General features: G+C 54.4%; 378 protein-coding genes, 4 tRNA genes, 4 pseudogenes, 1 riboswitch and 1 other annotated feature (1 of these 388 running past the window's edge). Of the genes and pseudogenes, 161 read left to right on the top strand and 225 right to left on the bottom strand.

Annotation, left to right across the window (positions count from 1 at the left end; translation table 11 throughout):
• From fliD to amyA, 4 genes are all read left to right on the top strand, one after another.
• Positions 1–797, top strand: the 3' portion of a protein-coding gene (fliD, locus tag ACR8BN_RS07920) for a flagellar filament capping protein FliD (protein WP_134160628.1). Its footprint begins 616 nt before the window's first position; 797 of the gene's 1413 nt are visible here — the last part of the coding sequence; its start codon lies beyond the left edge, outside the window; the stop codon is at positions 795–797.
• An 11-nt stretch (positions 798–808) separates the two neighbouring features.
• On the top strand, positions 809–1216 hold the full coding sequence (fliS, locus tag ACR8BN_RS07915) for a flagellar export chaperone FliS (RefSeq protein ID WP_039388762.1): 408 nt from the start codon (positions 809–811) through the stop codon (positions 1214–1216).
• On the top strand, positions 1216–1581 hold the full coding sequence (fliT, locus tag ACR8BN_RS07910; RefSeq protein WP_010247612.1) for a flagella biosynthesis regulatory protein FliT: 366 nt from the start codon (positions 1216–1218) through the stop codon (positions 1579–1581). Before fliS ends, fliT begins: the two co-directional genes overlap by 1 nt.
• 101 nt (positions 1582–1682) lie before the next feature.
• Positions 1683–3164, top strand: coding sequence for an alpha-amylase (gene amyA / locus ACR8BN_RS07905; protein ID WP_425011973.1), 1482 nt, complete (start codon positions 1683–1685; stop codon positions 3162–3164).
• Positions 3165–3264: 100 nt separating this feature from the next.
• On the opposite strand, the gene yedD is transcribed toward amyA, so the two are convergent.
• Positions 3265–3738, bottom strand: a complete 474-nt coding sequence (yedD, locus tag ACR8BN_RS07900) for a lipoprotein YedD (RefSeq protein WP_039388770.1) — start codon at positions 3736–3738, stop codon at positions 3265–3267.
• Positions 3739–3992: 254 nt separating this feature from the next.
• On the opposite strand from yedD, the gene ACR8BN_RS07895 reads away from it, so the two are divergent.
• On the top strand, positions 3993–4316 hold the full coding sequence (locus ACR8BN_RS07895; RefSeq protein ID WP_008926858.1) for a DUF6388 family protein: 324 nt from the start codon (positions 3993–3995) through the stop codon (positions 4314–4316).
• A gap of 201 nt (positions 4317–4517) precedes the next feature.
• On the opposite strand, the gene iraP is transcribed toward ACR8BN_RS07895, so the two are convergent.
• Positions 4518–4817: an anti-adapter protein IraP gene (iraP, locus tag ACR8BN_RS07890; RefSeq protein WP_031593419.1), complete on the bottom strand. Its 300-nt coding sequence runs from the start codon at positions 4815–4817 to the stop codon at positions 4518–4520.
• A 174-nt stretch (positions 4818–4991) separates the two neighbouring features.
• Here iraP and ACR8BN_RS07885 point away from each other — a divergent pair, with 174 nt between their 5' ends.
• A complete protein-coding gene (locus tag ACR8BN_RS07885) occupies positions 4992–5231 on the top strand; it encodes a DinI-like family protein (protein ID WP_003854508.1) in 240 nt (79 codons plus the stop codon).
• Positions 5232–5269: 38 nt separating this feature from the next.
• Here the strand turns inward: ACR8BN_RS07885 and ACR8BN_RS07880 are convergent, their stop codons facing one another.
• From ACR8BN_RS07880 to ACR8BN_RS07870, 3 genes are all read right to left on the bottom strand, one after another.
• The gene (locus ACR8BN_RS07880) at positions 5270–5536 is read right to left on the bottom strand and encodes a hypothetical protein (RefSeq protein ID WP_031593418.1); all 267 of its coding nucleotides are present in this window, start codon (positions 5534–5536) and stop codon (positions 5270–5272) included.
• 151 nt (positions 5537–5687) lie between these two features.
• Positions 5688–6029 (bottom strand): hypothetical protein, encoded by a 342-nt coding sequence (locus ACR8BN_RS07875; protein ID WP_425029070.1) that lies wholly within the window; start codon positions 6027–6029, stop codon positions 5688–5690.
• Entirely contained in the window at positions 6016–6399 is a 384-nt protein-coding gene (locus ACR8BN_RS07870) for a hypothetical protein (RefSeq protein ID WP_031593416.1), read from the bottom strand. The genes ACR8BN_RS07875 and ACR8BN_RS07870 overlap by 14 nt, the downstream gene beginning before the upstream one ends.
• A 136-nt stretch (positions 6400–6535) precedes the next feature.
• Here ACR8BN_RS07870 and ACR8BN_RS07865 point away from each other — a divergent pair, with 136 nt between their 5' ends.
• Entirely contained in the window at positions 6536–7168 is a 633-nt protein-coding gene (locus ACR8BN_RS07865; protein ID WP_424997318.1) for a helix-turn-helix domain-containing protein, read from the top strand.
• Positions 7169–7233: 65 nt separating this feature from the next.
• Here the strand turns inward: ACR8BN_RS07865 and ACR8BN_RS07860 are convergent, their stop codons facing one another.
• Positions 7234–7482 (bottom strand): hypothetical protein, encoded by a 249-nt coding sequence (locus tag ACR8BN_RS07860; RefSeq protein WP_031593414.1) that lies wholly within the window; start codon positions 7480–7482, stop codon positions 7234–7236.
• A 318-nt stretch (positions 7483–7800) separates the two neighbouring features.
• On the opposite strand from ACR8BN_RS07860, the gene ACR8BN_RS07855 reads away from it, so the two are divergent.
• Positions 7801–8001: a hypothetical protein gene (locus tag ACR8BN_RS07855; protein ID WP_010247636.1), complete on the top strand. Its 201-nt coding sequence runs from the start codon at positions 7801–7803 to the stop codon at positions 7999–8001.
• 38 nt (positions 8002–8039) lie between these two features.
• Here the strand turns inward: ACR8BN_RS07855 and ACR8BN_RS07850 are convergent, their stop codons facing one another.
• Positions 8040–8927 (bottom strand): benzoate transporter, encoded by an 888-nt coding sequence (locus ACR8BN_RS07850; protein WP_434747492.1) that lies wholly within the window; start codon positions 8925–8927, stop codon positions 8040–8042.
• A gap of 466 nt (positions 8928–9393) precedes the next feature.
• On the opposite strand from ACR8BN_RS07850, the gene ACR8BN_RS07845 reads away from it, so the two are divergent.
• Positions 9394–9750 carry a hypothetical protein gene (locus ACR8BN_RS07845; protein ID WP_031593410.1) on the top strand — a complete coding sequence of 119 codons (357 nt, stop codon included), beginning with the start codon at positions 9394–9396 and terminating at the stop codon, positions 9748–9750.
• 176 nt (positions 9751–9926) lie between these two features.
• Here ACR8BN_RS07845 and ACR8BN_RS07840 read toward each other — a convergent pair whose 3' ends face one another.
• Positions 9927–10268 (bottom strand): hypothetical protein, encoded by a 342-nt coding sequence (locus ACR8BN_RS07840; RefSeq protein WP_031593409.1) that lies wholly within the window; start codon positions 10266–10268, stop codon positions 9927–9929.
• Between the two features lie 214 nt (positions 10269–10482).
• Positions 10483–10794, bottom strand: a complete 312-nt coding sequence (gene fliE / locus ACR8BN_RS07835; RefSeq protein WP_003854485.1) for a flagellar hook-basal body complex protein FliE — start codon at positions 10792–10794, stop codon at positions 10483–10485.
• Between the two features lie 232 nt (positions 10795–11026).
• On the opposite strand from fliE, the gene fliF reads away from it, so the two are divergent.
• The 15 genes from fliF (at position 11027) to ACR8BN_RS07760 (ending at position 24902) form a co-directional block, all read left to right on the top strand.
• Positions 11027–12766: a flagellar basal-body MS-ring/collar protein FliF gene (gene fliF / locus ACR8BN_RS07830; RefSeq protein WP_039388782.1), complete on the top strand. Its 1740-nt coding sequence runs from the start codon at positions 11027–11029 to the stop codon at positions 12764–12766.
• Positions 12763–13755, top strand: coding sequence for a flagellar motor switch protein FliG (gene fliG / locus ACR8BN_RS07825; RefSeq protein ID WP_010670853.1), 993 nt, complete (start codon positions 12763–12765; stop codon positions 13753–13755). The genes fliF and fliG overlap by 4 nt, the downstream gene beginning before the upstream one ends.
• Entirely contained in the window at positions 13748–14443 is a 696-nt protein-coding gene (gene fliH / locus ACR8BN_RS07820) for a flagellar assembly protein FliH (RefSeq protein ID WP_010247652.1), read from the top strand. The genes fliG and fliH overlap by 8 nt, the downstream gene beginning before the upstream one ends.
• Positions 14443–15804, top strand: a complete 1362-nt coding sequence (fliI, locus tag ACR8BN_RS07815; RefSeq protein ID WP_434747491.1) for a flagellar protein export ATPase FliI — start codon at positions 14443–14445, stop codon at positions 15802–15804. The genes fliH and fliI overlap by 1 nt, the downstream gene beginning before the upstream one ends.
• A gap of 28 nt (positions 15805–15832) precedes the next feature.
• Positions 15833–16276: a flagellar export protein FliJ gene (gene fliJ / locus ACR8BN_RS07810; RefSeq protein WP_003854478.1), complete on the top strand. Its 444-nt coding sequence runs from the start codon at positions 15833–15835 to the stop codon at positions 16274–16276.
• The gene (locus ACR8BN_RS07805; protein WP_434747490.1) at positions 16273–17541 is read left to right on the top strand and encodes a flagellar hook-length control protein FliK; all 1269 of its coding nucleotides are present in this window, start codon (positions 16273–16275) and stop codon (positions 17539–17541) included. The genes fliJ and ACR8BN_RS07805 overlap by 4 nt, the downstream gene beginning before the upstream one ends.
• A gap of 127 nt (positions 17542–17668) precedes the next feature.
• Entirely contained in the window at positions 17669–18157 is a 489-nt protein-coding gene (fliL, locus tag ACR8BN_RS07800; protein ID WP_039388789.1) for a flagellar basal body-associated protein FliL, read from the top strand.
• Between the two features lie 4 nt (positions 18158–18161).
• Positions 18162–19169, top strand: a complete 1008-nt coding sequence (fliM, locus tag ACR8BN_RS07795; protein ID WP_003854473.1) for a flagellar motor switch protein FliM — start codon at positions 18162–18164, stop codon at positions 19167–19169.
• Positions 19162–19569, top strand: coding sequence for a flagellar motor switch protein FliN (fliN, locus tag ACR8BN_RS07790; RefSeq protein WP_010247669.1), 408 nt, complete (start codon positions 19162–19164; stop codon positions 19567–19569). The genes fliM and fliN overlap by 8 nt, the downstream gene beginning before the upstream one ends.
• 11 nt (positions 19570–19580) lie before the next feature.
• Positions 19581–19979: a flagellar biosynthetic protein FliO gene (gene fliO / locus ACR8BN_RS07785; RefSeq protein ID WP_424997315.1), complete on the top strand. Its 399-nt coding sequence runs from the start codon at positions 19581–19583 to the stop codon at positions 19977–19979.
• Positions 19979–20710, top strand: coding sequence for a flagellar type III secretion system pore protein FliP (fliP, locus tag ACR8BN_RS07780; protein WP_010247675.1), 732 nt, complete (start codon positions 19979–19981; stop codon positions 20708–20710). The genes fliO and fliP overlap by 1 nt, the downstream gene beginning before the upstream one ends.
• Before the next feature lie 26 nt (positions 20711–20736).
• On the top strand, positions 20737–21006 hold the full coding sequence (gene fliQ, locus ACR8BN_RS07775) for a flagellar biosynthesis protein FliQ (RefSeq protein ID WP_003854466.1): 270 nt from the start codon (positions 20737–20739) through the stop codon (positions 21004–21006).
• Complete coding sequence (gene fliR, locus ACR8BN_RS07770; protein WP_010247683.1) at positions 21006–21791, top strand: flagellar biosynthetic protein FliR; 786 nt, start codon at positions 21006–21008, stop codon at positions 21789–21791. The genes fliQ and fliR overlap by 1 nt, the downstream gene beginning before the upstream one ends.
• A 627-nt stretch (positions 21792–22418) precedes the next feature.
• Positions 22419–23054 carry a transcriptional regulator RcsA gene (gene rcsA / locus ACR8BN_RS07765; RefSeq protein WP_010247685.1) on the top strand — a complete coding sequence of 212 codons (636 nt, stop codon included), beginning with the start codon at positions 22419–22421 and terminating at the stop codon, positions 23052–23054.
• A gap of 141 nt (positions 23055–23195) precedes the next feature.
• On the top strand, positions 23196–24902 hold the full coding sequence (locus ACR8BN_RS07760; RefSeq protein WP_083068887.1) for a methyl-accepting chemotaxis protein: 1707 nt from the start codon (positions 23196–23198) through the stop codon (positions 24900–24902).
• A 108-nt stretch (positions 24903–25010) separates the two neighbouring features.
• On the opposite strand, the gene dsrB is transcribed toward ACR8BN_RS07760, so the two are convergent.
• Both dsrB and ACR8BN_RS07750 read right to left on the bottom strand, forming a co-directional pair.
• On the bottom strand, positions 25011–25205 hold the full coding sequence (dsrB, locus tag ACR8BN_RS07755) for a protein DsrB (RefSeq protein WP_010247689.1): 195 nt from the start codon (positions 25203–25205) through the stop codon (positions 25011–25013).
• A 62-nt stretch (positions 25206–25267) separates the two neighbouring features.
• On the bottom strand, positions 25268–25426 hold the full coding sequence (locus ACR8BN_RS07750; RefSeq protein WP_010247691.1) for a YqaE/Pmp3 family membrane protein: 159 nt from the start codon (positions 25424–25426) through the stop codon (positions 25268–25270).
• Between the two features lie 318 nt (positions 25427–25744).
• Here ACR8BN_RS07750 and ACR8BN_RS07745 point away from each other — a divergent pair, with 318 nt between their 5' ends.
• The 3 genes from ACR8BN_RS07745 to ACR8BN_RS07735 all read left to right on the top strand — a co-directional run bounded on the left by ACR8BN_RS07745 (position 25745) and on the right by ACR8BN_RS07735 (position 28374).
• The gene (locus ACR8BN_RS07745; RefSeq protein WP_010247694.1) at positions 25745–25978 is read left to right on the top strand and encodes a DUF2525 domain-containing protein; all 234 of its coding nucleotides are present in this window, start codon (positions 25745–25747) and stop codon (positions 25976–25978) included.
• Between the two features lie 353 nt (positions 25979–26331).
• Positions 26332–27123 (top strand): mannosyl-3-phosphoglycerate phosphatase-related protein, encoded by a 792-nt coding sequence (locus ACR8BN_RS07740; protein WP_109650630.1) that lies wholly within the window; start codon positions 26332–26334, stop codon positions 27121–27123.
• 30 nt (positions 27124–27153) lie between these two features.
• On the top strand, positions 27154–28374 hold the full coding sequence (locus ACR8BN_RS07735) for a glycosyl transferase (protein ID WP_010247700.1): 1221 nt from the start codon (positions 27154–27156) through the stop codon (positions 28372–28374).
• Positions 28375–28459: 85 nt separating this feature from the next.
• Here ACR8BN_RS07735 and ACR8BN_RS07730 read toward each other — a convergent pair whose 3' ends face one another.
• The 5 genes from ACR8BN_RS07730 to ACR8BN_RS07710 all read right to left on the bottom strand — a co-directional run bounded on the left by ACR8BN_RS07730 (position 28460) and on the right by ACR8BN_RS07710 (position 30725).
• Positions 28460–28639: a YodC family protein gene (locus ACR8BN_RS07730; protein WP_010247703.1), complete on the bottom strand. Its 180-nt coding sequence runs from the start codon at positions 28637–28639 to the stop codon at positions 28460–28462.
• 191 nt (positions 28640–28830) lie between these two features.
• On the bottom strand, positions 28831–28962 hold the full coding sequence (locus ACR8BN_RS07725) for a hypothetical protein (protein WP_003854444.1): 132 nt from the start codon (positions 28960–28962) through the stop codon (positions 28831–28833).
• Between the two features lie 33 nt (positions 28963–28995).
• Positions 28996–29907, bottom strand: a complete 912-nt coding sequence (locus ACR8BN_RS07720; RefSeq protein ID WP_010247708.1) for a DUF808 domain-containing protein — start codon at positions 29905–29907, stop codon at positions 28996–28998.
• Positions 29908–29917: 10 nt separating this feature from the next.
• Entirely contained in the window at positions 29918–30193 is a 276-nt protein-coding gene (locus tag ACR8BN_RS07715; protein WP_010247711.1) for a hypothetical protein, read from the bottom strand.
• A gap of 52 nt (positions 30194–30245) precedes the next feature.
• A complete protein-coding gene (locus ACR8BN_RS07710; RefSeq protein WP_425024838.1) occupies positions 30246–30725 on the bottom strand; it encodes a very short patch repair endonuclease in 480 nt (159 codons plus the stop codon).
• Between the two features lie 189 nt (positions 30726–30914).
• On the opposite strand from ACR8BN_RS07710, the gene dcm reads away from it, so the two are divergent.
• A complete protein-coding gene (gene dcm / locus ACR8BN_RS07705; protein ID WP_031593193.1) occupies positions 30915–32291 on the top strand; it encodes a DNA (cytosine-5-)-methyltransferase in 1377 nt (458 codons plus the stop codon).
• 43 nt (positions 32292–32334) lie between these two features.
• Here the strand turns inward: dcm and ACR8BN_RS07700 are convergent, their stop codons facing one another.
• Complete coding sequence (locus tag ACR8BN_RS07700; RefSeq protein WP_031593192.1) at positions 32335–32616, bottom strand: Arc family DNA-binding protein; 282 nt, start codon at positions 32614–32616, stop codon at positions 32335–32337.
• A 71-nt stretch (positions 32617–32687) separates the two neighbouring features.
• Positions 32688–33392 carry a phosphohydrolase gene (locus ACR8BN_RS07695; RefSeq protein ID WP_064703594.1) on the bottom strand — a complete coding sequence of 235 codons (705 nt, stop codon included), beginning with the start codon at positions 33390–33392 and terminating at the stop codon, positions 32688–32690.
• A 611-nt stretch (positions 33393–34003) separates the two neighbouring features.
• On the opposite strand from ACR8BN_RS07695, the gene ACR8BN_RS07690 reads away from it, so the two are divergent.
• The 3 genes from ACR8BN_RS07690 to ACR8BN_RS07680 all read left to right on the top strand — a co-directional run bounded on the left by ACR8BN_RS07690 (position 34004) and on the right by ACR8BN_RS07680 (position 35815).
• Complete coding sequence (locus ACR8BN_RS07690; protein ID WP_010247721.1) at positions 34004–34681, top strand: hypothetical protein; 678 nt, start codon at positions 34004–34006, stop codon at positions 34679–34681.
• Between the two features lie 178 nt (positions 34682–34859).
• Positions 34860–35636, top strand: a complete 777-nt coding sequence (gene mtfA, locus ACR8BN_RS07685) for a DgsA anti-repressor MtfA (protein ID WP_425011970.1) — start codon at positions 34860–34862, stop codon at positions 35634–35636.
• 103 nt (positions 35637–35739) lie between these two features.
• Positions 35740–35815: transfer RNA gene (locus ACR8BN_RS07680), tRNA-Asn, on the top strand.
• Between the two features lie 384 nt (positions 35816–36199).
• Here ACR8BN_RS07680 and ACR8BN_RS07675 read toward each other — a convergent pair.
• The 7 genes from ACR8BN_RS07675 to ACR8BN_RS07645 form a co-directional block, all read right to left on the bottom strand.
• A complete protein-coding gene (locus ACR8BN_RS07675; protein WP_203583870.1) occupies positions 36200–36469 on the bottom strand; it encodes a hypothetical protein in 270 nt (89 codons plus the stop codon).
• Positions 36470–36511: 42 nt separating this feature from the next.
• On the bottom strand, positions 36512–36739 hold the full coding sequence (locus ACR8BN_RS07670) for a hypothetical protein (protein WP_163657647.1): 228 nt from the start codon (positions 36737–36739) through the stop codon (positions 36512–36514).
• Entirely contained in the window at positions 36739–48030 is an 11292-nt protein-coding gene (locus tag ACR8BN_RS07665) for a hemagglutinin repeat-containing protein (protein ID WP_434747489.1), read from the bottom strand. Before ACR8BN_RS07665 ends, ACR8BN_RS07670 begins: the two co-directional genes overlap by 1 nt.
• A gap of 15 nt (positions 48031–48045) precedes the next feature.
• On the bottom strand, positions 48046–49713 hold the full coding sequence (locus ACR8BN_RS07660) for a ShlB/FhaC/HecB family hemolysin secretion/activation protein (protein WP_434747488.1): 1668 nt from the start codon (positions 49711–49713) through the stop codon (positions 48046–48048).
• Positions 49714–50125: 412 nt separating this feature from the next.
• Positions 50126–50281, bottom strand: coding sequence for a hypothetical protein (locus ACR8BN_RS07655; RefSeq protein ID WP_010670871.1), 156 nt, complete (start codon positions 50279–50281; stop codon positions 50126–50128).
• Between the two features lie 148 nt (positions 50282–50429).
• The gene (locus tag ACR8BN_RS07650; protein WP_434747487.1) at positions 50430–51542 is read right to left on the bottom strand and encodes a lactonase family protein; all 1113 of its coding nucleotides are present in this window, start codon (positions 51540–51542) and stop codon (positions 50430–50432) included.
• Between the two features lie 196 nt (positions 51543–51738).
• Positions 51739–53148 carry an EmmdR/YeeO family multidrug/toxin efflux MATE transporter gene (locus tag ACR8BN_RS07645; protein ID WP_010670873.1) on the bottom strand — a complete coding sequence of 470 codons (1410 nt, stop codon included), beginning with the start codon at positions 53146–53148 and terminating at the stop codon, positions 51739–51741.
• 466 nt (positions 53149–53614) lie between these two features.
• On the opposite strand from ACR8BN_RS07645, the gene ACR8BN_RS07640 reads away from it, so the two are divergent.
• Positions 53615–55069: an AMP nucleosidase gene (locus tag ACR8BN_RS07640; protein WP_031591057.1), complete on the top strand. Its 1455-nt coding sequence runs from the start codon at positions 53615–53617 to the stop codon at positions 55067–55069.
• Positions 55070–55172: 103 nt separating this feature from the next.
• Here the strand turns inward: ACR8BN_RS07640 and ACR8BN_RS07635 are convergent, their stop codons facing one another.
• Together ACR8BN_RS07635 and ACR8BN_RS07630 are read right to left on the bottom strand one after the other, a co-directional pair.
• The gene (locus ACR8BN_RS07635) at positions 55173–56717 is read right to left on the bottom strand and encodes a methyl-accepting chemotaxis protein (protein WP_134160685.1); all 1545 of its coding nucleotides are present in this window, start codon (positions 56715–56717) and stop codon (positions 55173–55175) included.
• 538 nt (positions 56718–57255) lie between these two features.
• A complete protein-coding gene (locus tag ACR8BN_RS07630) occupies positions 57256–58266 on the bottom strand; it encodes a LysR family transcriptional regulator (protein ID WP_134160687.1) in 1011 nt (336 codons plus the stop codon).
• 85 nt (positions 58267–58351) lie between these two features.
• Here ACR8BN_RS07630 and ACR8BN_RS07625 point away from each other — a divergent pair, with 85 nt between their 5' ends.
• Positions 58352–58600, top strand: coding sequence for a hypothetical protein (locus ACR8BN_RS07625; RefSeq protein WP_031591060.1), 249 nt, complete (start codon positions 58352–58354; stop codon positions 58598–58600).
• 23 nt (positions 58601–58623) lie between these two features.
• On the opposite strand, the gene ACR8BN_RS07620 is transcribed toward ACR8BN_RS07625, so the two are convergent.
• The 3 genes from ACR8BN_RS07620 to ACR8BN_RS07610 all read right to left on the bottom strand — a co-directional run bounded on the left by ACR8BN_RS07620 (position 58624) and on the right by ACR8BN_RS07610 (position 61139).
• Positions 58624–58905 carry a hypothetical protein gene (locus tag ACR8BN_RS07620; protein WP_069026510.1) on the bottom strand — a complete coding sequence of 94 codons (282 nt, stop codon included), beginning with the start codon at positions 58903–58905 and terminating at the stop codon, positions 58624–58626.
• A gap of 271 nt (positions 58906–59176) precedes the next feature.
• Positions 59177–59410 carry a hypothetical protein gene (locus ACR8BN_RS07615; protein ID WP_109650644.1) on the bottom strand — a complete coding sequence of 78 codons (234 nt, stop codon included), beginning with the start codon at positions 59408–59410 and terminating at the stop codon, positions 59177–59179.
• Between the two features lie 1411 nt (positions 59411–60821).
• Entirely contained in the window at positions 60822–61139 is a 318-nt protein-coding gene (locus tag ACR8BN_RS07610) for a hypothetical protein (RefSeq protein WP_434747486.1), read from the bottom strand.
• Between the two features lie 294 nt (positions 61140–61433).
• On the opposite strand from ACR8BN_RS07610, the gene ACR8BN_RS07605 reads away from it, so the two are divergent.
• Positions 61434–61607: a hypothetical protein gene (locus ACR8BN_RS07605; RefSeq protein ID WP_168769773.1), complete on the top strand. Its 174-nt coding sequence runs from the start codon at positions 61434–61436 to the stop codon at positions 61605–61607.
• Between the two features lie 101 nt (positions 61608–61708).
• Positions 61709–62230 (top strand): hypothetical protein, encoded by a 522-nt coding sequence (locus ACR8BN_RS07600; RefSeq protein ID WP_425032367.1) that lies wholly within the window; start codon positions 61709–61711, stop codon positions 62228–62230.
• 1009 nt (positions 62231–63239) lie between these two features.
• On the opposite strand, the gene ACR8BN_RS07595 is transcribed toward ACR8BN_RS07600, so the two are convergent.
• Positions 63240–64538: an NCS2 family permease gene (locus tag ACR8BN_RS07595; protein ID WP_212685931.1), complete on the bottom strand. Its 1299-nt coding sequence runs from the start codon at positions 64536–64538 to the stop codon at positions 63240–63242.
• A 422-nt stretch (positions 64539–64960) separates the two neighbouring features.
• On the opposite strand from ACR8BN_RS07595, the gene ACR8BN_RS07590 reads away from it, so the two are divergent.
• On the top strand, positions 64961–65704 hold the full coding sequence (locus ACR8BN_RS07590; RefSeq protein ID WP_010247750.1) for a response regulator: 744 nt from the start codon (positions 64961–64963) through the stop codon (positions 65702–65704).
• Here the strand turns inward: ACR8BN_RS07590 and ACR8BN_RS07585 are convergent, their stop codons facing one another.
• The 4 genes from ACR8BN_RS07585 to ACR8BN_RS07570 all read right to left on the bottom strand — a co-directional run bounded on the left by ACR8BN_RS07585 (position 65705) and on the right by ACR8BN_RS07570 (position 69982).
• Positions 65705–66403 carry a D-lyxose/D-mannose isomerase gene (locus ACR8BN_RS07585; protein ID WP_434747485.1) on the bottom strand — a complete coding sequence of 233 codons (699 nt, stop codon included), beginning with the start codon at positions 66401–66403 and terminating at the stop codon, positions 65705–65707.
• Positions 66404–66447: 44 nt separating this feature from the next.
• Positions 66448–67386, bottom strand: coding sequence for an ABC transporter substrate-binding protein (locus ACR8BN_RS07580; protein ID WP_010670879.1), 939 nt, complete (start codon positions 67384–67386; stop codon positions 66448–66450).
• Positions 67387–67476: 90 nt separating this feature from the next.
• A complete protein-coding gene (locus tag ACR8BN_RS07575) occupies positions 67477–68457 on the bottom strand; it encodes an ABC transporter permease subunit (RefSeq protein ID WP_010670880.1) in 981 nt (326 codons plus the stop codon).
• Between the two features lie 10 nt (positions 68458–68467).
• Positions 68468–69982: a sugar ABC transporter ATP-binding protein gene (locus ACR8BN_RS07570; protein ID WP_434747484.1), complete on the bottom strand. Its 1515-nt coding sequence runs from the start codon at positions 69980–69982 to the stop codon at positions 68468–68470.
• 147 nt (positions 69983–70129) lie between these two features.
• On the opposite strand from ACR8BN_RS07570, the gene ACR8BN_RS07565 reads away from it, so the two are divergent.
• Complete coding sequence (locus tag ACR8BN_RS07565) at positions 70130–72757, top strand: ATP-binding protein (RefSeq protein WP_434747483.1); 2628 nt, start codon at positions 70130–70132, stop codon at positions 72755–72757.
• Here the strand turns inward: ACR8BN_RS07565 and phnE (ACR8BN_RS07560) are convergent.
• From phnE (ACR8BN_RS07560) to fos, 15 genes are all read right to left on the bottom strand, one after another.
• Complete coding sequence (gene phnE / locus ACR8BN_RS07560) at positions 72711–73595, bottom strand: phosphonate ABC transporter, permease protein PhnE (protein WP_033767647.1); 885 nt, start codon at positions 73593–73595, stop codon at positions 72711–72713. The genes ACR8BN_RS07565 and phnE (ACR8BN_RS07560) overlap by 47 nt on opposite strands.
• Complete coding sequence (gene phnE, locus ACR8BN_RS07555) at positions 73592–74452, bottom strand: phosphonate ABC transporter, permease protein PhnE (protein ID WP_010247769.1); 861 nt, start codon at positions 74450–74452, stop codon at positions 73592–73594. Before phnE (ACR8BN_RS07555) ends, phnE (ACR8BN_RS07560) begins: the two co-directional genes overlap by 4 nt.
• Before the next feature lie 93 nt (positions 74453–74545).
• Positions 74546–75472 carry a phosphonate ABC transporter substrate-binding protein gene (phnD, locus tag ACR8BN_RS07550; RefSeq protein ID WP_010247773.1) on the bottom strand — a complete coding sequence of 309 codons (927 nt, stop codon included), beginning with the start codon at positions 75470–75472 and terminating at the stop codon, positions 74546–74548.
• Positions 75473–75498: 26 nt separating this feature from the next.
• Positions 75499–76329: a phosphonate ABC transporter ATP-binding protein gene (gene phnC, locus ACR8BN_RS07545; protein WP_010247776.1), complete on the bottom strand. Its 831-nt coding sequence runs from the start codon at positions 76327–76329 to the stop codon at positions 75499–75501.
• 79 nt (positions 76330–76408) lie between these two features.
• Positions 76409–77179 (bottom strand): phosphonate metabolism protein PhnP, encoded by a 771-nt coding sequence (gene phnP, locus ACR8BN_RS07540; protein ID WP_249654731.1) that lies wholly within the window; start codon positions 77177–77179, stop codon positions 76409–76411.
• 65 nt (positions 77180–77244) lie between these two features.
• Positions 77245–77781: a ribose 1,5-bisphosphokinase gene (gene phnN, locus ACR8BN_RS07535; protein ID WP_031591074.1), complete on the bottom strand. Its 537-nt coding sequence runs from the start codon at positions 77779–77781 to the stop codon at positions 77245–77247.
• Complete coding sequence (phnM, locus tag ACR8BN_RS07530; protein WP_010670886.1) at positions 77781–78917, bottom strand: alpha-D-ribose 1-methylphosphonate 5-triphosphate diphosphatase; 1137 nt, start codon at positions 78915–78917, stop codon at positions 77781–77783. Before phnM ends, phnN begins: the two co-directional genes overlap by 1 nt.
• Positions 78914–79627, bottom strand: coding sequence for a phosphonate C-P lyase system protein PhnL (gene phnL / locus ACR8BN_RS07525; RefSeq protein WP_022624938.1), 714 nt, complete (start codon positions 79625–79627; stop codon positions 78914–78916). The genes phnM and phnL overlap by 4 nt, the downstream gene beginning before the upstream one ends.
• Positions 79628–80389 carry a phosphonate C-P lyase system protein PhnK gene (gene phnK, locus ACR8BN_RS07520; RefSeq protein WP_013358336.1) on the bottom strand — a complete coding sequence of 254 codons (762 nt, stop codon included), beginning with the start codon at positions 80387–80389 and terminating at the stop codon, positions 79628–79630.
• Positions 80379–81227 carry an alpha-D-ribose 1-methylphosphonate 5-phosphate C-P-lyase PhnJ gene (locus ACR8BN_RS07515; protein ID WP_434747482.1) on the bottom strand — a complete coding sequence of 283 codons (849 nt, stop codon included), beginning with the start codon at positions 81225–81227 and terminating at the stop codon, positions 80379–80381. The genes phnK and ACR8BN_RS07515 overlap by 11 nt, the downstream gene beginning before the upstream one ends.
• Positions 81220–82296: a carbon-phosphorus lyase complex subunit PhnI gene (locus tag ACR8BN_RS07510; protein WP_039388839.1), complete on the bottom strand. Its 1077-nt coding sequence runs from the start codon at positions 82294–82296 to the stop codon at positions 81220–81222. Before ACR8BN_RS07510 ends, ACR8BN_RS07515 begins: the two co-directional genes overlap by 8 nt.
• Positions 82296–82871 carry a phosphonate C-P lyase system protein PhnH gene (gene phnH / locus ACR8BN_RS07505; protein ID WP_010247799.1) on the bottom strand — a complete coding sequence of 192 codons (576 nt, stop codon included), beginning with the start codon at positions 82869–82871 and terminating at the stop codon, positions 82296–82298. Before phnH ends, ACR8BN_RS07510 begins: the two co-directional genes overlap by 1 nt.
• A complete protein-coding gene (gene phnG / locus ACR8BN_RS07500; protein ID WP_010247802.1) occupies positions 82871–83317 on the bottom strand; it encodes a phosphonate C-P lyase system protein PhnG in 447 nt (148 codons plus the stop codon). Before phnG ends, phnH begins: the two co-directional genes overlap by 1 nt.
• Positions 83317–84030, bottom strand: a complete 714-nt coding sequence (gene phnF / locus ACR8BN_RS07495; RefSeq protein ID WP_010247805.1) for a phosphonate metabolism transcriptional regulator PhnF — start codon at positions 84028–84030, stop codon at positions 83317–83319. The genes phnG and phnF overlap by 1 nt, the downstream gene beginning before the upstream one ends.
• A gap of 239 nt (positions 84031–84269) precedes the next feature.
• Positions 84270–84668 (bottom strand): fosfomycin resistance glutathione transferase, encoded by a 399-nt coding sequence (gene fos / locus ACR8BN_RS07490; RefSeq protein WP_039388845.1) that lies wholly within the window; start codon positions 84666–84668, stop codon positions 84270–84272.
• Positions 84669–84924: 256 nt separating this feature from the next.
• Here fos and ACR8BN_RS07485 point away from each other — a divergent pair, with 256 nt between their 5' ends.
• From ACR8BN_RS07485 to ACR8BN_RS07475, 3 genes are all read left to right on the top strand, one after another.
• Positions 84925–85554, top strand: coding sequence for a Vat family streptogramin A O-acetyltransferase (locus ACR8BN_RS07485; protein ID WP_163793036.1), 630 nt, complete (start codon positions 84925–84927; stop codon positions 85552–85554).
• A gap of 140 nt (positions 85555–85694) precedes the next feature.
• Positions 85695–86192, top strand: coding sequence for an AAA family ATPase (locus tag ACR8BN_RS07480; protein ID WP_163793039.1), 498 nt, complete (start codon positions 85695–85697; stop codon positions 86190–86192).
• A gap of 576 nt (positions 86193–86768) precedes the next feature.
• Entirely contained in the window at positions 86769–88409 is a 1641-nt protein-coding gene (locus ACR8BN_RS07475) for a methyl-accepting chemotaxis protein (RefSeq protein ID WP_307746844.1), read from the top strand.
• A gap of 379 nt (positions 88410–88788) precedes the next feature.
• On the opposite strand, the gene ACR8BN_RS07470 is transcribed toward ACR8BN_RS07475, so the two are convergent.
• Positions 88789–89040, bottom strand: coding sequence for a universal stress protein (locus ACR8BN_RS07470; protein WP_434747481.1), 252 nt, complete (start codon positions 89038–89040; stop codon positions 88789–88791).
• A 216-nt stretch (positions 89041–89256) separates the two neighbouring features.
• Positions 89257–90735, bottom strand: coding sequence for a SulP family inorganic anion transporter (locus tag ACR8BN_RS07465; RefSeq protein WP_163793389.1), 1479 nt, complete (start codon positions 90733–90735; stop codon positions 89257–89259).
• Between the two features lie 709 nt (positions 90736–91444).
• Between ACR8BN_RS07465 and ACR8BN_RS07460 the strand changes: the two genes are divergently transcribed.
• The gene (locus ACR8BN_RS07460; protein WP_064703653.1) at positions 91445–92719 is read left to right on the top strand and encodes a DUF2254 domain-containing protein; all 1275 of its coding nucleotides are present in this window, start codon (positions 91445–91447) and stop codon (positions 92717–92719) included.
• Positions 92720–92797: 78 nt separating this feature from the next.
• Entirely contained in the window at positions 92798–94792 is a 1995-nt protein-coding gene (locus ACR8BN_RS07455; RefSeq protein WP_039388859.1) for a BCCT family transporter, read from the top strand.
• Between the two features lie 354 nt (positions 94793–95146).
• On the opposite strand, the gene ACR8BN_RS07450 is transcribed toward ACR8BN_RS07455, so the two are convergent.
• The gene (locus ACR8BN_RS07450) at positions 95147–96238 is read right to left on the bottom strand and encodes a mechanosensitive ion channel family protein (protein ID WP_039388861.1); all 1092 of its coding nucleotides are present in this window, start codon (positions 96236–96238) and stop codon (positions 95147–95149) included.
• Between the two features lie 416 nt (positions 96239–96654).
• Between ACR8BN_RS07450 and ACR8BN_RS07445 the strand changes: the two genes are divergently transcribed.
• The gene (locus ACR8BN_RS07445) at positions 96655–98841 is read left to right on the top strand and encodes a putative bifunctional diguanylate cyclase/phosphodiesterase (RefSeq protein ID WP_434747480.1); all 2187 of its coding nucleotides are present in this window, start codon (positions 96655–96657) and stop codon (positions 98839–98841) included.
• A 108-nt stretch (positions 98842–98949) separates the two neighbouring features.
• Here the strand turns inward: ACR8BN_RS07445 and biuH are convergent, their stop codons facing one another.
• From biuH to ACR8BN_RS07430, 3 genes are read right to left on the bottom strand one after another with little or no spacing between them, the layout of a single operon-like run.
• Positions 98950–99636, bottom strand: a complete 687-nt coding sequence (biuH, locus tag ACR8BN_RS07440) for a biuret amidohydrolase (protein WP_033758268.1) — start codon at positions 99634–99636, stop codon at positions 98950–98952.
• Positions 99623–100933, bottom strand: coding sequence for a purine-cytosine permease family protein (locus ACR8BN_RS07435; protein WP_031591085.1), 1311 nt, complete (start codon positions 100931–100933; stop codon positions 99623–99625). The genes biuH and ACR8BN_RS07435 overlap by 14 nt, the downstream gene beginning before the upstream one ends.
• A complete protein-coding gene (locus ACR8BN_RS07430) occupies positions 100930–102366 on the bottom strand; it encodes an amidase (protein WP_182686461.1) in 1437 nt (478 codons plus the stop codon). Before ACR8BN_RS07430 ends, ACR8BN_RS07435 begins: the two co-directional genes overlap by 4 nt.
• A 367-nt stretch (positions 102367–102733) precedes the next feature.
• Between ACR8BN_RS07430 and ACR8BN_RS07425 the strand changes: the two genes are divergently transcribed.
• Positions 102734–103303 carry a hypothetical protein gene (locus ACR8BN_RS07425; protein WP_434747479.1) on the top strand — a complete coding sequence of 190 codons (570 nt, stop codon included), beginning with the start codon at positions 102734–102736 and terminating at the stop codon, positions 103301–103303.
• Positions 103287–103514: a hypothetical protein gene (locus tag ACR8BN_RS07420; protein ID WP_031591088.1), complete on the top strand. Its 228-nt coding sequence runs from the start codon at positions 103287–103289 to the stop codon at positions 103512–103514. Before ACR8BN_RS07425 ends, ACR8BN_RS07420 begins: the two co-directional genes overlap by 17 nt.
• A gap of 89 nt (positions 103515–103603) precedes the next feature.
• Here ACR8BN_RS07420 and ACR8BN_RS07415 read toward each other — a convergent pair whose 3' ends face one another.
• The 24 genes and pseudogenes from ACR8BN_RS07415 to ACR8BN_RS07300 all read right to left on the bottom strand — a co-directional run bounded on the left by ACR8BN_RS07415 (position 103604) and on the right by ACR8BN_RS07300 (position 135609).
• Positions 103604–104446: an oxidoreductase gene (locus ACR8BN_RS07415; RefSeq protein ID WP_010670900.1), complete on the bottom strand. Its 843-nt coding sequence runs from the start codon at positions 104444–104446 to the stop codon at positions 103604–103606.
• Between the two features lie 95 nt (positions 104447–104541).
• A complete protein-coding gene (locus tag ACR8BN_RS07410; RefSeq protein WP_031591090.1) occupies positions 104542–106323 on the bottom strand; it encodes a thiamine pyrophosphate-requiring protein in 1782 nt (593 codons plus the stop codon).
• A 62-nt stretch (positions 106324–106385) separates the two neighbouring features.
• A complete protein-coding gene (locus ACR8BN_RS07405) occupies positions 106386–108344 on the bottom strand; it encodes a hydantoinase B/oxoprolinase family protein (protein ID WP_122458193.1) in 1959 nt (652 codons plus the stop codon).
• A gap of 1 nt (position 108345) precedes the next feature.
• Positions 108346–110391: a hydantoinase/oxoprolinase family protein gene (locus ACR8BN_RS07400; RefSeq protein WP_434747478.1), complete on the bottom strand. Its 2046-nt coding sequence runs from the start codon at positions 110389–110391 to the stop codon at positions 108346–108348.
• Positions 110392–110409: 18 nt separating this feature from the next.
• Complete coding sequence (locus tag ACR8BN_RS07395; protein WP_010247848.1) at positions 110410–110856, bottom strand: GNAT family N-acetyltransferase; 447 nt, start codon at positions 110854–110856, stop codon at positions 110410–110412.
• 271 nt (positions 110857–111127) lie between these two features.
• Positions 111128–111640: an Lrp/AsnC family transcriptional regulator gene (locus ACR8BN_RS07390; RefSeq protein ID WP_010247853.1), complete on the bottom strand. Its 513-nt coding sequence runs from the start codon at positions 111638–111640 to the stop codon at positions 111128–111130.
• Positions 111641–111930: 290 nt separating this feature from the next.
• Entirely contained in the window at positions 111931–113247 is a 1317-nt protein-coding gene (gabT, locus tag ACR8BN_RS07385) for a 4-aminobutyrate--2-oxoglutarate transaminase (protein ID WP_010670905.1), read from the bottom strand.
• 113 nt (positions 113248–113360) lie between these two features.
• The gene (locus ACR8BN_RS07380; protein ID WP_434747477.1) at positions 113361–114494 is read right to left on the bottom strand and encodes a M20 aminoacylase family protein; all 1134 of its coding nucleotides are present in this window, start codon (positions 114492–114494) and stop codon (positions 113361–113363) included.
• Between the two features lies 1 nt (position 114495).
• Complete coding sequence (locus ACR8BN_RS07375; RefSeq protein ID WP_208003016.1) at positions 114496–115422, bottom strand: 2-hydroxyacid dehydrogenase; 927 nt, start codon at positions 115420–115422, stop codon at positions 114496–114498.
• On the bottom strand, positions 115422–116264 hold the full coding sequence (locus ACR8BN_RS07370) for a GNAT family N-acetyltransferase (RefSeq protein ID WP_434747476.1): 843 nt from the start codon (positions 116262–116264) through the stop codon (positions 115422–115424). Before ACR8BN_RS07370 ends, ACR8BN_RS07375 begins: the two co-directional genes overlap by 1 nt.
• 11 nt (positions 116265–116275) lie before the next feature.
• A complete protein-coding gene (locus ACR8BN_RS07365; RefSeq protein ID WP_434747475.1) occupies positions 116276–117607 on the bottom strand; it encodes an NAD(P)/FAD-dependent oxidoreductase in 1332 nt (443 codons plus the stop codon).
• A gap of 134 nt (positions 117608–117741) precedes the next feature.
• Entirely contained in the window at positions 117742–119406 is a 1665-nt protein-coding gene (locus tag ACR8BN_RS07360; protein WP_434747474.1) for an ABC transporter ATP-binding protein, read from the bottom strand.
• Entirely contained in the window at positions 119403–120254 is an 852-nt protein-coding gene (locus ACR8BN_RS07355) for an ABC transporter permease (RefSeq protein WP_434747473.1), read from the bottom strand. The genes ACR8BN_RS07360 and ACR8BN_RS07355 overlap by 4 nt, the downstream gene beginning before the upstream one ends.
• The gene (locus ACR8BN_RS07350) at positions 120251–121207 is read right to left on the bottom strand and encodes an ABC transporter permease (RefSeq protein ID WP_069025139.1); all 957 of its coding nucleotides are present in this window, start codon (positions 121205–121207) and stop codon (positions 120251–120253) included. Before ACR8BN_RS07350 ends, ACR8BN_RS07355 begins: the two co-directional genes overlap by 4 nt.
• A gap of 27 nt (positions 121208–121234) precedes the next feature.
• Positions 121235–122842, bottom strand: coding sequence for an ABC transporter substrate-binding protein (locus ACR8BN_RS07345; protein ID WP_010247876.1), 1608 nt, complete (start codon positions 122840–122842; stop codon positions 121235–121237).
• 82 nt (positions 122843–122924) lie between these two features.
• On the bottom strand, positions 122925–124202 hold the full coding sequence (locus ACR8BN_RS07340) for an NAD(P)/FAD-dependent oxidoreductase (protein WP_134160721.1): 1278 nt from the start codon (positions 124200–124202) through the stop codon (positions 122925–122927).
• A gap of 10 nt (positions 124203–124212) precedes the next feature.
• The gene (locus ACR8BN_RS07335) at positions 124213–124881 is read right to left on the bottom strand and encodes a haloacid dehalogenase type II (RefSeq protein WP_163793062.1); all 669 of its coding nucleotides are present in this window, start codon (positions 124879–124881) and stop codon (positions 124213–124215) included.
• A gap of 28 nt (positions 124882–124909) precedes the next feature.
• The gene (locus ACR8BN_RS07330) at positions 124910–126379 is read right to left on the bottom strand and encodes an aldehyde dehydrogenase family protein (RefSeq protein ID WP_031591249.1); all 1470 of its coding nucleotides are present in this window, start codon (positions 126377–126379) and stop codon (positions 124910–124912) included.
• A 446-nt stretch (positions 126380–126825) separates the two neighbouring features.
• Positions 126826–128283 (bottom strand): NAD-dependent succinate-semialdehyde dehydrogenase, encoded by a 1458-nt coding sequence (locus ACR8BN_RS07325; protein ID WP_275102964.1) that lies wholly within the window; start codon positions 128281–128283, stop codon positions 126826–126828.
• 160 nt (positions 128284–128443) lie between these two features.
• Positions 128444–129403, bottom strand: coding sequence for an HTH-type transcriptional regulator Cbl (cbl, locus tag ACR8BN_RS07320; protein WP_039389569.1), 960 nt, complete (start codon positions 129401–129403; stop codon positions 128444–128446).
• A 1346-nt stretch (positions 129404–130749) separates the two neighbouring features.
• Entirely contained in the window at positions 130750–131667 is a 918-nt protein-coding gene (gene nac, locus ACR8BN_RS07315) for a nitrogen assimilation transcriptional regulator NAC (RefSeq protein WP_010247899.1), read from the bottom strand.
• A gap of 454 nt (positions 131668–132121) precedes the next feature.
• Positions 132122–133145, bottom strand: a pseudogene (locus ACR8BN_RS07310) (ABC transporter permease).
• 23 nt (positions 133146–133168) lie between these two features.
• Positions 133169–134653 carry a sugar ABC transporter ATP-binding protein gene (locus tag ACR8BN_RS07305; protein ID WP_039389407.1) on the bottom strand — a complete coding sequence of 495 codons (1485 nt, stop codon included), beginning with the start codon at positions 134651–134653 and terminating at the stop codon, positions 133169–133171.
• A gap of 32 nt (positions 134654–134685) precedes the next feature.
• The gene (locus ACR8BN_RS07300; protein ID WP_031591254.1) at positions 134686–135609 is read right to left on the bottom strand and encodes a sugar ABC transporter substrate-binding protein; all 924 of its coding nucleotides are present in this window, start codon (positions 135607–135609) and stop codon (positions 134686–134688) included.
• Positions 135610–136114: 505 nt separating this feature from the next.
• On the opposite strand from ACR8BN_RS07300, the gene ACR8BN_RS07295 reads away from it, so the two are divergent.
• A tRNA-Asn gene (locus tag ACR8BN_RS07295) sits at positions 136115–136190 on the top strand.
• Positions 136191–136280: 90 nt separating this feature from the next.
• On the opposite strand, the gene ACR8BN_RS07290 is transcribed toward ACR8BN_RS07295, so the two are convergent.
• From ACR8BN_RS07290 to ACR8BN_RS07280, 3 genes and pseudogenes are all read right to left on the bottom strand, one after another.
• Positions 136281–136583, bottom strand: a complete 303-nt coding sequence (locus tag ACR8BN_RS07290) for a helix-turn-helix domain-containing protein (protein ID WP_434747472.1) — start codon at positions 136581–136583, stop codon at positions 136281–136283.
• 4 nt (positions 136584–136587) lie between these two features.
• Positions 136588–136941: pseudogene (locus ACR8BN_RS07285) on the bottom strand (type II toxin-antitoxin system RelE/ParE family toxin).
• 298 nt (positions 136942–137239) lie between these two features.
• Complete coding sequence (locus tag ACR8BN_RS07280; protein WP_029519619.1) at positions 137240–138328, bottom strand: YncE family protein; 1089 nt, start codon at positions 138326–138328, stop codon at positions 137240–137242.
• Between the two features lie 395 nt (positions 138329–138723).
• Here ACR8BN_RS07280 and fhuE point away from each other — a divergent pair, with 395 nt between their 5' ends.
• Positions 138724–140886, top strand: a complete 2163-nt coding sequence (fhuE, locus tag ACR8BN_RS07275; protein WP_434747471.1) for a ferric-rhodotorulic acid/ferric-coprogen receptor FhuE — start codon at positions 138724–138726, stop codon at positions 140884–140886.
• A 76-nt stretch (positions 140887–140962) separates the two neighbouring features.
• Here the strand turns inward: fhuE and ACR8BN_RS07270 are convergent, their stop codons facing one another.
• Positions 140963–141364 (bottom strand): cell envelope integrity TolA C-terminal domain-containing protein, encoded by a 402-nt coding sequence (locus tag ACR8BN_RS07270; RefSeq protein ID WP_010247930.1) that lies wholly within the window; start codon positions 141362–141364, stop codon positions 140963–140965.
• Between the two features lie 348 nt (positions 141365–141712).
• Here ACR8BN_RS07270 and ACR8BN_RS07265 point away from each other — a divergent pair, with 348 nt between their 5' ends.
• Positions 141713–143488 (top strand): AIPR family protein, encoded by a 1776-nt coding sequence (locus ACR8BN_RS07265; protein WP_434747470.1) that lies wholly within the window; start codon positions 141713–141715, stop codon positions 143486–143488.
• 176 nt (positions 143489–143664) lie between these two features.
• Here the strand turns inward: ACR8BN_RS07265 and ACR8BN_RS07260 are convergent, their stop codons facing one another.
• Both ACR8BN_RS07260 and ACR8BN_RS07255 read right to left on the bottom strand, forming a co-directional pair.
• Positions 143665–144966: an LLM class flavin-dependent oxidoreductase gene (locus ACR8BN_RS07260; RefSeq protein WP_346458865.1), complete on the bottom strand. Its 1302-nt coding sequence runs from the start codon at positions 144964–144966 to the stop codon at positions 143665–143667.
• 47 nt (positions 144967–145013) lie between these two features.
• Complete coding sequence (locus ACR8BN_RS07255; RefSeq protein WP_434747469.1) at positions 145014–146084, bottom strand: iron-containing alcohol dehydrogenase family protein; 1071 nt, start codon at positions 146082–146084, stop codon at positions 145014–145016.
• Between the two features lie 252 nt (positions 146085–146336).
• Between ACR8BN_RS07255 and ACR8BN_RS07250 the strand changes: the two genes are divergently transcribed.
• On the top strand, positions 146337–146882 hold the full coding sequence (locus ACR8BN_RS07250; protein ID WP_434747468.1) for a GNAT family N-acetyltransferase: 546 nt from the start codon (positions 146337–146339) through the stop codon (positions 146880–146882).
• A gap of 79 nt (positions 146883–146961) precedes the next feature.
• Positions 146962–148272, top strand: a complete 1311-nt coding sequence (locus tag ACR8BN_RS07245; RefSeq protein WP_434747467.1) for an MmgE/PrpD family protein — start codon at positions 146962–146964, stop codon at positions 148270–148272.
• Positions 148273–148277: 5 nt separating this feature from the next.
• Here ACR8BN_RS07245 and ACR8BN_RS07240 read toward each other — a convergent pair whose 3' ends face one another.
• Genes ACR8BN_RS07240 through ACR8BN_RS07225 form a run of 4 tightly spaced genes read right to left on the bottom strand, consistent with a single transcriptional unit; the run spans position 148278 to position 153149 of the window.
• Entirely contained in the window at positions 148278–150563 is a 2286-nt protein-coding gene (locus tag ACR8BN_RS07240; protein WP_434747466.1) for a molybdopterin-dependent oxidoreductase, read from the bottom strand.
• Between the two features lie 33 nt (positions 150564–150596).
• Positions 150597–151358 (bottom strand): amino acid ABC transporter ATP-binding protein, encoded by a 762-nt coding sequence (locus ACR8BN_RS07235; protein WP_022624977.1) that lies wholly within the window; start codon positions 151356–151358, stop codon positions 150597–150599.
• Positions 151351–152274, bottom strand: a complete 924-nt coding sequence (locus ACR8BN_RS07230; protein WP_434747465.1) for an amino acid ABC transporter permease — start codon at positions 152272–152274, stop codon at positions 151351–151353. Before ACR8BN_RS07230 ends, ACR8BN_RS07235 begins: the two co-directional genes overlap by 8 nt.
• Entirely contained in the window at positions 152271–153149 is an 879-nt protein-coding gene (locus ACR8BN_RS07225) for an ABC transporter substrate-binding protein (protein ID WP_010247954.1), read from the bottom strand. The genes ACR8BN_RS07230 and ACR8BN_RS07225 overlap by 4 nt, the downstream gene beginning before the upstream one ends.
• Before the next feature lie 713 nt (positions 153150–153862).
• On the opposite strand from ACR8BN_RS07225, the gene ACR8BN_RS07220 reads away from it, so the two are divergent.
• Entirely contained in the window at positions 153863–155785 is a 1923-nt protein-coding gene (locus tag ACR8BN_RS07220) for a methyl-accepting chemotaxis protein (protein ID WP_307514852.1), read from the top strand.
• 430 nt (positions 155786–156215) lie between these two features.
• On the opposite strand, the gene ACR8BN_RS07215 is transcribed toward ACR8BN_RS07220, so the two are convergent.
• A complete protein-coding gene (locus ACR8BN_RS07215) occupies positions 156216–156476 on the bottom strand; it encodes a hypothetical protein (RefSeq protein WP_031591294.1) in 261 nt (86 codons plus the stop codon).
• Between the two features lie 119 nt (positions 156477–156595).
• Here ACR8BN_RS07215 and ACR8BN_RS07210 point away from each other — a divergent pair, with 119 nt between their 5' ends.
• Both ACR8BN_RS07210 and ACR8BN_RS07205 read left to right on the top strand, forming a co-directional pair.
• Positions 156596–156811 carry a hypothetical protein gene (locus ACR8BN_RS07210; RefSeq protein ID WP_147281621.1) on the top strand — a complete coding sequence of 72 codons (216 nt, stop codon included), beginning with the start codon at positions 156596–156598 and terminating at the stop codon, positions 156809–156811.
• 72 nt (positions 156812–156883) lie between these two features.
• On the top strand, positions 156884–157597 hold the full coding sequence (locus tag ACR8BN_RS07205; RefSeq protein WP_039389437.1) for an RluA family pseudouridine synthase: 714 nt from the start codon (positions 156884–156886) through the stop codon (positions 157595–157597).
• A 16-nt stretch (positions 157598–157613) separates the two neighbouring features.
• Here ACR8BN_RS07205 and ACR8BN_RS07200 read toward each other — a convergent pair whose 3' ends face one another.
• On the bottom strand, positions 157614–158153 hold the full coding sequence (locus tag ACR8BN_RS07200) for a DUF2058 domain-containing protein (protein WP_010247968.1): 540 nt from the start codon (positions 158151–158153) through the stop codon (positions 157614–157616).
• Between the two features lie 151 nt (positions 158154–158304).
• Between ACR8BN_RS07200 and ACR8BN_RS07195 the strand changes: the two genes are divergently transcribed.
• From ACR8BN_RS07195 to ACR8BN_RS07185, 3 genes are all read left to right on the top strand, one after another.
• Positions 158305–158937, top strand: coding sequence for a TetR family transcriptional regulator (locus ACR8BN_RS07195; protein WP_010247970.1), 633 nt, complete (start codon positions 158305–158307; stop codon positions 158935–158937).
• Positions 158938–159020: 83 nt separating this feature from the next.
• Entirely contained in the window at positions 159021–160403 is a 1383-nt protein-coding gene (locus tag ACR8BN_RS07190) for a D-arabinono-1,4-lactone oxidase (RefSeq protein ID WP_434747464.1), read from the top strand.
• Positions 160404–160415: 12 nt separating this feature from the next.
• A complete protein-coding gene (locus tag ACR8BN_RS07185) occupies positions 160416–161246 on the top strand; it encodes a glycosyltransferase family 8 protein (protein WP_039389439.1) in 831 nt (276 codons plus the stop codon).
• A gap of 90 nt (positions 161247–161336) precedes the next feature.
• Here the strand turns inward: ACR8BN_RS07185 and ACR8BN_RS07180 are convergent, their stop codons facing one another.
• Positions 161337–162458, bottom strand: a complete 1122-nt coding sequence (locus ACR8BN_RS07180) for a Gfo/Idh/MocA family protein (RefSeq protein ID WP_434747463.1) — start codon at positions 162456–162458, stop codon at positions 161337–161339.
• A 333-nt stretch (positions 162459–162791) separates the two neighbouring features.
• Between ACR8BN_RS07180 and ACR8BN_RS07175 the strand changes: the two genes are divergently transcribed.
• The 4 genes from ACR8BN_RS07175 (at position 162792) to ACR8BN_RS07160 (ending at position 164886) form a co-directional block, all read left to right on the top strand.
• Positions 162792–162867, top strand: a tRNA-Asn gene (locus tag ACR8BN_RS07175).
• Between the two features lie 368 nt (positions 162868–163235).
• Complete coding sequence (locus tag ACR8BN_RS07170) at positions 163236–163571, top strand: helix-turn-helix transcriptional regulator (RefSeq protein ID WP_039389444.1); 336 nt, start codon at positions 163236–163238, stop codon at positions 163569–163571.
• Positions 163556–163867, top strand: coding sequence for a HipA N-terminal domain-containing protein (locus ACR8BN_RS07165; protein WP_031591302.1), 312 nt, complete (start codon positions 163556–163558; stop codon positions 163865–163867). The genes ACR8BN_RS07170 and ACR8BN_RS07165 overlap by 16 nt, the downstream gene beginning before the upstream one ends.
• A complete protein-coding gene (locus tag ACR8BN_RS07160) occupies positions 163864–164886 on the top strand; it encodes a type II toxin-antitoxin system HipA family toxin (protein ID WP_434747462.1) in 1023 nt (340 codons plus the stop codon). The genes ACR8BN_RS07165 and ACR8BN_RS07160 overlap by 4 nt, the downstream gene beginning before the upstream one ends.
• 125 nt (positions 164887–165011) lie before the next feature.
• Here ACR8BN_RS07160 and katG read toward each other — a convergent pair whose 3' ends face one another.
• The 3 genes and pseudogenes from katG to ACR8BN_RS07145 form a co-directional block, all read right to left on the bottom strand.
• The gene (gene katG / locus ACR8BN_RS07155; protein ID WP_434747461.1) at positions 165012–167231 is read right to left on the bottom strand and encodes a catalase/peroxidase HPI; all 2220 of its coding nucleotides are present in this window, start codon (positions 167229–167231) and stop codon (positions 165012–165014) included.
• Between the two features lie 187 nt (positions 167232–167418).
• Positions 167419–167601: pseudogene (locus tag ACR8BN_RS07150) on the bottom strand (hypothetical protein); the annotation flags it as partial.
• Positions 167602–167716: 115 nt separating this feature from the next.
• Positions 167717–168739, bottom strand: coding sequence for an LLM class flavin-dependent oxidoreductase (locus ACR8BN_RS07145; RefSeq protein ID WP_010247994.1), 1023 nt, complete (start codon positions 168737–168739; stop codon positions 167717–167719).
• 208 nt (positions 168740–168947) lie between these two features.
• On the opposite strand from ACR8BN_RS07145, the gene ACR8BN_RS07140 reads away from it, so the two are divergent.
• The 4 genes from ACR8BN_RS07140 (at position 168948) to ACR8BN_RS07125 (ending at position 172967) form a co-directional block, all read left to right on the top strand.
• On the top strand, positions 168948–169910 hold the full coding sequence (locus tag ACR8BN_RS07140) for a fatty acid desaturase (protein ID WP_434747460.1): 963 nt from the start codon (positions 168948–168950) through the stop codon (positions 169908–169910).
• On the top strand, positions 169903–170676 hold the full coding sequence (locus ACR8BN_RS07135) for a phosphate/phosphite/phosphonate ABC transporter substrate-binding protein (RefSeq protein WP_434747459.1): 774 nt from the start codon (positions 169903–169905) through the stop codon (positions 170674–170676). Before ACR8BN_RS07140 ends, ACR8BN_RS07135 begins: the two co-directional genes overlap by 8 nt.
• A 185-nt stretch (positions 170677–170861) precedes the next feature.
• Positions 170862–171776: a ketopantoate reductase family protein gene (locus ACR8BN_RS07130; RefSeq protein WP_434747458.1), complete on the top strand. Its 915-nt coding sequence runs from the start codon at positions 170862–170864 to the stop codon at positions 171774–171776.
• A gap of 129 nt (positions 171777–171905) precedes the next feature.
• Entirely contained in the window at positions 171906–172967 is a 1062-nt protein-coding gene (locus ACR8BN_RS07125) for a LacI family DNA-binding transcriptional regulator (RefSeq protein WP_425024121.1), read from the top strand.
• Positions 172968–173060: 93 nt separating this feature from the next.
• Here the strand turns inward: ACR8BN_RS07125 and tmaR are convergent, their stop codons facing one another.
• The 3 genes from tmaR to dacD form a co-directional block, all read right to left on the bottom strand.
• Positions 173061–173387: a PTS system regulator TmaR gene (gene tmaR / locus ACR8BN_RS07120; RefSeq protein WP_004571340.1), complete on the bottom strand. Its 327-nt coding sequence runs from the start codon at positions 173385–173387 to the stop codon at positions 173061–173063.
• Positions 173388–173547: 160 nt separating this feature from the next.
• Entirely contained in the window at positions 173548–174606 is a 1059-nt protein-coding gene (locus tag ACR8BN_RS07115) for an FUSC family protein (protein ID WP_010670945.1), read from the bottom strand.
• Positions 174607–174873: 267 nt separating this feature from the next.
• Positions 174874–176037, bottom strand: coding sequence for a serine-type D-Ala-D-Ala carboxypeptidase DacD (dacD, locus tag ACR8BN_RS07110; protein ID WP_191914428.1), 1164 nt, complete (start codon positions 176035–176037; stop codon positions 174874–174876).
• A gap of 158 nt (positions 176038–176195) precedes the next feature.
• On the opposite strand from dacD, the pseudogene ACR8BN_RS07105 reads away from it, so the two are divergent.
• Both ACR8BN_RS07105 and sbcB read left to right on the top strand, forming a co-directional pair.
• Positions 176196–176384: pseudogene (locus tag ACR8BN_RS07105) on the top strand (type VI secretion system tube protein Hcp); the annotation flags it as partial.
• 281 nt (positions 176385–176665) lie between these two features.
• A complete protein-coding gene (sbcB, locus tag ACR8BN_RS07100; RefSeq protein ID WP_069025160.1) occupies positions 176666–178093 on the top strand; it encodes an exodeoxyribonuclease I in 1428 nt (475 codons plus the stop codon).
• Between the two features lie 58 nt (positions 178094–178151).
• On the opposite strand, the gene ACR8BN_RS07095 is transcribed toward sbcB, so the two are convergent.
• From ACR8BN_RS07095 to ltnD, 5 genes are all read right to left on the bottom strand, one after another.
• The gene (locus ACR8BN_RS07095; protein WP_143990375.1) at positions 178152–179510 is read right to left on the bottom strand and encodes a GntP family transporter; all 1359 of its coding nucleotides are present in this window, start codon (positions 179508–179510) and stop codon (positions 178152–178154) included.
• A gap of 126 nt (positions 179511–179636) precedes the next feature.
• Positions 179637–180422, bottom strand: a complete 786-nt coding sequence (locus ACR8BN_RS07090) for an HPr family phosphocarrier protein (protein ID WP_311967555.1) — start codon at positions 180420–180422, stop codon at positions 179637–179639.
• Positions 180422–181066, bottom strand: a complete 645-nt coding sequence (locus tag ACR8BN_RS07085; protein ID WP_022625000.1) for a 3-oxo-tetronate 4-phosphate decarboxylase — start codon at positions 181064–181066, stop codon at positions 180422–180424. The genes ACR8BN_RS07090 and ACR8BN_RS07085 overlap by 1 nt, the downstream gene beginning before the upstream one ends.
• Positions 181059–182321: a 3-oxo-tetronate kinase gene (gene otnK / locus ACR8BN_RS07080; RefSeq protein WP_434747457.1), complete on the bottom strand. Its 1263-nt coding sequence runs from the start codon at positions 182319–182321 to the stop codon at positions 181059–181061. Before otnK ends, ACR8BN_RS07085 begins: the two co-directional genes overlap by 8 nt.
• Entirely contained in the window at positions 182321–183226 is a 906-nt protein-coding gene (ltnD, locus tag ACR8BN_RS07075; protein ID WP_109650748.1) for an L-threonate dehydrogenase, read from the bottom strand. Before ltnD ends, otnK begins: the two co-directional genes overlap by 1 nt.
• A gap of 267 nt (positions 183227–183493) precedes the next feature.
• On the opposite strand from ltnD, the gene ygbI reads away from it, so the two are divergent.
• Entirely contained in the window at positions 183494–184255 is a 762-nt protein-coding gene (gene ygbI / locus ACR8BN_RS07070) for a DNA-binding transcriptional repressor YgbI (RefSeq protein ID WP_069025163.1), read from the top strand.
• 48 nt (positions 184256–184303) lie between these two features.
• Here ygbI and ACR8BN_RS07065 read toward each other — a convergent pair whose 3' ends face one another.
• Both ACR8BN_RS07065 and ACR8BN_RS07060 read right to left on the bottom strand, forming a co-directional pair.
• Positions 184304–185662 carry an APC family permease gene (locus ACR8BN_RS07065; RefSeq protein WP_010248042.1) on the bottom strand — a complete coding sequence of 453 codons (1359 nt, stop codon included), beginning with the start codon at positions 185660–185662 and terminating at the stop codon, positions 184304–184306.
• Positions 185663–186065: 403 nt separating this feature from the next.
• Complete coding sequence (locus ACR8BN_RS07060; RefSeq protein WP_434747456.1) at positions 186066–187481, bottom strand: glutamine synthetase family protein; 1416 nt, start codon at positions 187479–187481, stop codon at positions 186066–186068.
• Between the two features lie 204 nt (positions 187482–187685).
• Here ACR8BN_RS07060 and puuD point away from each other — a divergent pair, with 204 nt between their 5' ends.
• The 3 genes from puuD to ACR8BN_RS07045 are packed head-to-tail and all read left to right on the top strand — an operon-like array spanning position 187686 to position 190299.
• On the top strand, positions 187686–188453 hold the full coding sequence (puuD, locus tag ACR8BN_RS07055) for a gamma-glutamyl-gamma-aminobutyrate hydrolase (RefSeq protein ID WP_434747455.1): 768 nt from the start codon (positions 187686–187688) through the stop codon (positions 188451–188453).
• A complete protein-coding gene (gene puuR, locus ACR8BN_RS07050; protein ID WP_010670955.1) occupies positions 188446–189003 on the top strand; it encodes an HTH-type transcriptional regulator PuuR in 558 nt (185 codons plus the stop codon). The genes puuD and puuR overlap by 8 nt, the downstream gene beginning before the upstream one ends.
• An 18-nt stretch (positions 189004–189021) precedes the next feature.
• Positions 189022–190299 (top strand): NAD(P)/FAD-dependent oxidoreductase, encoded by a 1278-nt coding sequence (locus tag ACR8BN_RS07045; protein ID WP_010670956.1) that lies wholly within the window; start codon positions 189022–189024, stop codon positions 190297–190299.
• Between the two features lie 166 nt (positions 190300–190465).
• On the opposite strand, the gene ACR8BN_RS07040 is transcribed toward ACR8BN_RS07045, so the two are convergent.
• Positions 190466–191293, bottom strand: coding sequence for an SDR family oxidoreductase (locus ACR8BN_RS07040; protein WP_434747454.1), 828 nt, complete (start codon positions 191291–191293; stop codon positions 190466–190468).
• Positions 191294–191472: 179 nt separating this feature from the next.
• On the opposite strand from ACR8BN_RS07040, the gene hisL reads away from it, so the two are divergent.
• The 12 genes from hisL (at position 191473) to ACR8BN_RS06980 (ending at position 201553) form a co-directional block, all read left to right on the top strand.
• Positions 191473–191520 carry a his operon leader peptide gene (gene hisL / locus ACR8BN_RS07035; RefSeq protein ID WP_100396937.1) on the top strand — a complete coding sequence of 16 codons (48 nt, stop codon included), beginning with the start codon at positions 191473–191475 and terminating at the stop codon, positions 191518–191520.
• Positions 191496–191616 (top strand) — a sequence feature (His leader region). Its footprint overlaps the gene before it by 25 nt.
• 48 nt (positions 191617–191664) lie before the next feature.
• Positions 191665–192564, top strand: coding sequence for an ATP phosphoribosyltransferase (gene hisG, locus ACR8BN_RS07030; RefSeq protein WP_004571317.1), 900 nt, complete (start codon positions 191665–191667; stop codon positions 192562–192564).
• A 3-nt stretch (positions 192565–192567) separates the two neighbouring features.
• The gene (gene hisD, locus ACR8BN_RS07025) at positions 192568–193872 is read left to right on the top strand and encodes a histidinol dehydrogenase (RefSeq protein ID WP_115758973.1); all 1305 of its coding nucleotides are present in this window, start codon (positions 192568–192570) and stop codon (positions 193870–193872) included.
• Positions 193869–194945: a histidinol-phosphate transaminase gene (gene hisC / locus ACR8BN_RS07020; protein ID WP_434747453.1), complete on the top strand. Its 1077-nt coding sequence runs from the start codon at positions 193869–193871 to the stop codon at positions 194943–194945. The genes hisD and hisC overlap by 4 nt, the downstream gene beginning before the upstream one ends.
• Entirely contained in the window at positions 194942–196009 is a 1068-nt protein-coding gene (hisB, locus tag ACR8BN_RS07015) for a bifunctional histidinol-phosphatase/imidazoleglycerol-phosphate dehydratase HisB (protein WP_010670960.1), read from the top strand. The genes hisC and hisB overlap by 4 nt, the downstream gene beginning before the upstream one ends.
• Positions 196009–196599: an imidazole glycerol phosphate synthase subunit HisH gene (hisH, locus tag ACR8BN_RS07010; protein ID WP_008926061.1), complete on the top strand. Its 591-nt coding sequence runs from the start codon at positions 196009–196011 to the stop codon at positions 196597–196599. The genes hisB and hisH overlap by 1 nt, the downstream gene beginning before the upstream one ends.
• Positions 196599–197336 carry a 1-(5-phosphoribosyl)-5-[(5-phosphoribosylamino)methylideneamino]imidazole-4-carboxamide isomerase gene (hisA, locus tag ACR8BN_RS07005; protein ID WP_434747452.1) on the top strand — a complete coding sequence of 246 codons (738 nt, stop codon included), beginning with the start codon at positions 196599–196601 and terminating at the stop codon, positions 197334–197336. The genes hisH and hisA overlap by 1 nt, the downstream gene beginning before the upstream one ends.
• Positions 197318–198094, top strand: coding sequence for an imidazole glycerol phosphate synthase subunit HisF (gene hisF / locus ACR8BN_RS07000; RefSeq protein ID WP_010248068.1), 777 nt, complete (start codon positions 197318–197320; stop codon positions 198092–198094). Before hisA ends, hisF begins: the two co-directional genes overlap by 19 nt.
• Complete coding sequence (gene hisIE / locus ACR8BN_RS06995) at positions 198088–198699, top strand: bifunctional phosphoribosyl-AMP cyclohydrolase/phosphoribosyl-ATP diphosphatase HisIE (protein ID WP_010670963.1); 612 nt, start codon at positions 198088–198090, stop codon at positions 198697–198699. The genes hisF and hisIE overlap by 7 nt, the downstream gene beginning before the upstream one ends.
• A 114-nt stretch (positions 198700–198813) precedes the next feature.
• Positions 198814–199290, top strand: coding sequence for a YbaK/prolyl-tRNA synthetase associated domain-containing protein (locus ACR8BN_RS06990; RefSeq protein WP_062758012.1), 477 nt, complete (start codon positions 198814–198816; stop codon positions 199288–199290).
• Positions 199291–199356: 66 nt separating this feature from the next.
• The gene (locus ACR8BN_RS06985) at positions 199357–200148 is read left to right on the top strand and encodes an ABC transporter substrate-binding protein (RefSeq protein ID WP_434747451.1); all 792 of its coding nucleotides are present in this window, start codon (positions 199357–199359) and stop codon (positions 200146–200148) included.
• Positions 200149–200254: 106 nt separating this feature from the next.
• A complete protein-coding gene (locus ACR8BN_RS06980) occupies positions 200255–201553 on the top strand; it encodes a succinylglutamate desuccinylase/aspartoacylase family protein (protein ID WP_109650772.1) in 1299 nt (432 codons plus the stop codon).
• A gap of 35 nt (positions 201554–201588) precedes the next feature.
• Here the strand turns inward: ACR8BN_RS06980 and gndA are convergent, their stop codons facing one another.
• The 27 genes from gndA to wbaP all read right to left on the bottom strand — a co-directional run bounded on the left by gndA (position 201589) and on the right by wbaP (position 237281).
• The gene (gene gndA / locus ACR8BN_RS06975) at positions 201589–202998 is read right to left on the bottom strand and encodes an NADP-dependent phosphogluconate dehydrogenase (protein WP_010248093.1); all 1410 of its coding nucleotides are present in this window, start codon (positions 202996–202998) and stop codon (positions 201589–201591) included.
• A gap of 135 nt (positions 202999–203133) precedes the next feature.
• Positions 203134–204249, bottom strand: a complete 1116-nt coding sequence (locus ACR8BN_RS06970; RefSeq protein ID WP_434747450.1) for a glycosyltransferase family 4 protein — start codon at positions 204247–204249, stop codon at positions 203134–203136.
• Entirely contained in the window at positions 204246–205409 is a 1164-nt protein-coding gene (locus ACR8BN_RS06965; protein WP_434747449.1) for a glycosyltransferase family 4 protein, read from the bottom strand. Before ACR8BN_RS06965 ends, ACR8BN_RS06970 begins: the two co-directional genes overlap by 4 nt.
• On the bottom strand, positions 205385–206287 hold the full coding sequence (locus tag ACR8BN_RS06960; RefSeq protein ID WP_434747448.1) for a GDP-mannose 4,6-dehydratase: 903 nt from the start codon (positions 206285–206287) through the stop codon (positions 205385–205387). Before ACR8BN_RS06960 ends, ACR8BN_RS06965 begins: the two co-directional genes overlap by 25 nt.
• Position 206288: 1 nt before the next feature.
• Positions 206289–207329 carry a GDP-mannose 4,6-dehydratase gene (gmd, locus tag ACR8BN_RS06955; protein WP_434747447.1) on the bottom strand — a complete coding sequence of 347 codons (1041 nt, stop codon included), beginning with the start codon at positions 207327–207329 and terminating at the stop codon, positions 206289–206291.
• Between the two features lie 16 nt (positions 207330–207345).
• Positions 207346–210462, bottom strand: coding sequence for a glycosyltransferase (locus ACR8BN_RS06950; RefSeq protein WP_434747446.1), 3117 nt, complete (start codon positions 210460–210462; stop codon positions 207346–207348).
• A 2-nt stretch (positions 210463–210464) separates the two neighbouring features.
• Positions 210465–211649, bottom strand: coding sequence for an FkbM family methyltransferase (locus tag ACR8BN_RS06945; RefSeq protein WP_434747445.1), 1185 nt, complete (start codon positions 211647–211649; stop codon positions 210465–210467).
• Positions 211636–212868, bottom strand: a complete 1233-nt coding sequence (locus ACR8BN_RS06940) for an ABC transporter ATP-binding protein (protein ID WP_434747444.1) — start codon at positions 212866–212868, stop codon at positions 211636–211638. The genes ACR8BN_RS06945 and ACR8BN_RS06940 overlap by 14 nt, the downstream gene beginning before the upstream one ends.
• Positions 212868–213662, bottom strand: a complete 795-nt coding sequence (locus ACR8BN_RS06935) for an ABC transporter permease (RefSeq protein ID WP_434747443.1) — start codon at positions 213660–213662, stop codon at positions 212868–212870. The genes ACR8BN_RS06940 and ACR8BN_RS06935 overlap by 1 nt, the downstream gene beginning before the upstream one ends.
• Positions 213659–215044, bottom strand: a complete 1386-nt coding sequence (gene cpsG / locus ACR8BN_RS06930) for a phosphomannomutase CpsG (protein ID WP_434747442.1) — start codon at positions 215042–215044, stop codon at positions 213659–213661. The genes ACR8BN_RS06935 and cpsG overlap by 4 nt, the downstream gene beginning before the upstream one ends.
• Before the next feature lie 14 nt (positions 215045–215058).
• Positions 215059–216474 (bottom strand): mannose-1-phosphate guanylyltransferase/mannose-6-phosphate isomerase, encoded by a 1416-nt coding sequence (locus ACR8BN_RS06925; protein WP_434747441.1) that lies wholly within the window; start codon positions 216472–216474, stop codon positions 215059–215061.
• 548 nt (positions 216475–217022) lie between these two features.
• Positions 217023–218036, bottom strand: a complete 1014-nt coding sequence (galE, locus tag ACR8BN_RS06920; protein WP_010670976.1) for a UDP-glucose 4-epimerase GalE — start codon at positions 218034–218036, stop codon at positions 217023–217025.
• A 42-nt stretch (positions 218037–218078) separates the two neighbouring features.
• Complete coding sequence (galF, locus tag ACR8BN_RS06915; protein ID WP_039391521.1) at positions 218079–218981, bottom strand: UTP--glucose-1-phosphate uridylyltransferase GalF; 903 nt, start codon at positions 218979–218981, stop codon at positions 218079–218081.
• 278 nt (positions 218982–219259) lie between these two features.
• Positions 219260–220600, bottom strand: coding sequence for a lipopolysaccharide biosynthesis protein (locus ACR8BN_RS06910; RefSeq protein ID WP_031591354.1), 1341 nt, complete (start codon positions 220598–220600; stop codon positions 219260–219262).
• Complete coding sequence (locus tag ACR8BN_RS06905; protein WP_031591356.1) at positions 220597–221820, bottom strand: glycosyltransferase; 1224 nt, start codon at positions 221818–221820, stop codon at positions 220597–220599. The genes ACR8BN_RS06910 and ACR8BN_RS06905 overlap by 4 nt, the downstream gene beginning before the upstream one ends.
• A 4-nt stretch (positions 221821–221824) precedes the next feature.
• A complete protein-coding gene (gene wcaK, locus ACR8BN_RS06900) occupies positions 221825–223087 on the bottom strand; it encodes a colanic acid biosynthesis pyruvyl transferase WcaK (RefSeq protein WP_368656809.1) in 1263 nt (420 codons plus the stop codon).
• 159 nt (positions 223088–223246) lie between these two features.
• Positions 223247–225463, bottom strand: coding sequence for a phage tailspike protein (locus ACR8BN_RS06895; protein ID WP_425011875.1), 2217 nt, complete (start codon positions 225461–225463; stop codon positions 223247–223249).
• Between the two features lie 82 nt (positions 225464–225545).
• The gene (locus ACR8BN_RS06890; RefSeq protein WP_050680144.1) at positions 225546–226580 is read right to left on the bottom strand and encodes a glycosyltransferase; all 1035 of its coding nucleotides are present in this window, start codon (positions 226578–226580) and stop codon (positions 225546–225548) included.
• Positions 226581–226626: 46 nt separating this feature from the next.
• On the bottom strand, positions 226627–227379 hold the full coding sequence (locus ACR8BN_RS06885; RefSeq protein ID WP_064703719.1) for a glycosyltransferase family 2 protein: 753 nt from the start codon (positions 227377–227379) through the stop codon (positions 226627–226629).
• A 69-nt stretch (positions 227380–227448) separates the two neighbouring features.
• Positions 227449–228366, bottom strand: a complete 918-nt coding sequence (locus tag ACR8BN_RS06880) for a glycosyltransferase family 2 protein (RefSeq protein WP_050680145.1) — start codon at positions 228364–228366, stop codon at positions 227449–227451.
• Positions 228367–228441: 75 nt separating this feature from the next.
• Entirely contained in the window at positions 228442–229620 is a 1179-nt protein-coding gene (locus ACR8BN_RS06875) for an acyltransferase family protein (RefSeq protein WP_050680146.1), read from the bottom strand.
• 33 nt (positions 229621–229653) lie between these two features.
• On the bottom strand, positions 229654–230355 hold the full coding sequence (locus ACR8BN_RS06870; protein WP_039391512.1) for an SGNH/GDSL hydrolase family protein: 702 nt from the start codon (positions 230353–230355) through the stop codon (positions 229654–229656).
• Between the two features lie 14 nt (positions 230356–230369).
• Positions 230370–231509 (bottom strand): EpsG family protein, encoded by a 1140-nt coding sequence (locus ACR8BN_RS06865; protein ID WP_039391510.1) that lies wholly within the window; start codon positions 231507–231509, stop codon positions 230370–230372.
• Between the two features lie 277 nt (positions 231510–231786).
• Positions 231787–233964: a tyrosine-protein kinase Wzc gene (wzc, locus tag ACR8BN_RS06860; protein ID WP_039391508.1), complete on the bottom strand. Its 2178-nt coding sequence runs from the start codon at positions 233962–233964 to the stop codon at positions 231787–231789.
• A gap of 12 nt (positions 233965–233976) precedes the next feature.
• Complete coding sequence (locus ACR8BN_RS06855) at positions 233977–234411, bottom strand: protein-tyrosine-phosphatase (RefSeq protein WP_050680148.1); 435 nt, start codon at positions 234409–234411, stop codon at positions 233977–233979.
• 9 nt (positions 234412–234420) lie between these two features.
• Positions 234421–235560: a polysaccharide export protein gene (locus tag ACR8BN_RS06850; RefSeq protein ID WP_039391477.1), complete on the bottom strand. Its 1140-nt coding sequence runs from the start codon at positions 235558–235560 to the stop codon at positions 234421–234423.
• A 287-nt stretch (positions 235561–235847) separates the two neighbouring features.
• Positions 235848–237281, bottom strand: a complete 1434-nt coding sequence (wbaP, locus tag ACR8BN_RS06845; protein ID WP_031591364.1) for an undecaprenyl-phosphate galactose phosphotransferase WbaP — start codon at positions 237279–237281, stop codon at positions 235848–235850.
• A 795-nt stretch (positions 237282–238076) separates the two neighbouring features.
• On the opposite strand from wbaP, the gene ACR8BN_RS06840 reads away from it, so the two are divergent.
• On the top strand, positions 238077–239648 hold the full coding sequence (locus ACR8BN_RS06840; RefSeq protein WP_064703722.1) for a TerC family protein: 1572 nt from the start codon (positions 238077–238079) through the stop codon (positions 239646–239648).
• 30 nt (positions 239649–239678) lie between these two features.
• Here the strand turns inward: ACR8BN_RS06840 and asmA are convergent, their stop codons facing one another.
• The 3 genes from asmA to udk form a co-directional block, all read right to left on the bottom strand.
• Positions 239679–241502 (bottom strand): outer membrane assembly protein AsmA, encoded by a 1824-nt coding sequence (gene asmA, locus ACR8BN_RS06835; protein ID WP_208443632.1) that lies wholly within the window; start codon positions 241500–241502, stop codon positions 239679–239681.
• Between the two features lie 12 nt (positions 241503–241514).
• Positions 241515–242096 carry a dCTP deaminase gene (gene dcd / locus ACR8BN_RS06830; protein WP_004571280.1) on the bottom strand — a complete coding sequence of 194 codons (582 nt, stop codon included), beginning with the start codon at positions 242094–242096 and terminating at the stop codon, positions 241515–241517.
• 81 nt (positions 242097–242177) lie between these two features.
• Positions 242178–242819, bottom strand: a complete 642-nt coding sequence (gene udk, locus ACR8BN_RS06825) for a uridine kinase (protein ID WP_010670982.1) — start codon at positions 242817–242819, stop codon at positions 242178–242180.
• A gap of 283 nt (positions 242820–243102) precedes the next feature.
• Here udk and ACR8BN_RS06820 point away from each other — a divergent pair, with 283 nt between their 5' ends.
• From ACR8BN_RS06820 to yegD, 3 genes are all read left to right on the top strand, one after another.
• Positions 243103–243717: a phosphatase PAP2 family protein gene (locus ACR8BN_RS06820; protein ID WP_010248160.1), complete on the top strand. Its 615-nt coding sequence runs from the start codon at positions 243103–243105 to the stop codon at positions 243715–243717.
• Between the two features lie 163 nt (positions 243718–243880).
• Complete coding sequence (locus ACR8BN_RS06815; RefSeq protein WP_434747440.1) at positions 243881–247216, top strand: diguanylate cyclase; 3336 nt, start codon at positions 243881–243883, stop codon at positions 247214–247216.
• A 75-nt stretch (positions 247217–247291) separates the two neighbouring features.
• Positions 247292–248644: a molecular chaperone gene (gene yegD / locus ACR8BN_RS06810; protein WP_031591370.1), complete on the top strand. Its 1353-nt coding sequence runs from the start codon at positions 247292–247294 to the stop codon at positions 248642–248644.
• 363 nt (positions 248645–249007) lie between these two features.
• On the opposite strand, the gene ACR8BN_RS06805 is transcribed toward yegD, so the two are convergent.
• Positions 249008–250351, bottom strand: a complete 1344-nt coding sequence (locus ACR8BN_RS06805; protein ID WP_208443630.1) for a carbohydrate porin — start codon at positions 250349–250351, stop codon at positions 249008–249010.
• A gap of 209 nt (positions 250352–250560) precedes the next feature.
• Complete coding sequence (locus ACR8BN_RS06800; RefSeq protein WP_052272079.1) at positions 250561–251520, bottom strand: aldo/keto reductase; 960 nt, start codon at positions 251518–251520, stop codon at positions 250561–250563.
• A 240-nt stretch (positions 251521–251760) separates the two neighbouring features.
• Here ACR8BN_RS06800 and ACR8BN_RS06795 point away from each other — a divergent pair, with 240 nt between their 5' ends.
• The 13 genes from ACR8BN_RS06795 (at position 251761) to ACR8BN_RS06735 (ending at position 271508) form a co-directional block, all read left to right on the top strand.
• On the top strand, positions 251761–252999 hold the full coding sequence (locus ACR8BN_RS06795) for an MdtA/MuxA family multidrug efflux RND transporter periplasmic adaptor subunit (protein WP_208443628.1): 1239 nt from the start codon (positions 251761–251763) through the stop codon (positions 252997–252999).
• Positions 252999–256121 carry an MdtB/MuxB family multidrug efflux RND transporter permease subunit gene (locus tag ACR8BN_RS06790; RefSeq protein ID WP_425041794.1) on the top strand — a complete coding sequence of 1041 codons (3123 nt, stop codon included), beginning with the start codon at positions 252999–253001 and terminating at the stop codon, positions 256119–256121. The genes ACR8BN_RS06795 and ACR8BN_RS06790 overlap by 1 nt, the downstream gene beginning before the upstream one ends.
• Positions 256118–259192 carry a multidrug efflux RND transporter permease subunit MdtC gene (mdtC, locus tag ACR8BN_RS06785; protein WP_143990402.1) on the top strand — a complete coding sequence of 1025 codons (3075 nt, stop codon included), beginning with the start codon at positions 256118–256120 and terminating at the stop codon, positions 259190–259192. Before ACR8BN_RS06790 ends, mdtC begins: the two co-directional genes overlap by 4 nt.
• A gap of 51 nt (positions 259193–259243) precedes the next feature.
• A complete protein-coding gene (locus ACR8BN_RS06780) occupies positions 259244–260650 on the top strand; it encodes an MFS transporter (RefSeq protein ID WP_031592103.1) in 1407 nt (468 codons plus the stop codon).
• On the top strand, positions 260647–262035 hold the full coding sequence (gene baeS / locus ACR8BN_RS06775) for a two-component system sensor histidine kinase BaeS (protein ID WP_031592101.1): 1389 nt from the start codon (positions 260647–260649) through the stop codon (positions 262033–262035). The genes ACR8BN_RS06780 and baeS overlap by 4 nt, the downstream gene beginning before the upstream one ends.
• A gap of 6 nt (positions 262036–262041) precedes the next feature.
• On the top strand, positions 262042–262749 hold the full coding sequence (gene baeR, locus ACR8BN_RS06770) for a two-component system response regulator BaeR (RefSeq protein WP_031592098.1): 708 nt from the start codon (positions 262042–262044) through the stop codon (positions 262747–262749).
• Positions 262750–262869: 120 nt separating this feature from the next.
• Positions 262870–264252, top strand: coding sequence for a tRNA 5-hydroxyuridine modification protein YegQ (yegQ, locus tag ACR8BN_RS06765; protein ID WP_086906115.1), 1383 nt, complete (start codon positions 262870–262872; stop codon positions 264250–264252).
• Between the two features lie 220 nt (positions 264253–264472).
• Complete coding sequence (yegS, locus tag ACR8BN_RS06760) at positions 264473–265372, top strand: lipid kinase YegS (RefSeq protein ID WP_031592095.1); 900 nt, start codon at positions 264473–264475, stop codon at positions 265370–265372.
• A 219-nt stretch (positions 265373–265591) separates the two neighbouring features.
• The gene (manD, locus tag ACR8BN_RS06755) at positions 265592–266806 is read left to right on the top strand and encodes a D-mannonate dehydratase ManD (protein WP_434747439.1); all 1215 of its coding nucleotides are present in this window, start codon (positions 265592–265594) and stop codon (positions 266804–266806) included.
• A 10-nt stretch (positions 266807–266816) separates the two neighbouring features.
• Positions 266817–267827, top strand: a complete 1011-nt coding sequence (locus ACR8BN_RS06750; protein WP_275102924.1) for a Zn-dependent oxidoreductase — start codon at positions 266817–266819, stop codon at positions 267825–267827.
• Between the two features lie 82 nt (positions 267828–267909).
• Entirely contained in the window at positions 267910–269193 is a 1284-nt protein-coding gene (locus ACR8BN_RS06745; RefSeq protein WP_010248200.1) for an MFS transporter, read from the top strand.
• 67 nt (positions 269194–269260) lie between these two features.
• Positions 269261–270721: a mannitol dehydrogenase family protein gene (locus ACR8BN_RS06740; RefSeq protein WP_115764147.1), complete on the top strand. Its 1461-nt coding sequence runs from the start codon at positions 269261–269263 to the stop codon at positions 270719–270721.
• 100 nt (positions 270722–270821) lie between these two features.
• Positions 270822–271508: a GntR family transcriptional regulator gene (locus tag ACR8BN_RS06735; RefSeq protein WP_031592091.1), complete on the top strand. Its 687-nt coding sequence runs from the start codon at positions 270822–270824 to the stop codon at positions 271506–271508.
• A 52-nt stretch (positions 271509–271560) separates the two neighbouring features.
• Here ACR8BN_RS06735 and thiD read toward each other — a convergent pair whose 3' ends face one another.
• Together thiD and thiM are read right to left on the bottom strand one after the other, a co-directional pair.
• The gene (gene thiD / locus ACR8BN_RS06730; RefSeq protein WP_434747438.1) at positions 271561–272361 is read right to left on the bottom strand and encodes a bifunctional hydroxymethylpyrimidine kinase/phosphomethylpyrimidine kinase; all 801 of its coding nucleotides are present in this window, start codon (positions 272359–272361) and stop codon (positions 271561–271563) included.
• Positions 272348–273145, bottom strand: coding sequence for a hydroxyethylthiazole kinase (gene thiM / locus ACR8BN_RS06725; protein ID WP_083069081.1), 798 nt, complete (start codon positions 273143–273145; stop codon positions 272348–272350). Before thiM ends, thiD begins: the two co-directional genes overlap by 14 nt.
• A 34-nt stretch (positions 273146–273179) precedes the next feature.
• Positions 273180–273280, bottom strand: a riboswitch (TPP riboswitch).
• Between the two features lie 307 nt (positions 273281–273587).
• On the opposite strand from thiM, the gene ACR8BN_RS06720 reads away from it, so the two are divergent.
• Complete coding sequence (locus tag ACR8BN_RS06720) at positions 273588–273785, top strand: hypothetical protein (RefSeq protein ID WP_031592082.1); 198 nt, start codon at positions 273588–273590, stop codon at positions 273783–273785.
• A 97-nt stretch (positions 273786–273882) separates the two neighbouring features.
• The gene (locus ACR8BN_RS06715) at positions 273883–274842 is read left to right on the top strand and encodes an AEC family transporter (RefSeq protein WP_022625034.1); all 960 of its coding nucleotides are present in this window, start codon (positions 273883–273885) and stop codon (positions 274840–274842) included.
• A 61-nt stretch (positions 274843–274903) separates the two neighbouring features.
• On the opposite strand, the gene ahpF is transcribed toward ACR8BN_RS06715, so the two are convergent.
• Positions 274904–276472, bottom strand: a complete 1569-nt coding sequence (gene ahpF, locus ACR8BN_RS06710) for an alkyl hydroperoxide reductase subunit F (RefSeq protein WP_010248223.1) — start codon at positions 276470–276472, stop codon at positions 274904–274906.
• 71 nt (positions 276473–276543) lie between these two features.
• A complete protein-coding gene (ahpC, locus tag ACR8BN_RS06705) occupies positions 276544–277107 on the bottom strand; it encodes an alkyl hydroperoxide reductase subunit C (protein WP_010248225.1) in 564 nt (187 codons plus the stop codon).
• Between the two features lie 235 nt (positions 277108–277342).
• On the opposite strand from ahpC, the gene ACR8BN_RS06700 reads away from it, so the two are divergent.
• The gene (locus ACR8BN_RS06700; RefSeq protein ID WP_010670997.1) at positions 277343–277798 is read left to right on the top strand and encodes a GNAT family N-acetyltransferase; all 456 of its coding nucleotides are present in this window, start codon (positions 277343–277345) and stop codon (positions 277796–277798) included.
• Here the strand turns inward: ACR8BN_RS06700 and apbC are convergent.
• On the bottom strand, positions 277795–278907 hold the full coding sequence (gene apbC / locus ACR8BN_RS06695; protein ID WP_064703737.1) for an iron-sulfur cluster carrier protein ApbC: 1113 nt from the start codon (positions 278905–278907) through the stop codon (positions 277795–277797). The two genes, ACR8BN_RS06700 and apbC, sit on opposite strands and share 4 nt — an antisense overlap.
• A 176-nt stretch (positions 278908–279083) precedes the next feature.
• On the opposite strand from apbC, the gene metG reads away from it, so the two are divergent.
• The 6 genes from metG to sanA all read left to right on the top strand — a co-directional run bounded on the left by metG (position 279084) and on the right by sanA (position 286261).
• On the top strand, positions 279084–281117 hold the full coding sequence (gene metG / locus ACR8BN_RS06690; protein WP_434747437.1) for a methionine--tRNA ligase: 2034 nt from the start codon (positions 279084–279086) through the stop codon (positions 281115–281117).
• A 233-nt stretch (positions 281118–281350) separates the two neighbouring features.
• Positions 281351–281743, top strand: a complete 393-nt coding sequence (locus ACR8BN_RS06685) for a CidA/LrgA family protein (RefSeq protein ID WP_010248237.1) — start codon at positions 281351–281353, stop codon at positions 281741–281743.
• Positions 281736–282428 carry a CidB/LrgB family autolysis modulator gene (locus ACR8BN_RS06680; protein WP_010248240.1) on the top strand — a complete coding sequence of 231 codons (693 nt, stop codon included), beginning with the start codon at positions 281736–281738 and terminating at the stop codon, positions 282426–282428. The genes ACR8BN_RS06685 and ACR8BN_RS06680 overlap by 8 nt, the downstream gene beginning before the upstream one ends.
• 120 nt (positions 282429–282548) lie before the next feature.
• Positions 282549–283439: a cytidine deaminase gene (cdd, locus tag ACR8BN_RS06675; RefSeq protein ID WP_434747436.1), complete on the top strand. Its 891-nt coding sequence runs from the start codon at positions 282549–282551 to the stop codon at positions 283437–283439.
• Positions 283440–283708: 269 nt separating this feature from the next.
• Positions 283709–285406: an NAD-dependent malic enzyme gene (locus ACR8BN_RS06670; protein WP_031592077.1), complete on the top strand. Its 1698-nt coding sequence runs from the start codon at positions 283709–283711 to the stop codon at positions 285404–285406.
• 135 nt (positions 285407–285541) lie between these two features.
• Entirely contained in the window at positions 285542–286261 is a 720-nt protein-coding gene (gene sanA, locus ACR8BN_RS06665; protein WP_010248246.1) for an outer membrane permeability protein SanA, read from the top strand.
• 375 nt (positions 286262–286636) lie between these two features.
• Here the strand turns inward: sanA and mglC are convergent, their stop codons facing one another.
• From mglC to ACR8BN_RS06630, 7 genes are all read right to left on the bottom strand, one after another.
• A complete protein-coding gene (gene mglC / locus ACR8BN_RS06660) occupies positions 286637–287647 on the bottom strand; it encodes a galactose/methyl galactoside ABC transporter permease MglC (protein WP_010248248.1) in 1011 nt (336 codons plus the stop codon).
• A 19-nt stretch (positions 287648–287666) separates the two neighbouring features.
• A complete protein-coding gene (mglA, locus tag ACR8BN_RS06655; protein WP_010248250.1) occupies positions 287667–289187 on the bottom strand; it encodes a galactose/methyl galactoside ABC transporter ATP-binding protein MglA in 1521 nt (506 codons plus the stop codon).
• 68 nt (positions 289188–289255) lie between these two features.
• Positions 289256–290251: a galactose/glucose ABC transporter substrate-binding protein MglB gene (mglB, locus tag ACR8BN_RS06650; RefSeq protein ID WP_010248252.1), complete on the bottom strand. Its 996-nt coding sequence runs from the start codon at positions 290249–290251 to the stop codon at positions 289256–289258.
• A 311-nt stretch (positions 290252–290562) separates the two neighbouring features.
• Positions 290563–291603 carry an HTH-type transcriptional regulator GalS gene (gene galS / locus ACR8BN_RS06645; RefSeq protein WP_022625039.1) on the bottom strand — a complete coding sequence of 347 codons (1041 nt, stop codon included), beginning with the start codon at positions 291601–291603 and terminating at the stop codon, positions 290563–290565.
• A 147-nt stretch (positions 291604–291750) separates the two neighbouring features.
• Positions 291751–292911 (bottom strand): DUF418 domain-containing protein YeiB, encoded by a 1161-nt coding sequence (gene yeiB / locus ACR8BN_RS06640; protein WP_010248256.1) that lies wholly within the window; start codon positions 292909–292911, stop codon positions 291751–291753.
• A gap of 49 nt (positions 292912–292960) precedes the next feature.
• Positions 292961–293626 carry a GTP cyclohydrolase I FolE gene (gene folE / locus ACR8BN_RS06635; protein WP_010248259.1) on the bottom strand — a complete coding sequence of 222 codons (666 nt, stop codon included), beginning with the start codon at positions 293624–293626 and terminating at the stop codon, positions 292961–292963.
• 125 nt (positions 293627–293751) lie between these two features.
• The gene (locus ACR8BN_RS06630; RefSeq protein WP_434747435.1) at positions 293752–294879 is read right to left on the bottom strand and encodes a YbfB/YjiJ family MFS transporter; all 1128 of its coding nucleotides are present in this window, start codon (positions 294877–294879) and stop codon (positions 293752–293754) included.
• Positions 294880–294996: 117 nt separating this feature from the next.
• On the opposite strand from ACR8BN_RS06630, the gene ptrR reads away from it, so the two are divergent.
• The 3 genes from ptrR to fghA all read left to right on the top strand — a co-directional run bounded on the left by ptrR (position 294997) and on the right by fghA (position 297988).
• On the top strand, positions 294997–295908 hold the full coding sequence (ptrR, locus tag ACR8BN_RS06625) for a putrescine utilization regulator PtrR (protein ID WP_010248266.1): 912 nt from the start codon (positions 294997–294999) through the stop codon (positions 295906–295908).
• 100 nt (positions 295909–296008) lie between these two features.
• The gene (locus ACR8BN_RS06620) at positions 296009–297133 is read left to right on the top strand and encodes an S-(hydroxymethyl)glutathione dehydrogenase/class III alcohol dehydrogenase (protein ID WP_010248270.1); all 1125 of its coding nucleotides are present in this window, start codon (positions 296009–296011) and stop codon (positions 297131–297133) included.
• Between the two features lie 12 nt (positions 297134–297145).
• A complete protein-coding gene (fghA, locus tag ACR8BN_RS06615; protein ID WP_434747434.1) occupies positions 297146–297988 on the top strand; it encodes an S-formylglutathione hydrolase in 843 nt (280 codons plus the stop codon).
• A gap of 150 nt (positions 297989–298138) precedes the next feature.
• On the opposite strand, the gene ACR8BN_RS06610 is transcribed toward fghA, so the two are convergent.
• The 5 genes from ACR8BN_RS06610 to ACR8BN_RS06590 form a co-directional block, all read right to left on the bottom strand.
• Positions 298139–298927, bottom strand: a complete 789-nt coding sequence (locus tag ACR8BN_RS06610; RefSeq protein WP_039389364.1) for an ABC transporter ATP-binding protein — start codon at positions 298925–298927, stop codon at positions 298139–298141.
• A complete protein-coding gene (locus ACR8BN_RS06605; RefSeq protein ID WP_010248280.1) occupies positions 298927–300003 on the bottom strand; it encodes a FecCD family ABC transporter permease in 1077 nt (358 codons plus the stop codon). Before ACR8BN_RS06605 ends, ACR8BN_RS06610 begins: the two co-directional genes overlap by 1 nt.
• A gap of 207 nt (positions 300004–300210) precedes the next feature.
• A complete protein-coding gene (locus ACR8BN_RS06600) occupies positions 300211–301677 on the bottom strand; it encodes an amino acid permease (RefSeq protein WP_010671005.1) in 1467 nt (488 codons plus the stop codon).
• A gap of 117 nt (positions 301678–301794) precedes the next feature.
• Complete coding sequence (gene yieE, locus ACR8BN_RS06595; RefSeq protein ID WP_010248285.1) at positions 301795–302661, bottom strand: DNA-binding transcriptional regulator YeiE; 867 nt, start codon at positions 302659–302661, stop codon at positions 301795–301797.
• A 9-nt stretch (positions 302662–302670) separates the two neighbouring features.
• A complete protein-coding gene (locus ACR8BN_RS06590) occupies positions 302671–303045 on the bottom strand; it encodes a YkvA family protein (protein ID WP_064703740.1) in 375 nt (124 codons plus the stop codon).
• Between the two features lie 106 nt (positions 303046–303151).
• Here ACR8BN_RS06590 and ACR8BN_RS06585 point away from each other — a divergent pair, with 106 nt between their 5' ends.
• Positions 303152–304207, top strand: a complete 1056-nt coding sequence (locus ACR8BN_RS06585) for a YeiH family protein (protein WP_064703792.1) — start codon at positions 303152–303154, stop codon at positions 304205–304207.
• A gap of 51 nt (positions 304208–304258) precedes the next feature.
• Positions 304259–305104, top strand: a complete 846-nt coding sequence (gene nfo, locus ACR8BN_RS06580; protein WP_434747433.1) for a deoxyribonuclease IV — start codon at positions 304259–304261, stop codon at positions 305102–305104.
• Positions 305105–305985: 881 nt separating this feature from the next.
• Here nfo and fruA read toward each other — a convergent pair.
• From fruA to fruB, 3 genes are read right to left on the bottom strand one after another with little or no spacing between them, the layout of a single operon-like run.
• Entirely contained in the window at positions 305986–307683 is a 1698-nt protein-coding gene (gene fruA / locus ACR8BN_RS06575; RefSeq protein WP_031593342.1) for a PTS fructose transporter subunit IIBC, read from the bottom strand.
• A gap of 16 nt (positions 307684–307699) precedes the next feature.
• A complete protein-coding gene (gene fruK / locus ACR8BN_RS06570) occupies positions 307700–308638 on the bottom strand; it encodes a 1-phosphofructokinase (protein WP_010248301.1) in 939 nt (312 codons plus the stop codon).
• Positions 308635–309765, bottom strand: coding sequence for a fused PTS fructose transporter subunit IIA/HPr protein (gene fruB / locus ACR8BN_RS06565; protein ID WP_033758445.1), 1131 nt, complete (start codon positions 309763–309765; stop codon positions 308635–308637). Before fruB ends, fruK begins: the two co-directional genes overlap by 4 nt.
• 468 nt (positions 309766–310233) lie before the next feature.
• On the opposite strand from fruB, the gene vapB reads away from it, so the two are divergent.
• Positions 310234–310464, top strand: coding sequence for a type II toxin-antitoxin system VapB family antitoxin (gene vapB / locus ACR8BN_RS06560; RefSeq protein WP_109650817.1), 231 nt, complete (start codon positions 310234–310236; stop codon positions 310462–310464).
• Positions 310461–310877 (top strand): type II toxin-antitoxin system VapC family toxin, encoded by a 417-nt coding sequence (locus ACR8BN_RS06555; RefSeq protein ID WP_109650819.1) that lies wholly within the window; start codon positions 310461–310463, stop codon positions 310875–310877. Before vapB ends, ACR8BN_RS06555 begins: the two co-directional genes overlap by 4 nt.
• Before the next feature lie 39 nt (positions 310878–310916).
• Here ACR8BN_RS06555 and ACR8BN_RS06550 read toward each other — a convergent pair whose 3' ends face one another.
• Positions 310917–311171 (bottom strand): YkgJ family cysteine cluster protein, encoded by a 255-nt coding sequence (locus ACR8BN_RS06550; RefSeq protein WP_031292689.1) that lies wholly within the window; start codon positions 311169–311171, stop codon positions 310917–310919.
• A gap of 343 nt (positions 311172–311514) precedes the next feature.
• On the opposite strand from ACR8BN_RS06550, the gene yeiP reads away from it, so the two are divergent.
• The 9 genes from yeiP to yejF all read left to right on the top strand — a co-directional run bounded on the left by yeiP (position 311515) and on the right by yejF (position 322341).
• Positions 311515–312087 carry an elongation factor P-like protein YeiP gene (yeiP, locus tag ACR8BN_RS06545; RefSeq protein WP_003854146.1) on the top strand — a complete coding sequence of 191 codons (573 nt, stop codon included), beginning with the start codon at positions 311515–311517 and terminating at the stop codon, positions 312085–312087.
• A gap of 76 nt (positions 312088–312163) precedes the next feature.
• Positions 312164–313132, top strand: coding sequence for a CobW family GTP-binding protein (locus ACR8BN_RS06540; RefSeq protein WP_434747432.1), 969 nt, complete (start codon positions 312164–312166; stop codon positions 313130–313132).
• A gap of 45 nt (positions 313133–313177) precedes the next feature.
• The gene (locus ACR8BN_RS06535; protein ID WP_039388572.1) at positions 313178–313885 is read left to right on the top strand and encodes a phosphatase PAP2 family protein; all 708 of its coding nucleotides are present in this window, start codon (positions 313178–313180) and stop codon (positions 313883–313885) included.
• Between the two features lie 512 nt (positions 313886–314397).
• Entirely contained in the window at positions 314398–314973 is a 576-nt protein-coding gene (gene mepS, locus ACR8BN_RS06530; protein WP_031593348.1) for a bifunctional murein DD-endopeptidase/murein LD-carboxypeptidase, read from the top strand.
• A 222-nt stretch (positions 314974–315195) separates the two neighbouring features.
• Positions 315196–316758 carry a cyclic di-GMP phosphodiesterase gene (locus tag ACR8BN_RS06525; RefSeq protein ID WP_434747431.1) on the top strand — a complete coding sequence of 521 codons (1563 nt, stop codon included), beginning with the start codon at positions 315196–315198 and terminating at the stop codon, positions 316756–316758.
• 44 nt (positions 316759–316802) lie between these two features.
• Positions 316803–318611 (top strand): extracellular solute-binding protein, encoded by a 1809-nt coding sequence (locus ACR8BN_RS06520; protein WP_083069102.1) that lies wholly within the window; start codon positions 316803–316805, stop codon positions 318609–318611.
• An 11-nt stretch (positions 318612–318622) separates the two neighbouring features.
• Entirely contained in the window at positions 318623–319717 is a 1095-nt protein-coding gene (locus tag ACR8BN_RS06515) for a microcin C ABC transporter permease YejB (protein WP_010248326.1), read from the top strand.
• A complete protein-coding gene (locus ACR8BN_RS06510) occupies positions 319714–320736 on the top strand; it encodes an ABC transporter permease (protein WP_191938512.1) in 1023 nt (340 codons plus the stop codon). Before ACR8BN_RS06515 ends, ACR8BN_RS06510 begins: the two co-directional genes overlap by 4 nt.
• A complete protein-coding gene (gene yejF, locus ACR8BN_RS06505; protein WP_039388560.1) occupies positions 320737–322341 on the top strand; it encodes a microcin C ABC transporter ATP-binding protein YejF in 1605 nt (534 codons plus the stop codon).
• Here yejF and ACR8BN_RS06500 read toward each other — a convergent pair.
• The 3 genes from ACR8BN_RS06500 to rsuA form a co-directional block, all read right to left on the bottom strand.
• On the bottom strand, positions 322328–322648 hold the full coding sequence (locus ACR8BN_RS06500) for a hypothetical protein (protein ID WP_033788223.1): 321 nt from the start codon (positions 322646–322648) through the stop codon (positions 322328–322330). The genes yejF and ACR8BN_RS06500 overlap by 14 nt on opposite strands.
• A gap of 294 nt (positions 322649–322942) precedes the next feature.
• Positions 322943–324139: a Bcr/CflA family multidrug efflux MFS transporter gene (locus tag ACR8BN_RS06495; protein ID WP_031593356.1), complete on the bottom strand. Its 1197-nt coding sequence runs from the start codon at positions 324137–324139 to the stop codon at positions 322943–322945.
• Positions 324140–324187: 48 nt separating this feature from the next.
• Positions 324188–324907, bottom strand: coding sequence for a 16S rRNA pseudouridine(516) synthase RsuA (rsuA, locus tag ACR8BN_RS06490; protein WP_010248342.1), 720 nt, complete (start codon positions 324905–324907; stop codon positions 324188–324190).
• 155 nt (positions 324908–325062) lie between these two features.
• Between rsuA and ACR8BN_RS06485 the strand changes: the two genes are divergently transcribed.
• Both ACR8BN_RS06485 and rplY read left to right on the top strand, forming a co-directional pair.
• Positions 325063–326817 carry a DEAD/DEAH box helicase gene (locus ACR8BN_RS06485; RefSeq protein ID WP_039388604.1) on the top strand — a complete coding sequence of 585 codons (1755 nt, stop codon included), beginning with the start codon at positions 325063–325065 and terminating at the stop codon, positions 326815–326817.
• Between the two features lie 176 nt (positions 326818–326993).
• Positions 326994–327278, top strand: coding sequence for a 50S ribosomal protein L25 (gene rplY, locus ACR8BN_RS06480; protein ID WP_003854168.1), 285 nt, complete (start codon positions 326994–326996; stop codon positions 327276–327278).
• Between the two features lie 119 nt (positions 327279–327397).
• Here the strand turns inward: rplY and yejK are convergent, their stop codons facing one another.
• On the bottom strand, positions 327398–328402 hold the full coding sequence (gene yejK / locus ACR8BN_RS06475; RefSeq protein WP_010248346.1) for a nucleoid-associated protein YejK: 1005 nt from the start codon (positions 328400–328402) through the stop codon (positions 327398–327400).
• A gap of 158 nt (positions 328403–328560) precedes the next feature.
• On the opposite strand from yejK, the gene ACR8BN_RS06470 reads away from it, so the two are divergent.
• The 14 genes from ACR8BN_RS06470 (at position 328561) to ACR8BN_RS06405 (ending at position 347034) form a co-directional block, all read left to right on the top strand.
• On the top strand, positions 328561–328788 hold the full coding sequence (locus tag ACR8BN_RS06470) for a YejL family protein (RefSeq protein ID WP_010248348.1): 228 nt from the start codon (positions 328561–328563) through the stop codon (positions 328786–328788).
• 22 nt (positions 328789–328810) lie between these two features.
• Complete coding sequence (yejM, locus tag ACR8BN_RS06465; protein ID WP_311977569.1) at positions 328811–330565, top strand: LPS biosynthesis-modulating metalloenzyme YejM; 1755 nt, start codon at positions 328811–328813, stop codon at positions 330563–330565.
• 73 nt (positions 330566–330638) lie between these two features.
• Positions 330639–330715: transfer RNA gene (locus ACR8BN_RS06460), tRNA-Pro, on the top strand.
• A gap of 214 nt (positions 330716–330929) precedes the next feature.
• Positions 330930–332165, top strand: a complete 1236-nt coding sequence (locus tag ACR8BN_RS06455) for an integrase domain-containing protein (RefSeq protein WP_434747430.1) — start codon at positions 330930–330932, stop codon at positions 332163–332165.
• A gap of 994 nt (positions 332166–333159) precedes the next feature.
• A complete protein-coding gene (locus ACR8BN_RS06450; protein ID WP_434747429.1) occupies positions 333160–338673 on the top strand; it encodes a DUF3320 domain-containing protein in 5514 nt (1837 codons plus the stop codon).
• Between the two features lie 205 nt (positions 338674–338878).
• Positions 338879–339397: a hypothetical protein gene (locus ACR8BN_RS06445; RefSeq protein WP_434747428.1), complete on the top strand. Its 519-nt coding sequence runs from the start codon at positions 338879–338881 to the stop codon at positions 339395–339397.
• A 455-nt stretch (positions 339398–339852) separates the two neighbouring features.
• Positions 339853–341229, top strand: a complete 1377-nt coding sequence (locus ACR8BN_RS06440; protein ID WP_434747427.1) for a GrpB family protein — start codon at positions 339853–339855, stop codon at positions 341227–341229.
• A gap of 122 nt (positions 341230–341351) precedes the next feature.
• Entirely contained in the window at positions 341352–341777 is a 426-nt protein-coding gene (locus tag ACR8BN_RS06435) for a hypothetical protein (protein WP_255473724.1), read from the top strand.
• Positions 341746–342987 (top strand): relaxase/mobilization nuclease domain-containing protein, encoded by a 1242-nt coding sequence (locus tag ACR8BN_RS06430; protein ID WP_255473725.1) that lies wholly within the window; start codon positions 341746–341748, stop codon positions 342985–342987. Before ACR8BN_RS06435 ends, ACR8BN_RS06430 begins: the two co-directional genes overlap by 32 nt.
• Before the next feature lie 192 nt (positions 342988–343179).
• On the top strand, positions 343180–343851 hold the full coding sequence (locus tag ACR8BN_RS06425; protein WP_143991435.1) for a DUF4755 domain-containing protein: 672 nt from the start codon (positions 343180–343182) through the stop codon (positions 343849–343851).
• A gap of 28 nt (positions 343852–343879) precedes the next feature.
• Positions 343880–344215: a hypothetical protein gene (locus tag ACR8BN_RS06420; protein WP_143991436.1), complete on the top strand. Its 336-nt coding sequence runs from the start codon at positions 343880–343882 to the stop codon at positions 344213–344215.
• Between the two features lie 252 nt (positions 344216–344467).
• Positions 344468–345544: a ParA family protein gene (locus tag ACR8BN_RS06415; RefSeq protein ID WP_143991437.1), complete on the top strand. Its 1077-nt coding sequence runs from the start codon at positions 344468–344470 to the stop codon at positions 345542–345544.
• Positions 345545–345677: 133 nt separating this feature from the next.
• Positions 345678–346631, top strand: a complete 954-nt coding sequence (locus tag ACR8BN_RS06410; protein ID WP_434747426.1) for a DUF4238 domain-containing protein — start codon at positions 345678–345680, stop codon at positions 346629–346631.
• A gap of 28 nt (positions 346632–346659) precedes the next feature.
• Positions 346660–347034, top strand: a complete 375-nt coding sequence (locus ACR8BN_RS06405) for a DUF4160 domain-containing protein (RefSeq protein WP_346450880.1) — start codon at positions 346660–346662, stop codon at positions 347032–347034.
• 221 nt (positions 347035–347255) lie between these two features.
• Here the strand turns inward: ACR8BN_RS06405 and ACR8BN_RS06400 are convergent, their stop codons facing one another.
• From ACR8BN_RS06400 to ACR8BN_RS06375, 6 genes are all read right to left on the bottom strand, one after another.
• Positions 347256–347996 (bottom strand): hypothetical protein, encoded by a 741-nt coding sequence (locus tag ACR8BN_RS06400; protein ID WP_346450878.1) that lies wholly within the window; start codon positions 347994–347996, stop codon positions 347256–347258.
• Between the two features lie 99 nt (positions 347997–348095).
• Positions 348096–348515, bottom strand: a complete 420-nt coding sequence (locus ACR8BN_RS06395; protein ID WP_346450876.1) for a hypothetical protein — start codon at positions 348513–348515, stop codon at positions 348096–348098.
• Between the two features lie 95 nt (positions 348516–348610).
• Positions 348611–349030 (bottom strand): hypothetical protein, encoded by a 420-nt coding sequence (locus tag ACR8BN_RS06390; protein ID WP_434747425.1) that lies wholly within the window; start codon positions 349028–349030, stop codon positions 348611–348613.
• Positions 349031–349042: 12 nt separating this feature from the next.
• Positions 349043–350872 (bottom strand): hypothetical protein, encoded by a 1830-nt coding sequence (locus tag ACR8BN_RS06385; protein WP_434747424.1) that lies wholly within the window; start codon positions 350870–350872, stop codon positions 349043–349045.
• The gene (locus tag ACR8BN_RS06380) at positions 350865–352385 is read right to left on the bottom strand and encodes a site-specific integrase (RefSeq protein ID WP_434747423.1); all 1521 of its coding nucleotides are present in this window, start codon (positions 352383–352385) and stop codon (positions 350865–350867) included. Before ACR8BN_RS06380 ends, ACR8BN_RS06385 begins: the two co-directional genes overlap by 8 nt.
• Complete coding sequence (locus ACR8BN_RS06375) at positions 352378–353595, bottom strand: tyrosine-type recombinase/integrase (RefSeq protein WP_434747422.1); 1218 nt, start codon at positions 353593–353595, stop codon at positions 352378–352380. The genes ACR8BN_RS06380 and ACR8BN_RS06375 overlap by 8 nt, the downstream gene beginning before the upstream one ends.
• Positions 353596–354000: 405 nt before the next feature.
• Here ACR8BN_RS06375 and ACR8BN_RS06370 point away from each other — a divergent pair, with 405 nt between their 5' ends.
• The gene (locus tag ACR8BN_RS06370) at positions 354001–354408 is read left to right on the top strand and encodes a hypothetical protein (protein ID WP_176018952.1); all 408 of its coding nucleotides are present in this window, start codon (positions 354001–354003) and stop codon (positions 354406–354408) included.
• A gap of 215 nt (positions 354409–354623) precedes the next feature.
• Here the strand turns inward: ACR8BN_RS06370 and ACR8BN_RS06365 are convergent, their stop codons facing one another.
• From ACR8BN_RS06365 to ACR8BN_RS06355, 3 genes are all read right to left on the bottom strand, one after another.
• A complete protein-coding gene (locus ACR8BN_RS06365; protein WP_434747421.1) occupies positions 354624–354824 on the bottom strand; it encodes a hypothetical protein in 201 nt (66 codons plus the stop codon).
• Between the two features lie 12 nt (positions 354825–354836).
• Positions 354837–355043: a helix-turn-helix transcriptional regulator gene (locus ACR8BN_RS06360; RefSeq protein ID WP_061062976.1), complete on the bottom strand. Its 207-nt coding sequence runs from the start codon at positions 355041–355043 to the stop codon at positions 354837–354839.
• 99 nt (positions 355044–355142) lie between these two features.
• Positions 355143–355997, bottom strand: a complete 855-nt coding sequence (locus ACR8BN_RS06355; RefSeq protein WP_062758659.1) for a DUF6387 family protein — start codon at positions 355995–355997, stop codon at positions 355143–355145.
• Between the two features lie 78 nt (positions 355998–356075).
• Here ACR8BN_RS06355 and ACR8BN_RS06350 point away from each other — a divergent pair, with 78 nt between their 5' ends.
• From ACR8BN_RS06350 to ACR8BN_RS06340, 3 genes are all read left to right on the top strand, one after another.
• Entirely contained in the window at positions 356076–357200 is a 1125-nt protein-coding gene (locus ACR8BN_RS06350) for a DUF4062 domain-containing protein (protein ID WP_062758662.1), read from the top strand.
• A 557-nt stretch (positions 357201–357757) separates the two neighbouring features.
• Positions 357758–357961 (top strand): hypothetical protein, encoded by a 204-nt coding sequence (locus ACR8BN_RS06345; protein ID WP_003854174.1) that lies wholly within the window; start codon positions 357758–357760, stop codon positions 357959–357961.
• A gap of 71 nt (positions 357962–358032) precedes the next feature.
• Positions 358033–358761 carry a 4'-phosphopantetheinyl transferase family protein gene (locus tag ACR8BN_RS06340; protein WP_311967538.1) on the top strand — a complete coding sequence of 243 codons (729 nt, stop codon included), beginning with the start codon at positions 358033–358035 and terminating at the stop codon, positions 358759–358761.
• Positions 358762–358918: 157 nt separating this feature from the next.
• Here the strand turns inward: ACR8BN_RS06340 and ACR8BN_RS06335 are convergent, their stop codons facing one another.
• The 3 genes from ACR8BN_RS06335 to apbE all read right to left on the bottom strand — a co-directional run bounded on the left by ACR8BN_RS06335 (position 358919) and on the right by apbE (position 362355).
• Entirely contained in the window at positions 358919–360571 is a 1653-nt protein-coding gene (locus tag ACR8BN_RS06335; RefSeq protein WP_434747420.1) for a multidrug ABC transporter permease/ATP-binding protein, read from the bottom strand.
• A gap of 96 nt (positions 360572–360667) precedes the next feature.
• Positions 360668–361309 (bottom strand): DNA oxidative demethylase AlkB, encoded by a 642-nt coding sequence (gene alkB / locus ACR8BN_RS06330; RefSeq protein WP_031593360.1) that lies wholly within the window; start codon positions 361307–361309, stop codon positions 360668–360670.
• Positions 361309–362355, bottom strand: a complete 1047-nt coding sequence (gene apbE / locus ACR8BN_RS06325; RefSeq protein ID WP_039388539.1) for an FAD:protein FMN transferase ApbE — start codon at positions 362353–362355, stop codon at positions 361309–361311. The genes alkB and apbE overlap by 1 nt, the downstream gene beginning before the upstream one ends.
• Before the next feature lie 171 nt (positions 362356–362526).
• On the opposite strand from apbE, the gene ACR8BN_RS06320 reads away from it, so the two are divergent.
• Complete coding sequence (locus tag ACR8BN_RS06320; RefSeq protein WP_010248361.1) at positions 362527–362637, top strand: hypothetical protein; 111 nt, start codon at positions 362527–362529, stop codon at positions 362635–362637.
• Between the two features lie 149 nt (positions 362638–362786).
• Complete coding sequence (locus ACR8BN_RS06315) at positions 362787–362981, top strand: hypothetical protein (protein ID WP_010248364.1); 195 nt, start codon at positions 362787–362789, stop codon at positions 362979–362981.
• Between the two features lie 17 nt (positions 362982–362998).
• Here ACR8BN_RS06315 and ompC read toward each other — a convergent pair whose 3' ends face one another.
• The 6 genes from ompC to ACR8BN_RS06285 all read right to left on the bottom strand — a co-directional run bounded on the left by ompC (position 362999) and on the right by ACR8BN_RS06285 (position 389987).
• Positions 362999–364111, bottom strand: coding sequence for a porin OmpC (ompC, locus tag ACR8BN_RS06310; RefSeq protein ID WP_069025211.1), 1113 nt, complete (start codon positions 364109–364111; stop codon positions 362999–363001).
• A gap of 598 nt (positions 364112–364709) precedes the next feature.
• On the bottom strand, positions 364710–365879 hold the full coding sequence (locus ACR8BN_RS06305) for an HlyD family efflux transporter periplasmic adaptor subunit (protein WP_010248368.1): 1170 nt from the start codon (positions 365877–365879) through the stop codon (positions 364710–364712).
• The gene (locus ACR8BN_RS06300; protein ID WP_434747419.1) at positions 365876–368023 is read right to left on the bottom strand and encodes a type I secretion system permease/ATPase; all 2148 of its coding nucleotides are present in this window, start codon (positions 368021–368023) and stop codon (positions 365876–365878) included. Before ACR8BN_RS06300 ends, ACR8BN_RS06305 begins: the two co-directional genes overlap by 4 nt.
• A gap of 16 nt (positions 368024–368039) precedes the next feature.
• Complete coding sequence (locus ACR8BN_RS06295) at positions 368040–369395, bottom strand: TolC family outer membrane protein (protein WP_163793174.1); 1356 nt, start codon at positions 369393–369395, stop codon at positions 368040–368042.
• Positions 369396–369699: 304 nt separating this feature from the next.
• The gene (locus ACR8BN_RS06290) at positions 369700–371634 is read right to left on the bottom strand and encodes an Ig-like domain-containing protein (RefSeq protein ID WP_430018777.1); all 1935 of its coding nucleotides are present in this window, start codon (positions 371632–371634) and stop codon (positions 369700–369702) included.
• A gap of 347 nt (positions 371635–371981) precedes the next feature.
• Positions 371982–389987, bottom strand: a complete 18006-nt coding sequence (locus ACR8BN_RS06285; RefSeq protein WP_434747418.1) for an Ig-like domain-containing protein — start codon at positions 389985–389987, stop codon at positions 371982–371984.
• Between the two features lie 738 nt (positions 389988–390725).
• Between ACR8BN_RS06285 and ACR8BN_RS06280 the strand changes: the two genes are divergently transcribed.
• From ACR8BN_RS06280 to rcsB, 3 genes are read left to right on the top strand one after another with little or no spacing between them, the layout of a single operon-like run.
• Positions 390726–391880, top strand: a complete 1155-nt coding sequence (locus tag ACR8BN_RS06280; RefSeq protein WP_434747417.1) for an MFS transporter — start codon at positions 390726–390728, stop codon at positions 391878–391880.
• Between the two features lie 19 nt (positions 391881–391899).
• On the top strand, positions 391900–394557 hold the full coding sequence (rcsD, locus tag ACR8BN_RS06275; RefSeq protein WP_434747416.1) for a phosphotransferase RcsD: 2658 nt from the start codon (positions 391900–391902) through the stop codon (positions 394555–394557).
• Position 394558: 1 nt separating this feature from the next.
• Positions 394559–395209: a response regulator transcription factor RcsB gene (gene rcsB / locus ACR8BN_RS06270; RefSeq protein WP_009089068.1), complete on the top strand. Its 651-nt coding sequence runs from the start codon at positions 394559–394561 to the stop codon at positions 395207–395209.
• A gap of 54 nt (positions 395210–395263) precedes the next feature.
• Here rcsB and rcsC read toward each other — a convergent pair whose 3' ends face one another.
• From rcsC to gyrA, 3 genes are all read right to left on the bottom strand, one after another.
• Positions 395264–398116: a two-component system sensor histidine kinase RcsC gene (rcsC, locus tag ACR8BN_RS06265; protein WP_434747415.1), complete on the bottom strand. Its 2853-nt coding sequence runs from the start codon at positions 398114–398116 to the stop codon at positions 395264–395266.
• A gap of 769 nt (positions 398117–398885) precedes the next feature.
• On the bottom strand, positions 398886–399116 hold the full coding sequence (locus ACR8BN_RS06260) for a hypothetical protein (RefSeq protein WP_434747414.1): 231 nt from the start codon (positions 399114–399116) through the stop codon (positions 398886–398888).
• Positions 399117–399243: 127 nt separating this feature from the next.
• Positions 399244–401916, bottom strand: coding sequence for a DNA topoisomerase (ATP-hydrolyzing) subunit A (gene gyrA, locus ACR8BN_RS06255; protein ID WP_031590623.1), 2673 nt, complete (start codon positions 401914–401916; stop codon positions 399244–399246).
• A 177-nt stretch (positions 401917–402093) separates the two neighbouring features.
• Here gyrA and ubiG point away from each other — a divergent pair, with 177 nt between their 5' ends.
• The 5 genes from ubiG (at position 402094) to yfaE (ending at position 409188) form a co-directional block, all read left to right on the top strand.
• Positions 402094–402819: a bifunctional 2-polyprenyl-6-hydroxyphenol methylase/3-demethylubiquinol 3-O-methyltransferase UbiG gene (ubiG, locus tag ACR8BN_RS06250; protein WP_010671459.1), complete on the top strand. Its 726-nt coding sequence runs from the start codon at positions 402094–402096 to the stop codon at positions 402817–402819.
• A gap of 749 nt (positions 402820–403568) precedes the next feature.
• Complete coding sequence (locus ACR8BN_RS06245) at positions 403569–404900, top strand: gluconate:H+ symporter (RefSeq protein WP_143790140.1); 1332 nt, start codon at positions 403569–403571, stop codon at positions 404898–404900.
• 536 nt (positions 404901–405436) lie between these two features.
• Positions 405437–407722, top strand: coding sequence for a class 1a ribonucleoside-diphosphate reductase subunit alpha (gene nrdA, locus ACR8BN_RS06240; RefSeq protein ID WP_010258098.1), 2286 nt, complete (start codon positions 405437–405439; stop codon positions 407720–407722).
• 72 nt (positions 407723–407794) lie between these two features.
• On the top strand, positions 407795–408925 hold the full coding sequence (gene nrdB, locus ACR8BN_RS06235) for a class Ia ribonucleoside-diphosphate reductase subunit beta (protein ID WP_010258096.1): 1131 nt from the start codon (positions 407795–407797) through the stop codon (positions 408923–408925).
• A 2-nt stretch (positions 408926–408927) separates the two neighbouring features.
• Positions 408928–409188 carry a class I ribonucleotide reductase maintenance protein YfaE gene (gene yfaE, locus ACR8BN_RS06230; protein WP_010258095.1) on the top strand — a complete coding sequence of 87 codons (261 nt, stop codon included), beginning with the start codon at positions 408928–408930 and terminating at the stop codon, positions 409186–409188.
• A 336-nt stretch (positions 409189–409524) separates the two neighbouring features.
• Here the strand turns inward: yfaE and ACR8BN_RS06225 are convergent, their stop codons facing one another.
• Together ACR8BN_RS06225 and elaB are read right to left on the bottom strand one after the other, a co-directional pair.
• Positions 409525–410721 carry a nicotinamide mononucleotide deamidase-related protein YfaY gene (locus ACR8BN_RS06225; protein ID WP_434747413.1) on the bottom strand — a complete coding sequence of 399 codons (1197 nt, stop codon included), beginning with the start codon at positions 410719–410721 and terminating at the stop codon, positions 409525–409527.
• A 239-nt stretch (positions 410722–410960) separates the two neighbouring features.
• The gene (gene elaB, locus ACR8BN_RS06220; RefSeq protein ID WP_010258091.1) at positions 410961–411272 is read right to left on the bottom strand and encodes a stress response protein ElaB; all 312 of its coding nucleotides are present in this window, start codon (positions 411270–411272) and stop codon (positions 410961–410963) included.
• Positions 411273–411607: 335 nt separating this feature from the next.
• Here elaB and ACR8BN_RS06215 point away from each other — a divergent pair, with 335 nt between their 5' ends.
• Complete coding sequence (locus tag ACR8BN_RS06215) at positions 411608–413266, top strand: glucan biosynthesis protein D (RefSeq protein ID WP_029519710.1); 1659 nt, start codon at positions 411608–411610, stop codon at positions 413264–413266.
• Positions 413267–413298: 32 nt separating this feature from the next.
• Here ACR8BN_RS06215 and ACR8BN_RS06210 read toward each other — a convergent pair whose 3' ends face one another.
• From ACR8BN_RS06210 to lrhA, 15 genes are all read right to left on the bottom strand, one after another.
• Positions 413299–413757, bottom strand: a complete 459-nt coding sequence (locus ACR8BN_RS06210; RefSeq protein WP_010258085.1) for a GNAT family N-acetyltransferase — start codon at positions 413755–413757, stop codon at positions 413299–413301.
• A 122-nt stretch (positions 413758–413879) separates the two neighbouring features.
• Positions 413880–415337, bottom strand: a complete 1458-nt coding sequence (nuoN, locus tag ACR8BN_RS06205) for an NADH-quinone oxidoreductase subunit NuoN (RefSeq protein ID WP_010258083.1) — start codon at positions 415335–415337, stop codon at positions 413880–413882.
• A 6-nt stretch (positions 415338–415343) separates the two neighbouring features.
• Positions 415344–416864 carry an NADH-quinone oxidoreductase subunit M gene (gene nuoM / locus ACR8BN_RS06200; RefSeq protein ID WP_010258081.1) on the bottom strand — a complete coding sequence of 507 codons (1521 nt, stop codon included), beginning with the start codon at positions 416862–416864 and terminating at the stop codon, positions 415344–415346.
• Between the two features lie 210 nt (positions 416865–417074).
• Positions 417075–418910, bottom strand: coding sequence for an NADH-quinone oxidoreductase subunit L (gene nuoL / locus ACR8BN_RS06195; protein ID WP_010258078.1), 1836 nt, complete (start codon positions 418908–418910; stop codon positions 417075–417077).
• A complete protein-coding gene (gene nuoK, locus ACR8BN_RS06190) occupies positions 418907–419209 on the bottom strand; it encodes an NADH-quinone oxidoreductase subunit NuoK (protein WP_003854236.1) in 303 nt (100 codons plus the stop codon). Before nuoK ends, nuoL begins: the two co-directional genes overlap by 4 nt.
• Positions 419206–419757 carry an NADH-quinone oxidoreductase subunit J gene (nuoJ, locus tag ACR8BN_RS06185; RefSeq protein WP_010258075.1) on the bottom strand — a complete coding sequence of 184 codons (552 nt, stop codon included), beginning with the start codon at positions 419755–419757 and terminating at the stop codon, positions 419206–419208. The genes nuoK and nuoJ overlap by 4 nt, the downstream gene beginning before the upstream one ends.
• A 10-nt stretch (positions 419758–419767) precedes the next feature.
• The gene (gene nuoI / locus ACR8BN_RS06180) at positions 419768–420310 is read right to left on the bottom strand and encodes an NADH-quinone oxidoreductase subunit NuoI (protein WP_031590610.1); all 543 of its coding nucleotides are present in this window, start codon (positions 420308–420310) and stop codon (positions 419768–419770) included.
• Between the two features lie 11 nt (positions 420311–420321).
• A complete protein-coding gene (nuoH, locus tag ACR8BN_RS06175; RefSeq protein WP_003854240.1) occupies positions 420322–421299 on the bottom strand; it encodes an NADH-quinone oxidoreductase subunit NuoH in 978 nt (325 codons plus the stop codon).
• Positions 421296–424019 carry an NADH-quinone oxidoreductase subunit NuoG gene (gene nuoG, locus ACR8BN_RS06170; RefSeq protein WP_434747412.1) on the bottom strand — a complete coding sequence of 908 codons (2724 nt, stop codon included), beginning with the start codon at positions 424017–424019 and terminating at the stop codon, positions 421296–421298. Before nuoG ends, nuoH begins: the two co-directional genes overlap by 4 nt.
• A 112-nt stretch (positions 424020–424131) precedes the next feature.
• Positions 424132–425472 (bottom strand): NADH-quinone oxidoreductase subunit NuoF, encoded by a 1341-nt coding sequence (gene nuoF, locus ACR8BN_RS06165; protein WP_434747577.1) that lies wholly within the window; start codon positions 425470–425472, stop codon positions 424132–424134.
• A gap of 2 nt (positions 425473–425474) precedes the next feature.
• Entirely contained in the window at positions 425475–425990 is a 516-nt protein-coding gene (gene nuoE / locus ACR8BN_RS06160; RefSeq protein ID WP_010258066.1) for an NADH-quinone oxidoreductase subunit NuoE, read from the bottom strand.
• 2 nt (positions 425991–425992) lie between these two features.
• A complete protein-coding gene (nuoC, locus tag ACR8BN_RS06155; RefSeq protein WP_010258063.1) occupies positions 425993–427792 on the bottom strand; it encodes an NADH-quinone oxidoreductase subunit C/D in 1800 nt (599 codons plus the stop codon).
• Positions 427793–427905: 113 nt separating this feature from the next.
• Complete coding sequence (locus tag ACR8BN_RS06150) at positions 427906–428583, bottom strand: NuoB/complex I 20 kDa subunit family protein (protein WP_003854245.1); 678 nt, start codon at positions 428581–428583, stop codon at positions 427906–427908.
• Between the two features lie 15 nt (positions 428584–428598).
• On the bottom strand, positions 428599–429042 hold the full coding sequence (locus tag ACR8BN_RS06145; RefSeq protein WP_010258058.1) for an NADH-quinone oxidoreductase subunit A: 444 nt from the start codon (positions 429040–429042) through the stop codon (positions 428599–428601).
• A 639-nt stretch (positions 429043–429681) separates the two neighbouring features.
• A complete protein-coding gene (gene lrhA, locus ACR8BN_RS06140) occupies positions 429682–430605 on the bottom strand; it encodes a transcriptional regulator LrhA (RefSeq protein WP_010258055.1) in 924 nt (307 codons plus the stop codon).
• A gap of 960 nt (positions 430606–431565) precedes the next feature.
• Between lrhA and ACR8BN_RS06135 the strand changes: the two genes are divergently transcribed.
• Together ACR8BN_RS06135 and yfbR are read left to right on the top strand one after the other, a co-directional pair.
• The gene (locus tag ACR8BN_RS06135) at positions 431566–432783 is read left to right on the top strand and encodes a pyridoxal phosphate-dependent aminotransferase (protein WP_010258051.1); all 1218 of its coding nucleotides are present in this window, start codon (positions 431566–431568) and stop codon (positions 432781–432783) included.
• A gap of 75 nt (positions 432784–432858) precedes the next feature.
• Complete coding sequence (gene yfbR, locus ACR8BN_RS06130) at positions 432859–433458, top strand: 5'-deoxynucleotidase (RefSeq protein WP_010671453.1); 600 nt, start codon at positions 432859–432861, stop codon at positions 433456–433458.
• A 29-nt stretch (positions 433459–433487) separates the two neighbouring features.
• Here the strand turns inward: yfbR and ACR8BN_RS06125 are convergent, their stop codons facing one another.
• From ACR8BN_RS06125 to yfbV, 3 genes are all read right to left on the bottom strand, one after another.
• On the bottom strand, positions 433488–434147 hold the full coding sequence (locus ACR8BN_RS06125; RefSeq protein ID WP_425011378.1) for a sugar phosphatase: 660 nt from the start codon (positions 434145–434147) through the stop codon (positions 433488–433490).
• A 13-nt stretch (positions 434148–434160) separates the two neighbouring features.
• Positions 434161–434655 (bottom strand): YfbU family protein, encoded by a 495-nt coding sequence (locus tag ACR8BN_RS06120; RefSeq protein ID WP_010671451.1) that lies wholly within the window; start codon positions 434653–434655, stop codon positions 434161–434163.
• Between the two features lie 145 nt (positions 434656–434800).
• A complete protein-coding gene (yfbV, locus tag ACR8BN_RS06115; protein ID WP_031590606.1) occupies positions 434801–435253 on the bottom strand; it encodes a terminus macrodomain insulation protein YfbV in 453 nt (150 codons plus the stop codon).
• Between the two features lie 337 nt (positions 435254–435590).
• Between yfbV and ackA the strand changes: the two genes are divergently transcribed.
• Complete coding sequence (gene ackA, locus ACR8BN_RS06110) at positions 435591–436793, top strand: acetate kinase (protein ID WP_031590605.1); 1203 nt, start codon at positions 435591–435593, stop codon at positions 436791–436793.
• Between the two features lie 85 nt (positions 436794–436878).
• Complete coding sequence (gene pta / locus ACR8BN_RS06105) at positions 436879–439011, top strand: phosphate acetyltransferase (RefSeq protein ID WP_434747576.1); 2133 nt, start codon at positions 436879–436881, stop codon at positions 439009–439011.
• 109 nt (positions 439012–439120) lie between these two features.
• On the opposite strand, the gene yfcD is transcribed toward pta, so the two are convergent.
• On the bottom strand, positions 439121–439645 hold the full coding sequence (gene yfcD, locus ACR8BN_RS06100; protein ID WP_010258035.1) for an NUDIX hydrolase YfcD: 525 nt from the start codon (positions 439643–439645) through the stop codon (positions 439121–439123).
• A 108-nt stretch (positions 439646–439753) separates the two neighbouring features.
• Positions 439754–440395, bottom strand: a complete 642-nt coding sequence (gene yfcF, locus ACR8BN_RS06095; protein ID WP_031590601.1) for a glutathione transferase — start codon at positions 440393–440395, stop codon at positions 439754–439756.
• 182 nt (positions 440396–440577) lie between these two features.
• Here yfcF and ACR8BN_RS06090 point away from each other — a divergent pair, with 182 nt between their 5' ends.
• On the top strand, positions 440578–441474 hold the full coding sequence (locus ACR8BN_RS06090) for a TIGR01777 family oxidoreductase (protein WP_039388475.1): 897 nt from the start codon (positions 440578–440580) through the stop codon (positions 441472–441474).
• 33 nt (positions 441475–441507) lie between these two features.
• Here the strand turns inward: ACR8BN_RS06090 and ACR8BN_RS06085 are convergent, their stop codons facing one another.
• From ACR8BN_RS06085 to dalD, 3 genes are read right to left on the bottom strand one after another with little or no spacing between them, the layout of a single operon-like run.
• A complete protein-coding gene (locus ACR8BN_RS06085) occupies positions 441508–442788 on the bottom strand; it encodes an MFS transporter (RefSeq protein WP_010258025.1) in 1281 nt (426 codons plus the stop codon).
• A gap of 27 nt (positions 442789–442815) precedes the next feature.
• Positions 442816–444285, bottom strand: coding sequence for a xylulokinase (gene xylB, locus ACR8BN_RS06080; protein ID WP_235764409.1), 1470 nt, complete (start codon positions 444283–444285; stop codon positions 442816–442818).
• 2 nt (positions 444286–444287) lie between these two features.
• The gene (gene dalD / locus ACR8BN_RS06075) at positions 444288–445676 is read right to left on the bottom strand and encodes a D-arabinitol 4-dehydrogenase (protein WP_010671449.1); all 1389 of its coding nucleotides are present in this window, start codon (positions 445674–445676) and stop codon (positions 444288–444290) included.
• A gap of 196 nt (positions 445677–445872) precedes the next feature.
• On the opposite strand from dalD, the gene ACR8BN_RS06070 reads away from it, so the two are divergent.
• On the top strand, positions 445873–446820 hold the full coding sequence (locus tag ACR8BN_RS06070; protein WP_039388470.1) for a sugar-binding transcriptional regulator: 948 nt from the start codon (positions 445873–445875) through the stop codon (positions 446818–446820).
• A 135-nt stretch (positions 446821–446955) separates the two neighbouring features.
• On the opposite strand, the gene hisP is transcribed toward ACR8BN_RS06070, so the two are convergent.
• The 15 genes from hisP to ACR8BN_RS05995 all read right to left on the bottom strand — a co-directional run bounded on the left by hisP (position 446956) and on the right by ACR8BN_RS05995 (position 461322).
• On the bottom strand, positions 446956–447729 hold the full coding sequence (gene hisP / locus ACR8BN_RS06065) for a histidine ABC transporter ATP-binding protein HisP (protein WP_064703765.1): 774 nt from the start codon (positions 447727–447729) through the stop codon (positions 446956–446958).
• 8 nt (positions 447730–447737) lie between these two features.
• Complete coding sequence (locus ACR8BN_RS06060) at positions 447738–448454, bottom strand: ABC transporter permease (protein ID WP_010258010.1); 717 nt, start codon at positions 448452–448454, stop codon at positions 447738–447740.
• On the bottom strand, positions 448447–449136 hold the full coding sequence (locus ACR8BN_RS06055) for a histidine ABC transporter permease HisQ (protein WP_010258006.1): 690 nt from the start codon (positions 449134–449136) through the stop codon (positions 448447–448449). The genes ACR8BN_RS06060 and ACR8BN_RS06055 overlap by 8 nt, the downstream gene beginning before the upstream one ends.
• Before the next feature lie 179 nt (positions 449137–449315).
• Positions 449316–450098, bottom strand: a complete 783-nt coding sequence (gene argT, locus ACR8BN_RS06050; protein ID WP_010258004.1) for a lysine/arginine/ornithine ABC transporter substrate-binding protein ArgT — start codon at positions 450096–450098, stop codon at positions 449316–449318.
• A 259-nt stretch (positions 450099–450357) separates the two neighbouring features.
• The gene (locus tag ACR8BN_RS06045; protein ID WP_010258003.1) at positions 450358–450927 is read right to left on the bottom strand and encodes a UbiX family flavin prenyltransferase; all 570 of its coding nucleotides are present in this window, start codon (positions 450925–450927) and stop codon (positions 450358–450360) included.
• A gap of 112 nt (positions 450928–451039) precedes the next feature.
• On the bottom strand, positions 451040–452557 hold the full coding sequence (gene purF, locus ACR8BN_RS06040) for an amidophosphoribosyltransferase (protein ID WP_010258001.1): 1518 nt from the start codon (positions 452555–452557) through the stop codon (positions 451040–451042).
• 37 nt (positions 452558–452594) lie between these two features.
• Positions 452595–453080 (bottom strand): colicin V production protein, encoded by a 486-nt coding sequence (gene cvpA, locus ACR8BN_RS06035; RefSeq protein WP_003854265.1) that lies wholly within the window; start codon positions 453078–453080, stop codon positions 452595–452597.
• Positions 453081–453345: 265 nt separating this feature from the next.
• Positions 453346–454134 carry a cell division protein DedD gene (dedD, locus tag ACR8BN_RS06030; protein ID WP_031590598.1) on the bottom strand — a complete coding sequence of 263 codons (789 nt, stop codon included), beginning with the start codon at positions 454132–454134 and terminating at the stop codon, positions 453346–453348.
• Positions 454124–455392: a bifunctional tetrahydrofolate synthase/dihydrofolate synthase gene (folC, locus tag ACR8BN_RS06025; protein ID WP_434747411.1), complete on the bottom strand. Its 1269-nt coding sequence runs from the start codon at positions 455390–455392 to the stop codon at positions 454124–454126. Before folC ends, dedD begins: the two co-directional genes overlap by 11 nt.
• Positions 455393–455486: 94 nt before the next feature.
• Positions 455487–456401 carry an acetyl-CoA carboxylase, carboxyltransferase subunit beta gene (gene accD, locus ACR8BN_RS06020; RefSeq protein ID WP_031590594.1) on the bottom strand — a complete coding sequence of 305 codons (915 nt, stop codon included), beginning with the start codon at positions 456399–456401 and terminating at the stop codon, positions 455487–455489.
• Positions 456402–456545: 144 nt separating this feature from the next.
• Positions 456546–457208: a DedA family protein gene (locus ACR8BN_RS06015; RefSeq protein WP_434747410.1), complete on the bottom strand. Its 663-nt coding sequence runs from the start codon at positions 457206–457208 to the stop codon at positions 456546–456548.
• 29 nt (positions 457209–457237) lie between these two features.
• Positions 457238–458041 carry a tRNA pseudouridine(38-40) synthase TruA gene (gene truA / locus ACR8BN_RS06010; RefSeq protein WP_008926481.1) on the bottom strand — a complete coding sequence of 268 codons (804 nt, stop codon included), beginning with the start codon at positions 458039–458041 and terminating at the stop codon, positions 457238–457240.
• 2 nt (positions 458042–458043) lie between these two features.
• On the bottom strand, positions 458044–459051 hold the full coding sequence (locus ACR8BN_RS06005; protein WP_022625082.1) for an aspartate-semialdehyde dehydrogenase: 1008 nt from the start codon (positions 459049–459051) through the stop codon (positions 458044–458046).
• A gap of 302 nt (positions 459052–459353) precedes the next feature.
• Entirely contained in the window at positions 459354–460487 is a 1134-nt protein-coding gene (gene pdxB, locus ACR8BN_RS06000) for a 4-phosphoerythronate dehydrogenase PdxB (protein ID WP_434747409.1), read from the bottom strand.
• Between the two features lie 55 nt (positions 460488–460542).
• Positions 460543–461322 carry an AraC family transcriptional regulator gene (locus tag ACR8BN_RS05995; RefSeq protein ID WP_430018770.1) on the bottom strand — a complete coding sequence of 260 codons (780 nt, stop codon included), beginning with the start codon at positions 461320–461322 and terminating at the stop codon, positions 460543–460545.
• Positions 461323–461373 lie beyond the last annotated feature (51 nt).

Raw genomic sequence — 461373 nt, 5'->3', positions numbered from 1 at the left:
TTGTGGGCTTTGACGCCAGCGCCAGCAGCAATGTGATGACAGAAAGCGTGAAAGCGCAGAATGCCCAGCTCACGGTTAACAACGTTGCGATTGAGAACAGCAGCAACCAGATCAGTGATGCGCTGGAAGGCATTACCTTAAATCTGACCGCGCAGACAACTGGCGCTCAGACGCTGACGATTACCAAAGACACCTCAAAAGCCTCCAGCGCGATCAGCGGCTGGGTGGATGCCTACAATTCGTTGCTGGATCAGTTCAATACCCTGACCAAATTCACCAAAGTCGATACCAACAGCGACGCGCAGGACTCCAGTAATGGTGCCCTGCTGGGTGACAGTACGTTACGCACGATTGAGACGCAGCTGAAGAGCATGCTCACCAATGCACAGAGCACTTCTACCTTTAAATCACTGAGTCAGATTGGTGTTACCACCGATCCCACGACCGGTTCATTAAAACTGGATTCGACCAAGCTGAGCACCGCACTGGATAAAGATGCTGCGGGCGTGAAAGCGATGATCGTAGGTGACGGTAAAACCGGTATCGCCGCTAAAATCGACAGCAAGCTGACTGACTGGCTGGCTACTAAAGGGATTATTCAGTCTGCCACCGATGGCGTGAGTAAAACACTGAATACACTGACCGCCCTCTACAACACCACCAGCGATCGCATTGATGCGGATATCGCACGCTATAAAACGCAATTTACTCAGCTGGATATGGCCATCAGTAAACTCAACTCGACCAGCACCTATCTGACGCAGCAGTTCGACACGTCCGATTCGTCTAAAAAATAACAGGAGTGTCCATGTACAGCGCTACAGGCACCAAAGCCTATGCAAAAATTGGCGTAGAAAGCGCCGTGATGAGCGCCAGCCAGCAGCAGCTGGTGGTGATGCTGTTCGACGGTGCACTGAGTGCGTTAATCCGCGCCCGTCTGTTTATGCAGGATAGCAATATTGAAGGCAAAGGCAGCTCCATCTCCAAAGCCATCAATATTATCGAAGCCGGCCTGAAAGAGGGCCTGACTGAAAACCGTGGTGATGAGCTGGCCGATAATCTGCTGGATCTTTACAACTACATGACGCGTCGCCTGTTGCATGCCAACCTGAACAATGATGTTGCAGCGGTTGAGGAGGTCGAAGGCCTGCTGCGCAACATTGCTGACGCGTGGAAAGAAGTGGTTCAACCTAACCTGATTCAGGACGCCGTTTAATGACTACTGCACCGCATCTGATTACCGTTTACCAACAGTTACTCGATCTCAGCCAGGGAATGCTGCGTCATGCAGCACAAGGCGAATGGGATGAATTGATCAGCAGGGAGATGGAGTATGTCAGTGCGGTGCAGAACTTAGCCCAATCGACAGAGGCCGTGTCGCCGTCGGCACAGACTCAGGAGCAGTTACGTCCGGTGCTGCGCCGTATTCTCGATAACGAATGTGAAGTGAAACGTCTGCTGCAGGCGCGGATGGATGAGCTGGCCTCACTGGTGGGTCAGAACAGCCGCCAGAAATCGGTGATGTCCGCTTATAGCAATCAAGGCGGCGTTGTTATGGTGCCGCACGAAACCCTCTCCTGATCACCTGCTCTGTCACGCCGCCAGATTTATTTTTCTGCGCGGCATCTCTTTTTTGCCGCTTACTCCATACTTGATTTTCATCATCCCCTGGAGTGTGGTACATGCAAAACCCAACGTTATTACAGTTTTTCCATTGGTATTACCCGGATGGCAGCAAACTGTGGCCGGAAGTCGCCGATCGTGCGGCCTGGCTCAGCGAAATAGGTATCACCATGGCGTGGTTGCCACCGTGCTACAAAGGAGATTCGGGTGGCTATTCTGTCGGTTACGACAGCTACGATCTGTTTGACCTGGGTGAATTTGATCAGAAAGGGGGTGTTGCCACCAAATATGGTGACAAACAGCAGTTACTGGCGGCAACAGAAGCCCTGCGCAGTCACAACGTTGGAGTGCTGCTGGATGTGGTACTCAACCACAAAATGGGTGCCGACGAGAAAGAGGCGATCAGCGTTAACCGCGTCAATCCCGATAACCGCGATGAAATCTACGACGAGGTGGTCGGGTGCGAGGCCTGGACGAAATTTACGTTTCCGGCGCGCGCCGGGGAGTTTTCGAAATTTGTCTGGGATCACAAATGCTTTAGCGGCGTAGACCACATCGAAAATCCGGACGAAAACGGCGTATTCAAAATCATCAATGACTACACCGCTGAAGGCTGGAACGACCAGGTTGATAACGAACTGGGTAATTTCGACTATCTGATGGGTGCCAACATCGATTTTCGCAACAACGCGGTCAGGGAAGAGCTCAAATACTGGGCGCGCTGGGTGATGGAACAGGTGCCCTGCACCGGCTTTCGTCTCGATGCGGTAAAACATATCCCGGCCTGGTTCTACAAAGAGTGGATCGATCATATTCAGGAAGTTGCTGAAGAGCCGATGTTTATCGTCGCGGAATACTGGTCGTTTGAAACGGAGAAGCTGCAGGAGTATGTGCATCAGGTGGAAGGCAAAACCATGCTGTTTGATGCGCCACTGCACATGAACTTTCACCAGGCCTCAACCGCGGGCAGCGCCTACGATATGAGCCAGATCTTTGCTAACTCGCTGGTGGTCGCTGATCCGTGGCATGCCGTGACGATCGTGGCTAACCACGACACCCAGCCGCTGCAGTCGTTGGAAGCACCGGTAGAAGCCTGGTTCAAACCGCTGGCCTATGCGCTGATCCTGTTGCGTGAACAGGGTGTGCCCACCATCTTCTATCCCGACCTGTTCGGGGCGACCTATGAAGATGAAGGCGGCGACGGCGAGAAGCACAAAATTGAGATGCCGGTGATCCCTGAACTGGAAGGATTGATCCGGGCGCGCCAGCAGTATGGCTGGGGCGTGCAGACCGACTATTTTGATCACCCAAATTGCGTGGCCTTCAGCCGCAGCGGCACCGAAACACAGCCAGGCTGTGTGGTGATCATGTCGAACGGCGATGCCGGTGAGAAAAGCGTGCCAATGGGTGAAGGTTTTGCTGGCAAGGTCTGGCGCGATCATCTGGGTAACCGTGAAGAGACCATTACTGCCGACGAGCACGGCACGGCGGTCTTTGTCTGTAACGGTGGCAGTGTCAGCGTCTGGGTGGTTGCAGAATAAGCTCGTTGCAGAAGAAATGACTCAAAACTAAAACCGCCCCGGCAGACAGAAGCGTAAAGTGCGCTCTGCCCGTCGGGGCGGTTTTGTAATGGGTCGGCTGTTACGACTTCGCGTTATTTTCTGTAATCGGTGTGCGCAGCAGTTGCGGTTCGATGTTCTGAATCACCGCGGCTTTCGGCTGCTTCGCCACCTCGTCAAGTGCCTGCTGACACTCAACGGTCGGACGCGCCACTTTACGCAGAGTCATCCTGTCATAACTCAGCTCGCCATTCTCCACGACCAGCGGCATCACCCGCACCTGACGCGTTACATTGACATAATCGCCGCTTAACCGGGTCAGTTTGCCCGGCTTCGCAATCACCCGCATCCACTGACGGCAGTCCAGCGTGCTGCCATCCGCATTGATGATCACACTGGCTATCGCCTTATCGCTGATCAGGCTGCTCTGTGGGCCGACGGTTTGCCAGGTTCCCTGCAGTTCAGCGGGCGCCGGTGTTTGCACCGCATTCTCATAATCGTTGATTTGTGCACAGCCACTCAGTGCCAGCGCGGCAATCAGCATCCACTTTTTCATGTTTAATCCCTAAGATCCCATCAATGGCGGCTACGTTATAATTTTTCCACCGCGTTGCGCAAGGTATCTGGGTGTTCAAACACCACGCAGACCCTGATTGCGCCAGAATTTAACCCGCAGCGAGGCTCACGGTCAGGTTTTTGACCGAAAGTTCAGAGGCTGAACTGATGCAAAGCCCCGCCGTTGTCACGCCTGACAAGCGGAAGACAACCCGCTACACTGACGCGCTGCAACAGACTTTCAGGAATATGAATATGAAAACGCCAGAAGCCTACTATGCCCAGGCGCGCGAGATGTTTTTTACCGCGCATCCCGACTTTCAGTCTGCACTTGATGAATTAACAGAGAGCGACGCCCGTGCAGCTAACCTGTCACTGCGACAGCTGCGCGAATGGCATGCCGAGCGCATCTATGCGGCCTTTTTGCGGCAGAAGAATCTGGATGGAATGATCTTTTCTATTCAGCTCGCTGAGCCGGATAAAGCGGTGGCGGCTGAAGCTATCGAGACCTATCTCAAATCTCATGCTGAGTCGCTGGGGATGAGCTGGGAAGAGTTTTGCATCAAAAACGAGCTATAATCAGGGCCGCGCTGAAGTTGTATATTGCAAACACCTCCAACCAGTTCCGGCACTGCAGATAAAGTTGTACTAACCGGGGGAAAGTGTATAACTTCGGCGTGCGACTAAGGTCGTGATTGTCCTTTAACGAATAGTGCTTATGCACTGCCTCTGCAGGTGTTGTCTCAATTCCACCTCCAGAGGCGAATTTTTTATCCGCCCCTACCCCTCACCTTCCGTCGCCTTACCCTTTACTTCAACATAACTTGCTACCGCCAGCAGACGATTAATATGCGTCAGCAGCAGATCCACATCAGACTGCAGAAAATCGGTCGAAGATTTCGACGCGGTAATAATGGCATCCTGCACCGTTTCTGAAATGGTCAGCGAGTTGTCCTGTTTCGCCTGCACCAGCAGCGCTGCAACCAGCAGAGACTGCGCTTCAAGTTGCGCCGTCAACTCTTTTGCATCGACGTCCATCTTTGCCAGTTTTAGCAGAATATCAATTACCAGTTGTCGCATCGCGGACCTCCTAAAAGTAAGCCGCCATTATGTCGCGATGCGTGCGCATTTTGCTAGTCGAAGATTGAGGTTTATGCGAGATAAAAATTTACGCGAAATCGGGCACGCCGCCTTGCCACTGTTTTTATTTACAGTATTATATGTCAGCGATTTTGCCCTGAATGGATTGCCATCATGTTTGTTGAGTTGATTTATGACAAGCGCAACGTTGCCGGTTTACCGGGTGCCCGCGAGATGATTCGTGAGGAGCTGGAAAAGCGGGTGCATCGGGTGTTTCCTGACATTGAAGTTAAGGTCAAGCCGATGGAACGTAATGCGATTGATACTGATTTGAGTAAGAACGATAAAGCGACGGTTGCGCGAATTGTTGAAGAGATGTTCGACGAAGCGGAAATGTGGCTGGTGGCCGATTAATCCCTTAACGGCCACCACATCAGTTAGCGGGAGATGACTTAGCTCTCCTGCTCGCTGTGATTAATTTCAATCTCGATGTCCTGAATCGCGGCATCCAGATCTTCCAGCAGTTTACCCTGCTTATTGAGCAGCGCATCGATTCGGTCGGCGTTGGTCTTGTCTTTATACTCACCGGCATCAAACGCTAACCATTGGCTGGAAAGGGTTTCGGTGTTGGTCTGAGCATAGTGACGCATCTCTTTTAGCTGAGAAGTCACGTCACGCAGATATTCAGTTTTGGTTTTGGTTTCTGTTGAATCGCTCATGCTAAATTTCCTTCTGGTCATTTATCCAAAGTGAGTAGGCTTAGCGGTTCATCAACCGGCCAATCAGCGGGCCTGCATTCAGGTACAAAATGTTGCCCGGAGATTTAAAACTAGTCGATAATAGCGAAGCCGCATTAAGAATAATCGGAAGTTATGGTTTCTGACCGGATTTCTCTGCTGGTACCTCACTCTCAGTGACGACCTCTTTGACTTTTATGACCGTTTTGTCGGCTATGCGATCTGGTATTGCATCCAGCTTATGCTGTATTACAGTAACCTGATCGGTCAGCAACTCCACTCTGTCATCACGCCGCGCCGCAATTAAGCGATAATCCGCCCGAATCTCCTCGACTCGCTTGTTTGCGGTGTTACTGACGTAGAGAAAAATGATCGTCATCAGGATGCAAATCATCGAACAGCTCAGCAATACGCAGCCGAGGATAACTTTGCGCCGGTAAGACATAGGTGCCTTAGTGCTATTAATCATGGCCATCACTGCGATCCTCCAGAGTTGAGATAAGCCGATCAATCTCATTACGAAATTTATCGTTCTGATCGGTTTCGGTCATTGCCAGTAAAATCCCTACCGCATTCTTGATTAACCGAAGATCCGTTTCGAGTGTCGAGATACGCCGCAGATTCCTGTCGTGCCGTTCGCGTAGTTCATCGTTCTCCTCCCGTATCAGCACGTTGCTCTCTTTCAGCAACACCACCTGCTCTTTGTAGCTGGTAATAATTTCGCCGCCGGCTCGATTACTGGTTACGATTGACGCTATTCCCGCCAATAACGGTTTCCAGAACAGTGCTGCTGCCCCCCCACCCAGAACTAACGCACCCATACTGGTAATCAGACTACTTTCCATGCCACACCCCTTTGTACGGTAAGGTCTCTGGAACTTACTGCGTGCTGCTTAGCCACGTCCCCCGCATGAAATTTAAGATTGCTTAAATACCAGGCTTAAGTATACTTAAGTCACTCTCAACCAAAAAGTCAAGCTTATGAAAAACGAAACGCTGGGTGACCGCATCCGACTCCGACGTAAATCGCTGCAGTTAACGCAGAAGCAATTGGCGCAACAGGTAAAAGTGTCCCATGTGGCGATTTCGCAATGGGAAAAAGAAGAGACGCTGCCGCGCGGTGAGAACCTGCTGCGGCTCGCCGAAGCGCTGGGTTGCGCACCGGCTTTTCTGATAGATGGGGATGGTCCTGTTTTCAGCGAAAGCGCCTGGAGTGGTCTGCACCAGATCCCACTGCTTGCACAGCGCGACGTGCCGCAATGGCTGAACGAGGCCGGTTCCGTCCGGCATGAATTGCTGATGCACAACGACATGGCGCTTTCGCAGCAGAGCTTTGCCTTCCGGGTGGAAGAACAGGCGATGACGCCCGCGATTCTGCGGAATGATGTGGTGATCATCGATCCCAGGCAGTCACCTCAGCCCGGCGACTGCGTGCTGGTATTGCAGCAACAGGCCGCGCTGCTACGCACCTGGCGTCAGCGCGGCATTGAAAATGGCGTCATGCAGTTTGAACTGGCACCGGTCAATATCAACTTCCCTGAGCTGCATTCCAGCCGGGACAGCGTGAAGCTGATTGGTACGCTGGTGGAACTGCGACGCTACCGCCAGCTATAAAAAAACCCGCCGGGCGCGGGTTCACTTTTCATTGTACAACGGTGGCTGAGATTATCGCCGGGCAACTACAGGGCATCGGTCAGTTGATCTACCACCACATTACCCTGCAGATCGGTCTGCATAATGCGATAATTGACGGGCCATGAGCGGCGGGTACTGAGTTTATCGAACAGGGTTACGCCGCCTTTTTTAACACCCTGGCGGTTGACAATAATCCATTCGGTGACCTCTTCCTGACCACGATTTTTCAGGCTCAGCGAGCGTTGTTCGATTAACTGATCTTCAGCTTCAATCTTTAAATAGTCTCTTAACATAATTTCTATCTCCTGGTAACGCAGGACACTATATGCCTTTTGTTAATCAGTTCAATCGAATTTATTTATCGATGTGTTTATCGACGGGAATGTGACCTGCCGCAAGCGACATGACAGATTTGTCCATTACTGCATCAGGGATTCCCGGTTAGCATGAACCTGCTGTACACACCCAAACATCGAAAAATGACGTGTTCAGTATGAGAGAAACTCCGATTAGCCCGCCGCTGGCGGGCTTTTTTTCTTCTTTAATCCGCTGCGCATGCGGGATGTCAGTGCTGGTCTAAACTTAAGAGACTGGAATAAAAGGAGAGAGTTATGTTTAAGCACAATACGAATGAAGAACGTAAGAAAGAAGGTGATGTCAGCAAAAGCCTGCCGGAAGCCGCGCCAAACGCTGGTAATGCATACGAGGAAGATGATCATCCCGCTACTGATGCGCCGAAAGATCATGGCGAAGTGCCGCGCAAAAACGATGACAGCCAGGATGACAAAAAAGATCCTTACAAAGCAAGCTGATGTGCGAGAGGCGCGCCCGCTGGGCGCGCTGGTCAGCGTTAAGATTTAATGAGATCGGCAAGCTGGTGCTGATTTTCAACCAGCCAGGCTGGAAAATGTTCGGATGTCACCGGCACTATCTCCATCCTTCGCGGACGGTTCCAGATATCAATATTGTTCTCAACGCAGCGCCGTATATGATCCGGATTGTTAAATTCGGGGCAGTTACGTTCGGTATGAGAAATCGAAGACATTTTTTCACTGATGCGCTCATCGCTCATTACCCAGGAAAGATGCCACCCTGCATTCTTAACGGTTTTTGTCCGGAAATTTAGCCACTTCCAGCGCCACCAGTTCTCGCGTATCGGTGTACCACGACGCTTAACATTGCGAAGCAATTCCGGTTGCCCCATAAAAAAGTCTTGCAGCGTTTTACAGGTCACCATTTTCGCCAGTGTGGCACAGCGCGGTGTGCCGTCGTCATTTAAAACCCGGACATTAAATTTAAAATTGAAATATTGCTGATGTAGCGTCGTGCAAAGATGTTGATGACTGAATGCTTTTATCGCCTCGGGTCGGGGAATTTCATCGACGTCTGACACAATAACAATATCATCATCCTGCGCACCGGCCAGCCCTTGCATAATCTGATTACGTGCAGTGGCTTCATTTTCCCAGGGATCTGTCTCCCCCGCATTAACCACAGAACTATTCGATTTAAAGGCTTGCTGATAAAATCTGGGCGCAATATCGTTAACGATATAAATAATTTTATCGCGGAAACGTTCGAACTTCTCAATATCAAAATGAAGCTTTTCCCGGCGTCTACCGGTAAAGGTATAGCGTGATTCCACAATGACAAACCGATCAACAACGTGCTCAAGCGTGTTCAGACGCATCTCAAGCAAGATATCTTCATCGTAGTATAAAAAACAGTCATAAATCATAGTATTCAGAGGCACTTAAGTAGTAAGTATTTCATCAGGACACATCAACATGCGTAACACAACCGAGGTATAGCGCCTTTTATTGGGCCGGTTTTAAGTGAACCTGATGTGTGTGTAATATACTGCGTAAAACTTTCCGTGTTTATAATAAGCTGGCTAACAAACGCTGCAGGCAATGAGTTTCGGGCATCCGTCTCAAAGCAGACTAAAGATATAATGAGCAACGGTTTAGAATGATAATTTACCTGACATTCATCCGACAACGGTTAACACCAGCAGGCAGCATGAGTCACCTGATGCGGGCTACTAAGTTCCTGTCCGTTGCTAACATCATAATGCGTTGCGCAGAATGTTACATTTAGTCCGTAACGCCAGCAATATTAAGCGCAGATTTTTGAATAAAATGAGCGATACGATCAATATCCGGATACTATTGGTCTACAAAATAACCATGATGGTTTCGTTCATGAAGAAGATCATTATTGCCCTGAGCATAAGTCTGTTGGGCGGATGCGTAGATATGGGACGGGTTGGATTACACCCGACAACAAAAACTGCTTATTTCGACGGTCATCCTTTTCAGGTTGAATCCTGCCTTAGCGTAGCGGCACAGGATCAAAGACTCTATCTGGAGCAGGATGAACCTCTGCCGGATGGCACAAGGCGATATAACCTTGAGCAGGATGATGAAACCGTGGCCTGGGTTGAAATTGCAAAGTTCAGCCATCATCAGACCAGTGCGACATTTTACTATGATCCAAAAGCATCAGATATCAGCACAGCAGTTTCAGCAATGATCGCGCAGTGCAAAACATCACGTTAAATGCAGCGTCGGCATGTGGGTGATGCAGGATGGATGAAGAGGAGATGACACATGTTGTCAGGCCAGCCAGAGCACAAGCGCTGACCTGACAATCTTTCTCACTCTTCTCTCAAAGGTATTTATCAGGCCCGCTTCCGCGCTATACCATGTTCAGGAGTGGGCAGTCAAAGCTCAGCCTATTTAGCCGGTTCGCAATCATAGGCACCTCTTATGCGGATCTGACTCTGGCTGGTACGGACTATTTCAGCTCTTAACAGCCCTTTGCCCTCACGGTTCGTCAGCTCCATATCCACCATCCCTGGCGCTTTGCTGTTTTTCACCAGCAGTTTGACCGTCGCGTTGTCGTAATCGCCCTTCTCTTTCGCAAAGGTGACTTTCTGCGTTTTAGCGCGTTCTCCATTCACCGAGAACCAGCCGCTCTTATCAGGTTTAAGAGAGAACGGCCCGCACTGCGTGGCAGCAAAGGCTGGGAGAGATAAGCTGATTAACGATGCGATAAGGATAAGTTTTTTTAGCATTGGGCTGGCGTCCTGCTGATGGGTGATGAGGTGTCGGGTCGCCTGCACCGAAGAGTGAGTTCCCTGCTGCACGGCTCGTAATAAAGAGCAGTATAGTCAATGACACCTGCATTATCGCCAGTACAGGGTCATAGACTCAGCAAAGTGATCGGCGTTGATGCTGGCTCCCTCATCGCCTCCACGCAGGCGTGCCTTGTTCAGCGGAATCAGCTCACTAAACCTGCATATTCATAATTTCGCTATACGCCGACACCAGCTTGTTCCTGACCTGAATACCCATCTGCATTGAGATTGATGATTTCTGCAGATCGACCATCACATCATTAAGCGCGATACCGGGTTTACCCATCTCAAAATCCTGCGCCTGGGTGCGGGCGGTGGTCTGCGTCTCGCTGATCTTATCCAGCGCCGCTTTCATAGTTGCACCGAAATCGATCTGATTAGGGGCTTCACTGCTGCGGTTGCTGGCCTGCAGTGAGGTCGCCTGAAGCTGCTGCAGTACGCCGTCAATTGCCTGAATGGACATGAACGATACCTTATAAAAGAGGATGATATTTTTTCTGTGGGGAAAAGTTAGCACGTTGTCAATGAGACAAAGCCGCTAAATGACAGCAAAAAACCTACCTTATCCAGCCATCGAATTTTCCTTATCACCTAATAATGCCTGGCATTGAAGTGGAAATTTTATCTACGCAGGTCAGGGAGTCTGTTTTGCCATCTCAACTTACCCGGTCAATTACGTCAGGCAGGAATCGGTCATGAATGCGAGTACAGCCGCCACAACAGAACAAGAAAAGAAAGGCTTCGGTGACCTGCTCGCTCGCCTGCGCGCAAATCCGCGTATTCCTTTAATCGTCGCTGCCGCCGCCGTTGTGGCGATAGTGATCGCAATGGTGCTCTGGGCGAAGCAGCCCAGCTATAGCGTCCTTTATAACAACCTTACAGATGAAGATGGCGGTGCCATCGTCACGCAGCTGACGCAGATGAACATCCCTTATCGCTTCGCCGAAAATGGCGGCGCGCTGATGGTGCCGGAAGCGAACGTGCATGAGCTGCGTCTGCGTCTGGCTCAGCAGGGTCTGCCGAAAGGCGGCTCGGTGGGTTTTGAGCTGCTGGATAAAGAGAAGTTCGGTATCAGCCAGTTCAGCGAGCAGGTTAACTACCAGCGCGCGCTGGAAGGCGAACTGGCTCGTACCATCGAATCACTCGGCCCGGTTAAAAGCGCCCGTGTTCATCTGGCGATGCCAAAACCAACCTTATTTGTGCGTGAGCAGAAAGCGCCATCCGCTTCTGTCACCTTAACCCTGCAGCCTGGCCGTGCGCTGGATGAAGGCCAGATTCAGGCCATCGCCCACATGGTCTCAAGCAGCGTCGCCGGTTTACCGCCGGGCAACGTCACCGTGGTCGATCAGACCGGTCGCCTGCTGACCCGCTCTGATTCCGCCGGTCGCGACCTGAATGATGCACAGCTCAAGTATGCCTCTGAAGTTGAAGCACGCTACCAGCAACGTATCGAAGCGATCCTGAATCCGATTCTCGGTCAGGGCAATGTGCATGCGCAGGTTACCGCGCAGATTAACTTCGACACCGCCGAGCAGACCGACGAGAAATATCAGCCTAACGCTAATCCGTCGAACTCAGCGATTCGTTCGCGTCAGACCAGCACCAGCGACCAGTCAGGCAGCCCTTATCCGGGCGGCGTGCCGGGCGCGCTCTCTAACCAGCCTGCGCCAGCTAACACTGCGCCGGTGACGACGCCGAACAACAATGCCGCCAATGGCCAGAACGCCAATGGTCAGAATGCTAACGGTCAGAACAACGCGGCGAATAACGCTAACCAGACCACCAGCACCGCAGCGGCCAGTGCCGGACCGACCAACTCGCGTCGTGACGACACGGTGAACTACGAGCTGGATCGCACCATTCGTCATACCAAGGTCAACGTTGGCGACGTACAGCGTCTGTCGGTTGCGGTCGTGGTGAACTTCCGTGCAGATGATAAAGGTAAAGCGGTTGCGCTGAACGAACAGCAGCTGAAGCAGATTGAAGATCTGACCCGCGAAGCGATGGGCTACTCCCAGAACCGTGGCGACAGTATCAACGTGGTGAACTCGCAGTTCAACACCACTGAACCGGTGACCACCGATCTGCCCTTCTGGCAACAGCAGTCGTTCTTTGATCAGCTGATGAATGCCGGTAAGTGGCTGTTGATTGCCCTGGTAGCCTTCATCCTCTACCGCAAACTGGTTCGTCCGCATCTGGTTCGCAAGCAGGCCGCAGAGAAAGCCGCCGCGGAAGCCGTTGCTGCCCGAGCGACTGAGCAGCCGGCAGAAGAAGCCTTTAATGTGCAGCTCAGCAAAGATGAGCTGGATCAGGAACGTAAGTCTAACAACCGCATGAGCGCAGAAGTGATGAGTCAACGCATCCGCGACATGTCAGAAAACGATCCGCGCGTTGTAGCGCTGGTAATTCGCGAATGGATGAGTAAAGAGCTATGAGTCTGACCGGAACCGAAAAAAGCGCCATCCTGATGATGACCATTGGCGAAGAGCGCGCTGCGGAAGTTTTCAAACACCTGAACCAGCGCGAGGTCCAGCACCTGAGCGGCGCGATGGCCAACATGCGTCAGGTGTCACATAAGCAACTGACTGAAGTGCTGCGTGAGTTCGAAGCGGATGCTGAGCAGTTCGCGGCGCTGAGCCTGAACTCCAACGAATACCTGCGTTCGGTGCTGACCCGGGCACTGGGCGAAGAACGCGCCTCCAGCCTGCTGGAGGACATTCTCGAAACGCGCGATACCACAAGCGGCATGGAAACGCTCAACTTTATGGAGCCGCAGGCCGCTGCCGACCTTATTCGCGACGAGCATCCACAGATCATCGCCACCATCCTGGTCCACCTCAAGCGTGCCCAGGCCGCCGATATTGTGGCGCTTTTCGACGAACGTCTGCGTCACGACGTGATGCTTCGTATCGCCACTTTCGGTGGTGTCCAGCCAGCCGCGCTGGCCGAACTGACCGAAGTACTGAACGGCCTGCTGGATGGCACCAACCTCAAGCGTGCGAAGATGGGCGGCGTGAGAACCGCAGCCGAGATTATCAACCTGATGAAAACGCAGCAGGAAGAGGCGGTTATCGAAGCCGTACGCGACTTCGATGGCGAACTGGCGCAGAAAATTATCGACGAGATGTTCCTGTTCGAAAACCTGGTGGCAGTGGACGACCGCAGCATCCAGCGTCTGTTGCAGGAAGTGGAGTCCGAGCAGTTGCTGGTTGCACTGAAAGGTGCCGAACAGCCACTGCGCGAGAAGTTCCTCAAAAACATGTCAGCCCGTGCGGCCGATATCCTGCGCGACGATCTGGCCAACCGTGGTCCGGTGCGTATGTCCGCAGTGGAAAACGAACAGAAAGCAATCCTGCTGGTGGTACGCCGCCTTGCCGAGTCAGGCGAGATGGTGATTGGTGGTGGCGAGGAAACTTATGTCTGATGCATTTTCTGCGCGCCCCTGGCAGCTGTGGCAGCCCACTGATTTAGGCCGTTTCGATGAGCCTGCTGAACCGGAGCTGCAGCCAGAAATTTACGAAGCTGAAGATGGCGTTGATGAGCAGCAACAGCAGCTCGAACGCCTGCAGCAGCAGATGCGCAAAGAGGCTCAGGGCCAGGGTTACAACGAAGGCTATCAGCAGGGTGTGACCGAAGGCCAGAAAGCCGGTTACGACGCCGGTTTTCAGCAGGGTCTGGCCGATGCCCAGCAGCAGCAGGCGCCACTTCAGGCGCGTATGCAGCAGCTGGTAACCGAGTTCCAGAACACGCTGGAATCCCTGGACAGCGTGATTGCGGCTCGTCTGATGCAACTGGCGCTGGAAGCGGCACGTTCGGTGATTGGTCAGGCGACCACGGTGGATGGCACTGCCCTGCTGCGTCAGATTCAGGGTTTACTGCAGCAGGAACCGATGTTCAGCGGCAAACCGCAACTGCGCGTTCACCCGGATGACTTACAACGCATTGAGCAGACCCTGGGTCCGACGCTGGATCTGCACGGCTGGCGGCTGATCGCTGACAGCACCCTGCATCCTGGCGGCTGTAAACTCAGCGCGGAAGATGGCGACCTGGATGCCAGCGTCGCGACGCGCTGGCAGGAACTCTGCCGCCTTGCTGCACCGGGAGAACTGTAATGACTACTCGTCTGAATCGCTGGCTCGGCTCGCTCGACGCCTTTGAGAAACGCATCGCCCAGGTGCAGCCGGTGCGCCGTTATGGCCGCCTGACCCGCGCCACCGGCCTGGTGCTGGAAGCGACCGGCTTACAGTTGCCGCTGGGTGCGACCTGTGTAATCGAACGCAACGATGGCAAAACCATCAGTGAAGTCGAAAGCGAAGTGGTGGGATTCAACGGTCAGAAGCTGCTGATGATGCCACTGGAAGAAGTGGACGGCATTTTACCAGGTGCGCGGGTCTATGCGCGCCAGAACGGAGAGAACCCGCAGGCAGGCAAACAGATGATGCTGGGGCCGGAACTGCTGGGCCGCGTACTCGATGGCAGCGGGCGTCCGCTGGACGGCCTGCCGTCTCCGGATACCGGCTATCGCGCGCCGCTGAACACCCCGCCGTTTAACCCGCTGCAGCGTACGCCGATCACCGACGTACTGGATACCGGCGTGCGGGCGATCAACGCCCTGCTGACGGTCGGTCGCGGACAGCGTATGGGCCTGTTCGCCGGTTCGGGCGTGGGTAAAAGTGTGCTGCTTGGCATGATGGCGCGCTACACCAAAGCGGACGTCATTGTGGTCGGTCTGATTGGCGAACGTGGCCGCGAAGTAAAAGATTTTATCGAGAACATTCTCGGCGCTGAAGGCCGCGCCCGTTCGGTGGTGATCGCCGCCCCGGCCGACGTTTCGCCGCTGCTGCGTATGCAGGGTGCCGCTTACGCCACTCGTATCGCAGAAGATTTTCGCGACCGCGGCAAGCATGTGTTGCTGATTATGGATTCCCTGACCCGCTACGCCATGGCGCAGCGTGAGATCGCGCTGGCGATTGGTGAGCCGCCGGCCACCAAAGGCTATCCGCCTTCCGTATTCGCCAAACTGCCTGCGCTGGTTGAGCGTGCCGGTAACGGCATCGACGGCGGCGGCTCGATCACCGCCTTCTATACCGTCCTGACCGAAGGCGACGATCAGCAGGACCCGATCGCCGACTCGGCACGCGCCATTCTCGACGGCCACATTGTGCTGTCGCGTCGGCTGGGCGAAGCGGGTCACTATCCGGCCATTGATATAGAAGCCTCGATCAGCCGTGCGATGACCTCGCTGATCGATGAGAACCACTATGCGCGGGTGCGCCAGTTTAAGCAGCTGCTCTCCAGCTTCCAGCGTAACCGCGATCTGGTCAGCGTCGGCGCTTATGCCGCAGGCAGTGATCCGATGCTTGATAAAGCGATCACGCTCTATCCGCAAATGGAAGCCTTCCTGCAACAGGGCATCTTTGAGCGCAGTGATTACGACGACGCCAGCCTGCATCTGCATGCGCTGTTTGGCTAGTCATACGAATTAACGCGAGGTAACGGCAATGAAAACTGCAAATGCCATCGATACGCTGCGCGACTTAGCGGAGCAGGATCTCGAACGCGCTGCCATCTATTTAGGCGATATGCGTCGCGGCCAGCACGCCGCGAACGAGCAGCTGACGATGCTGCTCGATTATCAGGACGAATATCGTAACAAGCTCAACGATGACATGTCGTCGGGCATCGCCAGCACCCGCTGGACTAACTATCACCAGTTTATTCAGACGCTGGAAAAAGCGATTGAGCAGCACCGTAACCAGCTTAATAACTGGAATCAGCGGCTGGAACAGGCGCTGATCAACTGGCGTGACAAACAGCAACGGCTGAACGCCTATCAGACGCTGATTACGCGCGCAGCGGAAAATGCATTACGACAGGAAAACCGTCTCGATCAGAAACGGATGGACGAATTTGCCCAACGGGCCGCATCGAGGAGAGGTGAATGATTACGCTGCCAAACATTGCTATGAAAGCGACGGTAAAAACCGACGCAGAACCCTCAGTCTCAACTGACCTTGCTGCGGGTGATGATGCCCTGCCGCAGGACTTTCTGACCGCACTGGGAAATCAGTTACTCGGCCTGGCTAAACAGCAGGGAAAAGCGGCGCAATCCGCTGACGTCAAAGCAGAAACTGCCGATGACGCCCGCCCGAAGGCCCCGCTGAATGCACTGATGGCAGCACTGGAAATTCCTGCTGCGCTGACCGCTCTGTTTAAGCCGGAAAATATTAAAGGTGGGTCAAAATCAGCCGATGATAAAGACAAGCCGGACGTTGCACCCTTAAGCGCCAGCGATATGCAGAATATGCAGGCGCTGTTCGCCATGTTACCAGGTGTGGCGGCTGTCACAGCCACCACGTCGACCCCGGTAAGCAGTGAAGCGGGCGACATGATTGGCCAGACCGATACCGGCCGGAAAAGCCAGACCTCGCTGACGCAACTGCTGAACAGCGCGCAGCAGAGCCACACACTAGGTGAAGATGAGAAGTCTGACGCCAGAAGCGACGCACAGAGCAAACCTGCCGTCACAACTGCCGCCAGCCAGAGCAACAACGCCGCGCAGAGTGCGACCAGCAGCGGCCTGACGCTCGACAGCAGTTTCCAGCAGGCGCTGAGCAACATGGTTAAGCAGGATGATCAGGCTGCGATTAAAGCCAGCGCCAGCGATAACGCGATCAGCGCTACGCCAATCGCCACCGCCAGCAGCCTGCCCGCGCAGGTGACCGCCTCCGCGACCACCAGCACGCCGTCAACGCCGATGCTGAACTCACAGCTGGGTAGCGACGAGTGGCAGCAGGCGCTGAGTCAGCAGATTGTGATGTTCAGCCGCAACGGCCAGCAGAACGCGGAGTTGCGTTTACATCCGGAAGACCTTGGCGCTATCCAGATCAGCCTGAAACTGGATAACGACCAGGCACAAATTAATCTGGTTTCCAGCCATAGCCACGTCAGAGCAGCACTGGAAGCCGCGATACCGCAGCTGCGCAACGCGCTGGCAGAGAGCGGTATCAACCTGGGCGAGAGTCAGGTGAGCAGTGAAAGTTCCGCGCAGGGCCAGCAATTCCAGCAGCAGCAGGAGGCGCGCCGCGATGGACAACATGGCCGCTTCTCCCTCACCCAGGACAGTGACACCGACATTACGCCGATCGCCGTTCCCGCCGCCCTTCAGGCTCGCGTTAGCGGCAACAGCGCCGTCGACACTTTCGCCTGACAGCGGCAAACGCTGAAGGTAAGCGTAAAACCCGCGTCTTTTCTACCCATTGGTTTGACTTAAGACGCGGATAATCTGTCTCGTGAGCCGAGAGGCTTGCCCATAATTCACAGGAAGTAACTGCACCATGTCTGATAACGCGAAAGCAAAAAAAGGCAGCAAACGTAAACTCTTAATACCAGTGCTGCTCATTTTGACGCTGGCCGCTTGCAGCGTGGCAGGCTATGCAGTCTGGCGAATGATGAACAAACATGAGGGCGATAAGCCTGAGGTGGCGAAAGTTGAACCGCCTCCCGCTCCGGTCTTTTTTGCACTTGATACATTTACGGTTAACCTGGTCAATCCCGACAACGATCCTGACCGCGTGCTTTACGTAGGCTTTACCCTGCGTCTGCCCGATGAGGATACCCGGCGTCGGATGAACGACTATCTGCCTGAGGTGCGCAGCCGTTTGCTGCTGCTGCTCTCGCGTCAGAGCGCTGCGGCGCTGGCGACAGAGCAAGGAAAGCAGGCGCTTGTTGAACAAATCAAACAGGCGCTGACACCCCCGCTGGTAAAAGGTCAACCTCCGCAGGCTGTAAACGATGTGCTGTTTACTGCCTTCATTTTGAGGTGAATCAATGGGCGATAGCATTCTCTCCCAGGCTGAAATTGACGCCCTTTTAAACGGCGACAGCGGCAGTGCGGAAGAAGAAAAGAAACAAAACGGACCGGAAGGCGATATTCGTCCTTACGATCCGAATACCCAGCGTCGTGTGGTTCGCGAGCGTCTGCAGGCGCTGGAGATTATTAATGAGCGTTTTGCCCGTAGTTTCCGTATGGCGCTGTTTAACCTGCTGCGCCGTAGCCCGGATATCAGCGTCGGGGCGATCAAGATTCAGCCGTATCACGAGTTTGCCCGCAATCTGCCGGTGCCAACCAACCTGAACCTGATCCACCTGAAGCCGCTGCGCGGCACCGCGCTGGTGGTGTTCTCACCGAGCCTGGTGTTTATCGCTGTCGACAACCTGTTTGGTGGCGACGGACGTTTTCCGACTAAAGTCGAAGGCCGTGAGTTTACCCATACCGAGCAGCGCGTTATTCGCCGCATGCTGAAGCTGGCGCTGGATGGTTACAGCGACGCATGGAAGGCCATTTATCCACTGGACGTCGAGTATGTACGTTCAGAGATGCAGGTAAAGTTCACCAACATCACCACTTCACCGAACGACATCGTGGTTAACACGCCGTTCCAGGTGGAGATTGGTAACCTGGTGGGTGAGTTTAATATCTGTATCCCGTTTTCAATGATTGAACCGCTGCGCGAGCTGCTGGTGAATCCACCGCTCGAAAACTCACGTCAGGAAGATAACCACTGGCGCGATAACCTGGTCAAACAGGTGCAGCACTCTGAGCTGGAACTGATCGCTCACTTTGCCGAAACCTCACTGCGTCTGTCACGGATTTTGCAGCTGAAACCCGGTGATGTGCTGCCGATTGAGAAGCCGGAACGCATTATCGCCCATGTCGATAGCGTCCCGGTCTTAACCAGCCAATATGGCACGATGAATGGTCAGTACGCGCTCCGTGTCGAACACCTGATTAACCCGATTTTGAATTCGCTGAACGAGGAACAGCCCCATGACTGACAGTAATAAACCGTCTGACGATATCTCTGCGGACGATCTGTGGGCTGAAGCGATGAATGAGCAGGTCGGCAGCGGCAGTGCGCCGCAGACCGACGAAGTCTTTAAATCATTCGACAGCGGCAACGTCGCTGGATCGCTGCAGGATATCGATCTGATTATGGATATCCCGGTGAAACTCACCGTGGAACTGGGTCGCACCAAAATGACCATCAAAGAGCTGCTGCGTCTGGCGCAGGGTTCAGTGGTGGCACTGGATGGCCTGGCGGGTGAGCCGCTGGATATCCTGATCAACGGTTACCTGATTGCTCAGGGTGAAGTGGTGGTGGTGAACGACAAATATGGCGTGCGCATTACTGACATCATCACCCCATCTGAACGTATGCGTCGCCTGAGTCGCTAAAGAGTTACATTATGAATAGCCAGAATCAAACGCTGCAACCGGCCGCACCGCACGCTCAGGCGATCTCGACCGGCTCCATGCTGGCCCAGGTCAGCAGCGTGTTAGCCGTGATTATCTTATTGATTCTGGCCTGCGCCTGGCTGGCACGCCGTGTCGGCTTCGCGCCGAAAAAGGTCAGCGGCCAGGAGCTTAAACTCACAGCCAGCGTCTCAGTGGGCCAGCGTGAGCGGGTGGTGATTGTCGATACCGCTGATGCCCGTCTGGTACTGGGCGTCACCGCACAGCAGATTACTCATCTGCACACTCTGCCGCCGGGTGAAACGGTCTCTGTGACGCCGGTTAACAGTGCGCCACAGGATTTTCGTCAGCTTTTACAGAACCTGGTTAAACGTCCCGGAAAACCACAATGATGCGTCGACTGCTTCCTTTATTGCCACTGTTGTTACTGGCACCGGTTGCCCATGCCCAGCTGCCGGGCCTGGTGAGTCACTCGCTGCCGAATGGCGGTCAGAGCTGGTCACTGCCGGTACAGACGCTGGTCTTTATCACTGCGCTGACCTTTATTCCGGCCGTGCTGCTGATGATGACCAGCTTCACCCGTATTATCATTGTGTTTGGTTTACTGCGTAACGCCCTGGGCACGCCCTCTGCGCCGCCTAACCAGGTGCTGCTCGGACTGTCGCTGTTTCTGACCTTCTTTATTATGGCACCGACCTTCGACAAAATTTATCAGGATGCCTATCTGCCGTTCAGCCAGGACAAGATCAGCATGGAAGTGGCGATTGATAAAGGTGCCCAGCCGCTGCGCGAGTTTATGCTGCGTCAGACCCGTGAAGCGGATTTAGCCCTGTTTGCCCGTCTGGCGAATACCGCCCCGATTGCCGGTCCTGAAGCGGTGCCAATGCGTATTCTGCTGCCCGCCTATGTCACCAGCGAGCTGAAGACGGCTTTCCAGATTGGCTTTACCGTCTTTATCCCGTTCCTGATCATCGACCTGGTGGTTGCCAGCGTGCTGATGGCGCTGGGGATGATGATGGTCCCGCCAGCGTCCATCGCGCTGCCGTTTAAACTGATGCTGTTTGTTCTGGTCGACGGCTGGCAACTGCTGGTCGGTTCACTGGCGCAAAGCTTCTACTCCTGATCCCCCTTTTCTTACCGGAGCAACACATGACACCCGAATCAGTAATGGTAATGGGACAGGAAGCAATGCGCGTCGCCCTGATGCTGGCCGCCCCGCTGCTGCTGGCCGCACTGGTCAGCGGTTTGCTGATCAGCCTGATCCAGGCCGCGACCCAGGTCAACGAACAGACCTTATCCTTTATTCCTAAGATTCTGGCGGTTGCCACCACCGGTATCATTGCCGGCCCGTGGATGCTGAATCTGCTGCTGGACTATATCCGCACCGTCTTTACCAACCTGCCTTACATCATCGGCTGATGATTACTCTCGACAGCAGCCAGCTGGTTCAGTGGGTCAGCCAGTTCTTCTGGCCTCTGGTGCGCATCATGGCGTTATTCGCCACCGCACCGATCCTCAATGAACGATCCGTCAGCAAACGTGTCAAAATCGGTCTGGCGGTGATGATCACCTGGCTGCTGATGCCGTTGTTACCTGCGGTCAATGTCACCCTGTTTTCCCCTGAAGGCTTCCTGCTGCTGATTCAGCAGATGCTGATTGGTATTGCACTTGGCTTCACCATGCAGTTCGCTTTTGCTGCCGTGCGCCTTGCCGGGGAAGTGATTGGTTTACAGATGGGCATCTCGTTCGCCACCTTTTTCGATCCTGGCAGCCGTCTTAACATGCCGGTGCTGGCCCGTTTTCTCGACATGCTGGCGATGTTGCTGTTCCTGACCTTTAACGGACACCTGTGGCTGATCTCGCTGCTGGCGGACAGTTTTCATACGCTGCCGATTGGCGGTCAGCCGCTAAATGCCAATGCATTTATGGCACTGGTGAAATCTGGCGGATTAATTTTCCTTAATGGCATGATGTTAGCGCTGCCCTTAATCGTTTTGTTACTCATGGTAAATCTGGTACTGGGTTTGTTAAACCGTGTTTCACCACAGTTATCAATCTTCGCAATTGGCTTCCCGATTACCTTATCAGTCGGAATTTTAACCATCAGCTTGCTGATGCCTCTGCTAGCCCCGTTCTGTGAGCATTTGTTCGGTGAAGTATTTGATTTACTCGCCGTGTTCCTGACAGAACTATCCCGCCCCTGAACATTAAGTTTCTAACTATCTTTGCATAACGATACTTAAGTATCGCAAAACCATCCGTGCATTTTCCGAACCATGTTTTCCAGAATGCAACTAAGGAAATTCTGATAAACGTGCGGAGAGTCTGAAAATAATTCTTATTAAACCGGGCTTCGCGTATTTTAGTTGGGTGGTTCACAGAAGCTGTCAGACTGTGAATGTGCAGGCAAAATCGACAAGACACTGAATTTACAAGAAAAAAATCTTTAGGTGATTTTTCTTGTTAAAAAATGTTTTTTCCGGCATTGTCAACGCACGCTGAGACATCACACTTTCGTAAAACAAATGTTTTTGAGAATTGTCCTATCAGAAAACCCTGTGTTTTCAGGGATAGTGACCTGGCTCCCAAAAAATGAGTCTTACTTAACCTCCGACATTTCACTGGCATTCCCCGCCAAGGCCGGAGAGTGTGTGACGTCACGGCAGCACAAATTTTTTGCAGAACGGGTCAGGGATGAAGACTTTTACGGGCGTTTGCCCGTTGCCAAACTGCACGAGCAGAATAAAAAAGTACCTAAGAAATCTCTCTCGTACCGCAACGCGTATTCATCGTTGATTTAAACGGATAACAAATTGGTGAGGGTCGCTATTATGCCAACTATTATTATGGATTCCTGCAACTACACACGCCTGGGATTATCAGACTATATGTCTTTAAAAGGAGTTAAGAAGAAAAACATCTCTTCTGTCTCCGATATTGAGCAACTACAGCAAAAATGTGAGCAATTAAACCCTGGTGTCGTCTTTATTAATGAAGATTGTTTCATTCATGAATCCGATTCCAGTGAACGTATCCGCAGCATTATTACGCAGCACCCTGATACGCTGTTCTTTATATTCATGGCGATTAGCAACATCCATTTTGAGGAATACCTCTACGTTCGTAAGAACCTGATTATTACATCAAAATCGATGAAAACTTCTACCCTGGACTCCTTACTCAGCACCTATTTGCAGAAGAAGCTTAACCAGTCTGCGCGCATCTCTTCGGGCATGGACGTACATCCATTAACGCTGAGCCAGACTGAGTCAAACATGCTGAAGATGTGGATGTCAGGTCATGACACCATCCAGATCTCAGATAAAATGCAAATTAAGGCCAAAACGGTATCGTCACACAAAGGTAATATTAAACGCAAAATCAAAACCCATAATAAGCAGGTTATTTATCATGTGGTGCGTTTAACGGATAATGTGACTTCAGGTATTTACGTTAATATCCGCTGAGCATAACATCTGAAGAACCGGCCTCACTGGCCGGTTTTTTTTTGCCCGGAATTGCGATCCAGGTCTCACTCTTACTGCTAAGCCTTTACGCTCTTTTGCCGATGTTATGCCTTATAACAACAGCCTCAAGAGAGCAAGGATATGAACACTGCACGAGATAATAATGGACAGAAAAGCGCAGGCATCTGGCAGAATCTCCGCCTGGTGCCGCTGTTTAGCCTGATCTTCGGCGGCATTTTGCTGCTGTTCGCACTCTGTATTGGTGTCGCCAGTTACTTTCTGATTTCCGGCAATCACTCCCTCGATGATGCCACGGACGAAATCCAGGTTCGTATGGGCCTCTCTAACAGTTCAAACCACCTGCGTACTGCGCGCCTGACCATTATTCAGGCCGGTGCCGCCGCGCGTATTGGTGAAATGGATGAGTTTCGCGCCAATATTGCCGCCGCCGAAAAACGGATCCAGCAGGCAAAAGATGGCTTCGCGATTTATCAGGCACGTGAAGTAAAGACGCCCGCGGATATGGAACTGGATGCCACGCTGCAGGCTCGCTTCAACGATTACATTACTAAAGGCCTGATACCGATGATTGAATCCGGTAAACAGGGCAGCTTTGAGGGCATCATCGCTCAGGAGACCGATGTCACCCGCAAGCTGGATGACGACTATAACGCGGTGTTGCTGAAGGCGATCAAGATCCGAACTGATCGCGCCAATGCCATTACCGCCCAGGCCGATCAACAGTCGCGCATCGGCTTTATCTCCATGGCCGTGGCATTCAGTGCCGCCCTGGTGCTGGTGCTGTTGACCTTCGTCTTCCTGCGCCGCGTGGTGATTAGTCCGCTGCGTCAGTCGGTGCTGCGTATCGAACGCATTGCGCAGGGTGATCTGACCTCCGCTCCCCTGCCCCATGGCCGCAGCGAGATTGGTACGCTCATCCATAACCTGCAACTGATGCAGCAGGCGCTGGTAACCACCGTTGGTACGGTGCGTGAAGGCGCCGTCGCGATTTATCAGGGCTCCAGCGAAATTTCAGCCGGTAACACCGATCTCTCTTCACGCACCGAGCAGCAGGCCGCGGCACTGGAGCAGACCGCAGCCAGCATGGAACAGCTTACCGCCACGGTGAAGCAGAACGCCGAGAATGCGCATCACGCCAGCCAGCTGGCCGCGGATGCCTCGGGTAAAGCGCGCAGCGGCGGCGAGCTGGTGAACAGCGTCGTGAAAACCATGACCAATATTTCCGGCAGCTCGAAAAAAATCGCTGAGATCACCAACGTCATTAACAGCATTGCGTTTCAGACCAACATCCTGGCGCTGAATGCGGCGGTAGAAGCGGCGCGTGCCGGTGAGCAGGGTCGTGGCTTTGCGGTGGTGGCCAGCGAAGTGCGTAATCTGGCCCAGCGCAGTGCGCAGGCGGCGAAAGAGATTGAATCGCTGATTGCAGAGTCCGTCACGCTGATCAATGACGGTTCACATCAGGTTGGCGCAGCCGGTAGCACCATGGGTGAGATTGTTGAAGCCGTACGGCGCGTTACCGATATTATGTCGGAGATCGCGGCGGCGTCGGACGAGCAGAGCCGCGGTATTCAGCAGGTGAGCCAGGCGGTCACCGAAATGGATAACGTCACCCAGCAGAACGCCTCGCTGGTGGAAGAAGCCTCCGCTGCAGCGGCCTCGCTGGAAGATCAGGCGGGTAAACTGACGCAGGCGGTCGCGGCATTCCGCCTGCAGGACACCCCCGCAACCGCAGGTGTGGCTGCACGCGTCTCTTCACCGTTAAAGACACCGGCTCTGGCACCCCGTCCGGCACTGGCGGGCGGCAGCGATAACTGGGAAACCTTCTGAAGTCATAGCGGTTAAACGTCAGCGGCTGATGTCAGCCGCGTAATCTCCGACAGCAAAAAGCCGCCTTTCCGGCAAACGGGAAGGCGGCTTTTTTATTGCGCGTCAGGCTCAGGCTTCCTGGTAAGGCTCGACGAAAATGCCATCCGGCTGATGGGTCTCGTTAAAAAACCAGATGCCCAGCGGATAATCTTCCAGCGCCACCAGGAACATGGTGCCTTCATTGAACGGCTCCATAGCCAGAATGGTGCCAACACGACGCGGGCCGCCATCGGTTTTGACGCTGACGCGATCATTTACCTTCATTTCGGTTCTCCAGATTATTGACTGAGTACAGTCTAAACGAAGAACCGTGGCGATGCAGCGCGTTAGCGGCGGGCAATGACCCAGACGGCGTGGATAATACCAGGGATATAACCACAGAGTGTCAGCAGGATATTCAGCCAGAAGGCGCCGCCAAAACCGACCTGCATAAACACGCCCAGTGGTGGCAGCAGAATAGCGATAATAATTCGTAAGATGTCCATAACCATTCCTTTAGGTATTGATAAAAATCAGCTTTATCATCAACTATAGCTGAATCTGCTCTGTTTAGTCGAAAAGTCAGGTAAATCTGAGTAAGGAGAAACTTTTGCAATTCCTTAACATTTCACCGCAAGACTTCTTACGCGTCAGGCCTTTAAACTCTTCTCACTGCATCACCCCCATAGGTGCAGCCACAACCTGAAAGTAACAAGGATTTTGCCCGCGCAGCGCGGGCTTTTTTTTGCCTGCGATCTCTCCGCTCCCGCCTTTGTGCCCTGCGTTCTATACTGATTACTCTGTTTGCTCTCAGGAGTCAGAAAATGACAGACGAAAAACAGCACGGCGATGCTCAGCCATCCGATCTGCAGATTGATGTCGAGGGTTTACTGGCGGCAATTCAGGCCAGAACGTCGGGAGAGGTACGGGAGTATATGGAGCAGGATCAGACACCACGGCTGGAAGTAGAAGGCCGGGTTTTCCACTCCTATAGCGAACTGGCGGAGGCGTTTGAAATTGATATTTGTGATTATCGCGCCTATGAAGCGAACCGCTGAAATCGATTTCAAAAAAAAACCCGGCGGGAAGGCCGGGTAAAAATTCAATTCGTTACACCAGGGAATTCTTAACACCCCTGCAGATTACCCTTTCCCGACTCCGAAACAAGCATCAGATATGCACGTTTCTGCAACCGATCGGGTAATTATGGAGCGACTGTTACCAAAAACACCGCGCCCGCCAGTCACTTAGCCCTGCACACTTCTTGCATACCCACTTTTACTGCGGTTTCGTTTTAAGAATTATCCTGGATTTCCAGCCAGCGTGGCAGGAAAAAAAGTGTGAGCCATATTCAACTATAATATTGAAAAATCGCCGCTTTAGTCGCGAATGTGATGAAAGGAGCCCGTAAATGCCCGATCTCCACCAGCCGTTAATGATAATTACCGATCTGGATGGTTCATTACTTGACCATCATACCTATCGCTGGGATGCGGCCACCGAATGGCTCACCACGCTCAGGCAGTACGCTGTTCCGCTGGTGATCTGTTCCAGTAAAACCGCAGCCGAGATTATTCCGCTGCAAAAAAGGCTTGGCATCAGCGGTTCACCGTTTATTGCTGAAAACGGTGCCGTGGTGCAAACGCACGATCAGCAGCGGATCCGCCTGCCCGATAACACCCTGACCTATGACGCTATCTGCCAGCGGCTGGCTGCCTTGAAAACAGCGTACCGTTTTACCGGCTTTCATGACTTCTCTGATCCGGAAGTGGCCGCAATGACCGGGCTGAGCGAGGCGGATGCAGAACTGTCGCGTCAGCGCGATGCGTCAGAAGTGATTGTCTGGCGCGACAGTGACGAGGCGTTTGACCAGTTCCATGACGCACTGCGTGCAGAGGGCCTGGCGCTGACCCAGGGCGGGCGTTTCTGGCATGTGATGCCTGCGGGCAGCGGCAAAGGCGAAGCCCTGCGCTGGCTGCTGGCGCATTCACCCGGTGAGGCACGCGTGACCATCGGACTGGGTGACGGCCCTAACGATGCGCCGATGCTGGATGCAGTTGATTATGCGGTCGTGATTAAGGGCTACAGTAAAACACCGGTGACACTCAGCCGATCCGATCAGCAGCACATCTATCACACGGCTCACCATGGCCCAGAGGGCTGGCGTGAAGGACTTGACTATTTTTTGACTCAACCTCAATAAGCTGCCCACGGGCATTAAAAGGATGATGCGATGAGTGACTTTTATCAGAATGGCGTAATCACCAACTTTCACAACCTCACCCACCGTAGCGTGGAGTCGCTGGAAAAAGAGATGGTACGCTTTGCCCGCAAACGCAAAATGGGGCTGATCCTGCCATCGCTGTTTTCCGAACTTGAAGGGCCGGCGCTGACGAAAATCGTCGATGAGCTGGCTAAAGTGCCCTATCTGGATGAAATTGTGATTGGGCTGGATCGTGCCGACCGCGACCAGTTCCTGTTTGCCCGCGAGTTTTTCTCCCGTCTGCCGCAACGGCATCGCATTCTGTGGAACGATGGCCCGCGTCTGAAGGCGATTGATGCCGAGCTGGATAAAGAGGGTCTGTCACCCACCAATCCCGGCAAAGGACGCAACGTCTGGTTCTGCACCGGCTATACGCTGGCGTCAGACCGTACCAGCTGTGTGGCACTGCATGACTGCGATATCGTCACCTATGAGCGCGGAATGCTGGCACGCCTGCTCTACCCGGTGGCGAACCCGGCGTTTCAGTATGAGTTCTGTAAGGGGTTCTATGCGCGCGTCGCGGACGGCAAGCTTAATGGCCGCGTGGGACGTCTGCTGGTGGGTCCGCTGCTGCGATCGCTGCAGAAAGTTTATGGCCATTCAGAATACCTGGAATATCTGTCGAGCTTCCGCTATCCGCTCTCCGGGGAGTTCGCCATGCGGACGCATGTGCTGAACGGGATTAAAATCCCCGGCGACTGGGGGCTGGAGATTGGCGTGCTGTCGGAGATTTATCGTAACTACACCACCCGCCAGTCGTGCCAGGTTGAAATCGCCGATAACTACGATCACAAGCATCAGCCGCTGGCTGAAGATGACGGCACCGGCGGCCTGAAGCGCATGAGCAGCGATATCGTCCAGTCACTGCTGCGTAAGCTCGCCACCATGGGTGTACCGCTGACCAGCGACTCGTTCCGGGTGCTGAAGGCGACCTATTACCGAAATGCGCTGGATATGATGGAGACCTATAACCACGAGGCGGCGATGAACGGGCTGAAGTTTGATCAGCATGTGGAAGAGGCAGCGGTAGAGATGTTTACCCAGTCGATTCTGGAAGCGGGTCAGGCGTTTATTGAGCGTCCTAACGATAAGCCGTTTATACCGAGCTGGAGTCGCGTCCAGTCAGCCTTCCCGGATGTGCTGCAGCGGATCTATCAGGCGGTTGAAGAAGATAACGACGGTAACGTCTGAAAACAGGGCGGCACAGGGAGTGTGCCGGGCCAGAAAAAGCAGAAACCGGGCCTGGCGGGTCGCAGAACCCACAGGCCTGATGCTGTCAGCCCGCCAGTTGCTGCGCGGGATTCAAAGCGCAGAGTTCATCGCTGCGAAAGGCTTCGCTGCGCACGGCATAGCCATCATACCAGCGGCACTCCACCATGCCGCTCGCGTAGCCGGTCACCACCATCGTCTGCCCCTCTTCCTTATGCTGCACTTCTTCACTGATTGCGAAAACCATGATGCGCTCCTTTTATTAACCTGAGTGTTATTAACCTGAGTGATTATTTTCTTTATAGCAGGCGAATAACGTTCCTGCCTGTTAAGGCACGCAAAAAAAGGGCAAATTCGGAATTAATCAGCTGGATATGCGGAAAATAAAAAAAGCGGATAAAAAAACTTATCCGCTTTGATGAAGTATTGACGCTGACGTCAGATTTTACAGCCTTCGCAATCGGCTTCGTCGCCGAGATCATCCGGCACTTCGCTGGCTTTTTTCTCTGCTTTCGCTTCAGCCTGTTCCAGCTGTGCGTCGATATCAAATTCAAACATGTCGTCGTTCATCGTCATTCTCCTGACCGTAAATCACAGTGCGCTTTATACCGATTTTCCGCGCACTCTGGCAATAAGGTTGACCACTAACAGCACGATCGACCCAATGATAAAGCCGAGCACCAGGTTGGCGCCGTTGCTGAGCAGCATAGCGATCCAGCCGCTGAAGCCACTGCTGACTTCCTCGATCAGATGATGCAGCGGTGCGATGCCGTGTACCACAATACCGCCGCCGACCAGGAACATGGCGATGGTGCCGACCACCGAGAGGATCTTCATCAGCCAGGGCGCGGCAGCCAGCAGCACACTACCCAACCCCTGCGCAAGGCGGGACGGTTTCTCACGCAACCAGAATCCGAAGTCATCAATTTTTACGATGGCCGCCACGATGCCGTAAACGCCTACCGTAACCAGAATTGCGATGCCCGCCAGGATAATCACCTGGTTGAGCAGCGGCGATTCCGACACGATGCCTAAGGTAATCGCGACAATTTCGGCTGACAGAATGAAATCGGTGCGCACCGCGCCTTTGATCTTCTTCTTCTCAAACTCAGCCGCATTCTGATTCGCCAGCGAATCGAGTCGCTGCTGACGCGCTTCCGGTGATTTGCTCTGCTTGTCATGCTGCAGACTGTGCATCACCTTCTCCACGCCTTCGTAGCAGAGATAGGCACCGCCAATCATCAGCAGCGGCGTAATCAGCCAGGGCGCAAATGCGGAGATAATCAGCGCCAGTGGCACCAGGATCAGTTTATTAAGAAACGATCCTTTGGCAACGCCCCACACCACCGGCAGCTCACGGTTGGCTTTCACGCCGCTGACCTGCTGAGCATTCAGCGACAGATCGTCGCCCAGTACGCCAGCGGTCTTTTTGGCCGCCACTTTCCCCATGACGGAAATATCGTCCAGAAGTGTTGCAATATCATCAAGTAAAGTCAGTAAACTGGTTCCCGCCAAAATCTTATCCTTAGTCTGGTTCGTTATGTTGACAACATGGGCAGCGCTCAATTTCCGTAACGGTCATCTCGGCGATGCCCTCACAATCCCACTCTACCCGCACCGTCTCGCCTGCTGCTCCTTCAGCATGCAGATATTTGCTGACCGGGCTTTCGGTCATGCCGGTGATCTCCTCCGTGGCGACAAGCCTGTCGCCGCAGTAAACCCGCGCGGTCGCTTTGGTATTCACCATCCGCTCGTCACGAATCTGGTAAAGGCGTTTTACCGTCAGTTTTATGCTGCTCATTTCAGGCTCCTGGCCACGGAGAAAGCGCAGATCTAACCAATTATGTCTGTGATTAGCAATCGGCGTTGTAATGATGAATGCCCTGATGGTCGATTTCGGCACTCTCCGGCATCGCCAGCAGCCACTCCTCCAGCCGCTCCAGCAGATCCTGATCCGTCAGGCGCAGTTTGCCACGTAGCGCACACTCCCAGATGATCAGCACTTTCCAGCCGCTCTCCTGCAGCTGGCGCACATAACGCCGGTCACGTTCAACGTTGCTGTTGATTTTGCCGGTCCAGAATTCTGTGCGCGTCGCCGGCAGTTTAAACAGATAGCAGTGATGACGATGCCAGAAGCAGCCATGAACAAAAATAATTGCCTGATGTTCTGTCAGAACGAAATCGGGCCGACCCGGCAGGTTTTTATCCTGCACGCGGAAGCTGAAGCCCTGATCTTTCAGCAGCAGCGCAATACGTTGCTCAATGGCCGTATCCTGAGCGCGAATGGCACGCATATTTTTGCTGCGTATTTCGCTGGAGTGAACATCAGCCATAACCTCTCCTTTTTTGCTGGTCCTTCAACTTTAGCCTGCGCCACGAAAAGCGAAAGCCGCCGCACGACGACTTCACACAGTGTGCCGCAAAAACAGAACATTCCGGGGGCTGGCACAGGGCACATCCAGGCAATTTCCTCACAGCGTCTGGAGTGATAGCATAGGCACCTTACTGTTAAGGAAAAACGCATGCATCCCGCCGCCCTCGCTGAACCACTCTCTGCTGCACTTTCATCTGCTGATGCGTCTGAACTCTTTCAGCAGGTGCTGGCAATCTATTCGGTTCGTGATCTCACGGCCCGCCTGCAGCAGGCAGGATTTTCCTGCTGGACGCCGGCACTCCTGAACCGGATTCGTCAGGGTAAAACCGCCCTGCCACCGCTGTGTGAAGCGGAACTGTCGCTGTTACAGGGGCTGCTGCCGTCCCGTCCCGCCCATTATGATAATCCTGAATTTCGTTTTATCGATCTCTTTGCCGGTATTGGCGGCATTCGTAAGGGGTTCGAGGCGATCGGCGGCAAGTGCGTGTTCACCAGTGAATGGAATAAAGAGGCGGTCCGCACTTACAAAGCCAACCACTACAGCGATCCGCTTGAGCATCACTTCAATACCGATATCCGTCAGGTCACCCAGCCGGAAGGTCTGACCGACGATGAAGCGATATACCGCGCGATTGATGCGGCAATCCCTGATCATCAGGTGCTGCTGGCCGGTTTTCCCTGTCAGCCCTTTTCGCTGGCGGGCGTCAGCAAGAAAAATGCGCTGGGTCGGGCACATGGCTTTGAGTGTCAGGTACAGGGCACGCTGTTTTTCGATGTGGCCCGTATTCTGGCTGCCAAGAAGCCGCCGTTCTTTGTGCTGGAGAATGTGAAAAACCTCAAGAGTCATGACAAGGGCCGCACCTTCGCTATTATCATGGAGACGCTGGATGAGCTGGGGTATGACGTTGCGGATGCGGGTGCCAGCAGCCCGGATGCCAAAGTGATCGATGCGCGTCACTTCCTGCCGCAGCATCGCGAACGCATTGTGCTGGTGGGTATTCGCCGTGATCTGAAAAAGCAGGATTTTACACTGCGCGATATCCGACGTTTTTACCCGGCGCAGGTACCCAGCCTGCAGAGCCTGCTGGAGAGTGCGCCGGATGACAAATATATCCTGTCACCGGTGCTCTGGCGCTATCTCTACCAGTACGCGAAAAAACATAAAGCCAAAGGCAATGGCTTTGGCTTTGGCCTCAACGATCCGCGTAATCCTGACTGCTGCGTGCGTACGCTGTCAGCACGTTACTACAAAGATGGCTCAGAGATTCTGATCGATCGCGGCTGGGACAGTGCGCTGGGCGAAGCGGAGTTTCAGGATGCCGGTAACATGGCGCGTCGGCCACGCCGCCTTTCCCCGCGCGAGTGCGCCCGTCTGATGGGCTTTGATGTGCCAGGCCGCGAGCCGTTCCGCATTCCGGTTTCGGACACTCAGGCTTATAAGCAGTTTGGTAACTCGGTGGTGGTGCCGGTGTTCGCAGCGGTGGCTCAGCTGTTGCTGCCACATATTCGTCAGTTGAAGTCGTAAGCACCGTGAAATGAAAAAACCCGTCTGGCGACGGGTTTCTGTTTTATTTCTTCTTCTTGCTCTGCTTCTTCAGCAGCAGCCGAATCTGCTTCAGCTCTGTTGCATTTAATGCATCGGTCTTCACGTCAGTGGCACTGGATCCCTCAGTCCCCTCTTCAGTGATATCCTGGTTATCAATCGCCGGATGTGGATGCGTTTCCAGACTGGCCTGCAAACGTTGCACAATCTCCTGGCTCATCGAAATCTGATTTTCCAGCGCCAGCTGTTTAATCGTTTCTTTCAGCTCAGGATCAATTTTAATCGTTAAATTAACAGTTTCGGTCATCGGGCAGCTCCTTTTTGTTATTGCTACACGCTACCGGATGACCGTTTCGATTAATACACTGTCACAAAAATTTAATATTCAGCCCGTAATGGGGTGAAGTCCCGCAGCACACCCTCATCCATTCCCACCAGATTGCCCTGCAGCTCGGCATAAAGCTTCGCCATATAGCGCACCAGGAAATCGGCGTTATGCTCAGCCAGCATGCGGCCGGTTTCGGTGTGCATGGTTTCCGGCAGACGCAGCAGCTTCTTCTGGAAATGATCCAGCGTCCACTTAACATCATTCAGCTCGCGATCTTTACCCAGCGGGTCCTGGCTGTCGAACAACGGCCGATTCAGCGCCCCGGCGGTATAGAAGACCCGCGCCAGCCCGATCGCGCCCAGCGACTCCAGCCGGTCAGCATCCTGTACAATTTTAGCTTCCAGCGTCTGAGGCGGTATGCCGGCGCTGAAACTGTGGGTTTTAACGGCATGCATCACGGCATCAATCTTTTCAGCCGGGAAATCGAGAAAGTCCTGCTGCAGAATGCGCTGGGTTTCCGTCGCGGCATAGGTAGAGGCGAGATGGCGTTCCGGATGATTCTTCGGCAGGTTCACCACATCGTGAAAATAGCAGGCGGTCAGCACCACCAGCGGATCAGCGGGCGTGCCGTTCATGATTCGCTGTGCGCTCATCCAGACACGCCGCAGATGGGCGATATCGTGCGCGCCGTCGTCGTGGATCCAGTTCGCCTGAAACCAGCTTTCATAGCGAGATTGCCAGAGTGTGAGTGACATAATCTATCTCCCTGTAGTGATCGACAGCAGTTTTTCTGTCGCGATCAGTGCGCAAACGGCAAGCCATCATAGCGACTGGCTAATGACACTTTTTTTACAGTGCAGTTGAAAAGAGCAGCGCTGCCAGCGATTACGGGCAGAAAAATGAGATCTGGATCATCTGTATAGCATCTCTGTTACACAATAACCGCAATTTCGGCTGTTTTCAGTCTTTCCTCAGTGAATTGCTGCTAAGAAAATTAGTTTAACAGGCGTAATGTTTGGTTCGATCTTAACCAACTTCCTGCCTCATGCTCAGCGTTTTTTTGTCACGCGATTAAGTGTAAAACTGCACGTTATGACAGGTGAAAAAGTCTGAAAAGGTTCCTATTTTTACGGTTATAACGTACTGTATCCGGGCTATTCGTCGCTTTTTGCCAGTTGCGTGATAAGCTTTGGTGCGCTTTTTGCATTTTGCTGGTTTTTAACTACTAAAGTGACAATTATACAGTGACAGTCAGCCTACAAATTATTAAGCAAAATGATTTAAAGCTTTTATGATAACTCTCAGATGTGAAGCAAATGGACTTTTACAGCAGTAACCGGGTTCTACTAATAAAAAGAGGTAATCCATGAAAGAACGGCCGATTCTTTTTTCCGAACAGCGTGTTCGTGCCCTGTTGGTTGGCCAGCAAACGCAAACCCGGCGCATTATGAAAACTCAGGCTTTCGGTCCGGGACAGGATCATCACGAGGGCGTACACGCTTTCGATGTGAGTGCTAATCATCTGCATGGTTATAAAATGATGTCGATGACGGACATCAGCTATCAGTGTCCTTACGGTAAACCGGGCGACGTGCTCTGGGTGCGTGAAACCTGGCGTGGCCCGATGGTACCCGAGCAGTATCTGGCCGATTATGAACGCGACCCGACGCCCTTCCGCCAGCCAGAATATTGCCAGTATCGTGCAGACAGCAACGAGCTGGGCCAGCATGCACTGAGCACGCCGGAAGCAGAGCAGTTTGGCTGGCAAACCGCCATTCATATGCCGCGCTGGGCCAGCCGCATCAATCTGGAAATTACCGGCGTGCGCGCCGAGAAAATTCAGGACATCAGTGAAGATGACATTATGGCGGAAGGCGTTCAGACCGATTCGCACTTCCTCAACAACTTCTTCACCATGAACGTCAATTCTGAATCGCCCAAAGAGGCGTACCGTAAAGCCTGGGAAAAACAGTATGGTGCGACCAGCTGGGAAGTGAATCCCTGGGTGTGGGTGATTGAGTTTCATCGTATTGAGCGCAACTGACGCCCCGGCCCCACGCTTTGCGGGCTGAATCACAGACAACGACCGTGCTAACGGGTTGAATAGACGGCCCTTAGCCCTGTCGCCAGATGAACAGTGCCAGCATGGTGTTTCGATGCTGGCATTTTTATGTCTGGCGCGTCAGGATAGCGAAATAGTCCGGTTCTGTGCGGGAGTTGCGATGTTTAAATGGCCCTGGAAAACGCATAACGACGCCACCCTGTCTGCGCTGCCGTGGCAGCATGGGCTGGCGCAGCCGATATTCAGCCAGCTGGATGAGGCTGAACAGCAGGCGCTGGTTGAGCTGGCGCAGCGCTTTCTGCAACAGAAAAAGCTGGTGCCGCTCGACGGTGTTCAACTGGATGAACTGCGCAGTGTGCGGATCGCCCTGCTGTTCTGCCTGCCGGTGCTGAAACTGGGTCTGGAGTGGCTGGACGGTTTCCACGATGTGTTGATCTATCCCGAGCCGTTCGAAGTCGACGATCAGTGGCAGGATGACGATGGGCTGGTTCACAGCGCGCCTGCGGTTCACGCCGGACAGAGCTGGACGCAGGGGCCGGTAGTCCTCAACTGGCTCGATATTCAGGACTCGTTCGATCTCTCCGGCTTTAATCTGGTGATCCACGAAGTTGCGCACAAGCTGGATGCCCGCGGCAGCGGTTACACCAGCGGTATTCCGGTCATGTCGCTGCGTGACGTCGCACTCTGGGAAAAGGATTTGCGTGCCGCGATGGCGGAGATAGAGAGTGAAGTTGAACTGGTGGGTGAACAGGCCGCCACGATAGATCCCTACGCCGCCAGCGATCCCGCTGAGTGCTTCGCCGTGCTCTCTGAATATTTCTTTACGGCTCCGGTTCTGCTGGCAGAACGTTTTCCCGCCATGTATCAGCATCTGCGCCAGTTTTACCAGCAGGATCCCCTGCCCAGAATCGCCGCTGACACTGCGCAAACTGCTTAAATCACGATCGCTTTGCGTTAAAGCTAGCCAGTTGAATGATAATGTATTTTTTGCTGTTGACACCTTAGAGCGACGCCGTTAATATTCGCCTCGTTCACACGATTCCTCTGTAGTTCAGTCGGTAGAACGGCGGACTGTTAATCCGTATGTCACTGGTTCGAGTCCAGTCAGAGGAGCCAGATTAGAAAAACCCGCTCAGGGAAACCTGAGCGGGTTTTTTGCTTTTCAGCGATCCCAGTTTTGTCTTCCTGACTGACTGTTCATCGCAACTCGGCTGCGGCTGCTATTACCGAGACCACCGTTAAGTCTGGATCAACGCAGGCTGTCTGGCGCAACGCTGCCATGATGTTATGGCGAGCTCTGATTTATCAATAATAACAGCGTTGTTGGTTGCCGGATTAAAGTACACTTTCGAGTCTTTCACAAAGCCATAAGTACCTTTTTCAAAACTAGCTTTATCATCCATGTGAGTTTTAATAGCTATTTCAAAATAGCTTAATTGTATCTGGACTCTTCTTCGTCGTAACAATGTCAAAATCTATGGCATGCTTGAAATTTTTATCTTACTGCTTTGCACTAAACGTTACACTTTCAGAAATAATATCAGTGCTTACATGCGGTATTTTCTTACCCGGCAACATAGTTCCGGCAAGCATTCCGCCAGTGGCTTCCAGCGCCAGCTGGTTCCCCAGGGACGCCTGCCTAAAAGTAGCTGCAACCGCAGACCCGGTATCTGCAAGTGCATTGATAATGCCGTTGGCGATAGAAGAGGTTATCCCTTCCCCCAGCTTTTCCCAGACTTTTCTCTTCAGACATTCAGCTGCCTGTTTCACTGTTGCCCGCGCCTGATCACCCCTTCGCGCACTATTCTCAAATTACCTTCTTTTTAGGCTAGATAAAAACAAAACACCAATACCTAAAACCAAACCAATAACGGCACCTCTTTGTATCGAATCGAATAAATTCTCTCGCCATTCAAAGAAAAAGCCTCCATTACTTATCATAAAAACAGATGCCACACCTAACCTAACTAAAAATAAAGTTAATGTGGTTATAAGAAAGAAATAAAATATTAGCTTTATGGCTAATACTATATTTTTCATTATTTATTCTCCAACTGTTTTTGAAGTTCAGAGCCAGCGACCTCTGAAGCTCCGGAACCAATCACAGCTCCAGCCAAACCAGCTGCTTTTTCTGAAATTAAAGGTAGGTATTTATTTCCAACCTCTACTGCTTTGCCTCCTGCAACCCCAACCCCCGTACCAACAGCAGCGCCAGCTACAATTGGAAGTGCCTCTTTTCCTTGCAACTTAGCCCCTGCATAAGCACCTGTAATACCTGCTACTTCAGTGAACCAGAACCCCTTACCCTGAGTGAGTCCGCTGATACCTGTAGCGATAAGTGCATCAGTGGCACTGAAGGGGTCGCCGCTCTGTAGCTGATTCAAAATATTTGCAGAACCGCCTATAGCACCTGCACCGATAATACTTCCGGCCGTTGCACCAGATGGTAACAGAACAGGTGCAACAACAGCAGTAGCTCCAGCTCCCCACGCTGTTAATAAGCCAGTTGCCGCATTCTGGCCAGCAGGCAATTGCCCCGTTACCAGTTTATCAGAGGCATACTTAATTTCTTCAGGTGTTGCCGGATTCAGGACTTTGCCAGTTTCATCTACAAGATTGGTGTTATTTACCAGTGATCCCTGGGCTTGATTATTATCCCAGAAACCACTACCAAATCCGTCTATGCCTGACACCGCATTATTCTCAACCGCATTCTTCCCGGCAACCGCGCCGCTCGTCGCTGCAGCACTGCTGTTGCCCGCCATTCCGCCCGCCAGTCCTGCCGCCAGCGTGCCGAGCAGGCTCAGCTGCTCGCGATCTTCCTGCCCCAGCGCCGCTATCTTCTCCGGGGTATCTGCACCCCAGTACTTCTCTGCGATGTAGCGGGTGGCCAGCTCGCCGCTGAAGGCACCTGCCGCACCCGCTGCCGCACTCCCGCCCGACATCTGCGCAGAAACTGCACCCCAAACGGCATGGGCCATGGCATTGGTTGCCACATCAACGTTGCCGGAAGCGTCGGTCGTTTCCTTCTTAATCAGCTGAGCTGCCCACGGATTAAGGCCACCTGCGACCGCCTGACCTGCATTGCCGGTCACCAGCCCCGTCAGAATACTGCCGACCGTCTGTGCGACCTTCTGAGATGTACTGCCAATACCCCACTGCTTCATCTCCGCCTGATACTCTGGCGAATCACGCATTTTCTCCAGCCATTCTCCCCGCTGTTTTTCCGTTGCTCCGGCAGGCAGCGTCTCGGCGTTCTTCGCACTCTGCGCCTTCTCAAGCCCTTTGATATCGCCCATGGTCGTGACAATATTTGTCATCTGACCGCTGATTTCACCGGCTAACTGAGCCGTCTGAAGCCGCTTCTGCTCTTTCTCTTTGTCAAAGATCGCACTAATGCTGTCGTTGGCATGTTCGGTGTCACGGCTGAGGTCTGCCACATCCTGCTTCTGGTTGACCCGGTCGCGGATGATCACGGTGCCGTTTGCCACCGCCGACTGCGTGGTGCCTTCGGCATGGCCGTTGTTGTTCAGGCCCGACAGCAGGGTGCTAGCGGCGTTGGACGCCACGCTGGACAGCATCTGCGCACCCATGCCGCCACCGCTGGACAGCGCGATGCTGCCGCCGCTGTGGCTGACCCTGTAGTCCGCCGCATTGCCGATATCGGTGAAGCCGAGCGTACCGGTATCCAGACGGTTGTCTGCCGCATCGCCCTGGCTGGCAATCACTGCACCGTTCAGTTGGGTATGATTGCCGACGGTGATGTCAAAGCCGCCGTTACCGGCATAGATACCGCTCTGCTCCTGCACGCTGTCAAAGTTGCTGTGCATTTTGTCCTGATTGACGCTGGCATAGCCGGACACCGACATTGAGCCAAAGGTAAAGCTGCCGCCCGCGCCGTAGCTGGTCTGTTTTGAATCGTAACGGTCGCTGTCCTGCTGGCTGGTGATGGTCAGATCCCGGCCCACATCGGCCGTCACCTGATTACCGCTGACCTGCGCGCCGTTGAGCGTGGTATCTCTTCCACTGTTCAGGCTTACCCTGCCGCCGCTGTCCAGGGTGGTTTCAGACCAGCGCGTACCGTTGCCGCTCTCCTTACCTTTGGCACCGTTAACGCTGGCAAAAATGCTGATACCCGCGCTGCCCTGTCCGGCACCAAAACTGATGCCCACGCCGCCGCCGCTGCTGCTGTTTTTACCGCTGCTTTCCTGAGTGTTGGCCGCCCCGCTCAGCACAATGTCCCTGGCAGCATTGAGGCTGCTGTCACCTGCGGCTTTCAGCTGGCTGCCGGCGATAAGAATGTCGCCGCTGTGCTCGCCACGGCCCTTACCGGCAGAGGTAATGGAGAGGTTCTTACCGGCATTGAGCGTGGATCCGGCGACGCTGTCGGACGCCTGATGCTGCTGCGATTTTGATTTCTGTGTGGTCAGGGAAAGGCTGACGCCCAGGCCGTTGTTGGGATCGGCGCTCGCTTCCGCCAGCTGCCCGCCCAGCACGGCCTGCACGCCTGAAAGCGCGGCTTTGGTAGCCTGCAGGGCAGCAAGGCGACCGTCACTCTCTTTTTTCGATGTCTGCGCCGCCGCAACCGCGTTATTAATGGCTTCACCCACCACCCCGGAGAGCGCCAGCGTCAGCCCGCTTTTTTTCTGCTCAAACAGTTCATCATGAGTCCGTTTATCATGACCCGGATCGATGATCACGCTGTCGCCGGTAATGGCGAGATCGCGCCCCGCCACCAGATCTGAGCCGCTGACATGAGCCTGTCCGCCCGCAACAATGCTGACATTACCGCCCGTACTGCCCACCGTGCTGGCACTCTGGCTCTGGGTGGTGCCCTTGTCACGTAAGTCATGGACCGATTTACTGCTGCCTACAGTGATGCCGATGCCACCGGTTCCCATCAGGCCGCTTTTCTTAGTTTCCGAGAAACGCCAGGTTGAGTCCGTGTTGGTCGCAGCAACGATATCCACGTTGTTACCGGCCCTGAGCGCTACCGTGCCATCGCCTACGACCTGAGAACCCTGGACAAGTAAATTGTTGCCCGCATTAAGCGTGACATTATCGCCGCTCAGTAAGGTGCCATTTTCACGGGTGTCACTGTCTTCGCTGATGGTATGCGTGGTCTTTTTACTCAAAAATCCTTTTTTGGTTTTGGTCTCTTCTTTGTAGGCATAATCGCTTTCAGTGGCGGTGGTCAGGTTGATGTCGCGTCCGGCACCCACTGCGATATTACCGCTGGCCGTAACCTGAGCCGCTTCACTGTTAACATCCCGTCCCGCTTTAACCGTCGTACTGCCACCACTGGCAATTTCAGTGCCCTGCTGGCGTACCGACTCATTGATCTCAACCTTCTTACCGGATTTGTAGCTATTACCAGAACCGGTTTCAGCCGCCAGCAGATTGACATCACGCCCCGCCTGCAAGGTGACGTCTTTGTCTGCGGCGATGCCTGCCGCCTGGCTATTGAGATCGCGTCCGGCCTGAAGTGCTAAATCGCCGCCACTGGTCAGCGTCGTGCGATCCAGACCGGTTGAATGGGTTTCACGTTTGCCCTTCACATCATTCTGGCTGGTCGTCGCGCTATTGAGATTAAGATCGTTACCGGCTGCCAGCGCCGCGTTTTTACCGGCGCTGATGTTGCTGGCGGTAACCGTCAGATCGTGGCCCGCCTGCATCGCCATATTGCCGCCTGCGGCGATCTGGCTGCCGACTGTGGTGACGGTAGTTGTGCTGGTTGGGTCAACTTTTTGCCAGCGGTTTCCGAAGCCGGATTGCGCGCTGCCAGTGACGTTCTGGTTCCCGGTGATAGCAATATCATTCCAGGCGTTCAGCAGCAGATCGCCACCCGCTTTGAGGTTAGCGCCGGTGACGGTAATATCGTTGCCCGCCTTAAGGCTCAGAGAATCCAGTGACGTGATGCTCGCCGTTGGCCCGCTCAGAGTTTCGGTATAGGATTTCTTCGCACCCTTACCGTTGTCTGCATCCAGATGCCAGAGCTGTGATGTGGTCAGGTTGTTGATGTCACCGTTAACACTCTCCAGTGCCACCTTTTTACCGCTGATAGTCGCGCTGACGTTGTTGATATCATTCAGTGCGCTAAGCTGCAGATCACCCCCTGCATGGAGCAGACCGGCGTTGAGGTTACTGAGCGTGTTCTGACTGTCGATGGTCAGATCGTTTTTAGCCATCACGCTACTACCGGTGTTGATGACGTTCCCGCCTTTCAGCGTCACGTTGTTACCGGCAATTACGCTGCCATCACGCATCTCCACATCTTTTGTCGACAGATAGAGCTTCGGCACCATCACCGTTTCACCGTTGATGGTGGTGGCTTCCCACCAGACCATACTCTTGTCTAAAGAGGCGAGTTGCCCGGCAGAGAGTGAGACACCAAACTCCAGTCCCAGCGACTTTTGCGCCGCCGCAGCGTTGTCCATCAGATAGCGCATCTGGGCGAGATCGGATCCCAGGCCATTGATGTAGCGATTACCGGTCTGATTCAGTACCGCATTGCTGACGTAGCGGGTATCAAACGCCGCATCACCGAGAAAACGATAATCATAATCTGGCTTCAGGTTCAGGCGGCTCAGCATGTATGAGGAGCCGAGGAAGGCGTTCTCGTCTGTGTATTGAGGCCGCGTTTCCTGTAAAGGCGTGGTGGCAGGCTGTTTGCCCAGTTTTGCGTTCAGCTCACCAAACAGGCTCTGATCCAGCTGGCCCAGACCATTGAGTTTGGGGTTAACCGTGATCAGATAGCGGCTATTGGTGTTCGACGCAACAAAGTAGCCGTTTTCGCCAGACGGTAATGGATAGGCGCTGATATCAACGTTTTTCACCTGATATGACTTAAGTGATGAAAGAGCAACTGATCCGCTGGCATCTTTAAGTGCGCCTGACGAGCCGAGGCTGGTAAGGCCTTTCTGAGCAACCGCGTTTTGGGTAAGGGGAACATTGTTATCACTGGTTGTGTCCAGTTGACTTCCGCCGATAATTTCCTGAAGTGCACTCTTAAGCTGATCTTTCCATGCAGGCGAGTTAATAGACACTTTATCGGCCGATCTGAATGATTTTTTCTGTTCTCCGACGCTGATTGACTGCTGGCTGAGGTGTGTTAATTCGGGTGTCGCTAATGTGTCGATCTTTCCACTGACGTGAGAATCACTGGAGGTATTGCTAATATTCTGGCTAAAGACAGCATCAATATTGTTACCTGCCTGAATAACGCTTCGGTAAACGTTTCCACTTCCGTTGGTTTCATATACCGGACTGCCATCAAGCGTATAACCAAAAGAACTCGACGTAGCGCCACCGCTATAACGATAGATCTGGTAAACCGTTGTCGTACCATCCGTCCAGCTTTGGTTATTCAGTTCAGTCCCTGACAGCGCCATATTATTACGTGCAAGCAAAGAGGAGGCGGAATTATCCAGTTGTGCGGCTTGCACATTCAGGTTTCCCCCCGCCGCAATGCGTCCAGCTCCTCCGCTTGCATTTGCTGTTACGGCGATGGACTGATACGCGACTTTTTGCACCTGGACATCAGCATTCGGTGCATAGCTGTACGTATGGGTTTCCCAGTCATCACCATGTCCGTGATGATATTGAGTCCCACTGATGTATTGGTGGTAATCGCCGGGTTTAAACCATGAGAACGGAATTCTGACATTTGTTCCCTTAGCCCAGGACGGGGTAACAAGCTGAGTTATCTCTTCTTGTGTGCTCAACCCATCCCTTGTATTCAGCAAATGTCCCGTATTAATCGTGATATCACCGTTCTGCGTTTCGATGGTGCCGGAGTTATTAATCACCTCGCCGTTGGCGTTCCCTGCCGCGTCGCCCTGAAGCCACATACTGCCGCCTGCCAGCATATCGGCACGCTGGTTGCGGATGCTGTTGGCAAAAAGAGAGAGATTGCCGGCCGCATAGAGCAGCGCGTTATTGACGATGCTGCCCGGTGCGCTGAGGGTCAGATTGCCCAACGTACCCGTAAAACCATCAACAGTGATATCGCTGCGGCTGGCTAAGTTAATATTCCCGCCGCCCTGCAGACTGCCATTCCCGTTCATGGCGATACGGTTGCCGCTGAACGCACTGTCACCCGAACCGGTAGTGAGCTGACCATTATTAGTGAGATCGCCGCCTGCGCTCAGCGTCAGCGCGCCGCCCTGCATCGTGCCCTGGTTGTCTATCGCGCCATTACTGCTGACAGAGAGTCGCCCGCCCGCAGCCAGCACATCGCGACCGGTAAATCCATTCGCGATTTCCAGCGTGGCATCACCCAGCGCCACCACCTGACCGGTCTGGTCAAAGCCATTGCTGTGAACCAGCAAACTGCCGCCACTGAACAGGTGACCGCTGCTTTGCTGATTAACCTGAGCGGCCATTACGCTCAGCCGGTTGTTACCCAGCAGCGTGCCGCTGTTGTTTACCTGCTGATAATTGACCTCAAGATTGCCGCCCTGGGCTGTGCCCTGGTTGCTGAAGCCATTGCCGGTCAGCGTGCCCTGACCGTCGGCCAGCAGCGTACCGTTATTGCTGGCATTGGTGGCATTGAGAATCAGCTGCGACGCCTGTAACCAGCCGTTGTTATTCAGCTGCGGCGTATTCAGTGTCTGCGCGCCACCCGAGAGCCACCGGCCATCGTTTTGCGTTAAACCGGTTATTGTCGCGACACCGTTGCCATTGCCCTGAATCAGGCCATAGTTGAACAGTTCAGGTCCGTTCAGCGTCAGGGCGTTTTGCGTGATCATGGCGCCATTGCCGCCATTGGTGATGCGCCCACCGGCATTGACCAGCAGGCTGTTGTCACCCTGTAAGCGCCCGTTGTTATCAACCGCGCCCGTGGTGATCTGCAGATCGCCGCCCTGCACGCGTCCGGCATTATTAAGCGAGGAGGACTGAAGCGTTAGCCTGCCTGCGCTGAGTAGCGTTTTATCCTGCTGCTGGGTCAGTGCACCGTTAAGGCCAACAGTCAGCGCCTCCACACCGGTGACTGAGCCGTTATTGTTTAACGTGTCGCCCCGGAGCGTCAGGTTTCTGGCAATCCATTCACCCTGATTGGTCAGCGTCAGTGCCTGCAGTGCCGCAGTGCCATTCGCTGAAATCTTACTGCCAGCGCCCGCATCAAGGCGATCCGCCAGAATCAGTTGCAGCGCATCCGCACTCTGGATCGCGCCATTATTGGTCAGTTGCCGGGCATTCAGCAGGATCTGCTGTCCCTGCCAGCTGCCGTTATTCACAACGTCCCCGCCGTTAATGTTCAGCGTGCCCTGCGTCAGCAGCGATCCTCCCTGATTATTGATCAACTGACGTGATGGCGCGGCCAGCGCCCTGAGCAGCATTCGCCCGGCCACCTGTGGCGCAGCGGCAAACGTTAACGCCTGCAGACCAATCAGGCTGCCCTGATTAATGACGCTGGCGGGTGAAATGGTCAGGGTTTTGCCCTGCACCGATCCGCTGTTATTCAGCGCGACACCGTTCAGCACCATCGCCCCTTCGCTGAGCAGTGAGCCGCTGTTGTTCAGCGTGTTCGCCGTAACCTGTGCGGTGTTCTGACTCATCAACGAGCCGCTGTTATGCAGTTCATTGCTGATGCGGGCGTTCAGATCTTTGCTGCCCAGCAGCGATCCCTGATGCAGCCAGTTATCAGCGTTAACCGTTGCCTGCTCGCCCTGCAGCGTTCCCTGGGTGTTGAGCTGACCTGCGGTCAGCGTCAGCGTTCCGCCGCTCAGCGTTTTGCCACCGGCAGATTGCGTGATGTTATCGGCCTGAGCAGTCAGCGCCGTGTTGCCCTGTAACAGACTGTCGTTGTTCAGGCTGGTGCCCTGCAACCCCAGGCGGTCCGCCATTATTTTGCCGCTGTTGCGCAGCGTGGTGGCATTAAGGTCGCTCTCTCCCTGGCTGACCAGCGTGCCACTGTTGATCAGATCGCTGGCGATATTACCGCGCAAGGCGCTGATGCCATTGATGCTGCCGCGATTGTCGAGAGAATCCAGCGTGACGTCGAGTTGCTGGCCCTGCCAGCTGCCATCATTGATCGCGTTACCGCCCTTGACGATCAGTCGATCGCCGCTCAGCAGTTGCCCATTGTTGTGGTTGAGGGTCTGAGCAAATCCGAGATCCAGCAGCGTGTCGCCCTGAAGCAGCCCGCTGTTTTCCAGCGTATTACCGCTGGCGCTGAGTTGCTGTGCCGCAATCTGGCCGCTGTTACTGAGCGTTTGTGCCTGCAGGTCGGCCTGCTGGCCGGTCACGATCTGTCCCGTACTGCTGTTATTCAGCGTATCGGCAATCTGAAGATCGAGGTCATCGCTCAGCAGGCGTCCGCTGTTGTTGAGATGGTTGCCGTTGACTGAAAGCTTACCGTTAACCTGCAGCAGCCCGTCGTTATCCAGTTGATCAAACGTCAGCGTCAGCGGTCCTCCGGCGATTAACTGGCCGCCCTGGAGGTTGTGGAGTTGCTGATGATCCAGCGTTAAGGTGCTGTTGCCCTGCAGCAGACCGCCGTTACTGAGCACTGGCGCATGCAGGCTGAGGTTATCCGCCGCCAGTGTGCCTTTGTTATCGATCTCTCCAGCCTGTAAATTCATCTGCTGCTGGCTGATCAGACTTCCGCTGTTATCCAGCACACCCCCGACCTGGGCTGTCAGTGCCTTTCCGGCGCGAACACTGCCACTGTTCTGCAACGCCTTCGCGTTTAACGCCATCTCATCGGCCTGCATTGCGCCGCGGTTATTCAGTGAAGTGATGTTGCCGTTCAGGATGCCGTCACTCAGCAACTGTCCGCCCTGCTGATTATCCAGCTGGTCGCCTTCCAGCGTAATCTGCTGATTACCCTGAATCAGGCCACTGTTAATAAGGTCGCCACGCAGCGTCAGCGCCTGAGCAATCAGCCAGCCGCTGTTGTCAGTGTGATTCGCTTTTAGCGCGATGCCCTGTTGTCCCAGAATCTTGCCGCTATTGACCAGCGTGTCGCTTTGCAGGTCGGCGTCGGCTTCACTGAGGGCATTGCCGCTGTTCTGCCAGCGATCAGCATTCAGTGTCAGCTGTTTGCCCTGCATCAGTCCGCTGTTGTCCAGCGTCTGCTGTTGCACATTCAGCTGGCCTGCGCTGAGCAGCGTGCCGCTGTTGATTAACCCGCTGCCCTGCAACGATACTGCCTTGTCGCCCTGGAGTGTTCCGCTGTTATTGATCTGGCTGACATCGCTATTCAGCGTTGCGGCGGCGATGATGCCCTGATTAGTCAGTACATCGCCGTGCAGCTGGAGTGGGTCACTGGCCAGCAGTTTGCCACCCAGCTGATTATCCAGATGCCCGTACCGGGCGCTGAGGCTGGCAGCGTTGATTTCCCCGCTGTTGTTCAGCTGGTCGCCGCTGACAACCAGTGTTTTGCCGCTGGTGATCAATCCGCTGTTATTAAGCTGTGGCAAATCGAGCGCAAAATCGTTGTCGGAGCTGATCGTCCCCGCAGCAAGGTTATCCAGCATTCCGGCATGTAAAGAGAGCTGATTAGAGCCCTGAAGCAGCCCGCCGTTACTGATTTGCCCGGCGGTCAGCGTCAGATTCGGTGCGGTTAACGAGCCCATGTTACGCAGTTGTGCACTGTTCAGGATGAGTGCGTTCTGACTGCTGATAGCCCCCTGATTTTCCAGCCTGCCACGAGCGGTCAGTTGCGCGTCACCGCGTGCAGTGATGGAGCCATTTTGTTGTAGCGTATCGCTGTTAATCACGGCATCGCCATGACTCACCATCTCGCCACTGTTATTCAGGGTCGGGGCATCGATTTGCAGACGCTGACTGACCAGATTGCCGCTGTTGCTGAAGGTGTCGGCAACACTGAACAGTGCGTTGCCCTGTGCGGAGAAGATCCCGTCCTGATTCAGTCGATTAGCCGTGATCGTGGCATCACCCGTACTGATCAGTTTGCCGCTGTTATCAAGAGTGCCGCTTTGAATGTTCAGGCTGCTGCCACTGATTTCATCGCGGTTCGTCAGCTGTCCGCTAACAGCCACAGTGTTTTTACCCTGAGCCAGCAGCTTACCGTCCTGTTGCAGAGTGTTAGTGCGAACCTGCACGTCACCATTACTGGTCAGGCTGCCACGGTTAGCGATCTGCGCGGCCTGGATATCGAGTGTTTTTGCGGCGGCCAGCTGACCGGCATTGTCCAGCTGAGAGGTGGCAGAGAGCTGCAGCGCGTCTACCGCACTACCGCTGCTGCTGTTATCAACACTCAGGTTGGCACCGCTGAGACGCACATTCTGGCCTGCTTTAACGCTGCTGCCTTTAAGCGTGATACTGCCCTGACTGTTGAGATCCAGCGAGGCGTCGCTGCCCAGCGTCGCTCCATTTAAGGCGATATCCTGCTGCGCTGTCAGCGCGACGTTACCACCCGCTTTATGTTCTCCCTGCAGGGCGATGCTGCTGCCTTTTGCATTCAGCGTGCCGCTGGTCAGGCTATTGTTGATGCTTAACCGACCCTGCGCATCCAGCACCATATCGCCCTGACGGGCATTAAGATTGCCGAGATTGACGCCAACGCCGTTTTCGCTGGAGACCAGATGGATGCGGTTGGCGTACATGCCGCCCAGCGCGCCGGTATCTACGGCGACCGATGGCGCAGCACCTTCGCCCGCGATGGGTGTCACGCTGCCATCAGCACCAACCCGGTTTGCGCCCAGCGTCACATTAAGATCTTTGGCATGGATGCCCGCGTTGATTTCGGTTGCGCGCGCAATGATCGAGACAGCATCTGCCTGGCTGCCATCCAGTCCTTTACCCTCAATGCTGATTGCGCCTTTCGTCACTTCAAGCGATTGCAGATTGCCCTGCGCATCAAGCTGCGGTTTACCGGTGGTCAGCGTAACGTTGGGCGTATTGATAAAGCCGCAGCCGTTACAGGTAATGCCATAAGGGTTAGCGACCATCACGTTGGCCGCTTTGCCCGCTACCTCGGTATAGCCCTGCAACTGTGAACGGTTAGCACCCACCACCTCATTGATAATGGCCCGGGCTTCCTGCCCTGCTTTGAGATTCGGGTTGTTCTGGACAAGTCCACCCAGCTGGGTCTGCGTCAACCGGCCGGTTGCGTTGTTCAGGATCAGCCCTTCCTGACCCACGTTGTAATTCTGATACTGGTTATGCGACAGGCCCGCCGCATTTGGCGTCGCGATATTAATGACCGGGACACCATTCCCGGCAGCATCGACTTTTGTCCCTGGTGTGACGGGCGCTATCGCCGCAGAAAAGGCGGGCAGCAGTGGCTGAAACGCGATCAGCGAGCAGATGAGATAGCTCAGCAGACGACGCGGCAGTGAAAGCTTTAATTGATCATCCATAATCGGGGCCTTTTTTTAAAAAACGAGTCCAACACGCGCGTAAACGCTGAGGCGATCGGGCGCAAGATAATTGGGGTAGCTGACAGGGATACCCAGCGACAGCTGAGTGGAAACATGCGCATTACGGGTGCCAAGTCCCAGCGAACTGCCCCACAGCGTGCCTGCTGCGTAGCGATCCTGTTTGTCGCTCTGGAGCCACCCGCCGTCCAGCGCCAGAGTGGTGCTGACCTCGCCGATTGCAGGCAGGGTAAACAGCGAGTAATTCAGTTCGTTACGCAGATAGCCGCCAACATCGCCGGAAAGGTATTGCTCCTTGTAGCCGCGAACCGAGTTCTCGCCACCAATCGTCAGGCGTTCGCTGCCATAGAGGCGATCCGGCGACCACTGAGCGTAAAAACTGCTGAGCCACCACATTTTCTGAGTGACAGGCCGCTGATAGCTGCTGCTGACGCTCCATTTACGGAATTCAGCTTTAGGAAAATCGTCGCTTTTACCCTTGTCGCTTTCCGCATCAAACCACGGCATTCCGCGGCTCAGCATCGGGTTCAGAGTGGCCACCCCACCTGCAATTTTTTGCGTATGGTTAAAACCGATCTGCAGACTGGTTAGTTTGCGGCTGCTGCTTTCAAGCAGGGTCTCATTCAGCCAGTTATGGCTGACGTAATGGTTCAGACCAAGCTGAAGGCCGGTTTTGATTTGCCCGTTGCGGAACAGCACCCACGAGCCGCTGAGGCGGTTAGAAATGTTGTCGCCATTGCTATACCAGTCGAAACTATTGGCGTTAAAGCGGCTGTAATAGTTGCTCCAGCTATAGCTGTAATCCAGCAGCCCATAGCCATAAGGCACGCTGACGCCCGCCTGGAAATTTTGCGCATCGCGCCAGTCGCTGAAAGCGCTGCTGCGACCACCGCTGACAAACCAGCGATCGGCAACACCCAGCAGGTCGTTACCCACCAGCGAGGCGGAAAGCTGACCGATGCCGGTGCTTCGCTGGCCGCTATTGTCCATATTCAGCCCCAGCGTCAGAGGAAACTCGGGTGTGCTGGTCAGATTGACAATGGAATAGCCCGGCTGAGTCGACGGAATGATTTCAATCTGAACCGGCGTAGTACGAAGCCGGTTTATCTGCTCCATACCCTGTTCAATGTCACGTAAATTTAAAATACGACCTGCACGGGTCGGGAACGCCATGTTCAGCTGACGTGCACTGGCACCCTGCAAATGAATCGCCTCAAGCTTTCCTTCCAGTACGGTGATATTTAATGTCCCGTGGGAAAGATTCTGTTCTGTCAGGAAGGCCCGGCTGGTGATATAGCCGCGCTGGACATACCACTCTGAAATGGCGCGTACCAGCTGATTAATACGGTCCAGACTCAGGCACTGATTGATATAGGGAGCGACAATTCTCTTCTGTGTATCAGGCGTGATTAAGCTCGCCTGTTGCAGTGAAATCTGGTTGATTTCAAAACAGGGGCCGCTGGCTGGCGCCGACTCGGTTTTTTGCAGCTCAACCTGATGCGCCTGTGTTAATGCGTCACGCTGCTGCTGATCCTGCTGCAACCGCTGCTGCTGCTGATTTTGAATAACGTCAAGATCGCCCGGCGTGACTGGTGCAGCCATGACATTGCTGATAAACAAACTGGCTCCGAAAACCAGCCACTTCCCTGTTTCAGGCATTTTCATCGAAGGATTAACAACGCTTATTGTAAGTTTTGTGTAAGCACAGGCGTGCAGATTACCACCTTAACAATCGGAAGTTCCTTATTGACTTAAAATAATGATGTGGTTTTACAAGAAGTAAAATTAGCGGTGATAAAACGTTTTCTAAGCCAAATTTGTAATGACTTAGCCACTTTCTATGTGCAGAGGTCATTTATGAGTGTTAAGGGAATGGATGTTAAGACGTGCGCTGATGAATATAGATCCGTGCCGGATTACTCATTCATATAACGACGCTGGGGTATTAAGTGGGATAAAAAATAATGATGTTGCTGTTTTTCGTGGTGAAGCCTGCTGGCTGAAATGACCAGCGCAATACAGATGCAAAAAGGCCCGCAACGTAGCAGGCCTTTAACCAGACAACATACAACAACCATTATTTTTCATGGTAGCGATGCACTGCCGGATAATATTCCAGTCCATACAGCTGGCTCAGCGGCAGCAGCAGTTCGACGTTAATATCATGCACACGTTCACTCGCCACAGGGCCGCTCAGCAGCTGTTCAAACCAGGCTATCAGTTTCTGTTTCATCTCAGGCTCTCCGCATCAGTTGATGCCCTGAGTAAACCCGCTTATGCCCCCGATCAGAAGCAAAAATTTCTGCGCTGCTTATGCCGGAAATGGCATAAGCAGTCCCCCATCTGTTTAGCCAGTGCCATACACCGGCTGCTCAAAACGGTTACTGCGTTATCAGCGTCACCCAGTTCGCGCCTTTACCAGCCGGGGCTTCAGCAACCCGTTTGAGTTCGCCGCTGGCGGGATCGATAGCGTAACTGCCAATCACCGCGCTCTTCTCCCCGCTGACGATCAGCCATTTACCCTGCGCATCAGTCGCAATACTGCGGGGCTGTTTTTCAACCGGCCAGCTGCCGATCAGCGTTAACTCACCCGACTGTTTATCAACCCGGTAGCCACTGACGGTGCTGGAGGTGCGCTCGGTCACATAGATAAATTGTCCGTCCGGGGTGATTTTGATGTCTGCCGCCCAGATGCGCAGCGTGGGATCGCTGTAGCCCGCCGGGCGCTGCTCGCCATGCTGCAGGTTATATTTCTTCGCCACCGCATTCGGCCAGGTTTTCTGCTCCGTCAGCGACCCATCCGCCGCGCGACGGAACTGCGTAATGGTGCCGCTCATCTCCGCGAGGTTATAGAGAAAACGATTGTCGGGCGATATCACCGAATGTCGTGCGCCGCTGTTCTTCTCGCCCTGAACAAATCCGGTTCCCAGCGGCGTTATCGCGCCGTTATCCGCAAAGGCATATTGCAGCACGCGATCCGCGCCAAGGTTGCCGACGTAGAGGGAATGATTGCTGACGTCGGTGATCACCGAATGGGCATGCGGCCCGGTTTTCACCTCCCCCGTGACCTGTGGTGTCACAATGCCTTTGTCATCAATCCGGTTACTGGTGACGATATCGCTGTCATAAGAGGCAGCCAGCAGATAGCGCCCACTTCTGTCGGTGGTGATCCACGGAAAGCTGGCTGCAACCGGCGTCACCGCCAGTTTCTGCAAGTCACCGTGCGAACCCGAAACGCGCCAGCTGATGATCGAATAAGGCGGACTCCGCAGCGCACCGTAGAGCCGTTTACCATCCGGGCTGGCCGCCAGCGGCATAATCTTTTTACCGGCAGGCGTATCGCCACGCCATTGCAGGCTGCCATTTGCCTCATTGAGCTGATAGCGGGAAACGGTGCCGGATTCGGCATTAGACACATAGACAAAGGTTGTCGCCCATAACGGGGCGCTACACAGCAGCGGCAGGAGTGCCAGCGCCGTTTTCAGACGGATCATAGGGTCACCTTGATAAGTAGTGTCTGCATCATTGCGCAGCAGGCATTACGCTAACCCTGTCTGAGAAGGCTGGCTTTGTGCAACTGTCTGAAATTCGGTTCGAAAGTCTGGAGATGTGACGGAGATGTTATTTTTAATGGTGCTGAAAGAGGTATGACGCCTTTCCCCGCGGCGGGGGAAAGGCGTGAACAGTGCGCTAACCGGTTTTCGCGATCATCTTTCGATAGCGGTTGAGCCACTTGCCGCTGTTAAGTCGCCACCAGAAGAAGATGCCACGCACCGTCCAGTCGAGGAACATCCCCAGCCAGACGCCGGTCACGCCCATCCCCAGTTCAATACCGAGCAGGTATCCGACTACCACGCGGGCGCCCCACATGCTGAACATCGACACATACATGGTGTAACGCGCATCGCGTGCGCCCTTGAGTCCGGCAGGCAGCACCCAGGAAGCGGCCCATAACGGCATAAACAGCGCGTTAAGCCAGATCAGCTGCTTCGTCACGTTAATCACTTCCGGATCGCTGGTATAAAACCGCGCCAGCAACCCGGCCAGCGGCACCGTCAGCAGGGCCATCGCGGTCAGGCAGACCGTCGCCAGCCAGAAGACGTGCCGCACCTGGCGTTCCGCCTGGAACACCTGATTCCTGCCCAGACGGGTACCGGTGATAATCGTTGAAGCCGAACCCAGCGCATTGCCTGGCAGGTTGATCAGTGAGGCGATAGAAAAAGCGATAAAATTCCCGGCAATCTCGCTGGTGCCCATTCCGGCAACAAACACCTGTGTCAGCAGTTTACCGCCGTTGAACAGCACCGACTCGATACTGGCAGGCACGCCTATACCTAAAACTTCCATCAGAATGCTGCTGTTCCAGCGCCGGAAATAGCTCGACAGCGTGATTTTCAGTGACGCGTTAAAGCCGATCATCAGCACGTAGATCACCGCGATCGCCCCGATATAGCGGGTGATGGTCAGTCCGAGCCCGGCACCGATAAACCCTAAACCGTCCCACGAGAAGCAGCCATAAATCAGCACGCTACTGATGATGATGTTGAGGATGTTCATGCCGCCGTTAATCAGCATCGGAATTTTGGTATTACCTGCACCACGCAGCGCCCCGCTGCCAATCAGGGTGATGGCGGCGGCCGGATAGCTCCAGGCGGAAGTCTGCAGATAGCTCAGCGCCAGCGCTTTGACTTTCGGATCGGCGGCACCGGCAATCGCATCGACGATCAGATGGCCCCAGAACTCAATGGCGATCACCAGCACAAAGGCGAGTATCGTCATCATGGCCAGCGACTGACGCGTGGCGGCGCGGGCGCGCTTGCCGTTGCGTTTTGCCAGGCTGAACGCCACCACCACCGTGGTACCGAGATCGATGGCAGCAAAGAACGAGATGATCACCATGTTGAAGCTGTCGGCCAGGCCCACACCCGCCATCGCCTCTTTACCCAGCCAGCTGACCAGGAAGGTGCTCAGTACGCCCATCAATAGCACACAGGCGTTCTCGAAAAAGATAGGCACTGCTAATGGCGATATCTCACGCCAGTAGAGCGTGCGATACGAACGGCGTTTCGGGTACCACGCCGTGCGCTTGATCGCCTGCATCACTGCTACGCCGGGATTTTGCAAAGGATTACCAAATCAGAAGAGACTGGACAGGAGTTCTAATGATGATAGTGGGCAGAGAAATATGCAAAGTCTTTCCGGTGCAAATTAATCATGGTTACAAACTTTTTAATGCCGCCACGGCACAATCTGCCTCACTGCCCCGCCCGCTGTAGCAAACCTGAATATTTCCCTGATGTTATGATCGATTGGGCATGCTTTGCTGCTGGCGGTTTTTCCGCCCTCTCCTCATCGGCAACGCATTTAAAAGTGGCGAATCACCGCTTCTGATAGTAAAGATTTTCTTACTGGATTTCAGTGCAGCGGATCTTCACTTAAAACAGCACTGCTCAGAATTCGCGCTTCGCTGGCGCAAAAAAACGGCGATCACAGATTCTTCACCAATCTCCGCAACAAACCCGCTAAGCTTGGGGCAAATTGCGGAAAAAAAATGGAAGGAGAAACCATGCCGACACTACGGAAAAACCTGACCAGCCAGCAGGCGCTGGATGAACTTGAACGCCTGTACGATGGCGCCGTCGATGCGCTACGTGAGGCGATTAAAGCCTTTACCGAAAACGGCACGCTGCCCGATGCCGCCGCTCGGGCGCAGGGACTATTTGTTTATCCGGAGCTGCGCATCACCTGGCGCGGCGACGGTCCGCAACAGAACCGCACGCGTGCCTGGGGACGTTTCACCCACACCGGCAGTTACAGCACCACCATCACCCGCCCGGCATTGCTGCGCCACTATATTTCGGAACAGCTTCAGATGCTGGAGAAGGAGTATCAGCTGGAGATCGACGTGGGGCCCTCCAGCCAGGAGATCCCCTATCCTTACGTGATCGACGGTTCCGACCTGTCACTGGATCGCACCATGAGTGCCGGTATTGCGCGCCACTTCCCGACCACCGAGCTGTCACAGATTGGTGATGAGACCGCCGATGGTCTGTTCCATGCCGATGCAAAATCCCCTCTGTCGCACTTCGACGCGCTGCGAACCGACTTCTCGCTGGCCCGCCTGCGTCACTACACCGGCACCAGCGTAGAGCACTTCCAGCCGTTTGTGCTGTTCACCAACTACACCCGTTATGTTGATGAGTTTGTGCGCTGGGCGATCGAGCAGGTGCGCGATCCCAGTACCCCTTACGACAGCCTGGCCTGCGCGGGCGATGTGGTGCTGACCGCCGACACCGCTGACAGTGAGTCGATGCTCTCGGATCTGGCATGGAAGAAGCACCAGATGCCCGCCTGGCATCTCACCTCGCCGAATCGTCGCGGTATTACGCTGATTAACATTGGTGTCGGCCCGTCGAATGCCAAAACCATCTGCGATCATCTGGCGGTGATGCGTCCACATGCGTGGCTGATGATTGGTCACTGTGGCGGTCTGCGCGAGAGCCAGCGGATCGGTGATTATGTGCTGGCCCATGCCTATCTGCGCGACGATCACGTGCTCGACAGCGTGCTGCCGCCTGATATCCCGGTACCCAGCATTGCCGAAGTGCAGCGCGCGCTGTATGACGCCACCAAATCGGTGAGCGGCATGCCAGGCGAAGAGGTGAAGCAGCGGTTGCGTACCGGCACCGTGGTGACCACCGACGATCGCAACTGGGAACTTCGCTACTCCGCTTCGGCACTGCGCTTTAACCTGAGCCGTGCGGTGGCGGTCGATATGGAAAGCGCCACCATTGCCGCACAGGGTTATCGTTTCCGGGTGCCGTACGGCACGCTGCTGTGCGTTTCAGACAAGCCGTTGCACGGTGAGATTAAGCTGCCCGGTCAGGCGAATCGTTTCTATGAAGGGGCGATTTCGGAGCATCTGCAGATTGGTATTCACGCTGTTGAGCTGCTGCGCGCCGAGGGCGATAAGCTGCATTCGCGTAAGTTGCGTACCTTTAATGAGCCGCCTTTCAGGTAAGCGTTAGCCGCCTGATGCGGGGAATAAGGCCGGTGCTGCTGACAGGCAGTACCGGCCTCTTGCTTTGGAATTTAACCAACGCGCATGTCAGCGCCGGGACAATTTATACTTTAAAGGTCTCTACAATCAGCCTGAGAGACTGCGCTTGCTCAGAGAGTGACTGAGAAGCACTTGATGATTCTTCTACCAGAGCAGAGTTATTTTGCGTCACCCCATCCATCTGACTGACTGCAATACTCACCTGAGAAATCCCCTGCATCTGTTCAGCCGATGACATTGCAATAGCATCCATGGATTCAGCCAGTTCATCCACTAAATGCACGACTTTGAGAATACTCAAACCCGTATCACTGGCAACAGTGACGCCGCATTCAACCTGTCCGACAGCCTGCTCTATTAACGCTTTAATATCTTTCGCGGCAGTCGCACTACGCTGTGCAAGCGTTCTGACTTCAGACGCGACGACAGCGAAGCCCCTTCCCGTCTCTCCCGCTCGTGCCGCTTCAACGGCTGCGTTCAGGGCAAGAATATTAGTCTGGAATGCGATGCTTTCGATGACGGCGGTGATATCTCTGACTTTAGACGCGCTTTTTGAAATATCACTCATCGTATCTGACATCCGTTTGACGTCCGTTTCGCCTCGTTTTGCAATCGAGGCGGTATCTCTCGCTGAGTTAGCTGTGTCCCTGGCAGTTCTGCTGTTATTTTGTACCGTAGCGGTGAGCTGTTCCATACTCGCAGCCGTTTCCTGCAAGGCAGCAGCCTGCTGTTCAGTGCGGGATGCTAGCTCATTGTTACCTTCAGAAATCTCATTCGCAGAAAGGGCGACTGAAGAAGATCCTGATTTAATCTCTGAAACGATATCCCGTAACCGAACCTGCATGCTGTTTAAAGAGGCCATGAGACTGAGAGTGTCATTTTTCTTCAAGTTAACCGGTGTGGTCAGATCCCCATTCGTGATCGCATAAGCAAGCTTTCGCGCTGTGCTCGGTTCATCACCAAGCTCGCTCATGAGTTTACGAATAAGATAGATGCTGGTGCCCGTGCCGAACAAAATAGCCGCAACTAAAAGCGTCACCAAAATGATGTAGGCTCTTTCGGTATTTTTCGCGTTTTGATTAACTGAGTCATCCGACTGCTTTGCCAGGATTTCACTCATCCGGGTAAGGCCTTCAAGCAGCGGAACCTGTGCGGGTCTGACTTTTTCCAACAGATACTTAACCGTGATGTCACTGTTTTTAGCCAGTGCCAGCGGAACGGTGTTACTGAAGGCATCCAGAGCATTTTTCTCGCTGTCACTGATCTTCGCAAAGGCTTTATATTCTTCCGTATCGCCAGACTGGCTGATCATCGTATTCAGTTGATCCCTGCTGGCAGCAAATTTAGCCTTCAGTTTAACCAGACGATCAGACTGCTCCTGGATAAGAGCCTGATCTGAAAAGAGTGATAAATTCCTGACGGTTATCGCCATATCGCGCTGCGCCAGGGTAAGTTCATTGATTAATTTTGTTTTTTTCATATCACCCTGAACAACTGACTCAAGCGTGCTTTTAGCCTGATATAAAGAGTGAATAGCGACAACGATACATATGGAGAAAAAGATGATTAATGTGCCAAATCCGGAACCGAGGCGTGTAGAGATTTTCATTATACTTCCTTAAAGGGGGCAGCGATATAGATCTATCGGCATCTGTTTTTTTAACTTCAATGAATATTTATCACGTATAAAATCTACAGAAAAATTAATCAGCACTTTCGAAATATCACAACAAATCATAAATTATACAGGCACTGAAGCCTTTAAAATTAATCATAAGCCTGTTGCCAGGGCTTTAAATTATCAGGCTCATTATGTTTCATATTAATTTAATTTATTATTTCATTACCCTGTACGTTCACAAATCTGCCGCGCTTGTCATAAAAGCGTCATTTAACTTTTGCGGTCGGTATCTGTAAGGCTTTAAAACATACAGGCTCTGCCCGTACATAAAAATCCTGGATATAATTAATGATGATTTCATCTTCATTTTTACCTGTAAAAAAGTAGCCCTCGGAAATACAGATAAATCATACTTACAAATAACGTCAGAAACAAAAAATTAATTCCTGAGCAAAAATCATCATTTTTTCCCCCTTATGGTGAGCGGTAATAACCTGGCACTGTAACTCACCACCATTCAGCCATCTCAAACCGGCTTTCTTTTTTCATCAGTGCCCGCACTATCATTCTTAACGGAATTCACCAATTTACCGATTGCCGGAGATGCATCACGATACCGGGTTGCGAGTATGACGCCAGTATTGAGTGCCTGGCCCTCAATCGTTAAGAACACGACCCCGCTATGCAGATTATTTCGCATAGAATCAGGAACAACTGAAATGCCAAAACCGGCACTTACCATCGGTATGATCGCCTCAATCTGTAGCGCCTCCTGCCCACGTACAGGTGTGAACCCTGCCTGATGACAGGCAGCCATAAGAGTATCGAACATTCTCCCGATGTTGTTTCTCTCGCAGAGAACAAACGGCTCGTGGGCGAGCATATCCAGCGAAATAGCGCCGCCTGAAAGAGCAAGCCGATGATTTACCGACAAAACAACAGCCAGCGGCTCCTGTAAAACCGGAGTAAGCGCAAGGCCATCCAGCGTATCCGTTAGTGGTCGAATAAATGCCGCATCTATAGTTCCTTCAAGAAGCTTCCGGATAAGATCAGGCGTGTGGCCTTCAAGTACGGACTTCAGCAGTAACTCAGTATGATTACACTTAAACTGACAAAGGCGAGCGGCGATTTCCCGGTTGAAATAGGTTCCGCCTGCAAATCCTAAATTTATTTCGTTGCATTCACCCCGCCTGAAGCGTTGCACATCACTCAATGCATCATCAACATTAGCCAGAATATGTCGCGCATGCTTAAGTAACACACTTCCGCCTTCAGTAAGTTCAACCCCTCTGGAACGACGATTAAACAATTTTATTTTCATCTGCTTTTCCAGACGCTGTATCTGCAAACTCAGAGGCGGCTGACCAATCCCTAACCGTTCAGCTGCGCGGCCAAAGTGCCCTTCTTCCGCGACAGCAATGAAATAACGCAGGTGATGCAGCTTCATATATTTACCTTTATATTTTTCACTAAAAGATATCGAAAGCATCACTATGGGTGTATTGCACCGATAAATCAGCCGTGCATACTGCTTCATCTAAAAAATTTTGGTTCAAAGTGCCATGCCAATTTGAGTTAGTAAAACCAGACTATCTGATTAATAGAAAACCGGAGCACATGCATTGAAAATAAAACGAAGAACTGTCTGGACATTGCTATGCCTGTTCTGTGCGCTGTTCTGGATTCTGATATTCTCTTTCTTTAACCATGCTTTAGCGGCAGACCAGCATCATAAAAAAAGCCGCAGTTATGGTGACGTTCCACCAGAACAGCTTGTTCAGAAAATAAAACGGCTTGATTTGACAGAGCAACAGAGAAAATTTCTGGAATCGGTATTGCAAAACGAGGGTGCCAGGGATGAAAAGAAATGATTAGGATGTTGCCGGTCCTGACCTCATTCATTTTCGCTGGACGCTAACCTGAAAAAATTTTGCAGTGCCATTAACACCCTTCCAGTCAGGGCAATCTCGAGCAGAAATGTGGGATCTTTTTGCTGCAACCAGAACAGAAAATCAGGATCGCTGGTTAACGGCTCTAATTCACGATAAGCAACCTTCAGAAGCGCTAAATTATTGATATAGGTATCAAGCGAGGTATAACGGCCCTCGCTGAGTTGTAAAAGTAACAGGTCGATACGTGCCTTTATGTCTTTAACGTACTCATACTTCTGGTGCATTCAGCTACCCGTTCATCACATAATTAAGTTAAAACTCAGGCGCTGATATCGTCATAATAGTGAAACACTATCAGCACAGTAGTCACTATGGTGACGTTCTTATCGCGTTGGCCTGGTTCATATTGAAAAATATATCTCATCCTTTTGGTATTGCATCACCCAGCTGAGGTTGGGCATAAACAGTAGCAACAGGCCGACCAATCGCTCACTCACCGACGTTATACCTCCTCAATTTAAAGCGGCCAGTAATGGCGCTTAATGACTGAATCTGTTATTTGGCAGTCCTTACTGCCGTCGTTGCAGCCTGCTGCTCAGTCAGACCCGCCAGAATGTCGTTGTTATCGCTAATCAGTCTGGTGACAGGGGTCACTTCTCCTGCGAGATTACGCAGTTTTACCAGGGCCTCCTGCAGGACTCGCGCAACAGCTATCCGGGTCAGTATCAGCATCCAAAGAGAAAATCCGGAAATTTTCTGAACCTTAGTGAACTCTTTGTCTTTCAGCATAATGTCAGGGCTTTAGCGCCTGGCTTATAATTTATCGGCAATTTTCCTGGTAATAACAGTTATGTAATTAACGTCACTCTGGATGCCAGACAGCTGGCACAGCGTGTTAAAATAATTTTTAGCATTGAAGCAAAACCCGCGACCAGGATGCCCATGATTTTATTCGTTTAAATAAACACTACTCTTAAAAATAATTTAAAAAATAAAATTAATCTGCAAATTAACCACTTATTTTTTATAAAAGGATGATGGAAAACCATCATAATAATAACCTACCGACCGCTGTAAAAAATTGCAGTTAAGCTGACGTGGTAAATAAATTGAGATCGCAGGCTCCTCACGGGTGCAGGAGTTGCACTGGTTCAGGTGTGCAGAGTGGCGCTTACAGGATGGGGTTTTAAATGTACTGGCATCTGAAAAATTTGATGTCTGTCAGGTTTAATCTATTGTGGCTGCGCTTAATTATGCTGAAAGATGGCCGATAACTTTTATACCCTTCACCAGGGACATTTGATGACCTATAAACATGCAGTATTTGGCTCCCATGGGAGCCATTTTTTATCGATTGTGGCTTGTGGCTGGCTTGCTCGCTCCGTAACCAATCTGAGTCGGTGCTGGTCCCTGTTTTAGCCGTATCGTTTTAGCTGAAATGTGACGCATGCGATGAGAATTTTATTCTTGCGGTGAATATGGCAGAACAGACAAGCATAAGGATGCTCTTCCAGCCCGGCAGTATCGGCAGAACACGCGCTGAGTGCGTTGATGAGCCTGCCCGTCTGCACGATAGTATTTGTGTAAAAGGCATTACGGGGTACCGTCCGTCATCATCCCTCAATACGAACGGATCTTTAGGGCAATCTCAGAGATAAATAGGTTTGCCTGACCCGATCATCAGCTGCATCGGCAGATGAAATTAAAAGTCGTAACATAACTGAAGTATATTGCAGGCGAAATATAAAAACATACACAGCAACAAAAATCATCATTATTAAACTTGTCACTCTATAATTGCTGTGCAATATAAATAGCAGCCGACTGGCGAAGCTATTTATTAGAATCAGCGCCACATACTGGCAATGCATTTCTGTTTTTCATATATAAATTAAATAAAGTACGCATAAAGAAACTCCAACATGGAGGATTCCAGACAAGGACTGTTGAGTGAGAATTATCATACCTTTGGCAGCGCAGATAATAAATTTAATTACTCACTTAAAGAGGATTCATTGTGAAAGTTAAAAATATGACTGTGTTAGCGAGTATGGTTTTATTGTACTCCACTCAGGGTATGGCCAGGCAATTTGATATCAGTGCAGCAAACATTGACGTCAATACCTCTAAATCTTCCTTCATTCTTACTGGTGCAGGAGGCGCAGGTGGCGCAGGTGGCGCTGGGGGTGCAGGAGGAGCGTTAGGCGGGCAAGGTGGTGCCGGAGGTGTTGGCGGCGCGGGTGGTGCTGGCGGAAGTGATGGTAATGGCGCCGCTAACGCCAGCCAGAATGGTAATAATTCCAATAATGATAATGGCAGTAAAAACGGCAACGGTTCTGATCAGGGTAATAACAGTAATAACGGCACCGGGAATGCTAACGGGAGTGGTGACGGTAACGGAAATGATGCAGGCAACGGCGGTGGTGATGGAGGAGGTGATGGCGGCGGTGATGGCGGCGGTGATGGCGGCGGTGATGGCGGCGGTGATGGCGGCGGAGACTGATAGTCTGGCGTCCATTAACTAAAAAGCTCCTGTTTGTAACCGTTATGGCAGGAGCATTATCACTGTTAGCACAGGAACAGCACATGAAACTTACCAGAAGTTACCCATTATTTTTAGCCACCGTATTGACCGTAGCATGTCCCTTTTACTCGCTGGCTCAGACTGCCGGCGACATGAATACTTCATCCTCAAATACCACCCTCCAGCCCTCAGCAGGCAAAGACGGACAACAAGGCAATGGTGAAAACGGAGGCGCGGGAGGCAAAGGAGGCGCTCCGGGAGAAGGTACTAACGGAGGAAAAGGCGGCAATGGCGGTAATGGCGGCAATAGTGGGAGCGCCGATAATCCCGATACATCAAGTAAAGGCGGTGCGGGTGGCGCAGGCGGTGCGGGTGGCGCAGGCGGTGCGGGTGGCGCAGGTGGTGCGGGTGGCGCAGGCGGTGCGGGTGGTAACGGAGGTACCGGTGGAGAAAGTTTTCTGAAAAGGATTTTCAAATGAAAACAATCACTTTGTTAGCTTCGCTAATCATCATTCCGTATGCGCATGCTGAGTACATAACGGATATGTTGAGTTCACACCATAATGTCATTCTCATTGATGCCGCTGCAGGTTCTGATGGCGGACCGGGTCAGAACGGCGGTGCCGGGGCCAATGGCGGTCCGGGTGAAAATGGAGGACGAGGGGGAAACGGGGGTATCGGAGGAAATGGAGGGCCAGGAGGAAATGGTGGTGCCGGAGCCAATGGCGGTGATGGCGGAAATGGCGGCCTGGGAGGAAACGGTGGAAATGGCGGGAACGGAGGTGCTGGACAGAATGGCCAGGCCGGAGGCAATGGCGGGAATGGAGGAAGCGGCAGTATGGGGGGAGATGGCGGAAACGGTGGAAATGGAGGGGATGGCAGCAATGGTAGTGCTGGTGGCGCAGGGGGGAACGGAGGGAATGGTGGCAGCACGGGAGGTGACGGCGGTGCGGGAGGTAACGGGGGTGACGGGGGAGATGGCGGCGACTAAATTCACCCACGCCTTAATATCTCTTCTCCCTGGCTGCAGGCTTATAAACAGGCCAGAACAGCAATTATCACGGGTAAATTCACAACTTAAATAGGCATTTCAATAACACTGATTTAGCGTAAGAAAACTTTCCGCCAGCTCAACATTAAAATCAGCTTACCTGAATTAACTAAAACGCTCAGAGATCCTGTCAACGCTGAGTATGTGTGAAACCCTCTTTTTTTACCATCAGGGAAATGCAACCTGGAGTTGGAGTACAGTGGAACCCCGGATTTTTGATAGCCATGATGTGAGAAATAATGGAATTAAATACACCGCTGAAATGGAGTAACGAGTAACAACAAACGCCACAAGTGAAATGCTTTTATAATTTAAACGCATAAACGAGAACAGCCGTGAATAACGACAACTCCGCCATATGCGCTCTATTGCAATGTTTCGCAGTGTATCAGACACCGCCTGCCCCATAGCCTGGCGGACGATACCCGCTCAGTGTTAACGTGCTGCAAAGTGATTTGAAACTCCCATACGTCTGGCGGGCGTAACCCGCTCAGTGCTAACGCGCTGCTAAAGGACCTGAAAATCCTCGTCGCCTGGCGGGCGTAACCCGCTCAGTGTCAGCCTGCTACAAAGTGAAATAAGCCTGGTCCTCCCCCGCTTTCAGCGGCCTGAGGCTGCCCATCCGGGTAACAAACCCACCGGCAGGGGTTTACCAGAGGCGTCCGCAGCGCTGAGGAACAACCGGAAGCCGGGAGCCGACAGGACGTCGGCGAAAGGACGGCACGAGCCAGGGATGGCGAGTCCGGACGGTCCGTCGGCCGCAGGACGTGACGAAGGCACCCCGCTACGCGGGGCGCGCAGGCAGCCGGACGCCGGGATTGTTAAGGGGCGGGCGTCCGCCCCTTGACGCGTCCGCCTGCTCAGGCAACCTGAAACTCCCCATCGCCTGGCGGGCGTAACCCGCTCAGTGCTAACGCGCGGCTAAGTGGACTAAAACGCCCCATCGCCTTGCAGGCGAAATCCGCTCAGTGTCAGCCCGCAGCCATGCGAAACCCGCTCATAGCCAGCCCGCTGCTAAGCGCCCCCCTGCCGCCAGGCAACAACTAAGCACTCAACCATCCCAGCTTAATCACAAACAGAATCGACAGGATAACCAGCGCCGCATTCACCTCTTTCGCGCGTCCGCTCAGCAGCTTCACCAGCGTCCAGGTAATAAAACCAAACGCGATGCCGTTGGCGATCGAATAGGTCAGCGGCATGGTCAGCGCGGTCACGGTGACTGGCGCGGCGGTGGTGATATCTTTCCAGTCAATCTCTGCCAGGCCCGATGCCATCAGCACCGCTACAAACAGCAACGCAGGCGCGGTGGCATAAACCGGAACACTGGAGGCCAGCGGCGAGAAAAACAGGGCCAGCAGGAACAGCACGGCGACCACAATCGCGGTCAGGCCGGTACGGCCACCGGCACTCACGCCCGCCGCCGATTCCACATAACTGGTAGTGGTCGAGGTGCCGAGCAGTGAACCAAACAGCGCAGCCGCACTGTCAGCAATCAGCGCACGGCCCATCTTCGGCACGTTACCCTGCTCATCCGCCAGACCGGCGCGTTTGGTCACACCCAGCAGCGTGCCCGTGTTATCAAACACGTCAACAAACAGGAAGGCAAAAATCACGCTGATCAGGCCGACGTTAAACGCGCCGGCAATATCCAGCTGCATAAAGGTCGGTGCAATCGACGGCGGTGCAGAGAAGACCCCGGCAAAGGGCGAAAGACCAATGCCCATTGAGATAAAGGTCACCAGCAGAATACCGATCAGCACTGCGCCCGTCACCCGACGCGCTTCCAGTACCACGATAACCACAAAGCCAAGCATCGCCAGCAGCGGACCCGGTTTAGTCAGGTCGCCAATGCCCACCAGCGTTGCCGGGTTATCGACCACAATGCCCGCCCCTTCCAGCGCAATCAGTGCCAGAAAAAGGCCGATACCGGCACCAATCCCGGCGCGCAGCGGCAGCGGAATACTGGCAATAATCCATTCACGAATCTTAAATAGCGACATCGCGAAGAAAATCACCGCCGAGAGAAACACCGCGCCCAGCGCAATCTGCCACGTATAGCCCATGTGCAGCACGACGGTGTAGGTGAAAAAGGCGTTCAGTCCCATACCCGGAGCCAGCGCAATCGGATAGTTGGCGATCAGCCCCATCAGCACGCAGCCAATCGCCGCCGCCAGACAGGTGGCGACAAATACGGCACCCTTGTCCATGCCGGTCGCGCCCAGAATACTTGGGTTCACAAACAGAATATAAGCCATCGCCAGGAAGGTGGTGATCCCGGCGATAATCTCAGTACGAACCGTCGTGTTATGCGCTTTGAGTTTGAATAGTTTTTCTAACATCATCATCTCTCGATACAGGAGACATCAGTCTCACTTGCCAAAGGGGTTTGCATGCTGATTATTCTGTTTCCGGGACACTGATGCTGGCCGCTGCATACTTGCGTGCCAGAATCGCCTGAAATCCCTGACTTACCCACTGCCCAAAGCAATTGCCATGCCATCTCCCGACGCAATCGATTACCTGGCAGAGCCGGGTACGCCTAAGAGAATTCCGAACCAAAACGAGGCGCGATTATGGTGCAATGCACCGATGCCGCGCAATCGTTTTCCTGCGGCAAACAGGCAGCCCCGAAAAACTCTGCGCCAGCGCACGCTTCCGCACTCTCACAGGCGAAGCTGGTCACGTTTCAGCACGCGGCCTCAGCAAGCTTTTCTGGCCTGTGTAGACTCCTGAATTAACTCTTTCGTAACATTGAGGCCGCGCAATGAAGCCAGCAATTTTGGTGGTGGATGATGATCCTGCAGTCTGCGACGTCTTGCAGGATGCGTTAAGTGAACATCTGTTAACGGTCTACCGCTGCCATCAGGGACGCGAGGCGCTATCGATGCTCAGCGAACACCCTGAGATCTCGCTGGTGATGCTGGATATGATGCTGCCCGATACCAACGGGCTACTGGTGTTGCAGCAGCTTCAGCGTCAGCGACCCGAAGTGCTGGTGATTATGCTGACCGGTATGGGTTCTGAAGCGGAGATGGTAGTGGGCCTTGAGATGGGCGCAGATGACTACATCGCCAAACCCTTTAATCCACGCGTGGTGGTGGCGCGAACCCGGGCGGCCCTGCGTCGCAGCGGACGCATTGCCCAGGCCGACCCTGAACAGGAGGGCTGGCGTTTTGGCGGCTGGCAACTGGATGATGGCCGCTGCCAGCTGTTTAATCCGCAGCGCGAGCTGGTGCCGCTGACCCAGGGGGAATATAGCCTGTTACGCGCGCTCGTACGCCACGCCCGCAAGGTACTGACCCGCGATCAGTTACTGGAGCTGACCCACAGCGAAAGTCTCGACGTGTTTGACCGTACCATCGACGTGCTGATCATGCGGCTGCGCCGTAAAATCGAAACTAATCCGCACCAGCCCGACCTGATCCGCACCATTCGCGGACTGGGCTATGTCTTTTCGGCCGATGTGGTGAAACCCGATTCAACAACGCGTGCCAGTCAGATTGCCTGATTACGCCTGCCGCGCGCAGGATAGCCAGTGCGCGTAATCGTTGCACAGCAGCCAGCGCGGCTCTTCATCCTCCTGCAGCGGATTGAAACGAGCCAGCGGCGTCAGAAACACATTGTCGTTTTCATCATCGTTGGTCATCGATACCTCGCCCACCAGCACGTCGCCGAAGCCACTTTCCCCCCAGAAACTGTGCCAGATGCCCGCCTCCAGCGTCACGCTTTCACCCGGTGAGAGCCGCAGCTGTGAACCGGCGGCGTGGGTCTGGCGCAGGCCATCCAGCGACACCGCCACCAGCGAGTCAGCCAGCCCGTCACCATCGCGGTTATGCAGTTCGACAATCAGATTCCCGCCGCCGCGATTAATGATGTCTTCCATCTTGCGCGGATGGTAGTGCATCGGCGTCTGCTGCCCTTCCCGTACGTGCATTATTTTCTCGGCGTAGGGTTTATGCCACGGCTGCCCGTTTGGTGAACCGTTGCGCAGAGTAAACAGTGTCAGCCCGGTCTGCAGAAAATCAGCCGCGCCAAAACTGGTGAGATCCCAGCCCAGCCGCAACGCCAGAATCTCCTGCGCGACCTCACGATCCTGAGCCCGCCACTGGCTCACATCGAAATCGGCCCACGGCGGCAGATGCACATCCTGCTGCCGGAAAAACTCGCGCGTATGTTGCAGGTAATAATTAACCTCTGAACGTTGCATAGCGGCCTCCTGAGAGCGGCACCCTAAAGGTGCCGCACTAAAGCTTATTTCACCGTCCAGCCCTGGTAGCTGCCGATATTATTACGATCGATCAGTTTCACCGGGATCAGCACGGGCTTATCGGGTGCCGGTTTGCCCTGCAAAATGTCATAACCAATCTCGACCGCTTTGGCGGCCATGACCTGTGGATCCTGCGCAGGCGTCGCGACGAACAGTGAATTCTTGCGCTTGAGCGCCTCTTCACCGTCCGGTGAGCCATCGACGCCAACGATAAAGAACTCACTGCGCTGCGCCTGTTTCGCCGCTAAGTCTGCACCTATCGCTGTCGGGTCGTTGATGGCAAACACCGCATCAATTTTTGGATTAGCGGAGAGCAGACCGGTCATGACTTCCAGTCCGCCTTCACGACTGCCTTTGGCGTTCTGGTTGTAAGAGAGCAGCTTGATGTCAGGATGGGTTTTCAGCTCGGTCATGCAGCCTTCAACGCGGTTCTGCACCGCAGAGACTGGTGGTCCGTTGATGATCACCACGTTGCCTTTGTTCTTCAGGCGGTCAGAAATATATTTACAGGCCATCGCGCCCGCCTCGGTGTTATCGGAGGTGATGGTCGCATTCGCGCCATCGGCCGCCACGTCGACCGCCACCACTACAATACCGGCATCACGCGCCCGCTTCACCGCCGGGGCGATCCCTTTGGAATCCGCGGCGTTGAGGATAATCATGTCGACTTTAGCCGCAATAAAGTTATCAATCTGGCCCACCTGCTGACCGAGATCGTAGCCGCTGGAGACCAGCGTCACATTCACCTTATCGCCCGCCAGCTGACGCGCCTTCATCTCCGCGCCTTTGGTGATCTGCACGAAGAAGGGGTTTGCCAGATCGCCGACCGTTACGCCGATAGATTTGAGTTCTTTTGCCTGAGCCAGGCCGGTACTGAACAGCGTCGCCGCCAGCAGCCCGGTTACAATCGGATTAAAACGCATAGACCTTCTCCTGCTGTTTTCAAGGTGCCAACCACTTAATGGCGTTTTTTAGGTGGCGGAGGTGAAATGGCACAGCCGCCCTTTTAAGACTCAACTCACATGATGACGGGTACGGTATTTGTCGATCAGAACCGCGATGATGATGACCGCGCCCTTGATTACCAGCTGCCAGAAATAGGAGACCCCCATCAGCGTCATGCCGTTATTCAGCGTGGCGATAATCAGCGCGCCAATCAGGGTGCCAGTGATGGTGCCGATGCCGCCGACAAAGCTGGTACCGCCGAGGATCACCGCCGCAATCGCATCCAGCTCATAGCCCACCCCGAGGTTGCCGTTGGCGCTGTAAAGCCGCGAGGCGCTCATCAGACCGCCCAGCCCCGACAGCAGGCCACTCATGCCGTAGACAAACAGCAGCACCATTCCGACCTTGATACCGGTGAGACGCGCCGCCTGGATATTGCCGCCAACCGCGTAAATATGGACGCCCAGCGTGGTGCGGCGCAGGATGAACCAGCAGATGGCGATCACCGCAAAGGCAATCACAATCAGCCACGGCACCGGCCCGAGATAGCCGTTGCCGATCCACTCAAAGTTAATATCGGAATTGATTACCGTGGTGCCATCCGCCAGCAGGTAAGCGGCTCCGCGCAGCGCGGTGTAGGTGCCAAGCGTGACGATAAAGGGCGGCAACCCGGCCCAGGCGACAAGAATGCCGTTGAACAGCCCCATCACCAGGCCTGCACCCAGCGCCATCGGAATGGTCATGGAAGCCAGCATCGGATCCAGCGACGCCACCAGCGCCACCACCGCAGTGGTTCCCAGCATTGACCCCACCGACAGGTCGATGCCGCCGGTGAGGATCACAAAGGTCATGCCTGCCGCCAGCACGATGTTAATCGACGCCTGACGGGTGATGTTGAGCAGGTTTGCTTCGGTAAAGAAGTTCGGCGTGACGAAACCAAATACCGCCACGATCAGGATCAGAATCGGCAGGATACCCACCGTTTGCAGCAGATCGCCCATCAGGGCGCGTTTCAGCGTCGGTGCTTTGGTGCGGGCCAGTTGTGTCATGGTGGTCTCCTTAGTTTTCGCCTGCTGACGCGCTGTGCGCACCGGTTGCCAGCGTCATAATATTTTCCTGACTGATGTGGCTGCCCTCCAGCTCACCGACGATGGTGCCTTCGTGCATCACGTAAACGCGGTCGCTCATCCCGACCACTTCCGGCAGTTCGCTGGATATCATCAGAATCGCCACGCCCTGCCGCGCCATCTCCTGCATCATCCGGTAGATCTCACTTTTCGCCCCGACATCGACGCCGCGCGTCGGCTCATCGAGGATCAGGATGCGCGGGCCAATCGCCACCCAGCGCGAAATCAGCAGCTTCTGCTGGTTACCGCCCGACAGACCGCCCGCCCGGACCTGAGCGTGAGGAACGCGAATATTGAGTGAAGCGATCGCCTCACTGGCGATGGTCTGCCCTTTGCGGCGGTTCAGCATCCCGTAACTGGCATCACGTTCCAGCGTCGCCATCACGATGTTCTCCTGCGCCGCCATCTCCAGAAACAGTCCCTGCTCTTTACGGTTTTCGGTGAGGAAACCGATGCCGCGTGCAATTGCATCGCGCGGTGAATGGATGGTGACCTTTTCGCCATCGATCCAGATCTCGCCCTCTTTCGGCTTGTGCACGCCAAAAATCAGCTGTGCCAGCTCGCTGCGGCCTGCGCCTACCAGCCCGGCCAGGCCGACAATCTCTCCGGCACGCACTTCAAGACTGCTGGGATGCACTTTGCCGCCGTCGGTAAGGTGATTGACCGCCAGCCGGATATCGCCCAGCGGGATAGCACGGTCTTTGTTAAACAGGTCGCTGAGCGGCCGTCCGACCATCATCCGCACCAGTTCGCTGGCGTTGAGCTGGTCACGGGTCAGGCTGCCCACATACTCCCCGTCGCGCAGCACGCTGACGCGGTCGGACAGCTCATACACCTCCGCCATGCGGTGGCTGATATAGATGATCGCCATGCCTTCGCTGCGTAGCCGTTTGATCAGCGCGAACAGCTGTTCGGTTTCGCGGTTGGAGAGCGCGGCGGTCGGCTCATCCATCACCAGAATGCGGCTGTTGCGCTGCAGCGCGCGGGCGATCTCCACCTGCTGCTGCTCGGCGATGCTCAGGCGGCTGACCCGATCCCAGGCGCTGAACTGCGCGCCGAGCCGGTCAATGACCCGCTGCGCCTCTTCGGCCATTTGCCGCCGCCTGACCAGCCCGCCAGGCGCGATTTCGCTGCCGAGAAAAATGTTCTCCGCCACCGTCAGGTTGGGTGCCAGGTTGATCTCCTGATAAATCAGGGTGATCCCGGCGGCCAGTGCCTCCTTCGGCCCTTTCAGCGCCCAGGGCTTGCCTTCAATTAAAATTTCCCCGCTGCTGGCGGTATAGGCACCGGCCAGAATCTTCATCAGTGTGCTTTTACCTGCGCCGTTCTCCCCCATCAGCGCGTGGACCTCACCGGGATAAACCGTGAGATCGACGCCCTTCAGGGCATAAAAGCTGCCGAAGCGCCGGGTAATTCCCCGCATTTCCAGTATCGGTGTGGCTGTCATCGCCTCGCTCCTGCGGACTGTGGATAGCCGTCAGTAAAGCAACGCCAGATAAACGGAAAATGTCAGCAGCCATTCATATTTGTCATAAACGCCCGACTGCACGCTCCTATACTCGGCCCATCGTTGCAGTGATTAAGAGGTCGTGGGATGCAGCGCACTTATCCGTGGCAGGCCGGGGCGCGTGGCCGCCTGTTGCTGTTCAATCTGCTGGTGGTGTCGGTCACGCTGATGGTCAGCGTGGTGGCGATCTTCGGCTTTCGTCATGCCGGGGCGATTCAGGAGCAGGCGCAGGCACAGACCCTGGCCGACATGAACGGCAGCCTGGCGCTGGCGCGGGATACCGCCAACGTGGCGACAGCGGCAGTGCGGCTGTCACAGGTGGTGGGCGCGCTGGAGTATCAGAGCGAGTCACAGCGGCTGCAGCAGAATCAGCAGGCGTTGCAGCAGTCGCTGAGCCTGCTGGCCAGTGCGCCGCTGGCGGCGCGTCAGCCGGAGCGCATCGCCCGGATCCGCGCCCGCAGCCTGATGCTGGAACAGACGATTAACAGCCTGCTGCTGACCGGCCACCAGCGTCATCTGCAGCGCAACAACATGCTGAGCGACCTGTGGCAGACGCAGATTCTGCTCAGCCATATCGACCAGCTGGTGCAGCGGGAACAGCGGGAACAGCGGACGTTGCCGGATGCCGCACTGCGGGAGCAAACCGAACGGCTGATCACCATCGCGATCCGCACACCCTCGCCCATCGCCGTCATCGAACAGCTCCAGCAGGTGATGGCGCAGTGGCGCAACGTGCCGCTGACGGGCGTGACCGGCGAAAACGTGCAGCGACTGCTGGCCACCCAGCAGCGCCTGCTGCCGCTGGCGGAGGCGCTGGAACAGAGCGACCTGGCGATCGCCTATGCCACCTACCGGATTAAAGCGCTGGTGGCGATGCTGAATGAAGATATTAGTGCCTCGGTGCAGCAGGTGGCGTTACAGAGTGAAGCGCGCACCCAGGCGACCCATCGTGAGCTGGATTCCATCATCGGCTTTATCGCGCTGTTTGCGCTGCTGGCGCTGGCAATTACCGGCTATGCCGGTATCTACATCTACCGCAATCTCGGGTCGAGCCTGACGGCGATTGCCGGGGCCATGACGCGGCTGGCGCAGGGCGAGCAGAACGTCAGCGTGCCAGGGCTGCAACGCCGCGACGAGCTGGGCGAGCTGGCGCGGGCGTTTAATGTCTTTGCGCGTAATACCGCCTCGCTGGCTCACACCTCACGGCTGCTGAAAGAGAAGAGCAACCAGCTGGAATCCACCTTTCTGGCGATGCGCGACGGCTTTGCGCTGTTTGATAACAACGGGCAGCTGGTGGTGTGGAACGCCCAGTATGCGGAGCTGCTCGGCATCGCGCCGCATGAACTGCATCGCGGCGTCCCCTGGCAGCAACTGCTGGCGCCGCTGGCGGTGGATCTGCACGATCCCGGTGAACCGCAGGAGATCCGGCTGGCCGATGGTCGTACGCTTGAGCTGCGCTTCAGCCCAATCCCGCGGCGCGGCATGGTCAATACCGTGCTGGACCGGACCTCGCGTAAAACGCTGGAGGAGGCGCTGCAGCACAGCCAGAAGATGAAGGCGGTTGGCCAGCTGACCGGCGGACTGGCGCACGACTTTAACAATCTGCTGGCGGTGATTATCGGCAGTCTGGCGCTGACCGAAGGCCAGCTGACGCCCGGCCCGCTGGCCAGCCGGATTGATCGGGCGCGGCAGGCGGCCGACCGCGCTGCACAGCTGACCCAGCGGCTGCTGGCGTTCTCACGCAAGCAGGCTCTCTATCCCCGTGCGGTGTCGGTGGTGACGCTGGTGGATAACCTGCAGGGGCTGCTGCAGCACTCGCTGCTGCCCGGCCAGCAGCTGATTATTGATGCGCAGCGTCCCGGCTGGCCCGCCTGGATTGATGCCAGCCAGCTGGAGAATGCGCTGATGAATCTGGTGGTAAATGCCCGCGATGCGATGCATCAGCAAAGCGGCGAAATCCGGCTGCGCATCTGGAATCAGCGTCGTCTGGAGGGCGATGAAAAGCGTGACAGGGTCACAATCGAGGTGATAGACCACGGCTGCGGCATGTCGGCCGGGGTTCGTGAGCAGGTGTTTGAGCCTTTTTTCACTACCAAGGCTACCGGCAGCGGCAGCGGGCTGGGCCTGTCGATGGTTTATGGTTTTGTACGGCAGTCAGGCGGCCAGATTGAACTGGAAACCGCGCCAGGCCAGGGCACCACGGTGCGGCTGCTGTTGCCGCGTGCGCCGGAAGCCGCCGCCGCAGTGATCGCCCCGCCATCGCCCATTGAGGCGGACATATCGGCGGAGATTGAGGCGGCCAGTAACCGGCTGGTGCTGGTGCTGGATGATGAACCGGCGGTGCGCCAGACACTCTGTGAGCATCTGCATCAGCTGGGTTATCTGACGCTGGAATGCGGAGACGGTGAAGAGGCGCTGGCGCTGCTGCGCCAGACCCCCGATATCGACCTGCTGATCAGCGACCTGATGCTGCCCGGCGAGATTAACGGCGCGGAGGTGATCCGCCAGGCGCAGCAGAACTGGCCGCAGCTGGCGACGCTGCTCATCAGCGGTCAGGACCTGCGACACCAGCCGGTGACGCTGCCGCTGTGCGAACGGCTGGCGAAGCCCTGGCAGCAGGCACAGCTGGTGCAGGCGTTACAGCGGGCCTGGCAGCGCAGCGAAAGGCTTAATCGCGCGCAGCAGGCTGCCACAACGGTACCGGCTTCCCACTGATGTAGCGCTTGCGCAGGCGGCTGGAGATCACATCCATCACCATCACTACCACCACCAGAATCAGCGTCAGGAACATCACCACATCCCAGTTCCACAGGCGCATATTCTCAGCGTAAACCAGACCGACGCCCCCGGCGCCGACAAAGCCCAGCACCGCCGCTGAGCGGGTATTGGACTCTATCTGGTAAAGGCTCAGCGCCAGAAACTGCGGGAAGGACTGGGTGAAAATGCCGAAGCGGTGTTTCTGCAGGCTATTGGCGCCCACTGCGCCCAGTCCGCGACCCGGTGAACGCTCCACCGCTTCGTGCCCTTCGGCGTAGAGTTTGCCGAGCAGACCGACATCCTGCAGGATAATCGCCAGCACCCCGGCCAGCGGCCCCATGCCGACCGCCCGGACGAAGATCAGCCCCCAGATCGCCATGTCGATGCCGCGCAACACGTCAAACAGACGGCGCATCAGAAACGCCAGCGGTTTCGCGGTTCGGCTGTGCATCACGTTGCGCGCCGCCAGAAACGACAGCGGCAGCGCCAGCAGCGAGGCAGTCAGCGTGCCGGCAAAGACAATCCCTAAGGTGATGCCGACCTGCGACAGATAGTAGCCAAACGGCCAGTTCAGGAAGTCGTGCCAGACAAACATCCGCAGGAAATAGCGCCCCAGCTGCTGACAGCCCATCAGCAGGCGCGACCACTCCAGACCAAATACCGAGAAGAAAAAGAGGTAATAGAGCAGCACCGCCAGTGTGATCAGCGCCAGGCGACGCAGATAGCGCGGCTGTGCGGCGAAGAGTTCACGATGCTGCTGCTTCATTAGCGCGATATCGGGAACGGTGCTTATCATGTCCTGTCTCCTGTCACACGGCGACGAAGCTGGCCGGAGAGCGTATCCAGCAGTGACACCACAATCAGGATCAGCAGCAGCGTCATACTGACCTGATCGTAGCGGTCCAGTTTGATGTTGGTCATCAGCTCCTGGCCGATGCCGCCTGCGCCGACCAGCCCAAGGATGGTTGAGGAGCGGAAGTTAATCTCCAGCCGCATAAAGCTGTAGGAGAGAAAGACCGGTTTAACCTGTGGCCAGAAAGCAAAGCGCATCCGCTGCAGCTTGCTGGCTCCGCAGGCGGCCAGGCCGCGCACCGGTTTATCCGACGCCGACTCAATCGCCTCGTAAAACAGCTTGGTCAGGCTGCCCACGGTGTGCAGCGCCAGCGCCAGAAAACCGGGGATCGCCCCGATGCCAAAGGCCATCACAAACATCACCGCCCACGCCAGCTCCGGCATGGTGCGCAGGAAGGCGACAAAGGCGCGAATCGTCATCCGCACGCTGACCGGCGTCTGAGTGTTGTCGGCGGCGAAAAAGGCCAGCACCGCGGCCAGTGCCACCGCTACCAGCGTCGAAGCCAGCGCCAGTTGCAGTGTTTCCCAGATTAGCGGCAGCTGGATCGGCAGACGGTAGCCCCAGTAAGCCAGCGAGCCTTCGGTCTTGCCGTCGGCAAACAGCAGCGGCAGATGCAGCACCGGCAGAATTTCGTGCAGGTAGTCAAAGAAGTGCGGCAGCGACTGCCAGACGGTAAGCAGATTAAATTCTGCCACCCTGCCCGCCGCCAGGTAGAGTGCCACCAGCAGCAGTGACCAGAGCAGCGTGTCTCGTTTCTGCTGGCGACGGATGCGTTGGTAGTAGTGTTCGAATTCGGTCAAAGGGGATCTCCGGCGCTAAAGCAGCGGGACGCAGGCAAGTTTGCCGCGCCCCGCTTTCCCCGCCTGAGCGGAGAAGGTAAGGAGTAGCTGGATTTAGCCGCGGCTGCCTTTCATCAGGTCGCGCTTCATATCGATGATGTTCTGATAATCGGCAACCGTCGCCTGACCGATGTGCTGCTCGCCGCCCACCGCTTTTACGAAGCAGGCGTGATCTTCCTTATCCAGCTTTTTAATCGCCGACACCACTTTTGCTTTAAAGTCAGCGGGCAGCTTGTTGCTGACCAGCACCGGACCGTTGGGGATCAGCGGTGACTGCCAGATAATGCGGATCTGCTTCATCAGATCAGGATGGTCCATGCGGATCAGACGGCCAAACGCGCCAGAGGTATAGCCGCTGTTGTAGTCACCGACCAGTGAGGTCCAGGTCACTGCGCCATCAAACTGGTTGTTCAGCACGCCCAGAATGTCCTGCTCATGGCCGCCGGAGAAGGTCACGCTGGAGAAGGTGTTGTTATATTTGTCATCCACTGAGCCGCCGAACATTTTCTTGAATGCCTGGTTCGGCATCAGGAAACCGGACGTCGAGTCGGGATCGGCCATACCGAAAGATTTCCCTTTCAGGTCTTCCAGCTTTTTGTACGGGCTGTCCGCTTTGACGATCACCACCGAGTGGTAGCCGCGTGACTGATCTTTGTCATCCACCACAATGCCAACCACATCGACCGCTTTCGGGTCCTGAATGTAGACCGACGCAAACGAGGCTGGCGACATGCTCAGCACCATATCGATCTTGCCACCCAGCAGACCCTGAATCACGCCAGAGTAGTCGGAGGCGTTGCGCATCTGGGTATCCACACCCAGCTCTTTATCAAAGAAGGTCTTCACACACTGATTATCGCCAATCTGCTGGGTGGCGTTCTGACCGCCCAGAATCCCCAGATTAAGCTGTTTCGGCGCATCCGCTGCGCTGACACCAAACGCCATTACACTGGTCAGGAGTGCTAAAGAAGTCAGTTTCATTCGGGGTTGTTCTCTTGCTGTGGAAGTTAATGGATTTGGTTAAGTTCATCGCCGTACAGCTGGTGCAGCAGGCTGTCGGTCAGTCCTGAAGGATGGCCGTCAAACAGCACCACGCCGCGCTGAATGCCAATCACCCGGGTGCAGTAGCTTTTCACCAGCTCAATCGAGTGCAGGTTGACCATCACGCTGATGCCCTGCTCGCTGACCTGACGCAGTACATCCATGATGCGCTTGGTATTTTTGGGATCGAGCGACGCCACCGGCTCATCGGCCAGCAGGATTTTGGGGTTCTGCATCAGAGCGCGGCAGATCGCCACACGCTGCATCTGCCCGCCAGAGAGGTTTTCCGCCCGCTGCAGCGCCTGCGGCAGCATGTTCATCCACTGCAGCAGTTCGATGGCGTGCGCCCGGTCGTTGTCGGAGAAGATTTTAAAGAAGGATTTCAGCGTGCCGGTCTGGCTCAGGCGGCCCAGCAGCACGTTGGTCAGCACGTCGAGGCGTGGCACCAGACAGAAATCCTGAAAGATCATGCCGCACTGGCTGCGCCATTCGCGCAGCTGGCGGCTGTTGAGCGTAACCACGTTACGATCCGCTTCGCCATGATGCAGACTGATAATCGCGCCGGAAGTCGCCTCGATCGTGCCGTTGAGCATGTGCAGCAGGGTCGATTTACCCGCGCCAGAGCGGCCAATCACCGCCACCAGCTCACCGGCGTGCAGGTCGAAACTGACCTGATCCAGCACCTGAGTGTCGCCGTAGGCTTTGCTCAGTTTCTGCACCGACAACACTTTTTGTCCGCTAAGGCTGGCCGGTGGCAGGTCGTTGTCGACCACCGTTTTCAGAAGTGCCTGTGCCATGGTGTTCTCCGTCATCGCTGATTGCGTTCTGCGGGTTATTAAGGCGTGACGCGATGAACACGAGATGACAGTCAGATGATCAAACCGTGACAGGCCAGTGCGCGCCGCACAGCAGTGTCTGGCCGTCACGGGCAGCCAGCACGCCGTCCGGTAACGGGTTCTCAGCTAACCAGTTATCCATCTCATGACTGAGATGGGTGAGCCAGGTCTGACGCGGCTGGAGCATCTCTGCTATCGCCAGCGCCTGGGTCACATCATTATGGTTACGCGGTTCTGCTTGCGGCGGATCGTTGCAGTCAATCACCAGTTGATCCAGTGGCTGGCCGCGCAGGAAGTCGGCGGTGTCAGGCGGCAGACCGCAGGTGTCACACAGCCAGGCGAGCCGGGTGCCGTGCCAGTCGAACAGATAGCCATGCGTCAGCTTCGAGTGTTGCAACGGCAGCGGTGTGACCTGCAGTTCTCCAAAGGCGTGCGCCACAAACGGCGTTAAAGCGGGACGGAAATCGAGCAGGCCAGGGTGTTTGTAGAGATCGTCACAGCCTCGCGGATCGGGTGGCCCCCAGACCGGAATAGGCGCGCCCACTCCCCAGCGCAGCGCAAACAGCCCCTGCACATGATCCATGTGGTAGTGGGTCAGCAGAATGCGCGTCAGCGTGCCGGGCGGGAAGCGCGACGCCAGCAGCGGCAGGCCGGCATCCAGCAGGATGCGCTCGCGGCCAAACTCAATCAACGCGCTGCAGGGCGCACGCGCGTAGCCGCTGTTAAGCTGCGCCCGCTGACAGGCGCGACAGGCGCAGCCCGGCAGCGGTGCGGCAGTGACCCCGCCAGTACCCAGAAAAGTGAGTTTCATTGATGCGCCTTCGGTGGCGGATGTCGATGCCGGACTGTCTCCGCCGGTGCCAGGATAAGAGAGTTTCATTGATGCGCCTCCAGTATCTGACGCAGCAGGCACACGGTATCCGCCAGCGCGCCGTCGTTGTTGAGGATAAGGCAGCCATCGGGCTGCGGCTGTGCGGCGCGCGCCAGCCGCCGGGCGATCTCCGCCTCATCTTCCCGTCCGCGCTGGCGCAGCCGCGTGGCCAGCACGGCGGGCGTGACCTGCAGACAGACCGGCAGCAGCTGCGAGCCGAAACGGGCCTGCGCCTGCGCCAGATGCAGCCGCGAACCATTCACCACCACATTTTGCCCGCGCAGCAGCCACTGTTCCGTCTCACAGCCAATGCCATAGCTGAAACCGTGCGCCTGCCAGCTCACCGCGAACAGTCCCAGCGCGGCGCGACGGGCAAACTCCGCCTCGGTGAGCGCCACATGGTTTTCACCGCCCGCATCGGCGGCGCGGGTAATGTAGCGATGGGCGATCAGCAGCCGTGGCGGGGGTGCTGCCCGCAGCGCGTCCAGCAGGCTGTCTTTACCCGAACCCGAAGGACCGGTGAGCCAGATCAGCCGCGCCATCAGTACACCTGCCGGCCTTTGCTCCAGACGTGCCGCACGTGCGGGTAGCCGTGTGCGGTGTGCGCCAGCACCAGATCGGCGCGGCAGCCTTCGGCGATCACGCCGCGATCTTCGAGCCCTAAGGCGCGCGCCGGGTTACAGGTGACCAGTGCAATCGCCTGCGCCATGCCGAGGCTGTTGCGCTCATCATCTGCCAGCCGGAACGCCGCATCCAGCAGGCTCGCCGGGTAGTAATCGGAAGAGAGAATATTCAGCAGGCCGTGTGACGCCAGCTCCCAGGCGGCGACGTTCCCGGAGTGCGAGCCGCCGCGCACGATGTTAGGCGCGCCCATCAGCACCTGCATATTGCGATAACGCGAGGCGCGTGCTGCCTCCAGCGTGGTCGGAAACTCTGCAATGCGGCTGCCCGCGGCGTGAGACTCTTCAACGTGCGCCGCGGTGGCATCATCGTGACTGGCAATGGCGATGCCATGTTCCCGGCAGAGTCCGGCAATCGCCTGACGATTGGGCTGTGACCACGCTGCTGCCAGGGTGAGCTGGTCATGCTCGAACTGATCCATCTCCGCGTCGTTGAGCTGATATTTGCCCTGATAATATTCGCGATACTTCGTCAGTGACGCGTACTGACGCTGGCCCGGTGAATGGTCCATCAGCGACACCAGCGCCAGCTCCGGCGTGCCCATCAGCGCTTCAAACAGCGGCGCAGTGGTGGGATGCGGCAGTTCACAGCGCAGATGCAGCAGATGCTCGGCCCGGTTCAGTCCTTTGCGGTTGCTGTCGCGGATGGCATCGATCATCTTGCTGAGGTTATCCAGCCGGTGCCCGCCGTCGCGCACATCCCCGACGCCAATCGCATCCAGCACTGTGGTAATGCCGCTGGAAACCATCAGCGCATCGTGGCTGCTCATCGCCGAGTGGGCCGGCCAGTCCACTTTCGGACGGGGCGTGAAAAACTTATCGAGATTATCGGTGTGCAACTCCACCAGACCCGGCATCAGCCAGGCGCCCTCGCCATCCAGCGCGCCCGGCTGCTGGCTGGTGGTTTCGCTGAAGCTGCTGATGCGCTCGTCGCGAAACTCCAGCGATCCGGTCACCACTTCGTTTTCCAGCACCAGTCTGACGTTATTGATGATCATGCCTGCGCTCCTGTCTCGATCGGGTGCATCAGGTGCAGCCGGTCAGCTACCCGCTCGCGCACCGCCCGATCGTGAAAAATACCGACGATGGCGGCACCACGGGCGCGCGCCTGTTCAATTAAGCTCACTACCGCCTCGCTGTTGACACTGTCGAGCGAGGCGGTGGGTTCATCCAGCAGCAGCACCGGATAGTCGGCGATAAAGCCGCGGGCGATATTCACGCGCTGCTGCTCTCCACCAGAGAAAGTGGACGGGGCCAGCGACCAGAGACGCTGCGGCACGTTGAGCCGGGTCAGCAGTTCGGCGGCACGCGCTTCACAGAAGGCGCGCTCGACGCCGCGCTCCAGCAGCGGCTGCATCACAATCTCCAGCGTCGGCACGCGCGGGATCACCCGCAGAAACTGGCTGACCCAGCCCAGCGTGTCGCGGCGCAGGGCGATAATCTGGCGCGCCGACGCCTGAGCCATGTCGATCCACTCGCCCTGATGCGCAACCCGGATGTGGCCGCTGTCGGGCTGATAGTTGCCGTAAAGCGCGCGCAGCAGTGTGGATTTACCGCTGCCGGAGTGACCGTGCAGCACCACGCATTCGCCCTCGCCTGCCGTCAGGCTGGCGTTGTGCAGCACCGGCAGCGCCGCGCCGTTCTGGTTATGCAGCACAAAGGTTTTACACAAATTCTCTACCCGCAGGCGCGGAGTGATAGTTGTCATTTAATTGAGCACCGAAGAGACCAGCAGTTGAGTGTAAGGATGATGAGGATCGTCCAGCACGCGGTCAGTCAGACCGCTCTCCACCACCCGCCCCTGCTTCATCACCAGCAGGCGATGCGCCAGCAGTCGCGCCACGCCGAGATCGTGGGTGACAATCACCACCGCCAGATTCAGTTCGCGCACCAGCGTCCGCAGCAGATCCAGCAGCCGCGCCTGCACCGACACATCCAGCCCGCCGGTCGGCTCATCCATAAACATCAGCTGCGGCTGCGTCACCAGGTTCCGGGCGATCTGCAGCCGCTGCTGCATACCGCCGGAAAAGGTGGTGGGCAGATCGTCGATACGACCGGCGTCAATCTCCACCGCCTGCAGCCAGCGGCTCGCCTCGGCGCGGATATCGCCATAGTGGCGCTGTCCGGTCGCCATCAGCCGTTCGCCGATATTGCCGCCTGCGCTGACCTGCGAACGCAGACCGTCCATCGGATGCTGATGCACCACGCCCCATTCGGTGCGCAGCAGGCGACGGCGATCGCTTTCACTCATCTGATAGAGGTCGCGATTCTGATAGAGGATGCTGCCCTGTTGCGGCGTCAGACGCGCCGACAGGCTCTGCAGCAGCGTGGTTTTACCGGAGCCGGACTCGCCGACAATGCCCAGCACTTCGCCGGGCCAGAGATCAAAACTGACCTGCTCAAACCCTTTGCCCGGCGCATAAAGGTGGGTGAGCTGGTTCACCGCAAGCAGCGGCTGTTCACTGTGCATATTGCTGTTCCTGCTGCTGATGGCAAAAGTCGGTGTCGGAGCAGACAAACATCCGCGTTCCCTGATCGTCCATCACCACCTCATCGAGATAGCTATGGCGCGAGCCGCACAGCGCGCAGGGTTCATCCCACTGCTGCACGGTGAACGGGTGATCGTCGAAGTCCAGGCTTTCCACGCGGGTGTAAGGCGGCAAGGCGTAGATGCGCTTTTCACGCCCGGCACCAAACAGCTGCAGCGCGGGCATCATGTGCATCTTCGGGTTGTCGAATTTGGGAATGGGCGATGGATCCATCACGTAGCGATCGTTGACCCGGACCGGATAGGCGTAAGTCGTCGCGATGTGGCCGTAGCTGGCGATATCTTCATACAGCTTCACCTGCATGATGCCGTACTCCTCCAGCGCATGCATGGTGCGGGTTTCGGTTTCGCGCGGCTCGATAAAGCGCAGCGGCTCCGGAATCGGCACCTGGAAAATCAGGATCTGATCCTCTTCCAGCGGCGTTTCCGGGATGCGGTGCCGGGTCTGGATCAGGGTGGCATCGGCGGTGCGCTCGGTGGTGGCAGCATTGCTGACCCGCTTAAAGAAATGGCGGATCGACACCGCATTGGTGGTGTCATCTGCGCCCTGATCGATCACCTTCAGCACATCCTGATCGCCAATCACGCTGGCGGTGATCTGGATGCCGCCGGTGCCCCAGCCGTAGGGCATCGGCATCTCACGTCCGGCGAACGGCACCTGATAGCCGGGGATCGCCACCGCTTTCAGGATGGCGCGGCGGATGGTGCGTTTGGTCTGCTCATCGAGATAGCCGTTGTTATAGCCGGTGAGTTCAGCCATGGTTGCGCTCCTGATAATCGTGCTGCAGCTGTTTCAGCAGTTCCAGTTCCGCCTGGAAATCGACGTAGTGCGGCAGCTTGAGATGCGAGACAAAGCCTGCGGCTTCCACGTTGTCGGCGTGCGACAGCACAAACTCTTCGTCCTGCGCCGGGCTGGTAACACGCTCATGCTGTTCGCGGCTTTGCAGCGCCCTGTCCACCAGCGCCATCGCCATCGCTTTACGTTCGGCGCGGCCAAACACCAGCCCATAACCCCGGGTAAAGTGCGGCGCCGTGTCGTCGCTGTGGGCAACGCCGTTGACCATTTCACACTCCGTCAGTAGCAGTTCACCGATCTCCAGCTCAAAACCCAGCTCTTCGGGACAGATACTGACGCTGAGAGTGCCGGTGCGGATCTCGCCGGCAAAAGGATGGGTGCGGCCATAGCCGCGCTGGGTTGAGTAGCCGAGCGCCAGCAGAAAGCCTTCGTCGCCACGCACCAGCTGTTGCAGGCGCGCGGCGCGTGAGGCGGGAAAGCTCATTGGCTCGCGGGTGATATCGACAGGCTCACTGCCGTCATCCATCTCGGCGGCGGCCAGCCCTTCATCGCTCATCATGCTGAACATGTGCGGGCACTGGTCAGGCACCGAACGATCGTCACGCGGCGCGGCAGGCGTTTCGCCATTGGCCAGCAGGGTGAAGTCGAGCAGACGGTGGCTGTAGTCGTAAGTTGGCCCCAATACCTGGCCGCCCGGCAGATCTTTATAGACCGCCGAGATGCGGCGTTCGATGCGCATCGCACCGGTCGCCAGCGGCGTGCTCTCCGCCAGGCGTGGCAGCGTGGTGCGATAGGCGCGAAGCAGAAAGATCGCCTCCACCAGATCGCCGCTGGCCTGCTTAATCGCCAGCGCCGCCAGTTCAGGATCGTAAATTCCGCCTTCGGTCATCACCCGATCCACCGCCAGTCCCAGCTGCTGCGCCACCTGATCGCAGCCGAGCTCGGCTACCGCCCGATCGCCGCGCCGCAGATCGGCCTGCAACTGATGGGCGTTCGCAATGGCTTTTTCGCCCCCTTTCACCGCGACATACATCAGCACACCTCCACAACGGTGGTGCGCGGCACGGCCATGATCGCTTCGCCACAGGTGAAGATCAGATCCACGCCCTGTGGAAACGGATGCGGACGGGTGCGCAGATATTCCAGCACGCTTTCGGGCAGCTGTGGCGCGATGGCCCGGGTTTCGCGCAGGCCAGGGCCGGAGAGGCGCAGCGTCAGGCCGCCATTCAGTGACGGCACTTCGATAATCAGCGTGGTGCTTTTTTCCGGTGACATGTTGTCACCGGCCGCGAACTGCGTCGGGTCGGGCTGCGCCGCCGCATGGCTCAGGGCAAAAGGCGCATCCTGCTGCGTGGTGATCGGCGCACCGGTATGGAAGCGCAGATTGTTGCGCAGCTGTTCGTTGTCAATTTCCGCATCCAGCCAGACCGGGCTTTCCTGATCGACCAGCGTCAGCAGCAGCGCCGTGGCCGCCGGTGACAGTGCGCCCCAGCCCTGTTGCAGCGGCAGCGAGACCATCACGCCCGGTTCGCTCATCGCTTTCAGAATGCGGCGAAACGCGCGCTGCGCATCCGCCACCGGATGGTTAAAACTTGCCAGTAAAGTCATCAGTTATCTCCGCGAACCAGCGTAAAGAAATCCACTTTGCTGCTGGCGATCTCGCGGGCGCGCAGCTGTCGCTGCTCATCGCGCCACGCCGCCAGCGGGGTAATAATCTTCTCTTCCAGCAGTTGCCGGGTTTCCGGCTGCTGTAACAGCGCATCCAGCAGAGCGCAGCGCTCGGCATGGGCTTTGTCACGCCCTAACAGGTAGCTGTAACCCAGAGTGCCGTCGCTGAGCTGCACCACCGCGCGCGTCACCGTGGCATCACCCATCACAAAGCGTTTGCCGGTGGCCCCCATCCGCGCCTGCAACCGCGTCAGCCCGATCTCTGCCGGACGGATCAGGGTAAAGGCGGGCTGGAGGTTAAGCGCCTGCCAGTGCGTCTCAAGCAAGGCGGCGCTGCTGTGCGCCAGCACCGACAGCCAGCGCTGGCGATCCGTTTGCTGTTCCATTAGTGCTCCAGAGTCAGTTCAATCATGTCGCCGCGCGTCAGGCTGACGGAGTATTCCGCCACCGCGCCATCACTGGTTTTGTTCAGGGTCCGCACACAGAGCAGCGGCGAATGCAGCGCGATGTCGAGCTGCCGACACTCTTTGGCCTGCGCCCGGCGGGTGCTGATGCGGGTCTGGGTGCGTACCAGTTGCTTGCCGGTGTGCTCCACTAAGAAGTCGTGCAGCGACCCGCTGTTAAATTGCTGAAGCTGTGGCCACCAGCTGAGGTCGGCGAGGAAATGGTTGATCAGGCAGAGCGGCACGCCGTTGGCGCGACGCAGGGTGCGCAGATGAATGACGTTGTCGCCCTCTTTCACGCCCAGCGCATTGGCAACGTCGTTGCTGGCCGGACGCAGCACCGCCAGCAGCCGTTCGCTGGTGGGATGACTGCCCTGCTCAAGCAGGTTCTGGCTGAATCGCGCCTGAGCATGCAGCGGATAGTCATAAGGGCGCATCAGAACCAGGATGCCGACGCCGTGACGGCGCTGCAGCAGCCCTTTGTGCACCAGTTCATCCACCGCCCGACGCAGCGTGTGGCGATTCACCTCATAGTGATCGGCCAGCTGTTGCTCGGAAGGAAGATAGTCGCCGCAGCGGTAGCGCTCTTTCAGCGCCTGCTCAAGTTGTGCGGCAACAGCCTGATAGACAGTGGTCGGATGTCTGGATAACTCCATCACGATGAAATCCTCACGGGTTACAGAGTGGGAACGCAGTGAAAAGACGCTGCGGGATGGTGTTAGCTTGAGGGGATCAGATGACAAAACCGTGACGGGGGGGTGAAGGAGAGGTGAATGTGGTGGCTGGAAAATGAGGAGTGCTTGTCAGGGTGCGTGACTGGCAGGAAACCGCCGGGCATGGGGTGATAGCCCCCGCTTAAGCGGTCATTTTCTCTGCCGGGGCGGGAGTTAATCAATCAGAAGAACGTCATTCCCTGATAAGGCTGAGCAAGGCAGGCTCTGATACGGCTCTCAAGATCGCCATCATGGATCTCAAGCCTGTGGCCATCGGGGTCCAGAAAGTAGAAGGAGTTCCCCTCGCTTTTATTGCGCTTCCACTCTGTCACACCCGCCGCTCTCAATCGCTCAACGAACGCATCAAATTCTTCACCAGCAATAGTGAATGCATAGTGTGTGTAATCATTTCCAGCAGAGACGGTATCCACAGAGAGACAGAGCCAGAGTTCACCCAGCGAAAGATAAGCGCCGTGATCCCATGCCGCTTTGGGGATGAATCCCAGGGTCTCCGTATAAAAATTCAGGCTACTGGCCAGGTTGCTAACTGCGAGGGTGAGGTGATTGAGTCCGGTCAGCATGTAAAACTCTTTATCAGAATGCAGAAAAATTTAATTTACAGGAATCAGATTTCTTTGCACACAAAGAGAATTAACAGCCGTTTGTATATCAGCCGAATCTCTGCCGGGCCCACCCCGGAAAGAGGAAACTGGAGCGGGCAATACTGCCGGGACCGGCGCGCGATGAGCAGATAATGAAGACCGGGCTTGCACGAAAGGAACGACAGGTTTCATGGTGTACACTGGAACGAACTAACGTTGCGCTTAAGGAGAGAATATGTACGGACCGGATCCCGCCAATCCCCATCCAATGGAAGGTTTCCCACAGGTTTGTTTTATCAAAAATACGGTGAAAAACCCCAACATCATAATCGGGGATTTTACTTATTATGATGACCCTGAAGACTCAGAAAACTTTGAGCGCAATGTCCTTTATCACTTCCCCTTTATTGGTGACAAACTGATCATTGGTAAATTCTGCGCGATAGCCAGAGGCGTTCAGTTCATCATGAACGGGGCAAACCATAACATGGCGGGTTTCTCCACGTTTCCGTTTTATATCTTCGGAAACGGATGGGAAACAGGCCAGCCTCAGTCCGGCGATCTGCCCTATAAAGGCGATACGGTGATTGGTAATGATGTATGGATGGGTTATCAGGCGCTGATTATGCCAGGCGTTAAAATCGGTAACGGCGCCATAATCTCGTCTCGTTCTGTTGTGACGTCGGATGTCCCGGCCTATTCGATTGTGGGTGGCAACCCGGCCAGAGTGATCAGGCAGCGTTTTACCGATGAAACCATATCAACGCTGGAGAAGCTGGCCTGGTGGGACTGGCCGGTAGAAAAGATTACCCAAAACTTACCGGCCATTATCGCTGCGGATGTTGGAGCATTGCCAGATGAATAGCCAGGCAGAAGTGGAATAAACACTGTCCGCTGCTGACATAGGGCGGCGATCATCCGACACGGGTTCGCATAATTTCGCGCAGACTGATGTATCAATGTGTCTGCTTTACCACTGGAGCGCAGGTTTAAACAGGAGTCGTTATGTTCTACATCTTTAGTGGCCTTCCGGGTTGCGGCAAAAGCACTATCGCTAAAATGTTATCTGAAAAATTAAAAGCGGTGTATTTACGCGTCGACACGGTTGAACAGGCTCTGCGTAATAGTTCAGCAGCTTTCAGGGATATTGGTCCTGAAGGCTACTTCATCCTTTATGAGCTTGCGCGGGACAATCTCAGACTGGGGTCATCTGTTATCACTGACTCGGTGAATGACCTTAACCTGGTGCGCGATAGTTTTCGTGATATCGCACTATCATCAGGTGTTCCCTTTCTGGAGATAGAAATCCTCTGTTCGGATCCAGAACAGCATCGTGCCCGTGTAGAGAACAGAATCTCAGATATTCCTGGTTTAAAAGTGCCTGACTGGCAGGCCGTTGTGGATCGTGTTTATGAACCGTGGAGCAGAGAACATCTGCAATTAGATACGGCTGAATTATCGCCTGCTGAGTGCGTTGATAAAATCCTCCAGACGAGCATTTAGCCCTGACCGCGTTTAGCCGGCACCCTTAACGGCAAAATGTTTTAACCTGAGACTGCATGTTGCCCTACCCTCAGGGATTAAAACCGGTAAAACAGATGTAGCCACGCTATTCCCTCAGCTTAAGCGGCAATATCAGCAGGTTCTGAAGAGGATTAATGCTGCAACCAGGGTCAGGTATTTAATGAAAGAAAACGGACGTAATTCCTGAACAGTTGATCATGTCCCAAAGGCTTTTTCAAAAACTAAAAAGAGTGGAGGTCGCAGAGAATTGAATCAAAAAGCATCCCGGCTGGCAAAATTCTGATGCCCTTTTGATGGTATTCCATCATTCCCTCTCAAATTAACATTGTAATTTTCTACTATTTTTTAAGTTATTCTGAATGTTCAAATCCTTAAAAAATAAATAAACCATCTGATTCAACATCATAATTTTAAAATGCCATTTTATTTTCACAGAAGCCTGCTTTCTTAAATTTGTGTACGATTTTTCCACTGCCTTTGGTTAATAACGGTGAGTAATCTCTGGCTGCTCCAGGCCGATAATCGTAATACATCTTACCTGGAGGCTTTACAGCCATGCTGAAAAATACACGTCTCACCACGATCCTGACGTTATCCGGACTGTTCCTGTTTTTTGTCTTTCTTGCTTCTTCATTGCTGAGTGTGATTTATCTGAATCGCAGCGCGGAGTCTCTCAAAAATCTCAACCATGAAGTCTCTGCCACCCTTGGCGTCGCTGACACGACTAACTGGATACGTGCCGCTCGCACCACACTGCTGGCCGCTGTCCCTTATGCTGACGGCAGCAATCCAGAAGCGTTTAATGCCGCGCTGGCCCAGGCCAGATTTTACTATGATGGCGGCTTGCGCTTTATGCAGGCCTATCAGGCTGCACCAAAAATGGCCGGCGAAGCGGAACTGTCACGGGAGCTGGCCGCACGCTACAACGATTACACTGAGCAAGGCGTTGGTGCCCTTTTCACCGCGCTGCAGAAAAGGGATGTACCCGCTTTTCTGATGCTTGCCGGCACAAAAGTTGTGGCACTTGATGAGGCATACCGCGTTCCGCTGGACAAGGTTATTGCCATACATAAGCAGTCAGCCGTAAACATCACCCAACAGGCCGATACCGATACGCACATTGCTTATGTTGCTGCTGGTGTGTCGGTCATACTCTTTATCCTGGCTTCAGTCATTGTGGCGGTGGTACTGAAAAATGTGCTGATCAAGCCCCTGCGTCGTGCTGGCGAAGTAACAGCAGCCATTGGCGCCGGTGATCTGACATCGGAGTTCCACAATCTCCGCAACGATGAAATGGGCAGGCTTCTGCAGGGGCTTGAAAATATGCAGCTTGGCCTGAAAACGATGGTCAGTGAAATCGTCAATGGCGTAAGCGAAGTGGCTCGCGTTACCACGCAGATAAGCGACGGCAACCACAGTCTTTCCAGCCGCACGGAGCAACAGGCGGCAGCGCTCGAAGAGACCGCGGCGAGCATGGAGGAGCTCTCGTCTACTGTTTCACTCAATGCCGGAAATGCCTCAGTCGCCAGCGACGCGGCATCTGCGGCTTCCGGAACCGCTTCGGAATGCGGCGCGGCGATGCGGGAAGTGGTGCGCACGATGGCAGACATCAAAACCAGCGCAATGGCCATCAGTGAAATTACTTCCGTGATTAACAGCATTGCCTTCCAGACAAACATTCTGGCACTGAACGCAGCGGTAGAAGCAGCACGTGCAGGCGACCAGGGTCGCGGTTTTGCGGTAGTTGCTAACGAAGTTCGCACGCTTGCACAACGCAGCACACAGTCTGCGCGGGAAATTGAAAAGCTGATTGCTGAATCCAATCTGAACGTTGGTCTGGGTGAGCAGAAAGTGGCTCAGGTTTCACTGACGACAGAAAAAATCATCAGCGATGTGACCGGCGTGACCTCGCTGCTGGGAGAGATTGCGGCGGCATCTTCTGAACAGAGTAAGGGAATAAATCAGATCGGCACGGCTGTAACCGAAATGGACAGTGTGACTCAACAGAACGCCACGCTGGTTCAGGCTTCTGCTGCTGCTACGGGTGTACTGGAGGAACAGGTTAAATCGTTAAGTGCGATTACCAGCCGGTTCAGGTTGCAGACTGGTGCGGTCGTGACAGACTTACGCTCCCCGTCCATACCGTCTGTTCAGGTGAAAGAAAAAGTTTCAAGCGATCCGTGGGTGAGCTTTTAACTGAATCAGATTGATGTCTGCAGACCCTTCTGCAGACGTCGGACTTATTGGATATAGCAAAGAAATTATTATCTTCTCTTGTGGCACAGATCGGACTAACTCGTACGCCAATGTCCGCTTTCAGCGAGGAGCGGACAGTTGCACCGGAACGTCCGCTAAAAGCGAGAAGTGAACGTCTGCCACATCTCAAGCCCTTAAAGGGCTATAAAACAGATCTGTCCAATGCGTGACATCAGTATTGACCCAAAACGAGATAATGGCCGTGCTGATACATCAACGCTCAGCCCGTGTGCCGCACAAATAAGCCGGCTCCGGGGCCTGCCCGCAGGCTCCGGAGCCAGCTTATAAAAAAGGACCTGCGAGCGCTGGCCCGTAAGGCTTACCGCAGCATCAGCAGCGGCTGACGGCTTTCAGCCAGCATCTCCGGGGTATGGCTGCCGATAAAGAACCGGCGTAGCCGGGAGTGCCCGTAAGCCCCCATCACCGTCAGGCCAATATCGTTCTCATCCGCATACCTGCGCAGCGCGCCGGTGACAGAGGCGCTCTTCAGCAGCCGGGCCTCCATGACGATACTGGCCTTATGCAGAATAACCTGCGCCTCCTGCAGCGCCGCCGCCTCGCTGTTAACCATAATCAGATGGCAGTTCAGTCAGTTCAGCAACGGGCTGACTGTCACACGATTCAGATTTTCCCGGCTCGCCTCGCTGCCGTCATAGGCAAACATGACCCGTGATGGTGGTGAAAAGGTCTTCGGCACGTCCAGTTTACCGGCCGCCCAGACCGCATACTCACAGACCGGACGCGTGGACGGCGATAACAGTGCTATTCATGATAAGTCTCCTGTGAATTAATGGCCGCCCATCAGCTTTTCAACTTCTTCGGGTTTGTCATGCACCCCAAAGCGGTCAACGATTGTGCGGGTCGCCTCGTTCATCCCCCTGATTTCAACTTCGGTGCCTTCGCGGCGGAACTTAATCACGATACGATCCAGCGCGCTGATTGACGTAATGTCCCAGAAATGGGCGTGCGTCACGTCGATCTCTACGCGCTCCAGCGCCTCGCGGAAGTCAAAGTGGCTGGTAAACCGGTCAGCCGAGGCAAAGAAGACCTGGCCGGTTACGGTATAGGTGCGTGTATCGCCCTTCAGCTCAGAGGAGACCGCCATAAAGCGGGCCACCTTCGTGGCAAAGTTCAGTGACGCAATCAGCACCCCGGTCAATACGCCAAATGCCAGGTTGTGGGTTGCCACCACTACGGCGACAGTCGCCAGCATCACGACGCTGGTTGAAACCGGATGGGTGCGCAGGTTAGCAATCGAGCGCCATGAGAAGGTGCCGATGGAAACCATAATCATCACCGCCACCAGCGCCGCCATGGGTATCTGCGACACCCAGTCGCGAAGAAATACCACCATTAACAACAGCACCACGCCCGCCGTAAGTGTGGAAAGCCGCCCCCGCCCGCCGGACTTCACGTTAATTACCGACTGGCCAATCATTGCACAGCCCGCCATCCCGCCAATGAACGAAGTGCAGATATTGGCAATGCCCTGTGCCTTACACTCGCGATTCTTGTCGCTCGACGTATCGGTCATGTCGTCCACGATAGTGGCGGTCATCATTGACTCCAGCAACCCTACTACGGCAAGCCCCGCCGAGTACGGCAGAATGGTCAGCAGAGTTTCAAAGTTAAGCGGGATGTCCGGAATCAGGAACACTGGCAGGCTGTCCGGCAGCTTGCCCATGTCACCCACGGTGCGCACGTCCAGATGCAGCCACATCGAAATGGCGGTCAGCACGATAATGCAGACCAGGGGAGAGGGAATGGTTTTATTCAGGTACGGGAAGAGATAAATGATCCCGAGACCGGCAGCGGTGAGCGCATAGACATGCCAGGTGACGTTTGTAAGCTCCGGCAGCTGAGCCATAAAAATCAGTATCGCCAGCGCATTCACGAAGCCGGTAACCACCGACCGGGACACGTAGCGCATCAGGCTGCCAAGCTTCAGGTATCCGGCGAGCAGCTGTAACACGCCGGTCAGCACGGAGGCGGCGAGCAGGTACTGCAGGCCGTGATCCTTAACCAGCGTGACCATCAGCAGCGCCATCGCGCCGGTTGAGGAGGAGATCATCGCCGGGCGGCCGCCAAAGAAGGCCATGACGATGGGGATACAAAATGCGGAATAGAGTCCGACCTGCGGATCTACGCCAGCGATAATGGAAAAGGCGATCGCTTCAGGAATCAGTGCGAGCGCGACAACAATACCGGCAAGGACGTCACCACGGACGTTACCCAGCCAGTCCTTACGCGTCGAGGACAGCAGCATAGTCATTTCTCAGATTTTGAATACAGTCAGCCCGTGAGGGCAAAAAATTTCAAGGTCGAAAAAGCACATCCGCAGACGGGATGTTTAAGGATTCGCGACTGAAGTCACTCAGTGCGACAGAGGAGGGTGACGACTCAGGGTGGCGTAAGACGCATGATTTTTTGATTTCTCCTTTACGGCAACAGGATGCCTTCAGGACTGAAATTAACCAACGGATTGCGATGATAAACGCTGGCAGCGAAGTCTGATCTCAGCGGAAAACTGACCAGAACAGGCAGATAACTATAAACGAAAGAGGAGTGAGGTCAATCTTTGCCCGGGCGGGTCAGCGCGGTGAAGGGCAAAAGAAAGCCCTATGAGGCAGCACTGGATACGTGAGAGGAGCGTTGAATCTGTCCAGTCCGGCAGGATTTTTGTAAGGGCGTGCAGATGTAAATGCTGAATCATGGGGCTATTCTTATTCTGGAGCCAAATAGATCCAGGTCAGCCTGAAAACGTGATCGGCCGCTACCCCGCGCCAGGCCGATGACTGGAAGCAATCCGTATGACGATGTTCTGCCGTTATGTGCTGCTATTCTTCACATCACTGATAACATTTTTTCAGCGCATTAAGCTCTGTATGGACGACGTGCTGGCGCTCTGCTTTGCGCCAGGTGATGCAGGACAATGTTGAGCGGCAAATGAAAAGCTCATAACAACAGGTGACATGATGTCTAAAACGCAATGGCTTATTCACCGACTGACCCGACAACTCTGGTTTCGCAGTTCACTATTCGCTGTACTGGCAATTATTACTGCCCTGGTAGCTATTGCGATTAAACCCTTCATACCGGTCTCTGTATCAGGCATCGTGGGCAGTGACGCGGTGGATAAAATACTGGCCATCCTCGCCTCAAGTATGCTGGCTGTTACCACCTTTTCGCTCAATATTATGGTCTCTGCTTATAACTCTGCCAGCAGCAGCGTTACGCCTCGCGCTACTGTGTTGTTACTTGAGGATGGGACGACGCAGAATGTCCTGGCAACCTTTATCGGCTCTTTTCTATACAGTCTGGTGGGCATTATCGCACTCGGCATGGGCGCTTATGGCTCACAGGGCCGCGTTGTTCTGTTTTTTGTAACCCTTGCGGTCATTGCGATGATTGTCATTACTCTGCTGCGCTGGATACAGCATCTGGCGCAGTTTGGTCGTATGTCTGACACATCGCGTCGCGTTGAGGAAGCCACGACGGTTGCGCTTCATAATCGCCTCCAGCAACCCTGTATGGGCTGCGCTTACTGGAACGGTATCCTGCCAGAAACGGCCTTCAGCCAAAGCGTCTACCCGCTGAAGACGGGCTATCTGCAGCATCTGGACCTGCAACATCTCTACGACTTCGCAAAAGAGAGTGGCTGTAATCTTTATCTTGCTGCCCAACCGGGCAGTTTTGTTCACTGTGGTGCCCCGCTGCTCTGGTGTAGCCAGCCGCTTTCCGCTGACGAGCAACAGATACTGCGTAACGCCTTTACGCTGGGTGAGCAGCGTTCATTTGAGCAGGATCCCCGCTTTGGGCTGTGTGTCCTGTCTGAAATTGCTTCTCGTGCTTTATCTCCGGCCGTTAACGATCCCGGCACTGCAATCGACATTATCGGGCGGGCAGTCAGGTTGTTCAGCCTTCCCGCTCCAGCTGACTCTGCCACAGCGCATTATTCTCAGCTCTTTATGCGACCCACTCAGATTAGCGATATGTTCGACGATATGTTCACCGGCATTGCGCGCGATGGTGCCGCTCTGGTTGAAGTGCAACTTCGCCTGCAGAAAGCGCTGCATGCGTTAGCGATGATTGCTCCTCATCGTTATGCCACTGATGCAAAGCGCCATGCGCAGCTTGCTCTGACGCGCGCAAATGTTGCGATGACTTGTGAAGCAGACAAAGATGCTGTTGAACGTGTCTCCCGCTGGCAGATTGACGCAGGTAATGCAGACGGCCTGCTTAATAGTTAGCCACCTGATGCCGCATCGCTTTTACTCTTCCACACTGATTGTTACATTTGGTCTTCATTCACATTGAGCAGGATACTTATGTCTTCATCAGAAACTGAAACGCCACACAAAAGAAGCCAGATTAATCCGCCGGTATTTTTCACCTCTGCCGCCCTTATTTTTATTCTGGTGGCCTTTGCTGCACTTTTTCCTGAACAGGCTGATGTGCAGTTCGGAGCCCTGCAAAGCTCGCTGTTTGCGAACGCCAGCTGGTTTTATATTCTCGCAGTGGCATTAATCCTGCTGACGGTAGCCTATTTAGGCTTCTCTCGTTATGGCGATATCAAACTCGGCCCCGACCACGCAGAACCCGATTTCAGCTATCACTCCTGGTTTGCCATGTTATTTTCGGCCGGCATGGGTATTGGTCTGATGTTCTTCGGCGTCGCAGAACCCGTGATGCACTACATGGCCCCTCCTACAGGCCAGCCGGAGACCGTGGAGGCCGCACGGGAAGCGCTACGTATCACCTTCTTCCACTGGGGCCTGCATGCCTGGGCAATTTATGCCATTGTGGCGCTGATTCTGGCGTTCTTCAGCTACCGTCACGGATTACCCCTGACGCTGAGATCGGCGCTGTATCCTATTATCGGTAACCGCATCTACGGCTGGATGGGGCATGCCGTAGATATTTTTGCCGTGATCGGTACGGTACTGGGCGTGGCGACCTCGCTGGGTTATGGCGTATTGCAGGTTAATGCCGGACTGAATCACCTGTTTGGCCTGCCGGTCAATCAGACCATGCAGGTGATTCTGATTGTCGTCATCACCGCGCTGGCTACACTCTCAGTGGTCTCCGGACTGGATAAAGGCATCCGTATTCTTTCGGAAATTAACCTGGGTCTGGCAGTACTGCTGCTGATTATGGTGGGCGCACTCGGTCCAACTGTACTGCTGCTGAAATCCTTTGTGGAAAATACCGGCGGCTATCTCTCCGAACTGGTCACCAAAACCTTCAACCTCTACGCTTATGAACCTAAATCAAGTAAGTGGCTCGGCGGCTGGACACTGTTCTATTGGGGCTGGTGGCTGGCCTGGTCGCCATTTGTGGGTATGTTTATCGCCCGCGTCTCGCGCGGGCGTACCATCCGTGAGTTCGTCACTGGCGTACTGTTTGTGCCCGCAGGTTTTACGCTGCTCTGGATGACCTTTTTCGGTAATAGCGCAATATGGCTGATTATGCAGAAGGGTGCCACTGACCTGGCGCAGACAGTTATGAGCGATCAGACGCTGGCACTGTTCAACTTTCTTGAGCATTTCCCGTTCAGCTCGGTGCTCTCCTTTATTGCCATGGCAATGGTCGTGGTGTTCTTTGTCACCTCAGCGGACTCAGGCGCTATGGTGGTCGATACGCTGGCATCGGGTGGCACCGACAAGACCCCGGTCTGGCAGCGCATATTCTGGGCTGCCATGATGGGGGTGGTGGCCGTCACGCTGCTGCTGGCGGGCGGTATGAAGGCGCTGCAAACGGTAACTATTGCCAGCGCGCTGCCCTTCGCGGTTATTCTGTTAATGTCGATATATGGCCTGCTCAAGGCGTTACGCGTTGATGCCTGGAAGCGCGACAGTAAGCAGATTGCGACCATTGCACCCACGGCTGCACGTAACCCGATTCCGTGGCAGCGACGGTTGCGTAACATTGCCTACTTCCCGAAACGCTCACAGGTTAAACGCTTCATGACGGAGGTCATCTACCCGGCGATGGAGATGGTGGAGCAGGAACTGGCGAAACAGAATACCGTGTCTCATACCCGGGATGATGTTGAAGACCGCGTTCGCTTTGAGGTGGATTTGGGTAATGAACTCAACTTTGTTTATGAAGTTCGTGCTCGCGCCTATCTGCAGCCCACCTTTGCACTGGCAGGGATGTCTGACGGCGAGAAAGCTGAAGAGCAGAAATATTACCGTGCTGTTGTCTACCTCAAGGAAGGTGGTCAGGATTATGATGTGATGGGCTGGAATCAGGAGCAGATTATCAACGATATTCTCGACCAGTATGAGAAGCATCTGCACTTCCTGCATATCGTGCGTTAATACACTTATGCATTACCAAAGAGGAGCCTGGCTCCTCTTTTTTTGTCCTGGTATCGCTCCTTTACAGCTGTTTGTAACGGTAAACAGCTCAGCTGAGACGGGGACGGCTGACAGTGTTTTGACGGCAGTTTAAGGAATAGCCAGCAGAAAGCATCCGCAAGAGACGCCAGTTACGATGAATCGAGTGAGCCAGACAGGAGGGAAGTGCGCAGCGTGTCGCTGCATTCTGCCTGAGCGACATGAAAGCGCCAGCATTTATCTTTGGCGCCCCTGTCCTCTGAATGAAGAACGGAGCAATAATTTTGCAGGGGCTTTAACTCCCGCTCAAACTACCGCTCCCTCCCCCAACACCCTCTATTCAGCCATTGCCCTTCCTGACTTCTCACCCCCACTGTCCGTCAGTGATGCTCTCACCTGCGGCAGGCTTTCCGGATAATTCTGCTGAATAAACTCAATCATCTTTTCACGCACGTAGCAGCGCAAATCAAAGGCGATCGGGGAGTTCTGCGCGGTCATCAGCATCCTGATGGTCATGGTTTTCTCGGTGGTGTCGGTCACCTGAAGCACAGAGGTTTCCTGATCCCAGAGCTTGGTTTCGCTCAGCACCTTTTCAAAGTGCTTGCGCAGCGGCTCCAGCGGCATGGAGTAATCCACGTAAAGAAACACCGAGCCTAAGATCTGGGCGTTATTGCGCGTCCAGTTCTGAAACGGATTTTCGGTAAAGTAGGTGATCGGCAACACCAGCCGACGCAAATCCCAGATGCGCACCACCACATAGGTCAGGTTGATCTCCTCAATCCAGCCCCACTCTTTTTCTACCACTACCGCATCATCAATTTTAATAGGCTGGGTAAAGGCGATCTGAATACCGGCAAACAGATTAACCAGCGACTTCTGCAGCGCAAAACCAATAATAATACCGGCGACACCCGCACCGGCCAGAATGGTGGTGCCGAATTTCCGGACGCCAGGGAAGCTGAGCAGAATCAGCGAAACACAGAACAGAACCAGGATAACAATAACTACTTTTTTGACATAGATAATCTGCGTGCGAATTTTGCGCGCACGAAGGTTATTGGAAATATTAATGTCATAGCGGATATAAAGCATATCCTGCGCCACGTTGGTCAGCCGGATTAAGACCGAGCAAAATGACATAATAATAAAGACATTGATGATATTGGTGATTAAAGAGAGAGATTCCGGATGGAAGTCGATGTAATTAACGCCGACATTAATCATTAATAACGGAATAAAAAAGAACATCGAGCCGCTAAGATGCTTCTCAAGGGATTTGAAGAGCTTTCTGTCACGAATCTGCCAGTAGCGGATGAACCGGAGCAGGATAAGGCGGGCCAGAAATCCCAGCACAAAAGAGAGCGAGACGAGTAATACAACAGGCACCCATGACGGGAAACCAGATAACTCACCGAATAACAATGGCATTATTTTCCCTTATAGTAAGCTGACAACCTCGGGCTGTCAGATAAGTGACAAACTCAGTAACCGTTGTCTTCACGGCTATCCGTTCGTAACACAATCAGCGCACATGAGTATGAACCATAGCGGCGAAGTTAACAGGAAATGCGCGGTGATGCGGCCAGAGAGGCTTTCGCGCGCCAGCCTTACGGCTACTGATACGGAAGCAGAATGCGGCCTTTATGTCACTGTCCGGCCTGCCCAACATCATTAAAATATCTGATACAACACAGCCACTTTTCCGATCTCCATTTTTTAGCCTGCCCTGGTCATCCGGCAGCAAAAACATGGCTATAACCTCCAGAAGCAACGCTTTGCGTGGACGTTTTTTTGCAATCTGCTAATTTTTAAGCTGTTCCCCTGCTGCTGAGAAAAACAACAATATGATTAACACCCTTAAACTTTCCTCTGATTTTCGTCGCAGTTTCCTGCGTGAAGTCCTGGTGCCGCTGGTGGCTATCTTAGTGCTGACGTTTGTGGGTGCAGGGGCTGCGCTGTTTATCGGCACCTCACTCACCAATACTGAGGCCCGGCATCAGCAGCAACGGATGATTGAAGCCTCATTTTCACAGAGTCTGAATGAGCATCTGCGCCAGCTGCATAGCCTGTCGCGCTGGGGACCCTTTGAGCAGCATCTGGCGGAGGGCAACAGCAGCAGGTGGCTGGATGAGAACATTGGGCTGTGGCTGTATGAGATGTTCGGCCATCAGCTGATTCTGGTGCTGGACCAGCAAAATCAGATCGTCAGAGTCTGGCGCGAAGGCCAGCCGGTCTCCGCGCCTGCAGATGATCCGCTGATTGGTGAGGTGCTGCAAAGCCCGCTGGTCAACGATCCGGCGCGCCAGGATAACGCCGATTATGCCCGTATAACAAATCGTGCCGCCGCGCTGGCTGTAGGTAATATCCAGCGGGATGATAATGCCCTGCCGCGTTTCCGGCTGGTAAGCCTGAAATTTCTTGATGACGGCTATCTGGCGGGCCTGGCGGAACGCAATCAGCTGCAGGGGCTGCACTTCTCCGACGGCACGCCACAGCCGGGAACCGGCGCGCGCTATCTGCTGATCGCGCAGGCAGGCGAGGCGGTTGGCTATCTGAACTGGATCCCCTCCCGTCCCGGTGCGCAGATGCTGCGCACCATCGGGCCATCTACCGGGCTGGCAGTACTGGCGATATCCCTGCTCTGCCTTTATATGGTGCGGCGACTCTGGAACTCGTCGGTGAACCTCTCGCAGTCCATGCTCAGGCTCGGCGCGTCAGAGGCTCAGGCCCAGCATCTGGCGTTTCATGATGTGCTGACCGGCCTGCCGAACCGCGCACTGGTCGAAGACCGCTTAACCCAGGCGCTGGCCCTGGCGACGCGCCACGATCAGCGGGTGGCGCTGCTGCTGATCGACCTCGACCGCTTTAAAACCATCAACGATACCCACGGCCATCACGCCGGAGATGAACTGATCATCGCGGTCGCACAGCGACTGAGCAATATCGTGCGGGCCAGCGATACGGTAGGACGCATCGGCGGCGATGAATTTATTGTGGTAATGCCGGACGTCGATAATATCGGCCAGGTGCAGAGCCTGGCGCAGCGCATTATTGATGAACTGAGTGAGCCTTTTACGCTGTTTGGCAGCGATGTCTGGAGTGGCGCCAGCATCGGACTGGCGCTGGCACCCAAAGATGGGGTCGATCGGCTGGAGCTGATGCGCAAAGCGGATATTGCGCTGTATGAAGCCAAAAGCGGCGGGCGCGGCACGTATCGTCAGTTTGAACGGGCGATGGATGAGTCGGTGCGGACCCGACAGACCATCGCTGCCGACCTGCGTACGGCGCTGCATACCCATCAGGGGCTGGAGGTGTGGTATCAGCCGCTGATGGATATTGGCGGTCAGCAGATGGTGGGCATCGAAGCGCTGCTGCGCTGGCACCATCCAACCCGCGGCCTGATCGCGCCCGCTGAATTTATCGCGATTGCCGAAGAGACCGGCCTGATTATTCCGCTGGGCGAATGGGTGCTGGCTGAAGCCTGCGTCACTCAGCAGCGTTTTCCCGAGCTGCTGGTGGCGGTCAACGTCTCGCCGGTGCAGTTCCGCTCTACCGGCTTTGTTGAGCGGGTGATGGCGATTGTCAGCCAGAACGGCGGCGATCCGAAGCGCCTGGAACTGGAGATCACCGAAGGGGTGTTAATCGAAGATGAACGTGAAGCACGCGCCATTATTGTGGCGCTGCGTGATGCGGGCTTCCGGATTGCGCTGGATGACTTTGGCACCGGTTACTCCAGTCTTAACTATCTCAGCAACTTTCCGGTGGATAAAATCAAAATCGATCGCTCATTCACCCAGTCGCTGGGCGTGGCGGAAAATTCAGTGGCAATTGTTGAATCGGTGGTAAAACTGGGTCATGCCATGGGCCTGATGGTGACAGCAGAAGGCGTCGAGACGCCAGGGCAGATGTCTGCGCTGGCAGATGCGGGCTGTAATCAGTTGCAGGGCTATCTGTTCAGTCAGGCGGTGCCCGCCGATCAGCTCGCAGCCCTGATGACCTTATCCGCGCCAGACGAAGTACAACAGGGGTAATCCCCTGAGTGGATGGCCGGAGCGCGGCTTTGTGCACTCAGGCTGTCTGACAGCGCGATGCGCCAGACAGCCTGAGTCGGCCATCGCCTTTTTTTCCGGCCAGAGACGTTAAACCCCCAGGCTATCCAGCAGCGCGGCAGAATGGGCGACCGCACCAAAGATGCCGCCCTGCATATGGATCATGCTCAGCGCCGCTTCATGATGACGCTGCTCGGTCGCAGCACAGCAATCGGACAGCACCAGGCACTCAAAGCCGCGATCGTTAGCTTCGCGCAGCGTGGTGTGGACGCAGACGTCCGTGGTAATGCCGGTGAGGATCAGATTACGGATGCCGCGACTGCGCAATATCAGCTCCAGATCGGTGGCATAAAACGATCCCTTACCCGGCTTATCGATCACCACTTCACCCGGCAGCGGTGCCAGCTCCGGGATTATCTCCCAGCCCGGTTCACCGCGCACCAGAATACGGCCGCACGGTCCCTCATCCCCGATCCCGGCGTTCATCCGTCGCGAGCGCCAGCGTTTGTTGGCGGGCAAATCACTGAGATCGGGCCGGTGCCCTTCGCGGGTATGAATAACCGGAAACTGCCGGGCGCGCATCGCTGCCAGCACCTGCTGCAACGGCGCGATGGGCGCCCGGGTCAGACTCACGTCATAGCCCATGCTGTCGACATAGCCGCCCACGCCACAGAAGTCGGTCTGCATATCAATCACGATCAGCGCGGTATCAGCCGGCGTAAAAGTGCCGTCAAACGGCCAGGCGTAGGGAGTTGAATTAACGCTATAGTCGGACATTGCTGTTCTCCATTACCGGGCGCGGCATGCGCATTCTGCTGATCAGGCTGTAGCTGATGGCGGCGGTTACCAGACCAATAACCGCTTCACCGAACTCGGGGAAAGCGACGTGGGCGATCACCGCACACAGGCTGCCAATCGCCCAGGCGGCAAACGCAGTACCACGAAAACGCTGCGCCGGACGCTGCTCGCTGATGCGCGCCATAAAAATTAAATCCACGATCATCACGGCACCAAACGGCGGCACCACAATGCCGAGCAGGCTGAGCCACTCCAGGAAGTAAGACCAGACGCCCGCCAGCGCCAGCACGCCGCCAATGGCACCCAGGATCAGCGTCCAGAGCCGCATTTTGCTGCTGAACAGATGACTGAAGCCCACCGCTCCGTTGTAGAGGCAGTGCGTGCAGACCGATCCGAGATTGATAAAGACAAACAGGCAGGCCACTACCGACAAAAAGGCGCTGTGCCCCATCAGCATCGGCAGGAAGTTACCGCCATTGGTCAGCGGATCAACCGCTGCGCCTACGGCCACAATCACCACACCGAACAGGTAGGAGATGACGTTAGCGACCGGGAAGGCAGAGAACGCGGCGATCACCGCCGAACGGCCATTCTTCGACCAGCGGGTAAAGTCAGCGGTCATGGTGCCGGAGTCAGCAAAACCGGCTACCACCATGGTGACGGCGGTGCCCATACTCATTGCACCGGCTGCGCTGGCGCTGCCCTTCCACTGCGTCACCACGGAGAAGTCGTGCTGTTTGCTAATCAGCCACAGCGCCACCATTCCCAGCACCACAAACAGCGGCGCGGCGATCATCCCCAGCACCGACAACGCCCGCACGCCCAGAAACGTAATCCCGGTATAGAGGATCATGGCAAAGGCCGTCACCGCCAGCGCATTCCAGCCAAAGGTTTGATTAATGACCGTGCCGGTAAGGCCGGTCTGAAAGGCATACCAGCCGATCACCACTGTCGAGAGAAAACCCGAGACCAGGATGTAGCCTTTGCTGCCAAAGGTGCGTCTGGCCTGCAGAGCGAAATTCATTCCGCTGTTACCGGCGTACCAGCTCAGCGCGCCGACATAGGCGAACAGCACCAGGTTTCCCAGCAGAATGGCGATCAGCGCAGGCCAGAATCCCAGATGCCAGGTAATGATGCCGCCAAACAGCGCATTGGTGAGGATCATCGGAAATCCAAACCAGACGGCCGAGACGGAGCGGGTAGAATGACGGTGCGACAGCGGTACCGGCTCATGTTCAAACTCCTGCTCCAGCGCAGGCGTAGTAGACGTTTTCATTGGGCGATTCCGGGTTGAAGGTGATTCCACGGCTGAATGCGCTCGAAAGCGGCACTGGCAGCCAGCACTAAGGCATCATCAAGATGACGTCCGACAATCTGCAGACCGACGGGCAAGCCGCTGGCGGTAAAGCCAGCGGGTACGGACGCGGCAGGCTGACCGGTGAAGTTGAAGGGGTAGCAGAACGAGAGCCAGTGATCGCTGCGGACCATGCGGCCATCAATGATCTCCGGTCCCTGCATCCCCAGTGGAAACGGCGGCACCGCCAGCGTCGGGGTAATCAGCAGGTCAAAGCGCTGCATAAAGCGCCACAGGCTGTTGCTGACCGCTTTGCGGGTGGTGATGGCATCGGTAAAGTTTTCCGCCCGCCAGTCGCGCTGCAGCATGGCGACCAGATGCGGCGACATCTCGCTGCCCTGCTCCGCCATCATCTGGCGCATGCCGGTAAGATCGCTCTCCATCGCCACCAGCGCGCCAAAAGCCGCCGATGGATCAGGGAAGCCCGGATCGGCCAGCTCCAGTTCAGCACCGATTTCAGCGGCAAAACGCTGCACCGCCGCGCTGACCACTGCCCGCACTTCCGGATCAACAGCCACATAGCCAAAATCCACGCTGAAGGCGATGCGCAGTTTGCCTGGCAGATGATGTGGCGCGCCCAGCCAGTCCACATCGCTGCAGGGAATCGAGTGGCGATCGCGCATATCCGGTCCGGCCATCAGCGACATCATCAGCGCGGCATCGCGCACGCTGCGCGTCATCGGACCGATGTGCTCCAGTGACTCCCAGCTCGACACGCCGGGGTAGCGTTCATCACGACAGCCGGGCCAGAGCGGCACCCGGCCCATCGACGCCTTGAAGCCGAAAATACCGCAGTGCGCCGCCGGAATGCGTACCGACCCGCCGCCGTCGCTGCCCAGTGCAATCGGGCAGAGCCGCGCCGCCACCGCCGCACCCGAACCGGCGCTGGACCCTCCTGGCGTCATGCTCAAATCCCAGGGATTTCGTGGCGACGGAAACAGTGGATTGTGCCCGACCCCGCTGTAACCAAACTCCGGTGCGGTGGTTTTGCCAACCAGAATGGCGTCGGCGGCCAGCAACCGCTCCACCGTGATGTCGTCATCTTCCGGCACGAAATCTTTGTACGCCGCCGAACCGGAGGTGGTTCTGACGTTTGCGGTGCAGATTAAGTCCTTCACCGCAAGCGGTACGCCCGCCAGCGCGCCAGGTGTTTCTCCGCGTGCCCGTCGGGCATCCACGGCTCTGGCCTGTGCCATCGCCAGTTCAGGCGTCGGGGTACAAAAAGCCTGTATCGCCGGTTCCCGCTGTTCCATCCGTGCCAGCACCGCCCCGGTCAGCTCGCACGCCGACACGTCCCCGCTGCGAATCAGAGCGGCCATCGTGGTGGCATCTTCGTCTAATAAGGAGTCAAACATGGGTTACCTCGCCAAAAGTGTACCTCTCGGCTAGTGCATGAAGCGTGCCAGTTAGCGGTGAATCATCCGGTCTGACCCGGGGATGCCAGATGGAATACGGGCTGGGATACAAGATCGAATTCTTATGATACCAGGTGCAGGCGGCTGTTTATTTTTCCAGCACGATGATGGCGCAGGGCTGCGCGATAAGGGGGCGTAATAGCTGAATGGTTTGCGGGCTGGTTTACAAAACGATGTCGGTTATCAGCAACAGCGGCCGATATGCTGGAATGAATAACCACATTTTTACCAGGGACGTTTGACCGGTCTGAGCAGGCACTGAAAAATCACGGCTTAAAGATTCACATGCAGCCTGCAGGGATGATAAGTGCGCATTGAAGAAGATATTTATCTTGAAAACTACGAAATCAGGCGAAAAAAATTCATTTACGATCGTCAGGTTTATCACAGCTACGTGTTTGTTGTCGGTAATGAGACTTACACCGTCATCGTTGGCGACCGGATAGATGAACAGACCTTTAACCGCATCGGATACCGGATGCCACCCGGTATCGCCTTTCCGGTTAACGGGCTGGCTGAAGTCTGTTTTGACGTGTTCGATGGTCTGGAGTGCCTGGGCGATTTCCGCCATATCAGCTTTGCAGGATTAGGCAGTGCTGTCGTTTTCAAAAGCGTACTCCTGGCGTTAATGGCACACCATGCAAGCTTCTTTATAGGCGGTTTTGTTTTCCAGGCTGCATCAGGAGAGATCGTTGACCGCAATCGCCCGACACCCCTTGAGGAGATCTACGACGCTTTGCTTGGGTTAAAAAATGAACTACGCTACAATCGCCGGACAGGGTTGCCAAAGAAAGCGCCGCAACCTTTAATCCCGGACTGTTTCCGGGCTTATAAAGTAGTGACTACAGGGAGAGCTTGCTATGTCGTTATACAATAAACACGATGAAACAACCCCTTTGGCTCCGGTCGAAACCAGGTATAAAGAGTTAAGGGCACTATTGATTGCTGAATGGCTGGCCAGACCCGATCTGCCCGCCATTAAAGCCCAGTTAGCTCAGAGGAAAAAACGCTCGTCGTCTGCCCTGTTACGCCGCAAGCTGAAAGAGCTGAATGCGCGCGAAATGCAGAAAGCTAAGATCAGCGCTTAACTCTTAAAGGCCCGATAAACGGGCCTTTCGCGTTTTTATCGACCTCAGTCTCATTCGCAGACGGCTTTCCACCACCCGCAACTCACCTGTTACTCCGGAAAATCTGTCTCCACTGACGTCTGTTTCCACGCTTCGATCTCAGCCAGCCGCTCTTTAAGCTTACTGGTCACGGCATCATGGCCCCAGGCGCCCATCACCAGATGGCGTGGCGGGTTGTCATGCTCAGTGATGGCAATCATTGCCGTGGCGGCTCGCGCCGGATCGCCCTTCTGAGTGCCGCTGTATTCGGCGGTGGCTTTCATCCGTGCGGCTGCAGTCTCTGCATAGTCCGGCAGCGTGCTCGGCGTCTGATGCAGGGAGCGTCCGGCCCAATCGGTGCGGAACGGACCTGGCTCGACACAGGTAACGCGAATGCCCAGCGGCCCCGCTTCCAGCGCCAGCGAATCTGACCAGCCTTCCACCGCATGTTTGCTGGCAGAGTAGTAGCCTGAGCTGGCAAAGCCAATTAAGCCTGCCACCGAGGTAATGTTGATGACGTGGCCGCTGCGCGCCTTTCTCATCGCTGGCAGCACGGCGCGGGTCAGGGCAAACAGGCCAAAAACGTTGGCATCAAACTGCGCGCGGATTTCGCTTTCCACACCCTCTTCCACCGAGCTTTGATAGCCGTAACCGGCGTTGTTTACCAGCACATCGATGGTGCCGAACGTGTCGAGTGCCGCTTTGACGGCCTGGTCGATGCTCGCCTGGTGGGTGACATCCAGCGCTACTGCCAGCGCGTTATCGTGTCCCTCAACCAGATCGGCAATGGAAGAGGTATCACGTGCCGTCACGACGACCTTAAAACCACGCGCGATGGTCTGCTGCGCCAGTTCACGACCAAATCCGGTCGAACATCCCGATATTAACCAGACAGGGCTGGAGTGAGCAGTCATGGTAAGACTCCCGTTGATGATGAAGTGACTGGAGACCCGGACACGAGTGCATCCGGGATTTAAGGTTAGCGAGGCGCGACGGCCCCACTTAGCCCTTAATGCTTTTTATTGAACAGCTGGCTGGCGGTGTCGCTGATGATCTGTGCCGCGCCGCGATCGCCTTTCACCATCGACGCCATAAAGGCTTTCGCCTGTTTAAAGGTGATGTGCGGCGGTAACGGGGCAACTTCCGGATCGGTTTTCACCTCCAGCAATACCGGGCGATCGGCGCTGAGCGCACGCTGCCAGGCCGCCGCCAGATCGTCAGGATTATCGACAAAAATACCGACCATCCCCAGCGACTGCGCAAACTCAGCATACTTCACATCCGGCAGTTGCTGCGAGGCGTCAAAGCGGGGATTCCCTTCCATGACCCGCTGCTCCCAGGTGACCTGATTGAGATCCTGGTTGTTGAACACGCAAACGATCAGGCGTGGATCGGCCCACTGCTGCCAGTATTTCTGGATGGTGATCAGCTCTGCCATATTGTTCATCTGCATCGCACCGTCACCCACCAGCGCCACCACCGGTTTGTCGGGGTGGGCAAATTTTGCGGCAATCGCATAAGGCACCGCAGCGCCCATACAGGCCAGACCGCCGGAGAGCGAGGCGCGCTGACCCTGTTTTACCCGATAGTCGCGGGCGAACCAGTTGGCACAGGAACCGGAGTCCGAGGTGACAATGGCGTTATCCGGCAGTTGTGGCGACATCTCCCACACCACCCGCTGCGGGTTGACCGGATTAGCGGGTGCCATGGCGCGCTCTTCCATCAGCGTCCACCAGTCGCGCACCTGAAGCGCGATATCTTCCTGCCAGCTGCGATCCTCTTTGTGCTCCAGCAGCGGCAGCAAAGCGCGCAGGGTTTCAGCCGCATCGCCATGCAGATTCACTTCGCTTGGATAGCGCAGGCCGAGCATGGCGGGATCGATGTCGATCTGCACCGCACGCGCCTTGCCCTCTTCCGGCAGGAATTCCGTCCACGGGAAGCCGCTGCCGATCATCAGCAGGGTGTCGCAGTTCTGCATTAAATCGGATGAGGGCTTCGTGCCCAGCAGGCCAATCGAACCGGTCACAAACGGTGCATCGTCCGGCAGCACATCTTTGCCCAGCAGCGCTTTTGCCACGCCCGCACCCAGCACATTCGCGACCTGTACCACCTCGACGGCGGCGTTACGTGCGCCTGCGCCAATCAGAATCGCCACTTTTTTACCGGCGTTAAGCACCTCAGCGGCGCGTTGCAGATCCGCTTCATAAGGGATCACTTTAGGACGCTGATAGCCGCTGCCGGAATGGGTAAAACCGTGCAGATGCTGCGGCGGCTGCCACTCTTCATCCTGAATATCTTTAGGGATGATGATCACCGCCACGCCGTTTTGCGCTTTGGCGATGCGCACGCCCCGGTCGAGCAGATGGCGAACCTGGGTTGAACTCGAAGCTTCCTGAACGAAGTTGGCAACGTCTGAGAAGATGCGATCCAGGTTCATCTCCTGCTGATAACTGGAGCCGCGCGCGGTCGCTTCCGCCTGTCCGGCAATCGCCAGCACCGGAGCATGATCCATTTTGGCATCATAGAGTCCGGTCAGCAGATGGGTCGCGCCGGGCCCGCCGGTAGAGAGGCAGACGCCCAGTTCACCGGTGAATTTGGCGTGTCCTGCCGCCATAAAGGCCGCCATCTCTTCGTGGCGTACCTGAATAAATTCGATGCCGTCGCCTTTGGCGTTAGCACGCTGAATGGCGCCCAGCACCCCATTGATGCCATCTCCCGGATAGCCATAGATGCGTGTGACGCCCCACTCTTTCAGGCGCTGGACAAAAAAATCACTGGTTTTCATGCTCATCGTCGCGTTTCCCCTTGTAGTCCATGCAGACTTAAAGCGTAGTAGACGATGCGCAATCGCCGTTAATTGTTCGCCATTGCCGGGTATCGCTGACGCAAATCACTGAATATTTGTGCCATATCCGCCGTTTCGCCTATCTCTGCCACCGCCCGGAATACCTGGGTTTTCAGGAAGTGACGCCAGCTCACCGGCGCGCTTGCCAGAAAGGCGGTAAGTAACTGATAACGCTGTGGCGTCCAGAGCATTTCGAAGCGACTCCGTGCTTCGCCGTGCTCAAAATGGTGCGCAGCCTGCTGCGGCATCGTGGCGCGCAGGTGCTCCGTTGCTGCCCGATCCACGTGGTGATCAACCACTACCACGCCATACTGCGTCCTGGCTGCCGCGACGCTGAGATAACCGCAGCGCACATCCTGCATCACCGCATCGGCATCGCGCTGTGTCGGCAGGCCATAACCGCCCGCGCCGGGTCCGCGCACTTCGACCACGTCACCCGGCAGGCAGTGGATCACATCAGTGTTACCGTGATTGATGACCTCACCGTCGCGCCGGGTACGGAAGTAAGAGAGCGCCCCACTCTGGCCGCCGACGACACCCGCCGAGGCAAACACCGATCGGTTACGGTTGCGCGCGGTAATGGTGGTATTGGGCGAGAAAATCTCAAATGCCATTTCGGTGGCTAAACCGCCGCGATAGCGACCGGCTCCGGCGCTGTCCTGGGCCAGTCCGTAGCGATGAAAGCGGATTGGCACTTCCGCTTCGTTGATCTCAATCGGGGTGTTTTTCAGAAAGGCTGAAAGACCGCCGGAGCCGTCAGGCCCATCGTGACGCGGCGTGCCGCCCGCGCCGCCGCCCACCGGACCCAGCGAGGCGACCACACTGCGATTCTGCGTCTGGGTACGGATGTTCATGATTGAGTTGCCGCCCGGTGAATTCGCGGGCAAACGCTCCGGCATCGCCAGCGAGAAGACGCCGATAGTGGCAATCTGCGACAGTGCACAGGTCAGGGAGCGCATCCCCACCGCTGCGGGTGCTTCACAGTTCATGACCGTGCCAGGCGGCAGGATTGCCCGGGTGGGTCGCAGCGTACCGGCGTTAAGCAGCAGTGAACGGTCCAGCGTAGAGAGCACATAGGTAACACCCACCAGCGCCAGCGGATGTCGCTCACGTCCGCCAGTCGGCATGTTCAGCGACGAGGCCAGTTGCGGGTCGCTGCCGGTGTAGTCCAGCTCCAGCTGATCGCCCTGCACCCGCAGAGTAATGGCGATCCGGCAGGGATAACCGCCCTCGCCATCTTCATCGGCGTAGTCGGCATAGAAGTATTCCCCGTCGGGAATGGTTTTGATAATGCTGCGCGCCTGCGCTTCGGCGTAATCGAGAATGCCCTCAATGCCCTGCAAAAAATCGGCGATGCCAAAGCGGGCAATAATGTCGTGGATTTTACGCTCGCCGACGTTCACCGACGCCAGCTGGGCTTTGAAATCGCCCCAGTTCTGATCCGGCACCCGCACATTGAGCCGCATGATGCTGGCGACCTCTTCGTTGAGTTGACCCTGCCGCATGATCTTCAGCGGCGGGATGCGAATCCCCTCCTGCACGATATCGGTCAGCGAGCGCGACAGCGAGGCAGGCACCGCGCCGCCGACGTCGGTGTTATGAATGTGGCCCACCACGAAGCAGACAATTTCACCCTGGTGGAACACCGGTTTCCAGATGTGGATATCGGGCGAGTGGGTCGCCACGTTGCCGGCGTAAGCGTCGTTGGTAATGCAGATGTCGCCGTCAGCGTACTCTTCAATCAGTGCCAGCACCGGCGCATAGTCGATGCCGCTGTACCAGGGCGCGCCAAAGCTGCGCGGCGAGGCAAACGCCAGGCCGCTGCGGCTGACAATCTGACAGGAGAAATCTTCCGTCTCTTTCACAAAGGTGGAGTGCGCCGTGCGCATCAGGGTAAAGGCCATCGCATCGGCAGCGGCGGCGCAGTAGTTCGCCAGGATCTGTAAGTTACGTCCATCAATCGCCATGTTATGCCTCGTTCGCCGTGATCAGCAGATTACCGAATGAATCGACCGTGACACCCATGCCGGGCGGCACGCAGGTGGTGCAGTCATCCTGGGCGATGATGACCGGGCCACTGAGCTGATGGCCGGCGCGCAGCGCCGAACGCAGCACTAAATCAACCTGATGCCAGCCGCCGTCGATCCACGCCCTGGTCTGTTTCAGTACCGGCACCGGTTCCGTGGCCGGAGCCAGTGGGTTAATCACCGGTTTCGGCGTCGGTGAGGCAATCACCAGCCGCAGGTTGATCAACTGCACCGGAGCCTGCGGGTCACAGTGACCAAACAGCTGCTGGTGCTGACGATCAAAGGCGTCATGCAGTGCAGTGAAATCCGCCTGCGCCAGCCAGTTCGCCTCCAGCGGCACATCGATCTCAAACGACTGCCCGCGATAGCGCATATCCGCGCTGAACTGCAGGCTGTAAGGCATGTCGCTGCCGTGCTCCTGTGCCAGCCAGCCACAGGCGCGCTGCTGTAATGCTTCGGCTTCACTGGCCAGGGTGTCGGCCAGGGCGGGCGTCAGATCGCCGTAGAGCGTGCGGATAAAGTCGTTACGAATGTCCGCCACCAGCCCGCCCAGTGCGGACAGCACGCCCGGCGTCGGCGGCACAATCACCCCTTTCATATTCAGTTCGCGGGCCAGAAAACAGCCCATCATCGGCCCGGCACCGCCAAAGGCCAGGAACCAGAATTCTCGCGGATCGAGACCAAAGCGCGACAGCAGGCCGCTGGTGTCGCTGTACATACTGGAGATCGCCAGCTGGATGGCGGTTTCCGCCGTTTCCTGCACCGTGACGCCAAGCGCATCGGCCAGCGGCTGCCAGGCCGCACAGGCGGCGTCCACATCCACAGTGACGGCGTTATAACCCAGCGCGCCATGGCCCATCATGCCGCAGGCGGCAAATGCATCGGTGGCGGTGGGCTGCGTGCCGCCGCGCCGGAAGCAGACCGGGCCAGGCAGCGATCCCGCACTGTCCGGGCCCATCTGCAGCACACCCTGACCATCGATCCACGCCAGCGAGCCGCCGCCCTGACCCACCGAGGTGACGGCGACAGAAGGAATAAAGATCGGGAAATCCCCGATGATTTCGCCATTGCCCTGCGCCACTTTGCCGTCGATGATCACCGCCACGTCGGCGCTGGTGCCACCGATATCCAGGCTGAGGATTTTGTCAAAACCGCAGGCGCTGGCGAGATAGCTGGCGCCAATCACTCCGGATGCGGTGCCGGAGAGCACCATCTGCACGCATTCGCGTTTCGCCTGATCGACGCCCATCACCCCGCCGTTGGATTTGGTGATGCGCGGCGGCGGCTTGACGCCCAGCCGGTGCAGCGCCTGCTCAAAGGATTCCAGATAGTGGATCACCATCGGCTGCACGTAGGCATTAATGGTGGCGGTAATGGTGCGTTCATATTCACGGATGATCGGCCAGATGTCAGCGGAACAGGAGGTCAGCAGCTCGGGTGCCACCTCGTCGATAATCGCCTTCACCGCCGCTTCATTGTGCTGGTTGCGATAGCTGTGCAGCAGCGACACCACAATGCCCTGACAGCCTGCCGCGCGTGCCTGAGCGATTGCGTCGAGCACACTCTGACGATCAGGCGGTTGCAACACGTTGCCGTGCGCGTCGCTGCGTTCACGGATGGCAAACACCCGATCGCGGGTGATCAGCGGAGCAGGACGCCGGGAGAAAAGATCGTGGATATGCGGAATTTTAAGCCGGGCCAGCTCCAGGACATCGCAGAAGCCCTCCGTGGCGAACAGTGCCAGCCGCACGCCGCGCCGCTGGATCACCGCGTTAATACCTACCGTGGTGCCGTGGGTGAAGTAGCCAATCTCAGCGGGGTCAATACCCTGATGCTGCTGAAACTGCGCCAGCCCGGTAACGATTTCGCTGCCTGGCTGATCCGGTCGTGACAGGACTTTCAGGGTGTGAATCTGGTTCGTTTGCTGATCGAGCACGGCGAAATCGGTAAAGGATCCGCCAATATCCACGCCAACGCGGTATCGCATATCGGGGTAACTCCAGTGTCAGGAAGGGGGAAATTCCATCAGTGCCTCGGGATGCTGCACCACACGCCAGCCGAGCCGCTGATAGACCTGATGGGCATCCTGGGTTGAGAGCATCCAGCGATGCACCGTTTGCAGCTCCGGGTGTTCACGGACGCAGGTTGCCAGCCAGCTGCCCAGCCCGTGACCGCGCCAGTTTTCATCAATCATTACGTCACACAGCCAGCCAAACCGGGTGTAGTCGGTGATGAGGCGGGCAAAACCAATCTGTCTCTGCTGGTGATAGAGGCCAAACGGCAGCGAACCGGCAATCGCCCGCACGGTTTTGGCCAGCGGCTGGCCTTTGGCCCAGTAGGACTTCTCCGCCAGCTGGATGTGGATCCACGCCAGGTCGAGCTGCTGGCGGCTGGTGGAGACAGTGAACGCCTCGCGCTGCCACTGCTGGTCAGCAATCTGTAATGAGTCCATGACAACTCCTTGTATCGGTTGAAAACAGTGTAAAAGGGTTCGCCCAACGGTTGAGGCTGTAGCGCGCTACAGAACCGGCTGTTGCGACTGAATTTTGCGTCATGAAGAAATTTTATGCTGAGGGGGCATCTTGCAGATTAACGGGAGAAGTGAAGCGGATGGGCGAACATAAGTGCGGCTGGTGTGAATCGCGAAAGAGCAGACAGATACAAGGCAGGTGACGGCCCTCTTTCCACCGGTAAACATGGCGAGGGCGACGCCTGACCGCCCGCTACACGCCGAACTCCACCGAATTGTGCTTGCCGATCAGCGATCGCAACGGCACGCTGCTTTTCATGATCGGGGATTTGATCACGATATAGCTGAAGTACTTATCGATGCCGATCTGAGCGTCGAGCATCTTCTCAATCACTTCCTGGTAATGTTCAATGCTGCGGGTAATAAAGCGCAGCAAATAGTCATAGCCGCCGGTAATCAGATGGCACTCCATCAGCTCATCGACGTCGCGCATCGCACTTTCAAATTTCATAAAGTCTTCGCGGCGATGGCCTGACAGGGTGACTTCGGTAAAGACGGTCACCGAATCGGTAATGCGGGTGAGATTAATGTGCGCTTCATAACCGGTGATAAAACCGGCCTGTTCCAGACGTTTGACCCGTTGCAGACAGGGACTGGGCGAAAGACCTACGGCGTCGGCGAGGTTAACGTTGCTGATACGGCCATCTTTCTGGAGTTGCACCAGGATGTTGATGTCGATGCGGTCGAGTTTCATTAAGCCGTTCATAGCACCCCCCTCATTGTCAGAGCCTGTCCCGCCAGGCGTCATTGTTGCAGGCAGTCTGGAGACGGACAGCGCGCAACAACCGGCGCGTACATGACGTACGTGGGGATTGTAAGCACTGACCAGGTTCAGACTGACAAATGAAATAGCCTGATGGGATAGACGCTTAATTAAATGTGCAGAACCTCCCGAAGGTATATCACGCTTTACCGTAAACGCGCCAGCGCTTCGCAGTGGTTATACCAGCGGGAGATTTTCAAATTACTTTAACAATATCAATGAGGAATCGCACTTTATCCCAACCGGCCTGTGGCGCGGGCCAGCGCAATATCGAAGATATGCAGCGCCTCTTCCAGCTGTGAGTCGGTAGTGACCAGCGGCGCCAGGAAACGGATAGTGTTGCGATGCAGGCCGCATTTAATCAGCAGCAATCCTTCCTGGCAGGCGCTGTCGAGGATCTTCTGAGTTAAGGCCGCATCCGGGCGACCGGTTTCGAAATCGAGGATCTCCACCGCCTGCATAAAGCCCACGCCGCGGACGTCACCGATGCAGGCATATTTATCCGCCAGCTGCCGCAGTCGTGCATTGAGTTGCTCGCCAAGCTGGCAGGAGCGCTGCAACAGGTTTTCCTGCTCAAACAGATCCAGCACCGCCAGCGCCGCAGCACAGGCCAGTGCGTTGCCGCCATAAGTACCGCCTAACCCGCCGGGTGTGGGTGCATCCATGATCTCTGCACGCCCCACCACGCCGGAAATCGGCAGACCGCCGCCCAGGCTTTTCGCCAGCGTGACTAAATCGGGTTTAATACCCAGTTGCTGGAAGGCGAACATCGTGCCGGTACGCCCGAAGCCGGACTGGATTTCATCACAAATCAGCAGAATACCGTGCTGGCTTGTGATGCGACGCAGCGCCTGCATAAATGCCGGACCAGCGGGCAGGAAGCCGCCGTCGCCCTGAACCGGCTCAATGATAATTGCCGCGACCCGCTCCGGCAGGATCTGCACCGCAAACAGCTGATCCAGCGCTTTCAGGCAGTCTGCTTCAGTAATACCGTGCAGCGGATTCGGGAAGGGAAGACGGTAAATATCGCCGGGGAACGGGCCAAAATTCTGTTTGTAAGGCGCGGACATGCCGGTCAGGGTGATACCCAGCAGGGTGCGGCCATGAAACGCACCATCAAAAGCGATGATGCCAGAGCGCTGGGTGTGTGAGCGGGCAATCTTCACCGCATTTTCCACCGCTTCAGCGCCGCTGGTAAAGAAGACGCTTTTGTACGCCTCATCGCCGCCCACCAGTTTGTTCAGCCGCTGCGCCAGCTCGATGTAGCCCGGATAGGCCACCACCTGAAAACAGGCGTGAGACACCAGACCGAGCTGGCGGGTCACCGCATTGACCACTGCCGGGTGATTGTGGCCGACATTCAGCACCCCGATGCCGCCGACAAAGTCGAGATAGCGATTGCCCTCCACGTCCCACACTTCACTGCCTCTGGCGCGTTCGATCACCAGCGGATGGGCGGTAACTACGCCGCGCGGCACATTCTGCTCGCGTGCATCCAGTAACAGGCTGTTATCGGAGTATGCTTGCTGCTCTGCCATGACATTCTGCATTTTAAACCCTCATCCACGTAACGTTCGGTTGGCTCAAGTATCGCAACCCGCTGGTTTGTCACGCTGCCGTAATTCCTCAGACAGCGGCATTTCCTGTTAAAATCCTGCGGCATTCAGCAGGGAAATTTCTCTGCCAGCGCCTGACGAATCAGCGTGACAAAAACGTTAACGCCATGCGGGATCAGCGCATCGTTGAAGTCGTAAGCGGCATGATGCAGCGGCTTGCAGGGTGCCGATCCCAGCCACAGATAGGCACCGGGCCGCGCCTGCAGCATAAAAGCGAAATCTTCTGAGGTAAGTGCGGGCTGGGGCGCGGCCTCAGCCGTGATGCCCGCCTGCGTCAGCGCCTGCAGGCAAAACTGCGCTTCAGCAGTGCTATTCAGGGTCGCCGGGTAGTAGCGCAGATAGCTGACCTCTGCGTGCAGGCCGTGAGCGGCGGTGATGTGCTCCGCCATCTGACGCAGCCGCGCTTCAATCGTCGCCTGCGCTGCCGGGCTGAAAGTGCGCACCGTGCCGGTGATGTTCGCCTCCGCCGGGATCATGTTGTGCGAAAAGCCGCCCTGCATCCGGGTGACGGTGAGCAGCGCCGTTTCGCACGGATCCAGCGCGCGTGACACCAGGGTATTCAGCTGCACCACCAGTTCGCTGGTCGCCAGCAGAGTATCGCGCGTCAGATGTGGCTGTGCGGCATGACCACCTCCGCCCAGTACCCGGATATCAAAGCGGTCAGCCGCCGCCATGATCGCGCCAGGACGGGTCTGTACCTGGCCGAGCGGCAGTTCCGGCCAGTTGTGAATGGCGTAGACCGCCTCGCAGGGAAAGCGGCTGAACAGGCCATCGTCAATCATCGCCTTTGCACCCGCCAGCCCCTCTTCGGCGGGCTGGAAGATAAAGCAGACGCTGCCATCAAAGCTGACGTCGCGCGCCAGTTTTTCTGCGGCTCCCAGCAGCATCACGGTGTGACCGTCGTGGCCGCAGGCGTGGCTCACCTGCTCCGCGCGGCTTTGCCAGTCGGTGCCGCTCTGATCCTGCATCGGCAGCGCATCCATATCAGCCCGCAGGCCGATCATGCGTTCACTGCTGCCCTTTTTCAGTATCCCGACCACGCCGGTTTTACCGATGCCGCGATGCACCTTTATGCCAAGCTGTTGCAGAAAATTCGCCACGATGTCGCTGGTGCGCTGCTCCTGAAAGCCCAGTTCCGGATGCGCATGCAGGTCGCGGCGCAGTGCCACCAGATGTTCCATTTTAATATCCTCGTGAACGGTCAATCTCACCGCGCAGCGGCTCGCCACGCTGATAGCGCCGCAGGTTTTCCAGCAGTGCCGCAATGGCGCTCTCATTCTGCGTCTGACTGGCAACGTGGGGTGTGAGCCAGATGGCGGGATGGTGCCAGAAGGGATGGCCCGACGGTAACGGCTCCGGGTCGGTCACATCGATCACGGCGGCACGGAGCTGCCCGCTCTCCAGCGCCTGCAGCAGATCGTCCTGATTCAGCTGGGGGCCGCGCCCGGCCTGCACCAGCGCCGCGCCCTGTGGTAATTGATTAAACAGGGTGCGGTTAAGCAGACCCTGTGTGGTGTCAGTCAGCGGCAGCAGGCAGACCAGAATCTCGCTGTGCGCCAGAAACGCCCCGAGCTGATCGTCACCGTGCCAGCAGCGGACGCCGGGAATCTGGCGCGGTGTGCGGCTCCAGCCGGCGCAGTCAAAGCCCAGCGCCACCAGCTGTTGCAGTGCGGCCTGGCCCAGTTCGCCCAGCCCCATGACGCCCACCCGACGCTGCGCGGCAGGTAATGCCGCGTGTGCCAGCCACTGCTGCTGGCGTTGCTGATGAAAATAGCGCGGCATGTCGCGATGCAGGCCGAGCACCGCGAAGGTGACATACTCCACCATGCCCTGGGTCAGGCCTGGTTCGATCATTCTTATCACCGGCAGCTCGGTTGGTAGCGCGCCAAGGTCAAACTGATCGGCCCCGGCACCCACGGAGAACAGCAGTTTCAGCCGGGGGAAAAGCGCAGTGATGTCAGCCGGTGGCTGCCAGGCAACCAGCGCCTCAGCCTGCTCTGGATCGCCGGTCTCAGGCCAGATATGCAGCTGAATGTCAGGCGCATGCGCTGCCAGCCAGCGCTGCCAGATGCGGCCACGTTCCGGCTCCGATTTATAGACGATATGCATCAGGCCATCGCCTGCGTCATCAGTCCAAACGCCTGCATACCCTGCGGCGTCCAGGGCGTGCCGCGCACCATAGTCGCAGGCGCATCGACCTGAGGGATGCCGAGGCTCTGTAGCCAGGCGGCCATCGGCAGCGCGGCATCGGTGTCGATGCGGAGAAATTCCCCCTGCAGCGACTGCATCAGCGAGGCGACCAGCGCCTTCGCTACCGCGAAGTCTCCCGCGATGATCGGGCCTATCGCCCAGCCGTGACCAAAGCGGCGCAGGCTGGCGAAGCCCTGAATTTGCTGTTGGTCATCCTGCAACAGCACCGTCTGGCAGTCGCGCAGCAGGTGGTCGAACAGTGCCGGACGATGCATGCCGTGCGCCTGCTGATCCAGCGTCACCAGGGTGGCGTGGTCGGCCAGTGTTGCCGGACGCAGCAGCAGCCCAGCCGGGATCACGGGTTCTGGCAGCGTGGTCACGGCGCGGGTCTGGTGCTGGCGAATCTCACCGCAACTGACAAACCCGAGCTTTTCATACAAACCTTTGCCCATTTCGGTGGCGTGCAGACGCACGTTACAATCAGGCAATTTTTCCAGTTGCGCCAGCATCAGCTGTTTGCCCAGGCCGCGCCCCTGCTGCTGGTTATCGACAATGATCAGTCCCAGCGTGGCGGCACTGTCGCCCCAGCGCCAGAGCACGGCGCTGCCAATCAGCTTGCCCTGCTCTTCAATCACTGTGCCCTCGCCCAGCTGCAGCGCCAGCGCCCAGTCTTCGCGTCGGTGGGGCCATTTCAGTGCCTGAGTTAAGGTGAAACAGTGGTCGAGATCGTCCGGCGTCATTGCGCGTATTTTCAGGCTCATTGCAGGTCTCCTTACATCATGCCTGGCGTTTCAAGTCCGCTGCCGTCAACCAGACGGCTGTAGCGATAAGGGGTGGGATCAACAACTGGCGTGGCTTCGGTCGCCAGATCGGCAGCCAGTCGTCCGGCACCCGGTCCGATACCGAAGCCGTGGGCGCTGTAGCCCGCCGAGAGCACCAGCCCCGGCAGTTTCGCCACGGTGGAGATCACCGGAATCGCGTCCGGGGTGCTGTCAATCATGCCGCCCCAGGACTGCGCCAGCCGCAGGTTCGCCAGCGCCGGATATTCACGCCGCATCGCCGCCAGTCCCTCTTCTACGATCGCTGCATCGGCTGCCGGATCGAGAATGCGCATGCGCTCAAACGGCGACTCGCGGTCAAATGCCCAGCCACCCATTGCTTCCGGGCCATTGAAGAACGGCGACAGGCCAAGATTCAGGGTGAGATTCTTGCGGCGACTTTTAAACGTCGGATAGAACTGGCGGGCATAGCGCAGCCCCTGCGCCCCCGGCTCCAGCCGACCGCGACCCGAGACGGATACGGTGTAGCTGCCGTCCATTTGTGGCCGACAGGCAAAGCCTGGCGTGTAAAGCGGCATCGCAATCGCCTGCTCAATGGGCTGCGTGCGGAAGGCGGTGCCAATCACGTTGCCCAGCGGCAGATCAATACCGTGACGACGGCAGAACATGGAGGTCCAGGCCCCGGCGGCACAGATTACCCGGCTGGTTTTGATCAGGCCACGCTCGGTCCAGACGCCGCTGACCCGTCCGGCGGCGATATCCAGCCCGCGCACCGCGCACTGCTGAAACAGCAGCGCCCCTTTTTTCAGCGCGCCCGCCACCAGCCCGGGCGCAGCCAGACGAGGTTCGGCGTGACCGTCGGTAGGTGCTGAGAGACCGCCCCGCCAGCTTGTGGTGCTGCCGGGCGTCATCGCTTTGGCCTGCTCCGCCGTGAGGATCGAACTGCGCACGCCATAGCCTTTTGCCATCTGGATCCACTTATCCCAGGCCGCGATGTCCGACTCTTCCTGCGTGGCGTAAACCAGCCCGCTGCGGCGGAAACCCAGCTCCTCGCCGGTTTCATCGTTAAGCTCACCCCAGCGTTGCAGCGCATAAATAATCAGCGGCAATTCACGTTCATCGCGGTTCTGCTGGCGACACCAGCCCCAGTTACGGCTCGACTGCTCCGCTCCTACCAGGCCTTTTTCGATTAGCACGACCTTCAGTCCCTGCTTCGCCAGCTCCCAGGTGGCGGCGGCTCCGGCGATACCGGCGCCAATAACCACTACATCGGCGGAATCGGGAAAATTCGCACTGTCCTGTACATAACGAATCGGTGCAGGCATAACAAGACTACCTCTGTTGTCAGTATCTGATCAGCGCAGAGCGATATCACCGCTGTGTGCTGACCCGTGCCGCCCGCGCATTACATTAGTGCTGTGCCGGCGGATTAATCAGGGTGCCAGTTGCTTCAGGCAACTCACTCTGCTTTTAAAATCTCTTCATGCTCATCCAGCCAGCCCTGACGCAGCTCCGGCACCGCGCGTTTCAGCCGCTCGAAATACAACTCGCTGGTCGGCTTGTCGTAGTCGCTGCGCGCCAGCTGGGTGACGATGCGACCGCTCTTCATCACCACGATTTCATCACACACCGCGCGTACCGCATGCATGTCATGGCTGATGAAGATCACCGAGAGTCCCAGTTCGCGGCGCAGTTCGCTGATTAAGTCGAGGACGGCGGCGGCAACCACCGTATCCAGCGCCGAGGTCACTTCATCACACAGAATCAGATCCGGCTCAGCCGCCAGCGCGCGCGCCAGATTGACGCGCTGCTTCTGCCCGCCAGAGAGCGCCCAGGGACGCCGCCACAGCACGTTGCGCGGAAGCTGCACCAGATCCAGCAGCTGATAAAGCCGCTGCTGTCGGGCCGCACCGTTCAGACCGTGAAACAGCGTTAGCGGACGCGACAGGATGCGTTCAACGCTGTGAGCCGGGTTCAGCGCGGTGTCTGCCATCTGGAATACATACTGAATGCGGCGCAGTTCGTTGTCAGGCCGTTTTTGCATATCGCCTGAGATGTAGTGGCCGTTGAACAGAATATGGCCGTGGCTTGGAGCGTTGAGTCCGGCAATGGCGTGCGCCAGAGTGGTTTTACCTGAGCCTGACTCACCGATAATGCCAATCGCCTGCCCTTTCCACAGCCTGAGATTGATATCCTCCAGAATGCGTATTTTCGGATAGCCGTCGCTGCCGCGCGGGCCATAACCTGCGCTGAGGTCGCGCACCTCTAGCAGCGGCTGAATATCGGCGGCAACCGGGCACCAGTTGCTGGGCCGCTCTTTCTGCCGCGCCGCCTCCATCAGTAAACGGGTGTACTCCGCCTGCGGTGCGCCGATCAGATGCGCGGTGCTGCCATACTCCGCCATCCTGCCGCGCAGCAGCACCAGTATCCGGTCTGCCATCTGCGCCACCACGGCTAAATCGTGACTGACGTAAATCGCCGTGACGCCGCGCTGCACCACCACGCGGCGAAACGCCTTCAGCACTTCCACCTGCGTGGTCACATCCAGCGCGGTAGTTGGTTCATCAAGGATGACCACGTCAGGATCGCCAATCAGCGCCATCGCCGTCATCAGACGCTGCAACTGACCGCCCGACACCTGGTGCGGGAAGCGGTCGCCAATGGTCTCGGGGTTGGGCAGCGCCAGTTCGCGGAACAGCTCAATCGCTTTGGCTTTTGCCGCTTTGCGGGTCAGGGTGCCGTGGATAACCACCGGCTCAATCACCTGGTCGAGGATCTTCATGCCCGGATTAAACGACGCTGCCGCGCTCTGGGCGATATAAGCGACTTTGTTGCCGCGAAAGGCGCGCAGCTGCCCCGGCGTCAGGCTGTTAACGTCGGTGCCGGCAACATGAATGTTGCCGTCGGCGATGCGGCAGCCGCTGCGGGCGTAACCCATCAGCGCCATCGCGATAGTGGTTTTACCTGAGCCGGATTCGCCAATCAGCGCCAGCACCTCGCCCTTCTGCACGGTAAAGTGAATGTCGGAAACCAGGTCGATCTCTTCGCCGCGATCGGTCTGCGCAGTGACGCGCAGTTTATCCACCGAAATCACCGGCATGGCGGTATGTGGTGTCACGTTCATGTTCCCTCCTTCGCCAGCGTCATCGGACGCATCGCCTGCAGGCTGTCAATAAACAGGTTGGCGCCAATGGTCAGGCTGGCAATCGCCAGCGCGGGCATCAGCACCGCAGGCGAGCCGTCAAACAGCCCCTGCATATTTTCACGCACCAGCGTGCCCCAGTCGGCGTAGGGCGGCTGAACACCCAGACCGAGGAAGCTCAGGCCGCTCAGCAGCAGAACGATGTAGACAAAGCGCAGACCAAAGTCAGTCAGCATCGGGTGCACCATGTTGGGCAGGATATCGTGAATGGCGATATACCAGCGGCTTTCGCCCCGCAGCCGTGACGCCCGGACATAGTCCATGCTGCGCAGCGAGCTGGCCATGGCAAACGCGATACGGAATGCGCCCGGCCAGTAGGTGAAGACCGCCGTGAGGATCAGCATTGGCAGTGAGGAGCCAAATACCGCGACTATCATCAGGGACAGCACTTTACCCGGCAGTACCAGCAGCGCGTCGTTGACGCGGCCCAGTACCTCCTCCAGCCAGCGCCCCGCCACCGCTGCCAGCAGCGCCAGCAGCGTGCCGATCAGGCTGGCCAGCAGCGCCGCACTCAGCGCCAGACCGATAGAGAACTTCGCGCCGTAGAGAATGCGGCTCAGCATGTCGCGCCCAAGGTAGTCGGTGCCCAGCAGGTTATCAGACGTCAGGCCGCCCATCAGCGGGCCGCCGCCGATGTCATCAATGCTGTGCGGGGCCAGCGGGGTGCCGAATACCGCCATCAGCAGCCAGAACAGCGACATTATCAGACCCAGCCGTCCCGACCAGGAGAGCGACTGTAAGAAACGCCAGGGCAACGAGAGAATATTCATGCGCTTCTCCATTTCGGGTTAAAGGCGATAGTCAGAATGTCTGCCGCCAGCAGCAGGACCAGGTAGCAGGCGGCGAACAGCATCACGCAGAGCTGCACCACCGGCAGGTCGCGGTTACTGACCGCATCCACCAGCTGGCTGGCCAGACCGGGATAGCTGAAGATAGTTTCGATGATGATCACCCCGCCAAACAGATAGGAGAGGCTGAGTGAAATGGCATTGGCGATGGGGCCGACCGCGTTAGGCAGTGCGTGACGCAGCACCGCTCTCAGCGGTGAAACCCCTTTCAGCAGCGCCATCTCCAGATAAGGGCTGTCGAGCTGGTTGATAATGGCTGCCCGCGTCATACGCGCCATCTGCGCCACCAGCACGCAGCAGAGGGTCAGCACCGGCAGCGCGTAGGCTTTGAGGTAACTCAGCAGGTCGCTATCCGGGCTGCCGAACGACATCGCTGACACCCAGTGCAGCTTGACGGCAAAAATCAACACCGCCACCGTCGCCACCAGAAACTCCGGCACGGCAACCGTCGCCATAGTGCCGATGACCAGCGCCCGATCGAGCCGTGAACCGCGATTCATCGCCGCAATAATGCCGATAATCAGCGCCAGCGGCACGCAGATCAGCGTGGTGATACCCGCCAGTTCAAAGGTGGCGGGAATGCGCTGCGCCACCAGCTGCGAGACCGGCAAATGGCTGGCAAACGAGGTGCCAAAGTCGCCCTGCACCATGCCTGACAGCCAGTGGAAGTAGCGCATCAGCAAAGGCTGATCGAGACCCAGTTGCTGCCGTAACGCCGCCACCGTTTCCGGCGTGGCGTTCTGGCCGAGGATCATCTGCGCTGCGTCGCCCGGCAGCAGGCTGGTGATGAAAAACACCACCGCCGAGACGATAAGCAAAGTCAGGATGCCAGCACCAATTCGCCGGGCAATCAGGAACAGCATGTATCGGTTCATCGGCGTACTCCTTCCTCAAATAACGTATCAGGCGCTCAGCCACGCAAACTCATGGAAGCGATAGCCCATCATCATGCCCGACGGCCAGGCCTCCACCCCTTTGACCTTTTTGTTGTAGCCATCTGTGGAGCTGATAAAGGTCGGGATAAGGGTGCCGCAGTGGTCATAAATCAGCGTCTGCATGTCGCCATACATCTGCTTGCGTTTCGCCTGATCGCGCTCACCGCGTGCCGCGACCACCAGCTGATCAAACTGAGGGTTTTTCCAGCCCGATTCGTTATTCGGTGCGGTAGAGAGATAAAACTGTGAGAAGAGCATGTCGAGCGTCGGACGCGGATTTATCGAGCCATATCCCACCGGATCTTTCATCCAGTGCGAAGACCAGTAACCGTCATACGGCACACGTCGCACTTTGATGTTCAGCCCTGCCCCGCGCGCCATCTGCTGAATCATCTGACCGCCTTCATTTGCCCCTTCGATATTCGGCGTGGTGATAATCTCCACCGTGGAGCCGGCCATGCCCGCTTTTTTGATGTGGAACTTCGCTTTTTCAATGTCCAGCGCACGCGGTTTGAGATCGGCGTTATAGAGCGGATGCCACGGCGGCACCGGGGTGTCATTACTGACGTCGCCGTAACCCTGCAGCACCGTTTTCACCAGCATTTCACGTGGCTGCAGATATTTCATCGCCAGCACGAAATCTTCGTTGTTACCCGGCTTCACATCGGTGCGGATAATCAGGTTGGTGTACATGCCCGATTTACTCTCAAGCACGCCAAATTCGCTGCTGGCTTTGATGCGCTTGCAGTCGGCAGCGGTCAGCGTGGAGACCATCTGCAGATCGCCCGACATCAGGGCATTAACGCGCGCTGCGCCGTCGGTGACGCCAATCAGCTCTACCTCATCCAGATGTGGCAGACCAGGCTTGTAGTAGTTAGGGTTTTTGGTGCCGATGGTGCGCACACCCGGCATAAAGGCTTTGCAGACAAACGGACCGGTGCCGATGCCTTTGCTGAAATCTTTGGTGCCGTCCGGCACGATCAGAAACGGCGGTGTCGCCAGCATATAAGGGACGTCGAAGTTAGCGCTGCTCAGCTCCAGCTGCACCTCATTATCATTGACCGCGCTGAAGGTTTTGAACTGATCGGCCAGCTTAAAGGCGATAGAGGCGATGGCCGGATCTTTGTGACGGCTGAGCGAGTAGATAACATCTTTGGCAGTCAGCGGTTTGCCATCATGGAAAGTGACCCCCTTACGCAGTTTGATATGCCAGGTAATGCCGTCGCTGGATTCCAGCGATTCGGCCAGCGCTGGCTGCGCCATCAGGTTTTTATCCAGCTCGGTCAGGCCGCTGTAGAACATAAACTGGCGGGTGTAATCCGCACTGTTGTTACTTTTGGCCGGATCAAGTGTATCGGTGGCCGAGGCATTCGACATCGCCGCCCGCAGTTTACCGCCCCTGACCGGCTTGTCGTCCGCCAGTGCCGCCCCTGAAAAAGTGATCAGGCCGCTGCTCATCACCGCACCGGCTGAGAGCATTTTCATCAGGCTGCGACGTGAAAGTGAGCCTTCGGTGATCATGCGCGTCAGTGCCGGATTTACCGCATCAGCGTCGTTATTATCAAATTTACTCATCTCTGTACCCTCAATAGTCAGGCGAACCGGGGATCATGTTCTGGCGGTGCTGATAACCTGGCGGTCAGCACCCGACGGGACGTTATGAAAGGCGATCCTTTGCTTTGTAATAGAGTCCTGCGAGCGGTAAAAACCATGGCTTGCCGTGATAACCGGGCAGCGCAGGCCATGTGTCGCGCTGCCAGGGATTTTCAGTGCGCTTTTCAGCCAGCAGACTGGCCATGACGCGTCCCATCCACACAGACATCTGGGTGCCGTGACCGCTGTAGCCCAGCGAATAGAAGAGGCCATCCTGTTCACCCGCGTGCGGCAGACGGTCGGCGGTCATGTCGACCATACCGCCCCAGCAGTAATCCACCTGCGACTGGCCAAGCTGTGGCAGCATCTGCGTCATCGCCCGGCGCAGGATTTCGCCGCTACGCGAATCCGACGTCGGGTTGCTGACGGCAAACCGCGCCCGCCCGCCAAACACCAAACGGCGATCGGCCGTAGTACGGAAGTAGTTGCCGATATTCAGTGAGGTGACATAGGTGCGATCGTTTGGCAGCACCTGGCGCAGCAGCGCCGGGTCGAGCGCCTCAGTCACCACGATAAAGCTGCCGACCGGCACAATGCGGCGCTGAAACCAGGGAAAAGGGCCGACGTTGGAGCAGCCGGTCGCCATCAGCACTTTGTCCGCCAGAATAGTGCCCTGCGCGGTCTCTACCCGATGCTGATAACCCTTCAGGCGTTCTAACTTCGTCACGGCGTGGTGCGGGAAAATCTTCGCGCCGCTGCGGGCGGCGGCCTCAGCCAGCCCGACGCCGAACTTGCCCATGTGCATCTGACCGCCTCGCTTCTGCAGCAGGCCGCCGTGGAAGTCATCGCTGGCGATCTCGTTGCGTACCGCCGTTTTGTCGAGCAGTTCGATCTCCGGGTCAACGGTGCGGCGCATCAGTTCATACGCTTCCTGCAGCCCGGCCACATGCGACGCTTTGCTGGCGAGCTTGAGTTTGCCGCACAGCCGGAAATCGCAGTCGATCGCTTCATCCTGGATCAGTTGCTGGACATAGCTCACCGCCTCATCAAATGCCCGGTAGAAGCGGCTGGCCTGCTCCAGACCCTGGCTCGCCACCAGCGAGGCGAAGTTCTGCGCCACACCGGTGTTGCAGTGCCCGCCGTTGCGCGCCGAGGCCTGGCTCATCACGTCGCCACTCTCCAGCAGCACCACGCTGATGCCGCTGCGCGCCAGGTTCAGGGCCGCCGAGATGCCGGTGAAGCCACCGCCAATCACCACCACGTCCGCCTGTGCCGGCAGCGGTTCGCGTGCGGCACCGGTAAAGGCCGGAGCGGTAGCCTGCCAGAACGATTCCAGTTTCATGGGGTGTTCCTCAGAGTCCTACGACGCCAGGCAGGCCGCCAATATCGTTGATTTCGGTGTACTGGTAGTACGGATTCGCCGGTTCATGACCGCGATTAACCCAGACTTTGTTTTTGATGCCGAGATCGTGGGCAGTCATCAGGTCATAGCGGAAGCTGGAGGAGACGTGCAGGATCTCCTCCGGGCCGCAGCCGAGCTTATCCAGCATGTACTCGAAGCCCTTCATCTGTGGTTTGTAGGCTCCCGTCTCTTCTGCCGTGATAGCCATATAGATTGGTGCGCCCAGACGTGGTTCGTGATGCGGGATCAGGTCTTTCATCGAGTTGGTCAGCAGCACCAGTGGAAACTCCTTAGCAACCTTTGCCAGCCCGGCGGGCACGTCGGGATGCGGACCCCAGCTGGCGCAGTCGGTGTAGATAAAGTCGCTGTCGGCTTTGTCCCAGCGGATGCCCCACTTTTTGCAGGTGCGCTGCAGGGCATTACTCACCACGTCGTAATAGGGTTTCCACGCGCCGAGCACCTCATCCAGCCGGTAGCTGGAAAAGTCGGTGGTAAAGGCGAGCATTGCGTCAGGGTCGACGCGGTCGCTGAAACAGCGCTGCGCGGCACCCGCCATATCGAAGCGAATCAGCGTGCCGTAACAGTCAAACGTGATGAATTTCGGTTTAAACAGTGCCATGTAACACCCTCGTCATTGTCAGTTGCGCTTAGAAATCGATGAGTACACTCTTCTGGCGCTGGCAGGCCTGAAACGCCTGGCGGCCTAAATCTTTACCAATGCCGGAGCCAAGAAAGCCGCCGGTCGGAATGATGAAGTCGCCGGAGCGGCCATAGCGGTTGATCCAGACGGTGCCCGCGTCAATGGCGCGCATTGCCCGCAGCGCGCGCGGCAGACTCAGGGTGTGAACACCGGCGCAGAGGCCATAGGTGTCATGGGCGGCCATCGCCAGTCCCTGCTCTTCATCATCAAACGTCTGCACCGTCAGCACCGGACCAAAAATCTCCTGCTGGACCGCCGGGTTATCCTGCGCCACGTGACTCAGCAGCGTGGGCTGCCAGAACCAGCCGTCGTCGGTGTCGGCAAAACGCTCACCGCCCACCAGCACTTCTGCGCCCTGCGCTTTTGCCGCTTCAATAACCGAGCAGACTTTGTTGCCCTGTCGTTCGTCGATCAGCGGCGCGTAGCGGCTGTCCTCCTGCCAGGTGACGCCCGGTTTAACCTCCCGGCAGAGTTGAGCCAGCCGCTCAACCAGCGGATCGGCAATGTTGCGCTGCACAATAAGACGGGTGCCCGCCACGCAGGCCTGACCGCCGTTGGCGGTGAAGCCGCGCAGAATACGCTGGGCCAGCACCTCAAGGTCACCCGCGTCATCAAACACCAGTTGCGGACTTTTGCCGCCCAGTTCCAGCGTCACCGGTTTCATGCCGTGCTGGGCGGCATCGCTCATGATGCGTTGACCGGTCAGCGTCGAGCCGGTAAACGAGACTTTGCGCACCAGCGGATGTTTTACCAGCGCGCTGCCGGTCACCGCGCCACTGCCCTGGACAATGTTCAGCACGCCGGCTGGTAAGCCTGCCTGAATGGCCAGTTCGGCCATGCGCACGGTTGAAAACGGGGTCAGTTCAGAGGGTTTAAGCACCACCGCATTACCCGCCGCCAGCGCCGGTCCGCATTTCCACGACGCCATCGACAATGGGAAATTCCACGGGGTAATCGCGGCGATAACGCCATAAGGTTCGGCAATCAGCATACCGAGGCTGCTGTCGCGGGTAGGAAAGAGATCCCCGCTGTATTTATCAGCGCATTCGGCATAGAAGCGAATCGCTTCGGCGGTAAAAGGAATTTCGTGCAGCACCACGTCATTGATCGGCCGGGTCGAGCCCAGCGCTTCCAGCTGTGCCAGCAGCGCGTCCTGCTCAATCAGATCGGCCCAGCGGCGCAGTACCCGTCCGCGTTCGCGCGGCGGACAACCGGACCAGCCGCTGCTTTTCAGCGCCTGATGCGCCACGGTCACGGCACGATCGACATCCTGCGGCGTGGCGTCCTGCAGCGTGGCATAGACCCTGCCATCCGAGGGACGTTTAACCTCAAAGGATGCGCCCTGGCTCTGGCAGTGCTGGCCGCCAATATAATGGCCAGCTGGAAGAGAAACTTTTTCCGGGTCGAAACTTAACATGGAAGAATTCCTTATTTGTTACACCCATCAGTTGCTGGTTTATTAGCATTTAAAACTGCCGGTTTCTGCGCTGTTAATAAGCTAATGCAGAAAGTATGCCAGCCGGGCAAAAAATAAAAATGCGTTTAAAACAGCGCAAAAAAATTTTCTGCCGTATTGCCGGGAGATTTTTTGCGGAATTGCCGAACAATTAAACAGATGATTTACTTCACAAAATTTATGCGCCCTGCTGGTGCAACCTGCACGGAAATTGCACCAAAGCGGATATTGCTGATAAGGCTGCTCATTCCGGTACGCATGACCCGCCGATTTAACGACCCGCTTCACATCCCTGATAAATTTTTTAATTTTTCAGAACAATTATTTGACGCCGGTAAGTTTTTACTGAGCCTCAGGCAAAAAAAAGGCCACCCGGATTACCCGGCTGGCCTTTTTCCAATTTTTAGTTACAGACTGCCAATGTGAAATGTTTTTTGTTCCAGATATTCATCAATTCCGTAGCGGGAACCTTCCCGGCCAATACCGGAGAGTTTCACGCCGCCAAACGGCGCGACCTCCAGGGAAATGGCGCCGGTGTTAAAGCCGACCATGCCAAACTCCAGTGCCTCCGCTACCCGCCATGCGCGCCGGATGTTCTCGGTAAAGAAATAGGCACCCAGGCCGTAAGGCGTGTCATTCGCCATCGCGATCGCCTCCTCTTCATCATCAAAGATAAACAGCGGCGCGACCGGACCAAACGTCTCTTCATGGGCGATGCGCATGGCGGCGGTGACCTCACCGAGCACCGTCGGCTGCACAAAAGTGCCGTTGCCCTGGCTGATGCCGCCGGTCAGCAGCGTTGCACCCTGACTGAGCGCATCATCGATATGACCGTTCACTTTCTCCACCGCGCGGCTGTTGATCAAAGGGCCAATAGTGCTGTCGGGCGCAAAACCATCCCCCACTTTCAGGGTGGCGACCGCCTCCAGCAACCGGGCGGTGAAACGCGGATAGATACTTCGCTGCACCAGGATGCGGTTAGCGCAGACGCAGGTCTGCCCGGCGTTGCGGAACTTGCTGAGCATGACCCCCGCGACGGCAATCTCAATATCCGCATCATCAAACACGATCAGCGGCGCGTTGCCACCCAACTCCAGACTCAGGCGCTTGATGCTGTCGGCGCTCTGTTGCATCAGCAACTGTCCGATGCGGGTTGAACCGGTAAAGGAGATTTTACGTACCGTGCGGCTTTCGGTCAGCGTCGCGCCAATCTCCGTGGGCAGGCCGGTCAGCACCTGCAACACGCCGGCAGGGAAGCCGGCGCGCTCTGCCAGCACCGCCAGTGCCAGCGCCGACAGCGGCGTCAACTCAGAAGGTTTAACAATAATCGGGCATCCGGCGGCCAGAGCGGGCGCCACCTTGCGGGTGATCATCGCAATCGGGAAGTTCCACGGCGTGATTGCGGCGGCAACGCCTACCGGCTGTTTCAGCACCAGGATGCGCCGGTCCTCGCTGGGCGCGGGAATGGTGTCGCCATAGATTCGGCGTGCCTCTTCCGCGAACCATTTCACAAAGCTGGCTCCATAGAGTACTTCGCCTCTGGCTTCCGCCAGCGGTTTGCCCTGCTCGGCGGTCATGATAATCGCCAGGTCGTCTGCGTGTTCAATAATCAGTTGATGCCACTTTTCCAGCAGCGCGGCGCGGCTGGCATTGGTGGTTTTGCCCCAGCTGATGCGCACCGTTTCCGCATAAGCTATCGCCTGCTCGGTTTCTGCCCGACCCAGTGCCGGAATGGTCGCCAGGGTTTCGCCCGTGGCGGGATCGGTAACCGGCAGCGTGGCGCCCTGATGCGCATCCTGCCAGCGTCCATTAAACAGCGCCTGCTGGCGCAGCAGATCGCTATCGTTAAGTTGTAGTCGCGACATATCATCCCCTTGTGGTCAGCTGATTCCACTTTATCGTGCCGGGTCAGCGCAGGATGTTGTTGTGCGGGGTGAGAAAGGTCGATGAGAGAAATTTTCGCGGTGATTTGAAATTTTATGCCGTGCGTAAACAGGCGCGCATCCGGGTGGATGCGCCGTGTACTTAAATCTGGTAGTCGATAACCGGTTCGTCGTCATTGCTGTAAGAGAGCGCCTGACGCTTGATCTCTTCCAGCGACAGGTTGGCGTTGCAAAGTTCCAGGAACTGCCAGACGTAGTTGCGTTGCAGCTGGCCGCGCTTGAGGCCGAGCCATACGGTGCTGGCATCGAACAGATGCGTGGCATCGAGGCGCACCAGCTCTTCACTCTCTTCAGTTTCACACGCCTGATCGGCCAGTATCCCCACGCCTAAACCGAGTTTGACGTAGGTTTTCACCACATCGGAGTCCTGAGCACTGAGCACGATATCTGGTTTTAAACCGGCCGTCTGGAATGCACGGTCAACCCGCGAACGTCCGGTGATACCCTGCCGGTAGGTGATCAATGGATAGCGGCTGAGCGTGCTCAGTGAAACCGGCTGATTCTGCACCAGTTCATGCCCTTTCGGCACCAGTAAGGCGTGATGCCAGCTGAACCAGGGGAACGCCGCCAGACTGCTGTTGTTGACCAGTAATTCACTGGCGATCCCAATGTCCGCCTCGCCCGCCAGCAGCATGGTCACAATTTCCTGCGGCGACCCCTGATTGAGTTCAAGCCGGACGTTGGGATAGAGCTGACGAAACGCTTTGATGACTTTCGGCAGGCTGTAGCGCGCCTGAGTATGGGTAGTGGCTATGGTCAGGATGCCACTGGTTTCATTGGTAAAGACATCGGCCAGACGTCGCACTTTGCCCGCTTCATCCAGGATACGCTCAGCGATGGTCAGCAGCGCTTTGCCCGGCTCGGTCATCCCCAGCAGGCGCTTGCCGCGACGGATAAAGATCTCAACCCCGAGTTCATCTTCCAGGTCACGGATGTGCCGACTTACTCCCGACTGGGACGTAAATAGCGTATTAGCGACTTCCGTTAAGTTAAACTCACAGCGGGCCGCCTCGCGGATGATTTTAAGCTGCTGGAAATTCACGGTATTTACCTCCCTTTACATAATCTGATTATCTGATGGTAAGAACTATTATTGATAACCGGAAATACTAAAAAATTCGAATTTATGACTTTAGGGAATAAAGGGGTGGGTTTTAGGGGGGCGGGCTGGCGCTGAGGAGGTTTTGGTTCGGTGCGCGGACCGGCGCTGGGAAGAATTTGTTCGCTGCGCGAACGGGCTATGAGAAGGTTTCGTTCGCCTGGTAAGCCAGGCAGTTTCAGATTCGCCTCTGCAGGCGACCGACAAGGGGGCGCCAGTCGCCGCGCCCCCTTGACCCCGGGCTCCGACCTGCTTCACCGCCGCTTCGCGGTTCCTTCGCTACTTCAGGATTTCTCACGGACCAGCGGGACGCGCCATCCATGGCGCGAACCCGCCTCTTCGCGACATCCCTGTCGCTCATCCTGAAATCCCTCATCCGCTCAGCGGTTCTGACGGCCTCCCCACCCCCTCGCTGTTATCTTTTCTTTTTATGTTGGGCTCGCTGTCGCGATGAGTTTGGGAATTGCCTCTGACTTTTGGCTCAGCAGACCGAATGTTATTCAACCCACGTGCTGTTATCTCTGCTTTTTATGTCGGGTACTTTATCGCTGCAGTTTTTTGGGATTGCCTCTGACTTTCGGCTCAGCAGACAGAATGTTATTCAACCCACGTGCTGTTATCTCTGCTTTTTATGTCGGGTACTTTATCGCTGTAGTTTTTTGGGATTGCCTCTGACTTTCGGCTCAGCAGATAGAATGGCCTTCGACCCCACCCACTGTTATCTCATTTTTGGGTCACTGAGAATGTTGCGGTGAACTTCAGGAATTGAGACTGGCTTTCAGGCCATCAGACAACTCAGCACCAAAGAAAACATAAAGAAATAAAAGGCGGGGGTTTGTGAGAGGCGTCCGGAGCGCTGAGGAACAACCTGAGGCAAGGATGAGCCGACAGGACGTCGGCGAAAGGACGGCACGAGCCAGGGATGGCGAGTCCGGACGGTCCGTCGGCCGCAGGGCGTGACGAAGGTACCCCGCACAGCGGGGCGCGCAGGCAGCCGGACGCCGGGATTGTTAAGGGGCGGGCGTCCGCCCCTTGACGCGTCCGCCTGCACAGGCAACCTGAAACTCCCCAACGCCTGGCGGGTGAAACTTCCTCAGTGCATACCCGCTGCTAAAGGCTCACAGCCTCCACCGCCTGGCGGGCGTAAACCGCTCAGTGCTCACGCGCGGCTAAGTGACCTGAAACTCCCCATCGCCTGGCGGGCGAAACCCGCGCAGTGCAGCCCGCTGCAAAGCGAAACTCACTGCAAAGCGAAACCGGCTGGTTGCCAGCCCGCTACAAGCCCCCTCTTAACTCACTAACATCAACTCCCGCTCCTCACTCAGCGGCTTATTCAGCAGCGACAGCAGGATGTTTTTCACTGCCTGCGCTGAAGGCGACAGCGGCAACCGGGCGGAGACGTTCAGTGACAGCGGCAGACTCAATGACGGACTGTTGATGCGTGACATCCAGGCATCGGTGGAACCCACTAGCGAACGGGCGGCGGACTCAGGTAATACGGTCACGCCCATGCCGCTGGAAATGGCTGCGGTCAGGGTTGAAATCGATTCGATTTCACCGATGATGCGTGCACTCAGCCGACGCAGCGAAAAGGCCTCATCGACCCGCTTGCGCACTGCGCTGTAATCGCGCGGTAAGAACAGACTCATCTGCGCCACATCGGCCAGATCGACGCTGGCACCCGGGTAATCGGTGGCGCCTACCAGAAAGAGATCCTCTTTCATCAGCGGCATGCTGGTGATCCCGGCAGTGGGGGCGCGATCGTACAGCACCGCCATATCCAGCTGACCGTTCATCACTTTCTCATTCAGCACGCTGCCGCTATTTTCGTGCAGGTAAACCAGCACTTCCGGAAATTGATCGCGAACGGTCTGCAACAGCGGCATGGTCAGCGATGAAGCCGCGGTGCCTGGGGCAAGCCCAATCGATACCTGCCCACTCAGCACCTGACCGGCATTGATCACCGCAGTCTGGGCCTGCTCACACTGGCGCAGAATAGTGCGCGCATGACCATAGAGAATCTTACCAGCCTCAGTTGGCGTAACGCCGCGCTTGGTGCGAATCAGCAACTGCTGATCCAGTTCATTTTCCAGCGTCGCGACCTGCTGACTGAGTGCAGGCTGGGCGATGTGCAACACTTCTGCTGCCTGCGTCAGACTGCCGATATCGACGATTTTCACAAAGTACTTCAGTCGTCTTAAATTCATCTTGCCTCCGTCACTCACCCCGAATAGCGAAATGGGTCTGATCCCATCGCCCTGATAACAGAGATTTTGCAAGATGCAGGCCAGGTTTAAAAAATTCAGGCCATCAAGCAGCCAGATTTTTCCTAACGGCCCGGAAAATAAGCGTTTCTGATTACCTCTTATGGGTTAATAAGGATCATAAATAGCTGAGTAGAGAGAGTAAAGCAGTCAGGCGCACTGTGACAGTGCAGACGCTGCGAGTAAGACGTGCAGAAAAGTGATGACAGGCTGTACAGTTTGAGTGCAGTGGAAACGCATTGCACATGATGAAGGCTTGTAGCGCCTGAACAGAGGCGTGAAAAACAGGGAGTTAATGTAACCGCTATCAGCGGGATTTCTTATCACTGGCGGATGCCGGATGATAAAAAGCAACCGTTGCCCTCTCCCCCATACGGAAGAAGGCAACGGCTACCCGTTAGCGTTTTTTGCGGTTACGGTGCATGTCGATAGAGACCGCAGCCACAATAATCATCCCTTTGATGATGTCCTGAATGTACGCATCGACACCAACGAAGGTGAATCCGCTTTTAATCAGGCCAAGGATCACTGCGCCAATTAAGGTGCCGGTGATACGGCCTACCCCCCATCAGGCTGCTGCCACCGATAACGGCTGCGGCAATCGCATCCAGCTCGTACGACATCCCCATGCTCGACTGACCACTGCTGACGCGAGCCGCCAGTACCACGCCCGCCAGACCAGAGAGTCCGCCGGCGATGGAATAAACAATGATCAGGTACTTATTAACGTTGATACCGGAGACTTTCGCCGAGGTCATGTTACCGCCGATGGCATAAACATATTTACCGTAGCGGGTATGTTTCAGGGCGATGTGGAACAGAAATGCCACCACCAGGAAAATGACCACCGGCATGGCACCCTGCCCGATTGAAGTAAAGCCGTCGGACAGGAAGCTGATTGGATTGCCCTGCGTGTAATACTGCGCCAGACCGCGTGCCGACACCATCATGCCCAGCGTGGCAATGAAGGGTGGAATACCGGTGCGGGTAATCAGTACACCATTGACCACGCCCGCCAGCAAACCGACGCCGATACCGGCCGCGATAGGGATTGCCGCAGGCATATTGACCAGCGACGGATACATTGGCGACAGACTGTCAGAGGTCTGCGCCAGGCTCGCGGCCACCACCGCCGCCAGGGCGATAACGGACCCGGAGGAGAGATCGATACCGGTGGTGATGATGACCTGGGTCACGCCGACGGCGATAATCCCGATAATCGCCACCTGCAATACAATCAGGATCAGACGGTTGGTGTTAAGCAGGAAAGACTGGTCACGCACATACCAGCCAAACATTTCAAAAATCAACGCAATCCCCACCATCACCACGAAAATGCCGGTATCTTTCGGCAATTTATGACGCAGGCTGGCAAAAAAAGAGGGTTGCTGCGGGGCTGCCGGAGTGGCAGTAGCTTTCATATTGCTCATAGTGGTCTCGCGCCTCACTCGGATGCCAACGACAGAATGGTTTCCTGATCGGCTTCTTCTTTATCGAGGATGCCGGTTATACGCCCGCCGTGCATAACCATCACCCGGTCGCTCATGCCAAGAATTTCCGGCAGTTCAGAGGAGACCATGATGATAGCCACGCCACGGTTGGCAAGTTCACTGATTAAGCGGTAAATCTCCGCTTTTGCGCCGACGTCAATGCCGCGCGTCGGTTCGTCCAGAATCAGAATCTTCGGTTGCGCCAGCAGCCAGCGGGCAATCAGGACTTTCTGCTGATTACCGCCGCTGAGGTTATTGATGATTTGATCCATGGTCGGCGTTTTAATGTTGAGACGACGGATTTGATCCATGCAGTCCTGCGCCATCTTCACATGGCTGACAAATCCGCTTTTACCGCTGTACTCCGGCATGTTAACGATGCTCATGTTCTCCATCACCGATAGCACCAGAAACAGGCCGGACTTTTTACGGTCTTCGGTGAGGAACGCCATGCCCTTTTCAATCGCGGTTGAGGGTGAGTCGATCGTCACCGGCACGCCATCAATTAAGATCTCGCCGCTGTCGAAGCTCTCCATGCCGAACAGGCTCTCCATCACCTCGCTCCGGCCCGCACCCACCAGTCCGGCGACGCCGAGGATTTCACCCCGCCGCACACTGAAACTGACGTCGGTAAAACGATCTTTGCAGGTGAGATTGCGCACCGTCAGCACCTCTTCCCCGATGGCGCTGTTAAATTTCGGGAAAAGCTGGGTCAGTTCGCGTCCCACCATCTGAGTAATCAGCGACTGGCGGGTATATTTCGACGTCTGATCGCTGGCGATCCAGGTGCCGTCGCGGAAAATACTGATTTCATCGGTAATGTTGAAGATTTCATCCATCTTGTGGCTGATATAGATGATCGCTTTACCCTGCTCCCGCAGGTCACGAATGATGGTAAACAGATGCGCCACTTCGGTTTCTGTCAGCGCGGAGGTGGGCTCATCCATAATCACGATGTCTGAATCCCATGACACTGCTTTGGCAATCTCAACCATCTGCTGTGACGCGATGCTCAGCTCGCCCACCATCCGATCGGCTTTCAGGCGGATATTCAGGCGGTTCAGCAATTCCTGCGTCTTCTGATTAAGTCGGGCGTGATCGACAAACCCAAATCTCATCGGTTCGCGACCCAGCCAGATATTCTCGGCAACGGTCATGTAAGGCACCAGGTTGAGTTCCTGGTGGATCATGGAAATACCGGAACGCAATGCGTCCATGGTGTCCTGAAACTGCACCGGCTCCCCTTTAATTTTGATGGTGCCCTGATCGGGACGATACATCCCGATCAGGCACTTCATTAAAGTGGATTTGCCCGCGCCATTTTCGCCCATCAAGGCATGTACCGTTCCCGGACGCACCCGCAACGAAACGTTGTCGAGGGCTTTTACGCCGGGGAAGAACTTGCTGATGCCTTCGGCTTCAAGCGCAAACGCGTTCATACATCACCTCCGTACTGCTGGGTCGGGAACGACTATTTCAGGTTACGCTTGGTAAACTGTTCCATGTTGTCTTTGGTAATCAGCTGGTAAGGGATGTTGATGACTTTCTGGACTTTTTCGCCATTTACCAGTTTGACCGCCGTCTGCACCGCACCTTCACCCTGGCCCTGCGCATCCTGGAATACGGTCGCGACCATCTTGCCCTGCTTCAGCATCTGCAGCGCATCGGGTGTGCCATCGACGCCAGCGATCAGGATTTTGTCCGGGTTTTTACCCAGCGCCTGCAGCGCACCGATCGCCATTTCATCGTTGTTTGAAGCGATGGCATTGATCTCATCACCGGCGGTCATCCAGTTACTGACTACGTCTACCGCATCGTTACGGGTAAATTTGGCGGTCTGTTTCTGAACAATTTTGATGCCAGGGAATTTAGCCGCAACCTCTTCCACACCTTTGGTACGGTCACGGGTCGCTTCATTCGCCAGATCACCCATCAGGATGGCAACATTGCCTTTGCCGTTCATCGCTTTAGCCAGCGCTTCCATCTGTAAGCGTCCGGCCAGTTCCGAATCGGACCCGACGTAGGCCATTTTGCCGGTCAGTTCAGCCTGTGGACGGCGGTTGACAAAGATCAGCGGGATACCCGCTTTGCTCGCCTGGTCCATAATCGGTTTCACCGCATTGGTATCGACCGGGTTGACGATCAGCGCATCAACACCCTGACCGATAAAGTTCTGAACCTGCTGCAGCTGCTGTGAAACGTCGCCTTTTGCATCCTCAACCTGCCCTTTAACGCCATCTTTCTGCATCTCTTTCTGCATTGAAGTACGCAGAATGGTGAGGAAGTTGTCATCAAACAGCGCCATGGAGACGCCAACCGAGATATCTTTTGCCATAACCGCGGCAGGTAACATGCAGGCTAACAGTGAGGCGACAATCGTTTTTTTAATGTTCATAGGGACCCTTCTTATTTGTTAACTTGCTCAGCGGCTGTGACCGCGAATGAAAAATATCTTTTACATTCACCCAGCCTGTCTGGCGTCTGTTTCGGGAAATTTGAGGTAAGACTTCAGGTTCTGACTATTTTTGTGATCGACCACTCCTTTTCACAATCACTTGATCTGCAAACAGTTAACTTCAAAATAGCGTTTCACTTTCAGACGATAATGACGACCGTGATGATAAGCAGTTTATTTATTCCATATAATCACGTTTTGAAATTTTTATCATAAAAGCACTGAAACGGTTGTTTTAACATCGGCAAACAACAAAACTTTGACATGCCTCTAACATCTGCGGAGAAATGCCCGCAAAGTGAGATCCTGTTGGCAGTTTGAAAATCCAGCAGAATCGGGTAAAAATCGCCAATCCGCTGCTTTTACGAGCATCTGAACGCAATTCAGTAAACAGGGCTTTGACAAGCGGGATCTGCGCCGCTAATATTCGCCCCGTTCAAGCGATTCCTCTGTAGTTCAGTCGGTAGAACGGCGGACTGTTAATCCGTATGTCACTGGTTCGAGTCCAGTCAGAGGAGCCAGAATCAGAAAAGCCCGCTCAGGGAAACCTGAGCGGGCTTTTTGCTTTTATGTTTTCGGTCACTACGGCATGACATCCCCGTCTGAATGGCTTACACCTCAAACCCGTAGTGCGAGCCGTCCGGCAGTTCCACCACCAGCCGCAGCTTACCCCCTGCCGCATCGATATAGCGCTTGAGTGTGGAAAGCTTCAGGTCGCGGCCCTGCTTCTCCATGCCCGCCACGGTAGGCTGTGTAATGCCCAGCGCCTTTGCCATTTCGACCTGTGTTTTCTGCACTTTCTCGCGCAGCTCGGCAAGGTGAATGTTGAGCAGGATATCCGTCGCCATCGCCTGTGCGTCGGCAACGACTTCCGGTTTTTCATCCGCAATAAGCTGTTCAAGCGTTCTGCCCATCTGGTTACTCCTCATCTTTAAAACTATTCAGCCAGTGTGTAAATTCCCGATCGGCAACCGGAAGCATCTCCTGATAAAAACGCTTTTCATTACCCACCTTATTGCTGGCACAAAGCACAATCGCCGTTCGGTTTGGGTCAAAAGCAAAGAAAGCCCTTATCGGATCGCCACGACTCTGAATACGCAGCTCTTTCATGTTGATATAAACAGAGCCTTTTAGCGTATCCGCTTATGGCCTGGACAACCCCGGCCCTTTTTCGCGCAACACCATTAATGCTGCCAGTACGCAGGCGCGATCGCTCTCATTAAGCAAGGTAAACCAGCGATCAAACCTCTCCGTCGTTTTAATCATCCACACGGGAACTCCTTATTAATATAGGTCAAATGCTATATAGATGTAAAGCGATAATCGAGTGTGATGCAGGGGGATTTCAGATGCCTGTGCCTTTAGTGCAAAGTGAGAGAAGCGTTCAGTCGGGTCAGTGATGAATCCACACAACCTTTATCGTTTTGCGAGTTGTACCGGATTGGTTATGGGGTGAGATGATGTGAGGCGTTGTTATCAATAAGAAAGCCCGCTCAGGCTTCCCGGAGCGGGCTTTAATTTTGTTCGCATCGCTTCCCTGCCAATGCAGAGTGACGCTTTTAGCGCGTGATTACGGCAGCGCGATACGGGCAATCTCGTCAGTGCCTTTGGTGGAGGAGTCTTTGTTAAATTCCGCCTTAAGCGTGACATAGAGCGTGTTGTTGTCCGGGCCAATCAACAGGCTGTTTGGATTCTTGTCAAACGACCAGCTGTTTTTCACCGCGTAGGTGGTGGCATCCAGTTGCAGCACTTTCTTCGATTCGCGCTGGCTGATGTAAAGCTCATTGCGTTTAGCGTTGAACTTGATGCCCATCGCATCGCCTTCGATGCGCTTGATCACTTTGCCGGTGCGCTCATCAAAGATCAGCGTCGCTTTGCCTTTGGAGTCGTCAGTAACAAACAGGCGACCGGTAGCAGGATCTTCCGCCATGTTCAGGAACAGATACTCTTTGCCATCGCCTGCGGTCCAGCGCTTCTCAATTTTATGGCTGCGTGGATTGATCACCAGAATTTCACCCGAGCCATTGGCCGCATAAATGCGCTCAGTCAGCGGGGAATAGATGATACCGGTGACCCATTTCCCGGCGTTTTTAATCTCGGTTTTCAGCTTAAAGGTTCGGGTATCCACGACGGAGATATAGCCCGGTTCGGCTACGCGACCGACATAAAGCTCGTTGCCGTGCCACAGGACTTCACGCGCACCAGCCGGATAGCCCTCTTTACTGATCTTGCCCGGGAACACCAGACGCTGCAGCACTTTGCCACTCTGGGCATCCACTTTGGAGATCGCGCCATCCAGTGAGTTGGTGGTGTAGAACACCTGACCGTTTTCATCGATAGCGGTACCAAAGTTTTTCATGTCGGTATGCGTTTCGCCTTTGGTCGTCAGCGTGGCCGGATCGAGACGATAGATCATGCCGCCGTTCACATCCTTAAACGCCTGCGCGCTGGCGACAAACAACGCTTTTGACGCAGGAGAGTAAGCCATTTCGTACAGACCATCACCCAGAGCGCGTTGTGTCACTGCGGTATTAACCGGTTTTGGGGCTTCAGCGGCAGGCGCATCGGCTTTTTTAGCTGGTGCCTGACACGCTGTCAGGCTAAAGGCAGCGGCAACTGCCATGGCAACAGCGGCTTTGCGCGGGCTTAACGATTTCATGCTGAACTCCGTCAGGGAATAAAGAATGAGAATCATACGCATTAACAGCCACTAATCAAATGACGACGCTGCTATCCATGCCTGTCCGGTCATTTTACCCGCGTTAAACTGCTTAACTGTCCCGTTTTTTACCGCCTGAACGCCCTTTTTCTGCTTTCAAATCAGGTAAACACCAGCAACTAAATGGCTTTATATCTGCCTATCACACTGAATTATAGATAATTAACATAAAGTTACACTTTCGATTGAATCCTTTGCAGAATATATAAAGCAAATGATTATCATTGGCGTTCTCATAACTGGCTGAGCGTCTTTCTCCAGAAGATGGGTAGATAAAAAATAACAACCAGAGACACAACGGTTTAATTCAATACCAATTTTTAATGGAAAATTTTATGGCTCGTAATGGCAGGGAATCAGGTTTCAGAAACAGCTTCAGCGTCTCATTACTGGCACTGGTGATACATGCCCTCTTCCACCCCGCCCTGGCGGCGGAGGAGACATCGCAGGATATGGTGGTCAGCGCCACAACTGACGAAACCAGTGACAGCGGTAAGCAGAATTACGCGGTGCAGACCACCCGCGCGGGCACCAAATTAATGCTGACACCGCGAGATGTGCCTCAGTCACTCAGCGTGGTGACGCAGCAGCGAATGCAGGATCAGGATCTGCAATCGGTTAATGATGTGCTGACCAACGCCACCGGTATCTCCACCAATCTTATCGACAGTGAACGCTCCGAGTACTATTCACGCGGCTTCAAAGTCAGCAACTTCACTTTCGATGGCATTCCGACCTCGGTTAACGATACCTGGAATTACGGCGATGCGGCGTCAGACACGGCAATCTATGACCGTATTGAAATCGTGCGCGGTGCGACCGGTCTGATGACCGGAGCGGGCAGCCCTTCGGCCTCGATTAATATGGTACGTAAACATGCTGACAGCAAAACCGCGACCGGCACGCTGAGTGCCAGTTATGGCAGCTGGAACAAGCAGCGCTACGTGGCGGATCTCTCTGCCCCGCTTAACAGCGATGGCAGCCTGCGCGGCCGCGTGGTGACCGGTTATACCGATCAGGAGAGCTGGCTGGATCGCTATCAAAAAACCAAAAAGTTCATCTACGGCGTGATTGATGCGGACCTTACCGACAAGACGACGCTGTCACTGGGCTACGACTATGAAGATGACAACACCGGCAATCCAACCTGGGGCGGCCTGCCGATGTTTTACAGTAACAACGCCACGACACATTACGACCGCAGCCTGAATTCGTCAGCTAACTGGGCGCGTTACAACACTAACTCGCGCAAAGTTTTTGCGGATATCGACCATAACTTCGATAACGGCTGGAATATTCATATTAACGGCACGCACGCAGAGAATACCTTCAGCGATAAGCTGCTCTATGTGATGGGCAATCCCGATCAGGAGAGCGGTGAAGGCACCACCGGTTACGGCAGTATGGATCGCGGCAAGCGTAAAATGGATTCAATCGATGGCTTTGCCAGCGGCCCGTTTGAACTGCTGGGACGTCAGCACCTGTTGATGGCCGGAGCAAGCTACAGCCGCCAGCATAATGCCGCCTATAGTCAGGATGGATTCAGCGATGCGGAGGCGGGTGAAATCACTGCCGCCGATATGGGGATTTTCAATAATAGCTGGACCGGTAACGTTGCAGAGCCTGAATGGCAGGGCTGGTATCTTAACGATGATGACACTGTTCGTCAGAAATCGGTCTATAGCGCTGCACGCCTGTCGCTGGCCGATCCGCTGTCGCTGATTATTGGCGCTCGCTATACCCAGTGGAGCACCCATGGCAGCAGCGGAGAGATGACTAAAAATAACACCACACCTTATGCAGGGCTGGTGTATGACATTAATGACACCTGGTCCGCCTATGGCAGCTACACCGCCATTTTCCTGCCGCAGACTTATCGCAATACGCACGGCAGTTACCTCTCACCAGTGACCGGTAAAAGTTACGAGACCGGCCTGAAATCCGCCTGGAACGATGGCCTGCTGACCGCCAGCGTGGCGCTTTTCCGCATCGAGCAGGATAACGTCGGACAGGCAATTGATGGTGTTTATCTGAGCGGCAATGAGCAGGCCTATGACGCCGCCAAAGGTGCAGTCAGTAAAGGTGCCGAGTTCGAGCTGAATGGCGCGCTGACCGATAATCTGCAGCTGACCTTTGGCGCAACCCGCTATGTGGCACGCGATAAAAGTGGCCGGTTCAACAGCTATCAGCCGCAAACCTCATTCAAACTTTTCACCCGTTATCAGTTAGCCGCGATCCCCGAGCTCACCGTTGGTGGCGGAGTTAACTGGCAGAACCGGGTGTTTAAAGATGTGACCAATGCCAGCGGCGACAGCGTACGGGTATATCAGGGCAGCTATCCACTGGCCTCGTTGTTTGCCCGCTATCAGGTGAATAAGCAGGTTGCCGTGCAGGCTAACGTCGATAACCTCTTCGACCGTGAATATTACAGCTACATGAACAGCTACGTTTACGGTGAGCCACGTAACCTGAATGTCAGCGTTTCTTATCAGTTCTGATAATGGTGAGCTGAGAGGCCAGACAGCCCGCGATTGCGGGCTGTCTGGTGGGCTGATTTAACGGGCAGGATGCGTGTCAGGGCTGTCCTTCCATATTCCAGCGCGCTGATCCCATCACATCGAAAACATGCTGGTCGGTGAAAGCCGGAAATCTGGCGCGTTTTGCCGCCACTTTGAGCGCGTTGCAATAATCTTTATCGCCCCCTTTGATAATAAAATTATCCAGGGTGCCATCAATTTTGAAATCCAGATGGGCATTACAGCGTTTCCCCTTCCAGGCGTGCGGCTCTGATAGTGCAGCATCCAGCGCTTTTTTAATGCCAGATGCCTGCTGACCATAGATATCGTTGTCCCCGACTTTTCCTGAACGGTTATAGCTGCAGGTTTCGAGTGCGCTTTTTTTAATGCATTCGTGTGGAGTGAGAGGTGCACAACCGGCTAACAGGGCACAGCAGAAAATGGGAATGATCTTTTTCATGGATAAGTCCTTTTAGGTGGAAAGGGAACGGCGTCCTGCTCCGTGGTTATTCTGATATCAGGCTAAGCTAAACCCATACAAAGTGAATCAAAATAAGGTTGTTTTCCCGTTTTTTCTCCGAGAGGTTACACAAGCTTTAATGATGGATACAGCTTCTTATAATGAATAAACTTCTTCACTAAAGCAAAATCCCTTCATTACATACATCACTAATACAAGAAAAGCAACAACACAAAGCAACAGAAAAACTTATAAATTGCATTGCATATTTTTTTATATCTTAATATAGTTAAATTTGGATAATGGTCATCCATTTTAAAAGAAGATATTTTATAGAGGCTTACTATTATGACATATACGCAGCTCACTGATAGCTCTTTTTGGTTAGCATTGCAACAAAGGAAAGACTTGGAAAAATATGGCAATTTAAATTGTGCTTTATATGCTATTGAATTACACAATAATATTGATAGCATTGATTTAATTGCTCCAGACATTATAACCGAAGGCGGTGATGATGAAAACATTGATATATTAATGACAGACAGGGAAAGCAAACAAATATATCTAATACAGTCATATCAATCCTCCATATTTCGACCTCAAGGAGCTAAACCATCAAAGGCTCAAGAAACATCCTACGCTGAAACAGCATTACTTTCAGCTAATATTGAAAATGTTCCTTTAAGAATTCGAGATCAAGTTAAAGATGCAAGAGAAGCTTTAAAAAACAAAGAAATTGAAAAGATAAACGTTTGGTTTGTGCATAATTGCCCCGAAACTTCTGAGTGTGAAAAACCATTACACTCTATTGGAAGATCAATCATGGATAAAGTTAAATCAACTTTTCAGATTGAAAATTTAAGAGTAAGTTCTAAGCAAATGGGTTTAAACTCTCTCGATGAACTCTATAACTCTCAGCATAGCCCAATTCTAATATCGGATAAAATATCATTAACAGAAATTTATGGATTTTATCAAAGTTCAAATACACATTGGGCTTCATTTTCTACATTTGTTTCGGGCAAATTCATCAAACAATTATACAGCAGTTATGGTGAAGATAAGTTATTTAGTGCTAATGTGAGATCATATCTAGGGAGTAATAAAAAAGATTTATCCATCAATAAAGAAATACAAAACACAGCCAAGTCACACCCCCAAAATTTCTTTGTTTTTAATAATGGAATTACAGCATTAGTCCACGACTTCGAAATGGATTTTATTGGTGATTCAAACAGTCTGGGGCAGCTAAAAAGCGTGACAGGAATTTCGATTGTCAATGGCGCTCAAACTACGGGAAGTATATCTAATATCGAAAAAGAACCTAGTGAAAATCTTAAGATCGCCATTAGATTTATTAAAGTCGACAATCCAGAATTGATTAATGAAATAACACTTGCTAACAATTCACAAAATAAAGTCCTTCGTTCAGACTTTCGTTCAAGTGACCCAATACAAAAAAGATTAAGAAGAGATTTTGAAAAAAATAAAGAGTCTTTATATACAGGTGGTCTTCGTCAAGTATTAACACCAGCTCAAAAGAGAATCTTGCTTCCAACAGATACTGTTGCTCAAATATTGATAGCATTTCATGCACATCCTACAAGTGCATATCATAGAAAAAAAGACATCTGGGATGATGAAAGCCTTTATAAGAAGGCGTTTGACGATACAATTACTATGAGTCATATTATTTTTGTATACTCATTAAATGAAGCTATAAGCCTTGTTAAATCAGAATTCAACGAACAATTTAGACATAATCAACTTCCCGAAATAGATACGATAAAACATAAGCTATTAACACAACCTGGAGTTTCATTACTAATAATACATGCTATTTCTAGTATAGTAGAGATAGTTATAGGCTCAGCAATACCTAACAAATATATTTTGTCTTTTAAAAATGGAATTAATAGAGAAAGAGCTAGAGAGTTGTGGTTACCCGTGATCAAAAGAGTATTAACAAGAGCCGCACTATTAGAACCAGCCACAGCAGGAAGGTTGTCAAAAAGCAAAGAGATTACAGATATTATCACTCGTTTTCAGAGTGATATGGATATGTATCGAGATGACTTTAAAGAGTTGTTACCACAATTTGTTTCTAATATATATTATTAATAAAAAGCAGCCTCTTAATAGAGGCTGCTTTTTGAATAATAAAATTCAAAATGTTTAAAATTAAAAAACGCAATTAGAATTATTTTAGTAACCAAATAACTACAGCAACAAGTACAAAAACCAATGCTGTCTACATTGGACTTTTAAGTAGCATTCTAAAACTATATAAGTTTTATTCACAACACTTCAAGCCCCAGATTCTCCCGCAGCGTAGCAAACTCATACTCATCGCGAAACAGCCCGCGACGACGCAGTTCCGGGATCACCAGCTCCACAAACAGATCCAGCTGTTCCGGCATAATGGCTGGCATGATGTTAAAGCCGTCCGCCCCACCCTGCTCCAGCCACTGCTGGAAGTCGTCGGCGATATCTTCAGCGGTACCGACAATCACGCGGTGTCCGCGTGAACCGGCGGCGACGGCGGCCAGCTCACGCAGCGTCAGATTCTCGCGCTTTGCCATATCGGTCATCAGCTTAACGCGACTCTGATTACCTTCGCCCAGCGGAACCTCCGGTACCGGGCCATCCAGTGGATATTGGCTGAGATCCATACTGAACCGCAGTGAGAGCTGACGAAGCCCGTTCTCGATATCCACCAGCGTATTCAGCTTTTTCCACAGCGCCTTCGCCTCCTCACGCGTGCGGCCAATAATCGGCATGACACCGGGCATGATCACGACATGATCCGGGTTACGCCCGGCGGCAATGACCTGCTCCTTTTGAGTGCGATAGAACGCTTGCGCTTCCTCCAGACTGGCGGAGGCGGTAAAGATCACTTCCGCTGTCTCAGCCGCCAGCTTCTGACCATCAGCAGAAGAACCTGCTTCGATAATCACCGGACGTCCCTGCGGCGAACGCGTGATGTTCAGGGGGCCTTGCACCTGAAAATGCTCGCCCTGATGGTTGATCGGCTTGATCTTCTCATCAACAAAATAGTCCCCGGTCGCTTTGTCAGGCTGCACTGCCCCCGCTTCCCAGCCCCGCCACAATTTGTCTGCCACCTCAAGGAACTCCCGCGCACGGGCATAGCGGGAAGCGTGATCGGGCATGTCGCTTCGGCTGAAGTTACGTGCAACGTCAGTGGAAAACGAGGTCACGACGTTCCACGCGGCCCGGCCACGGCTGATGTGATCCAGTGACGAGAAACTGCGCGCCAGTGTAAAGGGATCGCTGAAGGTGGTAGAGGCGGTTGCGGCCAGGCCAATACGTCTGGTGTTGACCGCCAGCGCCGCCAGCATCGTCAGCGGTTCAAGGCGTGCCATGGTCGACGGCAGACGATACATGCTGGTTGCCAGTGCATCACCCACAAAGAACAGGTCGAACTTACCCGCTTCAGCTTTTTTAGCCAGTGTGATCAGCCAGTCGATGTCAGTGGGATCGCCCAGCTGTTCCGTCAGACGCCAGCCGCTCACGTGCTGACCCACCGGTTGAACAAACAGGCCGAGCCGCAGACGACGTGAGGGAGTGAAATGATTCATGAACGATTCCTGGTCTGTAAGGTGAAAAGGCGCGCCGCAGCGCGCGCTTAAAAAAGGGTGTCCGTCGCCAGCAGCGCCTGCTCCAGCGCGCGGGCAGAGATGCTAAACGGCAGCCGTTCTGCGCAGGCCTGGGGGAATTTAATCTGCTGCGCGATGTTGCGCAGCGCGCTATGGCGATCGCCGCGTAACACCGGCAGCTTCAGCGGCATATCGTAGTGTCGCAGCAGCGCAAGGAGTTCCGCATCCGCGACGCCGTCATGTTCCATCAGCGACTGCACCAGCAGGCTGAAGCCGACTTTCTCACCGTGCAGCCAGTGATGCAGCTCCGGCAGGTGTGTCAGTCGATTGTGAATGGCGTGCGCAAAGCCCGGCGTCGGCAGCAGGTTGCGCACACTGTTCGCCAGCCCGGCGAGCACGATAGTGGCATCAATGACCCTGACCAGTTCAGGCGTGACCCGCTGCTGATGGCAGGCCAGGATCGCGGCGTCTCCCTGCTGCCGGAAAGTGCCCAGCGCCTGCCGCGCAGTCATCACCTTAAGATCCAAAGCCAGATCATCAGGGTTGTGCTGCTGGTAAGGCCGGAATTCATAATATTTGGCCAGCGCATCCACAATACCCGCTTTCAGGTAGCGCACGTCGCTCCGGGCGATCACTTCACTGTCCACCAGCACCAGCTCCGGCATTTTTCCCAGCGGCTGGCTGCGCAGATGGCCGCCTTCCTCGTTATAGATGATGGCAATCGGTGACCAGGCTGCGCAGGTTGCTGCCTGGGTCGCAAAGTTAACCAGCGTGACCGCCGGCAACTGGCTGGCAGCGGCTTTAGCCGCATCCAGCACGCGTCCACCCCCAATAGCCAGCAGCAGTTCTGCGCCCTGCTGCTCGGTATGGTGTTTTAAGCTGGCGATGGCCTGTTCGGTACATTCGCCCTCTAAATAGTCGAGCTGCCAGCGGATGCCATTATCTTCAAGACTCTGGCTTAATTCCGGATTAACCGCCTGCCACGCCTGAGGAGAGGTAAAAATACGAATATGGGTGGCATAAGGTTTAATAAACTGACCGGCGCGGATGCGCAGGCCCGCCTCATGCGCATAGGCTCGCGGAGATGTAATGGCTAACACAGCAGCATCCTGATTATATTAAATAGAAAAAGACTTTTATTACAGTAAGTTAAGAGCGTTTCATGGAATTTAATTTCTTTTCTGAATACTACGACAAATAACAATTTAAGCAATCAAAAACCGGCCATTTCATATTCACAAATCCGCATTAGGTTAGTTATTTTTCACACATAGCGACCCGGCTTTTACTGTTAATCTCTCTTTCTGGCTGAATGAATTAACTGCCCGTTTGGCAGTTTTCCGGGAAATATTATGCAACTCGATTTTCGTCAGGTCAGAGAAGATGAGGTAGATGTTTATCTGGCGCTGATGCATGCCGCCTATGCACCAATTAAAGCACTGGGCATTAAATTTGATGCCGCTACGGCTGACCGCGCTACAGCATTACTCCATCTGCAGAATCATGGCGTGTATGCGCTCTACATGCGTAACCAGATGGTCTCATCAGTGACCGTTCGCTATCCCTGGGGGCCGCTGCCCGGCCCGTTTGGGCTGCCGCATATCGGCTGGTTTGGCGCGCATCCCGACTATCCCGGCCACCATTTTGGTCGCCAGGTTCAGGATCGGTTAGAGCAGGAGATCCTGATCGGTCAGTTGCATGCCCCTGCGGTCTCGCTGGGCACCGCCACCCATCACCCCTGGCTGAAAGAGATGTATCTGAAGCGTGGCTTCCAGACGATGCATACCCGCGATCTCGGTAAAGGTCACATCACCCTCTATATGAAAAAAGTACTGGACCCGGCGGCACATGATGCCTGGCTGAGCCGCCAGACAGCAGCAGAAGGAAACCCGCTATGAGCAGCGATAATCCCGCATCACTGGGCGAACAGCCGATCGCGTTTCGCCACGAACCGCACCGTTTTCCGGAGCTACCGCAATGAACCTGAGCGTAATGCTGGCTGAACATATCCTTTATAGTCAGCCGGATGAGTCAGCGCACCAGCACGCGCGTGAAGGTGTGCGGGACTTCCTGGCGGTGAGCTGGCCGGTGTTACAGGGCGAGGTGCCGGATAGTGGCTTACCGGCACTGCGCACAATCTACCGCGACGGCAGCGTGCGCTCGCAGGCGCTGCTGCTGGGCTATGCCGGACATGCGCTGGACTACGATGATTTTCATGCCGATTTTCGCGGTCATCCCAGTGTAGTGATCCTGCCCGCCCTGCTCGCCTGGCAGCAATATCAGCCAAAGCGGCTGAACCGTTTTCTGGATGCTTACGTCACGGGCGTGGAAATGGCAGGTCGCCTGGGTCTGGCTATCAGCCAGCAACATTACGCGCTGGGCTATCACAACACGGCAACGCTGGGCACCCTGGCAGCGTCGGCGGCACTGGCGCGTTTGCTGGCGCTGGAGAGTGATGCAACCGCGACTCTGCTGGGGATCGCTGCCACCCAGGCCAGCGGGCTACGCGCGCAGTTTGGTTCGGCGGTGAAACCACTGCACGCTGGTTTTGCCGCAGAACGTGCGGTGTCAGCGGCTCTGCTGACACTGGCCGGAATAGATGGCCGTCAGGCGGGTGTGATTGAGGCTTTTCTGGCAGCCAGCAGTTCTGGTCAGGCGCAGCCGGAGAAATTGCTGGAGAACTGGGGCAGCCCCTGGCGGATTAGCGCGCCCGGACTGGAGTTCAAACCTTTCCCAACCTGCGCAGGCACCCACAGCGCAGCGGAAGCGGCACAAATGCTGCGCCAGCAGTGGCTGGCAGCCGGCAAACCTCTTGATGCGCTGCTGAGCCAGATTGTCGATATCACCGTCGCCTTCCCGCCAGGCGGTGACATCGCCGCTTCCATATCAGTTCCGACGCACGGCATTGAAGCGCGTTTCAGCCTGGAATATGTGATTGCTGCGATGCTGATCTACGGCGATCTGCGTTTACAGGATTTCGCCGAAGGCGATCTCAATCATCAGATTATGCCGCTGGCTGCCCGCATCCGTCGTACTCCCGATGAGCGCGCGCCGCCCGATGCGATCAATCCCGCCCTGCGCTTCCATGACGTCACGCTGACGCTGAGTGATGGCACAAAGCTGCATCAGCGCCGCACGCGCCAGCAGTCACTGGCAGAGAGTGTGGATATAAACAGGAAACTGCAGCTGGCGCTGAAGGAGGCATCGCCCGATCTGCTGGCAGCCAGTGAGCTGCGTTCAACGGCAGATTTGCAGGCACTGGGGCGCGCAGTGCTGAGCGCCCTGTAACCGACTCATAACGGGGGAATAAAGGCCTGCACCGGTGTGACTTCCCCGGCAAATTTACGCACCTGTACCACCGTAATCTGCCCGCTACATCCCTGCGCCAGAGATGACGTCCCGATATCCAGCGTCAGCACATTGGGATTACCGTGACGACAAAGCGGACGGGCGGCAGTGGCGTCGACCGGATCGTACCAGGCACCGGTTGGCAGCTGTACCACGCCAGGCATAATGGTGTCGGTGAGACGTGCGCTGGCGAGCACATGGCCCCGATCGTTATAAAGCTCAATGATGTCGCCATCCGCGATAGCCCGGGCTGCGGCATCTTCGCTGTTGAGGCTGCAGACTTCACGCCCGCCACGCTTGCCACTCTGACTGAAATCACCAAAATCGAGCTGACTGTGCAGGCGCGTCGCGGGCTGATTAGCAATCAGCCAGAATGGGTAGTCGGCGCTGGGTTTTTGCTGCGGTTCACGCCATACCGGATGGCCGGGACAGTTGTCATAACCAAAGCTGGCGATAGTGGCGGAGAAGATCTCAATTTTGCCGCCTGCTGTGGGCAGCGGAGCGGCGTCAGGGTCAGCGCGAAACGCATTGATCATCCGTCCACCATCCTTCACCTGCGGCAACGCCAGGATGCCCTGCTGCCAGAACTGATTGAAATCCGGTGTCTGCACCTGATGCGCCGCCAGTTTTTCCTGTAGCTGATGGTAAAGATGCTGCAACCAGCCACGCGCATCGCGCCCTTCGCTAAACGCTTCTTCCCTGCCAAGTTGCCGGGCCAGCTCACGGAAAATCGTGTAATCGTCCCTGGCTTCGGCGTAAGGCTGTGCCACTGGCTGCATGGCGATTAAATGGCGATCGGTCGGCGCACCGCCGATATCCTCTCGCTCCAGGGTCATGGTGGCGGGCAGGACGATATCAGCATGACGCGCACTGGCGGTCCAGACGCTCTCATGCACGATGAACGTATCCAGCTGGCAAAACGCCTGACGCAGCCGGGCCAGATCCTGATGGTGGTGAAACGGATTGCCACCCGCCCAGTAAGCCAGCCGGATATGAGGATAAGTAAGCTGACGGCCATTGTAGTCAAACCTGGTGCCAGGATTAAGCAGCATATCGGCAATACGGGCTACCGGAATAAAGCGGTCGATGCCATTTTTACCCTGCGGCAGGGGCGGAAAACTGACCAGATTGTGATGTTTGCCATAATGGCCCAGCGCACCCAGGGCATAGGTATAGCCGCCGCCGGGCAGCCCGGGCTGTCCGAGTGCCGCCGCCAGCACCAGGCCAAGCCACACCGGTTGTTCGCCATGCTCGGCGCGTTGTAAGGCATGGGCGACCGTCACCAGTACGCGCTTGCCGTGCAGCTGTCGGGCGAACTGCCTGATCAGGTCGCTGCTGACGCCACAGATCGCGGCCGCCCACGGCGCATCACGCACCACGCCATCCTCTTCACCCCGGATGTAGGCCACCATCTGAGGCCAGCCGACACAGTAGCGCGCCAGAAATGCCTCATCGGTTAACCCTTCGGTGATTAATACCGCCAGCAGGCCGAGTATAAACGCCGCATCCGTTCCGGGTCGCAGCGCCAGCCACTCACCCTGTGCTTCCTCTGGCAAATCGCTTTTCAGTGGGCTTACCGAGATAAAACGGGTGCCGCGCTGTGCCGCACGCTGCATAAAACCGCGCTCGGTATGCTCACTCAGGCCGCCGCTGGCCACCTGGGCATTTTTCAGCGCCAGCCCGCCAAACGCCAGCACCACCTCGCTGTGACCGGCAATCTCTTCCCAGCTCACGCCACGCCGGGCGACTTCATTCATGTCGCCCACAATATGCGGCAGCAATACCGATGCCGCGCCGGAGCTGTAGCTGTTAACTGAGCGAACATAACCGCCCAGCGTGGTGTTCAGGAAACGGTGCACCTGACTTTGGGCGTGATGGAAACGGCCTGCGCTTGACCAGCCGTAAGATCCGCCAAAAATCCCCGCCGGGCCGTAAGCCTCACCGACCCGCTTAAGCTCCTGTGCAACCCGATGACTGGCTTCCTCCCAGCTAACCGCGACATATTCATCTGCCCCACGACGCCGATCCGGGCCAGGCCCGTTTTCCAGCCAGCCACGCCTTATCATCGGCCGTGCGACGCGTGCCGGGTGATTAAGTGCATGACGGAAGTTTTGCAACAGCGGACTGGGGTCGGGATCGCCCCCGAACGGCTCAATCAGCAGTTGATCGCCGCTGCGCTGAGCGTGAAAAGCGCCCCAGTGGGCGCTGTGCATTACCGGTTTCTGCGTCATCCTGCTTCCTGGCTATCACAAAAGAAACGGTGCTCAGAGCACCGTTGCGATAAAGTTTCTGACGCGTCCGTTGTCCGGATCGTCGAGTACCTGCTGCGTCGGGCCAGCCGCCACAATTTTGCCGCTCTCCATAAAGACGATGTTATCGGCGACCTCGCGGGCAAATCCGATTTCATGGGTGACAACCACCATGGTGATACCGGAATGCGCCAGCTGTTTAATGACCTGCAGCACTTCACCCACCAGTTCAGGGTCAAGCGCCGAGGTCGGTTCATCAAACAGCATAACGCCAGGATCCATCGCCAGTGCGCGGGCAATCGCAACGCGCTGCTGCTGACCACCGGAAAGGTTTTGCGGCCACTCATCTTCGCGACCAGACAGCCCCACCTGTTTCAGCAGCGCCAGTGCTTTGCTGGTCGCCTGATGGCGGCTCTGCTTTTTCACCCGCATCGGCGCATCCGTGATGTTCTGCAGCACGGTACGGTGCGGGAACAGGTTAAATTGCTGAAACACCATGCCGATTTCCGCCCGCTGGCGTGCAATGGCACTGCTGTTGAGTTCGTGCAGCGCCTGGCCTTTTTGTCGGTATCCCACCATCTGGCCGCCGATACGGATGGTGCCACCATCCAGCTTCTCAAGGTGATTAATGCAGCGCAGCAGCGTGGATTTACCGGAGCCGGATGGCCCCAGAATCACCGTGACCGACCCGGCAGGTATATCCAGGTTAACGTCGTCGAGGATGGTTACGCCAGAGAAGCGCTTAGTGACCTTGCGCAGTGCAATTGCTTCAGCCATTGCTCACACTCCTTTGGGTTTTCGGCAGCGAAAAGCGCGGCAACGACGGCCAGAGGCTGCGCTTTTCACGTCGCGTGACACCGCGGCCAAAATAACGCTCCACGTAATACTGGCCCACCGACAGCACTGAGGTCATCAGCAGATACCACAAGGTGGCGACCAGCAGCAGCGGGATCACTTCATAGGTGCGCTGATAGATAATCTGCGCCGAAAACAGCACATCCTGCAGAGAAATCACTGACACCACTGCCGTGGTTTTCAACTGGCCAATGATCTCGTTACCCGCTGGCGGCATAATGGCGCGCATCGCCTGCGGTAAAACGGTATGACGGAAAATCTGAGCCGGGCGATATCCAAGCGCGCGTGCCGCTTCAATCTGCCCATTACCCACGCTCTGGATACCCGCGCGCACAATTTCTGCGGCATAGGCGGACTGATGCATGACCAGCGCGATCACTGCCGCACTAAACGGGCTGACCAGCGCGTTGGACTGTGCACTCCAGATCTCACCTAAACCGGGAATCGACAGCGCTATTGTGGGATAGAGCGCCGCGATGTTGTACCAGAGAAACAGCTGCACCAGCATCGGCACACCACGGAAAAACCAGGTGTAGGCCCAGCTCACCGCAACCAGAACCGGGTTTGATGAGAGACGCATCAGCGCCAGCACCGTGCCGAAGGCAAAGCCCAGCACCACTGAAATGGCGGTGAGCTGCAGCGTCATTAACACCCCCTGCAGAATGGAGGGCGCAGTGAAGTTGTCTGCGATGATCCCCCACTCAAAGCGCGGATTGTTAATCATCGAATGTGCCATCGCCACCACGCACAACAGCACCACCAGCGCACTCAGCCAGCGTCCGTAGTAGCATTTACTGACGATTTTCAGATCGTCAGTGTGGTTCTGAATCTCACTCATTTAAAAATCTCTTCGTTGCGTCGGGCTTCGGTCACAGCACCAAATCCGATTCCCCAGTTATCGAGGATTTTCCGGTAGCTGCCATCTTTGATTAAGGAGTTGAGCGCGGCCTGCACGGCAGGTTCAAGCGGAGAGGCTTTCGGGAAAGCGACAGAGACCGGTGCATCGTTAACGGTGATTTCGCCGCTCATGGTCAGCGGTTTGATTACCTTAACCTGCCACAGCAGCCCCTCATAGGGACCCAGGAACAGCGGTACGCGACCGCTGACCACCGCCTGCACGCCAGCCGGACGATCCGGGAATATCGCTACCTTGATGGGCTGCTTACCTGCGGCCTCACAGGCTTTACTGGCTTCTTCCAGCCGCGTAACCTGGGTGGTACCGGAACCGGCGCCGACCTCTTTGCCGCAGACGTCACTGAGTGATTTAAACGGGGCGATACTGGCGTCTTTTCGGGAAATAATTCCCAGCAGGCTGGCGTTGTAGTAGCCGACAAAGTCGATCTGTTTCAGGCGGGTCGGTGTGGCATTTATGTTCGACAGCGCCACATCGTAACGTCCGGTTTTCAGACCGGGAATGATGTTGTCGAAGCCGCCCGTGTCGCGCCACTCTACCGCGATACCCAGACGTTCACCCACCGCATTCATGATGTCGATTTCGCGACCAGCCAGCGTCTTATTATCTTCTTTATAAAAGGTAGTTGGCGGCGTATTCGGGTTTGTTCCTGCCACAATGTAGCCACGCTTGAGGATATCCGCAGGAATCAGCGTTTTCAGCGCCGGATCGGCTTTGACATGTATGCTGCTGTCAGCAGGCACTGAGGGTTCTGCCGCAAAGCTGACGGATGCGTTGAGCACGAGTGTGAAAAGGGTCATTCTTTTTATCAATTTCACCGGAACCTTTCTCCTGATATTTAAAATGTTCCCCCAGAGGGAAAAGCGATCGTGACCTGTTGTCAGCGCTGAAAGAAAGCCAGATAAGCGGCGGGCTCCAGAGCTTTTATCATTCTCGTAACGTTCTGTTGTCATTCTCAGTGAAGACCGGCGGCGATCACAAATGCTAAAACCGGGAATATTTTGCTGGAATATGGCAATGGCGCGCGTTGCCAGCCTGTTGCACAGGTGCTGGCATCCTGTGACCGAAGAGAGGAGCAGATCAGGAAGGATTGGCGAGGCGAGAAAACGTCATACTGCGGTTAATTAATTGGCACAGCCAGGCTCTGATGATTAATGAAAATATAATTTCATTGATAAGTATTTATTGGAAAATCATCCCTCTGCGCCTGACTGACGCTTTTTTACGGGACTTATTTGATCAAAATCAATAACTATTTATTCAGGTAATGTAAAGGCTGCAGTCGGCACGGGAACCATAATTTTAATTATAATTATCAATACATTACTCGAAGTAAATTAAAGATTAGCAGGCAGATAGTTTCCCTTGAAAATAATGAAAGCCTCATTAATCAGATCATTGAGCAACTATAAATAATATTAAAGCTTCGTCTGGCGCTGACGATAAGAAGATCATCTTTGAATTATTTCACAGCCTCTTTTCTGCTTCTGATATCTCACTAAAGGTGAACCTTATGGGCCTTGCTCAACGCATCTCCGATATTAAAATTGGGAAAAAACTGGGCGTCGGTTTTATCGTCGTCATTGCTGCCTCCCTCGCCATTACTTTTATCGCTTTCGATTGTTTTCGCAGTATTAAAGACAACTCCGCCCGGCGCACGATTACCGTGGAGATGGTAAACACGTTAAGCAAGGCCCGCCTTAACCGCACCCTCTACCAGTACACCAAAGATCCCAAATTTGCCACGCAGAACGTTCAGGCCCTGAAGGAGTTAGATGCACTTTATAAACGCCTGGATGGATTTAAATGGGATGAGATGGGCCAGCAGAAAGTCGCGCTGATGGGGCAGTTACTTAACGATTATCAGAATCAGCGGCAGACATTCGTGACTGCTGCGCAGGCGACAAGCGACGCCTTTGATGCCATTAAACCGGGTGCCCTGATTGCGCTTGCTCATCAGTTTGAATCACTCGATATGGCTCTGACACCCGATGCGGCGCTGCCGGTCATGCACCTGGCCGCAGCGCTGTTTGATGCGGCCAATGTTGAAAAAGCGTTTCTCGATAAGCCGTCTGAGGCTAGCAGAGATGGGGTTCTTGAAGAATACACCGCTATCAACACCCTGAGCGAGCAACTGGATATTTTCGCCCAGCCGAATATTAATGAGGTAACGCGAAATGTGCTCAGCACTCTGGCGCAGCAACGCCAGGCTTTGACGCGCTATGTCGATGCGACAGAGAAAGAAAAGAGCGAATCGGCGGGCCTGACCACCACCGCAGAGCGGCTCAATGCGGCGGTCTCTGATACCTTTGCCTATCAGTCCCAGCTCTCCTCTGAATTTATCAAACAGGCGGAGTGGCGCATTGCTTTTGCCGCGCTGATTTGTGTGGTTCTGAGTCTGCTGATTGCCTGGCGGATCACCCGCAACATTACGCTGCCATTGAAAGAGACTCTGAACGCTGCGCAACGTATTGCCGCGGGTGATTTAACAACCTCACTGAAAACCACACGTGGTGATGAGTTAGGCCAGCTGATGCAGGCGGTAGATGCAATGAACATCAGTCTTCAGAACATCATCACCAACGTGCGTGATGGCGTCAGCAGCGTGGCGCGTGCCTCGGCGGAAATCGCGGCAGGTAATACCGATCTTTCATCCCGCACAGAACAGCAGTCTGCCGCAGTGGTTCAGACCGCGGCCAGCATGGAAGAGCTCTCTTCAACGGTGAAACAGAATGCGGAAAACGCTCACCATGCGAGTCAGCTGGCGACAGACGCGTCGGTTAATGCCGGACGCGGTGGCGAGATTATCCGTGACGTTATCGAAACCATGAACAACATCAGCCAGAGTTCGGGCAAAATCGGCGAGATCATTCACGTCATCAACAGCATCTCCTTCCAGACCAATATTCTGGCCCTTAACGCCGCAGTCGAAGCGGCACGAGCCGGAGAGCAGGGTCGCGGATTTGCGGTGGTTGCCGGTGAAGTCAGAAATCTGGCCCAGCGCAGTTCACTGGCCGCCAAAGAGATTGAAACATTGATACGTGAGTCACTTGATCGGGTTCATGATGGTTCTGAGTTTGTGGAACGCGCTGGTACCACTATGGATGACATCGTCCGCTCTGTCAGTCAGGTTAAAGACATTATGGGTGAAATTGCTGCCGCATCTGACGAGCAAAACCGCGGCATTTCGCAAATCGCCACGGCAATGGCCGAGATGGATACCACGACGCAACAGAACGCCGCACTGGTTGAAGAGTCCTCCGCCGCAGCCAGCTCACTGGAATCTCAGGCAGACGAACTGGAAAAAACAGTGGCCGTATTCCGTCTCTCTCCCGGACAAAACAGCGTCAGCCGGGGCGCACCTGCGCTTTCACCGCGTTTAGTACCCGCGGCGCCCGTTAATGCATCCGCAGACTCAAGCTGGGAAAGCTTTTAACGGTTAGCGAAACGTTAATTCTGTCTGAACGTGAACAGAGCCAGCCTTAATTGATTGAGGCTGGCTGAAATAAACGTCATCTTCAGACAAATAACTGATCTGATTAACCAGAAGATATAAAGCCGCAATGGTTAACGCGAGAATGACATGATCAGGCGGGCATCCGTAAACTGAGGGAAGATAATATTATCGGCCATGAGAGCTGAAACGCGCTGGCTCGCGCCTGATTAGCCTGCTTTATATTTCGACTGGTTTTGAAATGAGGAGAGAAAATAATCGCGATCGGTCTGTACAGAACGCGATGGAGAGAGTTGTCGTCCCTGACAGCTTCTCCGGCCGGTATACGCTTTCGCGCAACCGATGAGGTCATCCGCTTCGTCGTTTTCCGGCCGGAGCCGGGCTACGTCCACTGGCGTCAGTTCCGTTACTGCTAGTTCAGCTCTTCGTTCAGGCTTGTAAGCGTCTGCAGGTACGGCACCTGCTGTTGAGCAATCGCCGGTGACTTAAAACTACTCAGCCAGCTTCTGGCTTCGGCGATTTTCGTCAGCCGATCCGCGTTGCTTTCAGATTTCGCCATATAACCCAGTTGGGTAAAGAGTGTTGCGATACTGATTTCTTTTTCACCCAGGGCAAGGCTTAGTGCCGCTTCGCCAATAATGACGTGGCCTTTCTCGTCGTTTTGAAATAACACAGAAAATCCTCCATTAGATACGAATTGATGACAACCTCACCAGAGACTGTAGTCGTAAAAGAGAGAACTGCCCGAATTTATCACTAAAAACCGTGCAACTTGCTAATAGAAAATACTAAATGTTTTTTTCCGGATTGTTCTGTTTGTCTCTGCCGCCCTTCCTGTCAGACTTGCTTTCAAATTCACGATGGGATGTCACCATGAAACTTTCCATTCTTCTCACGCTGCTGGCTGCGACGGTCTGCTCCGTTTTTGCTGCCCATGGCAAATTTAAAACGCAGCAGGCTGGCCAGTCACTCTTCACGCAAAGCGGGGAAACGATCAGCGAAGAATAATGGCTACGCGCGGCATCGTCAGTGACCGGCCAATCGGTTATGATCCGTTGCCACTTACCTGCCGGTTGCCCGATGTCTGCCATTATCGATACGTTTATCGCCCCGCCCTGCTTTGATGAGATAACCCTCCTCTTTCAGGACGAACATCTGCTGGTGATCAATAAACCCAGCGGCTTGCTGAGCCTGTCAGGTAAAAATCCGCAAAACCTCGATTCAGTGCACCATCGGCTGGTGAAACTTTTTCCTGGCTGCACGCTGGTTCATCGGCTCGATTTTGGCACCTCCGGGCTGATGGTCGTCGCACGCAGCAAAACGATTAACGCGGCCCTCTGCCAGCAATTCAGCCAGCGCAGCGTGCGTAAAACTTATCAGGCACTACTGTGCGGGCACCTTGCTGATGACGAAGGCGTCATTGATGCCGCGATAGCGAAAGATCCGGCGCAGTTTCCCCGGATGGTGATTTGCCCGGACCAGGGAAAACCCGCGCGCTCACGCTACCGGGTCATGGCTCGCGGCTATTATCAGGAATGTTATTATCAGGAAAAAAAGGGAAAGGGATTGCCGGTCACGCGGGTTGAACTGATGCCGGAAACCGGGCGCACCCATCAGCTGCGCATTCACTGTCAGCAGCTTGGGCACCCGATTCTGGGCTGTGATCTCTACGGCGGGCTTTTGCTGCCTGGCGCGGAGCAGGCAGAGAGACTGATGCTGCACGCCAGCGGACTGACATTTATTCATCCTGTCAGCGGCAGCACGCTGCAACTCTCTGCCGACAGCCCATTCTGAATGCGTCAGCGCGCTGTTACCACATCAAATCATCAGGCACTTTGAAATCAGCATAAGGATCATCTTCGTCCTGTGCTTCTTCGCTTAATGCACTGTTTAATACGATGGCACTGGCATCACGCTGCGCAATTTTATCCGCTACGCTGGCCGGGATGATGGCGTACTGACTCTCGCCATTATTGTCAGCCGCCAGGCGGGCAATGGCGAGACGCCCATTGATCAGCTGAGTCTGCGTCAGCTTATCCACCATAATCTTTTTGATCAGGTTATTGTCGGTGAAGTTGAAGCTGATGTTGCCTCTTGCCACGTCAATTTTGTTCATTTCGATCAGTTGTTTGACCTGCGCTTTGTACTCTTTAGACAGCACAGCCAGCTTCTGCTGCTCGTTCAGCTGCTTATCGCGCTCAAGCTGCGCTTTTTTGTTATCTTCCACCGCCGCTCTGGCTTCGCGTGCCTGAACCCTGGATTTCTTCGCTGTACGCTGAACCTTGTCCATTTTTTTGCTGGATACTAATCCCGCTTTCAGCATCTGCTCTTGCAAGGTGAGTTTTGTCATTGTCGTCTCTGAACCTGTGAAATAATGTCCGGGATTATACCTGTAATCACCCGGGCTGTACCAGGTTGCCGCACCTGCCGCGCCTGCGATTGCGGGCAGCCTCTCAACACTGTGCTAACATTCCCCGGTCAAAATCACCTTATTGAGCACCATGTCAGAGCTAACAAAACGTAAAAATGACCCTGAAGGGCTGAAAAAACGCATCATCGCAGGCGCACTGAAAACCTTCGCGGAGTTTGGTATGCAGGGTGCCAGGCTGGAGCAGATTGCTGAACATGCGCAAACCACCAAACGCATGGTGGTCTATCACTTTGGCAGTAAAGAGCAGCTTTATATCCACGTGCTGGAGCAGGTTTATCAGCAGATACGTCAGCATGAAACCGGCCTGAACCTGGCGGCGATGGAGCCGGAACTGGCCATGACCCGCCTGGTGGAAGCCAGTTTTGATTACCATGTCGAGCATCCCGATTTTATCCGGCTGGTCTGCAGTGAGAACCTGTTGCGCGGGCGCTACATCACCCAGTCGCCGCAGATTAAAGCCCTTAACCGCAGCGCGCTGGATCTGCTGGATGACATCCTGGCACGCGGTCAGCAACAGGGCGTGTTCACTGCCGATGTGCAGACCATCGATGTCCATCGCCTGATCAGCAGTATCTGCGTTCATCACGTCTCAAACCGCTACACCTTCAACGCCCTGTTCAGCCCGGACAACAGCGAAGCAGAGAGTATTCGCCGCAATCGCCAGCTGGCTGTAACCGCAACGTTACGCTATATCCGCAAATAAATGCCCGCAGGCCCGGCTGCGCTTAGCCATAGTCTACGCTTACTGATACTTGTCACTAAAATGCAATAATAAGGAATGCTGTTGTGAGCAGAGATGCACGCCTCTATCCGCTTCGCCAGACCCATGTTGAACCCGATGATGATGCGCTGTGGAACTGGGCGCAGAACGCGCAAATCGGCAGCCGTCACCAGGTTCAGCGTCCCGCCAGTGAAGCGGAATTACAGAGACTTATCCGGGAGTCACACGGCCAGCTTCGGGTGATCGGCAGCAAGCTGTCGCCTGGTCGTATGTTGCATGTCAGTGATGACGATGTGCTGCTCGATCTCAGCGCACTGAGCGGCGAGCTTGCCAGTGATGAACAGAGCGTGACCTTTGGTGGCGCGACCCCGCTTGAGCAGGTCTATCGCAGCCTGACCGAAATGAACCGCATGCTGGCTTCATCGCCAGGCGTAATTGCGATTCAGACACTGGCGGGCGCAATGGCGACCGGAACGCACGGGCAGGGATTGCAGCAGAGTTCGATTGCCGACGAAGCGCTGGCAATCAGAATGGTGCTGGCCGATGGCAGCGTGCGCGAATTTGTTCGTGGCGACGCTGACTTCCCGGCAGCGCAGGTTTCACTGGGCGCATTAGGGATTGTTACCGCGGTAACCCTGCGTACCCAGCCGTTTAGCATCTTCACCTGCCACAAAAATGCCGTCTCTGCCGATACCCTTGAAGAGGATCTGCTGCGCTGGAACAACGACTATCCGCTGAGCAAAGCCTGGTGGTTTGTCGATGACAATCTGGTGCACGTCTGGAACGCCCATGAGGCGAGTGACGAAGAGCGTCAGCGCTACGAAGCGCAGGGTCGTCAGGTGGTGGAACATGAGGGCGAAGTTGACGAAAGCCTCAACGACACCATCGACCAGACGCTGGCACATATGCACCGCGATACGCAGATTGAGGGCAAAGGGGGAAAACAGTTTCGCACCGTCACCCGTTTTCGTGATTTCACCGATGTTACCGGTGACATTTACCAGCTCTTCTGCCGCGGCATTGCGGTGCCGCAGATCAATGTGGAAATCGGCGTGCCGCTGGCAAAAACCCCGGCCATCATTCGCCGCATTAAGCAGTGGTATGCCGGGAACCGTCCGCATATGCACTACCCGATTATCCTGCGCTGCACCGGGGCATCATCGGCCTGGCTCAGTCCGGCCGCTGACCAGCCAACCTGCTTTTTCGGCTTCGTGGTCTATTACGCCGACGATGGCTCGCTGTCACAGGAAGGACTGCACTTCCTGACGGAAGTGGAAAAACTGCTGGCCGAAGAGGGCGGACGCCCGCACTGGGGCAAATATTACGATGAAGAACGCTACAACTGGCGTGAGATATATCCGCAGTGGGACGCCTTCCGCGCCCTGCGCAGCCAGCTCGACCCAAATGGCCGACTGGGTAACGACTACATCACGCCACTTTTTGACTGATTGAGGAAAGCTATGTTTGCCTGGGTAACGCTGTTAACTCAACCCGATTATCTGGTGGGCGTGAAAGCGCTGCACCGTTCGCTGCAACAGAGCCAGAGCCAGTGGCCCCTGGTGGTGATGACCACACCGGCGATTTCAGCGTCTGACTGTCAGATTTTGCAGGATGAGGGCTGTGTGATTAAACCGGTCGAGCCCCTCTATCCGCGCGCCGATCTGGATCAGCACTACGCTTCGGCGCAGTTCGGCGAAGTCTGGACCAAACTGCGCGCCTGGCAGCTCACCGATTATGAGCGCGTCGTGTTTCTGGATGCCGATATGCTGGTCCTTCAAAACATGGATGAGCTTTTTACCCTGGATCTGGGCGATAACCCGCTGGCCGCCTGCCACGCCTGCCGCTGTAATCCCAACCAGATTGCCTCTTATCCGGCAGAGTGGCAGCCCGAGCAGTGCCACTATACCTGGCAGGCGCGCGGTGAAAAGGCGCCAGAGAGTGTGGATCTTTACCTGAATGGCGGTTTTCTGGTGCTGAAGCCCGATAATGCGATGTTCGACGTACTGGAAAAGCGTATTGCCGCCATTGACGATCTCAGTAACTATCCCTTCTCCGAGCAGGATCTGCTGAACGAAGTGTTTGCCGATCGCTGGAAGCCGCTCTCTTACATCTACAATGCCTTGAAAACGCTGCCGTTTCAGCACAGCGGTCTCTGGCACGATGAAGAGGTGAAGAACCTGCACTATATTCTGGCAAAACCGTGGAAACGCGATCTCAGCCAGCCCGAGAGCCAGCGCGATCGCTTTTATGCGCTGGATAAATTGTGGTGGGAAAAAAGCGGTCTGATCTGATTGGGTGTGGGCGGGAAGCCAACGTTTTCCGCCCTGTCCGCCTGGGTTAATCAACACATCGGCAATACCCTCTATCCCTTTGATTCTGCCCTACACCTCAATCCAGCGGCGTTGCTCTGCTGAGTAAGCAATCGCTTCCAGCACCTTCTGAACCTGCAATCCCTCTGCAAAATCGGGCCACATGCGATCGCCCGCCGCGATGCCGTTGATCAGGTCGCGAATCTCCACCGTTTTCTGGTCGTTAAAGCCGATGCCGTGTCCGGCAGAAACACAGAAGTTCGCGTAATCAGGGTGTGCTGGTCCGGTCAGGATAGTTTTAAATCCCTGACGCCCGGCCGGTTCGTCATGCAGATAAAGCTCCAGCTCCGCCATGCGCTCCTGGGTGTAACGCAGTGTGCCTTTAGTGCCGGTGACAACGTAAGTCAGGCCCATTTTTGCGCCACAGGCGATGCGTGAGGTTTCAATCACGCCGTGCGCGCCGTTATGGAAGCGAAGCAGCGCGCTGGCCTGATCTTCGTTTTCGACCGGTAACTGCCGCGCAGGCTCTTTCGGGTCGGGCCGGGAGGCGATCACCGTCATCATGTCGCCGCTGACCTCAGCAATGTCACCAACCAGGTAGTGCGCCATATTAACGATATGCGCCGCCAGATCGCCCAGCGCACCGAGACCTGCCAGCGCTTTCTGACAGTGCCAGTCGAGCGGCGTTTCCGGCCTGGCGAGATAATCCTCGTTATGGGTGCCATAGAAATGCACCACGTCGCCTATCTCACCATTGGCAATGATCTCTTTCGCCAGCTGGCTGGTGGGGTTTTTCATATAGTTGAAGCCCACCAGCGTTTTGACTCCGGCCGCATCGGCTGCTGTCACCATCTCCTGCGCATCCGCCACGCTTAACGACAGCGGCTTTTCTGAATAGACGTGTTTGCCGTGGCGTATCGCCTCCAGCGCCATCTCTTTATGTAGGAAGTTGGGGGCGCAGATATCCACGACATCAATCGCCGGGTCGCTGACCAGCGCGCGCCAGTCACCCGTCGAGCGCGCGAAACCAAAGGTCGCCGCCTGACGGGCGGCGAGCTCCGGGTTCACTTCAGCCAGCATCTCCCGCACGATTTCGCCTTTCAGCGAAAATACGGTGGGCGCCTGCGCATAAGCAATCGCGTGGCAGCGTCCGATATAGCCGCTGCCAATCATGCCGATTCTGACTTTGTTCATTTCAACTCCAGAGATTCTGTTCAGGGTTGAAATGGAATCTACGTTTCGTTTTTATTGCTGACAAAGCCAGAATGGAGACTTTGTGACGCCCGTAAAAAACTATCCGGTTAAATCACGCGCCCGGCCGCCTGACAAGGACAATACAGCGCCAGAACACCTCATAAACACCTCAGTTTTACACGTGGCGTTTTGCCGGATGAGTCAGCCGCACAGGCCGCTCTTTCAGTGCTTAAAACGCCATAGTGGCGACTATTTCAGCAGTCGCGCTAATTTATGAAAAAGAGCTTTGACATGGCCCGGCGTGGCCGTTACTATGCGCCCCGTTCAAACGATTCCTCTGTAGTTCAGTCGGTAGAACGGCGGACTGTTAATCCGTATGTCACTGGTTCGAGTCCAGTCAGAGGAGCCAAATTCGAGAAGCCCGCTCAGGGAAACCTGAGCGGGCTTTTTGCTTTTCATACTTCTGAAAAATTTCTGCGTCTTACTCAGTTTGTTTCCTCTTCAAATCCCCGGTTCTTTTCGTTATTGCCTGATACTTACACATTCGGTTCCGCCCTCACTTAAAGGTTCATTTCTGACCCTACATCTCCTGCTTCCTTTAACAAATGTATTAACAGTGACTTAAAGTGTCATAAATGACCTTTTATCAGCATATTTCGCATTCTGGCTGTAAGATGAGAAGATGATGCCGTTAATAGGTTCAAAAATGACCCTATTAGCACTATAGTCGGACCATATCGTTTCAAAAACGTACTGAAATTGCAGAAAAGGTCAAAAATGAACCTTGATGAGATTAAATCTTCGCTGATAAATCTTTCTGAGTCAGATCGGCGAAAGGTATTGGCGGGGTTCGCTTTGAGTAGAGAAGCCACAACAGAAGCGGACGAACCGGACACCCGATCGGTGCTGAGTGCTCTGACGTTTCCGACACTGCCACAACTACTGGCCAATGAACTCAAACGACAAAACATCACCTATGAAGAGATGGCGATTCAGATTGGTGTATCACTCTCAACATTTAAACGACTGATCGCTAAACCATCTTCTGCAAAGGCAATAAATCTTCACGCCTTGCTTAAAGAACTGGGTATAAAAGTATGGCTCGAAAAATAGAGGTGTGGCTTTACAACACGCTGGCAGGAACGCTGAGTGAAGGGCAAAACGGTTATACTTTCTGCTACCTGCCCACTTATGTCGGCTGTGCGATATCTCTCAGCATGCCGGTAAGACCTGAGCCCTATTTAAGTGAAGAGCTACATCCCTTCTTTAAAGGTTTAGCGCCGGAAGGCTGGTTGCGAAAACGCTATTCTGAAATTCAAAAAATTGATGATAAAGATCTGTTCGGCTTACTGATGGAAAATGGCAACGATTTGCTTGGGGCAGTCGTCTTTAAAGAGATAACATCATGAATTCAGAACGCTGCCTGATCACATTAAAACGGCTTAAAGAATCTGAGCTAAAAACCGGCTACTCAACAAAAGGCATCCGGCATCTGCTGGGTAGTCTGAATGTGGCTCTTAGCCTGCCGTTTACGCGCAGTCAGTTTATTCAGGAACTCCCTGAACGTCAGAAAGGCATGAGCATTTCAGGCTATCAACCCAAACTGTCGCTTCGCCTGGAAAAGGGAGAACTGGTGGTCGTCAGCAATGATGGCACCTATATCCTGAAACCCTCTCCGGAAGAATATCCACACCAGGCAGAAAACGAGCATGCCACTATGTGCGTTATGCAGCGTCTGAAATTTGACGTTCCCCCGTTCGGGCTGATGCCATTCAGACACGATGAAAATCGGCCAGATGAACTGGCGTTTGTCATTAAAAGGTATGACCGGACAGCGTCAGATAACGCGAGATTACATCAGGAACAGCTGGATGGCGCGATGGGTCTCGGCGATAAATATGGCAGGATTGATAACCATAAAGCCATCAGTTACGAGAAAGCCGCTAAATTCCTGAATACCAGAGTGAACAGCAGCTTAAAGAGTAAACGAGACCTCTTTTTGCGCATCGTGTATGCCTATGTGCTGGGAAACAATGATTTTCATCTGCGCAATATCGGGATTATCCTGCCTCCGCAAGGTTCACCCTGGCTGGCCCCGGTTTATGACTTTATCAGCGTTGTGCCCTACCCTGCAGCGTTTGGAGAGTATTTAGCTTTGCCCCTGCTGGAACGTGAAGAAAATGATGCAGGAAACGCACCGGGACTGAATTCAGAGTACGGAGAATATCTGGGTGCAGACTTTATCCTGCTTGCCCAGGGTATGGATATTAATCCGACACTGGCACGAAAATGGCTTTCCGAGGTGGTGAGTCATCATCAGCTTATTATCGATACTTATAATGAAAGTCATATGCCTGAATCGCAGCGGGAAGCCGTACTTGACTACGTGGCCCGAAGAATCACGTTACTGGCAGTGACCGAAATTTAAATGATGCCATTAACCTGTTGTGCCTGGGTTGTAAAAGGATAGTTAAGCGGTCGAATAACTCACCTGCCCCCATAAAAAAACCCGCTAATATCAGCGGGTTTCAGGTTTTACAACGTCAACAGCAATCAGAGTTCAAACCGATCCAGATTCATCACTTTGGTCCAGGCGGCAACAAAGTCTTTGACGAATTTTTCACGGGCGTCGCTGCTGGCGTAGACTTCCGCCGAGGCGCGTAACACCGCATTGGAGCCAAACACCAGATCGGCGCGCGTGGCGGTGAAACGGGTTTCGCCAGTGACGCGATCCCGTCCAATGAATTTCTCATTGGTCGAATCGGCGGCTTTCCACTCGGTGCGCATATCCAGCAGATTCACGAAGAAGTCTGTGTTCAGCGTCCCTGTGTGGTGCGTGAAGACACCGTGCTGGCTGCCATCAAAGTTAGTACCCAGCGCACGCATTCCGCCAACCAGCACCGTTAACTCCGGCACGGTCAGGGTCAGCTGCTGCGCTTTATCGATCAGCAGATTTTCGGTGGTGGTTTTGCCGAAGCCAGTACCGTAGTTACGGAAACCATCTGCACGCGGTTTCAGCAGATCGAATGACTCGATATCAGTCTGATCCTGACGCGCATCAACACGTCCCGGAGTAAATGGCACCTCAATTTCAACGCCAGCTGCTTTCGCCGCCTGCTCAACGCCGACCACACCCGCCAGCACAATCACATCTGCCAGTGAAGCCTTATGCGCTTCGCGCTGCAGCGCTTCCAGCGTCGGCAGCACGCGTGCTGCGACGGCATTGACGTCCCACTCGCGCTGCGGCAGCAACGCCAGGCGGGCACCGTTGGCACCACCGCGTTTGTCGCCGCCACGGAAGGTTGATGCCGAAGCCCAGGCAACCGAAACCAGCTCGCTGACGCTGAGGCCGGTTGCAGCAATCTTCTCTTTCAGCTGCGCGATATCCGCCACGGTTGGATGATAAACCGGTGCAGGCAGCGGATCCTGCCAGATCAGATCTTCCTGCGGGACTTCAGGTCCGATATAACGTGCTTTTGGCCCCATATCACGGTGAGTCAGCTTAAACCAGGCACGGGCAAAGGCTTCATTGAACGCCTGCGGATCGTTGTGGAAACGACGCGAAATCTTTTCAAATTCCGGGTCAAAACGCAGCGTCAGGTCGGTAACCAGCATGGTCGGTTTGTGTTTCTTCGCAGCGTCAAACGCATCCGGGATAATGTCCGGGGCATCAGCTGCCACGAACTGGATGGCACCCGCCGGGCTGCGCGTCTGAACCCACTCATATTTGAACAGGTTCTCGAAGAAGTAGTTACTCCACTGGGTTGGCGTCTGAGACCAGATCACTTCCAGACCGGAGGTAATCGCATCTGCGCCAACGCCCGTGCCGTGGTTGTTGACCCAGCCCAGGCCCTGCGCCTCAATCGGTGCGGTTTCCGGATCAACTCCGACGTGGCTGGCCGGTGCGGCACCGTGGGTTTTACCCAGCGTATGTCCACCAGCAATCAACGCCACGATCTCTTCGTCGTTCATGCCCATATTGCCGAAAGTGGCGCGAATAGCCGGGGCCGCAGAGGCAGGATCGCCGCTGTGTTCCGGACCTTCCGGGTTCACGTAGATCAGACCCATTTCGGTAGCGCCCAGTGGCGACTGCGCCAGGGATTCCGGGTGACGGTGTTCCAGCCAGGCGGCTTCTTCGCCCCAGTTCACATCCATATCCGGTTCCCAGACATCTTCACGTCCGGCACCAAAGCCAAAGGTACGGAATCCGGAGTTTTCCAGCGCGACGTTGCCCGCCAGAATGTAGAGGTCGGCCCAGGAGATCTTCTGACCATATTTCTGTTTAACCGGCCACAGTAAGCGGCGCGCTTTATCCAGACTGACGTTGTCTGGCCAGGAGTTTAAGGGGGCGAAGCGTTGCTGACCACGACCTGAACCACCGCGTCCGTCCACGGAGCGATAGGTTCCGGCGCTGTGCCAGGCCATACGAATAAACAGGCCGATGTAGCTGCCCCAGTCAGCGGGCCACCAGGCTTGTGACTCGGTGAGCAACCCTTTGATGTCAGCTTTCAGCGCTGAGTAATCTAATTTGGCAAATTCTTTACGGTAATCGAAGGATTCATCAAGCGGGTTCGAACGCGATGAGTGCTGGTTCAGCAGGTCAACCCGGAGTTGATTAGGCCACCAGTCGCGGTTGGTTGTTCCGCCGCCCGGCGCCTGATTAGCCTGAGGTGGCTTACCAGCATGAAAAGGACATTTGCCCTCAGGCGCCTCGCGATCGGCTTCGACAATAGGCTTTGCATCTTTTGCATCTTCATCAATGGAATTGCTCATGGTCACACCTCTTTTTTGTATTTTCATCGCTACTCTATAGAGGATTTTCAGGAACGCACACCTGTCTCATCCTATCTGTTTGATAGCTTTTACCTTTTTATACGCCTTCTTCAAAAGCTTAAAACAATGAATTGACGGTAGCCGACAGGCTGTAAAGAGCAGCGAAGCGGCAACCATCACCCTGAGACTATTCCGACAGCGCCGGTTTCACAACTGCCGTTTTGCTGCCCGGCAGGCGGATGCGGAACCAGATAGCGTACATTGCGGGCAGGAAAACCAGCGTGCTACCAATCAGGGTACAGGCCAGCGTTCCTCAGAACACCGAGTGGGTCAATGGAATAAACGCCAGAGAGAAGTTCAGGGAGGATAAACCAGAAAAAGCGGGGAGTGATGAAGCGCGTTTACAGCAGGATCACGGCAGGCGCTTTGTCATCTGCGCCTGCCGTGGATCTCACAGCGCCCTGCTCTTCAGGGCGCTCTGTCACTTAACGCCAGCCGAGTTCCGGGGCGACATACTTCAGGATCGCCTCAATCACATGGGCGTTGTAGGCGACACCAAGCTGGTTAGGCACGGTGAGCAGCAGGGTGTCGGCTTCGGCAATCGCCTCATCCTGCGCAAGCTGCTTAATTAACGCCTCTGGCTCGGCGGCATAGCTGCGGCCAAAGATAGCGCGGGTTTTCTCATCGAGAAAGCCGACGGAATCCTGGTCGTTACCGCTGCGGCCAAAGTACGCGCGGTCCATATCATTCACCAGCGCAAAGATGCTGCGACTGACCGAGACGCGTGGCGCATGCTGATGTCCCGCTGCTTTCCAGGCCTCACGATAGGCGCGGATCTGTTTAGCCTGCTGAATGTGGAACGGCTCGCCGGTTTCATCATCTTTCAGGGTTGAACTTTGCAGGTTCATGCCCATTTTTGCCGCCCATTCTGCGGTGGCGTTGGAGCCGGATCCCCACCAGATGCGGTCGCGCAGGCCTTCTGAAAGCGGCTCAGGACGTAGCAGGCCAGGCGGATTCGGGAACATGGGCTGTGGATTTGGCTTAGCGAAACCTTCGCCGCGCAGCACCTCCAGAAACTCTTCAGTGTGACGACGGCCCATATCCGCATCGCTTTCACCCGCTTTCGGTTCAAAGCCAAAGTAGCGCCAGCCATCGATTACCTGCTCAGGTGAACCGCGGCTCAGACCCAGTTGCAGACGACCATTGGAAATCAGGTCTGCCGCGCTGGCGTCTTCCACCATGTAGAGCGGGTTTTCGTAGCGCATGTCGATGACACCGGTGCCGATCTCAATCGTTTTGGTGCGCGCTGCAACGGCAGCCAGCAGCGGAAATGGCGAGCTGAGCTGGCGGGCAAAATGGTGGACGCGGAAGTAAGCGCCATCTGCGCCCAGCTCTTCGGCGGCGACCGCTAAGTCGATCGATTGCAGTAACACATCCTGCGCGGTACGGGTGGCGGACTGCGACGAAGGCGTCCAGTGACCAAAGGATAAGAAGCCAATATTTTTCATCTGTATTTCTCCTGACAGGCGGTAAACGCCCGTGGATGCAAGGCGATTTCTGATAGAGAAAGGTTACGCCCCCGGAGCCGCCACTGATAGTCAATATCTTTCAGCGCCATATTCAGGAATTTCGACATAGCTAAGCAGATTATCCACTTTGCCTTTGCCCGCCCTTTCTTTCACTGTTCAGATTCCCGCTTCCGCTGTCAGGTGAATCATGCACACCGGTTATCTCTCTTTACAGCAGCGCGCCTGGCTTAAAGCGCGTGCACGCAGCTGGCTCTGGCGCAGCGAACTGCCAACCTGGCTGTTAATCGGTGTGATCTATGGCGGCTGGTTTTCGGTGATGCTGAACGCGCAGATGCTGGGACAGCTGCCCGCCACCCTGCTGCTGATCGTCTTCACTGGCTGGTATATGTCGCTGCAGCATGAGCTGATCCACGGGCATCCCACTCGCTGGCCGCGGGTGAATCAGCTATTTGGCACCCTGCCGCTGGCAGTCTGGTATCCCTACGGACTCTATCGCGATTCTCATCTGGCCCATCATCGCAATCACACCCTGACCGAGCCGGATGAGGATCCGGAAACCTACTACCTCTCCCCTGCTCGCTGGGCGAAGTTACGGCGCTGGCAGCAGCAGCTGATTCATCTGCGTAACACTTTTTTGGGACGATTGCTGCTCGGCCCGCTGCTGGATGTGGCGGCGACCTTCGGCGGGATGTGGCAGGCACTGCGCCGTGGCGATCGGCCCGCGATAGCGATGTGGCTGCTGTACGGGACGCTGCTGGCAATAATGTTTTTCTGGATGGCGCGGCAGGGATTTTCGCCGCTGTGGTATCTGCTGGCGGTGAGTTATCCGGCGCTGGCGCTGACCAAAGTGCGCTCCTTCTATGAGCATCGTGCGGCGGACGATCCGCTGGCACGGTCGGTGAATAATGAAGCGGCGTGGCCGTGGCGCATGCTATTCCTGAATCTGAACTACCATTCAGTGCATCACGACCTCCCCGGCGTCCCCTGGTATGGCCTGCGTCGCCTCTATCTGCGCGACCGCGAGCATTACTACCAGCGCAATCATGGCTTTCGCGTGGCGGGCTATCGGGTCTGGCTGCGTCAGTTCTGGGTCCGACCGGTCGGGGTCAATGTCCATCCAGGACGATCAGCGGAGAAAATGCATGAATAACCTGCTCGCCTTGCCGATGTATGCGATTCACCCGCCCGCCACACGGGCACTGATACAGGCTGTGGTTACCCTGCTGACGCAGCACGGCATCGCTACGCAGCCGGTCTGGCCTGAAGATCTGCTGACACACTGGCAGGATAACCGATTGCTGCTGAGCCAGACCTGCGGCTATCCGCTGGTCAGCCAGCTTCCTGCGGTTCAGCTGGTCGGCACCTTTCACTATCAGGCCCCAGGCTGCACCGGCCGTGACTATCGCAGCTGGCTGGTGGCGCGGGACAAACAGGCGACGCTGGCCGATTTTAACGGCCAGCGGGCCGTGGCTAACAGCCTGGACTCTCACTCCGGCTATAACGCGCTGCGGTTTGTGGCAGCGCTTCAGGGCGTGAGGTTTTCGCAGCTGTTACTGAGCGGCGGCCATCATCAGTCGCTGGCGGCGCTGCGTGATTCACAAGCGGATATCGCGGCTATCGACTGCGTCAGCTGGGCACTGCTGGCGCGCTATGAGCCGGATGCGCTGCGCGGCCTGCATATCATCGGTGAAACGCCAGCCGCCCCCGGATTGCCGTTGATTACGGCAGCCCCGACGTCAGTGGACCGGCTGGAGAGACTCCGCATCGCGCTGCATCAGCTGGTGAACGATCCCGCCTGGCGCACCGTCTGCGACGATAACCTGATCGGCGGATTCAGCCCGGTGCAGCGAGACGATTATCAGGGCGTGCAGGCGTGGGAACAGCAGGCCGCCGCGCTGGGCGTTACCCGGCTGTAATACACTCCTCTGTTTCGCCCTGCTGACAGGGCAGGGAAAATCTGATTTCTCTGCATCGCCCCCTCCCTGCCCGCGCTTTCCCGGCCTCTCATTTCATGCTCCCCGACGCGCTCTGACCGAGGCTAAGACTGGTAAGCCCGGTCACGGCGTTCTAAGGTAGAGGTTTTCAGCAGAGGGAAAGTGGGATGCACATTCTGATGGCAGGCGCCGGCGCGACCGGTGGATATTTTGGTGCACGGCTGGCTCAGGCGGGCCAGGACGTAACTTTTCTGGTCCGTGAACGGCGTTATCAGCAGCTTCAGGCCAGCGGTCTGGTGTTGCAGACGCCACATGGCACTGAAACGCTAAAGCCGCAGCTGGCTCAGGCGAACAGCCTGACGGGCCACTATGATCTGATTATCGTGACGGTGAAGAGCTTTGCCCTTGATCAGGTGTTGGAGGATATTGCACCTGCAGTGGGCCCGGAAACATTGATCATGCCGATTCTGAACGGATTGCGGCACATCGCGACGCTGCAACAGCATTTCGGCGAAGATAAGGTGATTGGAGGCCTGTGCAAAATCAACGCGACGCTGGGTGACAATGGTGAAGTAATCCAGATGACGCCGCTGCATCAGCTCTATTATGGCGCACTGGACGGCCACAACGATGCGCGACTGCAGCGGGTTGATGCGGCGCTGCGTGACTGTCAGGTCGATACCCGATTCAGCGATAACATCATGGATGAGCTGTGGGAGAAGTGGCTGCTGCTGAGCACGCTCGGCGCGGTTTGCTGCCTGGCGCGCGGAAATACCCAACAGATACTCACCTCGCGCGGCGGCGAAGCGCTGTTACAGGGTGTTTTCTCGGAGATTCTGTCAGTCATTACTGCCGAAGGCTATCAGACGCGTCCGGCGGCCACTGCCCGCATTCTTGAGCTGTTAAGCGATCCGGCCACCCCGATGACCTCCTCAATGTACCGCGATTTAACCCAGGGCTTTGATATCGAAGCCGATCAGGTGATAGGTGACCTGCTGCTGCGGGCGAAACGCCATAGTCTCGCCACGCCACTGCTTAACGCGGTGGATGTGAACCTTCAGGTCTATCTGCAGCAGCGTTAATGACTCTGTCGGGTACCGTGACCGGGTGCCGCAACGGACCCGGGTTTTGTGGTCGTGAAAGTGTGGTGTGCAGCAGCAGTGCAGCAGGAAAATTTGCTACACTCGTCGCTTCATTTTTTGGAGAGTTCAATGACTTCCCGCTCCGTGACCCTCGATGATGTCGCTCAACTGGCCGGCGTCTCATATCAAACCGTTTCACGTGTTTTAAACCGTTCTGAACAGGTGTCAGCCCGCACGCGGGAAAGGGTTGAGGCGGCGATGCTGCAGCTCAATTATGTGCCGAATCGTGTGGCGCAGCAGCTGGCCGGTAAGGCGACGCGCACGCTGGGTCTGGCCACCAGCGACCTGGCCCTGATGGCTCCTGCGCAGATCGCCTCGGCGATCCAGCAGCGCGCCGCCGGGGCGGGTTATCATCTGGTGATCGCCATGGACAGTGGTAACGATGCGGCAGCAACGGTGAATGAACTGCTGGCACAGCGGGTCGATGGACTGCTGATCAACCTGCCGCTGGAGGCAGATGAGGCGCAACAGATCCAGTTGCTCTGCGGCAGCAAACCGGTGCTGTTTCTGGATGTCGAACCCCAGGCGGCGGTAGCGCAGTGTCAGTACCCGAATGAGTCTGGCGCCCGTGTCGCCGTTGAACATCTGGTGGCGCTAGGTCATCGTCAGATTGGTTTGTTGAACGGGCCGCTGCGCTCGGTCTCGGCCCGTCAGCGTGAAAATGCATGGCGTCAGGCGCTGGCCGATCATCAGCTGACACCGCACTGTTCTCTGCGCGGCGACTGGAGCGCGCAGTCGGGTTACCAGGCGCTGCTGGCGCAGCTTCCCGACGATCTGCCGCAGGCGCTGCTGGTGGCGAACGATCAGATGGCGCTGGGTGCGATGCGGGCGCTGCATCAGCATGGCGTAGCCATTCCTGGCGAGATATCGGTAATTGGATATGATGATACCGCCGAGAGCGCGTGGTATCAGCCACCGCTGACCACGGTGCGGCAGGATTTGCACGCTCTTGGCGCGCAGAGCGTCGAGCGGATGCTGGCCCGGCTTCAGGGAGCAGAGGCGTCAGACAACGCGCTGGAAACCACGCTGGTGATCCGGGAGACCACCGCCCCGCCTGCTGATGAGCGGGTCAATTTAGTGGCGCTGTCACAGCAGTTACAGGCGATCGCCCGCAGGCTGGCGGGAAAATAACGCTGCGCTGACGCAGGCAATAAAAAACCCGCCCCACCGGAGTGGATGCGGGTTGGCATAGGACGTCTGGCGCTTGCGCGCTGCTATCTGCCCTTACGCTTTCGGGTGTTCGCCCACGCCCATCGCTTTGATCTTTTTCGACAGCTCGCGACGCTCTTTCGACAGGTCGGCGTTTTTGATGATGTACTCATCCACGCGATCTTCATAATCCACACGCATGCTGGCGATGATTTCCTGAATAGCCTCAACGCTCATGCCGGGTTTGATATATTCGCTCAGGTTGTCGAGCAGCAGTACGCGCTTCTGGTTGTCGCGAATTTTCTTCTCGTTGTCGACAATTTCACGCTGCAGTTTATTTTTGCGGCGGAACATACGCACGAACTCCAGTACGTCCTGAAATGATTGCTTGGCATTTTCCATGATGGCACCTTTCTTTGAGCCTGCTGACGCAGGGAGAGAGTCAAAACGATCAGCTTAGCGGCTAGCCCGCCAGGTAAGCAATTTTCACAGCTAAATTCAGACTGGCTCTTATCTTAGCGCAAAGAAACCCTGTTTCACATTAAGTCATTGTCTGAGGTGATTATTTGCGCAGCGCCATTCGCATCAGGTCAGTCATCCGTTCCAGCTGCTTTGCCAGTTCCAGCGTCAGCCAGACGTAGCCGTAGATCGGCGTCTCCTCCAGACCTTCGCTGCCCGCTTCCGCGATCAGTCGCCGCAGTTCGCCACTGATTTCAGTCAGCTCGTGACTGTTAGCCACCACCTCTTCCGTTTCCCCTTCAATCGCCATGACCGACAGCGCCCGCAGCGTGTTCTCAGTCATCTGCTGGGTGCGGCGCAATGCAGGCGCGTTAAGCATAATCAGATGGCTCTCGCGCGATGCCCACCAGGCATTAATCTGCATCTCAATGGTGTAAACCATATTACGGTTGATGGTCTGAATCGCTTCAAGCACCGATTTTGGGATGCGCGTCTCTTTGCTTGACGGCTCCAGCAGCGCCCGCATTTTGATGACGCTGCTCAGTAATTTGCCCAGCGGCTTGTTCAGGCGCGGCTTTTCAACCAGGTTGGGCGAGAAACCGGCGTGATAGATTTTTGCCATTTCCGCCAGCGCGTCGGAGAGCTGAATGCGCCAGTGTGTATAGGCACGCTGTGCCCAGATAGCGGTAAACAGCAGCGCCATCAGCGATCCCAGGATCACATCACCGCCGCGCCACAGTGCCATCGTGAAATCGCCGGTTGGTGCGCCCACGACCACGCTCAGCGTAATCCCGATCAACAGCGCCATGTAGGGGTGTTTGCCCAGCGTCAGGTAGCCGCTGATCATCATGATGATGCCGCACCAGGCCAGCATCATCGGCATCGAGATCAGCTCCAGCTTCAGGGCAATCAGACCGGATATTGACCCGGCGACCGTGCCGCTGATGCGCTGCAGTGCACGTGGAAAGACATTTCCCCAGGTGGAGATGGGCCCCATCACCACCACCAGCGTAATCAGCGGCCAGGTGCCTTCAGGGATATCGGTCGCCCGGACAAAGATAAAGCAGAGCAAAAAGGCGATGGCAATACGCACGCCATGGACGGAGCGATAATGGCGATAAAACCAGAACTCCAGTTTTGATATGGGCTTATCGGGACGCAAAATGACTTTCCGGTTGCGGGAACATGGTGTGGCTATCTTAACGCTGAACGCGGCTCAGGCTTAGCGCGGGCCGGATATTTCAAAACAGTTTTGACGTTCGCTTACAATTATCAACATCCGCCTCACATACCTGCCCGGAAATTAAAAACAACTTAATGCGATTTTTTAACCTTTATCGGCTCTCAGTAACACGCTCAGAGTACGCCTCCGCGCAAGTAAAAACGGGCAGCCCGCAGGCTACCCGTTTTAGTGCTGACAATCGGCTAATCAGAACTTCTGCCTGAGATAATCCGTCAGGCGGGTAATAACACCTGCGGGTTCAACCGCACTCAGCGCCACCAGCGGATAATGGGCAATCTGTTGATCTTTATCCATCACCTGAATCTCACCGATGACCTCATTGGCTTTCAGCGGGGCTTCCAGATCTTTGCGATCGATCACGTACTTCGCTTTCACGTTCTGTACTTCACTGCGCGGCAGTGACAGATAAACATCTTCTGCGGTACCCACATCCACCTCATGAGGATTGCCGTACCAGACGTTTTCGCTGCCAATTTTCTTACCGGCATGGAACAGCTGAACGGTATCAAAGGTGTTCTGACCCCAGACCAGAAGTTTACGCGCCTGCTCTTCGCGGCCTTTCGGGCTTTTACCGCCCATGACGACGGCGATCAGGCGATGCTTGCCCACTACATTCGAGGCAATGATGTTAAAGCCCGCGGTCTCAGTATGACCGGTTTTCAGCCCATCAACGTGGAGATTATTATCCCACAGCAGACCATTACGGTTGTTCTGGGTAATGCCGTTCCAGGTCAGGGTCTTCTCACTGTACATGGCATAAAAGTCAGGCTCACCATCAATAATGGCGCGTGACAGTTTCGCCATATCCAGCGCGCTGGAGAACTGACCCGGCGCATCCAGACCATGAACCGTTTCAAAATGGGTATTCTGCAGGCCGAGCTTCTCAACGTAGTGATTCATCATGCCGACGAAGTTCGCTTCGCTGCCCGCAACATAATCAGCAAGGGCAACGCAGGCGTCGTTACCGGAGTCGATGATGACGCCACGGCTTAAATCCCGGACGCTCAGCTTATCGCCTGGCTTCAGGAACATCAGCGAGGAGCCTTTGAACACCGGATTACCCGCCGCCCAGGCATCTTTTCCGACCGTAACCATGTCGTCACGGCTGATTTTCTTCTGGTCAATGGCGCGATCGACCACGTAACCGGTCATCAGTTTGGTCAGGCTGGCGGGATTACGGCGTTCATCGGGATTGCCAGCGGTCAGAACCTGTCCTGTGGTGGCATCCATCAGCACCCAGGAAGCCGCATCAATCGCCGGAGGCGTCACAGGAAAGGGAATCGCATCAGCCTGCGCCAGCGAGGCCCAAAAAACAGTAGCGGTAACGGTGAACAGCAGACGCCTTTTCAACACTTCATCCTTAATTGCAATTGCACGGGAGAGAAAATTTCTAAAACGAAACGGAAACAGCCGCACGTTTTACGGCAAAAGCGTTGTGAAGGTTTGAATAAATTGAAAAAAAGTATGAACTGCGACGGATATGGCTGATGCCTGCAGGAGGGAGGTAACGGATAATTGATGCAGGAATTGAGACTGAATATTTCAATATCATCCTGGAAAACGTTAAGGTCACCACGGTATCGCCCTACCTTGCACCCAGCGACATGAGCAGCACGCAGCTGGCAACACCGGAATTACGCTATGAAGCGATAACCTGGAAATATGTCGAAGGGAATATTATCTCTCGTGACACATGAAATGAGCGAGCTACAGCCTGGGAGGTAAAAAGTCCGGTTTCCTCCTTGCCCCTGCCCTCTCAGGCAGATACTACGCCGCCCCGCTACCATCCGAAACTTCAGGCAAGTCGGATTATGGTTTACCATGTAGTGATTGAAGCCTGAGCCTGAATGACCTTGCCGGCAAAGGCACAGCTATTGTACCAGCAGCCAGGCGCCGATGAAGAAAGGCATCAAGCGAACGGGAAGCCTGATGACTTTCTGTTCATCAGTTTAGTGAACGCAATGAACGGATATGAAATTTGAATAACGACCGCGTACAGCCCACTTTCCTCTTCCACGATTACGAGACCTTCGGCACCAGCCCCTCTCGTGACCGGCCAGCCCAGTTTGCCGGCCTGCGCACCGACAGTGAGTTTAATCCGGTCGGCGAACCCGAAGTGTTCTACTGCCGTCCGCCTGATGACTATCTGCCACAGCCCGAAGCGGTAATGATCACCGGCATTACCCCGCAGATAGCGATGAGTCGCGGCGTGATCGAAGCTGAGTTCGCTGAACGCATCCATGCGCTGTTCACCACGGAGCAAACCTGTGTGGTGGGCTACAACAACGTGCGTTTCGATGATGAAGTGACGCGCAATATCTTCTATCGCAACTTTTACGATCCCTATGGCTGGGCCTGGCAAAACGGCAACTCACGCTGGGATCTGCTCGACGTGATGCGTGCCTGCTACGCGTTACGGCCAGAAGGGATCAACTGGCCGGAGAATGAAGAAGGTTTTCCCAGCTTCCGGCTGGAGCATCTGACCAAAGCGAACGGCGTGTCACATGAAAATGCGCACGATGCCATGTCCGATGTTTATGCCACGCTGGCGATGGCGAAACTGGTGAAAGAGAAGCAGCCAAAACTGTTTGAGTTTTTGTTTACCCATCGTAACAAAAACAAGCTGATGAACCTGATTGATATCCCGCAGATGAAACCGCTGGTTCATGTCTCCGGCATGTTCGGTGCCGCGCGCGGTAACACCAGCTGGATCGTACCGCTGGCCTGGCATCCCGATAACCGCAATGCGCTGATTGTGGTGGATCTGGCGGGCGACATGTCACCGCTGCTGCAACTGGATGCCGACACGCTGCGTGAGCGTCTTTACACGCCGAAAAACGATCTCGGCGATCTGCCTGCGGTGCCGGTCAAACTGGTGCATATCAATAAGTGTCCGGTGCTGGCGCCTGCCAGTACGCTGCGGCCGGAAGATGCGGCCCGGCTGAATATTGATCGTCAGCACTGCCTGGCGAATCTGGCGCTGCTGCGTCAGCAGCCCGACGTGCGGGAAAAACTGGTCACGCTATTTGCCGAAGCGGAGCCGTTTACGCCGTCAGATGATGTGGACACGCAACTCTATGATGGCTTCTTCAGTGATGCCGATCGGGCGGGGATGAATATTATCCGCCAGACCGCGCCCGCGAATCTGCCTGCGCTGGACCTGAGCTTTGAGAGTGCGCGGGTAGCGAAACTGCTGTTCCGCTACCGGGCGCGTAACTTTCCCGGCACGCTGGATGATGCCGAGCAGCAACGCTGGTTGCAGCATCGTCGCGACGTGCTGAATGCCGATCGGGTGCAGGCATTTATGCAGGAACTGGAAGGTCTGGCGAATCTGCACGAAGCAGATGCAGAAAAGCTTGCGCAGCTTAAAGCGCTTTATCTGTATGCCCAGGAGCTGGTCTCTTAGTCGGCTGCCTGCTAAGGCCGGGTACCGCAACTGAACGCGGTCCCGGCACGTTACCGCGTTACATCATCACCCATACCAGCCAGGTCAGCGCAAAACCAAACAGTCCCATCAACGTGGTCAGTATTGTCCAGCTGCGTAACCCATCAGCGACTGACAAACCAAGATAACGGGTTACGACCCAGAAGCCGGAATCATTAACGTGTGACAAGCCCAGCGCACCAAAACAGGCTGACAGGGCGACCAGAACCAGTTGCATCTCACCAAGCCCAGTCACGGCACTACTCAGCAATCCACAGGTTGTGACAATTGCCACCGTTGCCGACCCCTGTGAAGCACGCAGCGCCAGTGAAAGAATAAACGCAGCGGGGATCAACGGCAGATGAATCGTCTGCAATGAACTGGCCAGCGCTTTGCCTACCCCCGATTCCACCAGCACTTTACCGAATGCTCCCCCGGCTCCTGAGACTAAAATCACCCCGGCAGCAGTGGATATCGCATTGTTTGACAGCGTTTCCAGCTTCTCTGTGGTCCAGCCACGACGCAGCCCCAGCAGCCACCCCGCAAGCGCCAGGGTAATCAGTAACGCCACCGCCGGTGATGCAACCAGCGTCAGGATTTTCAGCGGCAGGCTGCCAGGCGTAAGATGCGGCGGCAGCAACGTGCCCAGCATGATGAGCAGAATGGGCAACACGATTAAGCCTGAAATCAGCAATGCGCCCGGTGCATCGTGGTTACGGGTGGATTGCCCCTTAGCGTTCGGCTCCGTCAGCTGTAGCTGCTCCAGTACCTGAACAGAAAGATGATATTTTCGAAGATTAAGCGCTTTGGCGACGAAATAACCGGCGATTCCGGTCGGTATTGACAGGGCAATGCCGGTCATCATTAACCAGCCAGGATCGACATTCAGCAGACCGGCGGCGGCGGCGGGTCCCGGATGAGTGGGTACCGTAACATGCACCATCAGCATCATGCCCGCCATGGGCAGACCAAACTTCAGCGGCGATACGCGCATCACTTTGGTAAAGCCATAGATCAGCGGGACCACGATAATAAACCCGACGTCAAAAAACACCGGCAATCCCAGAATAAAGGCCACGGTGGTTAACGCCGCGACCATGCGCTGCGGTCCGCATAGCTGCGCGAAGCGGTTTGCCAGTCGATCGGCCCCGCCGGATGTTTCAATAATCGCGCCAAGTATCGCACCCAGCACAATGATGGCGGCAATACTGCCGAGCAGGCTGCCCATCCCGCCAAGGATCACTTTCATGATGTTTTCGGCCGGGATACCGGTGGTGATGGCGACAAACAGGCTGGCAACCAGCAGCGCAATAAACGGATGGACTTTGGCTTTGATTACCAGCAGCAACAGCAGAATCACGCTGACCAGCGCGATGGATAACAGCAGCGTAGTGGACATCGGCAGACCTCTGATTAATTATAATTTTCAGTAAGTTATATTTTATTTTTTGAACACTGGTGTGATTAAGCTGCAGCAGAACTCACACCGTTTGTCTGACAATCGGTGTGAGTGGCGTACAGGTGATTAGCGGCGCGTACGCCAGGGAGCAAACCAGCCAAGGCCTTCGGTAGTGTTGCCGCGCGGGATATATTCGCAACCCACCCAGCCGGAATAGCCGACCTCATCCAGCAGTGAGTAGAGATAGGGATAGTTGATTTCACCCTCATCCGGTTCATGACGATCCGGTGCCGAAGCAATCTGCACGTGCCGATAGCGTCCGGCATAGTGGCGAATCAGATGGCTGAGGTTGCCATCCACCCGTTGCGCATGGAACAGGTCGAGCTGAGTGAAGACATTGGGTCGATCGATCAGTTCGACCATCTCCAGCGTCTGGTACTGGCTGGCGTAGAGATAGTTGGGTTTGGTGGTGGGATTAAGCGCCTCAATCAGCAGGATGATGCCATGCGGCGCAAAGCGCTCTGATGCATAACGCATATTGCTGATAAAGGTCTCAACATAGTGCTGACGGTCAGCGTCGGGCGGCACCGTCGCCGCCATGATGTGAACCTGAGGGCACTCCAGCGCCAGCGCATAGCTCAGGGCGCGATCGATATCCGCCTTTGCTTCCGCTTCCCGTCCGGGGATGGCGGAGACGCCCCACTCACCCGCTGCGACGTTGCCGGGTGCAGTATTGAACAGCACCAGTTGCAGCTGATTATCATCGAGCCACTGTTTTATCTGCGGGGCGGGATAGTCATAAGGAAACAGAAATTCGACGGCGGTGAAACCGGCTTCCGCCGCTGCAGCGAAGCGTTCAGCAAACGGCAATTCAGTAAATTGCGTCGAAAGGTTAGCAGCAAACTTCGGCATTATCGGCTCCTTAATTCCGCCACTTCGGCATCATTGAGATAACGGATTGGGCGGTCGCCTAAGGTAAAGATCAGCCGGGCGGTCTCTTCCAGCTCTTCAGTATTGTCTGCCGCTTCCTGTAACGATTTCCCCACTACCACCGGGCCATGATTCGCCAGCAGAAAGGCACGGTAACGTGGAGCCAGCGCCGCCAGATCCTCGGCCAGTCGCCCATCACCCGGCTTGTAGTAAGGCACGACCGGCACATCACCGACACGCATCACCACATAGGGAGTAAACGGACGAATGCAGTTGTCCGTGTCCAGTCCCTGTAAGCAGGAGAGCGCCGTCAGGTAGTGGCTATGCAGATGCACCACCGCCCTGCAGTCGGGATTATTCAGATAGAGCGCGCGGTGAAACGCAATCTCTTTGGAGGGTTTATCACCGGAGAGCCATTCGCCGTCAGGCGTGACTTTTGCCAGCCGGTCACCCTGTAATTCACCCAGGCATGAGCCGGTGGGTGTCGCCAGCAGATTGCCATCCTCCAGCAACATTGAGAGGTTGCCCGCCGAGCCGGTGGCATAGCCGCGCTGAAAAAACGATGCGCCAAGACGCACCATCTCGTCACGCGCCTGCTGTTCCGTTAAAGAGAAAGATTCAGACATCAGTAAACTCCGTTTGCGCGCGGCGGAAGAAATCTTCATCGCCAAAATTGCCCGATTTCAGTGCCAGAGAGAGCGGCTGATGAATGTCGCGCACCCAGGGCACGCCGGGCGAAATCGTCGGACCGATGTGAAAGGCCGTCACACCCAGGCTCTGCGCGACCACGCCGGAGGTTTCGCCACCCGCCACGATAAAGCGCTGCCATCCGCGCCGTTTCAGCTCGCGGGTGACGGCAGCAAACAGCTGCTCAACGGCTTCGCTGCTGCGCTGAGCACCATAACGCTGCTGAATCGCCTGCAAGTGTTGCGCGTCAGCGGTGGCAAAAAGCAGGGGTGCCAGCGTCTGATCGCTGTTCGCTTCCACCCAGTCGCATAACTGCCGGGCATAAGCCCCGGCATCTTCCAGACAGCGTTCAGTCTCAACTTCGCAGGCCGGTACCAGCTGGCGGTACGCGGCGACCTGACGATTGGTCATCTGTGAACAGGAACCGGAAAGCACCACGGCGCGATCGCCCTGCGGACGGCCTGCCTGCTCCGCTTTTGCATCACTCTCAGCCGTCGCCCACTGCCGTGCCAGACCGATGGCCAGCCCGGAACCGCCGGTGACCAGGCGCAGATCGCTCAGTGCTTCGCCCAGGGTCAACAGATGTTCCTGATGCAGGACGTCCGTTACGACGTAGTTGATCCCCTGCGCCGCCAGCTGACCCAGCGCCTGCCGTACTGACTCAGCGCCCTGATCGACCTGTGCCGCCGCGATCAGACCGGCTTTGCCCCTCGCCTGTGATGTCATCAGCCGCAGCAGGTTGCTGTCGTGCATCGGTGTGACCGGGTGATGCCGCATACCAGACTCTGACAGCAGCTGATCGCCGACAAACAGGTAGCCCTGATAAACAGTGCGGCCATTCACCGGCAGCGCCGGACAGATCACCGTCTGCGTTTCACCCAGCGCCTGCAGCAGGGCGTCGGTTACCGGACCGATATTGCCCTGCGCGGTGCTGTCGAAGGTGGAACAATATTTGAAGTAGAAGCGCTCACAGCCCTGCTTCTGCAGCCATGCCAGCGCAGCCAGCGACTGAGCAACCGCCTGGTCTGCCGGACAGGAGCGGCTCTTCAGGCTGACCACAATCGCCTGCGCCTCTGTGATTTCCTCGCTGTCAGGAATGCCGTTGAACTGAATGGTGGTCAGCCCGTTCTGCACCAGAAAACTGGCGATGTCAGTCGCACCGGTAAAATCGTCCGCTATCACGCCAAGCCGCATCAGATTTTCTCCTCAGCCTGAGGCAGCGTGATGCCGCTGAAGATTTTAATCACTGCACTGTCATCTTCCCGGCCGTAACCGGCGTTGCTGGCTTCGGTGAACATATTGAGGGCGGTTGAGGCCAGCGGCAACGGGAAGTGCAGGGATTTCGCGGTATCGGCCACCAGGTTGAGATCTTTCACAAAGATATCGACCGCCGATTTCGGGCTGTAGTCGCCATCCACCACATGCCGCATGCGGTTTTCGAACATCCATGAATTGCCTGCGGCATTGGTGACCACTTCATACATGGTTTCCAGCGGGATGCCGGCACGTGCCGCCAGCGCCATCGCTTCTGCCCCGACCGCGATATGAACACCTGCCAGCAGCTGATGGATAATTTTGACGGTTGACCCGAGGCCGATCTCACTGCCCACGCGATATACTTTGGCTGCGACGGCATCCAGTACCGATTGCAGTTGTGCAAAGGCCGCGTCGCTGCCGGACGCCATCACCGTCATCTCACCGCTGGCCGCCTTAGCGGCACCGCCGGAGACCGGTGCATCCAGCATCAGCAGATGATATTGCGCCAGCTGTTGTTCAATCTGCTGCGCATCCCGGGCGGACAGTGTGGATGAGACCATGACCACGGTGCCAGGACGCAGTTTTGCGGCCAGGCCCTCTTCACCGAACAGAATGGCGTTAACCTGCTGCGCATTTACCACCAGCAGCAAAACGGCATCAAGCTGGTCTGCAAAGGCGGATGCTGAAGGCTGCGCATCACGCGCGCCGGCCTGACGTAAGTTCTCAAGTGCGGCGGGATTCAAATCGACACCCCAGGTATTGAGACCGGCACGCAGACAGGATTTCGCAGCACCCATGCCCATGGAACCTAACCCGATAACGCAGATATTTTCAGCTGGCACGATACGCCTCCACTGTTAATTTAAGTGATTATTTGTTTGTTACTGTTAATCCTGCCAGCTTCCTGCCGGCAAAAATGTGTTGCCGCTCACAAAAAAATATTCCCGATGTGAAGCCGAACAATTTTTAACATTGCCTCATTCACAGCGCTGGCCCTGCTGCAGTGCGGTTACCGCCGCTGATGCCAAAATTACCGCTGTTATTATCTGTTCTGGTTAACCGGCAGATACTTTATAATGTGAAAAAATGATAATTATCAGGGAGCCGATATGATTCCGGTTGAACGTCATCAACAGATCCTTGCGCTGGTGGCCGATCGTGGCGTGGTGAGCATTGCAGAACTCACTGAACGGCTGGGTGTGTCACACATGACCATACGCCGTGATGTGCAGAAACTGGAGGAGCAAGGGGCCGTGCTGTCGGTCTCCGGCGGCGTGCGCTCAGCCGACCGGCTGGCGGCTGAGCCGTCACATCTGACGAAAAGCACCCTCTACAACGAGGAGAAGCGCGCCATTGGCCGCACCGCCGCCCGACAGATCCCCCGTAACAGCTGCATCTACCTGGATGCCGGAACCACGACGTTAGCGCTGGCAAGAGAAGTGGTGGATCGTGATGATTTACTGGTGGTGACCAATGATTTTATGGTGGCGAATCTGCTGATGGAGGCCAGTCAGTGCCGGGTTATTCACACGGGCGGCACCGTTTGCCGCGAGAACCGCTCCTGTGTCGGCGAGGCAGCGGCACGCAGCCTGCGTCATCTGGCCATTGATATTGCCTTTATTTCCGCCTCCTGCTGGGGGCCGCGTGGCTTGTTTACGCCGGATGAAGATAAAGTGATGGTGAAGCAGGCGGTGAGTGAGGTGAGCAGTAAGCGGGTATTGCTGAGTGACAGTTCGAAGTACAACAGGATTGCGACGTTTCTGGCTTTACCGCTGGAGAGCTTTGATCGGGTGGTGACAGATACTCATCTGAGTGAGTCGGCGCGGGAGTTGTTCAGTGCGGGGAGCTGTGAACTGGTGCTGGCTGGTTAAGCTGTCGCCGCCTTCCCTGAGGCGGGGAAGGCGGCAACGTGAGCGTGATTAAACTTCTTCGCTGAACTGCGGCACCGGATTACGGAAGCTGCGGGTTACGAACGCCAGGTAGATAATCCCGATGGCGGCCCAGATCAGGCCCAGCTCCATAGAACTCTCTTCCAGGTTCACCCACAGCGCACCCACCGTCAGCGCGCCAAGCAGCGGCAGCAGCAGATACTGAACGTGATCTTTCAGCGTGCGGTTACGCTTCTCACGGACCCAGAACTGCGCAATCACCGACAGGTTAACGAAGGTAAACGCCACCAGCGCACCAAAGTTAATCAGCGCGGTTGCGGTCACCAGGTCGAAGTTAATCGCCATCAGCGCAATCGCACCCACCAGCAGCACGTTGAGCGACGGGGTACGCCATTTCGGATGGATGTAACCGAAGAAACGCTCCGGGAACACGCCATCACGGCCCATCACATACATCAGACGCGAGACGCCAGCGTGCGCCGCCATACCGGATGCCAGCACCGTGACCACCGAGAAGATCAGGATGCCGACCTGCAACGCTTTACCGGCCACGAACAGCATGATTTCAGGCTGCGATGAGTCCGGGTGCTGGAAGCGGGTGATGTCCGGGAAGTAGAGCTGCAGGAAGTAAGATGCCGCGATAAAGATCACCCCACCAATCAGCGCGGTCAGGAAAATAGCGCGCGGAATGGTGCGTTCTGCATCTTTGGTCTCTTCCGACAGCGAACTGATGCCATCAAAGCCGAGGAACGAGAAGCAGAGTATCGTCGCACCGGTAATCATCGGCACCACATGCGCATTCTCAGACCAGAATGGACGGCTGCTCACCAGCGTGCCGGAACCTACGCCGCTTGCCACACCGTAGATTACCATCGCGGTAATCCCGACCATGACAACCACCTGCAGCACCACAATCACACTGTTGAAGTTGGCGACGGTTTTGATGCCCTTGAGGTTAGAGAGCGTCATAAATCCGACCAGCAACACCACAAAAATCCACGACGGAATGCCCGGCACCAGCGATTCGAAATAGTTTTTAGCCAGCAGGATGTTGATCATCGGCATGAACAGGTAGTCCAGCAGTGATGACCAGCCGACCATAAAGCCGACGTGCGGACTGATCGCCTTCTGAGCGTACGTATAAGCGGAGCCCGCAGAGGGGAAGCGGCGTACCAGCTTACCGTAACTCACGGCAGTGAACAGAATCGCAATCAGCGCGAAAGCATAAGCGGTGGCGACGTGACCTTCGGTCAGCCCGGAAACGATGCCAAAGGTATCGAACAGGGTCATAGGCTGCATGTAAGCTAAGCCCATCATGACGACCGGAAGTAACGTGAGTGTTTTTTTGAGTTGCGCACGCTGCGGTGCGGCGGAGGTATTAAGCGACATGCTTCAGTCCCCCATGTGCGACAACCTGGCTGGGCTGGGTCACAGGGCAACTGCGCATTAAGCGACAGGGAGTAAGGTTAGCGGTTAACGCGGCGCCGTAGTCATCACGAAAACGCGTACCAGCGTTGGCTGGCAGAGTGTAAAACATCCCCATCTTTTAATCCTCAATCTCACGCTTATGCGTGTTTTCAGTGTTTATCTATCCGGGTGCGTGCCCGGCCTCGGTTAAGTCAGCAAAAACGCTCTAATAAAACTGGATGCAAAAAAATAACCGGCGCGGTAAGCGTCGGTTATCATCTGATTTTGCAGGCCGCGTATTCTGCCCTAACCCATGGCAGGAATACAAGCCATCGGGGCATCTTATGCAAAAAAAAGCCCGTCAGATAACAGGTAAAAAAACCTGTCAGGCATTTTTCAGCATCCAGTCGATCTCGGTAGACGTAATCAGCCGTTCAAACTGCATCAGTTCATGATGCTTACAGCTGTGCCAGACACTGGCAAAGCGTTCGCCCAGTAACTTCTGCAGCGGATAGCTGTTGTCAAACTCATACAGCGCATCGCTCTGGCGGATCGGCAGAGCCAGACCCTCGGCATGGTGACCGTTGCCGGTGACCGGATGCGGCAACGGCAACTGGGTATCCAGCCCATGCAGCATCCCGGCAAGGATCGCCGACACCACCAGGTAGGGATTAGCATCCGCACCCGCAACCCGGTACTCAATACGGTGATTGTCGATATCTCCGCACGGCACCCGCAGCGCAACGGTCCGGTTGTTATGGCCCCAGGATGCCTGCAACGGCACATAGGCGTCCGGAACAAAGCGGCGATAGGCATTCACATTAGGTGCCAGCAGCGCCATTGAGGCGGGCATCAGATCGATCATCCCCGCCAGCGACCGTTTCATCAGCGGCGAATCACTGCCGTCATCGCAGGCGAAGGCGTTGTGATCGGCGGCATCCAGCATGCTGATATGCACATGCATGCCGCTGCCCGCGTACTCCTCATAGGGCTTCGCCATAAACGTGGCGGTCATACCGTGATTTTCTGCCACCTGACGAATCAGGCGTTTCAGCTGCACCGCATGGTCGCAGGCCCGCAGCACGTCGCGGGTATGATGCAGGTTAATTTCAAACTGTCCGGGCGAGGCTTCCGCCAGCGCGCCATCGGCCGGGATGCCCTGCTGACGCGCAAGATCGTCGATGTCACGCAGCACATCGGCGAAGTGATCGAGGTTATCTACCGAGTAGACCTGGCTCTGCATATTGCGTTCATCACTGCCGGGCGAACACGGCGGCTGGATAAAGCCTTCCGCATCGCGCTTTTTGTCCACCAGATAGAACTCCAGCTCTACCGCTACCACCGGAAACAGACCTCGGTTACGCAGCTGTTGCCACAGCCGGTTAAGGACATTTCGGGGTTCAACGTCAAAGGGAGTGCCATCTTGGTTGCACATGGTTAACAGCAGTTGCGCAATGTGCTGAGGGTCAGACGCGGAGGGAACTAAAGTACCGGTGACGGGCAGACAGAGATTATCGGGTTCGCCCAGTGACTGGCCGAGCCCCGCTTCTTCTACTGTGTTGCCGAGGATATCCATGGCAAACACCGAGGCGGGGAAATAACACCCTTTTTCCAGCTTAGGCAGCGCAGAGACCGGAATACGCTTGCCGCGGAACACACCATTTAAATCATTTAACAGGATGTCGACATACTGCGTGTCAGGATGGCGCTCCAGCCAGGTTTTCACCTCAAGCTGGAACGCGCTGGTTCGTTTCTCTTCACTGTGAAGCGTGAAGTCTTCCACTTCTACCAGGTTAGTCATGATCTCACCCGCCCCTATTAGGTTTGCGTAATGCTCAAAATAACAGCCACACCACTAACATAGCGCCAACATAAAAAGTGTGCAAATGTAACAAATCTGTTTGAAGAACAAACAGCAGATTGCTAGATTGAAAAAATATTGCACACTTAACCGCCAGACGTGCCCTTTCGGTAGATATTTCGAACAGCGATGCGAGGACGTGAAATGGGCATTATTTTTGACAAGCCGTTGATTGGCGTAGTGATGTGTCAGAAGGATCTGGGCGGCCATCCGAGCCAGACGGTTCACAATAAGTATACCGATGCGGTTGTCCTCGCGGATGGCGTACCGCTGGCCCTGCCCCACAGTCTGATGAATGCGCCTCATCTATTAGAAAACGCTATGGCTGTTCTGGATGGCCTGCTGCTGACCGGCAGCCCCAGCAATATCGAACCCTGGCATTATGGCGAGGCGGGCGAAGAGTTGCATGCCGATCCGGGCCGTGATCATCTCGCCTTTCAACTGATCACCTGGGCCACCAGCCATAAGATGCCGATGTTCGGGATTTGCCGTGGGCTGCAGGAGCTGGTGGTGGCGAATGGTGGCGCACTGTGGCAGGAGCTCAGCGGGCAACCGCCGTTTCAGCGTCACCATGAAGATGAGACGCTGCCGCTTGAGCAGCAGTATGCTCAGGCGCATCCAATCACTATCGAACCCGACGGCCTGCTGGCGACGCTTCTGGACAGCAACAGCCCGCTGGCGGTCAATTCACTGCATCATCAGGGGGTACGCGAACCGGGCCCGCAGCTGCGCGTTGAAGCGCGCGCGCCGGATGGCCTGATTGAGGCGGTGAGTCTGCGCCATCATCCCTTCGCCCTGGCGGTGCAGTGGCATCCCGAGTGGCAGCCGGAACACACGGCGGGATCGCAGGCGCTCTTCAGTGGCTTTATTCAGGCCGCCATTCGTTATCACAAGGAAAAAGAAAATGAGTGATGCCACGCTGGCGCCGGGACGACGGCTGGCGCAGATCCGGCAGACACTGGGGCTGTCGCAACGCCGTGTCGCCGAACTGGCCGGACTGACCCACAGCGCCATCAGCACCATTGAGCAGGATAAGGTCAGCCCGGCGGTCAGCACCCTGCAGAAGCTGCTGAAAGTCTATGGGCTCTCGCTGTCAGAGTTCTTCTCGGAACCTAAACCGGACGCGGAACCGAAGGTCATTGTCCGCGCCAGCGACCTGCTGGAGATTGGCAGTCAGGGGGTTTCGCTGAAGCTTATCGACAATGGCCGTGCACAGCGCACGCTGGGCATGCTGCTGGAAACTTATCAACCTGGCGCCAGCACCGGCGAGAAGCTGCGTCATCCCGGCGAAGAGACCGGCACGCTGCTGGAAGGAGAAATTACGCTGGTCATCAACGGAGAGCACTATCATCTCTCCGCCGGAGAGAGCTACGTCATTGATACGGGCTTACCACACAGTTTCACCAACCGTGCTGAAATCCCCTGCCGCATTGTCAGTGCCCATACGCCAGCCAACTTTTAGGCGCTTCAGGAGGTTGTTATGAATTACGTGGAGAGTTATTACGCAGCGACCGCCAATCCGCATGCGCCCTGGCCGACATTACAGGAGAGCATTCAGTGTGACGTCTGCATTATTGGCGGCGGTTTCACCGGTCTTTCGGCGGCGCTGCATCTGACCGAGGTGGGCTATGACGTGGTCGTGCTGGAAGCGGCGCGGGTCGGCTTTGGTGCCAGCGGACGTAACGGCGGTCAGGTGGTGAACTCCTACAGCCGCGACGTGGATGTGATTGAGCAGCGCTACGGTAAAGAGAGCGCCCGTATGCTGGGCAGCATGATGTTTGAAGGCGCTGAGATTATCCGCGATCGCATTAAGCGGTACGCGATTGACTGCGATTACCGGCCTGGCGGCGTTTTTGCGGCCCTGAATGCGCGCCAGATGGCGCATCTGCGAAAACAGAAAGCGTTATGGCAGCAGTATGGGAATCATGATCTGGAACTGCTGGATGAGCGAGCCATCCGACGTGAAGTCGCCACCGAACGCTACGTTGGCGGGCTGCTGGATCGGCGCGGCGGCCATCTGCATCCGCTGAACCTGGCGCTGGGTGAAGCGGAGGCGATCCGTCGACATGGCGGACGCATCTATGAACAGTCCGCGGCGACCAGTGTGGTTTATGGCACACCAAACCGGGTGAAAACCGCCCAGGGCGAGGTCAGCGCGACCTTTGTGATCTTCGCCGGGAATGCCTATCTGGCCCCGCAGCTGGAACCGCGACTGAGCAGGAAAAGCATGCCGTGCGGATCGCAGATTGTAGCAACCGAGCCGCTGTCACCCGACCAGGCGTTGTCGCTGATGCCGAACAACTACTGTGTGGAAGATTGTAACTATCTTCTGGATTACTTCCGTCTGACTGCGGACAACCGGCTGCTCTATGGCGGCGGCGTGGTTTATGGCGCACGGGAACCGGCCGATATTGAAGCGTTGATCCGGCCCAAGCTGCGCCGCACATTCCCCCAGTTGCAGAACGTTAAACTGGACTTCAGCTGGAGCGGCAATTTCCTGCTGACGCTGTCGCGCATGCCGCAGTTTGGCCGGCTGGAGAAGAATGTCTATTTTATGCAGGGTGACAGCGGTCATGGCGTAACCAGTACGCATCTTTCCGGCAAGCTCATCAGCGAAGTGTTACGCGGCGACGCCGAGCGTTTTGATGCCTTCGCCCGTCTGCCTCACCTGCCGTTTCCCGGTGGGCGACGATTTAAGGTGCCGCTGACGGCGATGGGCGCGGTGTGGTATGCGTTGAGGGATCGGTTAGGGGTGTGAGGCTGAGGGCCAGACCCGGCTGTCTGGCCTGCTGAACATAGATGTTCCAGCGGGGCACATTCTGCCCTGTAGTATAATGCTTTAGTATGTTGTAACTATAGAAAGAGCAGAGCGCTCACCTATCAGAGCGGGAGCACTCAGCCCCCGCAACAAATCTTGCCGCACATCACTCCAGCGGCATCTTAACCGGATCGTCATAGCGGTACTCAAAACCGAGTTCGCTACAGATGCGGGAACCATCAATCAGCTTGCCGCTATTCTTTTCCGCCTCGGGTGCGAACTGCGGCGGCTGCAGCCCAAGCTGGTGCGTGACCGCAGGATAGAAGGTGTCACGCGTCGGATGTTTCGAGGCACACAGATTATAGACTCGGCCCCCTTTAGGCGACTGCAGTAGCAGCGTAATTGCCTCAACCACATCATCCAGATGCACCAGATTGACGCCCTGCGAGCCATTGGCCACATCCTGCTTACCGGCGAGGAAGCGTCCCGGATGGCGCTTTGGCCCGACCAGACCGGCCAGCCGCACAATATCCACGCTGGTGCCCGGCAGATCGTGCAGCCAGTTCTCCAGTTTAACCAGCGTCTTTCCGGCCACCGTTTCTGCGTCCAGCGGGCTGTTTTCCCGCTTAGCGCCGGCGCTGCTGCCATAAACTGACGTTGAGCTGGTAAAGATAATGCGCGATACCTTATAAACCAGCGCCGTATCGACCACATTCTGCACCGCCTGCAGATAGGCTTCGCCCCCTTCTGCTGTGCGGCTGGCAGGCAGTGTCACGATCAGCGCATCTACATTGAACAGCGGCTCAATATCGGCGGCCTCACAGAGCAGTTCCGGCGTCAGTTCCAGCTGGAACGCCTCAATGCCGCAGCGGCGCGCCGCTTCAACGCCGTCTGGCGTGGTTTTGCTGCCGGTGACCTGCCAGCCTCGCGCCGTTAACGCCGTGGCCAGCGGCATGCCTAACCAGCCCAGTCCCACAATCGCGACCTTCTTCATTTTGACTCCTGACGTGAAACATCAACCCTGACTTCATCGTAGTTTGCCCCCTGATTGCAAACCAGAACAACCTGTTTCAGCGCTTTCCGAACCGCCCGTTTAAAAAAGTGTTGCCAAGCGCAGCCATCTTCGCTAGGTTAAACCCCACAAATGAATACTCATTCATCGACGAGATTATTATGACACGCGTTCAGTTCAACCATCATCACCACCATCATCCTGACTAGTCTTTCAGGCGATTGGTGCTGGAAGACTTTCAAGATCTTCCAGTGGTGTGAACGCAAGAGAACCCCCGGAAGATCTTCTTCCGGGGGTTTTTTTATGGGCTGACGTAACCACACATTCAGGACCGAATTAAGAGGACAGGAACCATGTTAGATAACACCCGTTTACGCATAGCTATGCAGAAATCTGGCCGTTTAAGTGATGATTCACGCGAACTGCTGGCGCGCTGCGGCGTTAAAATCAACCTTCAGCAACAGCGCCTGATTGCGTTTGCGGAGAACATGCCGATCGACATCCTGCGTGTGCGCGATGACGATATTCCTGGCCTGGTGATGGATGGTGTGGTCGATTTAGGCATCATCGGCGAGAACGTGCTGGAAGAGGAGCTGCTGTCACGCCGTGCCCAGGGTGAAGATCCGCGCTACTTTACGCTGCGCCGCCTCGACTTCGGCGGTTGCCGTCTGTCACTGGCGATGGCGACAGATGCCGAGTACACCGGCCCGGAATGCCTGGATAAATCCCGTATCGCCACCTCCTATCCGCACCTGTTAAAACAATACCTCGACAAAAAAGGCGTCAGCTTTAAGACCTGTTTACTGAACGGTTCCGTAGAAGTGGCTACCCGCGCCGGTCTGGCTGACGCTATCTGCGATCTGGTCTCTACCGGTGCTACGCTGGAAGCCAATGGCCTGCGCGAAGTTGAAGTGATCTATCGTTCAAAAGCGGTGCTGATCCAGCGTGACGGCGAGATGCCTGCCGCCAAGCAGGAGCTGATCGACAAGATGATGACCCGTATTCAGGGTGTGATTAAAGCGCGTGAATCGAAGTACATCATGCTGCACGCGCCGAGTGAGCGCCTGGAAGAAGTGATCAGCCTGCTGCCTGGCGCAGAGCGCCCAACCGTGCTGCCGCTGGCAGGCGATGTCAGCCGCGTGGCGATGCACATGGTCAGCAGCGAAACCCTGTTCTGGGAAACCATGGAAAAACTGAAAGCGCTGGGTGCCAGTTCGATTCTGGTGCTGCCTATTGAGAAGATGATGGAGTAAGCCATGGCCTTTTCTACCCCGATTGAGTGGCAGCAGTGCACCCCCGAACAGCAGCAGGCGCTGCTGTTACGTCCTGCTATCGCCGCCTCTGAAAACGTGACGCTGACGGTGCGCGATGTGCTGGAGCAGGTAAAGCTGAATGGTGATGACGCCCTGCGCGAATTCAGCGCCCGCTTCGACAAAGCGCAGGTGGATAACCTGCGTGTTACCGCGCAGCAAATCGCAGAAGCCAGCTTACGTCTGAGTGACGAGCTGAAGCAGGCGATGGCTGTCGCGGTGGGCAATATCGAAACCTTCCACAACGCGCAGATCCTGCCGCCGGTGGATGTGGAAACCCAGCCAGGCGTACGCTGCCAGCAGATTACCCGTCCGGTGAAATCGGTCGGACTCTATATTCCTGGTGGTTCCGCCCCGCTCTTCTCCACCGTGCTGATGCTGGCGACCCCGGCCCGTATCGCTGGCTGCGGTCGCGTCGTGCTCTGTTCGCCGCCGCCGATTGCCGATGAGATCCTGTATGCCGCCCAGCTGTGCGGCGTAGAAGAGGTGTTCCAGGTGGGCGGCGCGCAGGCCATCGCCGCGATGGCCTTCGGCACCGAAACCGTGCCGCGCGTGGATAAGATTTTTGGCCCGGGCAACGCCTGGGTGACAGAAGCGAAACGTCAGGTAAGTCAGCGACTCGATGGCGCGGCGATTGATATGCCGGCGGGTCCTTCTGAAGTGCTGGTGATTGCGGATGAGGGCGCCACGCCCGCGTTTGTCGCGTCTGATTTGCTCTCACAGGCAGAGCATGGTCCTGACTCGCAGGTGATTCTGCTGACGCCTTCATTAAAGCTGGCCGAGGCGGTCGCGGTCGCGGTTGAGCAGCAGCTGGCGCAGTTGCCGCGGGCTGCCACGGCGCGTCAGGCGCTGGAAAGCAGCCGCCTGATTGTGGCGCGTGACCTTGAGCAGTGCGTCGCGATCTCTAATCTCTATGGCCCGGAGCACCTGATTCTGCAGACCCGTCAGCCGCGCGATCTGGTGGAGTCGATCACCAGCGCCGGTTCGGTATTTTTAGGTGACTGGTCGCCGGAGTCCGCGGGCGATTACGCCTCTGGCACCAATCACGTGTTACCGACCTACGGTTACACCTCGACCTGTTCCAGCCTGGGCCTGGCCGATTTCCAGAAACGCATGACGGTGCAGGAGCTGACGCCGCAGGGCTTCCTGAACCTGGCCGCCACCATTGAAACCCTGGCCGCCGCCGAGCAGCTGGATGCCCACAAGAATGCCGTCACCCTGCGCGTTGCCGCACTGAAGGAGCAAGCATGAGTCAGGATATTGAGCAACTGGCGCGCGCCAATGTGCGCGCCCTGACGCCCTATATGTCGGCGCGTCGTCTGGGTGGCAACGGAGATGTCTGGCTCAATGCCAACGAATTTCCGCTGCCGGTGCCGTTTGAGCTGTCGCAGCAGACGCTGAACCGCTATCCGGAGTGTCAGCCTAAAGTGGTGATTGAGCGCTACGCTGCTTATGCGGGCTTAACGCCGGAGCAGGTGCTGGTGAGCCGTGGCGCGGATGAAGCCATCGAGCTGATCATGCGCGCCTTCTGTGAGCCGGGTCAGGATGCGATTCTGTTCTGTCCACCGACCTATGGCATGTACAGCGTCAGTGCCGAAACCATCGGCATTGAATACCGTACCGTTCCTGCGCTGAGCGACTGGCAGCTGAACCTGCCTGCCATTGCAGAGCAGCTGGATGGCGTCAAAGTGGTTTACCTCTGCAGCCCGAACAACCCGACCGGCAACCTGATCAATCAGGACGACATCCGTCAGCTGCTGGCGATGACCGCCGGTAAAGCGCTGGTAGTCGCAGATGAAGCCTACATTGAATTCTGCCCGCAGGCGACGCTGACCGGCTGGCTGAAGGATTATCCGCATCTGGTAATCCTGCGTACGCTTTCTAAAGCCTTTGCGCTGGCTGGCCTGCGTTGCGGCTTTGCGCTGGCGAATAAGCCGGTCATCGACCTGCTGATGAAGGTGATTGCGCCCTACCCGCTGGCCACACCGGTGGCCGATGTCGCCGGTCAGGCGCTGAGCGACCAGGGAATTACGCTGATGCGTGAGCATGTGGCACAGCTGAATGAGAACCGTAGCTGGCTGCAGGCTGAACTGGCCCAGCTGGCCTGCATTGAGCAGGTTTTCTCCAGTGAAACCAACTATGTGCTGGCGCGCTTTACCGATTCACCAAAAGTCTTCAAAACCTTATGGGATCAGGGCATTATCCTGCGTGATCAGAACAAAAATCCGGGCCTGTCGGGATGCCTGCGCATCTCCATCGGCACGCGTGAAGAGTGCGAACGAGTGATCGCCGCGCTGCAAGCCTTTTCTGTGGAGCAAGCATGAGCCAGAAGACCCTTTTTATTGACCGCGACGGTACGTTAATCTCTGAGCCGCCTGAAGATTATCAGGTGGACCGCATGGATAAGCTGGCGTTTGAGCCAGACGTTATTCCGGCGCTGCTGGCGCTGCAGGCCGCCGGTTATCGCCTGGTCATGATCACCAACCAGGATGGTCTTGGCACCCCGGGTTTCCCGCAGGCCGATTTCGATGGTCCGCACAATCTGATGATGCAGATCCTGACCTCGCAGGGCATTGCGTTTGACGATGTGCTGATCTGCCCGCATATGCCGGACGATCACTGCGACTGTCGCAAGCCGAAAACCCGAATGGTGGAAGCCTGGCTGGCCGAAGGCGCGCTGGATACCGCCAACAGCTACGTGATTGGCGATCGCCTGACCGATGTCCAGTTGGCGGAGAACATGGGCATCCAGCCTATCCGCTACGGTGCTGACGGCCAGAACTGGCAGACTATCCAGCAGCGTCTGACCCAGCGTGACCGCCATGCGCTGGTGCAGCGCAACACCAAAGAGACACAGGTGCGGGTAGAACTGTGGCTGGATCGCGAAGGCGGCAGCAAGATTAATACCGGCGTGGGTTTCTTCGACCACATGCTGGACCAGATTGCCGTACACGGCGGGTTCCGCATGAACATCGAAGTGAAAGGCGATCTCTATATTGACGATCATCACACGGTGGAAGATACCGGTCTGGCACTGGGCGAAGCGCTGCTGAAGGCGCTGGGCGACAAGCGTGGCATTGGCCGTTTTGGCTTTGTGCTGCCGATGGATGAATGTCTGGCGCGCTGCGCGCTGGATATCTCCGGCCGTCCGCACATCGAGTTCAAAGCGGAGTTCAACTATCAGCGCGTGGGCGACCTCAGTACCGAGATGGTCGAGCACTTCTTCAGCTCGCTCTCCTACGCCATGATGAGCACCCTGCACCTTAAAACCAAAGGCAAGAATGACCATCACCGCGTCGAGAGCCTGTTTAAAGCCTTTGGTCGTACGCTGCGTCAGGCGATCCGCGTTGAGGGCAATACGCTGCCAAGCTCGAAGGGAGTGCTGTGATGAACGTGGTGATCATGGATACCGGTTGCGCCAACCTGTCGTCGGTGAAATGGGCGATTGAACGTCTGGGCTACACCCCGGAAGTAAGCCGCGATCCCGATGTGGTGCTGCGTGCCGATAAACTGTTTCTGCCCGGTGTAGGCACCGCGCAGGCGGCAATGAATCAGCTGGAAGAGCGTGACCTGATCGATCTGGTCAAAGCCTGTACCCAGCCGGTGCTGGGGATCTGCCTGGGTATGCAGCTGCTGGGTCGCGGCAGCGATGAAAACGGCGGCGTGCCGACGCTGGGGATTATCGATGAGCCGGTGTCGTTAATGGACACGCACGGCCTGCCGCTGCCGCACATGGGCTGGAATCAGATTACCGCGCAGGCGGGCAATCATCTTTTCCGTGGCATCGACGAAGGCTGCTATTTCTACTTCGTCCACAGCTATGCCATGCCGGTCAACGCCAGCACCATCGCACAGTGTCACTACGGTGAAGCTTTCACCGCCGCGGTGCAGAAAGATAACTTCTTTGGCGTCCAGTTCCACCCGGAACGCTCGGGCAAAGCGGGCGCGCAGCTGCTGAAAAACTTCCTGGAGATGTAATGATTATCCCCGCGTTAGATTTAATTGACGGCAAAGTGGTTCGTCTGCATCAGGGCGATTATGCACAGCAGCGTGATTACGGCAGCGATCCGCTGCCGCGTCTGCAGGATTACGTTCGCCAGGGCGCGACCGTGCTGCATCTGGTGGATTTAACCGGCGCGAAAGATCCGGCGAAACGCCAGATCGCGCTGCTGAAAACCCTGCTGGATGGCGTTGATGTGACGGTGCAGGTCGGTGGCGGCATTCGCAGCCGTGACGATGTGCATGCGCTGCTTGAAGCCGGAGCGAGTCGTGTGGTGGTCGGTTCCACCGCCGTGAAACAGCCTGAAGAGGTAAAACGGTGGTTTGCGGAGTTTGGCGCAGAGGCGATTGTGCTCGCGTTAGATGTGCGCATTGATGCCAGTAACCGCAAAGAAGTGGCGATCAGTGGCTGGCAGGAAGCGGCGGGCGTCACGCTGGAAGAGGTGATTACCGACTTTCAGCAGGTGGGTCTGAAGCACGTGCTGTGCACCGACATTTCCCGCGACGGCACCCTGAGCGGCTCCAATGTTGCGCTCTATCAGGAAGTGACGGCGCGCTTCCCGACGATTGCTTTTCAGTCCTCGGGTGGCATTGGCGACCTCAATGATATCGCCGCCCTGCGCGGCAGCGGCGTTCAGGGCGTAATTGTCGGACGTGCGCTGCTGGAAGATAAATTCACTGTTTCGGAGGCGATCGCATGCTGGCAAAACGGATAATTCCCTGCCTGGACGTACGTGACGGCCAGGTGGTCAAAGGCGTACAGTTTCGCAATCACGAGATCATCGGCGACATCGTGCCGCTGGCGCAGCGCTATGCTGCCGAAGGTGCCGACGAGCTGGTGTTCTATGATATCACCGCCTCATCCGATGGCCGGGTCGTCGACAAAAGCTGGGTATCGCGGGTTGCGGAAGTGATCGATATCCCGTTCTGCGTCGCGGGCGGCATTAAAACCCCGGAAGACGCAGCGCGCATTCTGGAGTTTGGCGCAGATAAGATTTCGATTAACTCGCCGGCGCTGGCCGACCCCACGCTGATCACCCGCCTCGCGGATCGTTTTGGCGTGCAGTGTATTGTGGTCGGGATCGATACCTGGTTTGATGAAGCCAGCGGTAAATATCAGGTGAATCAGTATACCGGCGACGAAGCGCGCACCCGCGTGACGCAGTGGGAAACGCTGGAGTGGGTGCAGGAAGTGCAGAAGCTGGGCGCAGGCGAGATCGTGCTGAACATGATGAATCAGGATGGCGTGCGTAACGGCTATGACCTGGTGCAGCTGAAGAAAATGCGTGAAGTCTGCAAAGTGCCCCTGATCGCCTCTGGCGGCGCAGGCACCATGCAGCACTTCCTGGATGCGTTTACCGAAGCTAACGTGGATGGTGCTTTAGCCGCCTCGGTGTTCCATAAGCAGATTATTAATATTGGTGAGCTGAAGAGCTTTCTGATCGACAACGGAGTGGAGATTCGCGCGTGCTAACTGAACAACAACAGGCTCTTCTCGACTGGGATAAAACACAGGGCATGATGCCGGTCATTGTCCAGCACTTCGTCTCAGGCGAAGTGCTGATGCATGGCTACATGAACCCGGCCGCGCTGGAAAAAACGCTGGCAGAAAGCAAGGTCACCTTTTTCTCCCGCACCAAAAATCGCTTGTGGACCAAAGGCGAAACCTCCGGCAACTTTTTGCAGGTCGTGAGCATCACGCCTGACTGTGACAATGACACCCTGTTAGTGCTGGCGGATCCTATTGGCCCGACCTGCCATCTGGGCACCACCAGCTGCTTCTCACCGGCGGTCCCTGAGTGGACGTTCCTCTATCAGCTTGAGCAGCTGCTGGCCTCGCGTAAAACCGCCGATCCTGAAAGCTCCTACACTGCACGACTCTACGCCAGCGGCACCAAACGCATCGCGCAGAAAGTGGGTGAAGAAGGCGTTGAAACCGCACTGGCCGCCACGGTCAACGATCGGGATGAACTCACCAACGAAGCTTCTGACCTGGTCTATCACCTGATGGTGCTGTTGCAGGATCAGGATCTCGACTTCCGTGCCGTGATCAACAACCTGCGCGACCGCCATAAGTAACTGTGCAATATGCTGCTCAGAATTTTGTTTTTATGCGGATTCTGAGCAGTCTTCTGCTCATTCCTCACGTCCATCCGACACAATGACGGCAACTCAAACCTCAGGGAGAGAACCGTGACCACCCATGAGAAATTAATCGCCCTGCTCGACCAGCACCAGGCACGCTATCGCCTGATGGAGCATGAGGCAACCGGTAAATGTGAAGCCGTCGCGGCGATACGCGGCACCGAAATCGGCCAGGGTGCTAAAGCGCTGGTCTGTCATGTGAAAGGCAACGGCGTTAAACAGCATGTGCTGGCGGTTTTACCTGCCGATCATCAGGCCGATCTGGGCAGAGTCGCGGCAGCAGTAGGAGGAAGACGCGCCTCACTCGCCAGTCCGGCAGAAACCGATCTGCTGACCGGCTGCGTATTCGGGGCGATTCCACCGTTCAGCTTTCATCCCGACCTCAGACTGGTTGTTGACCCCGCGCTGTTTGAACGTTATCCGGAGATCGCCTTTAACGCCGGTCTGCTGGAACGCTCAGTGATCCTGAATACCGAAGATTATCGCGCGTTATGCGCGGCTGACGTGGTGAAGATTACGCAGTAATTGCCATCCCGGCAGCCCGGCGATACTCTGCATAATCACTCATCACGACAGAATAAGAGCAAAATCATGAACATTTTCACTCAACGCCTGCGTCAGACGCTGGCTGTGGCCGTTATGGCAGGCTGCGCTTTTGGCGCGCAGGCAAAAATCGAACAGGTGCGTTTCGCGGTCGATCCGACCTATCCGCCATTCGAATCGAAAACGCCACAGGGCAAGCTGGTCGGCTTTGATATTGATCTGGGCAATGCGCTCTGTACTCAGATGCAGGCAAAATGTGTCTGGGTCGAAAGCCAGTTTGACGGCATGATCCCGGCCCTTAAAGCGCGTAAATTTGATGCCATTCTCTCCGACATGGGCATTACCGAAGAGCGCCTGAAGCAGATTGATTTCACCGCGCCGCTCTATGATACCCACACTCAGCTGATTGCCCGTAAAGGTGCTGGCATATTGCCCACCGCTGAGTCCCTGAAAGGAAAAACGGTCGGCGTAGAACAGGGAACGGTTCAGGAGCGCTATGCGCTGGCGAAGTGGCAGCCTCACGGTGTGAGCGTGGTGCCTTATGGCGATCAGGCACAGGTTGAAAGCGATCTGGTTTCAGGCCGACTGGATGCGGTATTCACCGATGCGGCACAGGCTGCCATCGGCTTCCTGAAGCATCCGCAAGGCAAAGATTTTGAACTGGCCGGCCCGATTATTCAGGATCCGATCATCGGCCCCGGCACGGCGATTGGCCTGCGTAAAGGTGATACCGAGCTGAAAACCGCACTGGATAACGCCTTCGTCGAAATCAAAAAGAACGGTACGTTTGACCAGATTCAGAAGCGCTATTTTGCTACGGATATCTCTATCCAGCAGTAACCTCGCGGTCGCCCTTTTTCGTCCTCAACGCGATCCGGCACTATACTTTAACTTTTTCAGGACGACGCGCTGTCGTCCTTTGCCGATTAAAGGACATTAACACGGTATGCATCAACAACATCATCCACTGTTAAGCGCCTCTTTAGGCACCCAGCGTGAAATCATCAGTTTCCATTTCGCGGAAGACAACGAGCGTCAGGTCTATATCCAGGCTGCGCTGCATGGCGACGAACTGCCCGGTATGGCAGTGGCGTGGTTTTTAAAGCAGCGACTACAGGCGCTGGAGTCCGCCGGTCAACTTAAAGCCGCTTTTACCCTGGTGCCGGTTGCTAATCCGCTGGCGCTGGGACAGCACTGGCATGGCACCCATCTGGGCCGATTCCATACGCTCTCCGGCCAGGACTTCAACCGCCGTTTCCCGTCACTGGGCACTACCCTGGCGGCCGGGCTGGCTGACAGTCTGACTCAAAGTGAATCGCAGAACCGGAGCCTGATCCGCGAGGCGATTGATCGTCACTATCGCGATACCGTGCCAAAAACCGAGCTGGATGCGCAACGCCATACACTGATGCGGATGGCCAGTCAGGCCGATCTGATGATTGACCTGCACTGTGACTGGGAAGCCGTGCCGCACCTCTATACCACGCCGCACGCCTGGCCGGACATTGAGCCGCTGGCGCGCTGGTTAGGCAGTGAGGTGCAGTTGCTGGCGCAGATCTCTGGCGGTGAGCCGTTTGATGAAGCCTGTTGCGAACCCTGGCTGACGCTGGCGGAACGGTTTGGCAAAGATTACCCAATGCCACGCGGATTGCTGCCGGTGACGCTGGAGTTGCGCGGTGTACGTGATGTGTCGCCTGAACAGGCGGAGAAAGACGCGGAGGCGATTATTTCAGCGTTGCAGGAAGGCGGTTATATCGGCTACAGCGAGCCTGCGATTTCCGTAGAGGTGGCGGCACCCGTGATTGGCGGCGATGAGCTGGTCCCGGCGAGCGCGGGCGGTGACGATATCGTGGCAATCAATGACGGGCCGATTGGGTTAAACGTGCCAGATATCGCTGAAGCACCTGGAGAAGCTGGTGTAATCAAAGAGCGTCACAGTGAAGGATCGGCGGCGGCCTCCCCTGCCCTGAAAAATCCACCTACGCCGTTAGCGGGCTGTGAATACATTCACTCACCGGTATCCGGTCTGATCCTGCACCGTAAACCGCTGGGCGCAAAGATTCGGCCGGGAGAAGTGCTGGCAGAGATTGTTGATCCGATAACCGACCAGATCACGCCGCTGGTGGCGGAACATGGCGGTATTCTCTATGCGAGACACTGGGCTAAATTTGCGACGGCAGGCATGCTGGTGGTGAGGCTGGCAGGTGAGCGAGAGATTCGGAGCGGGGATTTACTGGTGGGGTAAAAAAAGGGCTTCCCGAAGGAAGCCCTTTTTAGTGATTAATCTAACCACTCGGTGTGGAACACACCGTCTTTATCAATGCGCTTGTAGGTATGCGCGCCGAAGTAGTCACGCTGCGCCTGAATCAGGTTAGCAGGCAGCACTTCTGAACGGTAGCTGTCGTAGTAAGCGATCGCCGCAGAGAAGGTTGGCGTCGGGATACCGTTCTGAATCGCGTAGGAAACCACATCACGCAGCGCCTGCTGATACTGATCGGCGATATCTTTGAAGTACGGAGCCAGCAGCAGGTTAGCGATGCCTGCATCTTCTGCGTATGCATCAGTAATCTTCTGCAGGAACTGGGCACGGATAATGCAGCCAGCGCGGAAGATCTTCGCGATTTCACCGTAATGCAGATCCCAGTTGTTCTCTTCTGACGCGGCACGCAACTGTGAGAAGCCCTGAGCATAAGAAACGATTTTACCCAGATACAGAGCGCGACGAACTTTCTCGATGAACTCCGCTTTGTCACCGGTGAAGGCCTTCGCCTGTGGACCGCTCAGTACTTTAGAGGCTGCCACACGCTGGGTTTTCAGCGAGGAGAGGTAACGAGCGAATACAGATTCAGTGATCAGTGACAGAGGTTCGCCGAGATCCAGTGAGCTCTGGCTGGTCCATTTACCGGTGCCTTTGTTCGCTGCTTCATCCAGAATCACATCAACCAGGTATTTACCTTCTTCATCTTTCTTGGTGAAGATATCTTTGGTGATGTCGATAAGGTAGCTGCTCAGTTCGCCGTTGTTCCACTCAGTGAAGGTCTCAGCCAGCTCTTCGTTGTTCAGACCCAGCGCGCCTTTCAGCAGAGCATAGGCTTCAGCGATCAGCTGCATGTCGCCATACTCGATGCCGTTGTGAACCATCTTCACGTAGTGGCCCGCGCCGTCCGGACCGATGTAAGCCACACAGGCTTCGCCATCTTCTGCACGCGCAGCAATTTTATCCAGAATCGGTGCAACCAGCTCGTAGGCTTCTTTCTGACCGCCAGGCATGATAGATGGGCCTTTCAGTGCGCCCTCTTCACCACCGGAAACACCGGTACCGATGAAGTTGAAGCCCTGGTCAGAAAGCTCTTTGTTACGACGGATGGTATCTTTATAGAAGGTGTTACCGCCATCGATCAGAATGTCGCCTTTATCCAGGTGTGGAGTCAGGGAGGCGATAGTCTTATCGGTCGCTTCACCCGCCTGAACCATCAGCAGGATACGACGAGGTTTTTCCAGCGATTCGACAAACTCTTCAACGGTGTAAAAAGGAGCAAGTTTCTTGCCCTGGTTCTCGGCGATGACTTCATCAGTCTTTTCGCGTGAACGGTTGAAGATTGAAACAGTGTAACCGCGGCTCTCAATGTTAAGAGCCAGGTTGCGGCCCATCACTGCCATACCTACAACGCCGATCTGTTGCTTGGACATTACGTACTCCTGTCTGTGGTCTCGCATGGTGTTACCCGTAACACCACTTTGTAAGTGATCAGTATGTTAACTCAGGATAGTGGATTAAAGGTAATGAATGGTGCGGTCGCGTGGATGAAATTATCTGAAAAAAATTCACACACTTAACAAGGATTTATAAAGCTTTGTATAGCTTTGAATCATTTTATCTGCCGTGAAAAGCGATTCAAAGCGCGCCAGCGCAGCGGCACCATAGGTCGTTGCCAGGTCGGGATTCTGCCATATTTCATCCATCGCCTTTCTTAATGCCGCAGGATCGGATGGAGGGACGACTAATCCGGTGACCCGATCGATATTGATAAAGGTTGTTCCGGTGCCAATCTCGCTGGAGATCAGCGGTTTTGAATAGAGGGCTCCTTCGAGCAAAGAGATACCAAAAGCTTCGGAACGTAAATGAGACGGAAAAACCAGACACGTACACAACTGCAGCAAGGCAGATTTTTCACTGTCCTCCAGCGCACCCAGGAAATGGATATTGTCCACGCCTAAGTGCTGTGCCTGTGCTTTCAGCTCAGCCTCAATCGGTCCTGCCCCCACTACGACGATGGGATAATGGCTGTTTTTTGCCGCTTCGATTAAGATATGCAGACCTTTGTAGTAACGGAACGTTCCAATGAACAGGAAGAAGCCATCCGGAAATCTTGCATGCCATTTTTGCAGAACGGCGGGATCATTATTTTGATAAAACTGTTTATCAAGACCGTAAGGGATAACTTCAACTTTATCTTTGAACTGCTGCAATACAGGACTGCTTTCAACATAGTTTGGCGAAGCAGCAACAATGCGATCAACGCTGGAAAGAAAGCGATTCATTAATGGGGTATAGAGCTTTAACAACACCTTCTGCTTGACGATATCAGAATGGTAACTCACCACCGATGGCTTTTTTATGCCTGCAGCAAAATGCATAAAGTCCATAAATGGGTAGGGGAAATGGTAATGGATAATGTCCGCATCCTGAGCAAGTTCTCTGAATTCTTTTATGGCTGAATAAGAGAATGGTGTTGAGGCAAACTCACACTGCGTTTTGACCCGATGAATCTGATGGTTATCCAGGCTGTTTTTTTTATTTTCAAATTGAGGACTATGCGTAAAAACAACAGACTCAATGCCTGATTTAAAACCACCCTCTGCAAGCTGATAAATAACCTGTTCGATGCCGCCAAAAGTATCAGGATAGTAGGTTTTGTAACAGTGTAGAACTTTAATCATATATATTTTGCGACCTGCTCATAAGCTTCAATGGTTTTATCCGCACACAGTGACCATGAAAATTCGCGGGCACGCGCCAATCCCGTATTTATCATACGGCGCTTTTCATCTGCGTTTTCAATCATCATCTGGATGTAATTTGTCAAAGCATGAACATCCTGAGGTTCATGCATTAATGCTGCCTCCCCAGCGACTTCCGGAAGCGACGTTGCATTTGAACAAATCACAGGCGTTCCTGATGCCATTGCTTCAAGTACTGGCAAACCGAAACCTTCATAGATTGAAGGGAAAACAAAACTCGTTGCAGCACTGAATAAAAGTGGCAGATCTTTCCCGGGTACAAAACCTAAATATTTTAACCACCCTTCTCTTTCGCCCTTATCAAAAAGCTTGAAGAGTGCCTCATTTTCCCAACCTTTATACCCACTAACAACCAACGGGAAGGCAGACTTTTCTTGTGCAGGCAGACGATCATAGGCCTGCAGCAGCGTCAGTATGTTCTTTCTTGGTTCAATGGTGCCGGTATAAAAAAAGAAACGTCGCCACTTCAGATTATACTTTTCAAGCACCTGAAGTGTCTCTGCTTCATCACGAGGATGAAACTGTTCATTGCAGGCAAGAGGGGCTACGGCAATTTTATTATCTTCAATACCAAAGAACTCTTTTAACTCATTCTTTGTGTAATGAGAATCAGTGATCAACATTGATGCGCGCGAGACGGTATTTCTTAACTCTTTTTGCATCAGGTGAACACGGCCAGCAGGATGAAACTGCGGCCAATGAAAAACCGACAGGTCATGGAATGTGGCAACACAGTGGTTCACGCGAGGAGGTAAGTAATAGTTTGGGCTATGAAATATATGACTCTTAAATTTTCTCAACGCCATCATCTTCATTACCGGAAAAGTCAGGCGATATAATTCACTTACGGTTTTGCTTTTTTGTAACTTACGCTTTAGTGTTTGAACCGACTGAGCAGACTCACTCGCGACTACTAATGAGTCGCGAGTCTTTGTGCCATGAAGAAACGTCAGCGCGACGTTTTCTCTTTCCTGAAGCTGTTTAGCAAGCTCAAACGCATAACGGCCAATACCAGTTAAAGGATATTTAATACAGTCCGAAGAGTAAACGACGTTTATTGCTCTGCTTCCAGCATCCATTTCAGGGTATCTCTAAGAGGAATTTTAGACGAATTATCACCGACTAAGCTACTGAGCAAAGTGATATCGCCACAAAGTTCTTTGATTTCATTAGGCCGGACAAAATCAGGATTAACTTCAATCTTAATATCATGGCCTGTCAGGGACTGGCAGAGATCAACGACTTCCCTCAATGAGTGCATTTTACCTGAAGCGACATTGACAGTCTGACCAGATGAGCGGGAGTGAAGTAACGCTGAGTAGCTTTTAACAACGTCACGCACATCAGAAAAATCACGCCATACATCAATGTTGCCCAACTCAATGACATCTTTTCTCTCACGAAAATGTTTGACGATTTTCGGGATCAGGAAATTTTCTGCCTGACCGACGCCTGTGTAATTAAACGGGCGAGTAATAATAATTGGCAATTTTTCGTAAAACAGACTGGTCATATACTCCATGGCCAGCTTGCTTACCGCATAGTCATTTGCAGGTCTGGCAGGAATCGACTCTGCTAATTTTCCTGGTGTGTTATTACCGTAAACATTAGCACTGCTGGCGATCAAAACTGCATCCGGCATTTTTGCTGATTCGCTAAGAGCCTGTAACAGATTACGCGTACCGCAAAGGTTTACACTATAGAACGCATTCGGGTCAGCATGACCCACAAAAGCGATGGCTGCAAGATGAACAACGACGTCAGGCTGAATGCTGTCTACAGCATTTTTTACCTGCGCTGCATTGGTAAGATCAACCTGAAAATAGCGTGAGGAATTCTGGGCGGGAGTTGAACCGAAACCATAAACTTCATATCCGGCAGCGGATAAATCCGCTGCCATATATTGGCCGGTAAAGCCCTTGATCCCAGTGATCAATGCTTTTTTGCCATTAGTCATATCAGAAGGAGAACCCTTGTTTATTGCGGCGCAGATCTTCTTCTACCATCATTGCACACAATTCTTCGAGCGTGGTTTTTGGTTCCCAGCCCAGAATATCTTTCGCACGCTGTGGATTACCAATCAGTAATTCTACTTCAGCAGGACGATAGAACTTAGGATTGACCTTAACCACCACTTTATTAGTGGCTACGTCGATTGCAACTTCCTGGTCATCTTTGCCTTCAAAGCGCAACTCAATGCCAGCTGCTTTGAACGCCATTGAAACGAAGTCACGGACTGTTTCAGTGCGGTTGGTTGCCAGGACAAATGTATCTGGCTCATCAGCCTGCAGCATACGCCACATGCCTTCAACATATTCCTTAGCAAAGCCCCAGTCACGCTTGGCGTCCATGTTACCTAACTCAAGCACATCCAGCTTACCGAGCTTAATTTTGGCTACTGAATCGGTGATCTTACGGGTCACAAATTCCTGTCCACGCAGTGGTGATTCGTGGTTAAACAGAATGCCGCTTGATGCGAAGATGTTGTAGCTCTCACGGTAGTTAATGGTCATCCAGTGGGCATACAATTTTGCAACGCCATACGGGCTACGCGGATAGAAAGGTGTATCCTCTTTCTGCGGAATAGCCTGCACTTTACCAAACATCTCTGAAGTAGACGCCTGATAGAAACGAATTTTAGGGTTAACGATGCGAATAGCTTCTAACAGGTTTACCGGACCAATACCGGTAATTTCAGCGGTGGTCAGCGGCTGGTCGAAAGAAACACCTACAAAGCTCTGAGCCGCAAGGTTGTAGACTTCGGTCGCTTTGCTTTCCTGAAGTAAACGAATGCTTGATGACAGATCAGTCAGATCATATTCGACCAGGTGAAGATTAGGATTTTGTTTAATTCCTAACTCTTCAATACGCCAGAAGTTTACTGAACTTGTACGACGATAGGTGCCAAAGACTTTGTAACCTTTATTGAGCAAAAGCTCAGCGAGATAGGCACCATCTTGGCCAGTGATACCGGTGATTACAGCAACTTTGTTAGACATGCAAAAATCCTTAAAATTAATTCTGTTTTGAAGAATCGAATGAAACAAGCGTATTGATGAAATCTTTCGTAGTCAAAAATGAGAAGCGTTTTTTCTCAGTAAAATTAGCATAGTTGAGCAATTCAACTCTTTCGGACCCCGTTGAATCAAGAATAATGACATCTTGTGGATTGAGGAGGTCAGTAAACAACTCCTCGCTATTTAATCCTTTTTCTTCGGCTTGTTTAATGAGGAGCCAGTAATCACCCGTATGGAAAATATGCTTCACATTATTTTCAGTCGAGGCACGGCAATAAAGCTCTTTAGTCTCACGCAGCTGTTCTAGCCCAGGATTAAAAATAAAATATGTTCCTTTGTTAGAGACATCAAGAACGTCGTCAGATAAAGACATTCCTTTTAGTGGCAAGATCCCGCTGGTGAAAGATTGTGAAAGCACAAGTCTTCTATCAGCCTTACTATAATGTACAGGCTCAACATGTACGTCATCTGGCACATCAATAAGTAGCTGGTGAATGAGTGTCAAAACCATTGGGTCAATTGATTGATTTAAATAAGCGCTGACATCAATAAATAGCTTATGTCCAGAGTTCAAAGTAGCCGTATCAGCAATAGCCTGAGAAAACCGATCAATTGATTCATTACTTAATGCATCAACCACTTCAGAATCAGACAATATATTCCTGGTGAAATCAGTAGTGCTGTAAGCTTTTTCAATGGCATTAAAATACATCTGAGCACATTTTTCAGGTGAGTGCTGATTATCAATAATATATCGAGCACGATCAATCAACTTCTCACGATGAACAGAATCTGTCAGGAGTAAGTTCAAAGCGCTCACTAGTTCATCATTAGTAAATTCATCGGGAAGAAGAAAAACAGCTTCATTATCTAACTCAGCCATACTTCCATTAGCATTAACTATTGTGGCAAGTCCATAATTCATGCAGTCGAGCACAGTTCCTGAAGTTTCACCCCTTGAAATAGCGCGTAACTGTATTCCTATATCCGCTGCAGATAACCATTTAACGTATTCCTGATCATTTACCCAACCAGTAATGCTGATCGCATTTTTTGCAGGTGAACTTTCAATCATGGAACGTATTTTTATCCCATAATCACTTTCTTCAGAGTTATCCCCTACAAAAACGAGTTTTGCGTTGTTATTCTCTGCGTAAATCTTATCAAATGCTTCAATTATTCTATGACTCTGTTTAGAGAGTGAAGTAAACCCTAAAGATATAATAACAAGATCATTTGAATTAATATTCAATGCTTTTCTTGCCACATCTTTATCATTACTTACCGGTGGGGTACGCAGATGTGGGATAAACTCAAACTTGCTACGGTCCAGATGACGATACCATTTATGACTGAGATTAGCTGAATATTTTGAATGAAAAATAATAGCGTGTGAATTTTCCAAGACAGGAAGATTACACGGGTATTTGTTCATTCCTTTTTCATTATTAATCTGCTTGTTATTATACATAACGGCTCGATATCCATGCGACTCATATAATTTGTCATTAAATGAATCGCCGTCTGAATCATGTACCGTAGCCCAATGAACACCTCCCGACAGGAAGAAATCATGTAGCACAGTTACCCCTGGATGCGTTTTCACCAACGGGTACATATGGGCATGAAAGCTTGAATTGCCTACCTGATATAACACCCTGTCGTATTTACTATAATTACTTTTAAAATCTTCAATATCGACACAGTGGCAGTGAAATAATTTTTTTTGCTGCAAAACAGCATCGCTATTTGTCACTAAATCAATATCATAAAATTTACTTAGCTCAGGAATTAACTCTGCACTATAGGATCCTATCCCACTTTTCTCTGGTGGCAGCGGGGAGATGAAAGCTAATTTAGGCTTAGCTTTATTCAAATTCGATTTCTTTAAAGGATAGCTATAATCTTTAGAATGAGCCATCTCCATAGAATCTAACAGCTTTTTAGCAGAAATGTTCCAACTAAACTTTTTCACCTGCTTTTCTGAGTGGGCAATGATTTTCGCACGAAAATCATTGTCACATAATACCATTTTTAACTTCTCAGCTATCTCAAGTAGGTTATGAGGATCAAATTGCGCTTCTTCATAATCTAATACCTCTGGAAGACTTGAGACATTACTGACAATGACAGGCTTACCACACTGCATTGCTTCAAGAACTGGAAGGCCAAAGCCCTCATGCCAAGATGGGAATACAAAAGCATGGCATAAATTGTAAAACATCAATAGTTCTTCATCAGAAACATAACCAGTAAGTACGAATTCATCGTCAGCTATGCCTTTTGAAATTGCATGCGATCTTAAGGCCGTTTTATCAGCAGCAGGAATGGAACACACAATAACAAGTTGATGCTTGACCCTGAGTGATTTTGGTAGTAAAGCATAACTGTCAATTAATGCGTGAAGGTTTTTTCTAAAGTCCCATCCTCCCGTATACATTAAAAAGTCATTTTTAATGAAATACTTATTTAAAACGGCTTTGGTGTCCTCACTCTTATAATGAGTTACCTTAAATTTTTCGTCCGCAGCTGTAGAGATGTTTTTTACAAACGCAGGATCCCAGTCAAGATATTTTATTGCTTCAGAACCAGCAGACTCAGATATACTAAAGAGATAGTTGGATCTTTTTAAGTAATCAAGCTTATTTTCATACCATCCTTTCAAAATATTGTTACTTAGATACTTCTCAGGATAAATAAGCGGAATCAGATCATATAAAATCACACCTGTCTTAAATGATTCACTTCCATCTAAATAGCTAATAGTATTATCGCCCAGCCCTTCAAATATACTGGTGATTAATAAAAAGTCAGGATTTAATGAGCTTACAAAATCTTTATATATTTTCTCTGATATCATCCTGTTATCGTCATTCTCTGACAATAGATAAGAGGTCGGTATCAAGGGATACCAGAACTTAACTTTGATACCATCAAGATTAAATATCCGTTGGAACTCTTGAAATGAATCATCAAAAGCGCCGTTAAAAAGTAAAATATACTCATGCCGGTCCTTCGATTCAACCATAGCTCTAACTAAAGATAGCGTATAGCGTCCAATACCACGATTTCTACTCGCTGATTGCCATCCTTGCATATCTATAACAATACGCATAATTATTCCTTATCAGTATCTTTGTGGGTAATCTTTTGAAAACGAATTCTGGTACTGATAACTCTCGCTTTTTTTGAATATGAATTCGGTGTATGGATCACCGGCGCAGGTGCACTTTCATAAAAGAATCGGGCAATATGATTAGATAAACCCGTTTTAACAACCAGTTCTCTCAGGTAAGCTTTAATTTTCGGGAAGCGGTTAAGCTCAAGCATCAAAAATCTAATCAATGCTTTTGGTGATTCTTTTTTATTAAAATATTTAATAAATTTATACAGCTTAATAGAATATACTTTTGCCCCCCTCATTGGCCTTGTCATTTTCCATGAGGTGCTTTGATGCATGAGTGCTATATGATGACGTAACGCCCAGTTTTCATGATGATTTTCATCAACTTTCTTTTGCAGCCTCTTCTCACTCTTTTTCAGTGATTTTATTTCCTTTGATAGCCTGGTTATTTCACTATCACGATCTTGAATCTTAAGTTCCTTTTTATATTCAGAAAAAAGAACGAATGAGTCAAAAACATTTGGTGGATTTGAAAAATGAATAGCTAAATCTTGATGTTCTTTTGCAAGATAAAATCTGTTTAGACCGTCATCATATACAAAATCATAATTGCATGAGGTGATCAAAGACTCCCACTGCTGATGGTTTTTTTCTTGCGACATCGGGATCGTTGCTTCAACGATAATAATCCAAGGACGATTTTTATTCCAGTCACAGCCTTTAATAACGCTACTTTCAAATCCTTCAACATCAATCTTTAGGAAATGAACATCTCGATTGTCAGGTATATACTCATCGAATATAAAATTTAAGGTAGTGATATTTACTTTATCTTGTGCCGAAATGTAACCTTTTCCCTCATGGTCATGGCTTACATCATTGCTTAATGTCGATAGCCCAGTATCACTGATGAAGTTCATTATCCCTTCACCCTGTTGATCAGAAATTGCAAGCTGTAAGTTTAGATCTTCAGGACGTTCGTTTACATAACGTGAATAGAATTCAGGATTAGGTTCAATATTGATTCCTCTCCATCCGGAATCATAAAAGAATTTCGTAACAGAATCTTCTTCAGGCCAGGCAGCACCCACATCGACATAAAAGCCTTTATCAATATGCTTTAAGGCTCTCCATAAAATTAAATCTTCGAAATTTTGAGCATAACTAATAAATTTCATTTTTCTTAATCTCTATGTCAGGGTCGATCCAGGCAACACCTGCAAATTGTTCTTTGTGTGCATTAATTACATTAAAAACCAGCGCTAAATCACGCCACTCGTAATTATCAACCAGGTGTGTTTCTGAACTCACTAGCGCTGTCTGAACAGAGTAACTTCCAACACCGATGTTCATACTGAATTTAAATTCGAAATCATAAATTTCGTCTTTTTTTACATCAAGTATTACGCGGTCTTTTAATAAAGTGTTAGTACCATAAATAACCTGACCTAATCGGTCTTTAAAAGAGTAACCAACAACGAGTCGAGGGAGATCTTGATTAATTCTAACACGAATTAACAAGGTTGCGTCTTCACCGACATTCAGATGTTCAGATAGCTCACCCTTTTTGTCATAAATTTCTGTTGCTATAACATTCGCTTCGCCAGTTCCTGATACAGTCTGTATTTTTCCGTCATCAGTTACCTTTTGCTGTATAGATCTTTTTTCTTTATCGGCAAGAAGTGCATTATAGTAATCCATTACTGCTTCTGGATTACCTTCAAACTCTTTACGCCCCTCATTAAGCAAGATAGCCCTATCACAGATACTTTGAATAGCCGCCTTATCATGCGAGACAATCAGTAAAGTGGTTCCCTGACGAGCATAATTTCTAATGCGGTCAAAGCTTTTATGTTGAAAATAGCTATCACCAACGGACAAAGCCTCATCTACAATCAATATATCTGGTCTTACAGCAGTAGCTACGCTAAAAGCTAATCGCATTTGCATACCACTTGAATAGACACGCACAGGTTGATCGATGTAATCACCTATCTCGGCAAAGCTTTCAATGTCAGGCATAAGCTGATGCAACTCTTGTACTGAATAGCCTAGCAATTGCCCTGACATAAAGACGTTTTGTCTGCCTGTAAAATCAGGATGAAAACCCATTCCCAATTCCAGTAGTGCTGCAACTCTCCCCTTCAAATTGATCATTCCCTTTGAGGGAATTGTGGTACCTGTAATCATTTTGAGGAGCGTACTTTTACCCGCTCCATTGATACCGATGATACCAACAGCTTCGCCCGGATTAACGGTAAAACTAATATCATGAATAACCCACTTTAAGTCGTGTTTTTTTCCGATACCTGGTATAAACCATTCAGCAAGTCGCCCCCAACGGCTAGAGTATTTTTTGTAAGACTTACCTACATTACTGACAACAATTGAGCCCATTATAATTCATCCACCATTTCGCCGACGTTTTTACGAAATAATCGCATACCTAATCCCATGAGCAATATTCCAATAATTAAACTGGGGAGGAGTGAAGGCCAGTCTGGGCTTTTGCCTTGAACGAGGATGTTATGGCTGCCTTCAATAATTGCTGCCATCGGGTTTAACTTTACTAAATCTTGAAACTTTTCCGGTATAATATTGATTGGATAAACTATTGGTGTGAACCAAAACCAGAACTGCATGAAAATCGTTACTGTTTGACCGACATCGCGAAAGAATACATTCAGAACACCAACAACCATTCCTAAACCGATGGCAAAAATAATTGCCACGGCCAGAACAGGGAATATTTCAAAGTAAACGATACCTGGGAATGATCCCGATAAAATAAGAAAAATAGTAAACAAAAAGAAAATTATCCCGAAATTAACTAAAGCATTACATATTAATGTTACTGGAAGGCATATTCTGGGAAAGTTTATCTTCTTAATGATGTTTGCATTATCTATAAAGACGTTCTGACTTCTCGAAACTATTTCGTTGAAAATACTCCATGTAAATGTACCTGCACACAAGTAAATGCTATACGCAAATGCATTGTCTACACCCGGGAGTTTTGCTCTCATAATTTGAGAAAAAATCAACGTATAGACGACAATCATTGATAGTGGATTTATAATGTTCCAGGCAGCACCCAGTAGAGAGTTTTGATATTTCGTTTGAAACTCTCGCTTAATATTGCCATAAATAAAACCTCTATACTGTACTATGGATCTAAATAGTCCGGTCATACTAATCCCTCAGCTTTTATGATTTCTTCAAGCTGTGTGACGATCGTTGAGATAAGAGCAGTATTGCTCTTGGATTCTACATTCAACCTGAGTAATGGCTCTGTATTAGATGTTCTGACATTCATCCGCCATTCAGAAAAAGATATACTCAACCCATCCGTGTTATCTGCCATTAATGCCTGACCTGCATAGCGAGAATTGATGTCTTGTAAAATGCGCTTTGCGTCAGCAACTTTGTAATTAATCTCACCGCTACAAGGAAACGCCTCAACCCGTGCTGAAACCATTTTAGACAATGTCTCACCTTTCACCGCCAGCAGTTCTGCCACTAACAGCCATGGGATCATGCCGCTATCACAGTAGGCAAAATCACGGAAGTAGTGATGCGCACTCATCTCGCCGCCGTAGATAGCATCTTCCTCGCGCATACGCTCTTTAATAAACGCATGGCCCGTTTTTGACATCACAGGTACGCCACCGGCTTTGGTAACAACATCAATAGTGTTCCAGGTAAGTCTTGGATCGTGGATGATTTTGGCACCCGGCTCTTTTTGCAGAAATGCTTCCGCGAGAAGACCCACAATGTAATAGCCTTCAATGAAATCTGCATTCTCATCGAAAAGGAAACAGCGGTCAAAATCACCGTCAAAAGCGATACCCATATTCGCCTGATGCTCACGAACCGCATCAGAGGTGTCTTTACGACACTCTGGAAGCAGCGGATTCGGAATGCCATTCGGAAAGTTGCCGTCTGCTTCATGATGCACTTTGATAAACGACACCGGCGCATTGGCCTGCTTAAAGCGTTTTTCAATCTCATCGATGATATGACCCGCAGCACCATTTCCTGAATTGATCACCAACTTCATCGGTTTGGTGAAATTATTCAGGTCGATGTAGCTCATCAGATGATCGACATAGGCATCCAGTACAGAAATCTGGTTATAGCTGCCGCGTTTGCCCTCTTCTACCGGAGCAAAATCATTGGCTTCCGCCAGACGCTGAACGTCACGCAGACCGGTGTCACCGCTGACCGGGCGTGCACCTTCGCGTACCAGTTTCATGCCGTTGTAGTTCATCGGGTTATGGCTGGCAGTGACTTCAATGCCGCCATCAATGCCTAAATGAAACGTGGCAAAATAGATCTCTTCTGTTCCGCTCATACCGATATCGAGCACGTCAGTGCCCGCATCCCGCAGTCCATTAGCCAGTGCCAGCTTTAACGACTCGCTGGTCAGTCGGACATCGCCGCCCACCACAATTGTTTTTGGCCGGACAAATTCGCCATAGGCGCGACCAATGCGGTAGGCAATATCTTCATTCAGTTCAGTGCCTAACTCGCCACGGATGTCATAAGCTTTAAAACAGGTCAGTGCTGCCATGATGTTGTCTGTCCTTACTTACTTGCAAACTGTTGTTTAATCAAAATGAGGTCGTCATCGCCAAGGTAGGAACCCGACTGAATTTCCAGCAGTTCTAATGGAATTTTGCCCGGATTTTCTAAAGTGTGTGGATGACCAATTGGGATAAAGGTTGACTGGTTTTCTGTCAGCAGCAGGGTCTTATCCTGAATGGTAACCTTTGCTGTGCCGGAGAGGATGACCCAGTGTTCGGTCCGGTGATAGTGCATCTGCAACTCAAAGGCTTCACCCGGCTTAACGGTAATGCGGTTCACGTTGAAGCGACCCGTATTGACCACCAGATCGCAACGTCCCCATGGCCAGTAGGTTTCACGATGGCGACGATATTCGCTGCGGCACTCGCTTTTCAGGAATTCAACCACGCGCTTAACATCCTGCACTTGATCTTTACGCGCGACCAGTACGGCATCCTTGGTATTCACAATCACCAGGTTTTCAACGCCAATGGCGGCAACCAGCTGATCTTCACTGTTGATGTAGCAGTTTTTGGTATTGTGCAGGAAAGTGTCGCCCTTCAGGGAGTTGCCGTGTGCATCTTTATCATTCACTTCCCACAGCGCAGACCAGGAGCCCACATCACTCCATCCGGCCGCCAGCGGTACGACGACTGCGGCATCGGTCTGTTCCATGACGGCATAATCCACTGACTCATCAGGACAGGCGATAAAGTCATCTTTATCAATACTGATGAAATCGTTGCCTTCTTTGACGTTCGCCATAGCGCGACGGCAGGCTTCCAGAATATCCGGACGGAATTTCTCCAGCTCCTGCAGATAGCGCTTGGCCCGGAACATAAACATGCCGCTGTTCCAGTAGTATTCACCGGACTCAAGATACTGCTCAGCAGTGCTCTGGTTCGGTTTTTCGACAAAGCGCTGAACCTGATAAGGACCATTTTCTGCGCCGGGCAGCGCTTCGCCACGCTGAATGTAGCCGTAGCCGGTTTCCGGGCCGGTTGGCACGATGCCGAAAGTCACCAGCTTGCCCTGTTTGGCATAGGCAGTGGCAACCTTAATTGCCTGATGAAATGCAGCATGGTCTTCAATCACGTGATCGGCGGCCAGCACCAGCAGAACCGGATCATCACCCTGCTCCACAGCGTTCAATGCTGCCAGAGCGATAGCCGGAGCCGTGTTGCGCCCTACCGGCTCGAGAATGATGTTATGTGACAGCTTGTTAATTTGGCGCAACTGCTCAGCCACCAGGAAACGATGCTCCTCGTTGCAGATGACCATCGGTGCGCGTGCTTCGACGCCGCTCAGACGATTAACGGTCTCCTGCAGCATAGAGTGCTCACCATGCAGACAGATAAACTGTTTTGGGTAAAGTTCGCGGGAAAGGGGCCATAAACGGCTGCCGGTTCCTCCGGCCATGATTACGGGAAGTAACATTCCACATCCTCTAACAAATTTAAACATGCTATGCATATACGCGGGTCAATTTTTACTCATTGCGAGTAAATGGCCACGCTACCGCCCCTGGCTTGCAGCAACCAATGCGCTGTGTGAAAGGAATCTCCCCCTCACAGGTTAGCTTGTCGATGCGCTGATTATATTTTATTCAATCGCATACGGGCTCCGGGATAACTGCAAATATTACATTTTGTGCGGCAAAAATAATATGCCTAATCTTTCATTGCCAGTGACAAAACTTAAGTGTGACTAAACATTGATCTCATCCTACATGAGTAAATGTAATCACTGGCAAAACAGCATAGTAGCGTATGGGGAATCGCGCTTTGCGCCTCTTCACAGAGTCGGATTACCCGCTATTGTGATTAAACACTACAGAAGCCAGACCAGGATAATTCCGTATTAGGTCATCAGTCAGTCACAATCTGGCATTGAGGTGAGGAGAGTGAGCATTAATATGCAATTTCTCTTAACGCAGGCACAAAAAAACCCGGCCAGAGCCGGGTTTTTTTGAATTTCATCGCAGACTACCGAAACCCATCCGGGTTTTTACTCTGCCAGTTCCACGTATCGCGCATCATCTCATCGATGCCGCGCGTCACGCGCCAGTCGAGCGTCGTGTTTGCCAGTGACGCATCGGCCCAGAACGCAGGCAGGTCGCCATCGCGACGTGGCTTGATCTCAAACGGGATCGCCTTGCCGGACGCCTTCTCAAACGCTTTGATCATCTCCAGCACCGAGAAGCCTTTGCCGCCGCCCAGGTTAAAGGCGGTGTAGCCCTCAACTTTGCTCAGATAATCCAGCGCTTTCAGGTGCCCTTCCGCCAGGTCAACAACGTGGATGTAGTCACGCAGACAGGTACCGTCTGGCGTATCGTAATCACCGCCAAACACGCCCAGCTTTTCCAGACGGCCAATTGCGACCTGTGCAATGTACGGCAGCAGGTTGTTTGGGATGCCCGCTGGATCTTCACCGATTTCGCCTGACTCATGCGCGCCAACCGGATTGAAGTAACGCAGCGCAATCGCCTTGAACTTCGGCTCCGCTTTGGCGAAGTCGCGCATCACGAATTCGGTCATCAGCTTAGAGGTGCCGTATGGACTGGTGGTACCGCCAATCGGGGTAGTCTCAACGTAAGGAACCGGGGCATCTGCGCCATAAACGGTTGCTGATGAACTGAAGATAAAGTTCCAGACGCCGGCATCACGCATCTCTTCCAGCAGCACCACGGTGCCCGCGACGTTGTTCTCGTAGTACTCCAGCGGCATACGCGTGGATTCACCAACCGCTTTTAGCGCTGCGAAGTGGATTACGGCTGAAATGCTGTTGGATGCAAACAGGTCACGCAGACAGGCGCGATCACGGATATCGCCTTCAACGAAGGTCGCTTTTTTACCCGCCAGTTTCTCAACGCGGTTAATCGCTTCGCGTGAGGCATTGCAGAGGTTATCCAGAACCACAACATCATCACCGCGCTGCAACAGCGCCAGTACCGTATGGGAGCCGATATACCCTGCTCCGCCCGTGACTAAAATTGCCATGTGAGCTCCTTTCAATCTGCCGCGCAGGACGCGGCAAATAAATTACTGTTGTTTTGCGAGGATGGTCTGGATAGCTTCGCGGAAATCGCGACCCTGCGCGTTGCTGCGCAGGCCGTAAGAGACAAACGCCTGCATGTAACCGAGCTTACGACCACAGTCGAAACTGTGACCGGTCAGCAGCGAAACATCAACGGTTTTATGTTTGCTCAGGCTGGCGATGGCATCGGTCAGCTGGATACGGCCCCACGCGCCTGGCTCAGTGCGCTCCAGTTCCGCCCAGATATCAGCAGAAAGGACATAGCGGCCTACCGCAGCCAGATCAGAGTTCAGTCCGGCGGTATCTTCAGGCTTCTCAACGAAATCGGTAATGGTGCTGATGTCGCCAGGGTGATCAATCGGCTCTTCAGTAGTGATTACTGAGTACTCAGAGAGATCGGACGCTGGCATATGCTGCGCCAGGACCTGGCTGTGGCCGGTCTCTTCAAAACGGGCAACCATCGCCGCAAGGTTATAACGCATGTGGTCAGCGGTGGAGTCATCCAGCAGCACGTCTGGCAGCACGACCACAAACGGATTGTCACCGATCATCGGACGGGCACAGAGAATCGAGTGGCCCAGGCCCAGCGGCTGTGCCTGGCGCACGTTCATGATGGTTACGCCTGGCGGGCAGATAGACTGCACTTCGCTCAGCAGCTGACGCTTCACGCGCGCTTCCAGCAGCGCTTCGAGCTCATAGGTGGTGTCGAAATGGTTTTCTACGGCATTTTTCGATGCATGCGTGACCAGCACAATCTCTTTAATACCCGCGGCAACACACTCGTCAATGATGTACTGGATCATCGGTTTGTCGACGACAGGCAGCATCTCTTTCGGAATGGCTTTAGTCGCAGGGAGCATATGCATACCGAGGCCCGCAACCGGGATTACTGCTTTAAGCTTGGTCATATTTATTCCGTTTAATAAAATGAAGATGTGGGTCGATTATGCAGGATCGGCCGGAAGAGCAAGTATAATCTTTATCTGAAAATCGGACAGTAACTCTCTGTCATAACTTGGAAATTCGGCATTTTGCCCATTGCCAGCAACGGCATAAACTGAATAAAGACAATCAGTAATCGAATATCGCCTCTGTTATTTCCACCCCGGGTCGCCGCGCGGCTGAGACCAGCCATAAATGAAAACGGGCGACCCTGAGGCCGCCCGTTGATATAACGTAATTGTGATTACAACCAGCCTTCAAACCATTCCGGCATCACAAACAGATTAAAGTGATTGACCAGCAACATTATGCCGACAAATACCACCGACACCGCCACCCATTGCCGGGCATAGGGAATAAACCGAATGCCAATCACTGGCTTGATAAAGAACGGATGAGCCAGTGCCGATATCAGGATCTGCGAGATGGAGAGCGTCAGCGCCACATAGAGCACGTTCGGCCAGATAAAGGTGGTCGCCAGCACCGCCAGAACCACAATACTCGCCACGATGTTCCAGTAGAACTCAACGTTGGTCCGTCCGTTGGCCTGGGAAATCGCGCCGGTCAGACCGCCCATCGGCCGCAGCATACCAAACAGCAGCATCAGCGGGATCAGGTGATAGACCTGCTCATGCGACGCGCCATAAAGTACACGCACAATGACGGGTGACAGGATACCAATCGCAAGGTACATCGCGCTGCTGAACAGCATGATCCCCAGCGTGCCCTTCAGGAACAGCTTCTTCAGCTGCTCGGCATCGTGCTGCTTCTCTGCAAAGCGTGGCAGTGCCAGTCGGTTAATCACCGGCGTCACCAGCTTCAGCGGTTGCAGCACCAGCTCTTTCGCCAGCGAGTAAACACCCAGCATCTCTGCACCCATCACTTTACCCACTACCAGCGCATCGGCCTGGGTACGCAGCTGGTTAATGGTCTGCGAGCCGAGCTGATAGCTGCCGTAGCGAATCGCGCCGATAAAGGTCGCTTTATCGAACTCCCAGGTTGGACGCCACGACTTCTCACCCAGCGCAATCATGCAGAGGATGCGGGTAAAGGCGTTGATGAACAGACCGAGAATCGCCGCTGCTACGGTGAGCGAGGTGAACTCCAGCATCGCCACCACACAGAGGAAGGCAAACAGCTTGGTGCCCATCTCAATCTTCGCCAGCGAAACCATCCGCTTGGTTTTGATGTAGTGCGCCTGATACTGCGACAGATGACCCAGCACCAGGAAGTTGAGGCTGGTCAGCATGATCAGACCCACCAGCTCCGGCAGATGATAGAACCAGGAAACCGGGAAGGCGATCAGCAGCATGATCAGACCGGTACACAAGCTGAGTGAGACGTTCACCCAGTAGATAGTGCTCTGCTCACGACGGGTAATGTTCTGGCGATGCACCAGATAACTGCTCATTCCCATATCCTGCAGCACACCCGCCACCGCCAGGATGGCGTTGATGATGGCTAACAGCCCCAGCTCGTGGGTTTCCAGTTTGCGGGCGAGAAAGCTTAGCTGTGCAACCTGCAGCACCGCAGAAAAGCAGGTGCTGCCGAACAGCCAAATCGCCTGTGACTTAAATCCACTCACACCAGTCGCTCCAGAATCTGTGCCAGTTCGCCGTAGGCGATATGCTGATTAAATTCAGTCTCAACTTTGTGACGGGCGGCCGCGACCACGGGCGCCACATCCACTTCACCCTGAGAGAGCTTCAGCAGCGTCTCCGCCAGCGCCTCAGGATCGTCCTCTTCCACCAGCCAGCCAGATACGTTGTTCTCGATTAGCTCCGGAATGCCGCTGTGGAAGGTTGAGACCACCGGCAGGCCGACCGCCATCGCTTCCATCAGTGCGACCGGAATACCTTCCATATCGCCATCTGCGGCGGTTTTGGAGGGCAGCAGGAAGATGTCAGCCTCACTCAGTGCGCGACGGATCTCCTCCTGCGGTTTAAAGCCCGGCATGCTGACACAATCTTCCATTCCCTCGCGGGCGATGAAATTACGCATCATCTCATCCTGATCGCCGTTACCGATAATGGTGTACTGAAACTGACCGCCACGCTGCTTCAGGATGGCGCTGGCTTTGACCGCCACATCCAGCCCTTTCTTCTCGGTCAGACGTGCCACCGAAACGATACGCAGCGGCGTCTGAAACGCCTGGCGCGGCTGGAAGTTAAACTTCTCCGGCTCAATGCCCATACGCGTAACGTGAATTTTTTCCGGCGGGCAGCCCATCTCAATCAGCTTGTTCTTCCACAGATTGCTGATAGGCAGCATCAGCTCACTCTGGCGGAACAGATTCACATAGTCGAGTTTGTGCTCTTCCAGAATGTGACGACGGGAAATATCGGCACCGTGAAACACGGTCGCCTGTTTACCCTTGAGCACGCCCAGCTCACGCAGTTTGTTCGCCAGGGCACCGGCATAGCCGAAATGCACCAGGAACACATCTGCGGTGAAGGTCTGCTTTGCATTCGCCACAATCGACGGCAGCAGCAGTTTGCTGGACTGCGCGCCATAACGGCGCACATTCAGCGAACGCAGCAGCGACGGCTTCGTCACTTTTGGCAGCACCAGCTTAATGCGCTGGTTCAGCTTATCGACAATCGAGACCTTCTCTTCCGGCAGCAGATAATGCGTTTTCGCCGCCAGGCCATACTCATCAAAAGCGGCATGCCGGTTCACTAAATCGCCGGGAAAGACTGAAATAATCTCCACCTCGTAACCGGCATCAATAAAATGGGTTACCTGATTTAATACGAATGTCTCAGAGGCAACCGGGAAACGCATGGTGAAAAAAGTCAGTTTCATCACATTACCCTAATACTTTGAGAATCTCTTCAGTGATCCGGTTGCCAATTTCCCTTTCATTCGCAACGGCCGTGTCGACCTTAAGCTTGATGTTGTCGTAATCGGCAAGCACAGTTTTCACTTTATCGATTAGCGAGCCATCCATCAGGCTTTTCACATCGGTTGCCATCTGCGGCAGACCAAGCTGGTTCATCACACCCATCGACTTGTGCTCGTAGTTGATCGCCACAGCCGGGGTGCCAAAGTTCATGGAGATAATCGCCGAGTGCAGGCGGGTACCAATGGTCAGATGACAATGATTCAGCAGGATGCCCAGCTCCAGGTCATTAAACTCATCCATGATGACATGGTAATGTTCAGGCTGCGCTACGTGGTCACGCAGGGTCAGTGCGACCATGCGGTCATCTTTGGCATAGCTGTCGATGCCGGTACAGGTTGAGAACGCCACGACCTGATAACCTTCCGCGATCATGGCATTGATCACCCGGCCAAACGCCGCTTCATACTCTTTCTGCGTTACACCCAGACGTTTATCAAACGGTGCCAGTTCACGCACGGTAATCGCGATGGTTTTACGGCCATCGATAATGCCCTGCCAGTAGAGCAGGTTATGGCTCGGGTTTTCGACTTCGCGTGCCCGCACCAGGAAAGCGGTATCAACGCCAGACGCGATTTTAGAGCTGGTCACGCCATCGCGCTTCATCAGGTCAAGGCTGACCGATTCACGCAGCACCAGGCTGTCGACCCGATCAAAGACAAAGTTCGCCAGCGCATTGACGCGCGGGTTCTGGAATGGCCCCACCGAATGACCGATCAGGTAGATCGGCTTTTTTGCCATCAGCGCACAGAGCGCATGATCAAACTGGGTCACGCCATAGAGGTCAACGAAGAACGATCCGCCAACCTGAATAATCGCATCATATTTTGCCAGGCTGTCAGTAAACGCCTTCAGGTGCGGGGGTACAGAGAAAGACTTAAAGATGCCGCCCTTGCCCAGATGCGCCATCATGATATCGGGCATCAGGCGGTTCGCAACTTTACGCTTAAACGACCCGACCAGGCCTTTGCCTGATTTGCTGTTGTGCAGATACAGCGCGTCCTGCTGAATATCCTGCTGGAGCAGATAACCGGAGCTGGTTGGATAACGGCTTATAACATCAATCTCTAAATCACTGCGTGCAGACTTCATTGAATCAATCAGTCCACGAAGAATCGCGCCATCCCCGCGATTCCCACACGTGTGGTTACCCACCAATAAAATTTTCATAACAACTCCGAATAAATTTTTTTAATTCTGTAAGCCGCCCAGATCCGCAATGGGCAAAATGAACTCTGTTTAAAGTCATGCTTTACGGGATAACGCACCCAAAGGTAGTGCTCCTGTTAAAACCGGCCGCCTCCGTTGTGGCGGCCGTGATGCAAGGTGTTACGACTTGATTGCGAAGTAAGGCAGTGCGACCTGTTTGCCGTTGATCACGACGGAAACAAAGCCTTCCGGCTTGCTGGTATCGACCTGATCGGCAGAGAGCGGACGCGAAGCCATCAGCAGATCGCCCTGCTCGTTGGCACCCACGCCCGCTTTGCCGTTGTGCAGGCTGAAGCGCTGCGGCGCGCGTTTAGTCGCGTCGCCCGCCGGAGGATTGCCCTTCTCCATCTTCGCGTTAACGCGCGCACAGCGACCGGTGACAAAGCGATCTTTACCGGTGGTTTTCACCAGCACGGCCACCGACGGCGTCCAGCCCGCCAGTTTGATGAAGATGCGGACATCGGTGTCATGCTCAGCCACATAGCGTACATCGACAATCGGGCTGCTGCCTTCGGCCGACCAGCTCGCTTCAGAGCGATCCTTTTTGCGCTGTACGTGGATCACCGCGCGGCCACCGGTGGTCTTGTCACCGATCAGGTTCATCAGCGGCTTATCGCCACTGCCATTGCTGAACTGTGACTGACCAAAAATTTCGATCTCCCACGAGTCACCCACCGTCGGGGAGTAGAGGCTGCCGAGATCAAACCAGGTCTCCTGATTCGTGTTGTTCTCTAAACGCCAGCGCGAGGTGATGTAGTTGTACTTCAGGCTGCCATCCAGCGCGACGCCATAGGACTCCACGCGGGTCGATCCCATCTCCCAGATGCTGAGCAGACGGTCGCCCTGCATGGAGTTGTCGATCCAGCTGCCCGACTGCAGGCTGGTCTGGCGCATGTTCAGACGGCTGTTATGTGCGATCAGCGGATTCTTACAATCCTCAATGCTGAGCGCATCGACAATCCACTGGCCGTTGGAGATATCGCCAGGGTTATCACAGTGCTCAATCCAGCCATTATGGATGATCGACTGAGCACAGCGCGGCAGGTTAAGCACTTTACCGCCGCGGCAATGCTGCGCGTTAAAGTTTGACAGCTCAATCGCAGTACTGTGGTCCCAGTTGCCCTGCTTTTGTCCTGACCAGCCCGCTTTAATCACATCGCCGCTGCAGCGTGAGGCGTACCACTGGTCGATTTTACAATCGAGTGTGTCCAGCAGGCTGATGGCGGTGCCGCCGACAGCAGTAAAGCGCAGGCAGGCACCACGGAAAAATTGTCCACCCGGACAGGTATTTTGGAACAGCCCCTGCTGATTTGGATTTTTGTCGGTGTTGCCGTTGAAAATGAGGTTTGAAAGCTCAACGCGACGGGCATTCATCTCAAAGACGAAGTCTGATTTGCCATCAGAGACAATCGTGGTCGCCGGGAAGTAGCCGAAGTTCACCATCGCCCCTGAGATACGGAATAAATTAAGATTCTTTTCGCCCAGGTTACAAGCGGAGACCATAAAGGTACCGGCCGGGAACTGGATACAAATCTGCTGGTTTGCCTGCTGTGACCACTGGAACATCGCCATAATGGCGGGCGCCGTATCGGTCTGGCCATCGGCAATCGCACCGAAATCAAACAGGGTCAGGCGGTTAAAATCGTCTACCACGCGACGCCAGTGAAAGCCCTGCCCGGCAAAGATGACGCCGCCATCATTCTGAGCGGGCTGGAAGCTGCCGACAAACTCGCCGCCGCCGACTTCCCGTCCTTCATGCCAGCTTTTAAGCTTAACCTTCGCCCCTTCAAACAGCGGACGGGTTTTGCGTAACTCCGCTACGGACGGGATCTCACCAATCAGCTGATAACCGGCAGGCTGGGCCAGACGCTGACTGAAATCTGCAGCGCCCGGACGGCTGACATCGGCGATGTTGAACAGCGTCTGACCGTTGCTATCCTCGACTGCCATCGAATGCGAAGGATTAGCAATCAGCGCAGCATTGTCCTGAATAAACTGGGCAAAGTTGCCTTTGTTCAGCGCGATAGGCTGAGCAATCTCCGACACTTTGCCGCTGGCATCACGCAGGAAGACCGGGATCTGGTTGCCCGGTTTGCTGGCATCTGCACCTGCTTTACCAATCCACAGTTTGCCTTCAAAGCCCTGCCAGAACTGCGGCGGCATGGCATAGACATTTTCCGGGGTCAGGATTGGCACGTCGCTTTTAGGCACGTCAGTGGCATCAACCGGCTTCAGGGCGATACCGTTACTTTTTGCAGCGTAGCTGGAAAAGGTGCTCACGGAGAGAGCCCCCACCAGAGCGGAGGCGGCGGTCTGTAAAACTTCTCTTCTTTTCATGCATCATTTCCCGTAGTCAATAAGGCCATTGGCCATGGCGGTGTCCCTGAGGCACGTCGCAAGTGAGCTTTTCCAGCTCCGGTTAAACCAGTGACAGCCAGCTTTGCTTAATCTGATTACCGTCGAATTTCAGCGCGGTCTGTTTTGTTTTTTCGCTCATGGCATAGAACAGCACGTCATCGCTGGCGAGCTGCTCCATTCGGGCCAGAAACGTGGCTTTGTCGTTCATCGGAACCAGGAAACCATCTTCACCGTGATTGATGATCTCCTGTGGACCGGTCGGGCAGTCATATGCCACTACCGGCAGTGACCAGGATTTTGCTTCCAGCAGCACCAGTGGCAATCCCTCATAGCGCGAGGTCATCAGCGCCATATCGCTGTCGCGATAGTAGTCATTAATATTGCTGACCTTGCCGACAAACTTCACGCTGTCGGTGATGCCCAACACGGCAGCCTGGTCGTGCAGCTGCTGACGCAGTTCACCGTCACCGGCAATGACCAGCGTCCAGTCAGGATGGCTGCGGGCAAAGTCGCGCCAGATATCCAGCATCAGGTCAAAGCCCTTCTGGTTATCCAGTCGGCCAACTGCCAGCGCCTGGCGATGACGGGTCTGGCGCTGATAGTCTTTGTAAACCACCGGGTTGGGGATTTGTTTGCTGGGAATGCGCCAGCGGCTGAACACCTGATGATCTTTGTCGGTCAGAACAATCACGCGGTCGTAGTAGCGCAGCAGCAGAAACTTGAGGAACTTAATCGGTTTGCTGAAGGAGTTAATGGCGATGTGTTCGCAGGCGTAGGCTTTGCCCCGCTTTTTCTTCATCGCCAGCAGATTCCAGAAAGCGAACATCACGCTCAGGCGACCCATGCTGATCAGGAAGACGGTATCGAAACCCTCTTCGTGAATCCGGGCAACCGCACTTTTGATCGGATTGCTCTGCCCTTCAAAGCTGACGATCTGTTTGACGTGCTCAAACGGATAAAAGGTTTTTCCACTGCCTTCCAGCGAGTAGATGGTGACTTCATGGGTCTCGCCAAGACACTCTGACATGAAGTTACAGATGTTCTCGGTGCCCGCATACGAATAAGCATCTTTGATCACCAGGACAATTTTTTTCATGAAACGCTATCCACCTCAAATTTTAAAGACAATCCTGCCGACAGGCTTAACGATGCTTAAGGGTAAACAGCACACCATTCACCATATACCAGGCGTAATAGTAATAGATTTTTAAAGGATTGTTTTTATAGATAATTCTTAATAATTCAAGGTGCCACTGAGCTGCTTTGTTCTTATTACGGGAAAGGGAATCGCCTAATTCGTAATAGTTGACCAGAATCGTCTGAATTACGCGCGCCTGCTTATAGCGGGTGAATAATTCATACAAAAACAGGAAATCTTCGTGGCCTTTGCGCTGGAAGAAAAGCCCCTGCGGCGGACGGCGGAAACAGACGGAGGAGAAGCAGACGCGATACTGCTTCTTCACAAAGTTTTCCTGCTGCAGGTAAGGTTTGCCGTAGGTAATGTCGTGCTCAGCCTTGCGGGTTTTATAGTGATATTCGGTAATTACAAAATCATCACCGGCCGCGATGGCGGCCACCTGCTGGGTCAGTTTATCCGCATGCCACTCATCGTCGCTATCGAGAAAGGCGATAATCTCTTCAGTGGCCGCGCGTAGCCCGACATTTCGGGTCTCAGCTGCGCCCATGTTGACCGCGTTATCCAGAATGGTAATGCGCGAATCCTGACAATGCTCACGCACAAATTCCAGCGAGTCATCGGTTGATTTATCATTGACCAGATAGAGATGCCAGTCGGTATAGTGCTGATTGATAACCGATTGCACCGCACGTAACACCGTCTGACGTGCATTATACATAGGCATGACAATGCCAACGGTTCCAACAGAAGTATTCATCTTCAACCCTGAATTTATCGAAAAGAGAGGTGCTCCTGGCATCAGGAGCAGAGCGAGGTACGGTACGCGTCAGGAGATCGCTTTTTCACCGCCAAAACGTGCTTTGACCTTGTCTTTAACCCGGTTCATAAAATAAGCACGGTTGTCTTTATTGGTGAGGAAGAAGTAGCGAGCAAAGCTCAGGCTCGCCATCAGCGACTTACCATCCATCTTGTAGCGCAGCGGCAGCTTGAAAGCTTTGTAGGTGTGGATGTCACGCGGGGTCAGATGCGGCTTCATGCTATCGAGCCAGAACATCGAGTAGTTCACCGATTCGCCTTTATGTTTCGAGCCAAACTTAGTGACCAGGTGGTAGTTCGCCAGCGGTGCAGCGATCATCACAAAGTCATAGCCCATGCGGTCGGCACGAATGCAGAAATCATAATCCTGATGACGGATGTAGCGGGTATCGAACTGAATTTTTGCCGCGTCTTCCCGCTTCAGCACAATGGTGCTGGTCTGGATAAAGCCGTAGCAGCCGAAGAGATACTCCGCGACCGTTTCATTTTTGCCTGGCGGCTGCATCGGCATCACTTTCAGGAACGTGCCGTCCTGATAGATATTTACCTGGCTGAAAATGACGAAATTCTTTTTGCCCTGCGCCTCCAGCTGAGCAATTTTTTCGCTCACCTGCTGCAGTTTGTCAGTGGCCCACTCATCATCGGCGTCAAGGAAGCTGACATAGTCGCCGGTTGCCAGCTCAATGCCTTTATTCCGCGCGCCGGCTCCGTTGAGTTTGACCTCAGAGAGCACCAGATTGATGTTGAGATCCTGGTAGCGTTCGCTGCGAACCACGTCCGCCAGGGCGGCGGCATCCGCAGACTTATCATCAACGATGATGACTTCGAAATTGCGATACGTCTGCGCTTTAACGCAATCCAGCGTGGTTACAATGGATTCTGACGCATTGTACGCGGGGATTACGATAGAGAAGCGAATGTCCTTCATTGCCAGCACCTCATTAAAAACATTTCCAATTTCAAAGATATAACGTTTGGACGTAGCAGGGTAACCGGTGATGTCCTAAATTGTTGCCGAGGCGTTAGCCGCGTCTTTTTTCTTATGACTACTGCGTATAAATGGCTTCTCCACATAGAGATAGGTCAGTCTGGCAACATAAAATGACGCCACAAAGAACAGGGTGGAAAGCAGGGTATAGAAGAAGAAGTTATGCTGTATGAGTGATTCCGGGATCTTTTTGATGAAATAAAGCACGATGCCATGAATCAAATAGAGGCTGTAGCTGACCTCTCCCACCGACATCAGGGTTTTGCTCTCCAGCAATCCAAACAGCGAGTTGCCGCTGCTGATGATGAAAAACACCACGGCCAGAAGCACGAGGAAAATCAGGTAATAAAACGTGCTGCTGGTAAAGAACAGCGCAATAACCGCCAGCAGAATGGCCAACGACGCCGCCGCACCGGATGAGCGGAATGCCATGAAGCGGTCGCGGTAGTGCCATGCCAGATAACCGGTTGCAAAGCCCAGCACCGGACGCGGGTCGGTATAGGCAGACCCCCAAAGGCGCAGCGCCACGGCGACGACTAAAATTCCCCCAATCGACCCCATGATTAGCAGCATTTTGAAGCGGTTACTGGTGGCTCGATTCAGCAAATAAATAAGCGGAATTGACAAGTAGAGTAGCCACTCCAGCCGCAACGTCCATTCGACTCCGGCGTTGATATTGGCCGTAGGAATCGAACCGATATGGTAATTGCCGACAAACAGGAACCAGCGCACAGCATCAACCAGCATCCCACCGTCTGCAACGACATCGCCGCTGAACCAGCCAATGATCACGATCAGCAGCGCTGAGAACCAGAACATCGGCACGATGCGTCGGATACGTGACTTCAGCAGTTTGTGCGTCAGTTCAGCGGTTGTCAGTTTGTCGTTATCCAGCCAGCGATAGAACAGGAAAGCAGAGATCATGAAAAACAGGGCGACACCGAATTTACCTGAGTTGGCAAAAAAGTTACCCTGCGACAGCCAGGCAAAATAGTCTTTATCAAAAATCCACTCATGGTCGAGTGAATAGACATAATGTGCAAAGTGTGAAAAGGCAACGATGCTCGCAAGCAGCGCGCGCAATCCAGAGATACTTTTAATGCCGCTGCCGTTATAAACGCCGCGGTGAAAAGAGAATAACCGTAACACCATCAGTGCCATTACTAATGACAGCACCATCATTAATACGTACATATCGCCCTGCTCCTCGGTTTTTAAATAACCTGTTTAGTGAGTTGATTTAAAAACAGCATCAAAATCCTGGCTTAACAGTGCGAACGTCTGCTCTGCTTTAAACTGATAAAGATCCTTCGTCGGGTGAATACAGTCAGGTGACATCTGATTGCTCCACTCTTTTTGCTGCTTAATCATCTCGTACTGCTTCACCACGGGCACCTGCTGCTGCTGCGCCACGGCATTGATCTGATAAACATAGGGCCAGACATTCCAGCGTTCGGCACGGCCACACAGCGGATTAGGCTGCTGTAGCACTACCTGTTTGCCATGAGCTTTAGCCGTTTTTACCAGTTCTGTCAGGATACGGTTAAACTCCTGCGGACTTTCAGCGCCATGACGATCCTTACCCGAAAAGACGCGCGCATCATTAATGGCGTAGTTGATCAGAATGATGCTGGCATCCGATTGCGCCATACGCTGTTCCCAGCTCACTTTTGAGTTAACCAGTTCTGAGACCTGCGCGCCCGGCGAACCATGATTTTCGATACGCACGCCCGGTCCATATTTTTCCTGCAGCATCTGCTGCAGCCAGGTCATTTCATTCTCTTTGCTGATGACGTTGCGTCCACCAGAAGAAGTCACACCGGCGGTAGTCGAGTCGCCATAGGCTGCGATCACAACCGAAGCCGGGGCATCTGTTGCCTGCGCCAGTAACGGCGCGGCAATCAAAAACAGGGGGGATAATCGAATCATTTTCAGCTCTCGTCTTAGTGAACTAACTTAAATTCACGCGCCACTTCATACCCTACTACCGCCTGTTTAAGCGAAATGGTGTTGTAGTAGAGGTAGTACATCTGGAAGAAAACAAACATCGCAAACATCACGGGCTTCCAGACTCTCTTTGACTGGTAGATCAATAGCGTCAGAACGATCGGCTCAACCTGCAGCAGGTAGTTTGAGAGACGAGCGCCCGATGAGTAGTTGTAGAAAAAGATCCTGATAGCGCCGCCGATTGCAAAGGTGATAATCAGCAGGTAGTTCAGTCGCCAGACATCATAATTTTCACGCTTCAGGCGATCCGACAGCATGAAGTAAACAAAAATAAAGACCAGTGCTACGTTTTTCAGGTTCGACACCGAGAAAACACTACCGGTACTGGCTGTCGCTGCGTTGTCATTGTTGTAGCCAGCTGCCCTCTCCCCTAATCCACCCAGGTGTCCGGCAATGGCTGTAACGAAGCCCATCCCACCGACTTTCGAGGCTGGGATACTCAGCACAATAATCGCAATCGGGAACCAGCGACGCTCACGCAGGAACAGGAAAGGAATTAACGTGACCACCATAACAGCGGTATTGTGACTGATGAATGAGAGAACAAAGAAGCCAAATGCCAGCCAGTAACGCTTCAGATATAGCGTCCAGATCACTCCCAGGAAGAAAGCTGAACTCAGCCCAAAGCGGATCTGGTTAACATCTTTGTTGATGAAGATATGGGCTGAATAGAGCGCCAGTGCCAGCACCGGATAAGGAGACATCTTTTTAAAGAAGATGGCATTCGTTCCCACCGCCAGGATCGAGAAGACGAACAGAAAGGCGCTGGCATTATGGGAAAACAGGCTGGTCAGCCAGGCAATGGCAAAGATCAGTGGCTCATAGCGGAAAAACGCCACGGTATTGAAGAAGCCGTTGACCTCAATACGCCGGATAAAATCTTCAAAGAAGCTGCGGTACTGATAATCATCCATACCCGTGCCAAGTCCGCGGATACCGCCGAACACAATTAGCGTCACGGTCGCGATGCAGAGCAGATAAGTCAGTATATGAGAGGTGCGTTCGTCTTTTTTTAGCAGTATTTCAAACAGCGAAAGCAGCAGTAAAAAGCCTGATACATACCAATATGGAGCCATGGTGTGATTCCTTAATTCCACAAGTTCTCATGCCAGCAATAATCACGCTTCGCCTTCCCGACTGGCTTTTCAATGAGCCTGACAGGACGGTCACACAATGCGTGCAGGCAATGCCATGCTGGTGATGAATTCTGTTGAGTGACGCTCGCCATGCGATTTATAGAGGTATCGCTTTTGTGGGGTTGGACAGAATAACCTGTGTAAATTGATGCGTGTCGTCATTCAAAAGGACGATAAAAAGGGGCGGTCAGACCGCCCCCTGTTTATTACTCAATGATCAGCCTTTGGTGGGCTTGCTATAGTCATAGGCATAGTAGTCATAACCATGGCCGTACGCATTGGCGGCTTTACGCACCACGGCGTTGAGGATCACACCTTTAATCTCAATACCGTTCTGGGCAAAGCGTTTGAAGCTGACGTCCACTTCTTTAGTGGTGTTGGCTTCGAAACGCGCCACCATCAGCGAGGTGCCGGCCAGCTTACCGATAATTGACGCATCGGTGACGGCCAGGATTGGCGGCGTATCAATTAACACCAGGTCGTAGTTCTTGCTTGCCCATTCCAGCAACTCACCCATGCGACGATGCATCAGCAGCTCAGACGGGTTCGGCGGAACCTGACCACGTGGCAGGAAATCGAAACCGTAGACGCCCTGCTGAATCAGCGCCGGGCTGAACTCAGTTTTGCCGGACAGCACGTTCGACAGACCTGATTTGTTATCCGCGCCCAGCAGTTCGTGGGTGTAACCACGACGCATGTCGCCATCAATAAACAGAACACGCTGACCCGCTTTTGCGACCAGGGTCGCCAGGTTGGCACAGATAAAGGTTTTACCAATACCCGGGCTGGCGCCGGTGATCATCAGGATATTATTTTTCGCTTCCATCATCGCGAAGTGCAGGCTGGTACGCAGGCTACGAATCGCTTCGATAGAGAGGTCAGTTGGGTTACCCAGCGCCAGCAGCGTTTCGTGCGGATCGGTTTTCACCTTGCTGCCACGACGCGCCAGGGCTTCAGTATCCTTCTTACGCTGCCAGTCAGACAGGGGAACGCTGGCATAGACATTCATGCCCAGCTCTTCCAGCTGATCCGGGTTCTCGATGCCGTGGTGCAGCAGCGCTTTCAGCAGAACCAGACCCACTGACACGAACAGACCGAAAATCAGGCTCGCGGCGATGATCAGCAGCTTCTTCGGTGCAACCGGCGAGTTAGCGGTCTGCGCGCCATCGATGATGCGGACATCACCCACGGTACTGGCTTTGCTGATACTCAGCTCCTGCTGGCGGTTCAGCAGCTGCATGTAAATCTCCTGACCAGACTGAACATCACGGGTCAGACGCAAGATTTCCTGCTGAGTCTGTGGCATACCAGAAATTTTCTTGTTCAGCTGAGCCTGTTCACCTTCCAGCGTTTTGCGTTTTTCCAGCAGCGCGCGGTAAGTCGGGTGATCTTTGGTAAACAGCTGAGACACTTCAGCTTCACGGAAGGTCAGTTCATTCAACTGGCTCTGCACGCTAACAGAAGAGTCCAGGGCGGATTTGGCTTCCAGTGACAGGTCAACCGATTCGTTCTGACGACGGAACGTGTTCAGCTTGTTTTCCGCTTCATCCAGCTTACTGCGAACGGCAGGCAGCTGAGTGCGTAAGAACTCCAGGCTTTTCTCGGCCTGCTCTGACTTGCGCTCAACGTTCTGTAACAGATAGTTGTTCACGATCTGGTTCAGGACTTTGCTAATCTGCTCTGGATCTTCACCCAGATACTCCAGACCCAGCACGCCGGTATCTTTACCTTTGTCTGCTACGGTCAGGTTGGAGAGTACAGAATTGATCGCCTGCAGGTTATTCAGCTTGGTCACAGTGAAGCTGGTGCCTTCATCGGCATGAATCTCGCTCACCAGCATGCTGATGTCGCCGTGCGACTCCAGCTGGCCGACTTTACCTTTGAACAGCTCATCGCCATTTTTTGAGACGGTGTAGCTATCCGGACCGGTCACTTCCAGTTCAACGTTACGTTTTTCGACAGTCCGTGGGATTTCCAGGCGCGAGATGGCGATATTCGCAGGTTTGTTGCCCATCAGGCGCGACAGACCTTTGCCGATAACCGGGAAGTAATTCTGCTCAACCACGGTATCCAGACCCAGATCGTCAACGGTTTTACCGATGACCATACGGGATTCCAGAATCTCGATTTCTGTATCAGAGGCTGGCGTCGGTGGCAGAATGCTGTCAATTTCGTTCAGAACGGTGCTGGCATTCTTCTGCTCAACCTGAACTAACGCATCTGCACTATAAATCGGTGTTGCAAACAGTGTGTAGAGTGTTCCCGCCAGCATAAAGAATGCAGTAACGGCAACAATGATCCAGCGATGATCAATTAGCTGTCCCACAAGATGCGCCAGATCCCATCCATTCGAATCCTCTCCCGGCGCGGTTCTGACCTTATTTTTTGTATTCATGGATAATCCCAACTATCGGCTTAATACGTTGACCCACTTCTGGGTAGCGTTTTCCAGTAATCCGTAAATCTCTTCAAAGGCCTCGCGGCTTTTTCTGTACGGATCCGCAATTTCTTTCTGATTGAGCCAGTGCCCCAGCAGCATGGTTTTGCCACGCGCGGCGGGATCGATGCGGTTCACCTGTTCAATATGTCGCTTTTCCATGACCAGAATCAGGTCAACATGGCGGCACATCTCTGCCGTCAACTGCTGCGCCTGATGTCCTTCCAGCGACAGACCCTGCGCAGCAGCGACTTCAGACGCCATCTTATCGGCCGGGTGGCCGACCAGCGCCCCCAGGCCGGCAGAGCGAACATCTAAATCGTGCAACGCACGTTTAAACAGGCGCTCTCCGGTAGGAGAGCGACAGATGTTACCAACGCAAACGACTAACACGGACTTAATCATGGTCGGACCTTAATTACCCCAGGTGCGGATACGCGAAGCGGCCTGTGTCGCATCGTTGATACCGGCAATGGTTGGTATCAATTGCGAAATCACACGGTTCCAGCGCGTCAGCGGCGTAGAGGTGACATAAACAATGTCATAAGGCTGGAGCTGGAAATCGGTTCCCATCACCATGGATGCCGCATCTTTGGTGTTCAACTGATAGATGTTGGCAATCTTGCTGCGATCGGTGCCGTGCAGTGGACGGATAACGAATACACCGGTGGCATCAGAGGTGGTTTGATCCATCCCGGCCGCATTGCCCAGTGCTTCCGCCAGCGTCATGCCGCTACGGTCCATTTTCAGGGTGGTCTGCTGCTTCACTTCACCCATCACGAAGATTTTCAGATCATCGTTACGCGGAACGTAAAGAATATCGCCTGGATAGAGGAGGTGGTTCTGGCTCAGGTCACCATTCTGCATCAGTGCCTGCAGAGAGATGCGCTGTTCACGACCGTTGTGCGTCAGCACTACGTTGCGCCAGTCAGCATCAGCGGCCAGGCCGCCAGCGGCGTTGATCGCATCCAGCACCGTCAACGGAACGTTGGTGATGGGCTGCTGACCTGAAGTGGTCACTGAACCCGTCACATAGGTTTTCTGTGATTTGAACGAGGCGATGCTGACATCAACCTGTGGGCTTTCAATGTACTGAGCCAGACGACGTGACACTTCGTCACGTACTTCGCCGACGGTACGGCCCGCTACACGCACACGACCGATGTAGGGATAGAAAATGGTGCCGTCAGAATGCACCCAGTTACCGGTGTCGCTGGCGCTACGGTACTGACCCGCTGGGGTAGTCAGTTCCGGGTGATCCCAGACCGTTACGGTCAGAACATCACCCACACCGATACGGTATTCGTAGTTCTGAATTTCGTTCTGCAGGGCAGGATTCGTCTGAGCCACCAGTGGCTTCGGACGCATCCTTTCAACCAGTGAAGGCGTCAGCGGGAAGACATTGACATATTTATCGATGTCAAAGTTGCTATCCTGCTGTTCAACAACATCTTTTCCTGATGTAGAAAGGTGAGAACCTGGTTCGATCGTACACCCGCTAAGGAATGTGGCGGATACCAGCAAGGGTATCAATTTCATTTTGATTGTAATCATTTAGATCTTCGCTATCAGTTATTTATTGATAGAGGCGAAACCGCCGCTGTGTAAGCGTCCAACAAAAAGTAAATCCTACCTGACTTAAGCACTGAACCTGTCGTTCATTATCCTTGCTCCACTTGTTATAAGTAGCGGCCATCTACCAGGGTGTACCCTGAACGCCACGCATCATAGCGGACTATGGATGCACAGCGATATCCCTGATGATGGCCACTATCAACGACACGCCTGACAACGGCAAAACACCTCTGAGCGCGCGTTAACGCGCTCATTCCGACTCACGATTAATAGGCACCATCGCGTTTCAACACCACGCCCACTGTTTTAAACAGAATCGCGATGTCGTTCCACAGTGACCAGTTTTTCACGTACCACGAGTCGAAATAGACGCGGGTTTCATAGTCAACATCATTACGACCGCTGACCTGCCACAATCCCGTCATGCCTGGCTTTGCCATCAGGTAATAATCAACATCACCGGCATAACGACAGAGTTCATCTTCAATGACCGGACGCGGTCCGACCAGACTCATATCACCGCGCACCACGTTCCAGAGCTGAGGGAGCTCATCGAGGCTTGTTTTACGGATGAAGTGGCCCACTTTAGTAATACGTGGATCATTTTTGAGTTTGAAATCTTTATCCCATTCCGCACGGGCAATCGGATCGGTGCGCAGCACCTCTTCCAGCACTTCTTTTGAATTAATGACCATTGAGCGGAATTTCAGGCATTTGAATTTACGGCCATTCATTCCCACACGCTCGTGACCATAAATCGGTGGTCCACCGTCACGGCCCACAAGGAAGCCCAGTACCAGCAGCGCTGGCATCAGCATCAGGATAATCGAGAGCGCACCCACGATATCAAATGCCCGCTTCAGGAAGCGCGAAGTGCGTTTGGCCAGGTTGTTCTGAACCCGCAGAATCATCACTTCATGGCTGAAGATATAGGCCATATCGGTACCGTAGAGCGGTACACCACGCAGGGTTGGGATCACTGATACTGAACGGCAGTTGTGCATCGCCAGCGATTTAAGCCAGACATCACGGTACTGACTCTGCTCATACTCAACCGCGACGATAAACTGCGTTTCGCTGTTGGTGAGGCTCCAGAGCTCCTGCTCGTCGCGCAGCACCGGCACGCCGTTCATGATCTCCTGCGGACAGGTTCCATCAACGTCATAGAAGGCGATAACGTCAAAACCCATGACCTCTTCGCTTTGCAGTGCCTGCCAGGCTTCGTGCGCATTTTTGCTGCTGCCGATAATAATGGTCTGTTTTTTCCACAAGCCATTTTTATTCAGCAGACGTTTAGAAAGCGCGCGGCAGGTCGGAATTAAAATCAGCGCCAGGACCCAGGTCAGTAACCAGACGAAACGCGACATCTGCCACTGCGACAGGGCGGTAATCGACAGGTCGATAACAGAAAATATAAGAATGGTACGAAAAACTTCTTTTAATTCGAACCAGAAAGGTTTGCGGTAAGTGTAGTGACGCAGCCTTACCCAGAACCAGCCAATACAAATTACCGACAGGCAAATGTGCGTGGCAATTTTTAAATTCATTTCTTTTTCAGAAATATCTGCCAGCGGCGAATCTGACTGCAAATTAATTAGCATCATCGCCAAAAATAACGCTGCGTTGAAACAAATTAAGTCTGAACATGCCAGCATTAATTTGGTAATAAGACTTTTAAACGTAAATTCTGTATCGCGCATATTTAACTCTTTATTTTATTTCCTTAAACCCGCAACGGCTATCGCCTGTTTAATCATTAAGCGACGAAACCTCTCCAGAGTGAGCCGTTTCTAAGGGGAGCTCCTGCGGCGTTTACGCCAATGATCTTAACCATGAAACCAATAATATTGTGATGAATACCAACAGATTACTCTGACTTAACCACCGCCAGCGCTGCTCACTTTATCAACAAAAACGCGATTCGGGCACGCTACCGCCCTTGGCTGTCGCTGCCAATATCGCTGTCATCATTCATAATGCTCCCCGTAATGCGTTAGCGTTACCGCAACGCATCATGCAGACGTTCACAGGCGAATTACTCATTCGTGACATTGCGATTAATGTCGAATAGGTACGCAGATTACGACTCTGGGGCAGAGTTTGCTAACTTGTTGCTATACTAGTTATTACTGGCTTGTTTACAAGCAGGTCCCGCCATCCCTGGACTATTTTAGGAAAAAGACTACCAGCAATTAGTATTGAGGCCTGACGGGCAGTGCAATCCTTTCTTCACAATTCGGATTAATGCCATACTCCCGATGAGATAAATCGCATAAGCCCGACAGGTGAATATCTCTTTTCTGTCAGCCAATGACTAAGAATTATCTCTACTGCGCCCTGTGAAGTTAATCAAAGCGTCACACTATTATGTTCATATTTTGCACGATATAGCGTGGTTATCTGAGAACATGCCCCCTGCCCTGCCATTTGTACGTGGCTTCGCACTCCACTATCATCAGAGAAAACTCAATTTAAGACATTCAGGTGAACAAGGCATGCTGGAGGTAATTGCAGATCCCTCGCTATGGGCGGGATTAGTCACGCTAATCGTTCTGGAACTGGTTTTAGGCATCGACAATCTGATCTTCATCGCCATCCTGGTTGAGAAGCTTCCAGGGCCGCTTCGCGACCGCGCGCGCGTGATTGGACTGCTGCTGGCGTTATTGTGCCGATTATTGCTGCTGGCATCGCTTTCCTGGCTGGTTACGCTGAAAGAACCCTGGATTACGCTTGCGGGCCACCCCTTTAGTGCGCGCGATTTACTGCTGCTGACAGGCGGGATTTTCCTGCTATTTAAAGCCACCACAGAGTTGAATGAGCGTCTTGAAGGGGATGATGAGGCGTCCGGTCAACAAAAAGGCGGCGCTAAATTCTGGCCGGTGGTGGCGCAAATCGTGGTGCTGGATGCCATCTTCTCGCTGGATGCGGTGATTACTGCCGTCGGCATGGTTAATGACTTACCGGTCATGATGATTGCGGTTACCATCGCCATTCTGCTGATGCTGCTCGCCAGCAAGCCGTTAACCCGCTTCGTGAACAACCATCCTACGATTGTGATCCTCTGCTTAAGCTTTCTGCTGATGATCGGCTTCAGCCTGGTGGCGGAAGGCTTTGGCTTTGTGATTCCCAAAGGCTACCTCTATGCGGCAATCGGCTTCTCGGTGGTCATTGAGGCACTGAACCAGTTAGCGCACTTTAATCGTCGTCGGGTGCTGTCGGCCGGTCGTCCGCTACGCCAGCGCACGGCGGAAGCGGTGTTACGACTGCTGCGCGGCGCGGCAGAACCGGCGGAGCTGGATGCGAAAACCTCGTCACTGATTGCTGACAGTGATGACAGCATGCTGTTTAACCGGCAGGAGCGGGTGATGATTGCCCGCGTACTGGGGATGGGTCAGCGCCACATTAACAGCATCATGACCTCGCGCCACGACGTAGAACATATCGATCTCAGTGATGATCCGGCAGAGATTATGTCGCGCCTCGACCGCAACCAGCACACGCGAATACTGATCACGGATCACTCCAGCGAACCGCTGGGCGTGGTTCACGTTATCGATCTGCTGCATCAGTCACTGCACCAGAACTCCCTCGATTTACGCGCCCTGATTCGACAACCGCTGGTCTTTCCTGAACGGCTGACGGTGCTGCAGGCACTGGAACAGTTTCGTCAGGCCCATACTCACTTCGCCTTTGTGGTCGATGAATTTGGTTCGGTGGAAGGCGTGGTCACGCTGAGCGATGTAATGGAGACCATCGCCGGCAATCTGCCGAATGAGGCGGGTGAAATCGATGCACGCTACGATATTCAGATTCAGGGTGAAGGCCACTGGATTGCTAACGGTCATATGCCACTGGAAGATCTGGCGCTCTATGTGAAATTGCCGCTCGATGAGCAGGGTGACTATCATACGCTGGCGGGATTACTGATGGATAAGCTGCAACACATCCCTCAGGAAGGCGAAGTGTTGCAACTGGGTGACTATCTGCTGCGAACGCTGCAGGTCGAAAATCATCGGGTGCAGAAAGTCGAGATCCTGCTGCAGCCCGATATCAATTACGAGGTCTGAGCGATTAGCGGGCTGAAGGGAATGCGCCCGCTACGGGCGCATGATTTTCTTCAGGTTCTCTTTGTTCTCGCCCTCTTTCTGGCGATCGATCCACTGATTCAGCCGTGATTTCGCCTCACTCTGCAGCCGGTTACGCAGAACGTCATCCACCGGCAGGGAGTATTGCAGGCTGTCCCAGCTACCATACATGCGCAGCGGAACCGGCTGACTGGAGAGTGCCTTCACCAGCGCATCCTCGCCATGCCAGCCACTGATTTTCAGCCCCAGGGTCATATCCAGCTGTTGCTGCACCATGTCAACTTTGCCCGCGCCCTGCAGGCCCAGATTCTGGCCGTTGCCATTGATATCGCTGAAGCTGAGTACGCCCTTATTCAGCGCCACCTGTGCGCTAATCGACTCAATCCCCTCATCCACCGCCTGATCGCTGCTGACCTTATCGCTGACCCGCGCCACGGCACGCTGCACCATCTGCTGCAGATTCAGCTCTGCCAGCTTCAGGTTACTGGCGCTGATGGTCGCCCTGCCCTGCCAGCGACGTTTGGCTGCTTCGACCGTCAGCGTATCGCCCGACAGGTCGCCATCCAGACTCAGGTTCCCCTGCACGCTTTCCGGCAGTTCAAACGCTTTAAGCAGCGGCTGAATCGCAATTAAACGGAGTTGGGGTTTAAGGCTGACCCGCGTCTCTGGCTGACGGATGTCGATACTGCCGGGAATGGAGAAGCTGCCATTGCCCAGCTTGCCGCTTAGCGTCTTCAGCGTCATCACTCCCTGCTGATTGCTGGCGTTTACCGAAAGATTGGTCAGAGAGAGTCCGCGCCATACCGCATTGTCAGCCTGTAACTTCAGCGCCAGATCCAGGTCATTCAGCGGAGAGTCGGCGTTGCTGCGTTCCCGCGGCGCAGCAATCACCGGCGAACGGGCCACGGTGGCGTGCTGCACGCCAGGCGCGTCAGAGACGGGCGCACTGGTGAGTAAATTATCGACGTTAAGGTTGCTGGCTTTCAGATCCAGCGCCAGCTGCTGCGGTGGCGCAATATGGCCACTGCCCTGCCCGGTCAGGGTGCTGTCATTGGCGGTGAGCTGCAGATTACTGAAGGAGAGCTGCTGGCGGTCACTATTCCAGTCGCCCTGCAGGCTCAGCGAGCCTTTGATCCCCTGTGCCGGAATGTCGGCACCGGACAAGGTGTAATCAAGCTGCTGCAACTGGCCGCTGAGGCGATGGGGATATTGCGCGGCATCCAGCTGGCCTTTGAGATTCAGTGTGGCGTTGCGCTGGTTGCGCATCAGCGTGGTGCTCAGCGACAGCGTCGCCAGCTTGTTCGCGTCCTGTTCCATATTAATGTTGAGGTCGCGGAAATTATATTCGTCGCCGCCTGGCTGCTGCCAGATCAACAGACTGTCTGCTACCCGCAGTTTAGCGATATCAAATGACCAGCCGCTGGAAGGAGAGGCCGGCTCCGCATCACGCGGACCCTGGGGCGCATTTCTGGCACGCTGCGCGCGGCTATCTGGCGTCACCCGCACTATCGCATTTTTCAGCATCACCTGGCTGACGCTGAGCTGATGAGATAACAGTGGCCAGAGATCAACATCCAGCCGCATGTTTTCCGCCGAGACCATCGGCTGGCTGGCACCCGGCGCGGTAAGGCTCATCCGGCCGGCCAGGATGCTGAGCTGAGGCCAGACGTGCCAGCGCAGATCGCTGCTGACCTCAAGGCGATAACCACTGCGTTGTTCGACCTGCTGCACCATATAGGCACGAAAGTCGTTGGGATTGACCAGCAGCACCAGTGCGCTCATTCCCGTTACGACCACCACTAACAGGATGGCCAGCGTGGTTATCACTCTTTTCATTACATCCTCAGATCAGTCTTTGTCGATACGGCTGGCATCAGCGCCCTGCTGACCGCGATATTTTGCATCTTCACGTCGGTTATAGGGACGCGCAGCCGGGCCTGAAAGCGGTTCAAAACTCAGCGCGCCGATCAGCATACCGGGACGCAGAGCCAGCGGCAGTTTACCTGAATTGTAGAACTCCAGCACGATACGGCCCTGCCAGCCAGGATCGATGCGGTGAGCCGTAACGTGTACCATCAACCCAAGTCGCGCCAGCGATGAACGGCCATCCAGCCAGCCGACCAGATCGTCAGGCAGCGTCACGGACTCCAGCGTCACCGCCAGTGCCAGCTCTCCCGGATGGAGGAAAAAGGCCTCGCCATCAGGCAATACGATCTCATCGCTCATGACCCGATCCAGTGCCGCGCTCACTTCCTGTTTCGGGCCGCTCAGATCGATAAAGGCCGCGGTATGACCGCTGAAGGTGCGGAACTGATTACCCAGACGCACATCGACGGTGGCCCCGTTAATGCGCTCGACCGGCGGGCGTGGCTCAATGGCCAGTTTGCCATTGTCCAGCCAGGCTTCAATATCGCGATCGCATAATCTCATTGCGGTAACTCCATGGCATAAGTGTAGCAAACCGGCATGCGTGCCTGCCGCCGGTCTGCACCACGTCCGGACGGACGTGCGTTATTCAAAAAACTGGTTGATTTTCGCCTTGAGAATATCGATGGCGATACGGTTTTTTCCGCCGCGCGGCACAATGATATCGGCGTACTGTTTTGATGGCTCGATAAACTGCAGGAACATCGGACGCACGGTCTTCTGATACTGACTCATTACCGAATCCATTGAGCGGCCACGCTCATTGACGTCACGTTTCATACGGCGCATCAGACAGATGTCGAGCGGCGTGTCCACGAAGATAGAGAAGTTGAGTTCCTGGCGCAGACGGGCATCGGTTAACAGCAGAATGCCTTCAAGGATGATGACCTTTTTTGCGCTCAGATGATGCGTTTGCTGGGTGCGGGTGTGCTCAACGTAGCTGTAGACCGGCAGCTCAATATCCTGACCGGCTTTGACCGCCTGCAGATGCTGCAACAGCAAATCATGATCCATCGCACTCGGATGGTCATAATTGGTTTTAACCCTCTCTTCCATGGTGAGGTGACTTTGATCTTTGTAATAAGCATCTTCCGGGATGACCCCGATGTGCTCGCCACCTACCTGATCACGGATTTCACGATAGAGCGTGCTGGCAATTAAACTTTTACCGGATGCGGAAGCGCCGGCAATGCCTACAATCACGCACTGATGAGACTTGTCAGTCATACTTTTTTAAGACCTGATAACTGGAGCCTGCCACTGGTCACACATTACGCGGGCAGCGGACGGGCCGAAATGGAGAGGGTGTGTTCGCGCTAAGTATAGGGATTTCGGCCTTTTGATGCCAGAGAAATGGCGTCGGCGACTTTTCAGACTTTCTCCTTTGGACGCCACTCATTTCACCGATAAACTAGCGGCACACCATACTATAAAAAAAATGGCCTGCGCGGCGCGCTGTTCAGACAACGCGTGTCGCTAACGTGACGACCGAAGATGCATCAGGAGTGGTATGCACTGGAAGACTTTGACCTATTTTGGCGACAGCATGCTGTTGATTCCAACAGCCGTGATTATTGCGCTGATTTTACCGTGGAAGAGTGATAATCGTCATACGGTCTTTTACTGGATTGTGGCATTTGGCCTGGCTGGCCTGACCGTCAGCATCTCTAAAATTCTGTTTCTGGGGTTTGGCATCGGCAGCGCCCGCTTTAATTTTACCGGTTTCAGCGGCCACAGCGCCATGTCCGCCACGCTGTGGCCGGTCATGCTGTGGCTGATTTCCGGGCGCTGGTCCGCGATGTGGCGCATTGCGGCGATTGGGGTTGGCTATCTGATTCCCCTGATGGTCGGTTTCTCCCGCCTGGTCATCCACGCACACTCTAAAAGTGAAGTGGTCACCGGGCTGCTGCTGGGTTTCACGCTGAGCACGGCGTTTCTGATCTCCCAGCGTCGCACCTCGCTCAAAGGCTTCAGCTGGCCGCAGGTCGGTGCTGCGCTGTTAGTGCCGTTTGTATTGATGAGTCACGGTCGTGTCGCCACCACGCAGCAGTTCCTGGAGCGTTTCGCCGCCAGCCTTGCGGGCATGGAGAAACCCTATACCCGCGCCGATCTTTTCCGCCAGTAATCAACGTGCTGGCAATCAATCTTAGCGTGCCCGTCAATTCGCCGAATAACGGGCAATATTGATTTCACCCCTTTTTTCCTGGCCGGATGTGCTAGCATGCAGTGAGAGAATGACTGGTGCCTGATTCGCCATTGTGGAGCGCTGCACCCTGCCGGAAGTCCGCATGACGATAGAGATCCTGTCCCCGCAAAATAGCACGCCAAACCGCTGGCTCTCGGCGTTGCTCCTTGGCTGCGTGGTGTTTGTCCTGACACTATTCTGTCTGGAACTGATCGTCGTCAGCGGGAAAATCTCCCCGCTCTGGTTTCCGACCACCTTAATGACCGTCGTGGTTTTCCGCTGCCCGTCACGCCAGCTCCCACTGCTGCTGACGGCCTGCGTGCTTGGCACCGCCGGGGCTAACGCCATCATCATCGGGCCTGCCCTCTCGAATATTAAATTCGCCCTGCTCAATCTTATCCAGGCCGGTGTGGGTGGCATGCTGCTGCGCGCCCTGCTGGATCGGCGCGCGCCGCTGGATTCGCTGCATGACTGGGCACGGATGGTACTGTCGGTGGGCATCGTGACGCCGGTGCTCGGCGGCCTGCTGGCACTCTGGACGCTGCAGGTCAGCGGCCACGCCTCGTTTCCCTTCTTTTATACCTGGGTGATCTCCGAAATCATCGGCATGCTGGTGTTAGGCCCGATGCTGTTACTGCTGCCGTGGCCGCTGCGTCGCACGGTGTTCAGCAATCTGCGCCTGGCCGAAGCTCTGCTGACGCTTCTTCTCACCCTCGGGGCCAGTTATCTGGCGCTGCGCTTTTTGCCGTGGCCCTTTACCTTTATCGTGGTGATCCTGTTCTGGTGCGCGGTTCGCCTGCCCAAGCTGCAGGCGTTTGTGCTGTTCTTCCTGAACGCCAGTTTTATCTCGGTACTGCTCGCCTTTGATCTGGTCACCGTGGTGAACAACAACAGCGCGCTGGGCCCGGTCTCCAGCTGGCTGCCGTTCCTGCTGGTGCTAATCCCCAGTCACATTATGTCGCTGGTGATGGATGCGTTCCGGCGCGAAAAGCTCCATATCACTGACAGTGAAACCCGCTTCCGTCACGCAATGGAGTACTCCGCCATTGGGATGGCGCTGGTGGCGCCCCACGGCAGCTGGTTGCAGGTCAACCGCTCGCTGTGCCAGATCCTGGGCTATCCGGCTGAGGAGCTGAAGCGGCTGACCTTTCAGCAGATCACCCATCCCGACGATCTCAGCCTGGATTTGCAACATGCGAACCGACTGCTGGCGGGTGAGATTGATACCTACACCTTTGAGAAGCGCTATTTCCGCAAAGATGGCGAGATTGTCTGGGCGCGGCTGACGGTATCGCTGGTGCGCGATGGTAACCAGGAACCGCTCTACTTTATTGCGCAGATTATCGATATCTCTGAGCTGAAGCAGAGCGAGCAGGTGAATCGCCGGCTGATGGAGCGTATTACGCTGGCCAACGAAGCGGGTGGCATTGGCGTATGGGAGTGGAACCTGCTGACCGGCGAGATGTTATGGGACAAGCGCATGTACGCGCTGTTTGGTCTTGCCCCGCATGAGTCGCCCAGCTATGACCTCTGGATCCATCTGCTGCATCCCGCCGATCGCGAGTATGCCGCACTGACGGTGCAACAGGCGATTGAGCTTCGCAGCGCGTTTCACATGGAGTACCGCGTGGTCGATGACCAGGGACATCGCTGGGTGCGCACTCAGGCCAACCGGCTGCTGAGTAAAGAAGGCCGCATTGAGCGCATGCTGGGCATCTGTCAGGACATCACGCCGCTACGCAATCTTAATGAGGCGCTGTTTCAGGAGAAAGAGCGCATGGCGATCACCCTGGATTCGATCGGCGAAGCGGTCATCAGCACCGATAAAGAGATGCGCGTTGCCTTTATGAACCCGGTGGCGGAGAAAATGAGTGGCTGGTCGCAGGAGCAGGCCGCCGGTCAGCCGCTGAGTGAGCTGCTGCATATCACGCAGGGACGTAACGGCCCTGAGGTAGAGAATTTGCTGTTATGCCAGCTGCCGCCGGAAAAAGTCACCCCCGGTCTCGCTGAAGATCTGGTGCTGCATACCCCGGATGGCGGCCATATTGATATTCACTACAGCATCACGCCGCTGCGTTCAGAAGCGGGTCTGGAACAGGGGGCGGTGATGGTCATTCAGGATGTGAGTGAGTCACGCAAACTGATGAAGCGCCTGAGCTACAGCGCGCTGCATGACACCCTGACTCGTCTGCCTAACCGCGCCAGCTTCGAACTTCAGCTTAAGCGTCTGCTGTTTGATGCCGCTGAACATCAGCATCAGCATGTGCTGGTGTTTATCGACCTTGATAAGTTTAAAGCGGTCAATGACAGCGCCGGGCATGCTGCAGGCGATGCATTACTGCGCGAACTCTCCGATCTGATGCAGCACCCTCTGCGCAGCAGCGATTTCCTTGCGCGACTGGGCGGTGATGAGTTTGCACTACTGATGCCCGATTGCGATATCACACAGGCACATGATGTGGTGCAGCGCATTGTCGCCGCGGTAAATGATTACCGGTTCCAGTGGCTGGGACGCCTCTATCAGGTCGGTGCCAGCGCGGGCGTGACGCAGATTTCAGCAGAAAACTGTCAGAGCAGCGACGTGCTTTCGCAGGCGGACATCGCCTGTTACAACGCCAAACGCAGCGGGCGCGGACGGCTGGTGGTCTACGAACAGCATCGCTTACCGCTGTCGGGCAACCATCAGGGCATGGATGCAGCAATGATTGATGCGCTGAAGATCGAACTGCCCGCCTGGGCCATTGCCCCGCCAAAAACGCCGCAGGCAGCCTTTATCTGGCTGCTTGAGGTCCAGCTGTTGACCGCTGACGGGTTGCTGCTGGATGAGACACTACTGCGCAATAACCTGCCTGATGAAACGCTGCGTCGCCGGCTGGATAACAATATTCTTGAGGCTTTTTTCCGCCACGACGTGCAACGGCTCAATAACAAAGGCATCCCGGTGATTCTGCCGCTTAACGCCCAGGTGCTGAGTGATGCCGCCTTTGTGCAGCAACTCTGCCAGCGCTTTGTTGCCGCCGGTCTCTCCAGCAGCGGCTGTGGTTTTGCTTTCCCTGCCGCCAGCGTGCTGAGCCAGGGCGATCAGCTCTATGCCGCGCTGCTGCAACTGCGGCAATGCGGCTGCCGCATCGTATTGCAGCATTTTGGCCGTAATCTGGATGCCTTCAATCTGCTGAGTGACGAGGTGGTCGATTATCTGGTGCTGGCGCCTGAACTGGTTGCCAACGTTCACAATAATCTGATGGATGAGATGCTGCTGACTATCATCCAGGGCCAGGCCACACAGCGCAATATCTCGGTGCTGGCCGGTCCGGTTTCGGTACCGGCCCTGCTCAGCACCCTGGCTAACCTCGATGTTAATGGCGTCTGGGGCAGTGCCGTGGCGGAGCGCCAGCCGTTGCGTTCACTGGCTGAAGATCACATCTTCGCTATTCGTTAATTCCGGCGCTGCCCGCTTGCCACCCTGCTGAAGCTGCGCTAAAGTCGCCCCCTTTTTTCCGGCATGGGGGCGAAAATGTTCATAGGATTCGATTACGGCACGGCTAACTGCTCTATTGCAGTCAGCGAAAATGGCACGCCACGTCTGTTAACGCTGGAAAATGATCAGCGCCTGCTGCCGTCGATGATCTGTGCGCCAACCCGCGAGTCGATCAGCGAATGGCTCTATCGTCATCATCAGGTCGCGACGCCTGACAGCGAAACCACGGCGCTGCTGCAGCGTGCGCTGCGATATAACCGTGAAGAAGATATCGAGGTCCAGCCCAATAGCGTGCAGTTTGGCCTCACCGCGCTGCAGCACTATATGGTCGATCCCGAAGATGTCTGGTTCGTTAAATCCCCCAAATCGTTCCTCGGTGCTACTGGCCTGAAGCCACAGCAGATTGCCCTGTTTGAAGATCTGGTCTGCGCCATGATGCTGCACATCCGCAAGCAGGGTGAAAGCCAGCTTGATCAGGCTATCGATCAGGCGGTGATCGGACGCCCGGTCAACTTCCAGGGTTTAGGCAGTGAAGAGTCTAACCAGCAGGCTGAAGGTATTCTGCTGCGCGCCGCCCACCGCGCCGGTTTCCGCGACGTGGAGTTCCAGTTCGAACCGGTGGCGGCCGGACTCGATTTCGAAGCCACGCTGCAGCAGGAGACGCGGGTACTGGTGGTGGATATTGGCGGTGGTACTACTGACTGCTCGATGTTGCTGATGGGGCCGAAGTGGCGTGATAAAGCTGACCGCCGTGAAAGTCTGCTGGGCCACAGCGGTTGCCGCGTCGGCGGTAACGACCTGGATATCATGCTGACGTTTAAGACCCTGATGCCGCTACTCGGTCTGGGCGGTAACACCCAGAAAGGCACCGCCCTGCCTGCGCTGCCGTGGTGGAATGCGATCGCCATCAATGATGTTCCGGCACAAAGCGACTTTTACAGTCCCGCCTGCGGGAAGTGGCTGCGTGATTTAGTGCGGGATGCGGAACAGGGTGACGTGGTGGCTCGCCTGCTGAAAGTATGGCAGCAGAAGCTCAGTTATCGCCTGGTGCGCGCAGCGGAAGAGAGCAAGATTGCGCTGTCAGCCAGCCCGGCGCATACCGCCTCCCTCGACTTTATTGCCGCCGCCTTAGAGACAGAGATTGGCGTGGATCAGCTGCAGGATGCCATCAGTCAGCCGCTGGAGAAAATTCTGGAACAGGTGCAGCTGGCATTGGCCACCAGCCAGATTAAGCCCGATGTGATTTACCTGACCGGCGGCAGTGCGCGTTCGCCGTTGCTGCGCGCAGCGCTGCAGCAGACGCTGCCGGATACACCGATTGCAGGTGGCGATGATTTCGCCTCCGTCACCGCAGGGCTGGCCCGCTGGGCGGAAGTGATGTTCCGCTAGGCTTGCACTGCAATAACAAAAAGGCACCTGAGGGTGTAATGCCAGTCAGTTAAGCGACAGGTGATAACGCAGTCTGGTGCCAGCCTGCTCTGAAACTTCAGTGTGTATTGTCAGAAAGGGCTCGAGAGTGGAGGCCTGAGCGCCTCTGCTGCTGAAAGGGCTATCCGCAGCGCTGAGGCGTGACGGTGGGCCAGAAGTCCACGCCGGGAAGCGTGGACAGTTCGGGGCCGGCCAGGGAGGGCCGATCCCCGAACGGTTCGTCGGCACGACGTCAAAGCCGAAGGCACCGCGTGAGCGGCACGAGGACGGCCCGGCAGCAGCAGAGGTGCGCTGGCCCGCACTGCGGCTCGCTCGCCCGGAAAATCAGAAGGCAATATTCGCGCTGATACCGCCGATAAACGCATCTTTCACTTCACTGACTGCGCCCGGTGCAACCACATACTGCAGGTTAGGTCGCAGTGACATCCAGTTAGTTACTTTAGCGTTGTAGTAAACCTCATAGTTGTACTCTGAACCTTCCTGAATCGGCAGATAGGTCGGGCTGTCAAAGCGGCTCTCGCCATTAGCCTGATTCTGCTGACGCAGTGAGCGGGTATAGTCGCTGTTCACATGAACACGTGACGCGCCCACGCCGATCTCATCCTGAGGACGGGCATCAAACGGGCCTGTCCAGGTAAACGCAATAGACTGGTAGTTGTCGGTCTTTGAGGTCTTGTGATCGTTCATCACCGCCTGCACCCGCACGCCCAGACCGCGATTCACATCGCCATCCTGCGCGGTCAGCTGTTGCTGTAACAGCAGATAGCCGCCATAGGAATGGGCCTGATCCTGATAGCTGCCGTTGCGCCAGCTGCCATAAACATCGCCATCTACCGACGAATAGTAATAGCCGATGCGGTAGTTACCCGGTAATTTCTCCGGCCCGAAGGTCGGTTTCCAGCCCAGTTCGACCGGCACCAGATTTCCTTCTGAATTGCTGGTATCCAGACGGAAACCATCACCGCGATCGTAGTTAGCGCGGTTCTGATTATAGAAACCGACCTGGAAGAAAACGTCCGGCGTGATATTGAATTTCACCCGGCCGCCCCACTGCGACACCGGCCAGTTGAACCAGCGATCGCCGCGCCAGTTACCCGCCTGCCCGCTGCCCAGCGCCAGGTTCTGGAACAGATTGCCATCGAAGTTATCGAAGTCTTCCCCCACCGTCACCCGCCCGGCTTTCACATCGACCACATCGTTAAACAATCCTTTGCGCAACCAGAACTGGGTCAGACGCCAGGTCTGGCCGCGACCGTAAACTTCCTGCACCGAGGAGAGCATACCGGTGCGTTGATCCGCGACCTGTTCAGAAAGATTCTGTCCGTTACGACTGGTCACGGTCATCTGGAACTCGGCATCCTGCCAGTCCAGCAGCTTCTGCAGATCGAAATTAGTGCCGAACGACCACTGATCGCTGTAGCGCATGGTAGTGTTGGTATCTGCCCCGCCGCCTAAATTCGCGGCGCTTTCCATGGTGTAGTTAACGTCAAACTTAATGCCGTCGTCCTGCAGCTGCGTTCGGTACCCGCCCCAGTCACCAAACATCCATTCGGAGTCCGGACTCAGGGCGTCAGCGGCCATTGCCTGCGCGGAAAACATGGCCAGGATCAGGGTGCCGGTTGCCACACGGCGCAGCGGAAAACGCTGCTCTGCTTTTCTGTTTTTCATCTTGCTTATTCTTATGTAAGTTACGGAAAATGACGCGCAGAGGATAGTGCTGGATAATCTCTGTTTTTTGTAAATACGTGCGCATAATTACCCGTAACATCCGTTTATTAACGCATTTGTGATCGGGATCTCTGATTGGTTATTCTCTGGGCGGGATGCCAATTTTTTGACAGGTGCAGCGTAAAAAGGGGCGCTATCGCCCCTTGTGTTTACTGGCTTGCCTGATTCAGTTGTTCAATCTGCGCCGGGGTCAGCGTCAGCTGCATCGCGCCAGTCAGATCGTCGAGCTGTTTCAGCGAGGTAGCACTGACAATCGGTGCGGTGATACCGGGACGGGCGATCAGCCAGGCCAGCGCCACCTGCGTCGGCGTCACCTGATGCGCTTCGCTGATAGCATCCAGTGCGTCGAGAATCCGCAAACCACGCGGATTAAGGTATTTATCTACGACACCCTGACCGCGCGCGCTTTTACCCGCATCCGCCGCCTCGCGGTATTTGCCACTGAGAAAGCCGCTGGCGAGTGAATAGTAGTTAATAACGCCCAGACCCTGCGCCATCACCACCGGCTCCAGCTCCGACTCATAGGGCTGGCGGTCATAAAGGTTATATTCAGGTTGCAGGGTTTCATAGCGTGCCAGCCCCTGCGTTTCACTGATCTGCAATGCCTCCTGCAGCCGCGCCGCGCTGTAATTGGAGGCACCAATCGCCCGCACTTTGCCCTCTCTGATCAGGCTGTCAAAGGCGCTCAGCGTTTCCGCCAGCGGCGTATCCTGATCGTCGCGGTGCGCCTGGTATAGGTCGATATAGTCGGTCTGCAACCGGCGCAGGGAATCTTCGACTGCCTGACGGATATATTGCGGTTTGAGTCCGGTTTTCTCCGGCGACAATTCCATGCCAACCTTGGTTGCCAGCACGATCTGGTCGCGTTTGCCGCTTTTTTTCAGCCATTCACCCATAATGGTTTCCGATTCACCGCCTTTATTGCCCGGTGCCCAGCGGGAATAGACGTCAGCGGTATCGATAAACCACAGGCCTCGATCAACCAGCGCATCCAGCAGAGAAAAGGAGGTGGTTTGATCCACTGTCCAGCCAAACACGTTGCCGCCAAACGTCAGCAACGGCACCGCGATACCACTGTCACCCAACTGCCGGGTTTGATTCTGACTCATTTCCTGCTCCTTATTTGCCTGAAAAAACCGCCTGTCTTTCAGCATAGCAAAGGGATTTCACGGCTTTATGACGATTGTGATGCGATTAATGAAAGAACAGGCATAATTACCCCGCCCTGACAGATATCCTTATTTCCTTCAACTTCTGCCCGTCAGAGGCGGCTACACTCTGTCGTTTGCAGGCTACCCATTTTATGCCTGCGCCTGGGACTACGTCACTGCTGGAGAGCACCAACAATCATGAGCACCCGACATCCTGTTATGAAGAAAACCCTTATCGTGCTGGCCCTGATCGCCGTGGCCGCTGGCGGCTATTATGTCTGGCAGCGCCATGCCCTGCCCCAGAGCAGCAGTCAGAGTGACGCACCTGCGCCACGTGGCGGCAAAGGCGGCGGTGACGGCGCCCGTCGTCCCCTCGCGCCGGTTCAGGCCGCTACGGCCACCAGCCAGAGCGTGCCGCACTATCTGAGCGGACTGGGTACGGTGACTGCGGCTAACACGGCCACGGTGCGCAGCCGGGTCAATGGCGATCTGCTGGCAATCCACTTTACCGAAGGCCAGCAGGTGAAAGCGGGCGAGCTACTGGCAGAAGTCGACCCGCGGCCTTATCAGGTGGCGTTAACGCAGGCGCAGGGCCAATTGGCGAAAGATCAGGCGACGCTGGCCAACGCCCGTCGTGACCTGGCGCGCTTCGAGAAGCTGGCAAAAACCTCGCTGGTGTCGCAACAGGAGCTGGATACCCAGCGCTCACTGGTCAGTGAAACGCTCGGCACGCTGAAAGCGGATGAGGGAAGCGTCGCCAGTGCGCAGCTCAATCTTACCTACAGCCGGATCACCGCGCCGATTGCCGGCCGCGTCGGGCTGAAACAGGTGGATGTCGGCAACTACGTCACCAGCGGCGACACCACCGGTATCGTGGTGATCACCCAGACGCACCCGATTGATGTGGTTTTTACCCTGGCTGAGAACAGCATCAGTTCCATACTCAAGGCGCAGAAAAGCGGTGAGCCGCTGCTGGTGGAAGCCTGGGATCGCAGTAATCAGAATCTGATCGCCAGCGGCAAACTGCTGAGCCTCGATAACCAGATTGATGTCACCACCGGCACCATCAAAATTAAAGCGCGTTTTGATAATCAGGACGACACGCTGTTTCCCAATCAGTTCGTGAATGTGCGGCTGAAGGTCAATACCCTGCAGGATGCGATTGTTATCCCACCTGCCGCGCTGCAGATGGGCAACGAAGGTAACTTTGTCTGGGTGGTTAACAGTGACAACAAGGTCAGTAAGAAAAGCGTGATTGCTGGCTTGCAGGATAGCGAGAAAGTGGTAGTCAGCGCCGGGCTGGAGGCGGGTGAACGCGTCGTGACCGATGGGCTGGATCGCCTGACGGAAGGCGCAAAAGTCGAGGTGGTCGCGCCGCAGAGCAACGCACCGCGCGCTACCCGCGCCGCCCTGCCGTCAAAAGGAGAGCGTGAGTAATGCAGGTCATGCCTCCCGATCACAGTGGCGGACCGTCACGCCAGTTTATCCTGCGGCCGGTCGCCACCACGCTGTTGATGATTGCGATCCTGCTGGCCGGGGTGCTGGGCTACCGCTTCCTGCCGGTCTCGGCGCTGCCGGAAGTCGACTATCCGACTATTCAGGTCGTCACGCTCTATCCGGGTGCCAGCCCGGATGTGGTCACCTCCTCCATCACCGCGCCGCTTGAGCGCCAGTTTGGTCAGATGTCTGGCCTGAAACAGATGGCGTCGCAAAGCTCCGGCGGTGCCTCGGTGGTGACGCTGCAGTTCCAGCTGACGCTGCCGCTGGATGTGGCAGAGCAGGAGGTGCAGGCTGCCATTAACTCCGCCACTAACCTGCTGCCCAACGACCTGCCTAATCCGCCGGTCTACAGCAAAGTGAATCCTGCCGATCCACCAATCATGACGCTTGCCGTCACCACGCGCAGCATGCCGCTGACGCAGGTGCAGGACATGGTGGAAACGCGGGTGGCGCAGAAAATCTCTCAGGTCAGCGGCGTCGGACTGGTGACGCTATCGGGCGGTCAGCGTCCGGCGGTGCGGGTGAAAATGAATGCGCAGGCGCTGGCTGCGCTGGGTCTGACCAGCGAAACGGTGCGGACCGCCATCAGCAATGCCAACGTTAACTCCGCCAAAGGCAGCCTAGATGGTCCGACCCGCTCAGTTACCCTGTCAGCCAATGACCAGATGAAATCAGCGGAAGATTATCGCCAGCTGATTATCAGCTACAAAAACGGCGCACCGGTGCGTCTTGGCGACGTGGCGACCATAGAACAGGGAGCAGAAAACAGCTGGCTCGGCGCCTGGGCCAACCGCGATGCGGCGATTGTGCTCAACGTTCAGCGTCAGCCTGGTGCCAATATCATCGCCACAGCAGATAATATCCGTGCCATGTTGCCCGCCCTGACCGCAGCCCTGCCGAAGTCGGTGGAGGTTAAACTGCTCACCGACCGCACCACCAATATTCGCGCTTCGGTCAACGACACGCAGTATGAGCTGATGCTGGCGATGGCGCTGGTGGTGATGATTATCTATCTGTTTCTGCGCAACGTGCCCGCCACGCTGATCCCGGCGGTTGCGGTGCCTCTGTCGCTGATCGGCACCTTCGCGGCGATGTACTTCCTCGGCTTTTCAATTAACAACCTGACGCTGATGGCGCTGACCATCGCCACCGGCTTTGTGGTCGATGATGCCATCGTGGTGATTGAGAATATCTCACGCTATATCGAGAAAGGGGAAAAGCCGCTGACCGCCGCGCTGAAAGGTGCCGGAGAGATCGGCTTTACCATCATCTCCCTCACCTTCTCGCTGATTGCGGTCCTGATCCCGCTGCTGTTTATGGGCGACGTGATCGGCCGTCTGTTCCGCGAATTTGCCGTGACGCTGGCAGTGGCGATTCTGATTTCAGCGGTGGTGTCACTGACCCTGACGCCGATGATGTGCGCCAGGATGCTGAGCGCGGAGTCGCTGCGCAAACAGAACCGCTTTTCGCGGGCCAGCGAAGCGATGTTTGATCGTATCGTGGCCGCCTATGGCCGCGGCCTGAAACGGGTACTCAATCATCCCTGGCTCACGCTGTCGGTGGCGCTTGGCACCCTGGTGCTGACGCTGGTGCTGTGGATGCTCATCCCGAAAGGCTTTTTCCCGCAGCAGGACAACAGCATTATTCAGGGCACGCTGCAGGCACCGCAGTCGGTCTCCTATGCCAGCATGGCACAGCGCACCCGCGACGTCGCCTCCATCATCATGAAAGATCCGGCAGTGGAGAGCATGACTTCGTTTGTCGGCGTGGATGGCACCAATGCCTCGCTGAACAGCGCGCGTCTGCAGATCAACCTCAAACCGCTGGATCAACGCGACGACCGCATTCCTGCTATTCAGCAGCGCCTGCAACAGCAGGTCAGTGAGGTACCGGGCGTACAGCTGTGGCTGCAGGCGGTGCAGGATCTCACCATTGATACCCAGGCGAGCCGCACGCCCTATCAGTTCACGCTGCAATCGGGTTCACTGTCTTCGCTCAGCACCTGGGTTCCGGCGCTGCTGACCCGGCTCAGTACCCTGCCACAGCTGCGTGATGTCAGCAGTGACTGGCAGGATCAGGGGCTGGAAGCCTATGTCAAAGTGGACCGTGACAGCGCCAGCCGCCTCGGCATCAGCATGGCGGATGTCGATAACGCGCTGTACAACGCCTTTGGTCAGCGGCTCATCTCCACCATTTATACCCAGGCGAACCAGTATCGGGTGGTGCTGGAGCAGGATAATAGTGCCACTCCAGGCATGGAGAGCCTGAATGCGATTCGCCTTAACAGCAGCGACGGCGGCAGCGTACCGCTGAGCGCCATTGCCCGCATTGAACAGCGCAACACGCCGCTCAGCATTAACCATCTCGACCAGTTCCCGTCGGCGACCTTCTCCTTCAACGTGGCTGACGGCTATTCGCTGGAAGATGCGGTGAAAGCGGTGTCGCAGGCTGAAGCCGAGCTTGGCATGCCCGCAGAGCTGATGACGCAGTTCCAGGGCAGCACGCTGGCGTTTGAAGCGGCGCTGAGCAGCACCGTCTGGCTGATTGTGGCGGCGATTGTGGCGATGTACATCGTGCTGGGCGTGCTTTATGAGAGCTTTATTCACCCCATCACAATTCTCTCAACGCTGCCCACGGCGGGTGTCGGCGCGCTGCTGGCGCTGATGCTCAGCGGCAATGAGCTGGATATCGTGGCGATAATCGGCATCATCCTGCTGATCGGCATCGTGAAAAAGAACGCCATCATGATGATCGACTTTGCGCTGGCGGCCGAGCGTGAACAGGGTATGAAGCCTGTTGATGCCATCTATCAGGCCTGCCTGCTGCGCTTCCGCCCGATTCTGATGACCACGCTGGCCGCCCTGCTCGGCGCGCTGCCGCTGATGCTCAGCACCGGCGTCGGTGCCGAACTGCGTCATCCGCTGGGGATTGCCATGGTTGGCGGGCTGATTCTGAGCCAGGTGCTGACCCTGTTTACCACACCGGTGATCTACCTGCTGTTTGATCGACTGGCGCACGCCACCCGCCGCCGCTTTGCCCGCACGGAGGCCGCAGAGTGAAGTTCTTTGCCCTGTTCATCAACCGGCCCGTCGCCACCACCCTGCTGACGCTGGCCATCGCACTGGCGGGGATGCTGGGTTTCCGGCTGCTGCCGGTAGCGCCGCTGCCGCAGGTTGATTTTCCGGTGATCGTTATCTCGGCTTCGCTGCCGGGTGCCGCACCGGAGATCATGGCGTCGTCGGTGGCCACGCCGCTGGAGCGCTCGCTGGGACGCATCGCGGGCGTCAGTGAAATGACCTCTACCAGTTCGCTGGGCAGCACCCGCATCATTCTGGTGTTTGATTTTGATCGCGACATCAACGGAGCCGCGCGCGATGTGCAGGCCGCGATTAACGCGGCGCAAAGCCTGCTGCCTACCGGGATGCCGTCGCGCCCGACCTATCGCAAAGTGAACCCTTCAGATGCGCCGATTATGATCATGACGCTGACCTCGGATACCTATAATCCGGGTCAGCTCTACGATTACGCCTCGACCCAGCTGGCGCAGAAACTGTCACAGATTGAGGGCGTGGGCGACGTCACCGTGGGTGGCAGCTCGCTGCCTGCGGTCCGCGTGGCACTGAATCCACAGGCGCTGTTTAATCAGGGCGTCTCGCTGGATGCGGTGCGCACCGCCATTTCCAACGCCAATCAGCGACGGCCGCAGGGCGCACTGGATGATTCGCAGCAGCGCTGGCAGTTGCGTACCAATGACGCGTTGCAGACCGCCAGTGAGTATCAGCCGCTGATAGTGCATTACAACAACGGCGCGGCGGTCAGGCTGTCGGATGTGGCGACAGTCGAAGATTCAGTGCAGGACGTACGCAACGCCGGGATGTCGCGCGGTAAACCGGCGGTGCTGCTGCTGATCCGCAAAACGCCTGAAGCCAACGTCATCGATACGGTGGACCGCATCCGCGCCGAAATGCCGCTGCTGCATGAGGTGATCCCGGCCGCCATCGATCTGCAGATTGCGCAGGATCGCTCACCCACCATTCGCGCCTCGCTGCATGAGGTGGAGCAGTCGCTGGTGATCGCCGTGGCGCTGGTAATTCTGGTGGTGTTTATTTTCCTGCGTTCGGGCCGCGCCACGCTGATCCCGGCCGTCGCGGTGCCGGTTTCACTGATCGGCACCTTTGCCGCGATGTACCTGTGCGGCTTCAGCCTCAACAACCTGTCGCTGATGGCGCTGACCATCGCCACCGGCTTTGTGGTGGATGATGCGATTGTGGTGCTGGAGAACATTGCCCGACACGTAGAAGCGGGCATGAAGCCGCTGGCCGCCGCACTGAAAGGGGTGCGGGAAGTCGGTTTTACCGTGTTGTCGATGAGCCTGTCACTGATTGCCGTGTTCCTGCCGCTGCTGATGATCGGCGGACTGATTGGCCGCTTCTTCTCAGAATTTGCCATTACGCTGTCGGTGGCTATCGTCATCTCGCTGTTTATCTCGGTCACCCTGACGCCGGTGATGTGCGCTTATCTGCTTAAGCCGCACGCGCCGCGCAGCCAGCCGCGTCAGCGCGGCGCGGGCCGGCTGCTGATGGCGATCCAGCAGGGCTATGGCCGCTCGCTTAGCGTGGTACTGAACCATGCGCGCTGGGTGATGGTGCTGTTTTTCGCCACCATCGTCCTGACCGGCTGGCTGTTTGTCCATATTCCGAAAACCTTTATGCCGGAGCAGGATACCGGACGACTTTCCGGGTTTATCTCTGCCGACCAGAGCATTTCGTTTCAGGCGATGCGCAGTAAACTGCAGGATTTTATGGAGATTGTCGGGGCCGATCCGGCGGTAGAGAGCGTGGTGGGCTTCACCGGCGGGATGCGTACCAACAGCGGCTCCATGTTTATCTCGCTGAAGCCGCTGTCGGAGCGGAAAGAGAGCGCAGTGGAGATTATCGCCCGCCTGCGCAATAAGCTGGCGAAAGAACCCGGGGCGAGTCTCTATCTGAATGCGGTGCAGGATCTGCGCGTCGGCGGTCGGGAATCGAATGCCGGTTATCAATATTCCCTGCTGTCGGACGACCTTAACGCCCTGCGTGAGTGGGAGCCAAAAATCCGTCAGGCGTTCTCTGCTCTGCCACAGCTGGCGGATGTGAACTCCGATCAGCAGGATAAAGGCAGCGAGATGGCGCTGACCTATGACCGGGAAAGTATGGCGCGGCTTGGCATCGATGTCTCTCAGGCCAATGCCCTGCTGAATAACGCCTTTGGTCAGCGTCAGATCTCCACCATCTATCAGCCGCTTAACCAGTACAAAGTGGTGATGGAGGTCGATCCGCGCTACACCCAGGATATCAGCGCCCTGTCGCAGATGTTCGTGATAAACAGCGAAGGTAAAGCGATTCCGCTGTCGTGGTTTGCCCACTGGCAGCCCGCGAATGCGCCGCTCTCGGTCAACCATGAAGGGCTCTCTGCCGCCTCGACCATTTCATTTAACCTGCCGGAAGGGGTGTCGCTGTCGCAGGCGTCGGAGGCAATTGAACGCACCATGACCGCGATTGGCGTGCCCTCCAGCGTGCGCGGCAGCTTTGCCGGTACGGCGCAGGTGTTTCAGCAGTCGCAAAGTAATCAGCTCTGGCTGATGCTGGCGGCGATTGCGGCGGTCTATATCGTGCTGGGGATCCTCTATGAGAGCTATGTCCATCCGCTGACGATCCTCTCTACCCTGCCCTCGGCGGGTGTCGGTGCGCTGCTGGCGCTGGAGCTGTTCGATACGCCCTTCAGCCTGATTGCGCTGATCGGTATTCTGCTGCTGATCGGAATCGTGAAAAAGAACGCCATCATGATGGTCGATTTTGCGCTGGAGGCAGAGCGCAACGGCCAGCTCAGCGCGCGGGAGGCGATTTTCCAGGCGTGCCTGTTGCGCTTCCGGCCGATTATGATGACGACGCTGGCGGCGCTGTTTGGCGCGCTGCCGCTGGTGCTGACCAGCGGCGACGGCGCAGAGTTGCGTCAGCCGCTGGGGATTACCATTGCAGGCGGGCTGGTGATGAGCCAGCTGCTGACGCTCTACACCACGCCGGTGGTCTATTTAATGATGGATAAGTTGCGCCGTAAAAAACGCCCGCTGGCCGCCGCGCAGCAGCCGTAACAGGTATGGCGGCAGCAGACATCGGACGTGACGCCTTTATCGGGGGGATCGATGAGTACGCAAAGCACTAACGTCCGCTGGCAACTGTGGATTGTTGCCATCGGCTTTTTTATGCAGACGCTGGATACCACCATCGTGAATACCGCGATCCCGTCGATGGCGCACGATCTGGGTGTCAGCCCGCTGCACATGCACTCGGTCATCGTCTATTACGTGCTGACGGTGGCAGTGATGCTGCCGGTCAGCGGCTGGCTGGCCGACCGTTTTGGCGTGCGCAACATTTTCTTCTGCGCGATTGTGCTGTTCAGCCTGGGATCACTGCTGTGCGCCCTTTCCGGCACTCTGGATCAGCTGGTGCTGTCGCGGGTGGTTCAGGGGATTGGCGGGGCCATGATGGTGCCGGTGGGTCGCCTGACGGTGATGAAAATCGTGCCGCGCGAGCAGTATATGTCCGCCATGACGTTTGTCACTCTGCCCGGCCAGATTGGCCCGCTGCTGGGTCCGGCGCTGGGCGGTGTGCTGGTGGAGTACGCCAGCTGGCACTGGATCTTTCTGATCAATATCCCGGTCGGCATCGCAGGCGCTATCGCCACCCTGATGCTGATGCCCAACTACAGCATGCAGACGCGGCGCTTTGATTTCGGCGGTTTTATCCTGCTGGCCGCCGGAATGGCAACCCTGACGCTGGCGCTGGATGGTCAGCGCAGCAGTGGCGGCTCTCCGCTGCTGCTGGGTGCCATGATCCTCATTGGCATGTTCTCTTTGCTGTTCTACCTGATGCATGCGCGCGGCAATGATAATGCGCTGTTCAGCCTGAAGCTGTTTGATAATCGTATCTACTCCATCGGACTGCTCGGCAGTTTTACCGGCCGCATCGGCAGCGGCATGCTGCCCTTTATGACGCCTATCTTTCTGCAGCTCGGCATGGGTTACAGTCCGTTTCACGCCGGTCTGATGATGATTCCGATGGTGCTGGGAAATATGGGGATGAAGCGCATTGTGGTGCGCATCGTCAATCTCTTTGGCTACCGCAACGTGCTAGTGATGTCGACCGTGGCGCTGGCGCTGGTGGTCCTGCTGTTCCCGCTGGTGGCAATTCTGGGCTGGGTCTGGCTGCTGCCGCTGGTGCTGTTTCTGCAGGGCATGGTCAACGCCATTCGTTTCTCTTCAATGAATACCCTGACGCTGAAGGAGCTGCCCGATGAGCTGGCGTCCAGCGGCAACAGCCTGCTGTCGATGATTATGCAGCTGTCGATGAGTATTGGCGTTACCGTGGCCGGGCTGCTGCTGGGGGCATTTGCTCAGGAGAGCGCAGCGAACAGCACGGCGGAACATCAGATGTTTATTTATACCTACCTTTGCATGTCGCTGATTATCATCCTGCCCGCGCTGGTGTTCTGGCGCGTGCCGCCACAGGTGAGTACCAACGTTGATTTGCGACGCCGGAGAAAAAAATGAGAGTTAACCTGCGCCTGGGCATCGGGGCCAAACTGTTTATGGCGATTTTCGCCACCTGCATGCTGGTGCTGATTACCATGCACTGGGGAGTTCGCCTCAGTTTCGAGCATGGCTTTGTCGACTACATTAAGCGCGGCAACGAGCAGCGGTTAAATCTGCTCAGCGATGCCCTGGCCGATCAGTATGAGCAGCACGGCAACTGGGATTTTTTGCGCCACAACGATCGGCTGGTGTTCACCATGCTGCGCTCGCTGGAGCAGAATCCCGACAGCAACAGTCAGTTGCCGCCGCACGGCTGGCGCACCCAGTTCTGGATCCTCGACCAGCAATATAAAGTGCTGGCCGGGCCAAAATCGCCGGTGCCACCCGAAGGCACGCGACGCAATATCACCACCAGCAATAATAAAGTGGTCGGCTGGGTCATCGGCTCGCCGCCGGAGCGGCTGACGCGCAGCACCGACATTAACTTTGATCAGCAGCAGCGCCGCACCAGCTGGATTATCGTCGGGCTGTCTACGCTGCTGGCGGCGCTGGCGACCTGGCTGATGGGGCGCGGTCTGCTGGCTCCGGTCAAACGACTGGTCGACGGCACCCATCATCTGGCGGCCGGTAATTTTGCCACCCGCGTTGAGGTCAGCAGCCGGGATGAGCTGGGCCAGCTGGCCAGGGACTTTAACCTCCTTGCCAGCTCGCTGGAGAAAAATGAGAGCATGCGCCGCGCCTTTATGGCCGATATCTCCCATGAGTTACGCACACCACTGGCGATCCTGCGCGGTGAACTGGAAGCGATGCAGGATGGAGTCCGCAAACTGACACCGGAAGCGATCGCCTCGCTGCAGAGCGAAGTGGTGGTGCTGACCAAGCTGGTCGACGATCTGCATCAGCTATCGCTGTCCGATGAGGGCGCTCTTGCCTATCGCAAGCAGGCAACCGATCTGGTGCAGCTGCTGGAAGTGACGGCAGGCAGCTTTGCCGAACGCTATCGGGCACACGGCCTGACGCTGAAACTTAATCTGCCCGATAACGCCCCCTTCTTTGGCGACCCCGACCGCCTGATGCAGTTGTTCACTAATCTGCTGGAGAACAGCCTGCGCTATACCGACAGCGGGGGCCGGGTTGAAGTGACGCTGAACTATGAGGCGCCCAACTGGCGCATTGAGTTTGATGACAGCGCACCAGGCGTGGATGGGGAACATCAGGCCCAGATTTTTGAGCGCTTCTTCCGCACCGAAGGCTCGCGCAATCGCGCCAGCGGCGGCTCGGGACTGGGCCTGGCCATCTGTAAAAATATCGCTGACGCGCATGGCGGCGATATTCATGCGGCGCACTCTGATTTAGGTGGACTGAAAATCGCGCTACACTTGCGCTATGTTCCCCTTGTGTAGACGCTTATGAGCCTGGAAAACCACGACCCGCTGATTCTGGTGGTCGAAGATGAGCCGAAACTGGCGCAGCTGATGATCGATTATCTGCATGCCTCGAATTACCGTACCCATCACATCGCCGACGGCAACGCGGTGCTGGAGTATGTGCGCCAGACGCCACCCGACCTGATGCTGCTGGATTTGATGCTGCCAGGCACCGACGGTTTAACGCTGTGCCGTGAAATCCGTCGTCATTCCGAGCTGCCGATCATTATGGTCACCGCCCGTACCGAGGAGATCGATCGGCTGCTGGGGCTGGAGCTGGGCGCGGATGACTACATCTGTAAGCCCTTCAGCCCGCGTGAAGTCGTGGCGCGAGTTAAAACGATTCTGCGCCGGGTAAAACGGTCGGCGGAAGAGCCGCAAAGCGCCTCGTTACTTCGCGTCGATGAGAGCCGCTTCTTCGCCAGCTGGCGCGAAAAACCGCTGGATTTAACACCGGCGGAGTTCCGCCTGCTGAAAACGCTGTCGCTGGAGCCGGGCAAGGTCTTTTCACGCGAACAGCTGCTCAACCATCTCTATGATGACTACCGCGTGGTCACGGACCGCACCATCGACAGCCATATCAAGAACCTGCGGCGCAAGCTGGAGAATCTCGACAGCGAGCAACCTTTTATCCGCGCCGTCTATGGCATGGGCTATCGCTGGGAAGCCGATGCCTGTCATTTGATCTAGTTTGATCCTGATCAATTTACTTCCCTTTTCTCACTGCCTACAATTCCGCACCTTTTGCAGGGCTTAACTGCCCTGCACCTGCCGCCTGAGGCGACATGCTGACCTGACATCAGTGAGAAAATCATGAAACCCGAACTGCTTTCCCCCGCTGGCACCCTGAAGAACATGCGTTACGCGTTTGCTTATGGTGCCGATGCCGTCTATGCCGGCCAGCCGCGCTACAGCCTGCGGGTGCGCAACAACGAATTCACCCACGAAAACCTCGCACTGGGCATCAGTGAAGCGCACGCACTGGGTAAAAAATTCTACGTGGTGGTGAACATTGCGCCACACAACGCCAAGCTGAAAACCTTTATACGTGACTTAGCGCCGGTAGTGGCGATGCAGCCCGACGCGCTGATTATGTCCGATCCCGGCCTGATTATGCTGGTGCGAGACGCTTTCCCGACGATGCCGATTCATCTGTCAGTGCAGGCCAATGCGGTTAACTGGGCCACGGTAAAATTCTGGCAGCAGATGGGGCTGAGCCGGGTGATTCTGTCACGCGAGCTGTCGCTGGAGGAGATCGCCGAGATCCGCCAGCAGGTCCCGGAGATGGAGCTGGAAGTCTTTGTCCATGGCGCGCTCTGCATGGCCTACTCCGGTCGCTGCCTGCTCTCCGGCTATATGAACAAACGCGACCCGAATCAGGGAACCTGCACCAACGCCTGCCGCTGGGAGTATAAAGTGGCGGAGGGTCAGCAGGATGAGGTGGGGAATATCGTTGGTATCCACACGCCTGTCGCCGTACAGGATGTGACGCCAACGCTGGGCGTTGGTCAGCCCACCGACAAGGTGTTTCTGCTGGAAGAGAAGATGAAGCCCGGCGAGGTGATGAGCGCGTTCGAAGATGAGCACGGAACCTACATCATGAACTCGCGGGATCTGCGCGCGGTCGCGCACGTGGAGCGGCTCAGCGAGATGGGCGTTCATTCGCTGAAGATTGAGGGACGCACCAAGTCCTACTACTACTGCGCCCGCACCGCCCAGGTTTATCGCCGGGCGATTGATGATGCCGCTGCCGGTAAGCCGTTTGATCCCTCACTGCTGTTAACCCTGGAAGGCCTGGCACATCGTGGCTATACCGAAGGTTTCCTGCGCCGCCACACCCACGACAGCTACCAGAATTATCAGCAGGGCTTTTCGGTGTCCGATCGCCAGCAGTTTGTCGGCGAATTCACCGGCGAACGCCGGGGCGAATGGGCTGAAGTGGCGGTGAAGAATAAGTTTATGCTGCACGACAGTGTGGAGATCATGACGCCTCAGGGGAACCTGAATTGCCAGCTGGACGCGCTGCAGAATGCGCGCGGCGAACCCACTGAAGTTGCGCCGGGCGATGGCCATCGCGTCTGGCTGCGGGTGCCCGAGGAGGTGGATCTGCGTTTTGCACTGCTGCTGCGCAACTTTGATCATGGTGAAGATACCCGGGCCCCTCATAATCGTTTACCAACGGAAACATTTTGAGGAAATCAGAACAGGATCACAGACCCCTGCGCGGCGCTGCTTTATAGTCCCGCCTGCTGCTAACGAGTAACAATAAACGGCAGATTTACCAGGAACCACCTCATTTACCCGCCCGGCTCCCCCGTGCGGGTTTTCTTTTTTCTCTATTTCGCCAATAATTTACTGCTGGCAGCTGTGTTATAAATCCCTTCTTACTCTGTAGATCTTCAAGGAACGCAAAATGGATAATAAACCGCTTACGCTGCTCATCCTGAATGGGAAAGGCGCGGGTAATGATGATCTGCGCGAAGCTATTACGACCCTGCGTGAAGAAGGCTTCGACATTGCGGTGCGTGTCACATTTGAAAAAGGTGACGGCGATCGGTACGTCAAAGAGGCCATTGCGCTGCAGGCCGCGACCGTGGTGGCGGGTGGCGGCGATGGCACCATCAATGAAATTGCGACAGCGCTGGCTTCTTCTGAAGCGGATCATCGCCCGGTGCTGGGCATCCTGCCGCTGGGTACTGCCAACGATTTTGCCACCAGCGTCGGCATCCCGGAAGAGATGGAACCGGCACTGCGACTGGCGATTCAGGGCAAAGCCAGTGCCATCGATCTGGCCAGGGTAAATCAGAGCCACTACTTCATCAATATGGCGACCGGCGGGTTTGGCACCCGTATCACGACTGAAACGCCGGAAAAGCTGAAGTCGGCGCTGGGCGGCGTCTCCTACTTTATTCACGGCCTGATGCGCATGGATACGCTGAAACCGGATACCTGCGAGATCAGCGGCCCCGATTTCGCCTGGCAGGGTGATGCGCTGGTGATCGGTATCGGTAATGGTCGTCAGGCGGGCGGCGGTCAGCGGTTGTGCCCTTCTGCCCTGATCAACGATGGCAGACTGGACGTCAGTATTGTCACCGCACAGGAGCTGCTGCCTACCCTGCTGCACTCGCTGACCGGCGACGATGACAATCCCGGCATCGTCACCACGCAACTGGAGTCACTGACGATCCGTTCTCCGCATGAGATGACCTTTAACCTTGATGGCGAGCCGCTTTCCGGGCGCGAATTCATGATTGAGGTGATGGCGGGGGCGCTGAGCTGCCGCCTGCCGCCGCAGTGCGCGCTGCTTGCCTGAACCAACATCAGGGGCGAAAGCCCCTTTTTTATTGCTGCCAATAGCGCCTATTTTGTTCGTAACATTCCCCCTGCTGCCTCGCTTTATGACGCCTTAATCGCCGTTTTCAGACAATGTAAACACTCTGTGATTCCGTTCACAACTCTGCCACCCTAACTTGTATGGTAGTATTAAAGAGCGTACTTTTTCATCATTGAACGCTGACTTAAGGCAACCAGGATGAAAATTGTTAAGGCAGAAGTATTTGTAACCTGCGCAGGCAGAAACTTTGTCACCGTAAAAATCACCACCGATCAGGGTCTGACCGGCATTGGCGACGCAACGCTGAATGGCCGTGAATTACCGGTCGCCTCCTACCTGAAAGATCACGTCTGCCCGCAGCTGATTGGCCGCGATGCGCATCAGATCGAAGACATCTGGCAATATTTCTACAAGGGCGCTTACTGGCGTCGTGGCCCGGTCACCATGTCCGCTATCTCGGCCGTCGATATGGCACTGTGGGATATCAAAGGCAAAGCCGCCAATATGCCGGTGTATCAGCTGCTGGGTGGCGCATCACGCACCGGCGTGATGGTCTATTGCCACACAACCGGCCACTCCATTGATGAAGTGATGGATGACTACGCGAAGCACAAAGAGCTGGGCTTCAAAGCGATTCGCGCGCAGTGCGGCGTCCCGGGCATGAAAACCACCTACGGTATGGCGAAAGGCAAAGGTCTGGCCTATGAGCCTGCAACCAAAGGTAACTGGCCGGAAGAGCAGCTCTGGTCAACTGAGAAATACCTCGATTTCACCCCGAAACTGTTCGCGGCCATCCGTGACAAGTTTGGTTTCGACGAGCACTTGCTGCATGACATGCACCATCGCCTGACGCCGATTGAAGCGGCGCGTTTTGGCAAGAGCGTGGAAGATTATCGCCTGTTCTGGATGGAAGATCCGACGCCTGCTGAGAATCAGGAGTGCTTCCGCCTGATCCGCCAGCATACCGTTACGCCGATTGCCGTGGGTGAAGTGTTCAACAGCATCTGGGATTGTAAGCAGCTGATTGAAGAACAGCTGATCGACTACATCCGCACCACCATTACGCATGCAGGCGGCATTACCGGTATGCGGCGTATCGCTGATTTTGCCTCGCTCTATCAGGTGCGCACCGGCTCGCACGGTCCTTCTGATCTCTCCCCTGTCTGCATGGCGGCTGCACTGCACTTTGGCCTCTGGGTGCCGAACTTCGGTGTGCAGGAGTACATGGGCTTCTCCGAACAGATGATGGAGCTGTTTGATGCTAACTGGACCTTTGACCAGGGCTACATGCATCCAGGTGACAAACCAGGTCTCGGCATTGAATTCAACGAGAAACTGGCGTCGAAATATCCCTATGAACCTGCCTATCTCCCGGTCGCCCGTCTTGAAGATGGCACCCTGTGGAACTGGTAAGGAGAAGCTGATGAAAAGCGTTGTTATTGAACAGCCGGGTGAACTGGTGGTGGCTGAACGTCCGCTGCCACAACCTGCGGCGGGCCAAGTCCGGGTCAAAGTGGCTTATGCCAGTATCTGTGGTTCTGATGTGCATATCTGGCACGGTCATAACCCGTTCGCGAAATATCCACGGGTAATTGGTCACGAATTTTTTGGCGTGATTGATGCGGTGGGCGACGGTGTTGATCCGGCCCGGGTGGGCGACCGCGTGGCGGTGGATCCGGTGGTGAGCTGCGGCAGCTGCTATCCCTGCTCGGTAGGCCGTCCCAATGTCTGCACCACACTGCAGGTGATTGGCGTGCACCGTGACGGCGGCTTCAGCGAGTTTGCGCTGGCTCCGGCGAAAAATGCCTTTTCCCTGCCGGAGAGCATCCCCGATCGGCTCGCCAGTCTGGTTGAGCCTTTCACTATCGCCGCCAATATCACCGCGTTTCTCAAACCGCAGCCAGATGATGTGGCACTGATTTACGGTGCCGGTCCGATGGGGCTCACTGCGATTCAGGTGCTGAAGGGCGTCTATAAGGTTAAAAAGGTGATGGTGGTGGATCGCCTGCCGGAAAGGCTGGCACTTGCAGAGCAGAGCGGTGCCGATCAACTGTTCGATAACAGCGAAATCCCGCTGGCGGCACAGCTTGAGGGCGTGCAGCCTACGCTGATTATCGACGCGGCCTGCCATCCCACCATTCTGGCTGAAGCGGCTGCCCTCGCCTCACCGGCTGCGCGCATCGGCCTGCTGGGCTTCTCCGGCGAGCCATGCAGCATTACTCAGCAGAGCCTGACCAGCAAGGAGCTGTCGCTGTTTACCTCACGTCTTAACAGCAATCGTTTCCCACAAGTGATCGAATGGATGGAAAAAGGGTTAATCCAGCCAGAGAAACTGGTCACGCACTACTTCCCGCTGCAGGAGATTGAGCGTGCGATGACCCTGTTTGAAAAAGATCCGCGCACCTGCTGCAAAGTCATACTTCAGATGGGTTAATTATCCGCTGAACACCAGGTCTACTCAGCCGGTGCGTACCCGCCGGCATGACTATAAAGATAAAACAGATCACGGAGTTTGTATGTTCAAGAATCTGCGCTGGACCCTCGTTTTGCTGCTGTTCCTGGTTTACATGATTAACTACCTCGATCGTGTCGCCCTGTCGCTGACGGTGCCGCTGGTGGAAAAAGATCTGGCGATCAATGCTGAGCAGTTTGGCATGATCTTCGGCAGCTTTTTCTTTGGCTATGCCCTGTTTAACTTTCTTGGCGGCCTTGCCACTGACCGCTATGGCCCTAAAATTGTGCTGGCTGTGGCGGTAGGTGCCTGGTCCATTTTCTGCGGCATGACCGCACTGGCCACCGGCTTCTGGTCGCTGCTGATCCTGCGTGTGCTGTTCGGCATGGCTGAAGGCCCGATCTGCTCCTCGGCCAACAAAGCGATTAACGGCTGGTTCCCGAAAAAACAGGCCGCGACGGCCATGGGCTTACTGAGTGCCGGATCACCTTTAGGTGGTGCGGTCGCTGGCCCGATCATTGGTTATCTGGCGCTCGCCTATGGCTGGCGTCCGGCGTTCGTGATTGTCTGCTGCATCGGTCTGGTGTGGATGGCGTTCTGGCTCTTCTTCGCCGCTGACAATCCGGCGAAGAGCAAGCGTGTCAGCGAAGAGGAACGTCTGCTGATTGATCGCCTGAAAGCAACGAACCCGAATGATGAAGTTGACCTGTCGGAAACGTCACATCCGTTTGGTTACTACCTGCGCCAGCCGATTATCCTGGTCACCGCTTTTGCCTTCTTCTGCTACAACTACATTCTGTTCTTCTTCCTGAGCTGGTTCCCGGCCTACCTGGTGCAGGCGCACGGCCTGGATATCAAATCGATGAGCATCACCACCATGATCCCGTGGATCGTCGGTTTCGTTGGCCTGGCGCTGGGTGGCTGGATCTCCGATAAGATCTTTAACATCACCGGCAAGCTGTTGTTGTCCCGCAAAATTGTGCTGGTGGTCTCACTGCTGGCCGCCGCAATTTGTGTGGCGCTGGCGGGTACGATAAAAGATGTGGTGCCTGCGGTAATTATGATGTCGGTGTCGATTTTCTTTCTCTATATCACCGGCGCAATCTACTGGGCGATTATTCAGGATGTGGTGCACAAGAGCCGTATCGGCAGCATCAGCGGCTTTATCCATCTGGTGGGTAGCCTCTCCGGCATCATCGGGCCCATCGTCACCGGGTTTATTGTTCATCACACCGGTAAATTCGATAGCGCCTTTATCCTTGCGGGCTGTGTCGCCGCGCTGGGTGCCTTCCTGGTGTTATTTGTGATTCGCAGTCCGAAAACCCAGGATAAACCGGTTTCGGTCTGAGTGTTGTTTCGCTAACAGATGTATGATTTCGGGGCGCTTTGCGCCCCGTTTGCCATAAGGATGGACTATGTTACAGATTGATCGCCTGCCCGCGGAGGTCAAGCGCCCCGCTTACGACCGCAGCCAGTTAAAAACCCGCATGGTACATATCGGTTTTGGTGCATTTCACCGCGCCCATCAGGCGCTCTGCAGCGATAAGCTGGCTGAACAGGGCAGCGACTGGGGATATTGTGAAGTGAACCTCAACAGCGGCGCGTTGATTGAGGCCCTGCGAGAGCAGCATCTGCTTTATACCCTCACCGAGATGGCCGATGATTCATTGCATACCCGGGTGATTGGCGTCATTACTCAGGCACTGCACGGCAAAAGTGACGGTATTGAGGCGGTGATCAATGCCATGAGCCAGCCTGAGGTGGCGATTGTCTCCATGACTGTCACCGAGAAAGGCTATTGTCACCAGCCAGCCAGTGGCAATTTAAATCCCGATCACCCTGACATCGTGCATGACCTGCAGAATCCTGATTCGCCGCGTTCGCTACCCGGTCTGATTCTGGCCGCAATTCGCCGCCGACGGGATCAGGGCTTACCCGCCTTTAGCGTGATGTCCTGTGACAACATGCCGGAAAACGGTCACGTGACCCGCAACGTTGTTGTACAACTGGCACAGCATCAGGATCCGGCCCTGGCAGACTATATTCAGCAACACATTACCTTCCCCTCCACCATGGTGGATCGTATCGTTCCGGCCATGACCGATGCGGCGTTTGCGGCACTAGGCGCGCGTCTGGGTTCCGATGACCCGGTTGCGGTTGAAGCGGAGCCCTTTTTTCAGTGGGTGATTGAAGATAACTTCGTCAATGGCCGTCCGGCGTGGGAAAAAGCGGGCGCAGAACTGGTCAGTGACGTTCTGCCCTATGAAGAGATGAAACTGCGCATGCTCAATGGCAGCCACTCTTTCCTGGCCTATCTCGGCTTCCTGGCAGGTTATGAATACATAAGCGACTGCGTGGCCGATTCCCATTTCCGCGCTGCCGCCCGTTCACTGATGATCGATGAACAGGCGCCGACGCTGCGTACCCAGGGCGTGGATCTCAACGCCTATGCCGATTCGCTTATCGCCCGTTACGAAAACCGTGCCATTAAACATCGCACATATCAAATCGCCACTGACGGATCGCAAAAATTGCCACAACGCATGCTCGACAGTCTGCGCTGGCACCTGCAGCGCGGCAGCCGCTGCGACCTGCTGCTGCTGGGCGTGGCAGGCTGGATGCGCTATGTCGGCGGCATCGATGAACAGGGTCAACCGATTGAGATCCGCGATCCGCTGAAAGCCACGCTGGCAGAGACGGTTGCCGGTAGCGAAGAAGGCGAAGCGCGTGTCCGTGCGCTATTGGGTCTGCGCGACATCTTTGGCGACGATCTGGCGCAGAACGCCGATCTGGTTGCCCGACTGACAACGTATTACCAGCAGCTGACGACTCAGGGCGCGCGGGCGACGGTGCAACAGTGTATGAGCCAGGCATAACAGCCTGGTGACAAAGCGCTGGCGCAGACGCAGCGCGCTGATTAGACTGACACTTTCCCATCGCGCTGGCCCCTGCCAGCCGTAATATGGATATTGCTGCATGTCGATCGCCTATACCATTACTACCAGCGAACCGGTAAATCAGCAGATTTACCGGTATCTGCGCAAAGATATCGTCACCTGCGCAATTCAGCCGGGCTCGCTGCTCTCGGAAAAAGAGGTGTCCGCGCGCTTCAACGTTTCACGCCAGCCGGTGCGCGAAGCGTTCATCAAGCTGGCCGAAGCCGGACTGGTACAGGTATTGCCGCAGCGTGGCACTTTCGTGCGCAAAATCTCCGCTAAGCGGGTGGCGGATGGCCGCTTTATCCGGGAGGCCGTTGAGGTGTCGGTGGTTCGCCGTGCGGCACTGGAGATTGAGGATCCGGCCCTGATGGTGCTGGAGCATAACCTGCAGCTGCAGCGCATGGCCGCTGAGCGGCATGACAGCCAGGCTTTTCTCACTCTGGACGATGAGTTTCATCGCCTGATTGCTGAAAGCATTGACTGTAAGCTGGCCTGGGAAACGGTGGAGAACATCAAAGCGGCCATGGACCGGGTGCGGTTTCTGACGCTGAGTGAAGTCTCTCCACCGGACAAGCTGATTGAGCAGCATGAAGAGATTTTTGCGGCGCTGAAGCGTCATGACGCCGATGCAGCCGAAGCGGCAATGCGTCGTCATCTGCAGGAGATGATCTTCTCTATCACCCCGATTGCCGAGCGTAACAGCGCCTGGTTTGAAGCACCCTGAACCTGAAACCGCCCGCACCACCTGATTACCAGGTCGATGCGGGCCTTCGTCGTTACCACCATTGATGAAAATGGTGAACCGGTCCGATACCCTTCCCGACCTCCAGCGAATCTGCCTGCAGCAGCGCCTGCTGTAACCAGTTTTTGGCTTCTGCAATCGTCTCTGCCCAGTCAGCATGACGTGGTCGCAACGCGGCTAAGGCTGCCGACAGCGTACAGCCTGTGCCGTGCGTATGACGGGTATTTACCCGCGGCGTACTGAATCGCTGCTCTGCTGAGTGCGTGATCAGCCAGTCCGGGCTCTCCGCCGCCGCAAGGTGACCGCCCTTCATCAGCACAGCCTGACAGCCCAGTGCCAGCAATGCCCGTCCCTGCTCGCGCATTTCCTCTTCATCTGCCGCAATGGCGCAGTCCAGCAACGCCGCCGCTTCCTGCAGATTAGGTGTGATCAGCGAGACCTGCGGCAATAACAGCTCCCGAACACGGGCTACGGCGTCTGGCGAGAGCAACGCATCACCACTTTTCGCGACCATGACCGTGTCCAGCACAACAAACGGGATTGCCGCACGCATCAGCCGTTCCGCAACCTGCTCCACGATAGCCGTTTCTGACAGCATGCCAATTTTTGCACTGTCGATGCGCACATCACTGAGCACTGAATCAAGCTGGGCGGCAACAAAGTCAGGCGTAATGCGATAAACCGACTGCACGCCGCAGGTGTTCTGTGCCACCAGCGCGGTAATGACGCTGGTGCCATAGGCTCCCAGAGCCGAGAAGGTTTTCAGATCGGCCTGAATACCAGCGCCGCCGCTGGGATCGGTACCCGCAATCGTCAGAGCGTTAATACGCTTCATGATTATCCTCCAGCGTCCAGAGTGCATCTATAAACGCTGTGGCAAAGCTGCCGGGTCCGGCAGCCTGTGCCGCCGCCTTTTCACCCGCCAGCGCCATCACCTGACAGGCGGCCGCGACATTCATGAGCCGATCGCCTGGCAGAGAACTGAACCCCGCCACCACTGCCGAGAGGGCGCAGCCGGTCCCGACTACCCGTGTCATTAAGGTGTTTCCACCTTGTATAGCAAGGAGTCGCTGACCATCGGTGGCGTAGTCCACTTCACCGGTGACGATTACCAGCGTGCTCCAGGTTTTCGCGAGCTGCCGGCCCGCACCGAGTGCTGCATCCGCCTGATGCAGCGTGTCGACACCGCGTCCGCCGCTGGCCTGTTGTGCCAGCGCCAGAATCTCTGACGCATTACCCCGAATTACCGCCGGTTGCTGGCTTAACAATTGCTGGCAGAAGTCACTGCGCAGCGTCAGTGCGCCGACGGCAACCGGATCGAGTGTCCAGGGCGTGCCCGCCTGATTAGCCGCGGTGACGGCAGCCTGCATCGCCTGCTGGCGCTCGCGGGTTAAGGTGCCCACGTTAATCAGCAGTGCATCGGCCATGCTACTGAACTGGGCGGCCTCAGCGGCATCGATCACCATCGCCGGTGAGGCATGGAGTGCCAGCAACACGTTGGCGGTGAAGTTCTGGACCACGTCATTGGTCATACAGTGCACCAGTGGTGACTGGCGGCGGAAAGCGTGCAGAATGGGCGCGAAGTGCGCGGCAGAAAGGTGTTGAGATTGATGTGTCATCGTAGCTCCCAACCGGCGAACAAGAAGGCGAATGCGGTCAGGCATCAGACTTCCCTACGCTGGCATTATCCAGTTCAGGTCAGCGGGTTTTTCTCAGCCCTTTCCGTGTGGAAAGCGGCACCCCGAGTCGTGTTACGGCTTGCAGCATAGGCAAGCCGCGCAGCGAAAGCAAGCGACTCCCGCCGGGGAAATAATCGGAGCTGAAACAATTCACATGATCCCGATCAACGCCTGAGGGTGCAAAAAAAGGCTTAATGCTGCGGGTTAACGAGATACCTTTTTATAGGTAGTCCCGCTTATTACCCGGATGGGTAATATTTCCCGCAGTGACTCTGGTTACCCCATAATAATTAACCTGCTTGCAGCATCATCGTAAAAAACACTTTATTTCATGGGGTTAGAAAACTCCTGAAGCGGAACTTCATACTATTCAGGATGTATGATGCGATTTTTAGCGCTTATTCCACACCGCCATCGATGGCAGGATATTAATATTGAACGCAAGGGTGCCGTGGCACCCAATGGCAGACAGTACCTCTCCACCTATATTTCCGCCCGCTGCACAGGCTGTGGCGAAATTATTCACCGGGTCTATTATCGCGACATCAGCGATCACCAGGCGCGCCGCTGGTTAGGTTAGCGTCCCGGCTACGGTCATTCCGGACACAGTTCAGGTTAACAGTTAGTTAGCAATTTGTTAGTCTGGTAACTAATCATCGTCTGACCAGACTCTCTTTATGCCACTGCTGTTTGAAAGCTTAAGCCATCAAATTTACCTGTCAGCCCCGCTGTTTATCCTGATCCTGCTGGGGTACTGCCTCACGCGCCTCGGGAAATGGCCCGCCAGCATCAGCGAAGGGATGAACCGCTTTGTGTTTAACGTTGCCCTGCCCTGCATGCTGTTTCGGGTGATGAGCACCTTCTCGCAAAGTCCGCCGGTGGATGCGCGCCTGTTGCTGGCCTTTTTCGGCAGTTGCCTGCTGGTGTTTATCGTGGGGCGACTGCTGGCAACAAGGCTGTTTAATCTGGATGGCGTAGCGGCGTCGGTTTTTGCGCTGGGCGGCATCTTTTCCAATAACGTGATGCTGGGGATCCCAGTGGCCACGGTACTGCTGGGACCAGAAGCCCTGCCCCCGGTGGCGCTGGTGCTGGTGTTTAACAGCCTGATCCTCTGGACCTTACTGACCGTTTCGGTCGAGTGGGCAAAACAGGGCAGCTTCTCGCTGGAAGGACTCTGGCGCACCCTGCTCGGCGTGCTGAAGAATCCGCTGATCATCGGTATTCTCAGCGGTACAGCCTGGAGCTTTCTGCAACGTCCCTTGCCGCTGCTGGCCGCTGAACCGCTAAAGATGCTGGCCTCACTGGCCGCACCTCTGTCGCTGGTGACGCTGGGCATGAGCCTGGCGCACTATCGGGTGCGGGATGGCTTAAAAGAGAGCTATACCATCTGCCTGCTGAAACTGGTGCTGCAACCGATGACGGTATGGGCTATCGCGTGGCTGACCGATCTGCCGCCGCTGGAGAGTAAAGTGGTGGTGCTGCTGGGATCGATGGCAGTCGGGGTTAACGTCTATCTGATGTCGCAGAAGTTCAATGTCATTACCGGCCCGGCGGCGGCGAGCATGCTCTTTTCTACCGTGTTTGCGGCGGTGACAACGCCAATCTGGATGATGCTGATGACGCTGGCGGGCTATTAACAGGCTAAAAAAAAGCCCCTCAGCAGGCGTGCTGAAGGGCTATTGTCTGGCTAACTAAATGTTACTCTGCCGATTTGGTACGAATCAGATAGTCAAAAGCGCTCAGTGAGGCTTTAGCACCTTCGCCGCTGGCGATGATGATCTGCTTGTACGGTACGGTGGTGCAGTCGCCCGCGGCGAACACGCCTTTCAGGCTGGTTTCGCATTTACCATCAATGATGATCTCACCCATTTTGTTGCGCTCAACCGCCCCTTCCAGCCATGGGGTGTTCGGCAGCAGACCGATCTGAACGAAGATACCGGAGAGCGGCAGTTCATGAGTGGTCTGCGTCGTGCGATCGATATAGTGCAGGCCGGTGACTTTGGTGCCGTCGCCTTTCACTTCGGTGGTCTGGGCGTTCAGAATCACATCCACGTTCTTCAGGCTGCGCAGCTTATCCTGCAGCACCTGATCGGCGCGCATCTCACCGGCAAACTCCAGCAGCGTAACGTGTTCAACGATACCGGCCAGGTCAATGGCCGCTTCCACGCCGGAGTTACCGCCGCCGATCACCGCCGTGCGTTTGCCTTTAAACAGCGGGCCATCGCAGTGTGGGCAGTAGGTCACGCCTTTGGTGCGATACTCTTCTTCACCCGGCACGCCCATGTTACGCCAGCGTGCGCCGGTCGCCAGGATGATACTGCGTGATTTCAATACTGCGCCAGAGGCGGTTTCGATGGCGTGCATTCCGCCCTCTTTCGCTGCCGGGATCAGTTTGATGGCGCTCTGGCTTTCAATGACGTCCACGTTGTAATCGTCTACGTGTGCGCGCAGTGAACCGGCCAGTTTTGCCCCTTCGGTTTTCGGTACGGAGATATAGTTTTCGATATCGACCGTATCCAGCACCTGGCCGCCAAAACGCTCACCCAGCAGGCCGGTACGGATACCTTTACGTGCTGAGTAGATGGCTGCCGCTGCGCCCGCCGGGCCGCTGCCGATAATCAGGACTTCATAGGCGTCACGCTTGTTCAGCTCTTCCGCCGCACGTTTGTCTGCATTGGTATCCACTTTGCTGACGATTTCCGCCAGGCTCATGCGACCCTGACCAAACTCTTTACCATTGAGGTAAACCGCTGGCACGCCCATCACGTTACGTTCCTGAATCTCGTTCTGGAACAGGCCACCGTCGATAGCGGTGTGGCTGATACGCGGGTTAATCACCGCCATCAGGTTCAGCGCCTGTACGACGTCAGGGCAGTTATGGCATGAGAGCGAATAGTAGGTTTCGAAATGGAAGTCGCTGTCCAGCGCGGCAATCTGATCCAGCAGGCTTTGTGCTTCTTTCGACGGATGCCCACCGGTCTGTAACAGTGCCAGCACCAGTGAGGTAAATTCGTGACCCAGAGGTGAACCGGCAAAACGCGGGCCGCTGTTCGAACCTGGGTTGGTGATCAGAAATGAGGGCTTACGCACCTGACGATCGTTCTCTTCGCGGAAGCTGACTTTGTCAGACAAACCGGCGATATCAACCAACAGTTCACGGATCTCGGTTGATTTTGCACCTTCGTCCAGCGTGGCAATCAACTCAACAGGTTTGGTTAATTTCTCAAGGTAAGCCTTGAGCTGGGTTTTCAGATTTGTGTCGAGCATAGTGATATCCTGGTCAAAAAATCGGGTGCCGCAGCACCCGATTGGAGAATGGTCGAAAGGCCGAAGCGGAATTAGATTTTGCCAACCAGGTCCAGAGACGGAGCCAGTGTTGCATCACCTTCTTTCCATTTAGCCGGGCACACTTCACCTGGGTGAGAAGCCACGTACTGAGCCGCTTTCACTTTGCGCAGCAGGTCAGAGGCGTCACGGCCAATACCTTCAGCAGTGATTTCGATTGCCTGAATAACGCCTTCAGGGTCAACGATAAAGGTACCACGGTCAGCCAGACCTTCGTCTTCGCGCATGATTTCGAAGTTACGGGTCAGCGCGCCAGTCGGGTCACCGATCATCGTGTACTGGATTTTCGCGATGGTGTCAGAAGAACCGTGCCAGGCTTTGTGGGTAAAGTGGGTATCGGTAGAAACGGAGTAAATATCTACGCCCAGTTTCTGGAACTCTTCGTAGTGATCAGCCACGTCGCCCAGCTCGGTCGGGCAGACGAAGGTGAAGTCAGCTGGATAGAAGAAGAACACACTCCATTTACCTTCAACGTCTTTCTCGGTTACGTCGATGAATTCGCCGTTTTTGAATGCTGCGTTTTTGAACGGCTTGATTTTGGTATTGATAATAGACATCTGGTGGCCTCCGTTAAAATATGTGATGCAGGTTACATAATTTTCGGGCCAACATCTAATATGCAGTCGTTATCAATCTGATTAACGAAAGCTATCAAACGTTGAGAGCCTGATGCTCTCTGGCCCGACAGGCAGTGTACAGCGATTTACGTGACATTTAACCCGCTTTATCTTTTACGCCCTCTCCGCGAATCGCTGCTAATTTTGTAAGACCGGATTAAAAGGGAGCTGACTTGTGGAGATTCGTCCGTTTACTGAAGCCGATCGTCCTTTTCTGCGTACGCTGTTTCTGGCGGCGCGTCGGCATAACTGGCGCTGGCTGGACGGCAGCGAGTGGCAGCTGGAAGATTTTGATGGGGTAATCCTGGGTGAAACCGTGCTGGTCGCGGAAGCTGACGGGCAGCGGGTCGGATTTGCCGGCCTGCTGGAGAACGATAACTTCCTGCACAGCCTCTATGTCGATCCTGACTGGCAGGGTCGCGGCGTGGGCAGCGCTTTGCTTAAGGCGGCAGAGGCGCGCTTTACCTCAACCGGTGCGCTGAAGTGCCTGCAGAAAAATAAAGCGGCACAGGCCTTTTACCTGAAACATGGCTGGAAGATGATTTCACAGGGCGAAGGCGAACATGGCGGCTACGTGTTAATGCACTACCCGCTGGCCTCACAATATGCCAGCGGGTCGGGTCGGGCTTAAAGCGCGCGGAAGGCAATGTCGCCGGGGATGACCTCGCCCTGCCAGTAAAGCTGGGCAGCAACGCGTCCGGCCAGCTGGCGATACAGCGCGGTAAACTCGCTATCGGGCCGGCGAATCACCGTCGGCTGACCTTCATCGAGATCTTCACGCAGGTCAATGTGCAGCGGCAGCTGAGCCAGCAGCTGCGTCTGGTAATCCTCTACCAGTTTCTGTGCGCCGCCGGTGCCGAAAATCGGCTCATGGAAGCCACACTGACTGCAGACATGCAGGCTCATGTTTTCCACCACGCCAAGCACCGGCACATTGACCTTTTCAAACATCACCAGCCCTTTGCGGGCATCAATCAGGGCGATATCCTGCGGCGTGGTCACCACCAGCGCGCCGGTGACCGGTACGTTCTGCGCCAGCGTCAGCTGAATATCGCCGGTACCGGGTGGCATATCCAGCACCAGATAATCCAGCTCAGGCCACAGCGTCTCATTCAGCAACTGCATCAGCGCTTTGCTGGCCATCGGCCCGCGCCACACCATCGCATTATCGTCCGTGACCAGATAACCAATAGAGTTGGTTGCCAGCCCGTGCGCCATGATTGGTGCCATGTGGGTGCCATCCGGCGAGGAAGGCCGTTGATCCTGGGTGCCGAGCATGTTCGGCACTGACGGGCCATAAATGTCGGCGTCAAGAATGCCGACCCGCGCGCCCTCTGCAGCCAGCGCCAGCGCCATGTTCACGGCGGTGCTGGATTTACCCACGCCGCCTTTGCCAGAGCTGACCGCAATAATATTTTTCACGCCGTTGACGCCCGGCTGGTTTTTCACCCGTTTCAGGGTAGCGATGTCATGGCTGAGTCGCCAGTCGATGGCACCTGCACCGGTCTGACGCAGCAGTTCGGCGCTGACCTGCTCTTTCAGGACGTCGAACCCGCTGGCCCAGGCAAACGGCATCAGCAGCTCCACATGCAGCGTACCGTCAAGCTGTGCCACGTGATGTAACGCCTTCAGGGCGGTGAGATTCTGCTTAAGGGTCGGATGCTCAAAGCTTCTCAATACGCCAGCCACGATGGCGCGCAGGCCTTCTGGCGTCTGCGGTTCCCGGGATTGTGCTGTCATCCCCTACTCCTTATTTCTGCTGTGCTTACGCTGTGTTTCAGCGATGTATTGTCAATGATATCAGATGCTCGTGGATCTGCGGTGACCCGAGGGGTGAATCCCTTGTGTTTACGCAGGAGAAGCCTTCAGTTACCATCTAAGCCCGTTTTTTCAATCAACAGAAAGCTACGCAAACTATGACTCAAGTCGCTAAAAAAATTCTGGTAACGTGCGCACTGCCTTACGCGAACGGATCAATCCATCTCGGCCACATGCTCGAGCATATCCAGGCCGACATTTGGGTGCGTTATCAGCGAATGCGTGGCAATCAGGTTTATTTCATCTGCGCCGATGATGCGCACGGCACGCCTATCATGCTGAAAGCTCAGCAGTTAGGGATTGCACCGGAGCAGATGATTGCAGAAATGAAAAGCGAACATGAAGCCGACTTTGCCGGTTTCAACGTCAGCTATGACAACTATCACTCGACCCACGGCGACGAAAATCGTGAGCTTTCGGCGCTGATTTATGGCCGTCTGAAAGAGAACGGTTTTATTAAAAACCGCACAATCTCCCAGCTTTACGATCCGGAAAAAGGGATGTTCCTGCCGGACCGTTTTGTAAAAGGCACCTGCCCGAAATGTAAATCTGCCGATCAGTATGGCGATAACTGCGAAGTGTGTGGCGCGACCTACAGCCCGACCGAGTTGATCGAGCCAAAATCGGTGGTCTCTGGCGCGACGCCGGTTCTGCGCGACTCTGAACACTTCTTCTTTGATCTGCCCTCGTTCAGCGCCATGCTGCAGGCCTGGACCCGCTCGGGTGCGCTGCAGGATCAGGTGGCGAACAAAATGCAGGAGTGGTTCGAATCGGGCCTGCAGCAGTGGGATATCTCCCGCGACGCGCCCTACTTCGGCTTTGAAATTCCGGACGCGCCAGGAAAATATTTTTATGTCTGGCTGGATGCACCTATCGGTTACATGGGCTCGTTCAAGAACCTGTGCGACAAGCGCGGCGACATCGACTTCGACGAATTCTGGCGTAAAGACTCCACGACCGAGCTCTATCATTTCATCGGTAAAGATATCGTCTACTTCCACAGCCTGTTCTGGCCAGCGATGCTGGAAGGCAGTAACTTCCGCAAGCCGAACAACCTGTTTGTGCACGGCTATGTCACCGTCAACGGTGCCAAGATGTCGAAGTCGCGCGGCACCTTTATTAAAGCCAGCACCTGGCTGCAGCATCTGGATGCGGACAGCCTGCGTTACTACTACGCGGCGAAACTCTCTTCACGTATCGACGATATCGACCTGAATCTGGAAGATTTCGTCCAGCGCGTAAACGCCGACATCGTCAACAAAGTGGTTAACCTGGCGTCACGTAATGCGGGCTTTATCACCAAACGCTTTGACGGCAAACTGGCGGCTGAGCTGGCCGATCCGGCGCTCTATCAGACCTTTGTGGACGCGTCAGAGAAGATTGGTGACGCCTGGGCCAGTCGTGAATACAGCCGTGCTATCCGTGAGATCATGGCGCTGGCTGACCTGGCGAACCGTTATGTCGATGAGCAGGCTCCGTGGGTGGTGGCGAAGCAGGAAGGCCGTGATGCCGATCTGCAGGCGATCTGCTCAATGGGCATTAACCTGTTCCGCATTCTGATGACCTGGCTGAAGCCGGTGCTGCCGTCACTGAGCGCCCGCGCAGAAGGCTTCCTGAACTGTGAGCTGAGTTGGGATGCTATCGCGCAACCGCTGCTGGACCACCAGGTTGCGCCATTCAAAGCGCTCTACAGCCGCATTGAGATGGCAAAGGTTGAAGGACTGATTGAAGCCTCGAAAGAGGATGCCGCTGCCGCCAGTGCACCGGCCGCAAGCGGCCCGCTGGCAGATTCGCCGGTAGGTGACACCATCACCATCGACGATTTCGCTAAAGTTGATATGCGCGTGGCGCTGATTGAGCAGGCGGAACTGGTTGAGGGTTCGGACAAGCTGCTGCGCCTGCAGCTCGACCTGGGCGGTGAAAAGCGTCAGATCTTCTCGGGTATCCGCGCCGCCTATCCCGATCCTTCCGTACTGGTCGGTAAAATGACCATTATCGTGGCCAACCTCGCGCCGCGTAAAATGCGCTTTGGTATCTCTGAAGGCATGGTGCTGTCAGCGGGTCCTGGCGGCAAAGATCTGTTTGTGCTGTCCGTCGACAGCGGTGCTGTACCGGGAATGCCCGTTAAGTAACACTCTGCACTCTGCGGCTTTGACCGCTTAGCGCAGTGCCGTTCTCACACCCTTCGTGCCTCATCACGGGCGCGAAGGGTTATCACTCCTCGCTCTGAATGTGCACCGCTTCCATTCCACTCCCGCCTCTGAAAATCTGTATCTGCTACTGTCACACCGCTGCATAAATGTGATCGCTAGCACGCTAAGCGGTTAATGCGTATGATGAAGCTCAGTGAAAACAGGAGCCTGCCATGCTCACCGTGCTGTCTGTCTGCGGGCGCTATCTTCGCGCCTTTATCATCATTTATCTCTGCTTATACGCCGGAATCGGCATCGCCTCGCTGCTGCCCATCAAACTGCCTGGCAGCATCCTTGGGATGTTAATTCTGTTTGCCCTGCTCGCCTCGCAGATCCTGCCTGTCAGTTGGGTTAAACCGGGCTGCCATCTGCTGATTCGCTATATGGCGCTGCTGTTTGTGCCGATCAGCGTCGGGGTAATGAGCTACACCGATATTCTGACGGCGCAGTTTGGCCCTATCGTGATCTCCTGCGTCGTCAGCACCTTCCTGGTTCTCTCTATTGTCGGCGTAAGCGCTCACCAGCTTCATAGTCGCCGCCCGGCCGGGGAGTCAGGCGATGAGTGAAATATGGTGGTCACTGCCACTGACGCTGGCGGCATTTTTTCTGGCGCGCAAACTGGCGATACGGCTGAAAATCTCGCTGCTCAATCCGCTGCTGGTGGCGATGGCGATTATTATCCCGATTCTGCTGCTGTTGCAGCTGCCCTATTCGCGCTATTTCGCGGGCAGTCAGATTCTTAATCAGCTACTGCAACCGGCTGTTGTCGCGCTGGCACTGCCGCTGTATGAGCAGATGCATCAGATCCGTGCCCGCTGGAAATCGATTATTGGCGTCTGCTTTATCGGCAGTGTGACCGCCATGACCTCTGGCACCGCTATTGCTCTGTGGATGGGTGCCACGCCTGAAATCGCCGCTACCATCGTTCCTAAATCCGTTACCACGCCCATTGCGATGGCCGTCTCCGGTTCGCTGCACGGTATTCCCGCCATCAGCGCCATCTGCGTGCTGATTGCCGGGGTACTGGGTGCGGTGTTCGGACATACTGTGCTGAATCTGCTTGGCGTGAAATCTAAGGCGGCGCGCGGACTGGCGATAGGTAACGCGTCGCACGCACTCGGCACAGCGCGCGCCGCTGAACTCGACTATCAGGAAGGGGCATTCAGCTCACTGGCGCTGGTGATCTGCGGCATCATCACCTCACTGCTGGCGCCGTTTATTTTTCCGCTGCTGCTGCACTGGTTTGGCTGAAAGTTTGCGAGAGATCTCGCAAAGTTGAAACATGCAACACAGGTTACATTGTCAGAGCGATGTGGATCACATATAAACCGGTGACTGGCACATCGCCCTGCTGAATCTAATGAGGCTCACATGCAATCCCGTTTCCTCTCTGCCTTTGAGGCATTGCCGTCAACGCTGCAAACCGCACTCGCTCCGCTGCTGGACGATCCTGGCTTTCAGGCGGTGCTGAGCGCCGACCAGGTCGCCTCACTGCAGCAACAGACGCAGATGGATGCCGATGCTCTGGCGCTGGCGCTGCTGCCCCTGGCGGCGGCCTGTGCCGTTGCTACCGTGTCGCATTTTAACGTCGGGGCTATTGCCCGTGGCGTCAGCGGCAACTGGTACTTCGGGGCCAACATGGAATTTATCGGTACGCCGTTGCAACAGACGGTTCACGCCGAGCAGAGCGCTATTACCCATGCGTGGCTGCGTGGCGAAAGTCAGCTTGAGACGATCACCGTTAACTACACACCGTGCGGTCACTGCCGTCAGTTTATGAACGAGCTGAACAGCGGTACGAACATTCGCATCAGCCTGCCACAACGCGCGATCAGCACCCTGGCCGATTATCTGCCGGATGCCTTTGGACCGCGCGATCTGGACATCACGACCTTCCTGATGGACAGCGTGGATCACGGCTATGTAGCCGAAGGCGATGAACTGGTGCAGGCCGCGGTTGCCGCTGCCAATGCCAGCCACGCGCCTTACAGCCAGTCACACGCCGGTGTTGCGCTGCTGACCGCAAACGGCGCGATTGTCACCGGGCGCTATGCGGAAAATGCCGCCTTTAACCCGAGTTTCCCGCCCCTTCAGGCGGCGCTGGTCCTGCTCAACATACAGGGTGGCGATGTTCGTCAGATAAAAAAAGCGGTATTAGCCGAAGTGGAAAATGCCACGCTAAGCCAGTTCGCCGCCACACAGGCGACACTTGAGACATTTGGTTGCGGTGAGCTGCTGCAGGTGACGCTGTACAAAGCATAACCCGCTGTCAGAGAGGCCACAGTTTTGTGAGCTTTTATGAACAAACGCTGTACTTCTGCAGGAAATTTCATAGGATCTGGCGCCAGAATTCACGTCATTACAAATTACTCTGAATAATTCAGGTTGCAGGATGGCAGCACGGTCGTAAATGTTTCTGCAGCGGTTACCCTGCCGCTGCCAGGCCTGCAGTCTGAGCTATAACGGGTAAGAAAACTGGCGCTACCTTTCCGGCGTGACGCCAGACAACACTGCAACCGGAGCATTACCGCATGGAACTCGACTACGAAAGTAAACGCCCGCTGTATATCCCTTATGCTGGCCCGATTTTGCTGGAATTTCCCCTGCTGAACAAAGGCAGCGCCTTTAGTATCGAAGAACGTAACGAATTCAACCTCAACGGTCTGCTGCCAGAAGCAGTGGAATCGATTGAAGAGCAGGCGCAGCGTGCCTGGCGTCAGTTCCAGGACTTCAAAAACAATAACGATAAGCATGTCTACCTGCGTAACATCCAGGACACCAACGAAACGCTGTTCTACCGCCTGCTGGATAACCATCTCGAAGAGATGATGCCCATCATCTACACCCCGACCGTCGGCGCAGCCTGTGAACACTTCTCTGAAATCTACCGTCGTGCGCGTGGCGTGTTCATCTCCTACCCTAACCGCGACCATATCGAAGATATGCTGCAAAACGCCACCAAGCAGAATGTGAAGGTGATTGTGGTGACTGATGGCGAGCGTATTCTGGGCCTCGGCGATCAGGGCATCGGTGGTATGGGTATCCCGATTGGTAAGCTTTCACTCTACACCGCCTGTGGCGGCATCAGTCCGGCTTACACCCTGCCGGTGGTGCTGGATGTTGGTACCAACAACCAGCAGTTGCTGAACGATCCGCTCTATATGGGCTGGCGTCATCCGCGCATCACCGGTGAAGAGTATGATGCGTTCGTGAACGATTTTATTCAGGCCGTTAAACGCCGCTGGCCGAAAGTGCTGTTGCAGTTTGAAGATTTCGCCCAGAAGAATGCCATGCCGCTGCTGAACCGCTATCGCGATGAAGTCTGCTGCTTTAACGATGATATTCAGGGCACAGCCGCCGTGACCGTGGGCACCCTGATTGCCGCCAGCCGCGCCGCTGGCAGCCGCCTGTGCGAGCAGAAAGTGGTGTTCCTGGGCGCCGGTTCCGCAGGTTGTGGTATCGCTGAACAGATCATCGCACAGATGAAATCCGAAGGTCTGAGTGACGAGGAAGCGCGTGGCCGGGTAATGATGGTGGATCGCTTTGGTCTGCTCACTGACAAGCTGCCTAACCTGCTCGATTTCCAGAGCAAGCTGGTGCAGAAGAGCGAAAACCTGCAGCAGTGGGATGTCACCAATGATTCCATCTCGCTGCTGGACGTGGTGCGCAATGCCAGACCCGATATTCTGATTGGTGTTTCTGGCCAGCCGGGCCTGTTCACCGAAGAGATCATCCGCGAGATGCACAAGCACTGTAAGCGCCCTATCGTGATGCCACTGTCGAACCCGACATCACGCGTGGAAGCGACGCCAGCCGATATCATCGCCTGGACTGACGGTGCCGCACTGGTCGCAACCGGCAGTCCGTTCTCGCCGGTGAGCTGGAACGGTAAAACCTATCCGATTGCGCAGTGCAACAACTCCTACATCTTCCCGGGCATTGGTCTGGGTGTGATTGCTTCGGGTGCCAGCCGCGTTACCGATACCATGCTGATGACCGCCAGCCGCGCGCTCGCTGACTGTTCTCCGCTGGTGAATGAAGGTGAAGGCCCGGTGCTGCCAGAGATTAAAGATATCCAGGGTGTATCGAAAATCATTGCGATGGAAGTGGGTAAAGCTGCTCAGCTGGCGGGTGTCGCCGTGGTGACCTCTGAAGATGTGTTGTCACAGGCTATCGCCAACAACTTCTGGCTGCCGCAGTACCGTCATTATCGTCGTACCTCGATTTAATCTTCAGACTGCCGGATTGCATCCGATCCGGCAGTGTTCAAAAAGAGCACAGCCAGCCGGCAGTAACTTGCTTCACAGTGACAGCTCAAGTAGCCTTGTCCCATCTCACTATTCTGACATCGAGTCTCCAGGCGCATGCTGAAACGCGTTTTCATTGGTCTGCTTTTCATCATCTTACTGATGATGGCAACGGCGCTCGGCCTTGATCGCTGGATCAGCTGGAAAACTGCGCCCTTTATCTACGAAAATGTCGCCTCTTTGCCACATCGTCAGGTCGGTGTGGTACTGGGTACGGCGAAATATTATCGCACCGGCGTCATCAATCAGTATTACCTTTATCGTATGCAGGGCGCGCTGAATGCCTACAACAGCGGCAAGGTCAATTATCTGCTGTTAAGCGGTGATAACGCGCTGCAAAGCTATAACGAGCCGATGACGATGCGCCGCGATCTCATCAAAGCCGGTGTCGATCCGGCTGATATCGTGCTGGACTATGCCGGTTTCCGCACGCTGGATTCGATTGTACGCACCCGCAAAGTGTTTGATACCAACGACTTCATTATTATCACACAGCGTTTCCATTGTGAGCGTGCGCTGTTTATCGCCTTACAGCTGGGTATTCAGGCGCAGTGTTATGCGGTGCCCTCACCAAAAAACATGCTTAGCGTGCGCTTCCGTGAGGTAGGTGCCCGGCTGGGCGCGCTGGTGGATCTCTTCCTGCTTAAGCGCGAACCGCGCTTCCTGGGCCCACTGGTGCCGATCCCCGCCGTACGCGATGTCCCTGAAGATGCACAGAGTTACCCGGCAGTGACGCCGGAGCAGCTGCTGGAGCTGGAACAGAAGCTGCGGAAATAGCTCACGCGCTGCGGCTTATTTATGCTGGTTACTGCTGTGCCGAAGTCTGGCAGTGACGTGCAGGGCTCACGGAACATACGCCTTCCGTAAAGACGCAGGACCTCTATACCTGACCTGGCGGGCTCAGCGTGGGCGATTACGCACCTCAGGGATGAGGTGCGTAATCGCGTGGGCCGAGCGTGTCATGGATGACGGCTTTTGCGACTTTCCGATCTGACCGTGTTCCCTTCGCAGACTCGATCTCACAGCGACAATGCCTGCACTCCAGCGACAATGCATGCACTCCAGCAACAATGCCTGCACTCCAGCGACAATCCCTTCTTTTACATAATAAAAAAGCGACCCGAAGGTCGCTTTGTGAGCACTGAAGAAGACTTACTTCTTACGGGAATATTTCAGGGAATCCAGCGCCACGGCGAAGATAATGATGCCGCCTTTAATGATGTACTGCCAGTAAGGGTTGACGCCGATATAGGTCAGACCGTAGTTGATGACGGTAAAGATCAACACACCGGTCACTACGCCCGCCACGCTACCCACACCACCGGCGAAGGAGACACCGCCGACCACACAGGCCGCAATCGCATCCAGCTCATACATAAAGCCAAGGTTGTTGGTGGCCGAACCGATACGCCCCGCTTCCAGCATCCCGCCGAAGGCGTAGAACACACCTGACAGGGCATAAATCATGATCAGGTTCAGGTTGACGTTAACGCCTGAGACTTTCGCCGCTTCCGGGTTACCGCCGATAGCAAAAATGTTCTTGCCGAAGCGGGTTTTGTTCCACAGCACCCAGACGAAAATAATGGCAATCACGGCGTAGAAGGTGATGAACGAAAGCTTGAAATCACCAAAGCGTAAGAAGCCCTGGGTAAATTTCGAGAACCCAGTATCAAAACCGGCAATCGGTGATGCGCCAACAAAGTCGTAATAGAGTGAGTTGATACCGTAAACGATGATCATGGTGCCCAGCGTGGTGATAAATGGCGTTACCTTGAGGTAAGCAATAATCACACCGTTGACCAGACCAATCACGCCGCCGATGATGCACACGGTCAGAATAACCAGTGGAATCGGCACCGTATCCAGCGTCGGGAAGACCTTGTTCGCGTTATCCATTGCCTGCAGCAGCGTCGCGGCGACCACCGCCGCCAGACCGACCTGACGTCCGGCTGACAGGTCAGTACCCTGGGTCACAATCAGACCCGCCACACCCAGTGCAATAATAATGCGCACCGAAGATTGGGTCAGAATATTACTCAGGTTCATTAAACTTAAAAATGAGGGGTCCTGGAAAATAATAATAGCCAGCAATACCAGCAGCACGACATAAATGCCGCCCTCTTTTAACCAGGTTAGCGCATTCTTTTTTGTAGTCGCTTTCATGTTAACAGCCCTTGCTTCATTAAAGGTGTAATGACGCTAAACGCAATATTTCGTTCTGCGTGGTCGTTTTGGTATCAACTATGCCTGCTACCAGACCATTACTCATTACCAGAATACGATCGGTAATGCCTAACAGCTCCGGCATTTCGGATGAGATAATAATGATGCCCTTTTCTCTTTTCGCCAGCTCAGCAATTAACTGGTAAATTTCGAATTTTGCACCAACATCAATACCGCGAGTGGGTTCATCAAGCATCAGGATTTCAGGCTGGGTCAATAACCAGCGGCCAATAATCACTTTTTGCTGGTTACCGCCCGAAAGCGAACCAATCTGGGTATGGTGGCCTGGCGTTTTTACACGCATAGAATCGATAACCCACTGGGTATCACTCTTCATGCGTTTATTATCCAGCAGTCCCATACTGTTTTTATATTTTTTGATATTGGAAATAAGCGAGTTAAAACCAATGTCAAGGAAAGCATAAATACCGGTTGAGCGACGCTCTTCAGTCACCAGCGCAAAACCGTGGTTAATGGCTTCATTGGCGCTGTGATTATTAATCGGTTTGCCATGCAGTTTAATGGTGCCGCCCGATTTTTCGCGAATGCCAAACAGCGTTTCGACGATATCGGTACGTTTGGCTCCCACCAGCCCGGCAATGCCGAGTATCTCCCCTTTACGCAAATCAAATGAGATGTCGCGAATCGATGGCTGACGCAGTGACGTCAGATGACGCACCTCAAGAATCGTCTCGCCTGGCACGTTGGTACGGTCAGGGAAACGCTGGTTCAGTGAACGGCCGACCATCATGGAGATGATCTTATCCATATCCAGCCCTTCCAGCGGCTGAGAGGTGATCCACTGACCATCACGCAGGATAGTGATCTCATCACACAGCTGGAAAATCTCTTCCATTTTGTGCGAAATATAAACAATGCCACAGCCGCGATCTTTCAGCTTACGAATAATCGTGAACAGGTGATTAACCTCTTTCTCGGTTAACGAGGAGGTTGGCTCATCCATAATCACAATTTTCGCGTCATAGGAAAACGCTTTGGCAATTTCAATCATCTGCATCTGCGATACAGAAAGATTGGCAACTTTGTCGCGCGGATCGATATCAATATCCAGCTCGTCAAAAATCGCTTTGGTATCCCGGTACATTTTATCCTGATCGACAAAGAAGCCTTTGCGTGGATAACGCCCAAGCCACATGTTGTCCATCACGGTACGCTGCAGAACCAGGTTTAATTCCTGATGCACCATCGACACGCCATTTTCCAGCGCCTCTTTGGAGCTTTTATAGTCGATCTCTTTACCCTGAAACAGGATACTGCCGGTATCTTTTTTATAAATACCAAACAGGCATTTTAATAAGGTGGATTTCCCGGCACCGTTCTCGCCCATTAATGCATGAACAGAGTGAGGCCGCACTTTTAAATTCACATTATCTAACGCTTTAACGCCGGGAAATGATTTTGAGACATCCGTCATTTCCAGCAGATATTCTCGCTGCGCGGTCGTATTATCACTGGCCATATTTTACCTGGCTAAAAAACGGTGGTGACATAAAAAAGGCGCGACAGCGGTCGCGCCCGTAATCGATCTTATTTCACGAACTGAGACAGATTTTCTTTATCAACCGGCACGTAAGGAACGCGGACGATCTTATCAACCATCTTGAAGTTTGTTCCGTCGGTGGCGGCTTTGCCGTTAGCCAGATTGTTGGCAATATCCAGCGTTGCTTTCGCCTGGTTTTCCGCATCGTTCAGCACGGTACCGGCCAGCGCACCGGATTTCACCAGCGCCAGCGCTTCTGGCAGTGCATCGACGCCAAAGACCGGGATTGAGGTCATGTTGTGCGCTTTCAGCGCTTCAACCGCACCCATCGCCATCGCATCGTTGTTGGCAATCACCACTTCGATTTTTTTGGCATTCGGGCCTGACAGCCACGCATCCATCTTATCTTTGGCCTGCGCGGTATCCCACATTGCAGTATCCATCGCTAACTGCTGGGTTTTCAGACCATCTTTGTTCAGGGTATCGATCACATATTTGGTACGGGCTTCTGCATCAGGATGACCCGGCTCGCCTTTCAGCAGCACGAACTGAATCTGACCATCTTTGTTCAGATCCCACGCTGGTGTGGCTTTCCAGTGCTTCTCAATCAGCTGACCCTGAATGATGCCTGACTCTTTAGAGTCGGTACCGACATAGTAAGCTTTGTCATAACCGGCCAGCACTTTGGCGTTAGGTTCTTTGTTGAAGAAGACCACCGGCACGTCGTTGGCACGCGCTTTGTCTACCACCACCGCAGCCGCAGCCGGGTCAACCAGGTTAATCGCCAGCGCTTTCACGCCTTTTGCCATCAGCACGTCAATCTGATCGTTCTGTTTGGACTGGTCATTCTGTGAATCATTCATCAGCAACTGCACGCCACCGATCGCTTTCGCTTCTTTCTCGATGTCTTTGCGTACCATTGACATGAAGTTGTCATCATATTTGTAAATAGTCACGCCGATACGGGTGTCAGCTGCGTGAGCGGTTGCACCAAACATCATGCTGGCAACCAGTGCTGTAAGCGTGAAAACCTTCTTATTCATGGTATCTCCGGTTTTATTATGCAGGGTCTTTTTAGCGCTACCGCGCCATACAGGCGGGAGAGCAATCGGTAAAACAGATCGGCGCGTCGGTTAACGTAATGAGAATGTTAAGCCATTGAACACCGTCTAAAACCTGACTTCCCTGTGACTGAATGCTTCCATGAAGAGGGTATGAACCCTTTAACCGGCTACTGAGACCACAACTGATGCCGTTACACTGGCGTTACATAATGTTTCAGTCCGGTAAGACGCTGCCATCATAGTGAGAGCAATGTTAATTAACTGTGAATGTAATCACAGATTGAAAACGGTTACATGGCTGAATCGCCTGAATTAGTGACGGACTCCACATTTTGCCGCTGCGCCACCGAATGACGCCGCACCAGCGTTGGCATAAAGATGTGCGTTGCCGTGTCATCCAGCAGTCCGGCTGCACCCTGCAGCGCCAGTTCAGTGGCGATTTTTGCCATAGATACAATGGGATAGCGCACAGTGGTTAACTGCGGATCGGTGTAACGGGAAATCGGGATATCATCAAAGCCAATGACAGAAAAATGCTGTGGCACCTGGATGCCGTTGTCTTTCAGCGCAGTGAGTGCACCAGCCGCCATGCCGTCGTTATAGGCAAACACCGCACTGAGGTTGAGATTGCGTCCCAGCAGCTCCACCATCGCCGCTTCGCCGCCCTGCATATCGGGCTCTGCGCTGGCTATCCAGCTCTCCTGCGGCCGGATGCCCTGCTCTGCCATCGCCTGAATCCACCCTTCACGGCGCTGCGCCACATCTTCGATAGGATGACTGGAACAAAGGTAGCCAATGCGGCTATGCCCCTGTTGTAGCAAGGTTCGTGAGGCCATCAACGCACCCGTGACGTTATCCAGACTGACACTGCGGTGTTCAAATCCGGGCACGATGCGGTTAATGACCACCATACCCGGAACGTGGCGCATAAAATCCGCCAGCTCAGCGTCAGGCAGTGTTTTCGCGTGTACCACCAGGGCGCTGCAACGCTGACGAATCAGCACTTCAATGGCATGACGCTCTTTCTCTTCCTGATGCCAGGAGTTGCTGATTAACACATGTTTGTGCACGCGCTGCGCCACGGTATCCACCGCTTTAACCAGTGCACCGAAGAAGGGATCCGAAACATCCATCACCACCACGCCAATGGTGTCACTGACCTGCGTCGCCAGCGCCTGCGCATTGGCGTTGGGCCGATAGCCCAGCGCTTCCACCGCCTGTAACACGGCGTCGCGGGTGTCAGAGGTGACGGCGCTGCTCTGATTGAGGACGCGCGACACGGTCGCCACCGACACGCCAGCCTGACGGGCAACATCACGAATTGTTATCATGCAGCAGTTCCACAGAGGAAAAATAAGGCATCACGCCGGGTTGAACACCGGCGCTATTTTGTCAGGGGCAGGAGGCGTACAGCGTGAATTGCGTCACATCAATGAAAACGGTTACATACAATTCTGTAACCTTTGTGATGGCGGTCATTATCTGGCGTTGTCAGTGATGCGCGATTTACCGGCTGAGATCAGCGTGAGCCGCCGCCACAGCCACTCCAGCGGACCCTGTGCGAAGAAATGTAACCAGATGAGTGAAAAGAGGATATTGATAAGCCAGACCGCAGGCACCATCAGCACCAGTTCCAGCCGGGTGAAGTGCATATAGAAGCCGAAGCGATAGAACAGCGTGGTGCAGATCAGCGACTGCAGCAGATAGTTGGTCAGCGCCATGCGGCCCACGCACTGAATGGCATAGCTGATGCGCCAGCGCGCTATCTGCGGCCAGTAAGCCAGACAGAGCGCGGCGTAGCCCAGGCTAATCAGCGGGCTGGCGAGATCGCGCGGGGCTTGCAGATAAAAAGCGGTCCAGCGGAACTCCCAATGTAACAGCCATTGCGCTGCCACACCGGCCACCGCAATCAACAACCCCATCGTTAACAGCAGCGCCGCAGCCTGACGGTAATGTTGCGCTGAAAACTCGCCGATCAGCCAGCCACTACGCAGCAGTGCGCCACCGATCATCATCAGGCCCGCCAGCTGCCAGCCATACTGCGCCGCCAGCGCCATCAGTCCTGACGAGAGATGATCCAGCCGGTTCTGTATCGCTTCCCAGCCGCCAGTCAGTTTCCAGTATTGTTCATATTGCAGATCGGCAGCACCAGGCAGCCAGGATCGGGTCGGTTCAGGATCGGAGATCGACCCAAACACCAGCAGAACGCCACAGCCCACCAGGTAGAGCAGAATGCCGGTATTCATCAGGCTGCGGGTGGAAGGGACATCGCGCACTACCCGCCAGACCACCAGCCCGATAATGCCGTAGTCCAGCAGGATATCGCCCTCCCAGAGAAAGACGCCGTGCAGAAAACCGATCAGCACCAGCAGTGAAAGCCGGGCTGTCAGCCAGCGACTGCCGCGTGGCAGCTGCATTTGCAGGCCTGCGCCAAACAGCAGCGCAAACAGGGTGAGGAATTTGAGCTGGGCAAAGGCGTCAGAGATCGCCCATGTCCAGACGTCGGACAGGCTGACACTGCCCTGCCAGGCCGGATTAAGGTAGGCGGCAGAGGGCAGGCCAAAGCCGACAATATTGAGCAGCAGAATGCCGAGAATGGCACATCCACGAATGAAATCCAGCGCGTGATAGCGTTGCATGCGGCACCTGCACCATTGAGGCGGGCAACGTTATGCGCCCGCCGTAGACTCAACTATGGCGCACCGCGCGCAAAAATTCCTGGCGGGTATTCTGGCTGGACTTGAACAGGCCACCCAGAGAGGTCGTCGTGGTGGCGCTGGTGGCATCTTTTACGCCACGCGCTTTTACGCAGTAATGCACCGCATCAATAGAAACAGCCACATTGTTGGTGCCCAGCAGCGTCTGCAGTGCGACCAGAACCTGCTGTGTCAGACGCTCCTGCACCTGCGGGCGCTGGGCGAAGAACTGCACGATACGGTTGATTTTCGACAGGCCAATCACCTTTTCTTTGGGAATGTAGGCGACGGTCGCTTTGCCATCGATGATCACAAAGTGATGTTCACAGGTGCTGGTCAGCGTGATATCACGCACGGTCACCATCTCATCAACCTTCATTTTATTCTCAATGACGGTGATTTTCGGGAAGTTGGCGTAGTCGAGACCGGAAAAGACTTCATCCACATACATTTTGGCGATGCGATGCGGCGTTTCCATCAGGCTGTCATCTTCAAGATCCAGATTCAGCAGCTGCATAATCTCGGTCATGTGCCCGGCAATCAGACTTTTACGTGTGTTGTCATCTATATCGCGCGTCGGTGCACGTAACGGCGTTTCCAGTCCACGTGCCAGCAGCGCTTCGTGAACCAGGGCAGCTTCCTGACTTAGGGTGCTCATCTTACTCTTCTCCGGCTGGTGTTGCGCCCGCGAGCTTTTGCCAGCGGGCCCTGTAATCAGGCGCGTATTGTGAAACTTTCTTTGCGGGGAATCCAGCAATCAATCAGATTGGTGATGAAAGCTTTTCACCCGGTTCGCCGCCACACCAGCAGGCCGGCCCAGACCAGGCTAACCCCGGCAACCCACAGGGCAGGCTCCAGCCGATGTAACAGAGCGGTAGAGAGAAAAGAGAGCAGCGGACCGACCAGTTGTCCGACCGCATAGCCGGTGGTCAGCAGGCCAGCCATGTAGCGCAGATGATTGGGTGCCAGCTCACGGGCGCAGAGCAGCGACAGCTGCACCACGCTGAGGAAACCGCCCCCTACCAGCAGCGCACCGGCCAGTAGGCCGCTAAAGCCTGGCAGCAGCGCTGCGGCAAATACGCCCAGCGCCTGCGCCCACAGCACCAGTGCCAGGCGGACGTGGCTGTGCCCCCAGCGTCGCGTCAGGATCCCCAGCAGGATGCCGATCATCGCCGCGCCGCCAAAAATCGGCCAGACAAACTGCGCGAAGATGCCGTCCGGAAACCGCGTGGCGGCCATCTGCGACAAAAAGGTGGCGGGCAGAATATAACCAAAGCCCGCCAGACTGTAACTCAGCACCAGACGTTTAAGGTTGCGATCCAGCACCAGCGGCTCGGGTGCCTGATCCGGGCGGTGCAGTTCGCCCCGACGCGGCAGATTACGGGTAATCAGCGCAATCAGCAGCAGCGCCAGCGCACCGTAAGCGGCCCAGGCCAGACCGGCTGATACCTGCAATGTGTGCAGCGCTACCCCCAGCAGACCGCTGACAAAAATGCCACAGCCTGGCCCGGCAAAAACGGTCGCTGACAGCCCTGCCCGGCCATGGCGATGCAGCTGTTCATTGCTCCAGGCCGCCACCAGCACCATCGCCCAGCCGCTGGCCCAGCCAATCAGAAAGCGGATTGCGCCGTGCAGCCACGGTCCGCTGGCCAATGCTGAGAGCAGGGTCAGGATCACCGCGCCCCATACGCCCGCCTGCAATCGCAGCTCAACCCGCCGGTGTGCGCGCATGGCATCAAATGAGCCACACAGATAGCCAAGATAGTTAAGTGCCGCGACCAGGCTGGCACTGGTGAGTGTCAGCTGGTGTGCCTGAATCATCAGCGGCACCTGGGGCGTAAAGGCAAACCGGCCAATGCCCATCGCGACAAATAAGGTTAAAAACGCGCTGAGCGCGACGCGTAACGCCATTGCTGAACTCCTGTTGTTCTGCCCTGAGATCTCTTCTGACTTGCTAACAGCATGCAGGATGATTAAACTCACGGAAAGTGAATAATTTTAACCAACTTGCTTACAGGAAGAGAAGATATGGATTTAGTTCAGCTGCGTATGTTCTGTTCCGTCGCCGAAACGGGTTCACTGGCGCGCGCAGCAGAACAGCTGCATCGCGTCCCCTCTAATCTCACCACGCGGCTGCGCCAGCTGGAAGAAGAATTAGGTGTGGATCTCTTTATTCGTGAGAAGCAGCGCATTCGCCTGTCACCAATGGGCCATAATTTTCTGAATTATGCGCAGCGTATCCTGGCATTAAGTGAAGAAGCGATGAGCATGACCCGCACCGGTGAACCGGCGGGCAACTTTGCGCTGGGCTCAATGGAGAGCACCGCGGCAACGCGTCTGCCCGGCCTGCTCGCCGCCTATCACCAGCGCTTTCCCAAAGTGGCGCTGTCGCTGATTACCGGCACCTCGGGCGAAATCATCGATCGGGTGCGTGAAGGCACCCTGGCGGCCGCGCTGGTGGATGGCCCGGTCTCCCATGACGATCTCAATGGCTGCATCGCCTTTCGCGAAGAGATGATACTGATTACCGGCCTCGATCATGCGCCAATCGCCACCGCGCGCGACGTGCAGGACGATACCCTGTTTGCCTTTCGCAACAGCTGCTCTTACCGGGTGAAGCTGGAAAGCTGGTATCGCGACAGCCAGACTGCGCCCAACAGTGTGATGGAGATTCAGTCCTATCACGCCATGCTGGCCTGCGTGGCAGGCGGTGCGGGCGTAGCGATGATCCCGGCCTCGGTGCTGAAGCAGATGGCGGATCGGTCACGGGTGCAGGCGCATACGTTACCTCCCGCTTATCGCGACACCGCCACCTGGCTGATGTGGCGACGCGACGCCTTTACGCCGAATGTTGAAGCACTGAAGTACCTGATTATTGAACAATTTGACGATCGTCCGCTCAACGATGAGCTGATTTACCCATTACAGGCGGCGGAATAAGCGTTCCACGCTATGTTTAAGAGCCTGACCCACCAGGTTCTGAATCATCACGACCACCCGGCGCCACTGCGCGTCACAATCTGACTGGAAGAGGGATTGCATGAATATGATCAAAACCCGTGCCGCTGTTGCCTGGGCTGCTGGCGAACCGCTGAAAATCGAAGAAGTTGATTTAATGCCACCGCAGAAAGGTGAAGTGCTGGTGCGTATCGTCGCGACCGGCGTCTGTCATACCGACGCCTACACCCTGTCCGGCACCGACCCGGAAGGCGTTTTCCCGGCGATTCTTGGCCATGAAGGCGGCGGCATCGTCGAAGCCGTGGGCGAAGGCGTGACCAGCGTTGAAGTGGGTGACCACGTCATTCCGCTCTACACGCCGGAGTGTGGCAAATGTAAATATTGTCTTTCAGGCAAAACCAACCTCTGCCAGGCGATCCGTACCACTCAGGGCAAAGGCCTGATGCCGGATGGCACCACCCGCTTCTTTAAAGATGGCAAACCCATTTTCCACTATATGGGCACCTCAACCTTCTCTGAGTACACGGTAATCCCGGAGATCTCGCTGGCGAAAATCAGTAAAGAAGCGCCGCTGGAAGAGGTTTGTCTGCTGGGCTGTGGCGTGACCACTGGCATGGGCGCGGTGATGAACACCGCCAAAGTAAAAGAAGGCGACACCGTGGCGATTTTCGGTCTCGGCGGCATTGGCCTCTCTGCGGTCATCGGCGCGAAGATGGCGAAAGCGGGCCGCATCATTGCCATCGACCTTAACACCAGCAAATTCGATCTGGCACGCAAACTGGGTGCCACCGATCTGATCAACCCGAAAGATTACGACAAGCCGATTCAGGATGTGATTGTCGAGCTGACCGACGGCGGCGTGGATTTCTCATTTGAATGTATTGGTAACGTCAACGTGATGCGTTCCGCGCTGGAGTGCTGTCACAAAGGCTGGGGCGAGTCCGTGATTATCGGCGTCGCCGGTGCCGGTGAAGAGATCTCCACCCGTCCGTTCCAGCTGGTCACCGGTCGCGTCTGGCGCGGTTCCGCGTTTGGCGGCGTCAAAGGCCGTTCGCAGCTGCCTGGCATTGTGCAGGATTACCTCGACGGTAAATTTGCGCTGAACGACTTCATCACCCACACCATGCCGCTGGAAGAGATCAACGACGCCTTTGATTTGATGCACGAAGGAAAATCGATTCGCTCGGTCGTGCACTTTAACAAGTAATCAGGAGGCGTTATGGCATCCACTCTGGAGCTACTGGAAGAACACCGTATTTTTGGCGGCTGGCAACAGCGCTGGCGTCATCAGTCTTTGCTGCTGAACTGCCCGATGACCTTCAGCATCTATCTGCCCACCCCGCACGGTGATGCGCCGCCGCCGGTGGTCTGGTTTCTGGCCGGGCTGACTTGCAACGATGAGAACTTCACCAGCAAAGCCGGCGCACAGCGGGTTGCAGCGGAACTGGGTCTGGTGCTGATTATGCCGGATACCAGCCCGCGCGGCGAAGGGGTTGCGAATGATGAGGGATACGATCTGGGTCAGGGCGCGGGATTTTATCTCAATGCCACCCAACAGCCCTGGGCCAGCCATTTCCGCATGTTCGATTATCTGAGCAGCGAGTTACCCGCCCTGATTGCGGATAACTTCAAGGTCAGTGAACGTCAGTCGATTATGGGTCACTCCATGGGCGGACACGGCGCGCTGATGCTGGCGCTGCGTCTGGGTAACCGCTTTGCCTCGGCTTCCGCCTTTGCACCAATTGTGAATCCGATGCAGGTACCCTGGGGCCAGAAAGCGTTTCAGGCCTATCTGGGTGACGATCGTGCGGCGTGGCGGGAATATGACAGCTGCCATCTGATGGCGGAGGTGTCGCATCGGCTGCCGATGCTGATTGATCAGGGCGACAGCGATCAGTTCCTGGCCGATCAGCTGCAACCGGAGCGGTTAGAAGACGTCGCGAATGAGGTGGGTTTCCCGCTGACGCTGCGCATTCAGCCGGGTTATGACCATAGCTACTTCTTTATAGCCAGCTTTGTGGAAGATCATCTGCGCTTCCATGCGCAGCATCTGCTGGCGTAAACAATCAGGGCCGCATTCGCGGCCCTGAACTTTTATGCCTGCTCTGCTGGCTAACGCTCTGTCACAGAGCCAGCGTCCTGCCAGCCTGCCCTGTAAAATTCCTTTCTCAGAACAGTGATGCTCAGCGCCCTACCGGACGCCTGCTCAATATCAGACCAGTGCCGGGCCAGTCAGCCCGTCGATCATCACCTGCGGAATACCACGCGAGCAGTGTTCGATACGACCATCGACGCCATACACCTTTGCCAGAGTGGCAGGCGTGATCACCTTATCCGGCTGCCCTTCCGCCACCAGCGCGCCCTGCTTCAGCATCAGCGCATGTTGCGCATGACGCAGTGCAATATTGATGTCATGCACCACTACCACCGTCACGATGTTACGCTGGGCGGTTTCGCGCCGCACCAGATCCATCACGTGAAACTGATAGTTGAGATCCAGCGCGCTCAGCGGTTCATCCAGCAGCAGCAGCGCCGGGCGACGGATTAGTGACTGCGCCAGCCCGACCAGCTGTTTCTGACCGCCGGAGAGCTGATCGAGATATCGCATCGCCAGATGGGCAATGCCCAGCTGCTCCAGCAGATGCATGATTTCCGCTTCGCTGCTGGCGCTGTGCAGACCCCCGGAGGCACGCTGCGCCACGATGATCGACTCCAGCACATGCAGATGTACGCCCGCAGGCAGCGACTGCGGCAGATAAACCACGTTCTTCGCCCGCCGGGCAAACGGCTGGGTCATGAGATCCTCACCGTTGAGCCACATCTCGCCCTGGCCTTTATTCAGACCAGCCAGTGCCCGCAGCAGCGTCGATTTACCACAGCCATTCGGCCCCAGCAGCACGGTGATCTCGCCGCGCGGCAGCGGCGCGATATTAAGATTATCAATGACTTTATTTTTTGGGTACCCGGCACTGAAGCCGCGTAACGTCAGACCCTGTTCCATCATACCGTCCCCCGATGACGCAGAATAATACTCAGGAAGAACGGCACGCCAATCAGTGAGGTGACAATGCCAACCGGGATGATCACACCGGGGAGCAGGTTTTTCGAGGCGACCGACGCCAGCGACAACACCAGCGCGCCGACCAGCGCACTGGCGGGCAGATAGAAACGGTGATCTTCACCAAACATCATGCGGGCGATATGGGGTGCGACCAGGCCAATGAAACCGATCGGGCCGACAAACGCGACCGCCAGGGCAGAGAGGATACTGATGCGCAGTAAGGTCGTCAGGCGCAGACGACGCACATCAATGCCAAAGCTTACCGCGCGGTCTTCGCCCAGACGCAGCGCCGTCAGCTTCCAGCTGCTCATCATGGAAAACGGCACCAGAATGGCCAGCGCCACGCTCAGCACGCCCAGCTTCTCCCATGAGGCGCGCGCCAGGCTGCCCATGGTCCAGAACACCAGGCCCTGCAGGGTATCTTCGCTGGCGATGAACTGCATCATGGATACCAGGGCGTTAAAGGTGAAGACCAGCGCGATACCGAACAGCACCACGCCCGCCGAAGAGACCTGAGTCCAGCGGGTCACGGCATCCAGCATCAGCGCGGCAAACAGGGCAAAGACAAAGGCGTTGGCAGAAATTAACCACTGATCGGGAATGCCGGGAATACCCACGCCGAGGATGATGGCCAGCGCGGCACCAAACGCCGCCGCCGATGAGACACCGAGGGTAAACGGACTGGCCAGCGGGTTATTCAGGATGGTCTGCATTTCTGCGCCCGCCAGACCCAGCGACAGACCCACTACCAGCGCCATCAGCGCATAGGGCAGACGAATGTCCCAGACAATGACGCGCGTACCGGCATCGACGCTCTCGGGGCTGAGCAGCGTATTCCACAGCGTTTCAAGTGAGAGTCCCGCCGGACCCAGCGTGAAGTCGAGGATCAGCGAGGCGAGTATCGCCAGCAGCAGCACGCCAATCCAGATTAAGCGGCGGCGCAGCACCTGATGATAGTTCTGCATGGTGTGGTGAAGCGTCTCTTCCCCCGCCAGCAGCGAAGTTTCGGTAGTCATGTTTGAACCCTGTGTGGCTATCACGTCAGAAAACGCAGCCACAATAGTGCAGGTGATAATAATTATCAATTCGTGAACATAAGCGAGACGTGAAAAAACAGTAAGAAACGGTGTTGCAGGCGGGAGAATGGCACAGGAGCCTGCGCCTTTCGCAAAGACGCAAAACCCGCCATCACTGGCGGGCTCAGAGCGGGCGATTACGCAGGGCTAATCTTTGTGAACCGGAAACTCCATCTCGCTGTACTTCACAAAACGGCTGCCGCGCGTCAGCTTGTAGCCGAACCAGATAATCAGGAACAGCGGAATGCCGATGTAGGTTGCCGCCACGCCGTACCAGTCGATGCTGTCGTTGAGGAATGCCTGGTAGTTCTGACCCAGCGTGATGATCAGGCAGAGCACAAAAGCGAAAATCGGACCCAGCGGGAAGAAGCCGGAACGGTAAGGCAGATCGTTCAGGTCACGTCCCTGGGCCACATAGCCCCGACGGAAGCGATAGTGACTGATGGCAATACCCAGCCAGGCGATAAACCCGGTCATGCCTGAGGTATTCAGCAGCCACAGATAGACTTCCTGATTACCAAATTTTGAGGTCAGGAAGCACAGCCCAGCCACCACGGTGGTGGCCCACAGGGCATTACGTGGAACGCCGCCTTTAGAGAGCTTCGCGAAAATCCGTGGCGCTTTACCTTCGCTGGCCAGGTTATAAAGCATACGCGTTGACGCATACATCCCGGAGTTACCCGCTGACAGCACAGCCGTCAGGATCACCGCATTCATGACGGCGGCGGCAGAGAGCAGACCGGCGTTCTGGAACACCAGGGTGAACGGACTGACGCTGATATCGTCGATATCATTGTGCAGCAACTGCGGATCGGTATATGGCAGGATCAGGCTGATAATCAGGATAGCGAACACATAGAACAGCAGGATACGCCAGAAAATCTGCCGCACAGCGCGCGGAATATTTTTCGCCGGATCTTCAGATTCGCCCGCCGCGATACCGATCAGCTCGGTGCCCTGGAAGGAGAATCCCACAATCATCGCCACCCCAATCATGGCCGCAAAGCCGCCCGCAAACGGCGCGTCGCCCACCTGCCAGTTCTGCCAGCCCGCATGCTCAGCACCGCGCATAATGCCGGTGATCATCAGCACGCCAATGATGATAAAGATAATCACGGTGGCCACTTTAATCAGCGAGAACCAGTATTCCGCCTCGCCAAAGCCTTTGACCGAAATGTAGTTGAGCAGGAACATCAGCCCCAGGAACAGCGCGCTCCAGATCCAGCCAGGCGTGTCGGGGAACCAGTAGTTCATCACCAGCTGGGACGCTACCAGGTCAACCGCGATGGTCACCGCCCAGTTGTACCAGTAGTTCCAGCCGAGTGCGAAACCAAAGCCCTCTTCGACATATTTTGCGCCGTAAGTGGCGAAGGAACCCGATACCGGCATGAACGCAGCCAGTTCGCCGAGGCTGGTCATCAGGAAGTAGACCATCAGGCCGATGAGGATATAGGAGAGCAGTGCTCCGCCGGGGCCAGCCTGAGCGATGGTGGCACCAGAGGCGACAAACAGGCCGGTACCAATGGAGCCGCCGATGGCGATCATCGTCAGGTGACGGGCTTTTAACGCACGTCGTAATGCAGGTTGTTGTGTTGTATTTGAGTCATTATGCATGTGTTAACGCTACGCTGGGTAAAAATGAGGCGCGATTGTAGCAGCCAGATCGCCTCTGTATAGCGAATGCCAACCTGTTATTAGTTAACTTCATGATCGCGCCGGAATTATTAGTAATTACTCGCGACAATAGGAAAAAAACCGCGTCAGTGCTTTGGAAATATGCTTCTGCCGGTGGTGGATGCGATAGAGCGTGCGGATGAGACGCGGCAGCGGAATCGTCAGTTCAACCAGCGTGCCCGCCTCCAGCAGATCGGCAATCACCCGGCGCGAAAGACAGCTGATGCCCATGCCGTGCCGCACCGCATGTTTAATCGCCTCGGAATTGCCCAGCTCCATGCCCAGCTGAAAACTCGGCAGATGCGACAGCAGCAGATAATCGACAATTTCACGGGTGCCGGAGCCGCGTTCGCGCAGGATCCACGGGGCGTCAGCCAGGGTTTGCAGCGTTACCGGCTGTTGCAGAATCGCCGCGTCTGGTGCGGCAAACACCACCAGCTCATCTTCGAGCCAGGGCTCGCTGACCAGCTCGGTCATATGGCACGGCCCTTCAATCAATCCGACATCGACGCGGAAATCGGAAACCGCCTGAATCACATCCTGGCTGTTGCCGACACTCAGCTCCAGCGGCAGGCGGGGAAAATCGCGACGATAAGCGGCCATCATGCCTGGCAGCAGATAGTTACCGATGGTGCTGCTGGCAAAGATGCGGATCGCACCGTTATCCTCTTTAAACAGCTGCTCGATTTCGCCCGCCTGTTCCAGCAGCCCTACTGCACGGGGATAGAGCAGCCGTCCATGCTCATTCAGCACCAGCCGTTTGCCAACCCGGTCAAACAGTTGCACGCCGAGCTGACTCTCCAGATCGGCCAGCGCTGCACTCACTGCGGACTGCGACAGCGCCAGCAGTTGCGAAGCCTGAGTGGTGGAACCGCTCTTAAGCACTTCGGTAAAAACTTCAATTTGTCGCAGCGTAATGTGCATCGTTGCCTCTTAACTCAGTGACTGCCTGACCAGGTAAATGATTAATGCCAGCCAGATCAACCCTATTGCCACCAGCCAGCCTGCAATTTTTTTGCCGCGCGAACGTTGAGACTGTGCCCGCTCGCTGCTGCTGATGCGCACCTCTCGCGGCAGTAAACGCAGCAGGACCATGACGCCCGTCGGAATAATCACCGCGTCATCCAGCAGACCGACAAAGGGGATGACATCAGGAATGAGATCGATCGGGCTGATGCCATAGGCGACCAGCCCCAGCATCCCCAGCTTGTTCCACCAGGGTGTGCGGGGATCGCGGAAGGCAAACCACAGCACAAACACATCTCTTTTGATCAGCGTCGCCCAGCGGCGCAGACGCGAAACTATCATGATTACTGCCTTATCGTTTATTCTGGTTAATTATAAATATATTATCAATTTTACTTTTAAGCCAGTTGCCATCATGATCGGGTCTCAACCAGGAGGAGTGACCATCATGACTGAACTGAGCATCGCTAAACCGCATCATCCCGTTCCGCTCTGGATCCCGGGTCTGCTGCTGACCGCCGTGATTGCCGGGGCAGCCAGCTGGCTGGCGCAGCAGCCGATGATTGCCGCCCTGGGGCTGGGTTCACTGACTCTGGCGATTATGCTGGGCATCCTGGTCGGTAACAGCATCTATTCGCCGCTGGCGTCACGCTGCGACAACGGCGTGCTGCTGGCTAAGCAGAAACTGCTGCGGCTGGGGATCATCCTGTTTGGCTTTCGCATCACTTTACAACAAATTGCTGACGTCGGTTTCAGCGGCATCCTGATAGATGCGCTGACCCTGACCAGCACCTTCCTGATAACCTGCCTGCTGGGCATGCGGCTGCTGAAGCTGGATCGCGATACCGTCTGGCTGATTGGCGCGGGCAGCAGTATCTGCGGTGCTGCGGCGGTACTGGCGACCGAGCCGGTGGTGAAAGCCGCGCCGTCGAAGGTTGCGGTGGCTATCGCGACCGTGGTGCTGTTCGGCACGCTGGCGATCTTTATCTATCCACTGCTGTGGCCACTGGCGCATGAACTGTTCCCGGATCTCAGTGCATCGCAGTTCGGGGTTTTTACCGGCTCAACCATTCATGAAGTGGCGCAGGTGGTGGCCGCCGGACACAGCATCAGCCCGGAAGCTGAGAACAGCGCGGTCATTGCCAAAATGCTGCGGGTAATGATGCTGGCTCCCTTTCTTCTCTGCCTGAGCGCCGTGATACGCGGCAAACGTCAAGGGAGCAACGCACGCCAGGCTGTGACATTTCCCTGGTTCGCCCTGCTGTTTATTGCCGTCGCACTGTTTAACTCGCTACAACTGCTGCCTGCCGCGGTGGTGGCGACGCTGAATCAGCTGGCGGGTCTGCTGCTGGCGATGGCGATGGCGGCGCTGGGATTGACCACCCGTTTTGGGGCGTTGCGTGAGGCCGGCGTTAAACCGCTGCTGCTGGGTGCGCTGGTATTTGGCTGGTTAATTGCGGGCGGCGGTGCAATCAATCTGCTGGTGCAACATTTCATGGGCTAGCGGCATCGGGTATCATGCCGTCTCATCCGTGCACAGCCCCAGGAGAAAGGCATGAAATATATTGGCGCACACGTGAGTGCGGCAGGTGGCGTGGATCAGGCAGTGATCCGCGCCCATGAAATAGAAGCCACCGCCTTCGCGCTCTTTACTAAAAATCAACGTCAGTGGAAGGCTGCCCCGCTCTCGACTGAGGTGATTGATGCTTTTCGCGCCGCCTGCGAGACGTACAAATTCGGTCCGCAGCAAATCCTGCCGCACGACAGTTTCCTGATAAACCTGGGTCATCCGGTTGAAGAGGCGCTGGAGAAATCCCGCGCGGCTTTTATTGATGAGCTGCGACGTGCCGACCAGCTCGGCCTGACTTTGCTGAACTTCCATCCGGGCAGCCATCTGCATCAGATTGATGAGGAGGCCTGTCTGAAGCGGATTGCGGAGTCGATCAACATCGCTCTCGACCAGAGCCAGAACGTCACCGCCGTCATTGAGAATACCGCCGGTCAGGGCAGTAATCTGGGTTTCCGCTTCGAGCATCTCGCCACCATTATTGAGCATGTTGAAGATAAATCGCGTGTCGGCGTCTGTATTGATACCTGCCATGCGTTTGCCGGTGGCTATGATCTGCGTACCGAAGCGGATTGCGAAGCGACCTTCGCCGAATTTGAGCGCATTGTCGGCTTTAACTATCTGCGCGGCATGCACCTTAACGATGCCAAAAGCGCCTTCGACAGTCGCGTTGACCGCCATCACAGCCTGGGTGAAGGCAATATCGGCAAAACAGCGTTTAGCTGGCTGATGAAAGATCCGCGATTTGATGGCATCCCGTTGATTCTGGAAACCATTAATCCTGATATCTGGAAAGATGAGATTGCCTGGCTGAAAGCCAAACAGCAGGGATAGAAAAGGGAGCCAGCTGGCTTAATGCTGCTCAGTTAAGATTAGATTTGTAAAGGCTGTTACGGTCAGACGTGGCAGCTTTTTTTCCGGGCGAGCGAGCCGCAGTGCGGGCCAGCGCACCTCTGCTGCTGCCGGGCCGTCCTCGCGCCGCTCACGCGGTGCCTTCGGCTTTGACGTCGTGCCGACGAACCGTTCGGGGCCCTCCCTGGCCGGCCCCGAACTGTCCACGCTTCCCGGCGTGGACTTCTGGCCCACCGTCACGCCTCAGCGCTGCGGATAGCCCTTTCAGCAGCAGAGGCGCGCTGGCCTCCACTCTCGTGCCCTTTTTAACAGTACGCACCAGAAGCTTCAGAGCAGGCCGGTGGCGATCAGGAGCAGGCAATCCGCAGCGCTGAACAGAATGAGTCTGCCAGGAGAGCCCGCAGGACGCGGGCGAAAGGCGGGGCGGCACAGGATGTGCCATCCCCGGCGGTCCGTCAGGCAGGCGAATGAAGTGAAGGAACCGCGCAGCGGCGCGAGGACCGCCAGCCCCTGAGCGGCACCAGACTGCGTTATCACCTGTCGCTTAACTGGCTGGCATGCTCCCTTTTCGTTTAGAGAGAACGCTGGCTCAGGGAACATACGCCTTCCGTAAAGACGCAAAAAAACGCCATCCCTGGCAGGCGCAGCGCGGGCGATTACGCACCTCATCCCTGAGGTGCGCCCGCAGCCGGGCCAACGCTTTGCGTTGTTCAAAAACGCTCCCGGCTTTTTGTCCATGGCCCGCGATGCTTTACTCCAGACGGTTCCCGTCGCTTTGACTTCGGGAACCGTCTGTAAAAGCAAACAGGGAGCCATCCGGCTCCCTGTTATTTTTACTTCAGCAGATTATGCACTTCTGCACATCAGGCTTTCGCCAGCTGCTCTTCCGGACGTTTCAGTACCGCATAGCTCAGACCTGCAATCGCGGTGCCGATGATGATCGCCATCAGATAGCCGACAACCGGGGTAATTGCGCCAGGGATCAGCAGCACAAACAGTCCACCGTGTGGTGCCATCAGTTTTGCGCCAACCGCCATGGAGATCGCGCCGGTGGTTGCACCGCCAACGATACAGCAAGGCAGGACGCGCATCGGGTCACGGGCGGCAAACGGAATCGCGCCTTCAGAGATAAAGCAGAGACCCAGAACCAGTGCCGCTTTACCGCCTTCCTGCTGACCTTTATTGAATTTACGACGGGCAACCAGCGTCGCCAGACCCATCGCCAGCGGTGGCACCATACCGGCTGCCATGATAGCTGCCATTGGCGCATAGGTCTGCGAACTCAGTAAGCCGACGCCAAACGCGTAAGCCACTTTGTTTACCGGACCGCCCATATCGGTACACATCATGCCGCCCAGAATGGCGCCCAGCAGGACCGCATTCGCCGTTCCCATATTGGCCAGCCAGTGCGTCAGGCCGTTCATGATGCCAGCAACCGGTTTACCCACTACGTAGATCATCAGCAGACCGGTGATCAGACTGGCGAACAGGGGAATAATCAGTATCGGTTTCAGCGCTTCCATACTCTGCGGCAGTTTAACTTTGCCGCTGATCAGCTTCGCCGCATAACCGGCAATAAAGCCCGCGATAATACCGCCTAAGAAACCTGCGTTGATGCTGGTGGCGATCATACCGCCAATCAGCCCCGGCGTAAGACCCGGACGGTCAGCGATGGAGAAAGCGATAAAGCCCGCCAGCACCGGCACCATCAGGGCAAAGGCGCTGCCACCACCAATTTGCATCAGCGCCGCAGCCAGCGTGCCCTGCTCTTTAAACGCCGTGATACCAAAGGCAAACGACAGCGCGATGCTCAGACCACCTGCGACCACCATCGGCAGCATATATGAAACACCGGTCAACAGGTGACGATAAGCCCCTGCTCCGCCTTTCTTCTCTTCTTCACTGGAATTGCTCTGTCCGCCAGCCGCCGCTTTGTACGGCTTCGCTTCTGCTACCGCTTTATCCAGCTCCTGCGCGGTTTTCTTCAGCGCCAGACCGGTTGAGGTACGGTACATCGGCTTACCGGCAAATTTCGCCAGATCGACTTCGATATCAGCTGCGACGATCACCAGATCGGCGGCAGCGACTTCTTCCGGAGTGATCGCGTTACCGGCACCCACTGAACCACGGGTTTCAACTTTCACCCACCAGCCGCGACGGGTCGCTTCAGCCTGAATCGCCTCGGCAGCCATAAAGGTGTGCGCCACGCCGGTCGGACAGGCGGTCACCGCGACAACGCGTTTCTGCGCGCCAGCCTGAGCCGGTGCAGCAGGTGTTGCTACCGCAGCCGGAGCCTGCCAGGTTTTCGCTTCTGCTTTCGCGCGGTTCAGGAAGGTTTCTGGCTCGCGTACTGCCAGCTGGATATCGCCCAGCCAGACCGCTTTGCCGTTCAGCGCCGCATCGTCCGGCACGTTTTTACCCAGCACAATCGCCAGTTCAGCGTCGGCAGGATTATCAGTCAGGGTCAGGCCCGCCGCAGCGGCAGCAGCCGCCAGACGTTGTTGCGCCATATATGCGGAAGCCAGTCCCAGTGTAGGGTCTTTAATCAGCAGCGTTTTCATTATCGCTCTCCTGCTGTCAGTTAACGGGTTGTAAGTCGACGCGCGCCATCATTGCGGCCAACTGAGTACGATCGGAAACGCCAACATTGCTCTGGCTGACGGCCATCGCCGCCACGGCAGTTGCAAGACGCAGCGTGTGTTCGCTGGATTCACGCATCAGCAGGCCATAAATCAGGCCGCCAACCATTGAGTCGCCTGCACCCACGGTACTGACCACTTCGCACACCGGCGGTTTAGCGATCCATTCGCCAGAAGCGTTGACCCACAGAGCGCCTTCTGCGCCCAGCGAAATCACCACATGGGCGATACCCTGCTCGCGCAGTTCATGCGCAGCGCCAATCACATCCTGCAGGGTTGGCAGTTTGCGACCGGCCCAGATTTCCAGCTCACGGCGGTTAGGTTTAACCAGCCACGGTGCAGCCTTCAGTCCTGCCACCAGCGCCTCGCGGCTGCTGTCAAAGATGATGCATGGGCAGTGGGTGCGAAGTTCGGTCATCCAGCGGGTAAAGGCATCGTGGTCGACGCCCTCTGGCAGGCTACCGCTGACGCAGACCATATCGAACTGGCCCAGCCAGGTCAGGGAATCGGTAGTAAAACGATCCCAGTCCTGCGCTGTCACCTGAAAACCGGAGAAATTCAGATCGGTGACGTCACCGGTCTGTTCAGTAAGTTTGACGTTGATACGGGTACGGCCTGGCACGACATGGAAACGGTTGGCTATGCCCAGCTCGCTGAACAACTGCTGGAAACCGTCCTGATTCTCTTTCCCCATGAAGCCACCGACGGTGACATCGATACCCAGATCTTTAAGTACTTTGGCTACGTTGATGCCCTTGCCCGCAGCATGCAGCCCGGTGGTTTTCACCAGGTTAACTTCGCCACGTTCAATTTCAGGGGTATATCCCACCAGGTCATACGCCGGATTCAGCGTAATGGTGGCGACGCGTCTGCTCATGATGCCCCCTCACCCAGACCACTGGTGATCGCTTCTTCAATCGCGTTCAGTGCCTGCTGTGCATCTTCACCGCTGGCGGTGAAGCGCAGGCGATGGCCTTTCTTCACGCCCAGCGCAACCACTTTCATCAGGCTGCGGCCATTAGCGGGTTTGCCGCTGCCGTCGAGATTGGTTACGGTGATGTCGCTGTTGAACTGCTTGATCACGCTGACCAGCGCCGTGCCCGGACGGGCATGCAGGCCGTGTTCGTTGCGAATGGTAAATTCAGCCGTCAGCACGTCAGCCTGCTCATCGACTTCGCTGGTGAGCAGTGCGTAAACGCCTGCAGCATCCGCTTTCAACAGACGATCCGCTTTGCCCTGCTGCAGCAAGGCGCTGAGGTAACCCAGCACTTCCAGCGGACGTTCATCGGTCGCCGAAACGCTGATTAACATCGCAGCCGATTCGCCCTGATGGTCGAAGGCATGTTCAGCGCGGCTGATAGCCACGCCGCTGCGCAGGTTGCCGAGGCTGCTGTCGCTGAGCCAGATGCCCTGACCCAGATTCAGCGGAGTCGTTGAAACCACGTCTGCGACGTAGCTGGCATCCACCACACCAGCGGACTGCAGCCGACCAGCGTTCATCGCCTGGAGGGTGATCAGATCGCTGGCAGCCACGTTGAGCGTGATTAATGAGGTGTCGAAGCTGAATTCAGCGGCTTGTTTCTCGCCCATCAGCAACGCACGAAGATCTTCAGCAGAGGCGGTTTTTAGCTGTTCTGCAATGGTGTCATCGCTCAGCACATGGGTCAGCTGACGCAGCAGCGCCAGATGTTCATCCGACTTAGCGGCAATCCCGATGGCAACATAGGCTGTCTGATCGTCACCCCAGGCGATGCCCTGCGGAAACTGGAATACCTGAACGCCGGTTTTCAGCACCAGATCGCGGGTATCTGTGGTGCCATGAGGGATTGCGATGCCGTTGCCAAGAAAGGTTGAGGTCTGCTGTTCGCGCGCCAGCATCCCGTTGACGTACCCTTCAGTCACATTGCCCGCCGCGGTTAACGCGGCAGCAACCTGACGAATGGCCTCTTCTTTATTCTGGGCGCTGGCTCCGGTATGGATGGCCTGCAATTCGAGCTGGAACATAATTCTCCTCGCTTGCTGAGATTGAATCGTTTCAGCCAGTGGGAAAGTTTTTACGCCATGCTGTGGAAAACAGGTGGCGCAGTCACCGCTGAAACGTTTCAGGGATTGTGGTACAGCCGCTTTCACCAAGCAAGAAAATGCGCAAACGGCGTAGCAGATTTTTGACGTTACGCACATTTCGGGCAGGTTTAGCGGATTAACGGACGAACAGGCTGACGCTGCTGCTGTAAAGTGAGAATGAGTGGACCGAAAAACTTCAGCAGCGTCAGCGCCTCAGGGCGCGAATCGTCGAATAGGCTGTATGCCTGAATATTTTTTTGTATCCGGCCTGTAAAATAACGTTTGTAGCATGCGCATATGCCTGACCTATACATTTACTGAGGGCTGGCATAAACTGAGTCAATACGTTCATCCAGGATGTTACTGATGCCTGCGTTCGGGCCACAAATTTTAAGAGGAGCGTCAAATATGAGAATCGTCTCGGTATTTAAAAATGGCAATAATCGCGCCATCCGCCTGCCTCGCGACATGGATTTTGAGGGGGTGAGCGAGCTGGAAATTATCAGGGAAGGAGATGCTATTATCCTGCGTCCTGTCAGGCCTACATGGCGTTCATTTACCCAGTTTGAAAAAGCTGACTCTGACTTCATGGCACAGCGTGAAGACGTTGTCAGCGATGAGGGACGTTTTGACCTGTGAACAAGACCTATATGCTCGACACTAATATTTGCTCATTTATTATGCGTGAGCAGCCTGAAGAGGTCATCCGGCGACTGGAACAGGCGGTGCTGCGCAACCACCGGATTGTGGTATCTGCAATTACTTATGCTGAAATGCGTTTCGGTGCAATCGGAAAGAAAGCTTCACCACGGCATATACAATTGGTGGATGCATTCTGCGCACGTCTTGATGCTGTGCTTTCATGGGATCGCGCAGCGGTAGATGCAACTACTGAAATCAAAGCGGCGCTGGCTGCTGCCGGAACGCCCATTGGTCCCAACGACACCGCGATTGCCGGGCATGCCATTGCGGCCAGAGCTATTCTGGTGACCAATAACACACGCGAGTTTGAACGGGTACCCGGATTGCAGCTGGAAGACTGGGTCAGCTAACCGCTGACGCTGGATTAAATCTAAGCAGTGGGAGGGTTCTCAGGCACGTGTGCTGGCTTCAAGCTCAATCAGGTAGGTCATGGCTGAGGTACGGTCTGTAAGACACATATCAACTGAAGGTTGCAGACTTCCGCATACTTTCGGCCTTAAATCTGAACCGAAAATCATGCACAAATTTTCATCCGATAACTGAATGCATCGGACATTCGCGGGTTTACCCTGCGGCATCCCGGGGATGGGGCTGGAGATTGACGGTGCGATGCAGCAGGCTCCACAATCAATACGACACTGCATTAACACCTCTCGCGCGACCTTCAGAATACAACAGACGGTAACAGAACCTCAGAGGGAGCGACACCACACCCTTCAGCTCTTAACTTCCTGCTTAAATCGTTCACTGTCACCCATGTCAGAAATCGGTGAAGAGATAGAGGGCGATGTGCAACAGGCAACGCCCTGGCTACGGCATTGCATGCTGTGCTCCGGCAGAGAAAGTCGGGGCGACAATAGCAGTCCGGGGCGGCAATTGCCATGAAAGCCGCGGCCTGAGACAAAATTTCACGCCGGTGATATTGCCAGTTTTCACCGGCGCGAGTAACGTTGCGCGCACTTCACTCTCAAGATAGCGAGAACAGCAATGCCAAAAGCCAATGAAATCAAAAAAGGGATGGCCGTCACGCACAACGGTAAACTGCTGCTGGTTAAAGATATTGATGTCCAGAGCCCCAGCGCACGCGGTGCCGCCACCCTGTATAAAATGCGCTTTACCGATGTCCGCACCGGTTTAAAAGTGGAAGAGCGCTTCAAAGGCGACGAGATTATTGATGCGATTTCGCTCAGCCGTCGCAGCGTGACCTTCTCTTATATAGATGGTGACGAATATATTTTTATGGATGATGAGGATTACACCCCCTACTCCTTTAAACAGGAGCAGATTGAAGAAGAGCTGCTGTTTATCCCCGAAGGCGGCATCCCTGGCATTCACGTGCTGACGATGGAAGGTCAGGTGCTGGCGCTGGAACTGCCACAAACCGTGGATATGGAGATCGTGGATACTTCACCAGGCATTAAAGGTGCTTCCGCCAGCGCCCGCACCAAACCCGCCGGTATGAGTACAGGCCTCTCGATCCAGGTACCGGAATACCTCAGCAACGGTGACCGCATTCGCATCCACATTGCTGAACGCCGCTATATGGGCCGTGCAGACTAAATCAGAAGCCTGCTGCTGATCGTGATAGTGTTATATTATTACATTATCACGTTATCCCCCGGCAGGAGTCACTCCCATGACACGCGTTAATCTGATTACCGGTTTTTTGGGCAGCGGCAAAACCACGCTGCTCTGCCATCTGCTGGCTGCCAGGCCGTCCGGGGAAAACTGGGCGGTGCTGGTTAATGAATTTGGCGAGATCGGGATCGACGGCGCCCTGCTGGCCGATCGTGGTGCCACGCTGAAAGAGATCCCCGGCGGCTGCCTGTGCTGTGTGAATGGCCTGCCGATGCAGGTCGGGCTGAATATGCTGCTGAAGAGTAAACCCGATCGGCTGCTGATCGAGCCAACCGGCCTGGGCCATCCTCGTCAGGTGCTGGAGATGTTGAGTGCGCCCGTCTATCAGTCGTGGCTGCAACTGAATGCCACACTAACGCTGCTGGATGCGCGTCAGCTGGCCGATCCTCGTATCGTTGCCAATGAAAACTTCCGCGATCAGCTGGCTTCCGCCGACCTTATTATCGCTAATAAGCGCGATTGCTGGGATCAGGCGGATCGTCAGCGCCTGGCTGACTGGCAGCAGCAGATGCAGCCTGCGCGCCCTCTGATCGAGACAGAATTTGGTCAGATCCCCCTTTCTCTGCTGGATACACCCCGGCAGCCGCGCGAGCTTCCCGTGCCGCAGCATCATCATTCGTCGGTTCCCACCAGCGGTCTGGCGGCGTTGCGACTGAATGGCGATACGCGCTGGCGTCGGGCACTGAACCACGGCCAGAGCTATAGCGCCTGCGGCTGGCTGTTTGATGCTGATACGCTGTTCGACAGCGGCGCGCTGCTTGAATGGGTTCGGCAGGCGCCGGTAGATCGCGTTAAAGGGGTGATGCGCACGACAGAAGGCGCCCTGCGTATCAATCGCCAGGCAAATGAGCTGCAGAGTGAAACACTCCCCTCACCGCCATCCGATAGCCGCATTGAGATCATTCATTCTCAACAGGCTGACTGGAATCGTCTACAATCGGCATTGTTGAAGTGCCGTTTACGCTGACAGAGGTATTGTCGGCGGTTATTTTTAATAATAATGAGTTTAATTATGCGCGTAACTCGCCTTATTACTATCCTGCTGCTTAATGCACTGGGCGTGGTGCTATTTCTGTCATGGTATCTGCCCCCGGAACATGGCTTCTGGTTCGGCGTCGATAAATCTATTTTCTTTGGCTTCAATAGCCAGATGGTGACCCATCCGCTGTTCGCGCTGATCGTCGCTATCACGAATTACCGTGGTTTTGATGCGGTGTCATTGCTGGCGATGGGTCTGCTTTACCTGTCGATCTGGCGGCGCGAAACGCCTCAGGCGCAGCGCCGGATGCTGGCAATCGGCATCACCATGCTGCTGACCGCCGTCGTTCTCAATCAGCTGGGCCATCTGTTGCCGGTTAAACACTCCAGTCCGACACTGTTCTTCGAGAACGTGCATCGCGTCAGTGAACTGACCGGTATTCCCGCAAAAGATGCTTCGAAAGATAGCTTCCCCGGCGACCACGGTATGATGCTGATCATTTTCGCCTGCTTTATCTGGCGTTATTTTGGTTTCAGCCGCTTTTTAATTGCCGCGGCTATTGTGGTGATATTTTCACTGCCACGCATCATGGCCGGTGCGCACTGGTTTACCGATGTTGCCGTCGGTTCAATGTCAGTGGTATTAGTCGGTCTGAGCTGGTGGCTATTAACGCCAGCCAGTGACGTCCTGGTTAACTGGTTTTATCGCAAATTGCCGGGGAAATATAAGCCCGTGACGTAAATGTTAAGCGCGGACGATTTAAACCCCTGGTTTGAACCGCCCGCGCTTATTAAAAACACCCCATCACTATTAGCCTGCTAATTAAATTTACGAAAAGAAAAGGTTATGACCCTGCAGGCAGGTTAATTAGTCACCAATATTCTCTGTCAATAAAGAAAACTCTAAAAACAGCGTCTATGCCCCGAATTAGCCCCCCTTTAACTCCCTGTTCTCACCATCATTTGACCACAATTGTAGCTAAAGTAGTCAGTGTGTTACGGTTTGATTTCACATCAAAAAAACCTATATGAAATTGATTAAAAGCACTCGCCACGGCGTCTGTAATCAGTTAACCTCAGTCGCAGTGAGGCAACAGCGGCGGAAAATTCGGATTTTTTACCGTTAAAATGTGTCCATTAACACATTTTAGTAATTAAGGATTTGTCTTAGTCTGTTTCGCTTATTAATCTCCCTGTTTTGTCATCTGGCTGGCGACAATCTTGTCGTAAGGAAATCGAAGGAAAACCCGAATAATGGTCAAGTCTCAACCAATACTGAGATATATCTTGCGGATCGTGCCCGCAGTGGCGCTGGCAGCACTCCTCTCAGCTTGTAGCAGTACCCATAGCAGTCAAAACGCGAATAACGAGAATCATGAAGTTAACAACCACAATGGTTTTTTACTTCAGGCGTCTCAGGATGAGTTTGAAGAAATGGTGCGTAATGTCGACGTTAAGTCGCGCATCATGGAACAATACGCCGTCTGGAAAGGTGTGCGCTATCGCCTCGGTGGCGATACCAAACGCGGGATCGATTGTTCCGCCTTTGTACAACGCACCTTCCGCGATCAGTTTGGCTTAGAATTACCGCGTTCTACCTCGCAGCAGCAGGACACAGGTAAAGAGATTACCCGCAGTAAACTGCGTCCCGGCGATCTGGTGATGTTCCGTGCAGGCTCTACTGGCCGTCACGTTGGCATCTATCTTGGCAACGATAACTTCGTTCATGCCTCGACCAGCAGTGGCGTGATGATCTCCAGTCTGAACGATGATTACTGGAAAAAGCGCTACCGTGAAGGACGCCGTGTATTAAGTCGTAACCCGACCTGATAACCACTTTCGATCTTCTCTCAGCCAGAGAACATGAAACGCTGCTTATGCAGCGTTTTTTTTCGCCTTTAATCATTTTTACCAGCAGTTATATAAGACAAAAGCATTCTGATTCAGATTAATAACAAGACATTTCCCGCCGTCTCGTTATATTCTCGGTCGCTTAAACCGAAGCCGTCGTGCGCAATAACATAATAATAATTTGATTAGGGGAAGCTCCTCATGCCACTGTCGGGGGCGCTACGGCGCCATGCCACCTATCCTCGCCGTATCGCATGGAGTAGTGCGATAGCTGGCGGCTTATTCTTTCTGTTATTTGCTGCACTCTCGCTTCACCAGACCTGGCAGAAGCGAGAACGACAGCATCAGCAACTGCTGGAAAACAGCCGCACGGCATTACAGCAAACGCTCTCCAGCCTGATTAACAGTACCCTCAGTCCCCTGCTTCCGTTTACCCACACTGCCTGCAGTACCATCAATCGTGAACTCACCTCACGCGCCGCCTTTGCCGGAAATCTTCGCGCCATCCTGCTGGTTAACGAAGGTAATGCCTTTTGCTCCTCGGCCACCGGCAGTTTTAATCTGCCGCTCAATGTGATTGCGCCCCTGAGTGATATGTCACGTGATATCGATCTGCAACTGATGCCGGGCACGCCGTTGCAGCCCAATAAACCGGCGCTGGCATTGTGGATCAAAAATCCCGGCAGTCTGCAGTCAGGCGTTTTCGCGACGCTGAATATTACCCTGGCACCCTATCAGCTGCTGGCGTCCGGGCATCCGGAAATTACCGGTATGGCACTGGTGGCACAACGCAGCGCCTTAACCAGCTGGCAGTCCGTCGTCATACAGAATAAAAACCTGCCGATGCCGCTGCACCGACAGGCGCTGACAGGCTATCCGCTGCAGTTTGTGTTGTACGGTTCCACTCTGGCGTTCAGCGATTATCAGAATATCCTGCTGAGCGGCCTGCTACTGTCGCTGCTGGTTTCAGGCGCTTGCTGGCTGCTGTTGTCGGTTTATCAGCGCCCTGGTAAAGAGCTGATTCGGGGCATGAAGCGCGGTGAATTTCACGTTGAATATCAGCCGCTGGTCACCTCCCATGATGGTCAGCCGTATGGGATGGAAGCGTTATTGCGCTGGACCCACCCGACGAAAGGCCCGATCCCGCCCGATGTTTTTATTCACTATGCCGAGGCGCAGAACCTGATTATTCCCCTGACCCGACATCTGTTTCAGCTGGTTTCCCGTGATGCCCACCTGCTGTGTCATACCATTCCCCGTCATGCCTGCCTCAGCCTCAACATTTCGCCCCTGCATCTGGCTGACAGCGGTTTCCGTCAGGATGTGCTGCGCTGGCTTGATACCATGCCTGCGGACCACTTTACTTACGTGTTTGAGATCACCGAGCGAGCCATGGTGCGCGACGAAAATGTCGGAGAACTGTTTGACTGGCTGCATAAGCAGCAGATCCATATCGCCATTGATGATTTCGGTACCGGTCACAGCGCGCTGATCTATCTGGAACGTTATGACTTTGATTATCTGAAAATCGATCGCGGCTTTGTTCAGAGCATCGGTACGGATAGCCTGGCCTCGCCGGTGCTCGATACCGTGCTGCAGCTGGCGAAGAAGCTGAACCTGAAAAGTGTCGCCGAAGGGGTAGAAACCGGCGAGCAGGCTGCCTGGCTGATTAATCGCGGTGTGACCCATCTGCAGGGTTACATTTTTAGCCGTCCGCTGCGGCCGGAAACGCTGATAGACTATTTCCGGCGTCATAACGCCTGACACTACCTGGCCCGAATTGCGCCAGACATCTGACAGGAGAGTGCATGCTGTTTCGTTCCGGATTTCTGCTGCTGTGCGGCCTGCTCAGCGCCCCGCTGCTGGCGGCCTCTGTCCAGCAAAGCTACGCGTTCACCCAGGCCGGTGAAGCGAAATATCCGCCTGGCTTCAGCCATTACGACTACGCCGATCCCCGCGCCCCCAAAGGCGGCAGTATCACCATGGCGGTGGTGGGCACTTACGACAACTTCAACCGCTACGCTTCACGCGGTAATCCGGGCATTAACACCGGCACGCTTTATGATGGGCTTTACACCAGCTCAGACGATGAGCCTGGCAGTTATTATCCGCTGATTGCCGAGTCAGCGCGCTACGCCAGCGATTTTACGTGGATTGAGATCCGCCTTAATCCCCGCGCCCGTTTTCAGAATGGCACACCCATCACCGCCCGCGACGTGGCGTTCACCTATCAGAAATTCATGACCGAGGGCGTGCCCCAATTTCGCGTCGCCTATCGTGGCGTGACCGTTAAAGCGCTGAACGATCTCACTGTGCGCATTGAAGCACAGAAGCCGGATAAAGATCTGCTGCTTGGCTTACTGACGCTGCCGGTTATCGCAGAGTCGTTCTGGCGCGATAAGAAGTTTAATGAGCCGTTAAGCGAGCCACCCTTGTCGAGCGGACCCTATCGCATCGCCCGCTGGAAGCTGGGACAGTTTATTGAGTTCAGCCGGGTAAAAGATTACTGGGCCGCTGACCTGCCGGTCAATCGCGGACGCTTTAATTTTGATCGAATGCGCTATGACTACTATCTGGATGACAATGTGGCATTTGAAGCCTTCAAGGCGGGTGCTTACGATCTGCGCGAAGAGACATCGGCAAAGAAATGGGCCACTCAGTATCGCGGCCGCAATTTTGACGATGGCAGCATCGTCAAAGAGACCACGCCCAATGATGCCGCTATCGATACCCGCTGGCTGGCATTCAATAATGAAAAACCGCTGTTCCAGGATCGCCGCGTGCGTCAGGCGCTGTCACTGATGTTCGATTTCGAGTGGATGAACAAGGCGCTCTATTACGGTGCCTGGCAGCGCGCCAGCAGCTATTTCCAGAACACGGCGTATGCAGCCAGCGGCGTGCCGGATCCACAGCAGCAGGCCCTGCTTGAACCCTGGCGCGGGCAACTGCCACCTGAGCTGTTCAGCCAGCCTTATCAGCCACACAAAACCGACGGCAGCGGCTATGACCGCGCCAGCCTGTTAAAAGCGTCTGACCTGCTGAAACAGGCGGGCTGGCAGATTAAAAATCGCCGTCTGGTCAATGATAAAACCGGTCAGCCGTTTACCATAGAACTCCTGCTGCGCGGTGGCACCAATACCGACTGGGCGTTACCGTTCCAGCACAATCTTTCCCGACTTGGCATTACGCTGAACCTGCGGCAGATCGATAACTCGCAGTATCTGCGGCGCTGGCGCGAAGGCGACTATGACATGATTGCCACGGTCTATGGTGCGATGCCGGTCCCAACCTCCAGTCTGCAGATCCTCTGGCAGTCTGACTTCATCGCCTCGTCGTGGAATACCGCGCGGGTCAAAGAGCCTGTAGTCGATCATTTCGTGAAACAGATTGTGGCGCATCAGGGTGATCCCGCCGCGCTGCGGCCGCTGGCCCAGGCGCTGGACCGGGTGCTGCTGTGGAATGCGTATATGATCCCGATGTGGTACAACGCAGAGCAGCGGCTGGCGTACTGGGATAAGTTTTCTCACCCTGCCCGCAAGCCAGCCTACAGCGTCGGACTGGAAAACTGGTGGTACGACACAAACAAAGCCGGACGCCTGCCGGCCAGCAAACGCTAAGGAGATCACCGTTGGCCGCTTACTTTCTGCGCAGACTGCTGCTGATCATCCCGACGTTATGGGCGATCATCACGCTTAATTTTTTTATCGTGCAAATCGCGCCCGGCGGGCCGGTCGATCAGGCGCTGGCTAACATTCAGTTTGGTCAGACAACCGGTCTGCCCGGCAGCGGCGCAGACAGCGCCGGTTCACGCGCCAGCGTCAGTCATCTCAATCCTGCCGATAATCAGTATCGTGGCGCTCGCGGGCTGGATCCCGAAGTGATTGCTGAGATTAAACAGCGTTATGGTTTCGATAAACCTCTCTGGCAGCGTTACGGCGAGATGCTGTGGAATTATCTGCGTCTGGATTTTGGCGACAGCCTGTTTCGCAGTGCCTCGGTGATCGGGCTGATCAAAGAGAGCCTGCCGGTTTCGATCAGTCTGGGATTATGGAGCACACTGATCATCTACCTGGTGTCGATCCCGCTGGGGATCCGCAAGGCGGTGCGCAATGGCAGCGCTTTTGATGTCTGGAGCAGCGCTTTTATTATCATTGGCTACTCCATCCCGGCTTTTCTGTTTGGCATCATGTTAATCGTGCTGTTTGCGGGTGGCAGCTATCTGGACTGGTTTCCGCTGCGCGGGCTCACCTCTGCGCAGCACGACACACTGCCCTGGTATGGCAAAGTGCTGGACTACTTCTGGCATATCGCCCTGCCGGTGCTGGCGACGGTGATCGGTGGCTTCGCCACGCTGACCATGCTGACGAAAAACGCGTTTCTGGATGAGATCCGCAAGCTCTATGTGGTGACTGCGCGCGCCAAAGGGGTGCCGGAGCGCCGTATTCTCTATCACCATGTGTTTCGCAATGCGATGCTGCTGGTGATCGCCAGCTTCCCCGCCACCTTTATCAGCATGTTCTTTACCAGCTCGGTGCTGATCGAGGTTATGTTCTCGCTCAACGGACTCGGGCTGCTCGGCTATGATGCGACTCTGCAACGTGACTATCCGGTGATGTTTGGCACGCTCTATATTTTTACGCTGATAGGTTTGCTGATGAATATTCTCAGTGATCTCACCTATACGCTGGTCGATCCGCGCATCGATTTCGGGAGCCGCTCATGACGCTCTCTCCACTGAATCAACAGCGCTGGCAGCGCTTTCGCCATAACCGGCGCGGCTACTGGTCGCTGTGGATCTTTCTGATCATCTTTCTGCTGTCGATGGGTGCCGAACTGATTGCCAATGACAAGCCACTGCTGGTGCATTACCAGCAGCGCTGGACAGTGCCGCTGCTGTTTGATTACAGCGAAACCGACTATGGCGGCGCACTGGCGACAGCGGCGGATTATCAGGATCCCTGGCTGCGGCAGCGCATTGAGCAGAATGGCTGGGCCATATGGGCACCGATTCGTTTCAGCGACAGCACTATCAACTTTGCCACCGAAGTGCCCTTCCCCTCTCCGCCCTCTGCGCAGAACTGGCTTGGCACGGATGCTAACGGTGGCGACGTGATTGCACGCCTGCTCTATGGCACGCGCATTTCTCTGCTGTTCGGACTGATGCTGACGCTCTTCTCCAGCGTCATCGGGATTGTGGTCGGCGCGGTGCAGGGCTATTTCGGCGGCAGGATTGACCTGATTGGGCAGCGGCTGATTGAAGTCTGGTCCGGCATGCCTGCGCTGTTTCTGCTGATTCTCCTCTCCAGCGTGATCCAGCCGGGTTTCTGGTGGCTGCTGCTGGTCACCGTGGCTTTCGGCTGGATGAGCCTGGTCAGCGTGGTCCGGGCAGAGTTTCTGCGTACCCGAAACTTTGATTACATCCGTGCGGCGCAGGCGCTGGGGGTCAGCGATGGCCGGATTATGCTGCGCCACATGCTACCAAACGCCATGGTCGCCACCCTGACCTTTCTGCCGTTTATTCTGTGCGGATCGATTACCACGCTGACCTCACTCGACTTTCTCGGCTTTGGCCTGCCGCTGGGTTCGCCCTCGCTGGGCGAGTTACTGCTGCAGGGAAAAAATAACCTGCAGGCACCCTGGTTAGGCCTGGCGGGCTTTTTCACCCTGGCGATCCTGCTTTCGCTGCTGATTTTTATTGGCGAAGCGGTACGCGACGCTTTTGATCCGGGCAAAGGAGCCTGAATGAACACGCCATTGCTTGCCATCAATCATCTCTCGGTCGCCTTTCGTCAGGGCGAGACGCTTCGCCAGGTGGTGAATGACGTTTCACTTCGCATCGACGCGGGCGAAACGCTGGCGCTGGTGGGCGAGTCGGGTTCCGGCAAGAGCGTCACGGCACTGTCGGTGATGCGACTGCTGCATGAGGCTGCCGTGGTTTATCCCAGCGGGGAGATCCTGTTTAACGGTGAAGATCTGCTGCGCGCACGTGAGCAGCGCCTGCGCGGGATTCGCGGCAACCAGATTGCGATGATTTTTCAGGAGCCGATGGTATCGCTGAATCCGCTGCATACCGTGGAGAAGCAGCTGTATGAAGTGCTGTCGCTGCATCGCGGGCTGCGTCGTCCGGCGGCACGCGGTGAAATTCTCAGCGTGCTTGATCGGGTCGGGATACGACAGCCCGCCACCCGGCTCAATGATTTTCCCCACCAGCTTTCGGGTGGAGAACGTCAGCGGGTGATGATCGCTATGGCGCTGCTGACCGAACCTCAGCTGCTGATTGCCGATGAGCCGACCACCGCGCTGGATGTAACGGTGCAGGCGCAGATCCTGAAGCTGCTTCGTGAACTGCAGCGAGAGCTGAATATGGGCATGCTGTTTATCACCCATAACCTGAATATCGTGCGTCAGCTGGCGGATAACGTCAGCGTGATGCGCAATGGTCACATCGTCGAACAGAACCGCTGCCAGACCCTGCTGAATCAGCCGCAGCACCCTTACAGCCAGCAGTTGCTGGCCGCCGAACCGGAAGGAAAAGCGCTGCCGCTGCCCGCAGACGCGCCGGTCATTCTTCGGGTCGATAATCTTCAGGTCAGCTTTCCGCTGCGGCGCGGGCTGTTCCGCCGGCAGAGTGGTGAGAAACAGGTGCTCTCCGGCCTGAGCTTTAGCCTGCGGCGCGGCGAAAGTCTGGGGCTGGTCGGCGAGTCCGGATCAGGTAAAAGCACTACCGGGCTGGCACTGCTGCGGCTGATTGCCTCGCGCGGCGAAGTCTGGTTTGACGGCCAGCCGCTGCATCAGCTGTCACGTCGTCAGTTATTGCCGCTGCGTCAGCGCATTCAGGTGGTGTTTCAGGATCCCAACTCATCCCTGAATCCGCGTATGACAGTGCAGCAGATCATTGCGGAAGGCCTGGCGGTGCATCAGCCAGAACTTAGCCGTGCGCAACAGGAGCAGCGGGTCATCGCGGTGATGGCGGAGGTGGGGCTGGAAGCGGAAAGTCGCCATCGTTATCCGGCCGAATTTTCGGGCGGTCAGCGACAGCGTATTGCCATTGCGCGGGCACTCATTCTGGAGCCGGAGATGCTGGTGCTGGATGAACCGACCTCATCGCTGGATCGCACGGTGCAGAAGCAGATTCTGACACTGTTGCGCCGCTTACAGCAGCAGCGGCAGCTCAGCTATCTGTTTATCAGTCACGATCTGGATGTGGTGCGCGCCCTGTGCCATCAGCTTATTGTGCTGCGTCAGGGAGAAGTGGTGGAACAGGGAGAGTGTGAAAGGTTGTTTGCTTCACCCGCGGCCGGGTATACCCGCGAGCTGCTGCAGTCGGCGCAACTCAACCTGCGATAAAAGTCTCGGCAATCGCTACGCCCTGATTTTTCAGGCAGCAGTTGGTGGCGCTTTCGTCACGACGCTGAATGAACAGGCAGGGCTGTCCTTCGCACTCGGCTACTTTGCAATCGACCTGAATATCCGCCAGAACCTCTTTTAGCTGCTGAAGGATCTCCCACGCCGGAATGCCGTCATGGCTGATCAATCGCAGCGCAACGAAATCCTGCTCGTCCAGCGTTGCGTCATCGGATTCGATAGCACTGTGGTGATCGCTGGCCCAGCGAAAATGCTGTGGCAGACGATGCACAATCGAAAGTTGCAGCATAGTTTCCTCTCCCCGGATGAGTTTATGTCGCAACACAAAGCAGCCCAGCTGGAAGCGGCCTGATAACCGCTGAGTCCGGACAGGGGTTAATGGCCCGTCCGTGTGGATTGCAGAAGCGCATTTTTTGCGACTTACATCGCACTTCAGCCTATATGTACCGCGTTCACACGCCGTTAACAATCATTTTAGCTGCATTGTGGTTACTTTTTTAACTAAATATTTTCACAATATAGAAACAAAACTAGGAGGCGTGCAAGTCGGCAGGTCATTGCAGAGGGAAACCACTGCGCCCGATTACCGGGGCGCAGTGCGGGGACGTGAAGCGTAGAAAAAGAGCAGCAGAGAGATTGTCGCGCACAGTGCAATCGTGCCGACCATTGGCCAGGCGCTGTTGAAACTCACCAGCGACAGCAGCGCGCCGACAAACGCCCCGACGCCAAAACGCAGGGTGCCCGCCAGCGACGATGCCGTACCCGCCATATGCGGAAACTCATCCAGAATCACCGCCATCGCATTCGATGAGACCATCGATACGCAACCGATAAACATCGCGATTCCCATCACCAGCGGCAAAAAGCCGAGGCTGAAGGCGCTGACCAGCAGCAGCCAGATCCCCATACAGAACTGTATCAGCAGTCCCATCCGGAACATCGCCACCGGGCCAAAGCGGCGTACGGCGCGGCTGTTAATCAGCGTCAGGACAAACAGAAACACCACATTGAGGCCAAAGTAGTAGCCAAAGTTTTGCGGTGAAACGTGATTCAGTTCGATGTAAACAAAGGGACCGGCATTGAGAAATGTAAACAGCCCGGCAAAGGAGAACCCGCTCGACAGCATGTAACTGAACGCGCGTTTGTGGCGAAACAGCGTTACGAAATTGCCGAGCGTAGTACGCAGATGAAACCGCTGTCGCTGCTCCGGCTTCAGGGTTTCACGGATCTGCGTGGTCACCAGCACGGTCGTGACTAACGCCGCGCCCGCGAGCGCCCAGAAGATGGCGTGCCAGCTCCAGAGCACCAGCAGCCAGCCGCCGATGATCGGTGCCAGCAGCGGCGCAATGGTGGTAATCAGCATCACAAAGGACATCATGCGGGAGAAGTCCTCTTTCGAGTAACTGTCACGCATTAACGCGTTGATCACCACACTGGCTGCGGCAGCCGACAGGCCATGCAGAAAGCGCATCGTAATCAGCTGATCGATGGTTTGCGACAGCGCACAGGCCGCGGCGGCGCAGGCAAAGATCAGGGTGCCGAGCGCAATCACCGGCTTTCGCCCATAGCTGTCTGCCAGCGGCCCATAGATGAGCTGCCCAATCGCGAAGCCAAGAATGTAGAGGTTGAGCGACATCTGCACGCTACCGGCTGAAACGCCAAATTCGCGTGCAATCTGCGGCATGGCAGGCAGATACATGTCGATCGACAACGGCATCAGCATGGCTAACAGACCGAGGATGACCACCAGTCCTGTTGGCGAATTCTTTTCCTTACGCACACCCTCTCCTGCCCTTATGGTCGTGATGCGGGCCGCCCGGCCCGTCGGTTATTTTGTCTGCAGCTCTTTCGGCAGACCGATGCTGGCGATCTCTTCTTCTGTCAGCGCACGATATTCGCCCGGTTCCAGATCGGCGTCCAGTACGATGTCGCCGATGCGCTCGCGATGCAGCTCAAGGACCCGATTGCCTACTGCCGCAAACATCCGTTTTACCTGATGATAACGGCCTTCGCTCAGTGTCAGCCGGACGTCTGTCGGGGTGATTACCTCCAGTTGAGCCGGTTTAGTCAGGCTCTTCTCGTTGTGCAGCTGCACGCCCGCCGTAAACTGTGCGGCGGTATCGTCACTGACCGGCGATTCCAGGGTCACACGGTAGGTTTTCTCGCAGTGATGACGTGGCGAGGTAATACGGTGTGACCACTGGCCATCATCTGTCAGCAGCACCAGTCCGGTGGTGTCGATATCAAGACGCCCCGCCGCGTGCAGTTTGAATGACATCGGTTCTTCAATGAAATAGATGATGGTGGGATGATCGGGATCGTCGGTTGAGCAGACGTAACCCTGCGGTTTGTTCAGCATAAAGTAGCGTGGACCGGTCTGCATCTGCAGTACGTTGCCGTCATAGACGACTTCGTGGTCGGGCAGCAGTTTAAACGCGGTATCGCGTACGATTTCCCCGTTAACGGTGACACGCTGGCCACGGATCTCGCGATGGGCGATGGCGCGGCTGATTTCCAGTTGCTGAGAGATGAATTTGTCGAGTCGCATGAATTCGTTTTGCCTGTTACTGCGGAGGGAATCTGAAACGGCCTGGTTAACCGTTGAAAATGTGCGGGAAGTATAACGTGATCCGCGCCAGCCTGACAGCGCGTTTACCGCACTTTCATGGCATAATTACCCCCAGTTTTGCAAAAGTGAGCATCATGTCTTTTACCTTACGCCCCTATCAACAGGATGCGGTGAATGCCACCGTGGCGCATTTCCGTCGTCATCAACAGCCTGCAGTCATTGTGCTGCCGACAGGAGCCGGAAAGAGCCTGGTCATTGCCGAGCTGGCACGGCTGGCGCGTGGCCGGGTGCTGGTGCTGGCGCACGTCAAAGAGCTGGTAGCGCAGAATCACAGTAAATATCAGGCTTACGGGCTGGAGGCGGATATCTTTGCCGCCGGACTTCAGCGTAAAGAGAGTCAGCGCAAAGTGGTGTTTGGCAGCGTGCAGTCAGTGGCGCGTAACCTCGACCAGTTCGACAGCGCCTTTTCACTGGTGATTGTCGATGAGTGCCACCGTATCGGTGATGATAAAGAGAGTCAGTATCAGCAGATCTTCAATCATCTGCGTCAGCATAATCCGCAACTGCGCTTACTGGGCCTGACCGCCACCCCTTTCCGGCTGGGTAAAGGCTGGATTTATCAGTTCCACTATCACGGCATGGTGCGTGGCGACGAAAAATCGCTGTTTCGCGACTGTATCTATGAACTGCCGCTGCGCTACATGATTAAGCATCAGTTTCTGGTGCCGCCGGAGCGACTGGATATGCCGGTGGTGCAGTATGACTTCAGCCGCCTGACGGCACAAAGCAGCGGCTTGTTCAGCGAAGCCGATCTTAATCGTGAACTGAAACAGCAGCAGCGCGTGACGCCCCATATTATCCGTCAGATCGTGGAGTTTGCTGAAGATCGGCTGGGGGTGATGATTTTTGCCTCAACGGTGGAGCATGCGCATGAAATTTTGCGGCTGCTGCCCGCTAACAGCGCGCTGGTGTCAGCGGAAACGCCTGCCAGAGAGCGCGATGCCCTGATTCTGGCCTTTAAGGCGCAGCAGCTGAAATTCCTGGTTAACGTGGCGGTGCTGACCACCGGGTTTGATGCCCCCCACGTTGATCTGATTGCGATTCTGCGCCCGACCGAGTCGGTCAGCCTCTATCAGCAAATCGTCGGACGCGGCCTGCGGCTCTCGCCCGGCAAAACCGACTGTCTGATTCTTGATTATGCCGGTAATCCGCACGATCTCTTTACGCCCGAAGTCGGCGCGCCCAAAGGGGCCAGCGACAATCAGCCAGTACAGGTTTTTTGTCCCGCCTGCGGGTTCGCCAACACCTTCTGGGGCAAGGCGACCGAAGATGGCATGGTTATCGAGCATTTTGGCCGACGCTGTCAGGGCGTGCTGGAAGATGATGAGGGCGCGCGCGAACAGTGTGACTTCCGTTTCCGCTTCAAAAGCTGCCCCGACTGCGGCGCAGAGAATGATATTGCCGCCCGGCGCTGTCACCAGTGCGACAAAATTCTGGTCGATCCTGACGATATGCTTAAAGCGGCGCTGAAACTTAAAGATGCGCTGGTGCTGCGCTGTGGCGGCATGACGCTGGAACAGGGCCGTGACGCCAAAGGTGAATGGCTCAAGGCGACCTATTATGACGAGGAAGGCACCAGCGTCAGCGAACGGTTTCGTCTGCAGACACCGGCCCAGCGCAAAGCGTTTGAACAGCTCTTTATGCGCCCGCATCAGCGCGCGCCCGGCGTGCCGCTGGGCTGGCAGAGCGCCGCTGACGTGCTGGCGCTGCAGCCGCTGCTGCGTCATCCCGACTTTGTGGTGGCGCGGGCCAAAGGTCAGTTCTGGCAGATCCGCGAAAAAATGTTCGATTATCAGGGGCGCTATCGCCGCGCCAATGAGCTGCGCTAATGAGCGCTATCGGGTCCGGCTAACCGGATGCCGAACCCGGCTGGCGGGTATATCGTTTGCTACCACCCGGCATAACGGCTATACTGCCGCCCGCTTTTGCATGTGCATCAGCGGTATTGAATAACCTGCCTGTTACTGGGTCGCCTGTAGCAGGAATTAAATAAAGAGATATATTAATGCTCACTATCAATGCAGTAGAACGTAAAGAGCAGGGTAAGGGTGCGAGCCGCCGCCTGCGTACAGCAAACCGTTTCCCGGCCATCATCTACGGTGGTTCTGAAGCGGCTGTTGCCATCGACCTGGATCACGACTCCGTAATGAACCTGCAATCTAAGCCAGGTTTCTACGACGAAGTGCTGACCCTGTCAGTTGACGGTAAAGAAACTAAAGTGAAAGTTCAGGCTGTTCAGCGTCACCCGTTCAAGCCAAAACTGTTTCACATCGACTTCGTTCGCGCTTAATCGCGAACTTCGTTGAAAGCAGAAGGGCCGGTTGCGAAACCGGCCCTTTTCTTTTGGCGCTGCCCGGTGAAAATGATCGCCGCGTGCAGGGAATGAAAGCCGGGCTAAGCCCGGCTTTTTTATTTGCTGCTGGTACGGCGCTGCAGCTGATCGCGCAGATTGGGTGGTGTGCCCTTAATCGTCAGGGTGTCCGTTGCCGGATCCCAGAAAATGCGTTCGCCCAGCAACATCGCATCGAAGTTCAGGGTCAGGCCCCCGCCGCTTCCGGCAAACTTCGTCAGCTGGCGCAGAGTGCTGCGATCCGCCGGGAAGCTCTCTTCCAGCTCATACCCCTGCTCCTGGGTAAAGGCCTGGAACGTTTTTTCACCCAGCGGTGGCAGTTCGCTCGACAACTCTTCCAGCGCAATCTCCTCGCCCGCCTGCAACTGCTCGTTGCAGTAGCTGTAGACCTGCTGGCGATAGTTCTGCCGCTCCTGCTTATCCAGTTCCGATTCGTTGCAGTAGTCATCTACCGCCTGCAACAGACCGCGGTTCTGCGCCTTGGTGTCTAATCCCACTTCGGCACCCAGGAAGTCCATAAAGAAGTCAGCCACTTTACGTCCGACGCGTCCACGCAGGAAGGTCAGGTAACGGGTCGATTCCGGGTTAGTTTCCCACTCGGTTAAATCGATGCGTGCCACGATGTCGGCATGATTGATGTCAAGATAGTGGGTGCTGCTGATATCCATCTGCTCGTTGACGCGCATGCTGGATTGGCTGTTCAGCACCGCAATCAGCAGGTATTCCACCGCCAGATAGCGGTAGTGAATAAACAGCACCACACCGCCTTCAGCGAAGGGGTATTTTGCAAGCTCATCGCGCAGACGACCGGTCGCGGCACGGCTAAAAGCGAGAAAATCATCGTTGCCCTTACGACAATTACGCAGCGCTTCTGCCAGTTCACTCTCTGCATTGAACAGACCATAGGCTTTGCTTTTTGCGCTATAGACCCGGTGTAACTCCTCCACCATCGCGTTGACCGTGTTGGTGGCAGGCAGCAGCGAATCGCGCAGCGCCAGTTCAAGCTGGTTTTCATCGCGTTTAATTAACTGATGCAGGGCAATCTGGTCGATATCCAGACTCATGGTAGACTCTCCTTTTAGCACAGGCGCGTATTCAAACACCGCCAGCATCGGCTTTCAACTCCATGCGTATAGCGAACGTGCTGCTTTCGATAAAATTGCGGTAAAAAGTGCGCTGTTCCGGTAATATATCGCCTTTTGAAATGAGCTTAGACGACGATATGGCACAATCATCCCGTTACAGTGACGAACGCGTGGAACAACTCCTCGCGGAAATGGCCCAAATCCTGCACAAGGACAAAGCCCCCACCGATCTCTCCCTGATGGTTCTGGGAAATATGGTGACCAACTTAATTAACAGCGATGTCGCTCCGGCGCAACGTCGTTCACTGGCACGATCTTTCGCCGATGCCCTTCAGGCGTCTGTGCGTGACGATAACGCCCATTAATTGGCTGATTTGACTTCATAATATGGTAACCAACCGGCAGCGCTACCGCGAAAAAGTTTCCCAGATGATCAGTTGGGGTCACTGGTTTGCTCTGTTTAACATCTTATTCGCGCTGATTTTAGGCAGTCGCTACCTGTTGGTCGCCGACTGGCCTTCTTCGCTGGCGGGGCGCATCTACGCCTATACCAGCTGGGTTGGCCACTTCAGTTTTGTCGTTTTTGCCGCCTATCTGCTGATTATCTTCCCGCTGACCTTTGTGGTGATGTCGCAACGGCTGATGCGGGTGTTGTCCGCGGTGGTCGCTACCGCCGGGCTGACGCTGGTGATGGTCGACAGTGCGGTGTTCAGCCGCTTCCACCTGCACCTGAATCCGGTGGTGTGGGAGCTGGTCATTAACCCTGATCAGAGCGAGATGGCGCGCGACTGGCAGCTGATGTTTATCAGCGTGCCGCTGATTTTCCTGGTTGAGATGCTGTTTGCGACCTGGAGCTGGCAAAAGCTTCGCAGCCTGAATCGCCGTTCATTTGGCAAGCCTGTCGCCGCCCTGTTTATCAGCGCCTTCTTTGCCAGCCACCTGATGTATATCTGGGCCGATGCGAATTTCTATCGCCCGATTACCATGCAGCGTGCCAACCTGCCGCTCTCCTACCCGATGACCGCCCGCCGCTTCCTTGAGCGTCATGGTCTGCTGGATGCGCAGGAGTATCAGCGCCGGCTGATTCAGCAGGGCGATCCGGAAGCAGTGGCGGTGGAGTATCCGCTGAGCGAGATTACTTTCCGTGATGCCGGCACACGCAACAACCTGCTGGTGCTGACGGTAGATGGTCTGAACAACGCCACGCTGGCCAAAGCGCTGCCGGAACTTAATCAGTTCGCCAGCGAGAACGTGCGTTTTACTCAGCACTACAGCGCGGGTGATACGCCGGAGAAAGGGTTGTTTGGCCTGTTCTATGGGATCTCATCCAGCTACATGAACGGTATTCTGGCTTCCCGAACGCCGTCGGCACTGCTGGGCGCGCTTAGCACCCAGGGTTATCAGTTTGGCCTCTTCTCCTCAGAAGGCTTTAATCCGCCGCTCTACCGACAGGCGTTGCTGACTGATTATTCACTGCCAGCAACCACCAGCCAGCCCAACGCCAGTACTGTGGCGCAATGGCAGAACTGGCTGGAGAAACAGAACGGTTCACAGGCGCCGTGGTTCTCATGGATTGCCCTGAACGGCCCGGACGTCACCGGCGACAGTGCAAAAGCGCGTCAGCGCAGCTATCTGCGCCAGGCTCCTGCCGTTGATGAGCAGATCCACGCGGTGCTCAGCAGCCTGAAGGCGCGTGATTTACTGAAGAACACGGTGGTGGTGATTACGGCGCAGCGTGGACTGGCACTGGATGGCAATCCTGACAGCGCCGGAAACCGCCAGACGCTGCAGGTGCCGTTAGTGATTCACTGGCCTGATACGCCCGCACAGACCGTTGATCGCCTTTCTGATCATCAGGATGTAATGTCGACGCTGATGCAGCGACTGCTGCATGTGCGGACCAATCCGGTGAACTACTCTCAGGGTGAAGATCTGTTTGCTGCGCGCCGTCGCCATGACTGGGTCGTCAGCAGCGAAGAGAATAAGCTGGTGATTACCACGCCGCAGGTGACGCTGGTACTCAACAACAACGGCAGCTATCGCGCTTATGATGCGCAGGGCAACGCCCTGAAAGATCACAAGCCAGAACTGGCGCTGCTGTTGCAGGTATTAACTGAAGAGAAGCGCTTTATCGCTAACTGATTAATAATCAGGCAAATAGTCTGCAGGTATCTTGCATTAATGGTGATAACCAGTAGACTAATCCTCCAGTGTTCGGCACGTAGCGCAGCCTGGTAGCGCACGGTCATGGGGTGTCCGGGGTCGGAGGTTCAAATCCTCTCGTGCCGACCAAATTCTCCCAACGTTTTGTCTGGTGAAGTCCAGAGAGAACCATAAAAAACAGTTTAAACAGTAGGTTGTTGAAACCTGCTGTTTTTCTGTTGTCTAGTGAAATCCTGATTGATACAGTGGAATCCACCTGATTTAGGCATACTCATGGGCATACGTTTCTAAGACTGCCTTTTGATATGCCTAAGCCTTCCGAGGAACAGAATGGAGACTGCTCATGGCAAGACAGACCAAGCCCTTAAACAATACCGAAGTGAAGAACGCCAAAGCTGCTGAACGAGCATTGGTTCTTTATGACGGGGACGGTCTGGAACTGCAGGTAACTCCCGGAGGCTCAAAACTCTGGCGGTTTCGTTATTACAAACCCTTCACTCGTAAACGGGCCATGATCAGCTTTGGTTCATACCCTTCCGTTTCGCTTTCCGAAGCCCGCCAAAATCGTGAATCAGCCCGCGCTCTTCTCAGCAAAGATGTCGACCCTCAAGAGCACAAAAAGGCAGAGCAACTTCGTCAGAAGAGTGTGAGTGAAAGTACGTTTGAAAAAGTTGCAGCTGAGTGGTTTAAGACCAAAGAGGCAGCAGGATTAACAACTCACACTCTTAACGATATCTGGCGTTCAATGAGTAAATATGTGTTCCCACATATTGGCTCTATACCTATTTCCAGCATTACAGCCCAACAGTTCATTGGATCCCTTAGCCCAACTCATGCGGCAGGCAGACTCGAAACTGTTAAAAGGTTGAGTCAGCGTATTAATGAGATTATGGATTACGCTTTGAACTCTGGCTTAGTGACTTCAAACCCAGCGGCTAAAATCGGTAAGACGTTCCATAAGCCAAAAGTAAAACACCGCCCCGCCCTCTTACCTGAACAGCTACCTCTGCTTATGAAGAATCTCGCCTTTGCGAGTATTGGCAAACAGACGCGCTGTCTCATCGAATGGCAGCTCCTTACAATGACACGACCGGCAGAAGCGGCGATGACACGCTGGGATGAGATCAACTTCGAGACAAAGGAATGGCACATTCCTGCTGGGCGCATGAAAATGAAACGTATGCATATTGTACCGCTGTCTGAACAGGCACTTGCTGTGCTAGAAGTTATGAAGCCAATCAGCCAGCATAGACCACACGTTTTTCCCGGTTACCGCAATCCCCTAGAACCAATGAACAGTCAGACGGCAAACATGGCGCTGAAACGTATGGGCTTCAAAGATATCCTTGTTGCGCATGGTATGAGATCCATAGCCTCAACTGTTCTCAACGAGAAGGGATTTCAACCTGACGTCATTGAAGCAGCACTGGCTCACATTGATACCAATGAGGTCAGGAGAGCTTACAACCGTTCTCAGTATCTTGATCAACGAAGAGAAATGATGGCTTGGTGGGGGGGATATGTTGAACTGTCAGCAAGCGGTAATTATAGCATTCACTCTGGCTTAGATTGGCATTGAAGGTTTTTTTATTTGTCTTTTATGTAGATAAAAAAAGCCCCAAAAGGCTTTTTTATTATGTACTACTTAGAAATATTACTATGGTTTGGAATTTTTACTAGGCTTTACCTTTGGATTATTTCCCGGAGTTTTCTTGTTATCACGCTGACGCTGGTCAGGTTGACCTGTTGAGTCAGCAATACGTTTCGGACCAGGCTTGAGTGCCATAGAAATTCTCCTGTGAACTTTTAAGAGGGAACGCTTCTGTCCAAAATATGAGCAATAGTTGGCTATATCAAGAGATCTTTTGACAAACTGATGGGGATTTGATCAAGGTCTAATTTTTAAGAGTTCATAGCAAGATGAATATAGATACAACTAATGCTAAATCCCGTTCTGACCGTAATACTATCTGAGTATCGTATTACTTGGCTGGAGGGTTACACTCGAATCCAGCTGGGTTTAGACACATAATCTGAGTAGTAAACAAACATAACTGGAGTCTTATCTAACTCGCTTCAAGCACTATTACCAGTATTTGAAAGTCACCCCTCAAAATTCTATAATAAAAACAGATGCTTGTGCAGATTTACTTTAGTTATATCTGGAAACCAGTTCCTGGTAGCCACTTAAAGCATTCAATAAATTACCTAATAATGTATCTGTATCTACGTTAGGAATAAAATTTTCTAAGCCCAACCAAAACTTTTTCATAACGTTATGCTGTGTGGGTATAAATTACCTGCACCTTAGCTACCTATTTTCTGACCTTTAAAACACCAAAGCATCAATCTTACTTATATCAAACTACTTTCACCCTAGCTGTGGCTTTAACGCTATTATTTAAGCTACTGATTTTTAAGAAGTAAAAAAACAATAATCAATATTGATTAGAAAATTCTTAATTTTCATATCAAAACATTCTAATATGTATAGAAAAATTTTAGCTACCTAGCTATAAAGTGATAATGCACTGATATGCAAGGTAAAATCTTCAATTCAAAGGTTATGCGTAATGGACGAAATAGAAGGCTCACTTTACAAAAACTCCAATCTGTCACTCAGCCAGAAACTTGAAAAGTCGCGAGCAGAGTTACTCGATCTGACAGCTAGAAATCGTTTACTTAACATACCAAAATCAAAAACTACAAAATTTTTAGAAGTAGTTAATGAAAGGTCTGACATTCTCTTCAAGATGCTTTTTGAAGAAGGCAAGCCGTTCACTTTTCTTCATGGTCGAGAAGATAAAAAGACAGATGAAAGCAATGAGAACAGTGAGACAGACTCAGAGTCTGAAGATATTATTTTCTTAGATGACTCCGAAACCAACCACAATGATACAAAACTCCAGACCAAGCTCACGCCAAAAACATTACAAAAAAAGCTATTAGATTTATATTATGACTCAAAAACCCTTGAAGAAGAACAAGGCGTAAATATCCTGTTTCTGTCTCTAGGATCGCTTAAATGGATAGATCCTAATAATAAAGCAAACATACGCCATGCCCCTATTTTATTGTTACCAGTTGAATTAATGCGAGCAAAAGCAGGAGAACGCTTTAAAATTAAAGTCAGGGATGAGGACATCATTAGCAACCTGTCGCTGGAGACATTCCTCAGCCGTGTTCACCAAATAACCCTACCTCCCCTGAGTATCGATGAGGATTTTTCTTTAACGAATTATTTCGCAGATATAAAACAAGCTATATCATTGAAAGAAGGTTGGGAAGTATTAGAAAATGAAGTCAATCTAGGTCTGTTTTCCTATGCTAAATTTATGATGTATACAGATTTAGATCCTGATAACTGGCCTTCGGATTCAAAAATCACAGATCAGGAATCAATAAAATGTCTTTTAGAAACAGGCTTCTCTGGTGGAGAGTTAATCTCTGACGACATTGTAATTGACTCAGTCATTCCCCCCCGAGAAATGCTTCATATTTTGGACAGTGATAGCTCACAGACTCTTGCCATTCACGAAGTACGTAATGGTAAAAGCTTGGTTATTCAGGGTCCCCCAGGGACTGGTAAATCTCAAACAATCGCTAACATCATAGCTTCAGCAGTCGCAGACGGTAAAAAAGTATTGTTTGTAGCTGAAAAGATGGCGGCCCTTGAAGTAGTTAAGCGCAGACTTGATCAGGCGGGTGTTGGAGATGCTTGTTTAGAGCTACATAGCAATAAAACCAACAAAAGAGCATTCCTTGAAGAACTGAAGCGAGTCTGGGAACTTGGTTCACCTCGAGGAGAATTTCCAGATACATTAGTCAATAATCTCACAGAAAGCCGAGATATCCTCAACAATCACCCCGTAAGGATTCATAAAACGTACATGCCATCAGGCTTAACGCCATATAAGGTTATGGCGCAACTGGTACGTCTCAGACAATCAGGTTTTGACCCTAACGATTATAAGCTTAGCGGGTATGAATCATGGAGTAACGACGATTTCTCCAAAAGACATGCACTTATTGATGAATTAATTGAGAGGATAAGTGATATTGGCATTCCTGATTCACACCCATGGAATGGTATCGATAGAACTGAGATACTTCCTAGTGAAGTTGAAAGACTCACTGCCTCATTAACGAACCTGAAGTCTGAACTTTCAGATTCTATTGAAGAGTCTATCAATCTTTCTAAACTTACCAATGAAGCCTATCATATAGGCTCATTAAAAGAGTTACAGGAATTCATTCTAATAGCTGAATTAATTAACTCAGCGCCTAATTTATCACCTGAATCATTAAGTTCGCCATTATGGGCCACTTCTAAAGATGAGACAAAGACGTTAATTGAAACTGGATTCTCATTTAAAGAGCTCTACAGCAAGCTTGAAAAAGAATTACATGCAGATAAATTCAACACCGAGGTCGACAGCCTTTCAGAAGATTATCGTAAATTACCTGTAAATATTAATATTAATGCTTTTACTACTGCCTATAGACTGAAGACACTTACACCTAGAATCTTAAAAGAGTCTTCAAGATTGCAGCAGGAGTTGGGTTCTAAAATCGGATTCTCGAATTTAAGTGAGATTGAAAGTCTTATTGAGTTGGGTGAAAGTATTACTCAAGCTCCAAATGTGAGTCCAGAAGCATTCATTGCCACTGTCTGGGAAGGTGGTATTGAAAAAGCGGCAAGTCTGGTTGCAGATATTAAACAACTTAGTATTTATAAAGAAAAAGTCAATCTCATCTTTGTTGAAAAGGCGTGGGAAACAGATGTAGAAAGCACACGAAACAGCCTTGAAAACAACACTGGCGCTTTAAAATTCCTTAATAGCGAATGGCGAAAGTCGAAAAAGCTTGCCCTTTCATTGATAAATGATAAAGGTTTGACGATCCCTCAACAGGTTGAGTACCTCGATCTGTTGATAAAAGCACAGAAATTAAGAAAATCCATCATTGATTTGAATGAGTTCGGACAGTCTGCATTTGGTTCAGACTGGCGAGGTGAGAATAGCGATAGTGAATTGCTGAAATCACTTGTAGAATGGATGCGTACCTTACGTGGTATCAACTCTGAAGCCCGAATAATTGCAAGTCGCCTCTCCAACAAAGACGCCTTAGCATATCAAGTGAGTCAGCTTAAAAAACTCACCCATGAAGTTTTAGATGAAAGCCGTATTCTTTGGGATTCATTGGGAGCCACGCCAGAAGAGTATTTTGATAACTACTATTCCGTTAAAAGCCTTCCACTGGAATCACTCCTTGTAAAGTCTGATATGCTAAGCACTATGGACTCCGCGTATAAAGATGTTTTCGCCAACAATGAATCCTCTGTTTCTGATCGTATTGAATTGTTGAGCTTGTTATCAAGCGCCCAGCAAAAAATGAATATCATTCATACTTTCGATAATTTGGCTCAGTCAACCATGTATCCATTATGGTTGAAAGAAAACAGTGACTGGGATCTGTTACTTCAATCTCATTCCTGGATTGAATCAAATGACGACTTAAGAATCTTAGCGTCTAAAATAGATGACAGACAGGGTTTAGTTCATAAATCAAGAAGTTTGAGTGAGTCTATTCAAGCGCAGTTTGCCAAACTCACATCAGTGATTACTTCTCTTAAATCTTCCTATGGAGCAATTTTCAAAAATGAAAATGTTCATGAAATTCCATTTAATTTAGTCTATGACAAGATTACTCTTTGGATAGATAATTCTGAACAACTTTCAAAATGGGTTGCTTGGCAAAACCGTGTAGAGCTGGCGAAAACATTTGGTATTTATCCATTAATCTCCGATTTGAGTAGTGGAGTTCTTTCCTCCGAACGTTTACTAGGTACTTTTGACAGAACTTATTTCGACTCAATTCTGTCTTTAATGGTCGAAGATGAGCCAGAACTGGCTCGTTTTGATGGTGATTTGCATTCAAGAAGAGTAGCAAGCTTCGCTGAGATGGATCTGCGAAGAATTAAAGCTTCAAGTTTTGAAGTCGTAAGAGCTCACCACAGAGCAATTCCCTCTAAAATTGGCGTAGGCCCTGTGGGTGTACTGCGGGGTGAGATGGCACGCAAACGCGGTCATATGGCGATTCGACAACTCATGACAAAAGCTGGTGCAGCTATTCAGGCATTAAAGCCAGTTATGATGATGAGTCCTCTGTCAGTTGCCCAGTTTTTAGTGCCGGGTAAGCAGTCGTTTGATTTACTGGTAATGGATGAAGCCAGTCAGATCCAACCTGTAGATGCATTAGGAGCTATTGCACGTAGTAAGCAGATAGTTGTTGTCGGAGACGAACGTCAGTTACCTCCAACTTCTTTCTTCGCCAAAATGACAGGTTCCGCAGATGAGCAGGATGATGAAGACTCAGCACAAGTCGCAGACATTGAGAGCATACTGGGACTTTTTGTTGCCAGAGGGTTGCCTCAAAAAATGCTTCGCTGGCATTACAGAAGTCGTCACCAGTCATTGATTGCTGTTTCGAATAGTCAGTTTTATGAAAACAAGCTTTTTATAGTTCCCAGCCCCTATACACAAGAAGCAGGTATGGGCCTACGTTTCCATAAAGTTGAAGATGGCGTATTCGAATCTGGAAGCAATGCAAATGAAGCAAAACGCGTAGCAACAGCAATTCTCGAACATGCAAGAAGCCACCCTCATTTATCTTTAGGTGTTGCTACCTTTTCTGTTACCCAGAGAAAGCGTATTCAGGACGAGCTTGAAGTGCTTCGCAGGTTGAACCCTGAGTTCGAGGACTTTTTCTATGCACACCCAAGCGAACCGTTTTTTGTAAAAAACCTTGAAAACATTCAGGGTGACGAACGCGACGTCATTATCATTTCTGTTGGATATGCCAGAAATCCACAAAACTACATGGCAATGAGATTTGGTCCTCTTGGAGCAGAGGGTGGTGAAAGACGCCTGAACGTTCTTATCAGTCGAGCCAAAAGGCGTTGCGAAGTTTATGCCTCAATCACTGACGAAGATATCGATCTTGAAAGAGCTAAAGGCAGAGGTGTATTCGCTTTTAAACTTTTCCTGCAATATGCAAGAACAGGACGCTTGTCAGTTGCAGAACAAAGTGGCCGTGCAATGGACAGTGTGTTCGAAGAACAGGTTGCAAATGCTCTGCAAAAAGAAGGCTTCCAGGTCCACCCTCAAGTTGGTATAGCAGGCTTCTTTATTGATTTAGCTATTGCCGACCCTGATATGCCGGGCCGCTACCTTATCGGGATTGAATGCGATGGTATGACTTACCACTCTTCCCGCTCTTCAAGAGAAAGAGATCGCCTACGTCAGGCAGTGCTTGAGGACCATGGTTGGATCATTCACAGGATTTGGAGTACCGATTGGTTCCAACGCCCCGAAGAGCAACTACAGAAAACTCTCTCTGCTATTCAGGCGGCTAAGAAAGAGCTTGAAAATCGTTCTGAAACTTCTTTATCCCGGTCAAGAGCTGTACCTGTCGAGATAGTGACAGTAGAAAGAGAGACTGTCACAGAGATTGGTCTAGAGACAAATGAAGGCAGTTTCAATGAAACTGTGGCATATGTTGAGGCAGTTCCTGACGTTGACACAAGATTCCAGATTCATGAGACCCCAGTTGGCGTGCTCGCCAAGGTAGTTGAGCAAATTGTTCTTGTGGAAGCCCCAATTCATGTGAATGAAGTGATTACACGTGTCAGGTCAGCATGGGGTTTACAACGTGCAGGGGCTCGTATTGAAGCCATTGTTAAAGATGCAATAAAAATTACAACCTCAAATTCCTCATTTTGCCTGGAAGATGACTTTTTATACAACGATAGTCTTTCAATCACATTGAGAGATAGAACGAATGTTAAATCAGCAGGATTAAGAAAGTCGGAAAACATATCTAATAAGGAAATGGAGGCAGGAATCATTGAGATTATCAATAAAAGCTTCGGTGCTACCCAGGACGAGTTGGTCAATTCTGTATCAAGGGCCATGGGCTTCAAGGCTACAAGTGGTACTTTAAAAGGAATTATCACATCCGTTATTCAAAAAATGGAAAGTGATAATAAAATCGTTTTTAAAGAACCAATGTACTATATCATGTGATACTAATTTTGTGGCTTGCACTCTAAGGCCGCTAAATGCGCTGAAACTTGAGACACAAGAATATCATTCTCGTGTCTCACTTAATAAAGATCCCCAGTTAAGCTCGCTCGGATCTGTTAATTTTAAAGCATACATGCTGAACGGAAGCACTTACCCCCATTTGCATTTGAGCTGAGTATAGAGTTTTACATCCAAGGTGAAGAAGATGAAAAAAAAATCTAAGATTTATAACTTAAAGAAGATTCTTATTATAGTTGCTTTTTTTTGCTTTTTTCTTACGATAATCGCTGTTAAATTTAAATTAGGAACAAAATCAGCATTACTTTTTCTTCCAGTTTTCATTGCAATAACTTTTACTCGTTGTGTTTATCCCAAATACAAAAAAACTATTAAGTCCGCTGTCGATTTTATACTTTATTTTTCAGCTTCTCTTACTGCTGTGAGCTATATTGTAATAAAGGATGGTTACTTAAATGAGATTCAATCGAAAATAGAAATTGATCCTCTATTAATATTCATCATCACATATAGCATAGCTATAACTACCTTAGTGAAGTGTTGCATTTCTTACTGTGATGCCGTTGAATCACGGCATGAGGAGTTTACAAAACTTTTGCAAGAGTCAACTGAAAAAAAGATAGAAGCTGAACGAAAAAATAAAGATTCTGAGGTAAATAAATTATTTATCGTAGTTGCAACCTTATTTTTTCTGATTTTTAAATGAATTTTTACTTACGCCATCATTAATGGAGAATACAAGCCAAATAATCGCAGGTGATAACGTCACCCCTAATGCTAAAAATATTATTGAGGCTTTGTACATAATCGGGTTAGAACTATAGATAAATATATAACCTGAAAACAAACTCATCAATACATACACTTTTAAGATCATTAAATAAATATACTTCCTCATCCAACCTCCTTTTATTTCTTATTATCCACTCATAGCAACTTTGACACCACATGTCAATAGAAGACTTTTTATTCGAGCAAGGGCTAACTCTGCGAAGCTCCGCTTCATAGAGTTGCCTTGCTTTTCTTCCTTTTAGTCAGAAAAGAGATGCTCAGAACTTCTTTGATAAAATTTTGATGGCCATATCGCCTAAAAAAGATAGATAAAATTCATAAAAACCAATAGATTTGGATGAGTTTTTAAAAGAGGAAAATGGACTCTCTATGCACATATCTAATAAAAAGAAAATCACTCTAACTCCCTGGAGTTCTAAATGGAGGAACATCTTTAAGAATGAATCTGATAATCTTAGAACCAATATATCTTGTTCAAGTTATAATATTCACATCGAGCATGTTGGTTCAACGTCAATAGAACATATTATAGCCAAGCCTAACATAGATATTTTGCTGACCGTAGATAAATGGAGTCATATTGCCGACATACTTCAGCATCTTGACACGTTAGGTTATAAAATTATTGAGCAATGCGATAAAACTCCGAGATATTTTTTAACTAAATCGGTTCAGTGTGACAGCATTGAGGCAATTAATTTGCATATAACCATCCCTACTTCAAGGTGGGGGACTGATATGTCTCTTTTTCGTGACATTCTAAATGAAGATGAAAGTCTCAAAAAAAAATATAGCGAACTCAAATCAGAATTAATAAAGAAACATCATAATAATCTGGAGTCCTACACTTCCGGCAAGTCTGATTTCATATCAAGTATATTAAGAAAAGAATACTCTCTATATGATGCTACCAATCTTTTGTCACATCAAAGAGCAGAGCTAGACATGGCCGGGAAGTATCAGATTAAAATGATGCTAACACAATTTTTCTTAGCTATTTTATCTGCCTCCTCAGTTTACATTGATGATAATTTTTTTCTTCTTTTAGTTGCTTTTTTGGGTGTAATTACAACTATATTTTGGGTTAGGTTCGATCATTTACAACAACGCCATCGACAAGCTGGTGATCAAGCCCGGCGTGCTCTGTTAATAAAAAATGGCCTTAACGGAGCATTTTCAAATAAGCAAAATGTTTCTATCTATAAAAATTTCACAGCATCGATTGATGATAAAAATCTTTCTATTGATACATATTTTTCAACTAAAAAAACGCCAGGGTATCAACGCCTAACTGAAATGATAGAAGAGTCATCATATTGGACATGTGCGTTGCAAAAAACCAGCGCGAAAATAATGTTAGGGTTCTTAAGTTTATTATTATTGTTGTTTATTATCATTGGATGGGTTTCCTCAGCGACTCTTCAGTCCCCAACCATTTTTTCAATAGCGCGAACTTTAATTGCATTATTGATATTATTATTATCCTCTGATTATTTTGGTGTAATGCTTTCATACTTTAATGCAACTAAAACTATTACTGATATTTTTGAAAGAATCGAAGGTATTGATGGCCGAAATTATTTAGAGGCAGATGTTTTACTATTGATGTCGGATTATAATGCGGCTATAGAAAAAGCACCTAATGCCCTACCATATTTATATAAGATACATAACAAATCTCTCACTAAAGAATGGCGGAGATATATACATCATAAAAATAATAGAAAACCCTATAAGCAATTCTAATTCACATAAAGCTCGAGGTAACTTCAGCTTTATGTGAAATGCATAATGAGATTTCTTGTCTTGACAATAAAACAAAGTAATCTATAAGTATATCAATTGAAGTCATATAAAAAGGAGTTTATATGGAAAAAAAATCGGTGCCTAATATTGTCACAAACCCAACACATCTAAAAGCACAATCCCCGTTCCCCTCAGAATTCCTCCGCACCTATTGTGTTAGTGTTAGACTGAACAATATAGAATTACAACACCTTAATACCAAACGTGGTCCTAGAAGCAAAGGCGAATGGCTTCGTATGGCATTGCTAAACCGACTACCTCCTATTGTTCCACCCATTAATATCGAAGCATGGAAAGTAATATCTGAGATATCACAAAGGCTAACCCGTATCGCTGCCCATATCGATAGCAAAAGCGAAAACAGCAAGCTCACACTTACAGAACTGTTCGCAGTTAAGCGGGAGTTGAAAGAGCTTCGCCAGAAAATAATCGATGCAGACATATGGAGCAAACCCGATGAAGGGTATGCAGAAAATCAAACGAGGTAAGAGCTTCACAGGGGTTATCCTATACGCATTGAAACCCGGAACACATCATAAAACTGATCCGGTTGTTATCGGCGGGAACATGTTGGGCGCTTCAGCTCCTGAGTTGATCGTTGAGTTCAGCGCTTCTACTTCACTTCGCCCTGACGTTGTCAAACCGGTGTGGCATAACTCGCTTCGCCTGTCACAGGGTGAGTCCCTCACAGCGAAGCAATGGGCTGCGTTTGCCGACGACTATATGAATCGCATGGGGTTCAGTGACACGCACCTACGCTGCTATGTCATGCATGACGATGAGGCCGGCCAGCACATTCATATCATTGCCAGTAGAGTAGACCTTATCGGAGGAAAGCTTTATCTGGGAAGGAATGAAAACCTGATCAGCACGAGAGTAATTCAGGAGCTTGAGCTAGCGCATGACCTGACAAGAACTAAAGGCCCCTCTCCTTCGCATAGCCCTTGCCCTGCCAGAAAGCGCAAGAAGCTATCACGTGGCGAGCAACAGAAGGAGAAGCGTGAAGGTCAGCCAACGGCCAAGACGTTCTTACAAAACACTATCGACGAGATCCTTACGAGTGCCAATGATATCTCGGGCTTCGTTGAAGCTATTGAGGAGAACGGCATTACGCCCATTCCCAACATATCCTCTACAGGACGCATGAATGGTTTCTCATTCGAATATGGAGGAATTGCTTTCAAAGCTTCCCAACTGGGGAAGACATACTCATGGGCTAACCTGCAAGAGAAGCTTCGCTACGAGCCTGAACGTGACAATCCTCTGCTCTTTGCTTTGAAAGCTTCAGCTATGGGAGGTAATGAGACGAGTGATTCAGATATAGAAGCTACTAAGGTAGCTATTACACCGTCATTACCAGCTGCTTTAGAATCCGAAGGTACACCTCCTCCTATGTATGAACATAGAGCCAGAGCGTCAGAGATACCCAAAGCGCAAACTCCCCTCAGCATTACACGTATGGCATGCGAGCAAACCAGCAGTGCTGACTACTACATGACAAGGGTATTGAAGTGGCTACTGAGCATTCCTTACCTGGCCGTTTTCACAGACATGCTGAAGAAGACAGGCAAAACACTTCTCCACAGAAAATCCTCATTTTCGACAATTCATGCAGTCCTCTCAGCTGAACCTGCGTTATCTGAACTACCAGGTAACAGCGAAATACTGGCTGAGCGCATAACAATGCCCTTTCGTTAACCTCCTGCCTCAACGCAATTTTCCAGCCTAAGTTCTTATTTGCACAAACAATTGATCGTTTTTACAGATCGATAAACTATATATGATAGTCATTACCTATCAAATAAGGATCATCGATCGGTACAAGTGATTTGCTTAAGTTTTGAACTCGTTCAAAAATGCGTCGTAAAAGCAGTTACCAATCAGCTAGTTATGAGCGACTTAAAAATAAAGGTGCATAAAATGGACACAGCGGCTTTGAGCGGTCAGAAAGTGCGTAAACCATCGTTCTTTCGTTCGATTAGATTCTGGATTGTTGTGGTAGTGATTTTCTGGATCCTGACTAATTCAAATCCCAAGGACACTGCAGGATTTTTGTTCATGTGGACATTACCTGCCTTCTTCTTACTCCTCACGGCATATGTGTCATACACGCATAAAAGGGCTAACGCCTCGACTATCGACCTGCTGAACGTCAATGACAACGGTCTGTGGAGCCATGAGTTCCAGGACAGCAAAATGACCATTGATACGAATCGCGAGTTGCTGACTCTGGAAGCTGGTAAGCGCAAGAAAGCTTACAAGTTCAGTGACGTCAAAGGCTGGCGATATCACTTAGCCGTTGGAGGTGAAATCGTAGCTCTTGATTTAGTCGGTATGGCGGGGGCTAAAGGTCACAACAACCTTACACGGCTTAAAAACTTCGAGAACTCAGGGTTCTTTATCCAGGTGAAAGATATTGAATGCCCGGAGTGGCAGATCAAATTTCACCCCCGTAAAGGCCGGTTCCACCATGAACGCGGGATCCGTGATACGGAAATGCAGTTGAAGCAGTGGTGTGAAATTTTTGATCAGACACTCAACAAAACCACAGCAGCACAATAGTTATCAATATCAAATAAGGGATTAATAAATGAATAAAATTTCAACAGTTGCTGTCCTGTCTTTGGCAGTTTTGCTTACCGGCTGTGACAGCGAGCCCTCGTCTTCTGAGATTAAAAAAGCTATGCAGGACAACATTGAACATACAAACCAGCAAGCCAGACAGCGGTTCGGTGAGAACAGCAAAGACATGCTCACGACTCTGAACAAAGCTGAGAAGGTTTCCTGTAAGAAGACAGAGGCAAAAGGGACATACCTTTGCAAAGTGGATACTGATATAACGCTACCCTTTATGGGCGAAAAGCATACTACAGTAGAAATGAAATTTATAAAAAATGAGGGACAATGGAATGTATCTTACAAGTAAAAAGGCGGAATGATGCCAATGCTTAAATCTTAAATTTAACTTAAGGACTTACTTTCAACTGTTTTTTTTAAATTTTCTTTGCTTATGACTAACCAAAAACTGTGTAATAAGTTCAACTCAATGAATTTCAATGATAAATATTTTACCAGACTTTCATTTAAATTCTTTTCAGTTATTGAGATATTAAAAATGATAAGGTACTCTAATGTTTAACATAAAATCATATGAATTAAACACAGGAATAAGCATAATATGTCGGTTAAAATATACGCAATGTATAATAATAAAGGTGGAGTAGGCAAGACTACACTTGGTTTTAATATTGCTACTCAGTTCGCTGACGAAAATCCTAGCACTCAGGTGCTTGTAATTGACTTATGCCCTCAAGCTAATATTTCTCAATATTTACTCGGTGGTGGCGACAATGGATATAATACAAACCAAGAGTTACAGTCATCAAGAACAAGAAGAAACGTAGTGGGATTCCTCGATTGGGTTTTAGACGGAAACTCTGACTTTACAAGTATTAGAAGATCTTTCAAAGTCCCGGTGCATCGTTATAACACTGAAATCAGCGAAAATCTTTACTTGATAGCAGGGGATTCTTTTCTAGAATCCTTAACTTTGGCATTGAATTATGCTGTTATAAATCCTGCAAATAGATTTGCATGGCGTGAATATATGACAGCAATACGCAGATTATGCCAGCTTGAACATGATACTGATGAATATGAAGACTTGGTTGTTTTTATTGACTGTAACCCAAGCTTTTCAATATATACGCAAATGGCATTGCTTTCATCTGATAAGCTTATAGTGCCAATGATGGCAGACTATAGTTCCCTTGAAGGTATGAAAGGAATTATGATGCTTTTATATGGTCACTACCCATCTGCAGCAGCGCAAAATTATGCACAAAAATTTGTTACTTTTCATAGTCAAGTTACTAACTACGATTTAACTTTACCGAAACTTGATAGGTTTATTTTTAATAATTACACTTCTAATTTAGGAGTAGCAAGAGCATATGACTCAATAAAAGAATCGCTTTGTGCTTTCGCATATCAACAATATTCAAATTTCCCTGATTTATTTAGCCCTCGAGCCACTCAAATAAACACTATGAAAATTTGGGCAGAAGAGTATCTTTCTGAAGTAAAAGATTTCCATACTTCTGGTAAAGTATCTGCCAGTCTAGGGATTCCACTGTTTAAACTTCCAGCTCAGACCCATTATCAAATGCCAAATGGCGAAATAATTAATGTTGTTAAAGAAAGATATAAAGAGGCACGTGATCATGTAGATGATCTTGTAAGTAAATTTTATTAAACCAGCTAAATAAATCTTAGTTAATTTATAACAGTCTGATTGATGATTTAAGAATACAGCCCTTTATTTAAGTGGATGTAAAGGGCTACACCCCACCTAAGATATTAATGATTTAAAATTTAAGACTTATAATATGAATAACGAAAAAGATAAAAATAACCATTATATCCCTCAAGGAATACTAAAAAATTTCTCTAATAACAAAAAGATATTTTGGTACTCTAAACTGGAAGAAAGAAAACAGAAACAGATAATTAAAAAAGTAGCCGTAAAAAGCTTTCTTTACCAGTACCCAGAATCTAAAATATCTTTAGAAAGAATTTTTTTTGACAAAATTGATTCCGACGCCCCTGTAGTTATACAAAAAATCATTAAGGACAGGTCTTTAGAAAACTTAAATGATAATGAAAAAAGCAAACTATTAAAATACATAGCCTCTCAGTTAATCAGGACTCCAAGCACAAAAAACAATATATTAAACTTCGAAGAAACCATTAAAGACCAGATACATCCAGAAATAACAATCGTTAAAAAAGATCCTGTATCTGATTACTTAAACAGTATTATTGTCAATACAGATTTGCTCATTAATATACTTATAGAAAAAAACGCACATTTGTTATTCGCAAATGAAGGTGAAAATTTTATAATTGGAGATGCACCTGTACTGACTTTCAATAAAACGGATAAAAAAACTGTAGAGATAATATATGAAGTATTCCCTCCCGTTATTAATTACGATATGTATTTCTTCCCCTTATCCGAAAAAATATTATTAATTTTTTATAGTAAAAACACTGAACTACGTAATGACATAAGTTTTTTTAGAAAACTTCATAACGACTTTCAGTTTATTAATTCATTTAGATTTGTTTTTTCTAAAAATGAAAAAGACTTAGACAAAGAAATTGAGAAGTATTTTGAAAATTGTTTTATGATGATTGAAACATATTCACCTGAACTTATTAAAAATGGAACAGTTAGAAAAGGAGATCGTTTATCTATACTCCAACCAGTGATTAAACTTGCAGATAACGTAAAATTGCAGATAAAAGAATGCTATTTAGATTCGCTGAAGTCTAAATAAAATATTCATAAGAAAAATGAGATCTATCATGAATCTAAAAAACGAATTTAACGATCTTCAAAGATCCTTTGCTGAAAAGGACCTCCTTACAGAATCAAGGCCCCGTTCCAGTAATAGTATGGAACTACTTTTGATTAAAAGAAAAGATATGAAGATAAAAATTTATCAAGAGAAAGGTCATATACTGCCACATATTCATATTGATTACGGTAATAAAAAACATGCTGCTAGCTATGCGATCGAGTCAGGCGAAAGACTTGAGGGTTCATTACCAAATAAATATGATAAGGATGTTTCTGCATGGTTAAACATTAATAGAGAAAAAGTTTTAGAAATATGGAGTAAATTACAATCTGGGAGTGGTTTCTCAGAATTAACCGCAAGTTTGTCAGGTGATATATAAAAATTTCAAAGCAAGCATCACTTCTGGTTTTCGATTTATTTAAAATCAGCATTTTTGATAAATTAACAAGTTGTGATGCTTTTTCTTCTTAACATCCTTCTTTTTGTAATAATATAAAATCTATTACAGTATCACTTGAATATTACAACATACTTAGCTTACCCCCCATAAAACCCTTCATAATTATAGACAATAATTCAGTTAAATTAAAAAAGCATGATTTAGCTTTTGATTTCTTTTTTCTCTTTACCAATTTCTATTTTACTCTTATCAAAGCTAAGGCTGCTACCTTGAATATTTTTCAAAATTATTTCATAAGGATGTTTTGCTGACTTTTCCCTTTCTGCTCTAGAAGTAGTAATCATTTTAATCATGGCGATATCAAATTCATTTAGTGGCTCTTCTTTTTTATATTTAACTATAAAATCAAAAACATTATCCTTCTTACTTTGATCTTCCATAATGGATATAATCACTGCAGATCTTGAATAACATGACTTTATAATAAATAATACAAAAAGACTGAAACCGAAATATATACAACCGATTGTGACTCTTACACCAACCTCAAGTTTATCCAGCCATATAAAACCTGCTATGACAGACATAGTAAAAACGACAAAAAGATTTATAAAGATAACTCTTATTCTTTTAGAGCTCGCATACTCATCCCATAAATAATCATTTACTATTTTATTTCCGTCTTTTTCATCTGTTCTTCCTGATTTTTTAAAATCAGGCAAAATAAGAAGCATTGATATTGCTGATTTTATTATTTTTGCAGCAGTGCTTTTTACATGCATACCGCTAAAAAAAGACTTAGCTATCTCTGTTTGCTCTTCTTTAGATAGTTTAAGTGTGAATTTTAATATCAATATTAAAGTGAAAATAAATAATATAAAAATCAATATGATAATAAAGTACGTCCAAATATTCTCATTAACTGATGCCATTAAATCCATTGCTTTCGCCATTTCTGTAAAATTAGGGGTAAGCTATTATGCACTGAATTGGCTCGTAACAAAAGTATAACCTTGCATATAGCCTAGATAATAAATTTTTCAAATCCGCCTTCCTTTACGCTTTGATTTAGTAATGAAAAATTGCTTCAACAGTATCGCTTTCTCATACTTTACCCTTTCCTCACGATAAATATTTTCCGCCTCTTCTTCATTATCAATGGCATAATGAATCATAAAGCGAAAGAAAAACGTGATCTCATGTTCATAGCCAAGGTGCTGAATGATTCTTGGAGAACTCGATTTCAGAGCGTTTGAAAGCATAGATATGATCGTAAAACGATCTGCAAGATCTGTTTTACATTGTGGAAGGTAGTACTTAATGTAGTAGCCCACACAGAATAGCCAGATATATCTAATTATCTTGTCCTGAGCAAAACCTGATTTTTTTAATCTCTCAATGAACATTTGTAAAAGCAAAAGTAACTTTTCTTCCCTTGAAAGAGCGTCTGTATTTTTCATAGATTGCGTCCTTGCAAAATTGATCAACCACTCCCTGGTTGTATATACAAGATAACATATAATTTTAATTGCGCAATATCTGCGCAACTAAATATTTAATCAGCATTTGTTTCCCTGTCTATCCTGGGCAATCCATTATTAAGTTGTTCAAAACTGAGTCCGTGATTAATAGCATTAAACTGCCATACAACAAACCTCTCTTCCAGACTCCTGAGCTCTTCTGCCAGTACTTTATTTTTGAATTCGAGATTACTGATACGCTGTGAGGCCATTTTTAAATTAGCTGGCCGTTTTTCTTCATCGTTTCCAGACTTAATATTTTTCTTCTTAATATTGAAAGCCATGACAATATCTTTGTGAAGCCCCAGTGACTGACGGGTTGGTCGCTTACCAATCAGAGGTTCAAGCCTGTCACAAAGATATTCCCATGAAAGCTTACCTGACTTCTCACTGTCCCAACCTGCTATTGTGTTTTTAATTATGCTGATATCTTTATCATTTAGATGTTTAGCCATATGACTCTCCTTTTAATTATGATTAATCCTTTCATTTCCAATCAGTTCATTTCTGCTCGCGCCTGTGAGATTTTTCATATGTGTAAAATCATCACCCTCCAGTCTTACCAGCGCCCCGTCCTCAAGATTTTTGCTTTTGAGTAACGCTATCAAATCCAGAAGTCTTGCTTGAGTTTTTTCGTGATAGGCCGCCCACTTGTCAGCCCCGTATTCCTCTTCCATATCAACCTTTGCCTTTTCAAGGAGCTGCTCTGTGTAGGCCACAGTAGCTTCCAGCCTGCCTAGGGAGGCTTTGTCCCCTTTCACGCACACATGATTGCTGCAATTGATACAGTCCCTGAACTTCGTACACGGAGAGATTACGTAGTCATGAGTGCAGTAGCCAAACTCTGTCACGTGAATGGCTGCGTGGCCTGTATCTTTGACATCAATACGCCATGAAGGGTTTGCTATAGCTCTTGGGGTGGTGTTTTCTGGTTTAATGCCAATATTCTGCACACCACGCTTAACTGACTCCTGGACCTTCTCTTCCTGGCTGACGTGGTTATAGGTCCTGTTTTGTGTCTCCCTCACTCGTCCTGACCACTTGGCTAGTTCAAAATCTCCAAGCCCACCACGTTGTGCAATCGTATTAAGTAAGTGTCTTGCCTGATGACTTCTGAGTGAAAGGTTATTCCCCTTTGACCCTTTGTAGCCGTGCCTGTCAAAAATCGTAGAAATGGAGTGCGTCCTGCGATACTCAGTGCTTCCCAGATTGGCGCTGACCAGATTGGCGGTTGGTCTGAAAAGAGATCTTTGCGTCGTTAAACTTGCACTGAGCTGATACCGGAGCAGAAGACATAGTGCGTTGCTGTATCGTACGTTCTTTTCTTTGTCGTACCAGGGGAAGTCTGGGTAAAGCTCACGGCCCTCACCAGAAATCTCAATCTCCCCGGCATATGTCCGGGCGTTTTCTGAAAGAGTCCTCAGCCTCCTGATAGCTATCTCAGCAACCGGGACCATGACTTCTGGAATCCACTTCACATTTCCACCAAAGCCTTTTTCGGAATAGAATCTCAACCCATACCTCAGCTTTCCTTCCCTGTCCGCCTCACGGATTTCACAATCCGCAGGGAGCGTCAGGATTTCAGTTACTCTGGAAGGCGCACACATAAGCAACGCAAAGACAGAGCTTATGAATACGTCCATTTCTGAAAGCTGATCGTCTGGAAGTGCGAAGATTTCAGCGATAGCATTCAATGACTCTTCGTCAGGTAACTTTGCCTCACGGGCTTCTTGTGCAGTTTTAGTGAGCCTGTGGCTTGCTTCCGGCGCTTTAAGTGGGCTCTTCCAGAGCAGTGACTGAGTGATCAGGAATTCTTTTTCTCTGAGAAATGAAACCAGTCCTTCCAGTACTTTGCCGCAGGCGTGCGCTACTGCTTTGGTGTATGTGCTTTTTAAGGTGACAACGCATTGGTCCAGAACAGTGAGGTTAACGTACTGAATATGACTCCGCCCATTGACTCGCAATAGGGCGGCCTCAAGTGTTCTGAAAACGATATTCAGACGCTGATTGATTTTCTTGCCCCCATTCATGTAGTGGTAAAGGACATAGCTTTTAGCGAACTCAATAAAATTCTTGTCTAAGGGCTCATTTACAATAACAGAACTTTTTTTTACGCCTTTGACAGGGGTTTTAGTGAAAAGGAAAACTTTTGGCCAGTTAACCTTCTCCCATCTCACAAGGTCGTTTTTATTGAGAGTGAACCGACAGTAGCTCACAAAATCATCTATTTTCTGCGCGCAATATTTTTCCCTGCGCGTTTCGAGTACTCTAACTTTATCATTTTTGATATTATCCATTTGACACCTCCGGGTTTGATTTAATTTCTTTGCACTTATTTATCACCTCTGATACTGCAATAATTGTTCTGTCCAGTATTTGTGTAGTCATAGGATCAGCCACTATGCACTGAATCCTGTTACGCTCATCGAGTAAATATTCGAGTACTTTTTCATGCGGCCCTTCAACAAAAGGTCTGAAATGCATGCAGGTGTAACAGGGGATGGGCACACATGCTGTGCAGGATTTGCAACTGGCGCATTGTCCTGTTTTTTCACCAGTATTATTCCTGATACTGCCACCGGGATATTTATCCTCACTCTTGTTAATCAGCATTCCCTGAAACATCTTTGAGTAGTAGCCAAGCTCAGCTGAAACGGCATCTTCGATTTTATTCAAACTATCTGGACCTGACTGAACATAAACTCCTGTATACATTAAAGTGGAATGATCAAGTAATTCGCCTATAACGACTTCTCCATAACCCTCTCTGGCAAGCCGGGTACCTAACGTATAGCGAAACCGCCTGGCATTCATATTTATTACTTCACCCGTCCTTTCCGAGATTACGTCCTCTGTTGTAGCTATTCTTTTGAGCGTTTGAGTACACTTTATCGCATAGGCATGAAGTCTGTCTGAAGAAAGCATCTCATGTAAATTCTCACACTCAACAACCCCCTCAAGCCTTTTCTTACAGACAAACAATGGTAGTTCCAACATCTCTTTCTCAGAGAGTTTTCTGCCGAGCTGCTTGCTAAAACTCTCAGAGACAATACGTGCCTGCTCTTTAAAAATATTGAATAATTCATGTGTAATCCTGAATCGCCTGAATGAGGCTCTATACTTTTCACCTTGTTTTATTCTGGGGATATTTATATAGCATTCGTTTATAGTTCTTTCGTTTATGATGTCTTTCGTTTTTATCTGTGTGATTTGTAGACTTCTTCTTCCCGTATGAATGGTGATTAAGGCCATTGCCAGATCAGAATAGGATATCGTACCCTTCTGGTACGCACGTGAGACAGCATCGTAAAAGTTATCAAACTCCATGTCTGTTAGAGGCCCCTGATAAGGGTCTCGTCTTTTAACAACCTCCCCCTTTTTATTGTCTTTTATCGTCCAGTTATCAACGAGGTCTACACAGTTTTGGTTAATCCCCTCAAAACCTAATTCATACCATTTTTTGATTAAGATCCTGAGACAAATGAAATCCTGATTCGAGAACTTATTACTGGATTTTGTTGTTAGCATTACAGCTTCGTCAATTGAATCAAAACTCATAAACGAAATGAATTTCATGAAAACTCTGTTAATTTGCTTAACAGATCCGGGACTGATTTCTTCTGCGAAATATTTAAGTGTGTTCACATAACCGTACCTGAGGTTATCTGACAACCTTTCAGTGACCTCACCCACATTCAATTTTATATTTCTACTTAACTCCCAGAATTCATCATCCAATCCGAATCTGTAGCCTTCGTTTTTTGCATGAAAGATATCTTTATGCGCGTTCAGAACCTTTAATTTATTCATAAGACACCCCGCTGCGCTTTTTAAAAATATTATCCTGAAGTTGCAAGGCTGCTTTTACTGATTCCTTAACAATAAATCGTCTGTTGTAGGTTTGTGCTGTTCCAGAACCCGGCTCCCAACCCATATGGCTGGAACGCATTTTCTCTTGCATCTCTTCACTAACATACTCGGTGCTTTCATCCATCAGTTTCGAAAATAGATAGTTCCATGTGTGTCTGAACTTATGTCCAGTCAACTGGCTTAAACCTGAGTCAGTGCTTCTCAGTCTATAAATGATCTTATGGTAAGAAGGAACGGACAGAGGATCGCCACGTGTCTCTCCTTCTTTGTGAGTAATAAAAAGGTATCCGTGCTTTTTCTTTCTGATATTGGCTTTTCTTTCGCCTGTAATATACGAATGGAGAAGTCTGGTAAGTTCGTCAGACATGGGTAAATTTCTTTCAAGCGTTTTTACGAGAGGCTGATTGACTCTTGTGTCCTCAATACTGTCAGCCCTTCGTCTTACGAAAAGCATTTGCGCCGCAAAATCAATATCTTCAACTCTCAGGTTCAATAACTCTCCACACCTTATCCCTAATGAATGTAATATTATGACTATAAGCTGATTTCTATGGCGAACTTTTTTGTCGAATGGATTCAATTCACATTGAGGATCAATAACTGAAAGAAGGATTTCCAGGTCTTCTTCTTCGATTGTTTTATAGACGTTGCCTTCTGAATTCCTGTATTTTATCTTCGGCCTTCTGGCTTTTATTTTTTTCACGAAGTAGGAAATTTCCCTGTAGCCATCATCTATATTTTTGATAGTTAGCTGACACAACCATTCGAGATATTTTGCTATTGTCGTAAGCCGTATATACTTTGTCGCACTGCATACTCCAGGATGATGATCTTTGATATTAATCACTTTCGCAGTTCTCATCCTCTTCCCGACAAAATCACGCAGAAGATCAACTTCATTATTATCTAGAAATCTGGCTGTTTGAATTCGCTCTTCAATGTCTATGTTGCGTAAAAAAAGAAACCGATAAAAAAGTGCGATACACCCAGCCTGAGTCTCAATTGTTTTTATCGATTCATTACTGTTTCTCAATTGTGTTGTAATAAATAGACATGGATAAAATACCGGAATACCTGTTTTCTTGTTTTTTATAATGCAATAGCGTTCACCATTTTTCATTTTAAACGTTTTAATGCCAAATCTTTCCATAAACTCTCCTTATTTTTCAGTTAGATTCTTTGCAAAACAGGTATAGGTTAAATATTCAAAAACAATGACCTACAATAATTTTGCAAAAATATTCTATTAATATACCGCTTAATAACTGTCAATAAAGGATGGCACTAAATATTCTTTCCAAATGTTAATAAGGTATATATTAGGACTCTTCTATTTACCTGATACCTTCAAAACACTCTGTGCAGCTTGATACAACTAACTTCGCTTTATTTCCGTAAAGAATTTTGCAAAATTTAAGCTGTTTTGGCTTTTAATTCTTTCCATTTTATCGACAACTTTCACGGCATTAATTTTTAATAACACAACTATTTAACTAGTCAATACTTGCTTTTACTTTATCATTTGTTATATATAAATAAAAACCAGGGAGAGCCTATGATTGATATTAAAAATAACTTAGAAATTATGTGGGTATATTTTCCTGATAATGAAAACGAGATCCTGCAAGAATTAAATGAATCATCTGCCTTCGAGTTCTACGATCGCTACCTGTTAGAGTTATCAGCAAGTGAGTTCCTTGATTTCTTCCAATATTTATCAGACTACAAAATAGATAATAATCTTGATGATAAACATTCAATATCTCAACTCATAAGCTATGGATTTGGTCAGCAATTCACTCTCGACGGAGAACCGCAATTCGAAAACTTTATGTCTATTCAATCACGTGTTGCCGATCTTAGAAGCGAACATTTAACTCAAAGAATTAAAAATGAACAGGAAGTGTTGGATTCGAAGATTGAACCACTATCAGAAACCATAAAAAAGCCATACAGATTGTAATTCATATATATGAAGGGCCATGCATATGATACATGGCCCCATTCCTGTTACTGCCAAATTAACTCTATACAAATAAGATTTTTTAAAAAATCTTACAACTTAAAATTCTTAAATTCATGTTCAGATTTAAATAAAAGGATCATTTTTGCCAAATTTTCAACATCTTCTTTCTGTTTAAATAAAGTCATCCATATTGAAAAGACCGCGTACTGTATTTAAAACTCAAGTTCAAAAATAGCAGATACTGCCCCCTTTATATTCCCTGAGAGATATTCTCCCAACCAGAAAGCAATGCTTTTAGAAAATTCATCATTACACATGGCTACAACTTCGTCATGTTCGAATTTTTCATCAAATGCTTGTTTATTCATGTCCGCGAAATATTTATTAGTGCTGATAAAATCATTCAGTTTCATAATAAAGCCCTCTTAAAAGGTTTCGCTTCGTGATTTAGAAATTAACATTTCAATCCATTCATCAATTTCACCCTCAATAAATGCCACCGCACGAGAGCCAATCTTGATAGGTTGAGGAAACTGCTTTTGATTGATCAACTCGTAGATCCAAGAACGGCTAAAACCAGTCCTCTCAATCACAGCAGGTAAACGCATTAGTTTCGTATTTTGTGTTTTCATGTTGCTCTCCTCGGTGCAGTTTCGACGAGAGCAAATGTAAGGGAAATATGGAGAGGAGGGTTAGTGCGACTCAAGACAACAGAACCGCTGAAGGATAGGTCAGTTAGAATCCGAGAGTTTCATAACCTCCGAAACTCTCATGTTTTTCAGGTGTAGGTTTCGATTTATGAAGAAGTTGAACTGCCTAATGAAATCTATGGTCGCAGCTTTCATCGCAAGGGGTCTGTCTGCGTCTTTGATATGGTAGTGCAGACGAATAACTGCCTCATCATCTTCGTCTGTGTACAAAAGTCTCGACAGCCTGTCGTCTGAAAGGCGTAGGTCATTCATTTTTGCCCACAGAAGCACGTCGAGCATTGCTATGAGCCGATAAGAGATAACCTTCTTAATTGTGCCGTAGCCGAAGCGCACAGCTCTTGACTCGTCAGCTTCTATCCCCTTCACGCGTCTCCATTGCGGAAGAGCTGATTTGATAGACTCTGCAATTTCATCGTCTGTACCACTGGCAAGGTCGATTTCTAAAAGGACGGTGCTTTCACATATCGCTGACATAACCGTAGATACATATGCTTCATGGTGGGGAAGGTTGACGCAGTACTCGTCACTACCTTGCTCCCAAGAGAACAGATTGACCCGGAGACCAGTTACACTAAGTTGAGCAAGTCTGGTTATATCAGTAATGAAGACGTGAGGAACGCTTTGAAGAGTTTGATCATCTTGCATGTAGTTAAGCTGTTCGGGCTCGAAGAGGAAAGGCTTCCCATTGAAGATCTGTCTCATGTATCCACCAAGACCGACCTTTTCCTCTTCAGTCGGCCATGGCTTAAAAAGAAGGGCTCTTGCCCATAACTCGTGGTATAGCGCATTGAGCGTTGTATCTTCAAAACTTTTATAGTTTTCTATGTTCAGCCAAGCTTTAACTGCTCTTGTATCCTCAGCAGACCAATTTTTCATAATTTTCCTATTTGGTAATAAAGTTCGACTCACGATTAATGCCTATACTTATTAATAACCTGTCTGCTGAGAATTCATATGAATATTTTCATAAGTTCGTTGATATCGGGTTTTGAAGATAAAAGAAAAGCTGTCAAGGATGCCGTTTGTGTTCTTGGGCATAAACCTCTTATGGCAGAGGATTTTGGGGCTAGAGCAAATTCGCCACAAATCACTTGTCTTAACGGTGTTCGTGAATCTGACGCTGTAATTTTGATTTTAGGCTCTCGATATGGAGCGATACAACAGTCAGGCCTATCAGCAACCCACGAGGAAGTCATCGAAGCTCGTAATACCAAGCCCTTGATTATCTTCATCGAAAGTGAAATCAGCGAAGCGGAACCTGAACAGGATAAACTGATAAAGGAAGTAAGTACTTGGGAAAAAGGCCTTTTTAGAGGGGAATTTTCTTCAGCTGAAGATCTAAAAGCTAAAGCTCTTAAAGCAATTCATGACCTTGTACTTGCCCGTGCAGTAGCACCTCTTGATCCTGTGGGCCTTAAAACTAGAGCAGTTGAGAATCTGCCGCGCAGTAACCAAACTTTTTCACAAAGCGCAATCAATCTGGATATCTCAATTGCTGCCGGCCCTGATTCAACCATTATCCGTCCTGCTCAAATGGACTCTAAAGAGCTCGAGGATAAGTTATCAAAAGAAGCTCTTTTCGGCAGGCACGCTATCTTCGACAAGCAATTTGGCACAAATGTATCGCTTGAAAATGGAGCGCTGTGTATATGTCAGACGCTAAACCGGGATCTTAAGAATCTTGTAAAGCTACATTCTAATGGCGATCTACTGATCTCATTACCTTTGTCTTCACCTTCAGGAGGCCTTCCCGCCATCATCGAAGAACAGGTAACTGAGCAGCTCTCAAAAGCTTTAGATTATGCTTTATGGATCTACTCTGACATCGATCCTACACAACGATTAACTCATCTCGTGCCTGCACTAAGCATATCAGGTGGCTCCTCAGCCTCATGGAAAACTCAGGCTGAGTACCTGGCTAGTCCCAATACTATGTATTCATCATTCTCAATGGGACAAGATAAAGCTCCGGTCTTCTTGAACCCTGCTCATGTTGGAAGACAGGCATTTACCTTAGATAAGCTTTTATATGTCGAAGATTTCATAGCCCTCTTACGACGACAATGGAAAAGTAAGTAAATTTCATAAGCACATTTTTTAGGCATATGCATAGGCATATTTAACTTATATATCAGTTTTAAATACCTTTAAATGCATAATGTTAGTTTAACTTTTCAAATCCTCTCGTGCCGACCAAATTCCCTGAAAAGCAGCCCTAAAGGCTGCTTTTTTCGTTTCTGTCATCAAACCTTAACTTTCCTCGCACCTTCGGCAATCCGTTCTATACTTAACTGCGTGTGGGTAACAAGAGGAGAGTTCATGACATATATTGAAAAAGACGATCCAACAGAAGCACCCGAGTCAGGCGATAAGCAACCTTCCCCGCCAGACCAGAAGTAACCCACGGGGCCGCGTATGACGCGGCCTTTCTATGTCAGCTTACCTCTCCGTCTCACATTCAGAATAGTCCCGTGTGGCAGTTAACATTCCTCTAACAATCAGCAGGTTAACAGTTGCATAATAATCTGATCTGCTTCACAAAATCGGCTTCCGGCTGCGCTTATTCATCAAACTGAAACAAAAATGTCACAGAAAATGCCTACCCTGAAATCCCCAGAAATTGACGGATAATTTTTATGGCGATCAAAGCGAAAAGCCTGAAAGATGCAGAAGCGTTGCTGCACTCAGGCATTAGCAAAGTGGAACTGGCGTATGACATTGGCAGCGACGACTTCTTTCGTCTGGCAAGCCACTGGTGCGACCGAGGTGCACGCATCAGCAGGGGTCACCACCATTTCGTTGTTTCTCTGAAGAGTTTTGCCATTCCTCCCAACGACTGATTCCGGCGGGCTGCTTGCCCTGATCCATCGCGCCTGATTTAATACCTTTTTGGTTTTGATGATGGTCCCGCATGCGCTATCCCGACCTGCCGCTGCCGCCTGTTGCAGGCGGCTTTATCCTTTCCCGGCACCTTAACCGCAGCGATCCCTTGCTGGCGGTGAGTCACTTCGATCCGCAAAAGTATCATGACGGGCTGGCTGTCGAATGGGATATTCCGCTGCCCGTCCGACTGCAGCAGGCTGTCAGTAAACGGCGTGCTGAATACCTAGCCAGCCGTCTGCTGGTCCGGTCAGTGATGGCAGAACTGGGTATTGCTGATTTCATTCTGTCCAATGCAGCCGATCGATCCCCCTGCTGGCCCGCTGGCATTCAGGCGTCACTGTCGCACAGTGCAGGCATCGTTGTGGTAGCGGCAACCCGTCAGCCCTGCGCTGTTGGGGTGGATGTCGAGCAGTTTATGTCGGAGACGACGGCGCATGAAACGGCTGAGTTGCTGATGAACGAGCAGGAACAGCACCTGTTACGGACGCTGCCCGTCTCTTTCCGCGCTGCCGCTACCCTGCTCTTCTCCCTCAAAGAGAGCGTTTACAAAGCCATCTGGCCGCAACTGCTTCAGCCGATGGACTTTCCGGATGCAGAACTGGTGTCGGTAGATTTCGCGCAGCAGCGCGCGACGTTGCGGCTGACTCAGGACTTTAGCGGGTGTTTTGCGATGGGGACGTTACTGGAGGCGAGCTTTGTGTGGCGGGATACTCAGGTAATCACGCTAATCACACATCGGCTTAAAAAAACCGGCTAAACAATACGCGTTAAAACAATGCGGTTTAGCCGGGGGTAACACAGACGAAAGAAAAGGTTCAGAATGGCAGAAACCGGAGTTTCTGCTGATCGCTAACGTAGCCTGGTTCAGGCGAAGCACGCCACTACGCTTTTTTGCTAAGCTTTGCCAGTTGCCGTTAAAGCCTGGTGTCGGTGCGTTTCACCGAATCGAGCGTGGCAAGATCGCGCTCATTACCGGTCAGCTCTGTTAACTGGCCTTCACGCATCTCCAGCAGCCGATCGGCATGAATGAAGTAGTGATCGTCATGGCTGATAGCAAAAACCGTTTTACCCGCCTGCTGCAGCCATGGCAGCAGCTCGCGATAGAAGATACGTCGGAAGTGAGGGTCCTGATCCGCCGCCCACTCATCCAGTAGCAGCACATCGCGCTCTTCTGCCACCGCCAGCAGCAGCGCCAGTCGCTTACTCTGTCCTTTAGAAAGCTGCAGGTTCAGCACTTTGTTGCCTTCAATCTTCAGCTTATCCTGCATCTTCAGTCTCTCAAGCCAGAGCTGAACCAGCGCCGGGTTGGCTGCAGCCCCTTCCCGCCCGATTAACCGGTCAAACAGATGTAAGTCGGTAAAGACCGCCGAGAACTGACTGCGCCACACATCAAGCTCATCCGCCGTTATCGGCTTGCCATCCAGCAGCAGCGTGCCGGACTGAGGCTGATACAGCCCGGTCAGCAGCATTGCCAGCGTTGATTTCCCGCTGCCGTTGCCGCCAATCAGAAAGACCAGTTCGCCCCGGCGCAGCGTCAGGTTAACCGGCCCGACCTGGAAGCCGTTATCACCATAGTGAAAAGAGACATCGCGTAACTCCAGCGTTTGCCAGTCTGAGGACGTGGAGGCGGAGTGGAAACCTGGCTGATAAGGAGCGAGGTCAAAGGCGTTAAGCTTACGGAATGCGACCTGGGCGCTGAGCAGAGTCGGTAACGCGCCCACCGCGGAGAGCAGCGGCGTGCGTAAAAACAGCAGCGTCAGGGAAAAGGTAGCGGCGACAGCGGTATTGGCCCAGCCCAGGCTGTTGGCCATAAAAAAGACCATGCCGATAGCGCCTAACGTCATGATATTTGACCAGTTGACCGCACTGAGATGGTAAGTATCGGCGCGCACAATGTGGTGTCGCCAGGCGCGGGCATCTTCCTGATAAACCGTGTCGTAAACCTGCTGAGCGCGTGAGCGGTTAAGCTGTAGCTCTTTGCGCCCTTCAATCACCGTCTGATAATCGCGATAGAGGTTATCTTCGATTTCCCGCAGCTTTGCCATGTGCAGGTAAACCCGCGAGACCAGCAGCCAGCCGCCAATCAGCGTGACACCCAGCCAGACACTGGTTACCAGCAGCATTTTAGGCGACAGCCACGCGAGATAGATCGCCGAGCCAAGCGTAATAATCACGCCCTGAAAGAGCTCCGGCAGACGCACAAAGGCCAGAGTAATGGCCCGCACGTCGCTGGTCAGTCCCGCCAGCAGTTGCGCACTGCCGAGTTGCTCGATGCGTTCAATACGGGTATCGAGGATACGCTTGATAAATTCGCCGCGCAGTCGCCAGACAAACTGATGGCCAAGCATGGTCAGCGCCAGCTGCGAGGCCAGCGTTACCGCCATCAGCACCACCAGCTGCAACAGAAACTGCGGCAGTACCGCAAATGAGGTGTTAATGGCGACAATCATTTCGCGATTGATAAAGGCAATCATGCCGATACCCAGCACGGCGCTTAACAACGTGAGCGCAATCACCCCGATAAAAGGCCAGCGGAACTGGCGAAAAACAACGCTTAGCAACGTCATGCAGGCAATCCAGCAGTCAAAAAACAGCCTGCAGTGTAATGGGATGCAAAATGATAGCAATAGTTATTCGCACCACGCCGTAACCGGCGTGGTGGGTCAGAAAGCGCGTCGAAACGTCAGGTTATAACGCCAGGCACCCACCAGCGGATGAACGCCTGGCTTAAGTGGCAGGATACCGTGGTAGCGCAGGCGCGACGGCCCGCCCCACACCACAATGTCGCCATGTTCCAGCAGCACACGCTGGGTACTGTCACCCCGCTCGAAGCCGCCAAACTGAAAGACCGCCGGTAAACCCAGCGACACCGAAACGATAGGCTGCCGCAGATCTTTCTCATCTTTATCCTGATGCAGTGTCAGCTTCGCGCCCGGCTCATAGCGATTAAGCAGGCAGGCATCCGGATTAAAGCCAGGGAATCCCGCCTCAGATGCCGCCTGCTGCGCCAGGGTCCGAAACAGCGACGGCATAGCCGGCCATTTGCGCCCGTTCAGGTTGTCCTGCTGCTGATACTGGTAGCCGCGTGAATCCACCGACCAGCCAAAATCGCCACAGTTGGTCATCGCCACCGACATACGATGGCCACCGGGCGTAATGCGATGGGCAAACGGATTCTGCTCCGCAATTGCCATTATTTGCTGATAAAGCGCCTCTGCATCCTCACGTGCTCGACGCCGCAGGATCACCGCGCCCTCAGCCAGCGTCTCCTGCCAGGGTTGCTCTTCACTAAACAGATCTAACATCAGGGTTCTCCGGATTCAGCGGGGATCAGGAAAGCAGCGAACTGCGGCGACATCCAGCTGACAAATTTATCGCCCTGCTTGCTGATCAGATAGACCGCCAGATGCTGTTCGATCGCCAGCGCCTGGGCTTTTTCCGTGCCAAGTACCATCAGTCCGGTATCCCAGCCATCGGCTTCCAGCGCCGTGGTGGCGATCACCGTGGCGGAAACCAGTTTATGCTCAATTGGCCGTCCGGTAACGGGATCGATCACATGAGAAATGCGTTTGCCGTCCAGTTCATAATAGTTGCGATAGCTACCGGAGGTACTGATGCCGTGTCCCTGCAGATTAACGCGCGCCTGAACCGCATTCTCACGATCGGTCGGTTTCTGAATCGCCACCCGCCACGGTTGCTGCTGCGCATTAAGGCCGCGGCTCAGCACGGCGCCCCCCACTGACACCAGATAGTTATTGATGCCGAGCTGCTCCATCAGTCGCGCCAGATGATCGGTGGCAAAGCCCTCGCCCACCGTCGAGAGATCGACATAGAGATCCGGCAGATCTTTCTGCAGCCACTGTCCGTCTGCGCCCTGCACCACCCGCAGATGCTGCAATCCGGTCTGCGCCCGGGCGGCGGCGATTTGTGCCGCATCAGGCGTATGGCCGGGCTGTTTCGTCGGGCCAAAGCCCCATAAGTTGACCAGTGGCCCGACGGTAATATCCATCGCCCCGCCGGTTTTACGGCCAATCCGCAGTGAGGTCGTGACAATATCTGCCATGTTTTCACTCACCGGCTGCGGTGACAGGTCACGGCTTTGGTTGAAGCGCGATAAGGCGGAGTCTGGCTTCCAGGTAGAGAGTTCCGCATCGTCCGCATCCAGCTGCTGCTGAATCCGCTGTTGCAGTTCCGCTCTGCGCTCACTCGCCACATCGGCCAGGCTCACCCGCCAGACGGTTCCCATGGTTTTTCCTTCCAGCACCAGCGCGGATGTGGTCGCTGGCTTATCACAGGCCGTTAACATTAACGTTAACATCGCTATAAACAGCAGATTAATCTGAGAACGCATCTTTCCTCACTTGTAACACTTTATTCAACTCTGCTACAAAGCATAAACTTCGGGTAAAGACGCTTAAAGAGAGTTGAATATTTCTCTGAAACCTATCAGTATTCACCGGTCATCTACCCTGTATCCGCCTTTTATCAGGCGACTAACGTTAACCAAAGTAAGGAGCGGCAGATGATCTATCTGATTCTCGTCATTGCCCTGGGGCTGTTTATCTTCAGTAGCTATAAAGTTTTGCACCAGCGTCGTCATCGTCACATGACACCCTCACGCCCGCGCCAATAACAGGCTTAACTGCACCTGATTGGGGCAAGATCGCCCTGACGCGCGCGGCAAGTGTACCAAAGTGCGCGCGAGGTCTGTGGCTGTGAGAGCGGTAAAGCTGGCATGAATTCTGCACTGTTGAAACAGTGTTTATCTCTGAGAGGTGCAGAATGAAAAATTCACAGAAGTGGCAGTCAGCATGGCATCACTGGCTGAGCTTTTCAGCCTTCACCCTGGCAGGCGTGGCATTTGAAGGCGCGCGATTCGGCAGCGTGGTGTCGTCAGTGACAACCGCGCCGGAAGCCACGAAGTGGCGAAAGGCTGAAGCGCTCAGCCCGAAAGGTGACGCAGGAGCGCAGCGGTAACTGCGCTCCCGTACAACTCAGAACTGGTAAACCAGACCCAGTGCCACCACGTCGTCGGTATTGATACCGGCTGCGTCGGTGAAAGCGTTGTCGTCCAGCAGGTTGATCTGGTAATCAACATAGGTGGACATGTTTTTGTTGAAGTAGTAGGTCGCGCCAACGTCGATATATTTTTTCAGATTCTGTTTACCCCAGTTCTGAACATCGGTGCCGCGTGAGGTGACGTACGCCAGGGATGGACGCAGGCCAAAGTCGAACTGATACTGCGCAACCAGTTCCCAGTTGTCCGCTTTATCCGCATAGCCATAAGCTGCAGAGTCGCTGCTGCCGAAGCGAGTAGCGTTATAGGCGCGTGAATACATAGCCGCCAGATAGACGTTGTTCGCGTCATATTTCAGACCGCCGGTGTAAGCTTCCGCTTTATCACCACGTCCCAGAATACCCTGCGCTCCGCCATTCTGGTCGTTGGTACGATCAGACTGGAAGGCAGACGCACCAATGCCGAAGCCTGAACCCAGATCGTAAGTTGTGCTCAGACCCCAGCCGTCGCCATTCTGACCCAGTACGTCACGGCCATTCGGAGACTCTGTGCTGTTGCCATTCTTGCCCTGATACTGGACTGCAAAGTTCCAGCCATCCACCAGACCGAAGAAGTTATTGTTACGGTAGGTCGCCATGCCGTTACCGCGCTGATACATAAAGTTATCTGCGCCGTAGGTATCGCCGCCGAACTCTGGCAGCACGTCGGTCCATGCGCCGATATCGTAGGCTACGCCGTAGTTACGACCGTAGTCGAACGAACCTGCATCACCAAATTTCACACCGGCAAAACCAACACGGGTGTAGCTGTCAGCCGTACCTTCAGACTCGGCGTTGTTCAGCGCCGCCTGGTATTCCCACTGGCCGTAACCGGTCAGCTCATTGCTGATTTCGGTTTCGCCCTTAAAGCCGAAGCGAACGTAAGACTGATCGCCATCAGAACCATCGTTATCAGAGAAGTAGTGCAGACCGTCAACTTTACCAAACAGATCTAATTTGTTGCCGTCTTTGTTGTAGATTTCAGCTGCGTTTGCTGATCCTGCTGCAACCAGCAATGCAGGGATCATCAGGGAGAGAACGCGACGTTTCATTTTATTACCCTCTGTTATGTGCCTTTATTATTTGCCACTGCTAACTGAATGATTAAAAATTCAGCCGGCAGGCCATTGTTGTTTTATAACGGGCAATAATCCACCAGGAAAATGCTACTAAATTTCCAAAAGTGTTTCATACGTCGAAACAGTTATTTCATAATGTAAATAACGGGGAACTAATAACCAGCACGGATCGATAAAAAATGGCGCACAAATCGATAAACCGATTTGGATAGCCATGTTATCAACAGGTTACATCAGAGTATTCCGAAGCACTGAATGATAAAACTTATACGGCATCTGGTAATAGAATAGACCCCGCTATCATCATTTATTCCATTATTACCTTCATTCTCCCCGAATGAGATGTACAACTTATTATTTCCCGCCGGACAAATTGTCCGGCATTTTTTTGCCTGCTGTTTGCCGTTGCGTTATATCTTCGTAAACTTTATTAACCGGGTTAAATTAACTACAGTCTGTTTCCGCACATATTGTTAAAATACGCACGCTTTGCGCCCTGACTGCCCAAATATCCGCCATGTTAATTTATCACCGTAATTAAGCAGGCAGATATTTTAGCTGGTGCGGATTTTCAGCGCTCGCGCATCGATTCTTTGACTTTATTCAGGGGTTTAATCAGATAATCCATGACCGATTTCTGACCGGTTTTAATCTCCACATTGGCCACCATACCGGGCACGATCGGGAATTTTCGTCCGGCACGGTTAGTCAGCTCGGCTTTCTGGGTACGTACATAAACACGATAGTAATATTGATCACGTTTTACCTCATCCTGCAGGGTATCTGGCGAGACCGTTTCAACTTCGCCGTGCAGATCGCCATAGATTGAGGAGTCATAGGCGGTCACTTTCACAGTGGCGGCCAGACCGGGTCGTATATAAGCGATATCGCGTGGATTGATGCGCGTCTCAATCAGCAGCTGATCCTCCAGCGGGACGATTTCCATCAGTTTGCCGCCAGGCTCCAGTACGCCACCGACCGTAGTAACCTGAATATCTTTAACGATGCCGCGCACCGGTGAATAGAGCGTGGCACGCGTCAGCTGATCCTCTTTGCCTGCGGCAACCTGCAGTTGCGCATCCAGTTCGGCATTGTTTTTCACCTGTTCTTCGTGGGCGCGCACCAGATAGTCATTGCGCGCCTCATCGATTTTGCCGCGCAGATCGCTGACCTGACGACGCAGTCGAATCACCTCGACCTGCCCTGCTGCGCCTTTGGCAACCAGCGGTTCCGTCAGGCGCAGCTCATCCTGCACCAGCCGCAGCGACTGCTGCAGATTACTGATGGTTTCGGTAAGATTACGGCGTCGCGACTCGTAGAGCTGCCGTTCGCGCGTCACCAGGTTCGGCTCCTTCAGCGTTTCGGCGCTGAATGTCAGCGGTGTGCCCGACAGCTCCGCCTCCAGCCGTTCGGACGAGGCGCGCAGGGTGCGCACTTTGGCCTGCGCCTCGCCGAAGTTCGACTGGAAGCGCGTCGGATCGAGGGTCGCCAGCACCTGCCCTTTTTCGACAATGTCGCCCTCATGCACGTTAAGCTGTTTGACGATGCCGCCATCCAGGCTGTCGATCACCTGCGCGCGGCTGGAAGGGGTGACTTTACCGGTGCCGACCGTGACCTCATCCAGAATGGCAAAGTGCGCCCAGATGAGAAATATCGCCAGCGCGGCGGTGCAGAGCCAGATAATCGCCGATGTCCGGCGTTCATGACGGGCAAGATCTTTATCAACAATAACCAGACTCATGCGGTGTCTCCCTTAGCTGGTGATGGCGCGGGTGTCGTCGCGCGGCGCAGGATCTCGTCGCGCGGGCCGTCGGCCACGATCCGGCCGTTATCCATCACCACAATACGATCGACCATCTTCAGCAGCGCCGGACGGTGTGTCACCAGCACCAGCGTCCGGCCGCTGATCCAGCCCTGTAGCTGACGGATCACATGCTCCTCCAGCTGTTCATCCATCGCCGCGGTGGGTTCATCCAGCAACACCACCTGCGGCTGACGCAGGATCAACCGGCTCAGCATCACCATCTGACGCTGGCCGCCCGACAGCCCGCGCCCGCCTTCATTGATAATGCGGTCCAGGCTGGCGGCATCCTGCTGGACCAGCGACAGCGCACCGCTGATGCGCAGCGCCTGCAGCATCTCCTGTTCGCTGGCATGGGGATTGCCCAGCATCAGATTCTGCCGCAGCGTGCCAAAAAAGAGGCGGGAGTCGTGCGACAGCCAGCCGAGCTGACGACGTAAATCGGTGGGATCGATACGCTCAATATCGACGCCATCGACAATCACTTTGCCCTGAGTCGCCAGCGCCTGACCGGCGAGGATCTTCAGCAGCGTCGATTTCCCTGCGCCGACTTTGCCCAGAATGGCAATCTTCTCGCCGGGCTTAATCTGCAGCTGCTGAACGTTGAGCACATTCTTTTCATTCTCTTCGTCATAGCTGTAATGCACATTGCGCAGATCGTACTGGCCGGTGAGCGTCGGGCAGTGTGCCAGCGTGGTCGCCTCAGGCTGATCAAGCGGCTTCTTCAGCAACTCATCCAGCCCTTTCATCGCCATTTTGGCATGCTGCCAGCGCGAGAAGACCATGGTCAGCTGCATCAGCGGGGCGATGGTGCGTGATGAGAGCAGGCTGCAGGCGACCAGCGTACCGGTGGTGATTTGCGAATCGAGCACCAGATAGACACCAAATACCAGCATGCCCGCATAGGTGAGCTGCTGCACAGTCGCGGCCCAGCCGGTGAGACGCGCGCCCCACAACCGCTGCTGATTACTGATTGAGGCGCTGACTTCATGCGTCTGCTCCCACTGACGCTGAAAATAGGGTTCCGCCTGCAGCGCCTTGATATCCTCAATCCCTTCAATGGTCTCCACCAGCACTGCATTGCGCAGCGCGCCCTCGCGCAGCCCCTCTTTGGCCAGGCGTGCCATCGGGATCTGCACCAGCAGACCGGGAATGACGATCAGCGGGATCGCCGCCAGCGGAATCAGCACCAGCCAGCCGCCAACAAACGACATGATAAACAGGAACAGGATGACAAACGGCAGATCGGCCGCTGCGCCTACCGTGGTCGAGGTGAGCAGCTCACGCACCTGGTCGATCTCACGCAGCTGCGAGATAAACGAACCGGTCGATTTCGGACGCGCCTCATTACGTATGCTCATCGCCCGGGCAAACAGCATGGCCGAGACTTTCAGGTCGATGCGTTTGCCCATTAAGTCTGACACCTGGGTCCGCATCAGCCGGATCAGATACTCAATGGCCGCAGCGATCAGCACGCCGACAAACAGTACCCACAGCGTGGACTGCGACTGGGCCGGAATGACCCGATCATAGACCTGCATCGAAAAGAGAATACCGGCCAGCGCCAGCACATTACTGATCACCGAGGCCAGCGAAATTTCCGTGATACGGCGGCCCATACCGCGAAAATTTTTCCAGAACCAGTGTGGCTCATAAGGCTGAACGAATTCGTCGATGCGCGCATCACGGCCACGCGCCGCTACGCCAATCACGCCGACATCGCCCTGGGCGCGTGCCAGCAGTTCTGATAACGCGCTTTCACGCACCACATCGCCGCCTTCACTGAGCCAGTAGCGCGCGCTGTTGTCTGAATCGATGCTCTCCAGCACCGCCACGCTGGCATTATCCAGCACCAGCACCACCGGGGTAATCTCCTGACGCCAGCGCAGTTTGTTCTGCGGCACCATGGTCAGATGCAGTCCCAGCAGGCCGGAGAGTCGTTCCAGCTGCTGTGACACCGGCAGATGTTCAAACCAGCGCATCTGCTGACGCAGGGTTTTGCCATCGGCAGGTTTACCGAATCGCGCGGCTACGCGCAGCATGGCGGCAATCCAGTTATCGGTATTCAGGGTTGATGTACTCATTATTAATGCCTTATCGCTATTGCAGCGAAGGAAGGAGATCGCCGCTGCTTTGCTGGCGATCGATACCCATGATATCGAGCAGATTGTCTACCGCGGCGGCATAACGGACGGTGGCGTCCCAGCCATCGTAAAGCGCGGTGATGCGTGAGCTGTCAGCCTGAAATACATCCTGTTCCACGCTAAGCAGATCGTTCAGGCTGCGCTTACTCAGGCGATATTCATCGGCGTAGACATTACGGGTATGGTCGGCGCTGGCCAGCTGCACTTCCCCGGCAGCCTGCCGCTGCTGCGCGCCAATCATGTCGGCATAGGCGGTAGAGGCGTTTTGATTGATGGCGAGCTTAGCCTGCTGAATAGCGGCCTGTGCCGCTTCACGATCGCCCTCGGCTGACTGGGTTTTCGCATTCACCAGGCCACCCTGATAAAGCGGCGCTTCCACCTGCAGCTGCACTTCATCATCCCAGTAAGATTGACGGTCGTTTTCATAGCGGGTCCGGCCCGCCTGCACTTTAATCGTCGGCCAGTGACCGGACTCTGCCTGGCGCACCCGTTCACGAGCGGCTTCCTGTTTCGACTGCGCGCTGCGCACCGCCGCGCTGCTTTCATAGGCGATTCTATCGAGGGTGATCTGCTGTTTAAGCAGCGCCTGTGGCAGTTCAGGCAGAGTTGCGGGGACCACACCGGTCAGCACGGTCAGCTGCGCGGTGGCGGAACGGTGCTGGGCACGATATTGCTCCAGCGTAGCCTGCATCGCGGCGATGCGGGTTTCCGCCTGCAGCACGTCGGACTGAGAATTGAGGCCAGCATCGGCGCGCAGCTTCGCGATATCCCGCACGCGCTTCAGCGAGGCGATATTGGTATGTGCCGTTTCTGCCAGCGCCTGGTAACGTTTGACTTCAAGGTAGGCCTGCAGCGTATCTTCCGCCACGGTGGTCATCGAATCGAACAGGCTGTAACGATAAGCATCCGACAGCGCGTGCTGCTCATCGATGGCGCTGCCGGTGCGGCCAAAGTCGTAGAGCAGCTGGCTGAGCGTGATGCCACCGGAGCCGTTATTGTTGAGGCTTCCGGCGGAGTCAGTCTGATGAGAGCGTCCCGCCGCGCCCTGCAGTGAGATCTGCGGATACCAGGCGCTGCGGGCGGCATCAAGATCCCCCTCACCGATATGGATCTGTGCCGCCGCTTCCGAGATTTTCGGATTGCGGGCGAAGGCCCGAAGAATGGCGTCGCGCAGCGTTAAGCTGGCAATCTGCTCTTCGGTGGGCGCGGCGCGCCAGTTAAATTCGGCTTTAGGTAACGGTGCGGCAAAGGCCGCGTGCACTGCAACGCCACTCAGGGCGCACAACAAAAAAGTTAATCGCGCTTTGTTCATTATCCATACCAACAGGGGTTCTTATCATCATGGTGTTTTTCCTGGTGAACAAAGCGAGCAAAAAGGGGTGCCACTCAGCGTCTGACGCATTTATTGCATTATTTTATTTATGGTTCGCAAGCGAGGCGCTAAACGACCTTTAACATTATTAGATCATATCCCGGGCTTATTCCTGCTAAAAACAGATGAAATCGTTAATATTTCTCCTGAGAGGACAAAAAACAATCACTAAACGCATCCACGCCAATCCAGACAGGCTTAACAGACCTGTCCGGAAGGCAGTGCGTTTGCTAATGTTTTCGCGTCAGACCAGCGGGTGTACCGCAGGATGCTGCAGCAGGTGATCGGCAAGTGTATAAGGAATATCGGAGAACAGATGGTTTTCCTGCGGTGCGGCGGCAGTGGATGCCTGCGCCACGTGCGCGGTTTCCGCCTGCTGGGTCAGGCTGACGGTCTCCAGCAACTGGTCCACCGTCTGACCCTCCAGCGGGTTGGCGCTTTCGGTATGTGATGCCACCTGCACCGTCTGGCTGGCACTGGCCAGATTACCGGCGCTGTCTTTGCCGCTGACTGTCATCTGGTATTCACCATCGTCCAGCGGTGCCAGTTGCCCGGCCAGAATGGTCAGCGCCCAGCCGCCATCGGCTTTTACACTGGCGCTGTAGTGCTGATCGCCCAGCGTTAATTCCACCAGGCTGCCCGGTTGCAGATGACTGGAGCTGCCCTGAATCAGATGCCAGCTGTTGACATCGGCAGCATCAATTTTGTTATCACCAAAAGCCGTGTCCAGGGTCAGCGTCGGTCGCTGATGCACGGCTACGGTAAACAGTTGATCACTGGTCTGGGTGTCGCTGTTGCCATATTCATCCCAGCGGTGAAAGGTGGCGGCGACCGGGCCATCCGGCAGTGCCAGCAGCTCGCTGGAGGTCAGTGTTACCATACCTTTGGCATCGGGCTGGTAGGTTTTACCGTTGATCTCCAGGGTGTTGGCGCCTTCAACGTAGAAGCTCAGATCGTGCTGCGCCTCCTGATAGTTGAGCGTCATGTCACCGCCGATATTCATTTCGGTGTAGATCGGAATAAAACCGGTGTGGATATTCAGCTCATGCGTGACGTTGGTGTAGTTGTTGGCCCCGTCGATCGACCAGGCGCGGATTTCCCCAACGTTGATAAAAGCGTGCACATCCGCTGCCGGGATCACCACCTGCCAGTGTCCATCTTCGGCTATCGTGGTGGCATAATCTTTCTGGTTGGCACCGTTGATCACCAGCCGATGGCCCGGCATCACGGTGGAGAGCGTGCCGCTAATTAGCAGATCCTGCTGGCTTTCTGCCAGGTTTATCACATCGTCCGCAGTGACCTTGTCGAAGGTAATTTTTGGCAGGCTACTCAGATGGGTGATCAGCGTCAGATCGTGATATTCGGTGGCGCTGTTTCCATTGGGATCGGTTGCCGTGACTTTCAGGCTGTAGACCCCATCTTTCAGCGCCTGCATATCGCTTTCATGAAATGTGCCATACCACTTACCGTCGTTTCCCATGCTGGCGGTGGTGGTTTGCGTCCCCAGCGTCAGTGTCAGCTTCGACCCCACCGGCAAGTGCGTTGCGCTGCCGCTGATCTCAACGCCATAAATGCTCTCAGCAATGCTCACCGCGTTATCGCCACTGACCGTGTCCACGCTCAGGGTAGGTTTGATCGTGCGGTCGACATAGAGACCAAAGTCAACGGTGGTTGCCGTGCTTTGCCCTGCTTTATCGGTAATGGTCAGCGTGAGCGTGTGATTGCCATCCGGTACGCCTTTCAGCGCGTCGGCCGGCATAGAAGCATTCCAGTAGCCCCACTGATTAACGGTGCTGTGCCAGCTTTGATCGTTGAAGGTCAGCGTGACGGTGGAGCCCGCTTCTCCTTCCGCACGGCCGCGCAGATGCACCGGCTTTTCCGCTTCCCAGCCGGCGATCACGCCATCACTGGCGATCGCTTCATAGGGCTGCAGCCCGGCGGGCGGCGAACTCTTCACCGTGGCCAGAGTGTTGTCATTGAGCGGGCTGCTATGCAGTGACTCGGTGGAGAGCGTGGTGACAGGCAGGCTCTGGCCCGGCGTGGCGAAAGGAAGGCTCAGACTTTGCGTGGCGGCTGGCGCAATGGCGGGCACAGCGCTATCGGCAACGGCAAAGTCGCTTACCGCCGTCTGGAAAATGGATTCGAGCCGGATGGTACGAAGCGTATCGCGTGATGACATAGGTAACCTCAGTTCAGAACAGAAACGCAGACAAAAACCATTGGATAAACCGATCGCTTAGTCTGACGACATGGTAGTGGGACAGCTAAAACTGCCCGTTTCCGCTGGTCGGAACTGATTACCCGCAGGTAACAAGGATTTATAAACAGGACGCTAATAAAAGCGCCAAATAGAGTCAGAATGCTGATTTTACGGCGTGACGCCGTTTGTTGCGCCTACCCTAATCTTTCATTCTGCTAATGAATAGTGGCGATAATCTGGAAAGTGGAATTATCACGTGACTGAAACAAAAAAAGCGGGTGCTTTCGCACCCGCTCTATTCATCTTCTGAACAGACCTTTCAGTCACTACACAACATGGACCTGCAGGTTCTGCTGCACCAGCACATCGCCCAGGGTGTTATCACTGGTCAGCGCCGAGTTGTGGTAGATCTCAAAGACTCTGCCCTCAACGGTACGCTCGCCGGTCACTTCCCAGATTCCGCCGTTGCTGTTAGCCAGTGTCACCTGGCTGCCATCTGCGCCTTTGATCAGCAAATCGTCACTCTGTTTATCCGTGATATTGAGTGCCTCATTGAGATCGAGCTTCACGGAGTTGGTTCCGGTTTTACCCAAATCGAGCACCTCAATGTGTTCGACCTTCAGGCCCAGCGCAGTGAGATCCAGACTGAGATGCTCACCATTCAGCACCAGGGTATCGGTGCCTGCGCCGCCATCAATATGGGTAAAGTTAAGGTCACTGACCGTCACGATATCCGCCCCGCTGCTGCCGGTCACTGTCGCCCCCTCAATGGTGCTGCCATCGGCCAGCGTAATCACGACGCCGCCGATGGTGTAACCCACCTCCTCTGCCGGTGCCGCTGCCACCGCGGCGTCATTTGCCGCCGCGTTTTCACTGCTGCCGACTGGTGTCACCGTATCCGCTTCAGTAATCAGCGTGGAAGCCACCGCCACATGGGCGCTGCTCTCGTCGCTGCTGGTGCTGCTGTTATGCTGCGTCTCCGCGCTGGCGACAGTAGCGCTGTCATCCGCCACCGAGAACAGCGCAACCGATTCGTTTGCCGCCAGCGTCACCGGTAGCACGGCACCCAGTAACAGGGTATTGGTGGTCGAGTAGCTGTTACCGGCCGCGTCGGTAATCGTGACTTTCGCCAGCGTTCCCAGCGACAGCAGCAGGCCACCCACCGACAGCAGTGAAGGTGAGAAGTTAACCGCGTAACGCCCCAGCGCATCGGTCGTGGTGTTCAGCGTCGGGCCGTTGTTGCCGTTGGAGAGCAGCAGCGTAACGTTCACTTTCGAGCCCTGCGCGGCATTCAGCGATCCCCCCTGCACCACCAGACCCGCCAGTAAAGAACCGACGATGCTCAGCACCGGATCGACCCCGACCAGCGGCTGATTGTGCGACAGCGCGGTAAAGCTGCTGGTGCTGGTTGCGGTGTTGCCGCCAATATCCGCCACCGTGACGGTGAGAGGATGGCTACCATCGGCGATCCCTTTCAGCGTCGCTGACGGCACGCTGATGCTCCAGGCGCCATTCGCACCAATAGTAGTGGTGAGGATATTGCCCGCCACGTTCACCGTCACCGTGCCGCCCGCCGCGTTGGTGCTGGTTCCTCTGATGGTTTCAGTACTGTTGGCTTCCGCAATATTGAGGTAGCCATCGCCGCCAAAGAAGCTGTTGACGCTGACCGTTGGCGTGGTGTGACTGACCACACCCAGCGACGCCGAGGTGTTGCCAATGCTGCCCGCACCGTTGGTTACGCTGGCGGTGACAGTCTGCAGACCGTCAGTAATGGCAGCAAGGTTAGCCGCCGGAACAGAGAGACTCCAGTTGCCGTTGCTGCTCACCGTGGTGCTGTAAGTCTGACCACCCAGCGTGACGCGCACAACCGATCCCTCGGCGTTGCTGGCGGTGCCGCTGATGGTCTGCGCCGTTTTCACATCCACCGCGCTCAGCGCACTGTCACCAAACAGCGAGGTAATGGCGACCACCGGCGTCGACTGACTGATGACGCTCAGCGTTCCGCTGCTGTTTGCCACGTTACCGTAGGCATCGGTGCCGGTGACCGTGACGGTTTTACTGCCGTCAGTGATAGCAACAAGATCCGCTTTCGGGACGGTAATACTCCAGTTGCCGCCGCTGACCACTTTGGTGGTGTAGGTCAGGCCATTCAGCGTGGCGCTGACGGTTGAACCGGCAGAGAGGCTGGACGTCCCGCTCAGGGTCTGGTTAGAGGCCAGATCCGCGGCGCTCAGCACACCATCGCCAAACACCGTATTCACCGACAGGGTCGGCTGGAACAGTCCCAGTGACACGCCCGCGCTGGTGCTGCTGACGTTTCCGACCGGATCGGTGACGGCCGCGCTGACGGTGAAGTTACCGTTCAGCAGCGTTGACAGAATCGCTGGCGAGACGGCGGTTGAGAAACTGCCATCCGCGTTGACCTGCGCGTTGACGGTGGTGTTACCAATCGCCAGCCTGACGCTGCTGCCCGCAGCCAGCCCGGAGACCGTGCCGCTGATGGTCTGAGTGACCAGCGACTCCGCCAGGTTCAGCACGCCGTCGCCAAACAGCGGATTGAGGGTAACTTTCGGCAGGTTGTGAATACCAACCAGTGCCCCGGCCGTAGTGCTGTTAGTGTTACCCGCGCTGTCGGTGACGCTGATGCCCACGGTCAGATTGCCATCTGCAATCCCCTGCAACAGCGCTGGCGTCAGCGAGACGTTAAAGTTGCCATTGGCATCGGTCGCCGTCACCAACTGCTGTGAGCCTACCGACACTACCACACGCGATCTCGCTTCCGCGCCGCCAATCACCCCACCGATCACCTGGGTAACCAGCGAATCCGCCACGTTCAGCAGACCGTCGCCAAACAGCGGATTCACGGTGATGGTCGGCAGCAGCGTATCGATCCGGATACCGGCGCTGGTGCTGGCGGTATTGCCCGCTGCATCCGTTACCGACGCGCCCACCGTCAGGTTGCCCTGTGCCAGCGTGCCCAGAATATCTGGTGTCACCGTGGCGCTGAACGCCCCGCCCGCACCCACGGTGGCGGTCACCTGGCTGTTGCCAACCGAGAGCGTCACCACACTGCCCTGCGCAACGTTATTCACCACCCCGCTGATCACCTGTCCGGTGGCGATATCGGCCAGGTTCAGCACCCCATCACCAAACAGTGAGGTCAGCGAGATAGATGGCGTCTGAGTAAAGATGCCGATGGATGCGCTGCTGGAGGCGACGTTACCCGCCACGTCTCTGACGCTGACGCCCAGCGTCAGATTGCCATCCAGCAGAGAGGTCAGATCGCTGCCCGGCAGGCTAACGCTCCACACTCCACCCGCCTGCACTGTCGTGCTGTAACTCTTGCTGCCAAAGGTGACCGTCACCTGGGAACCCACAGCCGCATTTTCTATCACGCCACTGACCAGCTGTCCGGCAGCGGCTTCCGCAATGTTCAGCAGGTTATCACCGCCAAACAGCCCGGTGAGCGCACCGACCACCGGCACGGCATCGACAATCGCGGTGACGGTTTCACCAACGGTGCGGGTGTTGCCCGCGGCATCGGTCAGGGTGACGTCAAGCGCAAGATTGCCATCGCTTAACAGGCCCAGCACCGAAGGCGGCACCACGATGGCCCATTTACCATCCTGGCCCACTGACGCAGAGAGCGTTGTGCCGCCCAGCACCACCGATACCGTAGCGCCCACACCCGCCGAGGTCGCAACCCCGGAAATGGTCTGTGCCACCGTGGTATCCAGTGCGCTGAGCGTGCCGTCGCCGAACACCGAATCGACCACCAGCGTCAGCGCACTGTTGACCACTTTGTTGACCGTCAGCGTGGCGTCGGTCTGGTTTCCGGCTACATCATTGACCCGCACGCCAAACACCAGCGCACCTTCAGTGAGGCTCGCCAGGACATCCGGCGCGAGATCGATGCTCCAGCGTCCGTCAGCACCCACCGTCGCAGTGGCGATCGGCGCGGCATCGCCCAGATAGAGACCGATGGTCTGGCCTTCTGCTCCCTGTGCGCTGCCGGTCAGCACCTGGCTTAGCAGCAGGTCAGCTGCGTTGATCACGTTGTCGCCGAGGAACGCGTCGACCTGGACCAGCGGCGCAGCGGTATCCACCGTCACCGTCTGGGTGGTCGTCGTCACGTTACCGGCCACATCCGCCAGTTGCGCGGTGATCACCGGCGAGCTGCCATCGGGAAGAGCCTGCATCGCGCTGGCAGGAACGGTAGTGGACCAGGTGCCGTTGCTCTGCACCACGGCGTTGTAGGTCTGATTATTGAAGGTCACCACCACCGTGCGACCCACTTCGCTGAGATCGGCGGTGCCACTGATGGCCTGGCTGGTGGCACTTTCATTGCCATTGACCTGGTTGTCACCGGTAAACGGATTGAGAGTCAGTGCCGGTGGCGTAAGGTCGATCAACACGTTACCGCTGGTAGTTACAGAGTCAGTGCCGTCGGTAGCATTCACCGTGATGGCGACGCTGCCGTCCGCACTGCCAAAGGCGCTGACCGGCAATGCCGCCGTTGACCAGTTACCCGACCCATCCAGCGTAGTCGCGTACTCCTGACCACCGATCGACACCGTCACTCCCCCACCCGCGCCGAGGTTAGCGGAGGTGCCACTCACTACCACACCGCCCGCTACATCCTGAGTGCTGATGATGTTGTCGCCCGACACCGTGCCCAGCGTGACCAGCGGCCCTGGCGGTGGCGTCAGATCCACGGTCAGCGCGACCGGTACGGTTGCGGTATTGCCAGCCAGATCGGTCACTACCAGCGTCAGCGTTGTTGATGGTGTAAAGGTGGCCATCTGCTCTGGCGTCAGCGTTACACTCCAGTTGCCGTTACCGTCAACCACGGCTGTGCCGAGGGTCGTGTTATTCAGCGAGACCGTAACCACATCGCCCGTCTCTGCGCCAGTCGCGGTGCCGCTGAGACTCTGCGGCTGAATGCTCTCGGCGTAGTTCAGCGCATTGTCACCAGTAAAGGCGGCTACATTAAGCACCGGTGGTGTGGTGTCGAGCACCAGCGAGCTGTTAATGATGGTGCTGTTGCCCGCCGCATCGGTTGCTGTCACGGTAACCGGATAGGTATCATCCGGCAGCTGTGAAAGCTCCGCCGTTGTCAGTGGCACCGTCCAGTTACCATTGGCATCGACGGTTGCGGAATAAGTTGTGCCGCCAAGCGTAAGCTGCACAGTCTGATTCGCGCCCGCCTCACCGGTGGTTCCGCTCAGCGTCACTCCCGCGGCAACATCGCCGTCATTCACATAACTGCCGAGGAATTCCGGATTGACCGCAGGCTGCGGCGCGCTGAGATCCGCGGTGAAAGGCAGCTGCGCCGACGCGCTGTTGCCCGCCGCATCCACGACGTTAACCGTCAGCGATTGCGCACCGTCACCCAGTGAACTCAGGGCGTTGGCAGGAATGTTAACAGTCCAGTTACCGTTGCTCGCCACGGTGCCAGAATAGAGGCTGCCGTTGACATCCACGGTAATGCTGACCGCCTGGTTCGCCCCCACACTGCCGGTGGTGCCAGTCAGGGTCACCCCTGCCGCGGCTTCACTGATGTTCAACAGGTTGTCGCCGCCAAATGCGCCTGGGTTGAAGGTCGGCACAGGCAGCGCCACCTCTGTCACCACGTTCTGCGCCGTCGCGTCGCTGTTACCCGCGATATCGGTCGCCGTCACGGTAATGGTGTGGGTGCCGCTGGTGAAAGTGGCTAACTGCGCTGGCGACAGGGCCAGAGACCAGCTGCCATCGGTCTGCACCGTGGCTGCCAGCGGCTGACCGTTGTTAAAGCCGGAGATCAGCACCGTTACCGTCTGTCCGGCACCGGTAATGCCGGTTGTGCCACTGAGGATCTGTTCACCGGCCGCCTCTGCTGCGTTCAGCGCACCGTCGCCAAACGGCAGGTTCAGGGTGACATCCGGCAGCGCGTTAACGGCGACCAGTATCGTGCCGCTGGTGCTGCCGATGTTGCCGTTCGCATCGGTAACCGTCACGCTGACTGGCAGGTTGCCATCCGGCAGTGACTGCAATACATCAGCCGGCAGATCCAGTGACCAACGTGAACCACCCTCAGTCAGCGTCGCAGAATAGAGGGTGCCATTAACGGTCACCGTGACCGACGCGGCGTTATTAATATTTACCGCACCGGTCAGGGTTCCGCCTGCGGCGGCCTCTTCAGCATTGATACGGCCATCAATAAATGGCGTATCCAGCGTTGGATTAGCAATCGGCGTAATCGCGGCGACGAACGTTTTGGTCGTTTCAATGCTGTTACCGGCCCGATCGGTGGTAATCAGGGTCAGCGTGTGTTCACCGGTTCCCAGGCTGGCGATGAACTCTGGGGGCAGGCTGGCAGTCCAGTTGCCATTGGCATCGACCGTCACCGACAGCGGGATATTGTCATCGCCCACCGTGACGCTCAGGGTCTGGCCCGGCACGACGGTGGAGGTGCCGGTGACCAGCTGAACGGAACCGGCTTCGCTGATATTAATGATGTTATCGCCGAACAGTGTCGTGTCGAAGGCGGCTGAAACAGGATCACTCTGCAGGATCTCAACGCCTGCGGTAACCTGCGCCGGATTACCGGCACCATCCGCGGCGCTGACCACCACCTGTGTCAGTCCATCGGCCAGGCCCGTCAGCGCGCCCGGGGCCAGGTTCAGCGTCCAGTTGCCGCTGGCATCCGTGGTGGTGCTGAAGTTCTGCCCGCCTACAGAGATGTTCACCACGCTGCCTTCCGGCAGATTGGTACTGTCACCACTCAGCGTTAACGCCCCTTCCGCATCTGCCGCACTGATCAGCGCATCGCCAAACGGCGTATTCAGCGTCAGGGCTGGCAGGGTATTAAATGCTACGTCCAGTGACGTGGTGCTGTCTGTGGTGATATTGCCCGCCGCGTCGGTGACCGAAACGGTAATCGCATTGGGACCGTCCGCCAGCTGCTGCAGGTCGGCGGTCGGAATGGTAAGTGACCAGTTACCGTCGGCATCTGCCGTGGAGGTATAGCTGACGTTATTCAGCGTCACCGTCACCGGCAATGCGCCCGTGGTGTTGCCGCTGATGGTGAGATCCTGCAGCGACTCCGCCAGGTTAAGGGTATCACCCGCGTCGACCGTGATATTCGTCAGCGCAGGGGGTGTGGTAATGAAACTGACCTCCTGAGTGGCAGTCGCCGGATTGCCTGCGACATCAGTGGCGGTCACGGTAAATATTTGCGTGCTGCCCGGATCCACGCTGGTAAAGGCAGCAGACGGGACATTCACCGTCCAGTTGCCGTCAGCGTCGAGCGTGGTGCTGTAGTCAGTGCCGTTAAACGACACCGTCACCAGGGTACCCGCTGCCAGCAGGGTGCTGCTGCCGCTGACCGCGACATCCGCTGTGGCCTCGGTGGCGTTAATCACATCATCGCCGGCTACCACGTTCATGGTCAGCGTCGGCTGAACCTGCTCGCTGGCCAGCACGACCAGGCTGGTGCTGGCGCTGGCCGGGTTGCCAGACGTATCCGCTGAGACCACGACCAGCAGCTGATCGCCATCCGGCAGATTACCCAGATCGGCGGCCGGAACGGTCACCGTCCAGCTGCCATCGGCTGCCACCGTGCCGCTGTACTGAATGTTATTCAGCGTCACCGTCACCAGCTGGCCTTCCACCAGGTTGTTACTGGTGCCGTCGATGCTCAGATCCTGCAGTGATTCCGCCTGGTTAAGGAAGTTATCGTCACTGATGGGCCCGATGGTCAGGGTTGGCAGGTTCAGAGTGTCAGCATCACGCGTCAGGGTCTGGGTGGCCGTGGCCGGGTTGCCCGCGGCATCGGTCATCGAGACAGCAACGGTGTAACTGCCGTCTGCCAGCCCCTGCACGACGCTGGCTGGCAGTGTCACCTCCCAGGTGCCGTCAGAGAGCACCTGAGTGGTGTAATCGACGTTCTGGAAGCTGACGGTGACCGTCTGTCCGGCATCCGCTATCGACGCACTGCCGCTGATGGCGACCGCTTCCAGCACCTCTACCGAATTGATGATGTTGTCGCCGCCGATGGCATTGACGGTGAGCACAGGCGGCGTGAGATCGACCGTAACGGCGCTGGTCAGCGAACCACTGTTACCGGCGGCATCGCTGGCATTGACCACCAGCGTAGTGACTCCCTCGCCCAGCGACTGTACCTGATCCGCTGTTAAGGTCAGCGTCCAGTTACCCTGCGCATCCACCGTGGCGGAATAATCATTCCCACCCAGCGTCACGCTGACGGTCTGGCCGTTGCCCGCTACACCGGTGCTGCCGGTCAGCGTCTGACCGACCCCCTGTTCCGCCAGGTTCAGATAACCATCGCCAAACGGGGTATCTATGCTGACGGCCAGCGACGCCGTCGCCACCGTGATTTCACGGGTTTCGGTTACCGGGTTACCCGCCGCATCGCTAACCGTCACGGTCAGAATGTACGCCCCGGTCGGAATACCGGCCAGCGAACCCGCAGGCAGCGTCAGATTCCACTCACCGTTCTGGTCAACCGTGGTGGTCCAGGTCTGATTGTTCAGGGTAATGGTAATCTGCTGTCCGGCTTCGGCATTGCTGTTGCCGCTGAGAACAATCGGCGCGGTGCTTTCGGCAATATTGATACTGTTATCGCCCGCAACCGTATTCAGTGTCAGGGTCGGTGGCGTCAGATCCACCGTCACGCTGCCCTGGCTGCTGCCGGTATTACCCGCCGCATCCTGGACTGTGACGGTATAGTTCAGGAGATCTTCCGGCAGGCCAGCCAGCGCGGAAGCCGGCACGCTGATCTGCCAGTTGCCATTGCCGTCGACGGTGCCGTTGTAGGTTGCGCCATTCAGCAGCACGCTCACCGTCTGGCCGTCACCGGTTATGCCGGTGGTGCCGCTCAGGGTTTGTGCTGTGGCGATCTCGCTGCTGTTGAGCAGGCCATCGCCAAAGGCCGAGACGATCTGCGGTGCTGGCAGCGTCGCCAGCACGCTGAGCGCTGCCTCGCTGCTGAGGGTCGCCCCGCCGCTGTCCGTTGCGGTGACCGTCAGGGTGTAAGGCCCATCGGCGAGCGCCGTCAGTGCCTCAGCCGGAACGATCACTGTCCAGCGGCCGCTGGCCGAGACCTGCGCGGTGTAGCTGATGTTATTAAACAGCAACGTGACCGTGCTGCCCTCTGTCACATTCACCGACGTACCGGTGACGACCAGGGCCTGACCCAGCTCCTGCGCATTCAGGTAGTTGTCTTCGCTGATGGCATCCATCGCCAGGCCAGAGGCGTTGCTGTTGACGTCAAAGGTGAGATTGCTGGTGGAGGTGTTGCCCGCCACATCACTGACCGCCACGGTAAAACTGGCGCTGCCATCATTAATCGCGGCCAGCGCACCGGCTGGCACGATCAGGCTCCATGCCCCGCTCGCCTGTACGGCGGCGCTGTAGACTGTACCGTCAACGGTGACGGTAACCAGCTGACCCGCTTCGACGTTGGTGGTGGTGCCGGAGAGACGTTGATCGGTGAGGCGCTCCGCGCCATCGACCACGTTGTTACCGGCAAACGTATCCAGCGTCAGGGTTGGCAGTGTGCCTGGCTCCACTTTCAGCGCCAGGTCGCGGCTGGTGGTGGTGGCATTTCCGGCCGCATCGCTGGCGGTTACGGTCAGCGGATAGCTGCCGTTGCCCAGCCCGGTATAAACCGTGGCGGGCAGTTCCAGCGACCAGACGCCGTTGACGTCAGCGGTGGTGCTCAGGGTAGTGCCGTTAAAGCTGGCCACAATCAGGGCGTTAGCTTCGCTGCTGCCGGTCAGCGTCAGCGGCTGCTGACTCTCAGCGGCGTTAATGATGCCATCGGATGGCGTAATGAAGTTCAGCACCGGAGGAAGTGTATCCACCACCAGGTTGCCATCAGCCTGGCTGCTGTTGCCCGCCACATCACTGACGACCACGGTGTAGCCACTATTGCCCTGCGGCAGCGCAGACAAGACATCGGCCGGAACGGCGACCTGCCAGTTGCCTGCGGCATCGACCGTGCCGCTGTAGTTGTTGCCGCCCAGCGTCACGACGACGGTCTGGCCGTCGCCGGTCACGCCCGTGTTACCGGTGATCGTGCCACCGGCGGCGGCTTCCTCACCGTTCAGAATGCCATCATCAAAGGCCACGCCCGGTGTCGCCACCGGCAATGCGCTGGCGATCACCGTCAGGGTAGCGTCGCTGGTCGCCAGCGGCTGTCCGTTAGCGTCGCTGGCAGTGGCGGTGATGGTTTGCGGGCCGTCTGCCGTTCCGGTAAAGGTGCCTGCCGGTAAGGTCAGGCTCCAGCTTCCATCTGCCGTCACGGTGGTGCTGACAGTTGTGCCGTTGGCCAGCACGGTGACAATGCTGCCGTCAGGCAGACCGCTGGTGCTGCCGCTGACTACAACGGCGCCACCCAATTCCTGCGCATTGAGGTAGTTGTCGTCACTGACGGGTGCCAGCGCGATCGACGGCAGGCTGTTGTCCACACTGAAGTCAAGCGTGCTGCTGGCGGTGTTACCCACGGCGTTGATGACGCTGACGTTCAGCGTCTGAGTGCCTTCTCCCAGCTCAGCCAGGGCGCCCGCAGGCAGAATAATGCTCCAGTTGCCGCTGGCCTCGACCACACCGCTGTATTCGTTGCCATTCAGGGAGATGATCACCTGCTGGCCCGGTTCGACATTCGTGCTGCTGCCGCGCACCGTTATCGGCTGCAGCTGCTCCGCTGCCGTGACGATGCCGTCACCGGCGAATGTGCTGCTGTCGATGGTCAGTACAGGCTGCACGTCCGCCGCGGTTGCCACATTCAGATCAACCACCTGGCTGCTCTGATTCCCGTTAGCACTGGTTTCCGTCACCGTCACCAGATTACTGCCCGGAGGCAGTGCCGCCAGCGCTTCAGGGGCGATCTGCAGCGTCCACTGGCCGTTAACGCCAACGGTGGTGCTGTAAAGTTGGTCATTGAGCTGGACCGTGACCACGTCGCCATTCTGACCACTGCCACTCACCACCAGCGGCTCTGCCACTTCCCCGACGTTCAGCGCGTTATCACCGCTGACCGGCGCGACGACCAGCGGAGGCGGCGTAGTCGCAACCGTCAGGGCACTGTTCTGGCTGCTGCTGTTACCGGCCGCGTCGGTGACGGTGACCACCACCGGATAGCTGCTGCCATTGGTCAGACCGGCAAGCGCCGCTGGCGGAACAGCCAGCGCCCAGTTTCCGGCACCATCAACGGTGCCGGTGTAGGTCACGCCATTCAGCGTCACACTGACGAGGTCGCCTTCACGGCCTGCGCCGCTGAAGCTGAACCCTGCGGCCTGCTCAGCAATATTCAGCACGCCATCACCCGCGGGCGCAGCGATACTGAAGTCTGGTGCCGTGGTATCCACGGTAACCGACACTGGCGTAGTGGCGACGTTGCCGCTGACGGTGGTGACGGTCACGTTGAGATCGTAACGGTCATCTGGCAACTGTTGCAGATTCGCAGCAGGCACGGTGGCGGTCCAGCTGCCATCAGCGGCAACCACTGCCTGATAGGTCTGACCATTCAGCGCAAGGCTGACGCTGCTGCCCGGCGTAACGGTGCCGCTGAGGGTCAGATCGGTGGCGGTTTCAGCCGCATTGATCACACTATCGGTGGCAATCGGGTTAACGGTCAGCGCCGGTATGCCGGTATCAACAGTCAGCGGCTCGCTGATGCTGGTGCTGTTACCCGCTTCATCACTCACCGTCACAGTAATCGGATTGCTGCCCTGCGCAAGTGCCTGCAGCCTGTCTGCGGGTATCGTCACGCTCCATTCACCATTCGCGTCTACAGTGGCCGGATAGCTGGTACCGCCCAGGGTCACGCTGACGGCCTGGCCTGGCAGCACTGTGCCGGTCAGCGTCTGCGCCGCGCTGGCTTCATCGGTATTGAGTATGCCGTCAGTAAATGGCGTGTTGATTTGCGGGTCTGCCAGCGGCGTGGTCGCCACCAGCAGCGGCAGGCTGTTCTGCACATCACCCGAAGAGACGGTAACGGTGGTCGTGCCCTGCGGCAGCGTCGCCAGATCGGCAGCCGGCACGGTCAGGGTCCACGCACCGGTTTCATCGGTCGTCGTGCTGTAGACGGTGCCGCCAGTCACCAGCGTCACGCTGATCGGGCTGTTAGCCGGCAGGTTCGCTGAACCGCCGCTGAGGATAAGATCGCTCTGCGCCTCCAGGGCATTCAGCGCATTGTCGTCACTGATTGGGGCAATCGACAGCGACGGTACGGGTGAAGTAACCACGCTGAACTGCCCTTCAGCAGGCAGCGCCGGGTTACCGGCCACATCGGTAATCGCCACGGTGAAGGTTTTATCGCCTGCGCCGCCCAGCGATCCGGCTGGCAGCGACACACTCCAGCTACCGTTCGCCTGTACTACGCCATCGTAAGACTGGCCATTGATGGTCAGCAATACCGGCTGACCTGCCGGTACGCCGGTGACGTTACCGGTGACCAGAATGTCGGTGAGCTGTTCAGCGCTGTCGACCTGATTATCGCCGGTCACGGGATTAATGGTCAGCGCCGGCGACGTTGCCGCCAGCACAGTGACGCTGGCCGGTACGGTGCTGCTGTTGCCATAAGCATCGCTGAGTACTACATCCACCGGATAGATTGCGTCACCCAGCTGGCTGATAATCGCGGCGGGCACCGTAACACTCCACGCGCCATCGGTATCCACGGTGGCGGTGTAGGTCTCGCCATTGAAACTCACCGTGACGGTGTCGCCCTGAGCCCCCCCGCGCCCGTCGAGTGTGAGATCCTGAGTATGTTCAGCGATATTGATATAACCATCACTGCCCGGCGTGGAGACTTCCAGCAGCGGCGGTGTGGTGGCGAAAATCAGTGAACTGCTGGCTGGTGTGGTATTGCCATCGGCGTCTGTCGCCACTACCGATACCGGTTGGGTACCGTTGGGCACATTTGCCAGGTCGGATGCCGGAACGGTGACACTCCAGCTGCCACCCTGCGCCACCACGGCGCTGTAGGCCACGTTATTCAGCGTGACGCGGATGATGTCGCCTTCGTCGCCGGTTCCGCTAACGATCAGCGGCTGCTGCGCGTCGCTGAAGTTGATCACGCCATCATCGCTGAGATCGTTGAGCGTCAGAGCGGGCACCGCGGTAGCCACCCGCAGTTCCGTATTCTGAGTGCTGATGTTACCGGCCGGATCGGTCACGGTGACGGTCACCGGATAGGTCTGACTGGTCAGCGTACCGAGATCGGCCACCGGGACGGATGCACTCCAGTTACTGTTTTCGTCAACAATGGCGGTGTAGGACTTACCGTTTAACTCCACCGTCACGCTGTCGCCCGGTGTGCCGGTTCCGCTGATTTGCAGCGGCGTAGTGAGTTCGTTGTTGGTCAGGACGCCATCACCGCCCGGTGCGGTAACGGTCGCAACCGGAGGCTGCGTGCTGACCGCCAGGGGCTGCGTCTGCGTGGTGGTGTTACCGCTGGCATCGGTCAGCGTAACTACCAGCGTATAGCTGCTGCCATCTGACAGGGCCTGCAGCGCCGCTGGCGGCAGATCCACCGTCCAGTTGCCCTGCCCATCTACGGTGGCGCTGTAACTCTCGTTATTCAGCGAGACAGACACCACTTCGCCCGGCAACGCACCTGAACCGCTGACCGGCAGACCGGCAGCCACTTCACTGCTGTTGAGAATGCCATCGCCGCCTGCGACCTCTGCCACAATCAGATTCGGTGGCAGCGTGTCGACGCTGAAGTTGAGCGTCTCGTCCACGCGGTTGCCCGCTTCATCAATCGCGGTAATGATCAGGCTGTTAGCGCCCTGCGGCAGTAAGGCGAGATCGGCGGCCGGCAGCGCCAGGCTCCAGTTGCCGTCTGCATTGACCGTGGTGCTGTAGGTTTTACCGTTAAGTTCCAGTTCAACCTGCTGGCCCGGCACGGCTTTGCCGGTGCTGCCGCCGATCAGCAGATCGCTGCCCGCTTCCACCCGATTGAGAAGGCCATCGGTAATCGCGCTCTCCTCCAGTGTGATTTGCGGCAGCGTGGCCGCGACCACATTCAGCTGCGCTGAGTCGGTCAGCAGTGCGCCGGTGGCGTCGGTGGTGGTGACCGAAATCAGTTTTACGCCGTCGGTGATAGTGGTGAGATCACCTGCCGGAACGGTGACGCTCCAGAAGCCATTGCTGTTCACCACCGCGCTGTAATTACTGCCGTTAAAGTTAACCTGCACCGCCTGGCCCGGGTTAACGCCCACGGCAGAGCCGCTGATGATCAGATCGCTGCTCAGCTCCTGCTGGTTCAGGAAACCATCAAGGCTGACAGGTTCACTAATGGAAACCACGCCAGGTTCGCCTGCCGCCGGGGCGACGTTAATATCGCGGGTGTCGGTGGCTGAGGCGCCTGCCGCCGTTGTGACGCTGACCGCGATGCTGCTGCTGCCCGCCGCCAGTGCGCTGAGCGCCGCAGAGGGGATCTGCGTGCTCCAGTTGCCATCCGCGTTGACCAGCGCATTGTAACTTTGGCCGCCCAGGGTAATGGTGACCGTCTGGCCCGCCTCCACGTTGCTGGTGCTGCCGGACAACGTCTGGTCCAGTGCTTTTTCGCTGTTATCCAGCAGATCGTCACCGGCAAACAGAGCGATCGTCACTGTCGGTGTACCCGGTTCCGCTGGCGCTTCCACCGCAATCACCCGATCTTCGCTGACTGTTACGCCCGCCTGACTGGTGACTGTGGCCGCGATAGTCGCGTTGCCCGCCGTCAGTGCCGCCAGCGCGCTGGCCGGGACGCTCAGGCTCCAGCTGCCATCCGCGCCGACCGTGGCGCTGTAAGTCTGGTCGCCCAGCGTGACGGTCACGACCTGACCCGCCTCGACATTGGTTGAGCTGCCGCTCAGCAGCTGATCGCTGGTTTTCTCATCGTTGCTCAGCACGTCATCCACGGCGAACTGATCGAGCGTGATAGTGGGCTGGCCCGGCTCGGTAACCGGCGGCTCAACCGTGATCGGCAGGGTGTCGCTGAGGGTAGTACCTGCCGCGTTGCTGACCGTGACCACCAGCGAGGCAGAACCTGCTGCCAGCGCACCGAGTGCATCTGCCGGAATGGCAATGTTCCAGCTGCCGTCGGCGCCAACCGTTCCGCTGTAGCTCTGGCCGCCCAGCGTCACCGTGACAATCTGGCCCGCCTCGACGTTGGTGGTGCTGCCGGAGACCGCCTGCGCTTCCAGCTTCTCATCGTTGCTCAGGATGTTGTCGTCAGCAAAGGCATTGAGGGTTAGCGTCGGGGCATTCGGTGAAGTGCCCGCTGACTCCACCAGGAAGTCGCGGGTTTCAGTGATCTGTGTACCAGACTGATCTGTCACCGTCACATTCAGGGCTGCGCTACCGGCTGTCAGCGCCGCCAGCGAACTGGCAGGAATCGTCACGCTCCAGCTGCCATCCGCGCCGACCGTGGCGGTAAAAGTCTCTCCGTTCAGGGTGACAGTGACCTGCTGGCCTTCACCGATATTGGTGGTGGTGCCACTCAGCAACTGATCGCTGGCTTTCTCGCTGTTGCTGAGGATGTCATCCCCGGCAAAGGTGTCGATGGTTACGGTGGCTTCACCCGGCTGCGTTACCGGGGCTTCGACAGTGACTGGCTGCGTTGAAGTGACTGTGTCGCCCGCCGCATTACTGACCGAGACGGTCAGTGTGGTGATGCCTGCTGCCAGCGCGTTCAGCGCAGCTGACGGCACGGCGACGCTCCAGCTGCCATCACCCTGCACGCTGGCACTGTAGGTCTGACCGCCCAGGGTGACCGTCACGATCTGCCCGGTTTCGATATTACTGGTGCTACCGCTGACAAGCTGATCGACCGCTTTTTCGTCGTTGCTCAGAAGGTTATCGCCGGCGAAATCATTCAGGGTCAGAGCCGGCACGCCCGGTTCCGTTACTGGCGTCTCAACCGCGATATCGCGGATTTCGGTAGTGCTCACGCCATCGGCATTGCTGACGGTGACGCTGATGGCATTGGCTCCTGCTGGCAGATTACCCAGCGCGGCTGCCGGAACAATTACACTCCAGTTACCACTGCCATCGACGGTGCCGAGGTAAGTCTGACCACCGAAGGTAACGGTCACCGTCTGGCCCGCTTCGATGTTGGTGGTGGAGCCGGAGAGCGTCTGGGCCGTCCCTTTTTCATCGTTGCTGAGGATGTCATCCCCGGCAAACTGACCAATGGTGACTGTGGGTTCGCCCGGCAGTGTGACAGGGGCTCCCACGGTGATGGGCAGCGTGCCGGTTACGTTATCTCCGGCCACATTGCTGACTGAAACCGTCAGCGTCGTTTCACCTGCCGCCAGGGCGCTCAGGGCCGCCGATGGTAAAGTAATGCTCCAGTTGCCCTGCGGATCAACGCTGCCGCTGTAAGTCTGACCGCCCAGGGTGACTGTTACCAGCTGACCGGGTTCAACATTGCTGGTGCTGCCGGTGAGTGTCTGATCGGTGGCTTTCTCCACGTTACTCAGCACGTTGTCCCCGGCAAAATCATCCAGCGTGACGGATGGCGGGCCCGGAACGACCGGCGTATCGATGCTGATCGCGCGGTTTTCACTGGCTTCAATGCCAGCCTGGCTGGTGACGACCGCGGAAATCGCCACCGAACCGGCTGCCAGCGCATTCAGTGCCGCAGGCGAGAGCGTGACGCTCCAGTTGCCTTGCGCATCCACTACTGCGCTGTAGGTCTGATCGCCCAGCGTGATAGTGACAAGCTGGCCCGCTTCCACATTGGTGGTGGTGCCGCTAAGAACCTGATCGCTGCTTTTCTCGGCATTGCTGAGAATATCATCACCGGCAAACTGATCGATGGTGATAACAGGCGTACCCGGCTGAGTCAGGGGTGGTTCTACGTTTACGGTCAGGCTACCGCTGGCGGCGGTTCCTGCCTGGTTAGCAACGGTGGCAGTCACCGTGGTGGTGCCGGATGCCAGCGCGGTCAGCGCATCAGCAGGCACGGTAATGCTCCAGCTACCGTCGCCAGCCACGCTGCCGCTGTAGCTCTGGCCGCCCAGTGTAACCGTGACGATCTGCCCGGCTTCAACGTTGGTGGTGCTGCCGCTAAGAATCTGATCGCTGGTTTTTTCTGCGTTGCTCAGCACGTCGTCGCCGGTAAACGGGGCGATCGTCAGGGCTGGCACGCCAGGGGCGGTGTCAGGTGCCTGCACCTGGATACCCAGGCTGGCGGAAGCCGCCGTGCCCGCGGCGCTGGTCACACTGACCGAAATAGTGCTGCTGCCTGCAGCCAGCGCCGAGAGTGCGGCAGCCGGAATTGAGACGCTCCAGCTGCCATCCGCCCCCACAGTGGCGTTATAGCTCTGTCCGCCCAATGTCACGCTGACCTGCTGGCCCGCTTCGACATTGCTGGTGCTGCCGGACAGCGTTTGTGGCGTGGTTTTTTCGCTGTTATCCAGCAGGTTATCACCCGCAAACGGGTTCAGGTTAATGGACGGCGCAGCCGGTGTGCCGGGATCGGCGGCCGTGACGGTAATGGGCAGGCTGCCGGTGGTCGACGTGCCCGCCGCGTTAGTGACGCTGACGTCGATGGTGGTGGTGCCTGCGGCGAGTCCCGCCAGCGCGGCCGCAGGGATAGTGACGCTCCAGCTGCCGTCAGCACCGACGGTGGTGTTGTAGGTCTGGCCGCCCAGCGTGACAGTGACAATCTGACCCGCTTCGACATTGCTGGTGGTGCCGCTCAGTACCTGATCGCTGCTTTTTTCCGCGTTATCCAGAACATCATCGCCAGCGAACGCATTGAGCGTGATGGCAGGCGTCCCCGGCGTGACCGGTGTTCCGGGATCGGTGCCACCGTCATTGCCGCCACCGTTACCCCCACCGCCACCACCACCACCACCGCCGACGCCAACGGCCAGGCCGGCTAAGCCGAGCACACCCAGACCGCCCGCCGTTATCACACCCATGGAGGTGTTGGCGTTATCTGCCAGCAGCAGCGGCTCTACGCTGTCGAGTGATTCATAGGTTGGCGTAACCGACGTGGAAGCGAGTTCAGCCCCTTCTGCGGTCTGCGGAAAGAGCGCATGTTCCGGTGGGTTGACGCCATCATCGAACACCAGTTCGCTGTGCTGGCCATCGGCGTCGTCGAGGAAGAATTTCTGATAGCGGACAGTCTTGCCGTCGCGCATATGCAGCACCAGATCGTTACCCTGGCGCTCATACTGCGTCACCATGTCGCGGGTGCCGCTGATGCGCACGACGCTGGGCTCGGTGAGGTTAATGGATTGTGACGAACCGCTGACGGACTGCGAGATGAGTGTGCCGTTTTCGCGCGAGATAATGTCTACACGGCCTTGCGTGAGTTCTGCCATTTGTAACCTCTACTCCACCAGATTAGCTAATATACTGAATCCATAAACATAAAATTATTTTATGCTTACGGTGTTCACACATAGTTTCACCTTCTGAAGATCAGAAGATGTCTTAACCTGGTGTATGTCGAAACGGCAAAGCCAAAGCTGGTCGCACGCCCCTAATCAGAGTGGCGAATGACGCTATTATTGTTAGTTTTAATTGTACAGACTCACGCAGAATGTAACGTTTCTGACAGATTAACGTTTAGCGTAGCCGTGTTAAAAAACAATTTCAATGTACAGATTTCATTATGGTTTAATCTTCATTACATAAGCCACACTTGAAATAAGGCTTTCATAAAATCCGCTTTGCCTTTGTTTTTACATGTCAATTTATTGCTGACTGTTTCCAAAAATGATGCGGAAAGGTTAAAAAACCACCACTACCGAAACATCAGGGCGCTAAAAAAAATTTGTTCATTAAGCGATTCAGCCATCATTTATAAGTGGCCCTGTTCCGGTTTTTCAGCAGCAAGTCGTTGAAAAACGGCAGTGAAATTTGAGTTAAGTCATTCTGCGGGGCGGTGGTCATGCCAGGAAAGTTCTGGAAAAAATTCGCAGCGCGACAAAAGTCGGTAAACTCCCGGTTTTGTCATTTATGCCATGTTGCTGCCCCGTTCCTTATCAGAGGCGCAACGGCCACTGACTCACGGCCAGTGCTACACTTTTCCGCTTTACCATTGATGAATCTGACCTATGACCGCACTGGACGCTGCACAACAAAACAAACATCAGAGCCGCCTGAACTGGGGCACGCGCACCATCTTTTTGATCAATGGCTTAGGAATGTCAGCCTGGGCTCCGCTGGTGCCGTTTGCCCGCGATCGTCTGCAGCTCAGCGGCGCATCACTGGGCGCGTTACTGCTCTGTCTGGGTATTGGTTCGCTGGCTGCGATGCCGGTGACGGGTACACTGGTGGCGCGATTTGGCTGCCGTCAGGTGATGTGTTTCTCTACCCTGTTAGTGCTGATAATGATGCCGCTGCTGGCCACGGCTGACTCTCATCTGGTTATGGCGGCTGCGCTGATGCTGTTTGGCGCCGGGCTGGGCATGCTGGATGTGGCGATGAATTATCAGGCGGTTCAGGTTGAGCAGGCGGCGGATAAACCGATGATGTCCGGCTTCCATGGCTTCTTCAGTCTTGGCGGGATCCTGGGTGCGGGCACGGTCAGCCTGTTGCTGAGCCAGTCTTTTACACCCCTGGCCGCCACGCTGGTGGTGATGGCAGTGATGTTGTTGCTGTTGCTGTGGCGACTGCCGGTATTAATGAACGAACGCCTGCACCAGCCCGATCAACCCTGGCTGGTGATCCCACGTGGCTGGGTCGCGTTTCTTGGCCTGCTCTGCTTTATCCTGTTCCTGGCGGAAGGGGCCGTGCTGGACTGGGGCGCGCTGCTGCTGCTGCAGAACCCGGAGATGTCACCCGCCTGGGCCGGGCTGGGCTATGCGGTCTTTTCCGTAGCGATGACGCTGGGCCGTTTTAGCGGCGATAAGATCATCCAGCGTTTTGGTCGCTACCCGGTGATGCTGACCGGCGCGCTGACCGCCGCCGCGGGCATGAGTCTGGCCGTCTGGCTGCCGTGGCCGGAGATTGCCCTGCTGGCTTTCCTGCTGGTCGGCTTTGGTTTATCTAACACGGTGCCGATGTTGTTCAATGCTGCCGGGAATCAACAGGATATGCCTGCGAACCTGGCGATTTCTGCCATGACAACGCTGGGATATGCGGGTATTCTCTCAGGTCCGGCTTTAATCGGATTCATTTCGCAATGGATCAGCCTCAGCGGCGCATTTTTAGCGATCGCCCTGTTGCTGTTAGCGGTAGCCGCCAGTGCGCGAAAAGTTGCGCAATAATTCAGGTACCTGACACGCTATGTTGTATAAGTTTCCACTGACCTCCGGCAACATCACCCGCTTTTTTGTGGTTTTCAATCTGGTGCTCCTGCTGGCGCTGGGCTTTATGGTGCATAACTCGGTGAATGCCTGGCTGACCGGGAAACGCTATGCCATGGACGATCTGGCACGTGACGTTCAGAAGCGCATTGATGCCTATCGCTTTGCCACCTGGCAGATCTATGAAAACCTCTCTACCAGTGCGGCAGGTGCAACACCCGGCAGTAATCTGCAGGAGACGCGACTGCGTCCTGATGTCTATTACCTGGAAAAAACCCGGCGTAAAACGGAAGCGCTGATTTTCGGCTCACATGACAGCAGCACGCTGGACATGACCATGCGGATGTCGAACTATCTCGACACGCTGTGGGGCGCAGAAAATCCCACCTGGTCGATGTATTTTTTAAATGGTCAGGATAATAGCCTGATTATGATCTCGACCCTGCCGCTGAAAGATATGGCGACGCGCTATAAAGAGAGCGCCATCAGTTCAATGGTTGATGGCCGTCGTGCTGAGATGTTGCAGCAGGCGAATGCGCTCGATGAGCGCGAGAGTTTCTCACCGCTGCGCCACCTCGCCTTCCAGAACGATCACTATTTCACGCTGCGTACCACCTTTAACCAGCCAGGCCATCTGGCCACGGTGGTCGCCTTTGATCTGCCGGTTAACGATATTGTTCCGCAGAACATGCCGCTGGAAAATTTCCAGCTGCGTCAGGACAGCTCAATGCCTGCCAGCAGCAGTGAACAGCAGGAGGTGGAAAATACCCACATCTCACTGGTTAACCCCAATATCGAGATTACGGCCACTCTGCCCAGCACCTCACTGCAGCTGGTTTATCAGGTGCCGATTAGCCGTCTGATTATCGATACCCTGCACAATCTGCTCTGGCCGCTGCTGATCAACCTGCTGCTGTTCCTGCTCTCACTGGCGGGTATCGTGCTGCTGCGCCAGCAGTCGCTGCGTCCCAGCGAGAACCAGAGCGCGGAACTCGATTCGCTGCGGGTATTGAATGAAGAGATTGTGGCCAGTCTGCCGGTCGGCCTGCTGGTGTATGACTTTGCCAGCAACCGCACCCTGCTGAGCAATAAGATTGCTGAACATCTTTTGCCTCACCTCAATCTGCAGAAGATCATTAATATGTCCGACCAGCATCAGGGCGTGCTGCAGGCCACCATCAATAACGAAGTGTATGAGATTCGCCACGCCCGCAGCGTGCTGTCGCCGCATACCCAGCTGTTTATGATGCGTGACCAGGATCGCGAGCTGCTGGTGAATAAGAAGCTGCAAAAAGCGCAGCAGGTGCTGGATCGCAACCATCAGATGCGACAGCAGCTGCTGCACAATCTGGGCCATGCGCTGAATCAGCCCCTGGAGAAGATGGTGACGCAGCTGGTACAGCTCAGCCAGCGTGATGCCGATGAGACCGTGCTGGACCTGCTCGATGAGAGTCAGGGGCTGGCGCGGCTGGTGGATGATATCGTGCTGCTGAACCGGCTTGAGGCGCACGACTGGTCACCCGATGCGACCGTCTTTAACCTGCAGGAACTGCTGGATGAGATCGCGCTGGAAAGCCTGCCGCTGATGCGCCGCAAAGGGCTGTCGCTGGTGGTGAATAATCACCTGGCAAATGATGAGACGCGCTTTGGCGACCGTCGCGCCCTGCGTAAAGTGCTGACCACGCTGATGCACTACGCCCTGACCACCACCCGCTGGGGGAAAATCACCCTGGAAGTTAAGGCTGCAGACAAGCAGGCCGATAGATTGATTATCGAACTGGTGGATACCGGTGCGGGCCTGACGGTGGATGAACTGGCCAATGTCGACTTCCCGTTCCTGGGCGATACCAGTCAGGATCGCTACGGACAGGCTTCTGGCATGGCGTTCTTCCTCTGTAAGCAGCTCTGCAAGCAGATGGGCGGCAGCCTCGATATCGTGGCAAAAGCGGATATCGGCACGCGCTACAACATGCAGTTGCCGCTGGTGCTGGAGCAGAAGCGCGAAGAAGAAGAGGAAAAAATTCTGGATGGCGTTACCGCGCTGGTGGAGATCACCGTGGAGGACGTGCATAAAATTGTCTGCCGCCATCTGGAAAACTGGGGAGCGCGTTGTCTGACACCCGACGAGCGCATTTCCGGTCAGGATCACGATGTGCTGGTGACCGACGATCCATCAAAGCTTAGCGGCTGGGCACTGCTGCTGGCGGAAGATGAACTGGGGCACCATGCACTGAACGACCAGCAGTATCGGGTCAATTTCAATCTCAGTAATGCGCTGCTGGATGCATTGCTGGCACTGATAGAGAAGCAACTGTCGCATGATGTGATGGATAACGACACGGAAGACGACGCGGCCACGCCATTGATGAGCGGCGGCTATTTCCAGCTGTTTACGGAGACAGTACCGGTTGATGTGAAGAGGCTGTATACTGAGTCGGCGGAAAAGGACTACGCCTCGCTTGCTCAGACAGCGCATCGCCTAAAGGGCGTGTTTGCCATGCTCAATCTGACTCCCGGCAAACAGCTTTGTGAAGAGTTAGAACACCACATTAAAGCGTGTGACGATTCAAACATTACAAATACCACCAGTGATATTGACGCTTACGTCAATCAACTGCTGCAGCAAGGTAACCAATAAGATGAATAACTTAAACGTAATTATTGCCGATGACCATCCAATTGTCCTTTTCGGTATCCGAAAATCTCTGGAACAAATTGAATGGGTTAACGTTGTAGGTGAGTTCGAAGACTCAACAGCACTGATCAATAATCTGTCCAAGCTTGATGCCAACGTCCTGATCACCGACCTCTCTATGCCAGGTGAGAAGTATGGCGATGGTATTACGCTGATTAAATATATTAAACGCCACTACCCGGATCTCTCGATTATTGTTCTGACCATGAACAACAACCCGGCGATTCTGAGTTCAGTGCTTGATCTCGATATCGAAGGGATTGTACTGAAACAGGGCGCGCCAACCGATTTGCCAAAGGCACTGGCTGCACTGCAGAAAGGCAAGAAATATACGCCGGAAAGCGTTGCGAAACTGCTGGAGAAAATCAGCGCGGGTGGTTATGGCGACAAACGTCTGTCACCGAAAGAGAGCGAAGTGCTGCGTCTGTTTGCAGAAGGTTTCCTGGTGACCGAGATTGCCAAGAAGCTGAACCGCAGTATCAAAACCATCAGTAGCCAGAAGAAATCAGCGATGATGAAACTGGGCGTGGATAACGATATCGCACTGCTGAACTACCTGTCGTCTGTCAGCCAGACTCAGGTCGAAAGAGACTAAGTTACTTCCTGAGGCGGTGCAGCCTGCACCGCCTCGCCTCTGCCCTTTCCTGCCCTACCCTATCCGCGTTTTACGTACCCGATCAGCATAGATTGCCAGCGTCACTTTCAGCACATCTAACGTCACCGGTTTCGACAGGCAGTTATCCATGCCCGCATCCATGCAACGCTGTTTCTCCTCAGCCAGCGCATTCGCCGTCACGCCAACCACCGGGAAGAGATGGCCCAGCTGGCGCAACCGCTGCGTCAGGCGATAACCATCCATATTCGGCATATTTACGTCGGTGAGTACGATATCGATCTCATTGCGACTCAGTACGTTAAGCGCATCAACGCCATCCTGCGCAGTTTTCACCTGATAGCCCAGCGTGCCGAGCTGTTCCGACAGCAGCATGCGGTTAATCGGATGGTCATCGACAATCAGTACCATGATGTCATCGTTATGCACTTTCTCTTCTACCGGCGCGGCCAGCAACAGCGCATCTGCGGCGTCGTTGCCCAGTGCGATCCGATAGATGCGCGCCAGCAGCGCCGGAACCTCGTGCAGCGTGGCGGTAGAGTGGATCCAGCGGCCGGGCTGACGTTCACGCGGCATATCCACATGCGATCCATCGAAAGTGACCAGTGCCCGCAGCGGGACATCAATATCCAGTTCGTAATCGGTCATCACCACATCGTCGTGGCCAGGCTTACCGTTATACTCCGCGACCTGAATGCCCTGCTGCTGAATCTGACGCGTGATAAATTCCGCGAGGTACTCGTTGCGCATCGCCAGCCAGATTTTCTTATCCTGTAAATCCTCCAGCAACCTCAGTGACGGCTTCTGCCCTTTGTAGATTGGAATACGCACAATAAACTGGCTGCCCATGCCTGGCTCTGAGTCGACCTCGATGTCGCCATCCATCATATTGATCAGCTTTTCACAGATCGCCAGTCCCAGCCCGGTGCCCTGGAAATTACGCTGCACGCCATTTCCCACCTGGAAGAAGGGATCAAACAGGCGTGGCAGCTCTTTCGCCGGAATGCCGACGCCAGTATCACGGACGCGGAATGCCAGATAGCCCTGCGCAACGTAAGCGTGGAGGATAATACAGCCCGTATGCGTGAACTTAATCGCGTTATTCAGCAGGTTCGAGATCACCTGCTGCAGACGCAGCGGATCGCCGTCCAGTACCTGCGGAACGTCATGTTCAATAAAGCAGTAGAGCGTAATCCGCTTCTTCACCACCAGCGACAGATAGTTGCCGACGATGTGGGTCACGATTTCACGAGGTGCAAACGGACGCGGCTCAATTTTCAGCTGCTCTGATTCGATTTTTGAGAAGTCGAGAATATCGCTGATGATTTTCAGCAGCAGGCTGGAGGAGTTGTTCATCGCCGTCACCAGCGAGTCGATACCGCTGGGCAGCTCTTTGGTCTGCAGCAGATCGAGATTACCGATAATGCCATAAAGCGGCGTGCGCAGTTCGTGACTGACCGTGGCAAGGAACATCGATTTTGACTGGCTCGCCTGCTCTGCCGCGTGGGCCATCTCCTGCAGCGACTGCTCCATCCGCACGCGCGCCGAGACGTCGACCAGCACGCAAATCGCCACGTTCTCATTACGATAGCGCGAATGCACAAAGCTGATTTGCAGGTTGGTATTACTGCCGGTGAGCACATCGACAAAATTGACCTGCTGCCCGCCAATAATCTCATTCAGCCGCAGGCGATCTTCCTGCGTCAGCAACGTCAGATAATTGTGCGCCAGCTCGTTACTCAGAATATTGGTGCCGTCGCTGGTGCGTAAAATACAGATCCCGACCGGCGCAGAGGCGACAATCTTACGGTTAAACTGCTCGTGCTCTTCCAGCCGGTGCGCATTCTCCTCCGCCGGCAGGAACATCCGGCGCTCAAACAGCCAGGCGAGGGTAAACAGAATAACGGCGCTGAAAATATTGAGCAGCAGCGCATTAATGATCATCAGCTTGAGCTGATCCACCATCACGTCGGTAGATATCGACCACACCACGTTAAGATCGGAGGGCGGCAGCGGCTTTTTCAGGACCAGCTGACGATAACCATTCAGGTAACCAAACCAGGTTTTATCATCAGGCAGACTGTCGAGCGAGAAGCCCAGCCCGCCGCGCCGCGAATTTAGCAGTGGACGATAATTTTCATCGGTAATAGACGCGATAACCGGCAGGCTGCCCGGCTGAATAAACTCATCCAGACGGATATTCTGTTCGACGCCAAGCAGCGCCTGTAACTTATTAGCAACGTAGACGGGCACCACCATAAAGAAGGTTCCGACGCCTGGCTGAGCACTGCTGTTAATCCAGTACATTGGATTGCGGCGATCTTCTTCGCTGCTGTTGCGATAGCGCAGCACATTCTCACGCAGCGATTTCAGGCTGCGTTCCCGGTCAGCATTGCTGCTGCCAATCGTGAAGTCGGCCAGACACTGGCTCTCGCCACCGATAAAGAACACCCGATTCAGCTCATACGATGAGGCGAAGTTACTTTTCCAGTAATTGATGTAGTAACTGAGTGAGTCGAGCGAGTTGCGCCAGGTATTGCTCATCGAGGTACAGTCGCCATCCGAAAACAGGGGCGTAAACTGCGGCTGAGATGTTTTGCCTGGCATCATACCGGTCAGCACATCCAGACCGCTGCTGGCGTTGGTTAAGCGGTTTTCGGTGATATATTTCAGCTCACGCATCATGTCCGCCGAATGGCGGACATACCACTGTATCGTGCCGTAGTTGCTGGCAAACTCCTGCCGAACCTGCGTCTCTTTATTGTGCAGCACGCTGATAATGTAAAACGCAGTAAGAACGGCGCCCAGCGTCCAGATTAGCAGCGCCAGCGCGCGGAAAAGATAGCGCGAGATGCGAAGCGTAGTGCGGAAAGAGACAGGATATTTCAAAGGTAACTCGCAGTTGGCAAGGTTAGTCGCATCATCGATTTTTAATGCCCATACACTAGCTTTATCGGGCGTAAAAAGCCAGCCAGCCGCAGGCTTAGCGGGCGGTTTGGGAATCTTTTAAGACAGCCAAAGCAACATCTGCATCTACTCAAAGCGATACCACAACCCCAATAAGAAAGGCCTGCCTCTACACCTCAAACACCACGCCCATCCCCTCAAAGCGACACCCAAATCCAACAAGAAAGGCCTGCTATGCCCGAAGAGCAAAGCGTCCACGCCAGGGATGGCGTGGACGATCCGCATGGATGCGGGAATCCTTTGCGATCGGGCATAGCAGGCCTTGCGACGGCTCCCGACTCACAGCTACCAGCTACCCATTTTCCCGACCCGCCTCTAAGACCTCAAACATCACGCCCATCCCCACAAAGCGACACCCAAATCCCAACAAGAAAGGCCTGCTGTGCCCGAAGAGCAAAGCGTCCACGCCAGGGATGGCGTGGCCGATCCGCACGGATGCGGGAATCCTTTGCGATCGGGCATTGCGGGTCTTTCGACGGCTCCCGACTCACAGCCACCAGCCATTTTCCCGACCTGCCTCTCACACCTCAAACACCACGCCCATTCCCTCAAAGCGACACCCAAATCCCAACAAGAAAGGCCTGCTGTGCCCGAAGAGCAAAGCGTCCACGCCAGGGATGGCGTGGCCGATCCGCATGGATGCGGGAATCCTTTGCGATCGGGCACAGCAGGCCTTTCGTCGGCTCCCGACTCACAGCCACCAGCCATCAGCCATCAGCCACCCATTTTCCCGACCCGCCTCTAAGACCTCAAACACCACGCCCATCCCCTCAAAGCGACACCCAAATCCAACAAGAAAGGCCTGCTGTGCCCGAAGAGCAAAGCGTCCACGCCAGGGATGGCGTGGCCGATCCGCATGGATGCGGGAATCCTTTGCGATCGGGCACAGCAGGCCTTTCGGCGGCTCCCGACTCACAGCCATCAGCTTCCAGCCACCCGCCATAAGCTCTCTGCCCCTGCAATCTCCCCATCACACACAAAAAAAACGGCAGGCCGGGTTTCCCCTGACCTGCCGTTTCTGCAACGAACCTCAGCTCACGCCAGACAAATTACTCTTCGTCTTCAGCCGCGTCGTCTTCGTCTTCTGCATCCGCTTCCGGCGCAATCTCTTCATCGTCAATCTCTGCTTCCGGCGCGATATCTTCCTCGCCTTCCGCCACGCTACCGTCGATTGAATCCAGCTCTTCTTCTTCAACCGGCTCGGCAACACGCTGCAGACCCACGACGTTCTCATCCTCTGCGGTACGAATCAGAATCACACCCTGGGTATTACGACCCACGACGCTGACTTCTGAAACGCGGGTACGCACCAGCGTACCGGCATCGGTGATCATCATAATCTGATCGCCATCAACGACCTGAACGGCGCCAATCACCGGACCATTACGTTCGGTCACTTTGATTGAAATAACACCCTGGGTCGCGCGCGACTTGGTCGGGTATTCGCTGTTGGCAGTACGCTTGCCGTAACCATTCTGCGTCACGGTCATAATTGCACCCTCTTCACGCGGCACAATCAATGACACAACGCGATCGCCTTCAGCCAGCCTGATGCCGCGTACGCCAGAGGCGGTACGACCCATCGCACGGACTGCGGTTTCTGCAAAGCGCACCACTTTACCGGCCGCTGAGAACAGCATCGCTTCATCGTTACCGTTGGTCAGCGCCACACCGATCAGCTCATCGTCGTCACGCAGATTCACGGCAATAATACCGGCGCTGCGTGGACGGCTGAACTCTTTCAGGGCGGTCTTCTTCACGGTACCGAGCGCGGTCGCCATAAAGATATTAAAGCCTTCGGTATACTCACGTACCGGCAAAATCGCCGTAATACGCTCGTTGGCTTCCAGCGGCAGTAGGTTGACGATTGGACGTCCACGTGCGCCACGGCTTGCTTCCGGCAGCTGGTAAACCTTCATCCAGTAGAGACGGCCACGGCTGGAGAAGCAAAGAATCGTGTCATGCGTATTGGCGACCAGCAGACGATCAATGAAGTCCTCTTCTTTGATACGTGCGGCTGACTTGCCCTTACCACCACGACGCTGCGCTTCATAGTCGGTCAGCGGCTGGTACTTCACATAGCCCTGATGCGACAATGTCACCACAACATCTTCCTGATTGATCAGGTCTTCGATATTAATGTCAGCCGTGTTGGCGGTAATCTCTGTGCGACGCTCATCACCGAACTGATCACGCATCAGCTCCAGCTCTTCGCGGATCACTTCCATCAGACGGTCCGCGTTCGACAGAATGCGCAGCAGCTCAGCGATCTGCTCCAGCAGCGCTTTATACTCATCCAGCAGCTTCTCGTGCTCAAGGCCGGTCAGTTTCTGCAGACGCAGATCCAGAATCGCCTGAGCCTGCTGCTCGGTCAGATAGTATTGACCATCACGGATGCCGTATTGTGGATCCAGCCACTCCGGACGCGCGGCGTCATCACCGGCACGTTCCAGCATCGCTGACACGTTACCGAGATCCCACGCCTGCGCAATCAGACCCGCTTTCGCTTCTGCCGGGTTTGGTGCACGACGAATCAGCTCGATGATAGGATCGATATTCGCCAGCGCAATCGCCAGACCTTCCAGGATATGCGCACGATCGCGCGCCTTACGCAGTTCAAAGATAGTACGACGCGTCACAACTTCACGACGATGGCGAACAAAGGCGTCCAGAATCTCCTTCAGCGCCATGATCTTCGGCTGACCCTGATGCAGGGCGACCATGTTGATACCAAACGAGGTCTGCAACTGGGTCAGTGAATAGAGATTATTCAGCACGACTTCGCCGACCGCATCGCGCTTGATCTCAATCACGATACGCATGCCGTCTTTATCAGACTCATCGCGCAGTGCGCTGATGCCTTCGACACGCTTCTCTTTCACCAGCTCCGCAATCTTCTCAATCAGGCGTGCCTTGTTAACCTGATACGGCAGCTCATGAATGATGATGGTCTCACGGCCCGTTTTAGCATCAGCTTCCACTTCGCCACGCGCACGAATATAAATTTTACCGCGTCCGGTGCGGTACGCTTCTTCGATGCCACGGCGACCATTGATAATAGCGGCGGTCGGGAAATCAGGCCCCGGAATGTGCTCCATCAGCTCTTCAATGCTGATGTCTTCATTTTCAATGTAAGCCAGGCAGCCGTTAATCACTTCACGCAGGTTATGCGGCGGAATGTTGGTTGCCATACCCACGGCGATACCGGAAGAGCCGTTCACCAGCAGGTTAGGAATTTTGGTCGGCAGAACTTCAGGGATCTGCTCAGTGCCGTCGTAGTTCGGTACGAAATCGACGGTCTCTTTTTCCAGGTCAGCTAACAGGTCGTGGGCGATTTTCGACATGCGAATTTCGGTATAACGCATCGCCGCGGCTGAGTCGCCGTCGATGGAACCGAAGTTGCCTTGTCCGTCCACCAGCATGTAACGCAGGGAGAAAGGCTGGGCCATACGTACAATGGTGTCGTATACGGCGGAATCACCATGCGGGTGATATTTACCGATAACGTCACCGACGACGCGGGCAGATTTTTTATAGGGTTTGTTCCAGTCGTTACCCAGTACGCTCATCGCAAAAAGTACGCGACGATGAACCGGCTTCAGGCCATCACGCACATCGGGTAAAGCTCGGCCAACGATGACCGACATGGCGTAACCGAGATAAGAATTTTTTAATTCTTCTTCGATATTGACCGGTGTAATTTCTCTCGCAAGGTCGCTCATGGAGCCGCTATCCCTCTACTTAATCCCGGATTTTAAAGGTGCGAAAGTATATCACACTGCAATGCTCTGGTGAACGCTAACCACCGATTTCACCCGCTTTTCCTTGTGCCTGAAAGGTGTGCCATCTGCGGTTAAGCGTTTATACTGTGGGCACATTTTGTCAGGAGTTACGATTCAATGAATGCACAACCGCAGAATCATCAGCAGAACGTCGATGCGCAGGAAATTGCCAAGTTTGAGGCCGTTGCCTCGCGCTGGTGGGATCTGGAGGGTGAATTTAAACCGTTGCACCGCATTAACCCGCTGCGCCTGGGCTATATCGCGCAGCACAGCAACGGCTTATTCGGTAAAACCGTGCTCGACGTCGGATGCGGCGGCGGCATCTTAGCCGAAAGCATGGCGCGCGAAGGCGCCGTGGTCACGGGTCTGGACATGGGCGCGGAACCGCTGGCCGTGGCGCGCCTGCATGCTCTGGAGAGCGGAGTGACGCTGGACTACGTGCAGCAGACCGTCGAAGAGCATGCGGAGCAGCACGCAGGAAAATATGATGTGGTGACCTGCATGGAGATGCTGGAGCACGTGCCGGATCCGCGCTCAGTCGTTCACGCCTGTGCGAAGCTGGTCAAACCCGGCGGCGAAGTCTTTTTCTCTACGCTGAACCGCAATCCAAAAGCCTGGCTGCTGGCGATATTTGGCGCGGAATATGTGTTGCGCATGCTGCCGCGCGGCACCCACGACGTGAAGAAATTTATCCGTCCTTCCGAACTGCTGGGCTGGGTCGATGAAACGGCCCTGCGTGAACGCCACATCATTGGCCTGCACTACAACCCGGTGACCAACCGCTTCAAACTGGCTCCCGGCACTGACGTGAATTATATGGTGCACACCCACCGCGCCGTCTGAATGATATTACCCGCCTGAAAGCAGGCGGGTAATATTGAAGTCTGACTTGCGTTAACCGCTCAAATAAAACTATCCGCGCATTAACCGTAACCATTGCAGCATTCAGAGTTACGAATCACGCTAAATACAGGCGCGCTTTTCATAGCCCCTCCCTGCCTGACAACCTTCGCTGTCACATTAAAATAACCCCCTCACCAAAACTGAATAAAACCACGTTCAGCGCATGAGAATAATTAAAATCAGGCCTTAATAGCCAATTGGCTTTAATTCATTAGACCGGATTACTGACTCAACCCTGACCTTTAAAAACTTATTGATTTAAAAAATAAAAAAAATAAAAATCACGTTGATAAAACCCCAGATTTAATTATTCATTAGGTAAAGAACTTATCCTGTCAATGCGCTCATACCGCTCTGAAGTGATGGTTTTAACACACTGTGACAAGCTTCAAAAAACCTCCATCCGCAATTAAATATACTAGAATGGTAGAATTACCTGATACTCAGTGACCTGACTGTTGATGCCTTAGATAAAGAGGGCTGAAACCTGTATAGCCCGGCAATCAATCTGTAAACGTCGCTACAGTGAGCGCTATAAATGGCGATTAAGGCTGAAAGCCTCCGGCCAGACAAACAGCGACTTTAATTCTGAACAGGGCAAACGGTGCTGAATAAGTTACCAGCCAGAATAATAACGGGCAGTCGTATATGCCTGCATAAGATTAACTTCATCACTGTTAAGGATAACCATGACGCCCTTTTTATCGCTTTTTTGGGTACTGGCTGGTATCGCGATATTAGTCGTACTCAATCTGAAATATAAATTCCACAACGTCTTCTCTCTGCTGATTGCGGGCATGTTTGTTGCCATCATGGTGGGCATTCCGTCAGATAAAATTGTCGGCGTAGTCCAGATGGGGATCGGCAGCATCATGGGTCACCTTGCGCTGATCATCATATTCGGCGCGATTATTGGCAAGTTCATGACCGAATCGGGTGCAAGCCAGCAGATAGCGGATACGGTCATCCGCCATTGTGGCACTCGCTTCCTCTCGACCGGGCTGATGTTTATCGGCGTCATATTCGGTATTGCGATGTTCTACGAGGTCGCCTTTCTGATTGCCATGCCGCTGGTGATGAACATAGCTAAAAAAGCGGATATCCCTTACATGAAGCTGGTCATCCCGACGGTGGTCGGCGCCACCATGGGACACAGCCTGTTTCCACCACAGCCGGGGCCGGTTGCCCTCATCAGCGCATTTAACGCGGATATCGTTCAGGTCTATCTTTACGGCGTTGTGGTGATTATCCCTGCCCTGTTTTGCGCTGGCGTTTTACTGCCTCGTTTCCTGCCGGGAATCAGCCGTATTCCGCTTAATTCCATGATCAAACCGATAAAAGAGCTGGCATCTGAAGATCTTCCTTCTTTCAGAATCAGTATTCTGATCCCGCTGATCCCTGCGGTGCTGATGATTCTGGCGTCAGTGGTCAAACCCCTGGCCGGTGATGGCGCTGAGCTGACACGCGTCTTTAAACTGCTGGGCAGCGCGGAGGTCAGCATGCTGTTCGCCACGCTGGCTGCGATGTGGTTTCTGGGGGTTAAACGGGGGATGACTTCCGAAGGCATAACAGAGCACGTTACCAACTCGATTTCGCAAATTTCCAATGTGCTGTTTGTCATCAGCGCCGGCGGCATCCTTAAACAGGTGATCATCGATTCTGATGTGGGTGACAGCATTGTCCAGCTCATGAGTCATGTGCCCTTCTCACCTTTTATCATTGCCTGGTTAATCACGGCAGTGATCCGCATTCTTACCGGCCAGGGCGCGGTAGCCGCCATTACTTCAGCGGGCATCGTGGCCCCGATGGTCGAGGCCTTTCATCTTAATCCGGCGCTGATGGTGCTTGCCGTAGCCTGTGGCAGCAACACCATCACGCTGATGTATGACGGTGGCTTTTTACTGTTCAAAGAGACCTTTGGTATCTCCATGAAAGACACCTTCAAAACCTGGGGGCTGCTGGAGTTGATCAACTCGGTCGTGGGTCTGGGCATGGTCATCCTGATCAGCCAGCTTATTTAGTTTTTCCGCCTCTGCCGTACAGGATTCACGTCAGAGGCGATTCACTTTACTCCCTTCCGTGCCAAAGAGAGATTGCTGCAGGAAAACGCATACTGAGGCATTCTGTTATGTGCCAGAGAGTTACGCGTTTCTGGCGGTCAGCCATCAGAAGCAGCGGCAATGGCCTGACCCGCTCACAGCAACCCGCTAGCGGCTTTTAGCCATTTTTCATCCCTTTTCCTGCTGAATCCTGAGGATTGAATAAGAAACACGCGCCCGATCATAATAAGAAAAAAAGTGTGATCTGGTTGACATGATGCCAGGCCTTACAAGGCGTGGGCTAAGAAATTTCGCAAGAATTACAACCCCTCCAGCCATCATTTTTTGCTCTTGTTAAGCGGCCGTAAAATACTAAAATATGCCCCCATGTAGTTATGGCTTTTCCCATCACCCCCTAGATGTAGTGTTTATCCACACATTATTCACAATGAATAGGCTGTGTATAAACCGGGATTTCTTTTAATTTTTGGATACTCACGCAAAGGTAAAAACGCGACATGAACCAGAGTCTGCTCGTTACTAAACGCGATGGCCGCCAGGAGCGCATTGATCTCGACAAAATTCACCGTGTGCTGGACTGGGCAGCTGAAGGGCTGAACAACGTCTCAGTTTCACAGGTTGAGCTGCGCTCTCACATTCAGTTCTATGATGGCATCAGAACCTCTGACATTCATGAGACCATCATCAAGGCCGCAGCAGACCTCATCTCCCGCGATGCCCCTGACTATCAGTACCTGGCTGCCCGCCTGGCGATCTTCCACCTGCGCAAAAAAGCGTATGGTCAGTTTGAGCCGCCAAAGCTCTATGACCAGGTCGTTAAGATGGTCGACATGGGCAAATATGATCGCCACCTGCTGGAAGATTACAGCCAGGAAGAGTTTGCGCAGATGGACGAGTTCCTCGACCACTGGCGTGACATGAACTTCTCCTATGCCGCTGTGAAGCAGCTGGAAGGTAAATATCTGGTGCAGAACCGCGTTTCGGGTGAAATCTACGAAAGCGCGCAGTTCCTCTACATTCTGGTCGCCGCCTGCCTCTTCTCCGGCTACCCGCGCGACACGCGTATGGATTACATCAAGCGTTTCTATGATGCGATCTCGACGTTTAAAATCTCCCTGCCGACGCCAATCATGTCTGGCGTACGCACCCCAACACGTCAGTTCAGCTCCTGTGTACTGATCGAGTGTGGCGACAGCCTGGACTCCATCAACGCCACCTCCAGCGCGATTGTGAAATATGTCTCTCAGCGTGCCGGCATCGGTATCAACGCCGGTCGTATCCGTGCGCTGGGCAGCCCGATTCGCGGCGGTGAAGCGTTCCATACCGGCTGTATCCCGTTCTACAAGCATTTCCAGACCGCGGTGAAGTCCTGTTCTCAGGGCGGCGTTCGTGGCGGCGCAGCCACGCTGTTCTACCCGATGTGGCATCTGGAAATCGAAAGCCTGCTGGTGCTGAAGAACAACCGTGGTGTTGAAGGCAACCGCGTGCGTCACATGGACTATGGTGTACAGCTCAATAAGCTGATGTATCAGCGCCTGCTGAAAGGCGAAGATATCACCCTGTTCAGCCCGTCTGACGTGCCTGGCCTGTATGACGCATTCTTCGCCAATCAGGATGAGTTTGAGCGCCTCTATACCAAATATGAGCAGGATCAGAGCATCCGTAAGCAGCGTGTTAAAGCGGTCGATCTCTTCTCACTGATGATGCAGGAACGCGCCTCTACCGGCCGTATCTACATTCAGAACGTCGATCACTGCAACACCCACAGCCCGTTTGACCCGAGCATTGCGCCGGTTCGCCAGTCTAACCTCTGCCTGGAAATCGCCCTGCCGACCAAACCGCTGGAAGATGTTAACGACGAAAACGGTGAGATTGCCCTGTGTACGCTCTCTGCGTTCAACCTCGGCGCCATCGAAAGCCTCGACGATCTGGAAGAGCTGGCTACCCTGGCAGTACGTGCGCTAGATGCGCTGCTCGACTATCAGGACTACCCGATCCCGGCTGCCCAGCGTGGCGCGATGGGTCGTCGTACCCTGGGTATCGGCGTCATTAACTACGCCTACTATCTGGCGAAGCATGGTGTGCGCTACTCCGATGGCAGCGCCAATGGCCTGACACACAAGACCTTTGAAGCAATTCAGTATTATCTGCTGAAAGCCTCAAACGAACTGGCAAAAGAGCAAGGTGCCTGCCCGTGGTTCAATGAAACCACCTATGCGCAGGGCATTCTGCCTATCGACACCTACAAGAAAGATCTGGACGCGATCAGCAACGAACCGCTGCATCTCGACTGGGAAAGCCTGCGTGAAGAGATTAAAACGCACGGCCTGCGCAACTCGACCCTGTCTGCGCTGATGCCGTCTGAAACCTCGTCGCAGATCTCCAATGCCACCAACGGCATTGAGCCTCCACGCGGCCACATCAGCATCAAAGCGTCGAAAGATGGCATCCTGCGTCAGGTCGTGCCGGAGTATGAGCGTCTGAAAGATCAGTACGAACTGCTGTGGGAAATGCCGAACAACGACGGCTACCTGCAACTGGTGGGTCTGATGCAGAAATTCATCGACCAGGCGATTTCGTCCAACACCAACTACGATCCGTCGCGCTTCACCAACGGTAAAGTGCCGATGAAACAGCTGCTGAAAGATCTGCTGACGGCGTATAAGTTCGGCGTGAAAACGCTCTACTATCAAAACACCCGTGACGGTGCTGAAGATGCGCAGGATGACCTGGCACCTTCTATCCAGGATGATGGCTGCGAGAGCGGCGCCTGTAAGATCTAATGGTCAGGCGGGAGAATCTCCCGCCTCATTCATTTCACGAGGCCTGGCTTCGTCTACTTTTGGACAACTTTTATGGCTTACTCCACTTTCTCACAGAACAAAAATGATCAGCTGAAAGAGCCGATGTTTTTCGGTCAGTCCGTAAACGTGGCGCGCTTCGACCAGCAAAAATATGACATCTTTGAAAAGCTGATTGAAAAGCAGCTCTCCTTCTTCTGGCGTCCGGAAGAGGTCGACGTTTCCCGCGATCGCATCGATTACCAGGCGCTGCCGGACCACGAAAAACATATCTTTATCAGCAACCTGAAATATCAGACGCTGCTGGATTCGATTCAGGGCCGCAGCCCGAACGTCGCGCTGCTGCCGCTGATTTCGATTCCTGAACTGGAAACATGGATTGAAACCTGGGCGTTCTCAGAGACGATTCACTCCCGTTCTTACACCCACATCATCCGTAATATCGTTAACGATCCGGCGGTGGTGTTTGACGATATTGTCACCAATGAGCAGATTCTGGCGCGTGCTCAGGATATCTCACGCTATTACGACGATCTGATTGAGATGACCAACTACTGGCATCAGCTGGGTGAAGGCACGCATCAGGTCAATGGCAAACCGGTTGTCGTCAGCCTGCGCGCCCTGAAGAAGCAGCTCTATATCTGCCTGATGAGCGTCAATGCGCTGGAAGCGATTCGTTTCTACGTCAGCTTCGCCTGTTCATTTGCGTTCGCTGAGCGCGAGCTGATGGAAGGCAATGCCAAAATCATCAAGCTGATTGCCCGCGATGAAGCGCTGCACCTGACCGGCACCCAGCACATGCTGAACCTGCTGCGCAGCGGTGAAGACGATCCGGAGATGAAAGAGATTGCGGCAGAGTGCCGTGAAGAGTGCTTCGAGCTGTTTAAGAAAGCAGCGCTGCAGGAGAAAGAGTGGGCAGAATATCTGTTCAGCGGCGGCTCAATGATCGGCCTGAACAAAGATATTCTCTGCCAGTACATTGAGTACATCACCAATATCCGTATGCAGGCTGTTGGTCTTGATTTGCCGTTCCAGACGCGCTCAAACCCAATCCCATGGATTAACTCCTGGCTGGTCTCTGACAACGTTCAGGTTGCGCCGCAGGAAGTGGAAGTGAGCTCCTATCTGGTGGGTCAGATCGATTCTGAAGTTGGCGCTAACGACTTCGACGACTTCCAGCTTTAATGATGAGCCGCGACGTTGTTATTCTGCGCAGTTCCGGCACCCGGCTGGAATGCACAGACGAACATACCAATCTGCTGACGCTGCTGGAAGCCAACAATCTCTGCGTGGAGTTTCAGTGCCGCGAAGGTTACTGCGGCTCCTGCCGGATGCGGCTGCTGAAAGGCGAAGTGCATTACCCACAGCGGCCGCTGGCCTTTGTGCAGCAGGATGAGATCCTGCCCTGCTGCTGCAAAGCCAAAGGCGAGATTGAGCTGGAGTTATAACTGAGATGGAATAAGTCTGGCTTGATTTGCTGTGAGATCGAGTCAGCTTAGGGAACACGGTCAGATCGGAAAGACGCAAAAAGCGTCATCCCTGACAGCTCGGCCCGCGCGATTACGCACCTCATCCCTGAGGTGCGCCCGTAGCCGGGCCAACGCGTAGCGTTGTTCAAAAACGCTCCCGGCGTTTTTGTCCCAGGCGCGGGACGCTTTCCTCCTCTGCCCGTCTTCCCTGCGCTTTGAGCTAATTTATTGCTGCGAGAATGACGATGTATGGGGGTTAATTCGCAGTCACATACAAAACGGGCGCCTCAGGCGCCCGTTTTATTTTCACTGACATTACTGTCTGACAGTTTCAACTACATCAATCCAGCCGTGACCGGTGCTCACTTCGCTGCCGTGTAACCAGCGGCGCAGCATATTCATCGCCATCATCGCCACCACCTTCTGCCGCGTCTCCAGATTATGGCGACCGGTACTGAACTTCACACGCTGACCAAAGCTGCCATCCGGCGTATGCAGCGCCACCGAAATCTCTTCCTGCTCCAGGCTGCCAACAGAGAGCGCCAGCGCGGCCTGCTGCTGTGCAGCAAGTTCGCGGGTGCGGATCACCTGCTGCTCCAGCGTCTCCTGCCCGGATGGAAAGATGTCAGCGCCACGCAGCGGCACGCTGGCGCCAGCCAACTGCCAGTAGAGCAGTCCGGCGGTGTATTGCTCACTGACTGCCAGCTGCTCACCGCGCTGCTCCAGCTCACGTGCCAGCAGCGCCGGTAAGCCTTCGGTGCCTTCGAAAATGGTGCACTCCGCCAGTTGCAGGCGCACCTGCTGCCACACCTGCTCCATCGCCACCCGCTGACTGGCCGGGCCGGTGAGCTTGATCTCGATGATCGGCATGGACGAGCGATATCCCATGACTACGCCTTCCGGCAGCGCCAGCGGCTCCAGTTCGGCGGCAATATCGCTTTCACCACGACCGAAGGTAGTCAGCCGCAGACAAATCGGTGGCTCGGGCGGCGAAAATTTCGCTTTCAGACGGGGGATGATCTGCTGCTCCACCATCACTTTAAATTCAGACGGCACACCAGGCGTGAAGAACATCCAGCAGCGATTGAGTTGCAGGGCAAAGCCACAGGCGGTACCGACCGGATTATCAATCAGTTCCGCATTAGCCGGGATTTCCGCCTGCTTGCGATTGCTGGCCGCCATCACGCGTCCCCGGCTGGCGAACCAGGCTTCCATCTGTTCCAGCCACTCCTGCTGCACCTCTAGCTCAACGCCACAGGCTCTGGCGGCTGCCAGCGCACTGAGATCGTCACTGGTCGGCCCCAGACCGCCATTTACAATCAGCACATCTGCCTCATGGCTGCGCGCCTGTAGCGTGGCGATTAGCGATTCGAGTGAATCTCCTACCGTGGTGCGGCTGGTCATAGGTAACCCCTGCTGGAACAGCATATCCGCCAGCCAGGCTGCGTTGGTATCGACGATTTGGCCATGCAGCACCTCATCCCCGGTCGACAGCATCTCTACTCTAATCACGTTGAGTTCTCCTTTTCACGTTTGCTTTACTGTACGAACTCCTCCCGCCAGACACAATCGGCATCACCAGGGATTGTGACCATTGCGTCTCAGGCACATTGTGCATAAAGATAGCGAGGGTGAAGCAGGATCAAGGGAGGGGAAGGTGTTCAGGGAGTTAAAAACCAATAAAAACGGCGGGATTGCCCCGCCGCTTTTTTATTACTGTTGTCTGCTACAACCGGGTCAGCGAATCGCGATTAACGACGCGCCAGCAGCAGACCGAGTACCAGACCGGCTGTTGCACCGATACCGACCCCCTGCCACGGTTTTTCGTGTACGTAGTCGTCTGCACGGTAAGCCGCTTGTTTAGCGCGATAGTAGTAGCTATCGGACGCCTGGCTGACACGGGATTTCACATCGTTCAGCGCCTGTTCGGCTTTGCTTTTAAGCTCAATGTACTTCTGATCGGCCGGATCGCCTGATGCCTTAAGAACTTCTTCCAGCGTTTCAGTCAGTAACGCAATATCGTCATCGAGGCCCGTTTCGAATTGATTTGTCTGGTTTACCATCGTTTCCTCCGTGTGAATTGCAAAGCAGTTCATTAACTATAGCCATAATCTGGCGCTCTGCTGATTTCCTGCTCCAGGAATCACCTGATTTTTCATCTGTTAATCTTGCTCAGTGCAGGCTGTGCGCCGTTTCGCTGCGCAAAGAAGTGTAAGACGCAGCGGCAACCGCGGAATTTCGCTTCGCTTCTTTGATTAATCTGATAAATTTTGTCGTGACTGAATTTTCCAGTAACCCTACTGTCGTACCCCTCTGTTGCCTGTGATTATCGGGCCATGAAAGTGCATTTTGCACGACAGTCACGACACCCTCGAACAGCTAAGGAATAATCTCTGGCATGAATCGAAGAATGTTTATGAAAGCGTCAATGGCCTTCTCCGCCGTCAGCGGCATGACCGGCCTGTCAACGCTGTTTGCGCAATCCGCATGGGCAGAAGATGGCATTGCTGACGGAACCGCCGTACGCTTCGATTTCGACGTATTGAAGAAAAACGCGGCTGCGCTGGCGAAAAAACCCTGGGGCGGAGCACCGGGCGCGCTGCCGGAGACACTGGCCACACTGACCCCGCAGGCGTACAACGAAATTCAGTATGACGCCAACCACTCACTCTGGAACAACCTGCCCGATCGTCAACTGGACGTTCAGTTCTTCCATGTCGGTATGGGCTTCAAGCGGCGCATCCGCATGTTCTCTGTTGACGGCGAGAGTCGCGAAGCGCGCGAAATTCACTTCCGTCCCGAATTGTTCAACTACAACGACGCCAAGGTCGATACGAAGCAGCTGGAGGGCAAAACTGACCTCGGCTTCGCCGGGTTCCGCGCCTTTAAAAAACCGGAACTGGCCCGTCGCGACATCGTCTCCTTCCTTGGCGCAAGCTACTTCCGTGCCGTTGACGATACTTTCCAGTACGGCCTCTCGGCGCGTGGCGTTGCGATCAACACCTTCAGCAATGGCCAGGAGGAGTTTCCCGATTTCACCGCCTTCTGGTTTGAAACGCCAAAAGCGGAAGATACCACCTTTACCTGCTACGCCCTGCTGGATGGTGCCAGCGTCACCGGTGCTTATAAATTCATCATCCATTGCGAAGAGAAACGCGTGGTGATGGAAGTGGAAAACCACCTGTTTGCCCGTAAAGAGATCCGTCAGATTGGCATCTCGCCAATGACCAGCATGTTCAGCTGCGGCACCAACGAACGCCGCATGTGCAACACTTACCATCCGCAGATCCATGACTCCGATCGCCTGGCGATGTGGACCGGTAAAGGCGAATGGATTGCCCGTCCGCTGAATAATCCTCAGCGTCTGCAGTTCAACGCCTATGAAGATGAGAATCCGCGTGGGTTTGGCCTGCTGCAGCTTAATCACGACTTCAAAGATTATCAGGATGTGATTGGCTGGTATGACAAACGTCCCAGCCTGTGGGTTGAGCCGGTGGGTAAGTGGGGCAAAGGCGCGATCAACCTGATGGAGATCCCGACTACGGGTGAAACGCTGGATAACGTGGTCTGCTTCTGGCAACCGGCTGAGCCGGTCAAAGCGGGCAGCGAGCTGAACTTCTCCTACAAGCTTTACTGGAGTGGTCTGCCACCGGTGCGTAGCGGTCTGGCGCGCGTGGATGCAACCCGTACCGGTATCGGTGGTTTCCCGGAAGGCTGGGCGCCTGGCGAACACTTCCCGGAAACCTGGTGCCGCCGCTTCGCCATCGATTTTATTGGTGGCGATCTGCAGGCTGCTGCGCCGAAAGGTATTGAGCCGGTGATTACCGTTTCATCCGGTAGCGTGAAGCAGGTTGAGATTCTGTATGTCGATCCGCTTAAGGGCTATCGCATCCTGTTTGACTGGTATCCGAACAGCGACTCCACCGAGCCGGTAGAGATGCGTCTGTTCCTGCGCAGCAAAGATGAGACGCTGAGTGAAACCTGGCTCTATCAATATTTCCCGCCTGCGCCGGATCAACGTAAATATGTCGATGACCGCCAGATGACGGTGGGTTAATGTAAACAGGCGAGGCTCAGGCCTCGCCTTTTTTATGGCGCGTTCTTCAGCATATCGACATGAGGGATCCCATCTTCCAGGTAGTTCTCCCCCACCGCGACAAAGCCATGCTGCCCATAGAAACTTTCCAGATGCGCCTGCGCGGAGAGAAACAGATCGCGGCCCGGCCAGTGCTGCTGACAACTATTGATTGCCTGCTCCATCAGACGATTACCCAGCCGCGCGCCACGAACCCGATCTGAAACAATCACCCGTCCGATTTTCACCGGGCTGGTCTCATCCTCCGGGGAGAGCAGTCGCGCATAGGCCACCAGCTGGTCATCCGCCATTCCCAGCAGATGCCGGTTTTCCGCCTGCAAATCTTTGCCATCCACATCAAGGTAAGCGCACTGCTGTTCCACCACAAACACGGCACTGCGCAACGCCAGCAGGGCATAGAGCTGTGAGGGGGTCAGTTCGCTATGGTGTTTATCCTGCCAGTTAATGTCCATGGTCTCTCCTTTAAACCACACACTCTACATCAGCGCGGTGTCGCCAGCACCTGCTGGTGACACCCTTTTACAGGCAAAAAAAATCAGGCCCGGAGGCCTGATTCGTCAGTCGCAGCACGCGCTTACATCAGCGGTTGAGCCATCTGCACCAGTCTGATCAGCGGCTGCGGGTAAACCCCTAACAGCAGCACCAGAATCGCAGAGATCAGTACCACCACACCACCGGCCGTAAATGCCCAGTTAGCCGGAGTATCACGGGTATGCAGTTCCGGCGGGCTGAGGTAGAGACTCACCGTCACGCGCAGATAGTAGTAGAGGCCAATCGCACTACCCGCGACTACAGCACCGGTCAGCCACCACAGGTGCGCACTGACGCCTGAAGCGATAACGTAGAATTTACCGATAAAGCCCAGCGTCATCGGGATACCCGCCAGTGACAGCATCATCACCGTCATCACCGCTGACAGAATAGGACGATGCCAGAACAGGCCGCGATAGGAGTAGAGCGAGTCAGCATCCGGACCACGATACGGGCTGGACATCAGACTTACCACACCAAAGGCACCCAGGCTGCTGAACAGATAACCGGCCAGGTATACGCCAGAGGTTTCCAGCGACAGCTGATGATCTTTCACCGCAATCAGCGCCACCAGCAGATAACCGAGGTGGGCGATAGAGGAGTAACCCAGCAGACGCTTGATGTTGCTCTGCGAAATCGCCATCAGGTTACCGAACAGAATCGACACAAAGGCGATCATGGCCAGCACTGTGCGCACCGCTTCGCTGTCGGTCACCGGCGCATACATAAACAGACGCATGATGACACCGAAGATTGCAATCTTGCTGGCGGTGGCCAGGAAGGTTGAAACCGGCGCAGGCGCACCCTGATAAACATCGGGGGTCCAGAGGTGGAACGGAACCAGTGAGAGCTTAAAGCCCAGACCGATGATCATCATACCCAGCCCCACCAGCAGCAGTGGCTCGTGGATCATGCTGTCAGTCAGGCTCTGGCCCAGCGCCACAAAGCTCAGGTTACCGGAGTCGGCGTAGATCAGCGCAATACCAAACAGCAGAAACGACGAGGCCGCCGCCGAAAGAATAGTGTACTTCAGTGCGGCTTCAAGCGAACGTTTCTGGCGGAAGGCGTAGCCAATCAGACCAAACAGCGGCAGCGACAGCAGTTCAATACCGATGAACAGCGAGGCCAGATGATTAGCACTGGCCAGCACGATGCCACCAAGTGCCGCAATCAGCACCAGCAGGTAGAACTCATCTTTGTTGTCCGGGAAGCCCGCCAGCCATGGATAGGCAAAGGTACAGGTCGCCAGACTCGCCAGCATGACCAGCGCGGTATAGAACATCGAATAGCCATCGACGCGCAGCAGCGGCGTGACATCCATCGCCCCGACCTGACCGACAAAGTAGAGCGAGAGCAGCGCCAGGTTCAGGCCAACTACCGTTAGCGTGGCGTTAACGAAGTGGTTGCGTCGCCAGGCAATGGACAGCATCACAACCACCACCGTCAATCCGACGATTAACAGCGGTAGCAACGCAATCAATTGGTGAGGAGTTATTGTCATGGCGAATTACGGCCTTGTAGTTGAAATTGAAGCGGTAAACCACTGCTGAATATTGCTCATGGCAGCGTGCGAAGTATCCAGAATCGGCTGTGGATAGACGCCCAGCAGCACCAGCAGCACCACCAGAACCCCGATAGTCATAAACTCACGCGGTGACATGCCTGGCAGCGGATCTTTCGATTTCGCTTCGCCGTAGTAAGCGCGCTGCATCATCACCAGCGAGTAAATCGAGGCGAACACCAGACCAAAGGTCGCGATGATGATAATCATCGGCACCACCTGGAAGCTGCCGGTCAGAATCATAAATTCGCCGACGAAGTTACCGGTGCCTGGCATACCGAGGTTGGCAACAGCAAAGAACAGCGACAGACCCGGTATCCATTTAATGCGCGACCACAGGCCACCCATCTGACGCATATCGCGAGTATGCAGACGCTCATACAGCTGACCACACAGAATGAAGAGTGCTGCAGCGGAGAGACCGTGCGCAATCATCTGAATCACCGCGCCCTGCAGCGCCAGCTGGCTGCCGGTGTAGATGGCAATCAGCACAAAGCCCATGTGCGAAATCGAGGTGTAAGCAATCAGACGTTTGATATCGGTCTGCGAGAAGGCCATCCAGGCACCGTAGAAGATACCGATGATGCCTAACCACATGGCAATCGGTGCAAACTCAGCTGACGCATTCGGGAACAGCGGCAGACTGAAACGCAGTAAACCGTAAGCTGCGGTTTTCAGCAGGATACCCGCCAGGTCGACAGAACCGGCAGTTGGCGCCTGACTGTGCGCATCCGGCAGCCAGCCGTGCAACGGTACCACCGGCATCTTCACCGCAAAGGCGATAAAGAAGCCCAGCATCAGCAGATATTCAACACCGCTCGACATCGGCGTCTGCAGCAGCTGTTCGTAGTTGAATGTCCAGACGCCAGTCGCGTTGTAGTGAACAAACACCAGGCCCAGAATCGCAATCAGCATCACCAGACCTGAAGCCTGGGTGTAGATGAAGAATTTGGTCGCGGCGGAAATACGGGTTTTGCCGTCCGATGCTTTATGACCCCAGAGCGCGATGAGGAAGTACATCGGCACCAGCATCATTTCCCAGAAGAAGAAAAACAGGAACAGGTCGATGGAGAGGAACACACCGATCACGCCGCCCAGGATCCACATCAGGTTCAGGTGGAAGAAGCCCTGATACTTTGAAATCTCATTCCAGGAACAGAGCACCGCCATCAGACCGAGCAGGCCGGTCAGCACCACCATCAGCAGCGACAGGCCATCAATGGCTAAATGGAAGCTGATACCGAAGCGTGGGATCCACGGAACGGAGAAACTTGACTGCCACTGCGGAATGCCCGCTGCCTGCGTCAGTGAATAGCCTCCCTGCAACCAGAGTTGCAGTGAAAGCGCCAACGTCAGCCCCATAGTGATCAGTGCAATCCAGCGTGGCACCTTCGCGCCGAGGCGCTCAGTGAGCCAGCAGATCAGACCACCGACGAAGGGTATGATAATTAGCCAAGGTAATAACACGGCACACTTCCCTTTTCTTTGTCTTAGTTCGGGCTATCTTACTTGCCAATTTGGCTCCCGGCAGTGCTCGCAATCCTCACATACCTCGGTATGCTCCGGTTGCTTTGCGCTGGCGGTAACCAAACTGGCTGCGACGATAACGCCCTTGCTCAGGACAATTTTTGACATTCTCAATGGGCAGATTAGCTAACCTGCCCCGCTCATCAATCTTTAAATCACCAGCAGCAGAGCCAGCACCAGCACGGCGCCCACGCTCATTGACGCAACGTACCAGCGCAGGTAGCCATTCTCACTGACTACCAGGCCTTTGTTGGCAATACGTGACAGCAGCGCAGGCAGGTTCATCAGGCCATTCAGTGGGTCGCGCTTCAGCAGCCACGCAATACCCAGATAAGGTTTGACGAACACTTTATCGTAGAGCCAGTCGAAGCCCCAGGCCGCAAACCACCAGGTGCCGAAGAAACGGCCTGGTGCACTGTTTGCGATACGGGTAACCAGCTCACGTTTGCCCAGCCACAGCGCGGCAGCGATCAGAATGCCGACAATCGCTACGACGCCCGAGGTGATTTCAAGTCCCACTTTGCCCGCTTCACCGAATTCATTGGCTGGCAGTACACCTGCCAGCGGCGGCGTGATCAGCGCACCAATAAAGGTGGAGAGCAGCAGCAGCACAATCAGCGGCAGATGATGGGTAATACCCTTACCGGCGTGCGCATGAATTTTCTCTTCGCCGTGGAACACGATGAAGATCATGCGGAAGGTATAGATAGAGGTCAGGAACGCTCCCACCAGACCCGCAACCATCAGGTTGATGTGACCGTTAGCCAGTGCGCCAAACAGGATCTCATCTTTACTGTAGAAGCCCGCTGTAATCAGCGGCAGTGCCGCCAGCGCCGCGCCGCCCACCAGGAAGCAGGTGTAGACCAGCGGAATGCTCTTACGCAGGCCGCCCATTTTGAAAATGTTCTGCTCGTGATGGCAGGCCAGAATCACTGAACCCGAAGAGAGGAACAGCAACGCTTTAAAGAAGGCGTGCGTCATCAGATGGAAAATCGCCGCATCCCACGCCTGAACACCCAGCGCCAGGAACATGTAGCCAATCTGGCTCATGGTGGAGTATGCGAGAACACGTTTAATGTCGGTCTGTACCAGCGCGGCAAAGCCTGCCAGCACCAGGGTAATCGCCCCGATAATCCCGACCAGATGCAGCACTTCCGGCGTCAGCAGGAAGAGACCGTGGCTACGGGCAATCAGGTAGACACCTGCTGTCACCATGGTCGCGGCGTGGATCAGTGCCGAAACCGGTGTCGGACCGGCCATCGCATCTGCCAGCCAGGTCTGTAACGGCAGCTGTGCCGATTTACCGACCGCGCCACCCAACAGCATCAGCGTTGCCCACTGCAGCATATGGTTATCTGCGGCAAAGTGCGCAGGAGCCAGCTCCATCATCTCGCGGAAGTTCAGCGTGCCCAGCTCGTTGTAGAGGATGAACAGGCCGAATGCCAGGAAGACGTCGCCCACGCGGGTGATGATGAACGCTTTCATCGCCGCTTTGCCGTTTTCCGGATTGCTGTAGTAGAAACCGATCAGCAGATAAGAGCAGAGCCCTACCCCTTCCCAGCCCAGATACATCAGCATCAGGTTATCGGCCAGCACCAGAACAACCATGCTGGCGATAAACAGGTTGGTGTAGGCGAAGAAGCGGGAGTAGCCCTCTTCTCCGCGCATGTACCAGGAGGCGAACATGTGAATGAAGAAACCGACACCGGTCACGACAGACAGCATGGTCAGCGACAGGCCATCCAGCGTCAGGTTCACCTTCATGTCGAAGTTGCCGACATGCATCCAGGTCCAGAGCGCCTGCGTGTAGGCTTGCTGGCCGTTGGCGAAGAAGTCAAAACCGACCATAGCCGTGGTCAGGGCCGCCAGACCCACCGATCCCATACCAATCGTGGCCGACAGGTTCTCTGACCAGCGACCGCGCGAAAACGCTAACAGCAGAAAGCCGATCAGCGGAAACAAGACAGTTAAATAGAGAAGATTCATCCGCGCATCTCGCTCACAGTATCAATGTTCAGCGTCTGACGACGACGATAGAGCTGAAGCAGCAGTGCCAGACCAATACTGGCTTCCGCTGCCGCCAGGCTGATCGCCAGGATATACATCACCTGTCCATCGGCCTGACCCCAATAGCTCCCGGCAACCACCAGGGCTAAGGCGGCGGCGTTGATCATGATTTCAAGGCCGATCAGCATAAACAGCAGATTGCGGCGTATTACCAGCGACGTCAGTCCAAGGACAAACAGCACGGCAGCAAGAATCAATCCATGTTGTAACGGGATCATGCGTTCTCCTTTTTCACCTGAGCGGCGTCAGCATTACGGTTACTCAGGACTTCGCCCTGACGCTCTTCACGACCGATATGGAACGCCACGACCAGACCCGCCAGCAGCAGCATTGAGGCCAGTTCAACCGCCAGTACGTAAGGACCAAACAGGCTGATGCCGACCGCTTTGGCGTCGATGATGGTGCCATCGATGCCCTGATCGTTGGCGGTCAGGATGGCGTAGACCATTACGACCAGCAGCAGCAACGAGACGATACCCGGGCCAATCCATAGTGACGGGCTGAGCCACTCACGCTCCTGCTTCTCGGTCTGTTTGCCTAAGTTCAGCATCATGACCACGAAGACGAACAGCACCATAATGGCACCGGCGTAGACGATGATCTCCAGCGCACCGGCAAAATAGGCACCCATAGAGAAGAAGACGCCCGCGATCGATAACAGCGAAACGATCAGGTACAGCAACGCATGTACCGGATTAGTGTGGGTAATGACGCGCAACGTCGTCAGCACCGCCACCAGCCCGCAAAGATAAAACGCAAATTCCATGCCTTGCTCCTTAAGGTAATAAGCCTTTGACGTCGATAGGCTTCGCTTCGTTTTCCGCTTCGCCCTTATCTTTACCGTCAATCGCCATACCTGCCATGCGGTAGAAGTTGTACTCCGGATATTTACCCGGCCCCGAAATCAGCAGATCGTCCTTCTCATACACCAGATCCTGACGCTTAAACTCACCCAGCTCGAAATCGGGGGTCAGCTGAATCGCCGTGGTCGGACAGGCTTCCTCACACATGCCGCAGAAGATGCAGCGTGAGAAGTTGATACGGAAGAACTCCGGGTACCAGCGGCCATCTTTGGTTTCAGCTTTCTGCAGCGAGATACAGCCAACCGGACAGGCAACCGCACACAGGTTACAGGCGACGCAACGCTCCTGACCATCCGGATCGCGGGTTAACACGATACGGCCACGATAGCGCGGTGGCAGATAAACCGGCTCTTCGGGATACATCTGAGTTTCACGTTTGGCGAAGGCGTGCAGCCCGATCAGCCAGATACTGCGAACTGTCGTGCCAAAGCCTGTGACAATATCTTTCAAAGTCATTTGTTAACCCCTTACGGCGCTGTGTAGAGAATCACTGCGGCAGTCGCCAGCAGGTTCAACAGCGTCAACGGCAGACACACTTTCCAGCCGAATGACAGCACCTGGTCGTAGCGCGGACGCGGAAGCGCAGCACGAATCAGGATGAACATCATCATAAAGAACGCCGTTTTCAGGGCGAACCAGATGAACGGCGGCAGGAATGGGCCGTGCCAGCCACCAAAGAACAGCGTTACAATCAGCGCTGAAACGGTGGTAATCGCCACATATTCGCCGACAAAGAACAGTCCGAACTTCATACCGGCATATTCGATGTGATAACCGTCCGCCAGTTCCTGCTCCGCTTCTGGCTGGTCAAATGGATGACGGTGACACACCGCCACGCCAGCAATACAGAAGGTCACGAAACCGAAGAACTGCGGAATGATGTTCCACAGGTGCGTCTGGCTGTTGACGATATCGTTCATGTTGAACGAGCCCGCCTGCGCCACCACACCCATGAGCGACAGACCCAGGAACACTTCGTAGCTCAGGGTCTGCGCCGAGGCGCGCATCGCACCCAGCAGCGAGTATTTGTTATTACTCGACCAGCCGGCAAACAGCACCGCGTAGACCGCAAGGCCCGCCATCATCAGGAAGAACAGCAGACCGATATTCAGGTCTGTCACCATCCAGGTTGGCGAAACCGGTACGATAGCAAAGGCCAGCAGCAGTGAAACAAAGGCGATAACCGGCGCAAGGGTAAAGATAAAGCGGTCGGTAAACGGCGGGACCCAGTCCTCTTTAAAGAACATTTTGATCATGTCCGCTACCAGCTGGAGCGAGCCGCCCCAGCCTACGCGGTTTGGTCCGTAACGGTTCTGGAACAGGCCGAGCAGACGACGCTCGGCGAAGCTCATGAACGCGCCGCAGGCCACAACCACCAGCAGAATCACGATGGCTTTAACAATGGCCAGCAGAATGTCGATAACGTCCGGTGTTAACCAGCTCATTGCGCCGCCTCCTGCAGAGTGTCGATTTTACCGTTCGCCAGGAATGGCGGAACGCCCGGCATGCCCAGCGGCAGACCAATCTGTCCCGCCTGCAGTGACGCCGAGAAACGGACCGGCAGACGCACTGTCTCACCGGCACAGATGAACTCAACCGCCGCGCCATTATTGACGCCCAGCTTCGCTGCATCTTCCGGGTTAATCACCAGTGCAGGCGGTGCCATACGCTGCTGGAAGACCGGTGAACGCTGTGACATCTCTTCACTACCAAACAGCTGGTAGAGAGGGGCCACGCGCCACTGCGCTTCACTGACGAATGCCGCCGGAACGTTGCTGAACCAGGGCAGACTGGCTGCGCTGGCTTCAAACAGCCGTACACCCGGATCGCCATTACGTAGTTTGCCGCCCACTTCAACCTGGAACTTGTTCCACGCCTGCGGTGAGTTCCAGCCCGGTGCCCAGGCAAACGGAATCTGCGAACGCGGTGCGCCTGGCTGGTTGTTCCCTTCCATTGAGAAGGCGAACATCGTGTCCTGATCCTGCGGCTGACGCGGTTCGTGCACGCTGATATTGGCGCGCGCCGCGGTACGGCCACTGGCACGGTGCGGTGAACGCGACAGTTTCTGTCCACGAATACGGAAGCTGGCATCCGGTGCCGCATCCTTGATTCCGGCCAGCTGTGGCAGATGACTCACCACCGCATCGATCACGTGGTCCAGCTGCGTCCAGTCGACGTGACGGCTTTCCAGCGTGCTGTGCAGCGAATGCAGCCAGCGCCAGCTCTCCAGCATCACAACGTTGTTGTCATAGTAAGAAGGATCGTAAACCTGGAAGAAACGCTGTGCGCGGCCTTCATGGTTGATCGAGGTGCCATCACTTTCGGCGAAGCTGGCGGTTGATAACACCAGACCCGCTTTCTCCAGCGTCGCGGTGCGCTGATGATCAACCACAATTACGTTAGTGGTCTGGGCCAGCGCCGCATCCACCAGCGCTTTCGGTGCATGGCGATAGAGGTCATTTTCCAGTACCACCAGCGCATCGGCTTCACCGTTGCTCAGCTGCTCCAGCGCGCTCTCCAGAGGATTACCGCCCATCAGGCCAAGACCCACGCTGTTGGCGTGTCCCGCCAGCAGCGTAATCCCGACGTCGGCACCGCGCGCTTTCAGCGCTTTGGCCACGTTGGCGGCCGCTTCGATCATCGCGCTGCTGCCGGAATGGGTCCCGGAAATAATTAACGGTTTTTTCGCGCCGGCCAGCGCCTGCACGATGACATCCATCTTGCCGTTCAGTTTGCTGTCGAAATCGGTCACCGCCGGGGCGGTTTCATCCAGCGCACTGGCGATAGCGAAACCGAGACGCGCCTGATCTTCAACCGGTGCGCGATAGCTCCATGCCGCGATATCATCCAGACGGGTTTCATCGACGTTGGTGATAAACAGCGGATGTTTCGCATTCTGACCGATGTTCAGGATCGCGGCGATCTGCCAGTCTGCCACTTTCTGAGCGGCAGCCATATCGCGCGCTTTGCCTTTCACGGCCTGACGCACTGACAGCGCCACGCGTGCGCCAACCTGGGTCAGATCTTCGCCCAGCACCAGCACCGCATCGTAGCTTTCAATTTCACGCAGCGATGGCGTATAGATACCGCCCTCACGCAGGATTTTCAGCATCAGTTCAAGCCGGGCCTGCTCACCCGCTGGTATGCCGGTAGAGAAGTTCTCTGCACCGACCAGTTCACGCAGCGCGAAGTTACTTTCAATGCTGGCGCGCGGCGAGCCGATACCGATCACTTTTTTCGCCTGACGCAGCAAATCTGCACCGGCATTGACCGCCTGCTCTGCGTTCAGCGTCACCCAGTCGTTGCCGCGCAGCAGCATCGGCTGGCGTGGGCGATCTTTGCGGTTCACGTAGCCATAGCCAAAGCGGCCACGATCGCACAGGAAATAGTGGTTTACGGTGCCGTTATAACGGTTTTCGATACGGCGTAATTCACCATAACGCTCACCCGGGCTGGTGTTACAGCCCACACTGCACTGCTGGCAGATGCTCGGCGCAAACTGCATATCCCATTTACGGTTATAGCGTTCGGAGTGCGTTTTATCGGTGAAGACGCCGGTCGGGCAGATTTCAACCAGGTTACCGGAGAATTCGCTCTCCAGCGTGCCATCTTCCGGGCGTCCGAAGTAGACGTTGTCGTGTGCGCCATAGACACCCAGATCCTTGCCATCGGCATAATCTTTGTAGTAACGCACGCACCGGTAACAGGCAATACAGCGGTTCATCTCATGGGAGATGAACGGGCCGAGATCCTGATTACGGTGGGTACGTTTGGTGAAGCGATAGCGGCGGAAGCTGTGGCCGGTCATTACTGTCATATCCTGCAGGTGACAGTTACCGCCCTCTTCACACACCGGACAGTCGTGCGGGTGGTTGGTCATCAGCCACTCCACCACGCTTTCGCGGAACTCTTTTGCTTCGCCATCATCGATGGAGATGAATGTGCCGTCAGAGGCCGGCGTCATGCAGGACATGACAAGACGGCCGCGGGTATCTTCGGCATTCTGGAATTGCTTTACCGCACACTGGCGGCAGGCCCCAACGCTTCCCAGCGCCGGATGCCAGCAAAAGTAAGGAATATCAAGGCCCAGAGAGAGACATGCCTGTAGCAGGTTGTCCGCTCCGTTCACATCATACTCTTTACCGTCTACATGAATTGTAGCCATAGTGACATGCTTCCGTAAGGCTCGTCAGAGACGAGCGTTAATCATATTCTTGCCCCGACGCACGACATTGTCGGGGCGGCGGCACCAGGCCTGTTCCGTGTTCTTCGGCGAATTACCAGCGCGCTTTCAGCAGGTTTGGCTGGATCCCGCCAATGGCGCGGGTATTGCCAAACACCTGCGGTGCCATGCCGGCTTCAAACTCTTCACGGAAATATTTAATCGCACTCTGCAGTGGCTCAACCGCACCCGGCGCATGCGCACAGAAGGTTTTACCCGGGCCAAGCTGACGGCAGAGTTGCAGTAAGGTTTCGATATCGCCTGGCTGACCCTGCTTCTGCTCCAGCGCACGCAGAATTTTTACGCTCCACGGCAGGCCATCGCGACACGGTGTACACCAGCCGCACGACTCACGGGCAAAGAACTCTTCCAGGTTACGCACCAGCGAGACCATGTTGATCTCGTGATCGACCGCCATCGCCAGCGCCGTACCCAGACGGCTGCCCGCTTTGCCGATGCTGGCAAATTCCATGGGCAGATCCAGGTGCTGGTCGGTCAGGAAGTCAGTCCCTGCCCCGCCGGGCTGCCAGGCTTTGAACTTCAGTCCGTCACGCATACCGCCCGCATAATCTTCAAGGATTTCACGTGCGGTGATACCAAATGGCAGCTCCCAGACGCCGGGATTTTTAACCCGTCCGGAGAAGCCCATCATTTTGGTACCGGCATCTTCGCTTTTAGAGATGTTTTTGTACCACTCCACGCCGTTGGCCAGAATCGCCGGAACGTTGGAGAGGGTTTCCACGTTGTTCACGCAGGTCGGTTTGCCCCACGCGCCCGCACTCGCCGGGAATGGCGGTTTCGAACGCGGATTAGCACGACGGCCTTCCAGTGAGTTAATCAGTGCCGTCTCTTCGCCGCAGATATAACGACCTGCGCCGGTGTGGACAATCAACTCAAAGTCAAAGCCGGTACCGAGAATATTTTTACCGATATAGCCCGCTTCTGTCGCTTCAGCAATCGCACGACGCAGATGCACCGCGGCTTCAATGTATTCGCCACGTAAGAAGATATAGCCACGGTAAGCCTTCAGCGCAAAGGCGCTGATCAGCATTCCTTCCACCAGCTGGTGAGGCATCTGCTCCATCAGCAGGCGGTCTTTATAGGTGCCCGGCTCCATCTCATCGGCGTTACACAGCAGGTAACGGATGTTCATCGACTCATCTTTCGACATCAGGCTCCACTTCAGCCCGGTGGAGAAACCCGCACCGCCGCGCCCTTTCAGGCCTGAATCTTTGACTGCCGCAACGATTTCATCCTGCGACATGGTTTTCAGCGCTTTTTCCGCACCGGCATAGCCGTTTTTACTGCGATATTCGTCAAGCCAGACAGGTTGCTTGTCGTCACGCATCCGCCAGGTCAGCGGATGGGTTTCTGCAGTGCGAATGATCTGTTTAATTGTCATTGATACTGCTCCAGCAAACCAGGGATGCCTTCCGGCGTCAGATGCACATGCGTGTCTTCATCCACCATCATCGTTGGCCCCTTATCGCAGTTACCCAGACAGCAGGTTGGCAGCAGTGTAAAGCGGCCATCGGCAGTGGTCTGACCCGGTTTGATATTCAGTTGCTGTTCCAGTGCTGACTGGATGCCCTGATAACCGGTGATATGACAGACCACGCTGTCACAGTAACGGATCACATGACGGCCAACCGGCTGACGGAAGATCTGGCTGTAAAATGTCGCCACACCTTCAACATCACTAGCCGGGATACCCAGTACCTCGGCAATCGCATTGATGGCGCCATCCGGCACCCATCCACGCTGTTTCTGCACGATCTTCAGCGCTTCAATCGAGGCTGCACGCGCATCTTCGTAGTGGTGTTTTTCGTGCTCAATGGCGTGATGCTCTTCCGCGCTCAGCACGAAGACCTCGTTAGGGTCGATCGTTTTAATGGCAATGTGTTGATCGTGCATAATTAGCGGTCCACGTCTGACATAACAAAATCGATACTACCCAGATATACGATCAGGTCGGATACCAGGCTGCCACGGATTACTGAAGGAATCTGCTGCAGATGCGGGAAGCTCGGCGTACGCACGCGGGTGCGGTAGCTCATGGTGCTGCCATCGCTGGTCAGGTAGTAGCTGTTGATCCCTTTCGTCGCTTCAATCATCTGGAACGACTCATTGGCTGGCATCACCGGCCCCCACGAAACCTGCAGGAAGTGCGTGATCAGCGTTTCAATATGCTGCAGCGTGCGCTCTTTCGGTGGCGGCGTGGTCAGCGGATGATCCGCTTTGAACGGACCCTCTGGCATGTTGTTGAGGCACTGCTCAAGAATACGCAGCGACTGCCACATCTCTTCCATTTTCAGCATAACGCGGCTGTAAGCATCGCTGATGCCGTCGCCGACCGGGATTTCAAAATCGAAGTTTTCGTAGCCGGAGTAGGGACGCCATTTACGTACGTCAAAGTCGAGACCGGTAGCACGCAGACCAGCACCGGTAGTGCCCCACGCCAGCGCCTCTTCCATGTTGTAAGCAGCAACGCCTTTGGAACGGCCAATCAGTACGCTGTTGCGCAGTGCCGCTTTGTCATACTCTTTAAGACGTTTTGGCATCCAGTCGAGGAAGTCACGCAGCAGACGTTCCCAGCCTCGCGGCAGGTCATGCGCGACGCCACCAATACGGAACCACGCCGGGTGCATACGGAAACCGGTAATCGCCTCAACCACGTCATAGATTTTCTGACGGTCGGTAAAGGCAAAGAACACCGGCGTCATGGCCCCGACGTCCTGAATAAAGGTGGAGATATAGAGCAGGTGGCTGTTGATGCGGAACAGCTCAGAGAGCATCACGCGGATCACATTAACGCGATCGGGCACCACGATACCGGCCAGTTTCTCCACCGCCAGTACGTACGGCATTTCGTTTACGCAGCCGCCGAGGTACTCGATGCGGTCAGTGTAAGGAATGTAGCTGTGCCACGACTGACGCTCGCCCATCTTTTCGGCACCACGATGGTGATAGCCGATGTCAGGCACGCAGTCGACAATCTCTTCACCATCCAGCTGCAGAATGATGCGGAATGCCCCGTGCGCCGACGGGTGGTTAGGCCCGAGGTTCAGGAACATGAAGTCTTCGTTGGTGGTGCTGCGCTTCATGCCCCAGTCTTCAGGCTTAAAGGTCAGCGCTTCCATCTCCAGATCTTCTTTCTGTTTGGTCAGCGTAAACGGATCGAATTCGGTGGCGCGCGCCGGGTAATCTTTACGCAGCGGATGGCCTTCCCAGGTCGACGGCATCATGATGCGCGTCAGATGCGGGTGACCATCAAAGGTGATACCAAACATCTCCCAGGTTTCACGCTCATACCAGTTGGCATTCGGGAAAAGGCGGGTGATGGTCGGCAGATGCATATCGTTTTCAGAGAGTGCCACCTTGAGCATGATGTCGCGGTTGCGTTCAATCGACAGCAGGTGGTAGAAAACGGAAAAATCCGCCGCAGGCAGGCCTGCACGGTGGGTACGTAAACGCTCATCCACGCCATGCAGGTCATACAGCATGACGTAAGGCTTGGGTAATTTACGCAGGAACTCGATAATTTCCAGTATCTGTTCACGCTTCACCCACACCACCGGAATACCGGTACGGGTTGGCTGAACAGTGAAGGCATCCGGCCCAAAACGGTTACGCAACTCGCCGATCACCGGGTCATCAAGGTGATCACGGGTTTGCCATGAAGGCTGAGCGAGATCTTGCGTGGTCAAATCTGTCATACGTTACTCACCATTCCGGCCTGGTCTCAGGCACTCAAATGAAGGCGTCAGGATGGGGCCATGCATTAAATTGTGATGTTCTGCTGCAGGCGCTGTTTTCCATCCATACGGTTTTAAACTTCGTCCGGGCTGCGCAGGTTTGTGACTGCGATGCGCTCGCCGCGTTTTCTTTCACGCTCAGATGGCATGTTGGCGCGATAAACGCCCTGATCGCCAACCACCCATGAGAGCGGACGGCGCTCTTTGCCGATCGACTCCTGCAACAGCAGCAGTGCCTGCATATACGCTTCAGGACGTGGCGGACAGCCAGGGATATAAACATCAACCGGCAGGAATTTATCGACACCCTGCACCACGGAATAGATGTCATACATGCCGCCAGAGTTGGCGCAGGCACCCATGGAAATCACCCATTTTGGTTCCAGCATCTGATCGTACAAACGCTGAATAACCGGGGCCATTTTGGTGAACGGCGTACCGGCAATGACCATGAAATCGGCCTGACGTGGCGAAGCGCGCATAACTTCGGCGCCAAAACGTGCCACGTCGTGGACCGCAGTGAACGATGTTGTCATCTCAACGTAACAACAGGACAGGCCAAAGTTATAAGGCCAGAGGGAGTTTTTACGCCCCCAGTTCACCATGTCATGCAGGGCATTTTCGAGTTTGCCCATATAAACGCTGCGATGAACGTGCTGCTCCAGCGGATCGCTGACGATTTCCTGCTTTTGCAGAGGATAACGGTCGTTCTCACCACCGTTCGGGTCTATGCGGGTGAGCGTATAGTCCATCTTATTGCCTCTCTTTTACTGCTTATGAGGATTGGTGTGGCTGACCGTAGTGGTTTTGACCACCACGCGACGGCGAGCTGGAGCCCAGTCCAGTGCGCCAATGCGTACCAGATAGACCAGACCCGCCAGGAGCACCAAAATGAAAATTGCGGCTTCCACAAAGCCGATCCAACCGCTTTCACGGATTGAAGTCGCCCATGCGTATAAAAAGAGGGCTTCGACGTCGAAGATGACGAAAAACATCGCAACCAGATAAAATTTCGCCGACAGGCGGATATGGGTATCACCAACGGATTCAATGCCCGATTCGAATGGCGTGTCTTTGTAGCGGGCGCGCGCTCTGCCGCCAAGCAGCCATCCTCCGGTCAGCATGAAAGCACACAGGCCAAAGGCAATAACGATAAATACGATAAACGCCCAGTGCTGGGCGATGATTTCGGTGGTAGTTGACATACTCATTGCTTACTCATCAAAAGTGGCGCTGGCATCCTGCACGCGTTTCCCGCAGCAAACTGACCACATCGATTCAAGGGAAGGATAAAAACCTTTCAAATGTCGCTGTTATTAAGTAATAAGCAGCTATTTTATGGGGTTTTTTACTCCTTTCTATAACCTTTTGTCAACTTTGACAAAAGTATCCAAACATTATTTCACACCTGCATCATATTATTAACAAATGATGCCCCGCTTTCCAGCTAAATCGCTTCAGTCTGTAGGGTTAATTTTAGTGTAGCGGGTATTCACATGCATGGATCGTGCATTTAACAAACATATTTTGACAGGTATCACTGATTTTTCCCTCCCCTTTCCAGGGCTATTTTTTTGATCCAGAACACACTTTTGCCCTTTATGCGTTAATTTTCCCCACCTGAAACGGTGATTCGGAACAAAGCATTCGGTTTTTTGGTCTGGAAATTTCAATTCAGTAGATGGTGAAATTTTCTTAGTCGGGTCAGAAGAGGCAGATGAGTTAGTAAGGGACATCGGGCGGGGGTCAGGCACAAAAAAGCCTCTCGTTCTTTTCAGGGAAGGAGAGGCTTATTTATAAGCGTTTATTAAGGCAATCACGCGGGTATTGAGTACAACACGTTAGCGAAATTACTCTTCATCATCCAGCAACAGTGAACCGTCGGGATTATTGCTCAGGTTATAAGGATCATTGGTGGACTGCATGGCATTGAAGATGGCCAGCGCCAGTTCATTATCGCTGTCAGGATTACGGCACAGCAGATATTGCGTATCAGGCAGTACCGGCAGTCCTTCAGCTGCCCCCATAACACGCAGTTCCGGGCTCATCATCTCGACCGGACGTGCCGTCACACCCAGTCCCGCTTTCACCGCTGCGCGCACTGCAGCCAGTGTGGAAGCGACATAAGAGATACGCCACGGAATGCCCGCTTCGTTGAGATGATCGATAGCCATATCACGATAAGGACTTGGCTCATCCAGCAACACCAATGGAATCGCTTCGCCACGCTGGAAGATATAATCCGCTGCGCAGTACCACAAGGTAGGTGAAGTACGCAGTACCTGATAGGTAAAATTGCCCGGGCTGGAAGTGGTCACAACCAGGTCCACTTCACCCTGATTGAGCATTTCCATCATAAACGGATTACGTTTAACCCGCACATCGATTGCCAGTTTCGGATAAACCGAGGTCACCCGGTTTAGCAGGAACGGCAGAATAGTGTCAGAGGTGTCATCAGAGGCACCAATGGTCAGCACGCCCTGAATGTTGCTGTACATCAGAGACGTGCAGGCTTCGTCGTTAAAACGAAGAATTTTTCTCGCATAGCCTAAAAGCTGGATACCGTGCTCTGTCAGAAGCTTATTACGTCCATGTCTGGCAAACAGCTCTTTACCTACCAATTGTTCCAGACGTTGCATCTGCTGACTGACTGCTGACTGGGTTCTGCAGACCGCTGCAGCGGCTGCTGCAAAGGTATTCAAATCCGCAACGGCAACGAAGGTTCTCAGCAGATCGAGGTCGAGATTCAGTATCGGACGATTTGCATTAGTCATGTTTTTTCTTCACTTATAAGATTTTTACGAACTACTACCCTGGTGTTATCACAAGCTTATCAAAGTGATAAGCAGTAATGGTGCTCAATGACAGTCCTGTGTGAAGACTGACACAAAAAAAGTTTATGTGGATCCTGCACTGTTGACTCCTCTGAAGGGTCATAGTGCTATTCAAGACAGATACAACTTCTGAACCGATGGCGCTGGGTGCGCAAATGCAGGAAGCTGCGTAGTTGTCTTATTCCCACCAGAAAGAATCGTGCGGGATAGAAAGCGCACTTTACGGGCTATCAAAGCGAAGCGGCAAAGTGCACTAAATAATAAATTATACTTAATCATTTTTGACTTCAAAATGGAAATGATTTTGTGAAAAGCGCTGTAAATTTTGTGCTAAAGGCATTTCCAGACCCTTATGCCACATTATTGATCACTTTTTAAGCCTTCAGCGTTCTGAAATTTAATGAGGAAGTGTTAAGTACGGCTCACAATCCTGCAATAAAGGTGCCATATGAAGCTCTGCTTTTGGCACTTTTCCGGCGAACACAAGGCCTTAAACGCGCCACTCTTAAGCAGCGTTAAGGCGTAATCTTTAGGCACGTTCTAAAATCGTCCATAATTTGAACATATATAAAATATCCTTTAACTATTTCTCTAAGTGTATATTTCAGGTGCAAAGAAAAGTTCCATTTCAATAACTTCCAGATAGCGTTCATGATGTTAAAGCCATATGTCGGTTCAGCAGCGCTTTGGGCAAGTTAAAATCCTGCATTAATGCCAATTTATAGTTTAATTAACCAGTTTACGCGACAACGAATATTTTTTACGCTGCGCACTGGTCAAAAAGTTGTTGAACCCGCCAAAACGGGGCGGCACCCTTCTTTTGTGACTGTCAGGAGAGTACATTGTGCTGGTTGGATTTCTGTGGCAGCCAAAAGGATTCTGCCCATTAAGGCGGTAACAATGACTTTTCAAATTGATAAATCCGGAAAACTCGATAACGTCTGCTATGACATCCGTGGTCCGGTACTGAAAGAGGCTAAACGCCTCGAAGAAGAAGGTAACAAAGTTCTGAAGCTGAACATCGGCAATCCGGCGCCGTTTGGTTTTGAAGCACCGGATGAGATACTGGTCGATGTTATTCGTAACCTTCCCAGCTCTCAGGGCTATTGTGACTCCAAGGGTCTCTATTCCGCCCGTAAAGCGATCATGCAGCACTACCAGGCGCGCGACATGCGCGATGTCACCGTAGAAGATATCTACATTGGCAACGGTGTTTCAGAGCTCATCGTGCAGGCGATGCAGGCGTTACTGAACAGCGGCGACGAAATGCTGGTGCCGGCCCCCGACTATCCGTTATGGACGGCTGCGGTTTCCCTCTCCAGCGGTAAAGCGGTGCACTATCTCTGTGACGAATCAGCAGGCTGGTTCCCTGACCTCGATGATATCCGCAGCAAGATAACGCCTCGTACCCGCGGCATCGTGATCATCAACCCGAATAACCCCACTGGCGCGGTCTACAGCAAAGAGCTGCTGTTAGAGGTGGTTGAAATTGCGCGTCAGCATAACCTGATTATTTTTGCCGACGAGATCTACGACAAGATCCTCTATGACGATGCACAGCATCACTGCATCGCAGCGCTGGCACCCGATCTGCTCACTGTTACCTTTAATGGCCTTTCTAAAACCTATCGCGTTGCCGGTTTCCGTCAGGGCTGGATGGTACTGAACGGGCCGAAGAAACATGCTAAAGGCTATATAGAAGGGCTGGAGATGCTCGCCTCGATGCGCCTGTGTGCCAACGTACCGGCGCAACATGCGATTCAGACGGCGCTGGGCGGTTACCAGAGCATTAGCGAATTTATTATGCCGGGTGGTCGTCTCTACGAGCAGCGGCAGCGCGCCTGGGAGCTGATTAATGACATCCCAGGCGTCAGCTGTGTGAAGCCACAAGGCGCGCTTTATATGTTTCCGAAAATCGATGCCAAAAAATTCAACATTTTCGACGATCAGAAGATGGTGCTGGATTTTCTGTTACAGGAGAAGGTGCTACTGGTTCAGGGCAGTGCCTTTAACTGGCCGTGGCCCGATCACCTGCGCATTGTTACGCTGCCTCGTGTGGATGATCTTGAGATGGCGATCAATAAATTTGGCCGCTTCCTGCAAGGCTATCGTCAATAATCAGGCCCGCGTATACTGACGCTATTTGGGGAGAGCCAGAGTCTGTCTCTCCCCCGCCAGCCAACAGGAACGCTCATGACACAAAGCCACTTCTTTGCTCATCTCTCCCGTCTTAAGCTGATCAATCGCTGGCCGCTGATGCGCAATGTGCGCACCGAAAATGTCTCCGAACATAGCCTGCAGGTCGCCATGGTGGCGCATGCCCTGGCCGTGATCAAAAACCTCAAATTCAACGGCTCACTTAATGCCGATCACATTGCCATGCTGGCGCTTTACCACGATGCCAGCGAAGTGCTCACCGGCGATTTACCGACTCCGGTAAAGTATTACAACGCGCAGATCGCCCACGAATATAAGAAAATCGAGAAGATTGCTCAGCAGAAGCTGATTGAGATGCTGCCTGAAGAGTTTCAGGCGATCTATCGCCCGCTGATCGATGAGCATCTGCACAGCGAAGAGGAGCAGGCGGTTCTGAAACAGGCGGATGCGCTCTGTGCATATGTAAAATGTCTTGAGGAGTTGTCTGCCGGGAACAACGAATTTTTACTGGCCAAAGCGCGGCTGGAAAAGACCCTGGCACTTCGGCGTTCACCGGAGATGGATTACTTCGTTGAGGTGTTTATTCCGAGCTTCAGCCTGTCACTGGATGAAATCTCGCAGGATACGCCACTCTAAGCCCGGCGGTCTGGCCGCCGGGCCAGCCCTTAAACCTGCTGACTGAAGGTAAAGCTACCGTCAGACTCGCGGGTTATCACCAGTGACGCCAGTGAGTCGAGCTGAAGCGCCACCTCATCCAGCCGGGGTGTCTCCGACGGCGCATTGATGGCAATCACCGCACAGCCAGCATTCAGGCCGGATAAGATGCCGGCAGGTGCATCTTCTGCAACCACGCACGATGTCGCCGCTAATTCCAGCTTCTCCGCGCCAAGCAGGTAGGGATCGGGTTCCGGTTTGCCTTTAGCCACCTGTTCAGCGGTAATAAACACGGCGGGCTTCGGTAATCCTGCGGCTTTATGACGTGCATGTGCCACCGGCACCGAACCGGAAGTGACAATCGCCCAGGGAATCTGCAGTTCGTTCAGCCGGTTCAGCAACGCGTTGGCCCCTGGCAGCGCCTGCACACCGTCGGTGTCCGCCGCTTCAGCCTGCTCCAGCGCGACAAACTCCGCCTGAATAGCCTCTTCCGACTGGCCTGCCATGAAATGACGCAGAGAGGTAATCGCCTGCTTGCCATGAATGAAATCCAGGATTTCATCAGCCGCGATGCCATGACGGGCACCCCACTGGCTCCAGGCTCGTTCAACCGCTGGCAGTGAATCCACCAGCGTGCCGTCTAAATCAAATAGAAAACCTCTGTAGGTCACGCGCTCCTCCTCATCAGGCATTAATCACTTGCGCAATTTCGTTTGCACTTAAATGGTACTGGCGCGGACAAGTCTGCCACAAAGCTAACATCCGTTGATACTTTTCCCACATCGGGGTCTGCGCATTAAAACCATGGGTGCCGGAATCGAAGTGGGTATAACGCCCTTCTGTATTGACCATAAAACGGACGTAACCCAGCAGTCGCGCTTCCGTTGCCGCATCGAAGCCCAGAAAGGCGAGACGGCGCTCTTCAAGCTCACCTTTCTCTTTAAGGTTCGACCAGGAGACGTGGAGTGCGTGATGCATTTCCATAATATCGATCACCGTCCGGCAGATCGCTTCGCTAAGTTCGCCAAACTCTTTGTCCAGCTCCCGCATCTGCAGCGCATAACCGCGCTCGATGATGGTCTGGTAACGGCGAAAACGCTCCGCATTTTCCGGCTCAAGCATGGCCATCATTTTGTACTGGTTGGTGAGAATCAAACGCTGCGCATGGGTCATTTCCATCATTTACTCCCGGTCAGAGACCGCTCAGTTAATCGACAATGGAGAAATAATTGCACAGCGTTAGCGACACGGAAATCGCCGTATCACCATTCTTTGATTTGGCCGCAGGTTAGCAGTAAATATTTTACCGCCAGCCCGGGATGGGTCAGAGATCGTCGAGGAAAGTGCGGTCAAGTTGTTTGAACGCCCGCTTTAACAGATCGGCCAGCGCCTGATAGGTCGGCTTGCCTTCTACTGGCGCAGTCGCCTGCCCCGCTTCTTCCAGTCGGGCACGAACTTCATGAAACCAGTTAAGCAGCGTCGGCGGCAGCGGCGTCACTGAACGCTTCCCCAGCCACCATAAACCCTGCATCGGCAGGCTACAGGCAAACAGCGCGGTCGCCACGGCCGGGCCTAACTGACCGCCCATCGCGATCTGCCAGGTCAGCGTAAAAATCGCCAAAGGGGGCATAAAGCGAATAGCAAAACGCGTTGCTGAAGAAACACGGTTTTCCGGGAACATGGGTGCCAGGCGCTTATCAGCCGGCCAGGTCTTCATATAGTGTTGGCCGCGCTGAAACATCCGAAACCAATTGGTACTGCCAGATTCATTCGCCATGGCTCACCTCAACTAATGCTGTAAAAATTAAAAAATAGTTATAACTACACAACTTTACGTGACATCCTTCAATTATTTTTGTCTTTAAAGGTGACTCCAGCTATTCTGACGCCGTTTTCCCCCCTTTCCGGAAGCGGATTGCGCCTTTGGGAAGAGGCCTGAGCCAGGTTTAGACAAGGCAATTTTCAAATTTTCGCGTAAGATTGCCGAAATTTTTTGCGGAAATGCAGAATTCTGTCTACCGCATGATGTTTGTCATTAATCTACCAGCTTTCATGGGCTACGCTGTTAGTCTGATTGCGTTTTATTTAGCCACTCTCAAAAAATAGGTACTTCCATGTCGAGTAAGTTAGTTCTGGTTCTGAACTGTGGCAGCTCTTCCCTTAAGTTTGCCATCCTCAACCCTGCCAGCGGTGAAGAATTCCTGTCTGGCCTGGCGGAATGTTTCCACCTTCCTGAAGCCCGCATCAAATGGAAGCTGGAAGGCGAAAAACAGGAAGCGCCTCTGGGTGCTGGCGCAGCGCATAGTGAAGCGCTGAACTTTATCGTTAAAACCATTCTGGCACAAAAACCTGAGCTTTCGGCACAAATTGCTGCAATCGGCCATCGTATCGTTCATGGCGGCGAGAAGCTGACTCAGTCAGTCATCATCACTGAAGAAGTGATACAGGGCATCAAAGACGCCTCCTCTTTCGCACCGCTGCACAATCCGGCTCATCTGATCGGTATTGATGAAGCGATGAAAAACTTCCCTCACCTGTCAGATAAGAATGTCGCGGTATTTGACACCGCTTTCCATCAGACAATGCCGGAAGAGTCTTATCTCTATGCGCTGCCGTACAAATTGTATAAAGAGCATGGCGTTCGTCGCTATGGCGCGCATGGCACCAGCCACTTCTATGTGACCCACGAAGCGGCCAAAATGCTCAACAAGCCGCTTGAGTCACTGAATATTATTACCTGCCATCTCGGTAACGGCGGTTCTGTCTCTGCCATTCGCAACGGCGAGTGTGTGGACACCTCAATGGGCCTGACCCCACTGGAAGGCCTGGTGATGGGTACCCGCAGTGGCGACATCGACCCGGCAATTATCTTCTTCCTGCACGATACGCTGGGTATGAGCGTCGATGCCATCAATAAACTGCTGACTAAAGAGTCTGGCCTGTTAGGTCTGACCGAAGTCACCAGCGACTGCCGCTACGTAGAAGATAACTACACCACTAAAGAAGATGCGAAGCGCGCAATGGATGTCTTCTGTCATCGCCTGGCGAAATATATCGGCAGCTACACCGCGCTGATGGATGGCCGCCTTGATGCCGTAGTATTTACTGGCGGCATCGGTGAAAACGCCGCGATGGTTCGTGAACTCTCACTGAAAAAACTGGCGCTGCTGGGCTTTGACGTCGATCACGATCGCAACCTGGCGGCCCGTTTCGGCAAGTCTGGTTACATCAATAAAGAAGGCACCCGCCCGGCGCTGGTGATCCCGACCAACGAAGAGCTGGTCATCGCCCAGGACGCCGCGCGTCTGACTGCGTAAACACTTCTCTCCGTCAGCTCAGGCTGACGGAGTTGTTTTTGACACCCTGCCATTACTGAGAGGTTCAAACGTGTCACGTACAATTATGCTCATTCCGACCGGCACCAGCGTCGGCCTGACCAGCGTCAGCCTCGGCGTTATCCGCGCCATGGAGCGCAAAGGCGTTCGACTCAGCGTCTTTAAGCCGATTGCTCAGCCGCGTACCGGCGGCGATACGCCGGATCAAACCACCACTATTATCCGTAAGAACTCTTCGATTCCTGCCGCTGAACCGCTGCAGATGTCACGTGTTGAATCACTGCTGGGATCGAACCAGCAGGATGTGCTGATGGAAGAGATCATCTCCCGTTACCATGCCAACACGCAGAATGCGGAAGTGGTGCTGGTTGAAGGTCTGGTCCCTACCCGTAAGCATCAGTTCGCCAACGCGCTGAACTATGAAATCGCGAAAACCCTGAATGCGGAAATCGTCTTCGTGATGGCGCTGGGCAATGACTCTCCGGCACAGCTGAAAGAGCGCATTGAACTGACGCAGAGCAGCTTCGGCGGTCAGAAGAATAAAAATATCACTGGTGTGATCATCAATAAACTCAACGCGCCGGTCGATGATCAGGGGCGTACCCGCCCTGACCTGTCAGAAATTTTTGATGACTCGTCAAAAGCCAGCATCGCCAATATCGATCCTAAGCAGCTGTTCTCAGACAGCCCGCTGCCGGTACTGGGCTGCGTGCCGTGGAGCTTTGATCTGATCGCCACCCGCGCAATCGATATGTGCCGTCACCTGGACGCGCGCATCATCAACGAAGGTGAGATTCAGACCCGCCGGGTTAAATCGGTCACCTTCTGCGCCCGTAGTATCCCGCACATGCTGGAGCATTTCCGCCCAGGCTCACTGCTGGTGACTTCCGCAGACCGCCCGGATGTGCTGGTCGCCGCCTGCCTGGCCGCCATGAACGGCATTGAGATTGGCGCTATCCTGCTGACCGGTAACTACGAGATTGACGATCGCATCGCGCGTCTCTGTGACCGTGCCTTCCAGACCGGCCTGCCGGTGTTTATGGTGAAAACCAATACCTGGCAGACCTCTCTGAGCCTGCAGAGCTTTAATCTTGAAGTGCCCGCTGACGATACGCAGCGCATCGAGAAAGTGCAGGAATATGTTGCCAGCTACATTAATGCTGACTGGATTGAGTCACTGACCGCCACGTCAGAGCGCAGCCGTCGCCTATCGCCACCAGCCTTCCGCTATCAGCTGACTGAGCTGGCGCGTAAAGCGGGCAAACGCGTCGTGCTGCCAGAGGGTGACGAGCCGCGTACGGTTAAAGCGGCCGCTATCTGTGCTGAACGCGGTATCGCCACCTGCGTACTGTTAGGCAACCCGGATGAGATTCAGCGCGTCGCTGCGGCTCAGGGTGTCGAACTGGGCAAAGGGGTTGAGATTGTTGATCCGGAACAGGTGCGTGAAAACTACGTGCCGCGTCTGGTCGAGCTGCGTAAGAGCAAAGGCATGACCGAAGTGGTCGCCCAGGAACAACTGGAAGATAACGTGGTGCTGGGCACCATGATGCTGGAGAGCGGCGAAGTGGATGGCCTGGTTTCAGGTGCGGTTCACACCACCGCCAACACCATTCGTCCGCCTCTGCAGCTGATCAAAACTGCGCCTAACAGCTCACTGGTTTCATCGGTGTTCTTTATGCTGCTGCCGGAGCAGGTGCTGGTTTACGGTGACTGCGCGATTAACCCGGATCCAACCGCTGAGCAGCTCGCTGAGATCGCTATTCAGTCAGCCGATTCTGCTAAAGCCTTTGGTATCGATCCACGTGTTGCGATGATCTCCTACTCTACCGGCACGTCAGGTGCAGGCAGCGACGTTGAAAAAGTGCGTGAAGCAACGCGTATCGCGCAGGGAAAACGTCCTGATCTGGTCATCGATGGTCCGCTGCAGTATGACGCCGCGATCATGGAAGACGTGGCGAAATCGAAAGCGCCAGATTCACAGGTTGCCGGTCGCGCCACCGTGTTTATCTTCCCGGATCTGAACACCGGTAACACCACGTATAAAGCGGTACAGCGTTCAGCCGATCTGATCTCAATCGGGCCGATGCTGCAGGGTATGCGTAAGCCGGTTAACGACCTGTCGCGCGGTGCGCTGGTTGATGACATCGTCTATACCATCGCCTTAACCGCCATTCAGTCTCAGCAGGCTGAACAAGGCTAAGCGTCAGGTAAGAACAAAAAAGGCATGCCCCAGGGCATGCCTTTTTTTCGCCGGTAACAGAGCCGGAGGCTTTAACGCGGATCGCTGAGAGGTGTTAAAGCGCCTGTTTTCAGGCCCGGTTATCACCGTTGCGGCTCATCCACAGAGAGAGCGCTTTCAGCGAATCGTCAGTGAACTCATCACAACGGGCGGTGATCTCGTCGGGCGTCATCCAGATAATCTCATCGACTTCCGATTCCTGCATGGCGAACGGCCCGTGTGACACACAACTGAACAGTCCGCCCCAGACGCGACAGTGCTGATCTTCAAAGTAGAATTTGCCATGCTCAGCAAACGGCACCGCGGCAATTCCTAACTCCTCTTCCGCTTCACGTCGCGCAGACTCCAGCATATCTTCACCGCTCTGCACCACGCCGCCTGCGGTTGCGTCCAGTTTGCCCGGCATAAAATCTTTTATCTCAGTGCGACGCTGCACCAGAATCTTGCCCATACCGTCATGAACCACAATATAGGTAGCGCGGTGACGCAGGCACTCAGCGCGCATCTGCGCACGTGTTGCCTGAGCAACAACTTCATTCTCTTCGTTTACGATATCGACCCACTCGATGCCGTCACCCGCAGTTTGATCCACCATCCGTAACCCTTTCCTGTTTGGCGTACACTTGGGTACGCAGTTTACCACGTCGTTATTTTTATGTGGCGTAAGGTAATCACTTCCGTCAGCCTGAGCAAGCCCTGGCTGTTACCGATTTTTACCACTTTCTGCTAACCACAGCTGCACTGAGGCTCGCTGCCACTGAAACTCAGCATAATCCCGCAGACGTGCAGGCAAGGGATCACCATGCAATACCAGTCGGTTAAGCATCACCGCCAGATCGGTATCCGCAATTGACCACTCGCCAAACAGGTTCTGTTGCCCGTCCGGCAGCAGGCGATCGACGGCCATAACGAGTTTATCCACCGCCTGCTGCGCTGATGCGGTCAGCGGTGAAAAGCGCTCACCGGCAAAAAGCACTTCTGTGGGACGCTCCTGACGTATCCACAGGAAGTCACTGCGAAGCCAGGCCTGAATCTCTCTGGCGCGGGCACGCTTCTCGCGGTCGCGGGGATAGAGACGCTCAAACTCGGGCGCCGGAAAGCGCTCTTCAAGATATTCGGTAATCGCCGAGGATTCGCTTAACAGGAACGCATCAATCTGCAGAGTCGGTACCCGGCAGGTCAGCGACAGCTCGCGGTAAGCCGCGGCGTATTGCTGATTCTGCGACAAATCGACGCGCTTCAGCTGAAAAGGGATCCCTTTTTCGGTAAGAGCAACATAGGCCGACATGGCGTAAGGACTGAAAAATGATGAATCTGACCACAGGGTGATGGACGGATAATTCATCGGTTACCTCAATTGGCTGTCAGGGTTGCATCATGTTTACCGATTTTTTTTTGGGAAGGCAACGCTGAGCTGATCCGATCTCTTCCTCCGGAATAAGAAAGCGCGACGCGACTCACGATAGAGTGGCTCGACTCTTCTATGCTGAAAGGTGCAAATAACAAAAACATCAAGGGAGCCGCAACATGCATATTCTTATTACCGGTGGCACGGGACTGATTGGCCGTCACCTGATTCCGCGCCTGCAACAGCTGGGGCATCAGATCAGCGTGGTGACGCGTGACGTGGTCAGCGCGCGTGAAAAACTGGGCGAAGAGGTCGCGCTCTGGTCAGGGCTGGCGCAACAGTCGAACCTGGATACGATCGATGCGGTCATTAATCTGGCGGGAGAACCTATTGCCGACAAACGCTGGACGGAGCCGCATAAACAGCAGCTGTGTGAAAGCCGCTGGCAGATAACCGAGCAGATCGTCTCACTGATCAACGCCAGCGCCACGCCACCGGCCGTGCTGATCTCAGGTTCGGCAACCGGCTTTTATGGCAACACCGGCGATCTGGTGCTGACTGAAGAGGATCAGGGTCAGGATGAGTTTACTCATCAGCTTTGCGCCCGCTGGGAGCAGCTGGCGCTCGCGGCTGAAAGCGAACGCACCCGCGTCTGCCTGCTGCGAACCGGCGTGGTGCTGGCGTCTGAGGGCGGCGCACTCAGCAAAATGAAGCTGCCCTTTAAACTCGGCATCGGCGGGCCGATTGGCAGTGGTAAACAGTACATGCCGTGGATTCACATTGATGACATGCTAAACGCCATTATCTGGCTGCTGGAGCATGACGATCTGCGGGGTCCGTTCAATATGGTCGCTCCCTACGCGGTGCGTAACGAGCAGTTTGCCGCCACGCTGGGCCGGGTGATGCATCGTCCGGCCTTTATGCGCACGCCTGCCAGCGCCATTAAACTGATGATGGGCGAATCGTCGGTGCTGGTGCTGGGAGGACAGCATGTGCTGCCAAAACGGCTGGAAGCCTCAGGCTTTGGCTTCCGCTGGTACGATTTGCAGGAAGCGTTGCAGGATGTCGCAGGATAAACATACGGCGGCCCTGGGCCGCCGTATGTTTCGTTAGTTACGCTGCTCTGCTACACGCGACTTCACTACCTTCTCTTCACGCGTATGCCCCGGTTGTGGCACACGAATAATAAAGGTCAGCACGCCAGCGAACACGTATAGCCCGGTATAGGCCCATACCACACCGACAATGTCGAAGAACGGCAGCATGACTGAGGCGATAGCCGGTGCCACAAAGTTACTGAGTCCTGCGGAGAGGTTGTAAATAGAGACCGCAGCGCCTTTGTGATGCGGTTCCAGCGTGGGAAATACAGCGGTCATCGGTACAAACGCGGCGACAAAAATGCCCAGCATTACCGCAGGGATTAATGCGACCCAGAAGTTATGACCCGCATACAGCGGCAGATAATAAAAGGTCAGGCTGGAGATGGCCATCCCCAGGCAACCAAACCAGCGCACCTGACGGATCCAGCCCAGCTTCTCTCCCGTGAGGCCCCAGAAGATATTCGTAAATATAGTGACAAAGAAGAACACCGCCCAGATTTGTAGCCATTCAGAGATGGTAAAGCCGAGACGATCGACAAACAGCAGTGGCATGATAATGGCGAAACCAAACAGCGACAGCGTGTTGATGATGCGAATCAGGCAGGCATAAAACACATTCTGATTGGTGAACAGGATGGTCACGGCACGCGCCATCTCTGTCATCTTGTCACGCATCGGCAAATTCACACGAGAGCGATCCACCGGTACCTTGCGCAGGCTGAAGTATGCGAGGATCCCACCACAGGCCACCCAGATAATAGCCAGCCACAGCGTCCCCGTTTCCCCCAGCATCGGAATGGTGAGACTTGGCAGATAGCTGCCAATCACCCCGATGCCGACAGAATACATCGCCCAGAACCAGCCGGTCGCCGCCGCCAGTTTTTCGCGCGGTAAGACCTGCACCAGCATCATCATGAAGGAGTAGATAAACAGCGGATAAGCCAGCCCGCGAATGCCGTAGAACAGCACCATCAGCGGATAGTTGCGCAGGCCAAGCCCCAGCGACATAAACAGCGTATGCATCACGATCCATAACACAAAGCCAATCATCATCGCGCGCTGCGGTGTGATCAACTCGGCTACCACGCCAGATGCCCAGGCCGCCAGGGCTGCCGCTAAGCCATAGAAGGTGAATACGACTGCAGACTGCGCGGGCGTAAAGCCCATATCGGTGATATGGCGCGACAGAAACGCCATTTCAAAGCCATCACCCGCCATAAAGATTGCGATAGCGAGGAAACCCCAGAACATCTTTTTCGGTAAGCCAAACCAGTATTCGTTCGATTGCATCACAATTACCTTCTGTCTGGTTAGTCGTTATGCAGGCAGCAAACTGCGCACCTGTTGTTGCTGGATGTAGAGTTCCCGGAACAGACATAGCCGCTTTTGCAGCACGGCACCGCGCGTCTCGTCCGGTTGGTAGCGTGCCTGCACAGCCGGCTTCAGACACACCTCATGCTCAAGGCCGCCATCAGCCAGCCACGCTAAACGTGCCGCACCCAGCGCGCCAGATGCGCTGGCGGGATGGGTAACAATGGGCAGTTGCAGCACATCGGCAATCAATTGAGCCCACAATGTGCTACGTGCGCCACCACCGGTCAGGCTGCACTGCTGAATGTGATGCCTGGCATCGCCGAGCACACTCAACCCATCAGCCAGCCCAAATGCCACGCCTTCAACCACCGCATAGCCCAGCAAGGCGCGCGGGGTTTCATGGCGCAGATTGAAGAAAGAACCGGATGCGTCAGGATCGTTATGTGGTGTGCGTTCACCAGACAGATAGGGCAGGAAAACCGGGGCGCTACGCACTTGCTCATCACTGAGCTGGACCATCTCCTCCATCAGCTGGCTTTCACTGACCGACAGCAGATTGCACAACCAGCGCAGACAACTGGCGGCGCTAAGCATCACACTCATCTGGTGCCAGCGGCCCGGTAACGCATGGCAAAAGGCGTGCACCCCGCATTGAGGGTCAGCCCGTAAGCGGTCGTTTACGACAAAAATCACACCGGAGGTACCCAATGAGATAAACGCATCACCGGGATTCACCGCCCCCACACCGACTGCCGATGCGGCATTGTCACCGCCGCCTCCCGCGACAGTAACCGCAGTAGATAAACCCCACTCGCTCGCCAGCGTCGGCTGCAGGCGTCCACTTATGGCACTGCCTTCTACCAGTTCAGGCATTTGGGCACGCTTCAGTCCGGTGATGGCCAGCAGTTCTTCCGACCAGTCACGCCGGGAGACATCGAGCCACAGCGTTCCGGCAGCATCCGAAGGCTCACTGACAAAGCGCCCGGTAAGACGCCAGCGCAGGTAATCTTTCGGCAGCAGGACCTTATCGATGCGGCTGAAAATTTCTGGCTCATTTTCCGCGACCCAGTGCAGTTTCGGCAAAGTGAAGCCGGGCATAATCATATTGCCGCTAATTTCCATTATCCGGGGATTGCCCTTCCGTAGCCTTTCACACTGCGGTGCACTGCGCGTGTCGTTCCAGAGGATACACGGACGCAGCACCTTCCCCCCGGCATCCAGCAACACGGCCCCGTGCATCTGTCCCGATAATCCAATAGCGCGAATCGCGGCCCATGCCAGAGGAAACTGATGACGTAATCCCGCCAGAACCTCGCTGCAGGCTTGCCACCAGCATTCAGGATCCTGTTCAGCCCAGTGGGGATGGGGACGCTGCACGCTCAGCGTGGCGTGCTGAGCCGCCACAATCTCACCGTGCGTATTAATGATCAGCGCTTTAAGCTCTGAGGTACCAATATCAATGCCGAGATACATAATTACACCGCCGCCAGTTCAGGCTGTTTCAGCCACTGCTGCAAACTTGCAACACGGCGGGTGACTAATTCATGAAACGCCTTATCAGATGCCAGTTCCGCAAACAGCGCGCTATCACTCAGGTATGCATGGAGCGGATCGGCGCTAGCGAACTGCTTACGCAGCGTATCGACCTGTAGCGCACCGTCCTGATAGCAATAGGGTAAATTGTCATCGGCCCATCGCTGCATAAACAGGAAGAACAGTGCCGGAATCACCGCCGTTGCGGTGGGCTGCGCACCGCGCTGGTAGCACTGTTGCAGGGTTGGCGTCACCATGCCGGGAATTTTGGATAAACCATCGGCACCGACGCGCTGATTGGTATCTTTAATGTAAGGATTACTGAAGCGGGCCAGCACCACGTCACGATAATCCGCTAAATCAAGCGGGCTGGGAGACAGAGAAGGAATGACATCCTGGGTCACATAGTCGTGAGCCAGTTGATAAATCGCCGGATGGCTGGTGCTCTCATCGATATAGTTCAGACCAATCAGTGTGCCCGCCCAGGCAATCGCAGCATGTGTCGCATTGAGGATGCGAATTTTCGCCTCTTCCCACGGCAGTACCGATTCCACTAGTTCAACACCGACCTTTTCCAGCGCCGGGCGCCCGGCAATAAAATCATCCTCAATGACCCACTGAATAAAAGATTCGGCCATTACTGCTGCGCCATCCTGTTTGCCGGTCGCCGCCTGCACGCGTTCTGCCACCTCCGGAGTAGGACGGGGTGTAATGCGATCAACCATGGTATTCGGTGAACGGGTTTGCGTGCGCACCCAGTCGGCCAGCGCGGTATCGCCTTTGGCCGTAAGAAACGCCAGGAAGGCGTCACGGAAACGCTCACCATTGTGCCGCAGATTATCGCAGTTCAGCAGCGTAACAGGCGGACCGCCTTGCGCAACACGCTGTGTCAGAATATGGCTGAGTGCGCCGTAGAGGGTGCGGATATCTCCACCCAGATCGGCCTTCACATCTGCCTGATTGAGATCCAGGGTAAACGCGGGCGTCAGGTAGTAACCCGCTTCGGTCACGGTAAAGCTAATCACACGTGTTTCCGCGCTGGCCCCCTGCTCGATCAACGCACTGATATCACTGTCCCAGGGCAAAATTTTGCGCAGCGAAGTGATGGTTTCGTAGTCGCGCTTACCTTCAGGCGTCACGGTTTCCAGCACATATTCTCCCTGCTGCGCCGCGAGCTGATTGAGCAGCGGCACTGCGTCATTACGGATATTGCCGAGCGCGATGCTCCAGCTTTCATCACCCTGCTCACGCAGTTTATGCAGATACCACGCCTGATGTGCCCGATGAAAAGATCCCGCGCCGATGTGCATCCACACTGATTGGTTGTTCATAATCGCCTCAATTTAAACATTTGCCACACCTAAGGGCATTTGCCCGATGACCTGTAGCATAGTGCCTATTACGAAGATCCTTCTGCGAGCCGAGTCACAAATAATAATTTTGCTCCCATTCCGGGCTTTTGCTCAGTTAGTGCTTTTCGACCCGCACGGCGTTAAGATGTCCCCTCAAATTCGACGGAACATCGTGATGAGCAGAGAAGAAAAAAAGCAGGAGCTGGCCGCACGTGCCGCATGGATGTATTACGTCGCAGGCGTGACACAGCAGGAGATTGCGCAGGCATTGGGATTGTCACGACAGGTAGCGCAGCGCCTGGTATCCAGTGCACGTGAAATGGGCATGGTGAACGTAAAAATTAATCATCCCGTCACACACTGTCTGCAGCTGGCGCGTGAGGTACAGGCGAAGTTTGGTCTGGATTTGTGCCGCGTTGTGCCATCGGCCAGTCTGAATGATGAGGCTATTCAACAAATGCTGGCAGTAGAAGGCGCGGCGGTGATGACACAATTCATCAATGAGGAAACGCCTCAGGTGTTCGGTATTGGTTCCGGTAAAACCCTGCGCTCAATGATCGATGCGCTACCCCGGGTTGATCGCCCGCAGCATCATTGCGTTTCCATGATTGGTGCCATCGCGCGGGATGATTCCGGTACACGCTATGACGTACCGTTGAAGATGGCCGAAAAGATGCAAGGTAAGTATTTCTTTATCCCCGCCCCCTTATACGCCGACACCCCAGAGGATAAAGCGATGTGGGTGCAGCATAAGGTTTACCAGCGCGTCATTGATCGCGCATTACAGGCGGACGTGGCTTTTGTGGGTATTGGCGAAGTGATGCCGGGCTGTCCTTTGAATGCCGAGGGATTCATCACAGATGCGCAGGTCGAGGCGCTAAATGGGCGCGGCGTGGTGGGCGAAATGCTCGGTCACTTTTTCAATCAGCAGGGTGAGCGGGTATGGGGCGAAACGGATGAGCTACTGACCAGCGTGCGACTGGAAAGCCGGACTCAGCGTAAAATTATTGGCTTTGCGGGTAGCGAGCGCAAGTATCCAGCAATCCGTGCCGCATTACAGGGCGGCTGGGTATCGGGACTGGTGACCGATGAGGATACGGCGCTGAAGCTACTGCAAAAGTGATATCTCAGCATGGATGCAGAGTGCGAGGGCAGAACGCAGAGAAGACGCAAAATCTCAAACGCGGCTCGCACTTATTCTGCGCAGGGCACGTTACGCCGGTGCCCTGATTCCCTCACCTTAACTAACATCTAACCGTTACTTCAGCGATCCCTTGAGGAACTGCTGTAAACGCGGGCTTTTCGGGCTGCCGAACAGTTCCGCAGGCGGCCCCTGCTCTTCGATTTTGCCCTGATGCAGGAAAATGACATGGCTGGAGACGTGGCGGGCAAATTCCATCTCGTGGGTCACGACCACCATGGTTTTGCCCTCCTCCGCCAGCTTCTGCATGATGCGCAGTACTTCCCCGACCAGCTCCGGATCAAGCGCCGAAGTGGGTTCGTCAAACAGCAACACCTCTGGCTCCATCGCCAGCGCGCGCGCAATCGACACACGCTGCTGCTGACCGCCGGAGAGGTGAACCGGATATTTTGCCTGCGCCCGCGCATCAATCCCGACTTTATCGAGGTATTTTATAGCACGCTCACGCGCTGCTGCTTTAGTCAGCCCCAGCACCTGAATCGGGGCTTCCATCACGTTTTCCAGCACGGTCATGTGACTCCACAGATTAAAGTGCTGGAACACCATGGTCAGGCTGGTACGTAACGCGCGCAGCTGCTCTTTGTCAGCCACTTTGAGCTGACCATCTTTGTCACGGACTAAGGTGATTTGTTGGTTATTCACCATGATGCTGCCTTCACTCGGTTTTTCGAGGAAGTTGATGCAGCGTAAAAAGGTACTTTTCCCTGAGCCGGACGATCCAATGATACTGATCACATCGCCCGCTTTAGCAGTTAACGAGACCCCTTTCAGCACTTCATGTTCACCGTAACGCTTATGCAATTCGGTGACGCTTAATTTATTGTCAGCCATAGTTCTACTCAATGCGATGAAGAGGGTTTCACGTGAGCCAGCCAGCGACGTTCCGCCAGGCGGAACAGGCTGATCAACACGTAAGAGATAATCAGGTACAACACAGCCGCCAGACCAAAGGCGGTAAACGGCTGATAGGTCGCCGAGTTAATATCCCGCGCGATTTTCAGCAGATCCGGCACGGTAGCGGTGAAGGCCAGCGCCGTGGAGTGCAGCATCAGAATCACTTCGTTGCTGTAGGCGGGCAGTGCCGTACGCAGCGCCGATGGCAGGATAATGCAGCGATAGAGTTTAAAGGTGGAGAAGCCGTACGCCCGTGCCGCCTCAATCTCACCGTGTGGCACCGAGCGAATCGCACCGGCAAAAATTTCCGTGGTGTAGGCGCATGTGTTGAGGGTGAAGGCGAGCAACGTACAGTTCAGACCGCTGCGGAAAAAGGCATTCAGCAGTTCGGTGCCTTTCACAATCTCCAGCGTGTACATGCCGGAGTAGAACACCAGCAGCTGCACATAGAGCGGCGTGCCACGAAACACATAGGTGAAGAGCCAGACCGGAAAGCTGATAAACCGGTTAGGGGAAACCCGCGCTATCGCCAGCAGGATTGCCAGACATCCACCAATGGTGACCGAGAGGATCAGCAGCCACAGGGTGATAGCCACACCGGTAAAACGATAACCGTCAGTCCAGAGCAGCGATTTCCAGTATTCCTGAATAATATCAATCATAACTCGCCCTCTTCACACCTACCGTATAGCGCCGGTTGAGCCACCACAGCACACCGTTTGATAGCGTGGTGAACACCAGATAAATCACACCGGCCACAATGGCGAAGTAGAACGGCTGCCAGGTACTTTTTCCTGCCAGCTGCGTCGCCTTCACAACATCTTCCAGCCCCAGCAGCGAGACCAGCGCGGTGGCTTTCAGAATCACCTGCCAGTTGTTGCCGATGCCTGGCAGCGCGTAGCGCATCATGGCCGGAAACAGAATGCGGCGGAACACCTGCGCGCCGGTAAAGCCAAACGCGGTTGCTGCTTCAATCTGCCCCTGAGGCACGGCCATAAAGGCGCCGCGGAACGTTTCGGTGAAGTAGGCACCATAGATAAAGCCGAGCGTGATGATACCGGCGACCATCGGGTCGATATCAAACTGCGCCATGCCCAGTGCATCGGTTATCTGGTTGAGGACAATCTGCAGACCGTAGAAGATCAGCAGCATCAGTACGAGGTCTGGCACGCCACGAATCAGTGTGGTGTAGCCTTCAAAAATCATCGCCAGTGGCCGGCTGCGCGACAGTTTCGCGCCTGCGCCAATCAGGCCCAGCAGCACTGCAAGCACGACGGAAGTGAGCGCCAGCTCCAGCGTCACCAGCGTGCCCCGAAGAATTACATCAGAATAGCCATACAGCATCGAAAGGGTCCTGTCGTGGGGTGAAAACGAAACGCTGCCCGCAAGCGAGACGGGCAGTTTAGCTTTACCTCTCCGTTGCAGATGCCATCTGCCATCAGCGGAAAAGAATCCGGTTCTGCACCTGGCAGAACCGGCTCAGACCCGGCAAAACGGATACAGAGGGTAAAGCGACAGGATGGTTAATCGCCGTACACGTTGAAATCGAAGTATTTCTTCGCAATCTTGTCGTAGGTGCCATCTTTACGCATGTCAGCAAAGGCTTTGTCGATGGCGGCTTTCAGTTCGCTGTCATCTTTACGCAGTCCCATGCCGGTACCGACGCCAAAAATCTTGTCATCTTTCACGGCCGGACCGGCGAAGGCGTAATTTTTACCGACCGGCTGCTTCAGGAATCCTTCGCTGGCCTGCACTTCGTCCTGGAAGGCTGCATCAATACGACCGGCATTCAGATCCTGATAGACCAGATCCTGGTTAGCATAAGGCGTGACGTTCACCCCTTTTGGCCGCCAGTTCTGATTGGCGTAAGTTTCCTGCGTGGTGCCCTGCAGTAAACCGATATTTTTGCCTTTCAGCGACTCAATGGTCGGCTCAATTTTCGACCCCTTCGGCGCGACTAAACGCGCGTTAGCGGCGTAGAGTTTTTCCGAGAAGGCGATCTCTTCCTGACGTTTCGCTGTGATGGAAAGTGAGGAGATGATGGCATCAATTTTCTTTGCTTTCAGCGAAGGGATCAGTGCATCAAAGTCGCTCTCAACATAGGTACATTGGGTATGAATACGTTTACAGATTTCGTTAGCGAGGTCGATATCGAAGCCCACTAACTTGCCTTGCGCGTTTTTCGACTCAAACGGTGGGTAAGTTGGATCTGTGCCGATACGGATTGAACCCGGAACCGCCGCGAAAACGCTGGCAGCACTGGATAAGCCCAGCATCAGGGAAAGAGCCAGAACACGCTTTTTCATAGATTACCCTCAAGTGAAGTGCTTTTTGTTATGTGGTTCGTGATGTGTTTGCGCAAAGTAATTTGCATGTTTCATGCCAGTTCTGCAAGTTAACCACGCTGTTAGCGTGATGTCAGACAGGCGAAAACGCTGTGTTTGTGAGGGGAATATAGCAGTGAAGTAAAAGAGAAAAAGCGACGATGTTAACTTTTGGTGCGTCAAATGCACGAAGAGTGATCCGAGGCGCGCTTATGCACTAAATAAGTGCGCCAGCGGAACTTTATGCACCCTGCCAGCGCGTGAAGAGATCTTCCGATAATTCGATATCAAACTGGTCGATAACCCGGTTAACGGTCTGATCGATCAGCTGATCGATCGTTTCAGGCCGATGATAAAATGCCGGTACAGGTGGCATGATGATGGCACCCAGCTCTGCGGCAGTAGTCATCATCCGCAGATGGCCAACATGCAGCGGGGTTTCGCGCACGCAAAGCACCAGCTTACGCTGCTCTTTTAACACCACGTCAGCCGCACGGGTCAGCAACGAGTCACTGTAACTGTGGACGATGCCAGAGAGCGTTTTCATTGAGCAGGGTAAAATCGCCATGCCCAGCGTTTTAAACGATCCAGATGAGATATTTGCTGCAATATCGCGCACGTCATGCACCACATCGGCCAGCGCCTGCACGTCACGCAGCGAATAATCGCTCTCCAGTCCCAGCGTCTGACGCGCCGCCTGACTCATAACCAGATGCGTTTCTACTTCTTCCACCTGCTGCAACACCTGCAGCATGCGCACGCCATAGATCACCCCGCTTGCGCCAGAGATGCCAATGATGAGTCGTTTCATATTCCAACCTTATGTCAGCCAATGGGCCATCATACGCGGCCTGCGGGTTTCTGAAAACAAACAGGGCGGGATTGCTCCCGCCCTGTTTTATGCTGCCCGCCTGCTGAAGGTATCAGCCTTCGTTATGCAGCTCGAGGTTTTCGACTTCGTTCTGCCGCTGAAGTGCTTTGGCATCATCATTCCGCAGCGACTCGAGATACTCCAGATATTGCTGATCGACATCTTTCGTCACGTAAATGCCGTTGAACACCGAGCACTCAAATTGTGCAATGTCCGGATTCTCTTCGCGAACCGCTTCAATCAGATCGTCCAGATCCTGGAAGATCAGTGCATCGGCTTTAATCAGCTGGCGAATCTCTTCCACTTCACGGCCATGCGCAATCAGTTCCGTGGCGCTGGGCATATCAATACCGTAGACGTTCGGGAAACGAATTTCCGGCGCCGCTGACGCAAGATAAACCCGTTTTGCGCCCGCTTCACGTGCCATCTCAATGATCTGCTCTGAGGTGGTACCGCGAACAATAGAATCATCCACCAGCAGCACATTTTTATCACGGAATTCGGCGCGGTTAGCGTTGAGCTTGCGGCGCACCGCGCTGCGACGTAACTGCTGACCCGGCATGATAAAAGTACGGCCAACGTACCGGTTCTTCACGAAGCCCTGGCGATAGGGTTTGTCGAGAATACGTGCAATTTCCAGCGCGATATCGGTGGAGGTTTCAGGGATCGGAATCACGACGTCGATATCGAGATCTTCCCACTCGCGCGCAATTTTCTCACCCAGCTTGGTGCCCATACGGACACGGGCGCTGTAGACCGAGATTTTGTCGAGGAAGGAGTCGGGACGCGCAAAATAGACATACTCGAACAGACACGGATTGCTTTTCGGATTTTCAGCGCACTGGCGGGTAGAGAGCTGGCCCGCTTCAGTCACATAAACCGCTTCACCCGGTGCGACGTCACGGATGAACTCAAAGCCCAGCGTATCCAGCGCCACGCTCTCGGAGGCGACCATATATTCGGTGCGACCATCAGCGATAACGCGCTTGCCCAGTACCAGCGGACGGATACCGTTAGGATCACGGAAGGCGACCATACCGTGGCCGATAATCATCGACACAACCGCATAGGCACCGCGCACCTGCTGATGCACGGCAGCAACCGCAGCAAAGATGTTGTCGGCTGTCAGCGGATCGTTTTGAAAACGATCTAACTCCTGCGCAAAAATGTTCAGCAGGATTTCAGAATCTGAGGTGGTATTAACGTGACGGCGGCCCTTTTCAAACAGGTGCTTACGCAGCACGTGGGCGTTGGTCAGGTTACCGTTGTGCGCCAGGGTGATGCCATACGGGGAGTTTACATAGAATGGCTGCGCTTCAGAGGCACTGGAGCTTCCCGCGGTTGGATAACGCGCGTGACCGATCCCCATATTGCCCTGCAGACGCTGCATGTGGCGTGCTTCGAAAACGTCGCTGACCAGGCCGTTTGCCTTTCGCAGGCGAAAACATTTCAGCGCATCGATAGTACAAATGCCTGCGGCATCCTGCCCGCGGTGCTGGAGCACCGTTAACGCGTCATAGATCGACTGGTTGACCGGCATGAAACCGGTGATACCGACAATACCGCACATGTTGTCATTTCCTCATTAAGCCGCACTCCCGGTCACATCACCGGGGTAAAAAACTCGACGTGCTTTTCAGGTAATCAAAAAACCACCTGATTATATAACTGAACTCGGGAATGAGTTGAGACTGTTGCCAGTCCGGACTTTTGGAAAACCCAGTGAATGTATCGAGGAAGAACAGCAAAGCGGCTACGATCAGCACACCGCGCAATGCCCCGAAACAGACGCCCAACACCCGGTCGGTTCCCGACAGGCCGGTTTTTTCCACCAGCGTGCCGATAACGTAGTTCACAATGGCCCCCACAATCAGGGTCGCCACAAACAGCACACCGATGGCGATACCGTTACGAACCAGTTCGTCGTCAAAACCTGTAAACCAGACTGCAAGGTAGGCGTAGTAATGACTGGCGACAAAAAATGCGCATCCCCAGGTAACAAGAGATAAGGCTTCCCGGACAAACCCACGGACCAGGCTGACCAGAGCCGAAAAACCAACTACCGCAATAATGACGTAATCAATCCAGATCATGAACTCTTCCAGCGCCAGTGCAATTGCACCCCTGCATCCAGTTCGGGGCGCATTCTAACAGAAAAAGAAAACGTTTGCGTAGCGGTTTTCTTTTTCTGCATCCATAAAAAAGGCGATGAAAAAAAACGCTATCGCCCGGGTGATTCTCAGCCGGACAGGCCGTTGAAAATCGTCACTTTTTTTCGCGGCAGCGCGCATTTAACGCGCTGCCTGAGGGGTAAAAGACGCTGCCTGTTACTGCTATCGGCAGCGCCAATCGCCCGTTTTAGCGTGCGCTGTATGGCTTCACGACACCGCCCAGTCCGGAGATGCTTTTCAGCTCGCCAACCGCACTCTGCATTTTGGCTTTCGACGCATCCGGCCCAACGTAAATGCGGGTGATCTGACCCTGTACCGGCGTTGAAGGAACGGTAAAGGCGCGATAGCCCGATAGCCGCAACTGCGCGACAATCTCATTCACTTTGCTGGCGTTTTTCAGCGCACCTAACTGCACCACATAAGCCTGCCCTGCCGGCGCTGTCGTCTCTGCTGATTTTGGCGCCTCTTCCTGCTTCGGCTGTTCGACCACTTTAGGCTGTTCAACCGGTTTAGGTTTAGGCTGCTCCACGGCTTTTGGCTTCTGCTGTTCGACTGGCTTCTGCTTAGGCTGTTCTGTTACTTTCGGTTTCTGCTGCTCAACGACCTTCGGCTTCGTCACCGTCTGTGCGGGCACAGACTGATGGACCGGCGGCGGCGAGACCACTACCGGATCGCTCTCGTCTTCCGGTTGAGTCCGACCCTGCTCTGCCGTAGCGTTGGTTTTACCGTTGCCATTGCCATTGCTGCTGCTGACCGCATTGCCCGCACCTTCCGGCGGCTGTGCCGGCAGCGACTGAGTTACCGGCGGCACCATTTCGCTGTCCTGCTGATCGTCAGGTTTCGGCACCAGCGGAATGGCGGCGAACTCCTCTTTGTAATGCTTTTTCTGACCATCCAGCAGCCCTGGCAGCACAATCACGCCAACGGCGACCAGAATAACGGTGCCGACTAAACGGTTCTGAAACTTACTTGCCACGTCCTTTCTCCGTTTCAATCGATTCCATGACCTGTGCAACGGTGTGGAATGAACCACATACCAGCACAATGTCCTGCGGCGCTGCCCGCTGGCGTGCCTGCTGCCAGGCGAGCTCAACCGAATTAAAAGCCTCGCCCTGCGGCAGGTTGTTCAGCAGTTGCTCAGCACTGGCGCCGCGCGGACCCTCAAGGGGCGCGCAGTACCAGGCATCGACTACCGGTGCCAGCGCCGCCAGCGTACCGGCGATATCTTTATCATGCAGCATGCCCACTACTGCATGCACTTTGCCGCGTTTCGGCAGTGCCGCCAGCCGCGACGCCAGATACGCTGCCGCATGCGGGTTATGGGCGACATCCAGAATAACGCGTGGTGATTCGCTGAGGGTCTGAAAACGGCCTGGCAGCATCGCCAGCGGCAGGCTGGCGCGAATCTGCGCCTCACTGACCTCAAGCCCGGAGACCCGCAGCGCCACCAGCGCGGTCGCCGTGTTAGGCAGCGGCACCTGCGGCAGCGGCAGATCGTTCAGCTCACCTGTCGCATCACGCAGTGACCAGCTTTCTGCCTGCGCATGCCACGACCAGTCACGGTTGCGCTGCAACAGCTGCGCACCTTTTTCCTGTGCGACCAGGGCAATACTCTGCGGCATATCTGGTTCACCCACTACCGCAGGTTTTCCCGCCCGGAACACACCGGCTTTTTCACGCCCGATGCTTTCGCGATCCGGGCCAAGCCAGTCGGTGTGATCGAGCGCAATGCTGGTAACCACCGCGACATCGGCATCCACGATGTTTGTCGCATCCAGCCGTCCGCCGAGGCCGACTTCGAGGATCACGACATCCAGCTGCGCCTGGCGGAACAGATTCAACGCGGAGAGCGTGCCAAATTCAAAATAGGTCAGCGAAATATCTGCACGTCCGGCTTCAATCTCCGCAAAGCTGGCGCAGTGCTGCGCCTCACTCAGCTCCTCTCCCTGAACCCGAACGCGCTCGGTATAGCGCACCAGATGCGGTGAACTGTACACGCCAACGCGGTAGCCCGCGGCGATCAGCAGCGTTTCCAGGGTGCGACAGGTGGTGCCTTTGCCATTGGTACCGGCCACGGTAAAGACAAAAGGAGCGGGTTTCAGCAGGTCGAGACGAAGCGCTACCTGACGAATACGGTCCAGACCCAGTTCAATGGCCTGAGTATGCAGGTGCTCAAGATAATAAAGCCACGTGGCCAAAGGCGACGTGGCTTGGGGAAGGTGAAGATTGTCCATATGTCCCGTTTTGCTTATTTATACCTGGCAGGCTGCTGCTGCGGTATACGGTGCATTGGTAAGAGGTGCTTTGGACGCACCTCTCTATCTCCTGTCAGGCCTCGTTGCTTTCCGATTCAGTCGTCGCCGGAGCGGACTGTTCACCGTCATGCAGCGGTGCCGGCAGGTTCATCATTTTTGCCAGCAGGCTTGCCAGTTTGTAGCGCATTTCCGGACGGCGAATGATCATATCAATCGCGCCCTTTTCAATCAGGAACTCACTTCGCTGGAAGCCCGGCGGCAGTTTTTCACGCACGGTCTGCTCAATAACGCGTGGGCCGGCAAAGCCGATCAGTGCTTTAGGTTCCGCGATATTGAGGTCGCCCAGCATGGCAAAACTAGCCGAAACGCCACCCATGGTCGGGTCAGTCAGCACGGAAATGTAAGGCAGACCGCGCTCACGCATTTTTGCCAGCGCCGCACTGGTTTTCGCCATCTGCATCAGCGACTGCAGCGCTTCCTGCATACGCGCCCCGCCGCTGGCGGAGAAGCAGATCAGCGGGCAGTTATCTTCTAACGCCTGCTCGACCGCACGTACAAAACGCGCACCGACCACTGAGCCCATTGAACCGCCCATAAAGGCAAATTCAAAGGCTGCCGCAACAACCGGCATGCCGTGCAGCTGACCTTTCATGACCACCAGCGCATCTTTCTCACCGGTGTCTTTCTGGGCCGCTACCAGACGATCTTTATACTTTTTGGAGTCACGGAACTTGAGCAGATCTTTAGGTTCAAGTTCACTACCCAGCTCAACCATCGTGCCCTGATCGAGGACACTGCCGAGGCGCTCACGGGCGTGCATACGCATGTGATGGTCACACTTCGGGCAGACCTCAAGATTACGCTCCAGCTCGGCGCGGTAGAGAACCTGACCACAGCTGTCACACTTGGTCCAGACCCCTTCCGGGATACTGGCTTTGCGCACAGGCGTTCCGGTGCTTTTATTAAGAATGCGTTCAATCCAGCTCATTGATGACCTTTCTGTTTAAAACTGACCTGGTCCAGTCGTCTTGATACTGCTGAAAACCGCTTCAGCAGACGGTAAATGTCGCTCATTAAACCACAACCTGTTCAGACTGTGGATAAAAATCTGGTCTTACCCCTGAGCGCAGCCTTACGGCTGCTTCTGCTGCTTAGCCTGACGGCGATGACGCCAGACTTCAATCACACCTGGCAGAATCGAGACCAGGATAATGCCCACAATCAGCAGCTTCAGGTTTTCCTGCACCACCGGCAGATCGCCAAACAGGTAGCCGGCATAGGAGAACAGCAGCACCCAGAGCAGCGCACCCGTTACGTTGAACAGCGCGAAGTGGCGATAGGACATATGGCCCATACCGGCAACAAACGGCGCAAAGGTTCGCACGATCGGCACGAAGCGCGCCAGGATAATGGTTTTTCCGCCATGACGGGCATAAAACGCATGGGTTTTATCCAGATAGCTGCGACGGAAAATCTTCGAGTTCGGATTACTGAACAACCGTTCGCCAAACAGGCGGCCAATGGTGTAGTTCAATGCATCGCCCAGAACCGCGGCCACCACTAATAATGCCACCATCACATGCACATTAAGATCGTTACCCGGCAACGCCGCCAGTGCGCCCGCCACAAACAGCAACGAGTCACCCGGCAGGAAGGGCGTCACCACCAGACCGGTTTCGCAGAACAAAATCAGGAACAAAATAGCGTAAATCCAGATACCGTACTGTGCAACCAGTTCGGCAAGATGCACATCAATGTGCAGAATAAAATCAACCAGAAAATGGAGAAACTCCATGGCGCGCCCTTTTAAGTCCTGAAAGTGAATTAATCCGCGAGGAACAACGGTCCCATCGACGGCTGTGGTAACGCAAAGTGGGATGGGTAATCCACCGCCACCAGATACAACCCCTCTGCCCGGGCTGTGGCTGCGGCTAATGTCCGATCCTTCGCCGCCAGCAGCGTTGCCATCCATGACTCCGGCTTATTGCCGCAGCCTATCTCCATCAGGCTGCCCACGATATTGCGCACCATGTGATGCACAAAGGCGTTGGCTTTGATATCCACAATCACGTAGGGACCCTGACGCGTTACGTTGAGGTGAATCACGTTGCGCCACGGTGTACGCGACTGGCACTGCACGGCACGGAATGAGGTGAAATCATTCTCGCCTAACAAACACTGTCCGGCGCGCTGCATCTTCTCCGCATCCAGTGGATGGTAAAAGTGCGTCACGCCCTGCGCCAGCACCGCCGGACGCAGACGCTGATTGTAGATCAGGTAGCGATAGCGTCGGGCCGTGGCGCTGAAGCGGGCATGAAATTCATCCGGCACCGCTTTCACCCAGCGCACCGCAATATCCGGCGGCAGATTGGCGTTGACGCCCAGCGTCCAGGCGCCATCAGGCCGCTGCGAAGTGGTCTCGAAATGGACCACCTGCCCCGTCCCGTGTACGCCTGCATCGGTGCGGCCAGCACAAAAAATACTGACCGGATGATCGGCGACTTTCGACAGCGCGCGCTCTACCTTTTCCTGCACGCTGCGGACTTCATTCTGACGCTGCCAGCCGTAGTAACGGCTGCCGTCATACTCGATGCCGAGCGCCAGTTTTTGCGTCTGACCATCGGACATGGTTACAGATACTCCTGAACCAGTTTCTCAGCGGTTTTCACCGCCATCAGCGCGCCGCCAAAACGAATGTTGTCCGCCACTGACCAGAACTGCAGCAGTTCCGGGATACCGTAGTCGTTGCGCACAGCGCCGATGCTCAGTTCGCCGTTGCCTGAGGCATCCGTGACCGGCGTCGGCACTTCATCCTCTTCGCTCAGACGAATATCTGACGCCAGCGCCAGTTCGGCACGCGCTTCTTCAGCAGAGAGCGGGCGCAGGTTTTCGATATGCACAATCTGCGCATTACCATAGAACACCGGAGCCTGTACGCTGCTGACCGCAATCGGTAAGCCTTCGTCCTGCAATACCTTACGCACCTGATCAATCAGGCGACGCTCACTCTCCACGCTGCCTTCTGCGTCGGCCTGTTGTGGCATCAGGTTAAACGCCAGCTGACGACCAAAATGGTGTTCATCGGCCGGAATACCGTTCAGCAGACGGGCACTTTCCCCGGCCAGCGCATCCACAGCCACTTTGCCGTAGCTGGAGACTGAGATCAGGTTAGTCACCTGTAAACGACTCAATCCGGCCGCATCCACCAGCGGTTTAATTGCGGTCAACAGCTGGCTTACCAGGTTGTCCGCCACGCTGATGATGTTGCGATTGCGATAATCTGCCAGCACCTGCGGATTCACATCCGGCACCACCAGCGGCACATCGGGTTCCAGCGCAAACAGCTCGCTGCTGTCGATTACCAGACAACCGGCATTGGCCGCTTCATCGGCAAAGCGCGCCGAGGCGTCACGTCCCGCCACGAAAAAGGCCAGCTGCGCCTGTGACCAGTCGAACGTCTCCGCATTTTCGACCCGCACCGAGCGGCCTTCGAAACGTTTGATTTCGCCCGCGCTGTTTTCGCTGGCCAGCAAATATAATTCACCAACCGGGAACTGGCGTTCCGCCAGCAGTTCCAGTACAGCGTTCCCTACTGCGCCTGTCGCGCCAAGTAGCGCAATATTCCAGCCGTCAGACATGTTGGTTTACTCCAGACAATGACATAAAAACAGAAGGCGGTGATATTCACCGCCCAGGGATTCAGATTTATCCCCGTCGTCTTTCACGTTGCATCTTTGTTGGCTGCGTTCACTCACCCGAATCACTTACCTGAGTAAGCTCATCGGGATTCGTTCTCTTGCCGCCTCAATGCAACCCGAAATCCATTGGGTATATCCCCCCGGAACCCGCCGTCATGCAGACATGCCAGCAGCGCGTGCCTTCCGTTCACTGATTAATTCAGTGCGGAAACCGCGCCAGGGCGCCTGAGCTGCAGCGCCCGCTATTCCGGGAAGATGATTGCGTTAAAGCCCAGCTGGTTCAGCAGCTCAGCGGTTGTGGCGTCATCGCAGTTCACCTGCAGCGATGACCACTCGCGGCGCTCCTGATACTGCTTGCGCAGGCGATCAAACTCGCCGGGTTTCGCCGCCACTTTACGCAGGAGGGCATCATCGCGGCGCACATCATACACCAGATGCGCCAGGCGTTTCAGCGTTGGCTGATCCAGCGGGCCATTCAGGGTGATTTCACTGAATTCCGGCACCGGCAGTAAGGTGCTGAGCGGCACCTGCTGCGGCTGACCAATAAAGTCGCACCAGGCTTCAAACACCTGGGTGGTGCCGCGCGCTTTGCCTTCCAGCGTGTAGCCCGCGATGTGCGGCGTGGCGATATCGACCTTATCCAGCAGCGCCAGCGACAGATCCGGCTCCGGCTCCCAGACATCCAGCACGACGCTAAGATCGTGCCGCATTTTCAGCACCTCCAGCAGCGCGCTGTTGTCCACCACCGGGCCGCGACAGGCGTTGATCAGGATAGTATTAGGCTTTAGCGCCATCAGCAGCGCCGCATCCGCCAGATGCCAGCTTTTATACGGGCCCTCTTTAAACAGCGGCGTATGGAACGTCAGAATATCAGCCTGCTCTGTCACGGCCTCCAGCGACAGGAAATCCCCCTCGTCACCGCGATCGGCACGCGGCGGATCGCACAGCAGGGTTTTGATGCCCCAGGCCTCAAGACGCTTTTGCAGTCGCCCACCGACGTTACCGACGCCAACGATGCCGACAGTGCGGTCACGCAGCTGGAAACCATCGCGTTCCGCCAGCAGCAGCAGCGCAGAGAAAACATATTCCACCACCGCAATGGCGTTACAGCCGGGTGCGGCAGAGAACGCAATGCCCGCCTGCTGCAGCCAGTTCTCGTCGACATGATCGGTGCCCGCCGTGGCGGTTCCGACAAATTTCACCGGCTTTCCTGCCAGCAGGGCCTCATTAACCTGGGTGACTGAGCGCACCATCAGGCCATCGGCATCGGCCAGTTCAGCCACCGGCAGCGGACGCCCCGGCACCGCGACCACGTCGCCGGTACGGCTGAATAGCTCACGGGCATAAGGCATATTTTCATCGACCAGAATTTTCACCACGGCTTTCCTGTCAGTTACATGTCAGGCAATTATTCTGGCACAAAGCGACGTGTTAGCCTAACCGTGCACGGTAGCGTTCGGGCGTGGTTCCCGCCTGTTGCTGGAACATCACAATCAGTGCCGAAGCTGAACTGTATCCCAGCTCATGGGCGATGCTCTGCACGCTTTCCCCCTGCTCCAGCAGCACAATGGCGCGCAGAAACCGCAGCCGCTGCCGCCACTCGCCAAAGGTCATATGAAGTTGCTGCTGGCAGCGCCGCGCCAGCGTCCTTTCGGTGGTAAAGACTCGCCCCGCCCAGCCCGCCAGCGTGGTGTTATCGCCCGGATGCGCTTCCAGCGCATGTAATACCGGCGCGAGAAATTTATCGTCAGAGGTGGGCAGATAACTCTCCTGTACCTGCGCCAGCTGCAGGCGATCGCGCAGCACCTCGCACAGCCGCCACTGCGCATCCGTTTCGGGTTGCTCGATTTGCTGCTCAGCAAACTCACCCATAATGGCATGTGCAATGGGATCGACCAGCAGCAGGCAGGCGCGCCGGGGCAGATCGGCGCATAACGGGGCCGCCAGATTAAAAGTACGGAACTGTGCCTGACGATGGTTATAGCTACTGTGAAGCTGACCCGGAGGGATCCAGACCGGAATATCTGCCGGTGTCAGCAATCGTTCACCCTCGACCTGCATCTCCAGTACGTGGCTTTTCACCATAATCAGCTGACCCCAGGCATGCGCATGCGGCAGATATTCGGTGCGGGCATTGGCCTGTTCGTAACGCATAAAGTAGCGCAGCTGCGGCGCGTCAGGGGGCGGCTGGTAGATCACTTTCAGGGTCATTCTGTCCGCTCCACAACTAATTTTGTCCGATATTAACTATCTGAATAAATC

This window comes from Pantoea sp. Lu_F5_004, from assembly GCF_051136245.1.
In the GTDB taxonomy this organism is placed as follows: domain Bacteria; phylum Pseudomonadota; class Gammaproteobacteria; order Enterobacterales; family Enterobacteriaceae; genus Pantoea; species Pantoea agglomerans.
This window is presented reverse-complemented; position numbering and strand designations above follow the sequence as displayed.

Coding starts and splice junctions, on each gene's coding strand:
- ACR8BN_RS06925 (WP_434747441.1), bottom strand. CDS start 216,474: ATGTTACTTCCCGTAATCATGGCCGGAGGAACCGGCAGCCGTTTATGG.
- ACR8BN_RS06800 (WP_052272079.1), bottom strand. CDS start 251,520: ATGAGTCAGAATCAAACCCGGCAGTTGGGTGACAGTGGTATCGCGGTG.
- ACR8BN_RS07185 (WP_039389439.1), top strand. CDS start 160,416: ATGTTTGCCTGGGTAACGCTGTTAACTCAACCCGATTATCTGGTGGGC.
- ompC (WP_069025211.1), bottom strand. CDS start 364,111: ATGAAACGTCGCGTTCTCTCCCTGATGATCCCTGCATTGCTGGTTGCA.
- gabT (WP_010670905.1), bottom strand. CDS start 113,247: ATGCAGAATGTCATGGCAGAGCAGCAAGCATACTCCGATAACAGCCTG.
- yejF (WP_039388560.1), top strand. CDS start 320,737: ATGAACACGCCATTGCTTGCCATCAATCATCTCTCGGTCGCCTTTCGT.
- ACR8BN_RS06585 (WP_064703792.1), top strand. CDS start 303,152: ATGACTGAACTGAGCATCGCTAAACCGCATCATCCCGTTCCGCTCTGG.
- rsuA (WP_010248342.1), bottom strand. CDS start 324,907: ATGCGACTCGACAAATTCATCTCTCAGCAACTGGAAATCAGCCGCGCC.
- ACR8BN_RS06605 (WP_010248280.1), bottom strand. CDS start 300,003: ATGACTACCGAAACTTCGCTGCTGGCGGGGGAAGAGACGCTTCACCAC.
- ACR8BN_RS06285 (WP_434747418.1), bottom strand. CDS start 389,987: ATGGCAGAACTCACGCAAGGCCGTGTAGACATTATCTCGCGCGAAAAC.
- nrdA (WP_010258098.1), top strand. CDS start 405,437: ATGAACCAGAGTCTGCTCGTTACTAAACGCGATGGCCGCCAGGAGCGC.
- mglC (WP_010248248.1), bottom strand. CDS start 287,647: ATGAAAGCGACTACAAAAAAGAATGCGCTAACCTGGTTAAAAGAGGGC.
- ACR8BN_RS06305 (WP_010248368.1), bottom strand. CDS start 365,879: ATGAGTCTGGTTATTGTTGATAAAGATCTTGCCCGTCATGAACGCCGG.
- ACR8BN_RS06405 (WP_346450880.1), top strand. CDS start 346,660: ATGAATCTAAAAAACGAATTTAACGATCTTCAAAGATCCTTTGCTGAA.
- nac (WP_010247899.1), bottom strand. CDS start 131,667: ATGAATTTAAGACGACTGAAGTACTTTGTGAAAATCGTCGATATCGGC.
- ACR8BN_RS07140 (WP_434747460.1), top strand. CDS start 168,948: ATGCACACCGGTTATCTCTCTTTACAGCAGCGCGCCTGGCTTAAAGCG.
- fliF (WP_039388782.1), top strand. CDS start 11,027: ATGAATGCGAGTACAGCCGCCACAACAGAACAAGAAAAGAAAGGCTTC.
- ACR8BN_RS07620 (WP_069026510.1), bottom strand. CDS start 58,905: ATGCACCAGAAGTATGAGTACGTTAAAGACATAAAGGCACGTATCGAC.
- ACR8BN_RS07335 (WP_163793062.1), bottom strand. CDS start 124,881: ATGGCACTGTTTAAACCGAAATTCATCACGTTTGACTGTTACGGCACG.
- biuH (WP_033758268.1), bottom strand. CDS start 99,636: ATGTCCGACTATAGCGTTAATTCAACTCCCTACGCCTGGCCGTTTGAC.
- ACR8BN_RS07590 (WP_010247750.1), top strand. CDS start 64,961: ATGAAGCCAGCAATTTTGGTGGTGGATGATGATCCTGCAGTCTGCGAC.
- baeS (WP_031592101.1), top strand. CDS start 260,647: ATGAGAGTTAACCTGCGCCTGGGCATCGGGGCCAAACTGTTTATGGCG.
- dalD (WP_010671449.1), bottom strand. CDS start 445,676: ATGAACAACCAATCAGTGTGGATGCACATCGGCGCGGGATCTTTTCAT.
- ACR8BN_RS07725 (WP_003854444.1), bottom strand. CDS start 28,962: ATGAACGACGACATGTTTGAATTTGATATCGACGCACAGCTGGAACAG.
- fos (WP_039388845.1), bottom strand. CDS start 84,668: ATGCTGACCGGACTCAATCACCTCACCCTCGCAGTTAGCAACCTGGCC.
- nuoL (WP_010258078.1), bottom strand. CDS start 418,910: ATGAATCTTCTCTATTTAACTGTCTTGTTTCCGCTGATCGGCTTTCTG.
- fruB (WP_033758445.1), bottom strand. CDS start 309,765: ATGTTCCAGCTCGAATTGCAGGCCATCCATACCGGAGCCAGCGCCCAG.
- ACR8BN_RS07230 (WP_434747465.1), bottom strand. CDS start 152,274: ATGAGTGAGATTCAGAACCACACTGACGATCTGAAAATCGTCAGTAAA.
- mglB (WP_010248252.1), bottom strand. CDS start 290,251: ATGAATAAGAAGGTTTTCACGCTTACAGCACTGGTTGCCAGCATGATG.
- fliT (WP_010247612.1), top strand. CDS start 1,216: ATGACTACTGCACCGCATCTGATTACCGTTTACCAACAGTTACTCGAT.
- ACR8BN_RS07690 (WP_010247721.1), top strand. CDS start 34,004: ATGAAAGAACGGCCGATTCTTTTTTCCGAACAGCGTGTTCGTGCCCTG.
- ACR8BN_RS07130 (WP_434747458.1), top strand. CDS start 170,862: ATGCACATTCTGATGGCAGGCGCCGGCGCGACCGGTGGATATTTTGGT.
- yfcD (WP_010258035.1), bottom strand. CDS start 439,645: ATGGTGGATCAAACTGCGGGTGACGGCATCGAGTGGGTCGATATCGTA.
- ACR8BN_RS07395 (WP_010247848.1), bottom strand. CDS start 110,856: ATGGACTCATTACAGATTGCTGACCAGCAGTGGCAGCGCGAGGCGTTC.
- ACR8BN_RS06015 (WP_434747410.1), bottom strand. CDS start 457,208: ATGGAGTTTCTCCATTTTCTGGTTGATTTTATTCTGCACATTGATGTG.
- ACR8BN_RS06385 (WP_434747424.1), bottom strand. CDS start 350,872: ATGGATAATATCAAAAATGATAAAGTTAGAGTACTCGAAACGCGCAGG.
- hisC (WP_434747453.1), top strand. CDS start 193,869: ATGAGTCAGGATATTGAGCAACTGGCGCGCGCCAATGTGCGCGCCCTG.
- ACR8BN_RS07445 (WP_434747480.1), top strand. CDS start 96,655: ATGATTAACACCCTTAAACTTTCCTCTGATTTTCGTCGCAGTTTCCTG.
- ACR8BN_RS07400 (WP_434747478.1), bottom strand. CDS start 110,391: ATGCGATACCGCGTTGGCGTGGATATTGGCGGATCCTTTACCGATTTC.
- ACR8BN_RS07640 (WP_031591057.1), top strand. CDS start 53,615: ATGCCGACACTACGGAAAAACCTGACCAGCCAGCAGGCGCTGGATGAA.
- ACR8BN_RS07160 (WP_434747462.1), top strand. CDS start 163,864: ATGAATTCAGAACGCTGCCTGATCACATTAAAACGGCTTAAAGAATCT.
- fliI (WP_434747491.1), top strand. CDS start 14,443: ATGACTACTCGTCTGAATCGCTGGCTCGGCTCGCTCGACGCCTTTGAG.
- asmA (WP_208443632.1), bottom strand. CDS start 241,502: ATGAAAAGAGTGATAACCACGCTGGCCATCCTGTTAGTGGTGGTCGTA.
- ACR8BN_RS06120 (WP_010671451.1), bottom strand. CDS start 434,655: ATGGAAATGACCCATGCGCAGCGTTTGATTCTCACCAACCAGTACAAA.
- ACR8BN_RS06445 (WP_434747428.1), top strand. CDS start 338,879: ATGAAAAAAAAATCTAAGATTTATAACTTAAAGAAGATTCTTATTATA.
- ACR8BN_RS07805 (WP_434747490.1), top strand. CDS start 16,273: ATGATTACGCTGCCAAACATTGCTATGAAAGCGACGGTAAAAACCGAC.
- yejK (WP_010248346.1), bottom strand. CDS start 328,402: ATGAGTCTGGATATCGACCAGATTGCCCTGCATCAGTTAATTAAACGC.
- ACR8BN_RS07660 (WP_434747488.1), bottom strand. CDS start 49,713: ATGAAAATGCCTGAAACAGGGAAGTGGCTGGTTTTCGGAGCCAGTTTG.
- fliM (WP_003854473.1), top strand. CDS start 18,162: ATGGGCGATAGCATTCTCTCCCAGGCTGAAATTGACGCCCTTTTAAAC.
- yfaE (WP_010258095.1), top strand. CDS start 408,928: ATGAGCCGCGACGTTGTTATTCTGCGCAGTTCCGGCACCCGGCTGGAA.
- ACR8BN_RS06420 (WP_143991436.1), top strand. CDS start 343,880: ATGAATAAAATTTCAACAGTTGCTGTCCTGTCTTTGGCAGTTTTGCTT.
- ACR8BN_RS06500 (WP_033788223.1), bottom strand. CDS start 322,648: ATGCTGCAACTTTCGATTGTGCATCGTCTGCCACAGCATTTTCGCTGG.
- ackA (WP_031590605.1), top strand. CDS start 435,591: ATGTCGAGTAAGTTAGTTCTGGTTCTGAACTGTGGCAGCTCTTCCCTT.
- cpsG (WP_434747442.1), bottom strand. CDS start 215,044: ATGGCAGCACTGACCTGTTTTAAAGCTTATGACATCCGTGGCGAGTTA.
- ACR8BN_RS06510 (WP_191938512.1), top strand. CDS start 319,714: ATGACGCTCTCTCCACTGAATCAACAGCGCTGGCAGCGCTTTCGCCAT.
- fliL (WP_039388789.1), top strand. CDS start 17,669: ATGTCTGATAACGCGAAAGCAAAAAAAGGCAGCAAACGTAAACTCTTA.
- xylB (WP_235764409.1), bottom strand. CDS start 444,285: ATGTATCTCGGCATTGATATTGGTACCTCAGAGCTTAAAGCGCTGATC.
- ACR8BN_RS07060 (WP_434747456.1), bottom strand. CDS start 187,481: ATGACTAACCTGGTAGAAGTGGAAGACTTCACGCTTCACAGTGAAGAG.
- ACR8BN_RS07170 (WP_039389444.1), top strand. CDS start 163,236: ATGAACCTTGATGAGATTAAATCTTCGCTGATAAATCTTTCTGAGTCA.
- ACR8BN_RS07325 (WP_275102964.1), bottom strand. CDS start 128,283: ATGTCGCGACTACAACTTAACGATAGCGATCTGCTGCGCCAGCAGGCG.
- ACR8BN_RS06410 (WP_434747426.1), top strand. CDS start 345,678: ATGAATAACGAAAAAGATAAAAATAACCATTATATCCCTCAAGGAATA.
- rcsA (WP_010247685.1), top strand. CDS start 22,419: ATGCCAACTATTATTATGGATTCCTGCAACTACACACGCCTGGGATTA.
- ACR8BN_RS07760 (WP_083068887.1), top strand. CDS start 23,196: ATGAACACTGCACGAGATAATAATGGACAGAAAAGCGCAGGCATCTGG.
- hisP (WP_064703765.1), bottom strand. CDS start 447,729: ATGGCTGACAATAAATTAAGCGTCACCGAATTGCATAAGCGTTACGGT.
- nuoI (WP_031590610.1), bottom strand. CDS start 420,310: ATGACTTTGAAAGATATTGTCACAGGCTTTGGCACGACAGTTCGCAGT.
- ACR8BN_RS07880 (WP_031593418.1), bottom strand. CDS start 5,536: ATGAGCGATTCAACAGAAACCAAAACCAAAACTGAATATCTGCGTGAC.
- ACR8BN_RS07085 (WP_022625000.1), bottom strand. CDS start 181,066: ATGTCTGAATCTTTCTCTTTAACGGAACAGCAGGCGCGTGACGAGATG.
- yeiB (WP_010248256.1), bottom strand. CDS start 292,911: ATGCAACGCTATCACGCGCTGGATTTCATTCGTGGATGTGCCATTCTC.
- ACR8BN_RS07290 (WP_434747472.1), bottom strand. CDS start 136,583: ATGGGCAGAACGCTTGAACAGCTTATTGCGGATGAAAAACCGGAAGTC.
- ACR8BN_RS06365 (WP_434747421.1), bottom strand. CDS start 354,824: ATGAAACTGAATGATTTTATCAGCACTAATAAATATTTCGCGGACATG.
- ACR8BN_RS06750 (WP_275102924.1), top strand. CDS start 266,817: ATGAAAAGCGTTGTTATTGAACAGCCGGGTGAACTGGTGGTGGCTGAA.
- fliQ (WP_003854466.1), top strand. CDS start 20,737: ATGACACCCGAATCAGTAATGGTAATGGGACAGGAAGCAATGCGCGTC.
- ACR8BN_RS07475 (WP_307746844.1), top strand. CDS start 86,769: ATGCTGAAAAATACACGTCTCACCACGATCCTGACGTTATCCGGACTG.
- ACR8BN_RS06210 (WP_010258085.1), bottom strand. CDS start 413,757: ATGGACATTAACTGGCAGGATAAACACCATAGCGAACTGACCCCCTCA.
- ACR8BN_RS06425 (WP_143991435.1), top strand. CDS start 343,180: ATGAGCGACTTAAAAATAAAGGTGCATAAAATGGACACAGCGGCTTTG.
- phnL (WP_022624938.1), bottom strand. CDS start 79,627: ATGACAACTATCACTCCGCGCCTGCGGGTAGAGAATTTGTGTAAAACC.
- ACR8BN_RS07650 (WP_434747487.1), bottom strand. CDS start 51,542: ATGATCCGTCTGAAAACGGCGCTGGCACTCCTGCCGCTGCTGTGTAGC.
- ACR8BN_RS07460 (WP_064703653.1), top strand. CDS start 91,445: ATGTCTAAAACGCAATGGCTTATTCACCGACTGACCCGACAACTCTGG.
- hisD (WP_115758973.1), top strand. CDS start 192,568: ATGGCCTTTTCTACCCCGATTGAGTGGCAGCAGTGCACCCCCGAACAG.
- katG (WP_434747461.1), bottom strand. CDS start 167,231: ATGAGCAATTCCATTGATGAAGATGCAAAAGATGCAAAGCCTATTGTC.
- ACR8BN_RS06600 (WP_010671005.1), bottom strand. CDS start 301,677: ATGCATAATGACTCAAATACAACACAACAACCTGCATTACGACGTGCG.
- hisF (WP_010248068.1), top strand. CDS start 197,318: ATGCTGGCAAAACGGATAATTCCCTGCCTGGACGTACGTGACGGCCAG.
- ygbI (WP_069025163.1), top strand. CDS start 183,494: ATGATTCCGGTTGAACGTCATCAACAGATCCTTGCGCTGGTGGCCGAT.
- phnK (WP_013358336.1), bottom strand. CDS start 80,389: ATGCACAGTGAACAGCCGCTGCTTGCGGTGAACCAGCTCACCCACCTT.
- nuoG (WP_434747412.1), bottom strand. CDS start 424,019: ATGGCTACAATTCATGTAGACGGTAAAGAGTATGATGTGAACGGAGCG.
- ACR8BN_RS07885 (WP_003854508.1), top strand. CDS start 4,992: ATGTTTGTTGAGTTGATTTATGACAAGCGCAACGTTGCCGGTTTACCG.
- hisG (WP_004571317.1), top strand. CDS start 191,665: ATGTTAGATAACACCCGTTTACGCATAGCTATGCAGAAATCTGGCCGT.
- ACR8BN_RS06335 (WP_434747420.1), bottom strand. CDS start 360,571: ATGACGTTGCTAAGCGTTGTTTTTCGCCAGTTCCGCTGGCCTTTTATC.
- ACR8BN_RS07515 (WP_434747482.1), bottom strand. CDS start 81,227: ATGGCTGAACTCACCGGCTATAACAACGGCTATCTCGATGAGCAGACC.
- ACR8BN_RS07430 (WP_182686461.1), bottom strand. CDS start 102,366: ATGTTTGACTCCTTATTAGACGAAGATGCCACCACGATGGCCGCTCTG.
- ACR8BN_RS07345 (WP_010247876.1), bottom strand. CDS start 122,842: ATGAGTAAATTTGATAATAACGACGCTGATGCGGTAAATCCGGCACTG.
- wcaK (WP_368656809.1), bottom strand. CDS start 223,087: ATGAAAATTTTATTGGTGGGTAACCACACGTGTGGGAATCGCGGGGAT.
- ACR8BN_RS07065 (WP_010248042.1), bottom strand. CDS start 185,662: ATGTCGCTTAATACCTCCGCCGCACCGCAGCGTGCGCAACTCAAAAAA.
- phnN (WP_031591074.1), bottom strand. CDS start 77,781: ATGGCGCGGCTGATCTGGCTCACCGGTCCTTCGGGTTCGGGTAAAGAC.
- ACR8BN_RS07645 (WP_010670873.1), bottom strand. CDS start 53,148: ATGCAGGCGATCAAGCGCACGGCGTGGTACCCGAAACGCCGTTCGTAT.
- fliR (WP_010247683.1), top strand. CDS start 21,006: ATGATTACTCTCGACAGCAGCCAGCTGGTTCAGTGGGTCAGCCAGTTC.
- apbE (WP_039388539.1), bottom strand. CDS start 362,355: ATGCGTTCTCAGATTAATCTGCTGTTTATAGCGATGTTAACGTTAATG.
- fliG (WP_010670853.1), top strand. CDS start 12,763: ATGAGTCTGACCGGAACCGAAAAAAGCGCCATCCTGATGATGACCATT.
- ACR8BN_RS06740 (WP_115764147.1), top strand. CDS start 269,261: ATGTTACAGATTGATCGCCTGCCCGCGGAGGTCAAGCGCCCCGCTTAC.
- ACR8BN_RS06965 (WP_434747449.1), bottom strand. CDS start 205,409: ATGGATGCTGGAAGCAGAGCAATAAACGTCGTTTACTCTTCGGACTGT.
- ACR8BN_RS06855 (WP_050680148.1), bottom strand. CDS start 234,411: ATGATTAAGTCCGTGTTAGTCGTTTGCGTTGGTAACATCTGTCGCTCT.
- ACR8BN_RS06590 (WP_064703740.1), bottom strand. CDS start 303,045: ATGATAGTTTCGCGTCTGCGCCGCTGGGCGACGCTGATCAAAAGAGAT.
- ACR8BN_RS07715 (WP_010247711.1), bottom strand. CDS start 30,193: ATGAGCAGCATAAAACTGACGGTAAAACGCCTTTACCAGATTCGTGAC.
- cvpA (WP_003854265.1), bottom strand. CDS start 453,080: ATGATCTGGATTGATTACGTCATTATTGCGGTAGTTGGTTTTTCGGCT.
- ACR8BN_RS06045 (WP_010258003.1), bottom strand. CDS start 450,927: ATGAAACGACTCATCATTGGCATCTCTGGCGCAAGCGGGGTGATCTAT.
- ACR8BN_RS07250 (WP_434747468.1), top strand. CDS start 146,337: ATGCAACTCGATTTTCGTCAGGTCAGAGAAGATGAGGTAGATGTTTAT.
- ACR8BN_RS06135 (WP_010258051.1), top strand. CDS start 431,566: ATGACTTTTCAAATTGATAAATCCGGAAAACTCGATAACGTCTGCTAT.
- ACR8BN_RS07135 (WP_434747459.1), top strand. CDS start 169,903: ATGAATAACCTGCTCGCCTTGCCGATGTATGCGATTCACCCGCCCGCC.
- dcm (WP_031593193.1), top strand. CDS start 30,915: ATGCATCCCGCCGCCCTCGCTGAACCACTCTCTGCTGCACTTTCATCT.
- phnC (WP_010247776.1), bottom strand. CDS start 76,329: ATGGCACAGGCACTTCTGAAAACGGTGGTCGACAACGACCTGCCACCG.
- ACR8BN_RS07350 (WP_069025139.1), bottom strand. CDS start 121,207: ATGAACCGATACATGCTGTTCCTGATTGCCCGGCGAATTGGTGCTGGC.
- thiD (WP_434747438.1), bottom strand. CDS start 272,361: ATGAAGCGTATTAACGCTCTGACGATTGCGGGTACCGATCCCAGCGGC.
- nuoK (WP_003854236.1), bottom strand. CDS start 419,209: ATGATCCCGTTACAACATGGATTGATTCTTGCTGCCGTGCTGTTTGTC.
- ACR8BN_RS07745 (WP_010247694.1), top strand. CDS start 25,745: ATGACAGACGAAAAACAGCACGGCGATGCTCAGCCATCCGATCTGCAG.
- ACR8BN_RS07860 (WP_031593414.1), bottom strand. CDS start 7,482: ATGTTAAGAGACTATTTAAAGATTGAAGCTGAAGATCAGTTAATCGAA.
- yedD (WP_039388770.1), bottom strand. CDS start 3,738: ATGAAAAAGTGGATGCTGATTGCCGCGCTGGCACTGAGTGGCTGTGCA.
- ACR8BN_RS07410 (WP_031591090.1), bottom strand. CDS start 106,323: ATGAGCATGAAAACCAGTGATTTTTTTGTCCAGCGCCTGAAAGAGTGG.
- ACR8BN_RS06670 (WP_031592077.1), top strand. CDS start 283,709: ATGGAACTCGACTACGAAAGTAAACGCCCGCTGTATATCCCTTATGCT.
- ACR8BN_RS07090 (WP_311967555.1), bottom strand. CDS start 180,422: ATGCCGAAGTTTGCTGCTAACCTTTCGACGCAATTTACTGAATTGCCG.
- purF (WP_010258001.1), bottom strand. CDS start 452,557: ATGTGCGGTATTGTCGGTATCACCGGTTTCATGCCGGTCAACCAGTCG.
- ACR8BN_RS06970 (WP_434747450.1), bottom strand. CDS start 204,249: ATGATTAAAGTTCTACACTGTTACAAAACCTACTATCCTGATACTTTT.
- fghA (WP_434747434.1), top strand. CDS start 297,146: ATGGCATCCACTCTGGAGCTACTGGAAGAACACCGTATTTTTGGCGGC.
- ACR8BN_RS07570 (WP_434747484.1), bottom strand. CDS start 69,982: ATGACAGCCACACCGATACTGGAAATGCGGGGAATTACCCGGCGCTTC.
- ACR8BN_RS06400 (WP_346450878.1), bottom strand. CDS start 347,996: ATGGATTTAATGGCATCAGTTAATGAGAATATTTGGACGTACTTTATT.
- ACR8BN_RS07390 (WP_010247853.1), bottom strand. CDS start 111,640: ATGAACGGCTTAATGAAACTCGACCGCATCGACATCAACATCCTGGTG.
- ACR8BN_RS07420 (WP_031591088.1), top strand. CDS start 103,287: ATGTCGTTATACAATAAACACGATGAAACAACCCCTTTGGCTCCGGTC.
- ACR8BN_RS06550 (WP_031292689.1), bottom strand. CDS start 311,171: ATGCAGTGTCGTATTGATTGTGGAGCCTGCTGCATCGCACCGTCAATC.
- ACR8BN_RS06865 (WP_039391510.1), bottom strand. CDS start 231,509: ATGGCTCCATATTGGTATGTATCAGGCTTTTTACTGCTGCTTTCGCTG.
- ACR8BN_RS07245 (WP_434747467.1), top strand. CDS start 146,962: ATGAACCTGAGCGTAATGCTGGCTGAACATATCCTTTATAGTCAGCCG.
- mtfA (WP_425011970.1), top strand. CDS start 34,860: ATGTTTAAATGGCCCTGGAAAACGCATAACGACGCCACCCTGTCTGCG.
- ACR8BN_RS06950 (WP_434747446.1), bottom strand. CDS start 210,462: ATGCGTATTGTTATAGATATGCAAGGATGGCAATCAGCGAGTAGAAAT.
- ACR8BN_RS06890 (WP_050680144.1), bottom strand. CDS start 226,580: ATGAAAAAAATTGTCCTGGTGATCAAAGATGCTTATTCGTATGCGGGC.
- ACR8BN_RS06745 (WP_010248200.1), top strand. CDS start 267,910: ATGTTCAAGAATCTGCGCTGGACCCTCGTTTTGCTGCTGTTCCTGGTT.
- ACR8BN_RS07485 (WP_163793036.1), top strand. CDS start 84,925: ATGTACGGACCGGATCCCGCCAATCCCCATCCAATGGAAGGTTTCCCA.
- ACR8BN_RS06880 (WP_050680145.1), bottom strand. CDS start 228,366: ATGAAGGACATTCGCTTCTCTATCGTAATCCCCGCGTACAATGCGTCA.
- ACR8BN_RS07330 (WP_031591249.1), bottom strand. CDS start 126,379: ATGTTAAGTTTCGACCCGGAAAAAGTTTCTCTTCCAGCTGGCCATTAT.
- ACR8BN_RS06290 (WP_430018777.1), bottom strand. CDS start 371,634: ATGTCATCACGCGATACGCTTCGTACCATCCGGCTCGAATCCATTTTC.
- phnP (WP_249654731.1), bottom strand. CDS start 77,179: ATGAAACTCACTTTTCTGGGTACTGGCGGGGTCACTGCCGCACCGCTG.
- ACR8BN_RS06630 (WP_434747435.1), bottom strand. CDS start 294,879: ATGGCGTTACGCGTCGCGCTCAGCGCGTTTTTAACCTTATTTGTCGCG.
- ACR8BN_RS06150 (WP_003854245.1), bottom strand. CDS start 428,583: ATGGACTATACGCTCACCCGCATAGACCCGAACGGTGGTGAGAACGAC.
- fruA (WP_031593342.1), bottom strand. CDS start 307,683: ATGAAAACGCTGCTGATTAAAGACCCTACACTGGGACTGGCTTCCGCA.
- ACR8BN_RS06470 (WP_010248348.1), top strand. CDS start 328,561: ATGGCACAATCATCCCGTTACAGTGACGAACGCGTGGAACAACTCCTC.
- phnM (WP_010670886.1), bottom strand. CDS start 78,917: ATGATCATCAATAACGTCAGACTGGTGCTGGAAAACGAAGTGGTGACC.
- ACR8BN_RS06540 (WP_434747432.1), top strand. CDS start 312,164: ATGACACGCGTTAATCTGATTACCGGTTTTTTGGGCAGCGGCAAAACC.
- galS (WP_022625039.1), bottom strand. CDS start 291,603: ATGATAACAATTCGTGATGTTGCCCGTCAGGCTGGCGTGTCGGTGGCG.
- ACR8BN_RS06280 (WP_434747417.1), top strand. CDS start 390,726: ATGACCGCACTGGACGCTGCACAACAAAACAAACATCAGAGCCGCCTG.
- fliN (WP_010247669.1), top strand. CDS start 19,162: ATGACTGACAGTAATAAACCGTCTGACGATATCTCTGCGGACGATCTG.
- ACR8BN_RS07710 (WP_425024838.1), bottom strand. CDS start 30,725: ATGGCTGATGTTCACTCCAGCGAAATACGCAGCAAAAATATGCGTGCC.
- ACR8BN_RS06840 (WP_064703722.1), top strand. CDS start 238,077: ATGCTGGAGGTAATTGCAGATCCCTCGCTATGGGCGGGATTAGTCACG.
- ACR8BN_RS07580 (WP_010670879.1), bottom strand. CDS start 67,386: ATGCGTTTTAATCCGATTGTAACCGGGCTGCTGGCGGCGACGCTGTTC.
- hisH (WP_008926061.1), top strand. CDS start 196,009: ATGAACGTGGTGATCATGGATACCGGTTGCGCCAACCTGTCGTCGGTG.
- ACR8BN_RS06070 (WP_039388470.1), top strand. CDS start 445,873: ATGAGCAGAGAAGAAAAAAAGCAGGAGCTGGCCGCACGTGCCGCATGG.
- ACR8BN_RS06370 (WP_176018952.1), top strand. CDS start 354,001: ATGATTGATATTAAAAATAACTTAGAAATTATGTGGGTATATTTTCCT.
- ACR8BN_RS07750 (WP_010247691.1), bottom strand. CDS start 25,426: ATGGACATCTTACGAATTATTATCGCTATTCTGCTGCCACCACTGGGC.
- cdd (WP_434747436.1), top strand. CDS start 282,549: ATGCAATCCCGTTTCCTCTCTGCCTTTGAGGCATTGCCGTCAACGCTG.
- ACR8BN_RS06340 (WP_311967538.1), top strand. CDS start 358,033: ATGCGCTATCCCGACCTGCCGCTGCCGCCTGTTGCAGGCGGCTTTATC.
- ACR8BN_RS06805 (WP_208443630.1), bottom strand. CDS start 250,351: ATGAAAAACAGAAAAGCAGAGCAGCGTTTTCCGCTGCGCCGTGTGGCA.
- ACR8BN_RS07375 (WP_208003016.1), bottom strand. CDS start 115,422: ATGCATATCGTCTATAAATCGGAGCCGGAACGTGGCCGCATCTGGCAG.
- fliJ (WP_003854478.1), top strand. CDS start 15,833: ATGAAAACTGCAAATGCCATCGATACGCTGCGCGACTTAGCGGAGCAG.
- ACR8BN_RS07200 (WP_010247968.1), bottom strand. CDS start 158,153: ATGACAAAACTCACCTTGCAAGAGCAGATGCTGAAAGCGGGATTAGTA.
- ACR8BN_RS07575 (WP_010670880.1), bottom strand. CDS start 68,457: ATGACACAACTGGCCCGCACCAAAGCACCGACGCTGAAACGCGCCCTG.
- ACR8BN_RS07870 (WP_031593416.1), bottom strand. CDS start 6,399: ATGGAAAGTAGTCTGATTACCAGTATGGGTGCGTTAGTTCTGGGTGGG.
- iraP (WP_031593419.1), bottom strand. CDS start 4,817: ATGCGACAACTGGTAATTGATATTCTGCTAAAACTGGCAAAGATGGAC.
- ACR8BN_RS06055 (WP_010258006.1), bottom strand. CDS start 449,136: ATGCTGTATGGCTATTCTGATGTAATTCTTCGGGGCACGCTGGTGACG.
- ACR8BN_RS06850 (WP_039391477.1), bottom strand. CDS start 235,560: ATGATTACAATCAAAATGAAATTGATACCCTTGCTGGTATCCGCCACA.
- phnD (WP_010247773.1), bottom strand. CDS start 75,472: ATGAAACTGACTTCTTTAGCACTCCTGACCAGTGTAATGGCGTTTGGT.
- sanA (WP_010248246.1), top strand. CDS start 285,542: ATGCTGAAACGCGTTTTCATTGGTCTGCTTTTCATCATCTTACTGATG.
- ACR8BN_RS07630 (WP_134160687.1), bottom strand. CDS start 58,266: ATGAAGCAGTATGCACGGCTGATTTATCGGTGCAATACACCCATAGTG.
- ubiG (WP_010671459.1), top strand. CDS start 402,094: ATGAATGCACAACCGCAGAATCATCAGCAGAACGTCGATGCGCAGGAA.
- ACR8BN_RS06360 (WP_061062976.1), bottom strand. CDS start 355,043: ATGAAAACACAAAATACGAAACTAATGCGTTTACCTGCTGTGATTGAG.
- amyA (WP_425011973.1), top strand. CDS start 1,683: ATGCAAAACCCAACGTTATTACAGTTTTTCCATTGGTATTACCCGGAT.
- ACR8BN_RS07480 (WP_163793039.1), top strand. CDS start 85,695: ATGTTCTACATCTTTAGTGGCCTTCCGGGTTGCGGCAAAAGCACTATC.
- ptrR (WP_010248266.1), top strand. CDS start 294,997: ATGGATTTAGTTCAGCTGCGTATGTTCTGTTCCGTCGCCGAAACGGGT.
- ACR8BN_RS07840 (WP_031593409.1), bottom strand. CDS start 10,268: ATGCTAAAAAAACTTATCCTTATCGCATCGTTAATCAGCTTATCTCTC.
- otnK (WP_434747457.1), bottom strand. CDS start 182,321: ATGCGGCTTGGCGTGATAGCGGACGATTTTACCGGTGCGACTGACATC.
- ACR8BN_RS06395 (WP_346450876.1), bottom strand. CDS start 348,515: ATGAAAAATACAGACGCTCTTTCAAGGGAAGAAAAGTTACTTTTGCTT.
- ACR8BN_RS07700 (WP_031593192.1), bottom strand. CDS start 32,616: ATGACCGAAACTGTTAATTTAACGATTAAAATTGATCCTGAGCTGAAA.
- ACR8BN_RS06355 (WP_062758659.1), bottom strand. CDS start 355,997: ATGAAAAATTGGTCTGCTGAGGATACAAGAGCAGTTAAAGCTTGGCTG.
- ACR8BN_RS06520 (WP_083069102.1), top strand. CDS start 316,803: ATGCTGTTTCGTTCCGGATTTCTGCTGCTGTGCGGCCTGCTCAGCGCC.
- gyrA (WP_031590623.1), bottom strand. CDS start 401,916: ATGAGCGACCTTGCGAGAGAAATTACACCGGTCAATATCGAAGAAGAA.
- ACR8BN_RS06005 (WP_022625082.1), bottom strand. CDS start 459,051: ATGTCTGACGGCTGGAATATTGCGCTACTTGGCGCGACAGGCGCAGTA.
- nuoE (WP_010258066.1), bottom strand. CDS start 425,990: ATGCACGATCAACACATTGCCATTAAAACGATCGACCCTAACGAGGTC.
- ACR8BN_RS06345 (WP_003854174.1), top strand. CDS start 357,758: ATGGCGATCAAAGCGAAAAGCCTGAAAGATGCAGAAGCGTTGCTGCAC.
- ACR8BN_RS07145 (WP_010247994.1), bottom strand. CDS start 168,739: ATGAAAAATATTGGCTTCTTATCCTTTGGTCACTGGACGCCTTCGTCG.
- ACR8BN_RS06885 (WP_064703719.1), bottom strand. CDS start 227,379: ATGAATACTTCTGTTGGAACCGTTGGCATTGTCATGCCTATGTATAAT.
- fliH (WP_010247652.1), top strand. CDS start 13,748: ATGTCTGATGCATTTTCTGCGCGCCCCTGGCAGCTGTGGCAGCCCACT.
- ACR8BN_RS06875 (WP_050680146.1), bottom strand. CDS start 229,620: ATGTACGTATTAATGATGGTGCTGTCATTAGTAATGGCACTGATGGTG.
- ACR8BN_RS07610 (WP_434747486.1), bottom strand. CDS start 61,139: ATGGACGCCAGACTATCAGTCTCCGCCGCCATCACCGCCGCCATCACC.
- ACR8BN_RS07875 (WP_425029070.1), bottom strand. CDS start 6,029: ATGGCCATGATTAATAGCACTAAGGCACCTATGTCTTACCGGCGCAAA.
- ACR8BN_RS07240 (WP_434747466.1), bottom strand. CDS start 150,563: ATGACGCAGAAACCGGTAATGCACAGCGCCCACTGGGGCGCTTTTCAC.
- ACR8BN_RS06315 (WP_010248364.1), top strand. CDS start 362,787: ATGAAAAATTCACAGAAGTGGCAGTCAGCATGGCATCACTGGCTGAGC.
- truA (WP_008926481.1), bottom strand. CDS start 458,041: ATGTCCGATGGTCAGACGCAAAAACTGGCGCTCGGCATCGAGTATGAC.
- udk (WP_010670982.1), bottom strand. CDS start 242,819: ATGACTGACAAGTCTCATCAGTGCGTGATTGTAGGCATTGCCGGCGCT.
- ACR8BN_RS07340 (WP_134160721.1), bottom strand. CDS start 124,202: ATGAAACTGGAATCGTTCTGGCAGGCTACCGCTCCGGCCTTTACCGGT.
- ACR8BN_RS06450 (WP_434747429.1), top strand. CDS start 333,160: ATGGACGAAATAGAAGGCTCACTTTACAAAAACTCCAATCTGTCACTC.
- ACR8BN_RS07670 (WP_163657647.1), bottom strand. CDS start 36,739: ATGAAAAATATAGTATTAGCCATAAAGCTAATATTTTATTTCTTTCTT.
- hisB (WP_010670960.1), top strand. CDS start 194,942: ATGAGCCAGAAGACCCTTTTTATTGACCGCGACGGTACGTTAATCTCT.
- ACR8BN_RS06795 (WP_208443628.1), top strand. CDS start 251,761: ATGAGCACCCGACATCCTGTTATGAAGAAAACCCTTATCGTGCTGGCC.
- wzc (WP_039391508.1), bottom strand. CDS start 233,964: ATGAATACAAAAAATAAGGTCAGAACCGCGCCGGGAGAGGATTCGAAT.
- ACR8BN_RS07865 (WP_424997318.1), top strand. CDS start 6,536: ATGAAAAACGAAACGCTGGGTGACCGCATCCGACTCCGACGTAAATCG.
- fhuE (WP_434747471.1), top strand. CDS start 138,724: ATGGCTCGTAATGGCAGGGAATCAGGTTTCAGAAACAGCTTCAGCGTC.
- ACR8BN_RS07600 (WP_425032367.1), top strand. CDS start 61,709: ATGTCATTCTCATTGATGCCGCTGCAGGTTCTGATGGCGGACCGGGTC.
- yegD (WP_031591370.1), top strand. CDS start 247,292: ATGTTCATAGGATTCGATTACGGCACGGCTAACTGCTCTATTGCAGTC.
- ACR8BN_RS06935 (WP_434747443.1), bottom strand. CDS start 213,662: ATGACCGGACTATTTAGATCCATAGTACAGTATAGAGGTTTTATTTAT.
- ACR8BN_RS07740 (WP_109650630.1), top strand. CDS start 26,332: ATGCCCGATCTCCACCAGCCGTTAATGATAATTACCGATCTGGATGGT.
- ACR8BN_RS06440 (WP_434747427.1), top strand. CDS start 339,853: ATGCACATATCTAATAAAAAGAAAATCACTCTAACTCCCTGGAGTTCT.
- puuD (WP_434747455.1), top strand. CDS start 187,686: ATGGGCATTATTTTTGACAAGCCGTTGATTGGCGTAGTGATGTGTCAG.
- fliS (WP_039388762.1), top strand. CDS start 809: ATGTACAGCGCTACAGGCACCAAAGCCTATGCAAAAATTGGCGTAGAA.
- nfo (WP_434747433.1), top strand. CDS start 304,259: ATGAAATATATTGGCGCACACGTGAGTGCGGCAGGTGGCGTGGATCAG.
- fliO (WP_424997315.1), top strand. CDS start 19,581: ATGAATAGCCAGAATCAAACGCTGCAACCGGCCGCACCGCACGCTCAG.
- folC (WP_434747411.1), bottom strand. CDS start 455,392: ATGGACAATCTTCACCTTCCCCAAGCCACGTCGCCTTTGGCCACGTGG.
- ACR8BN_RS06060 (WP_010258010.1), bottom strand. CDS start 448,454: ATGATTGATATTATTCAGGAATACTGGAAATCGCTGCTCTGGACTGAC.
- ACR8BN_RS07635 (WP_134160685.1), bottom strand. CDS start 56,717: ATGAAAATCTCTACACGCCTCGGTTCCGGATTTGGCACATTAATCATC.
- dcd (WP_004571280.1), bottom strand. CDS start 242,096: ATGAGATTATGCGATCGCGATATTGAAGCCTGGCTGGACAATGGCAAA.
- ACR8BN_RS07450 (WP_039388861.1), bottom strand. CDS start 96,238: ATGCCATTGTTATTCGGTGAGTTATCTGGTTTCCCGTCATGGGTGCCT.
- rplY (WP_003854168.1), top strand. CDS start 326,994: ATGCTCACTATCAATGCAGTAGAACGTAAAGAGCAGGGTAAGGGTGCG.
- ACR8BN_RS06620 (WP_010248270.1), top strand. CDS start 296,009: ATGAATATGATCAAAACCCGTGCCGCTGTTGCCTGGGCTGCTGGCGAA.
- ACR8BN_RS06735 (WP_031592091.1), top strand. CDS start 270,822: ATGTCGATCGCCTATACCATTACTACCAGCGAACCGGTAAATCAGCAG.
- nrdB (WP_010258096.1), top strand. CDS start 407,795: ATGGCTTACTCCACTTTCTCACAGAACAAAAATGATCAGCTGAAAGAG.
- thiM (WP_083069081.1), bottom strand. CDS start 273,145: ATGACACATCAATCTCAACACCTTTCTGCCGCGCACTTCGCGCCCATT.
- ACR8BN_RS07615 (WP_109650644.1), bottom strand. CDS start 59,410: ATGCTGAAAGACAAAGAGTTCACTAAGGTTCAGAAAATTTCCGGATTT.
- yeiP (WP_003854146.1), top strand. CDS start 311,515: ATGCCAAAAGCCAATGAAATCAAAAAAGGGATGGCCGTCACGCACAAC.
- ACR8BN_RS07165 (WP_031591302.1), top strand. CDS start 163,556: ATGGCTCGAAAAATAGAGGTGTGGCTTTACAACACGCTGGCAGGAACG.
- ACR8BN_RS06375 (WP_434747422.1), bottom strand. CDS start 353,595: ATGGAAAGATTTGGCATTAAAACGTTTAAAATGAAAAATGGTGAACGC.
- ACR8BN_RS06680 (WP_010248240.1), top strand. CDS start 281,736: ATGAGTGAAATATGGTGGTCACTGCCACTGACGCTGGCGGCATTTTTT.
- yfcF (WP_031590601.1), bottom strand. CDS start 440,395: ATGAATTATCCGTCCATCACCCTGTGGTCAGATTCATCATTTTTCAGT.
- ACR8BN_RS07210 (WP_147281621.1), top strand. CDS start 156,596: ATGTTTTTTTCCGGATTGTTCTGTTTGTCTCTGCCGCCCTTCCTGTCA.
- ACR8BN_RS06940 (WP_434747444.1), bottom strand. CDS start 212,868: ATGGGCTCAATTGTTGTCAGTAATGTAGGTAAGTCTTACAAAAAATAC.
- ACR8BN_RS07355 (WP_434747473.1), bottom strand. CDS start 120,254: ATGAATATTCTCTCGTTGCCCTGGCGTTTCTTACAGTCGCTCTCCTGG.
- ACR8BN_RS06295 (WP_163793174.1), bottom strand. CDS start 369,395: ATGAACAAAGCGCGATTAACTTTTTTGTTGTGCGCCCTGAGTGGCGTT.
- ACR8BN_RS06685 (WP_010248237.1), top strand. CDS start 281,351: ATGCTCACCGTGCTGTCTGTCTGCGGGCGCTATCTTCGCGCCTTTATC.
- ACR8BN_RS07405 (WP_122458193.1), bottom strand. CDS start 108,344: ATGGCGATTGATGGACGTAACTTACAGATCCTGGCGAACTACTGCGCC.
- ACR8BN_RS07265 (WP_434747470.1), top strand. CDS start 141,713: ATGACATATACGCAGCTCACTGATAGCTCTTTTTGGTTAGCATTGCAA.
- ACR8BN_RS07470 (WP_434747481.1), bottom strand. CDS start 89,040: ATGGTTAACAGCGAGGCGGCGGCGCTGCAGGAGGCGCAGGTTATTCTG.
- ahpC (WP_010248225.1), bottom strand. CDS start 277,107: ATGTCTATTATCAATACCAAAATCAAGCCGTTCAAAAACGCAGCATTC.
- puuR (WP_010670955.1), top strand. CDS start 188,446: ATGAGTGATGCCACGCTGGCGCCGGGACGACGGCTGGCGCAGATCCGG.
- hisA (WP_434747452.1), top strand. CDS start 196,599: ATGATTATCCCCGCGTTAGATTTAATTGACGGCAAAGTGGTTCGTCTG.
- manD (WP_434747439.1), top strand. CDS start 265,592: ATGAAAATTGTTAAGGCAGAAGTATTTGTAACCTGCGCAGGCAGAAAC.
- ACR8BN_RS07180 (WP_434747463.1), bottom strand. CDS start 162,458: ATGAACAAAGTCAGAATCGGCATGATTGGCAGCGGCTATATCGGACGC.
- ACR8BN_RS07735 (WP_010247700.1), top strand. CDS start 27,154: ATGAGTGACTTTTATCAGAATGGCGTAATCACCAACTTTCACAACCTC.
- mepS (WP_031593348.1), top strand. CDS start 314,398: ATGGTCAAGTCTCAACCAATACTGAGATATATCTTGCGGATCGTGCCC.
- ACR8BN_RS06415 (WP_143991437.1), top strand. CDS start 344,468: ATGTCGGTTAAAATATACGCAATGTATAATAATAAAGGTGGAGTAGGC.
- ACR8BN_RS07045 (WP_010670956.1), top strand. CDS start 189,022: ATGAATTACGTGGAGAGTTATTACGCAGCGACCGCCAATCCGCATGCG.
- ACR8BN_RS07235 (WP_022624977.1), bottom strand. CDS start 151,358: ATGGCTGAAGCAATTGCACTGCGCAAGGTCACTAAGCGCTTCTCTGGC.
- galF (WP_039391521.1), bottom strand. CDS start 218,981: ATGACCAAGCTTAAAGCAGTAATCCCGGTTGCGGGCCTCGGTATGCAT.
- ACR8BN_RS07455 (WP_039388859.1), top strand. CDS start 92,798: ATGTCTTCATCAGAAACTGAAACGCCACACAAAAGAAGCCAGATTAAT.
- yejM (WP_311977569.1), top strand. CDS start 328,811: ATGGTAACCAACCGGCAGCGCTACCGCGAAAAAGTTTCCCAGATGATC.
- ACR8BN_RS06320 (WP_010248361.1), top strand. CDS start 362,527: ATGATCTATCTGATTCTCGTCATTGCCCTGGGGCTGTTTATCTTCAGT.
- ACR8BN_RS07435 (WP_031591085.1), bottom strand. CDS start 100,933: ATGAAAACGTCTACTACGCCTGCGCTGGAGCAGGAGTTTGAACATGAG.
- gmd (WP_434747447.1), bottom strand. CDS start 207,329: ATGTCTAACAAAGTTGCTGTAATCACCGGTATCACTGGCCAAGATGGT.
- yfbV (WP_031590606.1), bottom strand. CDS start 435,253: ATGGCGAATGAATCTGGCAGTACCAATTGGTTTCGGATGTTTCAGCGC.
- ACR8BN_RS07595 (WP_212685931.1), bottom strand. CDS start 64,538: ATGATGTTAGAAAAACTATTCAAACTCAAAGCGCATAACACGACGGTT.
- baeR (WP_031592098.1), top strand. CDS start 262,042: ATGAGCCTGGAAAACCACGACCCGCTGATTCTGGTGGTCGAAGATGAG.
- elaB (WP_010258091.1), bottom strand. CDS start 411,272: ATGGTAAACCAGACAAATCAATTCGAAACGGGCCTCGATGACGATATT.
- ACR8BN_RS06720 (WP_031592082.1), top strand. CDS start 273,588: ATGCGATTTTTAGCGCTTATTCCACACCGCCATCGATGGCAGGATATT.
- ahpF (WP_010248223.1), bottom strand. CDS start 276,472: ATGCTCGACACAAATCTGAAAACCCAGCTCAAGGCTTACCTTGAGAAA.
- vapB (WP_109650817.1), top strand. CDS start 310,234: ATGAGAATCGTCTCGGTATTTAAAAATGGCAATAATCGCGCCATCCGC.
- nuoN (WP_010258083.1), bottom strand. CDS start 415,337: ATGACAATAACTCCTCACCAATTGATTGCGTTGCTACCGCTGTTAATC.
- ACR8BN_RS06245 (WP_143790140.1), top strand. CDS start 403,569: ATGACGCCCTTTTTATCGCTTTTTTGGGTACTGGCTGGTATCGCGATA.
- nuoH (WP_003854240.1), bottom strand. CDS start 421,299: ATGAGCTGGTTAACACCGGACGTTATCGACATTCTGCTGGCCATTGTT.
- ACR8BN_RS06455 (WP_434747430.1), top strand. CDS start 330,930: ATGGCAAGACAGACCAAGCCCTTAAACAATACCGAAGTGAAGAACGCC.
- ACR8BN_RS05995 (WP_430018770.1), bottom strand. CDS start 461,322: ATGACCCTGAAAGTGATCTACCAGCCGCCCCCTGACGCGCCGCAGCTG.
- ACR8BN_RS07465 (WP_163793389.1), bottom strand. CDS start 90,735: ATGCTGCTGTCCTCGACGCGTAAGGACTGGCTGGGTAACGTCCGTGGT.
- ACR8BN_RS06610 (WP_039389364.1), bottom strand. CDS start 298,927: ATGGAACAGGGTCTGACGTTACGCGGCTTCAGTGCCGGGTACCCAAAA.
- ACR8BN_RS06430 (WP_255473725.1), top strand. CDS start 341,746: ATGAAGGGTATGCAGAAAATCAAACGAGGTAAGAGCTTCACAGGGGTT.
- ACR8BN_RS06090 (WP_039388475.1), top strand. CDS start 440,578: ATGCATATTCTTATTACCGGTGGCACGGGACTGATTGGCCGTCACCTG.
- ACR8BN_RS07205 (WP_039389437.1), top strand. CDS start 156,884: ATGTCTGCCATTATCGATACGTTTATCGCCCCGCCCTGCTTTGATGAG.
- rcsD (WP_434747416.1), top strand. CDS start 391,900: ATGTTGTATAAGTTTCCACTGACCTCCGGCAACATCACCCGCTTTTTT.
- ACR8BN_RS07305 (WP_039389407.1), bottom strand. CDS start 134,653: ATGAACGCGTTTGCGCTTGAAGCCGAAGGCATCAGCAAGTTCTTCCCC.
- ACR8BN_RS06815 (WP_434747440.1), top strand. CDS start 243,881: ATGACGATAGAGATCCTGTCCCCGCAAAATAGCACGCCAAACCGCTGG.
- ACR8BN_RS07195 (WP_010247970.1), top strand. CDS start 158,305: ATGTCAGAGCTAACAAAACGTAAAAATGACCCTGAAGGGCTGAAAAAA.
- ACR8BN_RS07845 (WP_031593410.1), top strand. CDS start 9,394: ATGAAGAAGATCATTATTGCCCTGAGCATAAGTCTGTTGGGCGGATGC.
- ACR8BN_RS06870 (WP_039391512.1), bottom strand. CDS start 230,355: ATGATTCGATTATCCCCCCTGTTTTTGATTGCCGCGCCGTTACTGGCG.
- argT (WP_010258004.1), bottom strand. CDS start 450,098: ATGAAAAAGCGTGTTCTGGCTCTTTCCCTGATGCTGGGCTTATCCAGT.
- ACR8BN_RS07380 (WP_434747477.1), bottom strand. CDS start 114,494: ATGGAACATCTGGTGGCACTGCGCCGCGACCTGCATGCGCATCCGGAA.
- ACR8BN_RS06085 (WP_010258025.1), bottom strand. CDS start 442,788: ATGCAATCGAACGAATACTGGTTTGGCTTACCGAAAAAGATGTTCTGG.
- ACR8BN_RS07655 (WP_010670871.1), bottom strand. CDS start 50,281: ATGAAACAGAAACTGATAGCCTGGTTTGAACAGCTGCTGAGCGGCCCT.
- ACR8BN_RS07270 (WP_010247930.1), bottom strand. CDS start 141,364: ATGAAAAAGATCATTCCCATTTTCTGCTGTGCCCTGTTAGCCGGTTGT.
- ACR8BN_RS07665 (WP_434747489.1), bottom strand. CDS start 48,030: ATGGATGATCAATTAAAGCTTTCACTGCCGCGTCGTCTGCTGAGCTAT.
- ACR8BN_RS07510 (WP_039388839.1), bottom strand. CDS start 82,296: ATGTATGTCGCGGTGAAAGGGGGCGAAAAAGCCATTGCGAACGCCCAT.
- fliE (WP_003854485.1), bottom strand. CDS start 10,794: ATGTCCATTCAGGCAATTGACGGCGTACTGCAGCAGCTTCAGGCGACC.
- ACR8BN_RS06820 (WP_010248160.1), top strand. CDS start 243,103: ATGCACTGGAAGACTTTGACCTATTTTGGCGACAGCATGCTGTTGATT.
- ACR8BN_RS06535 (WP_039388572.1), top strand. CDS start 313,178: ATGCGCGTAACTCGCCTTATTACTATCCTGCTGCTTAATGCACTGGGC.
- galE (WP_010670976.1), bottom strand. CDS start 218,036: ATGGCAATTTTAGTCACGGGCGGAGCAGGGTATATCGGCTCCCATACG.
- ACR8BN_RS07565 (WP_434747483.1), top strand. CDS start 70,130: ATGCAGCGCACTTATCCGTGGCAGGCCGGGGCGCGTGGCCGCCTGTTG.
- alkB (WP_031593360.1), bottom strand. CDS start 361,309: ATGTTAGATCTGTTTAGTGAAGAGCAACCCTGGCAGGAGACGCTGGCT.
- ACR8BN_RS06780 (WP_031592103.1), top strand. CDS start 259,244: ATGAGTACGCAAAGCACTAACGTCCGCTGGCAACTGTGGATTGTTGCC.
- folE (WP_010248259.1), bottom strand. CDS start 293,626: ATGAGCACCCTAAGTCAGGAAGCTGCCCTGGTTCACGAAGCGCTGCTG.
- ACR8BN_RS07220 (WP_307514852.1), top strand. CDS start 153,863: ATGGGCCTTGCTCAACGCATCTCCGATATTAAAATTGGGAAAAAACTG.
- ACR8BN_RS06390 (WP_434747425.1), bottom strand. CDS start 349,030: ATGGCTAAACATCTAAATGATAAAGATATCAGCATAATTAAAAACACA.
- ACR8BN_RS06485 (WP_039388604.1), top strand. CDS start 325,063: ATGTCTTTTACCTTACGCCCCTATCAACAGGATGCGGTGAATGCCACC.
- mglA (WP_010248250.1), bottom strand. CDS start 289,187: ATGGCCAGTGATAATACGACCGCGCAGCGAGAATATCTGCTGGAAATG.
- ACR8BN_RS06435 (WP_255473724.1), top strand. CDS start 341,352: ATGGAAAAAAAATCGGTGCCTAATATTGTCACAAACCCAACACATCTA.
- ACR8BN_RS07415 (WP_010670900.1), bottom strand. CDS start 104,446: ATGACTGCTCACTCCAGCCCTGTCTGGTTAATATCGGGATGTTCGACC.
- phnF (WP_010247805.1), bottom strand. CDS start 84,030: ATGGAGTTATCCAGACATCCGACCACTGTCTATCAGGCTGTTGCCGCA.
- ACR8BN_RS07300 (WP_031591254.1), bottom strand. CDS start 135,609: ATGAACATTAAAAAAACGATTGTCGCCTCACTGTTAGCCTGCATGTTA.
- pta (WP_434747576.1), top strand. CDS start 436,879: ATGCTCATTCCGACCGGCACCAGCGTCGGCCTGACCAGCGTCAGCCTC.
- ACR8BN_RS06260 (WP_434747414.1), bottom strand. CDS start 399,116: ATGGCTGTGAGTCGGGAGCCGCCGAAAGGCCTGCTGTGCCCGATCGCA.
- ACR8BN_RS06905 (WP_031591356.1), bottom strand. CDS start 221,820: ATGAAACTGACTTTTTTCACCATGCGTTTCCCGGTTGCCTCTGAGACA.
- ACR8BN_RS06715 (WP_022625034.1), top strand. CDS start 273,883: ATGCCACTGCTGTTTGAAAGCTTAAGCCATCAAATTTACCTGTCAGCC.
- ACR8BN_RS06945 (WP_434747445.1), bottom strand. CDS start 211,649: ATGAAATTTATTAGTTATGCTCAAAATTTCGAAGATTTAATTTTATGG.
- ACR8BN_RS07850 (WP_434747492.1), bottom strand. CDS start 8,927: ATGATTTATGACTGTTTTTTATACTACGATGAAGATATCTTGCTTGAG.
- ACR8BN_RS07370 (WP_434747476.1), bottom strand. CDS start 116,264: ATGAGCCTGAAAATACGCGCAATGACGCCGGACGATCTCGACCACTGT.
- phnH (WP_010247799.1), bottom strand. CDS start 82,871: ATGACTTTACTGGCAAGTTTTAACCATCCGGTGGCGGATGCGCAGCGC.
- ACR8BN_RS07095 (WP_143990375.1), bottom strand. CDS start 179,510: ATGTCCACTACGCTGCTGTTATCCATCGCGCTGGTCAGCGTGATTCTG.
- yieE (WP_010248285.1), bottom strand. CDS start 302,661: ATGCACATTACGCTGCGACAAATTGAAGTTTTTACCGAAGTGCTTAAG.
- ACR8BN_RS06980 (WP_109650772.1), top strand. CDS start 200,255: ATGCATCAACAACATCATCCACTGTTAAGCGCCTCTTTAGGCACCCAG.
- gndA (WP_010248093.1), bottom strand. CDS start 202,998: ATGTCCAAGCAACAGATCGGCGTTGTAGGTATGGCAGTGATGGGCCGC.
- lrhA (WP_010258055.1), bottom strand. CDS start 430,605: ATGACTAATGCAAATCGTCCGATACTGAATCTCGACCTCGATCTGCTG.
- ACR8BN_RS07695 (WP_064703594.1), bottom strand. CDS start 33,392: ATGTCACTCACACTCTGGCAATCTCGCTATGAAAGCTGGTTTCAGGCG.
- ACR8BN_RS07260 (WP_346458865.1), bottom strand. CDS start 144,966: ATGAATCATTTCACTCCCTCACGTCGTCTGCGGCTCGGCCTGTTTGTT.
- accD (WP_031590594.1), bottom strand. CDS start 456,401: ATGAGCTGGATTGAACGCATTCTTAATAAAAGCACCGGAACGCCTGTG.
- ACR8BN_RS07125 (WP_425024121.1), top strand. CDS start 171,906: ATGACTTCCCGCTCCGTGACCCTCGATGATGTCGCTCAACTGGCCGGC.
- metG (WP_434747437.1), top strand. CDS start 279,084: ATGACTCAAGTCGCTAAAAAAATTCTGGTAACGTGCGCACTGCCTTAC.
- ACR8BN_RS06895 (WP_425011875.1), bottom strand. CDS start 225,463: ATGAAAAGAAGAGAAGTTTTACAGACCGCCGCCTCCGCTCTGGTGGGG.
- ACR8BN_RS06525 (WP_434747431.1), top strand. CDS start 315,196: ATGCCACTGTCGGGGGCGCTACGGCGCCATGCCACCTATCCTCGCCGT.
- ACR8BN_RS06300 (WP_434747419.1), bottom strand. CDS start 368,023: ATGAGTACATCAACCCTGAATACCGATAACTGGATTGCCGCCATGCTG.
- ACR8BN_RS07360 (WP_434747474.1), bottom strand. CDS start 119,406: ATGAACGTGACACCACATACCGCCATGCCGGTGATTTCGGTGGATAAA.
- ACR8BN_RS07730 (WP_010247703.1), bottom strand. CDS start 28,639: ATGGTTTTCGCAATCAGTGAAGAAGTGCAGCATAAGGAAGAGGGGCAG.
- nuoJ (WP_010258075.1), bottom strand. CDS start 419,757: ATGGAATTTGCGTTTTATCTTTGCGGGCTGGTGGCGGTGCTGACGACG.
- ACR8BN_RS07225 (WP_010247954.1), bottom strand. CDS start 153,149: ATGACCCTTTTCACACTCGTGCTCAACGCATCCGTCAGCTTTGCGGCA.
- ACR8BN_RS06145 (WP_010258058.1), bottom strand. CDS start 429,042: ATGAGTATGTCAACTACCACCGAAATCATCGCCCAGCACTGGGCGTTT.
- apbC (WP_064703737.1), bottom strand. CDS start 278,907: ATGACAGCACAATCCCGGGAACCGCAGACGCCAGAAGGCCTGCGCGCC.
- ACR8BN_RS07040 (WP_434747454.1), bottom strand. CDS start 191,293: ATGAAGAAGGTCGCGATTGTGGGACTGGGCTGGTTAGGCATGCCGCTG.
- ACR8BN_RS06380 (WP_434747423.1), bottom strand. CDS start 352,385: ATGAATAAATTAAAGGTTCTGAACGCGCATAAAGATATCTTTCATGCA.
- ACR8BN_RS07280 (WP_029519619.1), bottom strand. CDS start 138,328: ATGAAATCGTTAAGCCCGCGCAAAGCCGCTGTTGCCATGGCAGTTGCC.
- ACR8BN_RS07605 (WP_168769773.1), top strand. CDS start 61,434: ATGGCGGTAATGGCGGCAATAGTGGGAGCGCCGATAATCCCGATACAT.
- ACR8BN_RS06960 (WP_434747448.1), bottom strand. CDS start 206,287: ATGACTAATGGCAAAAAAGCATTGATCACTGGGATCAAGGGCTTTACC.
- ACR8BN_RS06985 (WP_434747451.1), top strand. CDS start 199,357: ATGAACATTTTCACTCAACGCCTGCGTCAGACGCTGGCTGTGGCCGTT.
- dsrB (WP_010247689.1), bottom strand. CDS start 25,205: ATGAAGGTAAATGATCGCGTCAGCGTCAAAACCGATGGCGGCCCGCGT.
- wbaP (WP_031591364.1), bottom strand. CDS start 237,281: ATGCGCGATACAGAATTTACGTTTAAAAGTCTTATTACCAAATTAATG.
- nuoC (WP_010258063.1), bottom strand. CDS start 427,792: ATGACAGATTTGACCACGCAAGATCTCGCTCAGCCTTCATGGCAAACC.
- ACR8BN_RS06215 (WP_029519710.1), top strand. CDS start 411,608: ATGAATCGAAGAATGTTTATGAAAGCGTCAATGGCCTTCTCCGCCGTC.
- tmaR (WP_004571340.1), bottom strand. CDS start 173,387: ATGGAAAATGCCAAGCAATCATTTCAGGACGTACTGGAGTTCGTGCGT.
- phnE (WP_033767647.1), bottom strand. CDS start 73,595: ATGATAAGCACCGTTCCCGATATCGCGCTAATGAAGCAGCAGCATCGT.
- yfbR (WP_010671453.1), top strand. CDS start 432,859: ATGACACAAAGCCACTTCTTTGCTCATCTCTCCCGTCTTAAGCTGATC.
- ACR8BN_RS07365 (WP_434747475.1), bottom strand. CDS start 117,607: ATGCCTGCACCGATTCGTTATGTACAGGACAGTGCGAATTTTCCCGAT.
- ACR8BN_RS06350 (WP_062758662.1), top strand. CDS start 356,076: ATGAATATTTTCATAAGTTCGTTGATATCGGGTTTTGAAGATAAAAGA.
- yegS (WP_031592095.1), top strand. CDS start 264,473: ATGGATAATAAACCGCTTACGCTGCTCATCCTGAATGGGAAAGGCGCG.
- ACR8BN_RS07585 (WP_434747485.1), bottom strand. CDS start 66,403: ATGCAACGTTCAGAGGTTAATTATTACCTGCAACATACGCGCGAGTTT.
- rcsB (WP_009089068.1), top strand. CDS start 394,559: ATGAATAACTTAAACGTAATTATTGCCGATGACCATCCAATTGTCCTT.
- fruK (WP_010248301.1), bottom strand. CDS start 308,638: ATGAGCAGACGCGTCGCCACCATTACGCTGAATCCGGCGTATGACCTG.
- phnG (WP_010247802.1), bottom strand. CDS start 83,317: ATGGAACAGCAAACGGATCGCCAGCGCTGGCTGTCGGTGCTGGCGCAC.
- fliP (WP_010247675.1), top strand. CDS start 19,979: ATGCGTCGACTGCTTCCTTTATTGCCACTGTTGTTACTGGCACCGGTT.
- ACR8BN_RS07855 (WP_010247636.1), top strand. CDS start 7,801: ATGTTTAAGCACAATACGAATGAAGAACGTAAGAAAGAAGGTGATGTC.
- ACR8BN_RS07895 (WP_008926858.1), top strand. CDS start 3,993: ATGAAAACGCCAGAAGCCTACTATGCCCAGGCGCGCGAGATGTTTTTT.
- ACR8BN_RS06790 (WP_425041794.1), top strand. CDS start 252,999: ATGCAGGTCATGCCTCCCGATCACAGTGGCGGACCGTCACGCCAGTTT.